This is a genomic window from Burkholderia seminalis (genome assembly GCF_001718535.1).
Taxonomy (GTDB): Bacteria; Pseudomonadota; Gammaproteobacteria; order Burkholderiales; family Burkholderiaceae; genus Burkholderia; species Burkholderia seminalis.
The window spans coordinates 787588-1248960 of sequence record NZ_CP013400.1 but is presented as its reverse complement, the minus strand read 5'-3'; the positions used below and the strand labels follow the sequence as shown (position 1 = coordinate 1248960).

Below are 461373 nucleotides of genomic sequence, written 5' to 3'. Positions count from 1 at the left end.
CGACATCCGCATGCAGGGGCCTGACGAAACGGTGTTCTTCGACGTTTGACGCTTGCGCCGGCACACGCCGGCGTCGCACGCAACCGCCCGCCGCGTGGCGCGATACCGACAGGCATCGCATCACGCGGCGTTTTTCATGCGCCGTCGCCATCATTCGATGATGCGTCGCATCGTGGCGCGTGGCGGCCGCGAATGCCTGTTGGCCGTGGCGTCTTGCCCCGACTTCAAACGCGTGATCGAAACGCATGCTGCGACCGCACATGGATCGTCGAACCAACGGGATATCGTTTGCGCGTTATGCGGCGTATCCTTCGTTATCTGCAACGAGCAACAAGGATTAAATCTGAAGAGGCAACAATTACACAGGTAATGCGCGAAACGGCCCAACGGGTTGTTCGCGCATTTTTTTCTGACCGAGTGCCTTTAAACGCGTCCGACCGAATTTGGCGGGCGCGTATTTTTTTGCGGTTGCGGCCGGCTAGCGCCGAATCTCCAGATACCGGCTCGGCGTATCGCCGAGGATGCGGCGGAACGCCGACGTGAACGCGCTTGCGCTCGCATACCCGAGATCGAGCGCGACGCGCGTCACCGGCTGCCCGTCGGTCAGGCGGGCAATCGCCGCGAGCATGCACACCTGCTGGCGCCACGCGGCAAAACTCACGCCCGTCTGCGCGCGGAACTGACGCGTGAACGTCCGCCGGCTCACGCCCGCGTCGGCCGCGACCTGGTCGAGATCGGCCGCGATCGACGGCGACGCGAACAGGTGCCGGCACACTTTCGCGAGCCTTGCATCGGACGGCAGCGGCGCATGCAGCGACAGGCGCGGCATCGTCGCGATTTCCGCGACCAGCAGGTCCATCAGCTTGCCGGCACGCCCGTCGACGTCGTACAGGGCCGGCAGGTCGATCGCGTCGTCGATCAGTTGCCGCAGCAGCGGCGACACGCCATAGACGCCGCACTGCCCGGGCAAACCGGCCGCCTGCGCGGCATCGGCGGACACGAACGTGTTGAGCATCGTGACCGGCCCGGTCATCGTCATTTCGTGCCGCACGCCGGCCGGCACCCAGCACGCGCGCTGCGGCGGTACCAGCCAGCGCCCGTGCGGCGTCGACACGCTGATCGTGCCGCGCGACGCGAACGCGAATTGCCCGCGCCCATGCGCGTGCTCCGGAAACGTCGTGCCGGCCGCATAGTCGTTGGCGGTCACGACCACGCTCCGCGGAAGGTGTTCGTAGGGATCTAGCAGCGTATTTCTCACGGCCCGAATTCCATCATCAATGACCCGATATCGAAGGCGGGTCGCCTTCGATCGATCTACGATCCGCTCCACCGTTGCGCGGCCTCCCGGCCGCAAGACCCGTCGGCCTGATCGGCCGGATTGCAACCTCATCGGAGCGGACATGCCGAATACGTTTCATCGCGTGGGGGACGGCCCCCACCCTGTTCTCGTGCTGCACGGCTGGTTCGGCGACGCCCGCGCATTCGACCCCGTCGAAGCGTGGCTGTCGCGCGAGCATTTCAGTTATGTCTTCATGGACTACCGAGGCTACGGGCGCATGCGCGACGCATGCGGCGACTATACGATCGACGAAATCGCCGCCGACACGCTCGCGCTCGCCGACGCGCTCGGCTTCCCGACCTTCAGCCTCGTCGGCCATTCGATGGGCGGCATGGCGATCGAGAAGATCGCCGCCATCGCGCCCGACCGGGTGCGCGCGCTGGTGCCGATCGCGCCCGTGCCGTGCGGCGGCCTGCCGTTCGACACCGCACGACGCGCGTTATTCGAGCGCGCCGCCGACCACGTCGCCGATCGCCGAACCATCATCGACCGCAGCACCGGCGGCCGCCTGCCCGCCGCCTGGGTCGAGTGGAAAGCCGCGTATTCGGCAGCCTGTTCGTCGGCGCAGGCTTTCGGCGCGTACTTCCGTGCGTGGGCCGATACGGATTTCAGCAGCGAGATCGCCGGTACGCATCCGGTCAAAGTGCTGATCGGCGAACACGATCCGGCGTTCGACGCGGCGCTGATGGCCCGCACCTACCTGCGGCGCTATCCGCTCGCGACCGTCGACGTGCTGCGCAACGCGGGCCACTATCCGATGAACGAGACGCCGCTCGCGCTGGTCGCGGCGATGGAAGCGTTCCTGCTCGCCGCGACGGCCCGCCCCGCCGTCGTCGACTGACCGGCCGCACGCACGCGGCATCGTGGCGGCGCGCATCACCGCAGCATGAACGACATGGCCGACAGGCTGTTCAGCGTGCGCACCACGTGCTCGACCGACGGCCCGTCGAAGCGCAGCGTCACCGCATCGACGCGCTCGAGCGACGGCAGCACGCCGAACAGGTCGGCCTGCGCGGCCGTCTGCACGCGCAGCGTGCAAGCAGCCGGCGCGGGCCGATGGGCACCCGCGTGCCACCCCGCCGACAGCGCGTGCGCGACCGTCTCGCGCGCGGCGGCCGCGATCCGCGCACACGACGCGGAGGGCGTGAGCGTATCACCGCTCGATGCGCCGCCGGCCGTCTTGACCGTCTCGAAACGGGCATCCGGAAACAGCGGCTGCGTTTCCCCGGCGAACACGTCGTCGCCCGTGGCGAGCGCGATGCGCGCGCCATATTCGTGCGCCAGCGCACCGTACAGCCCGGCTTCGCCGAGCTCGACGCCGTTCAGCCACACCTGCGTGAACGCGAAGCTGTTGATCGTGTGCGCAAGCACGCCGCGCGTCTGCGACTTCGAGTGATAGCCGATCATGAACACGAGGTCGGGCTGCTGTTCCAGGCCCGCCATCATCCCGAGCATGCGCGGCTTGCCAAGCACGACGCGGGCGCGCGCATCGAGCCCGTCGGGCAGCAGGTTGCGATAGCCGCCGTGCGAATCGTTGACCCACACGGCCTGCGCGCCGCCCGCGAACGCGCCTTCGATCGCCGCGTTCGCCTCGGCGGTCATCCAGCGGCGCGCGCGTTCGTACTCCGGATTACCCGCGCGCGTCTGCTCGACGGCGAATACGCCGGCGACACCCTCGATGTCGGTCGAAATCAGGATCTTCATGACTGGATCGGATGCCCTTCGTTATTTTCGTTGAACAAGCGGTCGAGATCGGGCACCGCGTCACGCAGCGATTGCCGCACGTGCCCGTCGCGCCCGGCGACCGTCACGGCCTGCAGCAACGCGTCGGCGATCGCGTGCTCGACGCTTTCGGCCGCGGCCATGAACAGCGGATCGAGCGCCGCATCGGCCACGAGGGCCGGCAACGCGATCGTCGTTGTGTCGTGCGCGATCGTGCAGGCCGTCGAGAATGCAAGCGCGATATCGCCGCTGCCGTGGCCGTAGACGGAACCGGTACGCGCCAGCCCCGCGCCTGCGCGGCGCGCGAGGCGCGACAACTGCCGCGCGTCGAGCGGCGCATCGGTGGCCAGCAACAGGATGATCGAGCCCTGCTCGGGCGGCGCCGCATGCGCGGCTTCGGCCGCACGCCGTTGCGCGACGACGCGCCCGAGCGGCACGCCGCCGAGCGTCAGCATCGGCAGTCGGCCGAAATTCGCGAGCACGAGCGCACCGACCGTGTAGGGCCGGCCAGCCGCGAACGCCACGCGTGATGCGGAGCCGATCCCGCCCTTCAGGTCGAAACACGACATCCCGCGCCCGGCCCCCACCGCACCGCGTGCGACGTCGCGGGAGGCCGTGCGGCACGCGTCGTCGTAATGCGCGGCCGTGACCGCGAATGCCTGGATATCGTTCAGGTAACCGTCGTTGCACTCGAACACGAGCGGATTGACGGTCGACCAGTCGCGGCCGATCCGCGGATTCGCGGCGATCGCCGCACGGATCTGCGCCTGGGCCACCGCGCCGACGCCGAACGTATTGGTCAGCGCGATCGGCGTCTCGAGCGTGCCGAGTTCGCCGACCTGCACGAGCCCGACGCTCTTGCCGAATCCGTTGATCACGGCGGCCCCCGCCGGCACCTTGCTGCGGTACACGTCGCCCGGATGCGGCTTCACGACGGTCACGCCTGTCTGCACGTCCCCGGCATCGAGCGTGCAATGGCCGACCGTCACGCCCGGCACGTCGGCGATCGTGCCGCGCCGCCCGGCCGGCAACGTGGCACTCCACATCGGCGCCACCCGCATCAGCGGCGCTCCAGCTTCGGATCGAGCGCGTCGCGCAGCCCGTCGCCGAGCAGGTTGAACGCAAGGACGGTCAGGAAGATCGCGAGACTCGGAAAAATGGCGATGTGCGGCGCCGTCACCATGTCCGCGCGCGCCTCGTTGAGCATCGCGCCCCACTCCGGCGTCGGCGGCTGCGCGCCGAGCCCGAGGAACGACAGGCTCGCGGCCGTGATGATCGACGTGCCGATCCGCATCGTGAAGTAGACGACGACCGACGACACGGTGCCCGGCAGGATGTGCCGCACGATGATCGTCCAGTCCGACGCGCCGATGCTGCGCGCGGCCTCGACGTAGGTCATGTGCTTGAGCATCAGCGTGTTGCCGCGCACGAGCCGCGCGAACGCCGGGATGCTGAAGATCGCGACCGCGCAGATCACGTTGACCATCCCGTTGCCGAGGATCGCCACCACGCCGATCGCGAGCAGGATGCCCGGGAACGCGAACAGCACGTCGGCGATACGCATCGTGATGCGGTCCCACCAGCCTTCGTAGTAGCCGGCGAGCAGCCCGAAGAATGTGCCGATCACCGCGCCGAGCGCAACGGAGAAGAAGCCGGCCGCGAGCGAGATGCGGGTGCCCGTGACGATCCGGCTGAAGATGTCGCGGCCGAGCGAATCGACGCCGAACCAGTGCACGGCCGACGGCCCCGCGTTCAGCGCGTCGTAGTCGAAATAGTTCTCCGGGTCGAACGGCACGATGTGCGGGCCGACGAACGCCAGCACGACGAGCGCGAGCACGAAGCCGCCCGCGACGAGCGCGACGGTCTGCTTGCGGAACTTGCGCCAGAATTCGCGCCACGGCGTGCGGATCGCGCTCGATGCGGCCGGCGCCGCGGTCTGGACAGTCGCGTTCATGCGCGCCTCACTTGAACCGGATGGTCGGGTTGATGACCGCGTACAGCACGTCGACGGTCAGGTTGATCAGGATGAATTCGAGCGAGAACAGCAGCACGATCGCCTGGATCACCGGGTAGTCGCGCATCGTCACCGCATCGACGAGCAGGCGGCCGAGGCCCGGCCAGTTGAACACGACCTCGACGACGATCGAGCCGCCGAGCAGGAAGCCGAACTGCAGCCCCATCATCGTGACGACCGGGATCATCGCGTTGCGCAGGCAGTGCTTGAGCACGACCATCGGCTCGTGCACACCCTTCGCTCGCGCGGTGCGCACGAAGTCCTCGTTCAGCACCTCGACGAACGACGCGCGCGTGAAGCGCGCCATCACGGCCGCGACCGCCGCGCCGAGCGTCAGCGACGGCAGCACGTAGCTCTTCCACGAGCCGTCCGGCACGACCGGCAGCCAGCCGAGCTTCACCGAGAAGACTTCCATCAGCAGCATGCCGAGCGCGAACGCCGGAAACGAAATACCCGACACCGCGATCGTCATGCCGAGACGGTCGGGCCAGCGATTGCGCCAGACCGCCGACGCAATCCCGATCGCCATGCCGAACAGCGTCGACCACACCATGCTGACGAGCGTCAGCATCAGCGTCGGCATGAAACGTTCGCCGATCTCGGTCGAGACCGGCCGCTTGCTGCGCGTCGACGTGCCGAAATCGCCGTGCGCGATCTTCGCGAAGAAATTCACGAATTGCGCGGGCAGCGGCCGGTCGAGCCCGAGATCGGCACGCACGAGCGCGACCGTCGCGTCGTCGGCTTCGGGGCCGGCCGCGAGCCGCGCCGGGTCGCCCGGCAGCAGGTGCACGAACAGGAACACCAGCACCGCGACGATCGCGAGCGTGGGCAGCAGGCCGAACAGGCGTTTGACGAGGAAATTCAGCATGGGGCACCGATCGAATCAGCGCACCGGCGGCTTGCGCCGCCGGCACCGCGTGGCGGGCAAGCCGCCGTCATTTCACCGAGATTTCGTCGAAGTTGAACGAACCGTCCGGCATCACGTACATGCCGTGCAATCGCTTGTTGCGCGCATAGACGATCTTCTCCTGCACCAGGAAAATCCACGGCGCGTCGGTCCACACCTGCTTCTGCGCGTCGGCGTAAAGCGCGGCCTTCTTCGCACGGTCGGTCGTCTCCAGCGCCTTCGCGAGATCGTCGTCGACGGCGCTGCTCTTGTAGTACGCGGTGTTGTAGAGCTTCGGCGGCGCCGATGCCGACGCGAGCAGCGGCGTCAGTGCCCAGTTCGCTTCGCCCGTCGATGCCGACCAGCCGCTGTAGTACATCCGCACCGGCGCGGCTGCCGGATCCTGCGCGCTCTCGACCTTCGCGACCCGCTCGCCGGCCTCGAGTGCCTGCACGCGCACCTTCACGCCGACCTGCGCAAGCTGCTGCTGGACGAACTGGATCAGCTTCTGCGCCGTCGAATGGTTGTACGCGGACCAGAGCGTCGATTCGAATCCGTCCGGATAACCGGCTTCCTTCAGCAACGCACGCGCCTTCGCCGGGTCGTACGGCCAGGGCCCGAGCTTCGTCCCATATTCGACGCCCATCGGCACCACGCCGGTCTGAGGCGTCGCGTAGCCGGCGAACACGACCTTCGCGAGCGCTTCCTTGTTGACCGCGTAGTTCAGCGCTTCACGCACCTTCGGGTTGTCGAACGGCTTCTGCTGCGTGTTCAGCGAGATGTAGCGCTGGATAATCGACGGCGACTCGATCAGCTCGATCTTCGGGTTGCTCTTGAGGTCGCTCGCCTGCTCGAACGGAATCGTGAACGCGAAATCCGCCTCGCCCGTCTTGATCAGTGCGGCGCGCGTGTTGTTGTCGACCACCGGTTTCCAGTCGATGGTGTCGACCTTCGGATAACCCTTCTTCCAGTAGCCGGCGAATTTCTTCACCTTCATGTCGTCGGTCTGCTTCCATTCGACGAATTCGAACGGCCCGGTGCCGACCGGATGCAGCGACACGTCGCGCCCCCACTTCTTCAGCGCGGCCGGCGAGATCATCACCGCCGACGGGTGCGCGAGCGTATTGATGAACGCCGAGAACGGCTCGCGCAACGTGAACCGCACCGTGGTCGGATCGACCACCTCGGTCTTTTCGATCACGCGGAACAGGCCGTAACGCTTCAGCTTGTTCGCCGGGTCGGTCACGCGATCGAAGTTCGCCTTCACCGCGGCCGCGTTGAAGTCGGTGCCGTCGTGGAATTTCACGCCCTCGCGCAGCTTGACCGTGTACACCTTCGCGTCCGGCGACGCCGTGTAGCTGGTCGCCAGGACGTTGACGAGCTTCATGTTTCGGTCGAAACCGAACAGCCCCTCGTAGAACGACTTGACGACGGCCTGCGACACGGTATCGTTCGCGTCGTACGGGTCCATCGTCGTGAACGTCGAGTACACGGCGACCACGACATTCTGCTGCGCGAACGCGGGCACCGCGACCGACAGCGCGAGCGCGCCGGCCCCCGCCGCGAACAGCGCGCGCGGACGGAACATCGGGAACGAATACGGCTTGTTCATCTTGCTGGGCTCCTGTGGATGATTCGGTAACGCGTGGTGGAAATCGCGGCGTGACTGCACCCGCTCGGGATAAAGACGCCGTTGTCTCGCTCGTGCGCAGCTGCGGTCCATATGCAACCTGCCGCGCGCTCAATACGCGCCGCCGACGCGATGCGTCGCGACGTAATGATCGGGGCCGACCGCGACGAGCGGCGCGACGACGGGGTCGTCGCCGATCGCGCGGATCGGGCTCGGGATTTCGTCCGCCGCGAGCTGGCGCGGCGCATGCCGGCGCGCGGGGTCAGCCACCGGCACCGCGCTCATCAGCTTCTTCGTGTACGGATGCTGCGGCGCCTCGAACACCGCGCGGCGCGGGCCGATCTCGACGATCTGGCCGAGATACATCACCGCGACGCGATGGCTGATGCGCTCGACCACCGCCATGTCGTGCGAGATGAACAGGTACGCGACGCCGAGCTCGCGCTGCAGGTCGAGCATCAGGTTGACGATCTGCGCCTGCACCGACACGTCGAGCGCCGACACCGACTCGTCGGCGATCACGACCTTCGGGTTCAGCGCGAGCGCACGCGCGATCGCGATCCGCTGGCGCTGGCCGCCCGAGAATTCGTGCGGATAGCGACGCGCGGCCTCGGGCGGCAGGCCGACCTTGTCGAGCAGCCAGTCGACGCGCGCCTGCGCCTCGCTGCCGCTCGCGACGCCGTGCACGAGCAGCGGCTCCATGATCGAGAAGCCGACCGTCAGGCGCGGGTTCAGCGACGCGAACGGATCCTGGAAGATGAACTGGATGTTCCGGCGCAGCGCCTGCAGGTCCGCGCCCTTCATCGCGCTGATGTCGCGGCCGTCGAATTCGATCGAACCGCTCTGCGATTCGACGAGGCGCAGCAGCGAACGGCCGGTGGTCGACTTGCCGCAGCCCGATTCGCCGACGAGCGCAAGCGTCTCGCCCGCGCGCAGCTCGAAACTCACGCGCTCGACCGCATGCACGTACTGCGACACGCGGCCGAACACGCCGCTTCTCACCGGAAAGCGCGTGACGAGATCGCGCACGCGCAGGATCGGCGGCGCGGCGCGATCGACGGGCGGCTGCGCATCGTCGTTCGCGGCGGGCGCCGTGGCGGGCGCCGTGGCCGGCGCCGGTGCCGTCGTGCTCGCGTCCACCTTCAGCAACGGGAATTTCTCGGGCGCGTCGGTGCCCTGCATCGAGCCGAGCCGCGGCACGGCCGCGAGCAGCGCCCGCGTGTAGCGATGCGCGGGCGCCGCGAAGATGCGGTCCGACTCGCCCTCCTCGACCTTCTCGCCGCGATACATCACGAGCACGCGATCGGCCACTTCGGCGACCACGCCCATGTCGTGCGTGATGAAGATCACGCCCATGTTCATTTCGTCCTGCAGCCCGCGCACCAGTTGCAGGATCTGCGCCTGGATCGTCACGTCGAGCGCGGTCGTCGGTTCGTCGGCGATCAGCAGCGCGGGCCGGCACGACAGCGCCATCGCAATCATCACGCGCTGCCGCATCCCGCCCGACAGCTGGTGGGGATAACGCGCGAACACGCGGCGCGCTTCCGGAATGCGCACGAGATCGAGCAGCCGCAGCGCTTCCGCGCGCGCTTCCGCCGCGCTCTTCGACTGGTGCAGCGCGATCGCCTCGCTGATCTGGTCGCCGACCGTGAACACCGGGTTCAGCGACGTCATCGGCTCCTGGAAGATCATCGCGATGTCCGCGCCGCGAATGCCGCGCATCGTCGCGGCGCTCGCCTGCGCCAGATCGACGAGCGCGCCGCCGCGGCGCCGGAACGCGATCCGGCCGCCCGTGATCGCGCCGCCGCCGTGCTCGACGAGCCGCATCAGCGCGAGCGACGTGACCGATTTGCCGGAGCCCGATTCGCCGACGATCGCGAGCGTCTCGCCGCGGTCGACGTGAAACGACACGTTGCGCACCGCGTCGAACGTCGCGCCTTCGCGGCGGAACGTGACCGACAGGTCGTCGACGGCCACCACGCGCTGTTCGGGCAGCACGAGGCCGGATGGGGTTCGGCTCGAAGTCATGCGGGGTTCTCCTCGTGCGATCCGGAATCAGGCCGCATCGTCGCGGTAGATGCCGACGACCGGCGCCTCCCCGACGCGCGCGTAACCGCGGTACATCCCTTCGGTGTTGAACGGCATCGCGACGTTGCCCTGAGCATCGACCGCGACGATCCCGCCGCGGCCAGCCAGGCGCGGCAGCTTGTTCATCACGGCGTCGTGTGCCGCGTCGGCGAGCGACGCGCCGCGATACGCCATCTGCGCGGCGACGTCGTGCGCGGTCGCGAGCCGGATGAACATTTCGCCGGTACCCGTCGACGATACCGCGCAAGTCGCGTCGTCGGCATAACAGCCCGCGCCGATGATCGGCGAATCGCCCACCCGCCCCGGCTGCTTGTTCGTGATGCCGCCCGTCGACGTCGCCGCCGCGATGTGGCCGTGCAGGTCGCACGCGACCGCGCCGACCGTGCCGTGCTTGCGGTCCGGATCGAGCGGCTCGGCCGGCTGCGACTTGCCGAACGCGAACGTCGCCGCATCGTGGTCGAGCATCGCACCGGCCGTCGCACGCGCCTTGAGCCACTGCGCATGCCGCGCTTCGGTGTCGAAGTAGCCGGGTTCCGCAAGCTCGAGCCCCTGCGCGGCCGCGAACGCATCGGCGCCCGCGCCGGCGAACAGCACGTGCTCGCTCGCCTCCATCACGCGTCGTGCGGCCAGCACCGGATTGCGCACGCGCGTCGCGCAGCAGATCGCGCCGGCGCCGAGCGTCGCGCCGTCCATGACCGCCGCGTCGAGTTCGTGCTTGCCTTCGGCCGTGTAGACGGCGCCGCGCCCGGCGTTGAACAGCGGGCAGTCCTCGAGCATGCGCACGGCGACGGTGACGGCGTCGAGCGCGCTGCCGCCGTCGGCCAGCACCTGCTGCGCGGCCTGCAGGATCGCGGTCAGTTCGCCACGGTATCGGCGTTCGGTGTCGGTATCCATCGCTTCGCGCAGGATCGTGCCTGCGCCGCCGTGAATCGCGACGATCGCGGGTGAAGTCATGATTTTTTCGGACCGGGGGAAGAAGGGTTGACGGCCGGCAACGCCGCCTGCGGCTGCACGAGCCAAGGCAGCAGGAATTCGGTCATTTCGGCGGCGGATTTCGCGGACCGGTGCGTACGCAGCGCGACCGCGTCGATCAACGCCTCGATCATCGTGAGCACGGCGGCTTCCGACGTGGCGGCGAAACGCCGTTCGGCCTTGACGTACAGGTTCAACGACGCGATCGGCGCCAGCGGCGATTGCGGACCGTCCGAGATGCCGAGCACGCGCGCGCCGCGCGCCGCCGCACGACGGGCCAGCTCGACCGTGTCCTTCACGTAGCGCGGAAACGCGAGCGCGATCACGAGGTCGCGCGAATCGGCCGTGTACAGGCGCCGTGCCGCGTGCGAAGGCCCGCCGAGCAGCGCGAGCGACTGCACGCTGTCATGGCACACGGACAGCCCGTGCTCCATCAGCCCGGCCAGGAACGCGCTCGACCCGGCGCCGAGGATCAGCACGCGCCGCGCGCCGACGATCGCCTCGACCGCGGCCTCGACGTCGGCCGCATCGAGTTGCGCGCGCGTGCTCCCGATGTTCGCGACGGCCTGGTCGAATACCGCGTCGATCCATACCGCGCCGCGTACGCCGGGCTCCTGCTCCTGCGCGGAACGCAGCCGCTCGACCGGCCCGAGCGTCGCCTCGAAGCCGCGCACGAGCGCCGCGCGCATCGCCGGATAGCCGTCGAAACCGAGCGCCTTCGCGAAGCGGTTCGCGGTCGCGATCGACGCGTTCACGGCCTGCGCGAGCTCGTCGATCCGCATCGTCGCCGCGCGAAACGGGTTCGCGAGCACGAACTCGCCCATGCGCCGGTGAATCGGCGTCATCAACGGCATCGCCGACGCGATCCGCTCGGCGATCGCGGGTTCGTCGTGAATGGCATCGGGCGGAACGAGAGGCGTCATGCGAAGGGTCGTTGCAAGGATGATGAAAATCAATTTACACAATCCAGATTCCGGAAAGAAATAAATTTTCATCAGGGTTGTCACGCCCCATCCGACGGGCGCCGCGCGTCCAGCCGTCGCACAGCCCCGCCACGCGGGCATTCGGCACGCGCCGCGGCCGTCTTCGTGCGCCGCTGCCGCCCGCTCATCGGGAAAACCCCGATCATGTTCGTTCGAATGCAAATTCACGTTGACCGGATTCGAATTCGAACATAGGATGCTCGAAAATGATCAGTCGTCAGATAACAAAGACGTCAGACGGTCACGAAATGTTCGCTCGAACCGCTTGATTTCGATATAAACCGATGGAAACCGGTGTTCAAGATGATCGGACATCGTACAAATAAGGTGAAAGAGCCGTCCTGATCGGACGGCTCGCATGGTTCAAGGCAGGTGTCGCATGCCCGCCCTGCCCAACAGGAGACAGCAGTGAAAACAGTCAAGGCATTGCGCTGGTGGATCATCGTGCTCGTGTGTCTCGGCACGATCCTCAACTACCTCGCACGGAATTCCCTCGCGGTGCTCGCGCCCGAGCTGAAGCAGGTGTTTGCGATCTCGACGCAACAGTATTCGTACATCGTCGGGGCCTTCCAGATCGGCTACACGATCATGCAGCCGGTATGCGGATTCATCGTCGACCTGATCGGGCTGCGGCTCGGGTTCGCGCTGTTCGCGATGCTGTGGTCGGTGGTCGGCGTCGCGCATGGTTTCGCGTCGGGCTGGTTGTCGCTCGGCATCCTGCGCGGTTTCCTGGGGCTGTTCGAAGCCGCCGCGATTCCGTCGGGGATGAAGGCTGTCGCCGAATGGTTTCCCGATCGCGAGAAGTCCGTCGCGGTCGGCTACTTCAATGCAGGCACGTCGCTCGGCGCCGCGATCGCCCCGCCGCTCGTCGTGTTCCTGTCGATGCGGTTCGGCTGGCAGGCCGCGTTCATGGCCACCGGCGCGCTCGGGTTCGTATGGGCCGCGCTCTGGTACACGCAGTACCGGTCGCCCGCCGATCATCCGCGCATCTCGCCGCAGGAACGCACGCTGATCCGCGACGGCCAGGCGACGATGCCGCCCGTGTCGAAGCGCCGTATCCGCGACGTCGTCACCGCGCGGCGCTTCTGGGCCATCGCGCTGCCGCGCTTCTTCGCCGAACCCGCCTGGCAGACCTTCAGCTTCTGGATTCCGCTGTACCTCGCGACCGAGCGCCACATGCCGCTCACGCAGATCGCGATCTTCGCGTGGATGCCGTTCCTCGCGGCCGACGCCGGCGGCATCGCGGGCGGCTACCTGTCGCCGTATCTCGCGAAGCGCTTCAAGCTGCCGCTCGTGTGGTCGCGCGTCGCCGGCGTCGCGCTCGGCGCGGTGCTGATGCTCGGGCCCGCGATGATCGGCCTCGTGTCGTCGCCGTACACGGCCATCGCGCTGTTCTGCGTCGGCGGTTTCGCGCACCAGATGATCTCCGCGCTCGTCAACACGCTGTCGGCCGACGTGTTCGATTCCGAGGAAGTCGGCACCGCGAGCGGCTTCGCGGGAATGGCCGCGTGGATCGGCGGGCTCGGTTTCTCGCTGCTGGTCGGCGCGCTCGCCGACAAGATCGGCTACGCGCCGCTGTTCGCGTGCCTCGGCCTGTTCGACATCATCGGCGTGACGTTGCTCGCGGTGCTGATCCGCGGGCAGTCGAAGCAGGAACGCCTGCTCGCGCAGCACGCCTGACATTCGCTCTCACCAGGAATCGCATCCATGACTTCGCTTCTTCATCCGCCCGTGTTCCGCGTCGTCGCCACGCACGCGAACCGCGTGCTGCTCGCGTCCGAAACGGGCGCCACCGTCGAGATCTTCGTGCTCGAGGACGACATCGTGCGGGTGCGCGTGCTGCCCGACGCGACCGCGCGCAACCCGCGCACGTGGACGATCGCGCCGGGCCTCGACGACGTGCCGCTCGACGGGCGCGACCGCCTCGACCTCGACGGCTTCACGCTGCCCGCCTTTTCCCTCGCCGAGGACGATGACGTCCTGTTGGTCGAAACCGCGCAGATCCGGCTCGCGGTGCGCCGGCAAGGCGGCCATTGCACGTGGTCGATGCGCGGGGCGGACGGCGCCTGGCGCGTCGCGCTCGCCGACCGTGCGACGCAGGCGTACAACTTCGGCTGGTGGGACGATCGCGCGTATCACTACGTCGCGCGCGAACGCGGCGACAAGGTCTTCGGCCTCGGCGAACGCGCGGGCGAACTCGACCGCACGGGCGCGCGCTTCGAGATGCGCAACATCGACGCGATGGGCTACAGCGCGAAGCATACGGACCCGCTGTACAAGCACATACCGTTCTACATCACGTGGTCGCCCGACGCGTGCCAGGGCTTCGGGCTGTTCTACGACACGCTGTCGGACTGCACGTTCGACATGGGCCGCGAACTCGACAACTATCACGGCCCGTACCGCTATTTCGTCGCCGAGCACGGCGATCTCGACTACTACTTCATCGCCTCGCCCGACACGCCGCTCGCGGCCGCGCGGCGCTTCACGTGGCTCACCGGGCGCCCCGCGCGCACGCCGAAATGGGGGCTCGGCTATTCGGGCTCGACGATGAGCTACACCGACGCGCCGGACGCGCAGCAGCAGATGAACCAGTTCGTCGAGCAGTGCGACACGCACGACATCCTGTGCGATTCGTTCCACCTGTCGTCGGGCTACACGTCGATCGGCGCGAAGCGCTACGTGTTCAACTGGAATCGTGACAAGTTTCCCGACGCGAAGGGTTTCGTGCAGCATTACCGCGACCACGGCATCCGCCTGTGCGCGAACATCAAGCCGTGCCTGCTGCGCGACCATCCCGCGTTCGACGATGCCGCGAAGCGCGGGCTGCTGATCCGCTCGGCGTCCGGCGAGCCCGCATGGGTGCAGTTCTGGGACGAGGTCGGCGCCTATATCGACTTCACGCGGCCGGATGCGTACCGCTGGTGGCGCGAGCAGGTCACCTCGGCGCTACTCGACTATGGAATCGAATCGACCTGGAACGACAACAACGAATACGAGATCTGGTCGCCCGACGCGATCGCGCACGGCTTCGGCCAGCCGTTCCCGGCGCGCGAGGCGAAGGTGCTGCAGACGATGCTGATGATGCGCGCGTCGCGCGACGCGCAGCGTGCGCATGCGCCGGCGCGGCGGCCGTTCCTCGTGTCGCGCGCCGGCGGCGCGGGCATGCAGCGCTACGTGCAGACCTGGTCCGGCGACAACTACACGTCATGGGAAACGCTGCGCTACAACCTGAAGATGGGTCTCGGGCTCGCGCTGTCGGGCGTGTCGAACATCGGCCACGACATCGGCGGCTTCTCCGGCCCCGCGCCATCACCCGAGCTGCTGCTGCGCTGGGTGCAGTTCGGCATCTTCATGCCGCGCTTCAGCATCCATTCGTGGAACGACGACGGCACCGTCAACGAGCCGTGGATGTATCCGGAGATCACCGCGCAGATCGCGGCGCTGATCAAGCAGCGCTACCGGCTGCTGCCCTACCTCTACCACCTGCTGTGGCTGTCGACGACGCGCTACGAGCCCGTGCTGCGACCGACCCTCGCCGATTTCCCCGGCGATGCGCGCTGCTACGACGCCTGCGACGAGATGATGCTCGGCGACGCGCTGCTCGTTGCGCCGGTCGTCGATCCCGGCCAGACGGCGCGCACGGTTTACCTGCCGTCCGGCGCGCGCTGGATGTGCTGCGCGAGCGCGCAGGCGTTCGACGGCGGCGCAAGCGTGACGCTGCCCGCCCCGCTCGACACGCCCGTGATGCTGCTGCGCGAAGGCCGCGTGCTGCCGCTGAACGTCGCGGCCCAGCACTTCGGCGCGCGCGGCGACACGCGCGGCTTCCTCGTCGCGCCGCGCATCGAGGACGGCGTCGCGTCCGGCGAATGCGTCGAGGACGACGGCGAAACGGAAGCCTGGCGCGACGGCGAATACGGACTGTGGCGGATCGAAACCGGCCGCGAGGCATCCGGCGCGCTCGGCGTGTCGGTGCGCTGGGACGGCCGCCCGGCCCGCCCGGCCGAGCGCGTCGAGATCCTGCTGCCGGCGTCGCTGCAAGGCCCCGTCGCCGTGCGCGGCGCGCGCGTCGAGCAGGATGCGCAGGACGGCGCATGGCGCCGCATCGTCGTCGCGTTCGACGATTGACACAAGCCCGATCAGGCGGGCCGTTCGCGCGGCCCGCCGTCCGCCACAGAGGAGGCACCCCAGCCTCCCGCCCCGTTGGAAAGATGAAGAGACCTGGAGATCGACAATGAAAGCACCCGTCAACCGTTATGCAATCCTGATTTTATCGGCCGCCTCGCTCGGCACGACCGCCGCCCACGCGCAGAGCAGCGTGACGCTGTACGGCGTCGTCGACGATTCGATCGCGTACGTGAACAACCAGCAGGGCCATTCGAACATCTACATGCGCGACGGCAACCTGTATGCGTCGAAGTTCGGCCTGCGCGGCGACGAGGATCTCGGCGGCGGCACGCACGCGATCTTCGACCTGCAGTCCGGCTTCAACCTGAACACGGGCGCGCAGGCCGCCGCCGGCACGCTGTTCAACCGCCAGGCGTTCGTCGGCCTGCGCAACGATCACTATGGCACGCTGACGGCCGGCCGCCAGTACACGCCCTACTTCCTGTTCGTCGGCCCGTACGCATCGAGCAGCTGGCTGACCGGCGCGACGGGCGCGCATCCGGGCGACATCGACGGCCTCGACACGACGATCCGCGTGAACAACTCGGTCACCTATACGTCGCCGACTTTCTCGGGGCTGTCCGCGAGCGCGATGTACGCATTCGGCGGCATCGCCGGCGCGACCGGCAAGGGCAACACGTTCAGCGCCGCGCTGCGCTACGCGAACGGGCCGGTCGGGATCGCGGCCGGCTACCTCCGGATCAACAGCTCGGGCTCGTCGGCCGGCTTCCTGAACCCGGCCACCGCGGCGTCGGGCAGCTTCGCGGTGTCCGTGCTGAACCAGGGCTACCTGACCGCGAAGGCCGTCGAACAGGTCGCGGCGGCCGGCAACTACACGCTCGGCGACCTCACGATGGGCCTCAACTATTCGAACGTGAAATACCTGCCCGGCAACGGCTCGGCATTCACCGACACGGCCGTGTTCAATACCTACGGCGCGCTTGCCGCGTACCGCTTCACGCCGGCGTTCTCGGTGGCCGGCGCGTTCGCTTACACGCTCGCGTCGAAAGCGAACGGCGTCGCGAGCGCGGCCCGCTACCAGCAGTACTCGCTGAAGGAGTCGTACAGCCTGTCGAAACGCACGACGCTCTATGCGCTGCAGGCGTACACGCATTCGAGCGGACAGACGCTCGGCGCGCAAGGCGCCGGCCACATCGTCGACGCGGCGCCGATCGTGGGCGATTCGCAGCAGCTCACGCCGTCGACCACGCACGGCCAGTTCGTCGGCATGGCCGGCATCGCCGTCACGTTCTGAACCTGCCGGCAGCGCCTCCAGCGCGCTGCCGACGCCCCGGACGATGCGCATTCCGCATGCGCCGTCCGGGCGCCCGATGTCCGGCCGCCGCGCCGTGTTCCCCGTCCCGTCCGCCTGCCGCGCCACCGCGCAGGTTTGCCGGATCGCGCCGATACCTTACAATTCGTCAGATTAATCCCTTCTGCATGCCCCTTCTTGCAGTCCTGACACCGCGGTACACTCGACGCACGCCGTATCAGGGTCCGACGCGCGACACCCGCGCCGGGCGGCGTTGCGCCTCGTTGCGCCCACAACTGGATGCCCGCCATGCCGGATTCCCGTCCCTCGCCCCGCACGACGTTCAAGCCGCAAGTCGTCCTGCCCGCGCTCGCCGTGATCGGCGCGCTGCTCGTCGTGTGCGCGCTGCACCCGAGCGAAGCCGGCGCGTTGTTCTCCGCCGGCCAGCAGTGGGTCATCGCACGTTTCGACTGGTTCTACGTGCTCGCCGTCACCGGCTTCCTCGTGTTTCTCGTGCTGATCGCCGCCAGCGGCTTCGGCAACATCCGCCTCGGTCCCGACGATGCCGAACCCGAATTCAGCTTCGTATCGTGGACGGCCATGCTGTTCGCGGCCGGCATGGGCATCGGCCTCATGTATTTCGGCGTCGGCGAGCCGATGCAGCATTTCCTGAAACCGCCGACCGTCGATCCCGGCACGCCCGCCGCCGCGCGCGAAGCGATGCTGATGACGTTCTTCCACTGGGGCTTCCATGCGTGGGCGATCTACGGGCTGATGGGGCTCGTGCTCGCGTACTTCGGCTTTCGCTACAACTTGCCGCTGACGCTGCGCTCGGGGCTGTATCCGGTGCTGCGCGAGCGCATCGACGGCTGGATCGGTCACACCGTCGACGCATTCGCGCTGGTCGGCACGGTCGCCGGCATCGCGACGACGCTCGGCTACGGCGTGATGCAGCTGAGCGCGGGCCTGCATACGGTCGGCGGCTGGGACACCGGCAGCAACGTATTCCGCATCGGGCTCGTCGCGGTCGTCGTGATCCTCGCGGGCGTGTCGGCCGCGACCGGTCTCGACAAGGGTGTGCGACGGCTGTCCGAACTGAACCTGCTGCTCGCGTTCCTGCTGCTCGCCTTCGTGGCCGTCGCCGGCCCGACGCTGTTCCTGTTCCGCGCGCTCGTCGACAACGTCGGCCAGTACCTGTCGAGCCTCGTCGACCTGTCGTTCCGCACTTACGCGTATGCGTCGCCGCGCGAGGAAGGCTGGTTCGGCGGCTGGACGATCCTCTACTGGGCGTGGTGGGTGTCGTGGTCGCCGTTCGTCGGGATGTTCATCGCGCGCATTTCGCGCGGCCGCACGATCCGCCAGTTCGTGATCGGCGTGCTGCTCGTGCCGACCGCGTTCAACCTCGTGTGGATGACCGTGTTCGGCAACAGCGCGATCTGGCTCGATACGCACGGCGCGGCCGGCGCGCTTGCGCAAACGGCCACCAACGTCGACGCGCTGCTGTTCCGCTTCTTCGATTTCCTGCCGTTGACGCAACTGCTGTCGATCGCCGCGATCGTGCTGATCGCCGTGTTCTTCGTCACGTCCGCCGATTCGGGCGCCTTCGTGATCGACCAGATCGCGACCCGCGGCAACGCACACTCGCCCGTGTGGCAGCGGCTGTTCTGGGCCGTGCTGCTCGGCGTGACGGCGGCGGTGCTGCTCGTCGCGGGCGGGCTCGGCGCGCTGCAGGCGATGACGCTGATCGCCGCGCTGCCGGTCGCGATCATCATGCTCGCGCTGTGCTACGGGCTGTGGCGCGGGCTCGCGGCCGACCGTGCGCACTATTCGCAGGACGTGGCGCCGGCAACAAGCTTCTGGACCGGCCAGCACTGGCGCCATCGGTTGACGCACATCCTGCGGCAGACGACCGAGGCCGAAGCGCGCCAGTTCGTCGCGGAAACGGTCGAGCCGGCGCTGCGCAAGGTGGCCGCCGAATTGCGCGCGAGCGGCGTCGATGCGCACGTGCAGCGCGACAGCGACGATGCGGTGCGGCTTACCGTGCCGACCGCCGAGCATCGCGACTTCGTGTACGGCGTGCGCGTGACGGCGAAATCCGCGGCGGCGTTTCTCGTGCGCGAGGCGGCCGAGCCCGATGCGGCACGCGAGCACGTGTACGGGATCGTCACGTTCTTCGAGGACGGCCGGCTCGGCTACGACGTCGAATACCTGCGCGGCGACGAGGTGATCGCCGACGTGCTGCGCCAGTATGAACGCTACGTGTCGCTCGCCGCCGACAAGCGCACGCATCTGCTGAGCCGCGCGCCGGGACATGCGACGGAGGCCGAATGAGCACGCACGCGGCTCGCATCGTTTCGCCGTACCGGTCGGCCACGCCCGACGGAGCGTCGCGATGAATGCGCTCCTGCAAAGCCGCTCCGCCGACCTCGTCGCGCTCGGCACGCTCGCGCTGCTGTATCTCGGCGGCGCCTGCATCGCGCTGTGGCGAATCCGCGCGGCCGCAGCACGCGGCAAGATCTACTGGATCGTCTGCATGGCACTGCTGACCGGCGGCGCCGTCGCAATGGGCGGCAACCTGTCGCCCGTGCCCGACACCGGTGAAATGCCGCCCGGTTTCGCGCTTGGCGTCGAGGCGGTCCTGCTCGGCCTCGCGCTGGTGGCCGGCGGTTGCGCGTGGCTGATGCTGCGCGCGAGGAAACCCTGACACGCACGCACCGCGCAGCGCGGTTTCCTCAGGCGTGAACGGCGCCGCGCAAGCGGGCCATGCCGGCACCGATGCGCGTTGCTCCGTTTTATCGCCATCACGCTACGCGGACGGCGCGCGCGCCGTCACGAGCCAGCACGCCGCATCGAAGCGCACCTCGGCGCCGCGCACGTAATGCTCGAACGCGGCACGCACCGTGTCGACCACGCGGCGCCGGGTAGCTTCGTCCGCCTCCAGCAGGGCAAGGCCGACCGGACCCAGCCGGGCGATGTACTCGTCCAGCGCGGCCGCGGGCAGCACGCATACTCTGTCGACCGGCTCGATCTCCACGTCGGCCCAGCCGCTGTCCGCCAGCACCGACACGATCCGCTGCCGGTCGCCGAACGCGAACTGGCCCGGCGCGCCGGGCTGCCGTGCGGGCAAGTTCGGCAGCAGCGGCGCGGCGGCCCGCTCGGCCGTCGTCATGAACGGGTTGTCGGCCGCACCGCGCCACGCGACGAACCGCATCCGCGCGTCCGGCCGCGCCGCCTGCCGCAGGTTCGCGAACGCCCGGACCGGGTCGTCGAAGAACATCACGCCGAGGCGCGACACGATCAGGTCGACGCTCGCGGGCTCGAATGCATGCGTCTGCACGTCCGCGCGCACGAATCGCGCATGCACGCCGCTGCGTTCGGCACGCGCCCGCGCGGCGTCGATCATCCGCGCCGAGATATCGATGCCCGTGCAGTGCGCATTCGCGCCGAGCCGCCGCGCGATCGCGAGCGTGACGGCGCCGGTGCCGCAGCCGACGTCGAGCACATTGCTGCCGGATGACACGGCCTCCGCATCCGCAAGCAACGTCTCGAGCGGCGCGAACATCCGGTCGATCGTTTCCTGCACGTCGACCCACGCGCGCCCCGACGGGCCGTTCCACAGGGCGGACTGCGCTTCGTTGGGCCGGCTGGTTTCCATCGTCGACTCCCTTCTGGTTCGTGAATGATGAACCGGACTGTGCTGCTTCAAGCCGGCTTGAAGTCAAGGCCCGCCGGTATGCGCACGCCGCCGCATCCTGCTTTTCACATTTCTTACATTCGCGCTGCGTATCGTTGACGGCTTTCCTACGGTGCCTCCCATGCGACGATTCCTCACGCGCACCCTGCTCGTGCGCTGCGCTCCCGTTGTTGCCCTCGCCGCGCTTGCCGCGTGCTCGAATCACATCGATACGCCGGACGATCCGGCCAGCGCACCGGCCAACGTCCAGGCCGCCTGGGTCGAGATCGGCGAGGCGAACCAGGCGATCGCGCGCGTCATCACGAACTACACGCCCGCGTCGGCCAGCGAGCCGCTGTGCCCGCAACTGACCGTCGACGGCAAGCTGTCGCGCATGGCGCTGCGCGCGGGCGCCGCAACGCCGGCCCAGCGGCCGACCGCCAGCGATCCGGCCGATTCGAAGCCGTCGAGCTTCCCGGTCTCCGTCTGCGAAACGACGCTGCCGGCCGGCGCGCAGGCGGCGAGCGTCGCAGGCCGCACGTTGCCGCTGCCGAAAGCGCAGCCGCAGCGCATCGCGATCATCGCGGACACCGGCTGCCGGATGAAAAAGGCCGACAACGCATGGCAGGCGTGCAACGACGCGACGGTCTGGCCGCTGAACACGATCGCGGCCAGCGTCGCGAAGCTGTCGCCCGATCTCGTCCTGCACATCGGCGACTACCACTATCGCGAGAACGCGTGCCCGCCGGACATCGCCGGCTGCAAGGACAGCCCGTGGGGCTACGGCTGGGATACGTGGCAGGCCGACCTGTTCCGCCCGGCCGCGCCGCTGCTCGCGAAGGCGCCGTGGGTCGTCGTGCGGGGCAACCACGAGGAATGCGCGCGCGCGGGCCAGGGCTGGTTCCGCTTCCTCGATCCGCGTCCGTATGCGGCGGCCCGCTCGTGCGACGATCCGGCCAACGACAACAACGCGAACTATTCGGAACCCTACGCGGTATCGCTCGGCGGCGGCTCGCAGGTGATCGTGTTCGATACCGCGAAGGTCGGCCGCACGCCGCTCAAGACGACCGACGCGCAATTCGGCATTTACCAGAAGCAGTTCCAGACGGTCGCATCGCTCGCGTCGAAGGCCGGCATGACGACGACGATCTTCACGAACCATCATCCGATCCTCGCGTTCGCGCCGATCGCCGGCAGCACGCCCGCGCCGGGCAATCTCGCCCTGCAGTCGGTCATGTCGAGCCTCAACGCGCAGGCGTACTATCCGCCGGGCGTGCATGTCGCGCTGCACGGCCACGTGCACGACTTCCAGGCGATCAACTTCTCGTCCGGACACCCGGCGACGATCGTGTCCGGCAACGGCGGCGACAACCTCGACGTCGCGCTGCCCGATCCGTTCCCGGCCGGCCTGACGCCCGCACCGGGCGCCGTGATCGAGCGGCTGTCGCACAACAACAGCTTCGGCTTCCTGATCATGGAGCGCCGCGCGGCGCCCGCGACGGGCTGGGTGTTCCATGCGTATTCAGCGGCGGGCAAGCTGCTCGCGTCGTGCGACCAGTCCGGCACGACGCTCGCCTGCGACAAGACGGGGTTCATTGCGCCGTGAGTGAAGCCGTCCGACGTAACGGCCGCGTGGTGCGCGGCCGGCAGGCGCTGCGCACGCTTTCCGTCGCCGTGCTCGCCGGCCTGACGCTCGCGGCCCATGCCGCGCCGGCCGAAACGGTACTGCTCCCGGGTGCGCCGCCGTCGCGCGTCGTCAACACGATCGGCACCGGCACGCCGCAGGTGACCGGCAAGATCGATGCGGCCGCCGCGCGCTTCGCGCCCGACCCGACGCTCGTCGCGCTCGGCCGGCGGATCTTCTTCGACCCGCGGCTGTCCGAGCCGCGCGGCCTGTCGTGCGCGGGCTGCCACGATCCGGGCCGCGCATTCGCGCCGACGCTGTCGGCCGCGTCGCTCGCCGGGCCCGGCGTGCCGGAAGGCAGCCGGCCCGGGCGCTTCAGCCAGCGCAACGCGCCGTCCCTGCTCTACGTGCGCTACGTGCCGCGCCGCCACTTCTACCAGGACGACGATGCGCCCGCGCCGTCGCCGTTCGGCGGCCTGTTCGGTGACGGCCGCGCGGATACGCTCGCCGAGCAGATTCGCGGGCCGCTGTTCGATCCGAACGAGATGAACAACCGGTCGCCGGCCGCGCTGCTGCGCAAGGTCAACGCGACGGAACTCGCGGCCGATCTCGCCGCGCGCTTCGGCGCGCCGGTGCGGCGCGATCCCGGGCAACTGGTGCGCGCGTTGGGTTCGGCCGTCGAGGCCTATCTGCAGAGCGACGAGATGGCGCCGTTCACGTCGCGCTTCGACGCGTTCCTGCGCACGCGCACGCCGCTGGCGCCAGCCGAGATGCGCGGCCTCGCGCTGTTCCGGAATCCGGACAAGGGCAATTGCATGACTTGCCATACGCTGTCGGATACGTCGAGCCGCCCGGAACGCTCGCTGTTCACCGATTTCGGCTACGACGCAATCGCGGTGCCGCGTAACCGCGCGCTGCCGGCGAACCGCGACCCGCGCCATTTCGACAACGGGCTGTGCGACACCGCCCGTCGGCTGCGCTGGCCCGAGCCGACGCAGTGGTGCGGCTACCTGCGCACGCCGGGGCTGCGCAACGTCGCGGTCAAGCAGACGTTCATGCACAACGGCGTGTTCACGACACTGCGCGACGCGGTCGCGTTCTACAACACGCGCTCGACCGATCCCGGCTTCTGGTATCACGGCGCCAACACGTTCGACGACGTGCCGGCCGCCTATCGCGGCAACATCAACGTCAACTCGACGCCGATGAACCGCCGGCCCGGCACGCCGCCCGCGCTGACCGATGCGGAAATCGACGACATCGTCGCGTTCCTCGGCGCGCTGACCGACGCGCGCTACACGGCGGTCGCGGCCGCCCAGGCGCCCGCTGCCCGGATGACGCGTACCGCCGCGCCAGCGCGTTGACCCTGGCCGGACGGCCAATCGCACGCGCACCCGCTTGCGGTCACCGCAAACACTGGTTATATTTACAGTACTGTATTTATGAACAGTGAGGTGCGAGATGGAACATCTGGTCCGTATCGTCAACGAAGCCGATCGCCAAGTGCTGGCATGGCTTCGCGCCCAGGTCGGCGATGCCCGCGTCGAGCGCGCGGCTCGCCAGCTCGGGCATACGCGCAAGCCCTTTCCGTCCGCCGTGTGCCGGTATCTGGGCATGAGCGCGCCGGCCACGCTGCGTCAGGCCGACCGGCCGCGCGCCGCACGCGATTTCTCGGTCGGCGATCGCTACCTGTCGCTGATCCGCCAGCACCTCGCCACACATTCGGCCAGCCGATGAGATGGCGGCGGCTTGCCACTGCGGCGTCTCGGCAAGCCGGAGGGCTCGCGTATTCGCCAGTCCGGCCGGTTGCCGCCGCGCCTATGCTGCCGCCGTGGCTTCCCGGACGAGGCGGCCGAGCGTTTCGAACGCCGCTTCGTGCGCCGCATCGAACACGCGCGTGCAGGCCAGCCGGATATAGCCGTCGAAGCGGTCGGAATTCGAGAAGATCGACCCGGGCGCGATCCTGATCCCGCGCGCCAGCGCGGCATCGAACAGCGCCTCGGAGCGCACGCCGTCCGGCAAGGCGATCCACAGCAGCATCCCGCCCAGCGGCTGGTTCATCCGTGTGCCGGCCGGGAAATGTCGTGCGATCGCATCGATCGTCACGTCGCGCTGTACACGCAGTTGCTCACGAAAGCGATGCAGATGGCGGTCGAACGCACCCGAGCCGACGAATTCGGCCGCCACGGCCTGCAACAGCGCGGCGTTGTGCCGACTATGCGCGAACTTCAGCATCCTCACGCGCGCATGCCAGCGTCCCGCACTCATCCAGCCGAGCCGCATCCCGGGAGCCAGCACCTTGTTGAGCGACGGGCAGTAGATCACCGTGCCGTCGCGGTCCCATGCCTTGACCGGCTTGACCGGCCAGGGCGCTTCGACGAGCTCGCGATACGGCTCGTCCTCGATCACGGCCACGCCTTGGCGCGAGCACAGCGCGACGAGCGCGGCCTTGCGGTCGTCGGGCATCACGCAACCGAGCGGGTTCTGCAGGTTCGGCACGACGACCACGGCCCGAATATCCGGATACACGGTCAGCGCCACTTCGAGCGCCTCGATCGATAACCCGGTCGTCGGGCTCGCCGGGATTTCCAGCGCACGCAGGCCAAGGCTTTCGAGCAGCTGGATCAGACCGAAAAAGGCCGGCGATTCGATCGCGATCGTGTCGCCGGGGCGCGCCACCGCGCGCAACGCGAGATTCACGGCATCGACGCCACCGCTCGTCGACATCACGTCGTCCGGCGTCACCGTCACGCCATACGACAGCGCGCGTTTGGCCATCGTCTGCCGGAATTCGGGCGAACCGCCGACAGGCCCCGCGTCGGTGAGCAACGTGGGTTTGCGCCGCAGCAGCCGGATGGCCAGAGCCTGCAGGCGCTCGGCCGGATACAACGTGGCGAGCGCAGATGCGCCGCCGAAATTCAACGCGTCGGGCACCGTGTTCGCGCGATCGATCACGCGCGACACGCGTTCGTGCAGGCCCGCGAACGGCGGCTCGACGCGCAACGGGGGCCCGTCGCTTTCCGGCAGCATGGCGAGCGTGGCCGCCGCGCGGCGCCGCACAAAGTAGCCCGACCGCGGCCTCGCCTCGCACCAGCCCGTATCCTCGAGCCGCCGATACGTCTGCGTGGCGGTCGACAGGCTCACGCCGTGCTGCGCCATGAACGCACGCACCGACGGCATCCGGTCGCCGGGCGACAGCGTGCCGGCCGCGATGATGCGCCGGTAATGCTCGGCGAGCCGTTCGTAAAGCGGCTCGCCGCCCAGCGGTAATGGCGTACGGGAGGTGTCGGTGAAAGGCGTCATCGAACGATCGTGCCCGCGCGGCCCAGCGCGCGCCAGATACAGATCCGCGAAAAAACCGCCGATACAGCCGTACGAAATCGACGCTTGCACCGCAACAGATTCCCGTCCCCTGAATCTGTCGCGCCCGCGCCCGTTTCCCTAACCTGACTGCACGCAATCGCTTCGCCATCGCGAGGCCGCGCAACCGGGAAAAAGGAATCGCCATGCGGACGCAACACATCCGGCTCGACGCAGGACAAAGCCACTTTGCGTGGTTCGACAAGGGCAGCCAGGTGATCGTGCTGGACGGCGCGCTCGCGGTCACGTTGCGTCACGGCGGGCTCGAGTGGCTGCCCGACGCGCCGCAATACATCCGTCGCGTGCTCGACGAAGGCGAGTGTCTGACGTTCGACACGGCCGGCCACGTGGCGTTGTCGGCCGGCGGGGCCGGCGCGGTCAGTACGACGGTCGTGGCGCCCTCGAGCCCGCGAGGTTTGCGCGCGGCGTGGCGCGGGCTCCTGCGCCGGCTGTCCGGGCGAGTGCGTGGTGGCCGTCACGTGCGCGAGCATTCCTGATATCGGAACCTGCCCCGCCTCGATACGCGGTTGGCAGATCCCCCATCATCGCAGCCGACCGAAGGACGCGTTCGGCTCCATGCCGCCTTGCGACCGCCGCAACCTGCCCGGCATGCGGCGGCGGCCACATCAATGGCCGTTCCGGCGGCGCTCGACCCATTCGAACATCGCCATCCCGGCCAGCATCGCGACGACGAACGCGATCCCCTTGACCGACCCGAAGCCGATCGACACGATCGCGGGCCCCGGACAGAACCCCGCCATCCCCCAGCCGATACCGAACACCGCACTGCCTGCGACCAGGCGCACGGTGATCGCGCGCAGCGCCGGCAACCGGATCGGCAGGCCGAGCCACGACCGTGTCCGGCGCTTCGCCCACGCGAACGCGAACACAGCCACGCCCGTCGCGCCGGCCATCACGAACGCGAGCGACGGATCCCAGCGGCCCGCCAGGTCGAGAAAACCGAGCACCTTCTGCGGATTGGCCATGCCCGACACGATGAGGCCGACGCCGAACAACAGGCCGGCCAGAAACGCGAATGCTGCCTGCATGTCAGCCTCCCAGCACGTGCAGCCGCACGAAGACGGTCGCGAAACCCGCGGCCATGAAGGTCGCCGTCGCGACCACCGACCGCAGCGCGCCGCGCGACATCCCGCACACACCGTGGCCGCTCGTGCAGCCGCCCGCGTACCGCGTGCCGATTCCGACCAGCAGGCCGGCCGCCAGCAGTTCGGGCCAGCCGGCGTCGACCTGCGGCGTCAGCCCGGCGCCGACGACGTGCATCACGACCGGCGCGACGATCAATCCGCCGACGAACGCGATACGCCAGCCGCGCTCCCCCGAACCCGCCGTCAACAGGCCGCCGACGATGCCGCTGATGCCGGCGATCCGGCCGTTGAACGCGACGAGCCACGCGGCCGCGAGCCCGATCAGCGCGCCGCCGGCCAGCGACAGCCATGGCGTGAAATGAAGCGCATCAAGCTGCATCGCGCTTCTCCTTCGCGGCCGCACCGCAGAACTGCTCGTACAGCACGCCCATCACCGCGATCGCGGCCGGGCTGTCGAGCGAATAGTGAATGTTCTTGCCGTCGCGGCGCGTCCGGACCAGCGCGTTGTCCCGCAACACGCCGAGTTGCTGGGACAGCGTCGGCTGGCGGATGTCCAGCCGCGTTTCGAGATCGCCGACGCAGCGCTCGCCCTGCGACAGTTCGCACAGCAGCAGCAGCCGGTCGGGATTCGACAGCACCTTGAGGAGCGCGCACGCCGATTCCGCGGCGGCGCGCATCTGATCGGGCTCGGGCAGCCCGGCGGGAAGCGCGTCGTTCATCGAGGCAGGACATCAATTAAAGAATCAATATTATATCAATCTATATATTATTGAAACCTACCGCGTGCCTGCTAACACCCTCGCCGTACACCTTTACCGGTATCGAACCCGTCGATCGCAACGATCAGAAAGCACGGAACGACGATCGAGTGCCTGCGCGCCCGTGCGGCGCCGCAAGTCGGCGGATGGGAGAAAGTGAAGGTCGAGTAATCGGGGCGGCCCGGCGCGAACCAGGCCATCCCGACGCGCAGCGTCACGCGCCGTCGCAGGACGCCGTGCCGTCGAGCATCAGCGTGCCGACCCGCGCGGGCACGAGCGGCGTGCGCGGCACCGGCGGCGTCCAGCCGAACAGCGCTTGCGCGGCCGCGCCGCATACGCGGCCCTGGCACGCCCCCATCCCGCAACGCGACTGCAGCTTCGCAGCCGTCCAGCCGGGCGCCTGCGCGACGGCGCCGAAACGCACATCCTCGCAACGGCACAGCAGCGTCTCGGGCCGCGCGAGCCGGCGAACCGGCTCGCGGATCGCAAAGCGCTCGCGCACGGCATCCGCAAAAGCCTGCCAGTGCGCGCGCCGTGCGACGCGCGCGGCCAGTTGCGCCGTCTGCCCGGTCGCCGCCAGCCCGGCGATCTCGCCTTCGACCATCGCGAGTTCGCTGCCGCCGACGCCCGTGCACTCGCCGGCCGCGAAGCAGCCGTCGCGGCTCGTCCGCTGGTGCGCATCGACCGCCACCGCGCCATTCTCGATCCGGCAGCCGAGATGGCTCGGCAGCACCGTATTCGGCACGAGGCCGAAACCGCACGCGAGCCGGTCGCAGTCGACGTCGAACGCGCGATCGCCCTGACGGATCCGTACACGTTCGAGCCGCGTGTCGCCGAACGCCTCAACGACGTGCGCATCGGGCCGGTACACGGCCGTGACGAGCTTCGCGGCCTGCGCGAGCTTCGACGGCCAGCGCCACAATCCCGCGCCGAAACCGGCCACGTCGCCCCATGCGGCCTGTTCGAGCACGTGCGACACACGCGCGCCGGCCTGGCGGGCCGTCGCCGCGCTCGCCAGCAGCAGCGGCCCGCTGCCTGCGACGACCGTGCGCTGCCCGCGCACGTCGAGGCCGTACTTGATCAGCGCCTGCAAACCGCCCGCACCGGTGACGCCCGGCAGCGTCCAGCCCGGAAACGGCAGCAGCAGCTCACGCGCGCCGCAGCAAAGAATCAGCGTCCGGAAATCGAGCAGCAGCCCGCGTTCGTCGTCCTCGAGCAGCAGCGTGCCCGGCTGCGTTTCGGCGACGATGCGCGTCGCCGCGAGATGCGTGACGTTCGGTTGCCGCAGCACGGCGAGCCGTTCGGCGGCGGCCGGCACCGGCGCGGCCGCCGCCCCTTGCCGCCAGATCTGCCCGCCCGCCCGCGGATTGTCGTCGACGATCGCGACCGTCGCGCCGCCTTGCGCGGCGGCCCGTGCGGCCGACAACCCGGCCGGGCCCGCGCCGACGATCGCGACGTCGACGCTCAGTCGTTCCTGTTTCATCGCGTACGCTCCACCTGCATCCCGTCGCGGCACAGCGTCTGGCAAGCCAGCCGGCGCCGGCCGTCGATCGTCATCCGGCATTCCTGGCAGATGCCCATCCCGCAAAACGGCGCACGCGCCGCGCCCGTGCACGACACGCGGGTCGTGTCGTCGCCGCTCGCCGCGACGGCGGCCGCGACGGTCGCGCCGTCGGCCACCGTCAGCGCGCGGCCGTCCAGGTGAATGATCATGAAAGCGCTCCGGCTACGGGGGACGTCGTCAGGAAACGTCCCGGCAAATACGGTTCGACATCGATCGGCGGCCGCTCGCCGGCCATCAGCGCGGCGACGAGCCGCGCGCTGCCCGGCGCGGTCGTCACGCCGAGCCCTTCGTGCCCGACCGCGAGCCACACGCCCGGGCGCGCCGGGTGCTCGCCGAGCAACGGCAGGCCGTCGGGGCTCGCGGAACGGAAGCCCGTCCACGATCGGATGCCGTTCAGGTCGGCCAGACCGGGCAGGTAGCCCACCGCGCGGCGCAGCATCCGCGCCAGCACGGGCGGCTCGACACGCGCATCCTCGGTGTCGAACTGGCGCGACGAGCCGATCAGCAACTGGCCGGTCGGCCGCGGCTGCACGTTGAACGCGACCGACGTGCCGTCGCTCGCATGCGCGCTTGCCGCATAACCGAGCTCGACGAGCTGGTGCGACACGTGGCCCGGATAGCGATCGGTAATCAGCAGATGGCCCTTTTTCGGGCGCAGCGGCAACTCGGGCAGCAGCGTGCGCGCCGCAACGCCGTTCGCGACCACCACACGCTCCGCGCGCAGCGTGTCGCCGCTCGCGAGCGTCACGCTCGGCCCGTCGACGGCGACGGCCCGGTCGCGGCGCAACGTGATGCGCGGTGCGCGCTGCAACAGCCAGGTCGCGGTCACCGGCGCGTAGAGAATCGCGTCGCCCGGAACCTTCAGCGCACCGCCGAGCCCCGTGCGCAGCATCGGCTCCAGTCGCGCGAGCGTCGCCGCGTCGATCAGCTCGCCGGCCACGCCGTGCGCGGCAAGCGTCGCCTGCTTCGCGCGTGCCAGATCCATCTCGTGCGCATCGGCCGCGAGCCACAGCGTGCCGCAATCACGGTACGCGCAGCCTTCGGGCATCTCGCTGCTCAACGCCCGCCACAGTTCGATCGAGTAATGGCTCAGCGCAAGCTCGGCCGCGTTGTCGTCCATCGCGACGAGGTGGCCCATGCCCGCGCCGGTCGCGCCGCCGCTCGCATCGTCGACGACCAGCACGCGCAGCCCGCGCTGCGCGAGTTCGTGCGCGCACGCCGCGCCGACGATGCCGGCGCCGATCACGACGACGTCGGTCTTCGTGTCGCTCACGACCCGATGCCCCAGCCGAACGGATCGTCTTCCTCGATCAGCAGCGTCGCTTCGGCGCTCAGGTGCGCGCTGCCGCGAATCGTCGGCACGATGCCGCCGTCGGCCTGCTCGTAGCTGGCGTGGAACACGCTGCCGATCACGCTCGCCTGCCGCCACACGGCGCCCGGCGCGAGCTTGCCGTCGGCCGCGAGGCACGCGAGCTTCGCGCTGGTGCCGGTGCCGCACGGCGAACGGTCGTACGCGAGGCCCGGGCACAGCACGAAGCTGCGGCTGTCGTGCTCGGGATCGTCGGCGAACAGCTCGATATGGTCGATCTCGCCGCCGTTCGCGCCGGTGATGCCCGCGCGTTCGAGCCCTTCGCGCACGGCCGACGCGTACGCGGTGAGCGCCGCGACGTTGTCGCCGGCGACGCGCTGCCCGTGGTCGCTGATCAGGAAGAACCAGTTGCCGCCCCACGCGATGTCGCCCTTCACGGGGCCATATCCCGGCACGTCGAGCGCGACGCCCTGCGCATGGCGATACGCGGGCACGTTGCGCACGCTGACCGACAGGTCGTCGTGCAGCGTCGCCTCGACGGTGCCGACGGGCGTCTCGATCCGGTGCACGCCGGGTGCGATGCGGCCCATGTGATGCAGCGTGCGCACGACGCCGATCGTGCCGTGCCCGCACATCCCGAGATAGCCGCTATTGTTGAAGAAGATCACGCCGGCCGCCGCATCCGGCGACACGGGTTCGCACAGCAGCGCGCCGACCAGCACGTCGCTGCCGCGCGGCTCGAGGATGCACGCGGTGCGGTAACGGTCGTGCTCGCGCGCGAGCACGTCGCGGCGCTCGGCCATCGTGCCGCTGCCGAGCGACGGGAAACCGGACACGACGAGCCGAGTGGGTTCGCCGCCCGTGTGCGAATCGATGATCTGGATGCGCTTCATCATGAGCCGTCCGAAGTGGGGAAAGGAGCATAGCTTCCTCCGTCGCGCGTCCGTCCGCTTGTGGCTTTTCGATGAGGACGACGACGAAATCGGCATAGTGCGGCGCGCCCCTCGCGCCCCTGCCGGCCGCTGTGCCGATTTCGTCATTTTGCTCCGCGATACGACTCAAGCGTGATGGGCGTTTGCGCGGCGATACTGGTTGCCACACCGACACCCCTGTCGGCCGACCGATACGAACGTAGGAGATTTCAGTGAGCCGCAAAGCCATTCAGTGGACCGGGGTTTTCCCGGCCGTCAGCACCCAGTTCAAGCCGGACTTTTCCCTCGACATCGACGCCACGCACCGCGTGGTCAAGAACCTGGTGAACGACGGCGTGTCGGGCCTCGTGGTCTGCGGCACGGTCGGCGAAAACACGTCGCTGTCGACGAGCGAGAAGCTCCAGGTGATCGAGGCCGCGCGCGACGCGGCCGGCGGCAAGATCCCGGTGATCGCCGGCATCGCCGAATTCACCACCGAATTCGCGCGCAACACGGTGCGCGAAGCGCAGCGCGTCGGCGTCGACGGCGTGATGGTGATGCCCGCGCTCGTGTACTCGGCGAAGCCGCACGAAACCGCCGCGCACTTTCGCGCGGTCGCGACGAGCACCGACCTGCCGGTGATGGTCTACAACAACCCGCCGATCTACAAGAACGACGTGACGCCCGACGTGCTGATCGCGCTGCAGGATTGCGAGAACATCGTCTGCTTCAAGGATTCGTCGGGCGATACGCGCCGCTTCATCGACCTGCGCAACGCGGTCGGCGATCGCTTCGTGCTGTTCGCGGGCCTCGACGACGTCGTGGTCGAGAGCATCGCGGTCGGCGCCGAAGGCTGGGTGTCGGGCATGTCGAACGCGTTCCCGAAGGAAGGCGAGACGCTGTTCCGCCTCGCGAAGCAAAAGCGTTTCGACGAAGCGCTCGCGCTGTACCGCTGGTTCATGCCGCTGCTGCACCTCGATGCCCGCCCCGACCTCGTGCAGTGCATCAAGCTGTGCGAAGAACTGGTCGGCCGCGGCAGCGCGATCACGCGTCCGCCGCGCCTCGCGCTGCAGGGCGACACGCTCGCCGAAGTGAAGGCGATCGTCGCGAAGGCGCTCGACACGCGCCCGGCACTGCCCGACGTCGGTCTCTGATCGACGCCCCCGCGGCGGCACGCAGGCTTCCCAGGCCGCACGCCGCCGCCTCCGGTCCGGCATTGGCCCGCGGGCCCGTTTGCGCCGGCGCCCGCCCGCGCCGCACGTGAACGGCCCGCGGCCCGCCCCGGTCGCTCGAACCGGGCGACGCCGGCCGGCCGGCGTGCGCGCTGCTCCGTCGGAGCGCGCGCAGCTCGCGCCGGCACCGCCCTTCCCCCCAGGAGACAAGCCCATGCCAGGCCAAGGCAACGCTCACCCGTCTGTCCCGCTTTCCCGTTCCGCGGCCCCCGACGCGGGTCACGGCAAATTCAAGAAACAGCTGTCGCTGACCGATCTCACGTTCATCGGTCTCGGCGCCATTTTCGGTTCGGGGTGGCTGTTCGCCGCGAGTCACGTGTCGACGATCGCGGGCCCGGCCGGCATCTTCTCGTGGCTGCTCGGCGGCTTCGCGGTGCTGCTGCTCGGCATCGTCTACTGCGAACTCGGCGCCGCGCTGCCGCGCGCCGGCGGCGTCGTGCGTTATCCGGTGTTCTCGCACGGCCCGCTGCTCGGCTACCTGATGGGCTTCATCACGCTGATCGCCTTTTCGAGCCTGATCGCGATCGAAGTCGTCGCCGCGCGCCAGTACGCGGCCGCGTGGTTTCCGGGCCTGACGGCCGAAGGCTCGAGCGACCCGACGACGCTCGGCTGGCTCGTGCAGGCCGCGCTGCTCTGCTTCTTCTTTTACCTGAACTATTCGAGCGTGAAGACGTTCGCGAAGGCGAACAACATCATCAGCATCTTCAAGTTCATCGTGCCGCTCGCGGTGATCGGCGTGCTGTTCACGTTCTTCAAGCCCGCGAACCTGACCGTGCAAGGCTTCGCGCCGTTCGGCATGCCGGGCATCGAGATGGCCGTGTCCGCCGGCGGCATCATCTTCGCGTACCTCGGGCTCACGCCGATCGTGTCGGTCGCGAGCGAGGTACGCAATCCGCAGCGCACGATCCCGATCGCGCTGATCCTGTCGATCCTGCTGTCGACACTGATCTACGTGCTGCTGCAGCTCGCGTTCATCGGCAGCATTCCCACGGCGATGCTCGCCGCCGGCTGGCACGACGTAAGCAAGGCGTTCTCGCTGCCGTACCGCGACATCGCGCTCGCGCTCGGCGTCGGCTGGCTCGCGGTGATGGTCGTCGCCGACGCGATGATCTCGCCGAGCGGCTGCGGCAACATCTACATGAACGCGACGCCGCGTGTCGTCTACGGCTGGGCGAAGACGGGCACGTTCTTCAAGGTGTTCACGCGCGTCGACGAAGCGTCGGGCATCCCGCGTGCGGGCCTGTGGCTCACCTTCGGCCTCGCGATCTTCTGGACGCTGCCGTTTCCGTCGTGGGAAGCGCTGATCAACATCGTATCGGCCGCGCTCGTGCTGAGCTATGCGGTCGCGCCGGTCTCGGTCGCCGCGCTGCGCCGCACCGCGCCCGACCTGCCGCGGCCGTTCCGTGCGAGCGCATTCGGCCTCACCGGCCCCGCTTCGTTCGTGATCGCCGCGCTGATCGTCTACTGGTCGGGCTGGAGCACCGTGTCCTGGCTGCTGGGCCTGCAGATCGCGATGTTCGTCATCTATCTCGCGTGCCGCCGCTGGGTGCCGACCGCGCACCTGAGCCTCGCCGAGCAAGTGCGCTCGTCGGCGTGGCTGATCGCGTTCTATGCCGCGATGATCGTGCTGTCGTATCTCGGCGGCTTCGGCGGCACGGGCCGCCTCGCGCATCCGTACGACACGGCCGTCGTCGCGGCCGTCGCGCTCGTCATCTACTACTGGGGCGCCCGCACCGGCGTGCGTGCCGACAAGCTGCGGCTCGACGACGACGAGGACTGACGCGCCCGCGCCCTTTTCCATGCTCCCCGCGGCCGGGCGCACCACGCCCGGTCCCTGCTTTTTTCCGAGGAAAACCATGCAACTCACAGGTCAACTGCTGATCGGCCAGTCCGCCGTCACCGGACAGAACGGCACCCTCCACGCGATCGCCGCCGCCACCGGCGAACGGCTCGAACCGGCTTTCGGCGGCGCGAGCCTGCACGACCTGGAGACGGCCTGCGCGCTCGCCGACGACGCGTTCGACATCTATCGCGAAACGTCGCTCGACGTCCGCGCCGCGTTTCTCGACGCGATCGGCCGCCACATCATGGCGCTCGGCGACGACCTGATCGAGCGTTGCGTCATCGAGACGGGGCTGCCGCGCGCGCGCGTCGAAGGCGAACGCGGCCGCACGGTCGGCCAGCTCGCGCTGTTCGCGTCGCTCGTGCGCGACGGCGGGTTTCTCGACGCGCGGATCGATCCGGCGCGCCCCGAGCGCAAGCCGCTGCCGCGTGTCGACCTGCGGCTGCGCAACGTCGCGGTGGGGCCCGTCGCCGTGTTCGGCGCGTCGAACTTCCCGCTCGCGTTCTCGGTCGCCGGCGGGGATACGGCGTCGGCGCTCGCGGCCGGCTGCCCGGTGATCGTGAAGGCCCATTCCGCGCATCCGGGCACGTCGGAACGCGTTGGCCGCGCGATCCAGCAGGCCGCCCGCGAATGCGGGATGCCGGCCGGCGTGTTCTCGCTGCTGTTCGACGCATCGCGCGAGATCGGCCAGGCGCTCGTCGCCGATCCGCGCATCAAGGCCGTCGGCTTCACCGGCTCGCGCCGCGGCGGCGTCGCGCTGATGCATATCGCGGCCGCGCGCCCCGAGCCGATTCCGGTCTATGCGGAAATGAGCTCGATCAATCCCGTGCTGCTGTGCCCCGCCGCGCTCGAGGCGCGCCACGAAACGATCGCGCCGCAATTCGTCGCATCGCTCACGCTCGGCGCCGGCCAGTTCTGCACGAACCCCGGCCTGGTGCTCGCCGTCGACGGCCCCGCGCTGCGCGCGTTCGAAGCCGCGGCGGCCGATGCCGTGCGCACGGCGGCCGCACAGACGATGCTGACGCCGCCCATTCACGCGAGCTATGCGCAAGGCGTCGCGGCGCTACGCCATCACGATGCGGTCGAGCTGCTGGCCGAAGGCGTGGAAGGCGGCCGCCATCAGGCCCGTGCGGCGCTGTTCGCGACCTCGGCCGACGCGTTCATCGCGCACCCTGAACTGCGCGACGAAGTGTTCGGTCCCGCATCGCTGATCGTCCGCTGCGCGGATGCCGATACGCTGCATCGCGTGCTGAAGTCGCTCGAAGGCCAATTGACGATCGCCGCGCACCTGGCCGACGGCGACGCGGCGCTGTTCGCCGCGCTGCGCCCGACGCTCGAACGCAAGGCCGGCCGCATTCTCGTCAACGGCTTCGGCACGGGCGTCGAGGTCGGCCACGCGATGGTGCACGGCGGCCCGTTCCCGGCGACGTCCGACACGCGCACGACGTCCGTCGGCGCACGCGCGATCGAGCGCTTCCTGCGCCCGGTGTCGTACCAGGACCTGCCGGATGCGCTGCTGCCGGACGCGCTGCGCGACGGCAATCCGCTGCACGTGCCGCAGCGCATCGACGGCGTGCCCGCGCCGCGCGAGGTGAATCATGACTGAGCAAACCGCCGAAGTCGTCCTGTCGCTCGCTGAAGTCCATGCGCTCGCGCTGCGCGTGCTGACGCACCACGGGATGTCCGACACGCATGCGCGGGCCATCGCCAGCGTGATCACGCAAGGCCAGCGCGACGAGTGCCATTCGCACGGCGTGTACCGGCTGCTCGTCTGCGTGCGCTCGCTGAAAAAGGGCAAGGTCGATCCGCAAGCCGTGCCGACGCTGCGCAAGCTGTCGTCGTCGATCGTCTCCGTCGACGCGCATCGCGGCTTCTCGCTGCTGAGCTTCGAAACCGGGCTGCCGGTGCTCGTCGAGATGGCGAAGCAGCACGGGATCGCCGCGATGACGATCAACCACTGCTACCACTTCTCGGCGCTGTGGCCCGAAGTCGAGGCGATCGCGGCCGAAGGGCTGGTCGGCATCGCGATGAACCCGAGCCATAGCTGGGTCGCACCGGAAGGCGGCCGCGAACCCGTGTTCGGCACCAATCCGATCGCGTTCGCGTGGCCGCGCCCGGGCGGCGAGCCGTTCGTGTTCGATTTCGCGACGAGCGCGATCGCGCGCGGCGACATCGAGCTGCACGCCAAGCAGGGCAAGGCGATTCCGTCGCACTGGGCGATCGACGCCGACGGCCGGCCGACCACCGATCCGAAGGCCGCGCTGCAGGGCGCGATGCGCACCTTCGGCGGCCACAAGGGCTCGGCGCTCGCGGCGATGGTCGAATTGCTCGGCGGCGCGCTGATCGGCGACATGACGAGCCGCGAATCGATGGATTTCGACGAAGGCGTCGGCGCGACGCCGTGCCACGGCGAGCTCGTGATCGCGTTCGACCCGAAGGTGTTCCTCGGCGACGATCTCGACGCGGGGCTCGCACGCGGCGAACGGATGTTCGAGTCGATCGTCGCGCAGGGTGCGCGGCTGCCGTCGCAGCGGCGCTTCGACGCCCGCGCGCGCAGCATCGCGAACGGCGTGCGGGTTCCGAAGGCACTGTACGACGAGATCCTGACGCTGCTCGACTGACGCCCGGGCGCGGGGGCGGCGCGCATTCGTCGTCGACGCGCAGGCGTCTGCGCCGCTTCCCGAACCGGCCAGGCGGGCAGCACGCCGCCGCCCCGCCCGTCGCGCGGCACCGGCCCGTCGCCGGCCCATGGCCGCCACGCCCGCGGCGGCTGTGGGATAATCGACGGGTTTGCCCAGGGCGCAGCTCAAGAGGTTGTTCGCACGGGCGCGAGAGAGGCCTTTATTCCCGTGCCTCCACCCTTTTCCCGCGATCTTTCTTCAGCAACCACAATGCCCACTTACCGTTCCAAAACCTCCACCGCCGGCCGCAACATGGCAGGTGCGCGCTCGCTGTGGCGCGCCACCGGCATGAAAGACGACGATTTCTCGAAGCCGATCATCGCGGTCGTCAACTCGTTCACGCAGTTCGTGCCCGGGCACGTGCACCTGAAGGATCTCGGCCAGCTCGTCGCGCGCGAGATCGAAGCCGCCGGCGGCGTCGCGAAGGAATTCAACACGATCGCGGTCGACGACGGCATCGCGATGGGCCACGACGGCATGCTGTATTCGCTGCCGAGCCGCGACATCATCGCCGACTCGGTCGAGTACATGGTGAACGCGCACTGCGCGGACGCGATGGTGTGCATCTCGAACTGCGACAAGATCACCCCGGGGATGCTGATGGCCGCGATGCGCCTGAACATTCCGGTGATCTTCGTGTCGGGCGGCCCGATGGAAGCCGGCAAGACGCGTCTCGCGAACCCGGTCACCAAGGCCATCGAAGTGAAGAAGCTCGACCTCGTCGACGCGATGGTGATCGCGGTCGATCCGTCGTATTCCGACGCCGAAGTCGCCGAAGTCGAACGCTCGGCCTGCCCGACCTGCGGTTCGTGCTCGGGCATGTTCACCGCGAACTCGATGAACTGCCTGACCGAAGCGCTCGGCCTGTCGCTGCCCGGCAACGGCACCGTGGTGGCCACGCACGCCGATCGCGAACAGCTGTTCAAGCGTGCCGGCCGCCGCATCGTCGAACTGACGCGCCAGCACTACGAGCAGGACGACGAACGCGTGCTGCCGCGCTCGGTCGGCTTCAAGGCGTTCGAAAACGCGATGACGCTCGACATCGCGATGGGCGGCTCGACCAACACGATCCTGCACCTGCTGGCGATCGCGCAGGAAGCCGGCATCGACTTCACGATGAAGGACATCGACCGCCTGTCGCGCGTCGTGCCGCAGCTGTGCAAGGTCGCGCCGAACACGAACAAGTACCACATCGAGGACGTGCATCGCGCCGGCGGCATCATGGCGATCCTCGGCGAGCTCGACCGCGCCGGCAAGCTGCACACCGACGTGCCGACCATCCACGCGCCGACGCTGAAGGACGCGCTCGACCAGTGGGACATCGTCCGCACGCAGGACGAAGCGGTCCGCACGTTCTACCAGGCCGGCCCGGCCGGCATCCCGACGCAGGTCGCGTTCAGCCAGAACACGCGCTGGCCGAGCCTCGACCTCGATCGGGCCGAAGGCTGCATCCGCTCGTACGAGCATGCGTTCTCGAAGGAAGGCGGCCTCGCCGTATTGACGGGCAACATCGCGCTCGACGGCTGCGTGGTGAAGACGGCCGGCGTCGACGAGAGCATCCTCGTGTTCGAAGGCACGGCGCATGTGACCGAATCGCAGGATGAGGCAGTCGAAAACATCCTGAACGACAAGGTCAAGGCCGGCGACGTGGTGATCGTGCGCTACGAAGGCCCGAAGGGCGGCCCCGGCATGCAGGAAATGCTCTACCCGACCAGCTACATCAAGTCGAAGGGCCTCGGCAAGGCCTGCGCGCTGCTGACGGACGGCCGCTTCTCGGGCGGTACGTCGGGCCTGTCGATCGGTCACTGCTCGCCGGAAGCGGCAGCAGGCGGCGCGATCGGCCTCGTGCGCGACGGCGACAAGATCCGCATCGACATCCCGAACCGCACGATCAACGTGCTGGTGTCGGACGAGGAACTGGCGCGCCGCCGCGCGGAGCAGAACGCGAAGGGCTGGAAGCCGGCGCAGCCGCGTCCGCGCAAGGTGTCCGCCGCACTGAAGGCGTACGCGAAACTGGTCATGTCGGCCGACAAGGGCGCCGTGCGCGATCTGTCGCTGCTCGACGACTGACGCAACGGGCGCATGCCGGCGATCGGTTGCCGGCCACGCAACCGACCGCAAGCCCGAATCGAAAGCCGCTCTCCGGAGCGGCTTTTTTTCGTCCGGCGCACGGGGAGATCCGCGGCGCCGGCGACGTCAATGACGGAATTCCTCGGGGCCGCCACCGCCCCCGCCACCTCCGCCGCCGTGGTTACCGCCACCGTTTCCGCCGCCTTGAGGCCGCGCGTAACCGCCGCCGCCCCCGCCTCCCTGGCGCACCGGCGGCGGCATCGGCCGCGCCTCGCCACCCGGCGCGGGCTGCGGGCGCACCACGGCCGGCGGCGGGTTGGCGGGACGCGCGTTGCCCGCGCCTCCCGGCATCGGTGAAGGCGCCGGCGCTGCCGGTGGCGGTGTGCGAATCGCGCCGTTCCAGCCGCCGCGTGCGGCCGACGGCCGCGCGTCGTGCACGGGCGGCGGGCCGCCCGGCGCACCCTGCATCGGCCCGCCCGGCTGCGGACGGCCTTGTCCCGGCGGCATGCCGCCGGGGCCGAGCCGCGGCTCCGGACGATGCGCCCAGCGATCGCGGTCGTGGTACCACGGCCGGTGCCGGTAATAGCGATCCCAGTACGCGGCGATCGCGAATCCCGTCACCGGGACCCCGATGATCGCGCCGTATTCGAGCAACGGTACGTAGCTGCCCTGGTACGGATATTCGAGCAACTGCGCATCGATCCAGCCGCGCACGCCCGGCAGCGCGACGTCGCACCACGAGTAATCGCTCAGGCAGCCGAATACGTCCAGCGCGGTATCGGGCGGGATCTGCGCGACCACCGGATAATCGGGCGCCGGCCCGGCAAACAGCTCGGCCGGCGAATTCGTGTAAGCGCTGCTCTGCGCGTCGGCCATGCCCGGCGCGGCCGCCAGGCCCACCAGGACGACGCACAGGCTGCGGACAAACGTATTTCTCATGATGCTCTCCCGCGCGGTGCCGCCGCGCGCCGGCCGATGCCGATCAGTGCCGATGGCCGCCGCCCCAGTGGCCGCCACCCCAATGCCCGCCGCCCCACGGACGATGCCAGTAGCCGCCGCGCCCGCCCCAGTATCCGCCGCCGCCCCAGCGGCCCCAGAAGCCGATCGTGACGGGTGGCCCGTACCAGCCCGGGTAATACGCGGGGGCGTAGTATGGATACGGTGCCGGCACATAGGCCGGCGCGACATATACCGGCGCCGGCGCTTCGACGTAGTCCGGGGTGGCTGGTACCGTGGAAGGGGCCGGACCGGGCGTGGCCGGCGCAACCGGAATTTCACGCTGTGACACCGTCGCGGGCGCCGGTGCGTAATAAGGCGCATAACCGTACGGGCTCGTGTAGTAGCAGCCGCCGAGCGTCAGCGCGGCCAGCGCGATGACGGCAGGCCTCGCGGCGGGAATCGGGTTCATCTCGTGCTCCGGCAGAATCCGCGCGCCGCCGCCGGGCGCGCGCCTGACTCTAGCTTACGTCCCCTGCAGATTTCCGCGCGTATGATCGGTTACTTTTTGTTTCCTGGCCCGGATGGCGCGGGCACGCGGTGTGCTGCTCGTCCGCGGCGCCCACGTTGAAGTTGGCGCAAATGCCCTCAACTTGAACGATGTCAGGCTGACCGGCGCGGACGAGCGTTCGCGAGCAACCGGCCACCGCAAACCGGCGAGCTTCGGCCCGCCCCGACAGGAACGCGGCTCGCGCCGCCATCGACATGACTACGCCACGCCCCACTTCCCGGGCGGACACACCGCTCGATCCGATCATCCAGTTGCTGGCGCTTGCCGGCGAACAGGGTTATCTGACACACGCCGACCTCGTCGACGCGCTGCCGCCCGAAAGCGACAGCCCCGATGCGCTCGACGTCGTGCGCGCCGCGCTTGCCGACATCGGCATCGCCGTGCTCGACGAGCCGGCCGCGCCCGCACCGTTCGCCGCCGCGGCGCCGGTCGACGTCGATCGCGACACGCTCGACGAAGGCCGGGCCATGCTCGGCGAACTCGCACGCGGCACGAGTGCGTCGACCGATCCGCTCGCGCTCTACATGCGGCGCATGCAGGCGGTGCCGCTGCTGACGCGCGAAGGCGAAATCGTGCTCGCCCGCGAAATCGAGACGGGGCGCCATCAGGTGCTGCACGCGATCGCGGGGTATCCGGCGGCGGTCGACGCGCTGCTTGCGCGTCACCGGGCAACGGGTGCGGCCGCCGCCACCGGCACGGCTGACGACGAAGACGGCGACACGCCCGAACCCGCCCGCTACGACGTGCTGCAGGCAGCCGTCTCGACGTTGCGCGACGCGTTGCACACGCACGGCTTCCGTTCCGACGCCTATCGCGACGCGCGCAACGCCATGGCCGCCCTGCTCGGTTCGCTGCCATGGGCGGCCCCGGCCATCGACGACGCCAGCCGCGCCGTGCACGCGCTCGCGACCGCGCCGCACGACGCCGCGACGGGCGAAGCCGCCCGCTTCGACGCGGTCGCGCGGCGGGCATTGGGGGCCGCGCTGCGCGACGGCCAGCAGAAAGTGCGCGACGCGACGCGCGCGATGCTCGAGGCAAACCTGCGGCTCGTGCTGTCGATCGCGCGCAAGCACATGAACCGCGGCGTCGACCTGTCCGATCTCGTGCAGGACGGTTGTCTCGGCCTGATGCGCGCGATCGAGAAGTTCGAATACCGGCGCGGGTTCAAGTTCTCGACCTATGCGACCTGGTGGATTCGTCAGGCGATCACGCGTGCCGTTGCCGATCGCTCGCGCACGATCCGCGTGCCGGTACACGTCGGCGACCAGTACCAGCGCGTGCAGCGGCATGCGCTGCGCTTTCGCCAGCGCACGGGCCGGCGGGCGACGCCTGCCGAGCTCGCGGCCGAAACCGGCCTGGCCGAGAACAAACTGCGCGCGGTGCTCGCCCTGCCGGCCGAACCGGTGTCGCTCGACACGCCGCTGCCCGACGCGGACACCGGGCTCGTGGAACTGATCGAGGATCAAACCTCGGCCAGCCCGTTCGAGCGACTGGCCGACACCCGCATGCGCGACTGCGTGCGGTCGCTGCTCCGGTCGGTCACGCCGGCCGAGGCCGACGTGCTGAGCCGGCGGTTCGGCCTCGGCGGCGCCGAGCCCGATACGTACGACGCGATCGCGCAGGACGCGGGCATGTCGCGCGAACGCGTGCGGCAGATCGAGAAACGGGCGCTCGCCGCGCTGCGCACGGCAGCCGAGGCCGAGAACGCGCAGTCGTTCCTCGACGCGTAAGCGTAAGCGCACCCGCGCCGCACGGTCGTGCCGCCAACCGGCACGACCGTGCGCTTCGCGCATGTGCTACGTTTGCCATTGACGTGCATCAAGTTTTCTTCGTCGCGTGCCGCGACAATGGTGGAAAAGGCCGACCGGCGCATCGTTCGCCGCGTCCATTCCGTTTGAGCTTCCCCAGGTCCCTCGCCATGCAGACGACCGCCAGCCAAACGTTCGAGGAAAACCGCCACATCGCGACCTGCCTGCGCGAGGCCGCGCAGCGGCTGGCCGACCAGGGCGCGAATCCTTACCGGGTCGCCGCCTACCGCGCGTCGGCCGAGACGGTCGAGGCGCTCGACCGCGATATCCGCACCGTGTTCGAATCCGGCGGCATCGACGCGCTCGGCGCGCTGCCCGAAATCGGCACGGGCGTCGCGCAGGCGATCGCCGAGTTGCTGGTGACGGGCCGCTGGCGCCAGCTCGACCGGCTGTGCGGCGACGCCCAGCGCGCGTCCGCGTTCGAAGCCGTGCCGGGCATCGGCCATGCGCTCGCGCTGCGCATCCACGACCTGCTGCACATCGATACGCTCGAGGAGCTCGAACGCGCGGCTCGCAACGGCCAGCTCGAAACGATCACGGGGGTCGGCCCGCGGCGCGCGGCCGGCATCCGCACCGCGCTCGACGACGTGCTGAGCCGGCGCCGGCGCTGGCAGGGTCACATGCAACATGCCGGCCCCGGCACGGAGCCGCCCGTCGAACTGCTGCTCTATATCGACCGCCAGTACCGCCACAAGGCGGCCGCCGGCATGCTGCCGACGCTCGCGCACCGGCGCCTGAACGCGGACGGCTATGTGCCGCCGCCGGTGATGCACATGACCAAGGGCGGCTGGCATTTCACCGCGCTGAGCCTGCATGCCGCGATGCGCACGCCGGAGGCCGACCGCCCGACGGACTGGGTCTCGCTCTATTTCTACGACGCCGTGCAGCGCGAGCACCAGCGCACCGTCTTCACCGAAACGTACGGCTCGCTCGTCGGCAAGCGCATCGTGCGTGGGCGCGAGATGGAATGCCGCGTGTATTACGCGGGATGAGTCAGTCGTCCGAGGTTTCGTCGACATCGAACGCCACGTCGAGCACGGACGCGATCTCGCGACAGGCACGGATGAGCGCGCGTGACCGGCGTTCGGCATGTGCCACGCCGAGATCGAACCACGTCGAATGCGTGACGTATGCGCCGACCGCTCCCCGTTTCGGCACGTCGAACCGGAACGTCACCATGTAGTCGCCGTTCCAGCGAACCGGCATCACCATCGTGAGTCGCAGCCCCGTGATCGCACCGTGGCGAAACCGGAAGCTGTCGTCGCCGACGCGAAACCCCGACCACGCGCCGTCGTCCGACACGAACACGGTCAGCGTTTCGTCCGCCGGCGGCGACAGGCCGTCCGCCGGCGCCAGGTCGGCCGCCCGCACCATCGCCGCGCCCGAACCGTCGCGCCCCGCCTCGACTTCCACGAACGCTTCGATCGCCTGCTTCGCCTTGTCGTAGAAACGACGCGCGACGCCGCTGTGCGCGGCGCCGGCAATCAGAACCAGTTGCTTGAATCGCGCATGCTCGCCGTATCGAAGCTGCACGCCGGGCGCGTCGGCCGCCTCGTCTTCGGGCTCGGCCTCGCGGCCATCGGCGGGTTCGGCCGGCACGGTCGCCCCAGGCTGCCCGCCGGCCCCACGCCGCCGTTTCACCGCCGCGGCGCCCCACGTCAGCAGCATGGTCTGCGCCGCCAGCACCCCCGCCATCGTCGCGCACCCCGCGAGAAACCCGTAATGCGGCCCGACCTTCGATGCCGCATACGCGGCCGGAAGCACATAAAGCACAAGCAATGGCACGAGCAATATCGACACGCGGCAACCCCGTTGTTTTCCGTGTTCGTTTTCGACTTTCGCCGGACTGCGACTGCCACCCGCGCATCGCGCGCGCTCACGGCCTACGCACCGTCCGTCTTCGTGCGACGCGCCGGATGACGATGCGCGGCGATGCGCAGCAGCTTCCGGAACGACGGACATTCGAGGTGGCTCGGCGCCGGGCACACGGCCGCGTGCCGCAGCATGTCGCGCACGGCGCCGAGACGGCGGATCGTGCGGTCGAGTTCGTCGGCCTTGCCGTCGAGCTTCGCGCGATCGATCGCGGGCTGGCCGTCCGTGCCGACCATCGCGAGGATGTCGTCGAGCGAGAAACCGGCCTCGCGGCCGAGCGCGATCAGTGCCAGACGCTCCAGCACCGATTCGTCGTATTGCCGCCGCAGCCCGTGCCGGCCGACCGGAACGATCAACCCTTTTTCCTCGTAGTAGCGCAGCGTCGACGCGGGCAATCCCGAGCGCCGCGCCACCTCGGCAATGTCCAGACGGCTCATGCTTGACCTCAAGTGAACTTGAAGTTGCAAGATAGTGACTCGACTACGCGAACGCAAGCCTGAAACGCCATGAAACCGCCCCGTATTGCGCCGCGCCACGCAACGGCCATCGTACGGGGCGGGTCCCTGGGTCGCGGTGTTCGCGCTCGCGGTGCCGGTCCGTTGAACACCCGGCATGACACGAGCCGCGCCGGGTAGCGCTCGCTCAGCCGGCCGCCGGTGCGCCCGAACGGGCGCCCGCGTCACTCCCCGCCGCAATCGATCAGGTTGTGACGCACGCGTCCGAGCAGCCGCACCAGCGTATCGCGCTCGTCGGACGTGAAGCCGCGCAGCCCGTCGTCGGCGACGGTATCGCCCACTTCGAGCATCTGCGGAAAGATCTCCCGCGCCTTGTCGGTCAACCGGATCACGAACGCGCGGCGGTCGTCGTCGTTCGCGATGCGTTCGATCCAGCCGTAGCTTTCCATCCGGTCGAGCAGGCGCGTCAGCGAGATCGGCGTGATCTCGAGCCATTCGGCCAGCCGCGCCTGGTTCATCTCGCCCTTCCACGTCAGGTACGCGAGCACGCGGCTTTGTGCCCGCGTCAGCCCGATGCGCTTCGCGCGCCGGTCGAACAGGCGTCCGTTCAGGCGAGCCACGTCGGCGATCAGGTAACCGATCCGGTTCTCGTAAGTCTTGTCCATCCGCCGATTATAGGGTCAAGCCGCCGGCGGGCCGCGGCTCGCGCCCAGGCAATAAGTGGCTTTATAATAAGCATGCTTATAATTTGAACCATACCGGATCGCCGCCCACGGCGATCGCCCGACGGAGACACCCGCTTGAACCCCGCCGCCGACGCCCCCGCCTCGCCCGCCCTGAACCGGCCGATGCTGACCCTGTCGATCATGCTCGCCACGCTGATCCAGACCCTCGACAGCACGATCGCGAACGTCGCGCTGCCGCACATGCAGGGCACGCTGTCCGCGTCGCAGGACGAAATCACGTGGGTGCTGACCTCCTACATCGTCGCCGCGGCGATCGCGACGCCGCTCACCGGCTGGCTGTCCGACCGGTTGAGCGTCAAGCGGCTGCTGATCGTGTCGATCGCGGGTTTCACGGTGGCGTCGGCGCTGTGCGGGCTGTCCGAGACGCTCGTGCAGATCGTCGGTGCGCGGCTGCTGCAGGGCGTGTTCGGCGCCGCGCTGGTGCCGCTGTCGCAGTCGATCCTGCTCGACATCAACCCGCGCGAGAAACAAGGCCAGGCGATGGCGATCTGGGGGATGGGCGTGATGGTCGGCCCGATCCTCGGCCCGACGCTCGGCGGCTGGCTCACCGACAGCTACAACTGGCGCTGGGTGTTCTTCATCAACGTGCCGATCGGCGCGTTCGCGCTCGCCGGCGTGACGACCTTCCTGCCGGCACGCGCGCCGCGCCCGCACGTGAAATTCGATGCGTTCGGCTTCGCGACGCTGGCGCTCGCGATCGGCGCGTTCCAGGCCATGCTCGACCGCGGCGAACAGCTCGACTGGTTCGGTTCGTACGAGATCCGCATCGAGGCGCTCGTCGCGGCGCTCAGCTTCGCGTTCTTCCTCGTGCATACGGCGACCGTCGGCAAGGCATCGTTCTTCAAGTCGGAGCTGCTGCGCGACCCGAACTTCGCGACGGGTACGCTGTTCATCTTCGTCGTCGGCGCGGTGTTGTACGCGACGCGCGCCCTGCTGCCGCCGATGCTGCAGAACCTGATGGGCTACCCGGTCGCGACGACGGGCCTCGTCACCGCGCCGAGCGGCGCCGGCACGATGATCGCGATGCTGCTCGTCGGCAGGCTGCTGAAATACGTGGATGCACGGATGCTGCTGCTCGCGGGGCTCGCGATTTCCGCGCTCGCGCTGTGGCAGATGATGCAGTACACGGTCGTGCTGTCCGAATCGGACATCGTGTGGCCGGGCGTGGTCCAGGGCTTCGGGCTGGGGCTCGTGTTCGTGCCGCTGAGCGCTCTGTCGTTCTCGACGCTGCCGCCGGAGTTGCGCGCGGACGGCACGGCCACCTACAGCCTGATGCGCAACATCGGCAGCAGTATCGGCATCTCGATCGTGCAGACGCTGATGACGCGCAACACGCAGGTCGCGCATGCCGACCTCGCGACCCACATCACGCCGTTCGACCCGGCCGTGCAGGCGCTGGCCGGCAGCCGCCTCGACATCGCGCTGCTCGATCGCACGATCAACCAGCAGGCGGCGATGATCGCTTACCTGAACGACTTCAAGCTGATGTTCGTGGCGACGCTGCTGATGATCCCGCTGTTGCTGCTGATCCGCCCGCCGCAGAAAACGGCGAGCGTCGACGTCGCGCACGCGGCGATGGACTGACGGGCGCGCATGCGCCCGTCCGACGCCGCGTCAGACCTTCATCGTGCCGGTCCGCACGTAGCGCTCGTGCCACGACAGCGCCTCGGCGAGCAGGTGCGGCGTGTGCTTGCCGAAGCTCTCGCGCGACGCGCGCTCGAAGTAGTCCTCGAGCATCGGCCGGTAGTCGGGATGCGCGCAGGTCGCGATGATCTTGCGCGCGCGCTGCTTCGGCGACAGGCCGCGCAGGTCGGCCAGGCCCTGCTCGGTGACGACCACCGCGACGTCGTGCTCGGTATGGTCGACGTGGCTCGCCATCGGCACGATCCGCGAGATCGCGCCGCCCTTCGCGGTGCTCGCCGACATGAAGCACGACAGATAGCCGTTGCGCGCGAAGTCGCCCGAGCCGCCGATACCGTTCTGGATCTTCGTGCCCATCACGTGCGTCGAGTTCACGTTGCCGTAGATGTCGGCCTCGATCATCCCGTTCATCGCGATGCAGCCGAGGCGGCGCACGAGCTCCGGATGGTTGCTGATCTCCTGCGGGCGCAGCACGATCTTTTCGCGGAACGTCGCGATTTCGTCGGCGAAGCGCTGCACGGCGGCCGGGCTCAGCGACAACGCGGTGGCCGACGCGAAGCTCAGCGTGCCGTCGTCGAGCAGGTCGAGCATGCCGTCCTGGATCACTTCGGTATAGGCCGTCAGGTTCGAGAAGCCGGCCGAGCTGAGCTCCGCGAGCACCGCGTTCGTGATGTTGCCGACGCCCGACTGCAGCGGCAGCAGGTTTTCCGGCAGGCGGCCGCGCTTCACTTCGTGGCGCAGGAAGTCGATCAGCTGCAGCGCGATCTGCTTCGACGTCGCGTCCGGCGCGGAGAACGCATTGCTGCGATCGGGCGCGTCGGTCTCGACGATCGCGACGATCTTGTCGGCCGGGCAGCGCAGGTACGGCTCGCCGATGCGGTCGTCGCTCTTCGTCAGCGGAATCGGCTTGCGATGCGGCGGCAGCGCGGTGCCGTAATAGATGTCGTGCATCCCGTCGAGGCCGAGCGGCTGGCGCGCATTCACCTCGAGGATCACGTGCTTGGCGCGTTCGAGCCAGGTCTTGTTGTTGCCGATCGACGCGGACGGGATCAGCAGCCCGTCCTCGCGGATGCCCGCGACCTCGACGATCGCGACGTCGAGATCGCCGTACAGCCCGAACCACGCGTACTGCGCGACGTGGCTCAGGTGGACGTCCTGGTAATCGACTTCGCCGCCGTTGATCTTGTCGCGCAGCGTCGGGTCGGACTGGTAAGGCAGCCGCATCGAGATGCCGTCGGTGCGGGCGAGCGCGCCGTCGAGTTCGGGCGCGGTCGACGCGCCGGTCAGCACGTTGATCCGGAAGTCCTCGCCGCGCGCGTGCGCCGCGTCGATATGGGCGGCAAGCGCGGCCGGGACGGCCTTCGGATAGCCCGAACCGGTGAAGCCGCTCATGGCGACGGTCATGCCGGGACGGATCAGCGCGGCGGCTTCGTCGGCGGTGCGGACGAGCGAACGCAGGGCGGGAGCGAGGATGCGTGATGAAGACATGGCAGGTTTCTGACGCTGGGGTCTGTCGTTGACGTCGCGGGGGGTGTCTCCTGAGCGACATGAAGCCCTTGGGGCCGCGCGGGGCGGCCGGCACCACAGGCATGGCCGGAGTATCGCAGAGGCCGTCGCCGCGAAATGTCCGCTGGATGCAAAAGATCCTTGCCGAATATGCCGGGTATCGAACGACCGTTCTGTGACAGTCGATCCGCGCCGCCCGATGCACCCGAAAGGTGCGCGAAAGCATCGGAGCGAATGGCCGGACGACGATCGCCAACCGTCGCGCATCAATCGGCGGATTTCCATTGCAATTCGCCGCCCGATATCGGCAATGGCCGATGAAGTCGCGGCGCGGCCGATTGTCGCCCGATGATGCTTTGCCGGACCTGACGCACGTCAACGTCGCATGCGCTGCGCACGGCTCGCCGCCGCGCGCGAAAATCTCCGCCGCATCGGCCCGCGAGGCCCGCCCGTCCTTGACAGCGGCGTGACGCGAACCACACTGGAAGACGGGCCCGGCGACGCCGCCTGCCGTCCCGATCGGCCGCCCTGTCGCGCATCCGGCTTCGGCCGGCCGATACGTGCAAGACGCGGTAACACTCCCGCATGTCAGGACATTGATCGAATAAAAAGCAACAAATTACAATTCCGTATATATTTCGCCGATGGACCAAAGAAAAACCGCCACACGCGCCGAGCCCCCCCTGCCACGCACCTGGGATGCGCGGCTCGCGCGCTCGCTTGTCCGACCGCTCGTCGATACGCCGGTCACCCCGAATCACCTGACTACCCTTCGTCTGCTGATCGGCCTCGCCGGTGCCTGGTGCCTTGCGCACGGCGGCTTCGGCTGGAGCAATGCCGGCGCGTTCCTGATCGTGCTGTCGAACTTCGTCGACCACACCGACGGCGAACTCGCGCGCATCAGCGGCAAGTCCAGCAAGATCGGTCATTTTTACGATCTCGCGGCCGATGCGCTCGTCACGGTCGCGCTGTTCGTCAGCATGGGGCTCGGCATCGTCGCCCAGGGCGGCCAGATGGCCGCGTCGCCGGTGCTGCTGGGCGCGGTGGCCGGTGCGGCCGTCGCGCTGATCTTCTTCCTGCGCATGCGGATCGAATCGATCGCCGGCAAGGCCGGCACCAAGCAGGCGTTCGCAGGCGGCTTCGAAACCGAAGACGTGCTGTACCTGCTGCCGATCGTGACGCTCGTCGACGGCGTCGAGCCGTTCCTGCTCGCGGCATCGATCGGTGCCCCGCTGTTCGCCGCATGGGTCGTGATCGACTGGTGGCGCATCGTCCGCCGTGGCAACGCTCCGCGGAATTCAACCGAAATCCAGGCTTCCAAATGACTCCTAGCACGCGCGACGACTCCGTGCTGAGCCCGGCACGCCCCGCGCCCGTGCGCGCGGCCGCAGCCGACCCCGATCGCACCGTGGCCGACCGCGTCGGCCGGCTCGACCTCGACCGCCTGCGCGGCGACTACACGCGCCAGGGCTCGTTCCTGTACCTCGACACGTTCCTGCCCGCCGACGCGCACGCGAAACTCGCGAGCGCCGCCCGCGCGATGCAGGCCGGCCTGAACCGCAATTACCTGCCCGGCCACAAGCAGGGCGGCAGCGTGAGCCGTCATACGATCGACGAGCAGGCGCCGTACATCGCCGAGCTCTATCGCTCGAAGGCGCTGATCGGCTTCCTCGAGAAAGTCACGGGCGACAAGCTGATGCTGTCGCCGGACGACGATCCGCACGCGTACGCGCTGTATTACTACACAAAGCCCGGCGACCACATCGGCTGGCATTACGACACGTCGTACTACGATGGCCGTCGCTACACGCTGCTGATCGGCGTGATCGACGAATCGTCGTGCCGGCTCGACTACGAGCTGCACACGCGCAACCCGGACGTCGCCGACGAACCGGGCTCGGTGCAGATCGCCGACGGCGGCATCGTGCTGTTCGACGGCGACAAGCTGCGTCACCGCATCACGCCGCTCGGCCAGAACGAGATGCGCGTGTCGCTCACGTTCGAATACGTGACGAACCCCGGCATGCGGCCGTGGAAGCGCTTCATCTCGAACATGAAGGACGCGATCGCGTATTTCGGTTTCCGCCAGGTGTTCAAGCAACTGGCGACGCGACGCACGACCGGGTCATGACGCGCGCGGGCCTCATCCTGCTGTCCCTCGGGACCGCACTCTTCATCGCACTCCTTGCCTGGCAGGGCATCGGCGCGGTCGCGTCCACGTTCCTCGCGGCCGGCTGGGGTCTCGCGCTCGTCGCGGCGTTCCATGTCGTGCCGCTCGTGATCGATGCGACGGCGATCTCCGCCATGTTCCGCCGCGGGCAGCCCGGTGCCGATCTCGGCAACGCGCTGCGCGCGCGCTGGGTCGGCGAATCGGTCAACAGCCTGCTGCCCGCCGGGCAGATCGGCGGCCCCGTGCTGATGGTGCGCCACCTCGCGCAGCGCGGCACGCGAATGGCCGACGCGGCGGCGGCCGTGACCGTCAGCACGACGATGCAGGCGCTTGCCCAAATGGCCTTCGCGTTGATCGGCGTCGCCGCATTCAGCCTGTATGCGACGCACGATTCGGTCGCGCACCTGCGCACGCCCGCGCTGATCGCGACCGGCGTGCTCGGCGCGCTTGCGTTGCTGTTCTACGCGGCGCAGCGGCGCGGGCTGTTCGGCCGCGGCCTGCGCCTCGCGTCGAAGCTGCTCGGCCCGCGCGACTGGTCGTCGCTGGCCACGCGCGCCGATGCGATCGACGACGCGGTCGGCGCGCTGTACCGCGATCGCGCGAAGGTCGCGAAGACGTTCGCGCTGAGCCTCGTCGGCTGGATCGTCGGCACCGCGGAAGTGTGGCTCGCCCTGCACTTCCTCGGGCACCCGGTGAGCTGGCTCGACGCGCTGCTGCTGGAAAGCGTCGGCCAGGCGATCCGCGGCGCGGCCTTCGCGATCCCCGGCTCGCTCGGTGCGCAGGAAGGCGGCTACCTGCTGCTCGCCCCGCTGGTCGGACTGCCGCCCGACGCGGCGCTCGCGCTGTCGCTCGCGAAGCGCGCGCGTGAACTCGCGCTCGGCCTGCCCGGGCTGCTCTATCTGCATTTCAGTGAAAGAAACTGGCAGCGGCGCCGTGCGCCGCAGCCGCTCGCCGACTGATCGTTCAGATCGCCGGCTTTTTGGTTGGAGAACCCATGCGAGCCATCATTCTTGCGGCAGGCCTCGGCTTGCGCCTGCAACAACCGCCCGAAGCGCAGTTCCCGAAGTGCCTGCTGCGCTTCGACGACGTGTCGCTGCTCGAGCGCCATCTGCGCGTACTCGACGCCGCGGGCGTCGACGAGATCGTGCTCGGGCTCGGCTTTCAGCACGAGAAGGTCGAGCAGGAACTGAAGCGCCTCGGCCGCCAGGCCGAGATCGTGATCAACGACCGCTACGACCTCGGCAGCGTGCTGACCGTGCATACCGTCGCCGATGCGATGACGCGCGGCGGCGACGTGCTGCTGATGGACGCGGACGTGCTGTACGACGAGAACATCCTGCATGCGCTGGTGGCCGATGCCGACCAGGCGGTCGACCGCCTGCTGATCGACCGCGACTTCGAGGCCGGCGACGAGCCCGTCAAGCTGTGCCTGAAGAACGGCGTGCCGGTCGAACTGCGCAAGCAGCTCGCGGTCGACCTCGACTACGACACGATCGGCGAATCGGTCGGCTTCTTCCGCTTCACCGAAGGCACCGCCCGCCGCCTCGCGACGATCGTCGCGGGCTACGTCGACAGCGGCCGCGCGAACCTGCCGCACGAGGAAGCCGTGCGCGACCTGCTGCTCGAAGGCGGCCATTCGTTCGACGTGGCCGACGTCACCGGCTCGCCGTGGATCGAGATCGACTTCCCGAACGACGTCGCCCGCGCGACCCAAGACATCCTCCCCCTGATTCAACGCACGACCGCAGGAGCCGCACGATGAACGCACGCGAACCCAACTTCACCGAATCGCGCAGCGCGCGCCTGCGCCGCATGCTCGTCAGCAGCGACCTCGAATTCCTGATGGAAGCGCACAACGGCCTGTCCGCGCGCATCGTCCGCGAAGCCGGCTTCAAGGGGATCTGGGCGTCGGGCCTCGCGATCTCCGCGCAGTTCGGCGTGCGCGACAACAACGAAGCGAGCTGGACGCAGGTCGTCGACGTGCTCGAATTCATGGCCGACGCGAGCGATCTGCCGATCCTGCTCGACGGCGACACCGGCTACGGCAACTTCAACAACGTGCGCCGCCTCGTGAAGAAGCTCGAACAGCGCGGCATCGCGGGCGTGTGCATCGAGGACAAGCAGTTCCCGAAGACGAACAGCTTCATCGGCGGCGAGCGCCAGCCGCTCGCGGAAATCGACGAGTTCTGCGGCAAGATCAAGGCCGGCAAGGATTCGCAGACCGATCCCGACTTCTCGATCGTCGCGCGCGTCGAGGCGCTGATCGCCGGCTGGGGCATGGACGAGGCGCTGCGCCGCGCGAACGCGTATGCGGAAGCCGGCGCCGACGCGATCCTGATCCACAGCAAGCTGTCGCGCCCGGACGAGATCCTGCAGTTCGCGCGCGAATGGAGCGGCAAGGCGCCGCTCGTGATCGTGCCGACCAAGTACTACAGCACGCCGACCGACGTGTTCCGCCAGGCCGGCATCAGCACCGTGATCTGGGCGAATCATCTGATCCGCGCGTCGGCATCCGCGATGCAGGCGACCGCGCGCGAGATCCACGAAAGCGAAACGCTGATCAACGTCGAGGACCGCGTGGCATCGGTCAACGAGATCTTCCGCCTGCAGGACGCCGACGAGTACTCGGCGGCCGAGCGTATCTACCTGTCGTCGTCGTCGCGCGCGTCGAATGCCGCGATCGTGCTCGCCGCGAGCCGCGGCAAGGGCCTCGAAGCCGTGACCGAAGACAAGCCGAAGGTCATGCTGCCGGTCGCCGGCAAGCCGCTGCTGCGCTGGCTCGTCGACGGCTTCAAGACGCACGGCGTGAACGACATCACCGTGGTTGGCGGCTATCGCGCCGATGCGATCGATACGTCGGGCATCAAGCTCGTCGTCAACGAGCGCCACGCGCAGACCGGCGAGCTCGCGTCGCTCGCCTGCGCGGCCGAACGCCTGACGGGCGACACCGTGATCTCGTACGGCGACCTGCTGTTCCGCAGCTACATCGTGCGCGACCTCGCGGAGAGCGAGGCCGAGTTCAGCGTGGTGGTCGATTCGTCGCTCACCGAGACCAATCAGAGCGTGCGAGACTTCGCCCTCTGCTCGGCCGCCGACGATCGCGGCCTGTTCGGCCAGAAGACCTACCTGCAGCGCGTGTCGAGCGACGTTGCCGCGGGCACGCCGCACGGCCGCTGGATCGGCCTGCTGAACGTGCGCGGCGCCGGTGTCGAGCGCCTGAAGGCGATGCTCGCGACGCTGCAGGCGCGCCCTGATTTCGACACGCTCGACATTCCGTCGCTGCTCAACGAACTGATCGCCGCCGGCGAGAAGATCGAGGTGCAGTACGTGCACGGCCACTGGCGCGGGGTCAACGACCTCGAGGACTTCCGCCGCGCGGGCGACTTCGCGCACGGCCAGACGCCGCTGTCCGAACCGGGCGCCGGCAACGGGGGCGCGCAATGATCGAAGCGGCCCAGTTCGTCGAGGCCGCGCGCGAACGCGGCTTCGACTGGTACGCGGGCGTGCCCTGCTCGTACCTGACGCCGTTCATCAACTACGTGCTGCAGGACCCGACGCTGAACTACGTGTCGGCCGCGAACGAAGGCGACGCGGTCGCGCTGATCGCGGGCGCGACGCTCGGCGGCAAGCGCGGGATCGCGATGATGCAGAACTCGGGACTCGGCAACGCGGTGAGCCCGCTCACGTCGCTGACCTGGACGTTCCGCCTGCCGCAGCTGCTGATTGTCACGTGGCGCGGCCAGCCGGGCGTCGCCGACGAGCCGCAGCATGCGCTGATGGGCCCGATCACGCCCGCGATGCTCGACACGATGGAGATTCCGTGGGAGACGTTCCCGACCGACCCCGAACAGGTCGGCCCGGCACTCGACCGCGCGATCGCGCACATGGACGCGACGGGCCGCCCGTACGCGCTCGTGATGCAGAAAGGCAGCGTCGCGCCGTATGAACTGAAGGCGAACCCGGCCGCCAAGCCGCGCGCGCATGTCGCCGCGCAATCGTCGTCGCGCGCCGTGTCGGCCGATGCATGGCCGACCCGCCACGACGCGCTGCGGCGCGTGATCGCGCACACGCCGGTCGATTCGACCGTCGTGCTCGCGTCGACCGGCTTCTGCGGCCGCGAACTCTACGCGCTCGACGATCGCCCGAACCAGCTGTACATGGTCGGCTCGATGGGCTGCGTGACGCCGCTCGCGCTCGGCCTCGCGCTCGCGCGCCCCGACCTGCGCGTGGTCGCCGTCGACGGCGACGGCGCCGCGCTGATGCGCATGGGCGTGTTCGCGACGCTCGGCACCTACGGCCCGGCCAACCTCACGCACGTGCTGCTCGACAACGGCGCGCACGAATCGACGGGCGGCCAGGCAACCGTGTCGCAGCATGTGTCGTTCGCGGGCGTCGCGGCCGCATGCGGCTATGCGTCGGCGCTCGAAGGCGACACGCTCGACGTGCTCGATGCGACGCTGGCCGCATCGGGCGGCGGCGCCCAGTTCGTGCGCGTCGCGATCCGCACGGGCGTGCCCGACGGCCTGCCCCGCCCGACCGTCACGCCGGTCGAGGTCAAGACCCGTCTGATGCGGCACATCGGCGCCACGCAGACCGAAGCACACGTTGAAGGAGCCCATTGATGCTGCTGCTGAACCCCGGCCCGGTCACGCTCACCGAGCGCGTGCGCCGCAGCCTGCTGCAACCCGATCTGTGCCACCGCGAAAGCGAATTCTTCGATCTGCAGGATGAGGCGCGTGCGCGCCTCGTCGCCGCGTACGAGCTCGACCCGGCCGAATGGACGGCCGTGCTGATGACGGGCTCGGGCACGGCGGCCGTCGAAAGCATGATCGCGGCGCTCGTGCCGCAGGACGGCAAGCTGCTCGTGATCGAGAACGGCGTGTACGGCGAGCGGATCACGCAGATCGCGACGCAGTACGGCATCGCGCACGACGTACTGAAGCATGAATGGATGCAGGCCCCGGATCCCGCGCAGATTGCCGCGCGCCTCGACGCGGGCGGCTACACGCACGTCGCGGTGATCCATCACGAAACGACGACGGGCCGCCTGAACGACCTCGGCGCGATCGCGGAAGTCTGCCGCGCGCGCGGCGTGAAGATGCTCGTCGACGGCGTCAGCAGCTTCGGCGCGGAAGCGATCGACTTCGCCGGTGGCGACATCGATGCGGTTGCCGCGACCGCGAACAAGTGCCTGCACGGGGTGCCTGGCGCGGCGTTCGTGATCGTGCGACGCCGCGCGCTCGCGAAGGCTGCAAGCCGTACTTACTATCTCGATCTCGGCCGTCTCGCGAAGCTGCAGGATCAGCGGAACACGCCGTTTACGCCGTCCGTGCATGCGTACTATGCGCTCGTCGAGGCGCTGCGCGAATTTGATGAAGCCGGCGGCTGGCGTGCGCGCCATGCGCATTACAAGGCGCTCGCCGATCAGGCGCAGGCCGGGCTCGCTGCGCGCGGGATGCCGCTGGTGCTGCCGGAAGGCGCGTCGTCGGTCGTGCTGCGCGCGTATCGGCTGCCGCAAGGCGTCACGTACGAAGCGCTGCACGACGGGCTGAAGGCGCGCGGCTTCGTGATTTACGCGGGGCAAGGCGGGTTGTCGAAGGAACTGTTCCGGATCTCGACGATGGGCGCGATTCAGGCGGCTGACGTCGAGCGGTTGCTGGAAGGGTTTACGGCGCTGACGCGTTAAACGGCCGCCCTTTCTCGTCGATCGAAGGCCCGCAAGGGCCTTTTTTCTGGTTCGAGGAATTCCACGGGTGTCGTGCGGCGACCCATCTCGGTCGTACGACGCCGGCCGCTTCCAAAGCACCACCCCCTCCCGTCGAAAGGAGGGCGAGGACGCCAAACGGCCAGCACCGATGCAACCCTTTGTCATTGGTGCAGGAACTCCAGCACCATCCGGTTGAATCGCTCCGCGTGCTCCCATTGCGCCCAGTGCCCGCAGCGCCCGAACACGGTCAGATCGGCGTTCGGCATCCCCCAAACGAGCCGCAGCCCGACATCCATGGGCACGAAACGGTCATCGCGTCCCCAGATCACGAGCGCCGGCGCCTGAATCTCGTTCAGTCGGTGACCGTAGTCCGGAAACTGCTTCGGATTGGCCGCCAGACTCTTCACGAAGTTCTCGAGATGATCGCGCCGCGCGAGCATATTATCGAGCCGCGTCTGCATCAGCTCTTCGGTCATCGTGCTCGCGTCGTAGACGAACACATTGAGCATCTTCTTCAGGTTCTCGAGCGTCGGGGCGCGATACAACCCTTGTAGCAGCTTGATGCCTTCGGTCGGCATCGGCACGAACTGGCTCGGACCGCCCGTGCCGCCGCCCATCAGCACCAGCTTGCCGACGCGCTCGGGATACGACAGCGCGAAGGCCACCGCGCTATGCCCGCCCATCGAGTTGCCGACGAGATGCGCGCGCTCGACGCCGACCGCATCCAGCACGCCCTTCAGCACGCGCGCGTTGAGGTCGGAGCGAGAGCCGGTACAGACGATCGAATCGCTCTTGCCCCAGCCGGGACAGTCGACGAGGATCACGCGATAACCCGCATTCGCGAACGCGTCCACATTGCGATGGAAGTTCGCCCAGCCGCTCGCGCCCGGACCGGAGCCGTGCAGCAGAACGAGCGCTTGCCCGCCCGCGCCGGTGTCGTTGTAGTGCACACGCAGTTCCCTGCCGCCCTCCATCACGTTCATGTACTTGCTGGTCGCGGCTTCGGTATGAATCACGGTGTCAGTCATGTCGATGTCCTTCGTCAGATCGATTCGGTTCCAAGGGTGTGCGAGCCGTTGGTCGACTCACGCGGAGATTTCGCGACCACGGTGAGCGCACCGAGCGCCGCGATCACGATGAGCGGAATGCTCGAGATCACGAGCATCGACGCGCTCTGGCCTAACGCCAGCAGTTGCCCGGCGATCAGCGGGCCGACCATCGATCCCACCCGGCCAACGGCCACCGCCGCGCCGACACCCGTGCCGCGCACGCGCGTCGGATACGTTGCACCGGCGAGCGCATACAGCACCGACTGCGTGCCGACGAGAAACAGCCCCGCCAGCAGGCCGCCCCATGCCATCGACACGCTGCCCGTCGCGCTGGCGAGCGCCAGTAACGCAGTCGCGATGCCCGTGTACATGCCGACCACGACCGGCCGCTTGCCAATGCGATCCATCAACCCCGCGATCACGATTGCGCCGACACCACCGCCGATGTTGAACATCATCTGCACGATGCTCGCCTGTACCGGCGTGAGGCCGCGCGAGAGCACCATCGATGGCAGCCAGTTCATCAGGAAGTACAGCACGATCAGCGTCCCCAGATAGCTGATCCACAGCGAGAGGGTCGTCGCCGCGCGCCCGTCACTGAAGAGCGCGCGCACGATGCCGTCCTTCGACTCGCGGGTCGCGCCCCGGCTTGCCGCGACGAAGTACGTCGACTCCTTCAGGAAAATCGCCAGCAGCGGCAAGGTCAGCAGCGGCCCGATCCCGCCGACATAGAAGATGTGCCGCCAGCCCTCGGCGCCCGGGCTGACAATACCGATCACTGCCGCGAGCGCCGCACCGAACGGCATGCCGCAGTACATCGCACCGACCGCCGTGCTGCGTCGCCCGGGCGCCGCCGCTTCCGCGCACAGCGCGATCAGGTTCGGCATCGCGGCGCCCAGGCCGAGGCCCGTGAGAAAACGCGCGATGAGCAGGCTCTGCAGATCCCACACCTGGGTCGTTGCAATCGAAAATATCCCGAACAGCGCGACCGACATCATCAGCACGCGCTTGCGGCCAATGCGATCCGCGAGCCTGCCGCCAATCGCCGCACCCGGCAACAGGCCGAGCGCGCCGATGCCGAATGCCCAGCCGAGCTGCGCGACGGCGAGATGGAACTCGTGTGCCATGCGCGGCGCGGCGACGCCGGTGGATTGCAGGTCGAGACCCTCGAGGAGGGCAACCGCGAGGCACAGCCCGATGGTGATGGCGCCGCCGGCGCGCGGGGAAGAAGCCGTTGACGTTTTCATTGATGTCTCCAGGTTGAACGATGCGGCGCTCTTCACGGCGCCTGGCATACGCGTGTGGTTCAGGCGCTGGCTTCGCGCTTCTTCAGATCGAGCGCAACGTCGACGATCATGTCTTCCTGACCGCCCACCATGCGTCGCTTGCCCAGTTCGACGAGAATGTCGACCGCTTTCAGGCCGTACTTCTTCGCCGCGATTTCGGCATGCCGCAGGAAGCTCGAATACACGCCCGCATAGCCCAGCGCGAGCGTTTCGCGGTCCACGCGCACCGGCCGGTCCTGCAACGGGCGCACGAGATCGTCGGCCGCATCGAGCAGGCGATATAGATCGGTGCCGTGATGCCAGCCAAGGCGCTCGGCCGCCGCGACGAACACTTCGAGCGGGGCATTGCCCGCGCCCGCCCCCATGCCCGCCAGACTCGCATCGATGCGGTCGCAGCCCTCCTCGACCGCAACGATCGAGTTGGCCACGCCGAGGCTCAGGTTGTGATGGGCATGCATGCCCGTGTGGGTCTCGGGGCGAAGCACGGCCTTGAGCGCCTTGAAGCGCGCACGGATGTCGTGCATGTTCATCGCGCCGCCCGAATCGACCACGTACACGCAGGTGGCGCCATAGCTTTCCATCTTCCTCGCCTCGATCGCGAGGTGGTCAGGCGTGGTCATGTGGCTCATCATCAGAAAGCCGACGGTGTCCATGCCGAGGCTGCGCGCATACTCGATGTGCTGCTTCGAAATGTCCGCTTCCGTGCAATGGGTCGCGACACGGACAACACGCGCGCCCGCGTCGTACGCGGCCTTCAGGTCGTGGATCGTGCCGATGCCGGGCAGCAGCAGTGTCGCGATTTTCGCGTGCTTGACCACATCGGCCACCGCCTCGATCCATTCCAGATCACTGTGCGCGCCGAAGCCATAGTTGAAGCTCGAACCCTGCAGGCCGTCACCGTGTGCGACCTCGATGCTGTCGACCTTCGCCTCGTCCAGCGCGCGGGCAATGTCCTGCACGTTCCGAATCGAATACTGATGACGGATCGCGTGCATGCCGTCGCGCAGCGTCACGTCGGAGATATAGAGTTTCTTGTCCATGATCGAGTGCTCCCTGCTTCAGGCGTTCACAACCGACGCCGCCATGCGTTCGGCCGTTGCCAGCGCGGCGGAAGTCATGATGTCGAGATTGCCCGCGTAGGCCGGCAGATAATGGGCCGCGCCTTCCACTTCGACGAAGATCGAGGTCTTCAGTCCGCTGAAATGGCCGAGTCCGGGAATATGCAACGGCGCGTCGGAGGGGATGTCGTCGAACTGCACGGACTGCTTCAGGCGATAGCCGGGCACATAGGACTGGATGGCAGCGGCCATCTCGCCAACCGACGTTTCGATCAGCGCCCGGTCTGCCGCCTCGGACAGCACATAGACCGTGTCGCGCATCATCAGCGGAGGCTCGGCCGGGTTGAGCACGATGATCGCCTTGCCCTTGCCGGCGCGGCCGACCGCTTCGATCGCCTTCGACGTCGTCTCCGTGAACTCGTCGATGTTGGCGCGCGTGCCGGGTCCTGCCGACTTGCTGCTGATCGATGCGACGATCTCCGCGTAATGCACCCTTGCGACCCGCGACACGGCGGCAACCATTGGAATCGTCGCCTGTCCGCCGCACGTGACCATGTTCACGTTCGGCGCATCGAGATGCGCGTCGAGGTTCACCACCGGTACGCAGTACGGGCCGATGGCGGCGGGCGTCAGGTCGATCACGCGAATGCCGGGCTTGAGCGCGCGCAGGAACGCGTCGTTCTTCACATGCGCGCCGGCCGACGTCGCATCGAACACGAAGTCGATCCCGTCGAACACGGGCAGGCGCGCCAGCCCTTCCACGCCTTCATGCGTCGTCGCCACCCCGAGCCTTGCGGCGCGCGCGAGGCCGTCCGAGGCAGGATCGATGCCGACCATCGCCGCGACTTCGAGATGCCTGCTGCGGCGCATGATCTTGATCATCAGGTCGGTGCCGATGTTGCCGGATCCGATGATCGCGGCTTTGCACCTGGTGTTCTCTGTTGCCATGGGAATGTCTCCGTCCGTCATTCGCTGAAACTGGCGCGCACACTGCCGAGCCCTTCGATATGCGCCGTATAAGTGCCGGCCGCCTTCACCGCGACCATCGGGCCAAGCGCGCCCGTCAGCACGATGTCGCCCGCGCGCAGCGGCGTGCCGAGTCGAACCATCCGGTCCGCGAGCCACGCCGCCGCATTCAGCGGATTGCCGAGGCACGCGCCGCCATTGCCGCGTGACAGGACTTCGCCGTCCTGCGTGAGCGTCATTGCACAAGCGGTCAGCTCGATATCGCGCAGCAGGACCGGGCGGCTGCCGAGCACGAACAGCGCGCTCGACGCGTTGTCCGCGACGGTGTCGAAAAACCGGATGTCCCAGTCGCGGATGCGACTGTCGACCACCTCGATCGCGGCCACCGCATACGCGGTCGCTGAAATCAGATCCGCGTAGGTGTGTTTTTCGGCGGTCAGGTCGCGTTCGAGCACGAGCGCGATCTCCGCTTCGACCTTCGGCTGAATCAACGAGGCGAGCGGCATCGGCTGGCTGTCGCCGTACGCCATCGACGCGAACAACGCGCCGAAGTCGGGCTGATCGACGCCAAGCTGCTTCTGCACCGCGGGCGAAGTCAGGCCGATCTTCCTGCCGACGACGCGCTCGCCGTTCGCCGTGCGCAAGTCGTTGTTGATCTGCTGGATCGCGTAGGCGAGTGTCGCGTCGCCTTCGGGACACGTCTCGCGCAGCGGCGCGATCGTCCGGCGCGAGGCCTGCGCTTCACGCAGGCGCGCGGCCATCGAAAGCATGCTGTTGTCATCCGACATGGTTCTATCTCCTGGAAAGGGCCTGTTCTCGCGCGTGCATCGCGCCGAAGCCGGCGATCCATTCCGGAATCGCGCGGTAGTAATCGATCGAAGCCGCATACGGACCGCTCGCCGCAAGTGCACCGAATGCGGCGACCCACGTGCGAATCTCGTGCGCGGACTTGCCTGCATCGCGCGTGATCGCTTCGTTCGTGAGGCCATCGGCTGCGGTGAGTTCACCGCGTTCGAGCCATTCGAGAAACATGTGGTCCCATGCGGGATTGAGCGGATGCAGGCGGCTGTCGCCCGCTGCGAATGCCTTGGCCGCCGCGACGGTACGGGATTGCCGCGCATCGCGCGACGCCGGTGACGGGTTGCGCCCAGCGATCAGCCGTTCCGCGACGATATCGTCCGCGCCCGCGATTTCCGGCACCGGCGGCTCATGCGAAATGCCGCCCGAGCCGATCAGCAACACGCGCCGGTTCATGCGCGCGACGGTACGGCCGATCGCATCGCCGAGCAGTCGCGCGCGGCGGCACGACGCCATCGGCGGCGCGACCGAGTTGATGAAAACGGGCACCACGGGATAGCGGTCGATGCCGCCCGTGAGTACCTCGAGTGCCTGCGCGCAGCCGTGATCGACCTGCATGCGATACGACACGGCGACGTCGATATCGCTCGCGAGCGTCGCATCGGCAAGCGCGAGCGCCACATCGCGGTCGACGGGCAACGGGCCGGCCGCGCTGCCGAAATCGCCGATGGCCGTCGCGCTCACGCCGATGCAGAACTGCGGCATCACGTCGTAGAAAAATCCGTTGTAGTGGTCAGGCGCGAACACGATCACCAACTCCGGATCGAACGCGTCGACCCGCTCGCGCGCCGCGCGCTGCACCTGCTCGACTTCCGCGACGACCGCCGGCGCCGGATCGAAGTAGCCGTGCAGCGGCGTGTGCGACATGCATTCGAGATGGATCGGCATTTCAGGCCCCTACCAGATCGGCGGCATGCGGGAACGTCGCGTCGTTGATCGTCGCGCCCGTCGTCGCGGCAAGCGACAGCCTTTGCGCAAGCTGCGACACGCAACCCGATACGCTTTGCGGCGAGCACATGCCGGCCACGAAGCGGTCGGGCCGCAACAGCACGACCGATTCCGGCACGCGCGCGAACCAGTCGCGCAGGCGCGAATCGACATCGCCAATGGCGATCACGTCTTCGGGCACGTCATCGTGGAACGCGAGCTGCGGGTCGGGCTTGGCGATCACGAAACACCCCCCAAGCGCGGTCCAGATGCGGCGCGCCTCGGGCGTCAGGCCGAACGTCGGGTCCGAGCCCCATCCCACGATCGCGAAGCGGTTGCCGATCGCATCGTCGAGCCGGACGATGCTGCCATCCACGCGACGCACGCGCGGCTGGATGAACATGCGGCCCACGGGGGTGCCAGCCTGCGCATCGCGGCCATGCACCATCCGCCCGATCAGCGATTCACGTTTCTCGCTCATCAGACCGACCAGCCGCCCGAACGCGCCGTGTCCGCGCTTCGCGATCATGCGCGCGAGCAGCCCTTCGGACCGCGCTCGGCGCGTCAGCAGCACGACACCTTCTTCATAGCGCGGCATCGGCTTGAAGCGCATCTCGACGAAATAGCGCTGCATGGCGGGCAGCACATCGAAGCAGCGCACGAACGCGTCACGCACTTTCGATCCGACGAAGCTCGTCGGCGCGAAGATATCGCCCGCGACTTCCGAGAGGTGGATCATCGAGCGTGCATGGGCGCGCCGCTCCATCGTGTAGGTATCGAGCAGCGTGTCGCGCGCGGTGCCTTTCACGACCATCGCAAGCTTCCAGCCGAGATTGCTCGCGTCGCGAATGCCGCTGTTGTAGCCCTGCCCCTGCCACACCGGCATGATGTGCGCGGCGTCTCCCGCGAGCAGGATGCGCTTGACGCGGAACGTGCTCGCGAGCCGCGCGTTGTGCGTATAGACCCGCTGACGAATGTAGTCGACCTTGTCGGGGTCGTCGACCACCCCGCGCACCAACGCCGCCATGTTCTCCGGCTTCGACAGTTCCTCCTCCGTCTCGCCCGGCATCACCATGAATTCGAAGCGCCGGATCCCGTGCGGCAGCGCCGCCGACACGTACGGACGCCGCGCGTCGCAATGCAGATAGACATGCGGAGAGCCGATCGGGTCGTTGCGCACGTCGATCACGATCCATTGATTCGGCTTCGTGCGGCCTTCGAACGGCACGTCGAGCGTGCGACGCACGAAACTGTTGCCGCCGTCCGCGCCGACCATGTATGCGGCGCGGATCGTCGTCTTTGCACCGTGCGCGTCTGTCGCCTCTATGGTCACACCGCACTCGTCCTGCGCGAAGCTGTCGACGCCGTGGCCAAGCAGCGTCGACACATTCTCGAAACGCTCGAGACCGCCGTACAGAATCCGATCGGCGAGCGGCTGGATGAACGCATTGCGGCGCGGCCAGCCGAACTCGTCGGTGCGCGGCTCGATCGACGCGAAGCACTTCCCTTTCAGCGTGAAGCGCATCCAGTGATTCGGCGTGGTGTGCGGAAGCAGTTCGTCGACCAGGCCGACCGACTGGAATACGCGCAGCGCTTCGTCGTCGAGGCCGATCGCCCGCGGATAGTCGATGATCTGCGCGAGCTTCTCGACGAGGACGACGCGCACGCCCTGCAGGCCGAGCAGGTTCGCGATCATCAGGCCGACCGGGCCCGCGCCGATGATGGCGACATCGGCGTCGATCGAACGATGTGTCGTTTCGTGAGGATGAGCGCGGCCGTTGCCGGCCGCCGGTTCAAAGGCGGGGCGCATGCTTGTCTCCTGACTGGGCTTGTCCGATGTGCTGAACCGACGAAGCGCCTGGCGCTCGATCGTTCAACTTATGCACGCAGTTTATGGAGGGCGGAAAACACCCTCAACAAAATCTCCGGAATGTGCATAGAATGCACATGATTGATTCCAATGGGATTTTTACGTGACAACCTACACGAACGTGCGCGGACTGGCGCGCGGCCTCCAGGTGCTGCGGACGCTGAATGCGATGGAAGACGGGCGTGCAACGAGCCAGCAGATCGCCGATCTGACCGGCCTGCATCGCACCACGGTGCGCCGCCTGCTCGAAACCTTGATGGACGAAGGATTCGTGCGCCGCAGCACGTCGGACGACAGTTTCCGCCTGACGCTCGCCGTACGTTCCTTGAGCGAGGGCTTCACCGATACCGAGCGCATCGCCACCGTGGCGCCGCCGATCATGGGGCAGCTCCTGCAGCGCGTCGCGTGGCCATCCGATCTGACCACACCCGACGGCGACGCAATGATCATCCGCGAGACGACACATCGCTTCAGCCGGCTGTCGTTTCATCGCTCGATGGTCGGGCGGCGTTTGCCTATCTTGCTGACCGCGGCTGGCCGTGCCTACTTCGCGATGTGCCCCGACGAGGAGCGCGAGGATATTCTGGAACTGTTGCGCTCCGGTGCCGGCGGTGAAGAGCAACAGGCGTTCGCGAAAAACGATGCGCTCGTGCGCAAGCTGATCCGACGGGTGCGCGAGGACGGTTTCGGATCGAATCACGGCGACTGGACCGCGCAGGCGAAAATCGGTGCGGTGGCGGTCGCGATCAGCGCGGACGAACGCGTGATCGCCAGCCTCAATGTCGTCTTCCTGTCACGCGCCGTCAGTCTCCAGGATGCCACTCGCCGCTATGTGCCCGAGCTGCAAAAAGCAGCAGCGGATATTGCCGAAGCATTGCGACAGGAACCCGCGGCTCGTTCCCGCGCATCAACGTAGTCTCCCAGACAGGCTGAATGGCATGAACGGACGCGCGAATGACGATGTGCCGACCGCGACGGGCGGCCGAGCATGGCTGACAATCGACGCTCTCCCCCGCGCACCCGAATGAGCTTGGAAGAACCCGTTTTTTCATCGAGACCATGAGAATCCATCACTTCGTTCCCTTGCTGGCGCTCGCCGCCGTACCCACCGCCCACGCCGCCGACAGCCAACCTTGCAGCGACGCTGCCGTCACGGCCGTCGCCCGTTGGGCCGGCATCGCGAGCGCACGCATCGCGACGCGCGACGCGAACCGGCTCGTCGTCGCGTCCGCGTGCAAGGTCATGCCGAACGCGCCGGGCACGACGATCGCGGCCGTCGTGTTCGATTCGCTGCCCAAAAGCAAGAATCCGGACGAAAGCGACAAGCTGCAGGTCGTCGCGCTCGTCGAGGGCGACAAGGTCGTCGCGGCCGACAAGTCGGTGGTTCAGGAGGATGCGGCGACCGAGATCGGCGAGAACAGCTATCGCATCGATACGGCGCCGTACCGGCTGTCGCCCGAGGTCCGCGCATTTGGCGTCGTGTTCACGAGCAGCGCGCGCGGGCCGAGCTGTCCGGATGCGGACGCCAGCGAAGAATTGACGCTGTGGGTGCGCGAAGGCAACCGCATCCGCCCGGTGTTCGGCACCAATCTCTACGGCTGGGTCAGCGTCGAAGGTGCGGCGTGCGGTGCCGGCATGGGTGACGCGATCAGCGAGGATGCCCACATGACGATCGCCGTCGAAAAGACCGCCAGCCACGGCTTCGCAGACCTGTCGATCACCGCACGCATCACGAAGAGCCAACGCAAGGACAACGAATACGCCGAGACGGGCAAGCGCACCGCACGCACGATCGTCCGCTACGACGGCAAGTCATACGGCATCGACATGTTCCGAAACTTCTGGTATCCGCCCGCCGCGATGAAGCGCTTCAAGTAACGGCGCGTCAGCCCGCGCCCGCCTACTCCGCCACCTTCGGCCCGATCCCGTCGCCCGACGCGGGCATCCGCAGCGCATCGTCCCGCACACGTCGTGCCTCGCGTGCCGTATAGCGATCCTTCAACCGCAGGAACGGTTTCTCGACGAGGAAGTAGCTGGCCGTCGCGGCCAGCAGCGCCCACACGATGCCGAGCGGAAACGCATGCGCGACCGGCAGATCGGGATTCGCGAACGGCTGCTGCCACAGATACAGACTGAACGAGATCGTGCCGACGAACACGACCGGCCGCGCGCGCAGCCAGCGCGCGCACCAGAACTCGCCGCGGAAATTCAGCACGACGATCACGATCGCGATCAACGCGGCTTCGAGCGTCACGCCGTAAGTCGCGTTCCAGAAGCCGCCGAGCCGGTGTTCGGCGAGCGGCATGCCGAGCAGCACGACGATGACGATCGCCGTCACGATGCGCGCCTCGCCTCGCCACGCGCCGATCCACGCTTCGAGCCGTTCCCGGTTGAGCGACGCATAACACCCGATCAGGATCGGATCGACGCCGGTGTGAAGCATCATCCCGAGTTGCCCGCGCAGCGCCGGTGCAACGAAATACGTGACGGCGCGCACCAGCGGCACGATCAGGATCAACGCGACCAGCCAGCGCGTGCCGGCGCGGCGCATGCCGAACCCGAACAGCAGCGGCCAGAACCAGTAGAACTGCTCTTCGAGCGCGAGCGACCAGAAATGACCGAGATACCACGCGCCGTCCGGATGCAGCGCGTTGTCGCCCGTCAGCCCGAACCACGCCGAGTAATTCCACAGATGCAGCGCCGCATACAGCCACTGCCGGCGATCGACGTCGAACCAGCCGGCGAACGCGACGACCGCAACGGCCGCGAGATAGACGTAGCAGGCCGGCCAGATCCGCAGCGCGCGACGCACGTAGAACGACGTCAACGCAATGCCGCCGGTGCGCGCGAACTCGGCGCGCAGCACGTTGGTGATCAGGAAACCGCTCAGGACGAAGAAGATCAGGACCCCGAGCCGGCCGTCGGCAATCAGCCGCAACGGCGCATACCAGCCCGTGTAGCCGCCCGGCAGCACATGTTCGGCGTGTCCGACCACCACCATCGCGACCGCGACGGCGCGCAACCCGGTCAACTGCGTGACGCGATGGTTCATCGGCTGGTTTCCGTTGGCACGGGTTAGAAACAGGAGATGACCGGCGCGCCGACTGGCATGCCGATATGCCGCCGGGATTTTGTATGAAAAATATCGGAATGAAATTGCTTCAAAAATCGCCGCGCCGCCAGCTGCGGCCGCACACGTCCGAACGAGCCGGCGCCCGGCGCGGCGAATGGGCATAATGACAAGCCTTGCCCGGCGACGACCGGACCGATGCCCACGCAACGTTTTTGCGGCGCAGCAACATCCGAAGTACCGCCCCCGCACGGATACCGGCCCGCACTCGTCCGCCTCCAGTCGACCCTCATCCGGAGCCTGCCTGTGTACCCACCGATCGAACCCTACGCCCACGGCCACCTCGACACCGGCGACGGCCATCGCATCTACTGGGAGCGCTGCGGCAACCCGGCCGGCAAGCCCGCCGTGTTCCTGCACGGCGGCCCCGGCGCCGGCTGCAGCCCCGACCATCGCCGCCTGTTCGACCCCGAGCGCTACGACATCCTGCTGTTCGACCAGCGCGGCTGCGGGCGCTCGACGCCGCATGCGAGCCTCGAGAACAACACGACGTGGCATCTGGTCGCCGATATCGAACGCCTGCGCGAGATGGTCGGCGCCGAGCAATGGCTCGTGTTCGGCGGTTCCTGGGGCAGCGCGCTGGCGATCGCGTACGCGGAAACGCACCCCGAACGCGTGAGCGCGCTGATCGTGCGCGGCATCTTCACGATGCGGCGCGCGGAACTGCTGTGGTACTACCAGGAAGGCGCGTCGTGGCTGTTCCCGGATCTGTGGGAGGACTTCGTTGCGCCGATTCCGGAAGCCGAGCGCGGTGACCTGATGGCCGCCTACCATCGCCGGCTGACCGGCGACGACGAAGCCGCGAAGCTCGAGGCGGCTCGCGCATGGAGCATCTGGGAAGGCCGCACGATCACGCTGCTGCCCGACCCGGCGCTCGCCGCGCACTTCGCGGACGGCCACTACGCGCTCGCGTTCGCGCGAATCGAAAACCACTACTTCGTGAACGAGGGCTTCGTCGAGGAAGGTCAGTTGCTGCGCGACGCGCATCGCCTCGCCGGCATTCCGGGCGTGATCGTGCAGGGCCGCTATGACGCCGCGACGCCAGCACGCACCGCATGGGAACTGTCGAAGGCGTGGCCGGAGGCGACGTTCGAGATCGTGCCCGGCGCCGGGCACGCCTACAACGAGCCGGGGATCCTCGAAGCGTTGATCGCGGCGACGGACCGGTTCGCCGCGTAGTCCATAGGGTGCAACGCATCGCAGTGCGTGCTGCGATGCCTGCCGGCACGCCTAGGCGCCGCCGCGATCAAAGCGCGGCTTCGACGATCGTCCTGCCGCTGATCGCGCGCTCGACAAGCTGCTCGTCGCCGACCTTGCGGATCGCGTCGTCGAGCAGCCCTTCCGGTTCTTCGGTCGCCACCTTCAGCAGGCCCGACAGGCCGCGCGCGTCGAGCACCACCAGCGTCTCCATCGAATCCGCGCGGCTCACGAGCACGCGGCGGAATGCCGGGCCCGCGCCGAAGCTCGCGCAGAGCGAGATCGTCTCGCCGCCGAGCGTGTAGTCGAAGTGCTTGATCATGGTCTGCCGCCGTTGCAAGGAAATGGCGACGCGCGACGGCGCGGCGCCGTGACGTCGACGCACCCGCGCGTGCCGCCGGCGCGCCGGACCGGAGTCCGGGCCGTCCGCCGGCATCACCATCCTAGGCGTGCAGTATTAACGAAGACTTAAACGGGAAACCGCCCGCACGGGTGGCCGGCGTTACGGTGCATCGAGCGGCTCGACCGTCACGCCCACCTTCAGCTCCTGATCCGCACCGCCGCCGCGGATCACGCCGCGCAGCGGCGTGACGTCCGCATAGTCGCGACCGACCGACAGCATCACGTAGTCGTCGCCCGGCGCGCGGTCGTTGGTCGGATCGAGCTGCAGCCAGCCGTTGTCCTCGGGCCATGCCGGGTCGTACACCTCGACCCACGCATGCGACGCATCGGCACCGATCAGCCGCGGTTGCCCGGGCGGCGGCTGCGTGAGCAGGTAGCCGCTGACGTAACGCGCGGCCAGCCCGAGCGAGCGCAGCGCGCCGATCATCACGTGCGCGAAATCCTGGCAGACGCCCTTGCGCAACCGCAGCGCATCGAGCGCCGACGTCGTGATGTCGGTGCTGTTCGGTGTATAGGCGAAATCGGCGTGCACGCGCCGCATCAGGTCCCAGGCGGCCTGCACGAGCGGCCGTTGCGGCGTGAAGCTCGCGGCCGCATAAGCGGCGAGCTCGGGATCGCAGGCGACGTGCGGTGACGCGAACAGGAATTCGCTCGCCGCGTCGTAAGGCTGCCCCGCACGAAACCGCAAGCGGTCGCGCACGGCTTCCCATTCGGTCGCCTGCCTTGCGTCGGGATGCGCGATCGCGGGCGGCGGCTCGCCGCGGGCGCCAAGCGACCACACGGGCGGCGTCACGCGCACCGTGCTGCGGCTGCGCACGAGCAGCGCGTCGTGCGGCTGGTTCAGTGCGAACGACGCGCGCGCGTTGCCGAACGCGTCGATCTCCGTGCAGACCGATTCCGGCACGGGCTCGATGTCGAGCGAGAACGACAGCACCTGCTGGCGCGGCGTCACGAGCGGTTGCAGGCGTGCCTGGTGCTGCGCGGATTCGACGCGCGCCGCGTAACGGTATTCGGTGTCGTGCGTGACACGCAGCAACCGGCCGGGCGCCATGGCGGCCGGCGCGGCTGCCGGTCGTGTCTTGCCTGCACCGGACGGCGCCTTCACCGCGCCTTTCGTCGTCACCATAGCGTCCTGCCCGCCTCGCGCACGTGGCTGAAGTAGCGTTCGCCGATGCGGTTCGACAGTTCCCAGACCGCCTTCACGGTCGTGTCGAGCGCATCGAGCAGCTTGTCGTGCCGGCCGCCGTCAACGGTTTCGCACAGTTCGTGCAGCGACCACGCGGGCACGTCCGGAATCGTCTCGGCCAGCTCGGACAGCGCATAGCCTTCGCTGCGCTCGACCTTCGTCAGCCGGCCGCGCAGCGCCTGCACGACCCAGCCGAGCGAACGCGGATTGTCGGTGTCGAGCACGACGAGCGACAGCAGCGGCGCGACGTCGAAGCCGCGCTGGAAACGCGAGCGGAACGTGATCGTGCTGTCGAACAGCTCCAGCACGAGTTCGAAACCGTCCTGCCGGTGCACGACACCCTCCTCGAAGGCGAACTTCAGCACGCTGCACAGGAAGTCCAGCCGGTCGATCTGCCGGCCGATCGACAGCAGGCGCCAGCCGTCGTCGCGCGTCATGTTGTCGGTCTGCGCACCGGTGATCGCGCCGAGCAGCAGGCCGAGGCGCTCCAGCAGCTGCAGCGCCTCGTTACCGATCTGCTCCTCGGCCTCCGGCTGCCCGGCGCTGTCCGCGAACAGTTGCGTCGCGTCGTCGATCAACCGCCACTGATCGCTGGACAGCCGTTCGCGGATCGCGGCGGCGGCGCCGCGCATCCCGAACAGGCACGACGCGATGCCCGACGTGCGATCGGCGCCGCGCGTCAGCGACGTCGCAAGCGCGTGCTGGAACGCGCGCGGCGCGTCGACGGCATTCGGCGCGTCGGCCGCGATCAGGCCCGTGTCGCGGCACAACGTATCGATCAGTTCCAGATGCGCGGGGCTGTCGACGTCGTCTTCGCCGCGCAGCCTTTCGAGCGCGGCGCGCGCGAGGCGCATCAGGTTGGTCGCGCGTTCGGTGTAACGGCCGAGCCAGAACAGGTTCTCGGCCGCACGGCTCGCGATCGCGCGCGGTCGCTCGACGAGGTCGTCGGGGCCGAGGTGCGTTTGCAGCAGCGTCGTCGAATCGACGATGCCCTCGGTCATCACCCAGGTATCGACGGTGCTGCCGCCGTGCGGCATCGGCGCATTGAACAGCGTGTCGCGCGTGCCGACCCGCGACAGCCCGCCGGGCAGGAGCCGCCAGCGCTGCGCGCCGTCGGCGAGCGCGAACACGCGCAGCAGCAGCGGCTTCGGCACGATGCGTGCGCTGCCGTTGCCCTCGGGCGTGTCGGGCCGCGGCCAGGTCGGCGCCTGCGACAGCGGCAGGTCGGCCTGCACCGTGTAGTGTTCGGGCCGCGCGAGGATCCGGGCGCGCCATGCGGCCAGCTGGGCCTGCGTGAGCCGTGCGCCGATCACCGGCTCGAACGCGCCGCCGGCCTGCACCTCGGGTGGATAGGAGGCCTTCACGATGCCGCGCGCAAGCTGCGGCAGCGCATCGTCGCAGGCAGCCGCCTCGCCGCACCACCACGAATGCACGGCCGGCAGCGTCAACGTTTCGCCGAGCAGCGCTTCGGCGAGGCGCGGCATGAAGCCGAGCATCGCCGGCGATTCGAGGAAACCCGAGCCCGGTGCGTTCGCGAGCAGCACGTTGCCTGCGCGCACGGCCTGCAGCAGCCCCGGCACGCCGAGCATCGAATCGGGCCGCAATTCGAGCGGATCGAGCCACGCGTCGTCGACGCGCCGCAGGATGCCGTGCACCGGTTCGAGCCCGCGCAGCGTCTTCAGGAAGACGCGGTTGTCGCGCGCGGTCAGGTCGCCGCCTTCGACGAGCGTGAGGCCGAGATAGCGTGCGAGATACGCATGTTCGAAATACGTCGCGCTGTGCGGCCCCGGCGTCAGCAGCACGATCCGCGAGTTCTTGCGGGCCGGGCTGAGCGACTGCATGCTCTGCAGCAGCGCGCGATAGGCGGACGCGAGGCGCTGCACGCGCAGCCCGCGAAACCCGCGCGGAAAGAGCCGCGACACGATCAGGCGGTTTTCGAGCAGGTAACCGAGCCCGGCCGCGCCCTGCGTATGCTGCGCGACGATCCGCCACTGCCCGTCCGGGCCGCGCGCGAGATCGAACGCGACGACGTGCAGCCAGGTATCGCCCGGCACGCGCGCGCCGCGCATCGCGCGCAGGTAGCCGGGGTGGCCGGTGACGAGCGCGGGCGGCAGCAGCCCGCGCTGCAGGATGGTCTGCGGCCCGTACAGGTCGGCCAGCGTCGCGTTGAGCAGCCGCACGCGCTGCAGCACGCCGCGCTCGATCGCGACCCAGTCGTCGGGCGTGACGATCATCGGCAGCAGGTCGAGCGACCACGGGCCGGCCGCGCCGTCGCCGGCGCGCTGCTCGTGCAGCTGGTAGAACAGGCCGTTCTCGCGCATGCTCCGGTGCAGCGCATCGGCGCGGCGATCGAGATCGGCCACGCCGTCGCTGCCGATCGACGTAAAGAAGCTGCACCACGCGGGCGCGAGCGCAGGCGCGATCAGGCCGGCCGCGCTGCCGCGCAGTTCGTCGTAGCGGCCGGCGGCCGCCGGCGCCGCGAGCGCGGCGGCCAGTTCGGCGGCGTCCGGCTGCGCGCCGGTATCGAAAAGCGTGGGCATCGCGTCGAGGGCGGCGAGATGGTCGGTATCAATGGGCGGCACGATGTCGTTCCGTCGTCAGGGTGCGGCCGCGCACGCGCGCCGCCATCGGGGCGGCAAGCCTCGGCGCGCGGCCGCAATCTGCCCGCATCCTAGCATTCCGGCGAGGCCGCCGGGAGATCGCGAGCCGCGCATCGTCGTCCACCCCGTCGTTACTGGATCACGGCCGCCGCAAGTCGAGCGTGAACGGGAATTCGCGGCTCGGCGCGGCAGCCGCGACATCCATCCGCCCCGGCGTATGCCCCATCTCGACGAAGCGTGCGAGCCGGCGGCTCTCGGCTTCGTATGCATTGACCGGGAACGTCGCGTAGTTGCGCCCGCCCGGATGCGCGACGTGATAACGACAGCCGCCGAGCGAGCGCTGCAGCCACGTATCGACGATGTCGAACGTGAGCGGCGCATGCACGCCGATGGTCGGATGCAGCGCGGACGGCGGCGACCACGCCTTGTAGCGCACGCCCGCGACGTACTCGCCGACGGTGCCGGTCGGCTGCAGCGGCAGCGCGCGGCCGTTGACGGTCACGACGTGCCGGTTGTCGTTCAGCCCCGTCACGCGCACCTCGAGCCGTTCGACCGACGAATCGACGTAACGGACCGTGCCGCCGGGCGCGCCCTCCTCGCCCATCACGTGCCACGGTTCCAGTGCGCCGCGCAACGACAGCTGCATGCCGTTCACCGCGATCTGGCCGAACAGCGGGAAGCGGAATTCGAAGTGCGGTGCGAACCACGCCGGATCGAACGCAAAACCGGCCTCGCGCAGTTCGGCCAGCACATCGTCGAAATCCATCTGAAGAAACTCGGGCAGCATGAAGCGGTCGTGCAGCGCGGTGCCCCAGCGCGTGAGCGGCGTCGTGTACGGCGCGGCCCAGAAACGCGCGACCAGGGCGCGCAGCAACAGTTGCTGCACGATGCTCATCCGTGCGTGCGGCGGCATCTCGAACGCGCGCAGCTCGAGCAGGCCGAGCCGGCCGGTCGACGAATCGGGCGAATACAGCTTGTCGATGCAGAACTCGCTGCGGTGCGTGTTGCCCGTCACGTCGATCAGCAGGTTGCGCAGCACGCGGTCGACGAGCCACGGCGGCATGTCCTGCCCGAACAGCAGCTTGTTGCGCTGGATCTCGGCGAACGCGATGTCGAGTTCGTACAGCTGGTCGTTGCGCGCCTCGTCGACGCGCGGTGCCTGGCTCGTCGGCCCGATGAACAGCCCCGAGAACAGGTACGACAGCGACGGATGGTTGTGCCAGTACGCGATCAGGCTCGCGAGCAGGTCCGGGCGGCGCAGGAACGGGCTGTCGGCCGGCGTCGCACCGCCGAGCACGAAGTGGTTGCCGCCGCCCGTGCCGACGTGACGGCCGTCGACCATGAATTTCTCGCTGCACAGCCGCGACTGCCACGCGGCGTCGTACAGGAATTCCGTGTGGTCGACGAGTTCGTCGAAGCTCGCGGCCGGATGGATGTTCACCTCGATCACGCCGGGATCGGGCGTCACCTGCAGCAGCTTCAGCCGCGCATCGCGCGGCGGCGGATAGCCTTCGAGCACGAGCTTCACGCCGAGCGCGTGCGCGGTCAGCTCGATCGCGCCGAGCAGGTCGAGATAATCCTCGAGCGCGGCGAGCGGCGGCATGAACAGGTACAGGATGCCGTTGCGCACCTCGGCGCACAGCGCGGTGCGCGTGATCCACGCGGCCGATTCGAAGCGCTCGGGCCGGCGCTGCGGATCGTGCGCTGACGCGCGCCCGCCCGCGGCCGTGCCGTCGTCACGCCACTGCATGACCGTCTGCGCAGGCGCTTCGCGATGCACGCCGGACAAGTAGCGCGGCGCGTCGGCCGGGCCCGCATAGCGCGCACGGATCGCGGCGGCATCCGGCAGCGCGCTGCGCGGCGCGAACGGATCGCGCTCGACCAGGTACGGATGGTCGGCGCGCGAGGCCCACGGCAGCGAATCGAGCGGCAGTCGATAGCCCATCGGCGAATCGCCCGGCACGAGATACATCCGCTCGTCGCGGAAGAACCACGGGCCCGTCTGCCAGCGCGGCCCGTCGAGACCCGGTGCATCGTCCGTGCGCTTGACCGGCAGCACGTAGCCGACCACGCTGTCGAGCTGCTGGTCGAACACCTTGCGCAGCCGCGCGCGCTCGAGCTCGTCGTCGAGTCGCGAGTCGAACGGATCGACGTTGACGGGCAGCCGGCGCTCGCGCCACAGGTAGTACCAGACATCCTCGTAGCCGGGCTGGATGAATTCGTCGGTCAGGTTCAGCCGCGCGGCGAGCGCATCGATGAAGCGCTTCGCGTCGTCGGTCGTGTACGCGGACGGCTCGCGCTCGTCGGCGAACAGCGACGGATCGTGCCACACGGGCTGGCCGTCCGCGCGCCAGAAGATCGACAATGCCCAGCGCGGCAGCTGCTCGCCCGGATACCACTTGCCCTGCCCGAAATGCAGGAAACCGCCGTCGCCGTACTCGGCGCGCAGCCGCTGCACGAGTTCGGTCGCGTAGCCGCGCTTGGTCGGGCCGAGCGCATCGGTGTTCCACTCGGCGCCGTCGCGATCGTCGATCGACACGAAGGTCGGCTCGCCGCCCTGCGTGAGCCGCACGTCGCCGGCCGCCAGCGCGCCGTCGACCTGCGTGCCGAGCGCCAGCACGGCGTCCCACTGCGATTCCGTATACGGTTTCGTCACGCGCGGCGATTCGTACACGCGCGTCACGGTCATCTCGTGCTCGAACGACACCTCGCACTCGTCGATCAGCCCTTCGACCGGCGCGGCGCTCGTCGGCTGCGGCGTGCAGGCGAGCGGAATATGCCCTTCGCCCGCGAGCAGGCCCGACGTCGGGTCGAAGCCGATCCAGCCGGCGCCCGGGAGGTACACCTCGCACCACGCGTGCAGGTCGGTGAAGTCCACCGACGTGCCGCTCGGGCCATCGAGCGACTTCACGTCGGGCGTGAGCTGGATCAGGTAGCCCGACACGAAACGCGCGGCGATGCCGAGATGACGGCACAGCTGCACGAGCAGCCACGCGCTGTCGCGGCACGAGCCGGACGCGAGCTCGAGCGTCTGCTCGGGCGTCTGCACGCCGGGCTCCATCCGCACGAGATAGCCGATGTCGTGCTGAAGCTGCTGGTTCAGCGCGACGAGGAAGTTCACGGTGCCGGCCGGCGTGCGATCGACGCCGTCGAGATACGTGCGGAACAACGGCGACGCGCTCGTCTGCGGATCGCACACGAGATACGGCGCGAGCTCGGTCTTCAGCGCATCGTCATAGCTGAATGGGTATTGCTCGGCGCTCGCTTCGAGGAAGAAGTCGAACGGGTTGTACACCGACATCTCGGCGACGAGATCGATCGTGATCTCGAAGTGCTCGGTGCGCTCCGGAAACACGAGCCGCGCGAGATAGTTCGAGAACGGGTCCTGCTGCCAGTTGATGAAGTGCTGCGCGGGCTCGACCGTCATCGAGTACGCAAGGATCGGCGTCCGGCAATGCGGCGCGGGCCGCAGCCGCACGACCTGCGGGCCGAGGTTGACGAGCCGGTCGTAGCGATAGCGGGTGGTGTGATGCAGCGCGACGTGGATGGACATGGGAACTCGGTTCGGGTTGGGCCGGCCGCGCGCGCCGCGTCGCACTCGACGCGGCGGCCCGGCATGGCGGATTCGGCGAAAGCGTGCGCGGGGTCAGACGAGCTCGGGCGACTGCACGACGCTGATCTCGACGCCGACGGCCGTCGCGCCGAGCCCCGTCACCGGCTGCGCGTCGCGATAATCGAGGCCGACCGCGATGCGCACGTAGCGCTCGTCCGGGCAGCGGTTCATGAACGGATCGAACCCGACCCAGCCGAGCCCTTCCACGTACGCCTCGGCCCATGCATGGCCGGCCGGCTGCTGCATCAGCGCGGCGGCCTGCGGCTGCGCGCCGAGCGCCGGTTGCGGCAGCCCTTGCGATTGCGCGGCATGCGATGCGCCGAGCATCTGCTGCATGCCCTCGCCGCTCTGCAGCGCGAGCGCTTCCTCCTCCTCGACGTCGCCCGCGTTCTGCTTCGCATCGGCGATGCGCTGCATCGCGCTGTCGGCGAGCACGTAGCCCGAGATGTAGCGCGCGGGAATCTTCAGCACGCGCGCGGCCGCGATGAACGCATGCGCATGGTCGCGGCTCGTGCCCTCGCCGCTTTGCAGCGCGGTTTCCGCGTCGACGGGCACGTCGGCGGCCAGGTTCGGCGCATACGCGATGCGGTCGTGCACTTCCGTCATCAGCCAGTGCAATGCGTCGAGGCCGTGCGGCTCGATCGGCAGCGCTTCCGTGAGTTCGCGCACGGTATCGCCCGCCTTCGTGAGCGCGGTCTCGCGCTCGAAGATCCACGGCGGCGCATAGCCCTCCGGATTCCCGAGAATGCCCGCGCGGTCCTGCGTCTCGACGACGCCGGCCGCGACGACGACGATCTCGGCCTTCGCGCCGCGGTCGTGACGCACGAGGTCGATCCGGTTGCCGAGCCCGTCGGCGTAAGACAGCGACGGCTCGACGCCGTCGATCGTGACCTGCCACGCGCGCACCGTCTGCCCGGGGCCCGACTGCGGGCGCAGCCGCAGCCGTTGCAGCGCATGGGTGGCTTGATCGTCGAACTGATAACGCGAAATGTGTCGAATGGCGAGTCGCATGGCAAGTCTCAGTCGAAGTTGTAAGCCTGGGCGATTTCGAGCCCAAGGCTGTTGTTGCGGCCGATGAAGTCGGTCAGGAACTCGTGCAGCCCGCTCTTGAAGATCCGCTCGACCGAGGTATCGGACAGCATTTGCAGGATCTTCGTGGCCGTGTCGTGACACGGGTGTGTCACGCCGTAATCCTTTGCAAGCAGGTTCAGGCTCGACACGACGCGCCCGTAGCAATAACGCAGCGAACGCGGCATGCGGCCGTTCAGGATAAGGTAGTCGGCGATGTTCATCGGCTTGTACTGCACGTCGTACACCCAGCGGTACGAACGGTGCGCGGCGACGCAGCGCAGGATCGTCTCCCACTGGTAGTTGTCGAGGATCGTGCCGACGTGCGACACCGACGGCAGCAGCAGGTGGTACTTCACGTCGATGATCCGCGCGGTGTTGTCCGCGCGCTCGATGAATGCGCCGATCTGCGCGAAATCGAAGATCTCGTTGCGCAGCATCGTGCTGTAGAAGCTGCCGAGGATCAGCGCGGTTTCGCGCTTCACTTCGTCGAGCACGGCCGGCAGCTCGCTCTCCGGCACCGGCTGCGCCAGCGCGCGGCGCAGCGCGAGCCACGCGCCGTTCACGCTTTCCCACGCCTCGCGCGTGAGCGCCGTGCGCACCATCCGCGCGTTCGAGCGCGCGGCCTCGATGCACGACAGCACGCTCGACGGGTTGTCGCGGTCGCGCAGCAGGTAGTCGGTCACCGTATCGGCCGCATACGCGTCGTATTTCTCCCGGTAGCCGTCGTCCGCGCCCGAGCTGACGAGCACCGACGACCATTCGGCCGGCGCGTCGGACGTGCGCGTGAGCGCCATCCGCAGCCCGGCATCGACGATGCGCGCGATGTTCTCCGCGCGCTCGATATAGCGGTACATCCAGTAGAGCCCGCTTGCAGTACGTCCCAGAAGCATCTCGTGTCCACTCCGTCTTCGTTCGGTTCGCGCGCCGGCTGCGGCGCGCGCGGTCGCATCCGGCTCAGTCGGCCAGCACCCAGGTGTCCTTGGTGCCGCCGCCCTGGCTCGAGTTGACGACCAGCGATCCCTCCTTCAGCGCCACGCGCGTGAGCCCGCCCGGCGTGATGCGGATCCGGTCCGACACCAGCACGAACGGCCGCAGGTCGACGTGGCGCGGCGCGAGGCCGGCGTCGGTGAGGATCGGCGTCGTGGACAGCGCGAGCGTCGGCTGCGCGATGTAGTTCGCCGGACGCGCGCGCAGCTTCGCGGAAAACGCCTCGAGCTCGGCCTTCGACGCGCACGGGCCGACCAGCATCCCGTAGCCGCCCGAGCCGTGCACTTCCTTCACGACCAGTTCGTCGAGATGCTCGAGCACGTACTTCAGGCTGTCGGCCTCGCCGCAGCGCCAGGTCGGCACGTTCTCCAGCAGCGCCTTGCGCCCCGTGTAGAACTCGACGATCTCCGGCATGTACGAGTAGATCGCCTTGTCGTCGGCGATGCCGGTGCCCGGCGCGTTCGCGATCGTGATGTTGCCGGCGCGGTACACGTCCATGATCCCCGCCACGCCGAGCACCGAATCGGGGCGGAACGTGAGCGGATCGAGGAAGGCGTCGTCGACGCGGCGGTACAGCACGTCGATCGGCTGGAAGCCCTCGGTCGTGCGCATCGCGACGCGGCCGTCGATCACCTGCAGGTCGCTGCCCTCGACGAGGTGCACGCCCATCTGGTCGGCGAGGAACGAGTGTTCGTAGTACGCGGAATTGTGGATGCCGGGCGTGAGCACGGCGACGGTCGGGTTGTCGGCGTTGCCGCCCGGCGGGCACACCGCGGCCAGCGACTGGCGCAGCATCTGCGGATAGGTCTCGACCGGGCGCACCTTCACCTGCTGGAACAGCTCCGGGAAGAGCTGCATCATGGTCTCGCGGTTCTCCAGCATGTAGGACACGCCGGAGGGCGTGCGCGCGTTGTCCTCCAGCACGTAGAACTGGTTCTCGGCGGTGCGCACGATGTCGACGCCGATGATGTGCGTGTACACGTTGCCGGGCGGCCGGAAGTCGATCATCTCCGGGATGAACGCCTCGTTGTGCGCGATCAGGTGCTTGGGCACGATGCCCGCGCGCACGATTTCCTGGCGGTGGTAGATGTCGTCGAGGAAGGCGTTCAGCGCCATCACGCGCTGCTCGATGCCGAGCGAGAGGCGGCTCCATTCCGCGCCCGAGATGATGCGCGGGACGATGTCGAACGGAATCAGCCGCTCGGCGGCCTCCGCGTCGCCGTAGACGGCGAACGTGATGCCCGTCTTGCGGAACACGCCTTCCGCGTCGTGGGCTTTCTGGGCGAGGCTCGCGGGATTCTGCGTGTCGAGCCATTGCTTCAGGCGCGCGTAGGGCGCCCTTACCATGTCGCCGGATTGCAGCATTTCATCGAATGGCTTCATCGATCTTTTCTCCATCGATCGTTTTCCCCGGCATTGCGCATGCCGGACCGGCGTAATGAATGCTTTGCAAGGAACGTGCCTTGCGCTACCCCCCGATATCCCCCCGTTTTTGCGCCGCGCCGGGCACGCCCGCACGGCATCGCGCACCATAACGGTGCATCACCCGGCGCGGCGGGCGCCCGCATGCGCCGCGAGCGCGCACGGCCGATGCTGCGCCGCGTCCTGCAAACATAGTTCCCCCGCGTGTCACGAATGTGCAATCTGCACTGCACAAAAAAATGGCGCGACCGGGCACCGGATCGCGGCAAGGGAGGCGGGCCGGCACGCACACGGCGCAACCGACCCTGGGGAAGTACCGTCTGCGGCACGCCGGGCCTTCGACGCGGTGAACTATCCGGTTAGCCGGGTCCGGCACCTCAACGCTATGTAGCCGTAATCCCGCCGACAACGCTCATGCATATTTCGACTGACACCGATCGAAAAAAAACATCGGACCGCCCCCGCGAGGCGCGGTACGCTAGAAAACTGGCGCGGCGCAGCGATGCTGTCGCCTTTCAGGCGCCCGACTATAAAAAGCGAAGATCGAAATGGAAGCAAAGTGGCTGGAAGATTTCCTGAGCCTGGCGGATACCAAGAGCTTTTCCCGGGCCGCACGTCATCGGCACCTGACGCAATCGGCATTCAGCAGACGAATCGCCGCCCTCGAAACGTGGATGGACGCGAAGCTGGTCGACCGGAGCATCAATCCGGTTGCGTTGACGCCGGCCGGCCAGATGTTTCGCGGGCTTGCCGCGGACATCCTGCGCAGCATGTATGCGGCGCGCAATCTCGTGAACGGCTATGACCAGTTCGCGGCCAGCGACCAGGTCGTGCGGTTCGCCGTCGCGCATACGCTCGTGTTCACGCTGTTCCCCGAATGGCTCAAGCAGCTCCATGGCGAAGTCGGCCACGTGACCGCCCGCGTCAACGCGGTCAACGTGCCGGAAGGCGTGCAGCAGCTGGTCGAAGGCGAATGCGACCTGCTGCTCGGCTATCACCATCCGCAGCTGCCGATCGTGCTCGATCCGAACCACTTCCCGTTCGTCAGCCTCGGCATCGAACGAATCCTGCCGGTGTCGACGCCCGACGCGCGCGGCAAGCCGGTGTTTCAGCTGCCCGGCACGCCGGACGCCCCGCTCCCGCTGCTCGCGTATTCGTCGGGGGCGTTTCTCGGCAACATCGTCGAGATGCTGCTGCTGAACGCAACCGAGCCGTATGCGGTGCACCGATGCTTCGAGACGCACATGTCCGAGGCGTTGAAAGGCATGGTCGTGGCCGGGCACGGCATCGGCTGGCTGCCGGAAAGCTGCGTCGCGAAGGAGCTCGCCGACGGCACGCTCGTATGCGCGGGCTCGGGAGACTGGATCACCGAACTCGAGATCCGCCTGTATCGATCGGCGCGCAAGCGCGGGCTCGCGGCCGAGCAGTTGTGGACCTACATCATGAACCGGCCGCGCGCGGCGGTCGAAGGCGCGCTCGATGCCGAACAGGCCGCCGCGCCGGCGATGCGCACCGCACGGCGACTCGCCGGCGGCAGCCGCTGATTCCTGCATTCGCGCCGTGCGGGTTCACGGTGCGAATGCGCTTTCTCCAGCCAGCAATCGCCAAGCCCGCCGAAGCCCGTGAAATCCCTGTGCCCGATCTGCAATCGATATCAGACGAAACGCAAACGTTTGCATTCAATATCGTATTTTTTACTGGCACGGCATTACGTCCGAATATTAAGACCGATTTTACGGACGGAAATACCCTGTTACAGAACAAAATAAAAGTTTCCATTTACCTGCAACAACCCAAAATAACAAAAACGTCGCACCCTCTTTTCACGACGCACGACCTGTATCCTGACCTTCATTGTTTCGCGTCGAACACAGCCGCAAGAATTCCTTTTATCAGTCGTTACTTTTCGGCACGAACGTCGATACCTCCGACGTGACTCAATGCGTGCTCGATCATCGCTACCGACCAGCAATAATCATATTCGGCAATATCGACTTTCTTCAGCATTAAACGAATCAGACGAATCCATCGTTATCCTATTTAAATAGGATATTTCCCTTCGTCCCATTCCAGCCACACGCGGTTGTTGATTCAAAAGCCATCGTGTATCAATAGCGTGTCGCAAAAAGAACGCTGCCAAATCTGACTCGGAATAAATGCTCGCCATTGATTCCGGACGGGAGGTTGCAATGTCTTCTTCGTTTCGACTGCCTGCTCGCCCTTTCCTCAGCGTCTTCCTTTCCTCGCTCTGCGTGAACGCGATGGCCGAGGCGCCGGCGTCCGGTCCGGATGCCGGCCGCTACGTGATTTCGTATATCTGCGGCGACGCACGCATCGACGGGACGGCACCGCTTCCTCCCGACGGCCGGCCATACAACCTGGGCGTGTCGTTTGCTTCCGGCCGCACCGGACAACCGCTCGCCAACGTCCAGGTCCGCCTGCGGCGACATGGCCGCGTGCTCGTCGAATTCAACGCCGCGGGATCGCGCTGCCTGTTCAGCGTGCCGGACGCCAGCTACCGGGTCGAAGGGACCTATCAGGGAGCGACCCAGTTCGCGATCGTCGAAACGGGCACGCTCACCACGCAGTTGCGATGGTGAACGCCGCCTGACCCCATCCCGATCGCGTCATCCACCGCAACGCATCGAATCGAGGAGCTTCGAATGACTCGTGCAGAACGACCCGACGGCTCGTCCGCCCGCCCGCCGAAACCCTCCTGGGGTCCTGGAAAGAACGCGGCGCTCAGCTTCGTCGCGTTCGCCGCGATCTTCAGCCTCTTCGCGTATACCGAGCGGGACAAGACCGCCGGCCATGCGAGCGTGACGCACGACATCGCCGGCGCGATCGACGCCGCGGTCGGCCAGTACCGCCAATCCATCGTGGCCGCGCCCGGCCGCGCGAGCGGCGCATCCGTCCCTCCGATCGCGGCCGCGCCTGCATCGACGATTGCGCGACAGGCCGCACCGCTCGCGCGGCCCGGGCCGACTCCCGCGCCGTCCACATCGACGCCGCGCGAGGTGTCGACCGCGCCGCCGGTCACGCTCGCGGTCGAACCGCCAGCCGCGTCGCGGGTCCGGCCCGGCACCGCCGCCCGACACCGGCAGGCCTACCCTCCACCGCCCGCGGCACTGGCAGCCGATACGCACGGCGCGCCGGCCCATGGCCGCGCCGCCGCACGGTCGCTTGCCGAACATCGCGCACCGCGCGCCGAGAGGCTGGCAGGCACGCGAAAGCGCCTGGATTTCACGCCGAAGGCGCCGCCGTATGGCACCGACGCGGCGCGCATGCAGACGGCGAGCGTCACGCACGAGGCGCTTGAAGGCGCACGTGCGCTGGCAAAGGCCCGCTCGTGCGCGGTGATCGACGAGTGGAACTGCGTGGCGCAAAACGCGAGCCGCGCACTCGCGATCGACCCGACGAACAGCGAATCGCGCGCGTTGCTGGGACAAGCGATCCGCAATCGCCTGTGAGCCGGTCGGAGGCCGCCGGGCCTCGCCGCCCGGGGGGATGACCGCAGGCGACGAGCGTCGTCGGGCGTGCAACCGATGTGATCGTTTCAGAGTGAGGAGACACCGTGGACAACCCTCGGAAACCACCATGCACCACCGTCGCCCCGTCCAACCGGCGGATCCTCCTGCATGCGCCGCTGGTGTTGCTGCTCGTCGCGTCCGGCCCCTGCTTCTCCGCCGAAGGCGACGCGGAATCCGGCGGCGCGAGAGAAATCGCCAGATCCGCGCCGGATGCGCCTGCGCCCGATCGGCAGGCGAGCGTGACGTCGATGGAGATCGCCGCGGATTCGGGCACGCTACCCCCTCATGCGCCGACCCCGATCGCACAGGCATCGGATGCGTCGATGCAGATCGCGCAGGCACCGAACCCGGCCATACCGACCACGGTCGTGGTGGACCCGGACGCGCCGCAGCCGGCTGACCGGGGGCCTGGCGCGGCATCGGCCGATACGCAGGCCTCGGTCGCGCAGACGTCGCACGCGCCGATGCGGCTTGCGCAGGCGTCCGGCACCGCGTTTCCGAATACGTCGGCACCGCACGCGCAAACGTCGCATGCCCCGATGCAGCTTGCGCAGGCATCCGACACCGCTCAGGCGAATACGGCCGCACCGATCGCGCCCACGTCGGGCGCCCCGCCGCGGGCCGCACCGACCACAACCACCTCATCGGCCACCACGCCGACGCTGACCGCTCAGGCATCCGGCACCCCGATGCCGAACGCCCCCACCCCCGTCCCGCTGACGCCCGGCTCGCAACCGCCGCCGTCCCAGACGCCGAACGCACCGACGCCCGGCGCCCAGCTCCCTGGCGAACCGATCCAGCGATCCCAGGGCCCCGACGTCGAAACACCGAATGCGCAGGCGCCGAATCTCCGCACCGCCGATGCCGCGACGGTACGCAACGACGTGTTCGGCCTCGCGGCGAGCGGCGGCGCGATCAAGGCGCTCGACGAAGCGAAAGCCCGGCCCGATGCGTTCTCCGCCGTCGACATCGCGCAACTGGAAGAACTGTCGATTCGCCAGCAAGTGCGCGGCGGACGCGACAAGTCGCGTTCGATGACGAGTTCGGACCGCTTCGACGGCCTCGACAGCGCGCTGCGCGCGGCCGACGACCTCGACAAGCGGATGCCGGCCACGCCGGAATACACGCCGGTCAGGACGGCGCTCGCGGGCGACCGCACGGTCGCCTACGCGGCACGCGGCGACATGAAGACGGCCGTCGCGACGTTCGAGACGATTCCGTCCAGCGCGGAAATCTCGATCGACGCGCTGGCGGCCGTCGGCGACGCCTACCTGTACCTGAGCGAACCGGCCAAGGCGAACGTCGTCTACCTGCGCGCGCTGAAGCAGGCGTCCGCGTCGCCGACCGACCGCGCGACCCGCGGCTTCCAGTACGGCGTGCGCACGCGCGAGATCGAACTGCGCGAAGGCGTGTTCTGGTCGTACGTCGACCAGGGGCGCGCGGCGCAAGCGAAGCAGGTACTCGACGAGATGGGCAAGTCGCTGCCGCCCGTCAAGGAGGTGCGCAGCGTCGGCCCCGAGGAAGGCGACTACCTGCGCTACTACCGGCTGCGCGCGCAATACCTGATCTTCACGGGCCATGCCGACGAAGGGATCGCCGCGCTCGAACAGCTCGAGAAGCAGGTGCCGTTCAACGCGGAGATCCGTGCCGCGCACGCCGACGCGGTGTCGGGCCAGTCGCACCCGCGCCAGGCGATCTCGATGTATCGCGCGTCGCTGACCGATCACCCGGACAGCGTCGAGATGCTTGCCGGCCTCGGCCGCGCGTCGCTCACGGCGGACGACTACGCGACCGCGAAGACCGTCGACCAGACCCTGGGCGACACGTTCCCGGACAGCGGCGCCGTGCGCGGCTTCAAGCGCGACTATAAGGCCTATCGCAGCCCCGTGTTCACGACCGACCTGAGCTTCGAGCACGGCAACAGCGCGCTGGCCGACAACAGCTTCACGTCGGACAGTTATGTGTATTCGCAACCGTTCGGCGACAACTGGCGCGTCTTCTCGCACACGTTCTTCGGTCATGCGCAAACCGACGGCGGCAACGTCAGCCGCACGCGCACCGGTGTCGGCGGCGACTACCGGCACGGCCCGCTCACCGTGCAGGGCGAAGTCACGCGCTCGTTCGGCGCGGACGGCCGGACCGGCGGCCGCGGGACGATCGCGTACGCGCTGAACGACTACTGGACGGTCGGCGCCGGGCTCGACACCAACGACAACTCGCTGCCGTGGAAGGCCTATGCCGCGCACATCTGGGGCCGCTCGGCGAACGTCGAGGTCGTGTATCGCCAGAACGACCGCCGCGAGATCAGGCTGAGCTACGGCGTGAGCCGCTACAGCGATTCGAACCTGCACCAGGAGATTTCCGCGACCGGCACGCAGCGCGTGTACACGACCGCGAACCAGCTCGTCAACGTATCGCTGAACCTCGGCACGGACAGCAACACGCGCCAGGACGCGCCCTACTTCAGCCCCGGCCGCGACTACGCGGCCGCGGCGACCGTCATGCACCAGCTGACGCTGTGGAAGAAGGGCGACATGGGGCTGCAGCAACGCGTGTCGGTGTCGGGCGGCGTGTACAACGAGCGCGGCTTCGGCACCAGTCCGCTGTGGAGCGCGCGCCTCGAGCACGCGTGGACGTTCAAGCACGACATCACGCTGACCTACGGCGTCGAAGTCAGCAGCCATGCGTACGACGGCCAGCGCGAGCGCTCCGAAACCGGCTTCCTGTCGGTCAACCTGCCGTTCTAGCAAGGAGAGCGTTCATGCACACCAGACGGACCTTCATGTGCGGATGCCTCGGCACGTTTGCCGCCTGTTCGTTGTTCCCGGGCGTGACGAACGCCAAGATGATCGACCTGCTGCCGCCGTCCGATCCGGCCGACGGCAAGACGTTCCGCGTGATCTGCATGCACGACGTGCGCGACAACCTGATGGCGTCGTTTTCGTCGCCGTCGGCGATGGTCGATCCGTTCGCGGTCGATACCGGCACGCTGACCGCGATCTTCTCGTGGCTGCAGACCAACAACTACCACACCATCACGGTCAAGCAGATCGAGGAGTCGCGGCACGGCGGCACGCCGCTGCCGCCGCGCGCGGTGCTGCTCACGTTCGACGACGGCTACCGCAGCCACTACACGAAAGTGCTGCCGCTGCTCGAGCGCTTCAAGTATCCGGCCGTGATGGGCATCGTCACCGCGTGGATCGACGCGCCGCCGGATGCGCCGATCCGCATCAGCGACAAGATCCAGGTACCGCGCGACTACTTCATGTCGTGGGACGAAGTGAAGCAGGTCGGCCAGTCCCGTCTCGTCGAACTCGGCTGCCACACCCACAACCTCCATCATGGCGCGATCGCGAATCCGCAAGGCAACGAGTTGCCGGCGACCACGTCGCACCTGTACCTGCAGGATCAGCAACGCTATGAAACCGACGCCGAATTCGCGGCACGCGTGCACAACGACCTGCAGACCTGCGTACGGCAGATCCGCGACCACACGGGCGTCGTCGCGCGCTCGATGGTATGGCCGTACGGCGCGGAAAACCAGCCCGTGCGCCAGATCTCGACGTCGCTCGGCATGGACATCCAGTTCAGCCTCGACGCCGGCCCGAACACGCCGGACGTGCCGCTGGACCGGCTGAGACGGATCCTGATGATGTACGACGTCGACATCGGCGGGTTCGAGCGCTCGATGCGCGAGCCGGCGTCCAACCGCGGCGACGTCGACGTGCCCGAGCGCATCGTGCAGGTCGATCTCGACCAGGTCTACGATCCCGATCCCGCGCGGCAGGAAGCCAATCTCGGCAAGCTGATCGAGCGCATCTACCGGATGCAGCCGAAATCGGTGTACCTGCAGGCCTATGCGGACCCGAAGGGCACGGGCGTGGCCGAATCGGTGTATTTCCCGAACCGGCACCTGCCGATGCGCGCCGACCTGTTCTCGCGCGCCGCGTGGCAGCTCAATACGCGTTCCAACGTGCAGGTGTACGCGTGGATGCCGGTGCTCGCGTTCCGGCCGCCGGCCGACAAGCAGCGCGGGCTCGAGGCCGTCAGCGCCCACGGCGGCGCGCCGGCCCGCGAGAACGGCACGCGCGTGTTCCGGCTGAGTCCGTTCGATCCGGACGCGCGGCTGATGATCCAGCAGATCTACGAGGATCTCAGCAAGCATGCGTCGTTCAGCGGCATCCTGTTCAGCGACGACGCCGTGCTCGACGACTACGAGGACGCGGGCCGGCATGCGCTGCGCATCTATGCGCAGTGGGGGCTGCCCGCCGATATCGGCAAGATCCGCGAGAACCCCGAACTGATGAAGCGCTGGACGCGCCAGAAGTCGCGCTACCTGATCGACCTGACCCGGCAGCTCGAGCAGATCGTACTGGCCCACCAGAACGTCGGCGACGTGCTGACCGCGCGCAACCTCTTCGCGATGCCGGTGCTCAAGCCCGAATCGGAAGCCTGGTATGCGCAGAACTACGACGACTTCCTCGCCGCCTACGACTACGTCGCGCTGATGGCGATGCCGTACATGGAGCAGGCGAAGGACCCCGAGGGCTGGCTGGACCAGCTCGTGCGGGCCGTGCGCGCGAAACAGCGCGGGCTGCAGCGTACCGTGTTCGAACTGCAGTCGTACGACTGGCACGCGCACAAGGACGTGCCGGCCGGCACGCTGCTCACGCAGATGCGGCGGCTGCGCAGCGAGGGCGCCGTGAATTTCGGGTACTACCCGGACAACTTCCTGAACGGCCAGCCGGAACTCGACGCAATGCGCGACGTGATGTCGCTGAAGTCGCGCCTCGACCCCACCTCGATCAACGCGCTGATGCAGATGCAGCAATCGCAGGGGACGAAGACGCCATGACCACCCACAGCCTCATCACGCGCCTGCAGGATTTCGTTTTCTACTACCCGTTCTTCATGTCGTATCTGTGGATGATCGGCGGCGTCGTGCACTACTTCCTGCTGGAAGAAGGCCGCACGCTGTCGACCCGGACGATCGCGGCGAGCGGCATCCCGAAGATCTCGATCGTCGTGCCCTGCTTCAATGAAGCCGCGAACGCGCGCAGCGTGATCGGCCACCTGAACGGGATGCAGTATCCGAACTACGACATCATCGCGGTCAACGACGGCAGCCGGGATCGTACCGGCGAGATCCTCAACGCGCTGGCCGTCGAGATCCCGCGGCTGCTCGTAATCCACCACGCGCGCAACGAAGGCAAGGCGGTCGGGCTGACGACCGCGGCGGCCGTGTCGAACGCCGAATACCTGCTGTGCATCGACGGCGATTCGCTGCTCGCGCACGACTCGATCGGCTGGATGCTCGAGCACTTCCTGACCGACCCGGGCGTCGGCGCGGTGACCGGCAACCCGCGCATCCGCACGCGCACGTCGCTGCTCGGCCGCATGCAGGTCGGCGAATTCTCGTCGATCGTCGGGCTGATCAAGCGCACGCAGCAGGTGTACGGCCGCATCTTCACGGTGTCGGGCGTCGTCACGATGTTCCGCAAGACCGCGCTCGCCGACGTCGGCTACTGGAGCTCGGACATGCTGACAGAGGACATCGACATCAGCTGGAAGCTGCAGTGCCGCGACTGGCGCGTCGTGTACGAACCGCATGCGCTGAGCTGGATCCTGATGCCCGAGACGCTCAAGGGGCTCTACCGGCAGCGGCTGCGCTGGTCGAAAGGCGGCATCCAGGTCCTGATGAAATATGCGGGCACGCTCGCGCGGCCGACGCAGATGATGATGTGGCCGCTGTTCGTCGAATACCTGATCGGCATCGCGTGGGCCTATTCGATGTCGTTCATCCTGCTGCTCGCGCTGCTGAACCTCGTCTACCCGCTGCCGCCGAGCTGGCACGTATCGGTCGTGCCGCACTGGCACGGGATGCTGCTGGTCGCGACCTGCATCCTGCAGCTGATCGTCGGCAGCATGATCGATCGTCAGTATGACGAAAAACTCCTGATGTATTTCCTGGACACCATCTGGTATCCCGTTGCTTTCTGGCTGATCAGCATGATCACCACCGTCGTCGCCCTGCCGGCCGTCGTGCTGCGGGGCCGCGGCAAGCGGGCCGTATGGGTCAGCCCCGACCGAGGCATTCAACATGAAAAACGCGCCGATTATTGACCTTTCCCTGCGCACGCCGCGCGAAATGATCACCGAACGCGGCCGCGTCGTCGGCTCCGTGCTGGTCGTCTGGTTCCGCCTCGTGCGGCCGGCGCTGGTCGGAGCCGTGTGGGCATCGATCTGCATCTATACGTACCGCTACCTGCTGCCGTTCAACGAAGCCGAGATGCCGATCGAGCAGATGGTGTTCTACGCGACCTCGATCGCGCTCATCGCGGGCACGATCGTCACGTGGCTGATCGCGGGGCGCGTCGTGCATCCGCTCGCCCACCGGCTGCGCGTGTCGAAGATGCTGCGGCGCTCGGCCAGCGCGAAGGCGCGCTCGGTGCCGTCCACCGCGCTGGCCGGTGCCCGCCGGCGCGGCGCGCGGCGCACGACGCGCATTCTCGTCGCGTCGCATGACGCGAACGGTTCGATTTCCGGCATCGAATGGGTAGCCCACGCGGGGCCGCCGCCCCGCGAGTAAGTCAGCGGAGACGCGCCGCCGCGCACCGGACGCCCCCGTGCCGCGCGGCGCCGCTCCAGACGCCGCGCTGCCGTGCATCGCCGGCAGGCCGGCAACTTCTTCTGGACGAGGTGAATCATGTGCGGAATCGTCGGAGCAAGCGGCCTGAACAATCAGGTGCCGCAACTGGTCAATGCGTTGAGCCGGCTCGAGTATCGCGGCTACGATTCGTGCGGCATCGCCTTGCAGGACGACGGCCGCCTGCGCAGCGAACGCACGTTGCGGCGCGTGACGGACCTGCAGGCGCGCGTGCTGACGCTCGGCCTGGAAGCGCAGACCTGCATCGCGCATACGCGCTGGGCGACGCACGGCGCGCCGTCGGAAATGAACGCGCATCCGATCATGTCCGGCGACACGATCGCGGTCGTGCACAACGGGATCATCGAGAACCACGACGCGCTGCGCGCGGAGCTGCGGGAGCGCGGCTACACGTTTCGCGGCCAGACCGACACCGAGGTGATCGCGCACCTGATCCACAGCGTCTATCGCGACGACCTGTTCGACGCGGTCGTGCGCGCCGTCAAGCGGCTGCACGGCGCCTATGCGATCGCGGTCCTCAGTGCGCACGAGCCGCAGCGCCTCGTCGCCGCGCGCGCCGGCTCGCCGCTCGTGATCGGAATCGGCGCCGAGCAGAACTACCTCGCGTCGGACTGCGCGGCGCTGGGCGACCTGACCGACCGCTTCGTCTACCTGGAGGACGGCGACGTCGCGCTGATCACGCCGGAACGCATCGCCGTGGTCGACTCCGGCGGGCACGATGCCCGGCGCCCGCTGTGCCAGGTGAAGGCGCGCGAGGGAGACGCCGCGCTCGGCCCGTACCAGCACTTCATGCAGAAGGAGATCTTCGAGCAGCCGAAGGCGATCGACAGCACGCTCGACGGCATCGACACGATCTCGCCGGCGCTGTTCGACGCGACCGACGGCACGCGCGCGCGGCTGTCGAGCGTCAGGAGCGTGCTGCTGCTCGGTTGCGGCACCAGCTACTACGCCGGACTGACCGCGAAATACTGGCTGGAGAGCATCGCCGGCATTCCGGCGCAGGTGGAGATCGCCAGCGAATTCCGCTACCGCGACACGGTGGCCGATCCACGCACGCTCGTGGTCGGCATCTCGCAGTCGGGCGAAACGGCCGACACGATCGGCGCGATCGAGCAGGCGCGCGCGATGGGCCAGGAACTGTCGCTGGCGATCTGCAACGTCGCGACCAGCACGATCGCGCGCAATGCGCCGCTGCGGTTCCTCACGCGGGCCGGCATCGAGCTCGGCGTCGCGTCGACGAAAGCGTTCACGACGCAGCTCGTCGCGCTGTTCGTGCTGACGCTCACGCTCGCGCAACTGCGCGGCCGGCTCGACGCGGCGCACGCCGCGATGCACCTGAAGCAGCTGCGCGCGCTGTCCGGCCGCATCGGCCATGCGCTTGCGCTCGAAACGCAGGTCATGGGTTGGGCCGCGAAGTTCGCGCGCACCGAGAATGCGTTGTTCCTCGGGCGCGGCATCCACTTCCCGATCGCGCTGGAAGGCGCGCTGAAGCTCAAGGAAGTGTCGTACATCCACGCGGAAGGGTATGCGGCCGGCGAGCTGAAGCACGGCCCGCTCGCGCTCGTCACGAGCGCGATGCCCGTCGTCACGATCGCGCCGGACGACCGCCTGTTCCAGAAGCTGAAGTCCAACATGGCCGAGGTGCGCGCGCGCGGCGGACGGCTCTACGTGCTGGCGGGCAGTCAGCTCGAAATCGACGCCGACCGCGACACGCACCTGATCCGCGTGCGCGAGTCGGGCGACCTGCTGTCGCCGATCGTCAACGTGATCCCGCTGCAACTGCTCGCGTATCACGTCGGCTGCGCGCGCGGCGCCGACGTCGACAAGCCGCGCAACCTCGCGAAATCGGTGACCGTCGAATGAAACGGCGCCCGCGCCCGGTGCCTGCGGCCGCGCGATGCGTCGCGGCCGCGCTTTGCGGTGCGTGCGGCATCGGCGCGGCGCCGCCGGCCGCCGTCGCCGCCGCGCCGGTCGTTCACACGGTCACCGTGCAGGCTTCGCCCTCGCCGCAGGCCACCGGCGACCCGCGCCGCTTCATGCACGGCATCGGCGTGGCCGACGCCGGCGACGGCAAGCGCTGGGTGTTCTTCAGCAGCTCGGGCATCGAGCCGCGTGGCGCGTTGCGCGGCGGCAGCTGGCCGCACGACGTGTACGTCGGCGAATGGCGCCCCGGCGAGCCGCGCCTGCTGCACGTTCACACGTTCATCAGCCGCCCCGAGGCGCAGGAACCGGTATCGATCGCGCAAAACGCGCGCGGCGACATCTTCGTCACGTTCGAGGACGGCTGGAAGGCGCCGCAGGAGGTCAGCCAGCGCTACGGCATCTACCGCCGCGACCTGAAGCCGGTCAAGCCCTACCCGAACGACGTCGAGTCGGGCGGCCATTCGGGGCATGTCGCGACGGTCGGCGAACGCTTCGTCGTGTTCTATTCCGCCGACTGGGTCGACGGCGGCGGCGTCGACAATCTCGGTTCCGGCAACGGCGTCTACCTGAAGACCTACGACGCGGCCGGACACGTGCTGAACCACGTCGCGGTCGCGCCGCGCCGCCGCGAATGGTGGCCCGTGATCGCGGGCTCGCCGCGCACCGCGCTGCTCGTGTGGCAGAAATTCATCGAAGGCAGCACCGACGCGACGCTCGAATACGCGATGTTCGATCCCGTCACGGCGAAGCTCGACATGCTCGGGACGCTGAACGACAGGATCCGGTATTACGTGTACTCGTCGGCCTACGTGCCGGAGATCGACCGCTTCATCGTCGTCACGACGACGGCCGACGATCGCGGCATCGCGATGCTGATCGCGCCGGACGGCCGCCGCACGGCGACGCTCGACTGCCTGCCCGCATCGGTGCGCGAATCCGGCATCGGGGTCGCCGGCACGCATGCGTACGTGCCGACCCGCGACGGGCGGCTGCTGACACTGGCGCTCGGGGCCTCGACGATTTCCGCGAGCGGCGTGCAGCGCTCGCCGATTCCGTGGGGCTCGACCGGCATCGCCGGATTCCCGGCCCGCGGGTCGGCCATGCATTTCGTGTCGCTGACGCCGTCGGGCACGCGCGAAGCCGATTTCGAACCCGGGCGCGACACGTCGATGCCGAACGACGCAGCGCGTTGCTCGAGTCATTGACGACAGTCCGGCCCTCGGTCATGTCGTCAGCGCGGGCCGGCCTCGCGCGCCCCTTTCCTCAGCGGAATTCGCCAGCGCCGCGCGTAGCGGATAGACTGTCGCCCGATTCCTTCCATCGCCCGCGGCGCCCGACTCCTGCTGCCGCCGGAACGTCCTTTCCCGGAGAACGAATGCTGAAGCGCCAGTGGATTTCGCTCGTGCTGCTGACGGTTTGCCTGCTCGGACAACGCGCGTCGGCGCAGTCCACGCTCGAACTCGACACCGACGGCACCGCCCGCCCCCTCACCCGGCAGACGCTGCTCGCGCGCCCCGATGCGGCGGACATCCACGTGCCGCGCGACATCGCGTACGGCCGGCCGATGACGTTCCGCGCGGTGCCGTTCGCCGCGCTGCTCGGCGACACGCCGCTGCCGGCCGACGGCGTGCTCGAAACGCGCGCGGCCGACGGCTTCGCCGCGCAACTGCCGCTGGATCTCGTGCGCCCCCACGCCCCGGCCCGCGCCGTCCCGTGGCTGGCGATCGAGGACCCGGCCCATCCGTGGCCGAAGCTGCCCGGCAAGCCGGTCAGCGCCGGGCCGTTCTACCTCGTGTGGCTCGGGCCGGACGCGTCGTCGGTGCGCGGCGAGCAGTGGCCGTACCAGGTCGTGCGCGTCACGATCGAATCGTCGCCGCTCGCGCGCTGGCCGTCGCTGGCCGTCGATCCGGCCTTGCCCGCCGACGATCCGGCCCGCGCGGGCCAGCGGCTGTTCGTCACGCAATGCCTCGCCTGCCACCGGCTCGACGGTGCGGGCAGCAGCCACGCCGGCCCCGACCTGAACACGCCGATGAATCCGGTCGACTACTTCCAGCCGGCCGCGCTGCGCCGCTATATCCGCGACCCGGCGTCGGTACGCGACTGGCCTGGCCGCCGCATGCCGGCCTTTCCGCCCGACCAGCTGAGCGACCGGGAACTCGACCAGATCGTCGCGTATCTCGCGTACCGGGCAAAGCGCAAGGCCGGCCAGTAACGGGCAGCCGGATCATCCAGGGGACGTTGATGACATCACGCGACACGCTGTTCACCATCGCGCCGATCGACGCCGCGCAGACGCACCCGCTCAGGGCGACGATCCTGCTCAACGGCGACCTGAACGCATGCGAGCTGGCCGGCGACCATGCGCCGACGACGCTGCATGTCGGCGTGCGCGACCGGTCGGGCATCGTCGCCGTCGCGTCGCTCTGCGAGGAACCGCGCGACGACGATCCCGCGCAGCCGGCGTGGCGGCTTCGCGGAATGGCCGTCCACCCTGCCGTGCGCGGCATGGGATTCGGACGCGTGCTGGTGCAGGTCTGCGTGCGGCACGCGGAAGAACGCGGGGCCGCGCTCGTCTGGTGCACGGCACGCGAAGCGGCGTACCGGTTCTACGAAAAGCTCGGGTTTGCGGCCGATGGTGCGTTGACGACGATGCCGGGCCGCACCGATACGGCGTTCCACGTGATGCGCCGCTACATCGGCCGGCATTCGCGGTCGGTCTGACGCAACGCGCGCGCTGGCGTCACGCCAGACGAACGCCTGCCCGGCCCGGCGAAACCCTGCCGCCGGGCCGGGCGCGTCACGCTCAGGCTTCCTGCGCGCTTCGCAGCACCGCGCGCAACAGCACGTCGGCGCCCGCCGCCGCCCATTCGGGCGTGATCGCTTCGGCCTCGTTGTGGCTCAGCCCGTCGACGCACGGCACGAAGATCATCCCGGTCGGCGCGACGCGCGCGACATAACACGCGTCGTGGCCCGCGCCGGACACGATATCCATGTGCGACAGACCGAGCGCCTCGGCCGCGTCGCGCACTGCGTCGATGCAGCGCGGCGCGAACGGAACCGGCGGGTACGTGAAGATCTGCTCGATCCGTGCGCCGAGGCCGGACGCGTCCGCCACGCGTGCGAGTTCCGCGCGCAGCGCCGCGTCCAGTTCGTCGAGTACCGCATCGTCGGGATGGCGGAATTCGACCGTGAAGAAGCAGCCGCCCGGCACCGTATTGCGCGAGTTCGGCCGCGCCTCGATCATCCCGACCGTCGCGCGCGCATGCGGCGCGTAACGACGGCCGAGTTCGTCGAGAAACGAGATCATCCGCGCGGCGCCGACCAGCGCATCGCGACGGAATGCCATCGGCGTCGTGCCCGCGTGCGCGTCGACACCGGTCAACGTCACTTCGTACCAGCGTTGCCCCTGCCCGGCCGTCACGACGCCGATCGTCTTGCCGGCCCGTTCGAGAATCGCGCCCTGCTCGATATGCAGTTCGTACGCCGCGTGCACCGGATAACCGCCGACGGGCGCCGCGCCCGCATAGCCGATCCGCTCGAGCTCGTCGCCGATCGTCCGGCCCGTGCCGTCGGTACGCGACAGCCCGTATTCGAGCGTATAGACGCCGGAAAACACGCCGGCCGACACCATCGCCGGCGCGAAGCGCGAGCCTTCCTCGTTGGTCCAGATCACGACGTCGACCGGGCGCTCGGTCTCGATGCCCGCGTCGTTCAGCGCACGCACGACCTCGAGGCCGCCGAGCACGCCGTAGATGCCGTCGTACTTGCCGCCCGTCGGCTGCGAATCGGCGTGCGAACCGGTCATCACCGGCGCGGCATCGGGATTCCGGCCGGGGCGGCGCGCGAACACGTTGCCCATTTTGTCGACGCGCACCATGCAGCCGGCCTCTCGCGCCCATTGCACGAACAGGTCGCGCGACTCGCGATCGAGATCGGTCAGCGCGAGGCGGCAGACGCCGCCCTTCGGCGTCGCGCCGATCTGGGCCATCCGCTCGAGCGACGCCCACAGGCGGTCGCCGTCGACGCGCGGTACGTTGACGGTGTTCTCATGCATCGCCGTGCTCCGTAGAACCTTGCAGCGCATAGCGGAAATCGCAACGCTTGCCGCCCTGCATGATCGTGCTCGTGCGCGTGAGCGCGATATCCGGCGCATAACCCTGGATGAAATAGCTGTCGCGCGCGCAGCTGAGCAGGTGCCCGATCTCGCCGAGCCCCATCGCGTGATACATCTCCGCGTAGCGGCAGCGATGCACGTCGTAGTCGTAATGCGTGTCGTCCGCGCGCCGCACCTCGACGTCGAGCGCATCGTCCTTCTCCCACAGCACCTGCAGCGCGATGAACGACTTCACGCTCGTGCCGTCCGGCTCCTGCGCGGCGAACGTGCGGCCCGCGTCGACGGCCGCGCCGCGCACGGCTTCCGCGATCACGGCCTGCGCGCGCTCGGTGCCGAACTCGCGCTTCATGATCTCGTAGATCGGCTTGATGATTTCCGCTTCGATGCGGCGCCGCGCGAGGATCCCGGGGCGCGTGTCCTCGGGTGCGGCGGCGGATGTCGGGCTGGATTCGGTCATGGGGATCGTCTTTGTCTCGTGGGGTTACTTGGCCGCGGTGCGCGAACCGCCGAGCACGTCGACGACGGCCCACTTGCCGCCGCGCACCTGGTAGATCGTGAAGGCCGGGTCCTTCAGGTTGCCTTCCGGGTCGAACGCGATACGCCCGGTCACGCCCGGCCGGTCGATGGCGCGCACCGCCGCGACGAGCTTCGCCGGCTGCGTCGTGCCGGCCTTCTGCGCGGCGGCGATCAGCGTGGCCGCCGCGTCGTACGCGAACGGCGCATGCAGTTCGATCGGTGCATGAAAGCGTGCCTGGTATTGCGTGTCGAACGCCTGGCCGCCCGGCATCCGGTCGAGCGGCAGGCCCGGTTCGAGCGCCGTCACGCCGTCGCCGTCCTTGCCCGCGAGCGACAGGAAGGTCTGGCTCACGAAGCCGCCCGCGCCGAGCAGCGGCGCATTGACGCCGAGCTGGCGCATCCGGCGGGCGATCGGCGCGGCCTGCGCATCGAGGCCGCCGAAGAACACGAGATCCGCGTGCTTGCCCTTGATCGCGGTCAGCACGCCGCTGAAATCGGTCGTCTTGTCGTTCACGTACTGGCGATCGACGATCGCGCCGCCGTTCGCCTGCACGCCCTTGATGAACTGGTCGGCCAGTCCCGCGCCGAACGACGTGCGATCGTCGATCACCGCGATGCGCTTCGCCTTCAGCGTCTTCACCGCATACGCGCCGGTGAAATTGCCGCCCGCATCGTCGTGGCCCATGATCCGGAACGCCGTCGCGTAGCCCTGCTGCGTGTATTGATGGCCGGTGGACGCCGGCGCGATCTGCGGGATGCCCGCGTCGCGGTACACGCGCGACGCCGGCACGCTGCAGCCCGTGTTCCAGTGACCGACGACGCCGATCACGTGCTGGTCGACGAGCTGCTGCGCCACCGCGACGGCCGTGCGCGGATCGGACTGGTCGTCGGCCGCGACGAGCTTGTAGACGACCGGCTTGCCGCCGATGGTCGGATGCTTGGCGTTCGCGTCGTCGATCGCGAGTTGCGCGCCGTTCTGCAGATCCTTGCCGATCCGCGCGGACGGGCCGGTCAGCGGCGCGGCGAGACCGATCAGGATCGTCTGCGGTGCGGATTGCGCGAACGCGGGAACGGAGGCGACCAGGGCGGCCGCGGAGAATGCGAGACTGGCGGAGAGGAAAGCGATTTTCATGTGTGGAGGATCGGTAGGTCGAATCAAAACATGAAAAATATTAAATATTCAACACCCAAGCCCCAAATACCCAATTGTTGGATGCTTATGCCGTTTCCGGAACATTAACGTATACGACTGTATATAAAGCATATTTTCATGTTGTCGCTTACCCTGACTTTTCGATAAAATTCGATACATGAAAAATATCGAACAATTGCCGCACGATCCGCCGCTGCGCGCGGTGCGCGCGTTCGAAGCGTTTGCGCGTCTCGGGTCGGTCACCGCGGCGGCGGGCGAACTCGACATCACGCCGTCGGCCGTCAGCCATCAGCTGCAACTGCTGGAAGCGTTCATCCAGACGCCGCTGACGGTCCGCGAAGGCCGGCTGCTCGCGCTCACCGACGAAGGGCGCGATTATTACCGCTCGATCAGCGCGGCGTTCTCGGTGCTGCGCAGCGCGACGCGCTTCGTGCGCGACCGCTCGTCGCTGCGGCAGATCACCGTCAGCCTGATCCCGCTGCTCGGCATCGGCTGGTTCATTCCGCGGCTGCACGCGTTCCTCGCCGACAACACGGACGTCGACGTCACGGTGCTGTACGCCCATCACCGCAACTACCGAAGCGACGCGTCGGACCTGTCGATCCGCTTCGGCACCGGCGACTGGCCCGGCTACCGCTGCGAACGGCTGCTGCCGGGCGCGATGGTGCCGATGTGCAGCCCGTCGTTCCTGACGCGCCACGGGCCGTTCCGCACGCCGGCCGATCTCGCCCGGGCGCCGCTCGTGCACGACGAGGATCGCAGCACGTGGGTCAACTGGCTGCAGGGTGCCGGCGTGCGGCACGTGTCGCACGCGGTGGGGCCGATGTTCGAGGATGGGCAGCTCACGCTGAGCGCCGCGCGTGCGGATCTCGGCGCGGCGCTGCTGCGCGCGCCGCTGGTCGAGCGCGAGCTGGCGAACGGCGAGCTCGTGAAGCTGTTCGATCACGCGCTCGACGACGGGCGCGATTACTACCTGTGCACGCGCGAGGACGCGGACATGCCGGACGGGGCGCGGCGGCTCGCCGAGTGGCTGAGGAAGATGGCGGGGATCTGAGCGGAACGTGCCGCGCCGGCGGAACGACGCTCGGAATGGTAAAAGCGCTCTTCGACACCAACATCCTGATCGACTATTTGGGCGGCGTGGAATCGGCACGCGTGGAACTGGGCCGCTACGACTATCGAGCGATCAGCACGATCTCGTGGATGGAGGTGCTGGCCGGTACGCCCGCACAGGACGAGGCGCCCATCCGCGCATGGCTCTCGTCGTTTGATGTCATCGCGCTCGACCACACCGTTGCGAATCGCGTCATGACAATCCGTCAGGAGCGGCGCCTCCGCCTGCCCGACGCAATTGTCTGGGCATCGGCACAAGTCAACGGGCTCCTGCTCGTGTCGCGCAACACGAAGGACTTCCCCGCCACCGAACCCGACGTCCGCGTTCCCTACACGCTCTGAGCCGTCGCATACCGCGACACCTTGCCCTCCCGTCGCACCGGACACGATCGCGCGAGACGTTCGTCCAGCGCCCGCGCTCGTCCGCATTCGACAGCCATCCGCCCCGCACTCGACAAGCCGCTCCCACAGGCCCGCACAATCAAGGGCCGGAAGCAGATAGAAAATCCCGATGCCCCAGATTGAAACAAGCAATTTCACAAGCTCCGGGTGAACCCGGATACTGGCAACACTCCACTCACCACTGAAGACAAGGAATTCTCCAGATGCCGATCATCAACACCCAAATCAAGCCGTTCAAGGCAACCGCTTACCACAACGGCGATTTCGTGCCCGTCTCGGAAGAGAACTTCAAGGGCAAGTGGTCCGTCGTCGTGTTCTACCCGGCCGACTTCACGTTCGTCTGCCCGACCGAGCTGGGCGACCTCGCCGACCGTTACGCGGAATTCCAGAAGCTGGGTGTCGAAATCTACGGCGTGTCGACCGACACGCACTTCACGCACAAGGCATGGCACGACACGTCGGACACGATCGCCAAGATCAAGTACCCGATGATCGGCGACCCGACGCTCACGCTGTCGCGCAACTTCGACGTGCTGATCGAGGAAGAAGGAATGGCCCTGCGCGGCACGTTCGTGATCAACCCGGAAGGCGAGATCAAGCTGTGCGAAATCCACGACAACGGCATCGGCCGCGACGCAGGCGAACTGCTGCGCAAGGTGCAGGCTGCGCAATACATCGCGGCGCACCCGGGTGAAGTGTGCCCGGCCAAGTGGACGCCGGGCGCGGAAACGCTGACCCCGTCGCTCGACCTGATCGGCAAGATCTGACGATCGCGCCGCGCGCCTCGCACGAGGCGCGCGATGGCGGGCCGCCGCGACACGCGGCCCGCACCCTCCTCCGGCACGACGTGCCCGACCAGCATAATCAATACGGAATCCGAAACGCCATGCTCGACGCCAATCTCAAGAACCAACTCAAAGCGTACCTCGAAAAAATCACGCGCCCGATCGAACTCGTCGCTTCGCTCGACGACAGCGCGAAATCGCAGGAACTGCTGGCGCTGCTGAACGAGATTGCGTCGCTGACGGATCGCGTGACCGTTGCGGAACGCCGCGACGACGCCGAGCGCAAGCCGTCGTTCTCGATCGGCGAACCCGGCAAGCCGGCCGGCATCCGCTTCGCCGGCATCCCGATGGGCCATGAATTCACGTCGCTCGTGCTCGCGTTGCTGCAGACGGGCGGCCACCCGATCAAGCTCGACGACGACGTGATCGAACAGATCCGCGCGCTCGACGGCGATTACGCATTCGAGACGTATTTCTCGCTGTCGTGCCAGAACTGCCCGGAAGTCGTGCAGGCGCTGAACGTGATGTCGCTGATCAACCCGCGCATCCGCCACGTCGCGATCGACGGCGCACTGTTCCAGGATGAAGTCGAGTCGCGCCAGATCATGGCCGTGCCGACGATGTTCCTGAACGGCGCGTCGTTCGGCCAGGGCCGCAGCAGCGTGAAGGAAATCCTCGCGAAGCTCGACACGGGCGCCGGCGAACGCGCGGCGAAGTCGCTCGAAAACAAGCCGGTGTTCGACACGCTGATCGTCGGCGGCGGCCCGGCAGGCGCGGCAGCCGCCATCTACTCGGCGCGCAAGGGCATCGCGACGGGCGTCGTCGCCGAGCGTTTCGGCGGCCAGGTGCTCGACACGATGGCGATCGAGAACTTCGTGTCGGTGCAGGAAACCGAAGGGCCGAAGTTCGCGACCGCGCTCGAGCAGCACGTGAAGCAGTACGACGTCGACATCATGGACGTGCAGCGCGCCGACGCGTTGATTCCGGGCGACGTGCACCAGATCCGCCTCGCGAACGGCGCGGTGCTGAAGGCGAGGACGATCGTGCTCGCGACCGGCGCGCGCTGGCGCGAAATCAACGTGCCGGGCGAGCGCGAGTACCGCAACCGCGGTGTCGCGTACTGCCCGCACTGCGACGGCCCGCTGTTCAAGGGCAAGCGCGTCGCGGTGGTCGGCGGCGGCAACTCGGGCGTCGAGGCCGCGATCGACCTGGCCGGCATCGTGAAGGAAGTCACGCTGATCGAATTCGGCGCGCAACTGCGCGCGGACGAAGTGCTGCAGCGCAAGCTGCGCAGCCTGCCGAACGTGACGATCGTCACGCAGGCGCAGACGAGCGAGCTGACCGGCGACGGCAGCAAGCTGAACGGGCTCGTCTACAAGGATCTGCGCTCGGGCGACACGCGGCGCATCGATCTCGAAGGCGTGTTCGTGCAGATCGGCCTCGTGCCGAACACCGAATGGCTGAAAGGGACGGTCGAACTGTCGAAGCACGGCGAGATCGTCGTCGATGCGCGCGGTGCGACGTCGGTGCCGGGCGTGTTCGCGGCCGGCGACGTGACGACGGTGCCGTTCAAGCAGATCGTGATCGCCGTGGGTGAAGGCGCGAAGGCGTCGCTCGGCGCGTTCGACCACCTGATCCGCCAGGACGTGGCGCCGGCCGCCGCACCGCAGCCGCAAGCGGAAGAAGCGGTCGCCGCATAACGCCCTTCGGCGTACCGGATTGTCTCTCTTGGCCCCGCATGCTTTGGTCGGCATGCGGGGTCCTTTTTATTCGGAAGTTGGCGCGGCTACTTGGTTGCGGTCGGATCGCCGTTCGCGGGCACGGGTGTCGTCGACTTGAAGTTGCTCGATGCGCGGACCAGTTGCTCGGTCATCGCGGCGGCGACCGGATTCGCGCCGGACGAATTCCCCTGGCGGGACGAACCGGCGCTTGCCGACATCGACGACATCGGCGGCGGCGGCAACGACGGATCGAGCTTCGCCGATTCCCGGACCAGCGCGGCCGTCTCCGGCGTTTCGGATTTCGTCGCGGCCGGCGCGGCGGCTGCATGGCGTTCGAGGCCGTCGCGCTTGCGCGGCGCACGTTGCGCGTCCTGCGCGGATGCGGCCGATGGAGCGGGTTTGACGGCCGGCGCCGGCGGGGTCGAATCCTGCGCATCCACCGTCACCACGTTGACTTTCGGCGGCGGTGCGGCGGGCTTCGTCACCGGTTGCGGCTTGTCGCTGACGACCGGAACCGCGGGCACGGCCGCAGGCGCCGCGTCGATCCGCGCGGTTTCAGCCGGCGCAGGCGTGGGTGCGGACGGAGGCGGCGCGGCCGCGACCTGTTTCGATGCCGTCGCGGCAGCCGGTGCCGGCGGCGCGATGGCGCCCTGCACCGCATGATCGTTGCTCGCGGGTGCCGCGGCGACCGGCGCGGCCGAATCGCCGATGCCGGCGTCTTCGATCGCACGGTGGTCCGCGCGCAGGAGCATCACGTAGCCAGTGCCGGCCGCGGCTACCAGGAGCGCACCGGCGATCATCAAGGTCTTGCGGGTACTCGTCATGCTTGCTCACCGATCATTTCGACGTGAACAAGCCATCATACGCGGCAGTCGGTCATTGATCCCGCATGAATACATTTGGTTGCATTGATGGCGGCCGAGGGCCGCCGATGCGATGCCGCGCGCCCTATCGTCAGACGGAAAAATGCCTGCTCGTCCCCGTCAGATACAGAAAATTGCAACCGCGATCCCGCCGAACAGCAGCCACTTCACGATGTAGTACACGGTGCGATTCCATGCCTTCAATCGCTTGCCGGCGCGGCGAATCGCATACAGGTACCTGAACGCACGATTGAGGCCGCCCGTGCGATCGCCCGTTTCGTTCGGCGACGCCGCCGCGCGCATCAGCAGTTGCCCGAACGCATCGTTGATGCGCTGCGCCCAGCGATATCTCATCGGGCGGTCGATGTCGCAGAACAGGATCACGCGATCGTGCCCGGTGCGGTTTTCGGCCCAGTGCAGGTACGTCTCGTCGAACATCACGGCCTCCCCGTCCCGCCATGCATACGACTCGCCGTCCACGACGATCCGGCACGCGTCGTCGTTCGGCGTATCGAGCCCGAGGTGGTAGCGCAGCGAGCCCGCGTACGGATCGCGATGCAGCCCGAGTTTCCCGCCCGGCGGCAACTGCGCGAACATCGCCGCCTTGATCGACGGAATCCGCGACAGGATCTCGACCGAGCGTGGACACAGCGCCTGCGCGGACGGATGCGGCGCGTCGTACCACTTCAGGTAGAAACGCTTCCAGCCGTGGCGAAAGAACGAATTGAAGCCGATGTCGTTGTACTCGCCGGACGCCTTGATCCGGCTGGCGTCGCGCAACGCGAGCGCTTCGCCGCGAAACGTGCGCCATTCGCGCCGTAGCACCGCGAGCTCCGGAAAGTGATCCGTATCGAGAAACGGCGTGGTCGGCACCGACGAGAACGCGTAAGAAAAGCAGTTCAGCGGTGCGGTGAAGGTCGAGTGATCGGATAGTTGCCTGAACAACCTGTGCCGAACCTTGCCGCGCCGATGCGTGTACACGACACACGCAACGAACACGATCAACAGGACCCAGCGCATCGATATTTCCCCCGTAAGCTGTTTGCCGAAATTCTAGGTAGGGGAAAAAATTCCTGCACTGACGCGCAGGTCGTGCGGCGTGCGTCGTCACGACGCGGCGCGTTGCCGGATCGACCGTGCCGAAACGCCGAAAGGCCCGAGAATACGGGCTTTTCGGGCCATCGTGGCGCGCGTGCGGCGTGCTCCCGACGCAGGCGCCGCCGGCGATTATTCCGGAAACGGCAAATCAGTTTGTCGGTCTGCACGCATACCGAACGCGTTCAGCGTCATCGTCGCACGCAAACAGGCAACCGGTGCGCCCCATCCCCGGCATGATTACGTCGACGGTCGGCAGCACACCGCTCTTGTCGCACGCCGCGCGAGTCATGTTCAGGTCGACCGCCGCGCGGACGGCATGCGAATGTCGCATCCTCGAACGACGGAATTCGCAACAGGGTTTCACCGAGCGCGGGCACGGCATCCGACAAAGCGCGGCATCGTGGGCGGTCAGGCCCCGGGCGCGCATGCCTGACACGCAGGAACCAGTTCGTGTGAGGGAGACCGCATCGCACTTTTCCGATTGGTTAAACCTGAATTTCGTACTCGTCCCATTAAAAATCCCGCCCCGTTCGATGAAAATCCCAAATCTGATCGGAGTTCGACATATCTGCCCTTCCATACGACGACATTTCGCCGGGAAATCCCCATGAACCTCACGAATCCATTTCATCCTGCCTCGATATCGGCTTGTTCAAGACGTGTATTCCGCCGCGCGTCACTGCCCGTCGTCCTGACGCTCATGGCCGCCTTCGTCACACATGACGCGTTGGCACTCACCCAGGTCACCGCATTCGGCTCGACGCTGAACGTACCGAGCACCACTGCGGCCGGAACGGTCCTGAGTCGCCATACCATTCCGAAAAATCAGCTTTGCGGCGCGCTTGCCAAGTGCGACGTCTACGCGATCTCGTTATGGCCGAACGGCGGAGGCGCCTTCGCGCCCGGCCCCGATATCGCCACCAACGTCCCCGGCATTTCGGCGCGGCTGCTGATCGGCGGCCAACCCGCCACCCGGGCCGACTACGGATCTGCCGGTATGCCGATTACCGTCTCGTCATCTCTTGAGGTCCAGCTCGTGCGAGATTCGCGGCCGCTTGAGCCCGGTAGCCTTGCCGGCCAGGCCGGTGGAAATCCTTCGTACTTCTATATTTGCACGTCGCCTCGCGGAACATCCACATCCTATTGCGGTTCGTCGTACGACGGTCTTGCGATCGCGCTGGCGGCCAAGGTCAAGCTGGTCAACGGCACCTGCGGCACGCCCACCCAATCCATCACGCTGCCGGGTGCCGCCGCCGCTCAATTCAAAGGTGTCGGATCGACCGGCAACAACGCATCCACGCAGAGCTTCAATCTGCGATTCGAAAATTGCCCGCCGGGCTATACGCGCATCGGTTACACGCTCACGCCGATCGGTGGCGCGTCGTCCACCATTCCCGGTGCATTGCCGCTGCGTGGCGGATCGACCGCAAAAGGTATCGCCATCAAGATCACGGACGCATCCGGATTGCCGGCCGCCTTCGATTCCTCGTTGCGGCTTGGCGCATACTCGTCCTCGACGGGCGGCACCTACACGCTTCCGATGGTTGCCGGCTATGTCCAGACGGAGGCCGTCGTCACGCCGGGCACGGTCATGGGCGCCATGTCCGTCCTGGTCGATTATCAGTAACCGCCTGCGCCTTCACACCCGCGTCTCAAGCCGGACGCGTGATTCGGGGGCGCCGGTTCAACTGCACCTCATTCCGGGAACGGCAAATCGGTTTGTCCGTCTGCGCGCATACCGAACGTGTTCAGCGTCATCGCGACGAGTGCGTAGTAACCGAGCAGCGCGACGAGATTCACCACGGTCTCGTGGCCGAAGCGCGCCTGTGCGCGCGCGAACGTCGCATCGCTCACGCGGCGCGTGTCGTACAGCTCGCTGGCGAACGCGTATATCAGTGCGTCGTCGTCCGATTCGAATGCGGGCGCGACGCCCAGCCGGATCGCTTCGGCCGTCGCTGCCGGCACACCGGCGTCAAGCGCGATCGGATGATGGATGTGCCACTCGGCCTGCGAGCGCCAGCGCGCGGCCGTCACAAGAATCGCGAGTTCCGACAGGCGCAGCGGCAGGCCCGTGCGATAGCGGCAGAACGCGCCGAGCTTCTGCGCGTGCTGGGCCAGCTCGGGGCTCGCGATCCAGCCGAGGAACGGCCCGTTCAGGTTGCCGCGCGGACCACTGAGGATGTCGGCCAGCACGGCCTTCTGCTCGTCGGTGGCCAATGCGGGATCGAAAGGAGGCAGTCTGTCTGTCATGGTCGGGATTCGATGAAGTCGGGATTCACGCGCCGGCCGACGCGAGCGCCGCGCCGATCGCGCCGGACAGCCGCTCGACGATCGTGTCGATCTGCGGCGCGGTACTGATGAACGGCGGCGCCACCAGGATGTGATCGCCGTGCACGCCGTCGATCGTGCCACCCATCGGGTACACCATCAACCCGCGCTGCATCGCTTCGCGCTTGACCGCCGCATGCAGCCTCAGCGCGGGATCGAACGTCGCCTTGGTGTCGCGATCGCGCACGAGCTCGATGCCGACGAACAGCCCGCGGCCGCGCACGTCGCCGACATGCGGATGCGTACCATAATGCTCGCGCAACGATGCACGCAACTGCTCGCCGCGCGCCTTCACGTTGTCGAGCAGTTTCTCTTCGGCGATCACGCGCTGGACTTCGAGCGCGGCCGCGCACGCGGTCGCGTGGCCGAGGTACGTGTGGCCGTGCTGGAAGAAACCCGAGCCGTCGACGATCGTCCGGTAGATGCGGTCGCTCACCAGTGTCGCACCGATCGGCTGGTAGCCCGCGCCGAGCCCCTTCGCGATCGTCAGCAGGTCGGGCGCGACGTCGTCTTCTTCGCACGCGAACAGGTAGCCGGTGCGCCCCATCCCCGCCATGATCTCGTCGAGGATCAGCAGCACGCCGTATTTATCGCACACCGCGCGCATCTTCTTCAGGTACGTGCGCACCGGCGGCACCGCGCCGGCCGTTGCGCCCACCACCGTCTCCGCGACGAACGCCGCGACGTTTTCCGCGCCGAGTTCGACGATCTTCCGTTCAAGCTCGTCCGCCAGACGCTGCGCGTACGCTTCGTCGGTTTCGCCCGATTGCCGGTCGCGGTACGCATAACACGGGCTCACGTGATGCGCTTCGATCAGCAGCGGCAGGAACGGCTCGCGGCGCCATGCGTTGCCGCCGATCGCGAGTGCGCCGAGCGTGTTGCCGTGGTAGCTCTGCCGCCGCGCGATGAAATGCCGGCGCTGCGGCTCGCCCTTCTCGACGAAATACTGGCGCGCGAGCTTCAGCGCGGCCTCGATCGCCTCGGATCCGCCCGACACGAAATACACGTGTTCGAGGCCGGCCGGCGCGGCGTCGACGAGCCGGTCGGCGAGTTCTTCCGCCACGTCGGTCGTGAAGAACGACGTATGCGCGTACGCCAGTTGCTGCGCCTGCCGCTTGATCGCGTCGATCACGCGCTGGTTGCTGTGGCCCAGACACGACACGGCCGCGCCGCCGCACGCGTCGATATAGCGTTTGCCGGTCGAATCGATGATCTCGATGCCGTCGCCTGCAACGGCAACGGGCAAGGTGGCGCGCGGAGCGCGATGGAAAACGGTCGTCATGCGTGGCCTCATGGATCAGGACGCGTCGGGCGCGCGTCCGGACGGCACGATGCGCGTCGCGAAGCGCCGCGTGCCGTGTTGATGAACGGTGAAATCGATTGATGCCGAGCCAATCGCGAACACGGCGGTTGCCAGCGTATTCTCGCCGTCGGGGTCGGCCGGATCGTCACGGTAGATCGGCAGCCCTTGCGGCGCGCGATCGCCGAGCACGCGCAGCAATGCGCGTTCGTCGACCGCGTCGATGCCGGGCATCAGCGTGTCGACGCGGCGCTGGCGGTCGGCCGACGATTGCGTGACGATCTGCGCTTGCGCGTCGCAACCGGGATGCACCAGATGGTTCGCATGGCCCGACAGTCGCGCGACGTCGACGACCGAACAACGCGCGACGCTCGCCTCGATGCTCAGCAAGCGTTCGTCGCCGGTCGCGCCGAGCGTGTGATGAAAGCCGCTCGCGCGCGCATGCCCGCGCAGCACGTCGGCCGCCGCGTCGAGCGATGTCGCGTCGAGCACCGCGCGCGCGAGGATCATGCGCGGCACGCCGGCTGCCGGCGTGCGGATGCGCAGATTGTTGATCGTCTGCACGATGCCCGCGCGGTTCGCGGCAAACGTATGGCCCGGCAGCGAACCGGGGTAATAGAAACTGACGAAACCCGGCTTGCCGGCCGGCTGCACGTCGACGAACAGGCAACGCTCGCGCAGGTACGGATCGCCGTCCTCGTTGTGCGCGATCCAGCGCGTGCCGTCGGCATCGCGCGCGGCGAGCGTCGTACAGCCGTCCGGCGCGTGATGGATCAGTTCGCCGCGGCAGTTCCACAGGAAGACGTCCTCGGCCGGCCAGCCGATGCCCGCCGCGATCCCGTCCAGTTCCGCGACGAGATCGGGGTACGCGGCCAGCGCGGCCTGCCGCAGCGCATCGACGAACGGATGGCCGCGCCAGCCTCGCACGGCCTGCCATGCGCTGCTCTGCCGCATGTACGTGTCGAATACGGGGCGGGCAAGCTCGCCGAGGCGCACGCCGATGTCGAACGGCGCACCGGCGATGACGGGAGAAAGGGAAAGCGGCATGTCGGCCATTTCGGTTTCGTTCAGGACACGTGTTTCAGGAATTCCTTCAGGCGCGGCGTCGGCGGACGGTCGATCAGGTCGACCGGATGGCCGTCCTCGGCAATGCCGCCCTGATCCATGAACAGCAGCCGCGTGCCGACCCGCTTCGCGAAGCCGATCTCGTGCGTGACGACGATCATCGTCATCCCCTCGGTTGCGAGATCCTGCATCACTTTCAGCACTTCGTGGCGCAATTCCGGATCGAGCGCCGACGTCGGCTCGTCGAACAGCATCAGCCGCGGCCGGATCGCGAGCGCACGCGCGATCGCCACGCGCTGCTGCTGCCCGCCCGACAACTCCGACGGGTAATGATTCGCACGCGATTCGAGGCCGACCTTGTCGAGCAGCGCCATCGCCTGGTCGCGCGCGTCGGCACGCGATGCACCGCGCACCTGGATCGGCCCGAACATCACGTTCTCGAGCGCGGTCATCTGCGGAAACAGGTTGAACTGCTGGAACACCATGCCGGCCTCGAGCCGGATGTTGCGGATCGTCGCCGCGTTGCCGCGCACGCTCTGGCCGTCGACGAGCAGCTCGCCGCCGGTGATTTTCTCGAGCGCGTTGATACAGCGCAACATCGTCGACTTGCCCGAACCGGACGGGCCGATCACGACGACCACCTCGCCCGCGTCGATCTTCAGGTCGATATGCTTCAGCACCGGCACGTGGCCGAAGCTCTTCGACACGTTCTGGAATTCGATCATGCTCATAAGATGCGCATCCTTTTCTCGACGATCCGCAGCGTCAGCGTCATGGCGCCGGTCAGCAGCAGATAGATGATCGCCACCGCCGTCCAGATCTCGACCGCCTGGAAATTGCCCGCGATGATTTCCTGCCCCTTGCGCGTCAGCTCGCCGACGCCGATCACGATGAACAGCGACGTGTCCTTCAGGCTCACGATGCACTGGTTGCCGAGCGGCGGAATCAGCCGCCGGAACGCGAGCGGTCCGACCACCTTGAGCAGCACGCGCGGCATCGACAAGCCCATCGCGAGCCCCGCTTCCGTCAGCCCCTTCGGAATCGACAGCAGCGCGCCGCGCACCACTTCCGCGAGATACGCGCCGGAATTCACCGTGATCGCGATGATCGCGGCCGTCAGGCCGTCGATGCGGATATGCGCGAGCAGCGGCAGCGCGAAGTACAGGAACATCACCTGCACGACGATCGGCGTGCCGCGGATCAGTTCAATATAGATCTGGGCGAGCACGTTCATCGCCTTCGGTCCGTATGCGCGGAACATCCCCGCGATCATCCCGACGATGAAGCCGCCCACCAGCCCGAAAAATGCGATGAACACCGTCAACCGGACCCCGTCCATCAGGTCCGGCAACGCCGCCCAGATCGCCGACCAATCGAAATTCACTTGTCGCTCCCCGTTCGAATCAAGACCGGCGCGGCCATCCGGCCGCGCCATGGTGCGCCGTCACGCTCACATCTTCGGCGGCTCGGCACCGAACCACTTCTTGTAGATCTGCGCGTAGCGGCCGTCGGCCTTGATCTTCACGAGCGACGCGTTGACCTTCGGCACGAGCGCGCTGCCCTTCGGGAAGCCGATCCCGTATTTGTCGCCGCTGACCGGCTGGCCGGCGACCTTTACCTTGCCCTTGCCTTCGTTGTTCACGAAGAACAGGACGTTCGGCGTGTCGTGCATCGCCGCGTCGACGCGGCCGGCTTCGAGCGCGAGATAGGCCTGGTCGATGTTGGGGAACTGACGGACCTCCTTCGGCTTCAGGTGCGCCTTGATCCAGTCGATCGTCGCGGTGCCCGTCTTCGCGGCGATCACCTTGCCGTTCAGGTCGTCGATCGACTTGATCGACGTGTTGCCCGCCTGCACCATCGCCGCGAGGCCGCTGTCGTAGTAAGGGGCGGAGAAGTCGATCGCTTTCTTGCGCTCCTCCTTGATCGTCATCCCGGACAGCGCGACGTCGATGTTCTGCGTCTGCAGCGCCGGGATCAGGCCCGCGAAATCCATCGGCTGGATCGTGTATTTCCAGCCCTGGTCCTTCGCGATCTCGGCCCACAGGTCGAGATCGAAGCCGACGTACTTGTCGCCCTGCTTGAACTCGAACGGCATGAAGGACGTATCGGTCCCGACGACGAGCGTCTTGGTATCCGCGTGCGCGATGCTTGCGCCGAGCGCGGCGACAACCGCGACGGCTTTCAGGAAGGAACGGCGACTCATGGTTTCTCTCCGCATGATTGAGCGATGTGGCCGGCCAGCCGGCCGGCGGGAACGACGACATCAAGCCGCACCGCAACATGCGATGTCGAATTAGACCTTAGTGCAACAAGTGTTGTCAATGGCGATACTACGACAACAAAAAAGTCCGCAACGAATAAATTCATCGAGACAAATCCGGGCCGCGCGGGCCGGATTGATCGGAGGAAACGGGAGAACGGCGGGGCAGGACGCGCCGCCGGATCGCGCCGCCGCGGGATGGCGGCGCATCGGGAGACAATGGCGGCGCCGTGCGGGGCCGGCCGTGCGCGCCAGGCCGGCAACCGCCGGCGCGGCTCAACGCAGGTTGCGGGGTGCGCGGGACAATACCGGACGACGACGCGCCGGTGTCGCGTCGATCACGCCGCCACCCCGCTCGCCTGATGCGACACGAGCCGCGCATACGCGCCCTGCCGCGCCATCAAGTCCGCGTGGCGTCCCGCCTCGATCACGCTGCCCTGCTCCATCACGAGGATCAGGTCGGCATTGCGTACGGTCGACAGCCGGTGCGCGATGATGATCGACGTGCGCTGCGTCATCAGGTCTTCCAGCGCCGCGCGGATCTGCTGCTCGCTGATCGTGTCCAGATGGGACGTCGCTTCGTCGAGGATCAGCACCGGCGCATCCTTCAGGAACGCACGCGCGATCGCCACGCGCTGGCGCTGGCCGCCCGACAGCTGCACGCCGCGCTCGCCGACGCGCGTCGCCAGCCCGTCCGGCAGCCGCGCGACGAAGTCGCCGAGCGCCGCATGGTCGATCGCGCGCCGCACGTCCGCGTCCGACGCGTCGTTCGCCGCGAGCCGGATGTTCGCTTCGAGCGTGTCGTTGAACAGGTAGGTATCCTGCGCAACCAGCGCGATGTGCTGCCGCAGGTCGTCGAGCCGCAGGTCGCGCAGGTCGACGCCGCCGAGCGTCACGCGACCCTGTTGCGGATCCCAGAAACGCAGCAACAGGCTCGCGACCGTCGACTTGCCGGCGCCCGATGCGCCGACCAGCGCGACCGTGCTGCCCGGCGGCACCTCGAAGCTCACGCGGTCGATCGCGGGCACGCCGCGGCCCGGATACGTGAACGACGCCGCCTCGAAACGCACGGCCGGATTGCCGGGCAGCGCGTGCGTGCCGTCCGTCACGGTCACGGGCTCCTTCTCCAGCGCGCGCAAGCGGCGCGTCGACGCGATCGTGTCGGCAAGCTGGCGCGCGACCTGGCCGATTTCGGCCACCGGCATGAACGCGGCCACCGCAACCAGCACCAGCAGCGGCAACGACTCGTGCGGAAACCAGCCGCGTGCGCACAGCAGCGCACCGAGCGCCGCGACGGCCAGCCCGCCGAGCCCGCTCGCGACTTCCAGCGCGGCGCTTTGCGTCGACAGGTCGTCGAGCAGCTTCGCTCGCTGCAGGCGGTACGCATCGACCTCGGCCAGGAACGCTGCGCGCCGGCGCTCGATCGCCTGGAACGCGGTCAGCTCCGCGAGCCCCTGGATCGTTTCGGTCAGGTGCGCGCCGAGCTGGCCGAGCGCTTCGCGCGCGCCGGTGCCGAGCCGGTCGACATCGCGCCGCGCGAGCACCGGCGCGAGCCCGGCCCACAGCAGGAACGGCAGCAGCACGAGCGCAAGCGGCCATGCGACCGACGCGAGCAGCACCAGCACGCCGGCCGGCACCAGGACCGCGACGAACGCGGGCGCCAGCGTGTGCGCATAGAAATACTCGACGGTCTCGACGTCCTGCGTCGCGAGCGAGACGAGATCGCCGGAACGGCGGCGCAGCAGCCCGGCCGGCGCGAGGCGTTCGAGCGTCGCGAACAGCGCGATGCGCATTTCCGCGAGCAGCCGGTACGCCATGTCGTGCGCGAGCCACGATTCGAGCCAGTGCAGCACGGCCGCCACCGGCGCGATCACGAGCAGCGCGACGACGAGCGACGCACTCACGCGGCCGGACGACACCGCACCGACCACCATTGCGCCGATCACCCCGACGCCGATGAACGCGAGCACGCGGCCGATCCCGAACAGCACGGTCAGCACGACCTTGCCCTTCCACGGCCGCACGAAGCGCAGCAGCGTCTGCAACGTTTCCGCCCAGCCGATCGTCGCCGCGTCGTCGTTCAGCGGCCGCACCTGCGGGCCCGACGACGCGCGCGCGGTCGCACCGGCCGCCGCCGACGCGCCGACGGATTCGGCGACCGCCTCCAGTTGCGGCCCCATCAGCCGGCGATACGGGCCGTCGCGCGCGATCAGCGCCGCATGCGTGCCTTCATCGACCACCTGCCCCTGGTCGAGCACCAGGATGCGGTCAGCGCCGATCACGCTGGACAGCCGATGCGCGAGCACGAGCGTCGTGCGCCCGCGCGTGAGCCGGTCGAGCGCCTGCTGGATCAGCGCTTCATTCTCCGCATCGACCGACGACAGCGCCTCGTCGAGCAGCAGGATCGGCGCATCGCGCAGCAGCGCGCGGGCGATCGCGATGCGCTGGCGCTGGCCGCCCGACAGCATGAGCCCGCGTTCGCCGATGCGCGTCGCGTAGCCGTCGGGCAACGCCGAGATGAAATCGTGCGCGTTGGCGGCGCGCGCGGCCGCGATCATGTCCGCGTCGCTCGCCTCGGGGCGGCCGAGCCGCAGGTTGTCGGCCACACTGCCGTCGAACAGCGTCGCATCCTGCGCGACGACGGCGATCATCTCGCGCACCTGGTCGGCGTCGAGCGTGCGCACGTCGTGGCCGCCGATGCGTACCGCACCGCCCTGCGCATCGTGCTGACGCAGCAACAGGCGCACGATGGTCGACTTGCCCGCGCCGCTCGGCCCGACGATGGCGACCGTCTCGCCTTCGCGAACCGTGAAGCTCAACGCCGCATGCGCATCCGCGCGGCGCCCCGGATACGCGAAGCTGACGTCGTCGAACGCGATCTCCGGCCGCAGGCCCGTGACGCGCGGCGCATCGGCGGCCGGCCCCCGGCTGCCCGCGTCGAGCAGCGCATGGATCGCATTCGCCGCCGACTGGCCGATCATCCCCTGGTGCAGCACCGCACGCAGGTCGCGCAACGGCCGGAAGATTTCGCTGCCGGCCATCAGCACGATCAGCAGCGCTTCGAGGCTCATGTCGCCGTGCCGCACGCGCCATGCGCCCACCGCGATCGCCGCGGCCGCGCCCAGGCCCGTGCCGAGATCGGTGAAGAGCCGCGTCAGCAGGCCGAGCGCGAGCACCCAGAACGTGCTGTCGGACAGCGCGCGCGCCTTGGCGGCCAGCTTCGCGCCGAACGCGCTGCTCTGCCCGAACGCCTTCAGCGTCGGCAGGCCCTGCACCGCGTCGAGAAACTCCTCGCCGAACGCCTTGAACGCGGCCGAGCGTGCGAGCGCCGCACGCTTGTCGGCGCGATGCACGAGCTGCGGCAGCGCGAGCGTGACGAGCGCCGCGACCAGCAGGATCGCGGCCGTCGGCACGTCCCACCATGCGAGTACCGCGAAGATCATGACCGGCGCGCAGGCGGCAATCACGAGTTGCGGCAGGTAGACGCCGAAGAAGGTTTGCAACTGCTCGACGCCGTCGACGACGGCGAGCATCACGCCGCCCGTGCGCTCGCCGCTGAACCACGCGGGGCCGAGCGCGGCGATCCGGTCGAACAGCCGCGCGCGCAGCGTGGCCTGCACGCGCCCGGCCGTATGCTGCGCGAGCACCGTGCGGCGATGATCGAGCCACGCGCGCAGCAGCACGCAGGCCGCCGTTGCAGCGACGGCTTCGCCGATGCTGCGTACCGGCGCACCGGAAAAAACCAGCGCCAGCACGCGGCCGAGAAAGACGAAACGCAGGATGCCGACACCCATCGCGACGAGCCCGAGCGCGACTGCCGCGGCCACCCGCCAGCGCAGTCCGGCCATCATGGCCCATAGTCGTCGGTCGAAATACATGTTGCCTCCAGTCAGTGACGCGTTGCTTTTTTCTTGACCGGATCGAGGCTACCCGCGCCGCCCGCGCGCGGCAAAAGATGATTTTTCAACGGGTGTTGAGTCAACTACAATACCCGGCATGTCGCACCTTCCTCCCCTTAGCGCGCTGCGTGCTTTCGAGGCGGCCGTCCGCCTCGGCGGGTTCGCGCGCGCGGCGGTCGAGCTGAACGTGTCGACCAGCGCGGTCAGCCACCAGATCCGCTCGCTCGAGGAAGCGCTGGGTGCACGGCTGCTCGAACGCAGCACGGGCATAGGCGGCATCGGCCTCACGCCGGCCGGCGCCCGCCTGCTGCCGGCCGTCAGCGATGCGCTGTCGCGCCTGACCGACGCCTGCGCGGAGATTCGCGGCACCGCACAACGGCTGACCGTCTCCGCCAACGCGCCGTTTTCGTCGATGTGGCTCGCGCGCCGTCTGGCGGAATTCTCTTCGCTTCATCCCGACACGCCGCTGCATGCCGTCGTGCTCGACGACGAGCCGGATTTCGCGCGCAGCGGCGTCGATCTGGCGATCGTGCACGTGCCCGCGCACCGGCTGCGCGCCGACGACGACGTCCTGATGCGGGAAACCGTGTTTCCGGTCTGCAGCCCCGAACTGTTTCCGTACGCATCGGGGTACGTGTGCCGCTCGCGGCTGCTGCAGGAAATGCACGAGAACAGCCCCGAGATCGACTGGCGCAACTGGGCGTCGGAATTCGGCTTGCCGGGCGACTTCGAAACGAAGATCGTCCGTTACAGCAGCTTCAGCCAGGTGATCGGCGCGGCCGTCGGCGGTGCGGGCATCGCGCTCGGCCGCGTGCCGCTGATCGAGCCCGAACTGCGCAGCGGGCGCCTGGTACCGCTGGTGCCGGGCCTCGCACGCGAGGCGTCGTGGCGCTTCGTGCTGCGCCGCCATCCGTCCACGCGCCACCGGCTGCTCGATCCGTTGATCGCATTCCTGCGCAGCGAAGCGCAAGTGCCGCCGTTCGTCGCAAAGAAGGTTGTGCCCGCATCCAACGACAGTCACGCACGGGGCGCGGGCGGCGCGCCGTAGCGCCGGCATGCGCCGCCGGCGCCCGTGCTCACCGGCCGCCTACGGCGTGGCGAGGAACAGCGCGACGACGCACGCCATCCCGCCGAACCACACGAGCGAACGCAGCGACGCCCAGTTCAGCAGGTACATCAACGCATAGACGACGCGGATCGCGACGAACGCCATCGCGAGCTGGTCGACGCGATGCACGTTCGCGCCGTTGTGCCACGCCACCACCAGCGCGGCCGTGAACAGCGCCAGCGCTTCCCATGCGTTCTGATGCGCGGCCTGCGCGCGAGCGCGCCAGCCTTCGAGCCGGGCCAGGTAATCGCGTGGCGCGCGGTTGTCGTAACCCTTGCGGGCCTTGGCCAGGAACGTCATCGGGAACGGCAACAGCGCCACGATGAACAGGCACAGCTGGGACGTCGTCATAAGTCTCCTCCGTTATGATTACATTGATCAATGACAAGATCGCCGAGAGCTTAGCATTGCGCCGCCCGGTTCGCGCACCGGTTTTCTAGACGGAGGACTCGGCCGCACGGGCCGCGGGCGGCCGCGGCCGATCGGCATGACCGCCAAAATTTCCACCAAATCGCCGACAAATACGTTAATTAAAACTGGTCGAACACCAATAAGATAGCGCTCGACACTGGCTTGGCGCGTTGCGGCGCCAGCCTGCCGTTTCACTCCGCGCCGCCGCGCGCCGAACGACATCGACCCGAGCCATCACCATGCCCCGTCCCATCGTCGCCCATATCCGCCCTGACGCCGTCCGCCACAACCTCGATTTCATCCGCCGCACGGCCGCGCAATCGCGCGTCTGGGCCGTGATCAAGGCCAACGCATACGGCCACGGCATCGAGCGGATCTATCCGGGCCTCGCGGCCGCCGACGGCATCGGGCTGCTCGATCTCGACGAAGCCGTGCGCGTGCGCGAACTCGGCTGGGACAAGCCCGTGCTGCTGCTCGAAGGGATCTTCGAGCCGGCCGACGTCGAACTGGCCGATCGCCACCGGCTGACGGTGAGCGTGCATTGCGACGCGCAGCTCGACCTGCTGATCGCCGCGAAGCCGCAACGGCCGATCGACATCCAGCTCAAGATGAACTCCGGCATGAACCGGCTCGGCTACCGGCCCGCCGCGTTCCGCGCCGCGTGGGAACGCGCGGCGAGCGCACCGTCGATCGGCAGGATCACGCTGATGATGCACTTCGCGAACGCCGACGAAGGCCAGGTCGACTGGCAGCTCGACCAGTTCGATGCGACGACGGCCGGCATTCCCGGCGAACGCTCGGTGTCGAATTCGGCGGCCGTGCTGTGGCATCCGCGCGCCCATCGCGACTGGGTGCGGCCCGGCACGATCCTGTACGGCGCGTCGCCGACGGGTGCGTCGCGGCATATCGCCGACACGCCGCTGATGGCCGCGATGACGCTGACGAGCCGGATCATCGGCGTGCAGACGCTGGCGCCGGACGAGACCGTCGGCTACGGCCGCCGCTTCACGGCCGACCGGCCGATGCGGATCGGCGTGGTCGCATGCGGCTACGCGGACGGCTATCCGCGCCACGCGCCGACCGGCACGCCGATCGCGGTGGACGGCGTGATGACGCGTGTTGTCGGCCGCGTGTCGATGGACATGCTGACCGTAGACCTGACGCCGTGCCCGAACGCGGGTATCGGGTCGAGCGTCGAGCTGTGGGGCGATCAGGTGAAGGTGGACGATGTCGCGGAAGCCAGCGGCACGATCGGCTACGAGCTGATGTGCGCGCTCGCGCCCCGCGTGCCGGTCGTGATCGTGCCGCCCGGCGCATCGACCGTGCAGCCGGCCCTGCGGACGGGAAGCTACGGGCGCTGACCGACGTCGACGTACACGCCGCCCGGATTGCGGGCCGCCTCGGGCGGCCCGTTCGCTTTCCGGCGAGCCGCCGCGCGAGTCAACGGGAACGCGCTACGAGCGCCACGCCGGCTTGCGCTTCTCGAGGAACGCGTCGATGCCCTCGCCGGCATCCTCTTCCATCATGTTGCGCGCCATCACGTCGCCCGCATACGCATAGGCTTCGTCGAGCGGCAACTCGCGCTGGCGATAGAACATCTGCTTGCCGTATCGCACCGCGGCCGGGCTCTTCGCGACGATCTCCGCGACCTTGCGCGCGACGGCCGCGTCGAGCGCGTCCTCGGGCACGGCCTCGTTGACAAGCCCCCACGCGGCGGCCGTCGCCGCATCGACGAAGCGCCCGGTCACGAGCATGTCGAAGGCGCGCTTCGAGGTGACGTTGCGGCTCAACGCGACGGCCGGTGTCGAACAGAACAACCCGACGTTGATACCCGATACCGCGAAGCGCGCGGTATCGGCCGCGATCGCGAGGTCGCACGCGGCGACGAGCTGGCAGCCGGCCGCCGTCGCGATGCCGTGCACGCGCGCGATCACCGGCACCGGCAACGCGCGCATCGCGAGCATCACGCGGCTGCACTGCGCGAACAGCGCGCGGTAGTAGTCGAGTTCGGGCCGGCTGCGCATCTGCCGCAGGTCGTGGCCCGCGCAGAATGCCTTGCCCTCGGCGGCCAGCACGACGCAACGCACGTGCGAATCGGCCGCCAGCGCCTCGAACGCATCATGCAGGCTCGCGAGCATTGCCTCGGACAATGCGTTGAACTGCCGCGGGCGATTCAGCCGCAGCGTGACGACGCCGTCGTGCGCATCGCGCAACAGGATCGGCTCGGCGGTCTCTTGATCGGGTTCCATGGTGTTTCGCTCGACGAAGGGCGGCAGGATGCGTTTCGGCACAGACGGGCGGCCGGCGCAACCGCGCGTGCGCGGCCGGTCGATGAAATGGTCCTCCACATTCCGTGTGACGTCCAGTCACGCCCCTTTCGTCATGCCGGCCGCCCGTGCGGCAAGGGCGGCCGTCGCATACGCCATGCATCCAAGCGCCGCGACCGCCCACAGCGCGTCGGTCAAGTCCGGCAACAGTATCGTCGCGGCGCCCGCGATGGCCACGCCGAACAAGCTTCCGGCCTGCCGCGCCGCGTTGAGGAACCCTGACGCGACGCCCGCCGCCTCCGCGGGCACCTGTTCGAGCACGGTCGCGATCATCGGCGCGACCGACAACGCGGTGCCGGTGCCGAAGGCGGCCATGGCCGCCCAGACCACCAGCCATGGCGCACGCAGCGCGAGCGCGACGGCGATCGCCGGAATGGCCAGCGCCGCCATCCCGAGGCCGCTTGCCATCAGCGTGACCGGGCGCACACGGCCATGCAGTTTTCCCGACAACAGGTTGCCGAGCGACAGGCTCAGCGCGAACGGCAACAGCGTCATCCCCGTCTGCCGCGCACTCATGCCGAAGCGCCCGTGCAGGTACAGGCTCAACACGAACAGCAGCCCGAAGTAGCCGACATAGACGAGGCTGCCCATCAGGTTCATCGCGACGAACACGCGATTGCGAAACCACGCGAGCGGCACCATCGGATGGCGCGCACGCCGCTCGACGACGACCAGCATCGCTGCCGCGAGCGCGGCGGCCAGCAGCGCGCAGCGCACTTCCCCCGCGCCGGGGCCGCGCGTCGGCAATTCGATCACCGCGAAACACAGCGCGCCGAGCGCCGCCGCACCGATACCCTGGCCGGCCCAGTCGAACGGGTGCGCATGCCGCGCGCCCGACGCCCGCACGAGCATTGCCGCCCCGGCAAAGGCGATCGCGCCGGTCGGCACATTGATCAGGAACGCGCTGCGCCAGCCGAAATCGTCGACGAGGATGCCGCCCAGCACCGGCCCCACGGCCACCGCAACCGATGCGATGCCGGCCCAGACCGCAATCGCCCGCGCCCGCTCGGCAGGCACGTCGAAGGTGCCGCGCACGACCGCGAGCGACGCGGGCAAGAATAGCGCGGCACCCATGCCCTGCGCGAAGCGCGCCGCCACGAGGATCGCCACGGACGGCGCAACGCCGCACGCCGCCGATGCGGCGACGAACAGCGCCAGCCCCGCGAGATACACGTGCTTCGCGCCGAACCGGTCGGACAGCGCGCCGCCCGCGAGGATCAACGCGGCGAAGCTGAGCGTATACGCGTCGACGATCCACGCGAGTTCGGCGACCGTCGCGCCGAGGCTCGCGCGCAACGCGGGCAGCGCCACGTTGACGATCGTCGAATCGAGGACCGCCATGAACATGCCGATCGCGACGAGCGCCAGCGTGAAGCGCTGCTCGCGCGCCGTCGGGCGGCTCGCGACGGCCAGGGGGACGGAAACGGACACGGGATTGCAATCGGACATGACACCTCCAGGCAGATGCCGGGAGTCTAGGAACGGCACACGATGCGGAAAAGTGATAATTTCGCATTTGCCTGATGCAGATCTGCATCACCCGTTCCCGTCCGCCGCCGCCCGCCCGATGACACAATCGCTCCGCATGAACTGGGACAACGCCCGCTTCTTCCTCGCGCTGGCGCGCACCGGCACGCTGCGCGGCGCCGCGGCGCAGCTGAATGTCGATCAGGCGACGGTGGGACGCCGGATCGCCGCGCTCGAGGAGGAACTGTCGGCCCGCCTGTTTCTCCGCACGCCGACCCTCTATGTGCTGACGACCGCCGGCGAAGCGCTGCTCGAACCGGCCGAAACGATGGAACGGGCGTCGCTCACGATCGAACGCCGCGTGATGGGGCTCGACGAGCAACTGGCCGGATCCGTGCGGATCGCCACGACCGACTCGCTCGGCAAGCGTTTCGTGGTGCCCGCCATCGCCCGCATGCGGCGCAAACATGCCGGCATCGACGTCGTCTGCGTGACTTCAGCGGAAATCGCCAACCTCACGCGCCGCGAAGCGGACCTCGCGATCCGCACGTTGCGGCCGGAATCGCCGGACCTGATCGTCAGGCGGCTCGGGCATCTCGAAACGGGGATCTATGCCTCGCGCCGCTACCTGGCCGAGCGCGGCGAACCGGTCGCGGGCAGCGCGTTCGACGGGCACGACCTGGTGATGTACCAGCAGCCGGTCGTGCCGACGATGTGGGACGCGCTGTGCGGCGAACCGACGTCGCGCGGCCGCGTGATGTTCCAGACGTCGTCGACGATGATGCTGGTGGAAGCGACGCTGGCGGGGCTCGGCATTGCGGAACTGCCGTGCTTTCGCGCCGATGCCGAGCCGGAACTGGTGCGTCTGATGACGCGGCGCTGCAATCACTTCGACGTATGGCTCGTCGCCCATGCCGATCTCTACAAGACCGCGCGCGTGCAGGCCGTGATCGAAGCCGTCGTCGACGAATTCGCGACCGCCGCGGCGACTGCCCCGTAACGGGCCGCCCGGGCGTCAGCGCGGCCGATACTCGCCATCCGCGGCAGACCATCGAAACGTCCGGCGCCATTTGCCGCCGCGCTCGCGTAACTGCAGGTCCCGGAAGCCGTCCGTCGAAGTCGGCAGCATGCTCAGCGTATTGCTGCCTTCCGTGATGTCGTGATCGCGCGTGCCGTCGCGATGCCAATCGCCGGCGATATCCCGGTAGAACATCATCGGCTGCGCGAACACGACGCGCAGCGTCTTGCCGTCGATCCGGAACAGGTACAGCGCCTCGAACGATGCGCCGCCGCCCGAATAACCGATCGACCAGCTCGCCCGCACCCCGAACGCCGCATCGCCCGCCCGCAGCGTATACGGCGCGAGATCGAACCGCGACCACCGCTCGGGCCGTAACGCGAGATCACCCGGTCGCGTCGTCTGCTCAAGGTAGTCGGGACTGTCGAGATTCGTGTTGCTCCAGTCGGTCGCCTGCTCGAGCGGCTGTTCGGTACGCGCGACGAGGCGCGGCACGCCGTCCGGACCGCGCTCGAACACGCCCAGCCAGACCCGTTCCTTCTGGTCGTCGGCATCGGCGTGGCGCTCGAACCCTTCACACTCGGTGGGTGCACGAAATCGCAGCGCCTCGCGCGCAAGCTCGTCGGTCGGTGCCGCACAAACGATCGCAACGAACGCACCGGGGCGCTGCGGCCACGGTTTCGCGCCGACCAGCACGACACGCGCAAGCGGCTGGCCCGGGACAAGCTGTGCCACCAGCCCTTCCTTCGTGAAGCCGGGCGGCAGGCGCACACCGAAACCGTCCCCTTCCGGCGCGCCGGTCATGTCGCGCGCATACGCGGCGCGGGTTTCGGGAGCATCGAACGTCCCGGGCACCTGGTCGAGCGAATGCGCCGTACCCGCCGCGTGCGCGGCGAAGCCCGCAAATGCAGCGCCGATCGCGACGAGCCACGGCATCAAGCGAATTGTCATGCTGGAAGAGTCCTGTGAAGTAACGAGGCGACGTACTGCGATACCGTACATGCAATCGTGTGCGTGACAACCGGATCGGCCCGCGGCCTCATGACGGAATCCATGATGTTCTGCTTGCGGGGTTCGACACGTTTCGGCGCGCGGCGGGCGATCACCTCCGCTTGCGCCCGCTGCGCCATGCGCGCACGCCCGACCACAACTGACCGACGCCAACGACGAAAAAAACCGCGCCCATCCCGCCGATTGTCAGCGCATCGCCCCAGATCGCGCCGAACGTATTCATCCGTGCGGTCATCCTCGGCGCGTCCGGCGCATAGCGCACCTCGACCGTCGCGCCGTCCTGCACGCTGACGTCGCCGCCCTGCGCGTATTCGACATGCTCACCCGCGTGTGTCGTGAACGCGATCTCGGGATGATGCGGGCCTGCGTTCAGCTTGATGACGCGCCCCGGCACGACGACCGACGTGCGCAGGAATTCGCGCGTCGACTGCGCGCCCAGCGTGGCGCCGATCAGCATGCACGTGCCCAGGACGGTAAAGACGATGCCCTTCGCGATCAGCGTCTCGACGTGCTGGGTTGCGGCGCGGCCGGATGCGGACATCATGCGTCTCGCGCTACGGACGCGACTGATGGAACGACACGTCGATCCGCGACTGCGTCTTGCAGCGGTACATCACGCCGCGCCCCGTTTCGTCGGTCACGCCTTCGTATGGCCCGTTGCACCCCGTGACCTTGTACGGCGCGAACGGGATGCGCTTGCCGTCGGTCGGCCGGACCAGCACCGGAATCCGCCCTGTCGGGCCATCGCCGATCATGCGGACGAGCATCATGCGCGACGCATCGATCGGCGCGGCGGAACGCATGTAGATCGTGCGCCCCTGCGCGTCGGTCGCGCCTTCGACTTCGAGTTCCCGGCTGTCCTGGGCGGCGCTCGTATAAAGCGCGAATGCATAGCGCGTGTTCGGCAGCGCCTGTTTCGTCGCGGGATCGTACAGCACGAAATAGCAGCCGTTGACGCCCCTTCCGGCCGTCGCCTGCCCGTCGACCGGTGTGGGATGGCACGTGTAGGACGAACCGTTGCCGACGTCCGCCTGCGGCGCCTGCTGCCCGGTGCCTGCGCATCCGCCGGCCAGCGCGGCCATCAGCGTCACGCATGCGCCGCGCACGCGCGCGGCCTGATCGACTCCGATTTTCATTGGAAGGGATTCCGTTCCCGATTGTTGCAGACGCCGGGCATGCCGCGCGCGATGCGCAGGCACGCCGCCCTCGGCCTCCGGCAGGATACGGACATCGCGGTACGCTGTAAATCGTTGCGCCCGCAATCGCCGCTGCCACATCACTGCCACACCGCTACCCGCCGCTCGCGACGCGCGCGATCGTCTGCCGCAGCCAGATGTGTGCGGCGTCGCCATGCCGGCGCTCATGCCAGTGCTGCGCGAATTCGAACGAATCGATCGGGAACGGCGGGTCGAACACGCGCAGGCGTGCGTCGTCGCGCACGCGGTCGAGGTTGCGGCGCGCGACGGTCAGCACGAGATCGGTACCCGCGATCAGGTCGTTCGCGACACTCCAGAACGGCAGGATCACCGCGATGTGCCGCTCGTGCCGCAGCCGCGCGAGCGCCCGATCGACCTCGTTGTCCATCCCGTCGCGCATCGCGACGAGCGCGTGCGGCCGCGCGAGCCACGCGTCGAGCGCGAGTTCGCCGCGGCGCGGCAGGCGGCTCGCGTCGGCCACGCATGCGAACGACTCCACGAACAGCGGCTGGGCATGCAGGTCGCGCTGCAATGCGGGCAGCACGCCGAGCGCGAGATCGACCTCGCCGTCCATCAACTGCATGCGCATCGCCTCGCGCGTGCCCTGCGACACGATCAGCTCGATGCCCGGCGCGTCGGCGCGCAACGTCTTCACGAGCGCGGGCAGCACGATCCGCGCACCGTAGTCGGACATCGCGATGCGAAAGACGCGCGTGGCCGCGGACGGATCGAACGCCGGCGGCTCGATCAGCGCGCCGAGCCGCCCGAGGACGTCGTTCAGCGGCTCGACCAGTTCGTTCGCGCGCGCGGTCAGCTCGAGCCGGCCCGCGCGCCGCACCAGCAGCGGATCGCCGAAGATCTCGCGCAGCCGCGCGAGCGCGTGGCTCACGGCCGGCTGGCTCCGGTGCAGCCGGAGCGCCGTGCGCGAGATGTGACGTTCGCTCAGCAGCACATGCAGCGTGACGAGCAGGTTCAGGTCGATACGGGCGAGATTATTCATTGCACGAATACATGACATCCGAAAGACGAATTTCCATTCACCATCTTAATGGATGACACTCTTTTCGACATCCTTTCAAGACCGACCAAGATGACGACTTCGCTTTCCTTCGCCACGCTCCCGCTCGCCGTCGCGGCTTTCGTCGCCGGCGCGCTCGTGCCGCTGCAGGGCGGCAGCAACGCCGCGCTCGGGCGTGCGCTCGGCCACCCGCTGTGGGCGAGCGTCGCGTCGCTGACGGTCAGCCTGCTCGCGGTGCTGCCGGTACTGCTGGCGACGCGTGCGCACGCACCGCTCGTCGGCGACGCGCTGCAGCGCCCACTGTGGATGTGGCTCGGCGGCCTCGCGGGCGTGATCTACATCACGCTCGCGCTGATCCTGACGCCGCGGCTCGGCGCGACGACCTTCATCGTCTGCGTCGTCGCCGGGCAGATGCTCGCATCGCTGCTGATCGACCACTACGGGCTGATGGGGCTCGCGCAGCGGCTGGCGACGCCCGGCCGCATCGCGGGCGTCGCGCTGATCTTCGCGGGGATGATCGTCGTGCAATGGCAAACGCCCGCGCCGGTTGCGGCAGGCAACGCGGCGGCCGCGCGGCCCGAGCCGCAGCGTTGACCGCGAAGGTCACGGGCCCGCGGCGGCCGGCCGTGCGTCAGCCCGCGAGCTTCTTCAGCGCGTCGAGCACCGCGTCGCCCTTGAACGGCTTCACGATCCAGCCCTTCACGCCGGCCGCCTTGCCGCGCTCCTTCATCGCCGGGCTGCTTTCGGTCGTCAGCATCACGACGTTGACCGCCGTGTTCGCCAGTTCGCCGCGGATCTTCTCGACCATCGTCAGGCCATCCATGTTCGGCATGTTCACGTCGCTGATCACGAGGCGCACGCCGGGCGTCGCCTTGAGCTTCGCGAGCCCGTCCTTGCCGTCGACGGCCGTCGCGACGTCGAGCCCGTGATTGCGCAGGAAACCCGCGACCTCGTCGCGCACCGTGCCCGAATCGTCGACCACCAGAATCTTTGCCATGTCGTATTCCTCCTTCGTTGTTGCTGACTTCAAAACAGTTCGAGTTCACCCGACTCGACCATCGGTCCGACGTCCTGCACCGATTCGCGGAAATCCTCCGGCGACCAGCTGAGGCTGAACACGAAGCGCTGGTCGAGACAGACGGCGCGCCCCGATCGCGGATCGGTCATCCGGTACTTGAAACAAAGCTGCGGACAGTCGCCGCCGAACGAGATGAACTTCTGCTTGTGGTTGACGACGAGCGGCACCTGCACCGGATGGCGCGCCAGTGCCTCGGCGTCGCCGAGATAGCGGTTCTTGAACGCGCCCCACACGAGGTTCGTCAGTTCGCCGAGCACGCTGTTCACGTCGCGGAAATCCGGCGCGCGACCCTCGCCGCGCGTGCCGCCGATCATGTCGAGCAGCGGCTGCTCGCTCGTCTGCAGCAGCATGTAGCCGCGGCACCACGCGCTTTCGAGCGCGATGAGGCTGAACACCTCGCCGAAGATGATCTGGTCGCGGACGATGCACGGCGTTTCGTGCTCGATCGCCATGCCCGGGAACAGGCTGTCGATGCGCGCCTCGGTGATCTCCGAGATGCCGCGCACGAGCGCGTTCGGATAATCTCGGCCGAACAGGTATTCGTCGATCGCGCGCTCGAGCGGCGTCATGTCGTCCGCGACGTAGGCCGCGCAGGCCACGCGCGCGAGCGCATCGGGCAGTCCGTCGCGCGACGCGAGCGATTCGCGGCGCAGGATGATCGGCAGTTCGGGCCGCAGCGCATCGATCTGCGTGGCGATGATCGCGCTCTCGGCCGGCGAACCGCCGTAATCCTCGGCCAGCAGGATCGCGCCGAGGTCGATGTTCGAGCGCAGCACCTTCAGCAGCCGGCTGCGCCGCACGGTCAGGCCGACCAGGTTGTGCTCGCCGCAGAAGCGCTTGATCGCGTCGGCGTGCGCGCGGCTGTCGTCGAGCACGAGCACCTTGCTGACGGGTTGGTCTTGGGTCATCTCGCGGATTCCTCGTGGTCGGTCAGAACAGTTCGAGCTCGCCGCCGGTATCCACCGCCGCCGTTTCCGGCACCTGGAAATCGACCGGCGCGTTCGCGCACACGCACAGCGTCGCGCCGACCCGCACGTCGCCGTCGAGCGTGAGGTCGTACGCGGCCACGTAATCGGGTGCGAGCACGGGCAGATAGTCGATGCTCGCGCCGCTCAGCAAATACGGCGTCGACATCCCGAGATCGGGGAACGGCGCGGTCAGCGCCTGGTTGATCGCGCCGCAGCACAGGTTCGCGACTTCCATGAACGCTTCGGGCAGCGGCCGCTGGCTGCCCGTGCCCGCCGTCGTGCCGGCGAAATGGCGTCGTGTCGCGTCGTCGTCGTTGAAGCGCAGCGCGAGCAGCAGGCGGAAATGCAGGGCCGAGATCGTCAGTACCGCGACATGCTCGGGCACCTTCGGCGCCGACCGCGACCTCGCATGCACGCGATCGTGCCCGTCGTGTTCGTCGTGCTCGTGGCCGGCGGCCGGCCGGATGTCGCACGCGCCGCCGGACGCGAGCCGCGTGCGCGCCGCGTCGAAAAAGATCCGTTCGAAACCGGCCCTGGCCTGCGCGCTGATCACGCCGCCTCTCCTTCGATGCGCGCGTGCAGCTGCCCCGCCAGCGTCTCGACGGTCGCGAGCGCGGCCGTGATCATCTTGCCGCCGGCCTGGATGTCCTGGAACGTCGCGGCCGTCACGAGATCGTTGCGGTTCAGGCTGTCGCGATAACTGTTCGACAGTTGCTGCGAACGCGCGGCCAGCCCGCGCACCTCGCTCGCGACGATCGAGAAGCCGCGTCCGGCCGAGCCCGCGCGCGCGGCCTCGATCGACGCGTTCAGCGACACGATCGACACGTGCGCGACGATCGCCGACAGCTCCTGGTTCTTCGCGCGCATGTCGTGGTTCTGCGTGGTCAGCGAGATCATCTGCTCGTGCCAGCGCTCGAACGTGCCGGCGAGCCCGCGCAGGCGCGCGGCTTCGTCGGCGATCTTCATCGCATGCTGCGCGAGCGCCGCGCGCTCGGCAAACAGCGCCTGCCGCGCATCACGCTGCGCGCCGGCCACCGACGCCTCGCGCGCCAGCGCTTCCTCGAGCTGCGCCTCGCGCTGCGCCCAGGCGTCGGCTGCCGCCGCGTGCGCGGACACCGCGGCTTGCGCACGCGCTTCGGCCGCATCGAGCGCGCCGCGCAACGTGTCCGCGTCATGTTCCATCGCCGCGACGAGCCGCCCGCGCATCACGCGAAACACGATCGCCGCGGTCACCGCGACGACCGCACCGCCCGCCAGCGCGACGGCCGCCTGAATCATCCACGCCTGCACGATCACGTCGTCACTCCGCCGCGCCGATATCCGCGATGCGCGCCCGCTGCTCGTGCGGCGCGTCGTGCGCGGCGCCGTCGGCCGCGAAGCGCGCCGGCAGCGACACGATCGTCTCGAACGCGCGGTACGGCGCGCCGGCGCGATCGTCGGTGAAGCGCAGCGCGATATTGCCGCCGTCGCGCTTCAGGAAGTTGCGCACCGCGTCCATGCCGACGCCGCGCCCCGACACCTCGGTCACCGTCTGCGCGGTCGAGAAGCCCGGCCGGAAGATCAGCTCGGCGACATCCTCGTCGGACAGCCCCGCTTCGTTGCCGGCCTCGATCCAGCCGCGCTCGCGCGCGATGCCGCGGATCCGGTCGAGCGCGAGGCCGCGGCCGTCGTCGCCGAGCACGAACCACAGCTCGCCGCCGCCCACGCCGACCGCGATGTCGATCGTGCCGGACGCCGGCTTGCCGGCCGCGCGCCGCTCCTCCGACGATTCGATGCCGTGATCGATCGCGTTGCGCAGCAGGTGCATGAACACGTTCTTCAGCGTCGCGGCGATCTCGCTGCGCACGCGCTGGCCGTGGCTGTCGACATGCACGACGGGCGCCGGCTTGCCGAGTTCGGCCGCGAGCGACGGCAGCGACTCGATCACGCCGCCGAGCGCGTCGCCGATGCCCTGCGTGCCGAGCTGGCTCAGCATGCGGCGCACGGCATCGCGTGCCGCGTGCCAGTCGGCCACGTTCGCCGGATCGGCGCCGTCGAGCACGCGCAGGCTTTCGCTGATGTGCGCGCGTTCGACCATCAGGAACTCGGCGCCGCCCTGCGCCGGCTCACCGCTGCGGCCGAGCGTGACCGCGTTGATCGTCGCGTAGTGTTCGACGGCATCGCGCACGCGCGCGAGGTCGTCCATCAGCGCGTCGCGGTTCCACTCGGGGCCGCCGTCCGCGCGGCGCAGCGATTCGTACGCCTGCTCGGCCTCGTGAACGATGTTCGTCAGGTGCTGCAGGCTGTACGTGCGCGCGTTGCCCTTGATCGTGTGCATGTTGCGGAACAGCGCGGCGACGATCGAATGATCGGCGCGCTCGTGCTGGCGGATCATCCGCTCGTTCTCGCTCAGGAAGCCCTTCGCGCTGTGCACGAAGTCGTGGAACTTGTCCTGGCTGATCGACAGGATCTCGCCGATCATCTCGAGGCGGCGCTGCTGCTCGCCCGCCTGCGCGGTCAACTCGCGGATCTCGGTCACGTCGCGCACGCACAGCATCAGCCGCACGACCGTGTCGGTCTCGTCGGTGATCGCCGACCAGCTCAGGTCGAGCCACTTCTCGCGGCCGTCCGGCATGCGCTTCGCGACTTCGTTGACGAGCAGGTGTTCGTTGAACTCGAAGTTCATGCTGTCCTCGCCGAGGCACGCATGCACGGCCGCATCGACCTGCGAACGCGCGTCGGCGCCGATCGCCGAATCGTCGAACACGAGCGCCATCAGGTCGCGCCCGGCGATGTCGTTCGTCTCGAAGATGGTTTCGAGGTACGCCGAATATTCCGCATGCACGACGCCGCCTTCGACGACGGTCAGGATCCCCTGCTGCATGTTCTGCAGCATCGCCTGGATGTCGGCCGTCTTCTGCTTGAGTTGCGCGGCGTTCTCCTGGATCTTCTCGATCATCCCGTTGAACGCGACGATCGAATGGCCGATCTCGTCCATCCGGCCCACCGGCACGCGGCGCGTGAAATCCTGGCTCGTCGCGATCTCGCTCATCGCCGTCTGCATCCCGATCAGCGGGCGCGTGATCTGGCGATACAGCACGAAGCCGAGCGCGGTCAGCAGCACGATCACCGTGCCGGCGACGCCCGCGATCGCGGTCGCCGTCGTCGCGAGCATCCCGTTCAGCGCGCTGATCGCGTCGTCCTTCTGGCGGTTCTTCTCGACGCGCAGCGTGCCGACGATGCTCTCGAGTTCGTCGCGATACTGCGCGACGTTCGCGAACAGGTAGGCCTGCGCCATCTCGGCCTTGCCGTCCGCCTTCATCTTCACGGTGTCGTCGATCGCCGCGAAATAGTTCGCGGCGCTGTCCTTCGCCTGCGCGACGAGGCCCTCCTGCGCATGGCCGACCGCCGATTTCGCCTGCACGTCGAGTGCGGCGCGCAGCGCGGCCTGCTTCGCCTTCAGCTCGTCGCGCGCCTGCGCGGCCGTGTTCGCGTCGGGCGCGTAGACGAGCGTCATCGTCGCGATCTGGATGTTCTTCACGTCGGCGACGAGATCGGCCGACGCGAGCGCGCTCGGCACGATGCCCTGGGTGACCTGACGCACCTCGGACGCGCTCTTGCGTGTCTGGTACACGGCATAGATGCCGATCGCGGACAGCGCGAAGAACGTCAGGACGACTAGCAGCGTAATGCGATGACGGATGGTCATGAGGCCAGCTCCCCGCAGCGATCCGGCTTCGATCGCCCTTTGGTCTATTGAAAGAATGTGAGCGCCGAATTATCGGGGATGGTGTATGACTGTCCGATGACCGTAAATCAATCGTTCATTGAGGAAATTGCAATGAATAATTGCGGCGGGAAAAGCCTAAAGTTTTTTCCGGATTGGCCGTTAACTTCGCGCCGCCAATGCAGGTATGGCTGCATGATTTGCCGAATTTTTGAAGTGGCGGATATTCATTGTTTTATTCATGATCCGCAAAATCGATTTTATTGAATGCCGGTAAAACGTTTGCGTATTATTTACGAGCCTGTTTGTTTTGGCAGCTCTTGCAATCGAAGCCGCGTTCGCGCCGCAGGTTCGTGAATGTCGAACCGGCACGATCGGCCGTTCAATGTTCGCACGGCTCGGCAAACCAGTCTTCGAATTGCAGTCGCGGTACCCGCTCGAATTCGCGAACGTTGTGCGTGACGAGCACCAGATGCCGGGCGCGTGCCTGCCCGGCTATCAAGGCATCGTATGGACCGATCGGCGTACCGGCCGCCATCAGGTGCGCACGAATCTCGCCGGCATGCTGAGCATCCTCGACATCGAAGGACACGACCTCGAACTGAAGCGCCTCGACACGCGCGACATTCGCAGCCGCTCGCTGGCTCTTGTACGCGCCGAAATAGAGTTGGTGCGCGACGATCGCCGGCATCCCGAAATCAGCCGGCTGGTACGAACGCAGGCGGCCCAGCATGGCCGGCTCGCCTTTGAGAACGGCAATCACCGCGTGGGTATCCGGCAGGAATTTCATTCGAACACATCCAGACTCGTGCGCTCCTGCGCGAACGGCTGCGTTGCCGCGGCCGCCTCGAAGTCCGCATCGACCGGGCCGATCAGCGGCGTCAGCCATGCCCAGTCATGCGGCACCGGTTCGAGCACGACCGACGCGCCGTGGCGCCGAATCCGAACCTCGGCCCGATTCATTCCCATCAGGAAACAATCAATCGCCATCCCGGTGATTCCCTCACCGCGCCGGCCGCTCTAGACTGTCGCATCGTTCCCCTTTCCGGACCCACGCGATGACCGACGTCCTGCCGCTGACCACCGACCCCGATTCGGGCCTCCAGTACCGGCTGCGCCCGGCTGCCGGCCGCCCCGCCGCGCGCCTGTTGCTGCTGCACGGCGTCGGCGGCAACGAAACCAACCTGCTGAACGTGGCCAGCGTGATCGATCCGCGCATCGAAATCGCGTTCCTGCGCGGGCCGCTGACGTTCGGCCCCAATCAGCACGCGTGGTTTCCGGTGCGCTTCGGCCCGAATGGCCCCGAAATCGATGCGGCCCGCGCCGACGCCAGCCGTATGCAACTGATCACGCTGTTGCGCGCCTTCCGTGCGCGGGATGACGCGGATGCCGCGTTGCCGACCGTGATCGCCGGCTTCAGCCAGGGCGGCATCATGAGCGCCGGCGTCGCGCTGACTTCGCCGAACGACGTCAGCGCGTTCGCCGTGCTGTGCGGGCGCATCCTGCCGGAAATCGATCCGCTGATCGCGCCGCGCGATGCGCTTCGCCCGCTCCATGCGTTGATCGTCCACGGCCGCTTCGACGACAAGCTGCCGGTCGCCTGGGCCGACACGGCCGATGCGAAACTCACGGCGCTCGGCGTCGCGCACGATACGCGGCTGTACGCGGCCGGCCACGAACTGACGGCGGAAATGGCGGGCGACTTCGGCCGCTGGGTCGGCGAGCGCACCGGGTTGAACTGACCGCACCGGGAACGCCGGCCCGAGCACGGACCGGCGTTCCCGGCGGATGCCGTCACACGTTCCGCGCGGGATCCGCAACGACGTGCGCGGCTGTGGGCGCGGCAACCGCCTGCTCGCGCAAGGCACCGCGCTTCGTCAGCTTCCAGCCGACCACCAGCGCAAGCACCACGACCGGAATCGTCGCGATCGTCCACGTGCCGCCCGGATAGTCGAACGCCATCAGCACCAGCACGGCGACGAGGAACGCGAGCGTGAGCCACGACGTGAACGGCGCGCCGGGCATCCGGAACGACACGGCCTTCATCTCGCCGCGATTGACCGCGCGGCGGAACAGGATCTGGCACATCACGATGAAACCCCACGTCGTGATGATCCCGAGCGACGCCATGTTCAGCACGATCTCGAACGCCTGCGCCGGGACGATGTAGTTCAGCGGCACGCCGATCGCATTGATCGCGACCGTGATCAGGATCCCGCCGTACGGCACGCCGCGCGCGTTCATCCGCGACACGAAACGCGGCGCCGAGCCGCCCATCGCGAGCGAGCGCAGCACGCGCCCGGTCGAATAGAGGCCGGAGTTCAGGCTCGACAGCGCAGCCGTCAGCACCACCACGTTCATCACCGTGCCGACGTACGGCACGCCGAGCTTGCTGAAGAACGTGACGAACGGGCTTTCGTGCGAGCTGTACGCGGTCCACGGCAGCAGCATCGTCAGCAGCACGACCGAGCCGACGTAGAACAGCGCAATGCGCCACATCACGCTGTTGATGGCCTTCGGCAGCACCTTGCGCGCATCGGCGGTCTCGCCCGCCGCGACGCCGACGAGCTCGATGCTCGCGTACGCGAACACGACGCCCTGCACGATCAGCACGGCCGGCAGGATGCCGTGCGGAAAGATCCCGCCATGGTCGGCGACCAGGTGAAGCCCCGTCGCCTGGCCGGCGACCGGATGGCCGCTCGCGAGGAACACGGCGCCGACCGCGAGAAACACCGCGAGCGTGCCGACCTTGACGAGCGAGAACCAGAATTCCATCTCGCCGAACACCTTCACGCCGATCATGTTCATCACCGACACGATCCCGAGCGCGCCGAGCGCGAACACCCATTGCGGCACGTCGGTGAATACGGCCCAGTACTTCATGTAGATCGCGACCGCGGTGATGTCGACGATGCCGGTCGTCGCCCAGTTCAGGTAGTACATCCAGCCCGCGACGAACGAGGCGCGCTCGCCCATGAATTCGCGCGCATACGACACGAAGCTGCCGCTGGTCGGCCGGTGCATCACGAGCTCGCCGAGCGCGCGCATGATCAGGAACGCGAACACGCCGCACACGAGATACACGAGCGCCAGCGCCGGCCCCGCGCTTTGCAGGCGCCCGCCCGCGCCGAGAAAAAGGCCCGTGCCGATCGCGCCGCCCATTGCGATCATCTGCACGTGCCGCGGCTTCAACTGCTTCGCATAGCCGGCTTCGTGCGACGCGAACATCGCATCGGGATCGGCATGGCGGGAATCCGCGCCGCCGGCCGCATCGGCCGGGCGCTCGCTGGTGTGTTTCATCGAGAGTCTCCGTTATTTCTTGGTGTGTCGCGCCCCGCTCAGGGGCGCTTTCGGTACGGCCGTGCGCCGGCCGGCGTCAAAGCACGCGCGGCCGGATCAGGGCTTCGGGTTGCAGCGCCTCGTCGAGTTGCGCGGGAGTCATCAGCGCGTGTTCCAGCACGACCTCGCGGATCGATTTGCCGGTGGCGTGCGCTTCGGCGGCGACGGCCGTCGCACGCTTGTAGCCGATGTACGGGTTCAGCGCGGTAGCGAGCGCAACCGAGCGCTCCATCGTTTCGCGCAGCCGCTCGGGATTCGCGGTGATCCCGCTCACGCAGCGCTCCGCCAGCGTCGTGCATGCGGCCGTCAAATGGCTGAAGCTGCGGAACAGCGCGCTCGCGATCACCGGCTCGAACGCGTTGAGCTGAAGCTGTCCGGCCTCGGCCGCGAAGGTCACGGTCAGATCGTTGCCGAACACCTCGAACGCGACCTGGTTGACGACTTCCGGGATCACCGGATTCACCTTGCCGGGCATGATCGACGAGCCGGCCTGAACCGGCGGCAGGTTGATCTCGCCGAAGCCGGCGCGCGGGCCGCTCGACAGCAGCCGCAGGTCGTTGCAGATCTTCGACAGCTTCACGGCGATCCGCTTGAGCACGCCCGACACCTGCACGAACGCGCCGCAATCCTGCGTCGCCTCGATCAGGTTCGGCGCGGTGCTCAGGTCGAGCCCGGTGATGCGCCGCAGCGCGGCCAGCGCCTTCTCCGCATACTGCGGATGCGCGGTGATCCCCGTGCCGATCGCGGTCGCACCGAGATTGATCTCGCGAATCAGCCAGCCGGCTTCCTGCAGCCGCGCGATGTCTTCCGTCAGCATCACCGCGTAGGTCGAGAATTCCTGGCCGAGCGTCATCGGCACCGCGTCCTGCAACTGCGTGCGGCCGAGCTTCAGCAGCCCGGCGAACGCGTCGGCGCGCTCGGCGAACGCATCGCGCAGCCGCGCCATCGCCTCGAGCAGGTGCTCGACCGCGAAGCACGTCGCGACACGGATCGCGGTCGGATAGACGTCGTTGGTGCTCTGCGCGAGATTGACGTGCTCGTTCGGGTGCAGGTATTCGTACTGCCCGCGCGCGTGCCCCATGATTTCGAGCGCGCGGTTGCAGATCACCTCGTTCGCATTCATGTTGGTCGACGTGCCGGCGCCGCCCTGGATGACGTCGACGACGAACTGGTCGTGCAGGCGCCCTTCGCGAATCTCGACGCACGCGGCGGCGATCGCATCGCGATACGGCCGCGGCAGCAGCCCGAGCTCGCAGTTGGCGTCGGCCGCCGCTTCCTTCACGGCCGCGAGCGCCAGCACGAGGTACGGCAGCGAAGCAATGGTGCGGCCCGTGATGTCGAAATTCTCTTTCGCGCGCAGCGTATGGACACCGTAATAGGCGTCAGCCGGGATACTTCGTTTACCTAAAAGATCCGCTTCGACGCGGAAGCCGCTTTCTGTCATCGTGCCCTCCTGAGTGTCTCGTGCCGCTCGTCGTCCGCCGCTTCCCGACGCGACGGGTTCGCATTCTATGCCTTTGCAAAAACAAGCTCGCTTCTGTATTATCGAAAGCGGTTTTGCGTGGGACGCAACAGCGAGAAGCGAATGAAAAAAGGCGCGAGAGAAACCGGCATCGATCACCTGGGCGCGATGCGTGCGTTCGTGAGAGTGGTCGAAACGGGGAGTTTTTCGGCGGTCGCGAAGGAGATGCACGTGTCGACGTCGACCGTCGCGCGCAAGGTGACGGCGATCGAGGACGCACTCGGCGTCGCGCTGCTGCATCGTTCGACGCACAGCGTGACGCTCACCGAGGCCGGCCATATCTACCTGGAACGCGCGGTCACGCTGATCGCCGATCTCGACGACACGCTGCGCGTCGTCGCCGAGCTGAATGCGCAGCCGAGCGGCCCGCTGAAGCTCACCGCGCCAGTCGCGTTCGGCCGCCGCCATCTCGCGCCGCTGGTCGCGCCGTTTCTCGCGCGCTATCCGACCATCCAGCTCGACGTGCGGCTCACCGACAACCACAACGACCTCGTGGCCGGCGGCTACGATCTCGACATTCACGAAGGCGAGAATTACCTGGACAACCTGGTCGTCCACCGGCTGTCGCGCAACGACAGCATCCTGTGCGCGACACCCGGCTATCTCGACCGCTGCGGCCGCCCGGCGTCGCCGGACGACCTGAAGCACCACAACTGCCTGCGTTACGTGCATCCGGAAGGCGATCCGCGCTGGGATTTCGTGAACGGCAACGCCCGGCACAGCGTGCTGCCGGCCGGCAATCTCGTCACCGATCATTCCGAGTTGCTGCTCGAAGCGACCTGCGCGGGGCTCGGCATCGCGGAGTTCGAGATCTGGCTGGTGCGCGACCTGCTCGCGAGCGGCCGGCTCGAAGCCGTGCTGCCGCGCTACCGGCTGCAGAACCGGCTGACCGGCGAATACATCTACATCGCGTATCTGGCGAACCGGCGCAGCTCGGCGAAGCTGCGCGTGCTGAAGGACTTTCTCGCGGAACACCTCGCGCAGATCGGCGAGCTGTCGGCGCTGGAGCTGGCGAAGATTCGCGGCGCGCGCACGTAGCGCCCGCGCCCGCGTTCACGTCGGCGCCGGCCGGCAGGCATGTGCCCGCCGCCGCGCACGGCCCGGGTGGCGGGCCGTCGGCAGCGGCGCATCCGCGCCGCTCAGACCGCCTGCAATTCGAACGGGAACGTGGCGTGCCCGAACTCGACGCCCTGCGTATTGAGCATCCGCGGCCGGTGAAAGCCGGCCAGTTGCGCGCGCTGCGCGTCCGTGCCGATCCGCAGCCGCTCGAGGATTTCGCTGACGACCATGTAGAGCACGTCGAGATTGCCGTCCTCGATCTTCACCGAGATGCCGAGCGCGCCATCCGCGCCGAGCTGCCGCGTGCGTTCCGAGGCGCGCACGCCGATCCCGTAGCACGCATCGGCGCCGAGCTTGCCGACCACCTGCCCGTCGAACGCGTTCATCAACACCGTGCAATAGCGCCCGTCGCCCGCGACGAGTTCCGGATAGGCCGTCATCGCACGATGGATACGCGCCAGCGCGCGGACCCGATCGGTGAGCGCGCCGCCGCCCGCTTCCACCGCGTCCGCACCGTCGGCCAGCGACGCGTAAAGACGCGCGAGGCGATCCAGCGGGAACGCCGGCGTCGGCAGGTTGCACCCGTCGATGCCCCAGTCGACCTCGTCGTCGCGCAACCCGCATGCATCGGCCACCCCATGCTTCACGCGCACCTGCATCGGATGGTCGGGCAGATGGTAGTCGGCGATCGGCGCGCCGATCGCCCGCGCGCCCGCCAGCATCCCGACATGCTTGCCCGAACAGTTGCTGCACACGCCGGTCGGCGTGTAGTCGCGCTTGATCCACGATCGGTACACCGCCTCGGACAGCGGCGGATGGCCGCCGCAACGCAGGTCCGATTCGTGCGCGGCCACCTTCGCGAGCATCGCCCGCGTCCGTTCGATGTGACGCTCCTCGCTGCTGTGCGACGCGCACATCAGCGCGATGTCCGCATCGTCGAAACCGAAGCGCTCCGGCGCGCCCGTCTCGATCACCGACAGCGCCTGCGCCGGCTTGGCGGCCGACCGCGCCAGCGTCATCCGGAACGGATCGCCGAATCGGGCCAGCAGCCTGCCGCGTGCATCGACCACCGCTACATGGGCGACGTGCGTGTTCTCGATCGCGTTGCCGCGGTATGTGACAACCGCTGCGCGTGGGGTCTCCATCGTGTCTTGTCTCCTTGCTCGGGGCCTGATTGCCGGGGCCCGTCCAACCGGTACGGCAGTGTAGCGAGTCGCTGCCGCCGCGCGCCGTCCCGACGATGGAAAGCGGTGTTGCACGCGACGCAAAGGTGATCGCGCCCCCACGAAAGCCTGACCGGATACGTACAACAACCCTTCGATCGTTTACATATTTGATGCCAATCCGTACAATTGCGACCGCAAACGCGAATCATACGCATTTACATTGACGTCTTCCGATGTTTCGGCCCGTGCGGCCCACATCGAGAAAACGCACCCAATCACCGAACCTTCCGCTGCTTCCCGATATGCCCGCCCAGTTCAAGACGAGGCCTCGTGCCCTCGTGTCGGCGCTGACCTGCTCCGTTTTCCTGACACCGCTGCTCGCTTCCGCCGCAACCGCACCCGCTACCGTTCCCGCCCCTGCCGCCGACCGGCCCGTGCCGGCCGCCGACGCACCGGCGACGCTGCCGACGATCGCGGTCCAGTCGTCCGCGCTGTCGGACATGCAGGTGAAGCGCTCGCCGTCGTACAAGTTCACCGCGCCGCTGCTCGATACGCCGCGCTCGGTCACGGTGATCCCCGAGCAGCTGATCAAGGAAAAGAACGTCACGTCGTTCGCGGACGCGCTGCGCTCGGTGCCCGGCATCACGTTCCTCGGCGGCGATGCGGCCGCGAACCCGTCGGCCGACCGCCCGGTGATCCGCGGCTTCGAATCGCGCAACTCGATCTTCGTCGACGGGATGCGCGACTCCGGGCTGCAGAACCGCGAGACGTTCGCGGTCGAGCAGATCAGCGTGATCAAGGGCCCCGATTCGGTCTATGCGGGCCGCGGCTCGGTGGGCGGCAGCGTCGACATCGTCACGAAGACGCCGAAGAACGACAATTTCGTCAACAGCAGCATCGGCTTCGGCACCGACGGCTACAAGCGCGCGACGGTCGACGCGAACCGCAAGATCAACGACACGACGGCCGTGCGGCTGAACGTGATGGGTCACGACGCGAACCAGGCCGGCCGCAACGACGTGTACAACAAGCGCTGGGGCGTCGCGCCATCGATCGTGTTCGGGCTGAACACGCCGACCACGGTCACGGTCAGCTACTACCACATGAACGCGTACGACATGCCGGACTTCAGCGTGCCGTTCCGCGCGTCGGGCGGCACGCCGGTGCCGACCGACCGCGGTCAGTTCTTCGGGCTGAACACGCGCGATTACCGCTACGGGCAGACCGACACCGGCGAAGTACGCGTCGAGCACAAGCTCAACGACGACTGGAAACTGAAGAACACGACGATGTTCGGGCGCACGACGCTCGATTACGTGGCGACGAATCCGCAGATCTCGACCCGGTATCCGGACCGGCTCGGCATGCAGGCCAAGAGCGGCAAGTACGCGACGAACGGCATCGCGAACCAGACCGAGATCACCGGCCGCACCAACCTGTTCGGCATGCAGCATACGATGACCGCCGGCGTGGAATTCAGCCAGGAGCAGAACCGCTACGAGGGCTACCTCGTCACGGATGCATCGGGCACGAACCTGCGCACCGGCGATATTTGCGTCACGTCGCCCGCGTTCTGCGCGCCGATTTCCGGCGGCTGGAACCCGAACATGCCGTGGACCGGCAACATCGTGCTGAACGGCGACAAGGGTTTCCCCGGCGCGACCACCAACACGCGCACGACCACCGCGTCGGCGTACCTGTTCGATACGGTGAAGCTGACCGAGCAGTGGCTGTTCAACGCGGGGCTGCGCTTCGACCGCTACGACCTGACCGCGAAACAGGCCGGCGCCGCCGACCTGTCGAACACGTCGAACCTGTTCAGCTACCAGTTCGGCCTCGTGTACAAGCCGGTGCGCACCGTGAGCCTGTATGCGTCGTACGGCACGTCGTCGAACCCGCCCGGTTCGAACGGCGGCCTCGGCGGCGGTACCGACCAGATCACCGCGAACAACCAGAACCTGTCGCCCGAGCGCACGCGCAACATCGAGGTCGGCGCGAAGTGGGACGTGATCGACCAGCAACTGTCGCTGACGTCCGCGCTGTTCGACACCGAGAAGACCAACGCGCAGGTCAGCGACGGCCTCGGCCACACGATCAACGCGGGCAAGCAGCGCGTGCGCGGCGCCGAGCTGGGTTTCGCCGGCAACGTGACCGACAAGTGGCACGTGTTCGGCGGCTACACGTACCTGAATGCGGTGACGGTCGATGCAGGCCCCGGCAATCCGGGCGGCTCGGGCCTGCCGATGGTGATGGTGCCGAAGCACAGCTTCACGCTGTGGACGAGCTACGACGTGATGCCGAAGCTGACGCTCGGCGCGGGCGCGACGGTGATGAGCAAGACCTATGCATCGGTGTCGCCGACCGTGAAGAAGTGGACGCCCGGCTATGCGCGCTTCGACGCGGCCGCGACGTGGCGCGTGAACAAGACGATGGACGTGCAGCTGAACGTGCAGAACCTGTTCGACAAGAAGTATTACGCGAGCGCGTACCCGATCTACGCGACGTGGGCGCCGGGCCGCTCGGCGATGGTCACGCTCAACTTCTATCAATGACGCCGCAGGCGGGCGGGCGCGATGCGCCCTGCCCCTCCCTGCTCACCGCGGCAGCGAATACGTCTTCACGTTCGTGAAGCGCTTCATCGCTTCCTGCACGCCTTCCTCGTACCCGAGCCCCGAATCCTTCACGCCGCCGAACGGTGTCGGTTCGAGCCGAGAGCCCGGCACGTCGCGCCCGTTCATGCTGCCGACTTCCAACTCGGTGACGAAGCGCGTGATGTGGTCGAAGCGGTTCGTGCACACCGACGACGACAGCGCATGGCCGGTGCCGTTCGACATCCGGATCGCTTCGTCGATGCGCGAAGCGCCGGCGTCGGCCGGACACCCGTTCACGCGAGGTGGTAGCGCAGCCAGAAGGTTTCGCGGCACGCGTTGTCGAACGTCAGCCGCGACGGGCTGATCGGTTGCGCATCGGGATGGTGGAGCACGTCGTAGTCGATCCAGCATTCGGCGCACAGCAGATCGGACGGCGCGCGGTCCTGCTCGACCGAGCGGCGCACGATCGCGCCGTTGTCGAAGCGGTATTCGGTTTCGTCGCGCGTGACCTCGACGTCGTCGTCGGTCCAGCGGTCGTGCGACGTGACATGCGACACGATCGACACCGGGCCCGCGAGCCCGTGGATCGCGGCGACGTAGGAAATGAGCTTGTCCATGGCGAGGCGGCGAACTGGCGGAGGGCGGATTCGCGCAACGCATGCTGCGCGAATCCGCCCGAGCGGCGAGTATAGCCGCGCGCCGAAGACCTTGCCGCCTGCGGGGTTTCGCGCGCTACGCGTCCAGCGCGAGCAATGCGAACGTCGCGAGCCAGTGCTCGCCCATGTAGTCGCCGGCCACGTGCGCGAGCGCGCTCGCGAGATGCCGGTCGGCCGCGTCGAGCAGCTTCACGCGCCGCGCATCGCCCTCCGGCAGCGCGCCGGCCAGCGCGCGCTGGCACCACGCGCGGCTCAGGTTCAGCCCGTCGAGGTGCGCGATCTTGCCGTCGCTGCGGTCGCTGACCGTCGCCGGCTCGAACAGCGTCGCCGGCTCGCCGCGTGCGAGATCGGGCAGGAAGCGCGCGAACCAGCCGTCGAATTCGGCGGCCGGCAGCACGCGCCGCATCAGCTCGGCCTCCATCAGCGCGGGAGACAGGAATTCGTCGCCCGACGGCTCCCACGCCTGGCACGCGACGTCGTTCAGGTGCCAGCGTTTCGCGGTATCGACGATCAGCGCCGCGAGCCCGTCGCGCTGCGTGTCGCGCGCGAAGTCGAGCGTGAGCGCCAGCGCGAACGCGGTGTTGAAGTGCGTGCCCACGCGCAGCGGATAGGTCGCCTTCGGCAGGAAGGTCTCGAAGCGCGACACGAACAGGTCGGTGAGCGGCGCGATCGTCTTCGCCCAGCGCGCGGCCTGCGGCAGCGCGCCCTTCAGCGCGAGCCGCTCGAGCTGCGCCGACAGCGCGAGCAGCCACGCCCAGCCGTACGGCCGCTCGAAGCCGCTGTTGTGCGGCAGCGCGAGATACGCGCGCTCGCCGGCGACGTTCGCGTCGGTGAAATGCGCATCGACGGTCGCGACGATGCGCTCGGCCTCCGGCAACGCCGGATAGCGTTCGAGCACGCGCAGCACGAGCCAGTAGCCGTGCACGCACGAATGCCAGTCGTAGCTGCCGTAGAAGATCGGGTGCAGCGCGCGCGGCGCCTGCACGTCGTGCGGGCCTGCGAGCGCATGCGTGAGCTTGTTCGGATATTCGCGGGTCAGGTGCGCGAGCGCGAGCGACGCGAATTTCGACGCGAGTTCGGGGGTGAGTCGGTCGGTCATGAGGGTCTCGTCCATCGAATCAGAAGCGGAATGCGAACGCATACATCAGCAGCGTGTTCACGGCGAGCAGCAGCACGGCGGTCGGCCACTGCGCCTTGATCACGCCGTTCTTGTCCTTCAGTTCGAGCAGCGCCGCCGGCACGATGTTGAAGTTCGCGGCCATCGGCGTCATCAGCGTACCGCAGAAACCGCTCAGCATCCCGATCGCGCCGACGATCGCCGGGTTGCCGTGGAACTGGTGGACGATCAACGGCAGGCCGATGCCGGCCGTCATCACCGGGAACGCGGCGAAGCCGTTGCCCATGATCATCGTGAACAGCGCCATGCCGACCGTGTAGGCCGCCACCACCGCGAACGGCGAATCGATCGGCACCCAGTCCTTCACGAGCCCCGACACCACGCCGCCGACGCCCGCGACCGCGAACAGCGCGCCGAGCGCCGCGAGCATCTGCGGCAGGATCGCGGCCCAGCCGACCGCGTCCATCGTATGACGCGCTTCCTTCAGCGCATGCACGGGCGAATCGCGCAGCATCGCGAGCGCGACGACGAACGCGACGATCGTGCCGAGCACGAGCGAAATCAGCGTCACGCTCTTCGGTTCGACGAACGGCACGAGCTTCAGCGCGAACGTGCCGATCAGCGTGACGACCGGAATCAGCAGCGCGGGCAGGAACAGCCGGTTGCCGAAACGCCGCGCGAGCGTCTCGCGCCGCGCGGCCGCCGCGTCGCCGGCTTCGTCGGACTTGCCGCGCCCGAGCTTGCCGGAGCCGGCGATCACCGCCAGCGCGATCGCGAGGCAGCCCGTCACGAAGTGCGGCAGCCGCGCGCCGAGCAGGAACGTGACCGCGTAGATCGCCCAGAACGCGAAATTGACGACGCGGCGCGGGTTCGTGCGATCCGTCAGGTTGAAGTACGCGAACGCGGCGAACATCAGCCCCGCGAGCGTGTACAGCGATTCGAGGCCGATCATCGCGCGCCCTCCTGCTTCACCAGGCCGAAGCCGCGCGTCAGCCGGCGGTCGAGCAGCGCGAGGCGCGTGCAATGGATCAGCAGCGCGGCGATCGCGGTCGGGATCGCCCATACCGACAGGTGCAGCGGCTCGATCGCGATGCCGTTCTGCTCGAGAAAGCCCTTGATCAGCAGGATCGACTGGATCGCGATGAAGATGTCCTCGCCGAAGAACACGGCGACGTTGTCGGCGCCCGACGCATGCGCGCGGATCTGCTGGCGCACCGCGTCGGGCAGCTCGCCGTGCCGGTTGACGGCGGCGGCTTCGGCCATCGGCGCGATCAGCGGCCGCACCATCTGCGCATGGCCGCCGAGCGACGTGAGGCCGAGCGCGGCCGTGGCCTGGCGCAGCACGAAGTACAGCATCAGCACGCGGCCCGTGGTCGCCGCCTGCACGCGCGAGATCATCTGCCGCGCCTGCTCCTTGAGCCCGTTGCGCTCGAGCAGCGCGATCACCGGCAGCGTCAGCCAGATCAGCCCCATGTAGCGGTTTTCGGTGAACGCCTTGCCGAATGCGCTGACGATGTCGACCAGATTCAGGCCGCCCGCCAGCCCGGTCGCGAGCCCCGCGATCGTGACCACCAGCAGCGCGTTGAAGCGCAGCGCGAAACCGATCACCACGATCGGCACCCCAATCAGCACCAGCATTTCCCCTCCTTGTGTCGGATGCGCGGCACCCAGGCAACGCGCTGCCCGCCCGGTTTCGACCGGGCTCGGACGGCGCAATCTAACACGAGACTTTATCGATAAAAAGTCGACAAATTACAGGTTCGGGTAAACGTTGAAACCGGCGAACACCGTGCACGCACCCTGTGTCGGCGGTATTTCATCGGAGGAATCGGGCGGCCGGCGCGCGTGGCGGAGCCCATGGCCGCCGACTAAACTGGAAAGCATCGGCAACGGACGGGAGAGCCGCCATGATTGACGTATTCCAGACCATCGGCAGCCGCGCGTTCTCCGCTCATCTGGCGAAGGACGGGATGGTGACGCTGATGGAGCAACGCCACGAAGTCGACCGCGTGACGCTCGCGACGGCCTATGCCGCGCTCGTCGAGGAAGCCGAGCAGGAAAGCGACCTGCGCGACGCGACGGTCGAGGGGATGATGCGCGCGCTGATCCAGGGCTACGCGCGCAGCCATTGACGGCGCGGCCGCGCATCGGCTCGTGCGGCCGGCAGCCCGGTGTGGCCGATCCGGCCCGCTACGCGGCCGGCGTGCCCGCGCCCATGCCGAACCACCGGCCCGCGCGCAGTTGCCGGTAGTCGGCTTGCGTGAAGATCCTCAGCAGGTTGGCGAGCGCGCCGTGACTGGCGCGGTCCAGTTCCGTCATGAAGGCTTCGACCTCGTCGCGGCCGGCAAACAGGATGGTGCTGAAATAGCGCGCGCGCTCCGCGTCGGACAGGTTCGTCGCGCTCAGCTGGTACGGATGGTGAAGTGCCGCGAACAGGAAGTAGTTGCGCTCGGCGTCGTCGCGCAGCACGCGCACCGCGTCCGGCTCGACCGGAAAATCGCGGCAGAACGACGCATGTCCGCTCTCGATGAAGATCCGGTACAGCAACCGGCCGGCCCGCTCGATGACGATCGGTGCGTACGGGTCGCGGCTGACGAGTACGGTATCGGGCACGGTCATCAGGCTCTCCTCTTTCTTTTTTGTCCACGCCGGCACGGTAACATGCCGGCTTCCGCACGGCGCGTCGGCACGATCCGTCGCCCCGACATGCACGGCCGGCACCGGGCCGCCGCCCTCAGGCGCCGGAAAACACCGCACCGTCATAGAGCAAAAACACTGAAACGGCGCCATGCGCGAATTTTTCGATTGCCGCCGCTCGCGCCGCATGACAGCATGCGGGCGTCGCCAACCGAAAAGAATTCCGTGCCGTCCGCCCGCCGATGCCGTTCGGCGGCGCCGGACAGGCCATGCTTTCCATGAACCCGGCCCATCTCCAACACTACGAACCGACCGGAGCATTCCGCTTGTGAACATCGGCATCGTCAACGACCTCCCGCTTGCCGTCGAGGCGATGCGCCGCGCGATCGCGCGACGACCCGAGCACCGCGTGCTGTGGGTCGCGACCGACGGCGCGCAGGCCGTCGAACTGTGCGCCGCGCAGCCGCCCGACGTCGTGCTGATGGACCTGATCATGCCGAAGTTCGACGGGATCGAAGCGACGCGGCGGATCATGCGATCCGAACGACCGTGCGCGATCCTGATCGTGACGAGCTGCATCGGCGCGAATGCGTGGCGCGTGTTCGAGGCGATGGGCGCCGGCGCGCTCGACGCGGTCGATACGCCGCGGCTCGGCGCCGGCGCGGCCGGCGACACGACGGCACTCCTGCTCGCGAAGATCGATCAGATCGGCCGGCTGCTCGACGCGCCGGACGGCACGCGCCTCGCCGGTACGGCCGCGCGCGCCGGCGGCGGTCCGCTGATCGCGATCGGTGCGTCGGCCGGCGGCCCGGGCGCGCTCGCATCGATCCTCGGCGGCCTGCCGGCGGATTTCAACGCGCCGATCGTGATCGTGCAGCACGTGGACCGCGCGTTCGCGGAAGGCATGGCGCAATGGCTCGACGGCCAGACGCCGCTCACCGTGCGCGTCGCGCGCGAAGGCGACCGCCCGCAACCGGGCGTCGCGCTGCTCGCCGCGACCGACGACCACCTGCGCATCACCCGCGCCGGCACGCTCGAATACACGCGCGAGCCGGCCGCGACGCCGTATCGTCCGTCGGTCGACGTGTTCTTCAACAGCCTGACCGAGCACTGGTCCGGCCGCGTGATCGGCGTGCTGCTCACGGGAATGGGACGCGACGGCGCGATCGGCCTGAAGGCGCTGCGGATGAAGGGCTACCATACGATCGCGCAGGACGAGGCGACCAGCGCGGTATACGGCATGCCGAAGGCGGCCGCGACGCTCGGCGCGGCGCGCGCGATCCTGCCGCTCGGCCGCATCGCGGGCGAGCTGGCGGCGCTCGCCCGGATCTGAGCCCGATGAACCCGCGCAACACCCATGCCTGCCCTCGCAACACACCGCATCGAACATGACTAGCGACCTGACCCGCCCGCCGGGCAGCCCGACCACGCCGAGCGCCGACGTGCCGGCCATGGTGCTGCTGGTCGACGACCAGACGATCGTCGCGGAAGCCGTCCGGCGCGCGCTCGTCGACGAGGAAGGCATCGACTTCCACTACTGCCCGCGCTCGGACGACGCGCTGACCACCGCGATCGAAACGCGGCCGACCGTGATCCTGCAGGACCTCGTGATGCCCGGCATCGACGGGTTGAGCCTCGTGAAGTCGTACCGCGCGAACGCGGCGACACGCGACGTGCCGATCATCGTGCTGTCGACGCAGGAAGAACCCGTGATCAAGAGCGCCGCGTTCGCGGCCGGCGCGAACGACTATCTCGTGAAGCTGCCCGACCGCATCGAGCTCGTCGCGCGCATCCGCTACCACTCGCGCTCGTACATGAACCTGCTGCAGCGCGACGAGGCCTATCGCGCGCTGCGGCAATCGCAGCAGCAACTGCTCGAGGCCAATCTCGAACTGCGGCGTCTCACGCATTCCGACGGCCTGACCGGGCTGTCGAACCGGCGCTATCTCGACGAATACCTGGCGGCCGAATGGCGCCGCGGCACGCGCGAGCGCAGCGAGCTGTCGCTGCTGATGATCGACGTCGATAATTTCAAGCTGTACAACGACACGTACGGACACGTGTCGGGCGACAGCGTGCTCAAGCAGATCGCGTCGACCATCGAGCGCTGCCTCGGGCAATCGGGCGATCTCGCCGCGCGCTTCGGCGGCGAGGAGTTCGCGGTGGTGATGCCGGCCACGTCGCCGGGCGCCGCGCGGCTGCTCGGCGAGAAGATCCGGCTCGCGGTCGAGGCGCTGCAACTGCGGCACGCGCATTCGTCGACCGGCAACACCGTGACGATCAGCATCGGCGGCGCGAGCATCGTGCCCACGCCCGGCCTGCCGACGACCGTGCTGATCGAGGCGGCCGACCGCGCGTTGTACCGCGCGAAACACGAAGGCAAGAACCGCGTCGAGATCGATTCGTCGCCGCCGCCGCCCGGCGCCGGCGGGTTCGGCGTGCCACGCGACTGAGCCGCCCGTCCGTTTACGCGGCGCCGAGCCGGCGCGCGTAGTCGTTCGGGTCCAGCGGGCGGCTGAACAGGTAGCCCTGCTGCATGTCGCAGCCGATCTGCTGCAGGAACCACGATTGCGCCTGCGTCTCGACGCCCTCCGCCGTCACCTTCATGCCGAGCGAATGCGCCATCGCGACGACGGCCTGCGTGATCGCGACCGAGTCGTGGTGATCGGGCACGCCCGACACGAACGAGCGGTCGACCTTCAGGTTGTGCAGCGGGAAACGCTTCAGGTAAGCGAGCGACGAATAGCCGGTGCCGAAATCGTCGACCGAGATCCGCACGTTCATGTCGGTGAGCGCTTCGAGCATCGGCAGCACGGTATCCGTGTCATTCATCAGCAGTCCTTCGGTAATCTCGAGCTCGAGCGCGGACGGATCGAGCCGCGTTTGCGCGAGACAGCGGCCGACCGACTCGACGAGCCCTTCGTGAAACTGCCGCGGCGACAGGTTGACGGCCAGCATCAGGTCCGGCGCGATCGTGCGGCGCCACTCGGCCATCTGCCTGCAGGCCGTTTCGAGCACCCACTGGCCGATCGCGACGATCAGCCCCGTATCTTCCGCGACCGGGATGAATTCCGCCGGCGACATCGGCCCGAGTTCGGGGCTGGTCCAGCGCAGCAGCGCTTCGGCGCCGACCGTGCGGCCGCTGCGCGCGTCGACGACGGGCTGGTACGCGAGCCGCAGCATGTCCGACGTCAGCGCGCGCCGCAGCGACTGCTCGACCGCGAAGCGGCGCTGCAGCCGCAGGTTGAGCTGCGCGGTGAAGAACGTGAAGTGATTGCGGCCCCGCTGCTTCGCGTCGTACATCGCCGAATCGGCGTTGCGCATCAGCGTGACCGCATCGTCGCCGTCGCGCGGCGCGACGCTGATCCCGATCGACACGCCGAGCCAGTACTCGTTGTTCGCGATCGCGAACGGCTTCGCGATCGCGTCGATCACCTCTCGCGCCAGCACCGCGAGGCGCTCGGGATCGTCGCAGTCGTCGACGAGGATCACGAACTCGTCGCCGCCCACGCGCGTCAGCGCGTAGCGACCGCCCGCGCAGGCCGCGAGCCGCGCCGCGACGCTGCGCAGCAGCGCGTCGCCCGCGTCGTGCCCGGCCGTGTCGTTGACCTTCTTGAACCCGACGAGATCGATGAACAGGATCGCGACGCGTGCCGGCCGGCCCGCATCGTGCCCGCCGAACAGCTCGCGCATGCGCTCGGCGAGCCAGCGGCGGTTGTAGAGGCCCGTCAGCGCATCGCGCGTCGCCAGGTAGCGCAGTTGCTGCTGCGCTTCGCGCACGGGGCCGATGTCGTTGAACGACACGAGCACCGAATCGGCCTGCGTCTCGCCCGGCCGCACGATCGGCACCGCGTTGCCGCGCACCCAGATGATGTCGCCGTCCGCGAGGCCGAAGCCGACCGTGTAGTCGAGCATCGGCGTGGCCGTCTCGAGCGCACGCCGGCTCGGCCAGTCGTGCGGCGCAATCGGCGTGCCGTCCTCGCGCAGCTTGCGCGGGATCAGGGTCGACAGCCGGCGGCCGACGAGATCGCCCTTCACGCGCAGCATCCGGCTCGCGCTCGGGTTGCTCGCGATCACGATGCCGTCGCGCGATACGACGAGGATGCCTTCGTTCAGGCTGTTGACGACGAGCCGGTGATGTTCCTCGCTGCGCGCGAGCTGCCGCGCGATCCGGTCCTGGTGTACCGCGAGGCCGACGCTGTTGCCGATGTCGCGCAACAGTTCGGTTTCCTCGTCGCTGGGCCGCCGCGGCCGGCGGTGATAGACGGCGAACGCGCCGAGCACGGCACCCGCGTCGTCGACGAACGGCACCGACCAGCATGCGCGCAGGCCCAGCGGCAACGCGACGCCACGGTAGTCGGCCCACAGCGGATCGGTTTCGATGTCCTCGACGGCGACCATCCGGCGCTCGTACATCGCCGTGCCGCACGAGCCGGCCGCGGGGCCGATCGTCGCGCCGTCGATCGCGGCGCTGTACTGCGCGGGCAGCGACGGCGCGGCGCCGACGCGCACGTGCATGCCGTCGGCATCGAGCAGCAGGATCGTGCATGACGCGCCATCGCCGAGCAAAGTCTCGGCGCGCCGGCAGACCTCGACCAACAGTTCCGGCAGCGGTGTATTGCGCGTGATCAGCCTCAGCACGCTTTGCTCGGACGCGAGTACTTCCGCCGCGAGACCGAGGCTGTAACGAGAGCTCCGCGGTTCGGTATTCAAGATGAATCCTGCCGTCTGTCCGATCGGGTCTGATGCGCCCGATTCGTTATCGATCCTTCGTGCCGTTTTCGCTCCGGGTTTACGCCGATGCCCGGTGCGCCCCGTTTTCGCGCACCGAGCCAGGGTGCGCCGAAATATATTTAACACCAATACGGGACGCCCCGCGCGTCCGTGTGCATCAGGGGTTACGCTCGGTCGCGATGCCGCTCGCGGCCGGCGGTCAGCCTTCCGAAAGGTTCGCGCGTCTGCGAACGCCTCGGGCATCGTCGGCCGTGCCGGCTGCTATCGGACAGCATCGCGGCCGGCCAGACCGCGTTTTCGTATCCGTGATTCAATGTCGACGGAACCGGCGTCGCGCATTCCGGCGGCCCGGCGATAGGTACCCTCACCGAACGACCTTCACTGGATCACCATGACGAACCCTGCCGAAATCAAGGCGCTCGTTTTCGATGTCTTCGGAACGATCGTCGACTGGAGAAGCGGTGTCGCACGCGGCGCCGCCGCGTTCCTGGAGCGCCACGCGCCGACCCTCGACCCGTTCGTGTTCGCCGATGCCTGGCGCGCCGAATACTCGCCGTCGATGGAAGAAATCCGCAGCGGGCGCCGCCGCTACGTGCGGCTCGACGTGCTGCATCGCGAAAACCTGGTCCGCACGCTCGACCGTTTCGGCATCGACGGCGTGCCCGACGCGGACATCGACACGCTCAACCTCGCATGGCACAGCCTCGACCCGTGGCCCGACGCGGTCGCGGCGCTGCACCGGCTGAAGCGGCGCTTCATCATCGCGCCGCTGTCGAACGGCAACATCCGGCTGATGGTCGACGTCGCGAAGCGCGCGGGGCTGCCTTGGGATGCGATCCTCGGCGCGGAAGTCGTTCGCGCGTACAAGCCGTCGCCGCAGGTGTACACCGACACCGTCGACCTTCTCGGCCTCGCGCCCGCCGAGCTGTGCCTGGTCGCGGCGCACAACGGCGATCTCGCGGCCGCGCGCCGGCAGGGGCTGTCGACCGCATTCGTGCTGCGGCCGACCGAGCACGGGCCCGGCCAGACGACCGACCTGCAGGCCGACGACGCGTGGGATTTCGACGTCAGGGACCTGAACGAACTCGCGGACCGGCTCGAGTGCCCGGGTTGAGTGCCCGGGCTGAGTGCCGGTTGCACGGCACGCCCCTACACCGCGATCGTACTGCGCCGCGAGTTGCGCGCCGCATACCGGCGGGCCGGCGTCGGCGGGATCCACAGGCAGATCCGCCACACCGGCCTGAAGCCGCTCGCGCGCTGAGGACGGTGCTCACCCGACGTCACCCCGCCTCCGTTACTTCACCACCGCGCGCCATGCAGTCCGCGCATAGATCAGCAGCAACGGCAGCAGCGCCAGCGCGAACACCATGGAAAGCGCCAGCACCCACACCGGCCATTGCTCCGGGTTCCCGTGCGCCCAGTAGCGGTAAGGCACGCTCAGGAACCCGATTTCCATCAGCAGCGCGCCGAGCGGCACGAGCCCGTTCATCACCGCCGCCATGCCAAAGCGCGCCGCACCGTCGATGTTCTTTCCCGCGCCGTACGCCGCGATCAGGTAGACGAAATACCCGATGATCGCGACCATCAACGCCCCACCGGCCAGCAGGCCGATACTGCGCACGCTGCGTTCATGCAGTTGCGTCGCCCCGGCCGGCAACACGACATCGATCTTCTCGCCGATCTCCGGCACGCCGCCCGAGCGGACGTTGCCCGGCAGCACGACCCGCTTGCCATCCGGCATCACGGCTTCCAGGATCGACGTGTACATGATGCACCGGTAGCGCTCGGTGCGCCCGCTGCTGTCGCGCCGCTCGCAGGTGTCCCACTCGGACTGGTAGGACACGACGGTCGCCTCGTATTTCGGCGACACCGCCAGTTCGCGGAGTTCGTCGCCGATCCAGTACGCGAACGGGAAAAACAGCGACACCAGGCAAAAACACACGAGCCACCAGAACGCGACCGCGCCGCCAGCCCCGCGCTTGCCGCCGGTCTGGCGGCGCACCATGCGCGCGGCGAGCCAGTACGCCGCCACGCCGAATACGGCCACACAAACCACGAAAACCTTGCCCGCATGCGTCAAAGCCATCTGCCCTCCCCTTTCTCCCGCGAGCCGGCCCGATTACCGTCGGCCGTTTTTCCATCGATGCCGATCACGTCGCCGCCGTCGCCATCTCGACGAGCGAGCACGCGCGTCGCTATTCCGCCTCGCCGATGAATTTCAACGTCCCCGCTTCGCCCGACAGCAGCGCGCGATTCGCGTCCGCCGCCGCGCGCAGGTAATCCCACAGCGCGGTCACGCGCCGCAGCTTGCGCAGATCCTCGCGGCACGTCAGCCAGAAACACCGCGTGACGACGACATCGTCCGGCAGCACCGGCACGAGCGCCGGCTGCGTGGCCGCCATGAAGCACGGCAGGATCGCGAGCCCGCCGCCTTGCAGCGCCGCGAAATACTGCGCGATCACGCTCGTCGTGCGCAGCCCGGCCGTCGCGCCCGGCACCGCGCGATCCAGGTACAGCAGCTCGTTGCTGAACGCGAGATCGTCGACGTAGCTGATGAACGTGTGCCGCGCGAGATCGTCCGTGCACGTGATCGGCGCGTGGTGCGCGAGGTAGTCGCGCGTCGCATAGAGCCGCAACCGGTAGTCGCACAGCTTCGTGACCACGTAAGGCCCGCGCTCGGGCCGCTCGAGCGTGATCGCGAGATCGGCCTCGCGCTTGGGCAGGTTGACGAAATGCGGTACGGGCAGCAGGTCGACCGTCACGTGCGGATGTTCGGCGCGAAACTGCGCGAGCTGCGGCGCGAGGAAGAAGCAGCCGAACCCTTCGGTCGACCCGATCCGCACGTGGCCCGACAGCGCCTCGCCCGTGTTCGCGATCTGGTCGCACGCGGACTGCACGGTCGTCTCCATCGCGTCCGCATACGCGACGAGCCGCTGCCCCTCGGCCGTCAGCGTGAAGCCGCCGGAGCGCGACTTGTCGAACAGCAGCGTGCCCATCGCCGCCTCGAGCGCGCGCACGCGCCGCGCGACGGTCGTGTAATCGACGCCGAGCCGCTTCGCGGCGCCGCTCGCGCGCTGCGTGCGCGCGACTTCGAGGAAGAACCGCAGGTCGTCCCAGTTCAGGTTGCCGGAAACCGGCTCGGTGGCATGTCGCATCGGCGAGGGGAAAAGGGGCTGGCGTCTCGGGGCCGGCCGTCGATATGCATAAATGCACATCCAACCGGTTTCTTTATCGGTACATGATGAATCCGCGCATAACTATACTCGACCCTGACCTGCGGACCATGAGCTGCAGGCAATAAAACCGGAGACACCATGCAGACCCGATCCACCCTCGATGAGCATGCGACCATCGCGACGCCGGCGCCCGAGCGCACCGCGAAGCACTACCTGCTGGCCGGCTGGGCCAGCATGGCCGGCACGACGATCGAGTGGTACGACTTCTTCCTCTACGGCACGGCCGCCGCGCTCGTGTTCAACCGCATCTTCTTCCCGTCGCTGGACCCCGTCGTCGGCACGCTCGCCGCATTCGGCACGTTCGCGGTCGGCTTCATCGGCCGGCCGATGGGCGGCATCGTGTTCGGCCACTTCGGCGACCGCATCGGCCGCAAGTCGATGCTGATGATCACGCTGCTGCTGATGGGCGTGCCGAGCATGATCATCGGGCTGATCCCGTCGTACGACCGCATCGGCTACTGGGCCGCCGCGCTGCTGATCGCGATGCGCTTCCTGCAGGGCATGGCGGTCGGCGGCGAATGGGGCGGCGCGGTGCTGATGGCCGTCGAACACGCGCCGAAGGGCCGCAAGGGGCTGTTCGGCAGCCTGCCGCAGACGGGCGTCGGGCTCGGCCTGATCCTGTCGTCGGTCGCGATGGCCGCGGTCGCCGCGCTGCCGGAAGCCGACATGCTGTCGTGGGGCTGGCGCGTGCCGTTCCTCGCGAGCATCGCGCTCGTCGGCCTCGGCTGGTTCATCCGCGCGAAAGTGCCCGAATCGCCCGACTTCGAGAAGATGCAGCGCCAGGGCAAGGCCGAGAAGTCGCCGGTGACGGCCGCGCTGCGCCGCCATCCGCGTGAAGTGCTGACGATCGTCGGCGCACGCGCCGCCGAGAACACGTGGTTCTACATGGTCGTCACGTTCGCGCTCGCTTACGCGACGCAGCAGCTGCATCTGCCGAAGGCGGAGATGCTGCACGCGATCACGGCCGGCGCCGCGCTGTCGCTCGTCACGATGCCGCTGTGCGGCCACTTGAGCGACCGCATCGGCCAGCGCCGGATGTTCGCGATCGGCCTCGTGCTGATGTGCGCGTTCGCCGCGCCGTTCTTCATGATGCTCGGCACGCAGCAGACGTCGTATGCGTGGTGGGCGATCGTGCTCGGCCTCGGCGTCGTGTTCCCGATCCTCTATGCGCCGGAATCGCTGCTGTTCGCGCAGCAGTTCCCGGCGGAAATCCGCTACAGCGGCATCTCGCTGTCGGTGCAGCTGGCCGGCGTGATCGGCGGCGGCTTCGCGCCGATGATCGCGACGTCGCTGCTCAAGGCCGGCGGCGGCCAGCCGCACTACGTGATCGCGTACCTCGTCGGCTTCGGCGTATTCGCGCTCGTGTGTACCGCATTGATGCGTCCGGCGCGCACCTGAGCCTGCCGCCGGCCGCCAGTCGAACCCCTTTCGTCCTGTGCTCCGCCGTGCGTGCACGCGCGGCGGAAGCAGGCGCCCTTTGTCATCGCCCCACCGTTTTCCGGAGAGTTCCATGAACGCCGCAGTTCCCCAGACCACCCTCGCCCTGCCCACCGCCAAGCTGCTGATCGACGGCGCGTTCGTCGACTCGCGAAGCGCCGAATGGGGCGACATCGTCAACCCCGCGACGCAGGAAACGATCGGCCGCGTGCCGTACGCGACGCTCGACGAGGTCGATGCCGCGATCGCGTCCGCGCAGCGCGCGTTCCAGACCTGGAAGACGACGCCGATCGGTGCGCGGTTGCGCATCATGCTGAAATTCCAGGATCTCGTGCGCCGCAATCTCGAACGGATCGCGCATACGCTGACCGCCGAGCAAGGCAAGACGTTGCCCGACGCGCAGGGCGACATCTTCCGCGGCCTCGAAGTCGTCGAGCATGCGTGCTCGATCGGCACGCTGCAGCAGGGCGAGTTCGCGGAGAACGTCGCGGGCGGCGTCGACACGTATACGCTGCGCCAGCCGATCGGCGTGTGCGCGGGCATCACGCCGTTCAACTTCCCCGGGATGATCCCGCTGTGGATGTTCCCGATGGCGATCGTCTGCGGTAACACGTTCGTGCTGAAGCCGTCGGAGCAGGACCCGCTGTCGACGATGCAGCTCGTCGAACTCGCGATCGAGGCCGGCGTGCCGCAAGGCGTGCTGAACGTCGTGCACGGCGGCAAGACGGTGGTCGACCGCCTGTGCACGCATCCGGACATCAAGGCGATCTCGTTCGTCGGCTCGACGCGCGTCGGCACGCACGTGTACAACCTCGGCAGCCAGCACGGCAAGCGCGTGCAGTCGATGATGGGCGCGAAGAACCACGCGGTCGTGCTGCCCGATGCGCACCGCGAGCAGTCGATCAACGCGCTCGTCGGCGCGGGCTTCGGCGCGGCCGGCCAGCGCTGCATGGCGACGTCGGTCGTCGTGCTGGTCGGCAAGGCGCGCGACTGGCTGCCCGAGCTCGTCGAGAAGGCGAAGGCGCTGAAGGTCAATGCGGGCCACGAACCGGGCACCGATGTCGGCCCGGTCGTGTCGAAGGCCGCGCATGCGCGCATCACCGCGCTGATCGAAGCAGGCGTGAAGGCCGGCGCGAAGCTCGAACTCGACGGCCGCGACGTGAAGGTGCCCGGCTACGAGCAGGGCAACTTCGTCGGCCCGACGATCTTCTCGGGCGTGACGACCGACATGTCGATCTATACGGAGGAAATCTTCGGGCCGGTGGTGGTCGTGCTCGAAGCCGACACGCTCGACGACGCGATCGCGCTCGTCAACCGCAACCCGATGGGCAACGGCGTGGGCCTGTTCACGCAGAGCGGCGCGGCCGCCCGCAAGTTCCAGAGCGAGATCGACATCGGCCAGGTCGGCATCAACATCCCGATCCCGGTGCCGGTGCCCTACTTCAGCTTCACCGGTTCGCGCGGCTCGAAGCTCGGCGATCTCGGGCCGTACGGCAAGCAGGTCGTGCAGTTCTACACGCAGACCAAGACGGTCACCGCGCGCTGGTTCGACGACGACGCGACGGCCGGCGGCGTGAACACGACGATCGCGCTGCGTTGACCGGGAGCCTGCACATGGAAATCGCATTCATCGGGCTCGGCAACATGGGCGGCCCCATGGCCGCCAACCTGCTCAAGGCCGGCCATGCGCTGACGGTGTTCGACCTCGACGCGCACGCGGTCGATGCCGCGCTGCGCGCGGGCGCGACGGCGGCCGGCTCGCCGCGCGAAGCGGCGGCGCACGGCGCCGTCGTGATCACGATGCTGCCGGCCGCGCAGCACGTGCGCACCGTCTATCTCGGCGACGACGGCGTGCTGGCCGGCGCACGCGCCGGCGCGACGCTGATCGACTGCAGCACGATCGATCCCGGCACCGTGCGCGCGGTGGCCGACGCCGCCGCGCAACGCGGCTTCCCGCTCGCCGACGCACCGGTATCGGGCGGCACCGGCGGCGCGCAGGCCGGCACGCTGACCTTCATGGTCGGCGCGGACGGTGCGCTGTTCGAGCGCATCCGCCCCGTGCTGCTCGACATGGGCAAGAACGTCGTGCATTGCGGCGGCACGGGTACCGGACAGATCGCGAAGATCTGCAACAACCTGCTGCTCGGGATCTCGATGATGGGCGTGTCGGAAGCGATGGCGCTCGGTGCGGCGCTCGGCATCGATCCGGCCGTGCTGGCCGGCATCATCAACACGTCGACCGGCCGCTGCTGGAGTTCGGACACGTACAACCCGTATCCGGGCGTGAGCGAGACGGCGCCGGCCGCGCGCGGCTATGCGGGCGGCTTCGCGGCGAACCTGATGCTGAAGGACCTCGGGCTCGCGACCGAGGCCGCACGGAGCGCGCATCAACCGGTGTGGATGGGCGCGCTCGCGCAGCAGCTTTACCAATCGATGAGCCAGCAGGGGCTCGGCACGCTCGACTTCTCCGCGTGCGTGAAGCTGTACGAGGCGCAGCCGGCCTGACCCGCACGGCCGACGCCGCACGTGCACCGACCCGCGACGGGCCGGTCCGGCCTCGCGGGTCGGGCTGCATGCAGGGGGAGGAAATGCGGGCGCCGGCGGTGCGACCGGCACCGCCGTTCGTTCAGCCGCGCGGGTTCGAGGCCGTCTCGAAGGTCGGATGGCACTCGAACGCGAGTTCGGAGCGCGCGTCGACACGGCGGCCGCCGGTCAGCGATTCCGTCTTCATGCTCGCGCGCATCCCGCGCTGCGTGCAGTAGTTGGTGGCTTCGTTGACGGCCTTCTCGTGGGCGTCGGCCCACGTCGTCGACACGCCGACCGTGCGCGTCGTCACGGTGTACACGTTCGGGTTCGACGTCGCGGTCACGTCGGAAGCGGTCGAACACGCGGCGAGCAAGCATGCGGCAGCCGCGACGGTCAACCATCGCAGGGTTCGAAAAGAGACTGGAATGGACATGGGGGGCAAGCGCACGCCGTCCGACGTGCATTGAGCAACATAGGCGACAGTATGCCTGCCCGATCGCCGGAGATCATGCCCCTTTCAGTGAACACATTGTTTCGAATGGTTAAACGATGGCCGATTCAGGCAAGATTTACAGCCATCGCCAGCGACCGTTTTCGTCGGACAGGTCATTTCGCCCTGCCCCATGCCGGTCCGGCCGCTCACATCGGTGCGACGGTCAATGCACGCCCGCCTGGCGGATCCTCGCTGAGGTTTCCGCCAGATTGCGCCACGCCGGCTGCCCCGGCGCGTAGCGCGCCCGGATGTAGGCGGCCAGCTCGGCCATCTGGCGGTCGTCGAAGGCCTCGCCGAAGCCCGGCATGTAGCCGAGATGGTCGGTCGCCGGCTGGGCGATCCCGTGGTGCAGCACGCGCAGCAGGTTGTCCGGCGCCGCCTGGCTGACGCTCGTGTTGAGCCCCATCAGCGGACGCACGCCGAAATGCCCGACGCCGCCCGATTCCGCATGACAGACCGCGCACGCCGCGTCGAACGCGCGGCGGCCGTTCTCGAGGCCGAGCGTCGCGACGGTTTCCGCGCCGCGCACCTGGCGGGTCGCCGCGTCCGCGGCGAGCGCGGCATCGACGGGCGGCGACAGCGACGCCAGATAGTGCGCGATCGCCCGGACGTCGTGCTCGGGCAGCGCCGCGAGCCCCGCGACGACCGGCGCCATCGGCCCGGCCGCGACGCCGTGCTGCGCCGAGAAGCCCGTGCGCAGATAGTCGAACAACGCGCCTTCGCTCCACGGCACGGGCGAAGCCGGCGACGCGACGAGCGGCGGCGCGACCCATCCCTCGGCTTCGCCGCCCGACAGGTAAGCCAGGCCGCCCTTCTCCGCACCGAGCGCGTTGCGCGGCGTATGGCATGCGCCGCAGTGCCCGGCGCCGTCGACCAGATACTTGCCGCGATTCCACATCGCCGAGCGCGCCGGGTCCGGCGCAAACGGCCGCGCGTCGTGATACAGCCAGTTCCAGCCGGCAACGAGACGCCGCCGGTCGAGCGGGAACGGCAGCTTGGTCGGCGGCGGTACGTGCTTCACCGGCGGCTGCGACATCAGGTACGCATAGAGCGCGAGCAAGTCGGGCTCGCTCAGCTTCGCGAACGCCGTATAAGGGAACGCCGGGTACAGGTGCGTGCCGTCGCGCGAGATGCCTTCTCGCATCGCGCGGGCGAACGCCGGATATGACCAGGCGCCGATGCCGGTTTCCGGATCGGGCGTGAGGTTCGTCGTGTAAATGGTGCCGAACGGCGTATCGAGCGCGAGCCCGCCAGCGTTGGTCGCGCCGCCGGGCGCCGTGTGGCACACCGCGCAATCGCCGGCGAGGGCAACCTGGCGGCCACGTTCGAGGGTCGCGGCGCTCCACATCGCGCCGTCCGCGCCGCCGGGCGCAATCGGTGCAATCGGCGCGTGCCCGGGCAGGATCGCGCACGCCAGCCCGAGCAGCCCGCCGACCACACCGCCCGCCCCTGCGCCGGCCAGCCAGCGGCGCCAGCGCGACGCGCGGCGCGGGCCCGCATGCAACCCGTCGGCGGCATCGACCGGCACCGGTTGCGCAAGCGCCGCGCGAATCCGCGCGGCATCGAACGGCGGCGCACGAAAACGCACGCCCGTCGCGTCGTACAGCGCGTTCGCGATCGCAGCCGCGGCCGGCGCGGCCGCCTGTTCGATCCGCCGCGCATCGTGTACGGACAGCTCACCGTGCGCACGGGGCGCCGCTGCGTCGGATACAGCCAGCTCGAGCGCGATCGCGTCCGGCTGCGCGTCGGCCCCGGCTTCGTCATGCGCGGGACGCGCGGTCAGCCGCGTCCCCATCACGCGCGAAATCGCCGCTTCGATCTGCCACGCGGGCACGCCGACCGTCGACGCGTCGCCCGGCTCGCCGACGCCCTGTCCAGCCACGACGCGCCGCACCGCGACGTCGCCCGTCGCGCGGTCGACATCGAGATCGACGACCCAGGCGGACCAGTGCGGATCGCCGTCATGACGGGCGTCGCCGGATTCGGCCGCGGGCTCGCCGTCGAAGGCGAAGCCGCGACCGCTGAGCGTCGACGGCGGGGTCGCGCGGGCCGCGACCGGTGCGCCCCACGCGGCGCGCTCGCTGACCATCCGGATGGTCTCGCGCGGCCCCGCATCCCGCGCGGCATCGAGATGCTGCAGCCGCAGCGCGACCGGGTCGCGCCGCAACGCGCCGGCGAGTTCGTCGACGAAGGATTCGCGGGCAAAGGCGTGCGCGTGGCCGGGAATCGCTGCGCCGGCATCGGCCAGCTCGATCGACGTCCGCGCGTGCCGGTAGACGAACGGCGACGCCGGGCCCGCATCCGCTCGCGCGTCTTCAGCCCCGCGAGCATCGTGCCCATCCGCGCCGGCCGCCTGCGCGCGATAGCGCCAGGCCATCATCCGCCCGTCGGGTGCGGTCTGCGTTTCGATATCGAACGATGCACGCGCGTGCGCGTCGCCGATCGGCCATTCGTAGCGCGCGCGGTGCGCATGCGATGCCTCGGCGGCAGTTGCGTCGCGCGTGTCGGGCGCCGCCGCGCGCTCCGGCTGCGCAGGCAGGCGCGCGTCACGCTTCATCGCCGTCTCGCAGATAACGTGCGGCGCGATGCACCGCACGGATGATCTCCAGATGCGTGCCGCAGCGACACAGGTTGAAGCGCAACGCGTCGCGGATCGCCGCGTCGTCCGGCGCGCGGTTGCGTTCGAGCAGCACCTTCGCGCTCATGATCATCCCGTTCAGGCAATAACCGCATTGCGCGGCCTGCTCGTCGACGAACGCGCGCTGGATCGGATGCAGCGCGTCGCGCGAGCCGAGCCCTTCGAGCGTCATGACGTCGCGCCCGTTCGCGGCGGCGGCCGGCACGACGCACGAGCGGGTCGCCTGCCCGTCGACGAGCACCGTGCACGCCCCGCACTGCCCGAGCCCGCAGCCGTATTTCGGGCCGTTGAGCGCGCAGTCGTTGCGCAGGACCAGCAGCAGCGGCGCGTCGGGTGCGGCCTCGTCGAAGGTATGCGGCGTGCCGTTCACGCGAAACGCCAGCGGCCGCGACGGAGATGCGGGATGGGACATTGAATGGATCCGGAATGCGGCGTGCCGGCCGTGACGGCCGGCGGCGGGCACGGCCGCCGGCTGGCACCCGCCAGCGCGCCCCTGACATATAACACGCCGAAATGCGCACGTACCTGCGCGCCTCGATTCCCGCGACGGCCAGGCGCCGGCCCGGCACGGGCACCGTGGATGCGTCAGGCCGCGGCCGCCACGTCGCCGCGCGACGGCGCGACGAGCGGCACGTCGAACACGTCGTAACCGAATACCCACGACGGATCCTCGTTCGTGCGCAGCCACGTATTGTTGTGCGACACGCGCTGCACTTTCGACGCGCGCGCCGCACGGTTCGCCTCGTACAGCGCGAACGCGCCCGCGTAGTCGCCGACGCCGACTTCGTCGAGACAGCGCGCGAGCATCGCGGCATCCTCGATCGCCATCGCCGCGCCCTGCGCCATGTGCGGCTTCATCGGATGGCATGCGTCGCCGAGCAGCACGAGACGGCCACGGCTCCACAACGGCAGCGGATCGCGCTCGAGCAGCGGCCACTTCGTGATCGACGGCGAAACGTCGATCAGGTGCTGGATGTCGGCGTGAAAACCCGCGAACGCCTCGCGCATCTCGTCGCGGCTGCTGTCGACCATCGACACGCCCTCGGGCCACTCGGCCTGCGGCACGCCGGTCACGTAGTAGTACTCGTCGCGCTTCTCGGTCACGTAGTAGACCATCATGTGGCGATCCTCCGACCACCACTTCACGCACATGTCGTACGGCTTGTTGCCGAGCAGCGACGCCGGGAACACCGCGCGGTGCGCGACATAACCCGTGTAGCGCGGCGGTTCCGCGCCGAGCAGATGCTCGCGGATCCGCGAATTCACGCCGTCCGCACCGATCACGATGTCGGCCGTCTCGACGCTGCCGTCGGCGAACGTCAGGCGCACCGCATCGCCGGTGTCCTCGACCGCCGCGAGCCGCTTGCCGAAGCGGATCGTGCCGGGCGTGACCGCCTGCGTCATCAATGCATGGAAATCGCCGCGGTGCACGGTCAGGTAGCTCGCCCCGTACGTCTTGCGCGCGTAGTCGCCGAGCGGGATCTGCGACAGCACGTCGGCCGTCCGCCAGTCGCGGCTGTACCAGCAATCCGGATGCGAACCCATCGTCTCCAGCGCGTCCTCGCAGCCGATGCGCCGCATGATCTTCATCACGTTCGGGCCGAGATGGATGCCCGCGCCGAGGCGCGAAAAAGCGGGCGCCTGCTCGTACAGCGCGACGTCGTAACCGCCGCGCTGCAGCAGCGCAGCCGCGGCCGTGCCGCCGAGACCGGCGCCGATGATTGCGATACGGGGTTTGCTCATGCGGATCTCCTGATCGTGGGCCCGGCGCCGAACACGGCACGGATACGGGCGGATTGAATGGCGTTTATGTAGCGTACACACTCAATTTACTCAGGACAAGCGGATTGTTTGGCGTCTCTGCCACATACGGGAAAACACCAATAATTCCTCGAATATCCATCTATACAAACAGGTATGGCAGGCGCAACCTCATTTTGATCCATTGCCATTTTCAAATGTACACACTAGACTTTGCTCGACATCCGGCGATCCCGCACCTGCGTGCCGCCCTCCCTTACCGACACGGAGCCCCCGTCATGAGCAAGTCCTACCGCATCGGCCAGATCGTGCCGAGTTCCAACACGACGATGGAAACCGAGATCCCGGCGATGCTGCGGCTGCGCGAAACGATCCGTCCCGAGCGCTTCACGTTCCATTCGAGCCGGATGCGGATGAAGAAGGTCGTCAAGGAAGAACTCGCGGCAATGGATGCCGAATCCGACCGCTGCGCGGTGGAACTGAGCGATGCGCGCGTCGACGTGCTCGGCTACGCCTGCCTCGTCGCGATCATGGCGATGGGGCACGGCTACCACCGCGTGTCGCAGGCTCGCCTCACGAAACACACGGCCGACAACGGCGCGCGGGCGCCCGTGCTGACGAGCGCGGGTGCGCTCGTCGACGCGCTGAAGGTGATCGGCGCGAAGCGCATCGTCGTCGTCGCGCCGTACATGCTGCCGCTGACCGAACTCGTGGTCGACTACATCCGCCACGAAGGCTTCGACGTGCTCGCCTACCGCGCGCTGGAGATTCCCGACAATCTCGACGTCGGCCGCCACGATCCGGCGCGCCTGCCCGACATCGTGAAGACGCTGCCGTACCAGGATGCCGATGCGATCGTGCTGTCCGCGTGCGTGCAGATGCCGTCGCTGCCGGCCGTCGCGAAGGTCGAGGCGATGACGGGCAAGCCGGTCGTCACGGCCGCGATCGCGACCACCTACGCGATGCTGCGCGAGCTCGATCTCGAACCCGTCGTGCCGGGCGCCGGCGCGCTGCTGTCCGGCGCGTACTGAGCGCGCCCTTCGAACGGAGTCCCTTCATGTCCTCGACCTTCCTCTACGGCGCGAACATCCGCGCGAACGGCATCCGCCAGCACTACCTGCGCTATGGCGGCACGGCCGGCGCGCGCGCGTCGCGCCCGGCGATCGTGCTGATCCCCGGCATCACGAGCCCCGCGATCACGTGGGGCTTCGTCGGCGAAACGTTCGGCGCGGCATTCGACACCTACGTGCTCGACGTGCGCGGCCGCGGGCTGTCGGACGCGTCGCCGTCGCTCGACTACAGCCTCGATGCGCAGGCGGACGACATCGCGGCGCTGGTCGCCGCGCTCAGCCTGCCGCGCACGAGCCTCGTCGGCCATTCGATGGGCGCGCGGATCGCCGCGCGCGCGACGCGGCGCGGCATCCGCGGGCTCGAATCGGTCGTGCTCGTCGACCCGCCCGTCTCGGGCCCGAACCGCCGCGACTATCCGGGCAAGCTGCCGTGGTACATCGACTCGATGGCGCTGGCCCGCGCGGGCACCGACGCCGACGGGATGCGCGCGTTCTGTCCGACCTGGACCGATGCCGAACTGCAGTTGCGCGCCGAATGGCTGCATACCTGCGACGAACGCGCGGTGCGCGCTTCGTACGAGGGATTCCATACCGACGATTTCCACGCGGATGCCGCGCAGCTGGCCGTGCCGTCGCTGCTGATCACGGCCGAGCGCGGCGACGTGGTGCGCGACGACGATGTCGCCGAACTGCAGCGCGCGACGCCGTCGATGCGGCACGTGCGCGTGCCCGACGCCGGCCACATGATTCCATGGGACAACGCGGCGGGCTTCTACGCGGCGTTCGGCGACTTCCTCGGCGCGCCGCTCGCGGCCTGACCGCCCGACGCCCGCCCCTTTTCTTCACGCCATAACCGGAGCCGACGATGCCCGTCAGCGATACCCAACTGATCGACGCGTGGAAGCAGGTGCTCACGCTGTCGCGCCTCGAACCGGGCCAGACCGTCACGATCCTGACGAGCGCGGCCACCCATCCGCAGACGCTGTCGTGCGCGCTGATCGCGACGCAATCGATGGGCGCGATCGTCAACCGGCTCGACCTGCCGCCGGTGAACGGCGACAAGGCATTCAGCCGCGACCCGCTCGCCTATCTCGGCACGACGCCGCTGACCGGCAACAAGGCCGCGATCGCCGCGCTGCGCGAGAGCGACCTCGTGCTCGACCTGATGACGCTGCTGTTCTCGCCCGAACAGCACGCGATCCTGAAATCGGGCACGAAAATCCTGCTCGCGGTCGAGCCGCCCGAAGTGCTCGTGCGGATGGTGCCGACGCCGGCCGACCGCACGCGCGTGCTCGCCGCCGCGAAGACCATCGCCGCCGCCCGCGAGATGCGCGTGACGTCGGCGGCCGGCACCGCGCTCGTGTGCCCGCTCGGCGAATTCCCGCCGACGGCCGAATACGGCTTCGTCGACGCGCCGGGCCGCTGGGACCACTGGCCGAGCGGCTTCGCGCTGACCTACCCGAACGACCGCACCGCGCGCGGCACGATCGTGATCGATCGCGGCGACATCCTGCTGCCGCAGAAGCACTATGTGACCGAACCGATCGCGCTGACGGTCGAGGGCGGTTATGCGACGCGCATCGAAGGCGGCGTCGACGCCGACCTGCTGCGCGACTACATGGAAACGTTCGCCGATCCCGAAGGCTATGCGATTTCGCATATCGGCTGGGGGCTGCAGCCGCGCGCGCGCTGGTCGACGCTCGGGCTGTACGACCGCGAGGCGACGATCGGGATGGATGCGCGCGCGTTCGAAGGCAACTTCCTGTTCTCGCTCGGCCCGAACAACGAAGGCGGCGGCACGCGCACGACCACCTGCCACATCGACATCCCGCTGCGCCGCTGCACGGTCGAACTCGACGGCGAAACCGTCGTGCGCGACGGCCGCGTGACCGACCAACCCGCCTGACCGACGAGCACCCGACACCATGAACGATCTTTCCCGTCACGCCGAAGCGAACGTGTATCGCCAGCAGGGTTTCGGCACGCCGCTGCCGCCGCACGGCAACATCGGCCTGCTGATCGTCGATTTCGTGGTCGGCTTCGCCGATCCCGCGACGTTCGGCGGCGGCAACATCGCGCCCGCGATCGCACGCACGACGCATGCGCTCGCGCTGGCCCGCGCGCGCGGCTGGCCCGTCGCGCACAGCCGCATCGTGTATGCCGACGACGGCAGCGACGACAACGTGTTCTCGCTGAAGGTGCCCGGCATGGCGACGCTGACCGAGCATCATCCCAACAGCGCGATCGTGCCCGAACTCACGCCCGCGCCGGGCGAACTCGTCGTGCGCAAGACCGTGCCGTCGGCGTTCTTCGGCACGCAGCTGGCGCCGTGGCTCGCGCAGCGCGCGGTGCAGACGCTGCTCGTCGCGGGCGCCGTGACGAGCGGCTGCGTGCGCGCGAGCGTCGTCGACGCGATGTCGCACGGCTTCCGTCCGCTGGTGCTCGCCGATTGCGTCGGCGATCGCGCGATCGCGCCGCACGACGCGAACCTGTTCGACATGCAGCAGAAATATGCAGCCGTGCTGCCGCTCGACGACGCGATCGCGGCGATCGATGCCGCACCGGCCCGCACGCGCTGAGTCGCGACCGGTCGCGGGCGGCACCGGCATCGCCCGCGATTGACGCTGCGCTTTTGGCGGCCTAGATTCGCTTCACGCACGCCGCCGCCCGAACGCTCCCCGACGCCACCGCCCGCGGGCCGCGCCGCCCCCGACAGGACACCTCCCCCGTGAACCGCTCCGAACTACTCGCGCGCAACGGCTGCCTGACCGTGATCCGGCCACCCGCGCCGCCCGTCAAGCCGGCCCCCGGCCAGCCGGGCAGCCTGTCGTCCTACGTGCCGGCATGGCCCGAAGTCTTCGTCGCGATTCTCGACGACGGCCGCATCCTCGCGTTCAACGGCCACGTCGATCTCGGCACCGGCATCCGCACGTCGCTCGCGCAGATCGTCGCCGAGGAACTCGACGTGCCGGCCGCGCGCGTGACGATGGTGCTCGGCGACACGGCCGCGACACCGAACCAGGGCCCGACCATCGCGAGCGCGACGATCCAGATTTCCGCGACGCCGCTGCGCTGCGCGGCCGCGCAGGCGCGCCATGCGCTGCTGGCCCTTGCCGCCGGGCGATTCGGTGTCGATGCGGCGCGCCTGAGCGTCGACGATGGAACGATTTCGGCCGACGGGCAGGCGATCACGTTCGCCGCGCTCGTCGCCACGCGCCGGATCGCGCTGACGCTCGACCTGACTACGCGCACGAAGGACCCCGCGCATTACCGGATCGTCGGCCGGTCATCGCCGCGTGTCGACCTGCCCGCGAAGGCGACCGGCGAGCTCACGTTCGTGCACGACATGCGCGTGCCGGGCATGCTGCACGGCCGCGTCGTGCGGCCGCCGTACGCGGGCCACGACAGCGGCGCATTCGTCGGCACGTCGCTCGTCGACATCGATCGTGCATCGGTGGCCGACGTGCCGGGGCTCGTGGCCGTCGTCGCGCTCGGCGATTTCGTCGGCGTCGTCGCCGAGCGCGAGGAACACGCGATCCGCGCGGCGCGCCAGCTGCGCGTGACGTGGCGGCCGCATCCCGCGCTGCCGCCGCTCGACGATCCGGCCGCCGCCATCGCCGCGGCGCCGGCCGCGCGCCGCGTGCTGCTCGACGAAGGCGACGTCGATGCCGCGCGAACGCAACCGGACACGATCACGCTGTCGCGCACCTATGCGTGGCCGTTCCAGATGCACGGCTCGATCGGCCCGTCCTGCGCGCTCGCCGACTATCGCGAACCGGGCGACGGGCGGATCACCGTCTGGTCCGGCACGCAGAACCCCGTGTCGCTGCGCCACGACCTCGCGACGCTCGTCGCGCGCGACGAAGCCGATTTCGACGTCGTGCGGATGGAGGCGGCCGGCTGCTACGGCCGCAACGGCGCGGACGACGTGTGCGGCGATGCGCTGCTGCTGTCGCGCGCGGTCGGCCGCCCGGTGCGCGTGCAGTTGTCCCGCGCGGACGAGCACCTGTGGGAACCGAAAGGCACGGCCCAGCTGATGCAGGTCACCGGCACCGTCACACGCGACGGCCGCCTGCTCGGCTACGACTTCACGACACGTTATCCGTCGAACGACGCGCCGCTGCTCGCGGCGCTGCTGACCGGCGCGATCGCGCCCGAGCCGCGCGTGTTCGAAATGGGCGACCGCACGGCCGTGTCGCCGTATGCGAGCCCCCATCGCCGCTTCGTCTGCGAGGATCTCGCGCCGCTCGTGCGCGCGTCATGGCTGCGCGGCGTGTCGGCGCTGCCGAACTCGTTCGCGCACGACGCATTCGCCGACGAATGCGCGGCGCTGACCGGCATCGATCCGCTCGCGTTCCGGCTGCGCCATCTGCAGGACGCGCGCGCCGCCGAGCTGCTGCAGGCCGTGGCCGACCGCGCGGGCTGGACGCCGCGCGCGCGGCGCCCGCCTCACGAACACGACGGGTCGCGGCACGTGCGCGGCCGCGGCATCGCCTACGCACGCTACGTACACAGCCGCTTCCCGGGATTCGGCGCGGCGTGGTCGGCGTGGATCGTCGACCTGAGCGTCGATCGCGTATCGGGCGACATCCGCATCGAACGCGTGACGGTCGGCCAGGACACGGGCACGATGATCAATCCGGATGGCGTGCGCCACCAGATCCACGGCAATGTGATCCAGGTCTTGAGCCGTACGCTGAAGGAGCGCGTGCGGTTCGCGGACGGCAAGGTCGCGTCGCGCGAATGGGCCGGCTATCCGATCCTGACGTTCGCGGAAGTACCGGACGTCGATGTCGTCCTGATGCCGAGGCAGGGCGAGCCGCCGCTCGGCGCCGGCGAATCGGCGTCGGTGCCGGGCCCCGCCGCGGTTGCCAACGCGTTGTTCGATGCGACCGGCGTGCGGTTCCACGCGCCGCCGTTTACGCCCGAGACGGTGCGCGCCGCGTTGCGCGAAGCCGGCCGGCTGATGCGCGCCGACGAAGCCGGCGCATCCGTCGCGGCGGGCGCGACGTAAGCCGGGCCCGCGCTGCCGGCATGTCACGCGTCGCCGTCTTCGTCCATCATCTTGCGCAGCAGGAACTGCAGCGCGACACGTTCGCCCGGATTGAGCGCGCCGTACGTGCGCTCCGTCACCTGCCGCGCGAACGGCACCGTGCGGTCGATCAGCGCGAGGCCGGGCGCGGTCGCGCGCACGAGCAGCTTGCGGCCGTCGTTCGGGTCGGGCAGCACCTCGATCAGCGCGCGCGCCTTCAGACGCTCGACGACGCCACGGATCGTCGCCTGGTCGATCGCGGTCGCCTTGACGATGTCGTTCAGCGAGCACGCCTGCCGCTCCTTGACCGCGCACAGCGTCACGAACTGCGCGGCCGTGAGGTCCGAATCGGGGATCGCTTCCTGAAAGATCGACACGTGCCGCTGATACGCGCGGCGCAGCAGGTGCCCGACCTGGTCGTGAAAGTCGTAGGAATCCTTGGAAGAAGCCATGAACGTGCAGGCCCGTGCCGCGTGTCAATGAAAGACAAACAGTGTACACCCTCAAATCGGTGCAATCGGCGGGCGGAGCGTTGCGTCATTGCGGTGCATCAGGATTCGCGGCACCGGGCACGCCCCGCTCCCGACGCTCCTCCGGCAGCAGCGGATCGCCCGATCACGGCACCCGCTCGACGGCCGCCGCGCGCATCCGCAGCGGCTGCCGCATGCACACTCGCGCGTGATGGCCGGCTTTCGCGCACACACTGCTTTTTTGAGCGCATACGCACGAATTTCGTGCATGCCGCCGTACCCGTATCGATCTTTTAAGCGCACACTCAACATCGCCAAAAACCGCGTCATAAACACGGTTTTTCACTCGCAAACGCTTTCCTCCCGGCGGCCGGATTCATGCCTGTTCGATTCGGTATTTTCTAGTGTGTACGCTATTTAATTGCCGTGATATACAGACTCCGGGGCGCAGCGAAAACACCGCGCGCGTCGATCGAGCCACCCATTCATCCGTCACACTCGAACAGGGGCAGTCCCATGTCTACCGCACACCCGAGCGCCGCCGTTTCCGCCGACGACGCGCTGCACGGCCCGCTTTATCGCAAGGTCACGCTGCGCCTCATCACCCTCTTCTGCCTGTGCTACTTCGCGGCCTATCTCGACCGCATCAACATCGGCCTCGCGAAACTCCAGATGCTCGACGCGCTGAAGTTCAGCGACACCGTGTACGGCCTCGGCGCCGGCCTGTTCTTCGGCGGCTACATCCTGTTCGAAGTCCCGAGCAACCTGGTGCTGCAACGCGTCGGCGCGAAGCTGTGGATCGCGCGGATCATGATCACGTGGGGCCTGCTGTCGGGTGCAACGATGTTCGTGCATACGCCGATGCAGTTCTACCTCGTGCGCTTCCTGCTCGGCGCCGCCGAGGCCGGCTTCCTGCCGGGCGTGCTGCTGTACCTGACGCAGTGGTATCCCGATGCGCGCCGCGCGCGGATCGTCGCGCTGTTCATGGTCGGCCTGCCGCTGTCGAGCATGATCGGCAGCCCGATCTCCGGCTGGATCATGCGCGCGTTCGACGGCGTGCACGGGCTCGGCGGCTGGCAGTGGCTGTTCCTGCTCGAGGCGCTGCCGTCGGTCCTGCTCGGCTTCGCGGTGCTGCGCTGGCTGCCCAACAACATCGAATCCGCGCAATGGCTGAACGCCGACGAGAAACGCGCGCTGCGCGCGAATCTCGACGCCGATCCCGCCGGCAACAAGAGCCATGCGCTCGGCAAGGCATTCTCCGATCCGAAGGTGTGGGCGCTCGGCCTGATCGACCTGTGCGTCCTGCTCGGCCTGTACGCGGTGAGTTTCTGGCTGCCGACGATCCTGCGCGACACCGGCGTGAAAGACGCGTATCACATCGGCTGGCTGATGGTGATCCCGAATGCCGCCGCCGTGCTCGCCACGCTGTACTGCGGCGCAAGCTCCGATCGTGTGCGCGAACGCCGCTGGCATATCGTCGTGCCGTTCATGGTGTCGGCCGTCGCGCTGGCGGTCGCGGCCTCGTCGCCGCACGGCACGCTCGGAACGGTGCTGCTGTTCTCGCTGATCAACGCGGGCGCGGCGGCCGCGATGCCGGTCGTCTGGGCACTGCCGTCGACGTTCCTGAAGGGCTCTGCCGCTGCCGGCGGGATCGCATTCGCGTGCTCGATCGCGAACCTCGGCGGGTTCGGCAGCACATACTTCATCGGCTGGCTGCGCGACACGTTCCATTCCCAGAGCGCGGGGCTGTATGGCTTCGCCGCGTGCATGGTGGTCGGCTGCGCACTCGCGCTCGCGTATCCGGCCAGGCTCGTGAACCGCTGACGCATCGCGTCGCCCGCGCGACGCTGTCTTTTTTACAACCGCGCCGGCCGCGCGACCCGCCCCGCCCCCCCGCCCCCTCCCGCGCACGCCGCCGCACCGGCGTGCGCCCCCGCCGTCATCCAGCGGGATTCCCCGCACAGGCACATCGCTTGCGCCATCCCCGCGTCCGCCTTCCCGGCGGTCGACATCCTTCCCTCAACCGGCGCTGCGCACCGCGCGACGCTTCGCGCGGCGGTCCCGCATCGTCAGCAGGTTCCCTGAACGAGAGGACAACATGAAATCAATACGAACGGTAGCGGCCCTGTGCTCAATCGTTTCCGTGCTTGCGGCGTGTGGCGGCGACGACGCCGGCACCGAACTCGGTATCTCGAAGCCGCAGGCGCGCTTCATCAACGCGGTGCCGGCCGGCCCGAATCTCGACTACTACCTGAATGCGAAGATCGACCAGGCGGGCGTCGCCTACAAGGGCGTGACGCGCTATCACGACATCGACTCCGGTACGCAAAACGCGAGCTACGACGTCTCGGGCACGACGACGACCATCGCCGCGCAATCGTTCGGCGCGTCGAACGGCCACCACTACACGACGATCGCGCTGCCGAGCACGACGTCGCTGATCTCCGTGATCGACGATCCGTACGACAAGGGCCTGCTGTCCGACAAGGCGCGCGTGCGCAGCTTCAACGCGTCGCCGAACGCGCAGAACGTCGACGTGTACGTCGTCCCGCCGGGCACCGACATCACGACGCAAAGCCCGACGATGGCGGGCGCGGCCTACCAGAACGCGGTGCCGGCCACGACGCAGGATTCGACCTACCTGAACGGCGGCAGCTACCAGGTGATCGTCACGACGGCCGGCAGCAAGTCGCCGATCCTCAAGACCGCACCGGTGACCATCAACAACAATGCCGACTGGCTGCTGCTGACGATTCCGTCGGGCGGAGTCGGCGACGTGACGCCGAACGACATTCACGTGCTCGTCGCGCAGGGCAACGACGCCGATACGTCCGCGCAGGAGCTCGGTCCGCAGTAAGGACCGCCGACGGTCGCGGCGGCCGCCGCGACCGCGCCCCGCGCATCAGTCGACGCGCTCGAGACGGATCACGTGCTCGGCGCGCGTACCGTCGCCGTGTTCGACATCGACATCGCCGACATGGCGCACGCGCCAGCCCGGCCGCGTCGCGATCTGCGGCAGGTTGCCGGACGGCCGGCTCTCGATCCCGGCGAGCCCTTCGTCCGGCGTCTCGACTGCGTCGTCCAGCGACGCGTTCGAGTAAATTACGTTGTCCTGAAGTTCCGACGCACCGGTGCGCGCCTCCATGCCCTTGCCGTCGACATCGACCGTGTTGTCGGTCATCGCCATGTTCGCGTTGTCGAGCGTGACGATCCGGCCGGCGGCCCGGCGCACGGGATCGCCGCTGTCGACCGCATGCGCGTCGACGTCGATCGGCGGCAGGCCGGTCGGCATTTTCCCGGCGATCGCCTCCGGCGTCATCGGATGCCGCGCCACCTGCGCGGCCTGGGTCGCGGCATCCGGCATGTCGCCCGCCGCCGGCGTCTTCACCGGGCTCTTCTCGATCTGTTCCCGTTGCTTTTCCGGGGTCGGGTTTGATTCCGCGTTCTGCATCGCACCTCCTTGCCCGGCCCGCCAGCGCCGGCGTCATGCCGTCGCCGCCGGTCCGGAAAGCGCTACAACCGTCCTTGCAAATCTTTCATGCGGCCGGCCACGCGCACGCACGCCGCCGGGCGCCGCACGCAAAAAAGCGGACGGCACACCCGCACGCAGCCGGCGCGCCGCCCGTCCGGTCAAGCGCTCGTCAGCCGCCGCTGGCGCCGCCCGGCGCGGAGGCCGCGCCCGGCAGGCTCGCGCCGCTGTCGCCGCTGCTGCCGGCCGCTCCGCTGCTCGGCGTGCCCGACGGCGCGGTGGACGGCGCGGCCGACATGCCGCCCGTCGCGCCGGCGTCCGAACTGGCCCCGCCGCCGTTGTCGCCCTTCTTCTGGCAGCCCGCGCCCGCCGCCAGGCCCGCAATCAGGATGCCGGCGAAGACGGCTCGCGATACGTGACGAAATGAATATCGCTGCATGACACCTCCGCTGATGTCGATGTGGATGGAACCCGCTGACCCGCAATTTGCGTGCCGCCGCCCGGCCGCCGCAGCCGCGCGCTCCATTCATTTTTCAAATGACACCCAGCCGAATATTTAATTTCCCATCGTCGCGACCGCCTTCCATACTCGCGAACAAATCCGAGACATAACGTCCACGGCGGCCCGAGCCGGCACGGCGTACCCACGCCGCCGGTTTCGCGCCCCGCACATGGAAGGAGACAACGGCGTGCAACTGGAAGCCACCCACCGCCCGGGCATCGTGCTCGGCGCGGACGACGCATCGCATCGAACCGATCCGGCCGCGCGCGACCCCGCGCTGAGCCCGCGGCTGCACAATCCCGACCTCGCGCCGACCCGGGCCGAAGGCCGGACGTGGGGCCGCTACAGCATCTTTGCGCTGTGGACCAACGACGTGCACAACATCGCGAACTACTCGTTCGCGATCGGGCTGTTCGCGCTCGGCCTGTCGGGCTGGCAGATGCTCGCGTCGCTCGCGATCGGCGCGGTGCTCGTGTACTGCTTCATGAACCTCACCGGCTACATGGGCCAGAAGACCGGCGTGCCGTTCCCGGTGATCAGCCGGATGAGCTTCGGCATCTACGGCGCGTTGCTGCCCGCGATGATCCGCGCGGTGATCGCGATCGCGTGGTTCGGCATCCAGACCTATCTCGCGTCCGTCGTGCTGCGCGTGCTGCTTACCGCGATCTGGCCCGGCCTCGCCGCGTTCGACCAGAATGCGATCTTCGGGCTGTCGACGCTCGGCTGGATCACGTTCGTCGCGATCTGGCTCGTGCAGATCGGCATCCTCACGTACGGGATGGAAATGGTCCGCAAGTACGAGGGGCTCGCGGGCCCGGTGATCCTCGTCACGACGCTGTCGCTCGCCGCGTGGATGTTCAGCCGCACGGGCGGCCATCTCGCGATGTCGATCGGCAAGCCGATGACGGGCGTGAAGATGTGGACGGAAATCTTCGCGGGCGGCTCGCTGTGGCTCGCGATCTACGGCACGCTGGTGCTCAACTTCTGCGATTTCGCCCGTTCGTCGCCGAGCGCGAAGACAGTGCGCGTCGGCAACTTCTGGGGCCTGCCGGTCAACATCCTCGTGTTCGCGACGATCAGCTTCGTGCTGGCCGGCGCGCAGTTCAAGCTGAACGGCCACATCATCCACAGCCCGACAGAGATCATCGCGACGGTGCCGAACAAGCTGTTCCTGGTGCTCGGCTGCCTCGCCTTCCTGATCGTGACGGTCGCGGTGAACATCATGGCGAACTTCGTCGCACCGGCCTTCGTGCTCACGAGCCTCGCGCCGCACCGCCTATCGTTCCGCCGCGCGGGCCTGATCAGCGCGACGATCGCGGTGCTGATCCTGCCATGGAACCTGTACAACAGCCCGATCGTGATCGTCTACTTCCTGTCGGGCCTCGGCGCGCTGCTCGGCCCGCTGTACGGGATCATCACGGTCGACTACTGGCTCGTGCGCAAGCAGCGCGTGAACGTGCCCGACCTCTACACCGAAGCGCCGACCGGCGCCTACTTCTACACGCGCGGCGTGAACCGCAAGGCGCTCGCGGCGCTCGTGCCGTCCGCGCTGATCTCGATCACGCTCGCGGTCGTGCCGGCCTTCAGTGCGATGACACCGTTCTCCTGGCTGCTCGGCGCGGCGATCGCGGGCAGCGTGTACTGGCTGCTGGCCGATCGCAAACGGCAATACGAGGAGCGCTCGGGCGAACCCATCGCGGTCGACTGCGCGCAACACTGACACACACGCACACGGAGCCACCGATGAGAATCCTGGTAGTCAACGTCAACACGACCGAGTCGATCACCGACGCGATCGCCGCGCAGGCGCGGGCCGTCGCATCGCCCGGCACGGAGATCGTCGGGCTCACGCCGCGCTTCGGCGCGGAATCGATCGAAGGCAACTTCGAGAGCTACCTCGCGGCGATCGCCGTGATGGACCGCGTGTCGAGCTACGACGAACCGTACGACGCGGTGATCCAGGCCGGCTACGGCGAACACGGCCGCGAAGGCCTGCAGGAGCTGCTGACGGTGCCCGTCGTCGACATCACCGAAGCGGCCGCGAGCGTCGCGATGCTGCTTGGCCATCGCTACTCGGTCGTCACGACGCTCGACCGCACGGTGCCGCTGATCGAGGATCGCCTGAAGCTGGCCGGGCTCGACGCACGCTGCGCGTCGGTGCGTGCCAGCGGCCTCGCGGTGCTCGAACTCGAGGAGAACCCGGCCCGCGCGATCGAGTCGATCGTCGGCCAGGCGCAGCGCGCGGTGCAGGACGACCGCGCGGAAGTGATCTGTCTCGGTTGCGGCGGGATGGCCGGCCTCGACCGGCAGATCGAGGAATGCACGGGCGTGCCGGTCGTCGACGGCGTATCGGCCGCGGTCGCGCTCGCCGAGTCGCTGGTGCGCCTGAAGCTGAAGACGTCGAAGGTCCGCACGTACGCGCCGCCGCGCCCGAAGCGGATCGTCGGCTGGCCGGGAGCCTTCGCAAAATGACGCCGGGCCGCCGGCCGGCAGTCGCGTCGCGCGCGGTCACGGTATCGCCGGGAGACGGATCGGCATGCGGGACCCGCTAGACCCGACCACCCTGCCGCGCGACGCGGCCGACGCCACGGGCGCGCTCGACGTGCTCGATGCGCGGCTGATGCGCATCCTGCTCGTGCTGCTGACCGAGCGCACCGTGTCGCGCGCGGCCGTGCGCCTGAACATGTCGCAGCCGGCGACGAGCGCCGCGCTCAAGCGCCTGCGCACGCTGCTCGGCGATCCGCTGCTGGTACGCAGCCGCTACGGGATGGTGCCGACCGAGTTCGGAGCGCGGCTGATCGAGCCGCTGCGCAACGCACTGCGCGTGATCGACTTCATCCGCATCCAGCAGCCGACGTTCGACGCACGCACGTCGGTGCGCACCTACCGGATCGGCTGCCCCGACTACCTGAACGTGCTGTTCGTGCCGAAGCTCGTCGCGCTGTTCCGCGAGCGCGCGCCGAACGCGCAACTCGTCTTCCATCCGCTTGGCGACGGTTTCGACGACGAGCGTGCGCTGGCCGACGGCGAGCTCGACGTCGTGATCGACAACCGCCCCGCACGCCGGTCGCGCTTCCGGCAGGACGACCTGTTCGACGACCGCGTCGTGTGCCTGATGCGCGCGACGCATCCGCTCGCGCGGCGCGGCGCGATGACGGCCGCCGACTTCGTGGCGGCGCCGCAGCTGTGCCCGACGCCGTCGTGGCTCGAAGCGTCCGGCGCGATCGACCGGCAGCTCGAACGCGTGGGCCTGCAACGGCGGATCGTCGTCACGCTGCCGCACTTCGAGCTTGCCGCGCACGCGCTCGTCCGCACCGATATGATCCTCACGACCACGTACCGGCTCGCGCGGCACTATGCGAAGCTGCTGCCGCTCGCCGCGATCGCGCTGCCGGCCGAACCGCCGGACATCGTGTACCGGATGACGTGGAACGAAGCGGGATCGTGCGCCGAGGGCGTGAGCTGGCTGCGCGGGCTGATCGCGGAGGCGACGCACGCATGGCTCGAGGCTGAAGCGATGCTGCCGGCGGTCGCGGCGGTCGCCGCCGCCGGCTTGCCCGCACCGCTCGCGCCATCCGAGTCCGAACCGCCGCGACGGCCGCGCGCACGCCGGACCACGCGCTGCCGTACCGAGCGGCAGCCGTTCGTCGCGCGTGTCGCGCGTCATGCGCGTCTCACGACGAAATCGCACTGACGCCATTGACGCATACCTCACGTCGTCGCATCGATGGTGCCCGCGCCCCGCGCTGTCGATCGCATGTCAGACTGATCCTATTTACCCGCCCGGGTCCGCCTTGCACAATGCGGACCGATGAACGGCCATGCGTCGTCTCGCACACCGCCGGCCGCATGCGCTGCCGCCGGCAACATACCGAGGAATCCCCGATGAAAGGCCCCCTGACCGCCATCACGCTTGCGCTTGCAACGCTCGCCAGCCCGCCCGCGACGGCCGACACGCAGGACTGCGCAACGCGCATCCGCGCGCTGCAGACGCAGATCGACTACGCGAAACTGCACGGCAATACGCAACAGGCCATGCGCCAGCAAGCCGCGCTTGACGCGATCGGTGCGAACTGCACGGACGCCGGCCAGCTTGCGCGCGCCGAACGCAAGGTACGCGACGAGCAGCGCGATCTCGCGAAGGCGCGCGACGAGGCGCACGAGGCGGAAGCCGCGGTGCGACAAGCGGAAACGCGCGATGACGCGGGCAAGCTCGCGAAGGCGCAGCGCAAGCTCGCCGACAAGCAGCGCAAGCTGCGCGACGCAACGCGTGCGCTGCACGACGCGGAAACCAGCCGCGATGCGCTGAAGCACTGACGAGGCACCGGACAGCGCACCGTGTACGGCGTTACACACCGTCGCGCATCGGTTGCGCAAGCAGCTTGTATGCAACGACGGCCACGCCGAGCGCCAGCACGCCGCTCGCGGTGAGCGCAGCGGCGAACCCGCTTGCGAACGCGACGGGCGCCGCCTTGGCGAGTATGCCCACGGCCGACGGCGGCACGCGGCCGAGTGCCTGCGCCAGGTCGCCGGCCAGCAGGCTCGACATGAACGGCGCATCGGCGAATGCACGCAGGCCGGGCGCGGCGCTCAGCAGCGCGTCGAGCCGCGCGTGCGTGCTCGCTGTCAGCACCGCACCGAGCACGCCGACGGCCGTCACGATCGCCGTGAAGCGCGTCGTCGTGCTGATGCCCGACGCCATGCCCGTGCGGTCCGCCGGGACGCACGCCATGATCGCCTTCTGCGTGTCGCCGTTCATGATGCCGGCGCCGCAGCCCGTCACGAACATGCCGAGTGCGACGAGCCGGTAGTCGCCGCCGGCCGTCAGCGCCGCGGTGACGAGGTTGCCCGCACCGATCAGCGCGAGCCCGCCCGCCAGCACGCCGCCCGACGACACGCGTGCGGCAAGCGCCGCGCCGAGCGACGGGCCGGCGATCATCGCGAACGCGAACGGCAGCATCCCGAGCCCCGCGTCGATCGCCGACATCCCGAACGCGTTCTGCAGGTACAGCGGCAGGAACGTCATCATCACCTGCGCGCAAGCCGCATAACCGAACATCGCGAGCACCGCGCCGACGAAACGCGGCTGGCGGAACAGCGCGAGATCGATCATCGGCCGCGCCTGCCAGCGCTCCGCGCCGATGAACGCCGCCAGCAGCGCCGCGGCAAGCGCGAGCCGGCCGAGCGTCGCGGCCGACAACCAGCCGTGCGCCGGCGCGCCGATCAGCGCCGCGATCGCCCACGCGAGCGCCGCGCCGAACAGCAGGCTGCCGGCCGCGTCCACGCGTTTCGCGCGCGGATCCCTCGACTCGTCGATCGCGACGCGCGCACCGGCCGCCAGCAGCACACAGACCGGCAGGTTCAGCAGGAACACCCAGCGCCACCCGATCCATTGCGTGATCGCGCCGCCGACGAGCGGCGCGATCGCCGTCGCGATCCCCATGCACATGCCCCAGATCGCCCACGCACGCGCCCGTTCGCGCCCGTCCGGAAAACGGTTCGCGATCACCGCGAGCGCGGCCGTCAGCAGCAGCGCGGCGCCGCAGCCCTTCGCCGCGCGCGCGGCGATCAGCCAGCCGGCCGACGGCGCGACGCCGCAGCCGAGCGACGCGAGACAAAAGAGCGCGAGCCCCGCGAAGAGCATCCGCTTGCGCCCGAAGCGGTCGGCGAGCCCGCCGGCCGGCAGCAGGCACGCGGCGAACGCGGTCATGTACGCGCTCACGACCCATTCGATGTCGGCGAAGCTCGCATGAAAGCTGCGCGCGATGCTCGGCAGCGATACGGCGACGACGTTCGTGTCGAGCACGATCAGCGTACAGGTCGCCGACGCGACCGCGAGCGTCGCGGCGGCCGGCAGGCGGGCGCCCGCATGCGGGACGGCGGCCGCGCGCGACGCGGGTGAGGACTGGGACATCGGCAACTCCGGAGCAGGATGGACAAGCCGTATGCTAGGCTTGCCCGGTATTGCCTGTCATTGACACTCACATGCTGTTTTGTTGACGAAAATTGCAATCATGGACCGGCTCGAATTCCGTCACGTGCGCGCGTTCCTGAGCGTCGCGCAGCACCTGCATTTCGCCCGCGCGGCCGAAGCGCTCGACATGGCGCCGCCCGCGCTCACGCGGCAGATCCAGGAAGCCGAACGCGTGCTCGGCGTGCGGCTCTTTCACCGGTCGCGCCGCGCGGTCACGCTGAGCGCCGCCGGCGAGGCCTATCTCGCCGAAGCACGCGCCGCATGCGAACACCTGCAGCGCGGCCGCGAACTCGCCGCGCTGGCCGAGCGCGGCGAACTCGGCCGGATCGAGATCGGCTACGTGTCGTCCGCCGTCTATTCGGGCACGCTGCAGCGCACGGTCGGCGCGTTCCGCGCCGCGCACCCGCGCATCGAGCTGAACCTGCGCGAAGTACCGATGGACGACGTCGCGAACCAGCTCGACACGGGCCGGCTCGACCTCGCGTACGTGCGCCCGCCGCTGCCGCTGCCCGGCGGCCTGCGGATCGTCACGCTGCAGCGCGACGTGTTCGTCGCGGCCGTGCCGGCCGATTCGCGCTACGCGGAAGCGGCGACCGTGCGGGCGGCCGACCTCGCCGGCGCGCGCTTCGCGGTGCCGGAACAGGAGCGCGGCACGCTCGACGTCGCGCGCCGCGGCCGTTTCGCACCGCTGATCGCCGCGCGGCCGGGCGGCTTGCTCGCGGTGCTCGCCTGTGTGTCCGTGAACGGCTGGGTCGCGGTGATTCCCGATGCGCTCGCCGGCTGCGTGTCGCTGCCGGGCGTCGTGTACCGGCCGATCGCCGGCAAGCCGATCGTGTCGGAGCTGGCGCTCGCGCACCGGCGCTTCGAAAAGGCGCCGGCCGTGCGCGCGTTCCTGCGCACGGTCGTGCCGGCCGGGTCGAACGGCGCCTGAGAACGGCGCCCGCACGCGTCGAGGCCGGCCCGGCAGTCGCCGCGCGAATATGCATTGCACGATTCGATGTTTGTCGGCCGGAAACCGATTCCGTAACCTGCCCGGCAGCCGCGCCGCACGAGCGCGGATCACCCAGGACATGCCGCCGATGAATCCCTCTTCCACCGCAGCGCGCCGCCGCGTGCTGCAGCGCCTTGCCGCGCTCGCCGCCGCCCCGCTCGCCGGCGGTATCGCACTGCCGGCCCATGCGGCCGGCGCCGACCTGTCGGGCGTCACGCTCGTGCTCGGCGACCAGGCCGGCGGCCTGCGCGCGCTGGCCGAGGCCGCGCGCGTGCTCGACGGCACGCCCTACCGGTTCCGCTGGGCCAATTTCCAGGGCGCCGCGCCGCTGTTCGAGGCCCAGCGCGCGGGCGCGATCGATCTCGCGCCGGCCGGCGACCTGCCGGTGCTGACAGCCGCGCTCGGCGATCCGTCACTGCGGATCGTCGCGACGCGCGTCGGCTCGCCGGCGTCGCTCGGCATCGTCGTGCAGCCCGATTCGCCGGTTCGCGCCGTCGCCGACCTGAAAGGGCAGACCGTCGTCGTGTCGTCGGCGCGCGGCAGCATTTCCCAATACCAGTTGTATGGCGCACTGCGCGAACACGGCCTTGCGCCGCGCGACGTCGACGTGCGCTTCGTGCTGCCCGTCGACGCATTCGCCGCGTTCGAGGCGAAACGGATCCCCATCTGGGCGACCTTCGACCCGTACTACGGGCATGCGGTACGACGCGGCGCGCGCGTCGTCCGGGACGGCAGCGGCATCAATTCGGGGCTCGCGTTCCTCACGTCGCCGATCGAGACGCTGAACGACGCCGCGAAACGCGCGGCGCTCGCGGACGTGCTCGCCCGGCTGGCCCGCGCGGGCCAATGGGCGCTGGCGCACCCGTCCGACTATGCGAACGTCTATGCGTCTCTCACGCGCCTGCCGCCCGACGCAGCCGCCGACATCGCGCACCGCGCGGCGCTCGCGCAGCGCGGCCTCAGCGGCGCCGACATCGACGTGCTGCAGCGCGTCGCCGACCGCGCGGCGGCGGACGCGATCCTGCCGCGGCGCGTCGACGTCGCGTCGATCGCGATTCGCAACGTGTCTGCTTGACGGTTTTCGACGGGGCCGCGGCATGTCCCGGCCGCGCACGGCGCGCGTGTCGGCTTCCGGACTTGCGTGCCCCCTCCGTACGACCGTCGAGTCGGACGACCTCCCCGCCGTCGTGCACGCAGCCGCAACGACTGCGTGCCATGCGCGACATGGTTTCGTCCTGCATCGTCCCGCGATAAGCATAGTTCAAATCGTTTCTTGTCCGCCCCCGTCCCGTCATCGAGAATGATTCGACGGACCGACACGTGTCGCCGCCTCTCCAACGTACTCCTGACCGATCGATTCATGCTCCCACTGCGCCTGCTGCGATCGCTGCTGATCGCGTCCCTCATTACGTTGCCGGCTGCCGCCGCGCATGCCGACAAGCCCACGACCATCCGCATCGGCGTCGCCCAGCAAGGCACCGGCGATCCGCCGACCTTCGGTGGATCGAGCGCCGCCACCGTGCAGTTGCAGCAACTCGTCGAAAAGGAATTCGCCGCCGACGGCATCAAGGTGCAGTGGCTGTTCTTCAAGGGTGCGGGGCCGGCCGTCAACGAGGCGATCGCCAACAAGGCGCTCGACTTCGCGTACCAGGGCGACCTGCCTGCCGTGCTCGCCCGCTCGAACGGGATCAAGACGCACCTGCTGCTCGCGGCCAGCGTGCGCTCGGGCATCAAGATCGCGGTGCCGCCCGACTCGACGATCCGTTCGATCAAGGACCTCAAAGAGCGCCGCGTGTCGATCTTCCGCGGCACCAACCTGCAGCTCGTCGCCGACAACGCGCTCGCGAAGAACGGCCTCGGCGAACGCGACCTGCGCGTGATCAACCTCGACTCCGCCAGCTCGCTCGCCGCGCTCGCGTCGAAAGGCATCGATGCGGCGGTCGGCGACTATCAGCTGTACAAGCTGCGCGACGCGGGGCTCGCGAAGATCATCTACGAATCGCAGAACGACGGCCCGCAGTTGACGCGGCAGACCCACCTGCTCGTGCTCGACGATTTCGAGCGCGCGCACCCGGACATCGTGCAGCGCGTCGTCACCGCGTACGTGAAAGGCGCGCAATGGTCGTCCGACGAGGCGAACCGCGATGCGCTGTTCAAGCTGTGGACGAAAAGCGGCGTGCCGTACACGTCGTGGCAGGCCGACTTTGCGAACCAGCGCCTGAAGGACCGGCTGTCCCCGCTGATCGATCCGTTCGTCGTCGCACGCTACAAGGCCGTCGCGCAGGATGCGCTGAACCTGAAGCTGATCCGGCAGCCGGTCGACGTCGACGGCTGGTTCGAGCCGAAGTATCTCGACAACGCGCTGCGCACGCTGAAGCTCGAAAACTACTGGCCACGTTACGACGCCGCCGGCAAACCGCTTTCCTGACCCGGACCTGCGCCGATGAGCGACACCGCGTTTCCCGCCCTGAGATCCGAGCCTCAAGCGCTCGCCGCGCCGCCGCACCGCGCGGCATTCGTGAAGCGGCTCGCGTGGCAGCTCGCCCCGTGGGTGCTGCCCGCACTGTTGTTCGTGCTGTGGACCGTCGGCAGCGCGCGCGGCTGGATCGCGCCGCAAATCCTGCCGCCGCCCGAACGCGTGTACGAATCGCTCTCCGACCTCGTGACGAGCGGCGATCTCGCGCGCCACACGCTGGTCAGCCTGCAACGCGTGCTGGTCGGCTTCGCGGCCGGCACGCTGCTCGGTTTGTCGATCGGCGTCGCGCTCGGGCTGTCCCGTACGCTGGAAGCTTACGTCTTGCCGAGCTTCAACGCGCTCGTGCAGATTCCGGTGCTCGGTTGGTTGCCGTTCCTGCTGCTGCTCGTCGGCGTCGGCGAGCCGCTCAAATACCTGCTGATCGCGCATGCGGCACTCGTCCCCGTCACGCTGAGCACGTTGCAGGGTTTCCGCCAGACACCGCCCGCGCTCGACGAAGTCGCACGCGTGTTCGGCTACACGCGCCGCCAACGCATCGTCCATGTCGTGCTGCCGGCCGCGATCCCGACGCTCGCGACCGGCGTGCGGCTCGCGTTCACGAAGTCGTGGCTCGCGCTCGTCGTCGTCGAGCTCGTCGCCTCGTCGGAAGGGCTCGGCTACCTGATCGTGTACGGGCGCCAACTGTTCCAGCTCGATCTCGTGATGGCGGCCGTGGTCGTGGTCGGTACGGTCGGCCTGCTGATCAACCGGCTGCTCGACGCGCTCGAGGCGCGCCTGCGCCGCGGCGTGCCGTCCGCGTTTCGCGGTTGAGCCCGCCCGCCCAATCGAAGGAGAGTCACCCGTGCCGCACCCCGCTCCCCCGGCATTCGCGCCGGACGATACGCCGACGCCCGTGCGCCGCCTGCACGCGCCCGACTGGCGCGGCATCGTGCTGCCGCTCGTGGCGATCGCGCTCTGGTGGGCGATCGCTTCCGCGCATCTCGTGAAAAGCGGGCTGCTCGTTAGCCCGTCCGATGTGCTGCGCACCGCATGGGTGCAGGCCACGAGCGGCGCGCTCGGCCGCGCATTGTCCGCATCGCTCGCGCGCGAAGCGTGCGGCTTCGCGATCGGCGCGGCGGGCGGCCTGCTGCTCGGCGCCGCGCTCGGGCTGTCGCGCGTCACCGCACGAATGATCGGCCCGAGCTTCGACACGTTCAAGCAGATCTCGCTGTTCGCATGGATTCCGCTGATTTCCGTCTGGTTCGGCCTGGGCGACGTCGCCAAGGTCGTGTTCCTGTCGCTCGCCGCGCTGCTGCCCGTCGCCGCACACACGTGCGACGGCATTCACGCGGTGCCGCGCGCGTATGTCGACGTCGCCCGTGCGCTGCGCTACTCGCGGCTCCAGCTCATTCGCCACGTGATCCTGCCGGCCGCGCTGCCGTCGATCTTCACCGGCCTGTATCTCGGCCTGATCTATTCGTGGCTCGCGACGCTCGGCGCCGAATACCTGCTGGTCGCGGGCGCCGGCATCGGCAACACGCTGATCGACGGCAGCGAGCAGTTCCGCATGGATCTCGTGCTGTTCGGGATCATCGTCGTCGGGATCACCGGCTGGGCGCTGAACGCGATCGCGCGGGCGATCGAGCGCAAGGTGCTGGCCCGCCGCGGCGACCTGCCGCGCTGATATTCCGTCCCCTGTCCGTCACCCCTTTCATCGCCCCGCCATGACGACGCTCGCCTCCGATTCGCTCGACATCCTCCATGTGAGCAAGCACTACACACAACGCGGCACGACGCTCGCCGTGCTCGACGACGTCTCGCTGCACGTACGCGCCGGCGAGTTCGTCACGATCGTCGGCGCGAGCGGCTGCGGCAAGTCGACCCTGCTGCGGCTGGTTGCCGGGCTCGACACCGACTATGCCGGCGAGATCCGCGCCGGCGACGAATACGTGCGCGACACGTCGCTGCAGCGCGGGATCGTGTTCCAGGACCACCGGCTGTTCCCGTGGCTGACCGTCGAGCAGAACATTGCCGCCGCGCTGCGCAACGCACCGCTCGACGCGGCCGCGAAGCGGCGCGCGGTCGCGGAACACGTCGCGCTCGTCGGGCTGAACGGCTTCGAGCGCGCCTTCCCGAACCAGTTGTCGGGCGGGATGGCGCAACGCGTCGCGATCGCGCGCGGCCTCGTGAACCGCCCGCGCGTGCTGCTGCTCGACGAGCCGTTCGGCGCGCTCGACGCGCAGACGCGTGCGCGGATGCAGAACGAACTGCTGCGCATCTGGGAACAGGAGCGCATCACGATGATGCTCGTCACGCACGACGTCGACGAAGCCGTCTATCTCGGCGACCGCGTCGTCACGATGGCGCCGCGCCCGGGCCGCATCGAACGCATCGTCGATGTCGCGCTGCCGCGGCCGCGCCGGCGCGATTCGCCGGAATTCGCGCGGTTGCGCGATACCGTGCTCGCCGATTTCGACGAACACGAACCGCCGCACCGCGACGGCACGGGCGGCAAGCCCGTCGACACGCCGCGCCCGCACCGGATCGGCGAATGGCGGCTCGCATGGTAACCGCGTGACCCGAACGGATCGCTTGGCAGCGCATATCGTTCATCGCAGCAGGAACACTAAGGTTGTGACGATTCATCGGTTCCGGTTCCGCGCAGTCCCTGCTTGAATGGAGACTCGACCGACCCGACTCCAGGAGACTCACGATGTCCGAAGTCCAGCACGCCGCACAACCGTCTTCGCCTGTTTCGCACGCCGCGCCGCGCACGGCCGCCGTTCCGCTTCAGCTTCGCCAGGTCGCCGGCCGGATCGGCGCCGAAATCTCCGGCGTCCGGCTGTCGGCCACGCTCGACGACGCGACGTTCGATGCGGTCCAGGCCGCGCTGCTGCGCCACAAGGTGCTGTTCTTCCGCGGCCAGCACCATCTCGACGACACGGCGCAGGAAGCGTTCGCGCGCCGTTTCGGCGACACCGTCGCGCACCCGACCGTGCCGTCCGTCGACGGCAGCGCCCATCTGCTCGAACTCGATTCGGCACACGGCGCACGCGCGAATTCGTGGCACACCGACGTGACATTCGTCGATGCGTACCCGAAGATCTCGATCCTGCGCGCGGTCGTGATTCCGCCGTTCGGCGGCGATACCGTCTGGGCCAATACGGCCGCCGCGTACGCGCATCTCCCCGACCCGCTGCGCGCGCTCGCCGACACGCTGTGGGCGCTGCACACCAACGCATACGACTACGCGTCGACGCATGTCCATGCCGACGACACGCAACTGAAGCGCTACCGCGAAGTGTTCACGTCGACCGTCTATGAAACCGAGCACCCGGTCGTGCGCGTGCATCCGGAAACCGGCGAGCGCACGCTCGTGCTCGGCCACTTCGTCCAGCGGCTCAAGGGGCTGTCGTCGCAGGATTCCGCGCACCTGCTGCAGGTATTCCACGAGCACGTGACGCGTCTCGAGAACACCGTGCGCTGGAACTGGCAGGAAGGCGACGTCGCGATCTGGGACAACCGTGCGACGCAGCACTACGCGATCAACGACTACGGCGATGCGCGCCGCGTCGTGCGCCGCGCGACCGTTCACGGCGACGTGCCGGTCGGCATCGACGGCCGCCAGAGCGTCGTGCTGAAAGGGCCGGGCGCCACGCTGCAGTAACGCCCGTCTCCCGCGGCGGCGGCGGCCTGCGCCGCGCGCCGCCGCACCGTTTCCCACCGAAGATCCGATCATGAGCGTCCCGTCACCGCACCGACACTTGCACGCGCAACGATGTCGGCCCTCCGCCCCGTTCACTTCCGTCAGGAGCGTCGCATGAGCGCCCTACTCGAACCCGCCGCCCAGCCGGTCGACGTGATTCCGCTGTCCGCCCATATCGGCGCGGAAATCCGCGGCGTCGACCTCACCCAGCCGTTGACCACGCCGCAGATCGCCGCGATCCGCGCCGCGCTGCTGAAATGGCGCGTCATCTTCTTTCGCGAACAATTCCTCACGCACGAGCAGCACGTCGCGTTCTCCGCGCAGTTCGGCGACCCGACGGTCGGCCACCCGGTATTCGGGCATGTCGACGGCCACCCTGCCGTCTATTCGATCGCGAAACATCGCAAGGCGACCCGTTTCGAAGGCGAACCGGTGCGCCGGCCGTGGACGGGCTGGCACACCGACGTGACGGCCGCCGTGAATCCGCCGTGGGCGTCGATCCTGCGCGGCGTGACGATCCCGCCGTACGGCGGCGACACGCACTGGACGAACCTGGTCCGCGCGTACGAGACGCTGTCCGCGCCGTTGCGCGGCTTCGTCGACGGCTTGCGCGGCATTCACCGCTTCACGCCGCCGGCCGGTGCGCGCGCCACCGGCGCGTTCGACGAGGCCGTCGAACGCCGCCCGCTCGTGACCGAGCATCCGCTCGTGCGCGTGCATCCGGAGACCGGCGAGCGCGCGCTGTACGTCAGCCCGAGCTTCCTGAAATCGATCGTCGGGCTGACGCCGCGCGAGAGCCAGGCGCTGCTCGAACTGCTGTGGGAACACGTGACGCGGCCGGAATTCACGATCCGCTTCAAGTGGGAACCGCGCAGCATCGCGTTCTGGGACAACCGCGCGACCGCGCATCTTGCGCCTGTCGACATCTTCGATCTCGACTTCGACCGGCAGCTCTTCCGCACGACGCTGACCGGCGACGTGCCGGTCGGCCCCGACGGCCGGCCGTCGGTCGCGCTCGAAGGCTCGCCGGTCGAAACGGCCGCGGCCGTCGCACTCAACTGACCCGACGGATTCGACCGTCCGCTTCCGGCACCGGCGCGCACGCGCGCGCCGGCCGCTTCCCGATCAATCGAGCCACACGCCGTCGAACCGGTGCCCGCCGAGCGGCGAGAACGTCAACCCGTGGACGCGCCGCGAGATCGGCAACGACACGATCGACGTCGCGATCGGCGTGAACGGCACCTGATCCTTGAACACGACCTGCGCCTGCTCGTACAGCGACGTGCGTTTCGCGACATCCGCATTCGAGCGTGCCGCGCTCACGAGCTTTTCGAAATCCTGATTGCACCACTTCGCGAGGTTGCTGCCGTGCACCGCGTCGCAGCCGAGCAGCGTGCCGAGCCAGTTGTCCGGGTCGCCGTTGTCCCCCGACCAGCCGTACAGGATCGCGTCGTGCTGGCCGTCGTGCTTCGCGCGGCGGTTGTATTCGCCCCACTCGTAGCTGACGATCTTCGCGCGCACGCCGATCTTCGCCCAGTCCTGCTGGATCAGCTGCGCCATCAGCTGCGCATTCGGGTTGTACGGGCGCTGCACCGGCATCGCCCACAGCGTCAGGTCGAAACCGTTCGGGAAGCCGGCCTGCGCGAGCAGCGCCTTCGCGGCGGCCGGATCGCGCGGCGCGTCCTTCAGGCGCGGGTTGTACGACCATTGCGCGGGCGGCATCGGGTTCGTCGCGATCGTCGCATCGCCGTTGAACACGGTCTTCACGATCGCCGTCTTGTCGATCGCGATGTCGAGCGCGCGCCGCACGTCGACGCGATCGAGCGGCGGATGCTGCGTGTTGTACGCGACAAAGCCGACGTTGAACCCCACGCCCGAGAACAGCGTCAGCTTCGGGTCGCGCCGCACCGTCTCGAGATCGGCCGGACGCGGGAATGCCGATACCTGGCACTCGCCGGCCACCAGCTTCTGCAGGCGCGCGGCCGGATCGGGCGTGATCGCGAACACGAGGCGCGCGAGCTTCACGTCGTCCGGCTTCCAGTAATCGGGATTCGCGTCGTAGCGGATCAGCGCATCCTTCTGGTACGTGCGCAGCAGGAACGGCCCGGTGCCGACCGGGAACTGGTTGATGTCGGACTCGCGATGGCGCGCGGCAAGCTGCGACGCATATTCGGCCGACAGCACCGACGCGAACGCCATCGCGAGGTTGCGCACGAACACGACATCGGGCGTCTTCAGCGTGAAGCGCACCGTATAGTCGTCGATCTTGTCGATGCGCTCGACGTTGTGGTCGAACCCGAGATCGCTGAAATACGGGAAGCTGACCGGGTAGGCCTTGCGGAACGGATCGTCCGGATCGAGCATGCGGCGGAACGTGAATACGACATCGTCGGCCTGGAACGGCCGCGTCGGCTTGAACCATGCGGTCGTCTGGAATTTCACGCCGCGCCGCAAATGGAACGTGATCGTGCGCTGGTCGGGCGAGACGTCCCAGCTCGTCGCGAGCGACGGTTCGATATCGAGCGTGCCGCGCTTGAACTGCACGAGCCCGTTGTAGATCGTGTACGTGCTCGCGTCGAAATCGGTGCTCGTCGTGTGCTGGCCCGGATCGAAGCCGGCCGGGCTGCCTTCGGTGCAGTACACGAGCGTCTTGCCGGTCGGCGCGGCCAGCGCCGGTGTCGCGGCGCCGGCGAGCAACAGCGACGCGGCGATGCAGCGAAGCGCGGCAACGGCATGCGGGACGCCACGCGCACGACGCGTGGCTGACGAAACGTAAGCGTTCTTCATGGTGACGGAAAGAAAGGATGGCTGTCATGCGAATGACGACCGCCGATCTTCGCGCGCCTCCCGCCGATCGCTTACCAATTAATTCGGCGTTGCTTATCGTTGCCGACGCATCCCGCTGCCCGTGCATGAAAACGTCCACGCGAGCGCCGGCGCGCGATCCGGCGGCCTTTCGCGCCGCCGCCTTCCGGCCCCCTGCAGACTTTCCGGAATGAGCGCATCGTATCGGCTGGTTAACGCCGGCACCGGCGGCGCCGGGATCCGCCCGGCGCCGCCGCACCGCCGCGTCATGGAGGACCCACGATGTCGATCAGCCCCGATACGCCCGCCCGCCCCGTGAAATCGCCGGGCCCCGATCATCCGATCACGGTCGAACCCCATGCGCGGCGCGTGGTGGTCAAGGTGGCCGGCAAGGTCGTCGCCGATACGCGCCGCGCGCTGGTACTGCGCGAGGCCAGCTACCCGGCCGTGCTCTATCTGCCGCGCGAGGACGCCGACCTGTCGCTGCTGCAACGCACCGACCATGCGACCTATTGCCCGTACAAGGGCGACTGCGCGTACTACTCGATTCCGGCGGGCGGCGAACGCTCGATCAACGCGGTCTGGACCTACGAGCAGCCGTACCCGGCCGTCGAGGCGATTCGCGGGCACCTCGCGTTCTATCCGGACCGGGTCGACGCGATCGAGGAAAGCGCCGCCGGCACCGATTGAGCACCGCCGCGCCGCTGATTTGCATATACGCATTCGTTGGTTGGCCACCGGCCGGTGCCGCCGTATCGTCCTGAATCCGGCGCGGGCCGGGCCCGTTGCGTGCATCGCCCGCATCCGGCCCTGCCGTGCGCCGGCCGCGCCGTCCTCGCGCGCGGCCCGTGAACCCGCACGCAGGATGACCCAATGAACGACACCCCGCTCGCAGACATTGAAACGACCCCGGCGAACCCGCGCCGCCGCCGCTGGCTGCACGGCGCGGCCGCCGGTCTGGCCGGGCTCGCGCTCGGCCCGCTCGCGGCCCGGCCCGCGCTCGCCGACGACACCGGCACGCGGCTGCGCATCGGCTTCCAGAAGTACGGCAACTTCGTCGTGCTCAAGGCACGCGGCACGCTCGAGAAGCGTCTGGCGAGCCAGGGCGTCGCCGTGCAATGGCTCGAGTTCCCGGCCGGCCCGCAACTGCTCGAAGGACTGAACGCCGGTGCGATCGACGTCGGCACGGTCGGCGAAACGCCGCCGATCTTCGCGCAGGCGGGCGGCGTCGATTTCGTCTATATCGGCAACGAGCCGCCCGCGCCGCAGGGCGAGGCGATCATCGTGCTGCCCGATTCGCCGATTCGCACCGTCGCGCAACTGCGCGGCAAGAAAGTCGCGTTCAACAAGGGCTCGAACGTCCACTACCTGCTCGTGAAGGCGCTCGAACGCGCGGGCCTCACGTATGCGGACATCCAGCCGATCTACCTGACGCCCGCCGACGCGCGTGCCGCGTTCGTGCAGCGCAGTGTCGATGCGTGGGTGATCTGGGATCCGTACTTCGCCGCCGCCGAGCGGCAGCTCGGCGCGCGCGTGGTCGCGAACGGCGACGGGCTCGTGCGCAACACGCAGTACTACCTCGCCGCGCGCAAGTATGCGGCCGCCCACCCGCAGGTGCTGCGCACGCTGCTCGACGAAGTCGACGCGGTCGACCGCTGGGCCCGCGATCACGTGCCCGAGGTCGCCACGCAACTGTCGCCGCTCGTCGGCCTCGACGCGCCGACGCTCGAAATCGCGCTCAAGCGCGCCGGCTACGGCGTGCAGCCCATCACCGACGCGACGGTCGCGTATCAGCAGAACATCGCCGACACGTTCAGCACGCTGAAGCTGATTCCGGGCAAGCTGTCGGTCGCCAGCGCACGCTGACGCGTTACGGCGCGGCCGCGGCGCCGATGCGCCGCCATTCGTCGTAATCGGTGACGAGTCCCGCGTCGTCGACCGCGATATCGGCCGCATACGTGCCGCTCTCGTAGCGATAGCGCCGCGCTGCCGTGCGCGTGTAGCGCTGCTCGCCGCGCACCAGGTCGACATCCGGAAAGCGCAACCACGCCGTGCGGATCACGGCCGCTTCGCCGACGGCGAGCGCGAGCCGCCGGATCGGCAGCGTATTGGTCGACGGGCTGAAACCGAGGTCGATATCGGTCGCACCGGCAAGCGCCGGCGCCTCGACGCCGTCGATCGTCCATTGGCCGGCATCGCAGGCGATGTCCCACCGCTGCCGCGTCGTGCCGGCCCAGCGTGTCACGCGGGCCGAGCGCGTGAGCCAGTCGGCGCCGCATGCGATCGCGTAGTCGACGCGAAACGGCGTGCCGTCGATCGCGCCCGACACCGAACCCGACAGGTCGATGCCCGAATGCGATTCGGCGAGCCGGCACCATTCGCACGCCTGCCACGTCCGCTCGATCTGCCATGCGACGCAGTGCGTGCGTATCGCTTCGGTCGGTTGCGTCATGTCGTGCTCTCCTGTCGGTCGCGCGCAAGGAAGCCGATTTTCGCTCACGACGCCGCCGAACGCACGCGGCTTCGGCACCGGCCGCCCTCTTGCCGATAGTCACTATCGGCACCACGCACACCGCCGCACCGCCGCTGCTTTGGTACCATCCGTCGATCGGCAGGAATCGAACCGGAAGACAAAAGGCGCGACTTCATGGATTTGTTGGCGACGATGCGCATCTACGTCAGGGTCGTGGAGCGCGGCACGATGTCCGGCGCGGCGCGGGATCTCGACATGGGCCAGCCGGCCGTCAGCGAACGCATCGAAAAACTCGAAAAGCATCTCGGCACGCGGCTGCTGATGCGCAGTGCACGCACCCTCGCCTGCACGGAGGAAGGCCGCCTCTTCTACGAGCGCAGCAAGGCGCTGCTCGAAGCGGCCGAAATGGCGGTCGCATCGGTATCGAAGACGGAAAACGCGCTCGACGGCACGATCCGGCTCGCGGCACCGCAATGCTTCGGCGAGGTCGTGATGCCGGGTGTGCTGATGCAGATTCGCACCGCCTATCCGAAGCTGCATATCGACCTGGTGCTGAACGACGAAATCGTCGATCCGGTCACCGAGGGCGTCGACATTTCGATCCGGGTCGGCCAGCTGGGCGACGGCGGGTTCGTCGCGTACGCGCTCGGCGCGGTCGGCCGCGTGCTCGTCGCCGCGCCGTCGTATCTGGACCGGCACGGCCCGGTCGAAACGAAGGCCGATCTCGCGCACCACCCGTTCATCCGCGTGAAAGGCGTGTTCGCGAGCGAACAGGTGCCGCTGCAGTGTGACGGCAGCGCGGTCGAATACGCGCGGATCCGGACGGTCATGACCACGAGCCACTGGCGCCCGATGTTCGACACGATCGCGGCGGGCGGCGGCATCGGCGTGGTCCAGCAGCCGGCGTGCGCCGACGCGCTCGCGCACGGCCGGCTGGTCCGGCTCCTGCCGCAATACGCCGTTCCCGACTTCGCGCTCAACGTGCTCGTGCACGCGCAGCGGCCGCTGCCGCCGCGCGTGCGGGCGGTCGTCGACCTGCTGAAGCAGGCACTCCCGCCGCGGCTCACGCAGCACCACCGGTAGCCGTCACCGGCCGCCGGCGGCCGCGCTCACGCCTGCAGCGACTTCCCCGGCTCCTTCACGTGCGCGTCGACTTCCATCTGGTAGAAGCGCGCGCTGACGAAACCGAACAGCGTCCAGCCCAGGAACACGCACAGGCCGCCGAGCATCAGCGCCTGCTCGCCCGAGCTGAACAGCGCATAGAAGCTGTACGCGGTGGCGACCATCGCGATCACGTTCGTCACCAGCGCCTTGCCGGGCGGCACCTTCGCGACCTTCTGGATGGTGATCAGCGCGGCCATCGACATCACGTAGGGCACGAGGTTCGTCACGACCGCGAGATCGACGATCTTCTGGAACTGGCTGCTCAGTTCCGGGCTGATCGTCATCAGCGCCAGCACGACCTGCGCGACGAGCAGGATCACCATGCCGACGATCGGCGTGCCCGTGCGCGTCGCCTTCGCGAACACCGGCAGGAAGTAACCGACGTCCGCCGAGCTCTTGAACACCTGCGCGACCGTGAACTGCCAGCCGAGCAGCGAGCCGATGCACGCGATCACCATCAGCGCGGTGACGATCGTGCCGACGGTCGGCGTGAACATCGTCGCGAAGGCGATGCCGAACGGCGCGTTCGACTTCGCGAGGATCGCGTTGGGCACGATGCCCGCGATCACGTTGGTCGACACGATGTAGAAGATCGCCGACGCGATCGTGCCGCCGAGCACGGCGATCGGCACGTTGCGCTCCGGATTCTCGACGGCGTCCGAGTTCGCGCACGCCGATTCGAGCCCGAGGAACGCCCACAGCGTCACCGCGATCGAGCTGCCGACGGCCGGCCCGAACGGCAGGTTGCCCGGGTTCCATGCCGCGCCCCAGGTCGCGCCGCTGAACCAGAACCAGCCGATCAGCGACACGACGACGACCGGAATGATCACGCCCCACACGGTCACCGAGCCGATCCGGCCGGTGATGCGCGAGCCGCCGAAGTTCGCGACCGTCGTGAGCACGAGCAGGAAGATCGTCCACAGGCCCGTCTGCAGCGGCGACAGCGTCGCGTCGAACAGCACGGTGCCGTAGCCGACCGCCGTGACGCCGATCGCGACGTTGGCGATCACGAGCGACAGCCCGTACGTGTAGTTCGCCATGTAGTTGCCGGCCTTGCCGAACGCGTACTCCGCGTAGCCGCCCATCCCGCCCGGCTTGCGGCTCAGCATCCCGCAGCGCGCGAACGCGTAGGCCAGCGCGAGCGAGCCGCCGGCCGTGACGATCCACGACAGCAGCGAGATCGTGCCGACCTGCGCGAGCTTCGACGGCAGCAGGATGATGCCGGAGCCCATCATGTTGACCGCCGTGAGAATGGTCAGCTGCCAGACGTTCATCCGGTTCTTCTGCACGGCCGCCGGGGCCGCGTCGGTCATGCGCGCTGCGTTTTCCATGATGTCGATCCTTCGATGTGGGGCCGCCGCGCGGCCGGTCGCTCGTTCGTTCGGGGGCTCACGCGGTCAGGCAGTACACGCGGTACGTGCCGTCCTCGACTTCCACGCCATGCGTGTCGTGCGCAAAACCCGGGAAACGCCGGTCGTACGCCTCGAGCGCCTTCAGGTAGCCGAGCACCGGGCCGCCTGCCGGCCCCGCGTTCTCGCCCGGCATCAAGAGCGGAATGCCCGGCGGATACGGCACGACGCCGGTGGCGACGGTGCGCCCGGCCAGTTCGTCGAGCGTGACCTGCTCGACGCGGCCCTGCACGAGATGCTCGTACGCGCGCACCGGGCTCATCTCCGGCTTCGGCAGGATCGAGAACGCTTCCGACATCAGCCGGGTCGTGCCGAGCTGTTCCATCGCCGCGAACATCGTGTCGGCCAGGTCCTTCAGCCCCATGCCCGCGTAGCGCGCGCCATGCTCCTTCGCGAGCGACGGAATCGCCATGTCGAGCGGCAGGTTCGCGTCGTAGTCGCGCTTGAAGTCGCACAGCGCGCTGACGAGCGAGCCCCACTTGCCCTTCGTGATGCCGATCGAGAACAGGAACAGGATCGTGAAGTCGGTCGTCTTCTCGACGACGATCCCGCGCGCGTCGAGATACGCGGTCACGACGCTCGCCGGGATGCCGACCGGCATCAGGCCGCCGGCCGGTGCGACGCCCGGTGTGACGATCGACACCTTGATCGGATCGAGCATGCAGTAGCCGTCCTCGATGTTGCCGAAGCCGTGCCATTGCGCACCGGGGCGCAGCACCCAGCATGACGGGTCGCTCGCGAGCAGCTCGGCCGGCGCATCGTGGAACGGCAGCGTACGGCCCGTGCGCGCCTCGAGTACCGTGTCGGGCTGCCAGCATTCGAAGAACCAGTCACCCTTCGCGCCGAATTCGTTGTTCATCCGCGCGATCATCTGCCGGAACGCGACGGCTTCCTCGATCGATTCGTGCGTCAGCGCCGCGCCGCCGGGGCCGTCCATCATCGCCGCCGCGACGTCGTTCGACGCGATGATCGCGTAGTTCGGCGACGTCGACGCGTGCATCATGAACGTTTCGTTGAACTGGCCATGCGGGATCGGGCTGCGGCCGTCGCGCACGTGGATGTACGACGCCTGCGACAACGCGGTCAGCAGCTTGTGCGTCGACTGCGTCGCGAACACCGTGGGCCGGTCGGCATGATGGTCGCGCGGGTCGCCGTGCATCGCATGGCGGTCGCGGTAGATCGGGTTGAAACGCGCGTAGCCGTACCAGGCTTCGTCGAAATGCAACCGGTCGACGCTCGCGCCGAGCAGTTCTTCCACGCGCGTGACGTTGTAGCAGAGCCCGTCGTACGTCGAATTCGTGATGATCGCGTGCTTCGGCTGGCGATCGGCCAGCCCGGCCGCGAGCGGGTTCGACGCGATCGCCTCGCGGATCGCCGTCTGCGTGAGACGCTCGGATGCGATCGGCCCGATGATCCCGTAGCGGTTGCGCGTCGGCACGAGGTAGGTCGGGATCGCGCCCGACATCGTCATCGCGTGCTCCGCCGACTTGTGACAGTTGCGGTCGCACAGCGCGATATGGTCGCGGCTCACGCTCGCCATCAGGATGATGCGGTTCGACGTCGACGAGCCGTTCGTCACGTGATACGTGCGATGCGCGCCGAACACGCGCGCCGCGTAGCGTTCGCTTTCGCCGATCGGGCCCGAGTGATCGAGCAGCGAGCCGAGTTCGCCGACCGAGATCGACAGGTCCGAGCGGAACAGCGATTCGCCGAAGTATTCGAAGAACGCGCGGCCGACCGGCGATTTCAGGAAGCCCGTGCCGCCCGTATGGCCGGGCGTATGCCACGAATACTCATAGACCCGCGAGAACTTCGCGAGCGCGCCGAACATCGGCGGCAGCACGTTCGCGCGATAGCGTTCGATCGCCGCGTGGATGCGGCCGCCGATGAAGTCGGCCGTATCCTCGAGCAGCCACACGAAATCGTCGACCTGCCCCATCACCGCGGACGGCACCGACGATGCCACGCTGCGGTCGGCCAGCAGGAAGATCGGCACGTTGCCGTTGCGCTGCCGGACCGCGTCGACCACGGCCTCGGACGGCCCGTGGCCGTCCACGCCGAGATCCCAGTCGAGCAGCACGCACTGGATCGACGGATCGGAACGGATCAGCATGATCGCATCGTCGGCGGAGGTCGCCGTGAGCACGTCGATGTCGCGTTGCGCGAGCTCCGCGCTCAGCGTACGAACCGCTCGCCCGGTCGCCGTTTCCTGCGTGATCTCGTCGTCGACCAGCAGCGCGCGCATGCCGAGCCGACGAATGCCACCGGCAGAAGTATTCATGATGTTGCCCTCGCGGTTCCGATGCTTCGATTGTTGTGTTGTTCATCTCACGAGCACGCGAACAGCAGGCCACGGTCCGCGGCGTGAGACGCTCGCAATTCCGGTTTGATTCGCCATCCAATTCGGAGCCGACTATGCCATAGATGCCTTTCGGTGAAAAGCTGACGATTCGGTAAAACCATCGGCGCCTTTCAAAACGGATTTCATAATTGAATCATTTTTATGTGCAATGCAGCACGGCAATTCCCGATTATTTGATCCTTCTCATCCTTGAATGACATTGTCGATTCCGGTCGATTGAATTCGCACGCTTTTGTTGCTACGATCGGCTGCACCGGGCACGGCCCGATCGCGGCCGTGCCGCGCCGCGCAAGGCTCCATCGCGCAGCGCGCATTCGGCCTTCGGCATTCGCGGGAGCGTTTCAATCGGCTGCGGCGCATGTCGGATCAGAGCGACGTGCCGGTGCGAATACGGCTCCCGCTTCCGCACATTTACGGGAGAGTTTGCGTGAGCCTGTTGAAAATCGCAGTCGAGCCGGCGCTGATTGGCGCCTTCCTCACCACGCACGAACAGGTCGACGTATTCCAGACCGATTTCACGAATATCGCGGCAGTCGTCGTCGGAATTGATTCGGCACAAAAGGTGCTGAATACCGTCGAAAGAACCGGTTTCGCGATTCCGTTCTTCGTCGCGGTCGAGCCCGACCAGGAAGTGCCGCCGGCGGTGCTGCCGCGCGCGAGCGGCGTGATCCAGCTCCGGCACGGCGGCCGCCACTACTACGGCCGGCAGATTTCCGCCGCCGCCGACATCTACAGCGAGAACCTGCTGCCGCCGTTCTTCAAGGTCATGCGCGAATACGTGCAGCGCGGCTACGTGGAGTTCGACTGCCCGGGCCACCAGGGCGGCCAGTTCTTCTCCAGTCATCCGCTCGGCCGGATGTTCTTCGACTTCTTCGGCGAAACGATCTTTCGCTCGGACCTCTGCAACGCGGACGTCCGGCTCGGCGACCTGCTGATCCACGAAGGCCCGGCGCTGGAAGCACAGCGCAATGCCGCGCGGATCTACAACGCGGACAAGACCTGGTTCGTGCTGAACGGCACGTCGACGTCGAACAAGGTCGTCACGAGCGCGTTGCTCGCGCCGGACGATCTCGTGCTGTTCGACCGCAACAATCACAAGTCGGTGCACCTCGGCGCGCTGGTGCTGTCCGGCGCGCGGCCGGTGTACCTCGAAACCGCGCGCAACGCGTGGGGCCTCATCGGCGGCGTCGACAGCGCGGCGCTCGACGAAGCGCGCATTCGCGACGCGATCCGCGACGTCGCGCCCGAGCGCGCGGACCTGCCGCGCCCGTTCCGGCTGGCGGTGATCCAGCTCGGCACCTACGACGGCACGATCTACAACGCCCGCGAGATCGTCGACCGGATCGGCCATCTGTGCGACTACATCCTGTTCGATTCGGCGTGGGTCGGCTACGAGCAGTTCATCCCGATGATGCAGGACTGCTCGCCGCTGATGCTGACGCTCGGCCCCGACGATCCCGGCATCTTCGTCACGCAGTCGGTGCACAAGCAGCAGGCCGGCTTCTCGCAAACGTCGCAGATCCACAAGAAGGACAGCCACATCGAGGGCCAGAAGCGCTTCTGCGATCACCGCCGCTTCAACAACGCGTACATGATCCACGCGTCGACGAGCCCGTTCTACCCGATGTTCGCGGCGCTCGACGTCAACGCGCAGATGCACGCGGGCCCGGCCGGCAAGCGTCTGTGGCGCGACTGCGTCGCACACGGTGTCGATACGCGCAAGCTGCTGATGAAGACCTGCCGCCAGATCCGTCCGTTCGTTCCGCAACAGATCGACGGCCGCCCGTGGGCCGACTACCCGACCGAGCAGATCGTCGACGACCTGCGCTTCTTCCGCTTCCACCCGTCCGACACGTGGCACGGCTTCGAAGGTTATGCGGACGACCAGTACTTCGTCGATCCATGCAAGCTGCTGCTGACGACGCCCGGCATCGATCGCGACACGCACGAGTACGCGCCGTTCGGTGCACCGGCGCCGATCCTCGCGCGCTACCTGCGCGAGCACGGCGTCGTGCCCGAGAAAGCCGACCTGTACACGATCCTGTTCCTGCTCACGCCGTCGGAAAGTTTCGGCAAGCTGCAGCATCTGGTCGCGCACCTCGCGCAGTTCGAACGCCATCTCGACCAGGACACGCCGCTGCGCGAAGCGATTCCGTCGCTGTGCGAAGCCTATCCGGAGCTGTACGGCACCATGCGCCTGCGGCAGCTGTGCCAGCGCATGCACGACTTCTACCGCAGCCACGACATGAAGCACCTGCAGAAGCAGATGTTCCGGCGCGCGCAGTTCCCGAAGCAGATGATGCAGCCGCAGGCCGCGAACGCCGAGCTGATCCGCAACAACGTCGAGCTCGTCACGCTCGATCGCATCGAAGGCCGGATCGCGACCGAAGGCGCGCTGCCCTATCCGCCCGGCATCTTCTGCGTGGTGCCCGGCGAAGCCTGGGGCGGCCCGGCACTCGACTACTTCCGGGCGCTCGAAGCCGGGATCAACGCGCTGCCGGGCTTCGAGCCGGAGATCCAGGGCGTGTACCTGCAGACGCGGCCGGACGGCACGAAGCAGGCGTCGGCGTACGTGGTGGCGGCCGGCGCCGACGCGTCGCGCGCCTGAACCTGCCGGGCGACCGCACGCTGCGTCACCACGCCTGCCGGTAGATCTCCAGCGCGTCGGTCTCCGTCACCTCGCGCGGATTGTTCACGAGCAGGCGCGTCTGCAGCATCGCATCCGACGCCATGCGCGGCAGGTCGCGCTCGCCGATGCCGACTTCGCGCAGCGTGCGCGGAATGCCCGTCGCGACGATCAGCCGGTCGATCTCGGCGATCAGCGCATGCGTTCGCGCTTCGTCGCTGCCGGTCGCCGACGGCGCGACGATCGCCGCGAGTTCCGCGTACAGCGGCGCGGCGGCTGGCGCATTGAAGCGCAGCACATGCGGCAACACCAGCGCATTCGACAGCCCGTGCGGCACGTGGAAAATGCCGCCGACCGGATAGGCCAGCGCATGCACGGCCGCGACCGGCGCGTTCGCGAATGCCTGCCCCGCGAACATCGCACCGACCAGCATCGCCTCGCGCGCGTGCCGGTTGCGGCCGTCGTCGCATGCCGCGAGCAGGTTGCGCGACAGCAGCGTGAGCGCGTGCGTCGCCAGCATGTCGGACACCGGATTCTTCAGCCGCGCGGACGTATACGCCTCGATCGCATGCACCATCGCGTCGATGCCGGTCGCGGCGGTGGCCGCACGCGGCAGGCCGAGCGTGAGTTCCGCGTCGAGGATCGCGACGTCCGCGAACAGGTGCGGCGACACGACACCCATCTTGCGCGCCTCGCCGACCGTCACGATCGACACGGCCGTGACCTCGGAGCCGGTGCCGGCCGTCGTCGGCATCTGCACGAGCGGCAGCCGCGCGCTCGCGACCTTGTCGACGCCGTACATGTCGGCCAGCGCCTGCTGCCGCGGCGCGAGCACCGCGATCAGCTTCGCGACGTCCATCGACGACCCGCCGCCCAGGCCGAGCACGATCTCGGCATCCGCCTCGATGGCGCGCTCGGTCGCTTCGAGCACCACGTGCTCGGGCGGATCGGCGATCACGTCGTCGATCACGGTCACCAGCCAGCCGTGCGCGGCGAGGCTCTCCAGCGCGGGCGCGAGCACGCCGCTGCGATGCAGGAACGCATCGGTGACGACGCACAGCCGCGCGAGCGCCGGAAAGCGTTCGCGCAACAGCGCGCCGAGCCGGCGCGCGGCGCCGAATTCGACGATCTGCGTCGGAACGGTACGGAATTGAAACGGGTTCATCGGGTGCCTCCCGGTGGCGTCGCCGTGCCGGTATCCGGCTGCACCATGAAGCGCGACACTTCGCGGCGATCGAGCAACGGAAAGATCGCACCGATCCCGATCCGCTGAAAATGCGGCGTTTCCCGATGTACGTCGAGGCCGTCCGCCTCGCGGTAGCGCTCGAGGATCACGATGTGGTCGGGATTCTCCGGCGACCGGAAATATTCGTAGTCGAGATTCTTCGGCTCGGCGCGCGTCGCCGGCGCGAGTTCCGCGAGCAGTTCGACCACGCGGCCGCCATTGCCGGGAGACGCGAAGAAGTGCGCGATGACCTGCAGGTAGGGTTGGCTCATGCTGCGCTCCGTGTTTGCGGAAACCTGCCGTGACGGGACGCGCGCAATGCGTCGAACGCGAAGACGCGGCACCGTATCACTGGCTCGTCGTCGCATTGTATTCAATCGGCCATGCGTTCGCAGTACCGCGACCGGGCGCTGAAACCGTCGGGTTCCGCGACGCTTTCAACGCAAGCCGGATCGCAACCGGCCGCCCTTTCCGCCCGCCGACGCCACGGCGGCTACCACGGCACCGTGCGCCCCAGATAGTCGAGGTATTCGAGCCCCGGCCGCGCCCGCTTCGCCAGCAGCACGTCGACGAGGCTCGGTACGCTCTCGTCGATGGTCAGGCGCGCCTCGGGCCCACCGAGCTCGGTGCGCACCCATCCGGGCGCCATCAGCGCCAGCGCACGCCGCGTATCGGCCTGGCGCGCCGCGAAGCTGCGCATGAACTGGTTCAGCGCCGCCTTGCTGCCGCGATACACCTCTCGCATCCCGCTGACGTTGTTCGCGACGCTGCCCTGCCCCGACGACATCGCGCCGATCAGGCCGTCGTCGGTCACGAGATCCTGAAATGTCTCGATCGTACGCATCGGCGCCAGCGCATTCGTGATCATCACGCGCACGAAATCGTCGGTCGTCACTTCACCGATCGTTTCACTCGGGTCGTTGGTCGTCCCGGCATTCACGAACAGCATGTCGAAGCGCCGGCCCGACAGGCGCTCGCGCAGCGCGGCCAGTTGCGCGGGCTCGCAGATGTCGAGCGTCTCGATGTCGAGCCGGCCGTCGTACCGGCCCGCGAGGTCGTGCAGCTTCGTGCGTCCCAATCCCGCGCGCACGGTGCCCGTCACGTTCCAGCCCTTGTCCAGGAATGCTTCCGCCATCGCCAGCCCAAGGCCGCGCGAGGCCGCGACGAGCAGGATCGCGGGGATGTTTCGATTCGATTCGGTCGATTGCATGGTGTCCGCCTTTGCGGGGTTGCGTCATGCGCCCACTATAGGCAGACGTCACGACAGGCGCCAGACGCACCGGATGCAATCCATCGTTGCATCCAACGCCATGTCAGCCGCGCAACGAGCGTATCCTGTCCGGATGGAAGACATCGACCTGAACCTCGTCACCGCCCTCGACGCGCTGCTGTCGGAAAGCAGCGTGACCGGCGCCGCGCGCCGCCTTGGCCTGAGCACGTCCGCGATGAGCCGCACGCTCACGCGGCTGCGGCTGGCCACCGGCGACCCGTTGCTCGTCCGCGCCGGGCGCAGGCTCGTGCCGACGCCGCACGCGGCCGCGTTGCGCGATCGCGTGCATGCGCTCGCGAGCGACGCACGCGCCGTGCTGCGGCCGGCCACGGCCGACGTCGACATGGCGACGCTCGCGGCGACGTTCACCATTCGGGCGGCCGCGTCGTTCATGGAAATGCTGTCCGGCCCGGTGGTCGCCGCGCTCGGCGAAATCGCCCCGCACGTGCGTATCCGCTTCGTAGCGAAGCCGGACCGCGATCCGCAGGCGCTGCGCGACGGCACGGTCGACCTGGAAATCGGCAAGCGCGGCGACGATGCGCCCGAACTGCACACGCGCATGCTCTTTCACGACTGGCACGTCGCGGTGGCGCGCGCCGGGCACCCGCTGTTCGCGTTGGCCCGGATCACGCCGGCGCGCTACGCGGCCTGCCGTCACGTCATCTCGGCCCAGCTCGGCGATTTCAGCGGGCCGGCCGGCGATTCGGCCGATCGAACCGGCTCGGGCCCGCCCGTGCACGTCGTGGTGCCCGGCTACCCCGACGCGATGCGCGTCGCGGCCAGCACCGACCTGATCGCGCTCGTGCCGCGCTCGTGTCTCGGCAACGCCTTCTCGCCGGGGCTCACGGATGCCCTCGGGCTGCGCAGCTTCGAGATCCCGGTTCGCCTGCCGGCCATCCTCGTGTCCGCGCTGTGGCATCCGCGCATGCACGGCGACCCGGTGCAGCGCCGTCTGCGCGACGCGGTCATTGCGGTCTGCCAGCGTGCGTATCCGGATTCCCGGGCGCCGCGCGCGACGGCGCGCGGCGCCGGCACCCGCAAGGCCGGCTGACGCGCGGCCAACCCGCTGACCGCCCGGCGCCGATCCAGCCCCTTTCCTCGCTCCGCCGAATCGCCACCAGCGCAGCGCGCGCCGGCGGCGCGGGCGGAGCCTTCGGCTAAAATGCCGCACTTTCCACCTTGTCCGGCCCGCTCGCCATGCAACCCGCCTCCTCCGCCCAACCCGTCGCCCACGGCGCCGACGCCGCCGATGCGGCCCGCGACCTCGTCTACGGCCCGAACGACCGGCCGGCGCCGATGGTCGCGTTCGTCGCCGCGCTACAACACCTGCTGGCGATCATCGTGCCGATCGTCACGCCCGGCCTGCTGATCTGCCAGGCGCTCGGCGTGCCCAGCCGCGATACGACCCTGATCGTGTCGATGTCGCTGGTGATTTCCGGCATCGCCACCTTCGTCCAGTGCAAGCGCTTCGGCCCGCTGGGCGCCGGCCTGCTGATCGTCCAGGGCACCAGCTTCAACTTCGTCGGCCCGCTGATCGCGGGCGGCAGCCTGATGGTCAAGCAAGGCACGCCGGTCGAGACCGTGATGGCCGCGATCTTCGGCGTCGTGATCGCCGGTTCGTTCGTCGAGATGGGCGTGTCGCGCATCCTGCCGTTCGTGAAGCGCCTGATCACGCCGCTCGTCACCGGCATCGTCGTGCTGCTGATCGGCCTCACGCTGATCAAGGTCGGCCTCATCAGCATGGGCGGCGGCTACGGCGCGATGGCCAAGGGCACGTTCGCGAGCGCGGAGAACCTGACGCTGTCGGGGCTCGTGCTCGGCACGATCATCCTGCTGAACCGCGTGCCGGTCGTCTGGGTACGCAGTACCGCGCTCGTCATCGCGCTCGTGATCGGCTACCTCGCGGCCGCATTCCTCGGCCGCCTCGACTTCACGGGCATGCACCAGGCCGCGCTGTTCCAGGTGCCGACGCCGCTGCACTTCGGCATCGGCTTCTCGTGGTCGCTGTTCGTGCCGATGCTGATCATCTATCTCGTCACGTCGCTCGAGGCGATCGGCGACGTCACGGCCACCAGCAAGATCTCGAACGAGCCGGTCGAAGGCCCGGTGTGGATGCAGCGCATCAAGGGCGGCGTGCTCGTCAACGGCGCGAACTCGCTGCTGGCCGGCGTGTTCAACACGTTCCCGAGCTCGGTGTTCGCGCAGAACAACGGCGTGATCCAGATCACCGGCGTCGCGAGCCGCCACGTCGGCATCTGGATCGCGGGGATGCTCGTGGTGCTCGGCCTGTTCCCGGTCGTCGCCGGCGTGCTGCAGGCCGTGCCGGAGCCCGTGCTCGGCGGCGCGGCGATGGTGATGTTCGGCGCGGTGGCCGCCTCGGGCATCAACATCCTCGCGGGTGTCCAGCTCGATCGTCGCGCGCTGCTGATCATCGCGGTGTCGCTGGCGCTCGGCCTCGGCGTGTCGCAGGTGCCGGACATCCTCAACAGCCTGCCGCACGCGCTGAAGAACGTGCTGGAATCGGGTGTGGCGACGGGCGGCATCTGCGCGCTCGTGATGAACTGGTTCCTGCCGGAAAAGAAATGACCGGACGCGCCGCAGGGCGACGCGGCGTGCCCGACAGGCGGCGCCGCTGCGCGCGAACCTCGACGCGCCGAACGCGACGTCCGGCCGCCCGCTCTGCCGAAGCGCTGACGTGGAACCGGTCAGGATGACTTGCGGCCTGGCCGGTTGCAGCACGCGCGGCACCCGATGCTTGAGCCGCAGCCGGGTAGCCGGCGCGGCATGGCCCCGACGGCGCCTGGGCGCGCCGGCCAGGACAATCAAAAGTCAAACCCGGTCAGGCCACCTTGGTCGATCGATTCGTGCTGGTTAGAATCACGCTATGCCCCAAGTCCCCGCCCCCAACAACGCCCCCGCGGCAACGACCGTCCAGGTCAAGGAACGCGCGACCATCGTCTGCTACCGCGACGCGCGCGTGCTGCTCGTCGCGCGCACGGCGTCGCGCTGGGCCTTGCCCGGCGGCACCATCAAACGCGGGGAAACGCCGCTCGAGGCCGCGCATCGCGAGCTGTGCGAAGAAACCGGCATGACCGGCCAGGACCTGACGTATTCGATGCAGTTCACCGGGCTCGCGAAGATCCATCACGTGTTCTTCGCGGAAGTCGGCCCGGACCAGACGCCGCAAGCGAGCAACGAGATCGAGAAATGCAAGTGGTTTCCGATCGACGGTGTCGACGGGCTGCGCGCCAGTATTCCGACGAAGCGAATCGTCGAACTCGTCTACAACCACGAAATCCGCAAGGCGTAAGCGCACCGCGCGCGAGCGTGCAGCCGCCCCGCTCGGGTCGTCGTTCGTCGATCGGCGGCGCGCGAACGCTCAGTGCGTGCGCTGTCTTCGCAATTCGTGCGTGGAATAAACGACGAGAAAGATGCCGAGCATCGCGATGCCGGACGCCATGAAGTCGTTTGCGCTTCCCGCGCCGCGCAGCGACGCCGGGAGAATGCCCAGACTCAATCCTGCCCCAGCAAGAAGCAATCCTGCTGCTACGCCCCAGATCGGTCCGGTGATCTTGTCGGTTTTATTTTTCATACAGCACCCGTCTACAGTCGTGACCTGAACGGCATCGGCAAAAGGCGCCGCGTCTACCCTCAGTGGTTTCACTATAGCCGGAAAATAATTCACTGCGCGTCCGGACATTTACCGATCAAGTTTTACCGGTCGCGACCGCTTGACCGGGAAAATCGTGCCCCGTTCGGCCCGGGGGCCGACAAACGATCCGCGCGCCACCCGGCGCGCCCCTTCCGGTTCGTTCCCGGCGCCAACCAGGCGGCCGCCCGCGGCCCACGTTCCTAGCCCGGCACCGATCGGTCTCACGCCATCGCGCCGGGTGTAATTGCCTGTAATTGCACCGTCGCACCAGACTGCCTAATTTCCACCTGTACCTTCGGCGCATCGATACGGGAAGCCCGCCCGAAGGGTCCGTGAGCGTTTGACCTCGAACCGGCACATGTCCGGCGTAACGCGGTTCGGAAACCCCGCACCTCGACCCGGCCCTCGGTCCGGGGGCGGGGATTCGGGCCGCACCGCGCGCGAATTTCCGCCGGACTCGCATGACACACCACACGTTCTCAACTGGAGATGGAAATGATCAATATTCAGGACTCCCGAGTCATCAAGTACGACAACGACAGGAAGAGCGTCACCGTCTATCGCGATTTCGCGAACACGAATCTCTGGTACATCGTGCCGAAACCCCAGCTCGCCACCCAGACCGTCGACGGCATCACCCTTCCGGCGTTCGCGCTGACCGAGTTCAGGACGAACAGCGGCTCGGCCGGCACGGTGACGTTTACGGCCGAACTCGTGATCGACCCGGAGGCCTACCAGGCCGTGAAGAACGTCCTGGGCCAGGGCATCGAATTCGGCCAGTTCGTGTGGAACGACGCCCAGGCGTTCCTGACGCTGACGCTTCCGTCCACGGCGCCCGATACGCAGCTCAACGTCACGCCGTCCAATTTCGGCAGCAACGCGGCGACGTTCATCATCGACCTGAAGACCGCCGCCGACGTCAAGGCGATTCGCGACATCTTCGACTCGGGCGTCGGCCTGTCGACCTGGTCGATCCAGTATGTCGCCACGACGCTGAGCCAGCTGCCGGCCGTCAAGGCCACCGTGACCTACGACTGCGCGATCGCCGCCAGCTACCAGAAGACCGTCCACATCGACCGCAACGTCTGGGGCAGCGAGACCGGACGGCGCACCACGATCCGCGAATACATGCAGAAGTCCGATTCCGGCAAGGTCGACCTGGCGTGGTCGGTCCAGCCGTCGGACGAGTTCCGGCAACGCGTCCACGACTGGGCGTTCACGACGCTCGAGGGGCTGGTCCAGGCCGCCGCCGACGATGTCGCGCGCCGCCTCGGCGCGAGCGCGGCCGACGATTTCAGCATCAACTCGATCGGCTCGTTCCAGCGCGTCTACCAGGAAAACGAGGTCATCGACTGGACGATCATGCCGCAGGGCTTCCTGCCGACCTTCGACAAGACGGTCTGGAGCCGGCTGGACAAGACGGTCGACAACCGCACGCTGGATGTGTCCGTGACGATGTCGGCCGACCTGAAGAACGCGGGCATCAGGAAGGTCACCGTGACGATCGACTATCCGGGCAAGGGCCAGCCGGAATCCAACGCATTCACCGCCGACACGGCCAATACCTGGCATTACGAATCCAACGGTTTCTTCGGCGCGAACAAGCAATTCGTATCGGAATACACGTACTGGTACCAGGTCGAGCCCGAAGACGGCGATGCCTTCACGTCGCCGCCATTCAAGAGCAGCAGCGACCAGCTCCAGATTTCCAACACCGACCTCGGCTACCAGCAAGCCGAGTTCATCTGCTCGAACATCGCATTCGCATCGGAAAAACCGGGCAACAACGTCGACTTCGTGCTGATCGACTTCACGTACCTGCCGACCGCCGGCTCCAAGCTGTTCGTCGATCAGCGCAAGGTCACCAAGAACGCCCAGGCCGTGCAGTTCCGCAGCCACAGCTATCAGCCGAGCGGCGCGAACTACAGCTATGCGGTCACCTACGTGCTGACGAACGGCGACATCATCGTCAACCAGCCGCAGTCGGTGTACCCGGTGGTGAACAGCCAGACCCTGACCGTCTACAGCATGATCGCCCCCGCCGACTTCACGGTCACCGTCATGAACGACACGATTCCGGGGGGCAGTATCGCGCTGCCGGCGATCACCGGCGTCTCGCTGACGACCGGCTACACCGACCAGCCGGACAGCCCGGATCGCCAGACGCACAAGTTCCACGAACTGGGGATCGAGGACTACTACACCGGCACGTGGGAATACCAGGCCGTCAAGCGCAGCACCTCGACCGTCCAGGTCGACGGCACGGTCTATTACCGCGACAAGAACAACACGCGCAAATCCGTCGCGGTCCGCAAGGTGCGCTACGGCAACACGCCGTCGTTCGCACTGGACGTGTTCCCGGTCCAGTTGCCCTTCACGGTGACGTTCGATCCGTCGCTGGTCGACTGGAAGACGTACATCCAGGTCGAAGTCCAGATGTACCGCGCGTCGGGGTCGGGCAAGACCGACATCGACTCCTGCATCTTCAAGCCCACGACGCTGTCGAACGGCACCACGATCCTCCCGTCGCCCTACTACTACACGTTCGCGCGCGAAGTCGATGCGTCGACGGAATTCCAGTACGCGACGACCTACTTCGAAGCCGGGACCAACCGCGGCGTCGAAGGGCCGCAGGGCAGTTACGACAACAACACGCTGGTGCTGCCCCACGATACCAAGGGCGGGACGAAGCCGGTCTATTCGGTACGGCTGCCGGCAAGCGACGTCCTGACCCGCGACCTCGACGAGACCGACAAGGCCGACGAGACCGACCTGGTCTGACCGCCCTCCCGACCGACCCAAGCGCGCGACCATGACAACGCTCACCTACACCGTCAAGCTGGCGACCGAATCCGGCCCCGCATCGCCTCCCGCCCCCCGGCGGGCGACGCTGCTGCTCGAGTTCAAGGATCCGGTACGCAACGCTTACCAGCAAGCGACGCTCGTCCTCGACACCGACACGCCGCGGCGCACGTGGCAGATCGACGTGGCCGCGGCCGACACGGGACAGGCGTTCTACGCCTCGGTGCTCGATTACGAGGCCGGCGAACAGGTCGCGCGCGCTCCGGTCCCCTTCGTCGGCACCGAGGCCACGATCGGCGGCGCCGCCGAACCCGTCTCCGTCACGGCGCTGCTCGACGCGCTCGACTGGACGGCCGTGTCCTCGGTACAGGTCGCCGTCGGGGGACAGTCCCACACCTTCACCCGCGAGCGGCCGTATGCGTGGTGCTTCGCGCTGCCCGGCCCGGGCATCGTCGAATGGGCCGCCGACTACGCGATGACGGACGGCACCCGGCGATCCGGCACGGGCGTGGCCACGCAAGGCATCGCCATCATCCCCGCGCCGCCGGCCGACGTTCGCTTCTCGATCGCCGCCGCCGACGTCGACGCATTCGCGGTGGCCGCCGTCGCGTTGCGCGTGACCGGCTACGACGGCGTGGTCAGGACTGCAGAACTCGCCAAGACGCACCCGAGCGTGACGCTCTCGCTGCCGTTCGCGCCGCCGGAACAGGCATGGTTCGTCTACGACTGGACGGTCACCTATACCGACGGCACGCCTGCGTGGACAGCGCCGGCCCGCGCGAGCGACGGCGCGCGGTCGATCGTGCTCGACGATTTCGGCCGCATCCTGCTGGCCAGCGACGCCATCGACTTCGACGTGGTCGAGAAAGTGACGCTGACCTGGCAGTACGACAACCAACCCAAGACGGCCGAGTTGTCCCGCGCGCAACGGTCGGTCCTGCTGCGCCCCGGCCAGGACTACGATCGTGCGCGGCCGCTGGTGGCCGGCCTGACCTATGTGCTGTCCAGCGGATCGACGAACCTCGAGGGCGAGGCCGTGCCGCAGGGCCGCTTCGAGGTGCCCTATCCGCTCAGCACGCGGCTGGTGCGCGTCTTTGCGCCCGGCATGCTGACCACGCCGCCGCTCTACAGCGCGATGCGCCTCACGTCGGTCCAGACGCTCGAACTGGGCTCCGGCTGGCAACTCCAGACCGGCCTGCCGCAGATCAACCTCACCCCGAGCGCGCCGACCTGGGAAACGCGCGTCGCCGCGGTCGAGCCGGAGCGGGTCGTGCTGAGCTTCGCGGGCACGGCAACGCCCGACGGCGGCGGCAGGCCGAAGCCGATCGCGCTGACCCGATCGCCATTCGAGCTGACGCCCGCCGGGCCGGAGATCGCGCTCGCGACGGTCCAGGTATCGGCGCAGTCCGTCTCCTGGGAGCGCTACGTGCGCGTGGAAGCGAGCCTGTGGACCGGCAGCGATGCCGCACGTGAAAACGAACAGACGATCTCGTTCGACCGCAACAGCGCCGATGCGTGGTGGGCCTACCTGCCGCCATCGGGAACCTACGGCCCGTCGTTCCGATGGTCGGCGACCTACTATCCGGCCGACGGCACGTCGCCACAGCACAAGGCACCGACGTCCAGCGACAACCCGCGCCTGTCGCTGCCGCCGACGCTGTCCTGAGCGCGGCCTTCACGCACGAACGCCCACCATGCCCATGGCCGAACTCCACCCGGCAGTGCAGCGAGCGCTGGCGCTGGCGTCCTCGCACGGGACGCCCGCACGCCAGGCCGCGGCGCCCGCGCCGGACGCCGCGCTGCGGCACCTGCTGCGCGACCGTTCGCCGGCGGAACCCGCCGCCTGGAACGACAGCAAACTGGGACGCAGCGGCTTTCCGGTGGAAATCTCCATCGCGTTCGGCCGCCCGGAACTGCGCTATACCGTGGAGCCCGCCGGCCCCGACACGCCGCCCGCGCGCCGGTTGAGTCGCGCGGGTGCCGCGATCGCCGCGCTGTCGGACGAGTCGATCGAACCCGCGGACCTCGCGGCGATCGCGTCGTTCCAGGACAACGCGGCGCTCGCCTACGGCGCATGGATCGGCGGCCGGCACGGCGACGGCAAGCCCCGCTTCAAGCTCTATGCGGAGGTGCCCGGGCGCGGCGCCGAGCACGCGCTGGCCTGGGGCACCCGCCATCTCGGCGACCTGTCGGGCATCGTCCGGCGCGGCGCGTGGCCCGTCATGGCCGGCTGGCAACCGGCGGGCCGGCGCGCCGAGCTCTACCTCCGCACGCGCCGGCTGTTCCGCGCGGATGTGCCGCTGCTGATGGCGGCGGCACGACTCGAGCACCGCGCAGACGAAGTGCTCGGCCTGCTGCAGGATGCCTGCTGCAGCGCGATCGAGGCCGCGCTGCCGGCGGCCGATTTCGGCGTCAGCATCGGTGCCGGCCCGGACGGCGCGTCGACGTTCACGCTGTATGCGGTCGCCAACGACCTGTTCGGCGGCGACGGCCGCATCCGCGAAACGGTGCTGCGCGTGGCCGCCGCCCGCGGATGGGACACGCACTTCTATCGCGCGCTCAGCGAACCGCTGGCCGGCGCGAGCGGCTTCGTGACCCGGCACGGGATGTTCGGCATCGTCGTGGCATCGGACCAGCCGGCGACCGTGGCCATCGGACTGACGCCGGACCATCCCGAGACGTCGTCATGAGCGCCGCGTTGCCCGCCCGCGCGAGCCGCGCCCCGGTCCACGCGCTCGATGCGCTCCTCTCGGCGCAGGCGCCCGGCGGTGCGTTCCCGTCGCGCGTGACCGTCGGCGACCGGCGCTACGCGGACGAGAACGCCTTCGTCACGACCCTGGTCCTCGACGCGCTTGCGCGCCTGCCGGCCGGGACGGCCGATCGCGCGATCGCCCGCGGCCTCGACTTCCTCGAAAGCTGCGCCTCGCTCACCTGCCCGGGCGCGTTCCATTTCTATCCGCCCGGCCGGATGCCGTCCTGGCTGGGCGTCGACCTGCCCGCGGATGCCGACGATACCGCGCTCGCGCTGACGCTGCTTGCCCGCTTCGGACGGCGCACCGCGGCCGAGGCCTGCGACGCGCTGGAGCGTGTGCTGCATCCGTGGCGGCTGCACTACCGCCCGGAGTCCGCCGATCCGTGGATCGCGCAAGGGGCGTGCCGGACCTGGCTCGACCGCCGTGCGGCCCCCAATCCGGTGGATGCATGCGTGAACGCGAACGTCGCGACGGCGCTGACCTCGCTGGGCGGCGCCGGCCACGCCGCCTGCCGCGCGGCGCGCGACACCGTGCTGGACGCCATCGCGTTCGTCGCGGAGAACCCCGCGCATCGCGCGCGGCTGACCGCCTTTTACCCCGACCTGTGGGAACTCGTGCATGCGCTGCGCCGGGGCGCCCGGCACGGCGTCACCGGTTTCGCGCGCGCGGCCGCGCAGCTGGCCGGGATGCTCGGCCCCCACGCCGGCGCGCAGGCCACGGTCTGCTCGTCTACCGACATGCGCTGGCGCTGGACAGCGCCCCTGTTGCAAACGGCGCGCACGCTCACGCGCGACACGCCCTAGCCGTCACCGCCCACCCTTTCACTGGAGAGATCCCATGCCTGGCGTTCATACCGTCCCACCGTCGCTGTCCGCTTCGCTCTACGGCAACGCACCCGATCCGAAATCGGGCCTGCAGGTCAGCACCCGTCTGATGGAAAGCTACGAGATCATCCGCCCGGTCACCGGCGCGAGCGACATCTCGACGTTCCTCAATGCCGCCGGGCGCCTCGATATCTATTCGTCCGGCGCCGCGCAGAAGGTCTACCGGATCCGCGCGGACAACCAGTCGGACACCGGCTGGACCGAAACCGACCTCGGCGTCACCGCGAGCCAGATCAGCCCCTGTCTCGCGCGCAGCAACGACTACGACAACCCGAATCTCCTCGGCATCGGCGCCAGCGGCAAGCTGACGCTGAGCCGATGGCAGGACGGCCGCTACGCGCAGGCCGACTGCCAGCCCGCCGGCGCGAAACGCCCGCTCAAGCAGATGCTGTCGACCCGGAATTTCGGCAACGTCTACGTCAACGTCGTGCTCGACAACGACGAAGTCGGCAGCAGCTATCTGCGGCCGGACGGCACCTGGGGGTCGACCGACTGGGTACCGATCCGCAAGAGCCAGGGCAGCCCGGACAACGCCACGGTCAAGCGCATCGCGATGTGCGCGAACGATCCGGTGCAGCAGTCGCTATTCGCCATCGGTCCGGACAACGCCGTGCTGTTCGCGCAGAGCGACTTCCGCTTCTCCTACTTCACGACGCTCGGCTACAAGAAGGCGATCGACCTCGCCGTCGTGGCCGACCAGGAGAAGCGCCTGAACATCTTCATCGTCGATACCGACTTCGGCATCTGGCAAAAGCGCGAGAAGAAATACAGCACGTCGGGCATCCAGTTCGACGACTGGGTGCTGGTCAGCAACGCGGCGCCGGTCACGGGCCTGCGGGCGGTCATCAACGCAGGCGGCCTGCTCGAGGTCTTCGCGATCGGCAAGGATCAGCGGCTCTACCATACGCGGCAGATCAGCAGCGGGCTCAACAAGGTGAGCTGGTCGAGCCTGTTCGAACTCGGCAACCCGGTGCCCAACACGAAATTCACCGTCGGCCGCAACGCCGCCGGCTACTCGGAAGCGTATTCCGTGTCGTCGGACAGCAGGCTGTACCGCTTCTGGCAGGACCCGAAGACGACCCAGTGGACCAACGAGGAAATCCGCCTGCAGGGCACGGGCGAGATGACGTCGGTGCCGACCCATGCCACCGAGATCACGGTGCTGGACGACGCCGGCCAGCTTGCCGTCAACGCCCGGGTGCAGATCGATGCCGCGTCGATGGTGCCGCTGCGCATCAACGGCCTCTACTACCAGGCGAGCCCGGACTACACGATCCCGGTGCTGTCGGGCGGCGGCGGCAAGGTGGTGATCGAGCGCTTCACCAACAGCCTCGCGAGCCCCAGCTACCACGTCCGCACGCAGTTCATGCAGCCGGGCGAAGGCGTCACCGTGGAGCCGAACGGCGCGCTGCAGGAGAAGATGCACGCGGTCGACACCGACGCCGTCTGGAACGCGAAGACCGCCTCCGGCGCCTACCTGCTGGCCGGGGATTTCCGGACCCGCGAAAACGCCGAGAACGTGGCGAAGATCATGCGCCAATCAATGTCGTTCGGCATGCCGGCCAACGCGTCGGCCCGGAGCCTGCGCTACCTCGGCGCCAACCGCTCGCTCGTCGGGCTGCGGCACACGACGCGTGGCACGGCCGACCCGTTCGCGCTCGTGCCGGAAGACGTGCCCGCCCAGCACTGGCGGGTGTCGTTCACCGATACCGGCGTGCACTACGACGACCTGACCGCGGACCAGGCCGGCGCCTACCTGTTGCGCTCCCGCGCGCTCGCGTCGTCCGGCAACGAAACCCTGGCGAATGCCGGCTTTCTCGGCATCGACTGGGGCGACATCTGGAACGCGATCAAGAACGGCGTCGGCCGCATCATCGACGGCCTGAAGGAATTCGTCGTGACGACCATCGTCGATCCGGTCACGCGCCTCGTCAACGAGATCAAGGTCGTCTTCAACTTCCTCATCGACGGCGTGACGTACCTGATCGACAAGACCATCAAGCTCTTCCAGCAGGCGTTCGACATCGTCGAGGGCATCTGGAACAAGCTCAAGGTGTTCTTCAAGGAGCTGTACGAGTGGCTGGCCTTCTTCTTCGCGTGGGGCGACATCAAGCGATCGGCGGAGGCGACCCGCCATACGTTCGACGCGACCTTCGACTACCTGCTCCTGGCGGTCGAGGCGGTGAAAGGCCAGGTGGCGGCCGGTTTCGACCACCTGCAGACGGAGATCGACAAGGCCGTCAACACGTTCCTCGCGCAACTCGACCCGAAGCTCGGGATCGGCCAGTACGCGGACGACGTCGATCGCCCGGACCCGCGCATCGGCGAGTCGACCAGCCACAACGTGCTGCTCAATGCCTTTTCGGATAACTACAAATCGACGCGCGTGTTGTCCCGTGGCGATGCGCTGGCCGTCGCCGCCGATCCGCTCCAGGGCCTGTGCGAAAAGCTGAAGGCAGTCGCCGACAACTTCGAGTTCGGCCAGGGCAAGAACGCGTTCCACGACGCCGCCGCCTACTTCGAACAGATCGGCCGCACGCCCGATCGCGTGCTCGACCTGCTGTTCGCCGGCACCGTCAAGGTGATGGAGGCCGTCACCCAGTTCGCGTTGAGCGCGGCCAAGGGCCTGGTCCTGACGATTCTCGACCTGGTCGCCGACGTGATCGGCGCGGTCAAGGACCTGTTCGACACCGAATGGGAAATCCCGTTCGTGTCGCAGCTTTACAAGCTGATCACCGGCTCGTCGCTGAGCTTCAAGGTGCGCGACCTGTTCTCGTACGTCGTCGCCATCCCCGGCACGTTGCTGTACAAGCTCGTGAAGCATGAAGCGCCGTTCCCCGACGCCGCGAGCGTCACCCGCTTCAAGTCGTCGTTCACCGCGCAGTGGCTCGCCGAGCAGAGCGGAATCGCGCCGAAGTCCGAGGTTTCGCTGATGGTCAGCGCCGAGCAGAAATCGGCCATCGCGGTCTTCTTCGGCGTATCGGCGTCGGTCTGCATCTTTGCCGCGACCATTCTCGACACCATCGAGATCGCGCTGCAGACCGAGGAGGTCGAGGTCGAGGCGATCGGCACCGGCTCGCTGTTCATGGGCTTCGGCTCCGCGTTCTTCAGCGTGCCGTGGATGATCGCGAGCGACGCGGGCGGCTTCTCGTGCAACGACGGCAAGGGGCTCAACAACCTGCTCTGGCTGTTGAACACCGTCGTCGGGTACGGACGGGCCGCGGCGCTCAAGATCGCCGGCAAGAAGTACAAGATCCCCGCGGAAGTGGATCAGGTCACGGTGAATCTGTGGGGCTGCGCGCGGCTGGCCCTGACGATCGTGTGGGCCGTGAAGAGCGGCGAGGAACTGGATGGCGTCGAAGCGGCGGAGGCGTTCGTCGACACGATCACCGGTCAGGTGTTCCGCTTCCTGGGCGTCAAGGCGGTGGTCGCCGCGACCGAGGGCATCTCGCTCCTCGCGCTGCTCGTGATCGTCGGCCTGGGCGGCATGACGACGACCGCGCTGCATCTGGCCGCGTCGCTGAAATCCGACGAGGCCGTCGCGCGGCGCCTGCCCGCCCAGGCGCTGGCGTGACGCCGGCCGGTCGTCGCGACACGATCGGGCAGCGCGACGGCATGAAAGCGACCGCGCGCGGCGGCATCCGGCCCGGCGGGCCGAGGCCGCCGCGCGGCCGCGGTCGACGCGGTGGCGAGCCGTCGTGCCGCGGCGACCGGCCCGTCAGAGAAACAGCAGCGCCTCGTTCAACTCCGTCTCGCGGCTCGGCTGGCCCCGCCAACCCAGTCGAACGGGAACCGAATAGAGCCGTTGCGCGCCGAAGCGCGGCCAGAAATGGCATAGCCCCGGCGCGATCACCTGCACGACGGACAGGCCGAGGTCGGGTCGCGTCTTGTCGACGACGAGCACGTCCATGCCGGCCGCCGCGATGCGCCCGACACCCTGCGCGATCGCAGCCGGCAGCGACGCGGCGCCGATCGGCTGCCACGTCGAGCGGCTCGTGCGGGGCAAATCGGCCGCCGGATACAGGAATCCGGTGTCCGCCAGCTTGCCGCGATCCCACGGGTCCGGCGCATCCGCGGCGACATCGAGCAACTGGTTGACTTCGGTCAGCGCCCGGTTCACTGCGATGGCGCCGTCCGGATGGCAGCCGAAGCCGATCGAGAAGCGCCCGTCCTGCGGATTTTCCGCGAGCGCGGCCACGGTCGGCACCCCGAGGTCGGCGGTGATGTCGAGCGCCCACAAACGCCATCCGAGCGTCGCGTATTCGCGCACGAGCGCGTCGAAATACGGATCATCGAAACTCGACAATTCGATGCCGGGCCGCGCGATCCGGTTGTACCACCAGATCGCGACCGCATCGCGCTCGATCAATTCGAGCATGCCTTGCAGGATCGCCTCGTCGAGGCTCGAGCCCGCCGCGCAGCCGTTGGGGTTGTGCACGCACGCGGCCGGCGCCCGCGCGCTGTCCGGCGTTTCCGCATAGCAGTAGCTCAGCGGCACGAGGTGGCGCCGGCCGGTCACGAGCGACCAGGCCGGCGTCCAGTCGATGACGTCGTGCGCCGTGAAGCGCGGCGGCACCTGTTTCCGGACATCGCGGGTCAACGCGTTGATCGCGTCGCGCGCGTCGAATTGCCGTTCGCTGAACTGCTGAAGGGCGTTCACGTGGATCGGGGCGGCGTCGCATGCGGGATCGGCGAGCAGGCTTTCGAGGCTTCCCGTCAGCGTCGCCTCGTCCCCCTGGTACACGCTGCTGAATCGCTCGAGCGCCTCGCACAGCGCGCTCGCGCGGGCCTGATCGTCGGTACGACCCTTGCCGGCGCAGATCCTGTCGAAGCGGTTGCTGCCCGGCACGGCCGCCGGGCACACGAGAAAGCCCGACGCGTAGACCTTGCGCAGGCCCGCGTGCCGCTTCGGCATCGGATGCAGGTAAGCGATCGCGCCGCTGACCGGCGAGACCAGATGGGCATGACGCGCGAACACCTGCTGCGGATCGGCGATGCGGTAGCCGCCGTCGGCGCGCGCCAGCGGTTCATGATCGGCGAGACGCGGCGCGCGCGCCGCCTGTTCGCGCATCCACCCGGGATTGCCGCAGCACGGGCATTGCGGACGTTTCAGCACGCGGTGACGCTCGGCGGCCAGCGTGTCGATGCGCTGCGCCACGATATGGGTCTGCGCCCGTGCCGACGCCGCGGGGTTGACGGCGATCTGCTCGACTGTCGCCGCCACGAGCGCCGCCGCGGCAAAGGCCGCCGCACGCGACGCCGCCGGCGGCAGACGCGCCGCGTCGCGGCCGTGATGGCGCGCGAGCAGCGCTTCGACGGGCCGGTTGATGCGAATCCAGTAGCGCACGCATTCGATGCACGGCGCGTCGGCGAGCGCGTCGCCGCCGGCCAGCAACGGTCCGATCAGCGCCTGCACGCCGCCCGTCGTCACGACAAGCAACGCCCCGCCGCGCGCCGCGACGCGGGCGGCGCACGCGGCGAGATCGTCGCGATCGTGCGTATCGGCGATCGCGACGGTCAGCCCGGCCTCCGTCACGACGTCGATGCCGGCTGCGTCGAGCGCGCGCCCGAGCGCCGTATCGTCGACACCGAACCGCTCGATCGCGACACGCAGTTGCGCGACGTGCCCGCAAGCCGCGTCGCCGTCGAGCCCCGCACGCTCGAAGAAGCCGCGCGCCGCATCGTCGTCGTGCGGCAGGTCCGCGCGCACGTACCCGCGACGCACCAGTTGATCGAGACGCGCGAGCACGTCCCATTCGCCGAACGCACCGGCAAGCGACGTCACGGTCTCCGCGATCGTCATCCGCGCCCGCAGGCACGCCGCGATCCGCACGAAAATCGCGCCGGACAGCATCACGCGCTTGAATTCGTCGACGACGAACAAGGTCTCGGGCCCGGCATCGAGCACGAGCAAATGCGGCTTGAAGCGCAACACGCGCGAAGGGTCGTCGAGCATCGTCGGGTTCCATGCGGCGGGTAAACGAACGTCGCGCGGCGCCGGGGCCGCGCGACGGTACACGGCGCGGCCGCGCCGCGTCAGCAGCAGGTGAACAGGTAACTCGGCCCGGCGTCGCAGTAGGCCGCGAGCGCAACGGCCTCCTCGTCGAGGCCCAACGGCTGCTCCGGTATGCCGACCGTCATCACGTTGCGCGGCAGGTGCCAGCTCCCGCCGCCGTTGGCATGGCGCTTCCAGCCATGATCGCCATGGGTCTTGACGACCTCGATGTCGACGATCCACGGACACTGGTAACCGAAGTATTTCGCGAGCGTCTCCAGCGGCCGCTCCAGCAGCTCGTCCTTGAATTCCGGATCCCGCCACGAGAGCGCGATCGCGCGCAGATAGACCTTCTGGAACTCCAGCATCGATTCGAGCGTCGGATTCGCGTTGTTGTTGGCCATGTCGGTTTCCCCGCGGTCATTCCATGATGGTGATGTGGTTCGCGTTGTAGGCGGCCAGCGCCTGCGCGAATTGCGCTTTGTCCGCCGGCGCGGGCGGCAGGTACAGCGTGAGCTTGTTTCTCCGGCCGGCCGTCCAGTCGCCGTTGACGGTCGGCGTCCACTCGGACGATTTCGGCTGCACCTTCAGGTCGAGCCGGAACGGAAAGTGATAGTCGAAATGCTCGCGCAGCGCCTCGATCGGGTCGGCCTCGAGTTCATCGAGAAACGCCGGCGAATGCCACGCCAGCGCGATCGCCCGGATGACGGTTGCGCGGTATTCCAGAAACTGCTCGTACGTCGGTAGTCGAAGATCCTTGCTCATCTCTCTGTTCTCCTGATGGACGAATGGAACCACTTACGGCAACGACTGCAACAGCGTTCCGGCGAGCCTGGCGACGCGGCCCATGCCCGCCGCTGTTGCAATTTCGACTGCGCGCCGGCACGCGTCCAGCGCGGCCACGCCGCCGCATCGCGGATCGGCCAGGCGCAAGTATTCGCATTTCTTCATCAGCAGTTGCGCTTCGTAATAGCGCTCCCCGGTCGATTCGCACCGTGCGAGGCATTCGTCGATCCGGGCAAGCGCGGCGCCGTACTCGCCGCGCGCGGCATCCAGTTCCGCCAGCAGCGACGCGTAGTAGGTCAGCCCGAGCCGCCCGCCCGATTGCCGCTGCGCGTCGAGATGCTCGACGACACCCGCGCGATCCCCGGTCGCCCACGCGCGAATGATCGCCGCGTAGTGCTCGACCGCGCGCAGCCGGTGAATCTCCGACAGGCGCAGAATCGCGTCCGACAGCGCGAGCGCCGCATCGCGATCGCCCGCAAGCTGGTACGTGCGCGCGAGGTACATCATCGTGACGCCGAGCGTCGGCAAATGGTCGAGGCAGGTCGCGCAATACACCGCGTCGTGCGCCATCGCGAGCGCGGCCCGCGGATCGTCGTCCATGCACCAGCGCACGCTTGCGAGCGACGCCATCGTCCATGCACGCGTATCGAGCCCGAGGATGCGCCGGTGGTTCGCGTCGCGCCGCACGTCGTAGCCCGCGAGCACCGCCTCGAACGCGGCGCGGGCGCGCGCATAGTGACCGTCGACCCACAGGCTCATGCCGCGCATCGCGTCCGCCGCGACCTGAACGCCGGCATCGCCGCGCTCGGTCGCGAGCGCGTCGAGCCGCAAGCCGATCCCGCGCACGGTGGGACGGTCGCCCGCGACGTGGTAGTAGGTCGACAAGGTCCACAGCGCGCTGATCTCGAGCCCCGGGTCGTCGAGCGTCCGCACCTGCCGCAGCAGCAGCTCGGCATGCTCGCGCACCTGCGGGTCCGCCCAGCCGAACCGTGCCATCGTCGCGTGCGTCAGCGTCGTGCGGATGCGTGCGCTGTCGTGTTCGCGTTGCGCGTAGTCGGCATTGCCGAGCCATTCGAACACGGCTTGCCCGTAGCGGATCGCGTCGTCGTACCGCGCGCCCTCGAGCGCACGGCGCGCCGCGTCGATGCCGTGCGCGATCGCGTCGGCCAGGGCACCCGCGCGCGCGAAGTGCCCGGCGACACCGAACGTGTGCGCACCGGCGCCCCGATCGGCTTCCGCGATCAATGCGCGGCCGACCCGCGCATGGTTGCCGCGCCGCACGGCGGGCGGCATCGATTCATAGGCCGCGTCGCGGATCAACGCGTGGCGGAATGCATAGAACACCCGATCGCGCCGATGTTGCGCGTACACGATCCGCTCTTCGAGCAGCAGCCGCAGATGCCCGTCGAGCGTGGTCCGATCGTGCGGCGATGCATCGGCGAGCAATTGCGCATCCACCTCGAGCCCGATGGTCGCGGCGAGCTGCGCGGTGTCGCGCGCATCGTCGATCCGGTCGAACGCGAGACCGAGCATGCCGCCGAGACTCAGCGGAAGCGGAAAGGGATCCGTTGCCCGCGGCCCCGCGAGCGCGCCGTCCGCGCCGCTCGTCGTCAACTCGCGCGCGACGGCCTCGATGAACAACGGGATGCCGGCCGTGCGGCGGGCAAGCGGGTCGAGCCAGGCCGGATCGGGCACGCCCTGCCCGAGGTACGCCGACATCAGGCGCTGCGCGTCGGCACGCGGCAGGCGGCGCAGCACCAGGCGCTCGGTCGCGGCACGCCACCGGCCAAGCTTCTCGGGGCGTGACGTGAAGACGACGGCGAGCGCCGCCGCGCGCGGCGAGCGCTGCAGGTAGGCGAGAAAATCCTCGGTCGCGCGGTCGATCCACTGGACGTCCTCGACGACGAGCAGCACCGGCGCGCCGTTGCCGAGCGACACGATCAACTGTTCGAGGACGTCGAACAGCGCGTGCCGTTCGCGTACGCTCGACCACAGGAACCCCTTCGCATCGCACGGCAGCCCCAGCCAGGTGGCGAGTGCGGCGCGGGCCGCCGCATGATCGCACTCGAGCGGCGCGATCATCGTGTCGATCGCGTCGAGCGCGCCGCCGGCCGGACTGTCGGCGTCGATATGCCAATGCGCGCCGATGAACCGCAGGACCGGAAACAACGCATGATTCTCGCGTTCCGGCAGGCACCCGCAATGCGCGAACGCATGGCCCTGGATCCGCACGGCCTCGCACAGCTCGTGCACGAGGCGCGACTTGCCGATTCCCGCTTCACCGACGACGAGCCGCGGCACGCCGTGCGGCGCAGGCTCGCCGCGCATCGCGCGACGGTATCGCGCGAGCGTCTCCTGCCAATGGCGCAACAGCGCGTCGAGCTCGTGGGTGCGGCCGACCATCGGTACCCGCACGCCGGTGTCGAGCGAATCGAACGGCGTATCGGCGCGGCGCTCGCCGAGCAATTCATGGACCGGCTGCGGCAGGAGGCCCGCGCGCGCCAGCCGCAACGCGGTCGGCCGATGGTCGGCATGCCGATCGAGCGCGAGCCGCGCATCGTCGCTGACCAGGATCTGCCCGGGTCCGGCGAGCCTCAACAATCGCGATGCCGCGGCGGGCGTCGATACGCCCGACATGTGCGATGCATGCGCGAGCACCTGCCCGACGTGAATCGCGGCGGCCACTTCGACCCGCCAGCCGTCGCCGCCGCCGCCGATGCCGCCGGCCGTCGCCGGTACCGGCAGCCGCGCGCGCTCGGCCACCCGCACCATGTCGAGCGCCGCGCGCGCCGCGCGGCGGGCGGGCCGGTCGATGTCGCCCTGCAAGCCGAAATGGAACAGCAGCGTATCGCCGAGCCGCCCGCCCGCGTGCGCGCCGTAGCCGACGGCAATGTCGGCGCACTTGGTCAGCCATTGCTCCTCGTAGCCGTCGAGCAGGTCGCCATGATCGGCTCCCGCGTGGCGTTGCCGGCCCTCCCCGGCAATCGCCACGCAACAGCACAGCGTGGTGACCTGCCGGTACTCGCCGGCCGCCGCGATCGTGTCGCCGCGCGGCGCGAACGGGTGCGGGCGCAGCTGCCGGCCTGCACGGCCGGCGTCGAACTGGCCGACGAGCGCCGCGAAGTTCAGCGCGCGGAACTGCCGCGCCAGTTCGTCGGCCGACGCGGCGCGCTGCTCCGGATTCTTGTTCAGCGCGCGCCGCAGCACCGCGCCGAGCGGATGCGACGCGATCGACGGCGGGAGCGCAACATCCACCGGGCTGAGCTGCTGATAAAGAATGTCGGCCACGCTCGCGCCGTGCATGACGACATTGCCCGTCAGGCATTCGATCACGACCAGGCCCCATGCATAGAGGTCGCTTCTCGGCGTCGGCGGCTCGTTGCGCAGTTGCTCGGGCGCGCAATACGACGGCGAACCGAGCACCTCGGTCGCCAGCGTCGCGGTCTGGCGCGCGACGTCTTCGGCGCCGGGCAGCAATGCGCCGATGCCGAAATCGAGGAGCTTCGCGTGCGGCCCGTCATCGGCGATCGCGATCACGATGTTCTGCGGTTTCAGGTCCCGATGCACGATGCCGCGCCGATGCGCGGCCGCGAGCGCGTCGAGCACTTCCGTCATCAGGCGCCCGGTGTCGACGGCCGACAGCGGCCCCTGCGCCGCGAGCCGGTCGCGCACCGTCAGGCCCTGCACCAGCTCGAATACCGCGAACAGCCGCCCGTCCGGCGCTTCCCCCCGGTCCAGCAGCGCCACGATGTTCGGGTGCCGCAGCGCTTCGCACAGGCTCGTCTCGCGCCGAAAGCGCGCGCGCTGGTGCGCGCGCTCCGACGCGGTCCGCGCGGCATCGTCGCGCATCAGCTTGATCGCGACCGCCTGCCCCGTTTCGCCGCAGGTCGCGCGAAACACCACGCCGTTGCCGCCTTCGCCAAGCAGCGGGCCGAGCCGGTAGTGCCGCTTGCCGGCAAGCTCGGCGAAAGGCGCGACGGGCTGCCGCGATTCGGGCGTGCGGGACACGGTCGGCAACATGGCCTGTTCCCCCGCGTTCACGAGTAATGGACGACCGGGCCCGACACGGGACGAAGTGCACCGATACGCAGCGCGACGCCCGGCACCGACTGGCATTCGAGATGCTCGCCGCGCATGACGCGAAACGGAAAATCGCCGAAGCGGACGCTGCCGCGCCGGCGCTCGACGAGCTGGCTCGCGTCGAGCCCCGGCAGCGCCGCGAACTGGCTCCGCGCGCGGTGAATCTGCACGTTGACATGGGACGGATCGATACCCAGCATGTGCGCCAGCCGACCGAGGTCGATCCAGCCTTGCGACACGGCGTCGTAGCCGGCCTGCATGTCGGCCGAGCGGGCACGCGCAAGCGTGACGAGGCTGTAGTGATGAGCCCGTTCGCCGAGGTCGACCACGCCGCCGCGCACGTGCAGCAGCATGCGCACGTGCTCTTCGTTGCGGCTGACGAAAAATTCGAGCAGATGCCCCGGCAGGGCGGGATCGGCGGGCGCGGCGAGCATCATCGTCGAGCCGCGGCTCACGAGCGTCACGCACCACGTGCAGTCGCCGCTCGACACTTCGTCGCCGTCATGGAGCGTGCGTGGCGGCAACGTATCGTCGCACAGCCATTCGCCGGCCGCCGACCGGACGATCGTGATCGGCCGCGCGGCACGGGCAGGCAGGGTCTGGCTCGGCGCAAGCACGATCGGCGGCGCGGCGCCGCGTATCGGCCACAGCGTATCGGCCGGATCGTCGAGCGCATCGACGCGCCACGGCGCGGTACCGGCCTGGCCGAACCGGATCACGTCGCCGGGCCGCAGCACCGCGTGCTCGCCGTCGCGCAACGGCACGCCCGATACCGACGTGCCGTTGCTGCTGTGATCGTGCAGTTCCCACAGACCGCCGCTCCAGCGGATATGGGCATGGACCCGGGACACCGATGCGTCCCGGATGACCGTGTCGCAGCGCGCGGCATCGCGGCCGAACACGTGATACGCGCGCAGCAGGCACGCTTCCCCGGAAGAATCGTTCTTGAGTATCGCCATGACCGCCCCGTGTCGGATTCACCCGGATCGATGGCGTGACGCATCGACATTGCCGGGCAAGCGATTGATTCACCAATTGCGAACGATGCCGCCTGTTCGCCGCCTCTTCACTTTTCTTGTCGTCTTTCCGTCAAACCGTCGCTCATCCGGAACGCGTCATTTACGTTAATTGAATTATCGACCGCTTTGTTTTTTAGGACCGGGCAACGTGATGAAAATCCTGCCAAATAAAACCACGCACAGCAACCGGAATAATCAGTTCTCGATTTCGGAATGCAACGCCTTACATTGTCGACAGATTTCCGGAAAAGTTGAAGGGTCGAGCAGCGCGGCACGCACGGCGCGACGGCGTTGGCATCCTGTCCGCCCGACGTCCGACAATGCGCCCGGCCAAGCTTGCAAACCCGCGTCACAAAACCGGTCCGATCGGAATCGGGATCAAAATCAGTTTGATAGTTTCTGGAAATCGCACAATCACCATTAGCGTTTTGATTGCGATATTCTTCACTTATTCAATTATCGACGCGCGCCGCCTCAATCCACGAAAGATAATCCTGCTTTACAGGCCGGGCCCACGGCAATTCACCCTTCTTTTATTTCGGGATTCGAATCGGAAAAATTCTGCGGACCCGCGACGGCAGGGATGGATTTTCCTCGTTCGCGACAAGCAACGCGTACGCCGCCTTGCCGTCACCGCTTGCTGCTCGGTGCGTGGTTCCCACGAGGAAGATTCAAGACGAGCGAATCAAGACGCGATGCGCCGTGCGGCGCGCACCGATCGCGGGGAATCGCGGTGGCGGAAGGCAGCCAGAGTCGAACTGACCCGGGAGTGTCTGACACCCCCAACCGGGTTTGAAGCCCGGCCGTACCACCGGATACGAATGCCTTCCGTGGGAAAAGAACCCAAGAACAACGAGCGCCTACGCCTGAATACCCACCCAACCGCTGTCAGGCCGCAGGTAGTGAAGATCGCGGTGGAAGCGAGTATACCCAACCCGGTCGAAGAACTCGAGAATCTGGATCGCACGCTTGCGGCCGAGCCCCGTCGCATCACGGAATGTCGCGGCATCGAGCCCGCCGCCGCGCGACGGCGCGAGATGCACGACCAGCGCCGCCAGCTCGCGCGCGACGTCCGCGTGATAGAACAGGTCGCGCACGACCTGGTGCACGTCGCCGCGCCGCGCGAGCTTGCGCAGCAACGCGCGCACCGCGTCCTCGGCCGCGCCCGTGTCGCGCGCCAGGTCGCGCACCCACGGCGGATCGAAGCGCCCCGCCTGAATCAGTGGCAACAGTTGCCGCGCGAGTGCTTCCTCGCGCGGCTCCAGGCTCACCGAATGCGACGGCAGATGCAGCCACGGCCCGCTGCGCGCGACTTCGCCGCCGGCCACCAGCGCATCGACGAGCGCGCGCCACAGCGCATCGCCGACGAGCGGCGCGGCCATCCGCCGCAGGCGCGCGGCGTCGAGCCCCTGCTCGTCGGGCATGCGTTCGTGATACGTGCGCAGCGTGTCGATCGCCCGCGTCTGCAGCGTGCGCCAGTGCGCATGCGAAATCACCGCGCCGTCGTTCGACGCGGCGTCGCGCTGCCCGATCGCCCGCGCGTCTTCCGGCAACGCCAGCGCATTCGGCGCGAAGCCCGTCAGATGCGTGAGCGTTGCGCGCGCAATGCCGAGCGGAGCCTGCGCGAGCAGCGCATCGAGACGCCCTTCGTCGAGCCACGCGGCCAGCGCATCGAGCCACGCGCGGCGGGCAGGCGTACGACGCTTGCGGGCCGGCCCGAACGGATCGAGCACCCGGCCGCCGCCGACGGTGCGCGTCGCCTGCGGATTACGGACGATGAACCGGTCGCCCGGCAGCGCGAACACCGGCTCGTCGAACACCAGTTGCACGCGCATCCGCTGGCCGGCCGCGAGCGTGTCGCCGTCGAGCAGCGCGACATGGGCGACGCGGTGCAGCGTGCCGAGATGCACGTGCAGCGGCGCCCAGTGCGTGAGCGACAGCCCTGCATCCGCGAGCAGCGTCAGCTCGACGTCCAGACGCGGCGACGTCGCGGCGAGCCGCGCATCGGCGACGGTATCGCCGCGCTCGACGTCGGCCTTGTCGACACCGGCCAGATTCAGCGCGCACCGTTCGCCCGCGCGGCCGATCTCGACCGGCCGGTTCTGCGCATGGATGCTGCGCACACGCGCCGCGCCGCCGGTACGCACGATCGCGAGCGTGTCGCCCGTCGCGACGCGGCCCGCGAACGCGGTGCCCGTCACGACCGTGCCCTGCCCCGCGAGCGTGAACACGCGGTCGACCGCGAGCCGGAACAGCCCGTCGTCGCGGCGCGCGCGCCACGCGATCGCCGCGTCGGCCAGGTGACGCTTCAACGCGGCGACACCCGGATCGTCCGCTGCCGTCGCCTGCGTTTCGAAGATCGGCACGCCGGCCAGCGTCGAGTCGTGCAGCCACGCGGCGATCTCGTCGCGCACCTCGGCCACACGCTCGCCGTCGACGCGATCGCATTTGGTCAGCGCGACGGCACCATGCGTGACGCCGAGCAGTTGCAGGATCGCGAGATGCTCGCGCGTCTGCGGCATCACGCCGTCGTCGGCGGCAATCACGAGCAGCGCGAAGTCGATCCCGCACGCGCCCGCCGCCATCGTATGAATCAGCTTCTCGTGGCCCGGCACGTCGATCAGGCCGAGCACGTCGCCGTTGTCGAGCGGCGTATACGCGTAACCGAGCTCGATCGAAATCCCGCGCGCCTTCTCTTCCTTCAGGCGGTCGGTATCGACGCCCGTCAGCGCGCGCACCAGCGTCGTCTTGCCGTGGTCGATGTGTCCCGCGGTCCCGACGATCATGCAGCGGGCCCCGCCAGCGGCGAGCATTGCGCGACGAGCGCCGCTTCGTCGGCGGCTTCGAGGCAGCGCAGGTCGAGCCGCAGCGCGTTGTCCGCGATGCGGCCGATCACCGGACGCGGCCATTCGCGCAACCGCTTCTCGAGCTGCACGAGCGCACGGCCGCCGCGCTTGCCGTCCGCCGTGCGCACGACGAGCCCGGCACTCGGCAACTGGTCGACCGGCAGCGCGCCGCTGCCGATCTGGCTGAACATCGGCTCGACCGTCACGTCGAAACCGCTGCCGAGCGCGGCCTGCAATACCGGGCGCACGCGCTCGGCCGCTTCGGCGATCTCGCGCTGCGGCCGCGTCAGCAGACGCAGCGTCGTAAGCCGGTCGCGCAGGAATTCGGGCGACTGGTACAGGCGCAGCACGGGTTCGAGCGCCGCGAGCGTCAGCTTGCCGACGCGCAGCGCGCGCTTGAGCGGGTGTTTCTTGATCTTCGCGATCAGCGCGCGGTCGCCGACGATCAGGCCGGCCTGCGGGCCGCCGAGCAGCTTGTCGCCGCTGAACGTGACAACGTTTGCCCCGGCGGCGACGGTTTCCTGCACGGTCGTCTCATGCGGCAGTCCCCATTGCGACAGGTCGGCAAGCGTGCCGCTGCCGAGATCGACGGCGACCGGCACGCCGCGCTCGCGCGCGAGCGGCGCGAGTTCGGCGAGCGTCGCCTCCTTCGTGAAGCCGCTGATCGCGTAGTTGCTGCAGTGCACCTTCATCAGCAGCGCCGTGCGCGGGCCGATCGCGTCCGCGTAGTCGCGCAGGTGCGTGCGATTGGTCGTGCCGACCTCGCGCAGCTTCGCGCCGGCGCGGCTCATGATGTCGGGAATGCGGAATGCGCCGCCGATCTCGACCAGCTCGCCGCGCGACACGACGACTTCCCGCTTCGTCGCAAGCGCCGACAGCGTCAGCAATACGGCCGCCGCGTTGTTGTTGACGACGGTCGCGGCTTCCGCACCCGTCAGTTCGCACAGCAAAGCGTCGATCAGGTCGTCGCGATCGCCGCGGCGGCCCGTGGCCAGATCGAATTCGAGGTTGACGGGCTGCGTGAGCGCGTCGACCACCGCGCGCACCGCGTCGTCGGGCAACAGCGCGCGCCCGAGATTCGTGTGCAGCACGGTGCCGGTCAGGTTGAACACGGCACGCACGGCGCCCGTGCTCTGCGCGGCCAGCGTGCGCGCGAGGGTGGCGGCGATGCGCGGCTCGTCGAGCGGCTCGGCCGCGGCCGGATCGTGCTGCGCGGCGGTGCGCCAGCGCTCCAGTTCGGCGCGCACGGCGTTCAATACGCGCGTGCGGCCATAGTCCGCGATCAGCGGTTGCAACGGTGCCGACGACAGCACGCGCTCGACGGACGGCACGCGCGCCAGCACCGCATTCAATTCATTCACACCCGGTTCGGTCACGTCGTTGTGGCTCCAGTCTCATGCTTCGCAGTCGGCCGGCGCCGGCGCTCGCGCGCCGCCCCCGGCCCGTGCCGTCAGTCCGCTTCCCGCGCGACGTCCGGCCACAGCAGCGGGTTCGGCGAACTGCGCTGATAGCCGGCCTCGTTCATCAGCAGGTCGAGCGTGAGACTGGCGAGATCGTCCGCCAGCGGCTCGAACTCGTAGTCCTTCTCCTGATAGCCGATCTTGCGATAGGTCTTGCACTCGTCGCACGACTCGGCCTTGACGGCTTCGCTGCCGCCCTCGATCCCGTGGTACGCGATGCCCTTGGTCGAATCGCAGTGCGAGCACTTCGTGCGCACCATGTGCCACTCGGTCGTGCACAGCCCGCACTGCAGGAACCGGTAGCCCTGGTACGGGCCGCCGACCCGCACGACGCTCGCGACCGGATGCGTGCCGCACACGGGGCACAGCCCCGGCTGGTCGAGATACGGGACATCGGCCGGCGTCACGCGGCTCGCGAGGTCCGTCCAGACCACCTGCAGCGCGGCCATCAGGAACGGCGCGGTGGCCGGGTCGACTTCGGCGAAGCGCAGCGCGAGAATCGCGTCGGCCTGCGCGTCGAGTTCGGCGGGCGCCATCAGGCGCAACCGGTCGAGCAGTTTCGCGAGCTGCGGATTGACGAGCCCGGCGCCTTCGACGCGGTCGAGCAGTTCGTACAGCACGGCGCGCCAGCGTGCGTCGCGCTCGCCGTCGAGCGCCGGCAAGAGCGGCATCGAGTGCTCCTGCGCACGCGCGATCGCTTCCTTCGACGGCAGCGGCAGGTCCAGCGTCTGCAGCGTGGCATGCTGCGCGTCGGCGACGGTGGCCATCAGCCGCAGGTAGCCGCTGATCGGGTTCAGGTCGGCAAGCTTGCGCAGCCGCGCGGCGCGCGCCGCGAACGCGGTCGCGCGCTCCGGCAGGCGAAAGCGCGGAATGGCCGAATGATCGAGTGCCGAGATCTCGGTCGGTTCGAGAATGCGTTGTGTCACAGAAATGTCTTCCAAAAAAACAAGCGCCGACGCATCGGCGCTTTCGGGCGGTTCCGGCGAAGGCGCGGAGCGGCCCGCCGCGATCGGCGAGGCGCTCCGCTCCAGTGCGTTATTTCACGCTTTCACGGAACCACTTCGGGTGATGCTTGCGGGCCCAGCCCAGCGTGACGGTGCCGCGCACCATCGCGCCGATCGAGCCCTTCACCCACAACGCCGCGTAAATGTGCACGATGATGCTCGCGATCAGCACGAAGGCCGCCACGGCATGCACGACAGCGGCCGCGCGGATCACCCCGATCGGGAAGTAGAACGAGAAGTAGCGCCGCCAGATCACGACTCCCGACAGCAGGAGTAGCAGCAGGCACGCCACCAACGTAAAGAATAGCAGCTTCTGCCCGGCGTTATAGCGCCCGACAGGCGGCAGCTTGTCTTCCTGGTTGGTCAGCACGTCGCCGATCTGCTTCAGCCACTGGCGATCGTCCGCGTCGAGCGTGTTGTGGTGCCAGAAGCGCACGACGAGGATCGCGAACGACACGAACATCACGAGCCCGACGAACGGATGCAGGATCCGCGTCCACTGGCCGCCGCCGAACAGCGCGGTCAGCCAGAACATCGACGGATGGAACAGCGCGAGCCCGGACAGCGCGAGCAGCACGAACGTGATCGCGGTGATCCAGTGGTTCGTGCGCTCGTTCGCCGAGTAGCGGACGATCAGGTTGGGGTCGTCGTGGTTCATTTCGCGTCCTCCTTGATGCGTCGCGCCTCGTCGCGCGCGGCCGATTCTTCCTCTTCGCTCACCTCGTTCGGACCGACCCGGACATAGTGGAAGAACCCGGCAAGCGCGGTCAGCGCGAGGCCGGCGACCGCGAGCGGTTTCGCGATGCCCTTCCACAGCTTCACCATCGGGCTGATCGACGGGTTGTCGGGCAGCCCGTGGTACAGCGACGGTTTGTCGGCGTGGTGCAGCACGTACATCACGTGCGTACCGCCGACGCCCTGCGGGTCGTACAACCCCGCATGCTCGAAGCCGCGCTCCTTCAGGTCCTCGATCCGCTCGGCCGCGTGCTGCTTCATGTCCTCCTTGGTGCCGAACACGATCGCGCCGGTCGGGCAGGTCTTCACGCAGGCCGGTTCCTGGCCGACCGCGACGCGGTCGGAACAGAGCGTGCACTTGTACGCGCGATGATCCTTCTTCGAGATCCGCGGAACGTTGAACGGGCAACCGGTCACGCAATAGCCGCAACCGATGCAGTTCTCCTCGTGGAAGTCGACGATCCCGTTGTTGTACTGCACGATCGCGCCCGGCGACGGACACGCCTTCAGGCAGCCCGGATCCTCGCAGTGCATGCAGCCGTCCTTGCGGATCAGCCACTCGAGGTCGCCCGCCGGGTTCTCGTATTCGGAGAACCGCATGACCGTCCACGAATGCTCGGTCAGGTCGGCCGGGTTGTCGTACACGCCGACGTTGGTGCCGACCTCGTCACGCAGGTCGTTCCATTCCATGCACGCCGTCTGGCATGCCTTGCAGCCGATGCACTTCGATACGTCGATCAGCTTCGCGACGCTCCCGGTCACCGGTTCGCGCACCGTGGGCGGTGGCGTCGTGGTGGCCGAGACGCGCTTGATATCCAGCGATTGCAATGCCATCTCTTTCCCCTTACGCCTTTTCGACCTTCACCAGGAACGACTTGAATTCCGGTGTGTACGAGTTGCCGTCACCCACGGACGGAGTCAGGGTATTGGCGAGATAGCCGGGCTTCGTCAGACCCTTGAAGCCCCAGTGCAACGGGACGCCGACCGTCTGGACCTTCTTGCCGTCGACCGTCAGCGGCTTGATCCGCTTCGTGACGAGGGCGACCGCGATGATGTAGCCGCGCTTGGACGACACCTTCACGCGCTCGCCGTGCGCGACGCCGACTTCCTTCGCGAGGTCTTCGCCGATCTCGACGAATTGCTCGGGCTGGATGATCGAGTTCAGCCGCGCATGCTTGGTCCAGTAGTGAAAATGCTCGGTCAGCCGGTACGTCGTCGCCACGTGCGGGAACTCCGCCGCCTTGCCGAACGACGCGCGGTCGTCCGCGAACACGCGGGCAGCCGGGTTGTTCAGCGCCTGCGGGTTGTTCGGGTGCAGCGGGTTCGCGTCGAGCGGCGTCTCGAACGGCTCGTAGTGCTCGGGGAACGGACCTTCGTTCATCCCCGCGCGGGCGAAGAAGCGCGCCACGCCTTCCGGGTTCATGATGAACGGCCCCATCCCGTTTTCGGGCGGCTCGTCCGCCTTGAAGTCCGGCACGTCGGCGCCCTTCCACGCGCTGCCGTTCCAGCCGATCAGCTTGCGGGTCGGGTCGAACGGCTTGCCGGCGACGTCGCACGACGCGCGGTTGTACAGGATCCGCCGGTTCGCCGGCCACGCCCACGCCCAGTTCAGCGTCTGGCCGATGCCGGTCGGGTCGGAGTTGTCGCGCCGCCCCATCTGGTTGCCGGCCTGCGTCCACGCGCCGCAGAAGATCCAGCAGCCGCTCGCGGTCGTGCCGTCGTCCTTCAATTGCGCGAACGCGGCCAGCTGCTCGCCCTTCTTCACGAGCGTCTTGGCCGGATCCTTCGGGTCGGGCAGGTCGGCGAGCGCCTTGCCGTTGAACTCCATCGCGAGCTCTTCGGGCGTCGGGCTTTCCGGGTTCGCGTACGGCCACGTCAGGTTCACGATCGGGTCCGGATACTTGCCGCCGTCCTTCTGGTACAGCTTGCGCATGCGCAGGAACAGCCCCGACATGATCTCGAGGTCGCTCTTCGCGTCGCCCGGCGGCTCCGCGCCCTTCCAGTGCCACTGCAGCACGCGGCTCGAACTCACGAGCGAGCCGTTTTCCTCCGCGAAGCACGTGGTCGGCAGACGGAACACCTCGGTCTGGATCTTCGACGCATCGACGTCGTTGTAGTCGCCGTGATGCTTCCAGAACTCGGACGTCTCGGTCGCGAGCGGATCCATGATCACGAGCCACTTCAGCTTCGCGAGGCCGGCCGCCGTCTTCACCTTCGACGGTGCCGCCGCGAGCGGGTTGAAGCCCTGGCAGATGTAGCCGTTCATCTTGCCGGCATTCATCAGCTCGATCACCTGCAGCAGGTCGTACTGCTTGTCCAGCTTCGGCAGGTAGTCGTAGCCCCAGTTGTTCTCGGCGGTCGCCGCGTCGCCCCACCACGACTTCATGAAGCTGACGTGGAACGCCTTGTAGTTCTTCCAGTAGCTCAACTGGTTCGGCCGCAGCGGCAGTTGCGTGCGCTTCTTGATGTAGCCGTCGAAATCCTGCTCGGACTGCATCGGCAGCGTCATGTAGCCCGGCAGCAGGTTCGACATCAGCCCGAGGTCGGTCAACCCCTGGATGTTCGAGTGGCCGCGCAGCGCGTTCATCCCGCCGCCGGCGATGCCGATGTTGCCGAGCAGCAACTGCACCATCGCGCCGGTGCGGATGATCTGCGCGCCGGTCGAATGGTGGGTCCAGCCGAGTGCGTACAGCACCGTGCCGGCGCGGCCGGGAACGGCCGTGGTCGCGAGCATCTCGCACACCTTCAGGAATTTCTCCTTCGGCGTGCCGCAGACCTGCTGGACCATGTCCGGCGTATAGCGCGCGTAGTGCTGCTTGAGCAGGTTGTACACGCAACGCGGATGCTGCAGCGTCGGGTCGACCTTCGCGAAGCCGTCGTCGCCGCGCTCGTAGTCCCAGCTCGATTTGTCCGGGTACGCGTGCTTCTCCGCGTCATAACCGGAGTAGATGCCGTCGTTGAACGCGAAATCCTCGCGCACGATGAACGAGAAGTCCGTGTAGTTCTTCACGTACTCGTGCTGGATCTTGTCGTTCGTCAGCAGATAGTTGATGACCCCGCCCAGGAAGACGATGTCGGTGCCGGTGCGGATCGGCGCGTAGTAATCGGCCACCGAGGCCGTACGCGTAAAGCGCGGGTCGACGACGATCAGCCGCGCCTTGCGGTGCGCCTTCGCCTCGGTTACCCACTTGAAACCGCACGGATGGGCCTCGGCTGCATTGCCGCCCATCACGAGAATCACGTCCGCGTTCTTGATGTCGACCCAATGGTTCGTCATCGCTCCACGGCCAAACGTCGGGGCAAGACCTGCCACCGTCGGGCCATGTCAGACACGCGCCTGATTGTCGAATGCGAGCATCCCGAGACTGCGGACAGTCTTGTGCGTCAGGTAGCCGACCTCGTTGCTGCCCGCCGACGCGGCCAGCATGCCGGTCGTGAGCCAGCGGTTGACCTTCGAGCCGTCTTCGGCCGTCTCGACGAAGTTCGCGTCGCGGTCGGCCTTCATCAGCTTCGCGATGCGGTCGAGCGCGTCGTTCCACGAAATCGGTTCCCACTTGTCCGAGCCGGGCGCGCGATACTCGGGGTGCGTCAGGCGGTTCGGGCTGTGGATGAAGTCGATCAGGCTGGCGCCCTTCGGGCACAGCGTGCCGCGATTGACGGGATGGTCGGGATCGCCTTCGATGTGGATGATGCTCGGCTGCGCATTCTTCGCGCCGTCTCCGAGGCTGTACATCAGGATGCCGCAACCCACTGAACAGTAAGGACAGGTGTTGCGCGTTTCGACGGTGCGCGCCAGCTTGTACTGTCGGACTTCGGCAAGCGCTTCGGACGGAGAAAAGCCCATCAGGGCAAGACTCGATCCGGCAAGCGACGTGGCCGTCACCTTCAGGAACTGGCGCCGGGACATTTGTAGCATGGCGGTCTCGGCGTTATTGTGGGGTGGGGTGAAACTGAAAGGAATTATAGACAGTTCAGGCAACTATGATCGAATCCTCGGATCAATACCGAATAATCCGATGAACCCCGACGATCCGCGCGCCGCGCACAACCGACCCGTCATGAAACGACAGATCACTTCCGAAGCAACCCGTCTCGCCCAGCAACAGGCCAACTGGGCCCTCACCGCGTTCAAGCGCTTCTCGTCCGACCGCTGCTCCGCGATGGCTGCCGGCATCGCGTTTTTCTCCGCGTTCTCGCTCGCGCCGACGCTCGTGATGGTGATCGCGGTGGCCGGCTGGTTCTACGGCGACGATGCCGCGCGCGGCCAGGTATTCGAGCAGGCGCACCAGCTGATCGGCGACGACGCGGCGGCCAGCATCCAGACCATCGTGCAGAACGCGCACCGCGCGGGCGAGCGCGGCGGGCTGGCCACGCTGATCTCGTTCGCCGCGCTCGCGATCGGCGCGTCGGCCACGTTCGCGTCGCTCAGCGCCGCGCTCAGCGTGATCTGGCCGGCCACCGAGAACCGCTGGTCGAGCATGCTCGGGCTCGTGCGCGTGCGGCTGATCTCGTTCGGACTCGTGCTCGGCGTCGCGTTCCTGCTGATCGTGTCGCTCGTGCTCGATACCGCGATCACGTTCGTCGGCACCTGGCTGCTGGGCAATTCGCCGTATGTGGTCGTCACCAACCTCGTGCAGTTCTTCGTCGGCATCGCGGTGCTCGCGGCCGCGTTCGCGTCGTTGATGAAGTTCCTGCCCGATGCGCGCGTCGCGTGGCGCGACGCCGCGGTCGGCGGCATCGTGTCGGCGATCCTGTTCTCCGGCGGCAAGAAGCTGTTCGCGCTGTACCTCGCGCATGCGGGCACGGCCAGCGCATTCGGCGCGGCCGGATCGTTCGCGGTCCTGCTGATGTGGCTGTACTTCTCCGCGATCGTGCTGCTGCTCGGCGCGGAATTCGCGGCGGCGCGCGGCAACGCGCATCGGCCGGCCGGCGCCGCGGCGGCGGCGGCCGCAGAACCGCAACCCGGTGCCGGCAACGACCTCACGCGCGGCAACTGACCGCCCCCGCGCCCCTCTGCCACCACGTTGTCCCCGCCGCGCATTGGCGCGGCCGGGACATGCACCTTGCGTGCCTTGCACGAACGTCGCTGCAACGGCAAACGTTTGCACACCCTCGTTTCCATGACGGAACCCCGCAAAACAGGCACCAGGCCGTCCGGTGCATCAACTTTTGAAACAATCGCGACGCAGCAATTGTCAACTATTTCAAAAACAGGAACAGTCGTTGATGTGCTTGATATATATGGACTTTTTCACGCTGTTACCTTTTCGAGACACTTTATTTTTTAAGCTTTCTTGCGTCTATGGCACTGAGCTATTCTCCAATCCGCAACAAATAACGATGAATCACTTGCGTGGAGAAACTCAACGATGAAGAAACTTGCTCTCTCGACCCTCTCGCTCGCCCTGCTGGGCGCTGCCGGTGCTGCTCAGGCTCAGTCGAGCGTGACGCTCTACGGCGTGATCGACACGTCGATCACGTACGTTCACGGTAACGACGGTCAAGGTAACAATTCGTGGTCGATGGGTAGCGGCAACCTGCAAGGCAGCCGCTTCGGCCTCAAGGGTTCCGAAGACCTCGGTGGCGGCCTGAAGGCGATCTTCCAGTTGGAAAACGGCTTCAACTCGGCATCGGGTGCACTGGGCCAGGGTGGCCGCATGTTCGGCCGCCAGGCTTTCGTCGGCCTGGAAAGCAGCCAGTACGGTACGCTGACGCTGGGTCGCCAGTACGACCCGCTGGTCGACCTGGTTCAGGCAGTCACGGCTGACAACTACTTCGGCAGCGTGTTCGCCACGCCGGGCGACGTCGACAACAACGACAACAGCCTGCGCGTCAGCAACGCGATCAAGTACACGTCGCCGGTCTGGGCAGGCCTGCAGGTCGAAGCGATGTACGCACTCGGCGGTGTCGCCGGCGCAACCGGCAAGGGTCAGACGTGGGCGGCAGCTGCAGCCTACAACAACGGCCCGCTCGGCCTGGCTGCTGGCTACTTCCACGCCAACAACTCGTCGCCGCTGAATGCAGTTGGCCAACGCACCGGCTGGGCCGGCACGTCGGACGCGATCTTCGACGGCTCGGGCAGCTTCATCAACAACGCATACACGTCGGCATCGTCGATCGGGATCGCGCAAGTCGCCGGCCAGTATGCATTCGGCCCGGTGACGTTCGGCCTCGGCTACAGCAACGCGCAGTACAAGGCTGATGCGAACTCGGGCTTCGGCACGAACCAGAAGTACAACACGGGTCGCGCATTCGTCACGTACCAGGCATCGGCACCGCTGCTGCTGGGCGTCGGCTACATCTACACGAAGGGTAGCGGCCAGACGGACGCCAAGTACCATCAGGTTTCGCTCGGCGCGGACTACTCGCTGTCGAAGCGCACCGACGTGTACCTGGTTGGCGCATACCAGCACGCCAGCGGCCACAACGCCGACGGTACCGATGCGCAAGCGTCGGTCGGCTCGTACGGCATCGCCGGCAAGAGCTCGCAGGAAATCGTCGCGCTCGGCCTGCGTCACAAGTTCTAAGAAGTACGTTTCCGGCGTGCACGGCGTCTCCGACGCCTTGCCGCCGACCTGGAAAGCCAGCCCCGGTTTCGGCCGCGGCTGGCTTTTTTTCGTCCGTCTCCCGCGCGCCGGCAGCCGCTGCACGGGCCGGCGGCCGGAATCCGAGCCCACCGCACGCCGACCGGCCGGCAGCGGCGCCTGACGGCTGCAAAGCGCCGGGAACGCCGTTTGCGGAGCGCCGATCGCCATCCGTTCGCCGAGCGACTATCCTCCGCACCGCCGGCGCCGCTCGTCCGGTGCGATCGCGATGTGCCGCAGCGTGTCGATTTCGGCAATCGTCGTCCGTCGTGTCGATGGCGGCACGCGATTCGCGCGTCGCCCCATTCATACAGGAGATACGCCATGACGATTCAGAAGATCACGCCCTTCCTCTGGTATTCGACGGAAGCCGAAGAAGCAGCGGCCTTCTACGCCGGCATCTTTCCGGATTCGCGCATCGTGCGCGTCACGGCAGTACCCGGCACCGACGGCACACGGATGGTCGAATTCGAACTGTTCGGCCAGCCGTTCTTCGCGATGAGCCACCCGCGCACGGAGACGTTCAATCACGCGATCTCGCTGCTGGTCAGTTGCGCCGACCAGGCGGAACTCGACCGCTACTGGAACGCGCTGATCGACAACGGCGGCACGGCCGACGCCTGCGGCTGGCTGAGGGATCGTTATGGCGTGTCGTGGCAGATCGTTCCGGAAGCGCTCATCCCGATGATGGCCGACCGCGACCCGGTCAAGGCGGCGCGCGTGGCCGCGGCGATGATGCGGATGGTCAAGTTCGACGACGCCGCGTTGAAAGCCGCCTTCGCGGGCACGGCGGGCTGACGACATCCGCCGGGCTGCGGCGCATGCGTGACCGATCGCCGATCGCACGACCGGCATCCGCCGCTACGCCCGCAGCATCGACTCGACGGCCCGCCGTGCGTAGCCGATGAAGGCGGCGAGCGGTTCGCCGGCCAGGATTGCCGCGCCTGCGTCGCCCCCGAGATAGGCGTCGCGCGCGGCGGCCACCACCGGCCGATACGCGTCCGGCAGGCGCGCCAGCACCCATGCCGCGGCAACGTCCTTGGGAGCGATCGTGCCGGTCGCGGCGCTGTACCAGATACGCGCGAGTGCGAGCACCACGTTGCACTCGTCGCCGCGCCAGTCCGGCTCGGCGTTCCATTGCGCAACGGTATCGAGCAGCGCGGCGGCGAAATCGCGCGCGGGCACCGGCTCGAACAGCGCGACCGCGGGCGGCCCGGCCAGCGCGACACTGTGCTGCCGCGCCTTCGTCAGCAGGATCGCCAGATCGTGATCGACGAGCGGCGGTTCGACGATGCCGGCCTCGAGATCGCGGCGCAGCCATTCGCCGAACTGCAGTTCGCGCCGCGCCGGATGACGCCACGGCACCACGTCGCCGTGCGCGACGACGGTGACCTCCAGTGCGCGCAAGCCGCCTGCGCCGTGCGGCGGCGCCGACACGGCGAGCAGATCGTGCATCAACGCGTGCCGCACCGTTTCGTCGAGTCGCGCCGCCACCGTCACCAGCAGGTCGATGTCGCTGCGCGGTTTCAAGCCGCCGTCGAGCGCCGATCCGAACAGGTGGATGGCTGCCAGCGTTGCGCCGAGATGCCGCTCGATCGCGGCGCGTGCCGTGCCGACCTGTCCGGCGATTTCGTCCGGGATGAATTCAGTCACGACTGCGCGCGTTGCGATGCACACGCAACGGCCGCGGCGCGAGCGGCGCATGGCCGGGCTGCGGCGAAACCGCGTCCGGCGCCACTGCGGTTCGCAGTTCGCCTTCGGTATCGCGCGTGGGCGGCACGCGATGCAACGCGCGTCGCACGTCGTGGCGCGCATCGTCGCCGCGCCGCCGCTTCGCCGCCGCGCGGGTGGCGCGGCACAATAAAAATCCCCGCACGCTTTCGCGTACGGGGATCGCTGGACTCCGCAACGGCTGCCGACACGTATTCGGCAGTCGTTGCGCGGCATTACGCTGCCGCGTCCTTCAGCTTCTTCAGCGCACGAGCCTTCACGCGCACGCTGGCCGGCTTCGCCGGGAACCAACGCTCTTCGCCCGAGAACGGATCCTTGCCGAAGCGCTTCTTCTTCGCCGGCACGACTTGTGCCGTGATCTTCAGCAGACCCGGCAGCGTGAATTCGCCTGCGCCCTTCTTGTGGACCGAGCCCAGCACGACGTTCTCGAGTGCGGCGAGCACTGCCTTGACCGCCTTCACTTCGACAGCTGCGCGCTCAGCGATGTGCGTTGCGAGCGATGCCTTCGTGAACTTGTCCTTCAGCGGCGTCGGAGCAGCCGGTGCTGCCTTCGCGACAGCCTTCTTGGCCACTACTTTCTTCGCGGGCGCAGCCTTTTTGGCAGCCACTTTCTTGGTCGCCGGTGCGGCAGCCTTCTTGGCCACCTTTTTTGCGGAAGTCGCCATGTTTCTCCTACCAGGTGTGGTCGTTGGATACACGAAGCGTGCAACGCGCGCGCTTCAACGCCGGATTCTACAAGCGCCTTGACGCTTCGTGCAGTACTTTTATGCGTTTTCGCGGGGTTTCCCGCAGGTTTTGTTGCGCGCGACCGACTTCATCGACGCTCGAGCATCAAAAAACGCCTTCACGTATACGTCGGAACGCGAATTACGTTCGATATTTGCGCACCTATACTGGGCACGCTCAATGCCCGGATGCCTCCATGCGCGAAGTCAGATACGTCAAAGGACTCGACGGCCTGCGAGCCCTCGCCGTCATCCTCGTTTTCCTGTCCCACAAGGGCCACGTCCTTGCCGTCGACGTCGGCAAGCTCGGTGTGTGGACGTTTTTCCTCATCAGCGGATTCCTGATCGTCGGCGAGCTGCATCGCAACCGCCAGGCCGTCGAACGCGGCACCATGACGCGCCGCCACGCGCTCGCGCTGTTCCTCGCGAAGCGCGCGCTGCGGATCTTTCCCGTGTACTACCTGCTGCTCGCCGCGCTCGCGATCGCGCACGCGCTGTTCTACCAGCGCGGCGTCAACCTGGGACTCGCGTGGCACGCGGTGTTCCTGTCGAATTACTGGATCGGTGTCGTGAAGGACGGCTGGCCCGGCTCCACGTCGCACTTCTGGAGCCTCGCGGTTGAACAGCAGTTCTACCTGATCGCGCCGCTCGCGCTGCTCGCGGTACCGGCCGCGCGACACGTCGCGCTCGGCATCGCGGCCGTCGCGCTGTGCGCGCTCGCGCATCTCGCGCTCTACCTGTCCGATGCGTCGCCGGTGCTGATCTACGCGTTTTCCCCGTGGAATTTCGCACTGATCGCGCTCGGCGGCGTCGGCGCGATGGCGCTCGCCGATCGCGGCACGGCCGCCGTGCGTCGCGTGCCGCCCGGCTGGCTCGGCGCGGCCGGCGTCGTGTTCTTCCTCGTGCTGCCCGCGTGCACGACGCTGCCCGACGCGGTCGCGGGGCTCGCGGACCTCGGCCTGTCCGCGTCGCTCGGCGCGCTGATGCTGTGGCTCGTCAGCGAGCCCGACCACCCCGTCGTCGCGCTGCTCGACTGGGGCCCGCTCGTCTATCTCGGCACGATCAGCTACGGCTTCTACCTGTTCCACAACCTGATTCCGACGCGCTTCGGCGTGCTGCCCGCGTCCCTCGCGCACATGCCGATGCCGGCATTCGTCCGTGAAGCACTGCCCGAGATGCTGCAATTCGCCTTCGCCGTGCTGCTTGCGCACCTGTCCTGGCGCTATCTCGAAAAGCGGCTGCTCGACTTCAAGAAGCCGATCGCCACGATGCTCGCCCGGCACTTCGCCACGCAACCGAGCGCGTCGCCGCGCTGAAGGTCACGCAGACGCCCCCGGGCCAACAGAAAGACGGCGCCGCCTTCGCGCTGCCCGGCACTCGTCGAGCGGCGCGGCTTCATCTCGCGACACCCGCCGGCCCGACGCCTTCACGCGCGCACGTCATGTGCGTCACGCTCGCTGAACCGCCGAAGCACGTGCCCGAGCCAGTCCTTCGGCACCGGTTTCAGCCGCGGCGCACCACCGCGCCGGTACCGCGCCCCCGCGCCCCACGCCCGAATCCGGTACGACACACCGCCTTCGCGCACCACGACCGCGCACGCACGTGCGGACGCAAAAAAGCCCCGGCGCCTGAGCGGCCGGGGCCAACGGAACAACCACCACCTGAAACGACGGAGCGCGCAGCGGCCTATGCGACAGCCGCCAGCGCGGGCAAACAGGTACGCAGGTAGGCCTCGAATTCGCGGCTCACTTCCGGATGCTGGAGCGCGAGCTCGACGGTCGCCTTGAGATAGCCGATCTTGCTGCCGCAGTCGAAGCGCGTGCCGAAGTAGCGATACGCGAGCACCTGCTCGTTCGCGAGCAGCGACTGGACCGCGTCGGTCAGCTGCAGTTCGCCGCCGGCGCCCGGCTTGAGCTTGCGCAGATGATCGAAGATCGTCGGCATGAACACGTAGCGGCCGACCACGCCGAGATTCGACGGCGCATCTTCGGGCGCCGGCTTCTCGATGATGCCCGACAGCTTGATGACGTCCTCTTCCCATTCGCGGCCTTCGACGACGCCGTACGAGCGGCTGTCCTCGCGCGCGATCGTCTCGACGCCGATCACCGAGCTGTGATAGTGGTCGAACACGTCGACGAGCTGCTTGAGCACCGGCTGCTCGCCATGCAGCAGGTCGTCGGCGAGGATCACCGCGAACGGCTCGCCGTGCACGAGCTTCTCCGCGCACAGCACCGCATGGCCGAGACCGAGTGCTTCCGGCTGGCGCACGTAGAAGCAGTTGACGTTGCTCGGCTTGATGCCGCGCACCAGTTCGAGCAGCTTTTCCTTGCCGCGCGCCTCGAGTTCGGCCTCGATCTCGTACGACTTGTCGAAGTGATCCTCGATCGCGCGCTTGCTGCGCCCGGTCACGAAGATCATCTCGGTGATACCGGCGTTGATCGCTTCCTCGACCGCGTACTGAATCAGCGGCTTGTCGACGACGGGCAACATTTCCTTCGGGCTCGCCTTCGTTGCCGGGAGGAACCGCGTGCCGAGACCGGCAACGGGGAACACGGCCTTGGTGACTTTCAACATGTTCGCATCCTGATTGCGTTGACTGCGCCGCGTCGACCCGCGACCCGGCGCGATTGTGTTCCGAACGGCATATCGAGAATCGACGGCACTGCCAATTCCACTCCGCTCATTATCGATATGGACGATTGCCCAATGATTCCGAAAAAATATAATCCCTTCCATTCGGTCGATATTGCCGGACCGAGTGCCGATACAGAAACAAATTACCGATTTTCCGGATACAAATTCTTACGATTCGAATTCCTCGATATAGGGCACGCCGCCCCGTTCGAGACCCGGGCGAATCGGTTCGTTCTTCAGCGCCTCCCGGTACGCCGACAGCACGGCCATGACCAGCAGTACTGCAGCGCTCGCGATCCAATGCATGTCCATCTTGCCGCTCCTTGCATCAATCATCTGGAGCTTCAAACTATCAGAAAAAAATCGGTAAATAATTGACGCGCCCGCGGAACCGCTTTCAGACCGGGATAAATCCATCATGTGGAAAACCGTTATTTCCGGGCAAGATTTTTTTATTCATTGATCGAATTCTTGCGCATTACGATGGGGTGAAACTTCCCCTCCATCCGTCGCAAGGAATCGAATCGCATGCAAGCTTTCAGCGGATCGTCTCTGGCCGCGCCGCCCGTCACCGATCACAAGGAACACGTGATCGACGCGATGCGCGGCTTCGCGGCGCTGCTCGTCGCCTATTTCCACTGCCGGCAGGTCGTCTGGGTCGGCATGCAGAGCTTCCATCAGGCTTACGGTCATGCCCTGAACCCGGGCGTGATCGCCGGCTACCTGACCTTCCCGTTCGCGTGGGGCTCCGCCGGCGTGCCGATCTTCTTCGTGATCAGCGGCTACTGCATCCACCGCAACGCGGCGCTCAAGCTCGCGGCCAATCCCGCGTACCGGCTCGACGCGCCGAACTTCTGGGTGCGCCGGTTCGCGCGCATCTATCCGGTGCTGCTCGCGGCGCTGCTGTTCACGCTCGCGCTCGACTCGGTCAGCCTGCAGATCGAGCCCGTCAGCCACAAGATCCGCGACGTCGGCATCGTCGCGTTCCTCGTGAACCTGTTCTCGCTGCAAGGCGTGGCCGGCTACACGTACGGGTCGAACGGCGCGCTGTGGACGCTGTCGCTCGAGGTGCAGTTCTACGCGATCTACCCGCTGCTGTTCGCGCTGCGCCGGCGCATCGGCATGCCGGCCGTCGTGGCCGCGATCGCGCTCGTCAACGTCGCGTCGGCGTGGTTGCTCGAACGGCACGACCTGCAGTTCTTCACGTCGTACTGGCTGTCCTGGACGATCGGCGCATGGATCGCCGACGTGCGTGCGCAGCAGGCGCGCGGCGCGGCCGCCCCCGTGCCGTCGCGCGCGTGGTACGCCGCGGCCGCCGTGCTGCTGGCCGCCGGCTGCGGCGCGTTCCATTTCGGCCAGTACGGCGCGTTCCAGCTGTGGTCGGCCGGCTTCGCGTGCTTCCTGTACCGCGCGCTCGCCCGCCCGCCGCGCCCGACGCCGCCGCTGCGCGTGCTGAGCTGGTTCGGCGACTTCAGCTACTCGCTGTACCTCGTCCACCTGCCGCTGTTCGTCTGCCTCGGCTCGGTGCTGTTCCACTCCGAGCTGCAGCTGTCGATCTGGCCGTCGTTCGCGTTCATGGCCGCCGCGATCCCCGTCGCGTACCTGTTCTACCGGCTGTTCGAACGGCCGGCGATGATGTGGTCGGCCAGCTTCAAGCCGACGCGCCCGGCCCGCGTCGTCGCGCCGGGGCCCGAACGGGCCGTCTGACGCAGTCGGCCGGGTATCGGCGCCCCCGTGCGGCGTGTCGCCGTGCGGGGGCGTTTTCATGGCCGGCACGCGGTTGCATGCCGGGTTGTGCGGGGATGGGCAGCCTGCCGCCGTCCGACCGCGCCAGGGCCCGCCCATGCCGTTCCCGGCCGGTTTCCGCCGCGCGGCTGCCCCGTTTCATGATCGCCATCCAGACGCGATCGTCCGGTCTTGCGCGTCATGCGCACCGCAAACCGCCCGGCCCGGCGCTCGCCGGACCCATCATGCCCGCTGAAAAGCAAAGCCCTCACGCGGCGCACCGCCGCATGAGGGCTCGTTTCCCGCCGGCGCGCGCCGGCAACGGCTACCGCTTCTTCGCCTTCGCGGCCTTCGCCGTATCCGCAAGGATCTTCTCGACGCGCTCCACATAGGTCTCGGTGCCGAAGCGGCGCACCGCCGTCGCGCGCCCGCTCGCGACGAGCCGCTCGCGCAGCGCACCGTCGCGCTTCAGCGTCTCCAGCGCGCTGGCCAGCGCGATCGCATCGCCCGGCTCGCAAAGCAGCCCGTTGTCGCCGTCCTCGATGATCTCGACGACGCCGCCCGCGCGGGCCGCGACGACCGGCCGGCGCGCGAGCATCCCTTCGACGATCACGCGCCCGAACGGCTCCGGCGTGATGGACGTATGCGCGACGACGTCGACCGCCGTCATGCAGGCGGCCACGTCGCGCTGGAACCCGAGGAAATGCACCCGCTCGTCCATCCCGTGTTGCGCGACGAATTCGTGCAGCTGCGCCGCGTATTCGTCCTCGCCGAACAGCGGCGCGCCGACCAGCACCACGTGCATGTCGGGATGCCGTGCGGCGGCCTCCAGCAGCACGTGCTGCCCTTTCCAGCGCGCGAGGCGGCTGAACGAGCCGACGAGCCACGCGTGCTCGGGCAACCCGAGGCGCGTGCGCAGCGCGGCCGGGTTGACGCCTTCCAGCGCGTCGAACGGCTCGGCCGAAATACCGTTGAACACGACGTCGACGTGCTGCGGCGTGAAGCCCGTCAGCGTGCGGAACGCCTGCGCGGACGCGTCGGAGTTCGCGATCACGCGCGTCACGCCGAGCCGTGCGCAATACTTGATCGCCAGCAACTGCTTGCTGCCGAAATGGTCGGTGCTGACGATGTCGCGCAGATGCCAGACGACCGGCTTGCGCGCGAGCCGCCCGGCCAGCGCGGCGACGACCATCGCGCGCTGCGTGTTCGCATAGATCACTTCGGCGCGGCGCGCGCGGCGCGCGACGTCGCGCACCAGCCGCACGAGCTGCTTCACCGCGCCGAACGACACGCCGCCCTGCTTGCGCACGCCGGCGAGCGCGCCCTGGTCGACCACGTCGACACGCGCGCCGATCTCGTCGAGCGCCGCGCGGAACGGGCCGTCGTCGAACAGCAGCACGTCGGCGTTCGCGCGCATGTGCTTCATGATCTCGAGCAGCGACAGCTCGGCGCCGCCGAGCACGCCGCTCTGGTCGAGCACGAGCGTCGCCGGGCCGCGCGCGGCCGGCATCGGTGCGATCGCCGTGCCGCGCTGCGCGGTCGAACCGGGCAGCGCCGCCTCCACGTAGTCGAGGAAACGCCGCCGGAACGTATCGGCGGAGAACCGCTCCGCGTTCGTGCGGCAGGCGCCCGGCGTGAAGCGCTGCGGCGCGCGCTCGAAGTCGTCGACGGCCGCGACGATCGCGTGCGGCGTCTGCTCGTCGAAGAACAGCCCGGTCGGGTTCGGGTTCGATTGCGGGTCGAGCACGGTCTCGAGCGCGCCGCCCTTGCCGTACGCGATCACCGGCGTGCCGCACGCCTGCGCCTCGACGACCGAGATCCCGAAATCCTCCTCGGCCGCGAACACGAACGCCTTCGCGCGCCGCATCCGGTCGTGCAGCACCGCGAACGGCTGATAGCCCATGATCTCGACGTTCGGGCCGGCCTTCGCGCGGATCTTCTGCATCTCGGGGCCGTCGCCGATCACGACGAGCTTGCGCTCGGGCGTGTGCGAGAAAGCCTCGACGATCAGGTCGATCTTCTTGTACGGCACCATCCGCGACGCGGTCAGGTAGAAATCCTCCTTGTCGGCGTTCAGCGAAAACGCGTCGACGTCGACCGGCGGGAAGATCACCGCCGCGTCGCGGTGGTAGACCTTCTTGATGCGTCGCGCGATGAACGCGGAATTCGCGACGAAGCCGTCCACCGCGTTCGCGGTGCGCGTGTCCCAGTTGCGGATGTAGTGGAGAATCATCCGCGCGAGCAGCGATTTCGGCCCGTGCGTGAGATTCGACTGCTCCAGATACTGGTGCTGCAGGTCCCACGCGTAGCGGATCGGCGAATGCACGTAGCTGATGTGCACCTGGTCCGGCCCCGTCAGCACGCCCTTCGCGACCGCGTGGCTGCTCGAGATCACGAGGTCGTACTCGGACACGTCGAGCTGCTCGATCGCGAGCGGCATCAGCGGCAGGTAGCCGCGGTACTTGGTGCGCGCGAACGGCAGCTTCTGGATGAAGGACGTCGTCACCGGCTTGCCGCGCACGAATGCGCGGTCGTCGAGAAAATCGACGAGGCTGAACAGGTCGGCGTCGGGAAAGCACGCGACGATCTGCTCCAGCACGCGCTCGGCGCCGGCATAGGTGACGAGCCAGTCGTGGACGATCGCCACGCGCAGCGCGCGCGACGGCTGCCGCGCGCTGGCGCGCCCGGCCGGCACGGGCCGGCGCAGGGCGGCGACGTCGCCGGCTTCGGCCACGGCGGCATCGGCCGTGGAGAGATTCAATACGGCGTGTTCCGCCAGATCGCGATTCATACGGTTTTCCTCGCATTGAGACGGACAAACAGGTCGCGCACGAGCGCACGCAACCCCGGCGTCATCGTGAGCGACCACGCGACGTTCAGCACCAGTACGACCGCGCACATGCCGATCGACTCGCCGAGCCCCGGCCATGCCTGCGCCAGGAACAGGCTCGCCAGCAGGAAGGCGAGGTGCGCGAGCATGTCGAGCACGATCGCGCGCATCCGGATCGCCGACAGGTACAGCAGCACGCCGTAGTCGACCAGCGCGCGCGCCGCGACGACCACCGCCGCGCCGATCAGCCCGAAGTGATGAATGCCGAACCACAGGCCGCCGACGAAGAACGGCATCTCGACGAGCCCGGCGAATGCCGCGCGGGCCGGATTGACCTGCGACTGGATCAGGATCCGCGTCACGCTCGCCTGGCCGACGAGCCACACGCTGATCACCAGCACGCGGCCGACCGGCGCCGAATGCGCGGCGAGATCGGCGCCGACCCACAGCGTGAGGAACGGCGCGAGCGCGAAGATCGCGACGATGCCGACCGGCGTGAACACGCCGTTCAGGAATTCGAGCGACTGGCGCGCGAGCGTGTCGGCATGGTCGCGGCCGACCGCCGACAGGCGCGGGAACAGCGTGCGCACGAGCGCGTTCGGCAGCATGTTCAGGCGCGTGACGAGGTTCTGCGGCACCGTGTAGTAGGTAACGAACTTCGCGCCCATGCCGGCGCCGAGCATCACGCGGTCGAGCGTGTCGGCGATCATGCTGGTCGTGCTCGCGATCAGCATCCAGCCGCCGAAGTTGAACAGCCCTTTCGCGGTGCCCCACTGCGGCGGATCGATGCGCCGGATGCCGAGCACCTTGATGCTGGCCTGGCCGAGCATCACCGCCGCGATCAGGCGCGCGACGACGGCCGCCGCGAGCACCGTCTGCAGGTTCGGCGCGATCCACCACGCGGCGCCGAGCGGCAGCAGCTGGAACAGGAAGGTGCCGATCGTCTGGTTCGTGTTGAACACGCCGAACCGCTCGGCGCCGTTGATCGCGCCGGCGAACACCCACGACACGTTCGCGAGCGGAATCGCGAGCGCGAGCCACGGCAACGCGAGATACACCTCGTGCTGCATCGCGGCCGACACCTTCGTGAAGTACGCGGTGTAGACGAACGCGCCGAAATAGATCAGCAGCCCGCCGACGATGCCGGTGCCGAGATTCAGCCAGAACGCGCTCCAGAACACGCGCGCGCTTTCGTCGGCATTGCCGCTCGCGAGCGCCTTGGAGATGTGGTTCTGCGCGGCCATGCTCATCCCGAGATCGAGGATCCCGAAATAGCCGATCAGCGTCCACACGAGGCTGACGACGCCATAACGCTCGACGCCGAGCGCGTGGATGTAGGCGGGCACCGTCACCAGCGACACGAAGGTCGGCAGGATCAGCCCGATGAAGTTGATCGAAACGTTCTTGAGTATGCCTTTGTCCATGCTTGAGCCTTGAGTGACGTCGACGACGGCGCGCCGCCCGTCACGGTTTCCAGCGATACATGAGCACCTTGCCGCGCGCGTCTTCCTCGACGAACACGAGGTATTCGCCGTTCTCGCGCCGGAATGCGCTGATGCCGAACGGCACGTCGACCCAGCCGGATGCCTTGCCGACCTCGGCGCCCGGGCTCATCACGCCCACTTCCTTGCCGGTGTCCTTGTCGTACACGTGGATCTTGCCGACCGGCTCCACGGTGAAGATGTAGCGGCCCTCGACCGTGATCCCGATCAGGTCGAGGATCGGTTTCGCATCGAGCTGCCACGGCAGCGCGACCGTGTAACGCACCACGGGCGAGCCGGTCGACCACTTGTCGAAGCGCACCAGCACGCGCCCGACTTCCTTGTTGATGCCCGGCTGCGGCGGCGCATCGGCCGTGTAGCCGGTCACGTACAGCGTGTCGGTCTGCGCGTCGTAGATCGCGCGGCGCAGCTGCGTGAACGGCTGCGGCATCGGGTAGGTCGTGACCTTGTCGTACGAGTAGACCGGGTTGCCGGCCTTGTCGAGCCCGCCGTAAGCGAAGCGGTGAATGCCGCGTACGTCGCTCGTGCGCCAGATGTCGCCCTTCGTGTCGACCCACCAGCCCCAGCCGCCCGCCCTCGCCTTGGTCGTCGTGTTGGTCGTGAATTCGTCGGCGTCGAGCCGGCCGTTGCCGTTCGCGTCGCGCCACAGCCAGTCGCCGCCCGGCGGCTTGTTCGGCACCTTGTCGACCGGCCGCGCGCGGCCCGCGATCAGGCCCGACGGAATCGCGACCTCGCCGTCGCGCTTCGCGTCGAAGCGGTAGATCTTCAGGTGATCGGCGTACATGTCGGTCAGGTACAGGAACGTGCGGCCGTCGAGCCGCCGCGCGAGCGGCATGCCGGGATACTGATCGGTGTGAAACACCGGGTCGTCCGGATACTTGAAGCGGTTCGACAGGAAGCCGACGTATTTCCAGTCCTGGCCCGGCGGCTTCGACAGGTCGAGCTCGAAGCGCTTGTTGCCCGTGTACACGCTGTTCGGCCGCGCGGGGTCGAGCCACGCGCCGTCGACGAACAGCAGCCCCTGCACCTGCCAGCGCGGCTTGCCGTCCGGCGTGTAGCTTTCGAGCACCGCGCCGAGCCCGGCGCCGATCGTGTCGTGGCGCGGCCCGATGCCGTTCATCGACACGTAGATGTTGCCCGCGCGGTCGACGCCGACGCCCGTCAGCCCGTTGAAGCGCTGCGGCCCGGGACGCCCCGGCACGGGGCCCGCGAAAATGCCGCCGCGCTCGCCGAACGTGCCGGACTGCGCATAACCCTTGCCGCCTTTCGAGAAAATCAGGATCTGCTGGCGCGGCCCGTTGTCCGCGACGAGCACGCGCCCTTTCGCGTCGACCGCCACGTCCACGGCGTCGGTGCCTTCCGGCAGCGCGGGCGCATCGTCGAGCTTGCGGCCGTCGGCGCGCACGTGCACGAGATGCGCGGGCCCGGTCAGCGTATCGGTCAGCAGCCACAGCGTGCCGTCCCCGGCGAGCGCGATGCGGCCCGGCTCGTGCGCGCTCCACGTGCCCTTCTGCTGCATCGTCTCGGCGTCGTAGACATCCACGACGTCGCGCGACGGATTCGTCGCGAACAACGTCTTGTCGTCGGCCGCGAGGCCGCCCACTTCCGCCTTCGCCTCGCCCACTTCCGAGCGCGCGGGGGCCGGTACCTCGTTCATCATCATGAAGCTCGCGGCCATCCGCGCGCGGCCGGCGTCGGCGCGCCCGCCCGGCGCGACCTGCGGCGACGCGCGAAACGGCGCGGGCTGCTTCATGTCGCCGATCATGCGCCGCGAGATGCCGAACCACTGCTTGCCCTTGTCCGGCCAGATGCCGGGCGACTGCAGGTGACCGCGCTCGTTGCCGACGCCGATCGCGACATACGCGTACTTGCCGTTCACCGCGATGGCATTGCCGCCGAGATTGCCCCAGCCGTGCGTGCCGCCGGCGAAGCCGAGCATCTTCCCGTCCTGGTAGACGCTCGCCTCGGCCCCGCTCTCGTCCCACGGCGCATTCGTATACACCTTGCCGTCAGGCGTCACCGCGATCGCGCGGATGTCGATTTGCGTCCAGCTGCCATCGCCATAGCCGAACGTGTTGCCGATCCACGACGTCGTCGCGGGCAACACCGTTTCGGCCGGCGCGGTGCTCGTCAGCAGCGCCGCGCCTACCGTCATGCCTACCAGAATCAGACGTCGCAATGCGCTTCTCCAGACTTGATGCAACAGCGGCCGGCGCCGCCGCGGATTACCGCCGGCGCACCCTGCCGCTAAATGGGTTTCAAACGTCGCGATGCAGGTTACAAGCAAAAATAATCACAAGAAATTTGGAAATATTTGGGGATGTTTCTGCCGGAGATATCGAACCGGAACATGCAGTAATCGGCATCCGAAAACGGCAATATCGACCGCCTTGCGCTCGCCACCGCGTAGAAAATGCCGCTCCGCACCGCCTGCCGCGGGCCTCCGGCGTCAATCTTTCATCTCGCGACCGGAATAATCGGCATTTGAATGTTTTCCGTCAGATAAATGGCGCGCGTTTTTTTGCCGATTTCTTTTCCCTAGAATCGATTTCGACTCGATATTTCATTTAAAGGCATGCATTACGTTCACGCATCGGATGTGCGACACGCCGCGGCCCGCGCCGCGCGTCGCAAAGGAGCGGCGCGATGACGGGCACCTCGCGAACCGCCGACCTGACCCCGCCGCAACACGGCCGCATCGTGCAGCTCGACGGGCTGCGTGCGATCGCGGTGGGCGCCGTGTTCCTGCAGCACGCGCTGAAAGCGCCGCTGTGGATGGGCGTCGACCTGTTCTTCGTGCTGAGCGGCCTGCTGATCACCGGCATCCTGCTCGATCGCAAGGCGCGCGGGCAGTCGTACTTCAGCCACTTCTATGCGCGCCGCGTGCGCCGCATCCTGCCGCCGTACGTGCTGCTGCTGGTGGTGTCGACGCTCCTGTTCGGCGCGAGCTGGCTGCCGCACTGGCCGTGGTTTGCATTTTTCTCGACCAACATCGGCCTGTCGCTCGGCAGCATCGGCCACGACAGCCTGAACGTGCTGTGGTCGCTCGCGGTCGAGGAGCAGTTCTACATCTTCTGGCCGTTCGTCGTGCTGTGGTGCTCGGAGCGCGCGCTGCTGTGGATCGCCGCCGCGCTGATCGTCGCCGCGCCGGTGCTGCGCGCGATCGCGACGCCGTGGTTCGATTCGTTCTGGCCGATCTACTACCTGACGCCGTTCCGGATGGACCTGCTCGCGGCAGGCGCCTTGCTCGCGATCGTGCTGCGCCGCGACCGGCGCGCGCTGGAGCCGTTCTACCCGCTCGCGATCGTCGGCGCGCTCGTGTCGCTCGCGATCCTCGGCTGGCTGCACCTGTCGTTCCCGCGCTTTCGCGCCGCGAACACGCCGCTGTCGAATGCGGCGCTCTACAGCATCTCGCTGCTGCTGTGCACGTCGATCGTCGTGATCGCGCTGCGCGGGCGCGGCCTCGTGCAACGCGTGCTGACGAACCCGATGCTCGTCTACGTCGGCACCGTCAGCTACACCGTGTACCTGATCCACCTGAGCGTGCTGTATGCGCTCTGGCCGCTGCACCTGAACCGTTTCGTCACGGCCGCGCTCGCGCTGGCGATCACGCTCGCTTACGCGACCCTGAGCTGGTACGGCTTCGAACGACGCCTGACGCGCGGCCCCGCACGCCGCGCGCTGCCGGCAGCCGCCGGCACGACCGCCTGAATTTCACCATCCATCGTTTCTACCAGGACAACGCCATGAGCCAAACTCGCAAGAAGGCCATCATCACCGGGATTTCGGGCCAAGACGGTGCGTACCTGACCAAGCTGCTGCTCGACAAGGGCTACGAGGTCACCGGCACCTACCGCCGCACCAGCTCGGTGAATTTCTGGCGCATCGCCGAGCTCGGCGTCGACACGCACCCGAACCTCACGCTCGTCGAACACGACCTGACCGACGCCGGCTCGAGCCTGCGCCTGCTCGAACGCACGCAGCCCGACGAACTGTACAACCTCGCCGCGCAGAGCTTCGTCGGCGTTTCGTTCGACCAGCCGGCGACGACCGCCGAGGTGACCGGCATCGGCCCGCTGAACCTGCTCGAGGCGATCCGCGTCGTGAGCCCGAAAACGCGTTTCTACCAGGCGTCGACGTCGGAGATGTTCGGTAAGGTGCAGGCGATTCCGCAGACCGAAACGACCGCGTTCTATCCGCGCAGCCCGTACGGCGTCGCGAAGCTGTACGCGCACTGGATGACCGTGAACTACCGCGAGTCGTACGGCCTGTTCGGCAGCAGCGGCATCCTGTTCAACCATGAGTCGCCGCTGCGCGGCCGCGAGTTCGTCACGCGCAAGATCACCGACACGATCGCGAAGATCAAGCTCGGCAAGGCGACGCGCCTCGAGCTCGGCAACCTCGATGCGAAACGCGACTGGGGCTTCGCGCTCGAATACGTCGAAGGAATGTGGCGCATGCTGCAGGCCGACGAGCCCGACACCTACGTGCTGGCGACCAATCGCACCGAGACCGTGCGCGACTTCGTGCGGATGGCCTTCGCGGCGGCCGGCTACCAGATCGAATGGGCCGGCAAGGGCGAACAGGAGCGCGGCCTCGACGCGGCGACCGGCAACGTGCTCGTCGAAGTGAATCCGAAGTTCTACCGCCCTGCCGAGGTCGACCTGCTGATCGGCTGCGCGGACAAGGCCAAGGCCAAGCTCGGCTGGGCACCGAAGACGACGCTCGAACAACTTTGCCAGATGATGGTCGAAGCGGATTTGACGCGGAACCAACACCATGACACGTTCTGAAACCGGACGCCCGTCGCGCCGTGCGTTCGTCACGGGCCTGACGGGCTTCACGGGCCGCTACATGGCCGAACGCCTGCAGGCGGCCGGCTATGACGTCTGGGGCACGGTCGCGCCCGGCGCGCCGCGGCCCGACGATCCGGCGTTCGCGCACTGCACGCTGCTGCCCGTCGATCTGCTCGACGCCGATGCGATGCGCGCGGCCGCGGCCGACGCGCGCCCCGATGCGGTCGTGCATCTCGCCGCGCGCGCGCACGTCGCGCAGGACGAGCCGTCGCAGACCTACGCGGTCAACATCACCGGCACGCGCAACCTGCTGGCCGCGCTCGCGGGCCTCGACCGCCGCCCGTCGGCCGTGCTGCTGGCCAGCAGCGCGAACATCTACGGCAACTCGACGGCCGGCGTGCTCGACGAAACCGTCGCGCCGGCCCCGGCGAACGACTACGCGGTCAGCAAGCTCGCGATGGAATATGCGGCGAAGCTGTGGGCCGACCGGCTGCCGATCGTGATCGCGCGGCCGTTCAACTACACGGGGGTCGGCCAGAGCGACGCCTACCTGCTGCCGAAGCTCGTCGCGCACTACGCGCGCAACGCCCCGCGGATCTCGCTCGGCAACCTCGACGTGAGCCGCGATTTCTCCGACGTACGCGACGTGACGGCCGCCTATCTGAAGCTGGTCGAAGCCGCACCGGCCGGCGAGACGTTCAACGTGTGCTCGGAGCGCGCGTATTCGCTGAAGGAAGTGCTCGCGATGCTGTCGCGCATCGCCGGTTACGTGATCGACGTGACGATCGATCCGCGCTTCGTGCGGCACAACGAGGTGAAAAGCCTGAGCGGGTCGCGCGACAAGCTGCGGCGCGCGGTGGGCGACTTGCCGGTCACGCCGCTCGACGAAACGCTGCGATGGATGGTCGACGCGATGCGCGACACGCCGCCCGCGCACGCCGGCTGAACCGGGCAACGAATCGCACGCGCCGTCGCGTGCGCCGAAACGACAACGGGCCGCTCTTTCGAGCGGCCCGTGTCATTCATGCCGGCCCGGAAACCGGCCGCTCGACTCAGCCCTCGAGGCCGCGCGCCAGATCGGCGCGAACGTCGGCTGCGTGCTCGAGGCCGACCGCCAGGCGGATCAGCCCTTCGGTGATCCCGGCCGCCGCGCGCGCTTCCGGCGTGATGCGGCCGTGCGTCGTGGTGGCCGGATGCGTGATCGTCGTGCGCGTGTCGCCGAGGTTGCCGGTGATCGACACCAGCTTCGTACTGTCGATCACGCGCCAGGCGTTCGCGCGCTGCTGCTCGGGCGTGTCGCCCTTCAGCTCGAACGACACGATCGCGCCGCCCGCCTTCTGCTGGCGCTTCGCGAGCGCATGCTGCGGATGCGATTCGAGGCCCGGATAGAACACGCGCGCCACGGCCGGATGCGAATCGAGCCAGCGCGCGATTTCCAGCGCGTTCGAAGATTGCTTCTCGACGCGCAGCGACAGCGTCTCCATTCCCTTCAGCAGCACCCATGCGTTGAAGGCCGACAACGTCGGGCCCGCGCTGCGCACGAACGGGAACACCTTGCCCATGATGAATTCCTTCGAGCCGACCAGCGCGCCGCCGAGCACGCGGCCCTGCCCGTCGAGGAATTTCGTCGCCGAGTGCATCACGACATCCGCGCCGAGCTTCAGCGGCTGCTGCAGCACCGGGCTGCAGAAACAGTTGTCGACGACGAACAGCGCGTTCGCGGCCTTCGCGATCTTGCCGATCGCCTCGATGTCGGCGAGTTCGGTCAGCGGGTTCGACGGCGTCTCGAGGAAGAACATCTTCGTTTCCGGCCGCACGGCTTCCTGCCATGCGTTCAGGTCGGTCGGGTCGACGAAGGTCGTCGTGATCCCGAACTTGCTGAAGATCTGCGAGAACATCCCGAGCGTCGAGCCGAACAGGCTGCGCGAGCTGACCAGGTGGTCGCCCGCCTGCAGCGCGGACATCACGACCGACATGATCGCGGCCATCCCCGACGCCGTCGCGATGCACGCCTCGCCGCCCTCGAGCGCCGCGAGACGCTCCTGGAACATGGTGACGGTCGGGTTCGTGAAGCGCGAATAGGTGAAGTAGTCTTCCGAGTTCGCGAAGCGCTCGGCCGCATCGGCCGCGCTCGAGAAGCAGAAGCTCGACGTGAGGAACAGCGCTTCCGAGTGCTCGTTGAAGTCGCTGCGCAGCGTGCCTGCGCGCACGGCAAGCGTGTCGAAGTTGAGGGAGTCGTCCATGTTCCGTTTTCCGTATCCGATGGCCGCGCGCGTCGCGCAGGCCAGATCAAAACCAGGCCAAAAAAACAAAAAGCCCGCTATGCGTCGGCATCAGCGGGCTTCGGTGCGGTACGACAGCGATCGACTCGGGCCGGCTGCCGCCGGCCTTCGCTTTAGCTGTTTTGGGAAGGTGCCCCGCGTCCGCAAGCTGATATCAAATCGACGCAAGGCCACATCCTATCACGCCTCGATACAAGCGTGCGCCGGTGTCACTCGACCGACAGCTGCAGGTTCATCTGCGAACGTTCGGTGTCGCCGGCCGTATCGCGATCGGCCTGCGACGCCGGCGCGAGACGCGCGCGCTCGATCGCATCCAGATACTCGGGCGTCACGTCGCCGGTGATGTAGTTGCCGTCGAAGCACGATGCCTCGAAGCGCTCGAGCTTCGGGTTGATGTCGCGCACCGCGCGGCGCAGGTCGTCGACGTCCTGGTAGATCAGGTGGTCGGCGCCGATCATCTTCGCGACTTCCTCGTCGGTGCGGCCATGCGCGACGAGCTCGCCGCGCGTCGGCATGTCGATGCCGTACACGTTCGGGAACTTCACGGGCGGCGCGGCCGACGCGAAGATCACCGACTTCGCGCCCGCATCGCGCGCCATCTGCACGATTTCATGCGAGGTCGTGCCGCGCACGATCGAATCGTCGACGATCAGCACGTTCTTGTCCTTGAACTCGATGCTCATCGCGTTGAGCTTCTGGCGCACCGACTTCTTGCGCACGGCCTGCCCCGGCATGATGAACGTGCGGCCGACGTAGCGGTTCTTGAAGAAGCCTTCGCGATACTCGACGCCGAGCTTCGCGGCGACCTGCATCGCGGCCGGGCGCGACGAATCGGGAATCGGCATCACGACGTCGATCGGCACGTTCGGCAGCTCGCGCTTGATCTTCTCGGCGAGATAGTCGCCCATGCGCAGGCGCACGTTGTAGACGGGCACGCCGTCGAGGCACGAATCCGGACGCGCAAGGTACACGTATTCGAACATGCACGGATTCAGCGTCGGGTTCTCCGCGCACTGCTGGCTGTGGAAATTACCGGCCTTGTCGATGAAGATCGCTTCGCCCGGCTCCAGGTCGCGCACGAATTCGAAACCGATGCCTTCTACCGCCACCGATTCCGACGCGACCATCCATTCGGTGCCGTGCTCGGTCTCGAGCTTGCCGATGCAGAGCGGACGAATGCCGAACGGATCGCGGAACGCGAGCAGGCCGTAGCCGGCGATCAGCGACACGATCGCGTACGACCCCTCCAGGCGGCGATGCACGCCCGAGACCGCCTTGAACACCGACGCCGGATCGAGCTCGAGGCCGGTGGTCGACAGTTGCAGCTCGTGCGCGAACACGTTGAGCAGCACTTCGCTGTCGGAATTGGTGTTGATGTGCCGGCGGTCGATCCGGAACATCTCGTCCTTCAGCTGCTGCCAGTTCGTCAGGTTGCCGTTGTGCGCGAGGATGATCCCGAACGGCGCGTTCACGTAGAACGGCTGCGCCTCGGCCTCGCTCGACGCCGAACCGGCCGTCGGGTAGCGCACCTGGCCGATGCCGTAGGTGCCGGGCAGGCTGCGCATGTTGCGCGTGCGGAACACGTCGCGCACCATGCCGTTCGCCTTGTACATGTGGAAATTGCTGCCGTCCGCCGTCGCGATGCCCGCCGCGTCCTGACCGCGATGCTGCAGCAGCAGCAGGCTGTCATAGATCAGCTGATTGACCGGGGATTGGGAGATAACGCCTACGATGCCGCACATGGCATGTCCTTCAGAATGACAAAAACGGTTCCGTCCTGCCCAGCCGCGTCGTCACACGCGTACGTACTGGGCCATGCCGTCGGGCAGGAGCTGCTTCAGCTCGTGCACGCCCTGTTCGGCGAAAGGACGCAATAGCGCATTGCGCCAGAAATCCTGTTTGGGCAGTTCGGTCAGCCCGGCCGCCGCGACCAGCAGCACCACCAGCACACAGCCGCGGACGAGCCCGAACATCATGCCCAGCGAGCGGTCGACGCCGCCCAGGCCACTGGCCTGCGCGATCCGCGACAGCAGCGCGTTGGCGACACCGGCGACCAGCACGACGCCGATCACGAGCAGCGCGAAGGCGATCACCCACTGCGTCAGCGCGCCGCCCGGCCAGTTCGCCGGAATGTACGGCACGACCAGCCCGACGTAGCGGCCCGCGATCACGACCGCCGCAATCCAGCCGATCAGCCCGAATATCTCCGATACGAAGCCGCGCCACGCCCCGCGCAGCGCCGACAACACAATCACCGCCAATACAGCGTAGTCGAAAGCCGTCAGCATCGTGTTACTGCGTCAACCCGGCTTCGCGCACCTTCGCGATCGCGGCGGAGGCCGCCGAGCGATCCGCGAACGGGCCCGCACGCAACAGTGTAGCCGTGCTGCCGTCCGCCTGCTTGCGATGCTCGACATATGCGGGCACGCCCGCCGATTTCAATTTGGTTGCCCACGAACGGGCCGTCGCGTCGTCCTTGAACGAACCGAGCTGCACCGCGAAGCGCGCACCGGCCGGCGATGCCGGCGACGACGCGTCGCCGCTGTCCGGGCTCGCGACGTCGGCATTCGCGACGGGCGCGGGCTTCGGCGCGGGCTTCGGCGGCGTCACGCTCGCCGTGGTCGTCGTATCGGGTTTCGCGGCCGGCTTGGGCGCGGGCGCCGGTACGGGTGCCGGCGCGGCCGCAACGGCCGTGTCGGATGCCGGCGGTTCGTCATACGCGACGCCTGCCTGCACGTCGGCCGCATCGTCGTCACGCGGCGCGACCGCCTGGTGCGCGGGCCGGTTCGGGATGTCGATCGCGATGTCGTCCGTGACGGGCTTCGGGTGTGAATCGAGCACCATCGGCAGCACGATCACGGCCGCCACGACGAGCGCGATCGCGCCGACGAGGCGACGGCGCGCGCGTTGCTTTTCTGGAAGGGTCGGATCGAGGAGCAGTGCGTCCGATTCCGGACGCTCGGTGCGGCGCGAGCGGCGCTCGACGCGCTCGGTGGTGCGCTCCGTGCGCACGTTCCGGGAGGTCCCGGTGCGACCGCCGCGCCGCGGGGGCGCGTCGTCGTCTTTTTTGCCGAACGAGAAAATTCCCATGAATGGCTGAGTCCGAAACTGCCCGTCAGTCAGTGTTGCTGCGATTTACGGTAGGCCAGCACGCCGGCAACCGTATGGAAACTGCCGAAAACCACGATTCTATCATTCTCGGATGCTCTTTTTAGTGCATCGCGAAACGCTTCTGCCGGCGACGCGTAACGCGTCACGCTCGAATCGGGCCCCTCCTCCACGCCGGCCTTGCGCAGCGCGGCTTCGAGCTGCTCCGCCGAGGCCGCGCGCGGCAGCGGCAGGTCGGTCACGCACCAGTGGTCGATCTCACCCTTCAGGTGCTGCAGCACGCCGTCGATGTCCTTGTCGTGCATCGCGCCGAACACCGCATACGTGTACGGGAAGAAGCCCATGTTGCCGAGGTTCTGCTCGAGCACGGCCGCTGCGTGCGGGTTGTGCGCGACGTCGAGCACGATCGCCGGCTTGCCGGGCAGCACCTGGAAGCGCCCCGGCAGCTCGACGTTCGCGAGCCCGAGCCGGATGTCCTGCGCGGACACCGGCAGCACCGGGCGCAGCGCCTCCAGCGCGGCGAGCGCGGCCGACGCATTGATCAGCTGATTCGCGCCGCGCAGCGCCGGATACGCGAGCGCCGGATAGCGCTTCTCGCGGCCGAGGTAGCTCCATTGCTGGCGCTCCGCGCCCGCCTGCGCCTCGTAGCGGAAATCGCGGCCGACCAGCCACAGATCGGCGCCGATCACCTCGGCGTGGTCGATCAGCGTTTGCGGCGCGGCCGGATCGCCGCAGATCGCCGGCTTGCCCGCGCGGAAGATCCCGGCCTTCTCGAACGCGATCTTCTCGCGCGTGTCGCCGAGGTATTCGGTGTGGTCGATGTCGATGCTCGTGACGATCGCGCAATCGGTATCGATGATGTTGACCGCATCGAGCCGGCCGCCGAGGCCGACCTCGAGGATCACCGCATCGAGCCCGCGCGACGCGAACAGGTGCAGGATCGCGAGCGTCGTGAATTCGAAATACGTGAGCGACACGGGCGCGGACAGCGACGTGCGCGCGGCCTCGACGGCCTCGAAATGCGGCAGCAGTTCGTCGTCGGTGACGTTCTGCCCGTTCACGCGGGCGCGCTCGTTGAATTCGAGCAGGTGCGGCGACGTATGGCAGCCGACCTTGTAGCCCGCGCGCACGAGGATCGTCTCGAGGAACGCGCAGGTCGAGCCCTTGCCGTTCGTGCCGCCGACGGTGATGACGGGGCACGCGAATTCGAGCTGCAGCGCCGCCTTGACCTGCCCGATACGGGTCAGGCCCATGTCGATGCCGACCGGGTGCGCGCGTTCGAGGTGCGAAAGCCACGCGTCGAGAGTGGGGAAAGTGCTCATCGGATCAAATCTGGATCGGTACCGCCACTACGCCAAAAAACGAAGCGCGCCGCCTGACGCTGAAGCCAGGCGACGCGCAGAGTTCACAACCTTGCGCCGGTCAAGCCAGCGCGTCGGCCGGCTGTCGCTGCAGCAGCGCGAGCAACTGCGCGATTTCGTCGCGCATCTTGCGACGGTCGACGATCATGTCGATCGCGCCCGTCTTCAGCAGGAATTCGGCGCGCTGGAAGCCTTCCGGCAGCTTCTCGCGAACCGTCTGCTCGATCACGCGCGGGCCGGCGAAGCCGATCAGCGCCTTCGGCTCGGCGATCACGACATCGCCGAGGAACGCGAAGCTTGCCGACACGCCGCCCATCGTCGGGTCGGTCAGCACCGAGATGAACGGCAGCTTCGCTTCGGCCAGCTTGGTCAGCATCGCGGTGGTTTTCGCCATCTGCATCAGCGACAGCAGGCTTTCCTGCATCCGTGCGCCGCCCGACGCCGTGAAGCAGATGAACGGCACGTGCTGCTCCAGCGCGTTCTGCGCGCCGCGCGCGAAGCGCTCGCCGACGACCGAACCCATCGAGCCGCCCATGAACGAGAACTCGAAGCAGGCCGCGACGACCGGCAGTGTGTGGATCGCCCCGCCCATCACGACCATCGCGTCGGTCTCGCCCGTCTCGTCCATCGCTTCCTTCAGACGATCGGGGTACTTGCGGCTGTCCTTGAACTTCAGCGTGTCGACCGGCACGATTTCCTGACCGATTTCATAACGGCCTTCCGGATCGAGCAGCCCGTCGAGGCGTTCACGCGCGCCGATGCGCATGTGGTGATCGCACTTCGGGCACACGTGCAGGTTCGCATCCACGTCGTTGCGGTACAGCACGGCCTCGCAGGACGGGCACTTGACCCACAGGCCTTCCGGAATGCCCTTGCGGCTTTTCGGATCGGTCTGCTTGATCTTCGGCGGCAACAGTTTGTCGAGCCAGCTCATCGTATGGTTTCCTGTTCCGTGGCGGGCCGGGCCGACTGGCCCGCCCGCTTCCTGTGTTGTGTTTATCGCGCCGCCTTGCCCGCGCCGTCCAGGGCGGCACGCAGCTCGGCGATGAAGGTCTTCAGCGCGGCGGCGGCGGCGTCCGGCGCAGCGCTCTCGAGCAGCTGCACGAGGCGGCTGCCGATCACGACGGCGTCCGACACTTCGGCCACCGCACGCGCCGTTTCGGCGTCGCGGATCCCGAAGCCGACGCCCACCGGAACCGGCACGCGCGACTTGATGGCCGGGATTTTACCCGCAATGCTCGAAACATCCAGATTTCCCGCGCCGGTCACGCCCTTGAGCGACACGTAATACACGTAGCCGCTCGCGATCTTGCCGACGTCGGCGATACGTTCGTCGGTCGACGTGGGCGCCAGCAAGAAGATCGGATCGATCTGCGCGGCACGCATCTTTTCGGCGAATACGCCCGCCTCTTCCGGCGGATAGTCGACCACCAGCACGCCGTCGACACCGGCCGCATGCGCGTCGGCCGCGAACGCGTCGACGCCCATCCGTTCGATCGGGTTCGCATAGCCCATCAGCACGACGGGGGTTTTGGGGTCGGTCTCGCGAAAACGCTTCACGTCGGCGAGCACGCTCTTCAACGTGACGCCGCGCGCGAGCGCGCGCTCCGACGAGCGCTGGATCACGGGGCCGTCGGCCATCGGGTCCGAGAACGGCACGCCGAGCTCGATCACGTCCGCGCCGCCGGCGGCGAGCGCGTGCATGAATTCGACGGTTTTCGCGGGATCGGGGTCGCCGGCCGTGATGAACGGGATCAGGCCCTTACGGCCTTGTTCGGCGAGCGCGGCGAAGGTCTGCTGAATACGGGACATGGCAATTTTCCTGTGTCGATCCGGAGTGGGCGCGTCAGCGCTTGCTCCGGCCCCATACAAAGTATGGCGTTGCGTTCGGCGATGCGGCGGCGCGATTCACGCGCACGCCGGCGCGGCGAGCGCGCTGACGCGCTCGTGCGCGATCGCGCAATAGCTTTCGTTGATCTCGTAGCCGACGAAGTCGCGCCCCTGCCGTGCGCAGGCCACCGCGGTCGTGCCGCTGCCCATGAACGGATCGAGCACGCGGCCGCCCGGCGGGCAGCTCGCGAGCACCATCCGCTCGATGATTTCCAGCGGCTTCTGGGTCGGATGATCGACGCGCTCCGCGTGCTGCCGATGCAGGCGCGAGACCGACCAGACGTCCTTCGGGTTGTAGCCCATCTCCAGCCACTTGCTGCCTTCGAACAGCTTGCGCGAGCGGGCCTTCTTCGTATCGGCGTCGTACGGGATGCGGACCGGATCGAGATCGAAGTAATACGCTTTGGAAACCGCGAAAAAGCCGATGTTGTCGTGCACCGACGTGAAACGGCGCGTCGTGCCGCCCATGCTCGGCACGCGCCGGTCCCAGATGATCTCGTTGACCATCGTGAGCTTCGTCTTCAGGAAACTGAAGATTTCCGGCGCGTACTGCCACGTGCAGAAGATGTACATCGACCCGCTCGGCTTCAGCTTCGGAATCGCGAGCTCGAGCCACTCGCGCGTCCACGCGAGGAAATCGTCGCCCGAACGCTTGTCCGAATCGTTGCCGTAGTCCTTGCCGAGCCCGTACGGCGGATCGGCGACGATCAGGTCGATCGACGCGTCCGGCAGGTGCGCGGCATCGGTCAGGAAATCGCGGTTATGCAGCTCGATACCGGACGGCAGCGCGCGCGGCGCGGCGGCGGCGGGCTGAACCGCCTCCGCCTCGCTCGCGGCGCCGCCGCCCGGCTCTTCGATCAGGTCACGCATCGGTCGGGGTCAGAGGTCGATGCCCGATCGCTCGGCGACCGTGTGCATGTCCTTGTCGCCGCGGCCCGACAGGTTGACGAGCAGGATCTTGTCCTTCGGCAACGTCGGCGCGAGCTTCACGCCATACGCGATCGCGTGGCTCGACTCGAGCGCGGGGATGATCCCCTCGATCCGGCAGCAGTCGTGGAACGCCTTCAGCGCTTCGTCGTCCGTGATCGGCACGTACTGCGCGCGGCCGCTGTCCTTCAGCCAGGCGTGCTCGGGGCCGACGCCCGGATAGTCGAGGCCCGCCGATACCGAATGCGTCTCGATGATCTGGCCGTTGTCGTCCTGCAGCAGGTACGTGCGGTTGCCGTGCAGCACGCCCGGGCTGCCGGCGATCAGCGACGCCGCGTGATGGCCCGTGTCGAGGCCGTCGCCGGCCGCTTCGACGCCGATCAGCTGCACCGATTGATCGTCGATGTACGGATAGAAGATCCCCATTGCGTTCGACCCGCCGCCGACGCAGGCGATCACCGCGTCGGGCTGCCGGCCCGCGAGTTCGGGCATCTGCACCTTGCACTCGTCGCCGATCACGCGCTGGAAGTCGCGCACCATCATCGGGTACGGATGCGGGCCCGCGACCGTGCCGATGATGTAGAACGTGCTCTCGATATTCGTGACCCAGTCGCGCATCGCTTCGTTCAGCGCGTCCTTCAGCGTGCGCGAGCCCGACTCGACCGGCACGACCGTCGCGCCGAGCAGCTTCATCCGGTAGACGTTCGCGGCCTGGCGGCGCACGTCCTCGGCGCCCATGTAGACGATGCACTCCATCCCGAAACGCGCGCAGATCGTCGCGGTTGCGACGCCGTGCTGGCCCGCGCCGGTTTCGGCGATCACGCGCTTCTTGCCCATGCGCTTCGCGAGCAGCGCCTGGCCGATCACGTTGTTGATCTTGTGCGCGCCGGTGTGGTTCAGGTCTTCGCGCTTCAGGTAAAGCTGCGCGCCGCCGAGCATCTCGCTCCAGCGCTGCGCGTGGTAGATCGGCGACGGACGGCCGACGAAATACTTCAGTTCGCGCTCGTATTCGGCGACGAAGCCGGGATCGTTCCGGAATTTTTCATACGCGTCGCGCAGTTCGTCCAGCGCGTGAATCAGCGTCTCGGCGACGAACACGCCGCCATACGGGCCGAAGTGGCCGCGATCGTCAGGAAGGTTGTACATGGTGTCTCTCTCGATCGGTCGGGGCGCCCCGCTTTCGGGGCCGCACCGCTTGCATCACCGGGCGTCCGCTTCGCGCACCGCGCGTACGAACGCCGCCATTCGGGCGTGATCCTTCACGCCCTTTGCGCCCGCCACTTCGATGCCACTCGAGACATCGACAGCAAACGGACGCAGCTGGCGGATCGCATCACCGACGTTTTGCGCGCTCAAGCCACCACTCAAAACGGCCCGATGCGCGAGCTCTGCGGGAATAAGAGACCAATCGAAGACCTTGCCGCTACCGCCGTAATCCGGCACCAGGGTGTCGAACAGGAGGCCGCGCGCTTTCGAATAATGAAGAGCCGATTCTACCAAATCGGACGGCTGCGTCGAGGGGCCGACGCGCACCGCGCGCAGCCACGGCAGGCGTGCCGCGCGGCCGAGCGCGTCGCACTGCTCCGGCGTCTCGTCGCCGTGGAACTGCAGCATCGTCAGCGGCACGTCGCGCACGACGGCCTCGATCTCGGCTTCGGTCGCGTTCACGAACAGCCCGACCACCGACACGAACGGCGGCGCGAGGCTCGCCAGCTCGGCCGCCTGCGCGAGGGTCACCGCGCGCGGGCTTTTCGGGTAGAACACGAGGCCGATCGCATCGGCGCCGAGCGCCGCCGCGTGCAGCACGTCCTCGGGACGCGACAGCCCGCACAGCTTGATGCGCGTGCGCGGCGCCAGGCCGGCGGCGGAAGGCGGGGAAGACACGGCTTGATCCGTCATGATTGAGGGTCCAGATCGGCCCAGACGCTGCTCCACGGCACGCTGCCGAGCTGCGCGGGCGGGACGGCGAATTCCGCCGGGTAGCCGACGTGGGCCAGATACAGCCCGTCGGCCATGAACGTGGGCGCCGCCAGGTTGCGATCGCGCCCGGCCAGCACGTCGGCGAGCCAGTCGGCCGGATAGCGGCCGCGCCCGACCGCGACGAGGCAGCCCATCAGGTTGCGCACCATGTGATGCAGGAACGCGTTCGCGCGGAAGCGGAAATGGATGAAATGCCCCGCGCGCCGCACGTCGATCTGATACAGGTGTTTGACCGGCGTCTTCGACTGGCATTCCGACGACCGGAACGACGAAAAATCGTGCTCGCCGATCAGGTGCGCGGCGGCGGCGCGCATCGCGTCGTCGTCGAGCGGCGTGTGGATCCAGCCCGCACGCCCGGCCAGCATCGGCGAGCGCACGGGATGCACGTACAGCGCGTAGTAATAGGTGCGCTCGAACGCCGAGAAACGCGCGTGGAACGTGTCCGGCATCGGCTTCGCCCATTGCACCGATACGGTCGGCGGCAGGAACGCGTTGGTGCCGCGCACCCACGAGAACACCTCGCGTTCGAGCTCGGTGTCGAAGTGCACGACCTGCCCGAGCCCGTGCACGCCGGTGTCGGTCCGGCCAGCGACCGTCGTATGCAGCGGCACCCGCGCGAACTCGGCCAGCGCGTGCTCGAGCCGGTCCTGCACGGTCTTGCCGTGCGGCTGCGCCTGCCAGCCGCAGAACGCCGCGCCGTCGTACTGGATGCCCAGTGCGATCCGCATCACGCCTCGTCCGCCAGTTTCGCGAGCAACGCGCGCGCATCGTCGCGCGTCGCGGTGTCGTTCGCGTCGATCACTTCCTGCAGCAGCGTCCGCGCGCCGGACAAGTCGCCCAGTTCGACGTACTCCGACGCGAGATCGAGCTTGTTGCGCGCGATGCGGGCGAGCTCGTCCGCGGTCAGCGCGGGCAGCGCGGCGCCCGGCGCGGACGGGAGGTCGAGATCGAAATCGAGCTTCAGCGCGCCGAACTGCGCGCCGCCGAGCGGCGGCAGCGGCGACAGCGGAGGCGGGCTGCCTGCGTGGCCGGCGGGCGTTGCCGCGTCCGGATCCCAATCGTACTCGTCGTCCTGATCGGCTGGATGTTCCGGGGTCGGATGGCTCACGCCAATCGGCGGATGCGATTCGACTTGACCGTTAGTTGCGATTTCATCGATGTCCGACTGCCCTGCCCGCGCGGACAGCTCGTCCGGCGTCAGCGGTGCGTCCTCCGACGTTCGCGGCGGCAGCGGCATGTCGAGGCTGTTCAGCGCGCTGATCGCGTTCTGCATCAGCGTCGCGTGCTGCGCGTCGGCCGCCGAAGGCGCGGCAGGCGTGTCGGCCGGCTTGGCAGCGGCCGTTTCGGCCGGTTCTGCGCCGTGCGCAGCCTGAGCCGGCGCCACCTCGTTCACCGGCGCCACGGCCGCTTGCGCGGGCGGCACTCCGGGCTGCTCGTCATGCGGCTTCGCGGCCTCCGGCGCCGACGGTGCCTCGGCGACAGCCGGCTCGACCGTTTCAGCCGCGGCGGCAGTCGCCGCGGCAAGATACTGATCCGACGCCGCGTCGCGCGCGACCGGCATCTCGGGCAGGATCGGCAACTCGCGGTCGAGCGACGGCGCCGCTTCGGCCTCCGGGGCCGCGGCAGTACCAGCTGCAGCGGCCACCTCACCCGCATCGCCCGTCTCGCGCCCCTTCCTGCGCTTGCGCCACGCAAAGCCGGCCGCGAGCACGATCACGGCCGCGCCGGCCACGGCGGCCGGACGCCAGTCCATCTGCTCGGTACGGCGCGCCGGCGTCGCGACAGGAGCGGCCGATCGCGCAGGCGCCGATGCCGATGCCGATTGCGCCGCGCTGGCGGCGACCGCGGACGCGGCTTCGCTTGCCGCCGGCGCCGCTGCCGACGCACCCGCGTCGTTCGCGGCCGGACGCGGCGCGGCGGGTGCCGGCGCGGGTGCCGGCGCAACGTCGTTCGCGGTGCCCGGCTTGCCGATGCCGTGCTTCTGCAATTCCATCAGCACGCGATTCTTCAGCGCCAGCAACTGCTGCAGGCTCGACGGCCGCGGCTGCGACGCGCCGGTCGCGGGCGCCGCACCGGCCGGCTCGCGCGAACCCGAAACCTGGCTGCCCGGCACCGGCTGGACCGCGGCCTCGCTCGCGGACGGCGGCGCGGACTGGATCGCACCGCTCCATACATGCGGGCCGCTCGCGCCCGCGGCAGGTGCCGCCGGCGGCAGGCTGTCGGCCGTCGACGCGCCGTGTGCCGCCGACGCGCCGACCGAAGCCGACGCCCCCGCGCCCGTCGCGACGCTCGCGCCGCTCACCGGCGCCGCATGAACGGCCGGCGTGGCCGGCGCCGATTGCACGGCCGACCCGGGATGCGGCGCGGACGCGCCATGCTGCGCTTCCGCCGCCCCGCCCGATGCGGCGGCAGGCGCGGACGCCACTGCCGCGGCCGAGGCAGCGGCGGCACTGGCCGGCGCGAGCGCCGCGCCGGTCGCGTCGAGCGCGGGCACGGTCAGCGTCGCGCCGACTTTCAGGCGGCTCGCGTCGCGCTTCATGAATGCTTGCGGATTGGCGTCGAACAGCGCGCGGCCGGCACGCGCGAGCACGCCGGGATCATGCGATTGCGTGGCCGCTTTCGCGATGTCGTTCAGCGACTGGCCCGGCTGGACCGTCACGGTAAGCGGTACGGCGCCGCCGGCGGCGGACGCCGGCAGTTCGACGGTGCCGACGGCCCAGGCCGATGCGGCTGCGCCGAGCGCCAGGATCGCCAGCGCGCCACGCACGGCGCGCGACAGACGGGACTGACGCGGAAACAAGGAAATTCGGGACATCGTGGGCTCTATCGCCGCGCGCGGGCGCGGCTCGGATTCGCGGTTGAAGGCGTCAATAAAGTTGCCGCAGAAATGCAAAAGCGTCGCGCGGAACGCGACGCTTTCGGCGGGTCTGTGCGTCGTAACCGCGTAGTTTACTTCACGCGATCGCATTCGGGCCGAATTCGTCGCCGGCCGGTGCAACCGGGCGCGTCCGCCCGGCGATCGGGCCATCGCGCCGCCCGGGTCCGCATGCCGCGGCCGGCCGCCGGGCAGATCGAACACAGCCGCATCAATGGGTGAAAATCATCGCCGCGCCGGGCAGCCCGCGGACGATCAAGACGCGGCAGGCAGTCGACCAGACGCCGCCGAGCATGCGCCGATCCATTCGCACATGAAAAACGCGCCGCGCCAGCCCCGAACCGGGGGCCGACGCGGCGCGTCATCGCGCGCAGTCCGGCCCGCGGGCCGGACATGCTGACAGGCTTACTTGTCGAGCAGGATGCGCAGCATGCGGCGCAGCGGCTCGGCCGCGCCCCACAGCAGCTGGTCGCCGACCGTGAACGCGGACAGGTATTCGCCGCCCATCGCGAGCTTGCGCAGGCGGCCGACCGGCACCGTCAGCGTGCCCGTGATCTTCGCCGGCGACAGGTCGCGCATCGACGCTTCGCGCTCGTTCGGCACGACCTTCACCCAGTCGTTCGCCGACGCGAGGATGCCGTTGATCTCGTCGAGCGGCACATCCTTCTTCAGCTTGATCGTCAGTGCCTGCGAGTGGCAGCGCATCGCGCCGATCCGCACGCACAGGCCGTCGACCGGGATCGAGCCCGGCTCGCCCATGGCCGGCTTGCCGAGGATCTTGTTGGTTTCCGCGCCGCCCTTCCACTCTTCCTTCGACATCCCGTTGCCGAGATCCTTGTCGATCCACGGAATCAGCGAACCGGCCAGCGGCACGCCGAAGTGGCTCGTCGGCATCGCATCGCTGTTCATCGCGGCCAGCACGCGGCGGTCGATGTCGAGGATCGCCGACGCCGGATCGGCCAGCTGTTCCTGCACCGCGCCGTTCAGCGTGCCCATCTGCGACAGGAGCTCGCGCATGTTCTGCGCGCCCGCGCCCGATGCGGCCTGGTAGGTCATCGCCGTCATCCAGTCGACGAGGTTCTCGCGGAACAGGCCGCCGAGCGCCATCAGCATCAGGCTGACCGTGCAGTTGCCGCCGACGAAGTTCTTCGTGCCCTTGACGAGCGCGTCCTTGATCACGTCGAGGTTGACCGGGTCGAGGATGATGACCGCGTCGTCCTTCATCCGCAGCGACGATGCCGCGTCGATCCAGTAGCCGTTCCAGCCGGCCGCGCGCAGCTTCGGGAACACGTCGTTCGTGTAGTCGCCGCCCTGGCACGTGATGATCACGTCGCACTTCTTCAGCTCGTCGACGTTGGTCGCGTCCTTGAGCGTAGTCTCGTTTTTCGCGAACGACGGCGCCTTGCCGCCCGTGTTGCTGGTGCTGAAAAACACCGGTTCGATCAGGTCGAAATCGCCTTCTTCCTGCATGCGCTGCATCAGGACGCTGCCGACCATGCCGCGCCAACCTACGAGACCTACGTTCATGACTAACCCTTTGCTTTGAATGGAGCTTCCCCGCCATTTCCGTCCCCGCGTGACCGCGCGGGGAAACAGGCGGGCACGACGGCGATCAGCGTTTAATGATCGTTTTCGTGGTAATGGTTTTCGTGATGACGATGGCGCGCGCACCCGCACGGGCAGTGTTGCCGTGGAGTTTCAGGACCGGGGAGATCAGGGAAATCAGCGCCATCGTTCGAGTCTACACAAAGCCGGTGGCCCGCACAACGGCCAACCGGGGGCGAACCGGCCGATTTTCCCGGCCTGTTCGCGCCCTTTCTATATTACTGCCGCGTTGCCTTACAGCGCCGCGACCACCGCATCGCCCATCGCCGCCGTGCCGACCTGCCGGCAGCCCGGCGTGGCGATGTCGCCCGTACGGTAGCCCTGTTCGAGCACCGTTTTCACCGCGCGCTCGATGCGATCGGCCTGCTCCGCGCGATTCAGCGAGTAGCGCAGCAGCATCGCGGCCGACAGGATCGTCGCGAGCGGGTTGGCAATGCCCTTGCCCGCGATGTCCGGCGCCGAACCGTGCGACGGCTCGTACAGGCCCTTGTTGTTCTTGTCGAGCGACGCCGACGGCAGCATGCCGATCGAGCCCGTCAGCATCGACGCCTCGTCGGACAGGATGTCGCCGAACATGTTGCCCGTGACGATCACGTCGAACTGCTTCGGCGCCTTCGCGAGCTGCATCGCCGCGTTGTCGACGTACATGTGCGACAGCTCGACGTCCGCGTATTCCTTCGACACGTCGATCATGACGTCGCGCCAGAACTGCGACGTTTCGAGCACGTTCGACTTGTCGACCGACAGCAGCTTCTTCGCGCGCTTGCGGGCGGCCTGGAACGCGACGTGCGCGATGCGGCGCACTTCCGGTTCCGAATAGCGCATCGTGTCGAAGCCTTCGCGTTCGCCGGCGAACGGGCCGTCCGGTGCCGCACGCACGCCGCGCGGCTGGCCGAAGTAGATGTCGCCGTTCAGTTCGCGCACGATCAGGATGTCGAGGCCCGCGACGAGTTCCGGCTTCAGCGGCGAGGCATCGACGAGCTGCGGATAGCAGATCGCCGGGCGGAAGTTCGCGAACAGCTCGAGATGCTTGCGCAGCCCGAGGATCGCCTGCTCGGGGCGCAGCGCGCGCTCGAGCGAGTCGTACTTCCAGTCGCCGACCGCGCCGAACAGGATCGCGTCGGCTTCCTTCGCGAGCGCCAGCGTCGCGTCGGGCAGCGGATGGCCGCTCGCCTCGTAGCCGGCGCCACCGACCGGCGCCTGTTCGAGTTCGAACTTCTCGTCGAGTGCGTTCAGCACCTTCACGGCTTCCTTGACGATTTCCGGACCGATGCCGTCGCCGGGCAGCACTGCAATCTTCATGCGAAATTCCTGACTGGGTAGGTTGTATGAGGCAGGCCGGCGAACGCGCCGCTGGCGCGCCCGCCCGAAAGGCACGATCAGCCGACCAGCTTGGTGTTGAGCCACGGCTGCTTCACGAGCCGCTCCGCTTCGAACTGGCGGATCTTGTCCGCGTGGCGCAGCGTGAGGCCGATGTCGTCGAAGCCGTTCAGCAGGCAGTACTTGCGGAACGCGGTGATCTCGAACGGATACTCGCGGCCGTCGCCCGAGCGCACGACCTGGGCGTCGAGGTCGATCGTCAGTTGAAAGCCGTTGAACGCCGCCGTCTCGTTGAACAGGTGATCGACCTGCTGCTCGGTCAGCACGATCGGCAGCAGGCCGTTCTTGTAGCAGTTGTTGAAGAAGATGTCCGCGAAGCTCGGCGCGATGATCGCGCGGAAGCCGTACTGCTGCAGCGCCCACGGTGCGTGCTCGCGCGAGCTGCCGCAGCCGAAGTTCTTGCGGGCGAGCAGCACCGATGCGCCCTGGTAGCGCGGCTGGTTCAGCACGAAGTCCGGATTCAGCGGACGCTTCGAGTTGTCCTGGCCCGGCTCGCCGTGATCGAGGTAGCGCCATTCGTCGAACGCGTTCGGACCGAAGCCCGTGCGCTTGATCGACTTCAGGAACTGCTTCGGGATGATCGCGTCGGTGTCGACGTTCTCGCGATCGAGCGGCGCCACGACGCCGGTATGTACAGTGAATTTTTCCATGATCCGTCTATCCGGTTGAAGGGCCGGCACGCGGCCGGCACACATCGACAAATTCTCGGTGGCGGTGTCAGTCCGCGGCGCGCTTGAGCGCGTTGCCCGCGGCGTTGACGTCCTCGCCGAAGCCGCGGACGGTATTGCAGCCCGCGAGGCCGAAGCCCAGCCCCGCCAGCGCCAGCGCGGCAACCAGCCGCGCGATGACCTTCGTTGCCGTCACGCGTTACCCCAGCTGGCGAATGTCGACGAAGTGACCTTCGATCGCCGCGGCTGCCGCCATCGCGGGGCTCACGAGGTGCGTGCGACCGCCCGCGCCCTGCCGGCCCTCGAAGTTGCGGTTCGACGTCGACGCGCAGCGCTCGCCCGGATCGAGCCGGTCGGCGTTCATCGCGAGGCACATCGAACAGCCCGGCTCGCGCCATTCGAAGCCCGCATCGGTGAACACCTTGTCGAGCCCTTCGCGCTCGGCCTGCGCCTTCACGAGGCCCGAACCCGGCACGACCATCGCGAGCCGCACGTTCGATGCGATCCGGCGGTTCAGCTTCTTCACGACATACGCGGCCGCGCGGATATCCTCGATCCGTGCGTTCGTGCACGAGCCGATGAAGATCTTGTCGACCTTGATCGATTCGATCGGCGTGTTCGGCTCGAGCGCCATGTAGGCCAGCGCGCGCTCCATCGCGTCGCGCTTGACCGGATCCTTCTCGCGCTCGGGATCGGGCACGCGACCGTCGATCGACGTGACCATTTCCGGCGACGTGCCCCACGTGACCTGCGGGACGATCTCGGCCGCGTTCAGCTCGACCACGCGGTCGAACTGCGCGCCGTCGTCCGACTTGAACTGGCGCCAGTATTCGACGGCCTGATCCCATTCCGCGCCGGTCGGCACGAACGGCCGGCCCTTCAGGTAATCGATCGTCGTGTCGTCCACCGCGACCATGCCCGCGCGCGCGCCGGCTTCGATCGCCATGTTGCAGACGGTCATGCGGCCTTCCATCGTCAGCGCGCGGATCGTCGAGCCGCCGAATTCGATCGCGTAGCCCGTGCCGCCCGCCGTACCGATCTTGCCGATGATCGCGAGCACGATGTCCTTCGCGGTACAGCCGCGCGGCAGTGCGCCCTCGACCTTCACGAGCATGTTCTTGCTCTTCTTCTGCAGCAGGGTTTGCGTCGCGAGCACGTGCTCGACTTCCGACGTGCCGATGCCGTGCGCGAGCGCGCCGAACGCGCCGTGCGTCGACGTGTGCGAATCGCCGCACACGATCGTCATGCCCGGCAGCGTCGCGCCCTGTTCCGGCCCGATGATGTGGACGATGCCCTGGCGCACGTCGTTCATCTTGAACTGCGTGATGCCGAACGCATCGCAGTTCGCGTCGAGCGTGTCGACCTGCAGCTTCGAGACGGGATCGGCGATGCCGTGGCTGCGGTCCGTCGTCGGCACGTTGTGGTCCGACACGGCGAGGTTCGCGCTGATGCGCCACACCGGGCGATGCGTCATCTTCAGCCCTTCGAACGCCTGCGGGCTCGTGACTTCGTGCAGCAGCTGACGGTCGATGTAGAGCAGGGTCGTGCCGTCTTCCTCGGTGTGGACCACGTGGGTGTTCCACAGTTTGTCGTAGAGAGTCTGTGCCATGGGTATGCGGGGTCGTTGTGACTACAAGCCTTGCGGATGAAGTCGATTATGCCACGCAGCGTGCGCCCCGGCTCAGGCCGGGCGCGAAAAAACCCATTAAAAACAGTAGTTTGGCTGGTAGTGCCAATACCTGTATCGGCATTACCCGGCAAAACGGGGCACGCACGATCCGGCGGGCGGCGATGGCGCGGCCGCGTCGCCCGGGTCTCGCCGCGCCGCGTGGCCGGCGGCCTCAGCCGTTCGGGTACGCGCGGTTGATCAGGTCGAGCCGCAGCATCGCGAGCTGCATGCCGGCGTTGCCCAGCAGATAGAGATCGCGCCGCCGCATGGCCGCCATCTGCGCGGACGTGTCGTAGCGCGACGGCAGCGCGAGGCCTGCCGGCACCGCCGCCTGCATCCCCGCGGCAGTCGACACGCGCACGGCGAGCGACGCCTGGTCCTGATGCGTGACGACGCCGACCTTGCCGAGCGCCGCGCTCGCGCCCGCCTGCCTGACGATCGCGGCGGCGACGCCGTCGGGGGTCGATATCGGGCTGCCGGCGGCGACCACGGGCGTCGCGATCGACGTCACGCCGGCCGTGAGCCCGTATGTCGACGCGAGCACGCTCGCGACCTCCTGCTGCGCGAAGATCGGTGCCGCGACCTTCTGCCGAAGCTGGAACACGGCATCGGCAATCGCCTCGTTGACGGGGCCCGGTACGGGTGCGGCGGCCGATGTGCCGGCGCGGCTGCCGAAGCTGTATGCGACGATCGTATCGATGGCGGCCGCCGCGACGCTCGGCGGCGTCCACGAGAAAAACGTGTCGAGCAGATAACCGGTTTCGGCGGCGGCGGTCGCGCGATCGTTCAGTTCGTTCGTCAGCTTGCCGAGCATCTGGCGCTGCAGTTCGGCATCGGTGGCCGGCGCGGCGCTCGCGAACACGGGCGTGACGGCCGCGCACGACGCGGCCAGGACGGAGGTGGAAGCCAGGAAATGGCGACGGGTATGCATGGTCATGAGCGTCGATGGGGGATCGGCGGGCGTCAGCCCTTCGGGTAGGCCTGCATCGTCGCGGTCATCGCGCGCGTCAGCATCTGCGCATACATGTCGTGCACGAGGTAGAGGCTGCGGTTGCGCGTCCACGGCTGGCCCGACTGCGGGTCGTACACCGTCGGCAGCGGCACCTCGGCGACGGCCGCCGCCTTCATGCCCGCCTGTTGCGACGTCTGGATGCAGCGCTTCGCGTGATCGCGATGGCCGACCACCGCGACGGTGCCCATCGCCGCCGCCCCGCCCGCCCGCGACACGGCGACCGCCGCGACGCCCGCGGTACTCAGGTACACGATCGAGCCGTCGTTCGCGATCACCGGTTCGACCGACGACAGCACGTCGGCGCCCATCCCGTATTTCGACATGAGAAACCGCGCGATTTCCCATTGCGCATAGACCTTGACGGGCTTCAGCTGGCGGATGCGGTACACGGCGTCCGCCAGCGCCTCGTTCACGGGCCCCGGATCGGGCAGCGCCGCCTGGTTGCCGCCGGTGCTCGACGTGTTGCCGCTCGACGCGTTCGGACGGTTGCCGAAGCTGTACGCGACGATCGCACCGATCTGCGCGGCGGCCACGGTCGGCAGGTCCCACGTGAAGCCGACGTCGGACATCGCCGGGACGATCGCGTCGACGGTCGCCGCGTCGCCGAGCTGCGCGTTCAGTTTCGCGGACATCTGCGCGGCCAGCGCGCTGTCGGTGACCGGCGCCGACGTGACGTCGTCGCCGCCGCAGGCGCTCAACAGGGAAGAGGCCGCGACGGCTGGCGCGGCGGCGAGGAATTTTCTTCGGGACGAAGCCGGGGAATGCTGACTCATGTACACGCTACGCCATGATGCGAATGACGACCGTGCGTGAGGACAGGCAGGATCGACGAAATTCGCGGGGTCCAGGGAAAAGGCAATCGGGCAACCGCGCGCGAACCGGCAGCGCGACGTGCCATCGATCGATGCAGCGCGATCCTAGGCGGCGTTGGTTAAATTGCAGTGAAAGTAACGGCCGAATCCGTTCGATCGCCTAGACTGTCTATTCGCAACGGGCGGCGCGCGGCCGCCCGGTCGTCACGAGGCCGGCGGCAGCCGGTTCAACGAACAGGACAACAGCATGCGATATGAACTCTATTACTGGCCCGAGATCCAGGGCCGCGGCGAGTACGTGCGGCTCGCGCTCGAGGCGGCCGAAGCCGACTATGTCGATGTCGCACGCGAATCGGGGCGCGGGATGGGCGTGTCGGCGATGATGCGCATGATGGACAGCACGAAGGCCGAGTGCGTGCCGTTCGCGCCGCCGTTCCTGAAGGCGGGCGACGTGGTCGTCGGGCAGACGGCGAACATCCTGCTGTTTCTCGGCGCGCGGCTCGGGCTCGCGCCCGACGACGAAGCCGGCCGGCTGTGGGTACACCAGCTCCAGCTGACCGTCGCCGACTTCGTCACCGAGATCCACGACACGCATCACCCGATCGCCAGCTGCCTCTACTACGAGGACCAGAAGGCGGAAGCCGCGGAGCGCGCGGCCGACTTCATCGAGAACCGGCTGCCGAAATTCCTCGGCTACTTCGATCGCGTGCTCGAGCAGAACCCGCACGGCGGCGGCTACATCGCGGGCACCGCTCTCAGCTACGCGGACCTGTCGATGTTCCAGCTGATCGAGGGCTTGCGCTATGCGTTTCCGAAGGCGATGAAACGCGCGGAGCGGAAAGTCGCGGCGCTCGTCGCGCTGCACGATCGCGTCGCGCGGCATCCGCCCGTCGCGCGCTATCTCGCGTCGGCGCGCCGCATCCCGTTCAACGACATGGGGATCTTCCGGCACTACCCGGAGCTCGACCGGTAACGGCGCCGTTCAATCGCCATATCGATAGCGGCTGCGCATCGCGTCGAGCGGATTGCCGTCGGCCAGCGTGCCGCCGAGGCTGTGGATCACCGCGCTCGCCGCATTGATCGCGGTCTGCACCGCGCCCTCGATCCAGCCGCCCGTAAACGAACAGCAGCAGCCGGCCAGATAGATCCCGCGGTCCGACGACGGATCCGCCGCCGTCTGGAACTGGTAGAACAGCGCCTGCGAGTGGATGTCCTCGCCCGGGTAGTTCAGCTTGAACGCGCCCAGCGCGTAACGGTCCGACAGCCAGTCGTGACTCGTGACGTTGCGCGCGTAATCGTCGTCGAGCGGGCGCAGATGCGCGGCGAACGCCGGCGACACGACGCCGATCTCGGCCACGAGGCGCTTGAACCGCTCGATCTTGTCGGTCAGCGACAGGATCTTGTGCGAATCGTCTTCCCACGTGTAGCTGATCAGCACGACGCCGTGCGCGTCGGGATCGTCGGGCGCGTAGTCGAGGCAGTAGATGCCGCGCGCGAGCGTGTCGGTCTGAATGTTGTGCGGCAGCCCGTGCTTGAGCCAGAACTTGTCGCGGGTCAGCACGAAAAGCTTCGACGAGCTGACCATGTGCGTCTCGTTGATCGCGCGGACGACGTCCGGGGCGAACAGGTTCGCGATGCCCGTCATCCCCATGCCGACCTGCATCGCCCGCGTCGTCGTCGCGACGATCACGCGATCGAACACGCGGGTCGACCCGTCGTCGAGTGCGAGCGCAAGCGTACCATCGGGCTGCTTCGTCACGCCGCGCACCGCTGCATGAACGATGCAGTCGCGCACGCGCATGCCGTCGGCGCCGTCGTCCAGCAGCCCCCGAGCGAGCGCGAAGATGCCGGCCGGGATCAGCCGCTGGTCGACCTCGAGCTCATTGACGACGATCCGCAGGATTTCGAGGAACGACGCGCGATAGACCGGCTGGAAGCCGCCCGACCCGATGCCGAGCGTGCCGAACAGGCGCAGGTCCTCGCTCTTGCGCCAGCGAACGCCGCCGGGCGGCGTCGCGCCGGTGAAGATCTTCACGATCGCCGAATAGAACGACTCGTCGCCGAAGCGGTCGATGTACTGCTGCCAGCCGCACCGCGCATCGTCGTAGCGATGCGCGCGCAGCAGCGCCGTCAGTTCGGCCGGCGCCGGTAGCGACGTGCCGTCGTCGAGCCGCACGCCGTCGCGGATGAACGCGCGCCAGCCGCGGTCGACGCGCTCGAACAGCGCCGGCGGCGCTTCGCCGGCCGGCCAGCGGTACGCATGGCCCTGATAGTGGATCTCCGTGTCGACGATGCCCGGATCGGGAAACGCCGATGCGCTGTCGACGCCGAACCGGTCCAGGTAGTGATACAGCGCCGCCTGCGACGGCGGAAAGCGCATCGCGCCCATTTCGGCGAGCAGGTGCGGATGCTCGGGATTGATCGACTGCGTCAGCAGGCGTCCGCCGACGCGCGCCCGGTTCGCCTCGAACACGACGACCTGCCGCGCACCGGCGCGCAGCAGTTCGCAGGCCGCGACGAGCCCGCCGACGCCCGCGCCCACGATCGCGATCCGCGCATCGCGCGCGCTTTCGGCCGCCAGCGTACCGACACGGCCGCCGGTACGGGACAGGAAAGCGCCATAGTCGTACAGCGTGTCGATGTACGGTAGCGTGTGCGGCAGGCGTTCAGGGGCGTTCATGGAATCGGGACCAAACCAGGGAAGGAAACCGGCAGCGCGAGCCCGCACTCACACGGGCAGGTGGATGCTGCCGAGCGGCGCATCGGCGTTGACGAGGTCGACGCGCTTCACGCGGATGCGCAACGCGTCGCCGCTGACCGCGAGTTCGTGCGTGTACCAGCCGGCAAACAGCGTCTGCTCGTCGCGCCGCGCTTCGACGTAATGGAACGGCGTGCGCAACACGTACACGCCGCGCGCCGGGTCGGCGCGCTCGACGTACGGCTGCTGGAGCAGATGATGGCCGCGGCTCGCCGGCTGCTGCGAGAACGTGCGGCGGCCGGCCAGGCGCTCGATGCGGATGCGCAGCAGCAACCGGTCCTCGTCCATCAGCGCGCCATGCAGCACCGAATCGGGCTGATCCGGCGACAACGGCATCCAGTAGCGCGCGTCGTCCGCGTACAGCGCGAGCCAGTCTTCGTAGCGCCGCTCGTCGAGCAGGCGCGCCTCGCGATACACGAACGCGGCGAGTTCATCGTGAGCAAACGTGCGCATCGGCGGCCTCCTTCGTCGATGCGGGCGCGATATAGCGCAGCCACGCGCGGAACTGGTTGCGGATCTGCAGCTCGCTGGTGCCGTTCGTCTCGGCCGTCGCGTGCATGTGCTCGTGCGGATCGAACAGCCGTCCCACATGCACCCAGTCGCGCGATTGCGTCGCGAGGCCGCGCTGCGCGCGTTCGTACATCTCGAGATCGTCGTGCGCGACGATCGACGTCGGCGCGTTGATCAGCCGGTTGTAGGCGAGCGTGCGCTCGAACATCGAATCGGGTGCGCCCGCAAGACGGAACGACCACGATTCGACCAGCGTGCGGTCGGCCGCGAGCGGCTTGAACACGCGCAGGATCTGGATCGGCCCCTTCACCATCGCGTTCGGGAACAGCACCGTGTTGTGGCGCACCTCGCCGAGAATGCGGGCCGCGCGCGCTTCGCCGTACGCCGCCGTCATCTTCTCGTGGTAGCCGGGAATCGGCGTATAGCGCGCATGGATCGAATCGGCGGTACCGGTGTGACCGTGCCCGTTGGGCCACACGCGCAGCCCCATCCGCTCGAAGAACGCATGCGGCTGGATGAACGGCTCCAGCAGTTCCACCGCCATCGGCTTCGCGCCTTCCATGCCGTCACGCTCCCAGACGCGCACGGCCGTGCCGGCCGACGACTCGTGCGCGACCATCGGGTGACAGGTGTCGGTCTGGTTCTCGACCAGCATTTTCCAGTTGCACGCATGCACGTACCGGAACACGCCGCCCGCGACTTCGACGCGCCCTTCCGGCGAGCGGTCGACCAGGTTGTCGAGCGACGACAGCGCCGCGCCGAAATAGTCGTGGAAGCCGACGCCCTCCGGGTTCAGCCGACAGAACACGAAGCCCCGATGCTCGTGGGTCGCGCCGACCGCCTGCATGCCCTTGCTCGCCTCGCACGATTCGAAACCGGTCTGGTCGTAGCCGCGCCGCAGCGGAATCGCATGGAGGCTGCCGTCGGTCCGGTAGGACCATGCGTGGTACGGACAGCGAAAGAACGTACCCGTGTTGCCGCACGCGTCGGTCACGAGCTGCGTGCCCTTGTGCGAACACCGGTTGTGCAGCACGCGCACCGATCCGTCGACGTGGCGCACCATCACGACCGGCTCCGCGCCGATTGTCGTCGTCACGTAGTCGCCGGTGTCCGGAATCTGGCTGACGTGGCCGACGTACACCCATGTGTTCGCGAACAGGTGGCGCATCTCCAGCTCGAAGATCCGCGGCGACAGGTAAAGATCCTTGTGCACCTCGGTATCGCGCACGAGCGCCGCCACCCCTGCGGTCAACCCGGGCGCCGTCATGCGCACCTCCTGCCGCGCACGCGTTGTTGCCGCGTGCCGTCGCGGCGCGCGGATTCGATTGTTGTTATCGTCATCTCTCAGGTTTCTGCTCGTAGGTGCCGCTCGGACTCCATACGCCCGCCGCCAGGCACGCGGCGGCGGGCGCGGTGGCGACGGTCAGCCCGTCACCGGTGTTTCATGCAGGCGCAGCCAGCCGATGCGGCCGTTCGCGTCGCGCTCGAATACGACGGTCGAACGGCGCACGATGCGCCGCCCCGCTCCGTCGACCTGCGTCTCGCGATAGGCGATCACCGCGCCGCCCTGCCACGCGCTCACTTCGTGCAGTTCGTCGATCGCGATCCGCAGCCCGGGACGCGCGCCGTGGCCGCGCGAGAACAGGACGTCGATATCCGCGAAATCCAGCGCATGCCCCTGCAGCGAAATCATCGAGAAACGCCGCGAGAAACGCGCGATCAGCGGCGCGAGCGCGTCGCGTGACGCATGGCCGGACAACCATTGCTCGATGTCGACGTGCGCGTCGACCACTTCCTGGAAAAACGGGTTGGACGGATTCATTTCGACACTTGCGTACGTTGGGAAACCGGTCGCGCGGCAGGCGCGCGGTGCAGGGCGAGGCGCGCGACGAACGGCAGCGGCAGCAGCGTCAGCAACGCGGCCAGGCCGAAGCACTGCTGGTAAGACAGCCGCGCGTCGTCGCCATGCGTCGACAGCAGGAAATTCAGCGCGCTGCCCAGCACGGCGACGCCGAGGCAGAAGCTCAACTGCCGGTTGATGTTCCACAGCGCGCTCGCGTCGCCCATCCGCGCGGCGGGAACGTCGAGGAACGCCGCGCTTTGCGACGTGCTCGTGCACATGCTGGCGCCGAGCCCCATCGCGACGAAAGCCAGCACGCGCCCGGCCTCGAAACCGGCGAGCGGTGTCGCGAGCAGCACGATGCCGATCGCGTCGATCGCGATCCCGCTCATGAACAGCGGCTTCGCGCCCCACTTCGGAAAACAGCGCCGCGTCGTCGCGATCGCGACGAACGACGCGATCGCCCACGGCACCATCAGCGCGCCCGTATGCGTCGCGCTGAGCCCGAGCGCGTTCTGCAGGTACAGCGCCGCGACCAGGTTCACGCCGGTGAACACGCCCGGCACGCACAGATAGACGATCAAGCCGATCCGCAGCAGCGGCTGCGCGACGAGGCGCAGGTCGAGCAGCGGGGCCGCCGCGCGTCGCGCATGCGCGACGTACGCGCCACCGGCGACCAGCGCGACCGACAGCGGCGCGATCGCCAGGCGGCCGCCCCCCGGCTGGCCCGCGAACGTCAGGCCGAGCAGCAGCGCGACCAGCGCCACGGCGCTCAACGCGAGGCCGCGGGCATCGAGCGCCGGCGGACGTTCGCCCGCTGCGTCCGGCGGCAGCCACGCGAACGCGAGCACGCAGGTCGCGGCGGCCAGCGGCACCATGCCGAAGAAGATCGCCCGCCACGACGCGCGATCGACGATCACGCCGCCGAGCGCCGGCGACAAGGCGGGCACGAGCAGCGCGACCATCATCACGATCGACGTCAGGTGGGCACGTGCATCCGGCGGATACGCGCGATAGGCCATCGTCTGCCCGACCGGGATCAGCAGCCCGCCGCCGAGCCCCTGGATCAGGCGCCACGCGAGCAGCGCGCCGATCGACGCCGACAGGCCGACGCCGACGCTGCCGAGCGCGAACAGCACCAGCGACGCGATCAGCAGCCGGCGCTCGCCGAAACGCCGCGCCAGCCAGGTGCCAAGCGGGATCACGACGGTCAGCCCGAGCACGTACATGTTGCCGATCCACGCCAGCTGCGCGACCGATGCGTGCAGCTCGCGCTGGATCGTCGGATACGCGGCGTTGATGACGAACATGTTGGCGAGGTCGATCGCGAACCCGAGCAGGTAGACGGCAGCGATTTTCGAGCGATCGGTCATGTGGCGGAAGACGAACGAAACGCCGCAGTGTAAGGTTCGCCGCGCCTGTCGATAAGACCGTCCGGACGGCAAGACTGGTCGAAAAATTTTGACAATCAGGGCAACATGTCGGTTTTCCGGAAAGCAGCCGACACGCCATGGTGAGTCTCGATCGTTTCGCCGTCTTCCGCGCCGTCGTGGAAGCGGGGTCGTTTACGGCCGCCGCCGCCCAGTTGAATCAGGCCCGGGCCGCGGTCAGCTTCAACATCAAGCAGCTCGAAGCCGAACTCGGCGTCACGCTGTTCACGCGCACGACGCGGCGCGTCGAGCTGACCGACGCGGGCGAGCGCTTCCATGCGCGCTGCCTGCGCGTGCTGGAGGAAGCCGAGAGCGCGATCGACGACGCCCGCAGCGAGCACGGCGGGATGCACGGCGTGCTGCGCGTGACGTCGACGGTCGAGTACGGGACGATGGTGGTCGCGCCCGCGCTGCATGCGTTCATGCAGCGCCATCCCGCGCTGCGCGTGCGGCTCGAGACGCATGCGGCGCAGGTCGACCTGGTGCGGGAGCGCGTCGACGTCGCGATTCGCCTCGGGCGCCTCGAGCAGTTCCAGGACCTGCCCTACCGCGGCGCGTGCCTGGCGACCTACGAAGTGCGGCCCGTGATCGCACCGTCGCTGCTCGCCGCCGCGGGCCTGTCCCGCATCGACTCGCCCGACGTGCTCGCGCGCCTGCCGCAGCTCGGTCATACGCGGCTCGAGCGCATCGCCACCTGGACGCTCACGGACCGCGACGGCAACCCGCATGCCTTCCGGCCCGGCGCCAAGCCGCGCGTCGTCGTCGACAACGCGTCGGTGCTGCGCGTGCTCGCGCGCCAGGGCAGCGGCGTCGCGCTGCTGCCCGAATGGCTCGTGCGCGACGACCTCGCGTGCGGTGCGCTGGTCGACGCACTGCCCGACTACCGGTTTCCGCCGCAGGCCGTCTACGCGTTGTATCCGTCGACCACGCACGTGCCGCAAAAAGTGCGCGCGTGGGTCGACTTCATGAAGGCCTATCTGGCCTGAACGCGGCCGCGGCTCAGGCGGCCGCTGCGCGATCCCGCAGCCGCGCGTCGATCCGGCGGGCGATCGCGAGCAGGCGCCGGTCGCTGCCCCACGGCCCCTCCAGCATGAGCCCGACCGGCAGCCCCGTCCGCGTGGAGAGCCCGGCCGGGATCGACACGGACGGTACGCCGGCGAGTGTCGCCGGCGACGTCTGGCGCACGACGCGCGCGAACAGCGCAGCGCCCTGTTCGGGCGTCATCGCGGCGGTGTCGCCGAGCGACGGCGGCTCGCCCGGCACCGTCGGCATCGCGATGCAGTCGACCGGCGCGCCGAACGCATCGTCGTACCAGTGCACGAGACGCTGCCGGCACACGATCGCTTCCGCATAGACGTCGGCCTCGACCGGCGCTTCGACGAGTGACCGGAAGATGCCGCGCACGTCGTCGCTCGCGATCCGTTCGACGAACGTCTCGAACGGAATGCGCAGCCGCTCGGCCGCAAAGCGGCGCCAGTACCGGTTCGCCTCGAACGCCACGATCGGCAGGCCGCAGGCCTCGCTCGCGTCGTGCAGCGGCATCGCCGGCAGCGGCACGAGCGTCGCGCCGGCCGCCACGCACGACGCGAGCGCGTGTTCGATGCGGGCCGCAACGCCCGGGTCAAGCGCGTCGAAGTAAGGCGCGCCCGGTACGCCGATACGCAACTGCGGCCATTCCGGCGCGACGGCCACGCTGTCGTCGCGCGTCAGCACGGCGTCGAGCAGCAGCAAATCGTCGATGCCGTGGCCGATCGGCCCGACCGTATCGCGGGTGGGCGACAGCGACAGCACGCCATGCGGCGAATAGCGATGCGCGGACGGCCGCAGCCCGTACACGCCGCAGAATGCGGCCGGAATGCGCACCGAGCCGCCCGTGTCGGTGCCGAGGCCGAACGGGATGCCGGCCGCGACCGCGGCCGCCGTTCCGCCGCTCGACCCGCCGGCGATGCGCTGCGGATCATGCGGATTGCCGACCGCGCCGAAATGCCCGTTGCCGCTCGTGATGCCGAACGCGAGCTCGTGCATGTTCGCCTTGCCCAGCGGCACCGCACCGGCTTCGAGCAGGCGCCGTACGGTCTGCGCATCGCCGGTTGCGCGATAGCCGCCCAGCGCCGGGCTCGCACCGAGCGTCGGCATCGCGGCGGTATCGAGGTTGTCCTTGATCACGAACGGCACGCCCGCGAGCGGCAGCGCCTCGCCCCGCGCGACGCGGGCATCGATGCGCTCGGCCGTGCGGCGGGCCAGCTCGGCATCGACGTGCACCATCGCATTGAGCGGCGCGATCGCCGCGAGACACGCGAGCGCGTCGTCGGCGACGTCGACGGCACGCCGTCCGGCCGCGCGCACGGCATCGGCGATCTCGCGCACGCTGGCGCGGGAGGCAAGTGACGGGGAGGAAACGCGGTTCGGCTGGGTTGTCATGTTGTGTGCTGGACGCGAAATCGATCGGGAAACGCGCGGCATGCCACCGGCTCGGGCAGCACGCCGTGCGAATCGCGATGTTATCGCGGCCCGCGGCCGGCCGTCACGCGAGCGGCCCGCCCGCTACGCGCCGCGCGACGACTCGCGCGCATCCGCCGCCCCGTCGACCGCGCGCGCCAGCCACGGCCCGATCTCCATCTCCTCGTAGCGCACGAGCCGGCTCTTGCGTGCGCGGCGATACGCCCACCAGATCGCGACGAACAGCGGAATCCAGACATAGATCGACAGCACTTCCATCCAGTCGATGCGCGCCGCGAAGAACGCCTGATAGTCCTGCCCGAGCGAAATCACGATGCAGATCGCGATCACGAACAGCGGCCCGAACGGGAACCACTTCGCGCGGTACGGCAACTGGTCGAGCCGGTAGCCCTGCTTCAGGAAACCCTTGCGGAACCGGTAATGGCAGACCGCGATGCCGAGCCACGCAATGAAGCCCGTGATGCCGACCGTGTTCAACAGCCACAGATAGATGCGCTGGTTGTTGGTCAGCGACGTGAGGAAGCACAGCCCGCCGACGGCCATCGTCGCGTACAGCGCGTTGCGCGGCACGCCGCCCGGCGACAGCGTCGCGAACATCGCCGGCGCGCGCCCTTCCGCGGCCAGGTTGTACAGCATCCGCGTCGCCGCGTAGGTGCCGGAATTGCCGGCCGACAGCACGGCCGTCAGGATCACCAGGTTCATCGCGCCGGCGGCAAGCGGGAAGCCCGCATGGCTGAACACCAGCGTGAACGGACTCACGCCGATGTCGGTCACGTCGCTCTTCAGCAGGTTCGGGTCGGTGTACGGCACGAGCAGGCCGATCACGAAGATCGCGAGCACGTAGAACAGCATGATCCGCCAGAAGATCTGCTTCACCGCGCGCGGGATCGTCTTGCGCGGATTTTCCGATTCACCGGCCGCGATCCCGACCAGCTCGGTGCCGAGAAACGAGAAACCCGCGATCAGCGCGACGCTCATCATCGCGTGCACGCCGCCGACGAACGGCGCGTCGCCCGTCGTGAAGTTGCGCCAGCCGACCGGATGCCCGGTGCCGGTATGCCCGCTGCCGAGCACGCCGGCCGCGATCAGCAGCCCCGCCGCGATGAACGCGATCACGGTGACGACCTTGATCAGCGAGAACCAGTATTCCGATTCGCCGAAGCCGCGCACCGACAGCGTATTGAGCAGGAAGATCAGCACGAGGAAGCCCGCGCCCCACCCTATGCCCGGCACCGCCGGAAACCAGTAGCGCATCACGATCTGCGCGGCGACCAGCTCGATCGCGATCGTCACGGCCCAGCTGTACCAGTAGGTCCAGCCGAGCGCGACGCCGAAGCCTTCGTCGACGTACTTCTCGCCGTAGATCGCGAACGAGCCCGACACGGGCATCAGCGCCGCCATCTCGCCGAGCCCGGTGACGACGAAATAGACCATGATCCCGATCGCGATATAGGCGGCGATCGCCCCGCCCGGCCCCGCCTGCGCAACCGACGCACCCGACGCGACGAACAGCCCCGTGCCGATCGAGCCGCCGATCGCGATCATCGCGATGTGGCGGCCCTGCAGACGGCGCTTGAGCGTCGTCCCGGACGGCGCAGCCGTCTCCACTGCCGCTTGCATAGCATCCATAGTGTTCACCCTGATTGGTTCCGGCTTCTTCCGCCAATTTTATTGATTCGGGATGCGAATCGATTGGCCTGGTCATTCGCGTCGAGCCGGGTCCTGCCCGGCCGGGCGCATCACACGACGCTGCGCTTGATCGCCTGCAGTTCGGCCGTCGTCACGATCTTCTCGATCCGGAATCGCGGGCTTTCCAGCCACACGTTGGCGATCCGCCGGTACTCGTCGAGATCCTCGCACGCGAGCCGCACCAGAAAATCGAACGTGCCGCTGACGAGCCAGCAATCGAGCACGGCCGGATTCGCCCGCATTTCGTCCTCGAACGGCGCCTGCGAACGCCCGTGGTCGGCCAGCACGATCTGCGCGATCACGACGATCGGCTTGGTCGCGCGCGGCGCCTTGATCACCGCGCGGTAGCCTTCGATCACGCCGAGCGCCTCGAGCCGCTCCACGCGCGCCTGGCAGGGCCGCGGCGTGAGGTTCACGCGCTCCGACAGCTTCCGGTAGGAAATCCGCCCGTCGGTACGCAGGATGTCGAGGATCCGGAGATCGATCTTGTCGAGCTGCCTCTTCTTGTCGGTCATCCGCGTTCGCTCCGGTCGGTCGTGGCTGGTGCGCGGAACGTGTCCTCGTCCGCGCGGGGCCACATTATCCGGCCGAAGCGGCCGCGCGCCAATCGGCTAGAACCGCAGCGACAGGCAGGTCAGGCCGCCGTCCATCTTGCGGAACTCGCTCGTGTCGATCACGTGCAGCGGCATGCCGAGCGACGCGATCGCATCGTGAACGCGCGGATAACCGGCCGGCGTAATCAGCGTGCCGTTCACGCGTAGCGTGTTGCCCGCGTATTCGTCAGCGGCCGAGACCGTGATCCGGCGATAGCCGGCGAACGCCGGATGCGCGGCCAGCGCTTCGGTCACGAGCAGCGTGTCGTCGCCGAGCGCGTTGACGACCGACTTCAGGTGCAGCCCCGCGCCGACCGGTACCGCCACGACCGAGTAGCCGTAGCGCGACACCAGCGCCTCGAACGCGGCGATGCCTTCGGCGTCGGTGCGGCCCGTCAGGCCGATGTAGAAGCACTTGCCGACCAGCATCACGTCGCCGCCGTCGAGACGGCCGTCCTGCATCGGCAGCAGGTCGCGATGCGCGGCGAGTGCCGCTTCGATATGCACCGTCTCGCCGCGCCGCGCAGGGGCGCCGGGGCGCGTGATCACCGCGAATTCCGGCGTCACGACCGCGACGTCCTCGACGAAGTGCGAATCGGGGAACGCGTCCAGCGGCGGCAGCTCGGTCAGCGCGACGCCGAGCGTGCGCAGCGCGTCGCAATACGCATGAAACTGCGTAAGCGTCTTGTCGTAGTCGGGTGCGCCGAGTGCGGCAGTGGTCAGGCCCGCGCCACACGACGGTGCCGGACGGCGAACGATCGCTTGCGTGAATTGCATCGACTCCTCCATGGTCTGCGCCGCACCCTTGCGGCGCAAGGGCCCGCGGCGTTGTGTCCGGACCATTATCGGAAGCCAAATTGCGCAATTCGCGTCGATTTCGGCAGCGCCGACAGCCGATTGCGTCGAATTGCGCGCGGCACGCAGCGGATTCGGCAGAAGGCCGTCACGCGCCGGGCCCGAACCCCATCTGCGCTCGGCCCAGCACCGTCAGGTCGCCTTCGTCGCCACGCCCGTCGAAATCGACCTCGAAATGATCGGCCGGGAAATCGGGCGGACTCTCGCCGCGCACGAACGCGGACCGCTGACGCCGCAGGTATGCGTCGTTCTTCGCGCAGCCCGGCGCGGCCGCGATGTACATCACGTTGCTGTCGCCGCTGCCGCGGTGCGCATCCTCCACCGCATGCACGACGTCGCCGTGCCAGAACACCGCGTCGCCCGGCGCCATGTGCGGAATCGGCACCAGCGCGTCGAGCAGCAGCGCATGCCATTCGGGCCGGATCGACAGCGCGCGGCCGGGACGCGCGCCGCACAGGTCGTCGTCGGCGACGTCGTCCTGCAGCGCGCGCAGCACGACGTAGGCCATCGCGTTCGCGACCGGGATCAACTGCAGCGTGCCGTCGCCGGGCCCCTGCGGCGTCAGCGCGGTCCAGCCCTGGAACGTGCGGAACATCGAACAGACGGCCGGCGACGGAATCTCTTCCACGTCGGGACGGAACGCGGCGTCGAACGGATCGTAATCGCGCCAGCGACCGGCCAGCACGTGCCGGTAGACCTGCCGGAAGTTCGCCCCGAGCCAGCGCTCGACGGAGCCGCCGTCGACGTGCGGCGACAGCCCGAGCGACGTCGAACCGGGCGGCCGGCGGCGAATCCGGTCCGCATAGGCCGGCACCTGGTCCGGATCGAAATGCATGCGCACGGCATCCGCGTGCCGCCACAGGCGGTTCAGGAACACACGTGCCTGCGTCAGCGCCGGCGACTGGCGCGCGGCCACCTGCGGCTTCGACCAGTAGACGCCATAGATCTGCGGCTTGCCCGATGCGAGATTGCCGAAATAGCGGTCTTCGGCACGCGCATTCAACCGCTCGGCGAAGCGGTTCGCATCCAGATACGCACCGATCTCGTCGTTCCAGTCGCGCGCCTGATGCGCGTCGAATACGCCGCGGATCACGACCGCGCCGTGCGTGCGGATGGCGGCGATCGCGCGAGGATCGACGGTGCCGCCCGCGATATCCGCGAACGGCACGACCGGGATCACGTCATGGCCGTGCGCGTGCGCGCGGCGGATCGCCTCGACCTGCCGCGCGATGTCGCCCTCCAGTTCGCGAAACGACGCCGCGTAACCGGGCAGGTCGGCGCGCAGCACCCGTTTCGCCGCGCGAATCGCGGCCGGCAGATCGTCAATCGTCAGTTGCATCGTGGTCTCCTCGCTGAAGCGTATCGTGATGTGCTGTCAGCGTACGGCCGGTACGAGGCCGCCATCACCGCTATCCGGTCAACTATCGATACAATTCTGACAACCGCGCGTTACTCCGGACGATGACAGACCACGCAGAGCTTGTTGCCGTCCGGATCGCGAAAATAGGCGCCGTAGTAATCGCGGTGATAGTCCGGGCGCAGGCCCGGCGGCCCTTCGCAGGTACCGCCGTGCCGCAGCGCGAGCGCATGGCAGCGATCGACGAGCGCGCGGGCCGGCGCGACGAACGCGACCGTGTGCCCGTTGCCCGGTTCGGGCGCGCGGCCGTCGAGCGGCCGGCCGAAGAAGAACAGCGGCCGGTCGGCATCGGCCGGCATCCAGCCCGACCAGCCGTCCGGCTCGCGGAATTTCAGGCGCAGCCCGAGTGCCGCGAACAGCGGCGCGTAGAAATCGTAGGCGCGCGTCGTATCGCTGACGCCGACGCAAACGTGTGAAAACATGGCATCGCTCCGTGGTGACGATTGCGTTCTCGATCATGCCACGACGCGCTGCCCGCCCCTACCGGAGGCCGCGATGAAACCGCAGTACGAGCATGTGACGTTCTCGCCAGGCTGTTCGATCCGCGTGTATCACCGCCAGCTCGCGCGCATCCCGTTCGAATGGCATCGCCATCCCGAGTACGAACTGACGCTGACGCTCAACAGCCGCGGCCAGCGCTTCATCGGCGATCACGTCGCGCGCTACGCGGACGACGATCTCGTGCTCGTGCCGCCCAACCTGCCGCATACGTGGTCGTCGAACGCGCGCATCGATCGCGCGGCGCCCGAAGTCGCGCTCGTCGTCTGGTTCGACGGCGACTGGCTGCGGCGGCTGGCAGATTGCTGCCCCGAATACGCGCCGCTGCGCTCGCTGCTGCGTCGCGCGGCGCCCGGCCTGCGTTTCGACGTGGAAGCCGCCCGCGCGATGCGGGCGCGACTGCCGCGGTTGCTCGATCCGTCGCCGCGCGCACGGCTCGCGGCGGCGCTCGACACGCTCGCCGATCTCGCCGAAGCCGGCGGCTCGCCGCTCGCCACCGCGCACGCGTATGACCGGCCGGACGGCACGGCACCGTCCGCCGACGCGGCCGCGCCCGAAGCCGAACGCCTCGACCGCGTGCTCGATGCGATCGACCGGCGCTTTCACGAACCGCTGCGCATCGACGCGCTCGCCGCCGCCGCACACATGTCCGAGCGCACGCTGCAGCGCCTGTTCGTCCGGCATCTCGGCGAAAGCGTCGGCCGCTACCTGCAACGGCTGCGACTCGCGCACGCGTGCCGTCATCTCGTCGGCACCGACTGGCCGATCGCGACGGTAGCCGCGCGCTGCGGCATTCCGAACGCCGCGAACTTCAACCGCCAGTTCCTCGCCGCGCGCGGGATGACGCCGGGCGCGTACCGGCAGTTCTTCAAGCAGCACGGCCACGCCCCCGACGACGACGCGCCGGCACTCGATACCCGCCCGCCCTCGCTGGAGCGCCGCGCCAATTCACCGCACAAATGAAAACACCCCGACGGGCGGACCCGTCGGGGTGTCGTGGCGTTGCGATTGCCCGACGCGAGCGGCCTGCCGGCCGTTCGCGCCGCACACGACTTAACGTGCGTCGATCGGCTTCGCTTCGCGCGGCGTGTCGCCGATGAACAGCTGGCGCGGACGGCCGATCTTCTGTTCCGGATCGGCGATCATTTCGTTCCACTGTGCGATCCAGCCGACCGTACGTGCCATCGCGAAGATACACGTGAACATCGACGTCGGGATGCCCAGCGCGCGCTGGACGATGCCCGAGTAGAAGTCGACGTTCGGGTACAGCTTGCGCGACACGAAGTATTCGTCTTCCAGCGCGATCTTCTCGAGCTGCATCGCGAGCTTGAACAGCGGGTCGTCGTGCAGGCCCAGTTCGTTCAGCACTTCGTAGCACGTTTCGCGCATCAGCTTCGCACGCGGATCGTAGTTCTTGTACACGCGGTGGCCGAAGCCCATCAGCTTCACGCCCGAATTCTTGTCCTTCACCTGCTTGATGAATTCGGGGATGTTGTCCGGCGAACCGATCTGCTCGAGCATGTTCAGCGCGGCTTCGTTCGCACCACCGTGCGCCGGGCCCCACAGACATGCGATACCGGCGGCGATACACGCGAACGGGTTCGCACCCGACGAACCGGCGAGGCGGACCGTCGACGTCGACGCGTTCTGCTCGTGGTCGGCGTGCAGGATCAGGATACGGTCGAGCGCGCGGACGAGCACGTCGTTGACCTTGTACTCCTCGCACGGGTTCGAGAACATCATGTGCATGAAGTTCGCGCTGTACGACAGCGAGTTCTTCGGATACACGAACGGCTGGCCGATGCTGTACTTGTACGCCATCGCGACGAGCGTCGGCAGCTTCGCGATCATGCGGATCGCCGACACTTCACGGTGACGCGGGTCGTTGATGTCGAGCGAGTCGTGGTAGAACGCGGACAGCGCGCCGACCGCGGCGACCAGGATCGCCATCGGGTGCGCGTCGCGGCGGAAACCACGGAAGAAGAAGTGCATCTGCTCGTGCACCATCGTGTGCTTCGTGACGGTGTCGACGAATTCCTTCTTCTGCGCTGCGTTCGGCAGCTCGCCCTTCAGCAGCAGGTAGCAGCTTTCGAGGAAGTCCGCGTTCTGCGCGAGGTTGTCGATCGGGTAGCCGCGGTACAGCAGCTCGCCCTTGTCGCCGTCGATGTACGTGATCGCCGAATTACAAGCCGCCGTCGACATGAAGCCCGGGTCGTACGTAAACTTGCCGGTCTGGCCGTACAGCTTGCGGATGTCGATTACGTCCGGGCCCATCGTGCCCTTGTAGATCGGCAGTTCGACGCTCGGCGAGTTGTCGCTGAACGATAGCGTGGCTTTAACATCAGACGGAGTCATGGCACATCCTCAATCGAAATAAAGAAACGGGATTCGATAACGGGCACAGCGCGTTACACCTTGGCGTTACACGTTGCGCAGCATCTCCAACAGCCGGTGAATATCCGGGCTGTCTAGGTCGCCCTCTGGTTCCTTGCGCGCGAGGAGCAAGTCCATCAGGTCGTTGTCGCTCAGATCGAGCAGGCGCGACAACGCGCCTACGTCTGCATCGGTGAGGTCATGCTCGTATCTGCCGAAGAAACGCTCGAATACGATATCGTTTTCCAGCAGACCCCGCCGCGCGCGCCAGCGAAGGCGCGCGCGACGGTGCGGGTCGGATTGATGCGAATCGTCGCTCATTGCAACCCGGCCTTAAACCGCGCGGCGGACCATCAGTTCCTTGATCTTGCCGATCGCCTTCGTCGGGTTCAGGCCCTTCGGGCAAACGTCGACGCAGTTCATGATCGTGTGGCAACGGAACAGACGGTACGGGTCTTCCAGGTTGTCGAGACGCTCGCCGGTGGCCGTGTCGCGGCTGTCCGCGATGAAGCGGTAAGCCTGTAGCAGGCCGGCCGGGCCGACGAACTTGTCCGGGTTCCACCAGAAGCTCGGGCACGACGTCGAGCAGCTCGCGCACAGAATGCACTCGTACACGCCGTCGAGCTCGTCGCGTTCTTCCGGCGACTGGAGACGTTCCTTCTCCGGCGGCGGCGCGTCGTTGATCAGGTACGGCTTGATCGAGTGGTACTGGTTGAAGAAGTGCGTCATATCGACGATCAGGTCGCGCACGACGGGCAGGCCCGGCAGCGGACGCAGCACGATCTTCTGCGGCAGGTCGTTCAGGTTCGTCAGGCACGCGAGACCGTTCTTGCCGTTGATGTTCATCGCGTCCGAACCGCACACGCCTTCGCGGCACGAACGGCGGAACGACAGCGTCTCGTCGACGGCCTTCAGCTTCACCAGTGCGTCGAGCAGCATGCGCTCATGCTGGATCTCGAGCTCGTACGTCTGCATGCGCGGCGCTGCGTCCTTGTCCGGATCGTAGCGGTAGACTTCAAAAATGCGTTTTGCCATTTCGGATTCCTTTGACTCGGCTTAGAACGTGCGCGGCTTCGGCGGCACGGATTCGACCGTCAGCGGCTTCATTTGAACCGGCTTGTAGTCGAGGCGATCGCCTTCGCTGTACCACAGCGTGTGGCGCAGCCAGTTCTCGTCGTCGCGATGCTCGTAGTCGCTGTGTGCGTGCGCGCCACGGCTTTCCTTGCGCGCTTCCGCCGACACCATCGTGGCGCGCGCCACTTCGATCAGGTTCTCCAGCTCGAGCGCTTCGACGCGCGCGGTGTTGAACACCTTCGACTTGTCCTTCAGGTGGATGTTGTCCACGCGCGCCGCCAGGCCGGCCATCTGCTCGACGCCTTCCTTCAGCAGCGCCGACGTGCGGAACACGCCCGCGTGCTTCTGCATCGTCGCGCGGATGTCGTTCGCGACGTCCTGCGTGTATTCGCCCGACGTCGACTTGTCGAGCTTGTTCAGGCGCGCCAGCGAGAATTCGCCTGCATCGGCCGGCAGCGGCTTGTGTTCCTTCTGGTTCTTCACGTGCTCGACGATGTGGTTGCCGGCCGCACGGCCGAACACCACGAGGTCCAGCAGCGAGTTCGTGCCGAGGCGGTTCGCGCCGTGCACGGACACGCACGAGCATTCGCCCACTGCGTAGAAGCCGTTGACCGGTTCCTTGTGATCGCGCGACGTGCCGACGACCTGACCGTGGATGTTGGTCGGGATGCCGCCCATCTGGTAGTGGATCGTCGGGACGACCGGGATCGGTTCCTTGATCGCGTCGACGTTCGCGAACTTCAGCGCGATTTCGCGGATCGACGGCAGACGCTTCATGATCGTCTCGGCGCCGATGTGCGACAGGTCGAGCAGCACGTGATCCTTGTTCGGACCGACGCCGCGACCTTCCTTGATTTCCTGGTCCATCGAACGCGACACGAAGTCACGCGGCGCCAGATCCTTCAGCGTCGGCGCGTAGCGCTCCATGAAACGCTCGCCGTTCGCGTTGCGCAGGATACCGCCTTCGCCGCGCACGCCTTCGGTGATCAGCACGCCCGCGCCGGCCACGCCGGTCGGGTGGAACTGCCAGAACTCCATGTCCTGCAGCGCGATGCCCGAACGCGCGGCCATGCCGAGGCCGTCGCCGGTGTTGATGAACGCGTTGGTCGACGCCGCGAAGATCCGGCCTGCGCCGCCCGTCGCGAACAACGTCGTCTTGCCTTCCATGATGTAGACGTCGCCCGTCTCCATCTCGAGGGCCGTCACGCCGAGCACGTCGCCTTCCGCGTCGCGGATCAGGTCGAGCGCCATCCATTCGACGAAGAACTGCGTCTTCGCTTCGACGTTCTGCTGGTACAGCGTGTGCAGCAGCGCGTGACCGGTACGGTCGGCGGCCGCGCACGCGCGCTGGACCGGCTTCTCGCCGTAGTTCGCGGTGTGGCCGCCGAACGGACGCTGGTAGATCGTGCCGTCCGCGTTGCGGTCGAACGGCATGCCGAAGTGCTCGAGTTCGTACACGACGTTCGGCGCTTCACGGCACATGAATTCGATCGCGTCCTGGTCGCCGAGCCAGTCGGAACCCTTGATCGTGTCGTAGAAGTGGAAGTGCCAGTTGTCTTCGCTCATGTTGCCGAGCGACGCACCGATACCGCCCTGCGCGGCCACCGTGTGCGAGCGCGTCGGGAACACCTTCGACAGCACGCCGACCGACAGGCCCGCGCGCGACAGTTGCAGCGCTGCGCGCAAGCCCGAGCCGCCCGCGCCGACGATCACCACGTCGAACTTGCGGCGCGGCAGGTTAGTTTTGATTGCAGCCATTCTTTACACTCTCCAGAGAATCTGCGCGGCGTAGCCCGCACATGCGAGCAGCCAGACGATGGTCAGCGATTGCAGCAGCAGGCGCACACCGACGGGCTTCACGTAGTCCATCCAGATGTCGCGCACGCCGACCCATGCGTGGTAGAAGAGGGAAAGCAGCATCACGAAGGTCGCGAGCTTCATCCATTGCGCGGCGAAGATCGATGCCCAGCCTTCGTACGAAAAATCGTGCGCGCCGAAGAACAGGACGAGCAGAATGACCGTGTAGACCGCCATGATGGTGGCGGTGATGCGCTGCGCGAGCCAGTCGCGCAGGCCGTAGTGAGCGCCGACGACGAGGCGCTTCGAGCCGATTCGGTTATTGGCTGCCATTTTCTTAGAATGCTCCGAACAGTTTGAGTGCCATGGCGATCGTCAGCGCGATCGAGACGACAAAGACGACGACGGCCGTCCGCTTGCCGCCTTCCTTCGTGACGGCGTCGTGGTTGACGTCCATCAGCAGGTGGCGAATGCCGGCGCAGAAATGGTGGAAGAAGGCCCACGACAGTGCGAGGACGATCAGCTTGACGATGATGTTGGAGAGGAAAGCCTTGAAGACTTCGAAGCTGAGCTCGGACGTGAGGCTCTGGTCGAAGAGGAACAGCAGGAACGGCAGGAACAAGAACAGCAGCGCGCCGCTGACTCGATGGAGAATCGACAATATCGCCGCCAGCGGCATGCGATATTTCATCGTGATATCGCCGAATCCGATGTTCCGGTATTCCGGCCTCGGCTTTCTTACTGCATCAGTCATGCTAGACCCCTACTATGTTGTCACACTAATCCGCGATTTTAGCGCCTTTTTATATCGCGCTGCAGCGAAAGTCTGCTCTGGATAGTTGCGCGAACACGAACAAAGGCGGCCCGAAACGTGCTTCGCGAGCGTGGGAATCGCGAACGCACTCGGCTTGAGCCGAAGCTGCTCAACTCAAGTCATTCTGATAGTAGTACCCGGTTGTGACATACCAGCCGCGACGCACTTCCACCGGCCGGTCCCCGTATGTATAGGACACGCGCTCGACCGACAGCAACGGGAAACCCGCGGGCACATGCAGCAGGTCCGCCACCGACGGCTCCGCCGCGACCGCGCGGATCTTCTCCGTCGCGCGGATCATCCGCGTGCCGAATTCCGTCTCGAACATCGCGTAGAGCGGCCCCTTGTACTCGCTCAGCCGCTCGAACGTGAGCCCGCGGAACATCGCGCCCGGCAGCCAGATCTCGTCGAGCACCGTCACTTCGCCGTCGAACTCCAGCAGCCGGCGCACCTGCACGACCGGGTCGGCCGGCTTCAGGTCGAGCTGCCGCGCGATCTCCGCCGGCGCACGCAGGCGGCGGCATTCGAGCAGGCGGCTCACGTGCGGGTGTTCGGCGCCGTCGTCGGCCAGCAGACGCAGGAAGCGGAACTGCGCGCGATCCTCGTTGTGCGTTGCAACAAAAGTACCCTTGCCCTGCCGCCGGACCACGAGGTTTTCGGCGGCCAGCTCGTCGATCGCCTTGCGAACGGTGCCCTGGCTGACCTTGTAGCGGGCCGCGAGCTCCACTTCGCTCGGAATGATCTCGCCCGGCTTCCATTCGCCGGATTCGAGACTTTGCGTGATCAATGACTTAATCTGCTGGTATAACGGGCTGAACGTCGGCGACGGCGACGCCGCGGGCGAAGGTGCGGGATCGCCCGCGCCCGGCTGCCCTGGGCCGCCTGCGCCGGTCTGATTCGCGGTATTCGCCTGGTTCGATGTCATGGCGCGCATTTCATCACAAACCGCACTTTTTCGTCCACTCAATTTCCGCAAAACATCTGTCTTATATAAGACATATGATACCGTTTGACTTTGCGCGTGACGGCTCCTACACTCCCGGTCGAGCAAGGGTTCGCGGGTGCAACAGCGCGTCCCCGGCTACGTGCCACGGCCGTCTCCAGGTTCACCGCGTCTGCCATCGCGAGTCCTCCGCCCTGCTTCAATGCAACGCTACGCACAACGCGCATAGAATGGCGTTTTCGCTCGCGTCCAACGCTTCATCCGTCCTGGAGATTTTCAATGGCTAAGCCCGCAAAGCGCGTTGCCGTCACCGGCGCCGCAGGTCAAATCGCTTACTCCCTGCTGTTCCGCATCGCGAACGGCGACCTGCTCGGCAAGGACCAGCCGGTCATCCTGCAACTGCTCGACCTCCCGCAAGCCCAAGCCGCCGTCAAAGGCGTCGTGATGGAACTCGACGATTGCGCGTTCCCGCTGCTCGCGGGCGTCGTGATCACCGACGATCCGAAGGTCGCATTCAAGGATGCCGACGTCGCGCTGCTGGTCGGTGCACGTCCGCGCTCGAAGGGCATGGAGCGCAAGGACCTGCTGTCGGCGAACGCTGAAATCTTCACAGTTCAGGGCGCCGCGCTGAACGAAGTCGCGAGCCGCGACGTGAAGGTGCTGGTCGTCGGCAACCCGGCGAACACGAACGCCTACATCGCGATGAAGTCGGCGCCGGATCTGCCGAAGAAGAACTTCACGGCCATGCTGCGCCTCGACCACAACCGCGCGCTGTCGCAGCTCGCCGCCAAGTCGGGCAAGCCGGTCGCGTCGATCGAGAAGCTCGCCGTGTGGGGCAACCACTCGCCGACGATGTACCCGGACTTCCGCTTCGCGACCGCCGAAGGCGAATCGCTGCTGAAGCTGATCAACGACGACGTGTGGAACCGCGACACGTTCATCCCGACCGTCGGCAAGCGCGGCGCGGCGATCATCGAAGCGCGCGGCCTGTCGTCGGCGGCGTCGGCGGCCAACGCGGCGATCGACCACGTCCGTGACTGGGTGCTCGGCACGAACGGCAAGTGGGTCACGATGGGCATCCCGTCGGACGGTTCGTACGGCATCCCCGAAGACATCATCTACGGTGTGCCGGTCGTCTGCGAAAACGGCGAGTACAAGCGCGTCGAAGGCCTGGAAATCGACGCGTTCTCGCGCGAGAAGATGGACGGCACGCTGGCCGAGCTGCTCGAAGAGCGCGACGGCGTCGCCCACCTGCTGAAGAACTAAGCATCACGCGCCGGTGCCGGGCGGCCCTCGGGCCACCCGGTTTCGGCCCGGGCCGGCCAGCCGCCGGCCCGGCCGAACGATCCGATCCGCGCACGTTTTGCCGCCCCGCGCCCACGGCGCACCGGCCCAGAACCTGCCCGAATCCGATTTTCTCCACGCTGACACGCTCCCCTGACGTCGAACAGATGGCCGCGCTCACTCCTGCACAAGTGCTGTACGACGGGGCGTCCCCGCCCGCGATCCTGCCCTGCTGCGATCATTACGCGGGCAGCGAAAAGCTGATGCGCAAGTCGCTCGCGCTGCAGGCCGAGCTGGGTCCCGTATTCGACATCACGCTCGACTGCGAGGACGGCGCCGCCGTCGGCCAGGAAGCCGCGCATGCGGCGCTCGTCGCCGACCTGCTCGGCAGCGACGAGAACCGCTTCGGCCGCGTCGGCGTCCGGATCCACGACTTTTCCCACCCGCACTGGCGCGACGACGTCCGCATCGTGCTGCGCGCCGCGCGTGCACCGGCCTACATCACGCTCCCGAAGATCGCGGCCGCGGCCGATGCCGCGGAAATGACCGCATTCATCGAAGGCACGCGCCGCGAGCTCGGCATCGCGCAGCCGATCCCGGTGGACGTGCTGGTCGAGACGCACGGCGCGCTGGCGCAGGCGGCCGCGCTCGCCGCGCTGCCGACGGTCGGCACGCTGAGCTTCGGTCTGATGGACTTCGTCTCCGCGCACCATGGCGCGATTCCCGATTCCGCGATGCGCTCGCCCGGCCAGTTCGACCATCCGCTCGTGCGCCGCGCGAAGCTGGACATCGCCGCGGCCTGCCACGCGCACGGCAAGACGCCGTCGCACAACGTGACGACCGAGGTGCGCGACATGGGCGTCGTGGCCGGCGATGCGCGCCGGGCGCGCGACGAATTCGCGTTCACGCGGATGTGGAGCATCCACCCCGCGCAGATCCGCCCGATCGTCGACGCGTTCGCGCCGCGCACCGACGAGGTCGCGCTGGCCGCCGAGATCCTGCTGGCCGCGCAGGCGGCCGACTGGGGCCCGACGCGCCACGGTGATACGCTGCACGATCGCGCGAGTTATCGCTATTACTGGTCGGTGCTGCGCCGTGCGCGCGCCACCGGCCAGCCCGTTCCGGCCGAGGCCGCGCCGCTGTTCGGCCCGGCCGCCGCGGGCGGCGCGCCTTGAGCGCGCGCCGCCGGCCGAACCACGCGTTTCATGCATTCGCCGGGACGCAAGCCGGACAGAGGTTTGCGAAACGACAAAAAACGTAACGGAGCCCGAAAACCTGATATCTGCGCGGCCAAATAGGTGAAAATAGCGGCCGCTGCGCGCTTTCGGGGCGCGTGCAGTTTCAAACCGGCCGGCGGTTTCGATTGCCGGCCCTTGTCAACTGATTATCGAAAGGTTCTGACTCCATGAAGAAACTCCTGATCGCTACCGCCATCGGCGCCTTGTCCGCCACGATGCTGGTGTCGGCTCCGAGCGCGTTTGCCCAGGGTACGGCCACCACGACCGCGAAAAAAGCCACGGCCAAGCGCCCGGCACCGGCCAAGCGCATCATCCCGCGCAGCAAGAAGGCGCAGGCGCGCGCAGCGGCCAAGGTCGATCCGGTACCGGACGGCGCGGTCAAGTGGTCCTGTAAGGAAGGCCTGTCGTTCGATCTCGCCGGCGACATGAAGCGCGACCAGGTCGTCACGGTTCACTGGGCGAAGAAGAACTACAAGCTGCCGCGTCAAGCCACGACGACGGGCGCCGACACGTTCTACGATCCGGCAGCAGGCTTCAAGCTGGTCGTGATCCCGACCAAGGCGATGCTGTTCTCCGACGCCAACGGCGGCGAGCGCCTCGCGGACGAGTGCGTGACGCCGGAAATGGCGCAAGGCACGCCGGCACCGACGCAGTCGAACGAACTGAAGCCGGCAACGAACTAAGCGCGTTCCCCTCGGCCCCTCGATGTCCGCCCCGGTCTCCAACGTCCGCCCTGCTCCGGATACGGTACTCGTCGATATCGTCGACTACGTGCTGAACACCGGTATCGACAGCGCGCTCGCGCTGGAGACGGCGCGTCATTGCCTGATCGACACGCTCGGATGCGGACTCGAGGCGCTGTCCTACCCTGCCTGCACCAAGCTGCTCGGCCCCGTCGTGCCCGGCACGATCGTGCCGAACGGCGCGAAGGTGCCCGGCACGTCCTTCCAGCTCGATCCCGTCCAGGCCGCATTCGACATCGGCGCGATGATCCGCTGGCTGGACTTCAACGACACCTGGCTCGCCGCCGAATGGGGCCATCCGTCCGACAACCTCGGCGGCATCCTGGCGACGGCCGACTGGCTTTCCCGCACGGCCGTCACGGCCGGCCGGAAGCCGCTCCCGATGCGCGACGTGCTGGTCGCGATGATCCAGGCCCACGAGATCCAGGGCTGCCTCGCCCTCGAGAATTCGTTCAACGCGGTCGGGCTCGACCACGTGCTGCTCGTGAAGGTCGCGTCCACGGCCGTCGTCGGCCGGCTGCTCGGGCTCACGCGCGACGAGCTGATCAACGCGGTGTCCAACGCGTTCGTCGACGGCCACGCGCTGCGTACCTACCGCCACGCGCCGAACACCGGTTCGCGCAAGTCGTGGGCGGCCGGCGACGCCACGTCCCGCGCGGTGCGCCTCGCGCTGATCGCGAAAACGGGTGAAATGGGCTACCCGTCGGCGCTCACCGCGCAAACCTGGGGCTTCTACGACGTGCTGTTCGGCGGCAGGCCGTTCCGCTTCCAGCGTCCGTACGGCACGTACGTGATGGAAAACGTGCTGTTCAAGATCGCGTTCCCCGCCGAATTCCATGCGCAGACGGCCGCCGAGGCCGCGCTGCAGTTGCATGCGCGGCTCGCCGCGGCGGGCCGCACGACCGACGACATCGGCCGGATCACGATCCGCACGCATGCGGCCGCGATCCGCATCATCGACAAGCAGGGCCCGCTCGCCAACCCGGCCGACCGCGACCACTGCATCCAGTACATGGTCGCCGTGCCGCTGCTGTTCGGCCGGCTGACCGCCGCCGACTATGAAGATTCGGCCGCGGCGGACCCGCGCATCGACGCGCTGCGCGCGAAGACCGTGTGCGTCGAGGATCCGCAGTTCACGAAGGATTATCACGATCCGGACAAGCGATCGATCGCGAATGCGCTGACGATCGAATTCACGGACGGATCGAAGCTTGCCGAAGTGGCGGTCGAATACCCGCTCGGCCATCGGCGGCGCCGCACGGACGGCATCCCGCTCCTGGTCGACAAGTTCAGGACCAACCTCGCCCGCCGTTTCCCGGCCAAGCAGCAACAAGCGATTCTCGACGTGTCGCTGGACCAGGCAAAGCTCGAAGCGATGCCGGTCGATCAGTACGTCGATCTGTATGTGATTTAGCCGTCATCTACAGGACACGTAGTTTCCTAGCCTTAAACCCAGGAAAATCACCATGGCCCACAATCTCCACAAGACCCTCAAGGAATTCGACAGCGGTTCCGGCAAAGGCAAGTTCTACTCGCTGCCGCAACTCGGCAAGGAGCTGAAGACGAAGATCGAACGCCTGCCGGTGTCGATCCGTATCGTGCTCGAGTCCGTGCTGCGCAACTACGACGGCAAGAAGATCACCGAAGAGCACATCGAGCAGCTCGCGAACTGGAAGCCGACCGCGAAGCGCGTCGACGAGATTCCGTTCGTCGTGTCGCGCGTCGTGCTGCAGGACTTCACGGGCGTGCCGCTGCTCGCCGACATCGCGGCCATGCGCGGCGTCGCCGAGCGTACGGGCAAGAACCCGAAGAAGATCGAGCCGCTGGTCCCGGTCGATCTCGTCGTCGACCACTCGGTCCAGATCGACTACTTCCGCCAGAAGGACGCGCTCGACCTGAACATGAAACTGGAATTCCAGCGCAACAACGAGCGCTACCAGTTCATGAAGTGGGGCATGCAGGCATTCGACACGTTCAAGGTCGTGCCGCCGGGCGTGGGCATCGTCCACCAGGTGAACCTCGAATACCTCGCGCGCGGCGTCCACAAGAAGACGGACGGCGGCGACACCGTGTATTACCCGGACACGCTCGTCGGCACCGACAGCCACACGACGATGATCAACGGCATCGGCGTGGTCGGCTGGGGCGTGGGCGGCATCGAGGCGGAAGCCGGCATGCTCGGCCAGCCGGTGTACTTCCTGACGCCGGACGTCGTCGGCGTCGAGCTGAAGGGCCGGCTGCGCGAAGGCGTGACGGCCACCGACCTGGTGCTGACGATCACCGAAATGCTGCGCAAGGAGAAGGTCGTCGGCAAGTTCGTCGAGTTCTTCGGCGAAGGCACGAAGTCGCTGTCGCTGCCGGACCGCGCGACGATCGGCAACATGGCGCCGGAATACGGCGCGACGATGGGCTTCTTCCCGGTCGACGAAAAGACGATCGACTACTTCGAAGGCACGGGCCGCACGAAGGCCGAAATCGCCGCGTTCGAAAACTACTTCAAGGCGCAGAAGCTGTTCGGCATCCCGAAGGCCGGCGACATCGACTACACGAAGGTCGTGACGCTGGATCTGGCGACGGTCGCCCCGTCGCTGGCCGGCCCGAAGCGCCCGCAGGACCGCATCGAGATCGGCAACGTCAAGTCGACGTTCACCGACCTGTTCTCGAAGCCGGTCGCGGAAAACGGCTTCGCGAAGAAGGCGGACGACCTGGGCACGCAATACACGACGAGCAACGGCGTCGACGTGAAGAACGGCGACGTGCTGATCGCCGCGATCACGTCGTGCACGAACACGTCGAACCCGAGCGTCCTGCTGGCCGCCGGCCTGCTCGCGAAGAAGGCCGTCGAAGCCGGCCTCACGGTCGATCCGAAGATCAAGACCTCGCTCGCGCCGGGATCGCGCATCGTCACCGAGTACCTGACGAAGACGGGCCTGCTGCCCTACCTGTCGAAGCTCGGCTTCGAAGTCGCGGCCTACGGCTGCACGACCTGTATCGGCAATGCGGGCGACCTGACGCCGGAACTGAACGAAGCGATCACGAAGAACGACATCGTCGCGGCAGCCGTGCTGTCGGGCAACCGTAACTTCGAAGCGCGCATCCACCCGAACATCCGCGCGAACTTCCTCGCGTCGCCGCCGCTGGTCGTCGCGTACGCGATCGCCGGCAACATCACGCGCGACCTGATGACGGAACCGGTCGGCAAGGGCAAGGGCGGCCGCGACATCTATCTCGGCGACATCTGGCCGACGAGCGAGGAAATCCACGCGCTGCTCAAGTTCGCGCTCGACCCGAAGAAGTTCGAGGACAACTACTCGAAGCTGACCAAGAAGGGCGACCTCTGGAGCAAGATCGAGGGCGAATCGGGCCAGGTCTACGACTGGCCGAAGTCGACGTACATCGCCGAGCCGCCGTTCTTCGGCAACGACTTCTCGATGGAGCCGGCCGCGTCGATCCCGACGGTCAAGGGCGCGCGCGCGCTGGGCATCTTCGGTGACTCGGTCACGACCGACCACATCAGCCCGGCAGGCTCGATCAAGGAAGACTCGCCGGCAGGCAAGTGGCTGAAGGAAAACGGCGTGCAGAAGGCCGACTTCAACAGCTACGGCTCGCGCCGCGGCAACCACGACGTGATGATGCGCGGCACGTTCGCGAACGTCCGGATCAAGAACCTGATGATTCCGGCGAAGGCGGACGGCACGCGCGTCGAAGGCGGCCTGACGATCCACCAGCCGAGCGGCGAACAGCAGTCGATCTACGACGCGGCGATGCAGTACGTCGCCGCCGGCACGCCGACCGTCGTGTTCGCGGGCGAAGAGTACGGCACGGGCTCGTCGCGCGACTGGGCCGCGAAGGGCACGCAACTGCTCGGCGTGAAGGCCGTGATCGCACGCAGCTTCGAGCGGATCCACCGCTCGAACCTGGTCGGCATGGGCGTGCTGCCGCTGCAGTTCAAGGGCGCGGACAGCGTCCAGTCGCTCGGCATCACCGGTGAAGAGACGTACGACATCGAAGGCCTCGGCGACGACTTCAAGCCGCAGCAGGACGTCACGCTCGTGATCCACCGCAAGAACGGCGAAACGCAGCGCGTGCCGGTGCTGCTGCGCATCGATACGCCGATCGAAGTCGACTACTACAAGCACGGCGGGATCCTGCCGTTCGTGCTGCGCTCGCTGCTCGCCGCGTAAGCGCCCTGCCTTTGCAGGTGCCGCAGCCGCCTCGCGGCGGTTGCGGCCGATTTGGATGCCCGACCTCGTGTCGGGCTTTTTTTCGTTCATCGCGGCTTAATCGGCGTCCCGTCAATTGGCGGCGCCACATACGTGCCCGGCTGAACTGCGACGCAGGACGCCGTGTCACAATGGCTCCGCCATCGATCCCAACTGCGTCCCATGTTCCGTCCTGCCCTGCAATACGCAGCAGTACTTCTGTCCTTGATGACCGTCACGACGGCGCTGGCCGCCCCTCAGTACTTCCACAAGTACTTTGCGGGCCGGATCGGTGACCGCTATGCGTTCACGATGGATCTCAAGAATGCCGACGGGAAGTTGACGGGGAGCTATCGCTACGCCGGCAAGCACAACGCTATCGCGTTAAGCGGCAAGATCGATCCATCGGGCACTTTTGCGATGGACGAGATCGGGAGCGGCAGTCAACACACCGGCACCTTCACGGGCAGGGTGACGGGCAACACACTCGAAGGTACGTGGGTATCGGCCCGCGGAGACCGGCATTTGCCCGTCGATGCGCAACAGACCTCGGAAATCGTCATCGGCTCGAAGCGCGAAATTCTCACGCAGGCGATCGGCACGTATGTGCTCGATAGCGTCACCGGCTCCGGTGGGGCCAACGGCATGTGGGATTCATGGCGGGAGAAAGGCCGATGGAAATCGAATATATCGGCCATCGAGATGGCACGCCGCGAGTACTCGGACGTGCGCCTGACACATGAGGATCTGCACCGCCTCGACAGCATGACGATCACGGTGGATACGGCACTCGCTACGCGCCTGAGCGTCGATGGCAAGGCACTGCTGTCGATCCCGTACCGCGACGCGGGCATGCAGTACGACATCAACCAGTCCCACAACAGTATCGTGGAGGACGAGCTGAAAACGCTGTCGCCCGCCACGACGGTGCATGACGAACATCTCTACCTGCTCGTCCGCGATGCGATTGACTTCGTCCCGGCGATGTCGGGAAGCTTTCTGCCTGACGACCGCCTGGACATCGTGACCATCAGCTACGCGATCGTCGACAAAACCTTCGACGTCTACCTGCAGGACGGCAACTGCTGCGGCGGCACCCTGTTCACTTTCCGGCGCAAGGATCGATAGCGGCACCGCGCCGCGTCACACTGCATCGCCGCGTCGCGCCTTCGTGCCAGCGCCCGCCCGCGCGTTCTTCTTCAGATGCGCGCGGTTGTATTCGATCGCCGCGCGCACGAGGTTCTTCAGCGCCCGCTTGTCGACCCGGTCGCCTTCGAACAGATCGATCGCGCGTCGCGCATTGCCGTCGAGGCCGTCGTTGAACAGCTTGTCGGGATCGGGGAGCTGCGCGCCGTGCATGAAGGTCAGCTTCACCTTGCCCTTGTGCGCGTTCGCAACCGCGATCATCCCGTCGCATGACCAGACGGGGCTGCCCATCCATTTCCATTCCTCGACGATGCCCGCTTGCGCAGCGAGGATCGTCTGGCGCAGGTCGGCGAACGTCTTGCCGCGCCAGTCGGTGATACCGGCGATCAGCGCATCGATGCGCGCCGACGGTGTGAGGTCCGCGGTACTCATGCGCGGACCTCCGTGCCTTCGTCGGGGCCCGCCAGCACCTGCTCGAGCGACGCGAAGAACCGGACCCAGCCATGCTGCGCGCCGCGGTACGCCTGCTCCTGATCCGTGCGGAACCCGACCTGCTCCATGCGCAGGTGCGTGCCGGCCGGCGTCGGCGTGAGCGTCCACGTGACGACGCTTTCGAGGCCATGCGCGGCCCACGTATAGGACAGCGTGCGCGGCGGCTCGATCGTCAGGACCGTGCAGTCGACCGAGCCCCAGTCCGCCCGGAAGCTGAATGCGCGCCCCGCGACGGGCTCGAAGTCGCTCTTCATCAGCCACGCCTCGATCAGGTGCGGTTGCGTCAGCGCACGCCAGATCTTCTCCGGCGGATGAGGCAGTTCGCGGTCGACGACGACGGCGCGCGTTTCGGTAGTGGCTTGGTTCATTACTGATCCATCCTTTTGAGCAGATCTTCGAGGGCGTCGAACCGGCTCTGCCAGAAACCTGCCATCTGGCTCGTCCAGTCGATCAGCGGGGCCAGCGCCTGCGGCTGCGCGCTGTAGTGCGTCTGCCGGCCTTCGTGACGGTCGTTCACGAGCCCGGCCTGCTTCAGTACACCGAGGTGCTTCGACACGGCCGGCTGCGAGACGCCCGCATGGGCCGTCAGCGCGGCAACCGTCAGCTCGCCCTCCTCGCACAGCCGCTCGAAAAGCGCGCGGCGCGTCGGATCGGCAAGCGTCCTGAAAAGCATGTCGTGAGCGTTCTGCATGTCGTTCCAAAATCCATAACCCGTTGGTTATGGATTGAAGGATATCCGCTGATTGCAGCGCGTCAAGGCGGGATTTCGCGAGCTGTGTCGTTCGATCCTGCCGGTGCGGGCGGCCTGCCGCACCGGCTCGCGCCCGCCGCCAAATTCGAATAACCCCTCTAATCCACGATTGCGACACGCAATCCGAAAGGCGCCTGCAAGACTGCCCGTCAGGCTGTTCCACAGTTCGAGAAACGTTTGTGCATGGCCCGCCCCGTTCGTGTGCATCCGCGCATCGGTTCCTGACAGGCCGCTTCCATTGACCACATAGTGCGACTCGGCGCGCAGCGACGGACACGCAAACGACACGCATGCACGCGCCCGTCCACTCCGCGATCGCGCATGTTCCGAAGCGACGACGAACGACTCGTGCGTGCGAACGTCGCCCGTTGCCAGGCCATCGTGCGGCGAACCGGTTCCGTTCGCCGAGCCGGCCATCGGCCGCGCGCACGAGGCGGCGCGCGCGTGCGGCCGCCCCGATGTCAGAACTGACAGCTGTGGAAAATGGCAGCTACCCGAACGACACCGACGCCCTACGCTCGTCACCGCTCGCGGCCCCACAAGGGCCGGGGGTTCCAGTAACGTCGCTTCTCCTAAAAAGGACTCCCGATGAAAAGGAACACCTGGTTTGCCCTTCCCCTTCCGTCGCCCCGCCGCCTCGCGTGCGTGGCGCCGTTCGTGTTCGCCGCCGCCGCGGCGCACGCGACGACGGATTGGGTCGATACTCATACCAAGGCCTTTCTGACCGGCCCGCAGTTGATGGCCCGCAGTGCGGCGCCGTCGCTCGAACTGGCAGCCGGTGAAACGACCAACGTCGTCGTCAGCCTGAAGCTGCGCAATGCCGCGCAGCTCAAGCAACTGGCGCGCGACGTGAACCGGCCCGGCAGCGCGCATTACCGCCAGTACCTGACCCACGAGCAGTTCCTCGCCAACTACGCGCCGACCGATGCGCAGGTGAAGTCGGTGGTCGACTATCTGCACAAGAGCGGCTTCGTGAACGTCGAGGTTGCGCCGAACCGCCTGCTGGTCTCCGCCAGCGGCACGGCCGCCACGGTGAAGACGGCGTTCAACACGTCGCTCGTGCACTTCGAGTACGCCGGCCGCTCGGGCTTCGCCAATACGTCGACCGCGCAAGTGCCGCGGGCGCTCGGCGACATCGTCGGTTCGGTGCTCGGGCTGCAGAGCGTCGCGCGGGCGCGGCCGATGCTGCGCATCGGCAACGTCGCGAAGCCGCAGGCGCTCGCGGCCGGCACGGCGACGGGCCACTACCCGAAGGAATTCCCCGGCCTCTACAACGCCACCGGCGTGCCGACCGCGGCCGGCGTGACCGTCGGCATCATCACGATCGGCGGCGTGTCGCAGACGCTGCAGGACCTGAAGCAGTTCACGTCGAGCAACGGCTACGGCACGGTATCGACGCAGACCGTCAAGACCAACGGCTCCGGCGGCAGCTACACCGACGACCAGGACGGCCAGGGCGAATGGGACCTCGACAGCCAGTCGATCGTCGGCTCGGCCGGCGGCCAGGTCGGCAAGCTCGTGTTCTACATGGCGGACCTCAACGCCTCGGGCAACACGGGCCTCACGCAGGCGTTCAACCGCGCGGTATCGGACAACACCGCGAAGGTGATCAACGTGTCGCTGGGCTGGTGCGAAACCGATGCGAACGCGGACGGCACGATCGACGCCGAAGAGCAGATCTTCACGACGGCAGCCGCCCAGGGTCAGACGTTCTCGGTATCGTCGGGCGACGAAGGCGTGTACGAGTGCAACAACCGCGGCTATCCGGACGGCGCGAACTACACGGTGTCGTGGCCGGCTGCGTCGCCGCACGTGCTCGCGATCGGCGGCACGACGCTCTACACGACGTCGGCAGGCGCGTTCTCGAACGAGACCGTGTGGAACGAAGGGCTCGACGGCAACGGCAAGCTGTGGGCGACGGGCGGCGGCGTCAGCACGATCCTGCCCGCACCGTCGTGGCAGTCGGGCAGCAACCGCCAGCTGCCGGACGTCTCGTTCGACGCCGCGCAGAGCACCGGCGCGTACATCTACAACTACGGCCAGTTGCAGCAGATCGGCGGCACGAGCCTCGCCGCGCCGATCTTCACGGGCTTCTGGGCGCGCCTGCTCGCGGCGAACGGCACGGGCCTGGGCTTCCCGGCCGGCAACTTCTACGCGGACATCCCGTCGCACCCGTCGCTCGTGCGTTATGACGTCGTGTCGGGCAACAACGGCTATCAGGGGTATGGCTATACCGCCGGCACCGGCTGGGATCTGACCACCGGCTTCGGCAGCCTGAACATCGCGAACCTCAACCAGCTGATCAAGTCGGGCGGGTTCTGAGCGATGCATGAAGGCCGGTGCGCGGCGGCGTTTGCCGCGCGCCGGCTCGTTACTGTCCCGTACGCTGTTCCGCCGGCTGCGCCGGCACGCGTTCCGGCGCGGCCGGCACCCCCGCGCGATGCGACGGCGCAAACAACCGCAGCCCGCTCGCGACACTCGCCGCGCCGGCGAACCCCGCGCCAAGCATCAACGCCAGCGTCGGCCCGTGACGCCCCGCGATCCCGAACGACAGCGCCACCAGCGCCGCGCCCGTTGCCTGCCCGATCAGCCGCGCCGTCGCGATGATCCCGCTCGCGCCGCCGCTGCGCTCGGGCGGCGCGCTCGACATCAGCGCCTTCAGGTTCGGCGACTGGAAGAAGCCGAAGCCCGCGCCGCACAGCATCATCCGCCAGCCGATGTCGACGACGCTCGGCGACATCGGCAGCGCGGCGAGCGACACCATGCCCGCGCTCAGCAACGCGAGCCCGATCGCGCCGAGCAGGCCGGGCGGATAACGATCCGACAACCGGCCCGCGATCGGCGCGGCGAACGCGACGATCGCCGACCACGGTGTCATCAGGAAACCCGTCTCGACCGCGCTGCGATGCAGGACGGTTTCGAAATAGAACGGCAGCGACACGAATGCCAGCCCCTGCGCCGCGAACGCACACACGGCCGTCAGTGCGGACAGCGTGAACACGGGCCGGCGAAACAGGTCGACCGGCAGCATCGGCGCCGGGTGCCCGGCCTGGCGGCGGATCAGCAGCCAGCCGAACGCGAGCGCAACCGCGGCCGACGCGAACACGATCGAAAGCGGCCCGCGCTGCGCGAATTCGCCGAGCGCGAAGATCAGCGACGCGAACGTGATCACGTTGAACAATGCGGCGACCGGATCGAACGCATGCTTGCCGCGCGCCGTCTGCGGCAGCGACGGAACCGCCACGGCGAGCGCAATCACGCCGAGCGGCACGTTCACCGCGAACAGCCACGGCCACGCGGCGACCGACAGGATCAGCGACGCGATCGTCGGCCCCACCGCGAACGACACGCCGACGACGAGCGCGTTGAAGCCGACGCCGCGTCCGAGCCGGTGCGCGGGAAACAGGCCGCGGATCAGCGCGACGTTGACGCTCATGATCGCGCTCGCGCCGAAGCCCTGCACGATCCGCGCGGCCGTCAGCATCGGCAGCGTCGACGCGAGCGAACAGCCGAGCGAGGCGAGCGTGAACACCGCGAGCCCGGCGATGTACACGCGCTTGTGGCCGACGATGTCGCCGAGCGACGCGAACGGCAGCAGCGTCGCGACCATCGCGAGCTGGTACGCGTTGATGATCCATACGGAAGCGGCCGGCGACGCATGCAGGTCGGCGGCGATCGCGGGCAGCGCGGTGTTCGCGATCGCGGTGTCGAGCGTCGCGAGCGCGACGGCCAGCAGCACCGCGGACATCGCGCGCCAGTTGACGGCCGGCTCATGGGCGCCGGCGGGGGAAGCGAATTCGGACAAGATGAAGCTCGGCTGACGAGCGACGCACGGCGTCGCGGATTGAGCGGCGCGGCAACCAACGCGTGCTCCGTGCGCAGCAAACGGAACGCGCGGCACCGCGAACCGTATTGTTGCAGAGCCGCATCGAACGTGCAGGCAACCGCTTCGTCAGTCAGTCAAACGAAAGCTTCGGCGCACCAGGCCGGCTACGTGAGCCTCGTCGGGCACGCAACGCGCGGCGGCGCGCCGGCCGTTGCGTGCGGGCATCGTTACGACACCGCGCGCCGTGCATTGCGCCCGCGCAGCCATTCGAGCGCCAGCAGCAGGCTCGTCGAAAAGATGATCAGGATCGTTGCGAGCGCAGCGATCGTCGGGCTGATGTTCTCGCGGATACCGGTGAACATCTGGCGCGGCAGCGTCGTCTGGTCCGCGCCCGCGAGGAACAGCGTGACGACCACTTCGTCGAACGACGTCGCGAACGCGAACAGCGCGCCCGACATCACGCCCGGCGCGATCACCGGCAGCGTCACGCGGAAGAAGGTCGACACCGGATTCGCGCCGAGCGACAGGCTCGCGCGCACCAGGTTCTGGTTGAAGCCCTGCAGCGTCGCGGCGACCGTCGTCACGACGAACGGCACGCCGAGCGCCGCATGCGCGGCGATCAGGCCGGTGTACGTGTTCGCCAGCCCGAGCGGCGCGAAGAACAGGTACATGCCGACGCCGACGACGACCACCGGCACGATCATCGGCGACAGCAGCACGGCCATCAGCAATCCCTTGCCGCGGAAATCGGCCTTCGTGAGACCGATCGCCGCGAGCGTGCCGAGCACGGTCGCGACGACGGTGGCCGACGGCGCGACGATGAAGCTGTTCTTCGCGGCCATCCGCCACTCGTCCGATGCGATCAGGTTCTCGTACCAGCGTGTCGAGAAACCCGGAATCGGATAGACGAGGAACGTGCTCGACGAAAACGACAGCGGCACGATCGCGAGCACCGGCAGGATCAGGTACAGCAGCGTCAGCACGACGAGCACGCGCAGCGCGACGTACCACGTGCGCTCGACGAACGACATGTGCGGCGCGAACAGCGGCCTGGCGAGTTTCATGGTCCGAATCCCCTTCCCGTTTCGTAGTGCGCGGCGCTCAGCCGAGGCTCACGTTCGTGCGCGTGAAGCGCCCGTACACGGCGTACAGCACGAGTGTCGCCGCGAGCAGCAGCCCGCCGAGCGCGCACGCCATGCCCCAGTTGATCGTCACGTTCGTGAAGTACGCGACGTAGTAGCTGACCATCTGGTCGTTCGGCCCGCCGAGCAGCGCGGGCGTGATGTAGTAGCCGATCGCGAGGATGAACACGAGCAGCGCGCCCGCGCCGACGCCCGGATAGGTCTGCGGCACGTACACGCGCCAGAACGCGGCGAACGGATGGCTGCCGAGCGATACGGCCGCGCGCTGGTAAGTGGGCGGGATCGACTTCATCACGCTGTACAGCGGCAGGATCATGAACGGCAGCAGGATGTGCGTCATCGAGATGTACACGCCGACGCGGTTGAACAGCAGCGTCAGCGGATGCGAGATCAGCCCGCTGCCGATCAGCGCCTTGTTGATGAGCCCTTCGCTCTGCAGCAGCACGATCCACGCGGCGACGCGCACGAGCACCGAGGTCCAGAACGGAATCAGCACGAGGATCATCACGAGGTTCGCGCGCCGCTCCGACAGCGTCGAGATCCAGTACGCGAGCGGATAGCCGAGCAGCAGCGCGAACAGCGTGACGGCGATGCCGATCACGAACGTACGGCCGAAGATCGCGAGATAGATCGACTGGTCGGGATCGGCCTGCACGACGTGGCCGAAGCCGTCCTGCTTGTGGTCGAGCGCGGCGAGCAGGTAGAACGGCGACACCTGGCTGCCGTTCTTCGCGATCGCCTGCCAGTATGCGACGTCGCCCCAGCGCGAATCGAGGTCGACGAATTTCTCGCGGGTCTGCGCGGGCGTCAGCGCCGCGCCGTTGTCGCCCTTCAGCGGCATCGCGCGCGCCGTCTTCGCGACGAGCGAGCGATAGCCGGGAATCTCGGTGTTCAGGCGCCGCGCGAGCGCACCCATCGCCTCGCTGTCGGCCACCTTCGTCATGTCGGCCGCGAGCGCGACATACGCGGCGTCGGCCGGCGGCGCCTTGCGGTCCCAGCCCGACAGCGCGGCGACCGTATTCGGCAACGCGGTCGCGATCTCCGGGTTCTGCACCGCGCGCGTGAGCAGCGTGCCGATCGGCACGACGAAGATCAGCAGCAGGAAAATCGCGAGCGGCGCGACCAGCAACAGCGCCATCGTGCGCTTGCGGGCCTCGGCGGCCTTCAGCTCGCGCTTGAGCGCGGCGGTCGACGGCGAGGAAGGCGCGATCGTCATCGTATTCAACGGTTCTCTCCGGCCGGGCACGTTCCGGCGGAATGCCGCGCGACACGATCGACGCGTCGCGCGGCCGGTTGCATCAGGACACCTTTCAGGAAGCCTGACCGGTTACTTCGTCGCCCATGCCGCGAAGCGCTGCTCGAGCTCGTCGCTGTGGTCGGTCCAGAAACCGATGTCTTCCAGCACCGCGTTCTTGCCGTTGGCCGGCGAGTTCGGCAGGTTCGCGAGCGTCTTCGCGTCGAGCGACTTGATCGCCGCGACGTTCGCCGGGCCGTACGCGATGTGCTGCGCATAGGCCTGCTGCGGCTTCGGCGTCAGCGAGTACGCGATGTACTGCTCGGCGAGCGCCTTGTTCGGCGAGCCCTTCGGAATCGCCCAGTAGTCGAGGTCGTAGATGCTGCCGTTCCACACGACCTTCAGGTTCTTGCCTTCCTTCTGCGCGGCATCGATGCGGCCGTTGTACGCGGTCGACATCACGACGTCGCCGGCGACGAGGAACTGCGGCGGCTGCGCGCCGGCTTCCCACCACTGGATGTACGGCTTCAGCTCGTCGAGCTTCTTGAACGCGCGGTCCTGGCCGGCCTTCGTGCCGAGCACCTTGTACACGTCCTTCGTCGCGACGCCGTCGGCCATCAGCGCGAATTCGAGGTTGTAGCGGGCGCCCTTGCGCATCCCGCGCTTGCCGGGGAATTTCTTCACGTTCCAGAAATCGGCCCAGCCGGTCGGCGCCGACTTCAGCTTGTCCGCGTTGTACGACAGCGCGGTCGACCACACGAAGAAACCGACGCCGCACACCTGCGGCGCTTCCGGAATCAGATCGGATTTCTTCGCGATCTTCGACCAGTCGAGCTTCTCGTACAGGCCTTCGTCGCAGCCGCGGTTCAGGTCGCCCGATTCGACTTCGACCACGTCCCAGTTGACGTGCTTCGCCTCGACCATCGCCTTCACCTTCGCCTGCTCGCCGTTGTACTCGACGGCCGTGACCTTGTTGCCGGTCGCCTTCTCGAATGGCTGGTTGAACGCGACTTTCTGCGCGTCGCCGTTCGCGCCGCCGAAGTTGACGACCGTGAGTTCCGCAGCCGATGCCGATGCACCGACCGCGATCAGTGCCAGCGCGAGTGCCGTGCGGCGTGCAGTAAAGCTTGCTCGTTTCATGATGGTTCCTCTCCTCTCGTGGTGGAAATGGGCTTTGTTGTTGACGACGTGCTGCGGAAAAGCAGGGAAACCGGGATCACGCGAACACGCGCAGGTGTTCGGGCGAGAACGCGAGCGAGACCGGCGCGCCGGGCGAGAACGCGTCGAGCGCGCCCGTGCCCAGCGGCACCTTCACGAAGCATTCGTCCTGGCCCGGCAGCGCACAACGCATGCGCACGTGATCGCCGAAATAGATGAGGCTGCGCGCTTCGCCGCTCAGGCGGTTCGCGGCGGCGCCGTTGGCGTGGCCGCTGGCCGCGAGGCTCATGCGTTCGGGGCGGATGCACGCGACGGCCGACGCGCCCTCGGCGGCTTCGCCGATATGGCGGCCGACGAGCTTCGTGCCGTCGTCGAGCCGGAATTCGCAGAATTCGCCGTCGACGCGTGCGATGGTGCCGCGCAGCCGGTTGCTGTCGCCGATGAAGTTCGCGACGAATTCGTTGCACGGCGATTCGTACAGGCGGTCCACGGTGTCGAGCTGCTGCACGATGCCCTTGTCGAACACGGCGACGCGGTCGGACATCGTCAGCGCCTCGCCCTGGTCGTGCGTCACGTACACGAAGGTCACGCCGAGCTTTTCGTGCAGCGCTTTCAGTTCGTACTGCATGTGTTCGCGCAGCTGCTTGTCGAGTGCGCCGAGCGGCTCGTCCATCAGCACCAGCTTCGGCTCGAACACGAGCGCGCGCGCCAGCGCAATGCGCTGCTGCTGGCCGCCCGACAACTGCGCCGGATAGCGTTTCGCGAAGCGCTCCATCTGCACCATCTTCAGCGCGTGCGCGACGCGCTCCGCGCGTTCGCCGGCCGGCAGCTTGCGCACGGTCAGCGGATACGCGACGTTCTGCTCGACCGTCAGGTGCGGGAACAGCGCGTAGTTCTGGAACACCATGCCGATGTTGCGCTTGTGCGGCGGCACGTTGTTCAGCAACTCGCCGTCGAGGCGGATCTCGCCGCCGGTCGGGAATTCGAAGCCGGCCAGCATCATCAGGCAGGTGGTCTTACCCGAACCCGACGGCCCGAGCAGCGTCAGGAATTCCCCTCGGTGGATGTCGAGGTCGAGCGATTTGACGACCAGCGTTTCCCCGTCGTAGGTCTTCCGCACGCCGCGAAAGCTGACGATCACATCATCGGACTTCATCGTGGCTGTCCCCTTGCTTCGCGACAAATGATTTTGAGATGCGAGCCACTATACGGTGCGCACGGTTCTATACTAGGGAACCATTTCAATATTCCAAGTAGGACCACTTTGGATACCGTGATCGTCGCCGACTGGCTCTCCGGCCGTCTCGACCGCAGCTCGCCGGAGCCGATGTACCGGCAGTTGCTGCAGCTGATGCAGCAGGCCATCCTGACAGGGGAATTAGGGCCAGGGACGAAACTGCCGAGTTCGCGCACGCTCGCGGGCGACCTGTCGATCGCGCGCAATACCGTGCTGCACGTGTACGACCAGCTGACGGCAGAAGGCTACGTGCTGACGACGACCGGCAGCGGCACCTATGTGGCCGACACGCGGCCGGACGCCGCGGCAATCCATGCACCGGGCGCGGCGCCGCCGCCATCGGCCGCCGACGGACTGCCGCCGCCGGACGCGCAGGGCAGCCTGTCGACGCGCGGCCGGCAGTTGATCGCGCACGCGGGCGTATCGCGGCGCCAGTGGGGTGCGTTCATGCCGGGCGTGCCGGACGTGTCGGAATTCCCGAGCCGCACGTGGAGCCGCCTGCAGGCGCGGCTGTGGAAGGAAGCCAATCCCGAGCTGCTGACGTACGCGCCGGGCGGCGGCTACCGGCCGTTGCGGCGCGCGCTTGCCGACTACCTGCGCGTCGCGCGCTCGGTCAAATGCTCGCCGGACCAGGTGATCATCACGACGGGCATCCACCAGTCGATCGATCTCGCGGTGCGGCTGCTGTCCGACATCGGCGATCGCGCGTGGGTCGAGGAGCCGTGCTACTGGGGCGTGCGCAGCGTGCTGCAGGCGGCCGGCCTCGCGCTCGCCCCGGTGCCGGTCGACCAGGAAGGGCTCGACCCGCGCGCGAGCGACATGCAGCATCCGCCGCGGCTCGTGCTCGTCACGCCGTCGCACCAGTACCCGCTCGGCATGGTGATGAGCCTCGCACGGCGCCGGATGCTGCTCGAATACGCGCGCCAGCACCGCTGCTGGATCATCGAGGACGACTACGACAGCGAATTCCGCTACGGCAGCCGGCCGCTCGCGTCGCTGCAGGGGCTCGACGACGGCGGCCGCGTGATCTACGTCGGCAGCCTCGGCAAGATGCTGTTCCCGGGGCTGCGGATGGGCTACATGGTCGTGCCCGAACATCTGGTCGATACGTTCCGCACCGGGCTGTCCGAGCTGTACCGCGAAGGCCAGCTGATGCAGCAGGCCGTGCTCGCCGAATTCATCATGGACGGTCACCTCACCTCGCACGTCAGACGAATGCGCACCCTGTACGGCGAGCGCCGGCAACTGATGATCGACGCGATCCGCGCGCGCTTCGGCGACGCGCTCCCGGTGATGGGCGACGAGGCCGGCCTGCATCTGGTGCTCGGCCTGCCCGACGCATGCGACGATCGCGCGGTCACGCAGAGCGCGTTCGACGCGGGCGTGATCGTTCGGCCGCTCACGAGCTACTACAGCAACCTCGACACCGCGCGGCAGGGCCTGCTGCTCGGCTATGCGTGCGTCCCGCACGAAAGCATCGGGCCCGCGTTCGACACGCTCGCCGATACCATCGAGCAACATCTGCCGCGCGACATCACACGCGCCGCATAAGGCCGCATCAGACCGCCCCCACCCAGGGCCGCCCGCGTCATTGCATGCTGCCGGCCCCGCGATCGAGCGATGCCGCGCGCACGGCTTCGCCGGGCTTCGTGAACACGCGTTGCCGCAAGGCGGCGATCCGCGCGTCGCGGTCCTGCGGCGACAGGCCGGCCGATTCGATCTGCGCGCGCTGCGCCGCATAGTCCGCGTAGCGGCTCTGCCACGACGCGTCGTCCTGCTGCATCTGCGCGACGCGCGCGGCGGCCTCGGGGCCGAGCGTCTGCGTCAGCTGCGCGCGCATCGCGTCGGGTGTCGCGCCGCGCTTCTGCAGTTGAGCGATCTGGTCGATCGCGGCGCGCTGCCGGTCGATCCGCTGCTGCGCCGCCCGCTCGTCGGCCGGCATCTGCTGCTCCAGCGCCGCGAGCCGCTCGGCCTTCTGCGCATCGGTCAGCGAGCGATCCTGAGTGATCTTCAAGCGTGCGAGGTCGTAGCGCTGCCGCCACTGCTCCGCGCCGAAGAACGGCTGGCTCCAGTCGCCGAGCGTGCGGGACGCGATCGACGCACGCTGATCGAGCGCGAGCTGCAGCGCGCCCAGGTCGGACTTGTCGACCGCGCCGGCATCGCGCAGTTTCGCGAGCGCATCCAGATACGCGCGATAGCGGTGCCACACGTCGAGCGCCTCGGGCTGCGCCGCCGTGCCGTCGAGCTGCGCGGCGATTTCACGCGCGACGAACGCATCGAGCGCGGTCGCGCTCAAATCGCTCTGCGCCGTCAGGCAATAGTCGAAGAAATCGCGCACCGCGCGCGACTTCGCGAGATGGCCGCCGGCGTCGAGCGGCAGCCGCGGCGCGCTGGAACCGGCCAGCGACGGCGGCAGGCCCGCGCTCGCCGGCACGGCCGCCTGCGGCGAGGCGGCAGCCGCGCCCGCCACCGCCGCGTCCGGTGCGTCACCGGCGGCGACCGACCCGTGATGCCGGCCCGCTCCGCTCCACATCGCGACGCCGGCGATCGCCGCCAGCCCCACGACACCGTAGACCGCTGCGCGCCGCGCCAGCGGCGCGCGCCCTTCACGTGCCGTCATCGATTACACGCCCGCGCGCTGCAGCCGATTCGCATGCGTGCGGATCACCGCGACCGGATCTTCCGCATACGCGCCGCGCACGCCGAGCAGCTGGTTGATCTCGTCGATGTGGTTCCACTTGTAGCTCGTGCTCAGCACCTTGCCGTACAGCGCGCTGCACTTCGACACGAGCCCGTCGTTCTGGCCCGACCCGCGGTTGATCATCACCGTGCCGGTGCCCAACAGCGCGAGCGTCGACAGGTCGAGCGCGTTTGCGGGATCGACGAGCGGAATGGTGCTCGCGTCCGTCGCGCCCGTCACGCCGAGCACCGAAAGCGTCGGCTGGATCGCGGTGCCGGCCCACGAATACAGCAGATGCGTGTTGCCGCCGACCGTCTCCGTCGCCGCGCCGGTCTGGCAACTGCCCGGCGCGCCCAGGCCCGCGCTCGGATAGTTCTGGTTGTAGGTCGCCGCCTGCGCGGTCGTCAGCGTCTTCAGCGATGCGAGCGCGTCCTGGTTCGTGTTGTGACTGCTATTCGTCAGGATTCCGAACACGTTGACGAACGCGGCGATCACCGTCGACGACAGCCCGGTCGGATCGTACGCGAGCACGCTCTGCACGAAGTCCGCGAACTCGGAGCCGCGATGCGGCGTGCCGATCGTCGTCACCGACGCGACGAGATCGGGCGCGACGGCCGCGACATAGCGCGAGGTCAGCCCGCCCTGGCTGTGACCGACGAGATTGACCTTGGTCGCCCCCGTCGCGGCGAGCACCGTCTTCACGTAGGCGAGCAGCTGTTCGCCGCGGCCGTTCGGGCCGTCGTCGCTCTGGAAGCCGGACAGGTTCGCGACGTAGACGGTCGCGCCGTGCTGCTGCAGATCCTCCTGGATGCCGTACCAGTACTCGAGCACGCCGGCGTACTTGTCGGTGCCCGTGAGCCCGTGCACGAGGATGATCGGATAACGCGTCGCCGCGTAGTTGTCGGCGGGCGCGGTCGCCGCCATCGCCGAGCGCGTCGTCGCGAGTGTCGTCAGCGCGGTCGTCGCCGCGAACGGTGCGACGCTCATCGCGCATGCCACTGCCCCTGCCATTACCCTGGAACGCATCGATCTGGCCATGCATGTTCTCCTGATTATTGTGCTGCCGGTGCGAATGACACCGGATCGACACGCACGCCGCATCGCGCGCATCGTGTGCGTCGAATGCGGGAGTGAATCACGAGTCGCGAACGTTTGCGCCCTGACTAGATACGGTTCTCTAATCGGTTGACGCGCCCCGCCCGTTCGGGCGGGGCCGCGTTCACGCGCAGGCATGCTGCGATGCACACGCGCCGCGCGCTACAGCTTCGCGCTCACGCGCACCCACGCGGTCCGGCCCGGTTCCATCACCGGCGCGTTCGCCGGATAGCCGAAGCCCGCGTTGCCGGCAAGGTTCAGATGTTCGGTGTAGGCCTTGTTCAGCACGTTGTCGACGCCGACCGAGACCTGCACGGTCTTGCTGACGTTGTATTGCGTGTGCAGCGACAGCACGCCGAATCCGGCGCTCGGGCCGAAGTCCTTGCCGACCACGTTGCCCTCGTTCAGCGCATAACGATGCTGCGGCGCAACGATCCGCCACAGGCCGCCGGCCGACCATGCGCCGCGCGTGTATTCGAGCCCGATGCGCGCCTCGAGCGGCGGCATCTGCGGCAGCGGATCGCCGCTCGCCACGTTGCGCCCCCACGCATACGCGAGCGACGTCTCGACGCGCAAGGGCGCCACCGGCCGCCACGACACGCCCGCTTCCCCGCCCATGATCTGCGCGTTGACGTTGGTCGCCTGCGTGGTCGCGCCCATCATGCCGGCCGCGTAGTTGAACAGGATGAAGTCCTGCACGTAGCCCGCGTACGCCGACACCCACGCGTCGAACCGGTCGCTCTTGTACTGCGCGCCGATGTCGACCTGCGTGGTCTTCTCCGGCTGCACCGCCGAGAACGCGTTGACCGAACCGGCCGGCCCGCGCGTCGCGGAGAACAGTTCCCAGTAGTCGGGATAACGCTCGGCATGACCGATCCCCGCGTACCACGTGACGGGCAGCGACGCGAGATCGCGCTCGTAGCGCACGAAGCCGCTCGGCAACACGCGCGAGCGATCGTCGTCGAAGGTCGGGTTCGGCTTGCTCATCATCATCCCGCTCTTCATCGCGCGCTTGTCGCGAGCGCCGGCGTAGTCGATGCGCGCGCCGCCGATCACGCGCGACACTTCGCTCGCATACCACGTCAGCTCGCCGAACGCGCCCGCGTTCCACATCGTCGCCTGCGCGTCCCACGGCTGGTCGCGGTAGTTCTGCTGCCCCATCGACGAGCGCGAGTCGAGCCGGTTCGATTGCGCGTCGACACCCGTCACGAGCTTGAAGTCGTCGCCGAAACGGAACGTCGCGGCCGCGCGTGCCCCGACCGTACGGCGCCGCACGTCGGCCGCCATCCGCATCGGCATGCTGCTCGACGGGTCGGGCTGCCGCAACGTGTAGTTGTCCATCACGTGATCGGCTTCGTTGTAGTACACGCGCGCCTCGATCCGGTCGAGCACGTCGCCGAGGTGGCGCTTGTCGAACGACAGCCCGAACGTCTCGCGGCGGAAATGCGCGCCGTCCATTCCGCGGCCCGCGTAACGCGCATAGCCGTCGCCGGTGCCGGCGGTCAGCTCGACACGCGTATGGTCGTCGGGGGTCCAGCCGAGCGCCGCGTCGGCGTTCCACTTGTCCCACTGCGACGGCACCGTGTTGCCGTTGCCGTCCTTGTAGTCCTGCGAATGCGCGTGGTTCGCGCTCACGCGGCCGTAGACGTCCGGCGTGCCGGCCGTCAGATCGAGGTTCTGGTCGTTGCGGCCGAACGATCCGCCGACCAGGCTGCCGTCGAAGCGCATGCCCGGCCGCTCGAAACGCGGCGTCACGCGCTCGAACAGCACGGTGCCGGCCGATGCGCCGGGACCGTACAGCACGGTCTGCGGCCCCTTCACGACGGTGACCTTGTCGTAGCTTTCCGGCGCGATGTACGACGTCGGCGCATCCATCCGGTTCGGGCATGCGCCGAGCGTCGGCATGCCGTTCGCCAGGATGTTCAGCCGCGAACCGAACATCCCGCGCAGCACGGGGTCGCCGTTCGTGCCGCCGCTGCGGATCGACGTGAAGCCGGGAATCGTCTTCAGGTAATCCGCGCCGTCGCTGGCGGGCAGCGGCTGGCGCGGCGCCTTCGGATCCGTGACGACGACGAGCGGCGTCGACAGCGGCGACGCGACGACCTCGACGGGCGGCAGCGGCACGGCCGACTCGTTCACGGGCGCGACGTCCGCACGCGCCGTTTCGGCTGCCGCGGCAGTCGCGGCAGTCGCGGCCAGCGCGCCGACGGCCAGCGCGGGCACGGCAAGTTTCAACATTCGCGGCACGCGCCGCGCACGGGTATTGCGTGGCGCCCGCGGCGCACGCAACTGGAAATGGGTCATGATCGAAAGCCCGAGTGACGCCCTCCACGCGGCCGCGACGGGCCGCACGGATATCGGCGGGAGTAGGAACGGAGAACAGCGCGTCAGGCGCGCTCGGGCGGTGCGCGTGGATACGCGCGCGGATAGCGGTCGGCGCGCGCCGCGACGACAGGCGGCGCGGCCGCGGAAACGGAAACGGCGGGAACGGAAGCGAACGACGCGGCGGCCGGCGCGCCGAGCGCGGGGCTATGAGCGAAGAAACCGCAGTAGCCGCACGCGTCGAGATGCAGCGCATGATCGTGCATGCCGCGCGCATCGGCCGGCCGATGCGCGCCATGCTCCGTACTGCAGACGATTGCGTCCGGCGTGGCCGCCTGCGCGATGCGCCACTGCGACACCAGCGGCGCCGCGATCGCGATCCAGATCGCGAGCACGCCGAGCCAGGCGGTCAGGTGACGATGTCGATGCAGCATGCGCGGCGGCGAGTAAGCGGAATGTAAAAGCAGCCGAGATGTTACAGAATGTTCACCGCGATGGCCAGTCACCCATGCCGGTAAACGGAGCGGGGGCGCATGGTTGTCGACACAACCATGCGCCCCCGCCCGCGAGACGCGCCATGCACGCGGCGATCAGGGCGCCATGCGCCGCAGCACGTCGTCGCGCCGGATGAAGTGGTGGTACAGCGCGGCCAGCGCATGCAGGCCGATCACGAAGTAGAACGCGTTGCCGATCAGTTCGTGCGCTTCCTTGATCGTCGGCCGCAGCGCCTTGTCGGGGCCGACCAGCGTGAACGACACGCCGAGCCAGTCGAGCGACACCGGCTTGCCGCCCAGGTTGATCATCATGATGCCGAGCAGCGGCTGCGCGAGGATGAACACGTAGAGCGCGACATGCGCGAGCTTCGACAGCCAGCGCAGCAGCGCCGCCTGCGGAATCGCTTCCGGCACGCGGCTGACGACGCGCCACAGCACGCGCAGCACCGACAGCACGAGTACGAACGTACCGGCGGTGAGGTGCACGTTCATCCAGAACGCGCGGCTGTCGCTGCCCTTCGGGCCGCGGATCTCGATGGCCAGGTAGGCCAGCGCCACCAGCACGAAGATGGCCCAGTGGAAGAAGATCGCGGGCGAGCTGTAGCGCGTCTGTTTCGCGAGGATGTTTCTCATGCGTCGTCTCGTGTTGTATGCGGGGAGGCGCGCGGGCGGCAAGCGGCCCCGCGCCCGACAAAGCTTTCGCGATTGTAGCCGCACGGGCGTCCGGTTTTACGCGGCGCGGTCAAATATCCGACGAATCGCCGGCGCGCCCCTCATATGGAAAGTCCGCATCGCGCACGCAAACGGCTGTGGCACGATGAAGCTTTGGTGCGACGGCGCGCGGGCATCATGAGCAAGGCGTTCTTCGTTGCGGCCTATCGGCTGACCGCCGCGTTGCTCGCGGTATCCACCACGCTGCACAGCGTCGCCGACTACTGGCGCCTGCCGGACTTCCATCTCGGCAACTATCTCAGCTACTTCACGCAACTGAGCAGCCTCTACGCGGCCGCGATGCTGGCCGCGGGCCTCTGGCGCATCGCCCGCCCCGGCTCGGCCCGCTACGAATCGATGCGCGGCGCCGCCGTGCTGTACGTGCTGATCACCGCGATCGTCTACGAACTCCTGCTGGCGCGGCTCGATGCGCTGCGCCATGTCACGCCGGCGTTCAACAACTGGGTGCTGCACCGGATCGTGCCGCTCGTGATGCTGTGCGACTGGCTGTACGTGGAACCGCGCCGGCCGATCGCGCGAAGCAGCGCGTTCGCGTGGCTCGGTTTTCCGGTCGTCTATCTCGGCTATACGCTCGTGCGTGGCGCGTTCGAGAACTGGTATCCCTACCCGTTCGTCGATCCGCGGCCGCACGGCTACCTGCCGGTCGCGATCCAGTGTTCGCTGATCGCGCTTGGCGCGGCGGCGCTCGCGCTGGGTATCCGCTGGCTCGGCAACCACGCTAGACAGTCCGGTACCGCGACGCTCGGGGAAGGATGAAGGCGGGAGCGTGTGCGCCGCCCGGCGCACACGGGGTCATGCAGGCCGTCAGCCGCCGTTGCGCGGCAGGAAGTTCATCGGATCGACGACCTTGCCGTTCTGGCGGACTTCGAACTCGAACGTCGATCGACCGCTCGCGTCGGTGCCCATCTCGGCGACCGGCTGGCCCTGGCGAACCGCGTCGCCTTCGTTGACGAGCAGCTTGCCGTTGTGCCCGTAGGCCGTGATGAGGCCGTTGTCGTGCTTCAGGATCACGAGCGGGCCGTATGCCTTGACGCCGGACCCGGCGTAGACCACGCGCCCGTTCGCCGCGGCCCGCACCGAGTGGTCGGGCCCGGACGCGGCGATCACGACGCCGCGTGTCTTGCCGGCCGCGAACGGCGTCGCGACGACGCCGGTTGCCGGCCAGGCGAGCGAGCCCGGCGCGGCCGCGGCGGGCGGCTGCCCGGGCGACGGCGCGGCGGACGGCGGCGCCACGCGCAGCACCTGGCCGGGCGACACGGCGTCGGTCGGCGCCATGTGATTCCAGCTGGCCACGTCCTGCACGCGTTGCCCGTAGGCACTCGCGATGCCCGCGAGCGTATCGCCCGGGTTCACGCGGTAATAGCCGGCGATCACGCCCGGCGTCGCAGCCGACATCGGGGTCGACTGGCGCGCCGGTTGCCAGTTGTCGGTCCACGGCGTCAGCGTACAGCCCGACAGCGCGACGGCGGCAGCGACGAGCGCCGCCTGCGGCAACCAGCGCGTCAGCGCATCGTGGATGGGAATAGTTTCTCTCAAGGGTCCTCCCGGATTTGCGTCGCGACGCCGCCCACCGCCCCCCGGTGCGCGACGCACGATGTCCGGCCGGACGGCCGGACCAATCAGTATCCGACCGCTCGCGCGGCCGTCAGTTTCCACAGCGGAACGTCCGCGCGAAGGGGCTCACCGGCCCCTTTTTCGCACTTTCCAGTGTCGTCCCGACCGGCAAAGATACCATTTGTCGCGGTCAGGACCGCGTCGGCTGCCGGTTCCGGCAACAATCTTGCAGCGCCGCACGGGCGTGGCGGCGGCCTGCGAGCCGCGCCGGGCGGGCCGTCCGGCAGGCTTCAAGCGGGCTTCGGGCGGGTTTTCCACCCGCGCCGCCGCATGCGCAGCCCATCCCGTCGCCGTCACATTCCCCGCTTCGATCGCCGCCTATACTCGGTGATGCAGCGCGATCCAATGACAACGAGGAGCATGACAATGAACAACGCGACGTTTCTTTCCGTGCAGCTCGACGCCGACGATTTCGCCGGCTCCAGCGGCCTGGTCGAACTGCTCAACCGGCACCTGCTGTTCGCGACCGATGTCGCCGAAGCGGCCGATGCGCTCGTCCAGCTGGCGAGCGTCGCGCACATGACGGGCGCCACGCGCCACAGCGTCGAGCTGCCGATCCTCGCGATCGAACGGCTGCGCGACGCACTCGACACGCTGAGCGGCTACGATGAAACGTGGCTGCAGGTGCTGGAACCGGCCGAAGCGCTGTTCCGCGATATCGGGCGCGGCCGCCGCCCGCTGCATTGAGCGCCGGCGCGTCACGCGCCGCCAATGAAAACAGCCCGCCGTTCCGCATGACGGAACGACGGGCTGTTTGTACTACAGAGGGTCGGATCCGGCCGCCGGGGCGGCCGCACCATTAACGACCCTTGTAGACCGGTGCGCCGTCAGCGATACGCTTGACTTGCCAGCCGGTCTTTGCAGCAGCCGGAGCGCCCGATTCTTGCGCGGCGGCCGGTTGCGCGCCGTAGCCGGTCGTGTCGGCAGCGGCAACGTTTTGTTGCGGGTTCAGACGTGCTTCGGCAGCCTGGATGCCTTCCGGGTAGTTCGTGCGGTCGCTGCCCAGCTTGTAGCCGGCCTGCTGGACGGCGACGAGATCGGCCTTCACCTGTGCACGGGTGACGGGCGCGTTTTGGGCAAACGAGACGGCGGGAACGGCGAGGACAGCAGCTGCGGCGAACGTTGCGATCAGCGATTTCATGATTACCTCCGGGATTTTTTTGCTCCGCCGCACACACCATGTCTGCAGCGATGGAACAGAGTTTAGTCCCGGCAGCACCTAGGGAAAACCATGAAAGAACGAAAACACTGTTTCCCCGGAGCCAACAATGTCGGCATCCGGGATAGAAAAACCCTATTCAAAGAATAGATTTTCGCAACAATGCCGCCCCCCGCGCGCCGGTTACGACCAGTTCGCGTGGAAGCTGCCCGGCTGGTCGGTACGCTCGAACGTATGCGCGCCGAAGAAGTCGCGCTGCGCCTGCACGAGGTTCGCCGGCAGCCGCTCGGAACGGTAGCTGTCGAAGTACGCGACCGCCGACGCGAACGCCGGGACCGGCACGCCGGCCTTCACCGCGGCGACCACGACGTCGCGCAGCGCCGTCTGGTAGTTCGCGGCGATGTCCTTGAAGTACGGGTCGAGCAGCAGGTTCGCGAGCGCCGGATCCTTCGCGTAGGCGTCGGTGATCTTCTGCAGGAAGCGCGCGCGGATGATGCAGCCCGCGCGGAAGATCTTCGCGATCGTCCCGAGATCGAGGTTCCAGCCGTACTCTTCCGACGCCGTGCGCAGTTGCGCGAAGCCCTGCGCGTACGAGATCACCTTGCTCAGGTACAGCGCGCGGCGCACCGCTTCGACGAACGCGGCGCGATCGCCGTCGAACGGCGCGGCGGCCGGGCCCGACAGGATCTTGCTAGCCGCGACGCGCTCGGTCTTCAGCGACGACAGCACGCGCGCGAACACCGACTCGGTGATGAGCGGCAGCGGCACGCCGAGATCCAGCGCGTTCTGGCTCGTCCACTTGCCGGTGCCCTTCTGCGCGGCGCGATCGAGGATCACGTCGACGAGGTGCTTGCCGGTCTCCTCGTCCTTCTTGCCGAAGATCTTCGACGTGATCTCGATCAGGTAGCTGTCGAGTTCGCCCTGGTTCCATTCGGTGTACACCGCGCCGAGTTCGTCGTTGGTCAGGCCCGCGACGTCCTTCAGCACCGAGTAGCTTTCGGCGATCAGCTGCATGTCGCCGTATTCGATACCGTTGTGGACCATCTTCACGTAGTGGCCCGCACCGTCCGGGCCCATGTACGCGACGCACGGCTCGCCGTCCGACGGCGCCTTCGCGGCGATCTGCTTGAGGATCGGCTCGACGAGGTCGTACGCGTCGCGCTGGCCGCCGGGCATGATCGACGGGCCGCGCAGCGCGCCCTCCTCGCCGCCCGACACGCCGGTGCCGATGAAGTGCAGGCCCGACTGCGCGAGTTCCTGGTTGCGGCGGATCGTGTCGGTGAAGTGCGTATTGCCGCCGTCGATCAGCACGTCGCCCTTCTCGAGCAGCGGCTTGAGCGACGCGATCGTCGCATCGGTCGCCTCGCCGGCTTTCACCATCATCAGGATCCGGCGCGGCGTTTCCAGCGATGCGACGAATTCTTCGAGCGTATAGGTCGGCACCAGGTTGCGGCCGGGGAATTCGGCGATCAGTTCGTCGGTTTTCTCGCGGCTGCGGTTGTACACCGACACCGCGTAACCGCGGCTCTCGATATTGAGTGCGAGATTGCGGCCCATCACCGCAAGTCCGATCACACCGATTGCTTGTTTGCCCATTAGTCAATTCTCCGGAAAAAACGGGGCGCGACCCGAACCGGGCCGCGCGCACAGGCGAAAGGATAGTGGAAACCCGGCGTCGATGCGCGCCGGCGTGTCATTGCTCCGCGTGCGGCAACCGGCGGAACACGACGCTCAGGTTGTTCGCCGGCATCTCGACGACCTCGATACAGTCGAGCCCGCGATCGAGGCCGAGCGCGACGACGGTCTCGAGATCGCGCACGCCCCACGACGGGTCGCGGCTGCGCAGCTGCAGGTCGAATGCCTCGTTCGACGGCGCCGTGTGCCGGCCTTCGCGGCGGTACGGACCGTACAGGAACAGCACGCCGCCCGGCCGCAGCAGCCGCGCCGCGCCCGCGAACAGCGCTTCCGTGCAGGCCCACGGAGAAATGTGAATCATGTTGATGCAGACGATCGCGTCGAGCATCGCGACCGGCCACGATGCCTCGCGCACGTCGAACGCCAGCGGCCCGGCGACGTTCGCGAGGCCCGCATGCGCGATCCACGCGGCGATCGAGTGCCGCGCCTGTTCGTCGGGGTCGCTCGGCTGCCAGCGCAGGCCCGGCAACGCCTGTGCGAAGTGGACGACATGCTGGCCGGTGCCGCTCGCGATTTCGAGCACGCTGCCGCTCGCCGGCAGCACGCGGCGCAATACGTCGAGGATCGGCCCGCGGTTGCGTTCGGCCGCGGGCGCCAGCAACCGCGCGGCGGGATCGGGCGAAGACGGGGCGCCGGTCACGATGCATGCTCCACGGGGTTGCCGCCAAGCCCCAGACGGGCCGTCAGTGCGTCGAGCGCCGGCGCGCAACGCGCCTCGACCTTCAGCGTGAGGATCGGATCGGCGCGCGTATGGCCGAGATTGAGCGCGGCGACCGGCTTGTGCCGCGCCTGCGCCCACACGCAGAAGCGGTAGCCGGAATACACCATCAGCGACGAACCGACGACGAGCAGCGCATCGGCCGCGTCAAGCGCCTGCGACGCCAGCGCCACGCGTTCGCGCGGCACGTTCTCGCCGAAGAATACGACCGCCGGCTTCAGCAAGCCGCCGCATGCGGGACAGGCCGGCACCCGGAACGTGTCGAGCGCGGCCCATTCGAGGTGCGCGTCGCCGTCCGCGGCCGGCTCGGCCTGCGCGCCCAGCAGGTCGGGATTGTCGGCCTCGAGCACCGTCTGGATCGTCGCACGCGCATGGTGTGCGCCGCATTCGAGACAGGTCACGCCGTGGATCCCGCCGTGCAGTTCGATCACGTCGTCGCTGCCCGCGCGCTGATGCAGGCCGTCGACGTTCTGCGTGACGAGGCGCTCGATCCGGCCCGCGCCGCCGAGCCGCGCCAGCGCGGCGTGCGACCCGTTCGGTTGCGCGCGGCCGACGACGGGCCAGCCGATCATGCTGCGCGCCCAGTAACGCCGCCGCGCGGCATCGGAACCGAGGAATTCGTGAAGCTGGATCGGCGGCGAGCGCATCCACTGGCCATTGCGGTCGCGATAGCCGGGAATGCCGGAATCGGTGCTGATGCCCGCGCCGGTCAGCACGAGCAGGCGCGGATGCCGCTCGACGAACGCGTGCAGCGCGTCGAGCGCGGCCGGGTCGACGCCGGCGGTTGAGGAGTCGTGCAAGGCTGTGTCGTTCATGTTGGCAACGCGTGATCGGGCGCGCGGGCCGGCCGTGCGACCGCACGAGCGGCCCGCGCGCCAACACATGATACATAACGCCGCCCGATCCGGCCGGCGGCCCCGGGCGCAAAACCGGCGCACAAAAAAAGACGCCCATTCGCCGCTCGGCGATGGGCGCTTCAACAATTGATCCATCGGGGTAGTGGATCAACTGACAGCACAAAGTTGCGACGTCCGCCATGCAGCCACCGGCGAACGCTTCCCCTGGACTACGCGTGTTCCACGATGCTGCGCCGCGTCGCGCCACCGGCGCTTCCGTGCGGTCCGGGTCAGGTCCGCCATACCGCAACGCGCGGCGCGCGAACGCATCCGCCACGCGACGACTTGCGTTGCGCGACGGCATGACGGTCCGGGATCCAGGCCGGGGCCATCCGCATGCATTCGGGGCTCATCCCCGACGGCCGACCGTCTCCGGTCGGCCTCGTGCATCCCGCGTGCACGTCGTCGTTCAGAACGAACCCGATTGCTCGGATGGAACGGAAAGCCGCGCGCTCACGTCGCCGCACGTAACGGCGAAGCGAATACCCTGGCAGGTCGGCGATTCATGTTTGCAACACGCCACGTTGCGATTCGGTCTCTTTTCATTCTCTTGTCCCCGTCTCCGATGCGTCCGACCTACTGAAGCGATCGCCGGGCCGACTACGCCCCCGCGATCACACTCACGGCCCCTACAGATATGCAAGGAGCGCACCATGCTTCGCGCGGCAAGGCCGCGCGGGCACCTGCAAGGCGGTCCGAAAGGATCGCGCACCGTCAGGAAGCGCGAACGTTTCGAAACTGAAACGCCCGCCGGCACGGGGCGATGGCCGGCCTTGCGCGTGGTCGCGCTGCAGCGGGCACCCGGGCGGGGACCGGCGCGTTGCGTCCGCGCGCCGCGGACAATCGTCCTACCATCGCCGCGCCTCGGCCTCGCTCGGCACGGCGTGACGCTGCGAATCGCGTAGCGCCGGGGACGGCGCATGTCGCACGGCTCGCGCGTTGCGCAAACACGCTAGCATTCGGACACGGAACGCCGCGCGTCCGCTTTTGCATCGCCCTCGAGGATCCGCCATGACCACGCCCGCCCCTGCCCGCCCCGACGTCGCTCGTCGCGTCTTTTCGGACGGACGGTTATCGATCGGCCTCACGCTGCCGCTGCTCCGCAGCGGCCGTATCGTCGCCGACTTCAACGAGCAGCTCGAACTCGCCGAGCTGGCCGATACACTCGGCTTTCGCGCACTGTGGATTCGCGACGTGCCGTTGAACAGCGCCGACTACCCGGACCCGGTCGGCCATCTCGACCCGTGGGTGCTGCTCGGTGCACTGGCATCGCGCACGCGGCGGATCGCACTGGCAAGCGGCGCGATCGTACTGCCGCTGCGACATCCGCTGCACATCGCGAAAGGCGCGCTGTCGGTCGCGACGCTGTCGGGCGGACGTTTCATCCTCGGGCTCGGCTCCGGCGACCGGCCGCCCGAATACGCGGCGTTCGGCATCGACGCGGAAACGCGTCGCGACCGCTATCGCGCGCACTGGGAGGTCGTCGCGGCCGCGCTGGGCATACCGTCACGCGTGCTGCCCGACCAGGCGCCGCCCGACGCCCCCGAATTCACGCTGCTGCCGCGCGGCGACGATGCGGTGCCGATGCTCGCGGTCGGCTCGGGCGGACAAAGCGTCGACTGGATCGCGCGACACGCGATCGGCTGGATGACGTACCACCGCGATCCGGACACGCAGCGCGCCCGCCATTCGATGTGGCGCGCGGCGGTCGACCGGCTTCCCGCGCCGGAATTTCGCGCGTTCGGCGTGTCGATGCGGCTCGACCTCGCCGCGGACCCCGATGCGCCGGCCACCGCGCTGTCGCTCGGCTACGCAACCGGGCGCCGTGCGCTGGTCGACATCCTGCAGGACATGCGTGCGGCGGGCACGCATCATGTCACGCTGAACCCGGGATCGGACCGCCCCGTGCGCGAGGTCATCGAGGAAATCGCCGAACACGTGCTGCCGGTCTTTCACGACGAACATGCCTGATTCATCAGGAAACCGAATTTATCCGATGCATCGCACATGATCGGGCGAATGCGCACGTGGCAGGGCATTGCCCGTGCCCGACGGCAAACGGGCGTGGCAGGCACCTTGCGAGTCGGCAAGCCGTGCCCGCCCGATTGCCGGACCATCTGGAGCCGGCACCGGAGATTTGCCTGCGCGAGCGCACTGCAAACGCCCGCGCCGCCTTGGGGATGCCCGATTCGAATCGTCGTCGACGGAACTATTCGCGTCCGGCCGCGATCATGTTAACTTCCGTCCATCGTTCAGCCCGGCGGGCCGCGCCCCGATGCGCACCCGCATGCCCACTCCATGCGACATTTCCTCCTCGGCTGGCTGCTTGCCGCCGTCGTGTCGGCCGCCCATGCGGCCGCCCCCGCTCCGGCCGCCGCTTCGGCCGCCGCTTCGGCCGCTTCCGGCACCGCGCCCGCGCTGACGCCGCAACAGGCCCAGCAGGCACTCAATGTGCTCGAAAACCCCCGCGATCGCGCGCAGGTCGAAACGACGCTGCGCGCGATCGCAGCCGTCGGCGTACTGAGTGCGCCCGCGGCGGCCGCCAGCAATGCGGCCGCGGCGAGCAGCGCATCGGCCGCCGCGGTCCCGACCGCGCTCACGTCGAACGGGCTCGCGTCGATGCTCGTTCGCCAGGGGGCGCACTGGACCACCGAAATCGGCGGCGCGCTGAACGAATCGTTGCACTCGCTGCTCGATGTCGGCTCGGTCGGCAACTGGTGGCATGACAGGCTGGTGCGCGCCGACGCGCGCGCCGAGCTCACGCACGCGGCCTGGACCATCCTCGCCGTGCTCGTGCCCGCGCTCTTCGTCGAATGGCTCGCGAGGCGGTTGCTGCGGCGTGCGCTGGCCGCGGTCGCGGCGCGGCGCGCCGGCCCATCGCGTACCGCCGCGCCCGATTCCGTCCCGCCCGACGACGACGCACCGCCGGACTCATCCGACCCACCCGATGCCACCGACGCTGCCGAAGCCGCGCCGCCTTCATCCCTCGGTCAAGGCGATGCGCGGCGTCACACCACGCTGCTGCACCGGATGCCGCGCGCGCTCGTCAGCCTGGGGCTGCGCGCGGTGCCGCTGCTCGTGTTCGTCGGCGTCGCGAGCCTGGCGATGTCGCTGCTCGGCGATACGGGCGCGCCGATCGAATCCGCGCTCGAAGCGCTGATCGACACCTACGTGATCTGCCGGCTCGTCACGATCGTCAGCCGGCTGTTCTTCCAGCCCGACGCGCGGCAGCTACGGCTGCTGCATATCAGCGACGCATGGGCCGATTTCGCGCAGCGCTCGATCGCGCGGATCGTGATCGTGGTCGGCACCTGCACGGCCGCGGTCGAGATCGCCGCAAGCTTCGGCCTCAGCGAAGCCGGCCACGTCGCGCTGCTGAAAGCCGTCGCGCTCGCCGGGCACGTGATGATCTCGGTGCTGATCCTGCAGTGCCGCCGGCCGGTCGCCGCAAGGATCCGCACGGCCGGCGCCGACCGCCCGACCTTCGCCGTGGTCGCCAATGCGCTCGCGGACGCCTGGGCCCCCGTGTCGGTCTTCGTCGTGATGGCACTGTGGTTCGTGTGGGCGCTCGACGTCCACAACGGCTACCGCGTGCTGATCACGCTCGGCGGCCGCTCGATCGCCGTGATGATCGGCATGCGGATGGTGTCGATCGTCGTGTTCGGCGCGCTCGCGCGGCTGTTCCAGCGCCGCGACGAGGACCGCACGCTCGTCCATCTGCACGCGTACCGCTATTACCCGCTGCTGCGCCAGATCGTATCGGGCGCGATCGGCGTCGTGACCCTCGTGCTGTTGCTGCAGATCTGGGGCGTGCCGGTCTTCCGCGCGTTCGGAACGGGCACCATCGGCCACCGCCTCGCGTCGGCGCTGGTGACGATCGCGATCGCGGCGATCGTCGCGCTCGTCGTCTGGGAAGCCGCGAACATCGCGATCGAGCGCCGCCTGCAGCGCTGGACGCGCGAAGGCAACCTGGTGCGGGCGGCACGGCTGCGCACGCTGCTGCCGATGCTGCGCTCGCTGCTGTTCGTGATGATCGCGCTCGTCGTCGTGCTGACGGGCCTCAGCGAACTCGGCGTGAACATCGGCCCGCTGCTGGCCGGGGCGAGCATCTTCGGCGTCGCGCTCGGCTTCGGTTCGCAAAAGCTCGTGCAGGATTTCATCACCGGGATCTTCCTGCTGATGGAAAACGCGATGCAGGTCGGCGACTGGGTCACGCTCGCCGGCGTGTCGGGCACGGTCGAATACCTGTCGATCCGCACCGTGCGGCTGCGCGCGGGCGACGGGTCGCTGTATACGATCCCGTTCAGCTCCGTGACGACCGTCAACAATACGAATCGCGGGCTCGGCAACGCGGCCGTCAAGGTCAGCATCGCGTACGGCGAGGACATCGATCGCGCGATCGCGACGCTGAAGGAAATCGGCGCCGCGTTGCGCGACGATCCGACGTACCGCGACGGCATCCTGTCGGACTTCAGCTACTGGGGTATCGACCAGGTCGACGGTGCGGCGCTCGCGCTGGCCGGACAGATGCAGTGCACGGACTCGGCGCGCTGGAGCGTGCAGCGCGAATTCAACCGGCGGATCGCGGAGACCTTCCGCGAGCGCGGGATCCAGATCGCCAATCCGCAGCGCAGCCTGGTTGCCTATGCGGACGGAACGCGGCCTGCCGGCAACGATGAAGGCGACCACGCCACCGACGACATCACCGCGCCCGACACGCCGCCCCGGCCGCCGTCGCCCGGCAACGGGGGGCGCAAGCCGGGTTGATCGCTCAACGCGTGTGACGCGCCGCGCTCAACGCGCGGCGGGTTTCTTCACGCGCGCCGTCTTTTTCGCCGCAGGGCGTGCCGTTCCCGGTTTCGCCGCGCGTTTCGACGCGGCGGCACCCGGCGCGCGCTTCGCGGCGCTTTCCGGGCCGGCCGCCGGCGCGTCGCGCTGCACATGCCATTGCTCGAGCAGCACGCGCGTCTGGTCGGCGATCGTCTCGATCAGCAGCGCCGCACGCTCGCCCTCGAACGCGTCCCACTCGAGCAACTGCAGCGCCGAACGCTGCGCGATGTGGAATACCGTGAGCTGCCCGAACAGGCTCAGCGCGCGCAACCGCGTGACGGGATCGTCGGCCGGCCGCCCCGAAATGCGGCCGATCAGCGCGGCGCTCACGTCGTTCAGCGGCTTGCGCATGCGCGACATCAGGATTTCGCTCGCGCTCGCCGGCTCCTGACCGCCCTGCTCGCGCGCAAAGAACATGCGCTGATTCATCGTCTTCGGCGCGGTGAACATCCGGTCCGACAGGGCGCGCAGCAACCCGATGAACGCATCGATCAGCACGTCGATCTCCGCGTGCGCATCGAGCATCGCCCATGCATGGCCGACCGCGGGCGCGAACACCTGCCAGCCGGTCTCCGCGATCGTCTCCACGCACGCGCGGTACACGCCTTCCTTGTTCTCGAAGTAGTACTGCAGCGCCGGCGCGTTCACGCCCGCCATCGCGGCGATCTCGCGCGTCGACGCGCCCGCGAACCCGCGTTCGCCGAACAGTTCGATTGCCGCCTCGATGATCCGCTGCCGCGTTTCGTCCCCGCGCGCGTAGCCGCCTGCCGACGTGCGGCGCAGCTTCTTCGCTTCGTTCATGCCTTCCTCGTCGTTCGATCGATCGATATTCTACTTGACACAATTTTATCAACTGGAATAATTCTTCCACTTGGAATAAATTGGATCCCGCATGTCGACGCCGCAAGACGCGCCCCAGCATCCGCCACAGAAAGCAGATCGTCAGGAAAACGGAACAACGCCGCGCAACGGAAACGGCGGATCGAAGCGGCGCATCCTGCTCGCCGTCGCCGTGCTCGCCGCCATCGGCGGCGCCGTCTGGCTCGGCCGCTGGTGGACGGTCGGCCGCTTCATCGAAAGCACCAACGATGCGTACCTGCAGGCGGACAGCATGACCGCCGCGCCGAAAGTCGCGGGCTACGTGACCGACGTCTACGTGCGCGACAACCAGGCCGTGAAGGCCGGCGATCCGCTCGTGCGGCTCGATGTCCGCCAGTACCAGGTCGCGCTCGCGCAGGCGCTGGCCACCGTCGACGCCCGCCGTGCGGACATCGCGCGCGCCGAAGCCGACATCAGCCAGCAGCGTGCGAATCTCGAACAGGCCGACGCGCAGGCGAAGGTGTCCCGCATCAATGCCCAGCACGCCAGCGACGAATACACGCGCTATGCGCCGCTCGCGGCAACCGGCGCCGAAACGCACGAACGCGTCGCCGACCTGAAGAGCACACGCGACCAGGCCGCCGCGACGCTGGCCGCGAACACCGCGTCGATCGCTGCCGCGCGCACGCAGATCGCGTCGTTCACCGCGCAACTCCAGCAGGCGCGCGCGCAGCTCGAGGCCGCGCAGGCCAGCGCCGCGCAATCGCAGCTCGATCTCGACAACACGATCGTGCGCAGCACGCTCGCCGGCCGCGTCGGCGATCGCACGGTACGCGTCGGCCAGTACGTGCAGCCCGGCACGCGGCTGCTGACCGTCGTGCCGGTCGACTCGATCTATCTCGTCGCGAACTTCAAGGAAACGCAGATCGGCAACATGCGCATCGGCCAGCCCGTGTCGCTGCATGTCGACGCATTGCCGGACGGCACGTTGTCCGGCGTCGTCGACAGCTTCGCGCCCGGCACCGGCGCGCAGTTCGCGCTGCTGCCGCCGGAAAACGCGACCGGCAACTTCACGAAGATCGTCCAGCGCGTGCCGGTGCGCATCCGCCTGGACTCGAACGCCCGCGCGCAGCGCATGCTGCTGCCGGGGCTGTCGGTCACGGTCGACGTCGACACGCGTTCGGCCCGCGACGAGCAGCGCCATGGCTGATACGTCCGCCACGATGCCCGCGCCGCCGCACGAAGGCCGCGCAAGCGTCACCGACTGGATCGCGGTCGCGGCCGGCGCGCTCGGCGCGCTGATGGCCACGCTCGACATTTCGATCACGAACTCCGCGTTGCCGCAGATCCAGGGCGAAATCGGCGCGACCGGCACCGAAGGCACCTGGATCTCGACCGGCTACCTGATGTCGGAGATCGTGATGATCCCGCTCGCCGCGTGGCTCACGCGCGTGTTCGGGCTGCGCAATTTCCTGCTGACGAACTCCGCGCTGTTCATCGCGTTCTCGATGATGTGCGGCTGGTCGCACTCGCTGCCGATGATGATCGCCGGCCGGATCGGCCAGGGCTTCACGGGCGGCGCGCTGATCCCGACCGCGCAGACGATCATCCGCACGCGGCTGCCGCTGTCGCAACTGCCAGTCGGGATGACGCTGTTCGGCCTGATCGTGCTGCTCGGGCCGTTGTTCGGCCCGGTGCTCGGCGGCTGGCTCGCGGAAAACGTGAGCTGGAGCTGGTGCTTCTTCCTGAACCTGCCCGTGTGCCTGCTGCTGATGGCGCTGCTGGTGTTCGGACTGCCGTCGGACCGCCCGCACTGGAGCGCGTTCTTCAACGCGGACTGGCTCGGCATCTTCGGCCTCGCGATCGGCCTGAGCTCGCTCACCGTCGTGCTCGAGGAAGGCCAGCGCGAACGCTGGTTCGAATCGCAGATGATCGTCACGCTGAGCATCGTGTCGTTGGCCGGGATGATCCTGATCGCGCTGTCGCAACGCTTCGCGACACGGCCGATCGTGCGGCTGTCGCTGATGCGCAACCCGCGCTACGCAAGCGTGATCGTGATCGTGTCCGCGGTCGGCGCCGGGCTGTACGGGGTGTCCTACCTGCTGCCGCAGTTCCTCGCGATCGTCGCCGGCTACAACGCGGAACAGGCCGGCGCGATCATGCTGCTGTCGGGGCTGCCGGCCTTTCTCGTGATGCCGATCCTGCCGCGCCTGCTCGGCAAGGTCGATTTCCGCATCCTCGTGATCTCGGGGCTGCTGCTGTTCTGCCTGAGCTGCATGCTCGACATCAGCCTGACCGTGCAAAGCGTCGGCCACGACTTCGTGTGGTCGCAACTGATCCGCGGCGTCGCGCAGATGCTCGCGATGATGCCGCTCAACCAGGCATCGATGGCGGCCGTCGCGCGTGAAGATTCTGGCGACGCGGCCGGGCTCTACAACATGGCGCGCAACCTCGGCGGTTCGATCGGCCTCGCGATCATCGGCACCGTGATCGACCGGCGCACGACCTACCATACAGCCATGCTCCGCGAATCGGTGACCGCCAACTCGCTGATCGGACAGGACCGGCTGTCCGCCTATGCGGCCAACTGGTTCTCGCACACCGGCGACCTCGCGTATTCGAACCTGCGCGCGCTCGGACAACTGGCGCAGCAGATCCAGATCCAGGCCGTCGTGATGACCTACTCCGAAACCTTTTATCTGCTGGGCCTCGCGCTGCTCGCCTGCGTGCCGCTCGCGCTGCTGCTGAGAACGCCGCGCGGGCCGCAACCGATGTCGTCCGGCCATTGAACCGTCTTACGCGATGAAACCCTTCTTCCCGCCCCGCCGCCCCGCACTCACGCTGTGCGCGGCCGCGTGCCTGCTCGCCGGCTGCACGGTCGGCCCCGACTATCGCGGCGCACCCGCCGCCCCCGATGCGCCGACGTTCGTGCGTGCGCCTGCCGCCGGCGTCGACACCGCCGCGCCCGCCCCGAGCGCGTGGTGGCGCGCGCTGAACGACCGTCAGCTCGACGAGCTGATCACCGCCGCGCTCGTCTTCAACCCCGATCTGCACGCGGCCCAGGCACGCTTGCGTGCATCGCGTGCACAGCTCTCGCAACAGCGTGCGGCCCAGTTGCCGAAAGCGTCGGCCACCGCCGCGGCCGTCCGCATGCGCGAACCGGATATCAGCGCGCTCGGTTCGCTGCTGCCGTCGAACGGCTCGAACCCGTCGGGCGGCACGTCGCCGTCGCTGGGCGGCTCGGGCCCGCTGCAGCTCTATTCGGCGGGCTTCGACGCAACCTGGGAAATCGACCTGTTCGGCGGTACGCGCCGCGCGGTCGAAGCCGCGTCCGCACAGGCCGAAGCAGTGGATGCCGACCTCGCCGATACACAGGTGTCGATCGCAGCCGAAGTCGCCAATGCGTACGTCGACCTGCGCGACCAGCAGCAGCGGCTTGCGCTGTCGCGGCAAACCGCCGGGTTGCAGCAGAAGATGCTCGAACTCACGCAGCAGCGCCGCGCGCGCGGCGTCGCGGCCGATGCGGACATCGAACGCCTGACGACGCAGGTCGAGAACACGCGCGCGTCGCTGATCCCGCTCGACGCGCAGGTGACGGAGTCGCTCGACCGGCTCGCGATCCTGACGGGCCGCGCGCCCGGCGCGCTCGATGCCGCGCTGTCGAGCGCGGATATGCCGCTGCCGACGCTGCCCGGCAACGTCGCGATCGGCGATCCGGCCACGCTGCTCAAGCAACGCCCCGACATTCGCGCGGCCGAGCGCCGGCTCGCGTCGAGCAATGCGCAGATCGGCGAGCATGTGGCCGACTATTTCCCGAAGGTGACGCTGCTCGGCGATCTCGGCTTCAGCGCGGCGGACCCGGGGCACCTGTTCCGCAAGCAGAATTTCACGTGGGTCGGTGCGCCGTACCTGCAATGGAACATCCTCGACTTCGGTCGCACGCGCGGCGCGGTACGGGCAGCCGAAGCGTCGCGCGACGAAGCGGAAGCGAATTATCAGAAGGCCGTGCTCGGCGCATTACAGGATGCCAACACCGCATTGCAGCGCTATGGACACCAGCGCGAGCACGTCGTCGCCTTGACGAAGGTGCAGACATCGGCCGTGCATTCGCGCTCGCTGATGGACAAGCGCTATCGTGCGGGCGTCGCGTCGATGATCGACCTGCTCGATACGCAACGCGAAGCGCTGTCCGCGCAGCAGAACGTGATTGCCGGGCAAGCCGAACTGATCAAGGACTACGTGTCGGTGCAGAAGAGCCTTGGGCTCGGCTGGCAGGCAAACGCAGGGTGACGGCGCCGGCGCGCGTGGCGCACGGTCGCCGCATCACGCGCGCCGGAACAACCCATTGCGCGCGCAACAATACCGGTTCGGTTCGTCCGCAACGAGCGGGCCCGCGCCGCTTCGACACCGCGGCTATCGAAAACATATCGAATATCAATTAGCCAATCATCTGACGATATCTTCTAATTCAGTCGGCTTCCCCACCACCGATCGGATTCAAGGAGTTCCATCGTCATGTCCTCATCCTCTCATCGTGCGCTGCGGCACGCAGTCGCCGCGATCTGCGTTGCCCTCTCCGCTTCCCCGTATGCCGCCGAACTCACGCGCGACACGGGCGCGCCCGTCGGCGACAACCAGAATTCGCAGACGGCCGGCCCCGCCGGCCCCGTGCTGCTGCAGGACTCCGCGCTCATCGAGAAACTGCAGCGCTTCGATCGCGAGCGCATTCCGGAACGCGTCGTGCATGCGCGCGGCACCGGGGCATTCGGCGAGTTCGTGCCGAGCGCCGACATCTCCGACCTGACGAAAGCGAAAGTCTTCACGCCCGGCACCCGCACGCCGGTGTTCGTGCGCTTCTCGACCGTGATGGGTTATCGCGGCTCGCCCGAACAGGCACGCGATCCGCGCGGCTTCGCGGTGAAGTTCTATACGCAGCAGGGCAACTGGGACATGGTCGGCATCAACTGGCCCGTGTTCTTCATTCGCGACGGCATCAAGTTCCCCGACTTCGTTCACGCGAACAAGCCGAGCGCCGTGACCGGCGTGCAGGACCCGAACCTCGCGTTCGACTTCTTCGCCCATACGCCCGAAGCGACCCACATGCTGACGATGCTGTACACGGACGCGGGCATGCCCGATTCGTACCGCCGCATGGACGGCTTCGCGGTGCATGCGTTCAAGTTCGTCAATGCGCAGGGCGACGTGCACTACGTGAAGTTCCACTGGAAGAGCCAGCAAGGCGTGCACGGCCTGCGTCCGCAAGAGATCGCCGCGTCGATCGGGCACGACTGGAACATGATGACGAACGACCTGTACGGCGCGCTGAAGCAAGGCGATTTCCCGAAGTGGGATCTGTACGTGCAGGTGCTCACGCCGAAGGACCTGAACCGCTTCGACTTCGACGCGCTGGACGATACGAAGGTGTGGACCGGCGTACCTGAACGCAAGATCGGCACGATGACGCTCAATCGCGTGCCCGACAACTACTTCCAGTCAACCGAGGAATCTGCGTTCGCGCCGTCGCGGCTCGTGCCGGGTATCGAGCCGTCCGAAGACCGGATGCTGCAGGATCGCCTGTTCGCGTATGCCGACACGCAGATGTACCGCCTCGGCGCGAACTACATGGACCTGCCGATCAACCGCCCCGTCGTGCCGGTGGTCAACAACAACCAGGACGGCAAGATGAACTTCGGCGATCGCAAGGGCGAGGTGAACTACGAGCCGTCGACGCTGAACGAGCTTGCGCAGGATCCGCAGTACAAGTCGGTCCGCACGCCGCTCAGCGGCACGACGCAACAGGAAGCGATCCACAAGAAGCTGTTGTTCCGTCAAGCCGGCGAGTACTACCGCAGCCTGTCGCAGCAGGACAAGGACGACCTCGTCACCGCGCTGTCCGGCGATCTCGGCCAGGTGAAGAACGCGCATAACCAGTACGCGATGCTGTCGTACTTCTACAAGGCCGATGCCGACTACGGCACGCGGCTCGCGCAGGCCGTTCACGCGAACGTTCAGCAGGTGCAGTCGCTCGCGGCGAAACTGAGCGACAACTGATCGCGCGACGCCGGTCGCAGCCTGGCGTGCGCGGTGGTGCCGCGCACGCCGGCCCGACTTCTTCATCAGGACATCCTCATGCGATCAACACGCTTCATCCATGCGGTTCGCGTGGCGACGACGGCGCTGGCGCTGGCCGCGATCGCCGGCTGCGCGCATCTGCCCGACCGGCCGGCGTACGGCAAGGCCGATCCCGCCGCACTGCGCCGCTACGACGGCGACTGGTTCGACGCCGCCCGCGTCGGCCGCGTCGACATCCTGCGCGCGTTGCACGACGCCGGGTATCCCGTCGACACCACCGACAGCCGCGGCTTTACGGCCGTGATACTCGCGTCGTACGACGGCCAGCCCGCCGCACTCGACTACCTGTTGTCGGCCGGCGCCAACGCGTGCATCGGCGATCGACACGGCAATACGGCGCTGATGGGTGCGCTCTTCAAGAACGAACCCGACATCGCCCGCCGCCTGATCGACACGCGCTGCCCGATCGACCAGACGAACGGCGCCGGCGAAACCGCACTGGGGTTCGCGACGCTGTTCAATCGCTTCGAACTGATTCCGCTGCTCGTCGCGCACGGCGCGAATCCGAACCATGTCGACCGGCGCGGCCAGTCGCTGCTGCAGCTCGCGCTGACGCACGACAACACCGATGCCGCGGATGCGCTGCGGCAAGCCGGTGCCAGACCGTAGCGCGACTACGCGTCAACCGTCTGAACCATGCGAGCGCACCGTGCTATGGTGCCGTTGGTTTCATCGCACGGAGACAGGAAAATGCTGAATCGCTTCGCCATTGTTCTGGTTGCCGCCGGCGCGGCAACCAGCCTCGCGGCAACGGCCGCGGGCACCCAACCGGACAGCGCCAATGCGTATCGCCAGCTGCGCACGCGGCTCTTCGCGGGCGTGACGGTCACCGCGATCTTCTCGCCGAACCAGTGCCAGAACGCGCAGCAAGCCGCAACCCGGGCACCCGTACCCACCGTATCAGGCGGTTTCGCGATACGCGATTTCATGGAAGTCGGCGGCAATACGCTCGCGTTCGCCAACCAGCACCTGACCGTCCAGCCGAGCGGCGCGACGGTGCTCGAGCTGATCCAGTATCGCGTGATGCAGGACGAAAGCGCGACGGTAACGGTGCGCTCGCTTTCGCCCACGACGTACCAGCCCGTCGCGCCGGCCCAGGTGTTCCAGTGCACGCTCGGCGACGGCCTTCGTTTCGCCAATGCCTGGCAGGATCGCGACTGACGCTGGGAATGCGTAGCAAATGCGAGAATTCGTGTAAAAACAAAAGGAGTACTACGAAATTTGGATAGCGCACGGATAGGAGGAGCGATTCGTGCGCGGCCTTTCAACACGTCGATAACGATCGTCATCTTCGCGGCCGGCGCGAGTTCCGCCAGTTCGAGGTTGTCGCCGCGCACCGCATTCAGCAGCATCCGCTCGCGCCCCGCCGCCTGCGCGACATCCAGCCGCCGTGGGCGCGGCAGCCTTGTCGTCGCGAGCCGGTGCAGCCGCGCCGCCTCGTCACTCCATTCGCCCAGCGCCCCGCCGGTTCGGTCCTCACGAACCGGCGCAAGCCATCGCGCGCATCGAGCCCGAACACCGCGGCGTCCGACTGGCCGTCAAACTGCCGTGTCTTTCGGCTGACGGCCAGCGTAGCTCGCCAGGCCGCGATCGCTCCTCGTTGACTGCGTCAACGTGCGGATTGCCGGCACCACCACACGCAGGATACCGCCCCGCCCCCATTTGTCCGACCGTCGCGACGCACGCCCCCTCTTTTCGGTTCCTTTCGCCGGCTCCATCGAATCTCCATCTTTCCGCATAAAAGACGCCAACTAATCCACGCACACTCCGCTCCGTCAAAGCAGGCAATGGACTGCCTGCATTTCCTGGAGTCGCCATGAAGAATCAGAAACGATGCTGCTACAGCGCGGTATGCGCGCTGGCGGCGGCAGTACTGGCGGGGTGCGGACCCGCCGAACAGCAGGCCGCCGCACCGGCCATCCCGGTTGCGGCGATGACGCTCGCGGCCGCGCCCCTCGACGTGAGCGAAGACCTGCCGGGCCGCGTCGCGGCCGTGCGGATCGCCGAGATCCGCCCGCAGGTCAGCGGCATCGTCCAGCGCCGGCTGTTCGAACAAGGCACCGAGGTGCGCGCGGGCCAGCCGCTGTTCCAGATCAATCCGGCGCCATTCAAGGCCGACATGGACACGGCCGCCGCGTCGCTGCAGCGCGCGCAGGCCGCGCTCGAACGCGCGAAGGTGCAGACCGCGCGCTTCAAGCCGCTCGTCGAGGCCGATGCGATCAGCCGCCAGGTGTACGACGACGCCGTGTCGCAACGCGACCAGGCCGCCGCCGACGTCGCGCAGGCCCGCGCGACGCTCGCGCGCCGCCAGCTCGACCTGAAATTCGCCACCGTGGAGGCGCCGATCGCCGGCCGCATCGACCAGGCGCTCGTGACCGAAGGCGCGCTGGTGTCGAGCACCGACAGCCAGCCGATGGCGCGCATCCAGCAGATCGACCAGGTCTACGTCGACGTGCGCCAGCCGGCCGCGTCGCTCGAATCGCTGCGCGGCGCGCTTGCCGCGCAGCCGGGCGCGACGGGCAACGGCCTGCCGGTCGACGTGCTGCGCGACGACGACACGCGCTTCGACGTGAAGGGACGCATGCTGTTCTCGGGCGTCAACGTCGATCCGGGCACCGGCGACGTGCTGCTGCGCGTGCTGGTCGACAACCCGAAACGCCAGCTGCTGCCGGGCATGTACGTGCGTGCCCGCATTCCGCGCGCGCACTACGCCAGCGCGGTGATGGTGCCGCAACAGGCGGTCGTGCGCGCGGGCGGCAAGCCGCAGGTGTGGGTGCTCGACGCGAAGGGCACCGCGCATCTGAAGGCCGTCGAGGTCGGCGAGCTGACGAACCGCAGCTACCGCATCAAGTCGGGCCTGCAGGCCGGCCAGAAGATCGTCGTCGAAGGCATGGAACGCCTGATCGACGGCGCGCCGGCCGCCGCGACCGACTGGAAGTCGCCCGACGCGGCCACCACCGCGTCCGCGCACTGAGTCACGAGGAGCCACCAGTCATGGCTGAATTCTTTATCCGACGCCCGGTGTTTGCGTGGGTGATCGCGCTCTTCATCATCCTGACGGGGCTGATCGCGATCCCGCAACTGCCGGTCGCGCGCTACCCGTCGGTCGCGCCGCCGTCCGTCACGATCACCGCGAACTACCCGGGCGCCACGCCGCAGACGATGAACGACGGCGTGCTGAGCCTCATCGAACGCGAACTGTCCGGCGTCAGGAACCTGCTCTACTTCGAATCGTCGGCCGATACGTCCGGCTCCGCGCAGATCACCGTGACGTTCAAGCCCGGCACCAACCCGGAGATGGCGCAGGTCGACGTGCAGAACAAGATCAAGTCGGTCGAGCCGCGCCTGCCGGCGGCCGTGCGCCAGAACGGGCTGATCGTCGAATCGGCGTCGTCCGGCTTCCTGATGCTGATCGGCCTGCGCTCCGACAACGGCCGCTTCGACGAAGGAGCGCTCGCCGACTACATGGCGCGCAGCGTGTCCGAGGAACTGCGGCGAATCGACGGCGTCGGGCGGGTGCTGCAGTTCGGCTCCGAACGCGCGATGCGCATCTGGGTCGATCCGCAGAAGCTGATCAATTTCGGCCTGTCGATGAGCGACCTGACGACCGCGATCGGCCAGCAGAACGTTCAGATCGCGCCGGGCAGCCTCGGTGCGCTGCCCGCGCTGCCTGGCCAGCGCGTGACCGTGCCGCTCACCGCGCAGGGCCAGCTCACGACGCCGGAGGAGTTCGCGAAGGTCGTGCTGCGCGCGAACGCGGACGGCTCGAAAGTCGTGCTCGGCGACGTCGCACGCATCGAACTCGGCTCGCAGAACTACACGTTCGTGAGCCGCGAGAACAACAAGCCGGCCACCCTCGCCGGCGTGCAGCTCGCACCGGGCGCCAACGCGGTGAAGACCGCGGACGCGATCCGTGCGCGCATGGCCGAACTGAGCAAGTCGATGCCGTCCGGCATGACCTACTCGATTCCGCTCGACACGTCGCCGTTCGTGAAGATCTCAATCGAGAAGGTGCTGCACACGCTGCTCGAAGCGATGGTGCTCGTGTTCCTCGTGATGTACCTGTTCCTGCAGAACGTGCGCTATACGCTGATTCCGGCCATTGTCGCGCCGGTCGCGATGCTCGGCACGTTCACGGTGATGCTGATGACCGGCTTCTCGATCAACGTGCTGACGATGTTCGGCATGGTGCTCGCGATCGGCATCATCGTCGACGATGCGATCGTCGTCGTCGAGAACGTCGAGCGCCTGATGGCCGAGGAAGGACTGTCGCCGAAGGACGCGACCTCGAAGGCGATGAAGGAAATCACCGGCGCGATCATCGGCGTCACGCTGGTGCTGACCGCGGTGTTCCTGCCGATGGCGATGGCGAGCGGCTCGGTCGGCGTGATCTACCAGCAGTTCACGATGTCGATGGCCGTGTCGATCCTGTTCTCGGCGCTGCTGGCGCTGACGCTCACGCCGGCCCTGTGCGCGACGATGCTCAAGCCGCTCGAACCGGGCCATCACGAGAAGCGCGGCTTCTTCGGCTGGTTCAACCGCCGCTTCGATCGCCTGACGAAATGGTACGAGACGCGCGTCGGCCGCCTGGTCGGCCGCACGGGCCGGGTGATGCTGGTGTTCGTCGCGATCTCCGGCGCCCTGGTGTTCGGCTTCCGCAGCCTGCCGTCGTCGTTCCTGCCGGACGAGGACCAGGGTTACTTCATCACCAGCTTTCTGCTGCCCGCGGACGCTACCGCCGAACGTACGCACGACGTGGTCGAGACGCTGGAGAAGCATCTTGCCTCGCGTCCGGCAATCCAGTCGAGCATTTCCGTGATCGGCTACGGCTTCTCGGGGCAAGGTCCGAACGCGGCGATCAACTGGTCCGTGATGAAGGACTGGAAGAACCGGGGCGGCGCGTCGACCCTCGAGGAAGGCATGCTCGCGCAGCAAGCGATGGCCGGCGTGACCGAAGGCACGGTGATGAGCCTGCTGCCGCCGGCGATCGACGAACTCGGCAACAGCTCCGGCTTCTCGATGCGTCTGGAAGACCGTGCCAACCAGGGCGCGGCGGCGCTCAAGGCGGCGGAAGTCAAGCTGCTCGAACTCGCCGCGCAAAGCAAGGTCGTGGCGGGCGTGTACCCGGACAGCCTTCCTGCCGGCACGAGCATCCGCCTCGAAATCGACCGTGCGAAGGCGCAAGCGCTCGGCGTGTCGTTCACGACGCTCAGCGACACGCTGTCGACCGCGATGGGTTCGACCTACGTGAACGACTTCCCGAACGCGGGCCGCATGCAGCAGGTGATCATCCAGGCCGACGCGCCGGCGCGCATGCAGATCGACAACGTGATGAAGCTGTACGTGCGCAACGCGGCCGGCGGCATGGTGCCGCTGTCCGAAGTGGTTCGCCCGGTATGGGCCGAGACGCCGCTGCAGATGGTGCGCTTCAAGGGCTACCCGTCCGCGCGGATCTCGGGCAACGCCGCACCGGGCCAGTCGAGCGGCGCGGCGATGGCCGAGATGGAGCGTCTCGCCGCGCAACTGCCGCCGGGCTTCGCGGTCGAGTGGACCGGCCAGTCGCTGCAGGAACGCCAGTCGGCGTCGCAGGCGCCGATGCTGATGGTGCTGTCGATGATCGTCGTGTTCCTCGTGCTCGCCGCGCTGTACGAAAGCTGGTCGATCCCGCTGTCGGTGATGCTGGTGGTGCCGCTCGGCCTGATCGGCGCGATCGGGGCGGTGCTGCTGCGCGGCCTGCCGAACGACGTGTTCTTCAAGGTCGGGATGATCACCGTGATCGGCTTGTCCGCGAAGAACGCCATCCTGATCGTCGAATTCGCGAAGCAGCTGCGCGAGGAAGGCAAGGGGCTCGTCGAAGCGGCCGTGCAGGCGTCGAAGCTGCGCCTGCGCCCGATCCTGATGACCTCGCTCGCGTTCGGCCTCGGTGTCGTGCCGCTGATGATCGCGACCGGCGCCAGCGCCGAAACGCAGCACGCGATCGGTACCGGTGTGTTCGGCGGCATGGTGACCGCCACGGTGCTGGCCATTTTCTTCGTCCCTGTTTTCTTTGTGTTCGTGACGAGCATCCAGGAGCGCATCGGCGCATGGCGGGCTTCCCGCAAGCAGCCGGCCGCCCCGACTCACGGACAGGAAGGTTGATGCCATGCGATTGCTCATTCTCCCCCTCGTCCTCGCCCTGTCGGCCTGCTCGCTCGCACCGACGCTGGTCAAGCCCTCGATGCCGGTGCCGACGGCCTACACGGCCGCCGCGGCCGCCGACCTCCAGGCCAACGCCGCCGATCTCGGCTGGCGCACGATGTTCGGCGATCGCCGCCTGCAGCGGCTGATCGAGCTCGCGCTCGAGAACAACCGCGACCTGCGCGTCGCGGCGCTGAACGTCGAGGCCGCCGAAGCGCAGTACGGCGTCCAGCGTTCCGCGCGCCTGCCGTCGATCGGCGCCGGCGCGAGCTTCACGCGCCAGCGTACGTCGGACGACACGCAGTCGAGTCCGCCGCTGTTCGGCACGACGCAGAACCAGTACGGCGTGAACGTCGGCATCAGCGCGTTCGAGATCGACCTGTTCGGTCGCGTGAAGTCGCAGTCGGATGCGGCGTTTGCGCGCTACCTCGCAACCGATCATGGCCGCCGCGCGGTGCAGATCTCGCTGGTCGGCGGCGTCGCGGACGCGTACTTCGCGGAACGCCTCGCGCAGGAGCAACGCCAGTTGTCCGAGCGCACCCTCGCCGACTGGCGACAGTCGCTCGACCTCGCGCGCCGCCTGAAGGATGCGCATCAGGCGAGCGGCGTCGACATCGCACAGGCCGAAGGCCAGGTCGCGAGCGCCACGGCCGATCTCGAAGCGCGCACGCGCGCCGTCGAGCAGGCACGCAACGCATTGCGCCTGCTGGTCGGCACCGATCTGCCGAAGGATCTGCCGGAGCCGGTGCCGCTTCAGCAGCAACCGGTGATGACGCAACTGCCGGCCGGTCTGCCGTCCGAACTGCTGTTCCGTCGTCCTGATATCCAGCAGGCCGAACAGAATCTCGTCGCCGCCAATGCCGATATCGGCGCCGCACGCGCAGCGTTCTTCCCGCGCCTGTCGCTGACGTCGTCGATCGGCTTCCTCAGCCCGGCGATGGGCAGCCTGTTCGACGGCGGACAACGCACGTGGAACTTCGCGCCGCAGGTCACGGTGCCGATCTTCCAGGGCGGGCGCCTGCGCGCCGAGCTGCGTCTCGCGGAAGTGCGCAAGTCGAGTGCCGTCGCCGAGTACGAACGCTCGATCCAGACCGCGTTCCGCGAAGTAGCCGACGGTATCGCCGGGCGCGAGACCTTCGGACGGCAGATCGACGCGCAGACGCGCGTGGTCGGCTCGGCCGAGCGCCGCACCGACCTGTCGAGCCTGCGCTATCGCGCGGGTGTCGAGGGGCGGCTGGAACTGCTCGATTCGCAGCGGCAGCTCTACTCGGCACGGCAGGCACTGCTCGACCTGCGTCGCAGCGAGCTCGGCAACGCCGTTGCACTGTACAAGGCGCTCGGCGGCGGCCTGACGGACAAGGACGTCGCACCGTCGCCGAGCGTGGTGCAGAACTGAACGAACGGCGCCGCTCCACCCCGCGCGGCAGCGGGACGGAACGGCGCGATCCGGCCCGGCAACGGGCTGCCCCGATTGTTCGACATCGCACGGCGAACCCCATGACGAATTCCCTGATACTGATTGCAGAAGACGAACCCGATATCTCCGACATCCTCGATGCATATCTGACGCACGACGGCTTTCGCACCTACCGCGTCGCCGACGGGCAAGCGGTGCTCGACGTACAGCCGCACCTGAAGCCCGACCTGATCCTGCTCGATGTGAAGATGCCGCGGGAAAACGGCTGGAACGTGCTCACCGAGCTGCGGCGGCGCGGCAACACGCCCGTCGTCGTCCTCACCGCGTTCGACCGCGACCTCGACCGGCTGCAGGCGCTGCACGCCGGCGCGGACGACTACATCGTCAAGCCGTTCAACCCGGCCGAAGTCGTCGCGCGGCTGCGCGCGATCCTGCGCCGGTCGGCCGCGCCACCGGCGGCGCTCATGTTGCGCGTCGGCGACCTGGAGATCGACACCGACAGCTATCTGGCCCGCGTGCGGACGGATTCCGCCGAGATACCGATCACGCTGACGCTGACGGAATTCCGGCTGCTCGCTCACATGGCGCGATCGCCGAGCCGCGTGTTCACGCGCGGCGAACTGCTCGATGCGTGCATGGCCGACGTGAGCGCGCTGGAGCGCACGGTCGACAGCCACATCTGCCGGCTGCGCAAGAAGCTCGAACAGGCCGGCGCACCGGGCATGCCCGAAGTGATGCGCGGTGTCGGCTACCGGCTGCGGGGCCTGCAGTGACGTTGCCGGCGAAGCCCGGCCGGCAAATCGGACAGGCGATCGGCCTGGGCGCAATCGTCGCCGTGCTGACCGCCTGCACCGTTGCCTTCCTGCTTTACGCGTCGCGTCACCCGGCGGCATTTCCGCACGATGCAGCGGCCGGCACGATGATCGGCAGCGCGTCCACTTACCTGATGCTCGCGACGGTGCTGTTCGTGTGCCTGCTGGCCGCCGCGTTCGACCTGTTCCGGCAGATGCGCCGTACGCTCGCGGCACTCGACGCGATGGCCGCCGACACCGCCCGCATCGCCGCCGGCGACCGGTCGGCGCGTGCGATTTCCCGCGACGGCTGCATGTCCGGCCTGTCGCTCTTCATCGAGGACTTCAATGCGATGACCCATCAACTGAAACATCTCCGGGCACTCGAAACCCGGCTCGAAGCCATCAAGGGGCTCGTCGACGAAGCCGACGCATCGTCAAGCGACGCGCTGCTTCACCATGTCGACGACCTGTTCCGGTTCGTCGACGACCTTCAGGTTGCCGAACGGCCGGAGGGGTTGACGCTCGATCTGTGCTCGACGGCGCTCGACCGCGAAATCGCCGGTGCCATCGATTCGGTCCGCGAAGCGTTTCGTGAAGCGGGGTTCGTCATCGACCTGACGATCGACGCAACCGTCGTGACCTGCGACGGCGCGCGCATCCGGCAGGCCGTTCTCGCGCTGCTCGACGACCTGCGGTGCCATTCCGCGCCGGCCACGCTGAAGCTCTTCGTCGAAGATCGCGCCGCGGGCGCCGTCGTCCGGATCGAAGACGAAGGTTCGCGACGATTCGTCGAATCCGGGCTCGGCGTGTTCGTCGCGCGCGCGATCGTCCAGGCGCACGGCGGGCAGTTGCGCCATCTCGCCTCGCCCCGCGGCAATGCCGCTCTCGAATTCGACCTCCCGCGACACCCGCCGGCCATTCGAGCATTTCCTCGATAGCAACCGGCCATTACGAAACGAATCGGAAATGATCGACGAATCGATTCCGGCATTACCTTTCTTGCCGGTTTCGAGAATTACAAAATGCCGTCGATCTTTTCAAAATCATTGCGCTTTATTCGGTTTAATTTTGTTTCATATAATCAAAAAAAGTTTGACACTGCGCTTTCGTTCTTGATAACTTCCGATGCAAGCAATCTGACGGATTGCTCACCACGCAATCGATTCCGCTCTACGTTTTTTCGCTTCCGCCGCACCGCAGTGCTCGCCGCCGGCTGATTTTCTCGCACACCGGCGCATGCTATATCCCGATGCATCTCATTGGACGGCTGTCATCCGGCAGCGGGCCGAAGGATCGAATCAAATGAGCAGGACAACGAAACTGTTGCTCTAGCAATCCCGCCCGCATCCAGTCCGGCGCGGCTGCCTCGCAGCGCGACGCAGCCCTCCCGTTATCGCGTTTTCCGTATTTCGCCCCCGGAGCAAACCCATCTCTCCGGATCGGGTGAAAGGCCCTGTCGCGTCCGTGCCATCCGCACGCATGCGGCAGCAAGCGGCGGTGCACGATCCGCACCGCTGTCGACCGTTGTTGTTCGTGCCGTTCGATGTTCAACCGGAGGGGTAATTCAAATGAATCAGGTTGCAGACAAGAAACACAAGCACATTCGCATCGTCAAGCTCGCACTCGCCGCCGCGGCATTCGCTTCGTTCGGCATGGCGACCGCCCACGCCGCACCGGCGGCAGGCTGGACGGAAACCCGCACCAAGGGATTCCTGCCGCTCGTGCAGCAGAGCGAAGCCGGTACCGCCGGCGCGCCCGCCGCGAGCACGGCCGCCGCCGCCGCGTCGGCCATCGAGATGGCGCCCGGCGAATCGGTCGACATCGTGCTCGGCTTGAACCTGCGCAACGAGGCGCAACTCGACCAGTACCTGCGCGATCTGCATACGCCCGGCTCGCCGCACTACAGGCAGTTCCTCACGCCGGCGCAGTTCGCCGCGCAATATGCGCCGACCGACCAGCAGGTCGCGTCCGTCGTCGCGCACCTGCGCAAGGAAGGTTTCGTGAACATCGTGGTCGCGCCGAACCGCCTGCTGGTATCCGCGTCCGGCACCGCGGCGACCGTCAAGTCCGCATTCCGCACGACGCTCAAGCGCTTCACGCGCAACGGCCGCAGCGTCTATGCGAATACCGATGCCGCGCAAGTGCCGAACGCGATCGGCAACATCGTGGGTGCGGTGCTCGGGCTGCAGAACGTCGAGCTGATGCATACCGGTGCGGGCAGCAAGCCGCAAGGCAACACCAGCAACCTGACGATTCCGGCCGGCGCGTCGGCGGTGCCGCACAACCCGACCGAGTTCTCGTCGATCTACGGCGGCGACGGCGTGCCGAACGCGTCGCAAACCACCGTCGGCGTCATCTCCGAAGGCGACCTGTCGCAGACGGTGAGCGACCTCAATACGTTCGCGGCGAACAACGGCCTCGGCACGATCGCAAGCGCCATCGTGAAGACCGGCCCGTCCGGCAGTTCGTACACCGACACCGACGGCACCGTCGAATGGAACCTCGACAGCCAGTCGATCGTCGGCTCGGCAGGCGGTGCCGTGAAGCAGGTCGTGTTCTACGTGGCGCCGTCGATGACGCTCACCGCGATCACCGCCGCCTACAACAAGGCCGTGACCGACAACGTCGCGAAGGTGATCAACGTGTCGCTCGGCGTGTGCGAATCGTCCGCCAACAGCACGGGCTCGCAGGCCACCGACGACACCATCTTCAAGCAGGCGGTCGCGCAGGGGCAGACCTTCTCCGTGTCGGCCGGCGACCACGGCGCGTACGAATGCGCGAGCGGCACGCCGTCGCGCTCGACCTACACGGTGAGCGAACCGGCCACGTCGCCGTACGTGATCGCGGTAGGCGGCACGACGCTGTTCACGAATACGTCGACCAACGCGTACAACAGCGAGATCGTCTGGAACGATCCGAACTGGCAGCCGGGCACGGTGTGGTCGACGGGCGGCGGGTACAGCAAGTACGAGGCCGCGCCGACGTGGCAGTCGTCGACCCTGACCGGCTCGACCAAGCGCGCGCTGCCCGACGTCGGCTTCGACGCCGACCTGCGCACCGGCGCGATTCTCGTCGTGAACGGCCAGACCTCCGACACGCTGTGGGGCTCGGGCTACCTGAACAACGAAGGCGGCACGAGCCTCGCCGCGCCGATCTTCACGGGCATCTGGGCGCGGCTGCAGTCGGCCAACAACAATGCGCTCGGCTTCCCCGCGTCGAGCATCTACAAGTACTTCCCGTCCAACGCGGCGTTGCTGCACGACGTCACGTCCGGCAATAACGGCAGCGGCACGTACGGCTACAAGGCGAAGGCCGGCTGGGACGCGACGACGGGCTTCGGCAGCGTGAACATCTCGAAGCTGAATACATTCATCCAGAGCACGTCGGACTTCGCACGCTGATGCGCCGATGACCGACGCGGTTCCGCGTGCGCGTCGTTGCGCGCGCCCGGGACCGCACGCAACCGCGTAAAAGCCCGCGACAGGTGCAAGCCGTCGCGGGTTTTCTGCATTCCGCGTCAGCTCGCGAAGCGGCATCGGGCGGGACGATACGCGCGCCGACCTTGCAATCGTTGCGCCAGCAACTTTCAGGTTCCTTACCCGCCGGGTGGCCGCCCGCTTACGGACCGCAAGGTACACACTGTTACACAACGCTGCGACAACTTCCGCGCGTGTCGTGCGTTTAACCGAATATGACGATTCGTCGCGGGACTTCCATCATGCGAACACGATCTTGCCGCCTGCACCGGCCGCTGCCGCCGGCGCAGGCGCGGACGATCGCGGCACGGTGCTCAAGCCGATCGCGCAGCCCGCGTGCCTGCCAACGCTGCCTCCACACCGAACGGACAACAACATGAACAACACACGTGCACACCGCCCCGTCAGGACGTTGATCGCTTCGTCCCTCATCGTGTCGCTGCTCGGCCTGTCGGCCTGCAACAAGAACGGCGACGGCAGCCCCGCCGCACCGGCGAGCGACGCGAGCGCGGCCGCGGCCGCGCAGCCGGCCTCGACACCCGTTGCCTACACGCCGCCGAGCGCCGACCAGCTCTACCAGATGGTCGCGCCGATCGCGCTGTTCCCCGACAAGCTCGTCGCGCTGGTGCTGGCGGGTGCGACGTATCCGGACCAGGTGAGCGCCGCGAACAATTGGGTCACGCAGAATCCGGCATTGAAGGGGCAGGCACTCGCGGCCGCCGCCGATGCGCAGCCGTGGGACCCGTCCGTCAAGGCGCTGACCGCCTTCCCCGCGGTGCTGTCGCAGATGGCGTCGAACCCGGTCTGGACCACGTCGCTCGGCCAGGCGTACTACAACGATCCGACCGACGTGATGAACGCGATCCAGGTGATGCGCCAGCGCGCCCAGACGTCCGGCCATCTCCGCTCGGGCGGCCAGATACGCGTCACGCAAGTCGCGCGGGCCGCGCCGACCGGCTATACGCCGGCCACCGACGCGCCCGTGGGGTACGCCGGGCCGGCGATCGTGCCGCCGCCCGGGCAGGCGATCGAGATCGAGCCCGCGCAGCCGGATGTCGTGTACGTGCCGTCGTACAATCCGACCGTCGTCTACGGCGAGCCGGTATCGGCCTACCCCGGCTACGTTTACCGGCCGCCCGCATACAGCACCGGCGAAGTCGTGGCGGCCAGCGTGATCACGTTCGGCGTCGGCATCGCCGTCGGCGCCGCGATCTTCGGACACCACGACTGGGGCTGGCATGCGTGGGGCGTGAACTGGGGGGCACCGCATCCGGAAGGCCCGAGGTGGAACGGCGGGTGGCAGCGCCCGGCCGTGGTGTACAACCACACCACGTACGTGACGAAGTCGACCACCGTGATCAACAACATCACCAACATCCGCAACACGCGCATCACGAACAACTACGGCGGCAACGTCACCACCAACAACACGACGATCGAACGCAATGCCGCACAGCCGGGTGCCGAACCGATGCGCGGACAGGCCATGGCGCCGCGCGCGGGCGCAGCGCCGATGACGATGCCGCACTTCGGCGCGAACGACGCGCGCCCCGGCACGCGACCCGCGCCAGAAGCATTCGCGCAGAACCGTGCGAATGCGCCACATGCCGTGGCACCGGCGCAGCATCCGTCCGGCGCGACGCGCGACGAGCGGCAGCAGGCGATGCAACAGGAGCGTGCAACCGCGCAGGAAAATCATGCGGCAGCACAGCAACAACAACGCGAGGAAATGCAACAGCACAACGCGGCGCAGCAAAGCGAAGCGCTGCAGCAACGCAACGAAGCGCAACAACAGGAACGCGCGCAGGCCCAGCAGCGTAACGAAGCGCAGCAACAACACGCGGACGCCCAGCAACGGAACGAAGCGCAGCAGCAACGCGCGGATGCCCAGCGACGCAACGAGGCTCAGCAGCAGCAACGCAAGGAGATGCAGCCGCACGCCGAAGCGCCGCTGCAAGAACACGCGGCACCGCGCCCTCGGCAACCGGCAACCGAGCACGCGGCGGCGCCGCATCCGCACCCGCCCGAGTCCCACCCGCAGCATGAGTCGCACGAGCATCATCCGGGGTAAGTCCCGCCGACGGTAGCGCGAATGCCGCGCTGCCGTCGGGCGATCCGCCGATCAATCGGCCCAGCTCCGCACGTAGTCCGGCACGGGCACGCCGCCGTCCGCATGCACCGGTGTGCCGCGCGCCGTCTTCAGCGGCAGTATTCCGGTCCACACCGCAAACGCCAGATCCTCGTCCTTGTCGGACGGCAGCGAATCGCTGATTTTCACCGCCGCTTCGTCCATCGCGGTCATTCGGCCGATCAGCTCGCGATGACCGAATTCATCGACACCGGCCTCTTTGCACGGCATCTGCGCACGATGAAGTCGCGTTATGCCGACCGGCGCAGCCGCCTCGAGGCGGCCCTCGCGCGCCACCTCGGCACCGTGTTGAGCGTGCGTGACAGCCCGGGCGGCATGCATCTGTCGGCGGATCTCGCGGCGCCGCTGCACGACGCCGAAGTCGCGCGCGCCGCCTCCGCGCATGGCCTGCTGCTGCAGCCGCTGAGCAGCTATCGCGTCGGCGAGGGCCGCGCGTACAACGGCTTCGTGCTCGGCTATTCCGGGCTGGACGACGCGACGATCGAAACGGCGACGACGCAGTTCGCGGCCGTCATCGAACGATTCGGCCGCCCGCGCCGCTGAGCGGCGCTCACAGTTGCGATTCGATCGGAAACAACCCCAGAAACCAGACTTCCATTCGTCGCGCCGCTGAAACCTCCGGCTCGTGATCGATCTCGGTGACCTTCCCGTCCGCATCGGTCTGGATCCACTTGAGCCGCCCCTGCCCGGCCGCATCGGTGCCCGGCTCGACACGCCACGCGATCCGGTCGAGTCGCGCTTCGAGATCGTTCGCCACCTGGGACGCAATCGCCGGGCTCTCGCAGTAAACGCCGATCTCCGTATTGAGGTTCAACGAGCGCGGATCGAGATTCATCGATCCGATGAAAATGCTCGTGTGATCGAACACGTAAGTCTTTGCGTGCAGCGACGCGCGCGACGAGCCGATGATGACCTGCTTCGAAATGCTCTTGTCGCCCGACGGCCGCCGCTCGTAGAGCCGCACGCCGGCCTTCACCAGATCGCTTCGATAATGCCGATAGCCGGCATGCACGGCCGCCACGTCGGTCGACGCAAGCGAGTTGGTCAGCACCGTCACGCGCACGCCGCGCGCCGTAAGCGCCCGCAATCGTTCGACGGCCTCCTTGCCCGGCACGAAATACGGCGACACGATCAGCAGGTCGTGCCGAGGCTGCAATGCAAGCGCGCGCAGCTGCGGCATCAGGTGTCCGTCGGCGTCCTTCGGCGCATGCGCGATCTTCGACGGATCGTCGTACAGCACCGTCGCGTGCCCCCACGACAGTTCCGTGCCCTGCCCATGCACGATCTGGTCGAGCCGCTGCCGGGCCTCGAGCACGTACGGATTGTCCTCCATCGCCCGCAGGTAGTCGCGCAGCCGTTCGCGCTCGCGATCGAGCCCGCCCGGCGCCGCATCGTGCCCGACCAGCGCATCGATCGGATACGCGTACGGAGAATTCCAGAACGTATCGAATTCGGTCGAGATGTCCTTCACGGCCGGACCGTGGACGACGACGTCGAGATCGCCGAACTCCAGCATCGACGATGCGCCGAAGTACTCGTCGCCGATATTGCGGCCACCGACGATCGCCACCTGGTTGTCCGCGATCATCGCCTTGTTGTGCATGCGCCGGTTGACGCGCGCGAACTCGAACACCGTGCCGATCTTCTTGAACCGGCGCGTGGCCACCGGATTGAACAACCGGATCTCGATGTTCGGATGCGAACTGATCTCGAGCAGCTTGCGGTCGTCCGCGTTCGTGCCGAGATCGTCGAGCAGCGCGCGCACGCGCACGCCACGATCGGCCGCGCGAATGACCGCATCGGCCAGTTCATGTCCGGTCAGGTCGTCGTGCCAGATGTAGTACTGAAGATCCAGCGACCGGTCGGCCCGGTCGGCCAGCAGCACGCGCGCATCCAGCGCATCGACCGGATCGGTCAGCAGATGGAACGCATCCTGCCCGGGATGGGCGCTGGCCTGCTGCTGGAACGCCGCGCCCAGGCGGGTGTGTTCCGTATCGGTGAACGCATGCGTCGGCGCGCGATCGGCCTGCGGCGGAAGGCTGGCGCACGCAACGAGCGCCAGCAACGAAAGAATCGCACCCCACGAACGCAGCATGGTCATGATGACCGTCCCCACTCCCGGCGAAGTCTGTTTTTCTGGTCGCCGGATGACTCACGGCGCGGGTCGGCCGTCCGTTGCGCGACGCGTATCGCGCACGGGCCGTGCCGCGCCACAGCATACTTCGATTGCGATCGGTACTGCACCATTTCCGTGTTTTCCGCCGGTCATGTCGCCGAACCGCCGACCGTCCGAATCATGCCGCTCAACCTGCCGCGAGATATCGCTGCGGCGATTCGCCGGTGATTCGCCGGAACATGACGATGAATGCGCTCGCGCTGCGATACCCGAGATCCTTCGCCACCTGCGCAACCGACTGGCCGAGCGCGAGGCGCGTGATCGCTTCCGCGACACGCATCTGCTGCCGCCAGGCCACGAACGTCAGCCCCGTCTCGGCATGCAGCCGGCGCGCGAGCGTACGGCCGCTGGCGCCGAATTGCTCGCCCCAGAAGTCCAGCGTGAGATCGCTCGCGGGGTCGTTCATCATGTGCTCGCACAGCTTGAGCAGGCGTTCGTCGCGTGGCAAGGGCACACCAGGCTCGGCGAGGCTCGGCGTTTCCGCGAGCACTTTCATCAGCAACGACGCGGCCAGCCCGGCGCGGCTCGTGGCCGTATAAGTATCCGCCCCGTCGACCACCGTGAGCGCGAGCTCCCGCAGCAACACCGACACGGCGATGACCGCCGGTTCTTCCCAGGACCACGGAAACACCTCGGGCTCCACATAGACGCTGCATAGCGCGGTGTCGCCCACGGCGTGCAGTTCGTGATCGACGTCCGACGGCAGCCACACCGCCCGCGACGGCGGGAGTGTCCATGTGCGGGCCGGCGTGAGCACGCGGACGACGCCCTTGGCTGCAAAGACGAGCTGGCCATGACGATGCTGATGCCAGGCAACGCGTTCGCCTTGACGGTAATTCACGAGGGTGGCGGCCACTTCGCGCGGCAGCGGCACCCGCGCCAGCGGATAGCGCTTGAGCAGGAAGGCCTTCATCGGAGACGGTCGAAAGGAGGTGAGCCATGATATTTCAAATTCACCAAATTTTGTCAAAAAATCGATATCGAGTGTCTACCTTTCGACGGCTTGAGGCATTAATCTCCTTATCCATCAACGGTCACGGCCAAATCCCGTCCGATATATTTAATACGTCTCATTCTCATGTATGAGACACGACACGTGCAGCCTGCACGTCCGCACGAACCTTCCGCCACTTATGCCTCTGATTGCCTCATTGATCCGCTACTCACGCTGGCTGCTACCGGTCGCGTTGCTCGCGAGTCTCGCGAGCGGCTTCGCGAACGCGGCGCTCGTGGCCCTCATCAATCAGGCGTTGCAAGCGTCGGGCGCACAACTGATGCACCTGGGCATGCGCTTCGTGCTGCTCGCCGCGCTGGTACTCGTGACGCGCATCGGCTCGCAGGCGCTATTCATGTATCTCGGTCAACGCGTCAAGGCGCAACTGCGCATGCAGACGATCGGCCGCATTACCGCCGCGTCGTTCCGCGATCTGGAGCGCTGCGGCGCGGCCCGCGCGATGGGCGCGCTGACCCAGGATCTCGACAGCATCGTCGTGTTCTTCGTGAGCCTGCCCTCCATGGCGATGCAGGGCGCCGTGATCGTCGGGTGTCTCGCGTACCTCGGCATGCTGTCGCTGCCGATCCTCGCGGTCGCATTGGGCGTGCTCGGGGCAGGCACGCTCGGCACGCAGCTGGTGAGCACCCGCGCGCTGCGTCATCTGCGCGCATCGCGCGACCGCGAGGACAAGCTGCTGAACCGGTTTCGCGCGTTGTTCGACGGCGCCAAGGAACTCAAGCTGCATCGCGCGCGTGCGAACGCGTTCGTCGGTAGCGAGCTCGCACCGCACGTGGAGGCGGTGCGCGTGCAGCGCACGCGCGGTTATGTGCTGCACGCGCTCGCGGCAAGCTGGGGAAATTTGCTGCTGTTCGGCTTCGTCGGCCTGACGACTTTCGTGCTCGCGCATCTGTTCGGCGCCGACGCGCACGTCATGTCGGGCTACGCGCTCGTGTTCCTCTATCTGATCATGCCGGTCGAAGGGCTGCTCGCGGCGCTGCCGTCGCTCAACTCGGCACGCGTTGCGTTCGAGCGCATCGGCGAGCTCGAGGCGGCGCTGCCTGCCGAACCAGGCAATCACGCCGATTCCGCCGCCGCACCGGCCCCGGCCGAGGGATTCTCGCGCATCGTGTTCGAGGGTGTCGAACATCGTTATGTGCGCGAAAGCGACGATGGCCTGTTCACGCTCGGGCCCATCGATCTGACCTTCGACGCGGGGGAACTCGTGTATCTCGTCGGCGGCAACGGCAGCGGCAAGACCACGCTCGCGAAGCTGCTCGTCGGCCTTTACGCGCCCGAGCGCGGCCGTCTGCTCGTCGACGGCGTCGCCGTGGACGACGCGACGCGCGCCGCGTATCGACAGCGTTTTTCGGTGGTCTTCAGCGATTTCCATCTGTTCGATTCGCTGCTCGGCCTGACCGGCGAACGCGAAGGGATGGCACGTACGTTGCTCGTCGCGCTGCAACTCGACCACAAGGTGCGCATCGAGCGCGGCACGTTCTCCACGCTCGCCCTTTCGCAAGGTCAGCGCAAACGCCTCGCGCTGCTGGTCGCATTCCTGGAGGATCGACCGTTCTATGTCTTCGACGAATGGGCGGCCGATCAGGACCCGGCCTTCAAGGACGTGTTCTATCGCACGCTGTTGCCCGCGCTGAAGGCGAACGGCAAGACCGTGCTGGTCATCACGCACGACGATCGCTACTTCGATCTTGCCGACCGGCTCGTCAAGCTCGAGAACGGGCGAATCGCCGCGATTACCGCCGGCGCGGACCATGCGCGGCATACGGGCGGCAACGACATGGCGAGCGCGGCATGAGCCCAATCGTGCGCGACGAAGCAGCCCACTCCGCATGCGGCAACACTGGCCCTGCCGCGACGTTCTCGCTCGAACGCGTGTCGTACGTCGCCAGCGGCCGTCCCCTGCTGCAATCGATCGATCTCGCGCTCGAACCCGCATGCGTGACCGGACTGGTCGGGCACAACGGTTCGGGCAAATCCACGCTCGTCAAATTGCTCGCTCGTCAGCTCGCCCCCACTGCCGGCACGATTCGCTACGCGGGCAAGCCGCTCGCCGGCTGGGGCGCACGCCAGTTCGCGCGTCAGGTCGCGTATTTACCGCAGCAGACGCCGCCCACCGACGGTATGACCGTGCACGAACTGGTCGCCCTCGGGCGTTATCCGTGGCATGGCGCACTCGGTCGCTTCGGGGAAGAAGACGCCGCGCACGTCGAGCGCGCGATGCGTGCAGCGGATGTGCTCCGTCACGCCGATCGTCCCGTCGACGTCCTGTCGGGCGGCGAGCGTCAGCGTGCATGGCTGGCGATGCTGGTCGCACAGGACTGCCGCTGCATGCTGCTCGACGAACCGACGTCGGCGCTCGATCTCAACCATCAGCTCTCCGTGCTCGAACTCGTGCGCACGCTCTGCGCGACGAGGGCGATGAGCGCCGTCGTCGTTCTGCACGACGTGAACATGGCCGCGCGGTTCTGCGACCGTATCGTGGCGCTGCGCGAGGGCCGTCTGCTGATGCGCGAGCGCGCCGCCGACATCATGAACCCGGTGCACCTCGAATCGATCTACGGCGTGCCGATGCGCGTGAGTGCCGATCCGGTCAGCGGGCGGCGCCTGGGGTTTCCGGCATGAACCTGCTCGTTGCGAATCCGCGCCGCCGGCAACTGCTCGTCGCGCTCACCGCGCTCGCCGGCTCAGGCCCATGGTTCTCCGCGCCATGCGTCGCTGCCGCGGTCACGCGGTTCCCGCATCGCATCGTGGTGCTCAACTGGGAACTCACGGAAACGCTGCTCGCACTCGGGCGCGCGCCCGTCGGCATTCCATTGCCCGACTGGTATGCAAGCGGCATCGTGACGCCGCCGTTGCCGCCCGGCGTCGCCGATGTCGGCCTGCTCTATCAGCCGAATTTCGAGGTGCTGCTCGCGCTCGCGCCGGATCTCATCATCGTCACGCCGGCGCATGCCGCGTTGATGACGCCGCTGCGACGCATCGCGCCGACGCTCACGCTCGGCACATACATGAGCGCTGCACGGCCTCTCGAGGTGCTCTGCGACGAAACATCCGCGATGGGGCGAGCGATCGATGCGCCGCTACGCGCCACCGAGCTGATCGTCGCCGCGCAACGAGAATTCGCGTCGGTGGCCACCCGGATCGCGAACACCGGGGCTCACCCGGCGCGAGCCGTGATCGTCGCCGAAGCACTCGACGAGCGACATTTTCGCGTCTATGGCACGGGTAGCCTGTTCGACGACGTGCTCGCGCGCATCGGTGTCGACAATGCCGCCCATCCTCGCGACGCGGCGAGCCGAACGGTCGCCACGCCGTGGCGCACCTCCGTCACCGGTTCGGCCGCCGTCTCGCTGGAACGCCTGTTCGATGTCCCGCACGCGGACATCCTGCTGATCGGTCCGCTGCGCGCCGCCGTGCGTGCCGCGCTGAACGAGAGCCCGTTGTGGCGTGCGCTGCCTGCCGTGCGCGAGAAACGCGTCGCAGTCCTGCCGGTGATCGCGGCCTTCGGCGGACTCGTGTCGATGCACCGCTTCGCCGCGGCCGTCTCGATCGCACTGGCCACACTGGAGCAAGGCGGAGGCGGCCTTGCGTAATCTCGTGCTGGCCGGACGCATCGCGCGGACAAGCGATCGGCGCCTGGCGCTGGTCGGCGCCATGGCCGTACTCGCCGCGTGCCTCACCGCCACGGACGTGCATCGCGCGCTGGCGAGCGCATCCTTGTGGCGCGCGCTCGCGGCCACCGCGGACACGCAGGACGTGGGGGCCCTGCTCGTCCACTACAGCCTGCTGCCGCGCGTCGCGATGACCCTGCTGTGCGGCGCCGCACTCGGTCTCGCGGGCGCGCTGATGCAACAGGTGCTGCGCAATCCGCTCGCGGAACCCATGACGCTCGGGGTGTTCCCCGGCGCGTATCTCACGCTGTCTGTCGCGACGATCTGGATGCCCGGCTGGTTGGCCATGGGTCGAAGCACGCTGGCGCTGGCGGGCGGCGCGGCCGCGATGCTCGTCGTGTTCGCGCTGGCATGGGCGCAACGTATGTCGCCGCTCGGCGTGATCCTCGGCGGCATGGTCGTGAACCTGTACTGCGGCGCGATCAGTCTCGCGATCTCGGTGGTGCATTTCGACCGGCTTGCAGGCTTGCAGATCTGGGGCGGCGGCGCGCTCGACCAGAACGGCTGGCAACCGACGCTGCATCTGGGCATGCAGCTCGCCGCCTGCGCGGGTGCCGCCGCACTGCTCTATCGTCCGCTGAGTCTGTTCGACGCAGGCGACACGACGGCGCGCCATCTTGGTGTCGCGGTCGGATGGGTGCGCGGCGCCGCGTTGTTCGTCGCGGTCGCGCTCACGGCGTTCGTGGTCGCCGAAGTGGGCGTCATCGGCTTCATCGGCCTGGCCGCGCCGTTGCTGGCCCGCCTGGCCGGCGCGCGGCAATTGCGCGCGCGGCTCGTGTGGTCACCGCTCACCGGCGCGGCGCTGCTGTGGCTCACCGATGAAATCGTGCGCACGGCCGCGCGGGCCGACATGTTTTCCGCGCACGTGATCGCGACCGGAAGCGCGACCGCGATCGTGGGCGTGCCGCTGCTCGTCGGGTTGCTGCCGCGTTTGCGCACGCGGCCCGATGCGCATACTGCAGCAGCCCCCCGGCATGAGCGTCGCGCGCCTCGCGCGATGGCGCTGGCGTGGGTCATGCTGCTACCGCTCGCATGCGTGCTGTCGCTGGCGGTCTCTCGCGGCCCCGCCGGCGCGAGCGTCGCCACGCTCACGCAAATCGAAAGCCTGCTGTTCTGGCGCGTACCCCACCTCGTCGCGGCGCTGGCGGCGGGCGCTCTGCTCGCCGTCGCGGGAACACTGCTGCAACGCATGAGCGCAAATCCGATGGCAAGTCCCGACGTGCTCGGCGTGGGTTCCGGCGGCATGTTCGGCATGGTTGCCGTACTGTTTCTCAGTCACCACCTTGTTCCCGCCGCACTGGTGGCAGGGTGCGTGGCCGGCACGTTCGCGACGTTGGTGCTGCTCGTCTGGTTCGGACGGCGCGCGCGATTCGCGCCCGAGCGCCTGCTGCTCGTCGGGCTGTCGATCAGTGCGCTGTTCAACGCGGTAGTCGGCGCGCTGATGTCAAGCGGCGATCCGCGCGCGGGCGTGCTCGTCGATCTGCTGATCGGATCCACCTACTACGTCGCGCCCGACATCGCCTGGAGCGTCGCGGCACTGGCGCTCCTGACGCTCGCCGTTGCACCGCTGACCGGACGCTGGCTCGCTGCTCTTGCGCTCGGCACCGACGTCGCGGCGAGCGTCGGCGTGCCCGTGGGTCGCGCGCGCTTCGCGTTGCTGCTGCTGGCGGCCATGTCAACGGCGGCGGCTACCGTGATTGTCGGGCCGTTGTCGTTCGTCGGGCTGATCGCGCCGCATATCGCTCGGTTTTCCGGTGCGCGCCGCCCCGTGCCGCAGCTTTATCTGGCCGCAACGCTCGGCGCGCTGCTGATGGTGACGGCGGACTGGCTCGGGCGGCAGATCGCTTTTCCGCAGGAAATCGCGACCGGCCTCGTCGCCACGCTGCTCGGCGGACCGTGGCTCGTCGCGCTCGTGATGCTGCGCGGGTTGCGGCGGTAATTGCGTCACGGGTCGCGGGATCGACCACGATGTCGGTCCGGAAGTTATTCAGTAGTGCATTGATTTACAGATAGACGAGGCTCTCAGATGCCCGTCGATAACGATCGTCCCCCCCATTTTTCAACCCGCCGCTGGCGGGAGGAAGCAGTTCGACATTTTTCAACATCGGGATGATCAACCATGACAACGAGAATAGACCACCCGCGCGCACGGCGCGCGACGACGGGACGATGCAGCGGTGCCCCGCTCGCCTTTTCGGCGCTGTGCCTCGCCTCCTCGTGGGCGCACGCGCAAGGCACGCCGGCCCCGGCCGGCGACATGCTGCCCGCCTTGACGGTGGTGGGCACAAGGGACGCCGATGCGACCACCGAAGGCAGCGGCAGCTACGCTGCGAAGTGGGCCACCATCGGCGGAAAAGTCGCGCAATCGATCAAGGAGACGCCAAACTCGGTCTCGGTGCTCACGCGCGAGCGGATGGACGACCAGAACGTCACGACCATCCAGCAGGCGTTGCGCTCCGTGACCGGCGTCAGTTCGATCGACTACGGCGACGGTACCGCGTACTTCCGCGCGCGCGGCTCGCAGCTCGGCATTGAATTCGACGGGGTCCCGACACTGAGCGGCCTGCAGTACCAGTTGCAATTCGATCTGGCGATGTACGACCGCGTCGAAATCCTGCGCGGCCCGGCAGGCTCGATCGATGGCATGGGCGAGCCGGGCGGCGTCGTCAATCTCGTGCGCAAGCGCCCTCAGGATCAGTTCCACCTCGCCACGGAAACACAGGTCGATTCGTTCGGCAGCGTGCGCCAGATGATCGACGTCACCGGGCCGCTGAACAAGGACGGCACGCTGCGCGGACGTGCCGTTCTCGTGGGCAGCACCGGTCCGCAATCCATCGAGCGCACGCGCAGCAAGGAGGCGATGGCCTACGGCGCGCTCGATTGGGACCTCACGCCGCGCACGACGCTGTCGCTCTCGGGCGGCTATCAGGTCTCGCCGATTTCCGGCATCGATTACGGTGCGGGCGGCGTGCTGAACAGCACGCGTACCGCGCTCACCGGGCGCGTGCCGAGCGAATATACGCGGAACTTCAGCCCAAGCTGGAACTACGCGTACACCTCGTTGCAAGAGGTCAACGCCAACCTCGTGCATCGGTTCGAAAGCGCGTGGCAATCCTCGACCACGCTGTTCTACCGCCACGAACTCTCCAAGGCCTACTACGCGTACTCCGGCCCCGGCGCGACCGCAAACGGCCTCGCGCGTTTCGGAGACCAGCGGCAGCGCACGAGCTACGACTGGTTCGGCGCGGACACCAATGTGTCCGGCCCGGTCCGCCTCTGGGGGCAAACGCACACGCTGACCATCGGCGCGAACTACGCGGTGATGACCTCGGGCGCGCAGTCGGGTTACCGCGCGTTGAGCGGCCCGTACGGGGGCGCCTACAGTCTCTACGATCCCAATGCGGTACCCGCCGTGGACGTACCGTACACGTTCGGCACCAATCACCGCACCGTGCAATACGGCGTCTATGCGCAGGCGCGCATCAAGCTCGCCGCGCCGTTGACGCTCGTGCTCGGCGGCCGCGAGGCGTTCCTGCAAGACCGCACGCAGTCGACGTTGCCGAGCGTCGCGGACTGGACGACCAACGCGCAGGTCAATCATCGCTTCCTGCCGTCCGCCGGCTTGCTGTGGGACATCGTGCCGTCGCTGACGGCCTATGCCAACTATGCGCGTTTCCTCGATGCGCAAACGCAAGGCACGTACTCGGGGCCGGGCCTGCCGCCGCGCTCGGGAGAGCAGTATGAAGTGGGCATGAAAAGCAGCCTGCTCGACGGCCGCCTGAATGCGAACGCCGCGCTGTTCCGCATCAACGACGACAACCGCGCCGTTGCCGATCCTGCCCATCAGTTCTATTACGTATCCGCAGGCAAGGCACGCAATCAGGGTATCGAACTCGAACTCACCGGCCAGCCGACGCCGGACTGGAATCTCTATGCTGGCTACACGTATCTGAACGCCCACTACGAGAACGACTCGCCCGATCTCACCGACGGCACGGATCCGAAGCATCTGTTCAAGCTGTGGACCCGATATACGCTCTCGCAAGGCCCGTTACGCGGATTCTCGATCGGGGGCGGCATGCTCGCGCAAACGCGTATTTCGCGTGGCGTCGAACAGGGCGGCTATGCGGTTTTCGACGCACAAGCGGGATATCGTTTCAACAAGCACGTGACGGCGTCGCTGCAATTGAATAACGTGTTCAATCGCAGGTACTACATTCGTCCGCCCAGCACCTATTACAGCGTATTCGGCGACGCGCGCAACGTGATGTTGACGGTGCGCTCGGATTTCTAGGCGCCGCCTCGGGGCCAATCCGTTGCGCCACGGACGGCTCTATCGTCCGATAGCCGTCGCTCGGGCGCCGAGCATGGCCGCACCGAACGCACGGCGATTCGCGAAGCTGCACAGGTCCGGGGGCAACAGATAACGGGAAAAGTCCACCGGCCGCCCTCGCTTGCCCTGTCACTGTCCATGGAATCCCCTGGACACCGCAGGAAACAAAAAACCCGCGAAGCCTTATGGCATCGCGGGTTTCGAGACTTCCTCGGACAACGTTGGAAGCGAATCTGGTGGGCCCGGCGGGGTTCGAACCCGCGACCAATCGATTATGAGTCGACTGCTCTAACCGCTGAGCTACAAGCCCTGGTGAATGACGACGCGTGCTACACGCGACCCCGGCAACGAAGCCGGGCCGGCATTGTAACAACAAAGGAGACAAACGCCACCGGCATCACGCGGATGCCGGCGGCGTTCGCAGGAGAGACGCTGGAAATCAGTTCCCTTCGAGGAACGACTTCAGCTTGTCGGAACGGCTCGGGTGACGCAGCTTGCGCAGCGCCTTGGCCTCGATCTGACGGATCCGCTCGCGGGTGACGTCGAACTGCTTGCCGACTTCCTCGAGCGTGTGGTCGGTGCTCATCTCGATACCGAAACGCATCCGCAGCACCTTCGCCTCGCGCGGCGTCAGCGAATCGAGCACATCCTTCACGACGTCGCGCATGCTGGCATGCAGCGCTGCATCCGCCGGCGCGACCGTGTTGTTGTCCTCGATGAAGTCGCCGAGATGGGAATCGTCGTCGTCGCCGATCGGCGTTTCCATCGAGATCGGCTCCTTCGCGATCTTCATGATCTTGCGGATCTTGTCTTCCGGCATCTCCATCTTCTCGGCGAGCGTTGCCGGATCCGGCTCGAGACCGGTTTCCTGCAGGATCTGCCGCGAGATGCGGTTCATCTTGTTGATCGTTTCGATCATGTGAACCGGAATACGGATCGTGCGCGCCTGGTCCGCGATCGAACGCGTGATGGCCTGACGGATCCACCACGTCGCGTAGGTCGAGAACTTGTAGCCACGACGGTATTCGAACTTGTCCACCGCCTTCATCAGGCCGATGTTGCCTTCCTGGATCAGGTCCAGGAACTGCAGGCCGCGGTTCGTGTACTTCTTCGCGATCGAGATCACGAGACGCAGGTTCGCCTCGGTCATTTCGCGCTTCGCCTGGCGCGCCTTCAGTTCGCCGGCCGCCATCTGGCGGTTGGTTTCCTTCAGGTCCTTCAGCGGCAGCACGACACGCGCCTGCAGGTCGAGCAGGCGCTGCTGCTGTTCGCGGATCGCCGGGACGTTACGCGACAGCACCGCGCTGTACGAATGGCCTTCGGCGGTGATCTTCTCGGCCCAGTCGAGATCGGTCTCGTTGCCCGGGAAGCGTGCGATGAATTCCGAGCGCGGCATGCCGCACTTGTCGACGACGATGTGCAGGATCTGACGTTCGACCTGACGCACTTCGTCCACCTGCGCACGCAGCGTGTCGCACAGGCGCTCGACGGTACGCGCGGTGAAGCGGATCGTCATCAGTTCGGTCTGGATCGTTTCCTGCGCCTTCAGGTAGGCCTTCGACTTGTAGCCTTCCTTTTCGAACGCGCGGCGCATCTTGTCGAACCACTCGCTGATCTGCGAGAACTTCTCGAGCGATGCGCGCTTGAGGGCTTCGAGCTGGGCGGCGTTCGCCGATGCCTGCGCGGCACCGTCGTCTTCCTCCTCTTCCTCTTCTTCCTCTTCCTCTTCGGCTTCCTCGTCCTCGTTCTCGATCGCTTCGGCTTCCTTCGCGGAGAAACCGTCGGTATCGGCGGAGTCCGACGCATTCGGATCGAGCAGGCCGTCGACGAGTTCGTCGACGCGAATCTCTTCGTTCGCGACGCGTTCGGCCATCGCGAGGATGTCGGCGATCGTCGTCGGGCACGCGGAGATGGCCATCACCATGTGGCGCAGGCCGTCCTCGATCCGCTTCGCGATCTCGATTTCGCCTTCGCGCGTGAGCAGCTCGACCGTGCCCATTTCGCGCATGTACATCCGGACCGGATCGGTCGTGCGGCCGAATTCCGAATCGACGGTGGACAGCGCGACTTCCGCTTCCTCCTCGACTTCATCGTCCGACGACGCAGCGGGTGCGTTGTCGTTCAGGAGCAGCGTTTCCGCGTCCGGCGCCTGCTCGTAAACCGCCACGCCCATGTCGTTGAACGTGCCGATGATGCCTTCGAGGGCTTCGGTCTCGGTGAAGTTGTCCGGCAGGTGGTCGTTGATTTCGGCGTACGTCAGGAAGCCGCGCTCCTTGCCGAGCTTGATCAGCGCGCGCAGTTTCACGCGGCGCTCTTCGAGCTCCTCGGCCGTGCCCGGCGTGCTCGTCGCGAACGCTTCCTTCAGCAGCGCCTTTTCCTTGGCGCGACGATCGCGCACCTTGGATTTGCCCGGAGCAGCCGCGGCTGCGGCGGGCTGCTCGTCGCTCTGATTTGCGTCGTCTTCGACGGATACTTCGTTCAGCTTTTTGGTCATGGAGTTCGCCGTACCGGCTATATCGACTCGCGGCTGCTGGACGACAGCCGGTTGAACCGTGGGTGCATGAGTAGTACGTACTGCCGTTTCGTCCGCGTCGGCAGTCGTGTCCCTTGCGCTTTTCGCACTTGCCCGCTTCGCCGCCGGCTTGGCCGGCCCGGAGTCGGGTCTCGCGGCAGCCCGTGTTCTGGCTGCCGGTGCCGGCGCAGCCTGAGCAGTGCCGGCCGCGGTTTTCTTTCCTGCTGGGGCTGACGTGGCTGAAGACGTTGTCCTGGAGGAAGAAGCAGACTTGGCCGCTGTGACCTTCTTGGTCGGCTCCGTCGAGCCCTTGCCTGTTGCTTTCTTTCCGCCTGTCGTCTTTGCCATCGCGAATCTCGCCTCTGCTTAGAAAACAAACCGCTGGAAACCTTATATTATAGCACGCTGGGGAGCCCTCTCTAAGCGCCCCGGCCGCCTACAGCCCGAGCCGACGTTTCATGTCGGTTCGCTGCTGGTTCAATTCCGTCAATTCGGCCAACTCCTCGGGTGTGAAGGTGGATTGCCGCGCCAGCCGGTCAAGCCGGTCGCAGCAGGCGTCATAACGCATCTTGAGCACCGCCGCCTGCAGCTCCTCCCCCGCGATCCGTTCCTGTTCACGCTGCCGCTCGGGCACCGTCTCGTCTGCCGGATTCTGTAACAGCAAATCGCGGACGTTTTCATCATAGTCCAGAATTTCGCGGAAGATTTCCTCGTAAGTCGCCCCGTTCGAGGACGTCCGCAGGACATCCGACAGCAACCGGAACTCCGCGCCGTCGCCCAGCGCGCGCGCATGGTCGACGACTTCCGCGAACAGCTCGCCGATGCGCGGCAAGGTGCGCAGGGTCGCAATCTGCTCGTCGTCGAGCTGCGACGCGATGCGCGGATGCATCACCAGCGTGCGCAGTGCGCGCTTTTCGCTGTCCGTCACGCGGCGCCGCTCGCTGCGCGCGGGCGCCTGGCGCGGCGGCGCCGCGATCCGCGTATCGACGTCGGACAGCGCCGCGACCTCTTCGAACGGAATATCGAGGCGGTCCGCGAACATGTGCATGATCTGCGCGCGCAATGCGTTCGCGGGCAGCGCCTGCAGCAGCGGCTTCGCATCGAACAGCGCCTTCGCGCGGCCTTCCGGCTGATCGAGCGCCTTGCCCGAAATTGCTTCGTTCAACAGAAATTGTGACAGCGGCATCGCGCGCTCGACCTGCTCGGAGAACGCTTCGGCGCCGAACTCGCGCACATAGCTGTCCGGATCGTGCTCGGTCGGCAGAAAAAGGAACCGGATCGTGCGGTTGTCGCCCGCATGCGGCAGGCAGGCCTCGAGCGCGCGCCGCGCCGCCCGCCGCCCGGCCGAATCGCCGTCGAAACTGAAAATGACCGTGTCGGTCTGGCGCAGCAGCTTCTGCACGTGAATCGGCGTGCACGCGGTGCCGAGCGTCGCGACCGCGTTCGGGAACCCGAGCTGCGCGAGCGCGACGACGTCCATGTAGCCTTCGACGACCAGCACGTACTTGCGCTCGCGAATCGCGAGCCGCGCCTCGAACAACCCGTACAGTTCGCTGCCCTTGTTGAACAGCGGCGTTTCGGGGGAGTTCAGGTATTTCGGTTCGCCGCTGCCGAGCACGCGGCCGCCGAAGCCGATCACCTGTCCCTTCACGTTGCGGATCGGGAACATGATCCGCTCGCGGAACCGGTCGTAGCGGCGCGCGACGCCCTGCGCGTCGGTCTTCTCGCTGACGATCACGAGCCCCGACTCGACGAGCGACTCGTCGCGATAGTCCGGGAACGCGGCTTCGAGGTTCTGCCAGCCGTCCGGCGCGTAGCCGAGGCCGAAACGCGCGGCGATCTCGCCGGTCAGGCCCCGGTTCTTCAGGTACTGGATCGCGACGGTCGCACCGCGCAACTGCTTGCGGTAGTAGTCGCACGCGGCCGTCATCGCATCGGACAGCGCGGTCGCGACCGATTTCGACACCGGCGCCGGATAGTCGCCGCCACCGCCCCCGCCTCCGCCGCGCATCGACGGCTCGTGCGGCACGGTCAGCCCGACGGACTGCGCGAGTTCCTGCACGGCTTCCGGGAACGTGAGCCCCGCGTGCTCCATCAGGAAGCCGATTGCCGTGCCGTGCGCGCCGCAACCGAAGCAGTGATAGAACTGCTTGGTCGGGCTGACGGTAAACGACGGGCTCTTCTCGTTATGGAACGGGCACAACCCCATGAAGTTGGCGCCGCCCTTCTTGAGCTGCACGTACCGACCCACCACGTCGACGATATCGACGCGGTTCAGCAAGTCCTGCAGGAACGAATGCGGAATCACCGTGGGATCGAACGAAAAAAGACAATACGACGCCCGGCGCACGCATCGCTGGGCGCGCCGGGAACGGGTTTTACTTCGTGAGCGCGGCCTTGACCTGCGCGGAAACGGCCGTCATGTCGGCACGACCGGCGAGCTTGCCTTTCAGCACGCCCATCACCTTGCCCATGTCCTGCGGACCGGCTGCGCCTGTTTGCGCGACCGCCGCCTGGACTTCGGCCGCCACTTCGGCGTCCGACAGTTGCGCGGGCATGTAACCGCCCAGCACGGTCAGCTCGGCCTGCTCCTTCGCGACGAGGTCGTCGCGGCCGGCGGCCTGGAACTGGCTGATCGAATCCTTGCGCTGCTTGATCATCTTGTCGATCACGGCCGTGATGCCCGCGTCGTCGAGCGTCACGCGATCATCGACCTCACGCTGCTTGATCGCGGCCATCAGCAGGCGAATCGTCGCCAGGCGCTCGCTTTCCTTCGCGCGCATCGCGGCCTTCATGTCTTCGCTGATCTGCTCTTTCAAACTCATCTTTCACCCGGGATGGAAACGTGAATCCGACGCCCGTGAACGGGCGTCAACACAAAAACCCGCTTGGGACAGTGTCTCAAGCGGGTTGCTCGAATCCGGCATCGGCGACTCGCCGCCTGATCGGCTGTGCGATCGCACCCGATCGCACGGAGTCGCCGGTGCGCCGCTCAGCGAACCGCGCGGCGCCCAATCGTTCAGTACAGCTTCTTCGGCAGCGTCTGGCTGCGAATCCGCTTGTAATGACGCTTCACCGCAGCGGCCTTCTTGCGCTTGCGCTCCGCGGTCGGCTTCTCGTAAAACTCGCGCGCGCGAAGCTCGGTCAGCAGACCATTCTTCTCGATCGTGCGCTTGAAGCGACGCATTGCAACTTCGAACGGCTCGTTCTCTTTAACGCGAATGATCGTCATGATCCGACACGAATAAAGGTTTGCAGGGAAAGACTACCGAGTATAGCAGAGCGATTGCCTAAAGGCACGGGGCCTGGTCCCGCTTGAACGGGCCGCCGCGGCCCGTCAGGCGGCGCGCGAATACTCCGCCGCCGCTTGCCCGGCCGCCGTGCCGGACGCCCATGCCCACTGGAAGTTGTAGCCGCCGAGCCAGCCCGTCACGTCCACCGCCTCGCCGACGAAATAGAGCCCCGGCACGCGCGCGCTCATCATCGTCGCCGACGACAGCTCGCGCGTATCGACCCCGCCCTTCGTCACTTCGGCCTTCTTGTAGCCCTCGGTGCCGTTCGGCGTCAGCGTCCAGCCGGACAGCGCCTCGCCGATCTGGCGCAGCGTCCGGTCGGGCAGGTCCGCGAGCCGCGCGTCGGCCGCGACGCGATGCGTATCGAGCCACGCATGGGCGAGACGCGACGGCACCCAGTCGGCGAGCAACGAACCGATCTGGCGCTTCGACGTGCGCTTCGCGTCGAGCAGGTCGGCCACCGAGTCGCGCTGCGGCAGCAGGTCGACGCGGATCGGGTCGCCGGGCTGCCAGTAGCTCGAGATCTGCAGGATGCCGGGCCCGGACAGGCCGCGATGGGTCAGCAGCAGATCCTCGACGAATTCGCCGCCGCGCTTCCTGTCGCCGGTCGACACGCGTACCTCGAGCGACACGCCCGACAGCGCCGCGAACGGCTCCCAGTCCTGCGGCGCGAACGTCAGCGGCACGAGCGCGGGCCGCGTATCGACGAGCTTGTGGCCGAACTGCTTCGCCAGCCGGTAGCCGAAGTCGGTCGCGCCGATCTTCGGAATCGACAGGCCGCCCGTCGCGACGATCAGGGCGCGCGCACCGATCGCGCCGGCCTGCTGCGTGTCGAGCACGAAGCCGTCGGCCGGCGCGTGGCGCACCGCATCGACGACGACGGGCCGGCGCCACGCGATGCCGCCCGCGTCGCACTCGTGCTTCAGCACGTCGATGATCGCGTCGCTGCCGTGGTCGCAGAAGAGCTGGCCCTTGTGCTTTTCGTGCCAGGTCACGTGATGGCGCTTGAGCAGCCCGAGGAAGTCGCGCGGCGTATAGCGCGCCAGCGCCGAGCGCGCGAAATGCGGATTCGACGACAGATAGTTGTCGGGGCCGGCGTACAGGTTCGTGAAGTTGCAGCGGCCGCCGCCCGAGATGCGGATCTTCTCGGCGAGCCGCGGCGCGTGATCGATCAGCACGACGCGGCGGCCGAGCTGCCCGGCGACCGCGGCGCTCATCATCCCGGCGGCGCCCGCGCCGATCACGGCGATGTCATAGGTTTCCATGGCGCGGATTGTACCTGCCCGGCATCGGGCCCGGGCCGCCGCCTGCGCCGGCCGGCCCTCGCCTGCTATACTTTCCGGTTACGTTGACCTTCCCGCGGCGCGCCCGACACCGCGCCCTGCCCGCACCCATGCTCGTTCTCGGCATCGAAAGCTCCTGCGACGAAACCGGCCTCGCGCTCTACGACACGCAGCGCGGCCTGCTCGCACACGCGCTCCATTCGCAGATCGCGATGCACCGCGACTACGGCGGCGTCGTGCCCGAGCTCGCGTCGCGCGACCACATCCGCCGCGCGCTGCCGCTGCTCGAGGAAGTGATGGCGCAAAGCGGCACGCGCCGCGACGACATCGACGCGATCGCGTTCACGCAGGGCCCCGGCCTCGCCGGCGCGCTGCTGGTCGGCGCGAGCATCGCGAATGCGCTCGCCCTCGCATGGAACAAGCCGACCGTCGGCATCCATCACCTCGAAGGCCACCTGCTGTCGCCGCTGCTCGTCGACGCGCCGCCGCCGTTTCCGTTCATCGCGCTGCTGGTATCCGGCGGCCACACGCAGCTGATGCGCGTGACCGACGTCGGCGTGTACGAGACGCTCGGCGAAACGCTCGACGACGCGGCCGGCGAAGCGTTCGACAAGACGGCGAAGCTGATCGGCCTCGGCTACCCGGGCGGCCCGGAAGTGTCGAAGCTCGCCGAGACGGGCACGCCGGGCGCGGTCGTGCTGCCGCGCCCGATGCTGCATTCGGGCGATCTCGACTTCAGCTTCAGCGGCCTGAAGACGGCCGTGCTCACGCAGATGAAGAAATTCGAGGCGGCGAAGCTGGAAGGCGAAGCACTCGAGCGCGCGAAAGCCGATCTTGCGCGCGGCTTCGTCGACGCGGCCGTCGACGTGCTCGTTGCGAAGTCGCTCGCCGCGCTGAAGCAGACCCGACTCAAGCGCCTCGTGGTCGCGGGCGGCGTCGGCGCGAACCGCCAGTTGCGTGCGGCATTGTCGGCCGCCGCGGCCAAGCGCGGCTTCGACGTGCACTACCCCGATCTCGCGCTCTGCACCGACAACGGCGCGATGATCGCGCTTGCGGGCGCACTGCGGCTCGGCCGCTGGCCCGAGCAGGCGAATGCAGACTACGCATTCACGGTGAAGCCGCGCTGGGATCTCGCGTCGCTCGCCCGCTGACTCCCCGCAACGCGACACCGCACGCAAGACAACAAAAAGGCCGCTCGTTCGAGCGGCCTTCTTCATGGCGCGACAAAAAGACGCGGCGTCATGCAGCCTGACGCTTGTCGCGCTCGATCAGCGCGTACGCGCTGTGATTGTGGATCGACTCGAAGTTCTCGGCCTCGAGCACGTAGGCGGCCACGCGCTCGTCCGCATCGAGACGCTGCGCGACGTCGCGCACGAGATCCTCGACGAACTTCGGATTCTCGTAGGCGCGCTCGGTGACGAACTTCTCGTCCGGACGCTTCAACAGGCCCCACAGTTCGCACGATGCCTCTTCTTCCGCGATACGGATCAGCGCCTCGACCGGCAGGTCGGCTGCAAGCTCCGCATCGATCGTCACATGCGAGCGCTGGTTGTGCGCGCCGTACTGCGAGATCTTCTTCGAGCACGGGCACAGGCTCGTCACCGGCACGAGCACCTTCAGGAACAGGCGCGTGTCGCCGTTGCGGCTTTCGCCCGCGAGCGTCACTTCGTAGTCGAGCAGGCTCTGCACGCCCGACACCGGCGCCGTCTTGTTCACGAAGTACGGGAACGTGACCTCGATGCGGCCGGCTTCGGCTTCGAGCTTCTCGAGCATCGACGCGAGCATCGCGCGGAAACGCTCGACCGTCAGCGGCGCGCGGTTCTCTTCGAGCAGCGCGACGAAGCGCGACATGTGCGTGCCTTTCTGGTCGGCAGGCAGGCGGACGTCGAGGTTCCAGACACCGACGGTCGGCTGCACGTCGCCGCTTTCGGTGCACACCGTCAACGGATGCCGGACCGCCTTCACGCCCACGCGCTGAATCGGGATCTGACGGGTATCCACCGTGCTCTGCACGTCGGGCATCACGAAGGCGGGATTCATCTGGTTCATCTTGTTCAATCCTTGTAAGCCGCGCGTCCGACGACGCGCACGCCGCGTCATGCGGCAGCCGGAAAAGCAACATGGGCCCGCAGGCCCATGTTTTCCGCATCAATGAAGACCGGTTGCGCCAGTCGCACCGGCACCGCCCACGGGCGGCGCCAGCTTATGCGACGCGCTTCGCCTGACCGGCGACATCGGCCGCCGGGCTCAGAAAGCGTTCGCGAATCGATTTCGCGATGCCCGCGCCGTCGAGGCCGCATTGCGACAGCAGCTTCGCGGGATCGCCGTGATCGATGAACAGGTCAGGGAGGCCCAATTGTAGTACGGGTCGGATAACCCCACTCTCCATCAGGGCTTCCACGCAGGCCGAGCCCGCGCCACCCATCACGCAACCTTCCTCGACCGTGACGAGGTAGTCGTGCGTTTCGGCGAGCTCGCGCACGAGCGCCGCGTCGACCGGCTTCACGAAGCGCATGTTCGCGACCGTTGCGTCGAGCTCCTCGCCCGCCGCCAGCGACGGTGCGACCATCGTGCCGAATGCGAGGATCGCGACGCGCTTGCCTTCCGGCTGCGACGTGCGGCGACGCACTTCGCCCTTGCCGACCGGGATCTCGGTGAATTCCTTCACCGTCGCCACCCCGGTGCCCGCGCCGCGCGGATAACGCACCGCGGTCGGGTTCGGCTGCTGCAGCGCCGTGTGCAGCATCTGGCGGCATTCGTTCTCGTCGGATGCCGCCATGATCGTCATGTTCGGGATGCAGCGCATGAACGCGAGATCGTACGCACCCGCGTGCGTCGCGCCGTCCGCGCCGACGAGGCCCGCGCGGTCGATCGCGAACACGACCGGCAGGTTCTGCAGCGCGACGTCGTGAATCAGCTGGTCGTATGCCCGTTGCAGGAACGTCGAATAGATCGCGACGACCGGCTTCAGCCCTTCGGTTGCGAGGCCGCCCGCGAACGTCACCGCGTGCTGCTCGGCGATGCCGACGTCGTAATAGCGATCCTTGAAACGCTTCTCGAACTCGACCATGCCCGAGCCTTCGCGCATCGCGGGCGTGATGCCGACGACGCGCGTATCGCGCTCGGCTTCATCGCACAGCCATTCGCCGAACACCTGCGTGTAGGTCTTCTTCGCGGGCGTGGTCGACGGCTTGATGCCTTCGGCCGGGTTGAACTTGCCGGGACCGTGATAGAGCACGGGATCGGCTTCGGCGAGCTTGTAGCCCTGGCCTTTCTTCGTCACCACGTGCAGGAACTGCGGGCCGCGCAGTTCGCGGATGTTCTGCAGCGTCGGGATCAGCGAATCGAGATCGTGACCGTCGATCGGGCCGATGTAGTTGAAGCCGAACTCCTCGAACAGCGTGGCCGGCACGACCATGCCCTTCGCGTGCTCCTCGAGCTTGCGCGCGAGTTCGAGCACCGGCGGCGCCACGCTCAGCACGCGCTCGACACCGGCACGCGCGGCCGCATAGAAGCGGCCCGACATCAGGCGGGCGAGATGACGATTCAGCGCGCCGACCGGCGGCGAGATCGACATGTCGTTGTCGTTCAGGATCACGAGCACCTTCGCGTCTTCCGACACGCCCGCGTTGTTCATCGCCTCGAACGCCATGCCGGCCGTCATCGCGCCGTCGCCGATCACCGCGATCGAGAAGCGGTCGTCGCCGTTCAGCTGGCTGCCGATCGCCATGCCCAGCGCGGCCGAGATCGACGTGCTCGAGTGCGCGGTGCCGAACGTGTCGTATTCGGATTCGCTGCGGCGCGGGAAGCCCGAGATGCCGTCCTGCTGACGCAGCGAATGCATCTGGTCGCGGCGGCCCGTCAGGATCTTGTGCGGGTAGGTCTGGTGGCCCACGTCCCAGACGATGCGATCGTTCGGCGTGTTGAACACGTAGTGCAACGCGATCGTCAGCTCGACCGTCCCGAGGTTGGACGACAAATGGCCGCCCGTCTTCGACACGCTGTCGAGCACGAACGCACGCAGTTCATCCGCGAGCGGTTGCAGTTGGCGACGATCGAGGCGGCGCAAATCCGCCGGGTCGTCGATGGTTTTCAGCAAGTCGTACATCGTCGTTCCATTGTAGGAAATCAAACGCGCCCGCATTCTATTGCACGCACCGTAGCGTGTGCGCGGCGGCGGGCTTTCGCGTCAGCTGACCCGGTTCACTACCAGGTCGGCAAGTTCGGCGAGACGCTGTGCGCGTGCGCCGAACGGTTTCAGCGCGTCGTGCGCTTCGGCGCGCAGCTGCGCTGCCAGCTCGCGCGACGCCTCGAGGCCGAGGATCGATACGTAGGTCGGCTTGTCGTTCGCCGCGTCCTTGCCGGCCGTCTTGCCGAGCGTCGCCGAATCGGTCGTGACGTCGAGAATGTCGTCGACGACCTGGAAGGCCAGACCCACGGCCCCCGCATAGACGTCGAGCGCGGCCATCGTTTCCGCCGACGGCGTCTCGCCGGCCAGCGCGCCCATCCGCACGGCCGCGCGCAGCAGTGCGCCGGTCTTCATCCGGTGCATCGTTTCGAGCTGTTCGCGCGTCAGCTTGAGGCCGACGCTCGCCAGGTCGATCGCCTGCCCGCCCGCCATGCCGATCGAGCCGCTCGCAAGCGCCAGTTCACGCACGAGCGCGGCCTGCTGCACCGGCGACAGCGCCTCGGCGTCGGTCAGCGCGACGAACGCCTGCGACTGCAGCGCGTCGCCGACCAGCAGGGCCGTCGGCTCGTCGTACTGCACGTGCACGGTCGGCTTGCCGCGGCGCAACGCATCGTCGTCCATGCACGGCATGTCGTCGTGCACGAGCGAATAGACGTGGATCATCTCCAGCGCCGCCGCCGCCGCATTGCGTGCCGCTTCCGTCGCGCCGGTCAGTTCGCCTGCTGCATGGCACAGCAGCGGACGAACCCGCTTGCCGCCACCGAGGACCGCGTAGCGCATCGCCTCGTGAAGTTTCGCGGGCATCGCGGTATCGGCGGGCAGATAGTGGCCGAGTGCGTTCTCGACACGGTCAAGCACGGACCGCATCCATTGTTCGAATGTCATAGATCGTCGTCTTCGCCGTCCGTGGCGGCCGTTCCGGACGAAAGCGGCTTCAGCGTCGCGCCGTCGAGCACGCGAACCTGCTGCTCCACTTTCTCGAGCTGCTGTTGGCAAAACGCAACGAGGGCCGCACCGCGGCGGTATGCCGTCAGTGAATCCTCGAGGCTCAACGCGCCGCCTTCCATCCGGGCAACCAGCGTCTCGAGTTCCGCGAGCGCCATCTCGTAATTGTCCGGCAACGGTTCGGTGCCATTGCCGGGCGGCGTGGCGCCTGGGGATGCGGTTTTCGCCATGGACGAGGTGTCAAATTTCAAAACAAGTCGGACATTCTACGGCAAAAGAGAATTTTCCGACCTGCCGTCGTGGGCACCCCGGTACATATTCCGGCCCCATCTCCGACGCACATTGTGCGCCTCCCGCGGGTCGCCCGACAAAAAATTGACACAAATCAGGCACTTAATCCTAGCCTTGCGAGGCGAACCGGGTATAATTCCCCGTTTCCCTAAATCGATTTTTCGATGGTTGGGTTGTTCACTGCTTTCACGCTAACACCGGGAGTGGGAATGTCCAATCTGAGCGATGCGCTTCAGTTGAAGTCGGCCCACAGCCAGCTTCCAGTCACTGCATATTTCGATGAGGCGCTACTCGAGCGCGAGATCGAAACCCTCTTCAAGAAAGGACCTCGTTACGTCGGGCACGAATTGATGGTGCCCGAGGCGGGGGATTATTTCGCGCTGCCGTCCGAGCAGGAAGGCCGCGTGCTGGTCCGCAACCAGACGAACCAGATCGAACTGCTGTCGAACGTCTGCCGCCACCGTCAGGCGATCATGCTCAACGGGCGCGGCCGCACGCAGAACATCGTGTGCCCGCTGCACCGCTGGACGTACGACCTGGAAGGCGAGTTGCTCGGCGCACCGCACTTCCCCGACAAGCCGTGCCTGAACCTCGGCAAGAGCCCGCTGCAAAACTGGCAGGGGCTGCTGTTCGAGGCCGAAGGCCGCAACGTCGCGCGCGATCTTGCCCACCTCGGCACCAAGCATCACTTCGACTTCTCCGAGTACCACTTCGATCACGTCGAAGTGCACGAGTGCGATTACAACTGGAAGACGTTCATCGAGGTCTACCTCGAGGACTATCACGTCGTCCCGTTCCACCCGGGTCTCGGCAGCTTCGTGTCGTGCGACGACCTCAAGTGGGAGTTCGGCGACTGGTACAGCGTGCAGACGGTCGGCGTGCACAACGCGCTCGCGAAACCGGGCAGCGCGACTTACCAGAAATGGCACGAGCAGGTGCTGAAGTTCCGCAACGGCGTGCCGCCGGAGTTCGGCGCGATCTGGATGGTCTACTACCCGGGCCTGATGATCGAGTGGTACCCGCACGTGCTCGTCGTGTCGTGGCTGATCCCGCGCGGCCCGCAGAAGACGACCAACATCGTCGAGTTCTATTACCCCGAGGAAATCGCGCTGTTCGAACGCGAATTCGTCGAGGCCGAGCGCGCCGCCTATATGGAAACGGCCGTCGAGGACGACGAGATCGCCATGCGGATGGACGCAGGCCGCCGTGCGCTGATGGCACGCGGCGAGTCGCAGGTCGGCCCGTACCAGAGCCCGATGGAAGACGGCATGCAGCACTTCCACGAATTCCTGCGCCGCCACCTCGGCGACCTCTGACGGCCGGTGCGGCGCCTTGACGCCGCACGGTATCCGGCAGACGAAAAGACGGGCTTCGGCCCGTCTTTTTTTGTTTAGACTTGGAGTGTCAGGCCAATTGCACTCCAGGGAGTCGTCATGCCACACACTCATTACACCACGCTCATCTCCGCCGCCAACCTCGCCGAGCGCCTGGCCGCGGCGCCCGGCAGCGTCGTCCTGTTCGACTGCCGCTTCGATCTCGCCGATCCCGGCGCAGGCGAAGCGGCCTATGCGGCCGGCCACCTCCCCGGCGCACACTACCTTCATCTCGACCGCGACCTGTCGGGCCGCAAGACCGGCACCAACGGCCGCCATCCGCTGCCGACCCGCGACGCATTCGCCACGCTGCTCGCCAGCCGCGGCGTCAAGCAAGGCCAGCAGGTAGTCGCATACGACGCGCAAGGCGGCGCGTATGCGGCGCGCCTGTGGTGGCTGCTACGCTGGCTCGGCCACGATTCGGTCGCCGTGCTCGACGGCGGCCTGCAGGCCTGGGAAGCAGCGGGCCAGCCGCTGACGGCCGACGTGCCGCAACCGGCCGCCGGCGATTTCCGCGCGGCAGCGCCGCTCGAATCGACGGTCGACGCGGCAGCCGTGCTCGCGAACGTGACGTCGCCCACGCGCATCGTGATCGATGCGCGCGCACCGGACCGCTACCGCGGCGAAAACGAAACGATCGATCGTGTCGGCGGCCACATCCCCGGCGCGCGCAACCGCTTCTTCAAGGACAACCTGAATGCCGACGGCCGCTTCAAGACCGGCCATGAATTGCGCGAAGCGTTCTCGACCGTACTGGCCGGCACCGAGCCGAACCGCGTGATCCTGCAATGCGGCTCCGGCGTGACCGCGTGCCACAACGCGCTGGCGATGGAGGTGGCGGGGCTGCACGGCGCATCGCTGTACCCGGGCTCGTGGAGCGAATGGAGCGCCGATCCGTCGCGGCCGATCGCCACCGGCCCGACGCCGTAAGCACCGGCGTCACGCAGCAATGACGAAGCGGCGGCATGGGCCGCCGCTGCTCGTTTACATCACGCCGTACTTGTGGAACCACGCGATCGCGCGCTTCCAGCCGTCCTCGGCATCGCCCTTGACGTAGCTCGGCCGGTAGTCGGCGAAGAACGCGTGACCGGCATCCGGATACACGACGATCTCCGATTCGCGCGCGAGCTTCGAGTCGCTCGCCTGGATCGCCTTGCGCATGTCCGCGAGCGACGCCTGCGTGATGTTCGTATCCTTCTCGCCGTACAGCCCGAGTACCGGCACCTTCAGCGACGACGCATGATCGACCGGGTTGAACGGCGTCATCTCATCGGTCTTGCCCTCGACGAAGCCATACCATGCAACGGCCGCGCGCACGTGCGGATCGTGCTCGGCATAGAGCCACGCCTGGCGCCCGCCCCAGCAAAAGCCCGTCACGCCGAGACGCGTCAGGTCGCCGCCGTTCTTGCCGGCCCACGCCACCGTCGCATCGAGATCCTCGGTGACCTGGCGGTCCGGCACCTTGCTGATGATGTGGTCGTACAGCTCCTTCATCGTCGGATACTTCGCCGCATTGCCCTGCCGCGCGAACAGGTCGGGCGCGATCGCAAGATAACCGAGCTTCGCGAAACGGCGGCAGACGTCGGCGATATGCGCGTGCACGCCGAAGATCTCGTGGATCACGATCACGACCGGCAGGTTCGTCTTGTCGGCCGGTTGCGCGCGATAAGCCGGCACGCTCGCGTCGCCCGAGCGGATCTCGACGGTGTCGACGTCCAGCCCGGCGCTGTCGGTCGTGACCGTCTGCGCCGAAACGGGCAGCACGGCCGCCGCGAAGGTGCCGCCCAGCGCGGCCTGCATGAACTTGCGGCGCGAGAACGGAACGTGGGGGACCAGGCTGTCGACTTCGGGTTTCAACATGAATGCACTCCTCGATTGGGCGCCGCCGTCACGATTCCGGATGCGTATGACGGGGCATCGCGCCGGCGCACGGCGCGGACGTCGCGGCGGTGGGCACCCCCGCCGCGGACGGAAACCCGGACAAGATGCCCAATAATCCGTTGTCGCGTCAACTGTCAGATGTGTAAGACTCGATTACGACGTGTTGCGTCGACCGCCTCGATCCCCACGCACAAGCCCGCTGGTGGCCTGTCGGATCATCGCCCGGCCCGTCGCCTGCCGGCCGTCGCGACTCGCCGGATGCTTGCCGATTGAAAAGAAAATCCCGCGGGCGATGCCGTCGCCTCCTGCAAAAACAACGGGCGGGGAACCTGCGCGACGCGCACGCTACCCGCCCGCCCCGCGCGAACGCGCGATCAGTGCAGCTTGACGCGCGGCAGCGTCGTGCGCCGCAGCCAGTGCGCGACCGTGTCGAGGATCATCCGCGGATAGCCGTGCAGCGCCGCGATGTGCAGCCGGTACAGCGACATGTACATGAAGCGCGCGAACAGCCCTTCGATCAGCATGTTGCCGCCGATCAGCCCGCCCATCAGGTTGCCGACCGCGCTGAAGTGGCCGAGCGACACGAGCGAGCCGAAATCCTTGTACGTGAACTCGGGCAGCGGACGCCCTTCGAGCCGGCAGCCGATCGCCTTCAGCAGGAAGCTCGCCTGCTGGTGCGCAGCCTGCGCGCGCGGCGGCACGTTGCGTTCGTTGCCGGGCCACACGCACGCCGCGCAGTCGCCGAGCGCGAACACGTTGTCGTCGGTGAAGGTCTGCAGCGTGCGGCGCACGTCGAGCTGGCCGAGCTTGTTGACCTGCAGGCCGTCGAGATGCGACAGCACCGACGGCGCCTTGATGCCGGCCGCCCAGACCGTCAGGTCCGCACGCACCGCCTTGCCGCTCGCGGTATGCACGAACCCCGGCGCGACCTCGGTCACGCGCTCGCCGAGCATCAATCGCACGCCCAGCTTCTCGAGCAGTTCGGCCGTCGCGGTCGACACGCGTTCCTGCAATGCCGGCAGGATCCGCGGTCCCGATTCGATCAGCACGATGCCGACGTCGTGGCGCGGATCGAGCTTGTGCAGCCCGTACACGGACAGCACCTGCGCCGTGTTGCGCAGTTCCGCGGACAACTCGACGCCCGTCGCGCCGCCGCCGACGATCACGACCTGGATGCGCGGCTCGGCCGTTTCGCCCGGGGCGGTCGGCGCAGGCGCCTGGTGTTCGGCGCGCATGCACGCGGCGATCAGCCGCTTGCGGAAGCGCTCGGCCTCCCCGACCGTATCGAGCGCGATCGCGTTTTCCGGTGCGCCCTGCACGCCGAAGAAGTGGGTCGTACTGCCGATCGCGATCACGAGCGTGTCGTATTCCAGCTCGCGCGCCGGCAGCAGTTCCGCGCCGTCGCTGTCGTTGAGGGGCGACAACGTGACGCGCTTCGCCGTGCGGTCGAGCCCGGTGAGCTCGCCCTGCTGAAACTCGAAGCCGTGCCAGCGCGCCTGCGCCGCGTATTCGAGCTCCTGCGTGAACGGGTCCATGCTGCCGGCCGCAACCTCGTGCAGCAGCGGTTTCCAGATGTGGGTCGGATTGCGGTCGACGAGCGTGACAAGCGCACGCGCGGGACGATTGCCGCGCGCGCCGTAACGGTCGCCGAGCCGCGTCGCCAGTTCCAGGCCGCCCGCGCCTCCGCCTACGATGATGATCCGATGCATCTGATTCCCCCTTTGCGATTCGAAACTGCTGCCGCCGGGCAAAGCCAATGCGATGCATTCGCGCCGCCCGGTGGATTAACCGGTTCGGACACCATCGTTGTGCAGTTCGAAGCACTGCGATGCGACCGACCCGGAACGCGGGGCGCGCGGCCCCGCGTCAATGACATGACTGACATGCATTGTCCGGGAGCTTGCGCGTTGACCACAAGCAAACCATCTCGATATTCAGCATCCCTGCAACAATATGCCGCGGGAAACGCGAACCGCACGGGGGTGCGTCAGTGTGCCTCTTCCCAGTTCGCGCCGGCACCGACCTCGGCGACGAGCGGCACCTTCAGCTTCGCGACGCCGCACATCATTTCCGGCAGTTTCTCGCGCACCAGCGACAGCTCGTCGTCGGGCACCTCGAGCACCAGTTCATCGTGCACCTGCATGATCATGCGCGACGCGAGCTTGTCGCGCGTGAGCCAATCGTCCACCGCGATCATCGACAGCTTGATCAGGTCGGCGGCCGTGCCCTGCATCGGCGCGTTGATGGCCGCGCGCTCGGCCGCCTGGCGGCGCGGGCCGTTGCCGCCGTTGATTTCCGGCAGCCACAGGCGGCGGCCGAAAACGGTTTCGACGTAGCCCTTTTCCTTCGCCAGCGAGCGCGTGTCCTCCATGTACTGCGCGACGCCCGGGTAGCGGGTGAAATAACGGTCGATATAGAGCTTCGCCGCGTCACGCGTGATGCCGAGGTTCGACGCGAGGCCGAACGCGCTCATCCCGTAGATGAGCCCGAAGTTGATCACCTTCGCGATCCGGCGCTGGTCGGAATTGACCTCCAGCGGCGTCACGCCGAACACCTCGGCGGCCGTCGCGCGGTGGATGTCCTCGCCCTGCGAGAACGCGCGCAGCAGCGACGCGTCGCCGGAGATATGCGCCATGATCCGCAGTTCGATCTGCGAATAGTCGGCCGACACGATCCGGTGACCCGGCGACGCGATGAACGCCTCGCGGATGCGCCGGCCTTCGGCCGTGCGCACCGGAATGTTCTGAAGATTCGGGTCGTTCGATGCGAGGCGGCCCGTCACCGCGACGGCCTGCGCATAGTTCGTGTGCACGCGCCCCGTCGAAGGGTTCACCATGCGCGGCAGCTTGTCGGTATAGGTCGACTTCAGCTTCGACAGCCCGCGATGCTCGAGCAGCAGCTTCGGCAGCGGGTAGTCCTCCGCGAGCTTCTGCAGCACCTCTTCGTCGGTCGACGGCGCACCGCTCGGCGTCTTCTTCACGACGGGCAACTGCAGCTTCTCGAAGAAGATCTGCCCGATCTGCTTCGGCGAGCCGAGATTGAATTCGCCGCCCGCCAGCTCGTACGCCTGCGCTTCGAGCTCGATCAGGCGCGTCGCGATTTCAGTGCTCTGCGCGTGCAGCCGCGCATCGTCGATCAGCACGCCCGTGCGCTCCATCTTGCGCAGCACGCGCGAGACCGGCATCTCGATCTCGCGATACACGCGCTCGAGGCCCGGCTCGCGCGCGACCTGCGGATACAGCACGTGATGAAGCTGCAGCGTGATGTCCGCATCTTCGGCCGCGTATTCGGCGGCTTGCGCAAGCGCCACTTCGTCGAAGCCGATCTGCTTCGCCCCCTTGCCCGCGACGTCTTCGTACTTGATCGTCTTGACGCCCAGATGACGCAGCGCGAGGCTGTCCATGTCGTGCGTGCGGTGCGATTCGACGACGTACGATTCGAGCAGCGTGTCGTGCTCGATGCCGTTCAGTTCGATGTCGTAGTTCGCGAGCACCTGCGCGTCGTACTTCAGGTGCTGGCCGACCTTCTTGCGGTCGGCCGATTCGAGCCACGGCTTCAGGCGCGCGAGCACCTCGTCGATCGGCAGTTGCTCGGGCATGTCGGGGCCGCGGTGCGCGACCGGCAGGTACGCGGCCTTGCCCGGCTCGACCGAGAACGACAGGCCGACGAGGCGCGCGAGCATCGGGTCGAGCGCGGTCGTCTCGGTGTCGAACGCGGTCAGCTTCGCGTCGTTGATCTTCGCGAACCAGGCGTCGAACTGCTCCCAGGTCTGGATCGTGTCGTATTCGCGCACGATGTCGGCCGCCACCACCGGTGCCGGCTCGCCTTCCGGCGCATCGGCGCCGCCGCCTTCCGCCGGCGCGCTGTCGACTTCGCGCAGCCAGGTCTTGAAGCCGTAGCGCGCGAAGATGTCGCGCATCATGTCGCGCGCTTCGCCGTCGCTCTTCAGCGACGCTTCGATCGACTCGAGATGCGGCGCGAGATCGCAGGCCGTCTCGACGGTCACGAGCTTGCGGCCGAGCGGCAAGAAATCGAGCGCGCGGCGCAGGTTGTCGCCGACCACGCCCTTGATCTCGCCCGCGTGCTCGATGACGCCGTCGAGGCTGTCGTATTGCGCGAGCCATTTCACGGCCGTCTTCGGCCCGCACTTCTCGACGCCGGGCACGTTGTCGACGGTATCGCCGATCAGCGCGAGGTAGTCGATGATGCGCTCGGGCGGCACGCCGAACTTCGCGATCACGCCGTCGCGGTCGAGCGTTTCGTTGGTCATCGTGTTGACGAGCGTGACGCGGTCGGTCACGAGCTGCGCGAGATCCTTGTCGCCGGTCGACACGATCACGTTCATCCCGTGCCGCTCGGCTTCGCGCGCGAGCGTGCCGATCACGTCGTCGGCCTCGACGCCTTCGACCATCAGCAGCGGCCAGCCGAGCGCGCGCACCGCGCCGTGGATCGGCTCGACCTGCAATGCAAGATCGGGCGGCATCGACGGACGGTTTGCCTTATAGTCGGCATAAAGGTCGTCACGGAACGTCTTGCCCTTTGCATCGAACACGCAAGCGCTATACTCTGCACTGACTTCCTTGCGCATACGGCGCAGCATGTTGATGATTCCGTAGAGCGCTCCGGTCGGCTCCCCGCCAGGGCCACGCAAATCAGGCATCGCATGGTAAGCCCGATACAGATAGCTCGAACCGTCAACCAATAGCAGGGTCTTACCTTCCAGATTTCGTTCTTCAGGCATTATGAACAAGAGAAAAGTGATTCCGAGTCTGCGTTCGCTCGCAGATCAAGAACGCGCGACGGCCAAGAAGGCGCGCGCATCGTGGCAGATGTTCACGATTATGGCAGAGTTTATCGAGGCGACCGAGTACCTGTCGGAGATCCGCCCGGCTGTCAGCATCTACGGTTCTGCCCGCCTCAAACCCGACACGCCGCACTACAAGCTCGCGGTGCAGATCGCGCGCAAGCTGTCCGACGCCGGCTTCGCCGTGATCTCCGGCGGCGGCCCCGGCATCATGGAAGCCGCGAACAAGGGCGCGCACGCCGGCAAGGCGCCGTCGGTCGGGCTGAACATCGAGTTGCCGCACGAGCAGGCCGGCAACCACTACCAGGACATCTCGCTGCGCTTCCGCCACTTCTTCACGCGCAAGGTCACGTTCGTGAAGAACTCGGATGCGGTGATCGTGATGCCGGGCGGCTTCGGCACGCTCGACGAGCTGTCCGAAGTGCTCACGCTGATCCAGACGAAGAAGTCGCGCCTCGTGCCGATCATTCTGGTCGGCAGCGAGTTCTGGAAGGGGCTGCTGCAGTGGTTCCGCGACCAGCTGATCCCGATGGGCCTGATCAATCCGGACGACATGGATCTGATGCAGGTGATCGACGATCCCGACCAGGTGCTCGACGCGGTGCTCGCGTTCTACGAGGACAGCGGCGAGGAAGAGGGCTCGGACGACGACGGTCATCCGCCGCGGCCGGAAGAAGACCGGATGTTCTATCTGTAACGCATCCTTGGCAGCCGCCGGCCCGACGGCCGGCGTGCGGTTCGCCACGCGGCAGGCGGCGCCTCGGCTGCCTGCCGCGTGTCAGTTTGTAACGCACCGTTAATCCCGCTTTGCGGCCGCGTGCCGCCGAATGTCAAATTCGCACGGCCCGCGTGCCACGTTGCGGAGCGCCTGTCCGCACCCGCGGCTCGCCATTGTCAAATGGCGCTGGCGCATACCCGCACCCCGCCGCTGCCGGCCGGCAACCCTCCGTAACAAACCCGTCTCGCCTTTTCCGTCGCGTGCCCGCACACTGCATTCTGTCGGCGCGGCGTTCCCCCCGGTGGAACGATCCCCCTCGCTTCCATCGCGTCGTGCCGGCCTCTTTACAACGACATCACGGAAAAGAACATGCAACGCTCGCTGATCGCCCTCGCTTTCGCCGGCCTCGGCCTTTCGCTGTCCGGCCTCGCCCATGCCGTCAACGTCGACGTCAACATCGGCACACCCGCGCCGGTCGTCGTCGCGCCCGCGCCCGTCGTGGTCGCCCCGGCGCCGGCGGTCATCGTCGGCTGGCACGGCGACCGCTACTGGGACGGCCGCCGCTACTGGGAACGTCGCGAGTGGGAAGATCACCAGCGCTATCGCGGTCATGACGATCGTCGCGGTTATCACTGCCCGCCGGGACACGCGAAAAAGGGCGAGTGCTGAGCGACACTGCACGTTCACCCGCTACGCACGGCCGTCCGCGCGCTTCGCCGCCGGGCGGCCGTTTGATTTTCGGCAGCCGATATCGCATGAGGCCGAATGGTAGGATTGCCCTCGTCCAGGGCCCCTTCCGCCACTCATGCCGCTCATCCGAATCTGGGCCGTCGACCACGCCCTCGCGTCCGGCATCGCCGCGCCGACCGACATCCTGACGGCGGCCAACCATCTCGCGTCGTCGATGCCGCCCGGCCACGCGGCCGCGCCGTTCCGCTGGCGCGTCGAATCGGTCGATGGACGGCCCGTGCGCACGGCCTCCGGCCAGCTCCTTCCGGTCGACGGCGCAATCGACGGCAGCAGCCGCGCCGACGCGATCTGGCTCACGGGTCCGTTCGTCGCCGATCTCGACCGGCTGCTGGACCGGCCCGCACCGCTCGCCCCGCTGCTCGATGCACTGCGCCGGCAACACGCGCGCGGCACGCTGATCGCGACGTACTGCACCGGTGCGTTCCTGCTCGCGGAAGCCGGATTGCTCGACGGCCGCGTCGCCACGACGCACTGGTCGAAAGCCTCGAGCTTCCGCTCGCGTTATCCGGACGTGGCGCTACGCGCGTCGGACGTCCTGACCGAACAGGATGGCATCCTGTGCGGCGGCGCCGTCACGTCGTACCAGACTCTCGCGCTGCGGGTCATCGACAAGCTGGCGAACGCGCGCCTGGCCGCGTCCGTTGCACGGCTCATGCTGATCGACGTGAACCGCGACTCGCAGGACTCGTTCATCGACCTCGACCGGATGGGCCACCATCGACACGACGATCCGGCCATCGCGCGCGCGCAACGCTGGATGGAAAAGCATCTGCGCGAGCCGTTCAGCCTCGCGCGGTTGAGCGACCACGTCGCGATGAGCGAACGCACGCTGCATCGCCGCTTCCGGGATGCGGTCGGCGCCCCGCCGCTCCGGTATCTGCAGACGCTCAGGATCGAAGTCGCGAAGCGGCTGCTCGCGGAAACGAAGCTCGCGATCGATGCGGTGTGCGAACGCGTCGGGTACGCGGACATCAGCGGTTTCCGGCAACTGTTCAAGCGCGAAACCGGCATCTCTCCCGGCGAATATCGTCGTCGTTTCGCGCGCTAGCCCGACTGGAACGGGCGCGGGACACGCTGTCGGGAATGGCATCGTCGAATGGCAGTTTCGCCACTTCGCGCGTCGGCATGCGGTTCATACACTGGATTCACGTCGCCGGAACCGGAGCGACGCCGCCTCCACCGAACCAGGACACCGCCATGCCGATGATCGACGTCACCCTCCCCGAAGGGGCACTCGCGCCGCACGCCGAAGCGCAACTGATGAACGAGCTGACCGGGACACTGATCCGTCACGAAGGACTCGATCCCGACGATCCGCGCGTGCGGGACGTGACCTGGATCTTCGTCCATCGGCCGGCGGCCGTATATCGCGCCGGTGCCGTCGCGCCTGCGCCGCTCTACCGGATCGTGCCGACCGTGCCCGAAGGACAGTACACGGACGCCGCGCGTGCGGCGCTGATCGCCGACGTGACCGCCGCCGTCGCACGCGCGGAAGGTGCGGCGGTCGACGCCGTCGCGACACGCGTGTGGGTCTTTCCAACGGAAATCGACGACGGCTGCTGGGGTAGCCGCGGCACGGTGCGTCGCCTGCCGGACATCATGGAGTATTTCGGTGGCGCGACATTGCGGGCGCTCGGGGAACAACGCCTGGCGACCAAGCGGCGCGCGGATGCGGGCCGGGTCGTCGATGCCGTGCGCGATTCGATGCGGGAAACGGATCGGAACGGGTTTCACGAACCGGCTGCCGGCGTCGTTCGCTGACGGCGGTTGGCAGAAGGAAAGCGGCCGTGCCCCGGTAGGCGGTTGCGTCGACCATCGCGACGCGCATCCTGGCCGGGGCCGGCATTTACGTCACTGAAACGCCACTTCCGCAAAGCTCCGCAGCTTGCAGACACAAAATCGTGTCAAATCAAGGCTTTCCGTCACTTCCTCAAACTTTATGCGGAACTACTATGCACGATTACGCGGGGATTTCAGTTGCATTCTGGAAGCAAGTTAGACGACTCTTGCGGGCGATCGAACGCTGCCTTCGGAGCTTTACCGGCGCGCAACACGTCCTTTTAAATCACAGCCTTACGCAACGCGCCGACTGCAATGCCAAGGCTACACAAGGGCAATCAAGGCCACCCTAGTTCGTCCGAGGTGTAATTTAGCTGCACTCGGACATGTGCGTGCGCCGTCGTCCAAAAGTGAACTGAATATTCTTTCAGACGTAGTGGCGAGCCAGTAGACCGCCCGCAGGATCGCGGTCATGCCCAGCCGGTTACGCACGAGTGCCGATGCGTCAGTTCGTGTTCTAGAAGCCCATCGGTCGTTGCGGCGAAAAACGTCAAGCAGTCGATGACATCACCCACGTAAGGCAAGTCGAGAACTCCCGGCGCCGTGAGCCCCGGCACTGTTGTCGAAGTCGCGTAGCCGTGCGCGAATGAATGCCGCACGTCCATGATTCCCTTCAGGAACTGCTGCGTATCGTTCTGGTTCGCGAATCTCGGCGCCCATATCCACGAAACGTACGGGTCCATCCCCGTAACGTTGAGAATCAGTTCGCGTGACTTCTCCCAGTTTGGGGTGTTGAGCTCGCTCGTCAGCTTCTGAACCAGTGATTCGAACTGAACAACCAAGGTCCATGCTCGTCGCTGCGCTTGCACTCGGACCTTCGAGACAAACTCCTTGAGGACGTCCTCAATGTACCCTTCCCAGCATCCGACCGCCTGCGCAACGGCTGCCTTCATCAGCGTCTGATCGGCGAAATGCTGATCTGGGCCTGCGGCACTGGCTTGACCAACGTAGCTAGCGAGGACCCGGGCACCCACCACCGCTGATCGGAATTTTGTAAGTGCTGCGGAATCCATCAAAGCCTCTTCACCAGGGCTGATACGGCCTTCGTATAACGGTTGATCGAAGTCTGATTCACCTGAACCTTTCGACCGTCGACCATGTGGTGCCCAGACTGCATTTCCGAAAGCGGGCAACCTTCGGTCGACGCCACCACCGCAACAGAGTGGTAATCGGGCATCTGTGCGAACAACTGGTCCAGATCGCGGTGACTGACGAAATTTCGCTTCGAATCACTCAGCGCCTTCGAAACGATGTTTCGGATTGGGCGGCTCTTGGCCTCAAACGCTGAACTCGGCTTTGATCGGTACTCCGTCACTCGGTTGTTCACGAAAGTGTGTATGCGTGGCAGGTCGATCAACTCTTCCGACGCTCGCTTCGAGAAGCTCAACCGCGCATACCCTCTCAGCTCGTTGTCGGCAAAACCATATAGGAGCGCGAAGACGTTCTCAATTCCGCGACGAGAGCTGTCGTCCGCGGTAAACGGGACAATCAGATACTCGGCAGAACAAAGCGCAATCTGCGTATAGATTGAGAAGCTAGGGTTGCAATCGACGAAAGTCGTCACATCGCTGCCCGGAGCGATCTCTTCAAACGACTTTACAAAATCGAGTAGCCACCGCATTACCTTCGGCCACGCATCCATTGGTAGCGGCATCTGAGAAGCTTGGCGCATTGCTTCGGCAAGCAGTTCCAACAGACTATCGCCTGGCAGCAGGAACATATTCTTCGGCAATCGGCTGTTGAATATTCCAGGCTGCACGACGAATTCGGTGATGCTCGCGAGAGGCAAGAACGGAGACGTGAGCCTTGCTTCGAAGTATCCTCCGATTGAGCGACGCGGCTTCGAACTGTAGAACCCGTCGATATATTCAGGCGCGTTGTCCGCTGCGCCGTACATCATTTCGGTGAGGTTTGCTTGGGGACACAAATCCATTACGAGCACGGTTTCATCCGGGTGCGTAAACGCATACTCGCATGCCAGTGCAAACGTCAGAAAGCTCTTCCCTACCCCGCCTTTGTTGTTCCAAAGCGCATATCTCGACATCGATTCTTTCCCCAAGTCAGGACTTCGGCATGATCGCCTGAAGTCAGCGCATCGGTCAGACGACACGCTCCAATTTTGCGTTAGAGCATAGCACTCGTACGTTCGGCGCCGAATACCAGTCCAACGAAAACGACGGGATGTGAGACTGCATACTCAAGGCGCATAAAACTGCATAGAAGAATCTGCCTGCCCGCCACCGCGCGGCCCGCGCCAGGCGGCCTTGGGAGGCCGACGCATACGTGCATAAAAACCATTCATTTTTGCGGGCAGGTGGGGCGGGGTCACAACTGCGCGCGCCGGGTCCGCGCAGGCATCTTCCGGGACGGATCCGGCCCCTATGGGTAGCGTCTACCACGCGTCAGCAGGCCCGCCAAGGCCCTGTGCACGGGCCAGGCACATCCTCGCGCTGCCGGCCGCTCAAAGGGCGCCAGAGACCCCGATCTCACGCACGGTCATGGGCGAAAAAAAACCGCCGGCACCGAAGTGCCTGGCGGCTTTTTTTTGCTGATCGACTGCTCGTCCGACGTCGAGCTGCGCGTCCGTGTTGCCGAGCGCGGCGGCGATCGTCTCGCACATCATTTTCGCGGCGCGCGCGAGTGCTTCCGATAAGGGTATTGGGGCTGGTATTCCTGCACGAACGCGTCACATTGCGCGTTCGTCAGCTCGTCGATTCCGGTCGCGCGGACCCAAAAGGCGCAACCCGATACAGCGATCGCGTGGACATGCTCCGCGCCCGGCTGGAAGCACACGGCCGACCTGTCGCTGCCCGCGATGTATCCGCTCCAGTGCTCGCACGTCCAGCATGGACGCGTCAGTTGCGGCGTGAATAGCCCGTAGCCTGGTTGTTCCGTATCCATTACAAATACCTGTATATTTATACAGTGTATCTGAGGGTGACAATTCCGGATACGGTGAAGCAGACCGGCCCGTGAGACAAAAAGGGGGCAGAGATGTGTACCAACTACTACGCACCGGGTGATGACCCAGGGCTCAACGAGCTCAAGATCGACAACTTCTACGATCTGTACCGCTGGACGCCGTGGAAGCCCGAGATCTACCAGGATTACGACGCGCCGATCGTCGGCTACGTTGACGGGCTGTTCAAGCCGCTGATCGCGGGATTCGGGTTCTGGCCGCGCGCGCTGCAGAAGGCCAATGCCGAGAAGGCGAAGGCGGCGGGCCGCAAGCCACCGCTGATGCGGAGCACGATGAACGTCCGCGACGACAACCTCGGAAAGTCGCCGCTGTACGGGCCGACGTGGCGCACCGGCAAGCGTTGCCTGATTCCGGCGCGCTTCATAGTCGAGCCGTCGTATCCGGATGCACGCCAAGAAGCGAACGGCGACTGGGTGCTCGGGCCGTGCGTGTGGCAACGAATCGGCGTGGTCGATCGCCCGACGATGTGTGTCGCCGGCATCTGGCGCACGCTCACGAACCAGGACGGCACCGAACACCACGTGATGTCCATGATCACGGTCAACGCCGACGGCCACCCGCTGATGTCGCGCATGCACAAGCCATTCGACGAAAAGCGCTCGGTCGTGATCCTGCGGCCAGACGATTGGGAAGAATGGTTGACGACGTCGAACGTCGAAGCAGCGCGCGCGATGCTGCAGCTCTACCCGGCCGACGAAATGACCGCCGAATCTGATCGGCCGGCAGAGTAGCTGACACTATCGACGCGTTGCGCCACGTCACTGCGCCGGCGGCACGTAGGGGCGGAAGCGCACAACCTCTTTCCCGATCCAGTCGTTCAGCTCCCGGAGCCGCGCTTTCAGCGGCTCGATCTCGAGGTCATTGAACACCCCGGCCGCCTTCTCCACGTCACCGAACCCGCCCGCGTTCGACGGAATGATTCCCATCAGTTGCGGCGGCACGCGGTGTGCCGCAAGCTGATCCTCGACCGTCACCTTCTTGATGTTCCAGAACTCGTCTTTCGCCGCGACCTCGCCGATCGGCAGGAGCTGGATGCCGTCCTTCTTCCCTTTCGGCGCGTACATGAACAGGTTCCGGAAATTGCCCGGCCCCTTCGCGTTCTTCAGCGCCGAGCGCAGGTTATCGACATCCTCCTGCTTCTCGGCCGCGTCGGTCATGTACAGGATGAAGCCCGCGTGGCTCCCGTTCTTGTAGTATCGCCGGCGAAACAGCGTCGCGCTTTCGTTCAGCCAGGTCGAGTTCAGCGCCGACAGGTATTCGGGTAGCCCGTAGATCTCCTGGTTCAGGTCCGGCTCGTACAGGTGATAGACCGAGCCCCTCGGGAACTCGTACGGCTCGCGCACGTTCGTGACGAACCAGTATTGATCCGGCTCGACGCCGACCCGTGTGTACTTCGCGAGCGACGACTTCAGCGCCATCGGCTTGCCGAGCTGGTTCGTGCGCCGCTCGAGGTAGCTGTTCGCGAAGACCAGGTACTCGAGCACGAACCGGCTGAAGTCCGCGCGCGGCAGCAGCGGATGCTCGATGTACGACTGCACGAGGATGTTGCGCTTCACGTAGATGGCAGAGCTGTGGTGTGGAGCGGCCCGAAACGAGCGCGCGAGGCCATCCAGAGGCAGGGGCGGCTCGTACCAATTTCCCATCCGCATGCACTCGACATATTCGAGCAGCTCGCGCCGGTCCATTACCTCGATCGGATCACCAAACGAGAACACCTCCGTGCGCGGCGCCGGTACGGATTCGGCGGCCTGCTCGGCACGGCCATGCGTTCGGCGCCCGGCGCCGCGTGGAATCTTGCGTGACATCAGAAAAGCTCCATAAATCCAGTATTGGTGCTCGTCGCGCCCTCGAGCGGCTCGTTCGCGAGCGCGTGCATGCACGCCCAGGCCAGGTCGCCGTGGCTTGCCTCTTCGGATCGGCTCGCCTTGTACGTGACCTGCAGCCCGCTGGGCGTGATCGTTTTCTTGATCGCCATGAACGCGGCGGCGAGATCCTTCCAGCCCGTGTCGAACTCGAGCCGGCCTTTGCGGATCACGTTCTGCGCCTTCATCACGAGCGCGGTCTTGATCTCGACCGAGTAGTGGAACGGCGTCGCGGCCGGGAAAAACTTCGTGACGAGCTGATAGACGCCCTGGCCGATCCCCGTCGTATCAATGCCGATGTAGGTCACGCGGTAGCGCAGGGTCAGCGCCTCGATCTGCGCTGCCTGCGCTTCGAAGTCGAGGCCGTGCCACTGGAACCGCTCGAGCACGCGGAACTTGCCGCCGGGACACTTCGGTGGCGCCAGGACCACGCAGCCCGCACTGTCGCCAGTGTGCGACGGGTCGTAACCGATCCACACCTCTTCATCGCCGAACGGGCGCATGTACAGCGGCTTGAAGTCGTCCCATACCTCCCACGTGTCGACCATGCACGTCTGCAACGTCGCGAGAGGAAAGACCGACAACGAATCGTCAATGAACTGGCACAGCAGCAGGTTCGCGTATTCGTCCGCGCTGTATTCGAGCTTCAGGCGCTCGAGGTCGAACAGGTTGCAGCCGCCGCGCACGGCGTCCTCGACGGTCACGATCTGTCGATACTGTCCGTCCGCGCACGCGCGGCCGGCCGCGAGCGCCGCGTTCGAAATGTCGATCGAAACGCGCTGATCCTTCGGTCGACCGCGGTTGAACAGCGCACCGGACCAGAATGGGTATGCGTCGTGCGCAAGGCTCGACGGCGTCGAGAAATACGTCTGCCGCCACTGCGAATGAATCGCCATGCCGGACGCAACCTTGCGCAGGTCCTGGAAGCGCGGAACCCAGAAGTACTCGTCGAAATACAGGTTGCCGTGATAGCTCTGTGCCGTGCGCGCATTGGTGCCGAGGAAGTACAACGTCGCACCGTTCGGAAGCACCATCGGATCGCCCTTCAGCTCGACGCCGACCGCGTCCTTCGCGAACTGGACGATGTACTGGCGGAATACGTGCGCCTGCGCCTTGCTGGCCGACAGGAAGATCTGATTGCGGCCCGTGTTCAGCGCATCGAGCAGCGCTTCGCGCGCGAAGTACCAGGTCGCGCCGATCTGCCGGCTCTTCAGGATGTTGCGAATCCGCTCTTTGAAGCCTGCCCGATACCAGGTGCGCTGATAGTCGAAGATCGATTCGAGGAACGCATCGTTCAGCTTCTCGATCTGCTCTTCGCTGAACGCGTTGCGGTCGTCCGAGCTGCGTGATCGGCGCGTGCCGCCCCCGCCCCCGGATTCGCTCACCTTTGCGTCGTTCGCTGGTCGCGACCGCAACCGGTCGAGCTGACGCGTCAGCAGGTCGATCTCCTTGAAGTCGCGCCCTTCCTTCGCCTCCTTCGTGACGAGCTTTATCAGTTGCGCCTCGATCGTCATGTTGACGCGCTCAACCGGCTCAGTCTCGTCCCATCCATCGCGCTTTTTCCAGCTGTAGAGCGTGGCCGGCTTCACGCCGAGCAGCTCGGCGATACGTGCGATGCGATATCCCTGCCAGTACAGGTCGCGTGCGCGTCGACGTGGATCAACGTCGGATGAATCGATGGGAAGTGCAGTCATGCAGCAAGGCTACCGACGCGCGCGCGTAGGCCCTACCGCGAGCGGTTGTATCGGTTGCGCGCACAACCAACATGCGTTGCGACTCCGGTTCGAACTGCCGAAACTGGAATCCCTGAACACAGCCCCCTCTCAGCGGATTCGCACATGGCACAGGACGCAAAGAAGACGAAGTTTTTCCGGATCGCGACCGAAGGCGCGACGACGGACGGCCGCACGATCGATCGCGCGATGCTCGAACAGATGGCGAGCAGCTACGACCCGAAAACGTACGGCGCACGCATCAACATGGAACACATTCGCGGCTACACCCCGGATAGCACGTTCCGCGCGTATGGCGACGTGATCGCGCTCAAGGCAGAAGAGCAGGACGGAAAAATGCGCCTGCTCGCGCAACTGTCGCCGACCAAAGACCTGGTCGCGCTGACCAACGAGCAGCGGCAGAAGGTCTACACGTCGATGGAAGTCGATCCCGATTTTGCCGGCACGGGAGAGGCGTACCTGGTCGGTCTCGCCGTCACCGACAACCCGGCAAGCCTCGGCACGGAAATGCTGCAGTTCAGTGCGAAACACAAAGCGTACGACGCACGGAAGCAGCGCCCGGAGAACCTTTTCAGCGCCGCCATCGAAGCCGACATCGCGATCGAAGACGAGGACGCACCGCCGCGCACCGGCGATGCCGGCAAGTCGCTGTTTTCGAAGGTACGCGATCTGCTGAATCGCAAGGGTGCGACCGACGACCAGCGCTTTTCCGACCTCTCGCAATCGGTCGTCGCGCTCGCGGAAAACCAGAGCCAGGTGCTCGAGCAGCTCGAGAAGTTCAACACGAACGTCGACGAGCTGAAGCGCGCGCAGCAGGAAAGCGACAAGCGCCACAGCGAGCTGGTCCAGAAGCTTTCGCGCACCGACAGCAGCTCGCAACAGCGGCCGACGTCGACGGGCAGCGACAACGGGGCGCAGACCGACTGCTAACCCGCCCTCATCCCATTTCCCCTAGACGGAGAACCCATGCGGAACACTACCCGCGAGCAGTACAACCGGTATCTGGCTCGCATCCAGGAACTGAACGGCATCAGCGATGCCACGAAGAAGTTTTCGGTCGTGCCGAGCGTGCAGCAAACGCTCGAAACCAAGATCCAGGAATCGAGCGCATTCCTCGGCCGGATCAACATCCACGGCGTCGAAGAAATGGAGGGCGAAAAGATCGGCCTCGGCGTATCCGGCCCGATCGCGAGCCGTACCGATACGACCAAGCGAGCGCGTGAAACGCGCGACGTCTCGGCACTCGACAATCAGAAGTACCGTTGCGAGAAGACGAACTACGACACGCACATCCGCTATCAGCAGCTCGACGCGTGGGCGAAATTCCCGGACTTCCAGGCGCGTCTGCGCGATTCCATCATCGTGCGTCAGGCACTCGATCGCATCATGATCGGCTGGAACGGCGTGAAGGTTGCGGACGATACCGATCTCGCCGCGAACCCGCTGCTGCAGGACGTGAACATTGGTTGGCTGCAGCAATACCGCAACAACGCGAAGCAACGCGTGTTCTCGGGCGTGAAGATCGGCAAGGGCGAAGAATTCAAGAATCTCGACGCTGTCGTTTCGCTCGCGCGCAACGAGTTCCTCGACCCGTGGTACGCCGAAGACCCGAACCTCGTCGTGATCTGCGGCCGCGAGCTGCTCCAGGACAAGTATTTCCCGCTGATCAACCAGGCGCAGCCGTCGACCGAAACGCTCGCAACCGACATCGTTGTATCGCAGAAGCGCGTCGGCAACCTGCCGGCCGTCAGCGTGCCGTACTTCCCGCCGCATGCGTTGATGGTCACGCGCCTGGACAACCTATCGATCTACTGGCAAACCAGCGCGCGCCGGCGCTCGCTGAAGGAAGTGCCCGAGCGCGATCGCATCGAGAACTATGAAAGCTCGAACGATGCGTACGTGATCGAGCAGTACGGCGCCGGCTGCGTGGTCGAGGGCATCCAGTTCGCCGACGCTGCCCCGGCCGCTCCGCAGGGTGGCGCATGACGAACCCGTTCCGCCAACACTTCCAGCGCACCATCGCGGCCACGGCCGCGCGCGGTACGCCGGCGAGTGTCGGCGGGCTGCGCGACGACTCGGCATATACGCTGATGCTCGCGCAGCTCGACGAACACCGCCGCGCGCTGAAGGCTGTCGAGTCGCTCGAGCGCAAGGCCGACCTGAAGCGGCAGTTCCTGCCTGCATACGACGCGTGGGTCGCGGGCGTGCTCGACGGCGCAGCCGGCGCCCAGGACGACGTGCTGATGACGATCATGGTCTGGCGCATCGACGTCGGCGATTACCAGGGCGCGCTCGAGATCGGCGCGTACGCGCTCCGGCACGCCCTCCCGCTGCCCGACCAGTACAAGCGCAGCACGCCGTGTCTGCTCGTCGAGGAATTCGCCGAGGCCGCGCTGCGCGCTCATCGCGCCGGCGACGCGATCCAGGTCGAACCGCTCGTCGAGATCGAGCAGCTCACGGCGACGGCCGACATGCCCGACGAAGTGCGCGCGAAGCTGAACAAGGCGATCGGCTACGGCCTCTCCGCTTCCGATCCCGCGCGTGCCCTCGAGCACCTACGCCGCGCGTTGCAGCTCTTCGCGAACGTGGGCGTGAAGAAAGACATCGAGCGGCTCGAGCGCGAGCTGAAGAACTCCGCCAACGGGGGCCAACCTGGCCCCGGTGGCTGACACCGAGCGTACCCCGCGCACCAGGCGGCACGGGGCCGTAGCCGGCACTGTCCGCGCGAAAGCCCCGTCCACCGCCTCACCCTCTCAACGTGACGAACCCGACCATGTCCTTTGTCTCGACCCCGCCGCTGCCGCGTGCGCCGGCGGATGCGGAACCCGCCAAGCCGATCAAGAACGACTCGTTCTATCCGGATGTGTCGCTCGAGCAAGCGCGCGACACGATGCGCCTCGACGGGTCGATCACCGACGCCCGTCTGCGGCACGAGCTGCTCGCCGCGATCGCCGAGGTCAACGACGAGCTGCGCAGCGCACGCGCGGCGTGGCGCGATGCTGGCATCACCCGCCTGGCCGACGCGCCGGCCGACCAGCTCGACGGCGAAAGCGTACGGCTGCAGCACTACCGGCGCGCGGTGTATTGCCTGGCGAAGGCGACGCTCATCGAGCGGTACCGCGACTACGACACGACAGGCGACGGCGCACGCCGCGCAGACGAGCTCGAGCCCCAGGGCGACGAGCTGCGCCGTGATGCTCGCTGGGCCATCAGCGACATCATCGGCCGCCCTCGCGTGACGGTGGAGCTGATCTGATGGAAGTACGGGCGCTCCAGGGCGAAACCATCGACGCGCTGTGCTGGCGCGTCCTCGGCCGCACGCGCGGCGTCGTCGAAGCGGTGCTCGACCTCAACCGGGACCTGGCGCAGTACGGCCCGATCCTGCCTCACGGGCTGCTCGTCGAGCTGCCCGACGAAGTACCGCAAGCGGCGCAATCCGGCGCCGAGCGGCTCCAGTTATGGGACTGAGAATGGCTGAACCTATTTCCACGTCGTCCGCGACGGTCGCGGCGCTCGGCGTCGCAACGCTGTCGCTGTTTCCCGGTGTCGACGCCAACGTCGTCATGGGCGCGTTCGCCGGCTCGCTGCTGTTCGTGATGACGGCCGCCGACCCGTCGATTCCGAAACGCATCGCGTTCTTCGTGATCTCGTTCGTCGCCGGGTGCCTCACGGCCGAGCTGTTCGCCGCCGCGCTCGACGCGGTGCTCCCGGCCCGCGTCGAGGTGCACGCCGGCATCGGCGCGCTGATCGCATCCGCGCTCGTCGTGAAACTGCTGCTGTGGCTGATCGCCCAGGCCGACGCGCCCGATCGGCTGCTGAACGTGTTCAAGGGGAGGGAAAAGTAATGCTCACGACCGTCTACGTGCTGCTGTGCGCGGCACTCGCGCTGCGCCTCGTGACCTTCCGCCGTGGCACGAGCGCCCACCGGCCGCTCGCGGCATGCCTGGCGTACACGATCGCGGTCGCCGCCGGCGCCGCGCCGATCCGCGCCGCGTTCGGCATGCTGCCGCCGGCGAATCTTGCCGACACGGTGCTGGTCGGCGTCCTGTGCCTCGCCGTGTACGGTGTTCGCGGCAACGTCGTCGAGCTGTTCCACCGTGGCAACCCGCGCGACTCCCTGATCGCGCGCGTGCTGCAATTCAAGGTATGGGGGCGCCATGTATAAGACCCTGCGCCTCGGCGACCGCGGCGCCGACGTCAGCTACCTGCAGCGCCAGCTCATCGCAGCCGGCGCGCGCCTCAACACCGACGCAATCTACGGCAGCGCAACCCGTAACGCCGTGGTGGCGTTCCAGGCCACGCACGGGCTGGTCGCAGACGGCATCGCCGGCCCGAAGACCTGGTCGACGCTCGCGGCCGGCCGGCGCGATCCGCGCCACCTCACCGACGCCGACCTGCAGCGCGCGGCTGATCGGCTGCAGGTCGATATCGCGGCCGTGCGTGCCGTCAATGAGGTGGAATCGAAAGGCGCCGGGTTCCTGCCTGACGGCCGGCCCGTGATCCTGTACGAGCGGCACATCATGTATCGCCAGCTCGCGGCGGCCGGCCTGGACGCGGACGCGCTGGCGGCGAAATATCCAGCCCTGGTCAACTCGAAGCCCGGCGGCTATGCCGGCGACGCGGCGGAACATGCGCGCCTGGCGAGCGCGTCGCAAATCTCGGCCGCATGCGCGCTCGAGGCGACGAGCTGGGGCGCGTTTCAAATCATGGGCTTCCACTGGAAGGCGCTCGGCTATCCAGACGTGTTCGCGTTCGTCGAGGCGATGAAGGTCAGCGAGGCCGAGCAGCTCGAGGCATTCGTCCGCTTCGTCCTGGCGGACAAGGTGATGCTCGCCGCATTGCGCGGTAAGAAGTGGGCGAAGTTCGCCGAGCTGTACAACGGCAAGGCTTACGCAGAGAACCTGTACGACGTGAAGCTCGAACGGGCCTTCGATCGCTACAGCCGGGCGGCCGCGTGACGACCGGCGCCCGTATCTCCGTTGCCGGCGCAATCGCGCTCGCCGCAGCTGCCGTCGTCATCGCGATCCAGCATGCGCGCCTGGTCGACGCCGGCCAGCGCGTCGACGATCTCGCGCGCGACGTGCGCGATCGGACGGCCGAGCGCGACGCGGCACGCCGCGACGTGAAGGTCGTCACGCAGTACGTCGACCGTGTCCAGGTCGTCCGCGAGAAGGGCGACACCATCATCAAGGAGGTTCCCGTCTATGTGGATCGCGAAGCGGATCGCGCCTGCGTTGTTCCTGTTGGGTTTGTGCGCGTGCACGACGGCGCCGCCGCCAACGTGCCGGTGGGAGATCCCGGAAGCGCTGATGCGGCCCCCTCGGGCATTGCACTCTCTGCCGTCGCCGCAACCGTCGCCGGCAACTACACCACCTGCCACGAAAACGCAGAGCAACTGATCGCGCTGCAGGCCCGAGTGCGCGACACGGGGGAACCGGCGCCATGAAGAAACCCGATAGCCTGCGCGCGGCGCTCACTGCCGCCCTGCCCGAGTTCGCGCGCGATCCCGATCGGCTGCACGTCTTCATCGAACACGGGTCGATCGCCGTCACCGCTGCGAAGTCGCTGTCGTTTGAATATGCGTACACGCTCGACATCGTCGTAACGGATTACGCCGGCGACGCGGATCACCTCATGGTGCCGATCATCGCCTGGCTGAAGATCCACCAGCCCGAGCTGCTGCTCAACCGCGACCTCTGCCGCGACGGGTTCAAGTTCCAGGCCGAGCTGCTCGACAACGGCAAATCGGACGTCGAGATCCTGCTGAAGCTGACCGAGCGTGTGGGTGTGGTGGAACGGCCGGACGGCTACGAGATTCGCCACTTCGGCGAGCCGCCGATCGCGGGGACCTGATGGTCGATCGACTGTCCCGCGCCGAGGATTGGGCGTCCGGCCTGCTCGGCCAGCTCACGGCCGCGCAGCGCGCGGTCCTGGCGAAGGGGCTGGCTGTCGAGCTGCGCCGGCGCCATTCGCGGCGCATCGCCGAAGCCCGCAACCCGGACGGCAGCCGGTACGCGCCGCGCAAGCCGCAGGCTCGGCGCAAGAAGGGCCGCATCCGGCGCGCGATGTTCGCGAAGCTGCGCACAGCACGCTTCCTCAAGACCGCGTCGACCGCCGACGCGTCGGTGCTGCATTTCACGCGCCAGGTCGAACGCATCGCGCGCGTCCATCAGGAGGGCCTGCGCGATCGCGTCGAGCCCACCGGGCCGGTTGTCCAGTATCCCGTCCGCGAGCTGCTGGGCCTGGCCGACGCGGACGTCGACCACATCGCGGACCTCGTCCTCGATTTCTTGTCTCGGTAACTCGATCGACCTGCTTGCTGGCTCCAAGGACTTGTACGGCCGCGGCCGGCACGCCAGAATAGGGTTCCCATAACAAGGAGGCCATCGTGTCAATAATCGATCCAGACGAGGTTGCCCGCACGGATCAGCGCCTATCCAACGGTAGGTATCTGAACACTGCTGTTGAGTTCTTTAAGACCGAGGTGATTCGCATTCTGACCCAGGAACAAAATCGGTTGTCTGGCACGTATGCGAGAGCGAACGCCGAACACCGCACGGTCGACATAGTGACGCCACATGGTGATGTCGTGTTGTCTTGCGAATATGGCCGCCTTACTGACAAGCTCGCAGCACGTCTCTATTTCACTGCCGTCCGCTGGGAGCTGGACAAGCGCGTGGTCATCGAAGAACTCTTGTCCGTTGTCGTCAATGCTGACTCTTACATCGTGAGGATCGATAAAGCCATACAGCTTCATAAAATCGGCGCCGGCGCGACGCACAATAGGATCGTCGAAGAAATCGTTATGCTCATGCTCTCAAAGCTACAGAAGAGCCTGCCGGAATATCAGTAACGCACCTCCAGATAGCTGTCACGAGCCCGCCAATCGATCGCTTGGCGGGCTTTTTCGTTGTGCAACGATCCGCCACAACCATATTCGCGTGATCGTCTCCCGCGCGCGCGGCATCCTTGCCGCATGGATGATTTTGCTGACCTGAACCGCCGTATCGAGAGCCTGCTTCGCGAAGGCACCGTGATCGAAGTAGATCACGATGCCCGCCGTGTACGCGTGGAATCCGGTGGCCTGCAAACCGACTGGATTCGCTGGCTCGCGCAGCGCACCGGCGACAGCATCACGTGGGACCCGCCGTCCGAGGGCGAGCCTGGGCTGCTGTTCTGTCCGTCCGGCGAACCGACGACGGGCCTCTTTCTCCCGGGCGTGTATTGCGACGGCCACGACTCGTCCAGCTCGAGCCCGACGCAACACGTGCGCGTCTACCGCGACGGCGCACGCGTCCAGTACGACTTCGCCGCGCACGCGCTCACCGCCACGCTTCCGGCCGGCGCCACCGTCCAGGTCATCGCGCCCGGCAGCGTCACGGTCGAAACCAAAACCGCAACAGTCAAGGCGAAATCCGTCACGCTCGACGCCGACGATACGACCGTGACGGGCTCGCTACTCGTGAAGGGACCGCTCACGTTCGAATCGGGCGCGACCGGCAAGGGCGGGGGCGGCGCCGGCGGGGGCGGCCCCGTGATCGAGATTCAGGGCAGTGCGCACTTCACGGGCACCGTGACGGCTGATGTCGACGTGAAGTCGCGAGGCGTCAGCCTTGTAGAGCATCCGCACCAGGCGCAGGGCGAATTCGCCAAGACTTCGAAGCCGATCGCAGGTGGCGCATGAACGGTATGAACGCACGCAGCGGCCGCGCGATCGCCGGCCAGGTCCACATCGAGCAGTCCGTCGCGGACATCCTTTTTACGCCGTTCGGCACGCGAGTGATGCGCCGTGAGTACGGTTCACTGCTGCCCGAGCTGATCGACGGCCCGGTCAATCCCCTGATGCGCATGCGCGTCATGGCGGCGTCCGTGATGGCGCTGGCCCGATGGGAGCCGCGCATCCAGGTCAACCAGGTGGATTTCGGCAGCACGGGCATCGACGGCGGCGCCGTGCTCGAGCTGCAAGGCGAGCGCACGGACGGCCCGCGCGCGGGCACCGCTTTCTCCATGCGCCTGCCGGCGACGAACGGGCGAGGTGCTGCATGAGAACGACGCCGATCGATCTGTCGCAGCTCCCGGCACCGGACATCGTCGACGAACTCGACTATGAAACGATCCTGGCCGAGAAGAAAGCCCGCTTGGTCTCCCTGTACCCGAAGGAACAGCAGGACGAGATCGCGGCCACGCTCGAGCTCGAATCGGAGCCGATGGTGAAGCTGCTGCAGGAAGGCGCGTACGAAAAAATGCTGCTGCTCGCGCTCATGAACGAGAAGGCGCGCGGCATCCTGCTCGCGTACGCGAAGCGCAGCACGCTCGAGCACATCGGTGCCCTCTTCGACGTCGACCGTCTGCTGATCTCGCCTGGCGATCCCGACCAGGGCATCGATCCTGTCTACGAAGACGACGACAGCCTGCGCGAGCGCATCCAGCTCGCGCCGCGCGGTTTCTCAGTCGCTGGCCCCGACGACGCGTACGTGTTCCATGCGCGCGCCGCTGACGGGCGCGTGAAGGCGGCGACCGCATATAGCCCGTCGCCGTGCGTGATGATCGTCACGGTTCTGTCGCGCGAAGGCGACGGCACCGCGAGCCAGGAACTGATCGACATCGTCAAGAAGGCGCTCGAGAAGAAGCGGCCGCAGGCCGATGAGGTCATCGTGCAGAGCGCGAAGATCGTGCCCTACGCGATCCGCGCGACGCTCCGCTTCTTCAACGGCCCGGACCGCGCCGTCGCGCTTGCGGAAGCGAAGAAGAAGACGCTGCTGTTCGCCGAATCGATGCACCGGCCGGGTTCCGAGGTCACGAAGGACGGCCTGTACGCGTCCATGCGCGTTGCCGGCGTCCAGAAGGTGCTGCTCGACACGCCGGCCGAAGGCGTGCCGATCGCGATCGACCAGGCGCCGTACTGCACGGGTATCGAGCTGACGGACGGTGGGGTGGCCGATGACTAAGCCGGCCCTCTCCCTGCTGCCGCCGAACGCGACCGTACTCGAGCGGCGTCTGGCCGAAGCCAACGCGGACGTGCTCGACATCCCGGTCGAGATCGACACGCTGATGGATCCGGATCGTATCCCGCTGCGCTTCCTGCCCTGGCTCGCCTGGCACATGGGCGTCGATACCTGGCGCGACGAATGGCCCGAGCAGGTAAAGCGCGCACGCGTGAAATCCGCGATCCGGATCGCCCGCAAAAAGGGCACGGCAGACGCGGTGCGCGACGTGTGCGCGTCGTTCGGCGCGAACGTGGTGATGCGTGAGTGGTTCGAGAAAACGCCGCGAGGCGTGCCAGGCACGTTCGAGATCGTGATGACGGTAGGCGGGCGTGACGGCGTGCCGGCCACCGCGCAGTACGTCAACGACATCCGCGCCGAGGTCGATCGTGCGAAGCGCGGCACCGCCCACTACACCTTCACGCAGGGCTTCAGCATGCACGGCGCGATCGGCATTGCATGCGGCGTGCGCGCGGCCGTCTATCGCCGCCTCTCTCTCACGGACTAACGAACATGGCTGGAAACCTCATCTACATCACGGACGCCGGCCGCGCCGCACTGGTAGCGCCCGGCAACACCGGAACCACCGCACGCCAGGTCACGCAAATCGGCCTCGCCACGGCATCCTTCGCGTTCAAGCCGGACATGACCGCGATGCCGAGCGAATTGAAGCGCATCACCACCTTCGGCGGCGATACCGTTGCGAAGGACACGATTCACATCGTGATCCAGGACGACAGCGCGGACCAGTACAAGCTGTTCGGTTTCGGGCTGTACCTGGACAACGGCGTGCTGTTCGGCGTCTACGTGCAGAACGACCCGATCCTCGAAAAGGCGCCGGCCTCGATGCTGCTGTTGGCCGCGGATACCGTGTTCGCCTCGATCGACGTGACGAAGCTCGTGTTCGGCTCGACATCATTCCTCAATCCGCCGGCGACCACCGAGCGCCAGGGCGTTGTCGAGCTGGCGACGCAGGCCGAAGTCGACGCCGGTGCGGATAGCGTGCGCGCCGTGACGCCGAAGACCGCCGCCGCACGATATGCGCCGCTCGTACGCCCGCAGCTCACCGGCCCCGTCAGCATCACGTCGACGTCGACGGACCAGGACGCGCAGCTCACCGTCGCGGCGGCCTCGGGCGCCCTCAATCGCGGGGCGAAGCTCCGTTTCCTCGGCACGTTCGCGGCCGGCACGGCGGACACCAATGCACGCTACGTCGCCTCGATTCGCGCCGGCTACGACGGCGGCACGTGGGGCCGTGAGTACCTGGACTTCTGGATTAACCGCGCCGCGAATGACGCGAACAACGACACCAATCAGGTGCGCGCGTTGCGAATCACATACGGCGGCCGGACCGTCGTCGGCAATCGCGAAGATGACGGAAAGACCGCGTTCCAGGTCGGCGGCGACGGCGCGTTCGCGGGCGGCATTTCGTCGTCCGGGCTCGACGCTGGCGGCGCCAATATCCGGCTGCGGAATGGTCGCGATGTGCTGCTGCGCAATGACGGCTCGAACTTCTATGTGCTGCTGACCAACAACAGCGATGCTGGCGCATCGTGGAACGGGTATCGGCCGTTCACGATCAACGTCGTCACGGGCGCCGTAATGCTGGACGACACGGGGGCCGGGACGTACGTCGGCGGGCAATTGGCCGTCAAGGGCTTGCTCAACGTCAGCAATGGCCCGAATGAATCACGCATGCAGATCGGCCCGAGCGGCGGCTACTTCTTCGGGACCAGCAACGCTGCCGGGTTCTATCTCCCGTCCACTGGCGCGATGTTCGCATTCGATTTCGCGAAAAAGAATCTGACCGTCGTCGGCAACGAAGTGTGGAACGCGGGCAATTTGCCGAACCCGGCGCAAACGAGCGGCATCACGATGTCGGGGCAGATTCTGGCCGCCGAAGGCACCGTGACGCGACCCGGCTATTCATTCGTGAACGACGGCGCACCGGACACTGGCTTTTTCCACATCGCGGATGGCGTGTTTGCCGTTACGAACAACGGCCGGGAAACGATGCGCTTCCTCGCTAGCGAGCCGAACCGCGTCCTAGTTGGCACGACCGTCGATGACGGGCACATGTTCCAGATTGCCGGCAACGCGAGCACGCGCGGCCTGCATCGGTTCGGCGAGGGAAAGACAACCGCGTGGGCGAACAGCGGCAGTGAATGGGGCTTCTTCCGCTCGAACGGACACGTCTCGGTCGGTAGTGAAGGCCCGACCGGTACGCTGCAACTGTTCGCGGGAAATTCGGAGGCCGCGCGGTTTTATCCGGGTGGTCGGATGACGTTAGGCGGAACCGCCGACGACGGCTCGAACACGGCCCAGATAGCAGGGAGCGTGCGCGCCGGGAACTACTTCATCAACGATCAGAGCGTTGGCTCGTCGGGCCTTATCGGCATGTACAAGGGGGCCAACGGGCCGAACATCGGTTTCTACGGAAGCTCCACGATCGGCGCGGGCGCGCTCACGATCAGCGCGGGCGGGACGGAGCGAGCGCGGGTCACGGCAAACGGTAAGTTTGTCGTCGGCCAGACTGGCGACGACGGCAGCAGCGCATTGATTCAGTCGAACGGTCCGATCAAGGCGGCAAGTAGTGTTGGCGCATTGGTCGCATCCAATGGCAGCGGCGCAGGGCAAACGTCGATCATCCTGCGCCGCGAAGGCGGTGCAACGGACCAGAGGCAATGGGAGCTATTGCACGACGCCGGGGGCGGCTTTGGCATCCGCACTGTGAACGATGCTTACTCCGCTTCGCAGAACGTGCTCACCGTTTCGCGCAGTGCGGGCTACGCGGCGGGGAACATGTATCTGATGCCGAACGGCGGACGCGTGCTGATTGGTGGCGCGGCCGACGATGGTTCGATCCTCAACGCCGAAGGGCTCGTGCGCGGGCGTGGATACGCTGTGGACGGTGGGTCGTCGTGGGCGACCATCTATTTCAAGAACGGCACCAAGACGCGCTTCGCGATCGGCAAGACGGATACCGACGACTTCGCGATGACCGCGTGGGCCGACGACGGCACCACTCAGTCCAAGGTACTGGACATCGCTCGCGGCACCCAAGTTGTTTCGCTGGCAAAGCGCCCGAAATGGGCGGGCGGCCTGACCCCGTATGACACGGGCAACTTCGACCCGAACACGAAGGTGAACAAGTCGGGCGAAATGATGACCGGCGACCTCGGCATCAAACAGCCGAACAACACGGATGCACGCGGCCTTATCCTCGCACGCGCAGATGGCACCGGACAGGCTTGGCTTCACGGCACGATGAACGGCAACTATTCGGCATGGGCGACCATGAAACCGGATGGAAACTGGCAGTCGAATGTCATCGTTGTCTACAACGACGACAACCGCGTCCATTTCAACTCGAATATCCATGTCACGGCGCTTTCGCGCTTCTACAACCGCCCCACCCTGAACCGTGACGGTTGGCAGGCGGACATCGGCCTGCGTAATAACCGGCCCGGCTTCGACTCGTGGACGTACCTGCGCGCACGCGATAACGGCGGGATGGAAATCATCAACAGCGCGTACAACGCAGTCACGTGGGCCGTCGACGACTGGGGAACGATGTTCATGCGCGGCCAGCAGATTCTCAATACTGATGGGAACCTGTACCTCTCGTGGCGTGGCGTGTGGCTGTCCGATCAACTGGCCGCCATCGACAACGCACTCGGCAGTAAAGCCAACGCCGGCACTGGCGTCGTGCGCACCGATTTCTTCGAGATCGGGTACATCGACGTCAACACCGCAAACATCGAAGTTACCGCCCCCGACAACGCTGTTATCACGGGATTGGTTTCACAAGGAGGCACGCGGCGTATCTATGTCCGCTGCTCACGTTTGAGGATCTGAAAATGAATCGCTTTGAATGGACTCACGATTTGATGGTCCGCACGCTTGAAACGATGTATCCAGGCAAGAAACACGGACCCGACTTCATCGTCGGCGTGCCGGTCGGCCCGAATGGAAAGCAAGCGGGCAACCCGCTGATCATGCAATGGAAGGGCGCGGACCCCGAGCCGAAGTACGCCGACGTGTATGGCGCCTTCAAAGCACAGGAGCGGTCGATTCGAGAAGCGGATGCTCGTTCCTTGCGCGACGACATTTTGCGGAATACGGACCAGTTCGCGCATGCGCCCCCGGATGCGCCCGACGCGGTCCGGGCGAAGGCGGAAGCCTGGATCGCATATCGCGAAGCCCTGCGCGCACTCCCCGAGCAGCCGGGATTCCCGTTCGATATCGACTGGCCGCTGTCCCCCGCTTAAACGACGTTACCAACCCCTTCTCCAAGGAAATTGAAATGGCAATCAAGAAAAGTGTTGTTCTCGCATCGACCGGCGCAACGGCCGGCTACCACGTAATCGGTAACGTCACGCTCGATGTATTGGGCGGTACCACGGTTGCGTCGATCAACAGCTATGTGTCGGAAGAAACGTATAAGGCGGGCAAGCAGCCGCTGCAGCTGTCGTCGACCATTGCCGTCGAAGGCGTACCGGAAGAGAACGAAGGGGCGGTGCCGTACATTCACCGACGCCTCGTCGAAGCGAAACCGGATGACGAGCAGCCGGCCGGCGATCGACCGACAACGATGTACAACGCGCTCGACCGCTACATGCTGGCTGGTGGCGAGATCGTCGCGTAAGGCGACATAGGAAGGAAAGGACGCGGCGACGTGCGCGATGCAGGAACATCGCGCACGCCCCGCACCAGCAGAGCAGACCTGCAGGATTGGCCAGGGCCGCGACACCTCTCGAGAGGCGCCGGCATCCTAGCACAGGCAGGAATCACCCCATGCAGGACATCCGATGCGGTAGCTGTAACCGCAAGCTCGGCGCCGGCGAATACGTCCGGCTCACCATCAAATGCCCGCGTTGCGGCGCAATGAATATTCTGAGGGCCGAGAGCCCCTTACCCGCAGGCCACCGAGCCTCCGATACAAGGGAATCGCCCCATGCAACACACTCTCTCCGCTGAACTGATCAACCGCGTGCACCAGGCCGACGCCCTGAGCGTCATGCGTGCGCTGCCCGACGCGTGCGTCGACCTGGTCTTCACCGATCCGCCCTACTCGTCCGGCGGCACGACGAGCGCTTCTCGCAGCCAGGCGCCGTCGAGCAAGTACATCGGCGGCGATGTGAAGACTGTCTACCCCGAGTTCCAGCACGACAGCAAGGACCAGCGCTCCTGGACGTTCTGGTGCATGACCTGGCTTGGGGAGGCATACCGCGTCTGCCGCAACGAAGCGCACCTCGCCTGCTTCGTCGACTGGCGCCAGTTGCCGAGCCTGACCGACGCGATCCAGGCCGCCGGCTTCACCTGGCGCGGCGTCGCCGTATGGGACAAGACCAGCGGCCGCACGCGGCCGCGCATGGGCGGCTTCGCGCAGCAGACAGAGTTCCTGGTCTGGGCGACCAAGGGTGCCGTCCGCCGCGCCGACGTGTATCTGCCCGGCGTGTTCTCCGAGCGCCTCACGCATCCGAAGCGCCATATGACCGAGAAGCCCGCGCAGCTCGCGCGCGACGTCGTGCGTCTGGCGCCGGCCGGGGGCGTCGTCCTGGACCCGTTCGCCGGGTCCGGCACGTTCCTCGCCGCAGCGAAGGAGGCCGGCTTGAACTGGGTCGGTTGCGAGCTCGAGCCGACCTATCACCAGGTCGCGACCGCGCGCCTCGCCGAGCTGGACGTGCTGCCCGTCGCCGCGTAGCGACACCCTGCAGCGGCTTCGGTTGTGCGCTGCCGCTGTACAACCTCCCGCGCGTGATCTCCGCGCGCGCGGAAGGCAATCTTTCGGAAGGCTCACTTCCGGGAGAAAAGCTTGCCTTCTGATTACCACCACGGCGTACGCGTCATTGAAATCAATGACGGTACGCGCCCCATCCGCACGGTCAGCACAGCCGTGATCGGCCTGGTCAGTACCGGCGACGATGCCGACGCTGCCATGTTCCCCGAAAACCGCGCCGTCCTCATCACGGACGTGCGAGCCGCGATCGGCCGCGCTGGCACGAAGGGCACGCTCGCGCGTTCGCTCGACGCGATCGCTGCGCAGACCTCGCCGCTGATCGTCGCCGTGCGCGTGCCGACCGGCAAAGACGCGGATGCAACGACCAGCAACGTGATCGGCACGACGACCGCGGACGGCCAATACACCGGCATCAAGGCGCTGCTCGCTGCGCATACCCGGCTGGGCGTCAAACCGCGCGTGCTCGGCTGTCCGGGCCTCGACACTCTGCCGGTCGCGACCGAGCTGGCGACGGTCGCTCAACAGTTGCGCGGCTTCGCATACGTCAACGCCTTCGGTGCGAAAACGAAAGAAGAGGCCGTCGCCTACCGCGCGAATTTCGGTCAGCGCGAGCTGATGACGATCTGGCCGGACTTCGTGAACTGGAACACCACGACCAACGCCGAGGACATCACCTGGGCGACGGCGCGGGCGCTCGGCATGCGCGCAAAGATCGACGAGGAGACGGGCTGGCACAAGACGATCTCGAACGTCGTCGTCAACGGCGTCACCGGCATCAGCCGCGACGTGTTCTGGGATCTTCAGGACCCGAACACCGACGCCGGCTACCTGAACAGCCACGACGTCACCACGATCGTGAACGCGAATGGTTACCGTCTGTGGGGATCGCGCACCTGTTCCGAGGACAAGCTGTGGGCGTTCGAGAACTATGTGCGCAGCGCCCAGGTGATCGCCGACACGATGGCCGAGGCGCACCTGTGGGCGGTCGACCAGCCGATGAGCCGCACGCTGATCCGCGACATCGTCGATGGCGTGAACGCGAAGTTCCGCGCGTGGAAGACCGCCGGCTACCTGATCGACGGCGAGTGCTGGTTCGATCCGGCCGCCAACGAGAAGGATTCGCTCAAGGCCGGGCAGGGCTTCCTCGATTACGACTTCTGCCCGACCCCGCCGCTCGAGAACCTGACGTTCCGCCAGCGCATCACGGATCGCTACCTGCTCAAGTTCGCGGAAAGCATCGCCGTTTGACGGCCCGCCACTCACCATAGGAAAACGCAATGGCTCTGCCATCCAAACTCAAGAATTTCAACGTGTTCGAGGACGGCGTCTCGTTCGTCGGCGAAGTGCCCGAAGTCCAGTTGCCGAAGCTGTCGCGCAAGATGGAGGCGTATCGCGGGGGCGGCATGAACGCCGAGGTCGACATCGACCTCGGCATGGAGAAGCTCGAGCTGGGCCTCACGATGGGCGGCTTCATGAAGGAGATGTTCAAGACGTGGGGCACGTCGAAGATCGACGGCGTGACGGTGCGTTTTGCCGGCTCGTATCAACGCGACGACACCGAAGAGGTCGATGCGGTCGAAGTGTACGTGCGCGGCCGCTACAAGGAAATCGACCCTGGCAAGGCCAAGGCCGGCGACAACGCCGACCAGACCGGCACCATGTCGCTGTCGTATTACCGCCTCGTCGTCAACGGCGAAACCCTGATCGAAATCGACATTCCCAACTTCGTCGAGATCGTCGGCGGCGTCGATCGCCTCGCCCAGCAGCGCCGCGCGCTCGGCCTGTAACCCGCACCCCTCTATCCCTCCAGGAAACACACCATGCAATCGAAGCAATCCGCCGTCATCACGCTCGACACGCCGATCCGGCGCGGCGAGCAAGAAATCACCGCCATCACGCTGACCAAGCCGCATTCCGGCGCGCTGCGCGGCGTCGCCCTGACTGACCTGTTGCAGCTCGACGTCATCGCGCTGTCGAAGGTGCTGCCGCGCATCAGCAATCCGACGCTGACCGACCAGGATGTGCAGCGCATGGACCCGGCCGACCTGCTGCAGCTCGGCACCGAGGTGGCTGGTTTTTTGCTGCCGAACTCGTCGAAGGTGGACGTCTCCCTCGAGGCGTCGACGACGTAATGGCAGACATCGCGCTCGTGTTCCATTGGTCGCCCGATGTAATGGACGCCATGCCCCTGCCTGACCTGATGGCCTGGCGCGAGCGCGCGCGTGAACGCCATGATCAAGGTGACGCATGAGCGACCGTTCCCTGCGGCTCGAGGTTGTTCTCAAGGCGCTTGACCAGGCAAGCCGTCCGATCCGCGAGATCGCCGGCCGAAATCGCACGCTCGCGAAGGACCTTCGGGACACGCGCGCGCGGCTCAAGGAACTCAACGACACGCAACGGCGCATCGGCGAGTTCCGCGAGATGCGCACGGGACTCGCCAACACCGCGACGAAGCTCGCCGATGCGCAGAAGAAGGTTAAGGAACTCGCGGCGTCACTGCGCGCGTACGGGCCGCCATCGCAACAAATGGTTGCCGAGCTGGCGAAGGCGCGGCAAGCCTCGTCGAAGCTCGGCGCCGCGTTTAAGAAGCAATCCGCCAGTGTCGACGAGCTGCGCACGCGGCTGACCCGCGCCGGCGTCGACACGGGCAGGCTCTCGCAGCACGAGCGCACGCTACGCACCGACATCGCCGCAACGACAGGCGCGATCGACGCCCAATCGCGCCGGCTCGACGCGCTGAACACCCGGCAGAAACACATCGCGGACGCGCGCGCCAAGATGGGCGCCATGCGCGGCGCAGCGGCAGAAATGGCGATCGGCGGATACGCCGCGCGTGCGACGGGCTCGCACATCCTCAATGATCTGCGCGAGCCGCTCGCCGAGGCGAAGAAGGTGCAGAACGAGCGCGGCCGCATCCAAGGGCTCGGACTGGGCGACCATGCGACGCAGGATGCCGAGCGCTACGTGCGCGCGATGAAATCGCCGGGCGTGGCGATTGCCGAAAACATGACACTGATGCGCGACGCGATGTCCATCTTCGCGGACGAGCATCACGCGCAGATGGTGATGCCGACGCTCGCGAAGATGAAGTTCGCGAACGAGGCGATGTTCGGTGCCGGCCAGGGGCACGAGAACGAAGAAAAGTTCATGAACATGCTGAAGGTGATCGAGCTGCGCGGCGGCACGAAAAGCGAGGCAGCGTTCAAGGGCGAAGCGAACATGGTCCAGCAGGTGCTGACCGCCACGGGCGGCCGCGTCGGCGGCGACGAGTGGCGCAACTTCATCCAGACCGGCAAGGTCGCGGCGAAGCAGATGCGCCAGGACGCGTTCTACTACCAGATGGAACCGCTGATCCAGGAAATGGGCGGGCATGCGGCCGGCACTGGCGTGCAAGCCGCGTACAGCAACCTGATGCAGGGCAAGACGACGGTGCGTGCCGCGAAGCGTCTGGTCGAGCTGGGCCTGGTCGATAAGAAGTCGGTCGAATACAACACGATCGGCAACGTGAAGCGCATCAAGCCCGGCGCGTTGATCCAGGGCGACCTCTTCAACGCATCGCCGTTCGAGTGGTTGGAGAAAGTGCTGCTGCCGAAGCTGAAGGCCAAGGGCATCACGTCCGACGCGAAGATCCTGGAGGAATTCTCCACGATCATGACGAATGGCAACGGCGCGAACCTGTTCGCCACGATGTACATGCAGCGCGAGCAGATTCACAAGAATGAAAAGCTGAACCGTGGCGCGTACGGCATCGACAAGCTGCACGAGCTGGCGCAGAAGCAAACCGAAGGGAAGGAGCTGATCGCTCTCGAGAAGGTGCGCAACCTGCGCACCGTCATCGGCGAGCAGGTGCTGCCCGTGTACAACCGCGCGCTCGAGCTGACGACGAGCGTGCTCGAGCGGCTGCTCGACTTCGCGAAGGAGTACCCGAATTTCACGCGCGCCGTCGCGATCGGCGCCGCCGGCCTGGGCGTGCTGCTCGCCGTCCTCGGCACGCTGACGATCGCGCTGGCTGCCGTTCTCGGGCCGATGGCGATCGTGCGCTTCAGCATGTCGATGCTCGGCATTCAGGGCGGCGCCTTTGTGCGCGCCCTCGGTGCCAGCGCTGGCGCGCTGCGTGGCATTTCCCGCGCGGCGGCCGGCGCAGCCGCCGGCGTCACGGCCGCCGGCAAGGGCACGCAGTCCGCAGCCGGGCGCATCCGCACTGCGCTGTCGAGCGCATGGCAGGCGTCGTCGCCTCGAGCAGCCGCGTCGTCCCTCCGCACCTATCTCGCGTCGCTCGCGCAGCGCGTGCCGGCCGCGTGCCAGGCCGCGAAGGCGTCGATCCAGCAATGGGGCGTGTCGGCCGCGACCGCGATGAAGGATGGCGCCGGCGCCGCGCGGCAGTACACCGTCCAGGTGTGGCGGGCCGTTGCCGCCCAGGCGGCCGCGAAGCGTGCAGCAGCGGCGTCGCGCTGGACGACGGCGCGCCAGTACGTCGCTCGGCGCGGCGCGTCCGGCATGGCCGTCAACGCGGCGCGCGGCGGCCTCGATCTGGTCAAGGGCGGCACGATGGGCGCGATCAACGGCGTGCGCGCGGCGCTCGGCGGCCTCGCGCAGACGCTGCTGTTCGTCGGCCGCGCCGCGCTGATGAATCCGATCGGACTGGTGATCGCCGGCATCGCGCTCGCCGCGCTCCTGGTCATCAAGTATTGGGAGCCGATCAAGGCGTTTTTCTCGGGCTTCTGGCAGGGGCTGACCGAGGGCCTGCGCCCGCTCGCGCCGATCTTCAGCGGCGTGCTCGCGACGCTCGGCGCGGCGTTCGCGCCTCTGAAGCCCGTGTTCGACTGGCTGGTCGGTGCCGTAAAGAGCGCGTGGGACTGGATCACGCGCCTGTTGGGTCCGGTCGACGCCAGCAAGAAAAGCCTCGACGCGGCGGCCAGCGCCGGCAAGGGGTTCGGCGCGTGGCTCGCGGATATCGTCGTTGTCGCGGCGCAGGCTGCTGCGCGCTTCGTGGACTTCGGCGCGAACCTGATGTCCGGCTTGGTCAACGGCATCAAAAGCGGCTTGGGCTCGGTGAAGGATGCGATCGAGTCGGCCGGTGGCAGCGTGATCGGCTGGTTCAAGGAAAAGCTCGGCATCCATTCGCCGAGCCGCGTGTTCGCCGCGCTCGGTGGCTTCACGATGGCCGGCCTCGAGCAGGGCCTGCGCGAGGGCCAGGACGGGCCGCTGTCGACCGTGCTGGAAGTCGGCAAGCGGATCGTTGCCGCCGGCGCCGGCATTGGCATCACGGGCGCGGCGATCGCCGGCGGCGCCCCGCTCACGGTCGACAACCGCCCGCCGCTCACGGTTGCGTCGGTCGCCGCCCGCGCGCCGGCCACGCCGGCGCCGATCACGATCAACGTGTACGCGGCGCCTGGCATGGACGCGCATGCAATCGCGCAGGAAGTTCGCCAGGTGCTGCGCCAGGAACAGGCCGCGCAGGGCGCGCGCGAGCGCTCGCGACTGCGCGATCGGGATTGAAGGAGAGGTTCGCATGATGATGGCGCTCGGGCTGTTCGTGTTCAGCCTGTCGACCCTGCCCTACCAGGAGCTGAAGCGCCGGCGCGGCTGGCGCTTCGCCAGCAACAACCGCGTCGGCAAAAAGCCCGCGCGGCAGTACGTCGGCGAGGACGACGAAACCATCAGCCTGTCCGGCGTGCTGCTGCCGGAGCTGACGGGCGGCGACATGTCACTCGCCGTCATTGAAGCGATGGCCGACCAGCACACCGCCTGGCCGCTGATCGAGGGCACCGGACACATCTACGGCATGTTCACGATCGACAACATCGACACGACACGCACGCTGTTTTTCGACGACGGCACCGCGCGGCGCATCGAGTTCACCATTGCCCTGACGCGCAACGACGATCTCGACATGCTCGGCATCGTGACCGACGCCATCAAGGGGGCGATCTCGCTATGAACCTGTCGGACATCCCTGGCGCCGACCTGGTGCAGAAGGTCGTGATCGCCGACGATCGCGTACCGCGTGCGATCTACTCGATCACGCTCAACGGCAAGAACATCACGAAGAAGTTCGACGGCCGGCTGATCTCGCTGACGCTGCAGGACAACCGCGGCTTCGAAGCGGACCAGCTCGACATCAGCCTCGACGATTCTGACGGTGCCCTCGAGATCCCGAATCGCGGCGTCACGCTGAAGCTGGCGATCGGCTGGGCCGGCGCGGCGAACGGCCTGGTCGACAAGGGCGAATTCATGGTCGATGAGGTACGGCACACCGGCACGCCGGACGTGTTGACGATCCGCGCGCGCAGCGTCGATCTGCGCTCGGGCCTGTCGATCAAGAAGGAGCGCTCGTGGCATCGGCAGACGGTCGGCGCAATCGTGCGCGCGATCGCCAGTCAGAACAAGGTCGAGGCGCGTATCAGCAAGGCGCTCGACGGGCAGCTCGTCGACCACATCGACCAGACGGCCGAGTCGGATGCCAATCTGCTGTCGCGCCTCGCAAAGATGTTTGACGCGATCGCCACCGTGAAGAACGGGCTGCTGCTCTTCATCAAGGCCGGCGAGGCAACCACGGCGAGCGGTAAGCCACTGCCGGCCGTCACGATCACGCGCGACGTCGGCGACCGTCACGACTTCGGCGTCGCCGATCGGGACACGTATTCCGGCGTGCAGGCGTTCTACCTGAACACGCGCACCGCGAAGAAGCAGTCGACCACCGTGAAGCGGCGTCGGCGGCGCACGACGGCGAAGAAGAAGCCGATCGACAAGAGCGGCGACGTGTTGTTCGGCACGGCCGAGAACGTGAAGACGTTGCGGCACACGTACGCGAACAAGGCGAACGCGACGCGCGCGGCGAAGGCGGAGTGGGAGAAGTTGCAGCGCGGCGTTGCTGAATTCAGCATTGTGCTGGCGCTCGGCCGCCCCGAGCTGATGACCGAATTACCTGTAACCGTGCGCGGTTACAAACGTGTCATTGATGATTGCAACTGGATCATTGCGCGCGTTACACATTCGATCGACGGTAACGGCGGATTTACATCGGACCTCGACCTAGAGGTCAAGGCGAGCGAGGTGCCAGAGATCGACACCCCGGAGGCGGGCTGACGTTACGTCAGTAGCAGGTCGCGGATGTTCGATAGGCTCAACATCGCACTTGTCACCTGCGCGAGCAGCGCCGCTCGCTCACCGGCCGACAAGTCGCGCACTGCGCGCGCCTCGCGGTTCCCGGATACAGTTGAGCTGGCGCGCCCACATTGGGCGGCTATCGTGGCTTCGGTACAGCGTCGGATTACCCCGTCCTCGGCTGTTTCATTTCGGAATTGCGGCTCTTGCGGCTTGTTACTCACAACGGCTTCCTCTTCGGATATTTTGAGAGGCGCTACGACGTGAAACGGCATTCACGCGTGCTGTAACGCGGCCCCATTTTCATGTTTTTTTCAGACAAATGGAATGAAGGAGAAAGCCCGATGAAAGTTAGGAAAACGCCTAACTTTCGCGGCCTTTCTCCCGACCACTCGTCCCCGCCACTGCGAAGCGCGCATTACGGCAACAACAACTACCGCTCGAATCATGGTTTCCCGGACGACTTCCCCTCGGCTCAACTGGAATCTGCTGCGCGCATACAGTGAGATCACGCGCTATCGCAGCATTTCGGAAGCGGCGCAGGCTATGGGGGTGCAGCGACCGACCGTCAGCGAGAAAGTGTCTGAACTCGAGCGCGTGCTAGGCCGGTCGCTGATGGAGCGTCGTTCCGGAAGTGATGGGTTTCGGCTGACGGAATTCGGCGCGCAGCTCCGCGCCGTCGTAGCCCGGTTTGATCTTGAACTCGGTGCGTTGTGCGAACTGTCCCGTGAGGAATCGATCGGCATGACGACGATCGACGTGCTGGGCGAAGTCGAAACAGCGATGGCGGCGCTTGAGCGCGCCGCAGAGACACTCCGTCAGTCCTGATCTTTCATACCACTCTTACGCGGCGAACGCGCGCCCTTCGTGCGCACTGCGTCTGCCTGTGCATCTTTGAGCGCCTGCAGCGCCGCAGCATCCAATTTCGCTGCTCGATTTTCAGCAAGACGCGGAAGCCGCTTCGCCGGCGCGCCCGAGATCGTCATCGTGCCCGCAAGCAGGAAGCCATTGATCGACGCCTGAACGGCCGTGCGGCCGATGTCGTTCAACTGGCGAAAGCCGTCGAGCAGCTCGGCCTCATCGTCCGGGACCGGCGCCCCCTGTGTGCGCTCGCCGGTGATGACGTACAGCACGTCGACCCCGACCTTCGAAAGCGCCGCCAGGTAGTTCGCATCGGGCGATCGGGCATCGGCTTCGTAGTTGAACTCTGCCTGTTTTCCGAGCCCGCCGAGCGCAGCGAATTCCGCCTGGCTCATGCCAATGCGCATCCGCTCCTCCCTCAGTCGTAATCCGATTGTTGTATCCGACATCTTGCGTAATCGTTTTGAGTAACTTACACTTCACTTATCCCTAGTGAAGCACTATCGAAATTGAGTATACCCGCCATGACTACCCACAAAGGCCCGCGGCGTGCGCCGCCGGGCGTCATGTCCAGCAAGACCGTTTCGCTGCGCCTCCTTCCCGCAGAGCGTGCCCAGCTCGAGCAGCTCGGGTACCAAGAACGGCGCTCGCTGTCGAGCCTCGCGCGTCTCATCTATCTCGAAGGGCTCCCCCTCTACCTCGCCAAGATGTCCTCGTTTGAGGACACCACGGGCAACGTTTCCGCAAGCTGAACCCGAGGTGACCACCATGTATCCGGATCCAAAACGCGTCCGCGACAACCGCCTAATGGTGCGGTTCGACGACTACGAATACGCCCTCATCACCGCGCTCGCCAACTACCAAGGCGAGGCCGCCGCAACGCTGATTCGCCAGATGGTTTTGCGCGAAGCCGCTGAGGCTCTGATACCAGCGTGCAATGTAGCCCACGAGCACGGCTGAAAACAGCAGCCCTAGAGCAGCCGATCCAATGCCCGAAATCGAACTCACATTCACCGAGCAAGAAGCCGAACTACTCGAACGCGTCCGACAGCAGGAAGGTCTTGCGACGATCCAGCAAGCGGCCGAATGGCTCGTGAAGCGACGACTGCGCAACGGTGCGCGTCGCCTCACCGGACGAAACCGGGCGCTTTACGCCGTAACCAACAGCCGTAACTAACGCGGCAGTCTCCGACAGGAAGTCACGATGAAATTGAAGTGTCACCACTGCGGCAGCCGCGCCGTCATTCGAACCAGCCGCACGCTGTCCGCTCTCGTTCGCGAGGCGTACTGCCAGTGCACCAACATCGAATGCGCGACGACCTACAAGATCCACGTCGCGACCGTCCATACGATCGCGCCGAGCCTCAACCCGAATCCGCACGTGTACGTGCCGATCGGCAAGGTTGATCGGCTTCCGACCGATTCGCGACAGCTCCCGCTGCTCGACGCCTAAGCCCTAACCCGCTGTTTCGCTGAACACCCATCGCGCCCGCTCTGCGGGCGTGAGGGACTCCTTTTGCCTGAAATTTCTTGGAGGCCGTATGCAAACGCTGATCCACGTCCCGCTCGCCGCGCTCGCTGCATCGATGTCCTACGACGAACGCGTCGCCTACCTCAAGAAGATCTCCGTCGCCGATGTGCGCGCCGACGTGTTCGTGCGCTCGGCGACCGCGCTCGGGTTCCGCGTCACCTGGGACCACGCAAACGGCACGCCGATCCTCGCATGGCTGCACTGACCGTCCACGCGATGCGCCCCACTCTCACCGAGCTCGAGCTGCGCGCGACATGGCACCGCCTGCACATGGTCGGCGACTTCGACTCACTTCACCCGGCCGCTCGCCGCGCCTTCGAATGCACGGCGAGCGTGTGGCGCGATCGACAGCCCGCGCCCCCGCCCCTCGACGGGAAACGCCGCGCTGCAAATGACTTCGACTGACCCATCCGCGCCGGCCGCCGGCGCACACACCTGGAATCACATCATGAAGCCCTACGTTTTCGGCATCGGCGTGCTGCTGATGCTCTCCTTCTCACTCACTGGCGCATACAGCCTGGCCGCCGACGTGCTGCGTCTGTTCGACGTTCGATACGCCCGTTCGATCGCTTTCGTGATCGGCGCAGTCGCGATGATCGTCCTGGTCGCGGCGTTGGCCTGGTCCGTCCCGCCGCGAGGGTAATGCGATGACGTCCAACGTAAAGCAATCCTCTTTCCGGTTCGTCAGCGCCGCCTACAGCGAAGTGCTGTTCACCATCCACCGCGACGGCCGCATTACGATCGCCGACCACCTGACCGTCGACGCCGCGGCTCGTGAATTCTGGGCCGCCGTACGGCGCACGAGCCCCTTCCCGCCGACGCTGAATCGCGAGCAGCGCGTCCGCATCGTCGTCGGGAAGCTCATGGCGTACGCCGGCTACGCGCAAACCAATCCGAACCAGGACGTCCTCGAGCTGGAGAGCCCGCGCGCCCGTGCCTGGGTGGCGCTGGCCGACGCAATCGTCGACGCATTGTTTCCCGGCCAGGAGGGGTGACCCGTGAAGCACGAAGCCACCATCCGCTACGAGTTGCTGACGCCGGCCGGCCTGCGCACGGTTGCCGGCGATCACGTCGTCATCCCGAACTGCGCTGATGCGACGTTCGGCATCCATGCCGAGTCGCACCTGCACGACGGCCATCCCGAAAAGTGGATCGTCACGCACCTGATATCGGGCATGCGCATCGGCCACGGCGCGACGCGCACTGCGGCGCTCGCGAACGCGACGTCGAACGTCGATCGCAATCGGCGCCGGCTGCGCGAAATCCTCGAGCAAGCGACGGTCTCGCGCTACGAGCTGCAGCACGCTGCCTATCGCCTGCAGCAGAACCACCACGACATCCTCGGAGGCGCCGCAGCATGACGCACACCACTACCCCTCACGACGCCGCGCTCGCGGCCTCCATCGCGGCAGCGGCCGACGCGCTGCGCTTCGACCACGAACCCGGCGGCCTGCAGCGCGTCGCGGTGCTCGCGCTGTTCGTCAGCGTGCTAGGCGATCGCCTGGCGCTCGCCTTCCCGGCGTCGGCCGGCGCGCTGCGCGCGCTCGTCGACAGCCCCGCGACACCCGGCAACCCGGCCGCTCTTTCCCTGCATCAATCGCAACAGCAATAACGATGGCCACGATCGACGAATTGAAACAACGCATCGACCTGCACGACCTCGCCGACCGCCTCGGCCTGAAGCGAGGTCGCGGCGGCGACCGCGCGCTGTACCACTCGCCGCAGCACGACGACAAGAGCCCGTCCCTGTCGATCTACGTGAACCACCCCAAGCATGGCACCGGCTGGCGCGACCACAGCGCCGACGTAGGCGGCTCGTGTATCGACCTGGTCATTCACGCGCGCGGCGGCACCGTCGCCGACGCGGTGCGCTACCTGCACGACGCGTACGGCTTTCCGCTCGATCGGCCGGCGCCGGCCGAGCGCCGCGAGAAAACGACCGTCGAATACATCGCCGATCGGTGCTTGGCCGAGCGCGACCAGGTGCGTGACTACCTCGGCGGCCGTGGCATTTCCGCCGCCGCGATCGACGCGGCGATCGCCACGCGTGCGCTCGGTTTCAATACGTGGACAAGCTCGAAGGTCGCCGTCGGCGAAGTCGGTCACGCCGGCCCGGCTGCTGCATTCATCGTCCGCGCACCGGGCGACGCGCGGGTCGTCGCCGTGGACATGCGCTACGTCGATCCGGCGCTCAACGGCGGCGTCAAGACGCAGACCCAGGGCGACAAGGCCGGCTACGGCTGGACCGCCGACCTTCGCCGGCTTGACAAGGCGAAGCGCGTGTTCATCGTCGAAAGCGCGATCAATGCGCTGTCGATCGATACGTGCGCGATCCCTGGCGCCGCTGCCCTGGCGCTACGCGGCCTGGCGAACGTCGACGGCATCGACTTCACGTTCCTGCGCGGCAAGCAGGTCGTGATCTGCCTGGACAACGACGAGCCGTTCGCGGACGGTCACCCGCGCGCCGGCCGCCGTCCTGGTCCCGAGGCTGCGTGGGCGCTCTACGAACGACTGACGGCGCTGAACATCAGCGCGATGCTCGTCGACCAGGCCGGCTGGCTGGCCGACCTCGCGGACGGCGAGAAAACCGCGAAACCGATCAACGACGTCAACGACTACCTGCAGCTGCGCGGCCCGCTCGAGCTGTCGCGGGCGCTCGAGCAGCTCGAGCCCTGGCTCATCGCGGGCCTCGCCGGCGACGCCTCGCGTCGCGGCCGGCCGCGCATCTTCCTGCCCTCACACGACTTTGCGCAGTACTGGCGCTTCCGCGTCCGGCCGGACTTCACCAGCTACATCACGAAGATGGACCGTAACGAAGAATCGGGCGTCGAGACGCCGGTCATCACGGACCTGTGCGGTTTCCGTATTGCCGGCATCAGCCGCGTGTCGGTCGCGAGCGCGACGTCGACGATGACGGGCGACGCCGACCAGGCGCCCACCGTCTACTTCGCAGTGTCGGTCCAGGCGCCGCGCCACGGCGCGCAGCTCACGCGTCGCGTCATGCTCGACGACCAGCTCCACAACGTCGACCAGTGGGGCAAGTTCGGCCCGATCTGGGCGCCGGCGCCGTTCAAGCGCATGGTGAACATCCTGGAACGCGGCGCAGACCTCGGCGCGCGCCAGGCGGCGAACTTCGTCGGGCTCGCCTGGCGCGACGGCCGCCTGATCGTCAACGAAGGCCCCGATTGCTACTTCACCGAAGCCGACAAGCAGTGCCCGTATCACAACCTGACCTTCCCGACCGGGCCGGCCAGCGACGCGCGCCGCGTCATCACCGCGTACCAGGCGACGTTCAAGCAGAACGCCGCGACGATCCCGCTCGTGTGGGCGCTCGGCGGCCACCTGAAGGCGTTGCTCGGTTTCTGGCCGCACATCACGATCCAGGCGAACAAGGGGGCGGGTAAGTCGACGCTCATCAAGCGCCTCGAGCGCACGCTCGCGTTCACGATGTTTTCCGGGCAGTCGCTGCAGACCGAGTTCCGCCTGCTGACCAGCATCAGCCACACGAGCCACCCGGTCGGATGGGAAGAGCTGTCGGCGCGCCGGCAAGACGTGATCGACAAGGCCGTCGGCCTGCTGCAGGAGAACTACCAGTACACCGTGACACGGCGCGGCACCGACATGACGGAATACCTGTTGTGCGCGCCCGTCATGCTGGCCGGCGAGGACGTGCCCGTGCGCAGCCTGCTCGGCAAGCTCGTGCGTACGACGCTGACCGGCAAGCGCGGTCCGCTGATGCCGGACGACCTGCCGCGCTTCCCGGTTCGCCAGTGGCTCGAATTCCTCGCCGGCCTGGACAAGCGCGCCGTGGCCGACCAGTACACGACGTTGCGCGACAAAGCGCTGGCCAACTGCCGCGCGAGCGGCGAGGACGACGGCGCGAAGCGGATGGCTGGCAACTATGCCGCCGTCGCCCTCGCCTGGCGCTACCTGTGCGAGTTCGCCGGCATGGACCCGACCGAGGGGGACTTCCCGCGCGACCTGCTCGCCGAAATGAACGGGCACATCGCCGAGACGAGCGCCGATCGCGAGCCGTGGGTCTGGATCATGGAAACCGTGCTGTCGGAGATCGACGGCGGCAACTACAAGCACCCGTTCACCTTCGATACCGTCGACGGCGAGTTCTGCCTGTTGCTGCGCACCGGGCATGTGATGGACCACATCGCCCACACGAGCGCGCTGCGCGACAAATGGAACGGCCTGCCGGTCAAATCCGACCGCGTGTTCAAGGCGCAGCTCAAGCACGCCGGCGTCGTGGTCGGCGAGAAGGAAGTCGAGCGGCGAATCTACACCCGGCGCGTCCCGTACCTCACCCCGATCTCGCTGGACCGCCTGGCCGGCTTCGGGCTGCACGTGTCGATCCGTGAGGACCTGGCGACCGACGCACGGCAAGGGGTCGCAGCGTGACGCCCTCTCAGCCGACGCGGCCGCCGTGCGGCCGTACCCCTTCTCTTATTCCTTCCGGCCGCGTAGCGGCCCTGTATTCGGGTTTCCGGTGCGTGCGTCGATGCGCGCAGCAGTCGGCGCACACCGTCACACGGCCGCCGTGCTGTCCGGTTCCCCCCGTCCCCCCCGCAAGTCGAAACGGCCGGGGAACTGCGCTCGCCTTGAAGAAGGGGGGCCGCGCGAACCCGTTTTTCCACAGGGAACGGGCAGGCAGCGCACGTGAATCGTGGTTTTCGGGTCTGTCCGCTCGTAAGTCTTTGATTGTTGAGAAGAGTGCCGCCGTGAATCGCATTCGAATTGCCACTAGTCGAGGCGTTTTTGCCACTAGTCCGTTTTTTTCGCCGGCCGCCGTCGGCCCTTTTTCTCTTCTCTCTAATTCATTGAAAAAGAAGAAGAAAGAATACGAAGAAGGGCAAGAAGTCAGCCGAAAAGCCGTGCCACGAGTCGAGCGCGTTTTGCCACGAGTCGCGGACGCTGCCTATTTTTTAGGCCACGAGTCGGAAGGGGGTGCCACGAGTTTTTCGTGGCAAATGATGGCAACAATAAACTTTACAAATCAACGAGTTAAATGCAAGACGTTATGCATCCCACGTGTCCACGAGTTGTTCTGCGCCCTCTCCCCCCGCACGACAACGCCGAGACAGGGCACGCACACGCTAGCCAGGCCAACTTGCTCACCCTGACCACGGACGAAATCTACGAGGCAACTGGATACCGCCAGCCGGCCAGACAACTTCGGGCGCTCGCGCTCGCGGGGATTCCAGCCGACCGCCGCCCTGATGGCAGCGTGAGAGTTTGGCGACACCACGTGCTCGGTTTCGCCGCCCAAGAAAAACGGCTCAACCGGAAACGCCCAAAACTAACCTCTGACATGAAGGACGCTACGAAATGATCGGACGCCGCAACAGCCCCTCGTTCCTCCCCGCTCGCGTTTACGAGAAACACGGGTCATGGTGGTTCGTCGACAAGGACCGCAAATGGCACAAGCTTTGCCGCGTCAAAGACGGCATCGTCCGTCTGTACGAATCGCTGGCCGAGTTCACGCGTGCATGCGACAACAAGGCAGCACTCGAGAACACGATGCCGGCCCTCATCGACGATTGGGTGAGGAAAAAGCTTCCAGGGTATGCGCCGAAGACTCGCAGCAACTACGTCAAGATGATCGGACTCATCCGGAAGGAGTTTGGCCCGCAATGGCTGATCGAGGACGTCCGGCCGACCGATGTTGCTCGGTTCCTGGACAAGCATTTCAGCGACAAGCCGAGTAGCAGCAACAAGCACAAGGCATTGCTGTCGCTGATTTTCATGCATGCAGTCCGGCGTGGTTTTTGCGACAGTAATCCCGCGCGCGAGATCGGCGCGGCGAGGGAAAAGAAGCGGGATCGCTACATCACGGACGACGAGTTGGACGCAGTGCGGGCGGCGATCGTTGCCGGTGCTGGCTACAAAACATCGTCCGCACGGTCAATCCTCTGCTTGATCGATCTGGCGTACCAGACCGCTCAACGTATCGGCGATCTTCTCGCACTCAACTGGCAGGACGTGTCCGACGAGGGAATTTCGTTTCACCCGAGCAAGACGGTCAACAGCAGCGGCGTGCGCCTGTTGATCGAGATGACACCCGACCTGCGAGAAACGTTGGATCGTGCACGCGGCGGCAAGATCACCGCCATCGGGCCAGTGATTTGCACGCACGCCGGCGGGCGCTTCACCTATATGGGTGCGTACTCAGGGTGGAAACGCGCTTGCCAGCGCGCACGATCGGCCTACGAGAAAGACTGCGAAGAAAGGGGAATCGCCCCGGACCCGCTGTACCTGATCGGCATGCACTTCCACGATCTGCGGGCGAAGGCGCTGACCGATCTGAAGCGGCAGCGTGGGGCCGCGGCAGCGCAATCACTGGCCGGCCACACGACTGAAAGCATGACGGCGCACTACACGAAATCACGCGAAGTAGAACGCGTCCAACCAGTTCCATTGACGCGTGCAAGTTAGACACCGACGCTCATGTTAGACACGAAGGCTCCCCGGACCGACCGGGGAGCCTTGTACAACAATGGTTTTGTTACTGAAACGCCACTTCCGCAAAGCTCCGCAGCTTGCGGCTATGCAGCTTGTCGAGCCCGTTTGTCCGCAGGATCTCCATCGCCCTCACGCCGATCTGCAGATGCTGATCGACCTGCCCGCGATAGAACGTGTCGGCCATGCCGGGCAGCTTCAGCTCGCCGTGCAGCGGCTTGTCCGACACGCACAGCAGCGTGCCGTACGGCACGCGGAAGCGGAAGCCGTTCGCGGCGATCGTCGCGCTTTCCATGTCGAGCGCGATCGCTCGGCTCTGCGACAGCCGCTGCACCGGCTCGCGATGATCGCGCAGTTCCCAGTTGCGGTTGTCGACGCTCGCGACCGTACCCGTGCGCATCACGCGCTTCAGTTCCGCGCCCTCCAGCCGCGTGACGTCGGCCACCCCGCGCTCGAGTGCGAGCTGCACTTCGGCCAGCGCCGGAATCGGCACCCACAGCGGCAGGTCGTCGTCGAGCACGTGATCCTCGCGCACGTAACCGTGCGCGAGCACGTAATCGCCGAGACGCTGCGTGTTGCGCAGCCCCGCGCAGTGGCCGAGCATCACCCACGCGTGCGGACGCAGCACCGCGATGTGATCGGTGATCGTCTTCGCGTTCGACGGACCGACACCGATGTTGACCATCGTGATCCCGCTGCCGTCCGCGCGCTTCAGGTGATAGGCGGGCATCTGCGGCAGGCGCGGCGGCGCAGCGCCCTCGGACGGCTCGCTGCCGAGGTTCGCGTTGTACGTGACGACATCGCCCGGCTCGACGAACGCGCTGTACTGGCTGCGGTAGGCGCGCACCTCGGGATCGTCGCTTTCCGTCATCACCGTGCGGCCCAACTTCACGAATTCGTCGATGTAGAACTGATAGTTCGTGTAGAGCACGTAGTTCTGGAAGTGCGTGGGCGACGTCGCCGTGTAGTGACGCAACCGGTGCAGCGAGAAATCGACGCGCGCGGCCGTGAACAGCGCGAGCGGATGCGGCTCGCCCGGCGCCGGCTCGAACGTGCCGTTGACGATACGGTCGTCGAGATACGACAGGTCGGGCGTGTCGAAGATGTCGCGCATCGCGAGCAGGCGGTCGCGGTCGAGCTCGCCCTCGAGATGGATGCCTTCCGGAAACGCGAAATGAATCGGAATCGGCTGCGACGACACGCCGATCTCGATCTTGACATGGTGGTTCTTCGACAGCAGGCGCAACTGCTCGCGATAGTAGTTCGCGAAGAGATCGGGGCGCGTGACCGTCGTCTCGAACACGCCCGGGCCCGCGACGAAACCGTACGAGCGGCGCGAATCGACGTGCGTGTTGACGTCGGTGCGGATCCGCACGAACGGATAACACGCGCGCACGTGCTCGGTAATCGGTTCGTGGCGGCGATAGCGCGCGAAGGCGTCGCGCAGGAAACCGGTATTCGTGTCGTAAATCGCGGACAGCCGCGCAACGGCGGCGATCGGGTCGTCGAAAGCCTCGACCGACGGGCTGTCGGGCGACAGCACGCGGTGCCGGCGGCTCAAATCGTTCTTCATTTTCATCACCTCGTCTGATCGAACGACATTACCACGGAACCCGGTCACCCTTGTGGCCGGCCCTGCGCACGCCAGGGCCGGATGGCGCGCAGTATTTGCTAAAATCGGTAGGTTCACTGGAGACTCATCATGAAGCCGCTCATTCTCGTCGTCGCTGCCGCCGCGTTTGCCGCCGCCAGCGCCGCTTACGCCGCCGGCGGCACGCCTGACGCCGACGCGCAGGCCCGGGCCGAGGCCAACGAGGCCGCCGGCCTGCCCGATCTCCGCAAGATCAACCGGCCGGGCGCCGAAGTCACGTCGAAAGTGGACTTCGCGGACATCCGCCGCACGCCGAGCTTCCACGAAAAGAGCAAGAACGGCACCGAGGTCACCGAGTACCGCGACCGCGGCAAGCCGGTCGAGATCGACGTGAAGTCGAATTTCGGCACGCGCTACCAGATGAGCTCGACGCCGGACACGTCGCCGAAGCCGCACGACGCGGGCATCCCGATCACGCGGCTGCCGTCGCTGAATCTGCGCTACTGATTCCGTGGCCCGCCGCATCGTTCGCGGCGCGCCGCCCCCCTTCACCTGCTGTCGCGACGCACGCCGCCCGCGTGCCGACACCCTGACCTGACGCATCCCGCATGGCCGTTTTCACTGCTGTTTCCGACTCCGATCTCGCGCAATGGATGCGCCACTACGAACTGGGCGACGTGCTTGCGTTCCGCGGCATTCCGTCCGGTATCGAAAACAGCAATTTCTTCCTGACGACGACGCGCGGCGAGTACGTCCTCACGATCTTCGAAAAGCTCTCGGCGCAACAGCTGCCGTTCTACCTCGACCTGATGCGCCACCTGGCCGGCCACGGCGTGCCGGTGCCGGACCCGATTCCGCGTGACGACGGCGCGTTGTTCGGCGAGCTGCACGGCAAGCCGGCCGCGATCGTCACGAAGCTCGACGGCGCGGCGGAACTCGCGCCGGGGGTCGAACACTGCATCGAGGTCGGGCAGATGCTCGCGCGCCTGCACCTCGCCGGGCGCGACTATCCGAACCACCAGCCGAACCTGCGCAGCCTGCCGTGGTGGCAGGAAAACGTGCCGGCGATCGTGCCGTTCATCACCGACGCGCAACGCGCGCTGCTCGAAGGCGAGCTCGCGCACCAGGCGGCCTTCTTCGCGTCGGACGACTACGCGGCGCTGCCGGCCGGCCCGTGCCATTGCGACCTGTTCCGCGACAACGTGCTGTTCGCGCACGCGGCGCCCGGCACCGGCCACGACGTGCGGCTCGGCGGCTTCTTCGACTTCTATTTCGCCGGCTGCGACAAGTGGCTGTTCGACGTCGCGGTGACGGTCAACGACTGGTGCGTCGACCTCGCGACCGGCGTGCTCGACGCTGCGCGCGCCGATGCGCTGCTGCGCGCGTACCAGACCGTGCGACCGTTCACGGCCGAGGAGCGGCGCCACTGGAGCAACATGCTCCGCGCGGGCGCGTACCGCTTCTGGGTATCGCGCCTGTACGACTTCTACCTGCCGCGTGCGGCCGAGATGCTCAAGCCGCACGACCCCGGTCATTTCGAACGCATCCTGCGCGAGCGCATCGCGCATACGCCCGCGCTTCCCGAGATCCAAACCGCATGCAACTGATCGAAGTGCCCGCCAAAACGGGCTATGTCTGGTTCCGTCAAGGCGTCTGGCTGTTCCGCCGGAATCCGCTCGCCTTCATCACGCTGTTCTTCACGTACCTGCTGGCGATCACGCTGGTGTCGATGGTGCCCGTGATCGGCTCGGCGCTGCCGCTGGTCTTCATCCCCGGCATCGCGGTCGGCTTCATGGCCGCGTGCCGCGACACGGTGGCCGGCAAACCCGTGATGCCGACGATCCTCGTCGACGGCTTCCGCTCGTACGGCACCGTCGCGACCCAGCGGCTGCTGGTGCTCGGCCTGATCTACGTCGCGTCGATGGTGCTGGTGTTCGCCGCTTCGTCGTTCGTCGACGGCGGCGCGCTGTTCCACGTGATGATGGGCGCGGCCGACGAAGCCAGCGCGACGCCAGAATCGCTGGCCGCGCAAGGCACGCTCGGCGCGCTGTTTTTCGCGACGCTGCTCTATCTGCCGGTCGCGATGCTGTTCTGGTTCGCGCCGGTGCTGGTCGCATGGCATGACGTGCCGCCCGCGAAGGCGCTGTTCTTCAGCGTCGTCAGCTGCTGGCGCAATCGCGGCGCGTTCGTCGTGTACGGCATGCTGTGGTTCGCCGTCGCGCTCGGCACGTCGCTCGCGCTGTCGCTGCTGCTGCAGGCGCTCGGCGCCGGCGCCTACGCGCTAACGATCATGATGCCGGTGACGATCATCATCGTCACGATGCTGTACTGCTCGTTCTACGCGACCTATCGCGGCTGCTTCGGCGTGCAGGAGCCGGGCGCGCCGACGGCCACGTCGGGCCGCTGACACCCCTGGCCGGCGCACGGCGCCGGCCGGCACGCCGTTCATCGCGCCGGGTCGCCACCCCGGCGCACCGCCGATCTCCCCTTTCCCGCCTCCACTACCGGCAAACCCTGGCCGGGCGCCCCCCTGTTCAATGCGATTTTTTGCGCGCAAAATAATTTGTGTACAAATTGTTTGCGCGTCTACCGCGCCCTTCGACTCATGGACCGCCTACCCGCCCTGCCCCAGACGCTCGACGAGCAACTGTGCTTCGCGCTGTACTCGACTTCGCACGCGATGACGAAGGCGTACAAGCCGCTGCTCGACAAGCTGTCGCTGACCTATCCCCAATATCTGGCGATGCTCGTGCTGTGGGAACGCGACGACATCGCGGTGAAGGACATCGCCGCGCGGCTCGATCTCGACCCGGCGACCGTCACGCCGCTGCTCAAGCGGCTGGAGGCGCTCGGTTACATCGAACGCGTGCGCAGCGCAGCCGACGAACGCGTCGTGAACGTGCGCGTCACGCCGCAGGGCCGCGCACTGAAGGATCGCGCACGCTCGGTGCCCGCCGATCTCTTTTGCGCCATGCAGCAGACGCCCGAATTCCTAATCCGGCTGCGCGCCGACCTCCAGCAGTTGCGCGACGCGCTGTCGGCCGCCAACGAACGCTGATACGCGCGCGCCGACCGACCGGCCCGGTGCTGCCGGGTTTTTCTTGCAAATTTCATTTGCACACTAATGATTAGTGTTCTATATTTTGTGCGTGGCCGGCGACATCCCGTTTGACCGGACCGCTTTTCCTCTTTTCCCGACAAGGAGCTGCACGATGAACATTCTGTACAAGACCAGCGCCACGAGCACGGGCGGCCGCGACGGCCGCGCGGTTTCCGCCGACAACAAGCTGGAAGTGAAGCTGGCCGCGCCGCGTGAACTCGGCGGCACGGGTGCGGAAGGCACGAATCCGGAGCAGCTGTTTGCCGCAGGTTACTCGGCCTGTTTCCTGAGTGCGATGAAATTCGTCGCCGGCCAGAACAAGCAGGCGCTGCCGGCCGATACGCAGGTCACGGCGGAAGTGGGCATCGGCCCGAACGACGCCGGCGGCTTCGGGCTCGACATCGAGCTGCGCGTATCGCTGCCCGGTCTCGACAAGGCCGACGCGCAGGCGCTGGTCGAAAAGGCCCACCACGTGTGCCCGTATTCGAACGCCACGCGCAACAACGTGCCGGTGCGCCTGACGGTCGTCTGACGCGACGCAGGACCGCCCACGCAAAAAGGGCGCGTGCGGCCACTTGCCGCACGCGCCCTTTTGCGCGATTCGTCGAAACGGCAGGCCAGCGTGCCTGCCTGCGCTGCTTAGCGCGAGCCGATCGAGTACGGGCGATTCATCGCCGCTTCGCGATCGATCTTGCGCATGCGGAATTCGAGATCGTAGATGTCGGTGGCGTCGGCCAGGTACGCGTCGGCGCGCTCTTTCGCGGCCTTTTCGGCGTTCTTGGTCAGCATCAGGAAGAGGTGGCTCAGCAGGTACATGGCGATCTCGCTTTCAATGGTCTTGGACTAGGGTTTTCCCGGATTATAGGGAAAACCCTAGGCTTTGGCCAGCGTTGCTTAGACGATGCGTCGTTCGGTCGCCACAGTCCGTTGATTCGCCTCGAAAAAAGCCCAGATCATCGCGCTCGCATCGGGGCCGACCGCCGCATGAAACGCCACGGCTTCGTCGCCGCCGGCCCACGCATGATCGAGCCCTTTTACGTGACAAAGCCGCACGACCGGCTCGCCGTCGCGGCAGACGTCGGTGATCTGCGCGCCTGCTTCGCGCGTCTCGACGCGCTCGCCGCCGCGCAGTGCGCCGCGGGCATCGGCCAGCCCGTTCAGGCGCATGAACTGCACCGTCAGCTGGTCGGCGTTCTTCGGCGCGACGACGTGATCGCCGTCGCCCTGGACGATCAGGGCGGGCATGCCGGGATACGCGGCCACATCGACCAGGGCGTCGATCACCGCGGCCGGGTTCTGCCGCAGGCCGCGCCGCATCACGTCCATCGCCGTGATGCCGGAATTCGCCTCGCCGAGCGCGGGGCCCGAGTGCAGCGCCACCGCCGCGAAGCGGTCCGGATGGTGCAGCGCAAGAAGCGACGCGAGCCCCGCGCCGGCCGACAGCCCCGCCACGTAGACGCGCGACGCATCGAAACCGTGTTCGTCGACGAGCGCATCGACCAGCGACGCCACCGCGTTCGCCTCGCCGCGGCCCGCGCGGTCGGTATCTTCATACCAGTGCCAGCAGCCGTGCGCGTGCGCCCGCAGCGACTGCTCCGGATACAGCACCGCGAAACCGTGCTTGTCGGCCAGCAGGTTCATCCGCGTGCCCTGCACGAATTCGTCGACGGACTGCTGGCAGCCGTGCAGCATCACGACGAGCGGCATCGCGCCGCGCCGGCGGCCGGGCGGCACATACAGGCCGTACGCGAGATGCTGGACGAGGCGCCCGAGCGCGGGCGCCATCGGGTATTCGCCGCGCGTCCACTCGCCCGCCGCCCATGCGGCGGCACGCGGGCGCACGCGCGATTCGCGTGGCGGGGACAGATCGGATGCGGCGGGAGAAGCCGCAGCCTCGAGTGCGTCGCGTGTGATGCGCTGTGCATCGCGCGCCGCGCGCTTCGCGGCCGGAGAGAGCATGCGTTTCATGCCGCCCAGCCACACCTTGGTCAGACTTTTGGTCATCGATCGGGCTCGCAGTCAGGAAAAATAGGGGCACCATGAAGGCGCCGCAACGGATGCATCGTTCGACTTTGTGCAATGCACCATAACATTGTTTCCAGGATTTTTCCTGCATGCGTGTCGTTCCCGGCGGCGCAAAAAACGGGCCGCATGCACACGCGGCGCTATACTGGGGTTTCGCCGCTTGTATCCGTTGTAGTCGTTCTTCCAGGCTCGCGCGTTGATTTAAGCATTCTCCCCGCCTTCGTCCGTCCCCTTCCCGATGTTCGACCTGTCGTCTCACCTGTGGATCATGATCACCGCGTTCGGCGGCGCCGGCCTGACCTTGCCGCTCGCGATCACGATCGCCGTCTGGCTGGCGCTCGGTTACTCGTGGCGGCGCGCGGCCGCATGGCTCGCCGTGCTGGCGGCCGCGATCGGCGTGGTGGCGCTCACGAAAATCGCGTTCCTCGGCTGGGGCATCGGCATCCGCGCGTGGGATTTCACGGGGTTCAGCGGCCACGCGATGCTGTCGACGTCGGTGTATCCGGTCGCGATCTTCCTCGCGCTGATCCGCACGCGCACGCCGGTGCGAATCGCCGGCATCGCACTCGGGCTCGCGGCCGGCATCGCGGTCGGCGTGTCGCGCGTCGCACTCGACGCGCATTCGCCGTCCGAATCGATCACCGGCTGCATCGTCGGCGCGATCGCCGCGCTCGCGTTCGTTGCCGGCTCGTGGCGCGCGGTGCCGCACCGCTGGTCCGTGCCGGCGGTCGTCGCGAGCCTCGCGATCGTCACCGTCGCGCTGCACGGCATCACGGTGCCGTCGCATCGCTGGGTCACCAAGGTCGCGCTGCAACTGTCCGGCCACGAGCGCCCGTTCGTCCGCGCGCGCTGGAAGGCCAACCCGAACTACCATCCCGCGTCGCAGCCGTCGTCGCTGCAGCGCACCGAATCGTCGGCGCACGCGCTGCGCACGTGACGGGCCGCCCGGCCGCCCCGTTCCAGGTCTGACCATTTCATGCGCGCCGTCGCATGAGCGGTATGTCGAGCGTTATAACCCGCCCTATATTACGATTACGGTTTCCACCCATTCAAAAACGAATCCGCCATGCGCCCGACCGTCCGTCCGCTTCGCCGCACCCTGCTCCGCCTGCTGCCGATCGCCACGCTTGCCGCCGCCGGCATCGCGTTCAGCGCGCCCGCTTCCGCCGCCGACGAACTGGTCGTATCGGCGGCCGCCAGCCTGACGAATGCATTCAAGGCCGTCGGCGAGGCGTACGAGAAGCAGCACCCGGACACCAAGGTGCTGTTCAACTTCGGCGCGTCGGACGTGTTGATGCAGCAGATCGCCAAGGGGGCGCCGGCCGACGTGTTTGCGTCGGCCGACCAGAAGGCGATGGATCGCGCGGTGGACGAAAAGGTGATCGCGCCCGGCACGCGCCGCGATTTCGCGGCGAACTCGCTCGTGCTGATCGTGCCGGCGGACAGCCGCACGGCGGCACCGGCGTCGCTGAACGACCTGACGGCCCCCGGCGTGAAGCGCATCGCGTACGGCGACCCGGCATCGGTGCCGGTCGGCCGCTACACCGAAGGCGCGTTGCGCGCGGCCGGCGTGTGGGACGCCGTCAGCGCGAAGGGCGTACTGGCCGCCAACGTGCGCCAGAGCCTCGACTACGTCGCGCGCGGCGAGGTCGACGCGGGCTTCGTGTTCGGCACGGACGCCGCGATCATGCCGGGCCGCGTGAAGGTCGCGCTGACGGTGCCGACCCGGACGGCCATCACCTACCCGATCGCCGTGGTGAAGGACAGCCGGCACGCCGCGCAGGCGCAGTCGTTCATCGACTTCGTCGCGTCGCCGCAGGGCCAGGCCGTGCTGTCGACGTTCGGCTTCAAGCCCGCGGGCAAGTGAGCGGCGCGCGATGCAAGACGCCTGGGTACCGCTGCTGCTGTCGCTGAAGGTTGCCGGCTGGGCAACCGCGCTCGACATCGTGCTCGGCGTCGCGGCCGCGTTCGTGCTCGCGCGCTGGCGCTCGCCGCTGCGCGATGTCGTCGATTCCATCCTGACGCTGCCGCTCGTGCTGCCGCCGACGGTACTCGGCTATTACCTGCTCGTGCTGCTCGGCCGGCGCGGCGTGTTCGGCGCGTGGCTCGACGATCTCGGCATCGAGCTGGTCTTCACGTGGCAAGGCGCGGTGATCGCGTCGATGGTCGTCGCGTTTCCGCTGATCCTGAAGTCGGCACGCGCCGCGTTCGAGGGTGTCGATCCGCATCTCGAGCGCGCCGCGCGCACGCTCGGGCTCGGCGAGGTCGCGGTGTTCTTCCGCGTGACGCTGCCGCTTGCCACGCGCGGCATTCTCGCGGGCGCGCTGCTCGCGTTCGCACGCGCGCTCGGCGAGTTCGGCGCGACGCTGATGATCGCGGGCAACCTGCCCGGCCGCACGCAGACGCTGTCGGTCGCCATCTACGCGGCCGTGCAGGCCGGCGACGACCACACGGCCAACTTCCTCGTGCTCGTGACGTCGATCACCTGCATGCTCGTGCTGCTCGCGACCGGCTGGCTCGTGCCGTCGCGCGCCCGACGGAGCCAGCCGACATGAAGCGCATGCGCCGTCCGTCTCGCTCCGCGGCCCGATCGTTGCGGCGGAGGCCCGCATGAGCCTCGTCGTCGACATCCGCAAGACCTACGCAAACGCCGAGCGCCGCTTCACGCTCGACGTGTCGTTCACCGCGACGACGCAGCGCGTCGTGCTGTTCGGGCCGTCCGGCGCGGGCAAGAGCATGACGCTGCAGGCGATCGCCGGACTGCTGTCGCCCGACGAAGGCGCGATCACGCTGAACGGCGAGGCGCTGTTCGACGCCGCGCGCCGCATCGACGTGCCGACCCGCGACCGCCGCGTCGCCTACCTGTTCCAGGACTACGCGCTGTTTCCGCATCTGAACGTGCGCCAGAACATCGCGTTCGGGCTCACGTCGGGGCTGCGCAATCCGCGCGCGAAGACGGTGCCGCCCGAGGTCGCGTACTGGCTGCGCGCGTTCGACCTGGAAACGCTCGCGGGGCAGTATCCGTCGCAGCTGTCGGGCGGGCAGAAGCAGCGCGTCGCGCTGGCGCGCGCGCTGGTCGCGCAGCCGCGGATCCTGCTGCTCGACGAGCCGTTCGCGGCGCTCGACGGCGCGATGCGCCAGCGCATGCGCCACGAGCTCGCCGAGCTGCAGGCGCGGCTCGATATCCCGATGGTGCTGATCTCGCACGACCCCGACGACGTCGCCGCATTCGGCGACCAGGTCGTGCAGTTGAGCGAAGGACGCGTGCAGGCGGCCCCGCCGCACGCCGGGTGGCCGACGCGCGTCAGCTGAGCGCGCGAGGCCGTGGTCGCGGCACGCGGGTGGGCGCCTGAGAGAAACTCGCGGCGCGGCACCGGCTGAAAACGGAAACGAAGTCGGTGCCGTGCACGTGCCGTGCGATGCCGGCTTCGCCCCGTCCGTCGCGCGATCTTCGACGCGCGCCGCCCGAGCCGCTGCGTCAGCCCGTCACCGCGAGAATCACGCTCGACGCCTTGAACAGCGCGATCGCCGGCCGGCCCACGTCGAGTTGCAGCGCCGCGACGCTGTCGTGGGTGACGACCGCCGTCAGCGTCCCGCCACCGTCGAGCGCCAGCGTCACCTCGCTGTTCACCGCACCCGCCACGACGGCTTCCACGCGCCCCCTGAGCTGGTTGCGCGCGGACACCTTCAGGTCGGGCCCGCCATCGTCCACCGCCAGCACGACCCATGACGCCTTCACCAGCGCGCAGGCCTCCGCGCCTTCGCGCAGGCCGAGCGCCTCGGCGCTTTCGTGCGTGAGCACGGCAACGACCGACTGCCCGCCGGGCAGCGTGAGCGTCACCTCGTCGTTGACCGTGCCGCGCACGATCGACGCGACCTTGCCGAACAGCTGGTTGCGCGCGCTGGTCTTCATCCCGATCCGGCCGATCAGCGCCCAGTCGACGTCGAACCCGGCGACGGCCGCGCTCGCGGCCTCGATGAAGCGGCGATGCTCGCGCTCGATCGTGCGGAACGCGGCGATCAGCGACGTCGCGCGCGGCGTCAGCGTCGTGCCGCCGCCGCCCTTGCCGCCCGTCGAACGGGCGACGAGCGGTTCGCCGGCGAGATTGTTCATCGTGTCGACCGCATCCCACGCGGCCTTGTAGCTGAGACCGACGGCCTTCGCCGCGCGCGTGATCGATCCGGTATCGCCGATCGCCGCGAGCAGCGCGATGCGCGTTGCGCCGCCGAGCGTCTGCTCGCCGGCGCGCAGCCACAGCTCGCCGCCCAGTTCGAGCGGTTCGGCGGATGGGGAAGCGTGCGGTGCGTCGGTCATCGGGCGGCGTATGGGAAACGGGCGGTCATTATAGTCAGCGCGCCGCTCGGCCCGGCTTGCCGTCGAGCTTCGGCGGCCGCAGGCCGGCCAGCAGCGCCTCGGCGTCGCGCGCCGCGCGCTGTTCGAGCGCCGCGCCGTAGCCGCGCACGAAACCGAGCTGGTATGGCGGCGCGCCCAGTTGCTCGAGGTGATGCAGCGCGACCATCGCGTCGTTCGCTTCACCGAGCACGCTCTGCACGCGCGTGAGCGTCTTGACCGTCTCGCTGCGCGTGCGGCGCGACGCCAGCGACGCGAAGAATTCGAGCGCATAGCGCAGCCGCTTCGCATCGATCCGCACCTGGTGGCGCGCGGCCGTATCGAGCGACGTGAGCGACGGCGACGCGTAGAGATGGCCGAACAGCCGGCGCACGCGCTTGGCCGCATGCCGCCGCAGCGGCGGCGCGTCGCCGCCCTCGGCTGCCGGCAGCGCGAGCGTGCTCAGCCATTCGAGCCAGCCGAGCGTCAGCCGCGCGTAGCGGGCCGAATGCAGCGCCTGACGCAGCTCGACACGCGCGGTCGTCGACTGCGCGCGTGCCGCGTCGAGCGTGCCGTCCCAGTCGCCGTCGCCGCCGTCGGCCGCGATCAGCGCGGGCAGGCTTTCGGTCGAAAACACGTCCCAGTCGCGCACCGTGCCGAGCAGCCCGGCGAGCCAGCGCAGGTCGACGCCGAGCGTGTCGCGCCACTGGCGGTCGGCAAAACGCGGGAAGAAGCGCATCAGCGTGCGCAGGCGGCGCAGCGCGACGCGCATCTGGTGGACGAATTCGGGATCGTCGCGCTCGAGCACGCCGCCCTCGTTGCCGAGCCACTGCGCGGTGATGTCGCCGGACAGCGCGAACAGCGCGGCGCGTTGCGTGCGGATGCCGGTCAGGTCGACCGGTTGCGCCTTGACCAGCCCGCCGGCCACCGGGCCGCCCGCGCAGGCGCGGTCGATCACGCTCGTCAGTTGCACGAAGGCGGGCCACGCGCCGCTCAGCTCGCGCGCCGCGGCAAACAACGCGTGCAGCGCGGCCGTGCGCGCGGCGACGGTTTCCCAGTCGGGTGCGGCAAGCCGCAACTCGACGTAGCGGCGCGGCGGCGCGCCGCCGCCGGACAGCGTGATGTCGTCGAGCGTCATCTCGACCACGACGCCGCCGTCGTCGGCCCACCGCCCGCGCCGCCGTTCGCTGACGAGGCGCAGCGCCGGCGCATCGGGCTGCTCGCCCGCCGCCGGGAGCGCGGCGGCGTCAGGCGCGACGCCGTCGACTTCGCCCGTCGGTGCGTCGGCATCGGCTGCGGTCGTCGTCACGGATACCGGCAGCGGCATCGCAACGACGATGCCCGCATGCTCCGCATCGAACAGTTCGCGCGCGGTGACGCCGGGCGCGAACGCCTTCGTGCGCGACGCGACGACACGCCTGCCGTGCGCGTTCGATTCGACCCAGGTCCACCAGCTTGCGCCGGGGCTCGCCTCGGCCTCCTCGATCTGGCACGGCTCGATCGTCACGCGTTCATGACCCCGCCGCATCCGCACCTGCGGGCAGATCCGCCACGCGCGCACGAGCTCGGCGCCGAAGTCGCGCTGCGTGCCGCGGGCGCGACCCGCGGGCTTGACCGGCCACCCTTCCAGCGACAGCGACAACACGATTTCCAGCACACGCGACATGAAGGCTCCTGCACAAGAAGAATCGCCGGCGCATCGACCCCGCCGGCGTCGCCCGTGAAGCAGCTTCCATAGTACACGCCGTCAAATCGTGCCGGCGGCGATCTGGCCCTGTCGCCTGTCGGATATCAAACGGCGTATTGCGCGAGGCCGTTGCCGAACGACCAGTCCTCCTTCAGCACCTCGACGAGACTGATGAATACGTCCTGCTGGCGCACGCCGGGCTGCTGCGAGAGGTTCTCCGCGATCGTCCGGTACAGCGCCCGCTTCTGCTCGAGGGTGCGCGTGTTGTTCGCGGTGATCTGGATCATCACGAGATCGTCGCTGCGCTCGATGTCGAGGTAATGGCGGCCGTACACGAAGTTCTCGGCCGCATGCTCGGTCACGACCATGAAGATGTCGTCCTCGGGCACGTTGAAGGTCTGCATCAGCGCGCGATGCACGCCGTCGACGAGCGCCGCGCGGTAGGCGGCCGGTTTGCCTTCGCGTACGGCGATACGGGTGAATGGCATGGTCCTGCTCCTGTCGGTGAAGTTGACGTGGAAGAAACGGAAACACGGCATCAGGTTAGGTGCGCCGAACTATAATGAACAGTCATTGACGGATATTTCATTCATTTACACTTGAAATGAAAGTACTCGATCTCGATGCGGTCCGTGCGTTCGTACTGGTCGCCGATCTCGCCAGCTTCACGCGCGCCGCCGATGCGCTCGGCACCACGCAATCGGCCGTCAGCCTGAAGCTGAAGCGCCTGGAGGCCCATCTCGGCAAGCCGCTGCTGGCGCGCACGCCGCGCGTCGTCAAGCTGGCGGCCGACGGCGAGAACTTCCTGCCGGCCGCCCGCGCGTTGCTCGACGCGCACGAGCACGCGCTCGGCGCGATCTCGGCCGGCACGTATCGCCTGTCGCTCGGCGTCAGCGAGCACGTCGCGGTGCCCGACCTGCCGGCGGTGCTCACGAGCCTGCACCGGCAGGACCCCGGGCTGTCGCTGGAAATGCATCTCGGGACGTCGACGAACCTGCTCGCGCAATACGACGAACGCCGGCTCGACGCGGCGATCGTGCGGCACGAGCCGGGCGAGGATCCGCCGCGCGAAGACGGCACGCTGCTGTTCACCGAACCGCTGGCCTGGCTCGCCGCACCGGACTGGACGCCGCGCGCGGGCGAGCCGCTACCGCTCGCGGTGCTGGCCGGCCCGTGCGGCGTGCGGGCCGCCGCGCTGCGCGCGCTCGACCGTGCGGCGCGGCCGTGGCGCGAACGCTTCATCGGCGGCGGCGTCGCGGCGGTCACGGCGGCGGCCGCGGCCGGGCTCGCCGTCTGCCCGCTCGCGCGGCGCGTCGCACCGCGCACGCTGGTCGACGTCGGCGCGAAATTCGGGCTGCCGCCGCTGCCGCAATCGCAGGTCGTGCTGTATTCGCGCGTACGCGACGCCCGGGCCGCGGCCGCGCTGCGCCGGTTCGCCGACAGCCTTGCAATCTCGGCGTAAACTAGCGGGTTTCGCCGTCCGCAATCTCCAGAAGAATTCCGATGAAGCCCGAAGCCCGCCAGCACCTCCGCGCCAACCTGCTGATGCTCGCCGCCGCCGCGATCTGGGGCTCGGCTTTCGTCGCGCAGCGGCTGAGCCTCGACGTGATCGGGCCGTTCCTGTTCACCGGGCTGCGCTTCCTGCTCGGCGCGCTGGTGCTGGTGCCGCTGCTGATGCTCAACGCGGCGTCGCGCGCGCAGTGCGCGGCGATCCGCCGCGAACCGGCGTTGCTGCTGCCGGGCGTCGTGCTCGGCGGGCTGCTGGCGGTATCGATCTCGCTGCAGCAATTCGGCCTGCAATACACGCGAATCGCCAACGCCGGCTTCATCAGCTCGCTGTACGTCGTGATCGTGCCGCTGATGGGCGTGTTCGCGCGCCACCGGATCGGCGCGGGCACGTGGTTCGGCGCGCTGCTCGCGGCGATCGGCCTGTATTTCCTCAGCATCGACGAGCATTTCTCGGTGCTCTACGGCGACTGGTTCCAGCTTGCGGGCGCCGTCATCATCGCCGCGCACGTGATGGCCGTCGGCCATCTCGCGAAACGGCACGATCCGCTCGTGCTCGCGTTCCTGCAGTTCCTCGTGTGCGGCATCGCGTGCCTCGCGGTCGGCGTCGCCGTCGAGCCGGTCAGCGTCGCGATGCTGCGCGGCGCGCTGCCGACGCTGCTGTACGGCGGGCTGCTGTCGGTCGGCGTCGGTTATACGCTGCAGGTCGTCGCGCAGCGCGACGCGGCGCCCGCGCACGCGGCCGTGATCTTCAGCATGGAAGGCGTGTTCGCGGCGCTCGCCGGCTGGGCCGCGCTCGGCGAAACGCTGACGCTGCGCGCGCTCGTCGGCTGCGCGCTGATGCTGGCCGGCCTGCTCGCCTGCCAGTTGCTGCCGAACGGCGACGCCCGGAAAAAGGACGAGGACGCGCTGCCGGCGTGACACGCACCGTCCCTATAATGGCGATTCGCGTGACTTCCACGCCAACCGTTTCCGACAGGCCAGCTCCGTGACGTCCACTTCCGTCGATCCCGCCGCCGACCTGCTGCGCGAACGCGCAGCGCATTACGCCGCCCAGGCGGCGCTGTTCCTGCGCGATCAGGCGCTCTCCACCGCGTCGCATGACCTGCGCAGCCCGCTCAACGCGATGCACAGCTGGGCGTACGTGCTCGAGCGCCAGCTCGCCAATGCCGATCCAAACCTGCAGCGCGCGCTCGCGGGCATCCGCACGGGCATCGACCAGCAGGTTGCGCTGATCGACGACGTGCTCGACGCGCCGCGCGCGGAAACCCGCACGCTCGCCCTCGAGCCGCGGCCGTTCGCGCTGCGCGCGCTGCTCGACGACACGCTCGCGCTCGTGCGCGCGGCGCTCGCCGACGCGCGGCAGGTCGCGCTCGACGCGACGCTGCCGGACGACGGCGCGCCGTCGCTGTCCGCCGACCGCGAGCGCATCGCGCAGGCGCTGTGGACGATGCTGACGACCGCCGTCGAAGCCAGCGCCGCCGGCTCACGCGTGACGTTCGAATGCGCGCGCGACGGCGCCCGGTTCACCGCGCGCGCCGCCTGCACCGTGAATGCCGCCGCCCTCGCCGATCCCGCGCAACCGCACGCGTTCGAGGCGTTTGCCCGGCGCGAGATGCTGCGCGAGCGCGACGCGAAGCGGGTCGCATGGACCCTCGCGCTGTGCCAGCGCGTCGCGCTCGCGCACGGCGGCACGTTCTCGCATACCGCGTTCGCCGACGGTGCGGCGGCCACCCTCACCTTCTCCGTCCCCTGCGAGGCGCCGGTGTAAGTATTCGGCCGTCCAGTACATTACAAATTCCTTTCCGGCTCTATACTGATGGGCCTGTCATAACCGGAGCGATTCTTTGTTACAGATCTTCGCGCTCATCGGCGCGTTGTTCCTGGTGGCCCTCAACGGGTTCTTCGTCGCGGCCGAATTCGGCCTCGTCAAACTGCGCGCCACGCGCGTCAAGACACTGGCCCGCAAGCACGGCCTGCGCGGCCGCATCCTCGGCATCGTGCACGGCCGCCTCGACGCGTACCTTTCCGCGTGCCAGCTCGGCATCACGCTCGCGTCGCTCGGCCTCGGCTGGGTCGGCGAACCGGCGTTCGCGCAACTGCTCGCCCCGGTGCTCGACCTGATCGGCGTGCAGTCCGAACGCGTCGTGCACCTGATCTCGCTGATATTCGCGTTCTCGCTGATCTCGTTCCTGCATATCGTCGTCGGCGAACTTGCGCCGAAATCGATGGCGATCCGCCAGTCCGAGAAGGTCGGCCTGTGGGTCGCGCTGCCGCTGTATGCGTTCTACTGGGCGATGTATCCGGCGATCTGGGTGCTCAACTCCAGCGCCAACGCGGTGCTGCGGCTCGCCGGGCTGTCGGCCGACCACGGCAGCGACGCGCACTACTCGACCGACGAGCTGAAGCTGATCCTGCGCAGCCGCCGCAGCACGGCCGGCAATGCCGCCCAACCGGCGCGCGGCACGTACAGCGACGACGAGTGGAACACGCTCGCGCATTCGCTCGATTTCTCGTCGATGACCGTGTCGGACCTGATGCGGCCGGCCCATGAAATGATCGGCCTGCGGCGCGACCTGCCGCTGCCCGACAACATGGAGATCGTCGCGCGGCACCGCTTCAGCCGCTATCCGCTGTTCGAGGATGCGTCGCGCGAACAGGTGAGCGGGCTGATCCACCTGAAGGACCTGCTGCTCGCGCGTCATGCCGGCGCCGCGCTCGAAGACCTGTCCGACTACGTGCGCCCCGTGCAGTACGTGCGGCCCGACACGCCGGCGCTCGACCTGTTCCGCCGCTTCCGCAAGGGCGCGCCGCACTTCGCGCTGGTCGGCAACAAGGGCGAGAAGCCGATCGGCTTCCTGACGCTCGACAACCTGCTCGGCGCGCTGGTCGGCCAGATCCACGACGAGTTCCGCCAGGGCGATGCCGACTGGAGCCGCCTCGACGACGGCACGCTGATGGGCAAGGGCAGCCTGCCCGTCGTGTCGCTCGAGCAGGCGCTCGGCATCGATATCGACGAAGGCCGCGCGGAATCGGTCGGCGGCCTCGTGATCCAGGCGTTGAGCGACCTGCCGACCGAAGGGCAACGCGTGTCGTTCGACCGCTTCGACGTGGTCGTGAAGAAGATGAACGGGCCGCGCATCGTGCTCGTGCGCGTCTATCCGAAGGTCGCGAAAGAGGCCGACGAATGACGGCCCTACAGTGCCGCACGCGATGAACGGCACGGCCGCGCCGCTGCCGCGCTGCTGCGTGATCACGCCGGAACCGGCGTCCGCGTCGGCGGCCGATTGCGCGACGTTCCTCGACCGGCTGTCGGCCGTGCTCGCGCGCGGCGAAACGCTCGTGCAACTGCGCGTGAAGTCGCTCGATGCGGCCGCGTTCGCGCCACTCGCCGCCGCGGCGCTCGCGCGCTGCGACGCCGCCGGCGCGCAGCTGATGCTCAACGGGCCGATCGATGCAGCCGGCGTGATGCGGCTCGACGGCGCCGGCTGGCATCTCGACGGCACCGCGTTGCGCGCCGCCGCGCAGCGGCCGCTGCTGGCCGAGCGGCGGGTGTCCGCCGCCTGTCACACGCTCGACGATCTGCTGCTGGCCGCCCGCATCGGCGCGGATTTCGTCACGCTGTCGCCGGTGTTGCCGACGCTCAGCCACCCCGGCGCGGCAACGCTCGGCTGGGCGCGGTTCGATGCGCTGGCCGCGCAGGCCACGATGCCCGTTTTCGCGCTCGGCGGGATGACGCGCGCGCATCTCGACGACGCGCGCCGCCACGGCGCCTACGGCATCGCGGGCATTCGCGGGTTCTGGTAAGTCCGGGATCGCCCGCCGCGCAGCCGGGTGCGCATGCGCCCGGCCTTCCAACCCTCACGCCGTCATCCGCTCATGCGTTCAGGTTCGGACGCATGCCGCGCCACGAACCGTCGTCGATACGCCGCGCGTCGTGCGTCAGCGCATAGTGGTTGACGTCGCCCGTGAGCCACGCAACGAGCGAATACGGCGGCAACTCCCCTTCATCGATGCGGTCGCGCGCACGTGCCGGCGTCTCGAACACGACGCGCCCTCGCGGCGCGTCGAACCGCACCGCGTCGGGCGACAGGTTCAATGCGATCGTCAGCGTCTCGTCGTCGGCGAGCCGCCACGACGCGAGCAGCGCGTCGGCATCGCCGTCGCCGTCCGCCTTCAGCGCATGCGCGTCCTGCGGCCGGCAATCGGACAACCGCGGCGCGATCAGCTTCGCGCGCACCGCGAGCGCCGACTGCACGACATGCGCACGATCGGCGTCGCGCGCGGTTTCATCGAAGATCAGCGGGATCTGCGGCGTGAGCAGCGACAGCGCGAGCGCCGCGAGGCCGGACGCCTGCGCGGGGTCGCCCGGGCCGCCGTCGCGCCACGCGCCATCGGACAACACGAGCGACGTCAGCGCCAGCCCGCTGTCGGCCGCGATGCCCTCTCCCGACGCGGCCGGCTGGAACGCCGCGCCGGCCGCGGTCAGCGCACGCGCGAGCGTGTGGATCGACTGGCGCGCGGAAATGCCTTCGTGGGCCGACGTATCGCGCCCCGTCAGACGGTGCAGCGCGCGTTCGCCGCAGCCGTTCCACTGCGCATCGAAATGGGTATCGGCGAGGTGCGCGGGATGCCGCTCGCTGCCGAGCACGAGATGGATGAGCCGGTCGGCCGGCACGGCCGCGCGCACGCGGTCCGCGATCTCGCGCAGCCACGACACGCCGATCCGGTCGGCCTCGCGCAGGCGCAGCCCGTCGCAACGGTATTCGTCGATCCAGTACAGCGCGTTGTCGCAGAAGAAATCGCAGACTTCCGGATGATCGAGCGCCAGCGGCGCGGCCTGCAGCGGATCGTCGCGCGTATGGAAGAACGGCGCAGCGTAGTGGCGCAGCGCATCGGTGCCGCTGCCGAAGCGCGCGTAGTCGAGTTCCAGCAGCACCGCGAGCCCGTAGCCGTGCGCGTCGTCGATCAGCGCCTTCAGCGCGTCGGGGCCGCCTTCGGCCGCGAGCGGCGCGAACGGCAGGCTGTCGTGCGGCGACGCGAGCAGCTCCAGCGCGGTCACGCCGAGCCGCGCGAGCCGCGGCAGGCGGCGGCGCACGCCGTCGAAACCGCCCACCGCATGCGGCCGGATCGCGTAGAGCGCGATGTCTTCCCATGCACGCCCGCGCCAGAACGTGTTGCGCCACGTGAACGCGCGCGGATCGACGACCTCGCTCGGGCCGTTGAGCCCGTCGGGTTGCGAGCGCGACGCGGGATCGGGAATCGACACGGCATCGTCGAGGCGATAGCGGTAACGCGTACCCGCACCGCAGTCGGCGAAGACCTCGAACCAGTGCGGGCCGGCGGCCGCCATCGGCACGAGCGTCGGGTCGGAGCCGGAATCGAGTTCGAGTTGAACCTGCGTACTGCCCGGCGCCCACACGCGGAAATGCGTGCGCGGTGTCGCGCAGAGCGCGCCACAGGGCTGGGCGCCAAACGGCAAGCAATGAATGTAGTGCTGCGCGTACGGATCGTGCGGACAATCGGACATCATGCGCTCCTCGTGCGTGCCGAGCGGCATGGCCGCGCCCGTGGCGCGGCGCATCGGGGCCCGGCATGCGACGGCCAGGCGGGGGGAGAGCACCGAGTATGCGCCGGATTCGCCATCGCGATATACGCTGATCAGACATTTTTAAATGCGAATCGACCCTGCGAAAACGGGCTGGCGGGCCTGGGCCCGCAAGCCGGGTAGTCGGCGTACCGGAATGTCTGCCCGCCTTGTTGCGCGGGCCGCGCGCCCCTACGCTCCACGTCATGCTCGCGGACCCGTCGTCCGCCCTCGACCCCAGGAGCCCGCCATGTCGCTTCCCGCCAGTGCCGCGAAATTCGATCCCTCGCGCGCGCAGGACTATGCCGCGCAATCGCGCATCGCGCTCGCCGGCTACGATGCGTGTCACGAACTCACCGCCTGCATGCTCGCGTCGACGATCGGGGCGACCGATGCGCGGATCCTCGTCGCGGGCGCGGGCGGCACGGGCCAGGAAATCTGCGTGGCCGCCGCGCTCGAACCGGGCTGGCAATTCACGGCCGTCGACCCGTCCGCGCCGATGCTGGCGCTTGCGCGTTCGAACGTCGAGGCCGCGGGCTTCGGGTCGCGCACGGCATTCGTCGAGGACGGCGTCGATGCGCTGCCCGATGCCCCCGCATTCGACGGCGCCACGCTGATCGGCGTGCTGCATCACGTGCCGGGGGATGCGGCGAAGGCCGCGTTGCTGCACGCGATCGCGCGGCGCCTGAAACCCGGCGCGCCGCTCGTGCTCGCCGGCAACCATCGCCGCTACGCGGACCACCCTCGCCTGCTCGACGCGTGGCAGCAGCGCTGGCGCATGAAGGGCGCCACGCCCGACGCCGTGCGCGTGCAACTCGCGAAGATCCTGCAGGGCGCCGATCCGCCGGCCACCGAAGAAGCCGTGTTCGACCTGCTGCGCGATGCGGGCTTCGATGCGCCGCTGCGCTTTTTCGCGAGCCTGTTCTGGGGCGCGTGGGTCGCTGTGCGGCGCGCATAGCGGTTCGGCACGGCGTGCGACCGGATGCGCGTGCGTGCCGCGCGCGCTGGGTATGATGTCGGTTCCGTCCCCTTCCGGCCTCGACATGCTCACCGTCCATCACCTGAACAACTCGCGCTCGCAGCGCGTGCTCTGGCTGCTCGAAGAACTGGATGTACCGTACGAAATCGTGCGCTACGCGCGCGATCCGAAAACGATGCTCGCGCCGCCCGAACTGCGCGCGATCCATCCGCTCGGCAAGTCGCCGGTCGTCACCGACGACGGCCGCACGTTCGCCGAATCGGGTGCGATCATCGAGTACCTCGCCGAACGCTACGGCAAAGGGCGTCTCGCGCCGCCACCCGGCACGCCCGAGCGGCACGACTACACGTACTGGCTGCACTACGCGGAAGGGTCGGCGATGCCGCCGCTGCTGCTCAAGCTCGTCGCCTTGCGGATCGCCCAGGCACCGATGCCGTTCTTCGCGCGGCCGATCGCACGCAAGATCGCCGACACGCTGCAGTCGGGCTTCGTCGATCCGCAGATCGCGCGGCATCTCGGCCATGTCGACGGCGCGCTGCAACGCACCGGCTGGTTCGTCGGCGACAGCTTCAGCGCGGCCGACATCCAGATGAGCTTCCCGCTCGAAGCCGCGACCGCACGCGGCGGCGGCAACCGGTATCCCGCGATCGCGCGCTTCCTCGACGCGATCCACGCACGGCCGGCGTACCAGCGGGCGCTGGAGCGCGGCGGCCCGTACGACCTGCTCAAGTAAGCGGCGTCAGCTCAGCAGGCCGGCCGCGACGTTGATCGACAGCCCGAGCACGGCCATGTTGAAGTAGAACGACAGGATCGACTGCGCGAGCACCGAGCGCCGCGCGGAACGGTTCGCGAGCGACACGTCGGCCGTTTGCGACGCGACCGCGATCGTGAACGCGAAATACAGAAAATCCCAGTAATCGGGCTCGGGGTTGCGGTCCGGAAAGCGCAGCGCGCGATCGTTGCCCGGCGAACCGTAATAGAGCCGCGCGTAGTGCAGCGTGAAGATCGTCGGAATCAGGAACCACGCGCCGAACAGCGTCGCAGCCGTGATCGCGTAGTGACTGAGCCCCGCGCTGAAGCCCACGCTCTTGGCCGTGGCCAGTTCGATCGCGATCGCGGCGACGCTCGCGACGGTCGCGGAGCACACGACGGTCAGCACGGTCGTCGCGTTTTCGTCTTCGCGGATCGCGACTTCGCGCACCTTGTGATGGTGCGCGGTGACCATGCGCACCCACATCAGCACGAGATACAGCCAGATCGCGCAATCCCAGCCGATCAGCGCACGCACGGCCGGGCGCAGCGCAAACGGCAGCAGCACCGCGCACAGCACGCCTGCGACGAATGCCGCGACCATGCGCGGCCGGTTCCGTAATACCTGCGGATAAAGCGTCATCGTGTGATTCCGAAAGCGGATGGAAAGGATTCGAACGGCGCGCGGGACGGCCCGCTGCGCCTCGGGCGGGTGCCGCGCCCCGATTATCGCCATTCCCTCGTGACGTGGCGATGGGCAGGAGCGCCTAAGATGAGGGGATGACCGCCACCGCCCCCCTCTGCTGCCACCCCGCGAACGCCGCCGGCCGCGACTTCGTCGTCGGCGACCTGCACGGGTGCGTGGACGTGCTGCGCGCGCTGCTGCACGACATCCGCTTCGATCCGGCCCGCGACCGCCTGTTCTCGGTCGGCGACCTGGTCGATCGCGGCCCGGCCTCCGAAACCGCGCTCGACCTGCTCGACCGCCCGTGGTGCCATGTCGTGCGCGGCAACCACGAGGAAGTGTTGAGCCTCGTGTCGCGCGGCAAGCTGTCGCCCGATGCGTGGCGCGGAATCGGCGGCGACTGGGGCGCCGACCTGCCGCCGGAGCGGCTGCACGCGCATGCGGCGCGCGTCGACGCGCTGCCGCTGGTGCGCGTGATCGGCGACGGCCCCGGGCGCTTCAACGTGCTGCATGCGGAATTCTTCGGCTCGGACGCCGACCTCGATGCCGGCAGCTACTCGCACGACGTGCGCGAGCGGTTGATCTGGGGCCGCGATCTCGTCCAGGGGCTCGCCGATCCGGCGCGGCAGGCGGGGCTGTCGCTGACCTGCACCGGGCATACGCCCGTGCGTGCGCCGCAGCGGATCGGTGCGCAATGGTTCATCGACACGGGTGCGTTCGCACCGTCCGGTCGGCTCACGCTCGCCGAGCCGCGTACCGGCGGCACGTGGTCGATGACGCAGGCCGAGGCGCGCGAGCGCCATGCGGGCGACTGGCCGTTGCCGTAACGCGTTCGCGCCTTCGTGCCGGAACGGCTCGCGAAACGGCGAACGCTAGCCGACCTGGTTCAGCTCGAACACCGCGTCGACAACCGAGCCGTTCCAGTTGTATTCGAGATAGGCCGCGTGATGGCAATCGCGCAGCAGCGCGGTGCGAAACGCGGCCAGGCATTCGCCGCGCGGGTCGCGCACCGACGGATAGACGATCCCCGCACCGCCCGCGTTGCGCACCGCGCGGCCGAACGCCTGCCCCGCGCCGTAGTCGAGCGGATGCAGCAAGGCCGGATCGCGCTGCGGCCACGTGCGCACGTCGACCACGCTGCCTTGCGCGATCACCGTGTAGAGCCGCATCTGCTGGCGCATCGGCGGTTCCTTCGTCGCGGCCAGGAACAGCGCGCTGTGGTAGCGCGTTTCGGCGATCGCCGTGTCGCGTGAACGGGTGCAGTAGAACACGCCGTAGCTGCCGTCGGAAAAGCGGCTGCCCTGCGGATTCAGGTGCGTGAAGGCGGCCATGATCGGCCCCCAGCCCAGCCCGTAGCGGCGCTCGGCGGGCGGCACGAGATCGAGTGCGCCGATTTCGTTGCGGATGCGGTCGTTGGTCAGCGATTCGAGCGCGTACAGCGCGTCGAAATCGTCCGCCGATGCCACGCGGTCGAACAGGTTGATCGCCGGGAAACGGGTGGGGATGACTCGGTAGGCAGGCACCCAGTCGACCGTGGTCGTGGGCCATTGTTGTGTCTCGATCGGCATCGTCACGCCCAGCCACCTCGCATCGCGTCGAGATATTGCCGGACGGCGACCAGATCGCCGACGTTGCCGGCGAGCATCCGGTCGAGTGCGCGCTTGCCGCCGAACGGCGCCGCGTCGTTGGGCCGCTTGACCCATGCGTCGGCCGCGGCGGGCTGCGGCAACAGGATCTGCAGCGCCTTGTAGATGCCGAGCAGCAGCGACAGTCGCTCGAGCGTGTCGCGCGGCAGCCTCGCCGATTCCGGCGCGGCCTTCCACTTGAAGAACGTCGAACGGCCGGGCGATCCGAGCAGCACGATCTGCTCGTCGATCGTCAGTTCCCAGTCGCGCGCGATGTTGAAAAACGCACGCAGGCCGGCCGCCGACATCTGCGCGACCGAGGCCTGCGGCGGGGCGGAATGCGAATCGTAGGCGGGCTGTGACATGATCGTTAGTCTCGAAACGAATTTACTAACAAGATTAGTCCATTTTCGTATTTTTGCAAGGGTCGACACCCGTCGACCGGCGATGGTTTGAGACCAAACGATATTTTTTGTCCATTCTGGACTCTTATTTTATTTTCTGCGTTAATGGCCGTGCGGACACCGCGCCCGGACGCGGCCCGTATCCGTAAGAACCGTGTCGCACAGAACCCGGAAGCACCCGCCAAGGAACGCACCATGAAGAGACTGATTGCCGCTGTTTCGATCGCCCTGCTCGCGGTATCCGCAGGCCCCGCCGTCGCGAAGGACTGGACCACGATCCGCTTCGGCACCGACGCCAGCTATGCGCCGTTCGAGTCGAAGGCGCCCGACGGCAAGCTCGTCGGCTTCGACATCGACCTCGGCAACGAGATCTGCGCGCGCCTGAAGGCAAAGTGCGTGTGGCTCGAGAACGATTTCGACGGGATGATTCCGGCGCTGAAGGCGAAGAAGTTCGACGCGGTGCTGTCGTCGATGTCGATCACGCCGCAGCGCGCGGAGCAGATCGGCTTCACGACCAAGATCTACAACCAGCCGACCCGGCTCGTCGTGAAGAAGGGCTCGCCGCTGCTGCCGACGGCCGAATCGCTGAAGGGCAAGTCGATCGGCGTCGAGCAGGGCACGACGCAGGAGACGTATGCGAAGGCGTACTGGGGCAAGCAAGGCGCGAACGTCGTGTCGTACCAGAACCAGGACGGCGTGTACGCGGACCTGACGTCGGGCCGCCTCGACGCGGCGCTCCAGGATGAAGTGCAGGCCGCGATCGGGTTCCTGAAATCGCCGCGCGGCGCGAACTACACGTTCGTCGGGCCCGAACTCGTCGACGAGAAAGTGCTCGGCATCGGCGCCGGCATCGGGCTGCGCAAGGAAGACACCGACCTGAAGGCGAAGATCGATCGCGCGATCACCGACATGGTCAAGGACGGCACCTACAAGCGGCTCGCGTCGAAGTACTTCGACTTCGACATCTACGGCGGCTGAAACGGCGTCGCGCGCGTACGGGTACCACTTCCCGTCGCGCGCGTCCGACCGCCCCTCCCCTTTAACCGGATGGCAACGGCACCGCACGGCTCGCCGTTGCATCGAATGCTGCTCGTCTTGCGTCGCGCACGCGGCGCGTCACCTCGCACATCGTTCGGATTGCAGATCGATTGACCAAGGAACGACCGGCCACGCGAACGGATGCGGTGCTGCGCGAATCAATAGGCGAAGATCGGGCGCCGCGGTATCGGCGCCCGTGCGCACATGCCCATGCGACTCGGGTTGGCGTGCAGGAAAGTACCGACCCGGCGCGGATGACCGGCAACCAGCCGGATCCGCCTCGCCCCGGGCGCGGAGAGATGGCCTGTCGACGCATGCCGGCCGGCTGCAAGTGCGACGTTCGACCGGCGATGCCCCGCATCACTGCGATCGCGGCCTGCCGGCCGCGGCGTGTGGCGATCGTTCATTTTTCTACCCCGTTTGCAGTGTGATGTTTATTCCGGCAACCGGACCCTGCCGGTGCCCCGACGATCGGCCGAAGACGTTCCGTGCCCGCCGGAACGCGGCTGCCGTGCCGCGCTCCGCCGCCGCATCCCCGCGGAGTGCGTCCAGGCCGCTGGAACCGGCCGGACCTCGCGTCGTCGACTGTCGCACGACACTCTTCGCAAGGAGCGGGCCAGCCGCGCGCGCGCCTGTCCGGGCAAGGGTTTGGCGCGGCCGACAGGCAACCGGAACGGGGGCGGATGGGCGGAAGTTGCGAATCTGAAACATGCGGCGCGCGGCACGCGTCGGACCGGTCGCGGCCCACCCTTGCGGGATAAGGCTGAACAATGGAGCGCGGCGTTTTTACCGACACGTGCCGGCCCGTTCAGCCCGGTTTCCCGCGAGAATTCGCCCGGTTGCCGAGGCGAAATGTTTCATGCGCTTTACATGCCCGTCGGCGGGACGAATCGGCAAGTGCCGAACGGACGATCGCCCGGCGGCACGCGACAATCGCTACGTGCGTGCGGCACCGGCGCCGGCCTCAGCCGACCCGCTGATGCCCCGCGTCGCCGGACGGCGCGCCGTCGTGCCCGCCGTTGTCGCCGTTTCCGCCGTTGTTGTCGTGATCGTTCAGCCCGTGCTCGATCATCATCCGGTAGAGCGTCACGCGCGAGATGCCGAGTTCGGCCGCAGCCTTGTTGATCCGGTGATCGTTGCGCAGCAGCGCATTCTCGATCGCGGTGCGCTCGGCGAGCGCCCTCGCCTGTTCGAGCGTCACGGGCTCGGTTTCGCCGGGTGTGTCGAGCCCGAGATCGTGCGGCGTCAGCAGCCGGCTCTCGGCCATCACGATCGCGCGCCGCACGCGGTTGATCAGCTCGCGCACATTGCCGGGCCATTCGTAGCGACGCATCGCATCGAGCGCGGCCGATGTGAAGCCGCTGATCTTGCGACCGCTGTCGGACTTGAATTTCTGCAGCACGTAGTGCGCGAGGATATCGATGTCCTTGCCGCGCGCGCGCAGCGGCGGCTCGTGGATGCGCAGCACGCACAGCCGGTGATAGAGATCCGCGCGGAAGCGCCCGGCCTCGACCGCACCGTCGAGATCCACGTGCGTGGCCGAGATGATCCGCACGTCGACCGCGATCGATTCCTGCCCGCCGAGCCGCTCGATCTTCCCTTCCTGCAGGAAGCGCAGCAGGCTTGCCTGGCTCTCGACCGGCATGTCGCCGATCTCGTCGAGAAACAGCGTGCCGCCGTTCGCCGATTCGATCCGGCCCGCGCGCCGCTGGTTCGCGCCGGTGAATGCGCCGCGCTCGTAGCCGAACAGCTCCGACTGCAGCAGGTGATGCGGAATCGCACCGCAATTGATCGCGACGAATGGCCCCTTGCCGCGGCCGGAGCGCTCGTGAATCGCGAGCGCCGTCAACTCCTTGCCGGTGCCCGACTCGCCCGAGATGAACACGCTCGCATCGGTCTTCGCGACCTTGCGGATCGTGCTGAACAGCTGCTGCATCGCCTCGCAGTTGCCGATCATCCCGTGTTCGCCGATCGACGCCGCGTAGGCCGCGCCATCGACGCGATCGAGCGCGGCCATCCCGCGCGCATGACCGAGCACGTGCGAAATCCACTCGTAGGGCAGCGGCAGCGTGACGTAGTCGAAACAATAGCTGCGGATCAGTTCGCGCACGGCAGGGCTGATCGTGATGCCGGCCTGCGCGATGGATATCCAGCCGATCGCCGGCTGGCTCAGGCACGCTTTCAGCGCCGGATAGTCGCGCGACGTGAAGCCCGTGAAATCGACCAGCCCGGCCGCGACGCTCATGCCGGAGGTCATGTTCTGCGCGGCGCCGGCCGTCTTCGCGACCGCGATCTCCCAGCCGAGCCCGCGCAGTTGCGCCAGCAGCGGCTCGTCGGGCGTCCGCATGATCGCGAACAGCTTGCGTCCGGCCTCGGGAGCGGTGACGGCTACATCCGTCATCTCGGGCGCCGCCTGCCCGTTTGCGTCGGGTGACCTTGCAACCATCGTTGTTCCCCGCTTGGCGTTGGTATCGTGCGCCGGCTCGCCGCCGTCTCCGACGGACCACGATTGAACCGACATATTGGCCGCATTTCCGTCCGAATAAAATCCCCCCGCGCACGAATCGCGCGCGAGGTGGGCGCCGTCATGAACGGTATATCGATGCGGCAGGCGGGCGACTAGATGGGTGTTATCCCGGTGGCGCGCGCGGCGAGACCCCGAAACAGGCGGGCGCGCCGGGCGCCGAGCCGCGCCGGTGCTGGCGCACGGCGTTTGCGTGCGATGCCGTGCAGACCGGATCGGCAGGCCGGCACGGGTAGGCGAAAGCGGCCGGCCGGCCACGCATGCGCCCGCGCAACCGGTTCCCGTTGACTTCGGTCAATCGTCATAGGAAGCCGGTTGATGCAGGAACGCAACATGCGCCGCGCGGCGGGTCGTGTCAGCGGCCCGACGCGAGCGATGCCGGCGCGTTCGCGCGGCCGCGCCCGGCGGGCGCGCCGGCCGGTTCGCCGTAGGTGGCGGCGAGCGCGTCGACGCGCGCGAGATGGTGATGGTTGTCGTGATCCCACGGATGGAAGCCCGGCCGGAAAAAGCTCAGCCATTCGCCCGCGATGCGCGGGAACAGGCCGCGGCGCGGCCCGTACAGGAACGCGATCATCCGCAGCATGCCGCGCACGTGATGACCGGCGCCGCGATCGCGCCACAGCAGCGTCGCGTGCATCAGGAACACGGTCGGCCAGAACGTGAGCGTCGTCAGCAGATACACGCCGATGCGGATCAGATAGCGGCGCGGCCCCGGCTTCATCACGGTATTCCACACATCGAACGACACGGCCTTGTGCTCGGTTTCCTCGAGCGCATGCCAGATCCACATCTGGCGGTAGCCTTCGACCGAGCCATCCAGGCGCGTCGGGTCGCGCAGCAGCCAGTCGGCGAGCATCGCCGTGTAGTGCTCCGCCGCAACCGTATGCGCGAGCTGCACCGAGTGCGGCAGCTTGCGCTTCATGAAGGCCAGCACCGTCCAGACGCGCTTGTCGAGCTTGCGCGCGGGCAGGCGGTTCGCCTGCATCAGTTCGTTGTATTCGATGTGCTCGCGCGTGTGCATCGCCTCCTGGCCGATGAAACCGAGCACCTGCTGCTTCAGCACGGGATCGTCGATCCGGTCGCGGTAGTTGCGCACCGAATCCATGAAGAAGCGCTCGCCGGCCGGAAACAGCAGCGACAGCGCGTTGAAGAAATGGGTCACTTGCGACCCGAGGCCATGCCAGTCCTTCGCGCGTTCGACCGGCAGGTCGAAGCGCAGGTCGCGGCGCACCGGCATGATCCCGGCTGCGGTGGCGGAAGCGGCTGACTTCATGTTCATGGTTCTCCTGGTTCCGGCGCGGCGCGGCGCGTCATCCGACGCGGCCGGCGCAGGCCCGGGCGGCGCGTCCCGCACCGCCAAAATCTTGACATCGACAAATGTAAAGATAGGCCGCCCGCACTGACACGCGCAAGCCGCGCGGTAGATGCGCGCTTCCAAACAGGGCACGGTCGAACAGGCGGAAAAAATGGCGCCCGAACGGCGTGGGGACAAGCCGCGATTCGAACGCGACGTCCGGCCGGCACGCGATGCATGACGTCCGGCCGCGCCTGCTGTCGGCGACCTGAAAGCCCCGTCGGGCGGGCATTTCGCGGCATCGGACGGATGCCGCACGACGCACCTCGGCCCCTGCAGCCACGCCGATTCATACGCATGGCGCACCCGCGTGGTGCAACCGCGGCGAGGCGGCCCGCGCAACCATTCAAACGCGCGTTCCAATCGTGTTTCGGGCGAGCGCGGCGAGGATGGTCCATCGCCGCTCCCGCACCGCACGCCGCGCCGCGAAAACCACCCGCGCCGGCCCGCGGCGCGCTCGCCTACAATAGCGGTTTTACGCAACCCTCTTTCAGGAGAAGTCATGTCTGTCATCACGACCGAATCGGGTCTCAAATACGAAGACCTGACCGAAGGCACCGGCACGGAAGCGCAAGCCGGCAAGACCGTCAGCGTCCACTACACGGGCTGGCTGACCGACGGCCAGAAATTCGATTCGAGCAAGGACCGCAACGACCCGTTCGCGTTCGTGCTCGGCGGCGGCATGGTCATCAAGGGCTGGGACGAAGGCGTGCAGGGCATGAAGGTCGGCGGCGTGCGCCGGCTGACGATCCCGCCGCAACTCGGCTACGGCCCGCGCGGCGCAGGCGGCGTGATTCCGCCGAATGCGACGCTCGTGTTCGAAGTCGAACTGCTCGACGTCTGATCGCGCACCCGGCCGTTTCCTTCCGATGGAACGCATCGCCTCCCCCGCCATCGCGCTGCGCCGCTACGACACGTGCGAAGCGTCGGACGTGCACGACTTCCACCAGGTCGTGCTCGGCGTCGATGGCGCGATGGTGATGGCGGTGGACGGGATCGGCCAGCGCATCGACCGGCACGCGGCCTGGCTGATTCCGGCCGGCGCGCGCCACGACTACGCGGGCCTCGGCGACAATCGTCAGCTCGTGATCGACCTGCCCGCGGCATCGCTCGCGGTGCCGCAGCGGCTGTTCGACCAGGCGCGCGCCGTATCGATCGACCCGGCGCTGACGTCGCTCGTCGCGCAGGTCGCGGCCGCCGCCGTGCAACACGATGCGCCGGCCGGCGACGCACGGCACGCCGCCGCGCACCGCTTCCAGTGGCAGGCCGCCGCGCGCCTGTGCGACGCGCTGCTCGACGACGCCGGCATCGCCGCGCCCGCGTCGGGCCTCGATTTCGCGCGCATCGACCGCTGGCTGCGCGCACGGCTCGCGGAGCCGCTGCGCATCGCCGATCTCGCCGCGCACTGCGGTTACGGGATGCGCCGGTTCCATCAATTGTTCGTCGAAGCGTTCGGCGAAACGCCCCATCGCTACCTGCAGCGGCTGCGGCTCGACGCGGCGGTCGTGCTGCTCGCCGACGGCCGGCATGCGCTCGTCGACATCGCGGGCATGGTCGGCTTCGCGGACCAGAGCACGTTCACGCATGCGTTCACGAAGCGCTTCGGCGTCGCGCCCGGACGCTGGCGCGGCGAACGGCACTGAACGCATCGGCCTCGCCGGACACGCCTCGACGCGCGTAGCAGGAACGACGCCGCCGCGTCGGCCTGCGTATCGACGCTTCACCTCCCGCTGAAACATCGCCCGTCCGCCGCGTCCTACGATGGACGCATGGATACGACCACCCCCGCCTCCGCTTTCCCGCCCGCGCTCGCCCGCGTCGTCGCGACCGTCAGCATCGGTTTCGTCGTCACGCAGCTCGACGTGACGATCGTCAACATCGCGCTTGCGCCTCTCGCGGCGGACCTGCATCTGCCGGTCGCCGGGCTGCAGTGGATCGTCGATGCGTACACGCTCGCGTTCGCGGTGCTGATGCTGTCGGGCGGGGCGCTCGGGGACCGCTTCGGCGCGCGCCGCCTGTACGTCGCGGGCCTCGCGCTGTTCGCACTCGCGTCGCTCGCGTGCGGCGCCGCACGCGCGCCCGCGATGCTGATCGCGGCCCGTGCGTGGCAGGGCATCGGCGCCGCAGCGATGCTGCCCAATTCGCTCGCGCTGCTGAACGACGCGTGCCGGCACGACCCGCACCTGCGCGCACGGGCCGTCGGCGGGTGGACGGCGGCCGGGTCGGTCTCGATCGCCGCCGGCCCGGTGGTCGGCGGCCTGCTGACCGCCACGTGGGGCTGGCGCGGCATCTTCCTCGTGAACCTGCCGCTGTGCGCGGCGGGGCTTGCCGCCACGTTGGCCTGGGTGCCGGCACGCCACGCGCAGGCCGCGCCATCGCGCCCGGTCCGCGCGCTCGACCTGCGCGGCCAGCTCATCGCGATCGCGATGCTGACCGCGCTGACCGGCGCCGTGATCGAATGGCGGCCGCTCGGCATCGCGCACCCGGTCGTTGCCGGCGGCTTCGCATTCGCGGCGCTCGCCGCGCTCGCCTTCGTCGCGATCGAATCGCGCACGGCCACGCCGATGCTGCCGCTGTCGCTGTTTCGCCATCACACGTTCAGCGCGGCCGTGCTGTTCGGGATCTGCGTGAACCTCACGTACTACGGCACCGTATTCGTGCTGGCGCTCTACCTGCAGCGTGCGCGCGGCGAAACGGCGTTGCAGGCCGGCCTGGCGTTCCTGCCGCTGACGGGCGGCTTTCTGCTGTCGAATCTCGCGAGCGGCCGCGTCGTCGCGTGTCACGGCCCGCGACGGCCGATGCTAGCGGGCGCACTGGTCGCCGCGCTCGGCTACGGGTCGCTGCACTTCGTCGATGCGTCGACGCCGCTCGCCGCGCTGCTCGTGCCGTTCCTGCTGATTCCGTCGGGGATGGGGTTCGCGGTGCCCGCGATGACGACGGCCGTGCTCGCGTCCGTCGCGCCCGAGCGGGCCGGCATCGCATCGGCCGTGCTGAATACCGCGCGGCAAGCCGGCGGCGCGATCGGTGTCGCGGCGTTCGGCGCGCTCGCGGGCGGCGGCGGCGCGCGGCAGGTCGTGGACGGATTGCGGATCGAAACGGCCGTATCGGTCGCATTGCTGGTCGCGGCCGCGCTGCTCGCGACGCGCGTGCGGCCCAATGCGCATCGCGGCGCGGCGCCCGTGCATCGGGCAATGCCGGCGGCCGATTGAACGCGTGTGCTCACGCGTCGCCGGGATCGCACTGGAGCAGCCGCCGGTAACCCGCGGCATCCGGCGGACGGGTCATGGCGACGCGGCTCCGGTCAACGACGATCGCGGCAGTCCAGCCGACCGGCTGGCCGCCGCGCAGCGCGCTCACCGCCGTGTCGCGCCCGCTTCGTCGCCGATCTTCTTCACGACCGTCTCGGCCGCCTTCAAGGGCCGGCCGTCCTCGTGGCGCAGCGCGAACTTGCGGATCGCACGCCCCGTGCCGCGATCGACCAGCACCGAATGCGGCTCGCCGCGGGCGAACAGGTTCGCCTCGCCCCATTGCCGCAGCATCACGATCACCGGAAACAACCCCTCGCCCTTTTTCGTCAGCGCGTATTCCTGATACGCGGTGCCGTCCGACGCCGGCACGACGTCGAACACGCCGGCGTCCACCAGCATCTTCAGCCGGTCGGACAGGATGTTGCTCGCGACGCCGAGGCTCGCGCGGAAATCGCCGAACCGGCGCACGCCGTCGAACGCATCGCGCACGATCAGCAACGCCCAGCGATCGCCGACGATATCGGTCGCCCGCGCCACCGGGCACTGCGAATCCGCAAGACTTTTCTGCCTGGCCATGTTCCTCTCCACCCTCGTGCCATCCGTGCGCGGGCCCGTCGCCCGCCGCACAACAAGTTGCATTTTAAAACTACTTTTCCTACACTTCATACTAGTTTTAATTTGCAACTACTTTGCGCAAGGGAACCCATGGAGTCTTCCTGTCATTCCGGCGTCGCGGCATCGAACGTGCCGCCCCGTGCAACGCATGCGGCCGATGGCAGCCGCCTGTCCTCGGCGCGCGTCGCGTGGCTGGCCGTCTGCTGTGCGGCGAGCGTCGCGAACGTCTACTACGCGCAGCCGCTGCTCGATTCGATCGCGCGCGATTTCGGTGTGTCGCAGGCCGCCGTCGGCGGCGTGATCACCGCGACGCAGCTCGGCTGCGCACTCGCGCTGCTGTTCGTCGTGTCGCTCGGCGACCTGCTGAACCGCAAGCGCCTGATCACCGCGCAGCTTCTGCTGCTGACGGCGGCCTGCATCGGCGTCGCCGCGTCGCCGACGCGCATCGCGCTGCTCGCGGGGATGGTCGCGGTCGGGCTGCTCGGCACCGCGATGACGCAAGGGCTGATCGCGTGCTCGGCCGCGCTCGCCGGCGCCGGCGAACGCGGGCGCGTGGTGGGCGCCGCGCAAGGCGGCGTCGTAGTCGGGCTGCTGGCCGCGCGTTCGCTGGCCGGCGTCGTCACCGATCTCGCCGGCTGGCGGGCCGTCTACCTCGTGTCGGGGGCGCTCGCGATCGCGATGCTCGCCGTGCTGTCGCGGCTGTTGCCCGACACGGACGCGCCGCGCGAGCGCATCGGTTATGCGGCGCTGCTGCGGTCGATGATGTCGCTGCTGCGCGATGAACGCGTGCTGCGCGTGCGCGGTGCGATCGCGCTGCTGATGTTCGCGGCGTTCAGCATCTTCTGGAGCGCGCTCGTGCTGCCGCTGAGCGCGCCGCCGCACGCGATGTCGCATACGCAGATCGGTGCATTCGGCCTAGTCGGCGCGCTGGGCGCGGCGGCCGCCGCCCGCGCGGGCCGACTCTCGGATCGCGGGCGCGGCGAAGCGACGACCGGCGCCGCGCTCGCGCTGCTCGCGTGCGCGTGGCTGCCGCTCGCGTTCGGCGTCACGTCGATTGCGTGGCTGATCGTCGGCATCGTGCTGCTCGACGTCGGCGGGCAGGCCGTCCACGTCGTCAACCAGAGCATGATTCTCGGCGCGCGGCCCGATGCGCACGCGCGCCTCGTCGGCTGCTACATGCTGTTCTACTCGGCCGGCAGCGGGCTCGGTGCGATCGCGTCGACGATGATGTATGCGCGCGCCGGATGGACCGGCGTCTGCGTGCTCGGCGCGGCCGTCAGCATCGCCGCGCTCGGCGTATGGGTCGCGACGCTCAGGCGCGCGTGATGCGCGCCGGTCATCGGGATCGAGCAAAAAAGCCGGCGCACCCGCGTCGGGCGGCCGGCACGCGCACCGGCCACGTGCCTGCGCCGGTCCGGTTTCCTGGTCGGCGCGCCGGTTGCGCGCCGCGAGCGTTCAGCCGGCCGCCTGGATCGCCTCTTCGTACACGCCGGCGACGCGTCGCGCGATCACCGCGTTGTCGAAATGGTCACGCGCGTAGCGCTTGCATGCGGCCTCGTCGGGCAGCGCGATCGTACCCGACAGTGCGCCGCCGAGCCCTTCCGCGATCGCATCGGCGCCCGTCGACGGCAGCACGAGATCGTTCGACAGCCCGGCCACCGCCTCCGGCAGCCCGCCGACCGGCGTCACCAGCACGGGCGTGCCGGACGCGAGCGATTCGACGGTGATCAGCCCGAACCCCTCGAGGGCGACCGTCGGCACGACGCTGACCGTCGCCGCGCGGTACAGCGCCGCGAGATGGTTGTCGGGCACGAAGCCGAGCAGTTTCACGTTGTCCTGCAGCCCGGCGGCGTCGATGCGCTGCTGCAGTTCCTCGCCGATCTTGCCCTTGCCGGCGATCAGCAGCAGCACGTCCGGGTGGCGTTGCTTGATGAGACCGATCGCGTCGATCAGGTCCTCCAGCCCCATGCGCCGCACGAGCCGGCGCACGGCCAGCACGATCGGCCGGTCCTGCGGCAACTGCAGCTTGTGCCGCGCCTCGGCGGGCGTCAGCGGCGTATCGAACTGCGCGGTGTCGACGCAGCCGGGAATCACGCGCACGCGCGACGGATCGATCCCGTAGCGGTTCGTCAGGATCTGGCCGAACGCCTGCGACAGCACGATCAGCCGCGACGAGCGCGTATAGACGGCCTGTTCGAGATAGCGCTTCGCGCGCTGCCCGAGCGACGCCGCGCCCTCGACCTGGCTTTCGTCGGCCCACGGCCCCTGGAAGTGCGACACCTGCGGAATCCCGCGCGTGACGTCGAGCCCCGGGAACGTGTACAGCGCGAAGTGCGACGAGATCACGTCCGGCCGTTCGCTGCGGATCTCGTCGCGCAGCGCGCGCCGCGCGGCGAGCATCCGGCGCGCGAGCGGCTCCGACGCGGGACCGAAGCCCTGGATCGCGCCGCCCGTGTCGTCGGCGACCTTCGGCGAGCCGGCAACGAGCCCGCGCACCTCGACACCGGCCCCCGGCAGCGCGCCGACGAGCGAGTAGTACATCCGGTCGAGGCCGCCCGCGCGTTCGGGGAACCAGTGCATGCCGATTTGCAACGATTTGATCGGCCGGGAAGTTTGGGACATCACGACTGCTCCTGCGTGACTGCATGCTCGACCCGCTCGAAGGCGGACGGCTGCGTGGGTTGGCCGATGCGCCGGTAAAGCGCGACGTACTGGGCACCCATGTGCGCCCAGCCGAAACGGGTCATCAGTTCGCGGGCCGCGTCGCCCATCGCGCGACAGGTGTCGCGCGAGGCCGCGAGCGAGCCGATCGCCTGCGCGAGCGCGGCCGGATCGTCCGGATCCTCCAGCACGATCCCGCATTCGCGCGTGATGATCTCCGCGCCGCCCGCCGTGCGCGCGGTGACGACCGGCAAGCCGGCCGCCATCGCTTCCAGCAGCGACAGGCTCATCGCTTCGTAGCGCGACGGAAAGACATACGCGTCGACCGAGCGCATCAGCGTCGGCATGTTTTTCACGAGGCCGAGGAAATGCACGCGCGCATCGATGCCGAGCGCGCGCGCCTCTTCCGGATACGGGCTGCCGGGCAGATAGCCGGCCACCGCCAGATGCACGTTCGCCGGCAGCTTCGTCAGCGCCTTCAGCACGGTGCCGAGGTTCTTGCGCGGCGTGCGCAGGTCGCCGACGAACAGCAGCAGGAACGCGTCGTCCGGCAGCTTGAACGCCGCGCGGTCGGCCTGCGCGTGCGCGAACGCGCTGCCGTCGACGCCGTTGTAGATCACGCTGATCTTGCGGCTGTCGATGCCGAGCCCGGCAATCTCGTCGGCCACCTTCTGCGACACGGCCGTGATCGCGCGCGAACGCCGGTACGCCCAGCGCTCGAGCGTGGTGTTCACGCGCGTATAGACGTACTGGTAAGCCGACCAGATGCCCTTCGTCGGCCCGAACGGATAGTACGGACTCTTGAACCAGCCGCCGTGCACGAAGTGCGCGGTATTCACGTCGGCCTTGATCCACGAGATGAAGCCGTTCACGTGCAGCACGTCGTATTCGCCGCGATGCGCGCGCAGCCAGGCCGCGCTCTTCAGCGCGAACACCTGCTGCTTGACGAGATTCGACGGCCAGAAGCCGCCGACCTTCACGGGCACCCAGCGCACGCGCGGGTCGGCCAGCAGTTCGGGCGCGACATGCGACGCGACCAGCGTGACCTCGTAGTTTTCGGCCAGCGCCGCGCGCGCGATTTCGTAATTGACGCGGCCCTGCCCGTCGTTATGTCGCACGACGTGCGTGACGATCGCGATTCTCAATGGTCGCCTCCCCGTGAACGCGCGGCGGCCAGCAGGCGTTGCGCCTTTTGCCAGTGCGCCGCGGCAAGTATCGAAAAAATGGCTGTGAACATCAGCAGGCCGCCCGTGCCGATCAGCGAGTTCGTGAACACGAGCATCGCGAAGGTCGACAGGCACAGGCTCAGGCACGCGCCGACGAACTTGTCCTTGCGCAGCCGGAATGCCGCGCGCAGCGTGCGGCCGAACAGCATCACGACGCCGGCGAGATACAGCAGCGTGCCGGGCCAGCCGAGCACGAACGGCACGTTCATCACGCCGCTGTCGAAGCTGCCGTACTTGCCGAGCTCGCCGCTGTCGCTCGACAGCTTCGTGGATGCGCCCGTCGCGCCCATTCCTTCGCCGGCGACGTCGGTAAACGCCGTCTGCGCGAAGGTGGCGTAGAACTTGTTGCGGTCGTCGTAGCTGCGGTCGTCCTTCAGGTTCGTGATCGACTGCAGGCGCGCGCCGAGACGGTCGGCCACCGGCCCGACGGTCAGGAGCGGCACGCACAGCCCGACCAGCACGACGCCGCTGATGAGGATCCGCATCCGCAGGCGGTTGTTCGACTGCGCGAGCTGGATCGCGAGCGCGATCACCCAGCCGCCCCACGTCGAGCGCACGAGACACAGCGCGAACGACACGAAACCGGTCGCCCCCGCGAACCAGCGGATCTTCTGCGGCGCGGCGAACACGAACACCAGCGCGCCCATGATCGCGAACGCGAACGGCCCCGACGAATTCATCGTGCTGAACACGCGCACGCCGTACGGCACCGGCTCGCCCTGCGAGCCCATGTCGGACCCGATCATCCACAGCACGTCCCACTGCGGCATCACGAAGTACTGCACGACGCCGTACAGGCCCATCACCAGCATGCCCCACATGAACGTGGACAGCAGCACGTCGCGGTACTCGGGATAGTCGCGCGCGTTGACCATGATGTGAAAGCCGATCAGCACCGGGTACACCCAGTTCGCCAGGTCGTAGGTCGCGGCCATCACGCCGCTCGACACGATCCCGACGAGATACGCATACGCGAGCCCGAACAGCATCAGCAGCACGGGAATCCCGCGCCGCTGCGCGAGCACGCGGTAATGCCGGATCAGCCCGAAGCCGGCGATCATCGTCACCGCGAGCGGCGCGACCTGGATCAGGCTCGTCGGCGTGAACGC

The 461373-nt window shown here is 67.7% G+C and carries 410 protein-coding genes, 2 tRNA genes and 2 pseudogenes (2 of these 414 cut by a window edge); 205 read left to right on the top strand and 209 right to left on the bottom strand.

Going from position 1 to position 461373, the window contains the following annotated elements; translation table 11 throughout:
- Window positions 1-49, top strand: partial view of a protocatechuate 3,4-dioxygenase subunit alpha gene (pcaG, locus tag WJ12_RS26345; protein WP_034191585.1) — the 3' end only. It extends 545 nt beyond the left edge of the window; 49 of the gene's 594 nt are visible here — the last part of the coding sequence; its start codon lies beyond the left edge, outside the window; its stop codon occupies window positions 47-49.
- Window positions 50-478: 429 nt separating this feature from the next.
- Here pcaG and WJ12_RS26340 read toward each other — a convergent pair whose 3' ends face one another.
- The gene (locus WJ12_RS26340; protein ID WP_034191586.1) at window positions 479-1258 is read right to left on the bottom strand and encodes an AraC family transcriptional regulator; all 780 of its coding nucleotides are present in this window, start codon (window positions 1256-1258) and stop codon (window positions 479-481) included.
- Between the two features lie 142 nt (window positions 1259-1400).
- Here WJ12_RS26340 and WJ12_RS26335 point away from each other — a divergent pair, with 142 nt between their 5' ends.
- Window positions 1401-2180, top strand: a complete 780-nt coding sequence (locus WJ12_RS26335; RefSeq protein WP_059556433.1) for an alpha/beta fold hydrolase — start codon at window positions 1401-1403, stop codon at window positions 2178-2180.
- 35 nt (window positions 2181-2215) lie between these two features.
- Here WJ12_RS26335 and WJ12_RS26330 read toward each other — a convergent pair whose 3' ends face one another.
- The 8 genes from WJ12_RS26330 to WJ12_RS26295 form a co-directional block, all read right to left on the bottom strand.
- The gene (locus WJ12_RS26330) at window positions 2216-3043 is read right to left on the bottom strand and encodes a M55 family metallopeptidase (protein WP_059556432.1); all 828 of its coding nucleotides are present in this window, start codon (window positions 3041-3043) and stop codon (window positions 2216-2218) included.
- Window positions 3040-4122: a DmpA family aminopeptidase gene (locus WJ12_RS26325; RefSeq protein WP_059556431.1), complete on the bottom strand. Its 1083-nt coding sequence runs from the start codon at window positions 4120-4122 to the stop codon at window positions 3040-3042. The genes WJ12_RS26330 and WJ12_RS26325 overlap by 4 nt, the downstream gene beginning before the upstream one ends.
- Window positions 4122-5015 (bottom strand): glutathione ABC transporter permease GsiD, encoded by an 894-nt coding sequence (gsiD, locus tag WJ12_RS26320; RefSeq protein WP_034191590.1) that lies wholly within the window; start codon window positions 5013-5015, stop codon window positions 4122-4124. The genes WJ12_RS26325 and gsiD overlap by 1 nt, the downstream gene beginning before the upstream one ends.
- Before the next feature lie 7 nt (window positions 5016-5022).
- Window positions 5023-5943: a glutathione ABC transporter permease GsiC gene (gene gsiC, locus WJ12_RS26315; RefSeq protein WP_034191591.1), complete on the bottom strand. Its 921-nt coding sequence runs from the start codon at window positions 5941-5943 to the stop codon at window positions 5023-5025.
- A gap of 67 nt (window positions 5944-6010) precedes the next feature.
- Window positions 6011-7573 (bottom strand): glutathione ABC transporter substrate-binding protein GsiB, encoded by a 1563-nt coding sequence (gsiB, locus tag WJ12_RS26310; protein WP_034191592.1) that lies wholly within the window; start codon window positions 7571-7573, stop codon window positions 6011-6013.
- Between the two features lie 129 nt (window positions 7574-7702).
- Window positions 7703-9619: a dipeptide ABC transporter ATP-binding protein gene (locus WJ12_RS26305; protein WP_059556430.1), complete on the bottom strand. Its 1917-nt coding sequence runs from the start codon at window positions 9617-9619 to the stop codon at window positions 7703-7705.
- A 27-nt stretch (window positions 9620-9646) separates the two neighbouring features.
- On the bottom strand, window positions 9647-10633 hold the full coding sequence (locus WJ12_RS26300) for an isoaspartyl peptidase/L-asparaginase family protein (RefSeq protein WP_059556429.1): 987 nt from the start codon (window positions 10631-10633) through the stop codon (window positions 9647-9649).
- Entirely contained in the window at window positions 10630-11574 is a 945-nt protein-coding gene (locus tag WJ12_RS26295; RefSeq protein ID WP_049030772.1) for a MurR/RpiR family transcriptional regulator, read from the bottom strand. Before WJ12_RS26295 ends, WJ12_RS26300 begins: the two co-directional genes overlap by 4 nt.
- 468 nt (window positions 11575-12042) lie before the next feature.
- On the opposite strand from WJ12_RS26295, the gene WJ12_RS26290 reads away from it, so the two are divergent.
- The 5 genes from WJ12_RS26290 (at window position 12043) to WJ12_RS26270 (ending at window position 19757) form a co-directional block, all read left to right on the top strand.
- Window positions 12043-13314, top strand: a complete 1272-nt coding sequence (locus WJ12_RS26290) for an MFS transporter (protein WP_059556428.1) — start codon at window positions 12043-12045, stop codon at window positions 13312-13314.
- Window positions 13315-13341: 27 nt separating this feature from the next.
- A complete protein-coding gene (locus WJ12_RS26285) occupies window positions 13342-15762 on the top strand; it encodes a glycoside hydrolase family 31 protein (RefSeq protein ID WP_059556427.1) in 2421 nt (806 codons plus the stop codon).
- A 106-nt stretch (window positions 15763-15868) separates the two neighbouring features.
- Window positions 15869-17056, top strand: coding sequence for a porin (locus tag WJ12_RS26280; protein WP_034191598.1), 1188 nt, complete (start codon window positions 15869-15871; stop codon window positions 17054-17056).
- Between the two features lie 306 nt (window positions 17057-17362).
- On the top strand, window positions 17363-19384 hold the full coding sequence (locus WJ12_RS26275) for a BCCT family transporter (protein ID WP_034191599.1): 2022 nt from the start codon (window positions 17363-17365) through the stop codon (window positions 19382-19384).
- 61 nt (window positions 19385-19445) lie between these two features.
- The gene (locus tag WJ12_RS26270; RefSeq protein ID WP_034191600.1) at window positions 19446-19757 is read left to right on the top strand and encodes a hypothetical protein; all 312 of its coding nucleotides are present in this window, start codon (window positions 19446-19448) and stop codon (window positions 19755-19757) included.
- 102 nt (window positions 19758-19859) lie between these two features.
- Here WJ12_RS26270 and WJ12_RS26265 read toward each other — a convergent pair whose 3' ends face one another.
- The gene (locus tag WJ12_RS26265) at window positions 19860-20708 is read right to left on the bottom strand and encodes a class I SAM-dependent methyltransferase (protein WP_059556426.1); all 849 of its coding nucleotides are present in this window, start codon (window positions 20706-20708) and stop codon (window positions 19860-19862) included.
- Window positions 20709-20868: 160 nt separating this feature from the next.
- On the opposite strand from WJ12_RS26265, the gene WJ12_RS26260 reads away from it, so the two are divergent.
- The 3 genes from WJ12_RS26260 to WJ12_RS26250 all read left to right on the top strand — a co-directional run bounded on the left by WJ12_RS26260 (window position 20869) and on the right by WJ12_RS26250 (window position 24087).
- Entirely contained in the window at window positions 20869-22332 is a 1464-nt protein-coding gene (locus WJ12_RS26260; protein WP_059556425.1) for a metallophosphoesterase family protein, read from the top strand.
- Window positions 22329-23714, top strand: coding sequence for a cytochrome-c peroxidase (locus WJ12_RS26255; protein WP_208606523.1), 1386 nt, complete (start codon window positions 22329-22331; stop codon window positions 23712-23714). The genes WJ12_RS26260 and WJ12_RS26255 overlap by 4 nt, the downstream gene beginning before the upstream one ends.
- A gap of 97 nt (window positions 23715-23811) precedes the next feature.
- Window positions 23812-24087 carry a CppA family protein gene (locus WJ12_RS26250; RefSeq protein WP_034191604.1) on the top strand — a complete coding sequence of 92 codons (276 nt, stop codon included), beginning with the start codon at window positions 23812-23814 and terminating at the stop codon, window positions 24085-24087.
- A gap of 81 nt (window positions 24088-24168) precedes the next feature.
- On the opposite strand, the gene WJ12_RS26245 is transcribed toward WJ12_RS26250, so the two are convergent.
- Entirely contained in the window at window positions 24169-25653 is a 1485-nt protein-coding gene (locus WJ12_RS26245; protein WP_034191699.1) for an aminotransferase-like domain-containing protein, read from the bottom strand.
- 203 nt (window positions 25654-25856) lie between these two features.
- Here WJ12_RS26245 and WJ12_RS26240 point away from each other — a divergent pair, with 203 nt between their 5' ends.
- A complete protein-coding gene (locus tag WJ12_RS26240) occupies window positions 25857-26207 on the top strand; it encodes a hypothetical protein (protein WP_059556424.1) in 351 nt (116 codons plus the stop codon).
- Window positions 26208-26336: 129 nt separating this feature from the next.
- On the opposite strand, the gene WJ12_RS26235 is transcribed toward WJ12_RS26240, so the two are convergent.
- From WJ12_RS26235 to WJ12_RS26205, 7 genes are all read right to left on the bottom strand, one after another.
- Window positions 26337-26759: a DUF6691 family protein gene (locus WJ12_RS26235; RefSeq protein WP_034191606.1), complete on the bottom strand. Its 423-nt coding sequence runs from the start codon at window positions 26757-26759 to the stop codon at window positions 26337-26339.
- A gap of 1 nt (window position 26760) precedes the next feature.
- Window positions 26761-27195, bottom strand: coding sequence for a YeeE/YedE family protein (locus tag WJ12_RS26230; RefSeq protein ID WP_049030563.1), 435 nt, complete (start codon window positions 27193-27195; stop codon window positions 26761-26763).
- Complete coding sequence (locus WJ12_RS26225; protein ID WP_049030564.1) at window positions 27185-27535, bottom strand: ArsR/SmtB family transcription factor; 351 nt, start codon at window positions 27533-27535, stop codon at window positions 27185-27187. The genes WJ12_RS26230 and WJ12_RS26225 overlap by 11 nt, the downstream gene beginning before the upstream one ends.
- Before the next feature lie 253 nt (window positions 27536-27788).
- Complete coding sequence (locus WJ12_RS26220) at window positions 27789-29057, bottom strand: NAD(P)/FAD-dependent oxidoreductase (protein WP_034191609.1); 1269 nt, start codon at window positions 29055-29057, stop codon at window positions 27789-27791.
- The gene (locus WJ12_RS26215) at window positions 29054-29287 is read right to left on the bottom strand and encodes a 2Fe-2S iron-sulfur cluster-binding protein (protein ID WP_012338331.1); all 234 of its coding nucleotides are present in this window, start codon (window positions 29285-29287) and stop codon (window positions 29054-29056) included. Before WJ12_RS26215 ends, WJ12_RS26220 begins: the two co-directional genes overlap by 4 nt.
- A complete protein-coding gene (locus WJ12_RS26210) occupies window positions 29284-30411 on the bottom strand; it encodes an NAD(P)/FAD-dependent oxidoreductase (protein ID WP_059556423.1) in 1128 nt (375 codons plus the stop codon). Before WJ12_RS26210 ends, WJ12_RS26215 begins: the two co-directional genes overlap by 4 nt.
- Window positions 30408-31340 (bottom strand): 4-hydroxyproline epimerase, encoded by a 933-nt coding sequence (locus tag WJ12_RS26205; protein ID WP_034191700.1) that lies wholly within the window; start codon window positions 31338-31340, stop codon window positions 30408-30410. The genes WJ12_RS26210 and WJ12_RS26205 overlap by 4 nt, the downstream gene beginning before the upstream one ends.
- A gap of 251 nt (window positions 31341-31591) precedes the next feature.
- Here WJ12_RS26205 and WJ12_RS26195 point away from each other — a divergent pair, with 251 nt between their 5' ends.
- The 5 genes from WJ12_RS26195 to ilvD all read left to right on the top strand — a co-directional run bounded on the left by WJ12_RS26195 (window position 31592) and on the right by ilvD (window position 39184).
- Entirely contained in the window at window positions 31592-32512 is a 921-nt protein-coding gene (locus tag WJ12_RS26195; RefSeq protein ID WP_034191611.1) for a dihydrodipicolinate synthase family protein, read from the top strand.
- Window positions 32513-32744: 232 nt separating this feature from the next.
- Complete coding sequence (locus tag WJ12_RS26190) at window positions 32745-34370, top strand: APC family permease (RefSeq protein ID WP_049030336.1); 1626 nt, start codon at window positions 32745-32747, stop codon at window positions 34368-34370.
- Window positions 34371-34446: 76 nt separating this feature from the next.
- Window positions 34447-36039 carry an aldehyde dehydrogenase (NADP(+)) gene (locus tag WJ12_RS26185; protein ID WP_059556422.1) on the top strand — a complete coding sequence of 531 codons (1593 nt, stop codon included), beginning with the start codon at window positions 34447-34449 and terminating at the stop codon, window positions 36037-36039.
- The gene (locus WJ12_RS26180; protein ID WP_059556421.1) at window positions 36032-37054 is read left to right on the top strand and encodes an Ldh family oxidoreductase; all 1023 of its coding nucleotides are present in this window, start codon (window positions 36032-36034) and stop codon (window positions 37052-37054) included. Before WJ12_RS26185 ends, WJ12_RS26180 begins: the two co-directional genes overlap by 8 nt.
- Before the next feature lie 270 nt (window positions 37055-37324).
- A complete protein-coding gene (gene ilvD / locus WJ12_RS26175; RefSeq protein ID WP_059556420.1) occupies window positions 37325-39184 on the top strand; it encodes a dihydroxy-acid dehydratase in 1860 nt (619 codons plus the stop codon).
- A 126-nt stretch (window positions 39185-39310) separates the two neighbouring features.
- Here the strand turns inward: ilvD and WJ12_RS26170 are convergent, their stop codons facing one another.
- Window positions 39311-40123 (bottom strand): SH3 domain-containing protein, encoded by an 813-nt coding sequence (locus WJ12_RS26170; RefSeq protein ID WP_034191616.1) that lies wholly within the window; start codon window positions 40121-40123, stop codon window positions 39311-39313.
- A 43-nt stretch (window positions 40124-40166) separates the two neighbouring features.
- On the bottom strand, window positions 40167-40592 hold the full coding sequence (locus WJ12_RS26165; RefSeq protein ID WP_034191617.1) for a hypothetical protein: 426 nt from the start codon (window positions 40590-40592) through the stop codon (window positions 40167-40169).
- Between the two features lie 293 nt (window positions 40593-40885).
- Here WJ12_RS26165 and WJ12_RS26160 point away from each other — a divergent pair, with 293 nt between their 5' ends.
- Window positions 40886-42421, top strand: a complete 1536-nt coding sequence (locus WJ12_RS26160) for a sigma-70 family RNA polymerase sigma factor (RefSeq protein WP_059556419.1) — start codon at window positions 40886-40888, stop codon at window positions 42419-42421.
- A gap of 188 nt (window positions 42422-42609) precedes the next feature.
- Window positions 42610-43491 carry a helix-hairpin-helix domain-containing protein gene (locus tag WJ12_RS26155; protein WP_059556418.1) on the top strand — a complete coding sequence of 294 codons (882 nt, stop codon included), beginning with the start codon at window positions 42610-42612 and terminating at the stop codon, window positions 43489-43491.
- A 1-nt stretch (window position 43492) separates the two neighbouring features.
- On the opposite strand, the gene WJ12_RS26150 is transcribed toward WJ12_RS26155, so the two are convergent.
- The 3 genes from WJ12_RS26150 to WJ12_RS26140 form a co-directional block, all read right to left on the bottom strand.
- Complete coding sequence (locus tag WJ12_RS26150) at window positions 43493-44284, bottom strand: hypothetical protein (RefSeq protein WP_156444721.1); 792 nt, start codon at window positions 44282-44284, stop codon at window positions 43493-43495.
- A gap of 98 nt (window positions 44285-44382) precedes the next feature.
- Window positions 44383-44808 (bottom strand): helix-turn-helix domain-containing protein, encoded by a 426-nt coding sequence (locus tag WJ12_RS26145; protein ID WP_049029977.1) that lies wholly within the window; start codon window positions 44806-44808, stop codon window positions 44383-44385.
- A gap of 242 nt (window positions 44809-45050) precedes the next feature.
- Window positions 45051-45491, bottom strand: coding sequence for a MarR family winged helix-turn-helix transcriptional regulator (locus tag WJ12_RS26140; RefSeq protein WP_034191621.1), 441 nt, complete (start codon window positions 45489-45491; stop codon window positions 45051-45053).
- Between the two features lie 135 nt (window positions 45492-45626).
- Between WJ12_RS26140 and WJ12_RS26135 the strand changes: the two genes are divergently transcribed.
- Window positions 45627-47156 (top strand): DHA2 family efflux MFS transporter permease subunit, encoded by a 1530-nt coding sequence (locus WJ12_RS26135; RefSeq protein WP_059556416.1) that lies wholly within the window; start codon window positions 45627-45629, stop codon window positions 47154-47156.
- A 30-nt stretch (window positions 47157-47186) separates the two neighbouring features.
- Here the strand turns inward: WJ12_RS26135 and WJ12_RS26130 are convergent, their stop codons facing one another.
- Window positions 47187-48701 (bottom strand): acetyl-CoA hydrolase/transferase family protein, encoded by a 1515-nt coding sequence (locus tag WJ12_RS26130; RefSeq protein ID WP_059556415.1) that lies wholly within the window; start codon window positions 48699-48701, stop codon window positions 47187-47189.
- 662 nt (window positions 48702-49363) lie between these two features.
- Between WJ12_RS26130 and WJ12_RS26125 the strand changes: the two genes are divergently transcribed.
- The 7 genes from WJ12_RS26125 to WJ12_RS26095 are packed head-to-tail and all read left to right on the top strand — an operon-like array spanning window position 49364 to window position 56575.
- Entirely contained in the window at window positions 49364-50044 is a 681-nt protein-coding gene (locus tag WJ12_RS26125) for a CDP-alcohol phosphatidyltransferase family protein (protein ID WP_059556414.1), read from the top strand.
- Window positions 50041-50850 (top strand): HalD/BesD family halogenase, encoded by an 810-nt coding sequence (locus WJ12_RS26120; protein WP_034191625.1) that lies wholly within the window; start codon window positions 50041-50043, stop codon window positions 50848-50850. Before WJ12_RS26125 ends, WJ12_RS26120 begins: the two co-directional genes overlap by 4 nt.
- Entirely contained in the window at window positions 50847-51848 is a 1002-nt protein-coding gene (locus WJ12_RS26115; protein ID WP_059556413.1) for an HpnL family protein, read from the top strand. The genes WJ12_RS26120 and WJ12_RS26115 overlap by 4 nt, the downstream gene beginning before the upstream one ends.
- Window positions 51849-51883: 35 nt before the next feature.
- A complete protein-coding gene (locus tag WJ12_RS26110; RefSeq protein WP_034191627.1) occupies window positions 51884-52651 on the top strand; it encodes a phosphocholine cytidylyltransferase family protein in 768 nt (255 codons plus the stop codon).
- On the top strand, window positions 52648-54333 hold the full coding sequence (gene aepX / locus WJ12_RS26105; protein ID WP_034191628.1) for a phosphoenolpyruvate mutase: 1686 nt from the start codon (window positions 52648-52650) through the stop codon (window positions 54331-54333). The genes WJ12_RS26110 and aepX overlap by 4 nt, the downstream gene beginning before the upstream one ends.
- On the top strand, window positions 54330-55511 hold the full coding sequence (gene aepY / locus WJ12_RS26100; protein ID WP_049034394.1) for a phosphonopyruvate decarboxylase: 1182 nt from the start codon (window positions 54330-54332) through the stop codon (window positions 55509-55511). The genes aepX and aepY overlap by 4 nt, the downstream gene beginning before the upstream one ends.
- Entirely contained in the window at window positions 55511-56575 is a 1065-nt protein-coding gene (locus WJ12_RS26095; RefSeq protein ID WP_059556412.1) for a 2-aminoethylphosphonate aminotransferase, read from the top strand. The genes aepY and WJ12_RS26095 overlap by 1 nt, the downstream gene beginning before the upstream one ends.
- Window positions 56576-56757: 182 nt before the next feature.
- On the opposite strand, the gene WJ12_RS26090 is transcribed toward WJ12_RS26095, so the two are convergent.
- Genes WJ12_RS26090 through WJ12_RS26060 form a run of 7 tightly spaced genes read right to left on the bottom strand, consistent with a single transcriptional unit; the run spans window position 56758 to window position 64550 of the window.
- Window positions 56758-57624, bottom strand: a complete 867-nt coding sequence (locus WJ12_RS26090) for an alpha/beta fold hydrolase (RefSeq protein ID WP_059556411.1) — start codon at window positions 57622-57624, stop codon at window positions 56758-56760.
- A gap of 14 nt (window positions 57625-57638) precedes the next feature.
- Window positions 57639-58892, bottom strand: coding sequence for a 3-(3-hydroxy-phenyl)propionate transporter MhpT (gene mhpT / locus WJ12_RS26085; RefSeq protein ID WP_059556410.1), 1254 nt, complete (start codon window positions 58890-58892; stop codon window positions 57639-57641).
- 59 nt (window positions 58893-58951) lie between these two features.
- The gene (gene dmpG / locus WJ12_RS26080; protein ID WP_311767572.1) at window positions 58952-59974 is read right to left on the bottom strand and encodes a 4-hydroxy-2-oxovalerate aldolase; all 1023 of its coding nucleotides are present in this window, start codon (window positions 59972-59974) and stop codon (window positions 58952-58954) included.
- A 15-nt stretch (window positions 59975-59989) separates the two neighbouring features.
- Complete coding sequence (locus WJ12_RS26075; protein ID WP_059556409.1) at window positions 59990-60937, bottom strand: acetaldehyde dehydrogenase (acetylating); 948 nt, start codon at window positions 60935-60937, stop codon at window positions 59990-59992.
- 17 nt (window positions 60938-60954) lie between these two features.
- Complete coding sequence (gene mhpD / locus WJ12_RS26070; RefSeq protein ID WP_059556408.1) at window positions 60955-61743, bottom strand: 2-keto-4-pentenoate hydratase; 789 nt, start codon at window positions 61741-61743, stop codon at window positions 60955-60957.
- A gap of 4 nt (window positions 61744-61747) precedes the next feature.
- A complete protein-coding gene (locus tag WJ12_RS26065; protein ID WP_049032992.1) occupies window positions 61748-62701 on the bottom strand; it encodes a 3-carboxyethylcatechol 2,3-dioxygenase in 954 nt (317 codons plus the stop codon).
- 1 nt (window position 62702) lies between these two features.
- Window positions 62703-64550 carry a bifunctional 3-(3-hydroxy-phenyl)propionate/3-hydroxycinnamic acid hydroxylase gene (locus tag WJ12_RS26060; RefSeq protein ID WP_059556407.1) on the bottom strand — a complete coding sequence of 616 codons (1848 nt, stop codon included), beginning with the start codon at window positions 64548-64550 and terminating at the stop codon, window positions 62703-62705.
- Between the two features lie 163 nt (window positions 64551-64713).
- On the opposite strand from WJ12_RS26060, the gene WJ12_RS26055 reads away from it, so the two are divergent.
- Window positions 64714-65526 (top strand): DNA-binding transcriptional regulator, encoded by an 813-nt coding sequence (locus WJ12_RS26055; RefSeq protein ID WP_059556406.1) that lies wholly within the window; start codon window positions 64714-64716, stop codon window positions 65524-65526.
- A 143-nt stretch (window positions 65527-65669) separates the two neighbouring features.
- Complete coding sequence (locus tag WJ12_RS26050) at window positions 65670-66488, top strand: PA3715 family protein (RefSeq protein ID WP_059556405.1); 819 nt, start codon at window positions 65670-65672, stop codon at window positions 66486-66488.
- A 22-nt stretch (window positions 66489-66510) separates the two neighbouring features.
- Here WJ12_RS26050 and WJ12_RS26045 read toward each other — a convergent pair whose 3' ends face one another.
- The gene (locus tag WJ12_RS26045) at window positions 66511-67662 is read right to left on the bottom strand and encodes an acyltransferase family protein (protein WP_059556404.1); all 1152 of its coding nucleotides are present in this window, start codon (window positions 67660-67662) and stop codon (window positions 66511-66513) included.
- Between the two features lie 324 nt (window positions 67663-67986).
- Here WJ12_RS26045 and pip point away from each other — a divergent pair, with 324 nt between their 5' ends.
- Window positions 67987-68919, top strand: a complete 933-nt coding sequence (gene pip, locus WJ12_RS26040) for a prolyl aminopeptidase (protein WP_034191641.1) — start codon at window positions 67987-67989, stop codon at window positions 68917-68919.
- A 67-nt stretch (window positions 68920-68986) separates the two neighbouring features.
- On the opposite strand, the gene WJ12_RS26035 is transcribed toward pip, so the two are convergent.
- From WJ12_RS26035 to WJ12_RS26005, 7 genes are all read right to left on the bottom strand, one after another.
- Entirely contained in the window at window positions 68987-69259 is a 273-nt protein-coding gene (locus WJ12_RS26035; RefSeq protein WP_059556695.1) for a hypothetical protein, read from the bottom strand.
- 180 nt (window positions 69260-69439) lie between these two features.
- Window positions 69440-70465: a transglutaminase family protein gene (locus tag WJ12_RS26030; RefSeq protein ID WP_049032981.1), complete on the bottom strand. Its 1026-nt coding sequence runs from the start codon at window positions 70463-70465 to the stop codon at window positions 69440-69442.
- Window positions 70459-73065, bottom strand: a complete 2607-nt coding sequence (locus tag WJ12_RS26025) for a circularly permuted type 2 ATP-grasp protein (protein ID WP_059556403.1) — start codon at window positions 73063-73065, stop codon at window positions 70459-70461. Before WJ12_RS26025 ends, WJ12_RS26030 begins: the two co-directional genes overlap by 7 nt.
- 199 nt (window positions 73066-73264) lie before the next feature.
- Window positions 73265-76678, bottom strand: a complete 3414-nt coding sequence (locus WJ12_RS26020; protein ID WP_034191644.1) for a transglutaminase family protein — start codon at window positions 76676-76678, stop codon at window positions 73265-73267.
- Window positions 76679-76771: 93 nt separating this feature from the next.
- Window positions 76772-77749: a transglutaminase family protein gene (locus tag WJ12_RS26015; RefSeq protein WP_034191645.1), complete on the bottom strand. Its 978-nt coding sequence runs from the start codon at window positions 77747-77749 to the stop codon at window positions 76772-76774.
- An 8-nt stretch (window positions 77750-77757) separates the two neighbouring features.
- The gene (locus tag WJ12_RS26010) at window positions 77758-78699 is read right to left on the bottom strand and encodes an alpha-E domain-containing protein (protein ID WP_069245929.1); all 942 of its coding nucleotides are present in this window, start codon (window positions 78697-78699) and stop codon (window positions 77758-77760) included.
- Between the two features lie 64 nt (window positions 78700-78763).
- Window positions 78764-80179: a circularly permuted type 2 ATP-grasp protein gene (locus WJ12_RS26005; RefSeq protein WP_069245928.1), complete on the bottom strand. Its 1416-nt coding sequence runs from the start codon at window positions 80177-80179 to the stop codon at window positions 78764-78766.
- A 587-nt stretch (window positions 80180-80766) separates the two neighbouring features.
- Here WJ12_RS26005 and WJ12_RS26000 point away from each other — a divergent pair.
- The 11 genes from WJ12_RS26000 (at window position 80767) to WJ12_RS25950 (ending at window position 95059) form a co-directional block, all read left to right on the top strand.
- Window positions 80767-81762, top strand: coding sequence for a LysR substrate-binding domain-containing protein (locus tag WJ12_RS26000; RefSeq protein WP_034185952.1), 996 nt, complete (start codon window positions 80767-80769; stop codon window positions 81760-81762).
- 645 nt (window positions 81763-82407) lie between these two features.
- Window positions 82408-82818 carry a hypothetical protein gene (locus WJ12_RS25995; RefSeq protein ID WP_034185951.1) on the top strand — a complete coding sequence of 137 codons (411 nt, stop codon included), beginning with the start codon at window positions 82408-82410 and terminating at the stop codon, window positions 82816-82818.
- A 63-nt stretch (window positions 82819-82881) separates the two neighbouring features.
- Entirely contained in the window at window positions 82882-83688 is an 807-nt protein-coding gene (locus WJ12_RS25990) for a hypothetical protein (RefSeq protein WP_059558217.1), read from the top strand.
- Between the two features lie 104 nt (window positions 83689-83792).
- Window positions 83793-86495: a poly-beta-1,6 N-acetyl-D-glucosamine export porin PgaA gene (pgaA, locus tag WJ12_RS25985; RefSeq protein WP_059558219.1), complete on the top strand. Its 2703-nt coding sequence runs from the start codon at window positions 83793-83795 to the stop codon at window positions 86493-86495.
- A 14-nt stretch (window positions 86496-86509) separates the two neighbouring features.
- Window positions 86510-88603, top strand: a complete 2094-nt coding sequence (gene pgaB / locus WJ12_RS25980) for a poly-beta-1,6-N-acetyl-D-glucosamine N-deacetylase PgaB (RefSeq protein ID WP_059558220.1) — start codon at window positions 86510-86512, stop codon at window positions 88601-88603.
- A complete protein-coding gene (gene pgaC / locus WJ12_RS25975) occupies window positions 88600-89871 on the top strand; it encodes a poly-beta-1,6-N-acetyl-D-glucosamine synthase (RefSeq protein ID WP_049029994.1) in 1272 nt (423 codons plus the stop codon). Before pgaB ends, pgaC begins: the two co-directional genes overlap by 4 nt.
- On the top strand, window positions 89849-90337 hold the full coding sequence (locus WJ12_RS25970) for a hypothetical protein (protein ID WP_034185946.1): 489 nt from the start codon (window positions 89849-89851) through the stop codon (window positions 90335-90337). The genes pgaC and WJ12_RS25970 overlap by 23 nt, the downstream gene beginning before the upstream one ends.
- A gap of 117 nt (window positions 90338-90454) precedes the next feature.
- Window positions 90455-92278 carry a glutamine--fructose-6-phosphate transaminase (isomerizing) gene (gene glmS / locus WJ12_RS25965; RefSeq protein ID WP_059558222.1) on the top strand — a complete coding sequence of 608 codons (1824 nt, stop codon included), beginning with the start codon at window positions 90455-90457 and terminating at the stop codon, window positions 92276-92278.
- Entirely contained in the window at window positions 92275-93543 is a 1269-nt protein-coding gene (locus WJ12_RS25960; protein WP_059558224.1) for a hypothetical protein, read from the top strand. Before glmS ends, WJ12_RS25960 begins: the two co-directional genes overlap by 4 nt.
- Before the next feature lie 170 nt (window positions 93544-93713).
- A complete protein-coding gene (locus WJ12_RS25955; protein WP_049033564.1) occupies window positions 93714-94550 on the top strand; it encodes a c-type cytochrome in 837 nt (278 codons plus the stop codon).
- Window positions 94551-94579: 29 nt separating this feature from the next.
- Window positions 94580-95059: a GNAT family N-acetyltransferase gene (locus WJ12_RS25950; protein ID WP_059558226.1), complete on the top strand. Its 480-nt coding sequence runs from the start codon at window positions 94580-94582 to the stop codon at window positions 95057-95059.
- A gap of 82 nt (window positions 95060-95141) precedes the next feature.
- On the opposite strand, the gene WJ12_RS25945 is transcribed toward WJ12_RS25950, so the two are convergent.
- From WJ12_RS25945 to WJ12_RS25935, 3 genes are read right to left on the bottom strand one after another with little or no spacing between them, the layout of a single operon-like run.
- The gene (locus WJ12_RS25945; RefSeq protein ID WP_059558228.1) at window positions 95142-96392 is read right to left on the bottom strand and encodes a Zn-dependent hydrolase; all 1251 of its coding nucleotides are present in this window, start codon (window positions 96390-96392) and stop codon (window positions 95142-95144) included.
- Window positions 96385-96909: an L-2-amino-thiazoline-4-carboxylic acid hydrolase gene (locus WJ12_RS25940; RefSeq protein WP_059558230.1), complete on the bottom strand. Its 525-nt coding sequence runs from the start codon at window positions 96907-96909 to the stop codon at window positions 96385-96387. Before WJ12_RS25940 ends, WJ12_RS25945 begins: the two co-directional genes overlap by 8 nt.
- Before the next feature lie 24 nt (window positions 96910-96933).
- Window positions 96934-98100: a branched-chain amino acid ABC transporter substrate-binding protein gene (locus tag WJ12_RS25935; protein WP_034185940.1), complete on the bottom strand. Its 1167-nt coding sequence runs from the start codon at window positions 98098-98100 to the stop codon at window positions 96934-96936.
- Window positions 98101-98278: 178 nt separating this feature from the next.
- Here WJ12_RS25935 and WJ12_RS25930 point away from each other — a divergent pair, with 178 nt between their 5' ends.
- From WJ12_RS25930 to ahpF, 4 genes are all read left to right on the top strand, one after another.
- Window positions 98279-99175, top strand: a complete 897-nt coding sequence (locus tag WJ12_RS25930) for a LysR substrate-binding domain-containing protein (protein WP_034185939.1) — start codon at window positions 98279-98281, stop codon at window positions 99173-99175.
- Between the two features lie 35 nt (window positions 99176-99210).
- A complete protein-coding gene (locus WJ12_RS25925; RefSeq protein WP_049035366.1) occupies window positions 99211-99576 on the top strand; it encodes a type II toxin-antitoxin system VapC family toxin in 366 nt (121 codons plus the stop codon).
- Between the two features lie 263 nt (window positions 99577-99839).
- Window positions 99840-100403: an alkyl hydroperoxide reductase subunit C gene (gene ahpC, locus WJ12_RS25920; protein WP_049035363.1), complete on the top strand. Its 564-nt coding sequence runs from the start codon at window positions 99840-99842 to the stop codon at window positions 100401-100403.
- Window positions 100404-100522: 119 nt separating this feature from the next.
- Window positions 100523-102121, top strand: coding sequence for an alkyl hydroperoxide reductase subunit F (gene ahpF / locus WJ12_RS25915; RefSeq protein WP_059558232.1), 1599 nt, complete (start codon window positions 100523-100525; stop codon window positions 102119-102121).
- A gap of 86 nt (window positions 102122-102207) precedes the next feature.
- Here ahpF and WJ12_RS25910 read toward each other — a convergent pair whose 3' ends face one another.
- Together WJ12_RS25910 and lpxO are read right to left on the bottom strand one after the other, a co-directional pair.
- Window positions 102208-102966, bottom strand: a complete 759-nt coding sequence (locus WJ12_RS25910) for a hypothetical protein (protein ID WP_059558234.1) — start codon at window positions 102964-102966, stop codon at window positions 102208-102210.
- 159 nt (window positions 102967-103125) lie between these two features.
- Window positions 103126-104025: a lipid A hydroxylase LpxO gene (gene lpxO, locus WJ12_RS25905; RefSeq protein ID WP_034185934.1), complete on the bottom strand. Its 900-nt coding sequence runs from the start codon at window positions 104023-104025 to the stop codon at window positions 103126-103128.
- 685 nt (window positions 104026-104710) lie between these two features.
- Here lpxO and WJ12_RS25900 point away from each other — a divergent pair.
- A complete protein-coding gene (locus tag WJ12_RS25900; protein WP_034185933.1) occupies window positions 104711-105730 on the top strand; it encodes a fimbrial protein in 1020 nt (339 codons plus the stop codon).
- A 68-nt stretch (window positions 105731-105798) separates the two neighbouring features.
- Here the strand turns inward: WJ12_RS25900 and WJ12_RS25895 are convergent, their stop codons facing one another.
- The 7 genes from WJ12_RS25895 to WJ12_RS25865 all read right to left on the bottom strand — a co-directional run bounded on the left by WJ12_RS25895 (window position 105799) and on the right by WJ12_RS25865 (window position 114934).
- Entirely contained in the window at window positions 105799-106353 is a 555-nt protein-coding gene (locus WJ12_RS25895) for a carboxymuconolactone decarboxylase family protein (RefSeq protein ID WP_034185932.1), read from the bottom strand.
- A 25-nt stretch (window positions 106354-106378) separates the two neighbouring features.
- Window positions 106379-107713: an aspartate aminotransferase family protein gene (locus WJ12_RS25890; RefSeq protein WP_034185931.1), complete on the bottom strand. Its 1335-nt coding sequence runs from the start codon at window positions 107711-107713 to the stop codon at window positions 106379-106381.
- A 15-nt stretch (window positions 107714-107728) separates the two neighbouring features.
- On the bottom strand, window positions 107729-108778 hold the full coding sequence (locus WJ12_RS25885) for a C45 family autoproteolytic acyltransferase/hydolase (RefSeq protein ID WP_059558640.1): 1050 nt from the start codon (window positions 108776-108778) through the stop codon (window positions 107729-107731).
- A 20-nt stretch (window positions 108779-108798) separates the two neighbouring features.
- Window positions 108799-109527, bottom strand: a complete 729-nt coding sequence (gene glnQ / locus WJ12_RS25880) for a glutamine ABC transporter ATP-binding protein GlnQ (RefSeq protein WP_034185930.1) — start codon at window positions 109525-109527, stop codon at window positions 108799-108801.
- A complete protein-coding gene (gene glnP, locus WJ12_RS25875) occupies window positions 109524-110231 on the bottom strand; it encodes a glutamine ABC transporter permease GlnP (protein ID WP_175027885.1) in 708 nt (235 codons plus the stop codon). The genes glnQ and glnP overlap by 4 nt, the downstream gene beginning before the upstream one ends.
- Before the next feature lie 15 nt (window positions 110232-110246).
- Window positions 110247-110999: a glutamine ABC transporter substrate-binding protein GlnH gene (glnH, locus tag WJ12_RS25870; RefSeq protein WP_059558236.1), complete on the bottom strand. Its 753-nt coding sequence runs from the start codon at window positions 110997-110999 to the stop codon at window positions 110247-110249.
- A gap of 395 nt (window positions 111000-111394) precedes the next feature.
- Window positions 111395-114934, bottom strand: coding sequence for an ABC transporter ATP-binding protein/permease (locus tag WJ12_RS25865; protein ID WP_059558237.1), 3540 nt, complete (start codon window positions 114932-114934; stop codon window positions 111395-111397).
- A 118-nt stretch (window positions 114935-115052) separates the two neighbouring features.
- Between WJ12_RS25865 and WJ12_RS25860 the strand changes: the two genes are divergently transcribed.
- Window positions 115053-116003, top strand: a complete 951-nt coding sequence (locus tag WJ12_RS25860) for a LysR family transcriptional regulator (protein ID WP_059558238.1) — start codon at window positions 115053-115055, stop codon at window positions 116001-116003.
- 39 nt (window positions 116004-116042) lie between these two features.
- On the opposite strand, the gene WJ12_RS25855 is transcribed toward WJ12_RS25860, so the two are convergent.
- Window positions 116043-116414: an MAPEG family protein gene (locus WJ12_RS25855; protein ID WP_034185925.1), complete on the bottom strand. Its 372-nt coding sequence runs from the start codon at window positions 116412-116414 to the stop codon at window positions 116043-116045.
- Window positions 116415-116713: 299 nt separating this feature from the next.
- On the opposite strand from WJ12_RS25855, the gene alr reads away from it, so the two are divergent.
- Complete coding sequence (alr, locus tag WJ12_RS25850) at window positions 116714-117835, top strand: alanine racemase (protein ID WP_049028905.1); 1122 nt, start codon at window positions 116714-116716, stop codon at window positions 117833-117835.
- Window positions 117836-117928: 93 nt separating this feature from the next.
- Here the strand turns inward: alr and WJ12_RS25845 are convergent, their stop codons facing one another.
- Complete coding sequence (locus WJ12_RS25845; protein WP_059558240.1) at window positions 117929-118723, bottom strand: enoyl-CoA hydratase; 795 nt, start codon at window positions 118721-118723, stop codon at window positions 117929-117931.
- Window positions 118724-118840: 117 nt separating this feature from the next.
- The gene (locus tag WJ12_RS25840) at window positions 118841-120250 is read right to left on the bottom strand and encodes an MFS transporter (RefSeq protein ID WP_059558241.1); all 1410 of its coding nucleotides are present in this window, start codon (window positions 120248-120250) and stop codon (window positions 118841-118843) included.
- 136 nt (window positions 120251-120386) lie between these two features.
- Here WJ12_RS25840 and WJ12_RS25835 point away from each other — a divergent pair, with 136 nt between their 5' ends.
- Window positions 120387-121268 carry a LysR family transcriptional regulator gene (locus tag WJ12_RS25835; RefSeq protein ID WP_034185922.1) on the top strand — a complete coding sequence of 294 codons (882 nt, stop codon included), beginning with the start codon at window positions 120387-120389 and terminating at the stop codon, window positions 121266-121268.
- Between the two features lie 15 nt (window positions 121269-121283).
- On the opposite strand, the gene WJ12_RS25830 is transcribed toward WJ12_RS25835, so the two are convergent.
- From WJ12_RS25830 to WJ12_RS25815, 4 genes are all read right to left on the bottom strand, one after another.
- The gene (locus tag WJ12_RS25830; protein ID WP_059558242.1) at window positions 121284-122237 is read right to left on the bottom strand and encodes a hypothetical protein; all 954 of its coding nucleotides are present in this window, start codon (window positions 122235-122237) and stop codon (window positions 121284-121286) included.
- A gap of 151 nt (window positions 122238-122388) precedes the next feature.
- A complete protein-coding gene (locus tag WJ12_RS25825; protein WP_034185920.1) occupies window positions 122389-122841 on the bottom strand; it encodes a DUF3592 domain-containing protein in 453 nt (150 codons plus the stop codon).
- Window positions 122842-122851: 10 nt separating this feature from the next.
- Window positions 122852-123433 (bottom strand): hypothetical protein, encoded by a 582-nt coding sequence (locus WJ12_RS25820; protein ID WP_059558244.1) that lies wholly within the window; start codon window positions 123431-123433, stop codon window positions 122852-122854.
- Between the two features lie 154 nt (window positions 123434-123587).
- On the bottom strand, window positions 123588-124493 hold the full coding sequence (locus tag WJ12_RS25815; protein ID WP_059558245.1) for a LysR family transcriptional regulator: 906 nt from the start codon (window positions 124491-124493) through the stop codon (window positions 123588-123590).
- Between the two features lie 90 nt (window positions 124494-124583).
- Between WJ12_RS25815 and WJ12_RS25810 the strand changes: the two genes are divergently transcribed.
- Window positions 124584-125105, top strand: coding sequence for a DMT family transporter (locus WJ12_RS25810; RefSeq protein WP_049028900.1), 522 nt, complete (start codon window positions 124584-124586; stop codon window positions 125103-125105).
- 37 nt (window positions 125106-125142) lie between these two features.
- Here the strand turns inward: WJ12_RS25810 and WJ12_RS25805 are convergent, their stop codons facing one another.
- From WJ12_RS25805 to WJ12_RS25775, 7 genes are all read right to left on the bottom strand, one after another.
- Complete coding sequence (locus tag WJ12_RS25805; RefSeq protein ID WP_006486240.1) at window positions 125143-125508, bottom strand: response regulator; 366 nt, start codon at window positions 125506-125508, stop codon at window positions 125143-125145.
- 29 nt (window positions 125509-125537) lie between these two features.
- Window positions 125538-126497: a chemotaxis protein CheX gene (locus WJ12_RS25800; protein WP_059558246.1), complete on the bottom strand. Its 960-nt coding sequence runs from the start codon at window positions 126495-126497 to the stop codon at window positions 125538-125540.
- 22 nt (window positions 126498-126519) lie between these two features.
- On the bottom strand, window positions 126520-127110 hold the full coding sequence (locus WJ12_RS25795; RefSeq protein WP_059558248.1) for a hypothetical protein: 591 nt from the start codon (window positions 127108-127110) through the stop codon (window positions 126520-126522).
- A complete protein-coding gene (locus tag WJ12_RS25790) occupies window positions 127107-127835 on the bottom strand; it encodes a methyl-accepting chemotaxis protein (RefSeq protein ID WP_059558643.1) in 729 nt (242 codons plus the stop codon). Before WJ12_RS25790 ends, WJ12_RS25795 begins: the two co-directional genes overlap by 4 nt.
- A gap of 22 nt (window positions 127836-127857) precedes the next feature.
- Entirely contained in the window at window positions 127858-130245 is a 2388-nt protein-coding gene (locus WJ12_RS25785) for an MCP four helix bundle domain-containing protein (protein ID WP_059558250.1), read from the bottom strand.
- A gap of 400 nt (window positions 130246-130645) precedes the next feature.
- Entirely contained in the window at window positions 130646-131053 is a 408-nt protein-coding gene (locus WJ12_RS25780) for a type II toxin-antitoxin system VapC family toxin (RefSeq protein WP_059558252.1), read from the bottom strand.
- Window positions 131050-131253 (bottom strand): antitoxin, encoded by a 204-nt coding sequence (locus WJ12_RS25775; RefSeq protein WP_059558253.1) that lies wholly within the window; start codon window positions 131251-131253, stop codon window positions 131050-131052. The genes WJ12_RS25780 and WJ12_RS25775 overlap by 4 nt, the downstream gene beginning before the upstream one ends.
- A 68-nt stretch (window positions 131254-131321) precedes the next feature.
- Between WJ12_RS25775 and WJ12_RS25770 the strand changes: the two genes are divergently transcribed.
- Complete coding sequence (locus WJ12_RS25770; RefSeq protein WP_059558255.1) at window positions 131322-132005, top strand: alpha/beta hydrolase; 684 nt, start codon at window positions 131322-131324, stop codon at window positions 132003-132005.
- 52 nt (window positions 132006-132057) lie between these two features.
- Here WJ12_RS25770 and WJ12_RS25765 read toward each other — a convergent pair whose 3' ends face one another.
- Together WJ12_RS25765 and aspA are read right to left on the bottom strand one after the other, a co-directional pair.
- Window positions 132058-133563, bottom strand: a complete 1506-nt coding sequence (locus tag WJ12_RS25765) for an amino acid permease (RefSeq protein ID WP_059558257.1) — start codon at window positions 133561-133563, stop codon at window positions 132058-132060.
- Between the two features lie 76 nt (window positions 133564-133639).
- Window positions 133640-135046, bottom strand: a complete 1407-nt coding sequence (gene aspA, locus WJ12_RS25760) for an aspartate ammonia-lyase (protein WP_034185910.1) — start codon at window positions 135044-135046, stop codon at window positions 133640-133642.
- Between the two features lie 141 nt (window positions 135047-135187).
- Here aspA and WJ12_RS25755 point away from each other — a divergent pair, with 141 nt between their 5' ends.
- Window positions 135188-136162, top strand: a complete 975-nt coding sequence (locus WJ12_RS25755) for a LysR family transcriptional regulator (RefSeq protein WP_034185909.1) — start codon at window positions 135188-135190, stop codon at window positions 136160-136162.
- A gap of 101 nt (window positions 136163-136263) precedes the next feature.
- Here WJ12_RS25755 and WJ12_RS25750 read toward each other — a convergent pair whose 3' ends face one another.
- Window positions 136264-137328: an asparaginase gene (locus WJ12_RS25750; RefSeq protein WP_049028893.1), complete on the bottom strand. Its 1065-nt coding sequence runs from the start codon at window positions 137326-137328 to the stop codon at window positions 136264-136266.
- 323 nt (window positions 137329-137651) lie between these two features.
- Here WJ12_RS25750 and WJ12_RS25745 point away from each other — a divergent pair, with 323 nt between their 5' ends.
- Window positions 137652-139901, top strand: a complete 2250-nt coding sequence (locus WJ12_RS25745; protein WP_059558259.1) for a TonB-dependent receptor — start codon at window positions 137652-137654, stop codon at window positions 139899-139901.
- Window positions 139902-139943: 42 nt separating this feature from the next.
- On the opposite strand, the pseudogene WJ12_RS25740 reads toward WJ12_RS25745, so the two are convergent.
- From WJ12_RS25740 to WJ12_RS25720, 5 genes and pseudogenes are all read right to left on the bottom strand, one after another.
- Window positions 139944-140201: pseudogene (locus WJ12_RS25740) on the bottom strand (aldehyde dehydrogenase family protein); the annotation flags it as partial.
- 32 nt (window positions 140202-140233) lie between these two features.
- Complete coding sequence (locus WJ12_RS25735) at window positions 140234-140557, bottom strand: hypothetical protein (RefSeq protein ID WP_034185905.1); 324 nt, start codon at window positions 140555-140557, stop codon at window positions 140234-140236.
- Between the two features lie 115 nt (window positions 140558-140672).
- Window positions 140673-141695 (bottom strand): DUF2891 domain-containing protein, encoded by a 1023-nt coding sequence (locus tag WJ12_RS25730; RefSeq protein WP_034185904.1) that lies wholly within the window; start codon window positions 141693-141695, stop codon window positions 140673-140675.
- Between the two features lie 19 nt (window positions 141696-141714).
- On the bottom strand, window positions 141715-142665 hold the full coding sequence (locus WJ12_RS25725) for a DUF979 domain-containing protein (RefSeq protein ID WP_034185903.1): 951 nt from the start codon (window positions 142663-142665) through the stop codon (window positions 141715-141717).
- A complete protein-coding gene (locus WJ12_RS25720) occupies window positions 142662-143351 on the bottom strand; it encodes a DUF969 domain-containing protein (RefSeq protein ID WP_049035857.1) in 690 nt (229 codons plus the stop codon). Before WJ12_RS25720 ends, WJ12_RS25725 begins: the two co-directional genes overlap by 4 nt.
- A gap of 269 nt (window positions 143352-143620) precedes the next feature.
- Here WJ12_RS25720 and WJ12_RS25715 point away from each other — a divergent pair, with 269 nt between their 5' ends.
- A complete protein-coding gene (locus WJ12_RS25715) occupies window positions 143621-143845 on the top strand; it encodes a hypothetical protein (RefSeq protein WP_034185901.1) in 225 nt (74 codons plus the stop codon).
- A gap of 58 nt (window positions 143846-143903) precedes the next feature.
- Here the strand turns inward: WJ12_RS25715 and WJ12_RS25710 are convergent, their stop codons facing one another.
- Both WJ12_RS25710 and WJ12_RS36105 read right to left on the bottom strand, forming a co-directional pair.
- A complete protein-coding gene (locus WJ12_RS25710; protein WP_059558646.1) occupies window positions 143904-144332 on the bottom strand; it encodes a hypothetical protein in 429 nt (142 codons plus the stop codon).
- Between the two features lie 115 nt (window positions 144333-144447).
- Window positions 144448-144630, bottom strand: a complete 183-nt coding sequence (locus WJ12_RS36105) for a hypothetical protein (protein WP_156444790.1) — start codon at window positions 144628-144630, stop codon at window positions 144448-144450.
- Between the two features lie 48 nt (window positions 144631-144678).
- Here WJ12_RS36105 and cheB point away from each other — a divergent pair, with 48 nt between their 5' ends.
- Together cheB and WJ12_RS25700 are read left to right on the top strand one after the other, a co-directional pair.
- A complete protein-coding gene (cheB, locus tag WJ12_RS25705) occupies window positions 144679-145683 on the top strand; it encodes a chemotaxis response regulator protein-glutamate methylesterase (RefSeq protein WP_034185900.1) in 1005 nt (334 codons plus the stop codon).
- Window positions 145684-145738: 55 nt separating this feature from the next.
- On the top strand, window positions 145739-146803 hold the full coding sequence (locus tag WJ12_RS25700) for a diguanylate cyclase domain-containing protein (protein WP_034185899.1): 1065 nt from the start codon (window positions 145739-145741) through the stop codon (window positions 146801-146803).
- 13 nt (window positions 146804-146816) lie between these two features.
- Here the strand turns inward: WJ12_RS25700 and WJ12_RS25695 are convergent, their stop codons facing one another.
- Window positions 146817-149063 (bottom strand): putative bifunctional diguanylate cyclase/phosphodiesterase, encoded by a 2247-nt coding sequence (locus tag WJ12_RS25695; protein WP_059558263.1) that lies wholly within the window; start codon window positions 149061-149063, stop codon window positions 146817-146819.
- A gap of 412 nt (window positions 149064-149475) precedes the next feature.
- Between WJ12_RS25695 and WJ12_RS25690 the strand changes: the two genes are divergently transcribed.
- The gene (locus WJ12_RS25690) at window positions 149476-150198 is read left to right on the top strand and encodes a haloacid dehalogenase type II (RefSeq protein ID WP_059558265.1); all 723 of its coding nucleotides are present in this window, start codon (window positions 149476-149478) and stop codon (window positions 150196-150198) included.
- A 180-nt stretch (window positions 150199-150378) separates the two neighbouring features.
- Here WJ12_RS25690 and WJ12_RS25685 read toward each other — a convergent pair whose 3' ends face one another.
- Window positions 150379-151170, bottom strand: a complete 792-nt coding sequence (locus tag WJ12_RS25685) for a hypothetical protein (protein WP_059558266.1) — start codon at window positions 151168-151170, stop codon at window positions 150379-150381.
- A 109-nt stretch (window positions 151171-151279) separates the two neighbouring features.
- The gene (locus tag WJ12_RS25680; RefSeq protein ID WP_059558267.1) at window positions 151280-152239 is read right to left on the bottom strand and encodes a LysR family transcriptional regulator; all 960 of its coding nucleotides are present in this window, start codon (window positions 152237-152239) and stop codon (window positions 151280-151282) included.
- A 159-nt stretch (window positions 152240-152398) separates the two neighbouring features.
- On the opposite strand from WJ12_RS25680, the gene WJ12_RS25675 reads away from it, so the two are divergent.
- The 3 genes from WJ12_RS25675 (at window position 152399) to mmsB (ending at window position 156262) form a co-directional block, all read left to right on the top strand.
- A complete protein-coding gene (locus WJ12_RS25675; protein ID WP_034185894.1) occupies window positions 152399-153718 on the top strand; it encodes an MFS transporter in 1320 nt (439 codons plus the stop codon).
- 112 nt (window positions 153719-153830) lie between these two features.
- Window positions 153831-155357 carry a CoA-acylating methylmalonate-semialdehyde dehydrogenase gene (locus WJ12_RS25670; protein WP_034185893.1) on the top strand — a complete coding sequence of 509 codons (1527 nt, stop codon included), beginning with the start codon at window positions 153831-153833 and terminating at the stop codon, window positions 155355-155357.
- Between the two features lie 14 nt (window positions 155358-155371).
- Complete coding sequence (gene mmsB, locus WJ12_RS25665) at window positions 155372-156262, top strand: 3-hydroxyisobutyrate dehydrogenase (protein ID WP_059558268.1); 891 nt, start codon at window positions 155372-155374, stop codon at window positions 156260-156262.
- 121 nt (window positions 156263-156383) lie between these two features.
- On the opposite strand, the gene WJ12_RS25660 is transcribed toward mmsB, so the two are convergent.
- From WJ12_RS25660 to WJ12_RS25645, 4 genes are all read right to left on the bottom strand, one after another.
- Window positions 156384-156716 (bottom strand): hypothetical protein, encoded by a 333-nt coding sequence (locus WJ12_RS25660; protein ID WP_034185891.1) that lies wholly within the window; start codon window positions 156714-156716, stop codon window positions 156384-156386.
- A gap of 223 nt (window positions 156717-156939) precedes the next feature.
- Window positions 156940-159333, bottom strand: coding sequence for a c-type cytochrome (locus tag WJ12_RS25655; protein ID WP_059558269.1), 2394 nt, complete (start codon window positions 159331-159333; stop codon window positions 156940-156942).
- A complete protein-coding gene (locus WJ12_RS25650) occupies window positions 159323-159826 on the bottom strand; it encodes a (2Fe-2S)-binding protein (protein ID WP_059558270.1) in 504 nt (167 codons plus the stop codon). Before WJ12_RS25650 ends, WJ12_RS25655 begins: the two co-directional genes overlap by 11 nt.
- A gap of 173 nt (window positions 159827-159999) precedes the next feature.
- The gene (locus WJ12_RS25645; protein ID WP_059558271.1) at window positions 160000-161157 is read right to left on the bottom strand and encodes an FAD-dependent monooxygenase; all 1158 of its coding nucleotides are present in this window, start codon (window positions 161155-161157) and stop codon (window positions 160000-160002) included.
- Window positions 161158-161453: 296 nt separating this feature from the next.
- Here WJ12_RS25645 and WJ12_RS25640 point away from each other — a divergent pair, with 296 nt between their 5' ends.
- The 5 genes from WJ12_RS25640 to WJ12_RS25620 all read left to right on the top strand — a co-directional run bounded on the left by WJ12_RS25640 (window position 161454) and on the right by WJ12_RS25620 (window position 167259).
- Window positions 161454-162206, top strand: a complete 753-nt coding sequence (locus tag WJ12_RS25640) for a maleate cis-trans isomerase family protein (protein ID WP_059558273.1) — start codon at window positions 161454-161456, stop codon at window positions 162204-162206.
- Between the two features lie 26 nt (window positions 162207-162232).
- On the top strand, window positions 162233-163063 hold the full coding sequence (locus tag WJ12_RS25635) for an alpha/beta fold hydrolase (protein ID WP_059558274.1): 831 nt from the start codon (window positions 162233-162235) through the stop codon (window positions 163061-163063).
- Window positions 163064-163110: 47 nt separating this feature from the next.
- Window positions 163111-164151, top strand: a complete 1041-nt coding sequence (locus tag WJ12_RS25630; protein WP_034185885.1) for a 2,5-dihydroxypyridine 5,6-dioxygenase NicX family protein — start codon at window positions 163111-163113, stop codon at window positions 164149-164151.
- 19 nt (window positions 164152-164170) lie between these two features.
- Window positions 164171-164824: an isochorismatase family protein gene (locus WJ12_RS25625; RefSeq protein WP_034185884.1), complete on the top strand. Its 654-nt coding sequence runs from the start codon at window positions 164171-164173 to the stop codon at window positions 164822-164824.
- A gap of 149 nt (window positions 164825-164973) precedes the next feature.
- A complete protein-coding gene (locus WJ12_RS25620) occupies window positions 164974-167259 on the top strand; it encodes a xanthine dehydrogenase family protein molybdopterin-binding subunit (protein WP_034185883.1) in 2286 nt (761 codons plus the stop codon).
- A 23-nt stretch (window positions 167260-167282) separates the two neighbouring features.
- On the opposite strand, the gene WJ12_RS25615 is transcribed toward WJ12_RS25620, so the two are convergent.
- Window positions 167283-167729, bottom strand: coding sequence for a MarR family winged helix-turn-helix transcriptional regulator (locus WJ12_RS25615; protein ID WP_059558275.1), 447 nt, complete (start codon window positions 167727-167729; stop codon window positions 167283-167285).
- Window positions 167730-168263: 534 nt separating this feature from the next.
- Here WJ12_RS25615 and WJ12_RS25610 point away from each other — a divergent pair.
- Both WJ12_RS25610 and WJ12_RS25605 read left to right on the top strand, forming a co-directional pair.
- Window positions 168264-169571: an MFS transporter gene (locus tag WJ12_RS25610; RefSeq protein ID WP_059558277.1), complete on the top strand. Its 1308-nt coding sequence runs from the start codon at window positions 168264-168266 to the stop codon at window positions 169569-169571.
- A 274-nt stretch (window positions 169572-169845) separates the two neighbouring features.
- Window positions 169846-170604 (top strand): DUF4397 domain-containing protein, encoded by a 759-nt coding sequence (locus WJ12_RS25605; protein WP_034185880.1) that lies wholly within the window; start codon window positions 169846-169848, stop codon window positions 170602-170604.
- 45 nt (window positions 170605-170649) lie between these two features.
- Here WJ12_RS25605 and WJ12_RS25600 read toward each other — a convergent pair whose 3' ends face one another.
- Together WJ12_RS25600 and WJ12_RS36650 are read right to left on the bottom strand one after the other, a co-directional pair.
- Complete coding sequence (locus WJ12_RS25600) at window positions 170650-171198, bottom strand: DUF3005 domain-containing protein (RefSeq protein WP_034185879.1); 549 nt, start codon at window positions 171196-171198, stop codon at window positions 170650-170652.
- 190 nt (window positions 171199-171388) lie between these two features.
- The gene (locus tag WJ12_RS36650; protein ID WP_034185878.1) at window positions 171389-171655 is read right to left on the bottom strand and encodes a hypothetical protein; all 267 of its coding nucleotides are present in this window, start codon (window positions 171653-171655) and stop codon (window positions 171389-171391) included.
- 232 nt (window positions 171656-171887) lie between these two features.
- Here WJ12_RS36650 and WJ12_RS25590 point away from each other — a divergent pair, with 232 nt between their 5' ends.
- The 4 genes from WJ12_RS25590 (at window position 171888) to WJ12_RS25575 (ending at window position 176035) form a co-directional block, all read left to right on the top strand.
- Window positions 171888-173438 (top strand): NCS1 family nucleobase:cation symporter-1, encoded by a 1551-nt coding sequence (locus tag WJ12_RS25590; protein ID WP_082744712.1) that lies wholly within the window; start codon window positions 171888-171890, stop codon window positions 173436-173438.
- Window positions 173439-173461: 23 nt separating this feature from the next.
- Entirely contained in the window at window positions 173462-174190 is a 729-nt protein-coding gene (locus WJ12_RS25585) for an aspartate/glutamate racemase family protein (protein ID WP_059558278.1), read from the top strand.
- 64 nt (window positions 174191-174254) lie between these two features.
- Window positions 174255-175412, top strand: coding sequence for a LysR family transcriptional regulator (locus WJ12_RS25580; protein ID WP_059558280.1), 1158 nt, complete (start codon window positions 174255-174257; stop codon window positions 175410-175412).
- 191 nt (window positions 175413-175603) lie between these two features.
- Window positions 175604-176035 (top strand): DUF1090 family protein, encoded by a 432-nt coding sequence (locus WJ12_RS25575; RefSeq protein ID WP_034185874.1) that lies wholly within the window; start codon window positions 175604-175606, stop codon window positions 176033-176035.
- A 31-nt stretch (window positions 176036-176066) separates the two neighbouring features.
- On the opposite strand, the gene WJ12_RS25570 is transcribed toward WJ12_RS25575, so the two are convergent.
- The gene (locus tag WJ12_RS25570) at window positions 176067-177632 is read right to left on the bottom strand and encodes an MFS transporter (protein ID WP_059558282.1); all 1566 of its coding nucleotides are present in this window, start codon (window positions 177630-177632) and stop codon (window positions 176067-176069) included.
- A 100-nt stretch (window positions 177633-177732) separates the two neighbouring features.
- Between WJ12_RS25570 and WJ12_RS25565 the strand changes: the two genes are divergently transcribed.
- From WJ12_RS25565 to WJ12_RS25530, 8 genes are all read left to right on the top strand, one after another.
- Entirely contained in the window at window positions 177733-178623 is an 891-nt protein-coding gene (locus WJ12_RS25565; RefSeq protein ID WP_059558283.1) for a LysR family transcriptional regulator, read from the top strand.
- 148 nt (window positions 178624-178771) lie between these two features.
- A complete protein-coding gene (locus tag WJ12_RS25560) occupies window positions 178772-179758 on the top strand; it encodes an ABC transporter substrate-binding protein (protein ID WP_059558654.1) in 987 nt (328 codons plus the stop codon).
- Window positions 179759-180043: 285 nt separating this feature from the next.
- On the top strand, window positions 180044-181111 hold the full coding sequence (locus tag WJ12_RS25555; protein WP_069245927.1) for an ABC transporter substrate-binding protein: 1068 nt from the start codon (window positions 180044-180046) through the stop codon (window positions 181109-181111).
- Between the two features lie 15 nt (window positions 181112-181126).
- On the top strand, window positions 181127-181969 hold the full coding sequence (locus WJ12_RS25550; RefSeq protein WP_069245926.1) for an ABC transporter permease: 843 nt from the start codon (window positions 181127-181129) through the stop codon (window positions 181967-181969).
- 31 nt (window positions 181970-182000) lie between these two features.
- Window positions 182001-182822, top strand: coding sequence for an ABC transporter permease (locus WJ12_RS25545; protein WP_034185869.1), 822 nt, complete (start codon window positions 182001-182003; stop codon window positions 182820-182822).
- A 40-nt stretch (window positions 182823-182862) separates the two neighbouring features.
- Window positions 182863-183708: an ABC transporter ATP-binding protein gene (locus tag WJ12_RS25540; protein ID WP_034185868.1), complete on the top strand. Its 846-nt coding sequence runs from the start codon at window positions 182863-182865 to the stop codon at window positions 183706-183708.
- 143 nt (window positions 183709-183851) lie between these two features.
- A complete protein-coding gene (locus WJ12_RS25535; protein ID WP_034185867.1) occupies window positions 183852-184805 on the top strand; it encodes a TauD/TfdA dioxygenase family protein in 954 nt (317 codons plus the stop codon).
- Between the two features lie 153 nt (window positions 184806-184958).
- Window positions 184959-185906, top strand: a complete 948-nt coding sequence (locus WJ12_RS25530) for a TauD/TfdA dioxygenase family protein (RefSeq protein WP_059558288.1) — start codon at window positions 184959-184961, stop codon at window positions 185904-185906.
- 63 nt (window positions 185907-185969) lie between these two features.
- Here the strand turns inward: WJ12_RS25530 and WJ12_RS25525 are convergent, their stop codons facing one another.
- Entirely contained in the window at window positions 185970-187631 is a 1662-nt protein-coding gene (locus WJ12_RS25525; protein ID WP_059558290.1) for an ABC transporter substrate-binding protein, read from the bottom strand.
- A gap of 300 nt (window positions 187632-187931) precedes the next feature.
- Here WJ12_RS25525 and WJ12_RS25520 point away from each other — a divergent pair, with 300 nt between their 5' ends.
- Both WJ12_RS25520 and WJ12_RS25515 read left to right on the top strand, forming a co-directional pair.
- Window positions 187932-188339 (top strand): DUF427 domain-containing protein, encoded by a 408-nt coding sequence (locus WJ12_RS25520; RefSeq protein ID WP_034185864.1) that lies wholly within the window; start codon window positions 187932-187934, stop codon window positions 188337-188339.
- A gap of 183 nt (window positions 188340-188522) precedes the next feature.
- A complete protein-coding gene (locus tag WJ12_RS25515) occupies window positions 188523-189515 on the top strand; it encodes a sulfonate ABC transporter substrate-binding protein (protein WP_034185863.1) in 993 nt (330 codons plus the stop codon).
- 4 nt (window positions 189516-189519) lie between these two features.
- On the opposite strand, the gene WJ12_RS25510 is transcribed toward WJ12_RS25515, so the two are convergent.
- Window positions 189520-190101 carry a putative glycolipid-binding domain-containing protein gene (locus WJ12_RS25510; protein WP_059558292.1) on the bottom strand — a complete coding sequence of 194 codons (582 nt, stop codon included), beginning with the start codon at window positions 190099-190101 and terminating at the stop codon, window positions 189520-189522.
- A 195-nt stretch (window positions 190102-190296) separates the two neighbouring features.
- Here WJ12_RS25510 and WJ12_RS25505 point away from each other — a divergent pair, with 195 nt between their 5' ends.
- Window positions 190297-191205, top strand: coding sequence for a LysR family transcriptional regulator (locus WJ12_RS25505; RefSeq protein WP_059558294.1), 909 nt, complete (start codon window positions 190297-190299; stop codon window positions 191203-191205).
- A 26-nt stretch (window positions 191206-191231) separates the two neighbouring features.
- On the opposite strand, the gene potE is transcribed toward WJ12_RS25505, so the two are convergent.
- Together potE and WJ12_RS25495 are read right to left on the bottom strand one after the other, a co-directional pair.
- Window positions 191232-192617: a putrescine-ornithine antiporter gene (gene potE, locus WJ12_RS25500; RefSeq protein ID WP_034185860.1), complete on the bottom strand. Its 1386-nt coding sequence runs from the start codon at window positions 192615-192617 to the stop codon at window positions 191232-191234.
- Between the two features lie 58 nt (window positions 192618-192675).
- The gene (locus WJ12_RS25495) at window positions 192676-194976 is read right to left on the bottom strand and encodes an Orn/Lys/Arg family decarboxylase (RefSeq protein WP_059558295.1); all 2301 of its coding nucleotides are present in this window, start codon (window positions 194974-194976) and stop codon (window positions 192676-192678) included.
- A gap of 508 nt (window positions 194977-195484) precedes the next feature.
- On the opposite strand from WJ12_RS25495, the gene WJ12_RS25490 reads away from it, so the two are divergent.
- Window positions 195485-197665: an ornithine decarboxylase gene (locus WJ12_RS25490; RefSeq protein WP_059558297.1), complete on the top strand. Its 2181-nt coding sequence runs from the start codon at window positions 195485-195487 to the stop codon at window positions 197663-197665.
- Between the two features lie 25 nt (window positions 197666-197690).
- Here WJ12_RS25490 and WJ12_RS25485 read toward each other — a convergent pair whose 3' ends face one another.
- The 3 genes from WJ12_RS25485 to WJ12_RS25475 form a co-directional block, all read right to left on the bottom strand.
- The gene (locus WJ12_RS25485) at window positions 197691-198848 is read right to left on the bottom strand and encodes an iron-containing alcohol dehydrogenase (RefSeq protein ID WP_069245925.1); all 1158 of its coding nucleotides are present in this window, start codon (window positions 198846-198848) and stop codon (window positions 197691-197693) included.
- Window positions 198845-199180 carry a putative quinol monooxygenase gene (locus tag WJ12_RS25480; protein WP_069245924.1) on the bottom strand — a complete coding sequence of 112 codons (336 nt, stop codon included), beginning with the start codon at window positions 199178-199180 and terminating at the stop codon, window positions 198845-198847. Before WJ12_RS25480 ends, WJ12_RS25485 begins: the two co-directional genes overlap by 4 nt.
- 221 nt (window positions 199181-199401) lie before the next feature.
- On the bottom strand, window positions 199402-200118 hold the full coding sequence (locus WJ12_RS25475; protein WP_069245923.1) for an SDR family oxidoreductase: 717 nt from the start codon (window positions 200116-200118) through the stop codon (window positions 199402-199404).
- A gap of 133 nt (window positions 200119-200251) precedes the next feature.
- On the opposite strand from WJ12_RS25475, the gene WJ12_RS25470 reads away from it, so the two are divergent.
- From WJ12_RS25470 to WJ12_RS25460, 3 genes are all read left to right on the top strand, one after another.
- Window positions 200252-201229 (top strand): LysR substrate-binding domain-containing protein, encoded by a 978-nt coding sequence (locus WJ12_RS25470; protein WP_069245922.1) that lies wholly within the window; start codon window positions 200252-200254, stop codon window positions 201227-201229.
- A 146-nt stretch (window positions 201230-201375) separates the two neighbouring features.
- Window positions 201376-202764, top strand: a complete 1389-nt coding sequence (locus WJ12_RS25465) for a nucleobase:cation symporter-2 family protein (protein WP_049028406.1) — start codon at window positions 201376-201378, stop codon at window positions 202762-202764.
- Between the two features lie 298 nt (window positions 202765-203062).
- Window positions 203063-203488: an NUDIX hydrolase gene (locus WJ12_RS25460; protein ID WP_034185852.1), complete on the top strand. Its 426-nt coding sequence runs from the start codon at window positions 203063-203065 to the stop codon at window positions 203486-203488.
- Between the two features lie 69 nt (window positions 203489-203557).
- Here WJ12_RS25460 and WJ12_RS25455 read toward each other — a convergent pair whose 3' ends face one another.
- Window positions 203558-203770: a hypothetical protein gene (locus WJ12_RS25455; RefSeq protein WP_034185851.1), complete on the bottom strand. Its 213-nt coding sequence runs from the start codon at window positions 203768-203770 to the stop codon at window positions 203558-203560.
- Window positions 203771-204325: 555 nt separating this feature from the next.
- On the opposite strand from WJ12_RS25455, the gene WJ12_RS25450 reads away from it, so the two are divergent.
- From WJ12_RS25450 to WJ12_RS25430, 5 genes are read left to right on the top strand one after another with little or no spacing between them, the layout of a single operon-like run.
- Complete coding sequence (locus WJ12_RS25450) at window positions 204326-206611, top strand: hypothetical protein (protein WP_124609795.1); 2286 nt, start codon at window positions 204326-204328, stop codon at window positions 206609-206611.
- 31 nt (window positions 206612-206642) lie between these two features.
- Window positions 206643-208298, top strand: a complete 1656-nt coding sequence (locus WJ12_RS25445) for a hypothetical protein (protein WP_034185849.1) — start codon at window positions 206643-206645, stop codon at window positions 208296-208298.
- A gap of 28 nt (window positions 208299-208326) precedes the next feature.
- Window positions 208327-209322, top strand: a complete 996-nt coding sequence (locus WJ12_RS25440; RefSeq protein WP_124609796.1) for a hypothetical protein — start codon at window positions 208327-208329, stop codon at window positions 209320-209322.
- The gene (locus tag WJ12_RS25435; RefSeq protein ID WP_069245921.1) at window positions 209319-210188 is read left to right on the top strand and encodes a prenyltransferase/squalene oxidase repeat-containing protein; all 870 of its coding nucleotides are present in this window, start codon (window positions 209319-209321) and stop codon (window positions 210186-210188) included. The genes WJ12_RS25440 and WJ12_RS25435 overlap by 4 nt, the downstream gene beginning before the upstream one ends.
- Before the next feature lie 34 nt (window positions 210189-210222).
- Complete coding sequence (locus WJ12_RS25430; protein WP_069245920.1) at window positions 210223-213843, top strand: DUF8189 domain-containing protein; 3621 nt, start codon at window positions 210223-210225, stop codon at window positions 213841-213843.
- A 144-nt stretch (window positions 213844-213987) separates the two neighbouring features.
- On the opposite strand, the gene WJ12_RS25425 is transcribed toward WJ12_RS25430, so the two are convergent.
- From WJ12_RS25425 to fdnG, 12 genes are all read right to left on the bottom strand, one after another.
- Window positions 213988-216225 carry a TOMM precursor leader peptide-binding protein gene (locus tag WJ12_RS25425; protein ID WP_069245919.1) on the bottom strand — a complete coding sequence of 746 codons (2238 nt, stop codon included), beginning with the start codon at window positions 216223-216225 and terminating at the stop codon, window positions 213988-213990.
- 80 nt (window positions 216226-216305) lie between these two features.
- Entirely contained in the window at window positions 216306-216668 is a 363-nt protein-coding gene (locus WJ12_RS25420) for a BMA_0021/BMA_0022 family TOMM bacteriocin (protein ID WP_069245918.1), read from the bottom strand.
- A 16-nt stretch (window positions 216669-216684) separates the two neighbouring features.
- The gene (locus WJ12_RS25415; protein WP_049029779.1) at window positions 216685-217029 is read right to left on the bottom strand and encodes a BMA_0021/BMA_0022 family TOMM bacteriocin; all 345 of its coding nucleotides are present in this window, start codon (window positions 217027-217029) and stop codon (window positions 216685-216687) included.
- Between the two features lie 33 nt (window positions 217030-217062).
- Window positions 217063-221070 (bottom strand): TOMM system kinase/cyclase fusion protein, encoded by a 4008-nt coding sequence (locus WJ12_RS25410; protein WP_156810506.1) that lies wholly within the window; start codon window positions 221068-221070, stop codon window positions 217063-217065.
- 17 nt (window positions 221071-221087) lie between these two features.
- Entirely contained in the window at window positions 221088-222089 is a 1002-nt protein-coding gene (locus WJ12_RS25405) for an FHA domain-containing protein (RefSeq protein WP_069245916.1), read from the bottom strand.
- Window positions 222090-222883: 794 nt separating this feature from the next.
- Window positions 222884-222979: transfer RNA gene (locus WJ12_RS25400), tRNA-Sec, on the bottom strand.
- A 30-nt stretch (window positions 222980-223009) separates the two neighbouring features.
- Window positions 223010-224935 carry a selenocysteine-specific translation elongation factor gene (gene selB / locus WJ12_RS25395; RefSeq protein WP_059558324.1) on the bottom strand — a complete coding sequence of 642 codons (1926 nt, stop codon included), beginning with the start codon at window positions 224933-224935 and terminating at the stop codon, window positions 223010-223012.
- On the bottom strand, window positions 224932-226371 hold the full coding sequence (gene selA / locus WJ12_RS25390) for an L-seryl-tRNA(Sec) selenium transferase (protein ID WP_059558326.1): 1440 nt from the start codon (window positions 226369-226371) through the stop codon (window positions 224932-224934). The genes selB and selA overlap by 4 nt, the downstream gene beginning before the upstream one ends.
- A gap of 74 nt (window positions 226372-226445) precedes the next feature.
- A complete protein-coding gene (fdhE, locus tag WJ12_RS25385) occupies window positions 226446-227381 on the bottom strand; it encodes a formate dehydrogenase accessory protein FdhE (protein ID WP_197423874.1) in 936 nt (311 codons plus the stop codon).
- A gap of 109 nt (window positions 227382-227490) precedes the next feature.
- Window positions 227491-228117 (bottom strand): formate dehydrogenase subunit gamma, encoded by a 627-nt coding sequence (locus WJ12_RS25380; protein ID WP_034185838.1) that lies wholly within the window; start codon window positions 228115-228117, stop codon window positions 227491-227493.
- Window positions 228114-229028, bottom strand: coding sequence for a formate dehydrogenase subunit beta (fdxH, locus tag WJ12_RS25375; protein ID WP_034185837.1), 915 nt, complete (start codon window positions 229026-229028; stop codon window positions 228114-228116). The genes WJ12_RS25380 and fdxH overlap by 4 nt, the downstream gene beginning before the upstream one ends.
- 10 nt (window positions 229029-229038) lie before the next feature.
- Window positions 229039-232110: a formate dehydrogenase-N subunit alpha gene (gene fdnG, locus WJ12_RS25370; RefSeq protein ID WP_082744713.1), complete on the bottom strand. Its 3072-nt coding sequence runs from the start codon at window positions 232108-232110 to the stop codon at window positions 229039-229041.
- A 142-nt stretch (window positions 232111-232252) separates the two neighbouring features.
- Between fdnG and WJ12_RS36925 the strand changes: the two genes are divergently transcribed.
- The 3 genes from WJ12_RS36925 (at window position 232253) to WJ12_RS25350 (ending at window position 235576) form a co-directional block, all read left to right on the top strand.
- Window positions 232253-233191 carry a YihY/virulence factor BrkB family protein gene (locus tag WJ12_RS36925; RefSeq protein WP_059558658.1) on the top strand — a complete coding sequence of 313 codons (939 nt, stop codon included), beginning with the start codon at window positions 232253-232255 and terminating at the stop codon, window positions 233189-233191.
- A gap of 372 nt (window positions 233192-233563) precedes the next feature.
- Complete coding sequence (locus WJ12_RS36920) at window positions 233564-234721, top strand: porin (protein WP_034185834.1); 1158 nt, start codon at window positions 233564-233566, stop codon at window positions 234719-234721.
- 381 nt (window positions 234722-235102) lie between these two features.
- A complete protein-coding gene (locus tag WJ12_RS25350) occupies window positions 235103-235576 on the top strand; it encodes a VOC family protein (RefSeq protein ID WP_059558330.1) in 474 nt (157 codons plus the stop codon).
- Window positions 235577-235639: 63 nt separating this feature from the next.
- Here WJ12_RS25350 and WJ12_RS25345 read toward each other — a convergent pair whose 3' ends face one another.
- Complete coding sequence (locus WJ12_RS25345) at window positions 235640-236431, bottom strand: AadA family aminoglycoside 3''-O-nucleotidyltransferase (RefSeq protein ID WP_059558662.1); 792 nt, start codon at window positions 236429-236431, stop codon at window positions 235640-235642.
- Between the two features lie 293 nt (window positions 236432-236724).
- Window positions 236725-237174 carry an HU family DNA-binding protein gene (locus WJ12_RS25340; protein ID WP_034185832.1) on the bottom strand — a complete coding sequence of 150 codons (450 nt, stop codon included), beginning with the start codon at window positions 237172-237174 and terminating at the stop codon, window positions 236725-236727.
- A gap of 257 nt (window positions 237175-237431) precedes the next feature.
- Between WJ12_RS25340 and WJ12_RS25335 the strand changes: the two genes are divergently transcribed.
- Window positions 237432-238550: an acyltransferase family protein gene (locus tag WJ12_RS25335; RefSeq protein ID WP_059558332.1), complete on the top strand. Its 1119-nt coding sequence runs from the start codon at window positions 237432-237434 to the stop codon at window positions 238548-238550.
- 370 nt (window positions 238551-238920) lie between these two features.
- Here WJ12_RS25335 and galU read toward each other — a convergent pair whose 3' ends face one another.
- Together galU and WJ12_RS36495 are read right to left on the bottom strand one after the other, a co-directional pair.
- The gene (galU, locus tag WJ12_RS25330; protein ID WP_034185830.1) at window positions 238921-239808 is read right to left on the bottom strand and encodes a UTP--glucose-1-phosphate uridylyltransferase GalU; all 888 of its coding nucleotides are present in this window, start codon (window positions 239806-239808) and stop codon (window positions 238921-238923) included.
- Window positions 239809-240036: 228 nt separating this feature from the next.
- Window positions 240037-240180: a hypothetical protein gene (locus WJ12_RS36495; RefSeq protein ID WP_006479318.1), complete on the bottom strand. Its 144-nt coding sequence runs from the start codon at window positions 240178-240180 to the stop codon at window positions 240037-240039.
- A gap of 216 nt (window positions 240181-240396) precedes the next feature.
- Here WJ12_RS36495 and WJ12_RS25325 point away from each other — a divergent pair, with 216 nt between their 5' ends.
- Window positions 240397-241575: an acyltransferase family protein gene (locus WJ12_RS25325; protein ID WP_034185829.1), complete on the top strand. Its 1179-nt coding sequence runs from the start codon at window positions 240397-240399 to the stop codon at window positions 241573-241575.
- A gap of 343 nt (window positions 241576-241918) precedes the next feature.
- Here the strand turns inward: WJ12_RS25325 and WJ12_RS25320 are convergent, their stop codons facing one another.
- The 3 genes from WJ12_RS25320 to WJ12_RS25310 are packed head-to-tail and all read right to left on the bottom strand — an operon-like array spanning window position 241919 to window position 248080.
- A complete protein-coding gene (locus WJ12_RS25320; RefSeq protein WP_034185828.1) occupies window positions 241919-244384 on the bottom strand; it encodes a glycosyltransferase family 4 protein in 2466 nt (821 codons plus the stop codon).
- The gene (locus WJ12_RS25315; RefSeq protein WP_034185827.1) at window positions 244381-245847 is read right to left on the bottom strand and encodes a flippase; all 1467 of its coding nucleotides are present in this window, start codon (window positions 245845-245847) and stop codon (window positions 244381-244383) included. Before WJ12_RS25315 ends, WJ12_RS25320 begins: the two co-directional genes overlap by 4 nt.
- 40 nt (window positions 245848-245887) lie before the next feature.
- Window positions 245888-248080: an NHL repeat-containing protein gene (locus WJ12_RS25310; RefSeq protein WP_059558334.1), complete on the bottom strand. Its 2193-nt coding sequence runs from the start codon at window positions 248078-248080 to the stop codon at window positions 245888-245890.
- Window positions 248081-248103: 23 nt separating this feature from the next.
- Between WJ12_RS25310 and WJ12_RS35265 the strand changes: the two genes are divergently transcribed.
- The 4 genes from WJ12_RS35265 (at window position 248104) to WJ12_RS25295 (ending at window position 251667) form a co-directional block, all read left to right on the top strand.
- Entirely contained in the window at window positions 248104-248496 is a 393-nt protein-coding gene (locus WJ12_RS35265; protein WP_082744714.1) for a hypothetical protein, read from the top strand.
- 75 nt (window positions 248497-248571) lie between these two features.
- Entirely contained in the window at window positions 248572-249636 is a 1065-nt protein-coding gene (locus WJ12_RS25305; RefSeq protein ID WP_034185825.1) for an acyltransferase family protein, read from the top strand.
- 35 nt (window positions 249637-249671) lie between these two features.
- Complete coding sequence (gene gmd / locus WJ12_RS25300; protein ID WP_034185824.1) at window positions 249672-250718, top strand: GDP-mannose 4,6-dehydratase; 1047 nt, start codon at window positions 249672-249674, stop codon at window positions 250716-250718.
- The gene (locus WJ12_RS25295) at window positions 250705-251667 is read left to right on the top strand and encodes an NAD-dependent epimerase/dehydratase family protein (RefSeq protein WP_059558335.1); all 963 of its coding nucleotides are present in this window, start codon (window positions 250705-250707) and stop codon (window positions 251665-251667) included. The genes gmd and WJ12_RS25295 overlap by 14 nt, the downstream gene beginning before the upstream one ends.
- A 106-nt stretch (window positions 251668-251773) precedes the next feature.
- On the opposite strand, the gene WJ12_RS25290 is transcribed toward WJ12_RS25295, so the two are convergent.
- The 20 genes from WJ12_RS25290 to WJ12_RS25195 all read right to left on the bottom strand — a co-directional run bounded on the left by WJ12_RS25290 (window position 251774) and on the right by WJ12_RS25195 (window position 272251).
- The gene (locus tag WJ12_RS25290; RefSeq protein WP_059558338.1) at window positions 251774-252964 is read right to left on the bottom strand and encodes an O-succinylhomoserine sulfhydrylase; all 1191 of its coding nucleotides are present in this window, start codon (window positions 252962-252964) and stop codon (window positions 251774-251776) included.
- A 248-nt stretch (window positions 252965-253212) separates the two neighbouring features.
- Complete coding sequence (gene purF / locus WJ12_RS25285) at window positions 253213-254745, bottom strand: amidophosphoribosyltransferase (RefSeq protein WP_034185821.1); 1533 nt, start codon at window positions 254743-254745, stop codon at window positions 253213-253215.
- Window positions 254746-254796: 51 nt separating this feature from the next.
- On the bottom strand, window positions 254797-255291 hold the full coding sequence (locus WJ12_RS25280) for a CvpA family protein (RefSeq protein ID WP_034185820.1): 495 nt from the start codon (window positions 255289-255291) through the stop codon (window positions 254797-254799).
- 4 nt (window positions 255292-255295) lie between these two features.
- Entirely contained in the window at window positions 255296-256093 is a 798-nt protein-coding gene (locus WJ12_RS25275) for an SPOR domain-containing protein (RefSeq protein WP_069245915.1), read from the bottom strand.
- Between the two features lie 29 nt (window positions 256094-256122).
- Window positions 256123-257433 (bottom strand): bifunctional tetrahydrofolate synthase/dihydrofolate synthase, encoded by a 1311-nt coding sequence (folC, locus tag WJ12_RS25270; RefSeq protein ID WP_059558341.1) that lies wholly within the window; start codon window positions 257431-257433, stop codon window positions 256123-256125.
- 100 nt (window positions 257434-257533) lie between these two features.
- The gene (gene accD, locus WJ12_RS25265; protein ID WP_006484412.1) at window positions 257534-258406 is read right to left on the bottom strand and encodes an acetyl-CoA carboxylase, carboxyltransferase subunit beta; all 873 of its coding nucleotides are present in this window, start codon (window positions 258404-258406) and stop codon (window positions 257534-257536) included.
- A gap of 62 nt (window positions 258407-258468) precedes the next feature.
- Window positions 258469-259284, bottom strand: coding sequence for a tryptophan synthase subunit alpha (gene trpA, locus WJ12_RS25260; protein WP_034185817.1), 816 nt, complete (start codon window positions 259282-259284; stop codon window positions 258469-258471).
- 96 nt (window positions 259285-259380) lie between these two features.
- Window positions 259381-260232 (bottom strand): DNA-methyltransferase, encoded by an 852-nt coding sequence (locus tag WJ12_RS25255; RefSeq protein WP_059558342.1) that lies wholly within the window; start codon window positions 260230-260232, stop codon window positions 259381-259383.
- Between the two features lie 9 nt (window positions 260233-260241).
- On the bottom strand, window positions 260242-261435 hold the full coding sequence (gene trpB / locus WJ12_RS25250) for a tryptophan synthase subunit beta (protein ID WP_049035173.1): 1194 nt from the start codon (window positions 261433-261435) through the stop codon (window positions 260242-260244).
- A 54-nt stretch (window positions 261436-261489) separates the two neighbouring features.
- Window positions 261490-262188, bottom strand: a complete 699-nt coding sequence (locus WJ12_RS25245; protein ID WP_034185814.1) for a phosphoribosylanthranilate isomerase — start codon at window positions 262186-262188, stop codon at window positions 261490-261492.
- Window positions 262185-262997, bottom strand: a complete 813-nt coding sequence (truA, locus tag WJ12_RS25240; protein ID WP_059558344.1) for a tRNA pseudouridine(38-40) synthase TruA — start codon at window positions 262995-262997, stop codon at window positions 262185-262187. Before truA ends, WJ12_RS25245 begins: the two co-directional genes overlap by 4 nt.
- Window positions 262997-265084 (bottom strand): motility hub landmark protein FimV, encoded by a 2088-nt coding sequence (locus WJ12_RS25235; protein ID WP_059558665.1) that lies wholly within the window; start codon window positions 265082-265084, stop codon window positions 262997-262999. The genes truA and WJ12_RS25235 overlap by 1 nt, the downstream gene beginning before the upstream one ends.
- A gap of 465 nt (window positions 265085-265549) precedes the next feature.
- Window positions 265550-266671, bottom strand: a complete 1122-nt coding sequence (gene asd, locus WJ12_RS25230) for an aspartate-semialdehyde dehydrogenase (protein WP_034185812.1) — start codon at window positions 266669-266671, stop codon at window positions 265550-265552.
- An 85-nt stretch (window positions 266672-266756) separates the two neighbouring features.
- Entirely contained in the window at window positions 266757-266876 is a 120-nt protein-coding gene (locus tag WJ12_RS25225) for a hypothetical protein (protein WP_006756675.1), read from the bottom strand.
- A 107-nt stretch (window positions 266877-266983) separates the two neighbouring features.
- Window positions 266984-268051 (bottom strand): 3-isopropylmalate dehydrogenase, encoded by a 1068-nt coding sequence (gene leuB / locus WJ12_RS25220; RefSeq protein ID WP_034185811.1) that lies wholly within the window; start codon window positions 268049-268051, stop codon window positions 266984-266986.
- Between the two features lie 77 nt (window positions 268052-268128).
- Window positions 268129-268779 (bottom strand): 3-isopropylmalate dehydratase small subunit, encoded by a 651-nt coding sequence (leuD, locus tag WJ12_RS25215; RefSeq protein ID WP_034185810.1) that lies wholly within the window; start codon window positions 268777-268779, stop codon window positions 268129-268131.
- Between the two features lie 67 nt (window positions 268780-268846).
- Window positions 268847-268993 (bottom strand): entericidin A/B family lipoprotein, encoded by a 147-nt coding sequence (locus tag WJ12_RS25210; protein WP_034185809.1) that lies wholly within the window; start codon window positions 268991-268993, stop codon window positions 268847-268849.
- 3 nt (window positions 268994-268996) lie between these two features.
- Complete coding sequence (gene leuC, locus WJ12_RS25205; protein WP_034185808.1) at window positions 268997-270406, bottom strand: 3-isopropylmalate dehydratase large subunit; 1410 nt, start codon at window positions 270404-270406, stop codon at window positions 268997-268999.
- Between the two features lie 232 nt (window positions 270407-270638).
- Window positions 270639-271397, bottom strand: coding sequence for a hypothetical protein (locus tag WJ12_RS25200; RefSeq protein WP_059558346.1), 759 nt, complete (start codon window positions 271395-271397; stop codon window positions 270639-270641).
- Between the two features lie 32 nt (window positions 271398-271429).
- Window positions 271430-272251 carry a hypothetical protein gene (locus WJ12_RS25195; protein ID WP_059558348.1) on the bottom strand — a complete coding sequence of 274 codons (822 nt, stop codon included), beginning with the start codon at window positions 272249-272251 and terminating at the stop codon, window positions 271430-271432.
- A gap of 286 nt (window positions 272252-272537) precedes the next feature.
- On the opposite strand from WJ12_RS25195, the gene WJ12_RS25190 reads away from it, so the two are divergent.
- Window positions 272538-273263 carry a glutathione S-transferase gene (locus WJ12_RS25190; RefSeq protein ID WP_059558350.1) on the top strand — a complete coding sequence of 242 codons (726 nt, stop codon included), beginning with the start codon at window positions 272538-272540 and terminating at the stop codon, window positions 273261-273263.
- Window positions 273264-273272: 9 nt separating this feature from the next.
- On the opposite strand, the gene WJ12_RS25185 is transcribed toward WJ12_RS25190, so the two are convergent.
- From WJ12_RS25185 to WJ12_RS25165, 5 genes are all read right to left on the bottom strand, one after another.
- Window positions 273273-274970, bottom strand: a complete 1698-nt coding sequence (locus WJ12_RS25185) for a flavin monoamine oxidase family protein (RefSeq protein ID WP_059558352.1) — start codon at window positions 274968-274970, stop codon at window positions 273273-273275.
- Window positions 274971-275018: 48 nt separating this feature from the next.
- Window positions 275019-275501, bottom strand: a complete 483-nt coding sequence (locus WJ12_RS25180) for an aromatic-ring-hydroxylating dioxygenase subunit beta (protein WP_034185804.1) — start codon at window positions 275499-275501, stop codon at window positions 275019-275021.
- On the bottom strand, window positions 275479-276825 hold the full coding sequence (locus WJ12_RS25175; RefSeq protein WP_059558354.1) for an aromatic ring-hydroxylating dioxygenase subunit alpha: 1347 nt from the start codon (window positions 276823-276825) through the stop codon (window positions 275479-275481). Before WJ12_RS25175 ends, WJ12_RS25180 begins: the two co-directional genes overlap by 23 nt.
- 156 nt (window positions 276826-276981) lie before the next feature.
- Window positions 276982-277380, bottom strand: coding sequence for a hypothetical protein (locus WJ12_RS25170; protein WP_059558356.1), 399 nt, complete (start codon window positions 277378-277380; stop codon window positions 276982-276984).
- Window positions 277377-278771, bottom strand: a complete 1395-nt coding sequence (locus WJ12_RS25165) for an MFS transporter (protein WP_049035906.1) — start codon at window positions 278769-278771, stop codon at window positions 277377-277379. Before WJ12_RS25165 ends, WJ12_RS25170 begins: the two co-directional genes overlap by 4 nt.
- A 137-nt stretch (window positions 278772-278908) precedes the next feature.
- Here WJ12_RS25165 and WJ12_RS25160 point away from each other — a divergent pair, with 137 nt between their 5' ends.
- Complete coding sequence (locus WJ12_RS25160; protein ID WP_034185800.1) at window positions 278909-279814, top strand: LysR family transcriptional regulator; 906 nt, start codon at window positions 278909-278911, stop codon at window positions 279812-279814.
- A 13-nt stretch (window positions 279815-279827) separates the two neighbouring features.
- Here WJ12_RS25160 and iaaH read toward each other — a convergent pair whose 3' ends face one another.
- The 6 genes from iaaH to WJ12_RS25130 all read right to left on the bottom strand — a co-directional run bounded on the left by iaaH (window position 279828) and on the right by WJ12_RS25130 (window position 286264).
- Window positions 279828-281249, bottom strand: coding sequence for an indoleacetamide hydrolase (gene iaaH, locus WJ12_RS25155; RefSeq protein WP_059558358.1), 1422 nt, complete (start codon window positions 281247-281249; stop codon window positions 279828-279830).
- A 123-nt stretch (window positions 281250-281372) separates the two neighbouring features.
- Window positions 281373-282917 (bottom strand): amino acid permease, encoded by a 1545-nt coding sequence (locus WJ12_RS25150; RefSeq protein ID WP_069245914.1) that lies wholly within the window; start codon window positions 282915-282917, stop codon window positions 281373-281375.
- Between the two features lie 110 nt (window positions 282918-283027).
- The gene (locus WJ12_RS25145; protein WP_034185797.1) at window positions 283028-283492 is read right to left on the bottom strand and encodes an Lrp/AsnC family transcriptional regulator; all 465 of its coding nucleotides are present in this window, start codon (window positions 283490-283492) and stop codon (window positions 283028-283030) included.
- A gap of 96 nt (window positions 283493-283588) precedes the next feature.
- Window positions 283589-284347 carry a dimethylarginine dimethylaminohydrolase family protein gene (locus tag WJ12_RS25140; protein ID WP_034185982.1) on the bottom strand — a complete coding sequence of 253 codons (759 nt, stop codon included), beginning with the start codon at window positions 284345-284347 and terminating at the stop codon, window positions 283589-283591.
- Window positions 284348-284513: 166 nt separating this feature from the next.
- Complete coding sequence (locus WJ12_RS25135; protein WP_049030376.1) at window positions 284514-285764, bottom strand: DUF1479 domain-containing protein; 1251 nt, start codon at window positions 285762-285764, stop codon at window positions 284514-284516.
- Between the two features lie 110 nt (window positions 285765-285874).
- Window positions 285875-286264, bottom strand: a complete 390-nt coding sequence (locus WJ12_RS25130) for a VOC family protein (RefSeq protein WP_034185795.1) — start codon at window positions 286262-286264, stop codon at window positions 285875-285877.
- A 73-nt stretch (window positions 286265-286337) separates the two neighbouring features.
- Between WJ12_RS25130 and WJ12_RS25125 the strand changes: the two genes are divergently transcribed.
- The gene (locus tag WJ12_RS25125) at window positions 286338-287303 is read left to right on the top strand and encodes a helix-turn-helix domain-containing protein (RefSeq protein ID WP_059558668.1); all 966 of its coding nucleotides are present in this window, start codon (window positions 286338-286340) and stop codon (window positions 287301-287303) included.
- A gap of 90 nt (window positions 287304-287393) precedes the next feature.
- Here the strand turns inward: WJ12_RS25125 and gltA are convergent, their stop codons facing one another.
- The 7 genes from gltA to WJ12_RS25090 all read right to left on the bottom strand — a co-directional run bounded on the left by gltA (window position 287394) and on the right by WJ12_RS25090 (window position 293332).
- Window positions 287394-288695: a citrate synthase gene (gene gltA, locus WJ12_RS25120; RefSeq protein ID WP_034185794.1), complete on the bottom strand. Its 1302-nt coding sequence runs from the start codon at window positions 288693-288695 to the stop codon at window positions 287394-287396.
- A 66-nt stretch (window positions 288696-288761) separates the two neighbouring features.
- Window positions 288762-289034 carry an FAD assembly factor SdhE gene (locus WJ12_RS25115; protein ID WP_011548107.1) on the bottom strand — a complete coding sequence of 91 codons (273 nt, stop codon included), beginning with the start codon at window positions 289032-289034 and terminating at the stop codon, window positions 288762-288764.
- 12 nt (window positions 289035-289046) lie between these two features.
- Window positions 289047-289748, bottom strand: coding sequence for a succinate dehydrogenase iron-sulfur subunit (locus tag WJ12_RS25110; RefSeq protein ID WP_011658352.1), 702 nt, complete (start codon window positions 289746-289748; stop codon window positions 289047-289049).
- A 21-nt stretch (window positions 289749-289769) separates the two neighbouring features.
- Complete coding sequence (gene sdhA / locus WJ12_RS25105) at window positions 289770-291545, bottom strand: succinate dehydrogenase flavoprotein subunit (protein WP_034185793.1); 1776 nt, start codon at window positions 291543-291545, stop codon at window positions 289770-289772.
- Window positions 291546-291548: 3 nt separating this feature from the next.
- The gene (gene sdhD, locus WJ12_RS25100) at window positions 291549-291917 is read right to left on the bottom strand and encodes a succinate dehydrogenase, hydrophobic membrane anchor protein (protein ID WP_011355745.1); all 369 of its coding nucleotides are present in this window, start codon (window positions 291915-291917) and stop codon (window positions 291549-291551) included.
- Window positions 291918-291921: 4 nt separating this feature from the next.
- Entirely contained in the window at window positions 291922-292338 is a 417-nt protein-coding gene (gene sdhC, locus WJ12_RS25095; RefSeq protein WP_034185792.1) for a succinate dehydrogenase, cytochrome b556 subunit, read from the bottom strand.
- A 169-nt stretch (window positions 292339-292507) separates the two neighbouring features.
- Complete coding sequence (locus WJ12_RS25090; protein WP_080287700.1) at window positions 292508-293332, bottom strand: GntR family transcriptional regulator; 825 nt, start codon at window positions 293330-293332, stop codon at window positions 292508-292510.
- Between the two features lie 288 nt (window positions 293333-293620).
- Here WJ12_RS25090 and WJ12_RS25085 point away from each other — a divergent pair, with 288 nt between their 5' ends.
- The 6 genes from WJ12_RS25085 to WJ12_RS25060 all read left to right on the top strand — a co-directional run bounded on the left by WJ12_RS25085 (window position 293621) and on the right by WJ12_RS25060 (window position 301936).
- Complete coding sequence (locus WJ12_RS25085; RefSeq protein ID WP_006754984.1) at window positions 293621-294607, top strand: malate dehydrogenase; 987 nt, start codon at window positions 293621-293623, stop codon at window positions 294605-294607.
- A gap of 185 nt (window positions 294608-294792) precedes the next feature.
- Window positions 294793-295800 (top strand): HpcH/HpaI aldolase/citrate lyase family protein, encoded by a 1008-nt coding sequence (locus tag WJ12_RS25080; RefSeq protein WP_059558362.1) that lies wholly within the window; start codon window positions 294793-294795, stop codon window positions 295798-295800.
- Window positions 295801-296030: 230 nt separating this feature from the next.
- A complete protein-coding gene (locus tag WJ12_RS25075) occupies window positions 296031-296546 on the top strand; it encodes a hypothetical protein (protein WP_034185790.1) in 516 nt (171 codons plus the stop codon).
- Window positions 296547-296568: 22 nt separating this feature from the next.
- Window positions 296569-298020 (top strand): bifunctional 2-methylcitrate dehydratase/aconitate hydratase, encoded by a 1452-nt coding sequence (locus WJ12_RS25070; protein WP_059558364.1) that lies wholly within the window; start codon window positions 296569-296571, stop codon window positions 298018-298020.
- Between the two features lie 52 nt (window positions 298021-298072).
- Window positions 298073-300790: an aconitate hydratase AcnA gene (acnA, locus tag WJ12_RS25065; protein ID WP_034185788.1), complete on the top strand. Its 2718-nt coding sequence runs from the start codon at window positions 298073-298075 to the stop codon at window positions 300788-300790.
- Window positions 300791-301036: 246 nt separating this feature from the next.
- Window positions 301037-301936: a hypothetical protein gene (locus tag WJ12_RS25060; RefSeq protein WP_226103892.1), complete on the top strand. Its 900-nt coding sequence runs from the start codon at window positions 301037-301039 to the stop codon at window positions 301934-301936.
- Between the two features lie 15 nt (window positions 301937-301951).
- Here WJ12_RS25060 and WJ12_RS25055 read toward each other — a convergent pair whose 3' ends face one another.
- Genes WJ12_RS25055 through WJ12_RS25045 form a run of 3 tightly spaced genes read right to left on the bottom strand, consistent with a single transcriptional unit; the run spans window position 301952 to window position 303137 of the window.
- Window positions 301952-302386, bottom strand: a complete 435-nt coding sequence (locus WJ12_RS25055) for a DUF1801 domain-containing protein (RefSeq protein WP_034185786.1) — start codon at window positions 302384-302386, stop codon at window positions 301952-301954.
- Entirely contained in the window at window positions 302383-302814 is a 432-nt protein-coding gene (locus WJ12_RS25050) for an SRPBCC family protein (RefSeq protein WP_034185785.1), read from the bottom strand. Before WJ12_RS25050 ends, WJ12_RS25055 begins: the two co-directional genes overlap by 4 nt.
- The gene (locus tag WJ12_RS25045) at window positions 302814-303137 is read right to left on the bottom strand and encodes an ArsR/SmtB family transcription factor (RefSeq protein WP_034185784.1); all 324 of its coding nucleotides are present in this window, start codon (window positions 303135-303137) and stop codon (window positions 302814-302816) included. The genes WJ12_RS25050 and WJ12_RS25045 overlap by 1 nt, the downstream gene beginning before the upstream one ends.
- Before the next feature lie 648 nt (window positions 303138-303785).
- On the opposite strand from WJ12_RS25045, the gene WJ12_RS25040 reads away from it, so the two are divergent.
- Entirely contained in the window at window positions 303786-305519 is a 1734-nt protein-coding gene (locus WJ12_RS25040; RefSeq protein ID WP_034185783.1) for a S53 family peptidase, read from the top strand.
- Window positions 305520-305568: 49 nt separating this feature from the next.
- Here the strand turns inward: WJ12_RS25040 and WJ12_RS25035 are convergent, their stop codons facing one another.
- From WJ12_RS25035 to WJ12_RS25015, 5 genes are all read right to left on the bottom strand, one after another.
- Complete coding sequence (locus WJ12_RS25035; RefSeq protein WP_034185782.1) at window positions 305569-307002, bottom strand: MFS transporter; 1434 nt, start codon at window positions 307000-307002, stop codon at window positions 305569-305571.
- Between the two features lie 248 nt (window positions 307003-307250).
- Entirely contained in the window at window positions 307251-308087 is an 837-nt protein-coding gene (locus tag WJ12_RS25030) for an ABC transporter permease (RefSeq protein ID WP_059558365.1), read from the bottom strand.
- A 37-nt stretch (window positions 308088-308124) separates the two neighbouring features.
- Window positions 308125-309381, bottom strand: coding sequence for an ABC transporter permease (locus WJ12_RS25025; protein WP_034185979.1), 1257 nt, complete (start codon window positions 309379-309381; stop codon window positions 308125-308127).
- A gap of 111 nt (window positions 309382-309492) precedes the next feature.
- Window positions 309493-310539, bottom strand: a complete 1047-nt coding sequence (locus WJ12_RS25020) for an ABC transporter substrate-binding protein (RefSeq protein WP_034185780.1) — start codon at window positions 310537-310539, stop codon at window positions 309493-309495.
- Window positions 310540-310615: 76 nt separating this feature from the next.
- Window positions 310616-311713 (bottom strand): ABC transporter ATP-binding protein, encoded by a 1098-nt coding sequence (locus tag WJ12_RS25015; protein ID WP_034185779.1) that lies wholly within the window; start codon window positions 311711-311713, stop codon window positions 310616-310618.
- Between the two features lie 108 nt (window positions 311714-311821).
- Here WJ12_RS25015 and pdxR point away from each other — a divergent pair, with 108 nt between their 5' ends.
- Window positions 311822-313345, top strand: coding sequence for a MocR-like pyridoxine biosynthesis transcription factor PdxR (pdxR, locus tag WJ12_RS25010; RefSeq protein ID WP_059558367.1), 1524 nt, complete (start codon window positions 311822-311824; stop codon window positions 313343-313345).
- Between the two features lie 37 nt (window positions 313346-313382).
- Here the strand turns inward: pdxR and WJ12_RS25005 are convergent, their stop codons facing one another.
- The 5 genes from WJ12_RS25005 to WJ12_RS24985 all read right to left on the bottom strand — a co-directional run bounded on the left by WJ12_RS25005 (window position 313383) and on the right by WJ12_RS24985 (window position 319018).
- Window positions 313383-314414, bottom strand: coding sequence for a lipase secretion chaperone (locus WJ12_RS25005; RefSeq protein ID WP_059558369.1), 1032 nt, complete (start codon window positions 314412-314414; stop codon window positions 313383-313385).
- A 3-nt stretch (window positions 314415-314417) separates the two neighbouring features.
- Window positions 314418-315512 (bottom strand): triacylglycerol lipase, encoded by a 1095-nt coding sequence (locus tag WJ12_RS25000; RefSeq protein WP_059558370.1) that lies wholly within the window; start codon window positions 315510-315512, stop codon window positions 314418-314420.
- 219 nt (window positions 315513-315731) lie between these two features.
- Complete coding sequence (locus WJ12_RS24995) at window positions 315732-317873, bottom strand: TonB-dependent copper receptor (protein ID WP_059558372.1); 2142 nt, start codon at window positions 317871-317873, stop codon at window positions 315732-315734.
- A gap of 83 nt (window positions 317874-317956) precedes the next feature.
- Entirely contained in the window at window positions 317957-318325 is a 369-nt protein-coding gene (locus WJ12_RS24990; protein WP_049035999.1) for a DUF2946 domain-containing protein, read from the bottom strand.
- Window positions 318326-318481: 156 nt separating this feature from the next.
- The gene (locus tag WJ12_RS24985; protein ID WP_059558373.1) at window positions 318482-319018 is read right to left on the bottom strand and encodes a cytochrome b; all 537 of its coding nucleotides are present in this window, start codon (window positions 319016-319018) and stop codon (window positions 318482-318484) included.
- A gap of 216 nt (window positions 319019-319234) precedes the next feature.
- Between WJ12_RS24985 and WJ12_RS24980 the strand changes: the two genes are divergently transcribed.
- On the top strand, window positions 319235-319873 hold the full coding sequence (locus WJ12_RS24980) for a Pr6Pr family membrane protein (RefSeq protein WP_034185978.1): 639 nt from the start codon (window positions 319235-319237) through the stop codon (window positions 319871-319873).
- 48 nt (window positions 319874-319921) lie between these two features.
- On the opposite strand, the gene WJ12_RS24975 is transcribed toward WJ12_RS24980, so the two are convergent.
- Window positions 319922-320653, bottom strand: a complete 732-nt coding sequence (locus WJ12_RS24975; RefSeq protein WP_059558375.1) for a LysM peptidoglycan-binding domain-containing M23 family metallopeptidase — start codon at window positions 320651-320653, stop codon at window positions 319922-319924.
- A 444-nt stretch (window positions 320654-321097) separates the two neighbouring features.
- On the opposite strand from WJ12_RS24975, the gene WJ12_RS24970 reads away from it, so the two are divergent.
- Window positions 321098-321418, top strand: a complete 321-nt coding sequence (locus WJ12_RS24970; protein WP_034185771.1) for a hypothetical protein — start codon at window positions 321098-321100, stop codon at window positions 321416-321418.
- Between the two features lie 112 nt (window positions 321419-321530).
- On the opposite strand, the gene WJ12_RS24965 is transcribed toward WJ12_RS24970, so the two are convergent.
- The 4 genes from WJ12_RS24965 to WJ12_RS24950 form a co-directional block, all read right to left on the bottom strand.
- Entirely contained in the window at window positions 321531-321872 is a 342-nt protein-coding gene (locus tag WJ12_RS24965) for a DUF4148 domain-containing protein (protein WP_034185770.1), read from the bottom strand.
- 201 nt (window positions 321873-322073) lie between these two features.
- The gene (gndA, locus tag WJ12_RS24960; RefSeq protein WP_049031130.1) at window positions 322074-323486 is read right to left on the bottom strand and encodes an NADP-dependent phosphogluconate dehydrogenase; all 1413 of its coding nucleotides are present in this window, start codon (window positions 323484-323486) and stop codon (window positions 322074-322076) included.
- 97 nt (window positions 323487-323583) lie between these two features.
- Complete coding sequence (locus WJ12_RS24955) at window positions 323584-324225, bottom strand: DUF938 domain-containing protein (RefSeq protein WP_034185768.1); 642 nt, start codon at window positions 324223-324225, stop codon at window positions 323584-323586.
- On the bottom strand, window positions 324222-325118 hold the full coding sequence (locus tag WJ12_RS24950; RefSeq protein WP_034185767.1) for an NAD-dependent protein deacetylase: 897 nt from the start codon (window positions 325116-325118) through the stop codon (window positions 324222-324224). The genes WJ12_RS24955 and WJ12_RS24950 overlap by 4 nt, the downstream gene beginning before the upstream one ends.
- A gap of 1092 nt (window positions 325119-326210) precedes the next feature.
- Here WJ12_RS24950 and WJ12_RS24945 point away from each other — a divergent pair.
- The gene (locus WJ12_RS24945; protein ID WP_059558377.1) at window positions 326211-327170 is read left to right on the top strand and encodes an LLM class oxidoreductase; all 960 of its coding nucleotides are present in this window, start codon (window positions 326211-326213) and stop codon (window positions 327168-327170) included.
- A 327-nt stretch (window positions 327171-327497) separates the two neighbouring features.
- A complete protein-coding gene (locus WJ12_RS24940; RefSeq protein ID WP_059558379.1) occupies window positions 327498-329966 on the top strand; it encodes a mechanosensitive ion channel family protein in 2469 nt (822 codons plus the stop codon).
- Window positions 329967-329993: 27 nt separating this feature from the next.
- Here the strand turns inward: WJ12_RS24940 and WJ12_RS24935 are convergent, their stop codons facing one another.
- Window positions 329994-330830, bottom strand: coding sequence for a CerR family C-terminal domain-containing protein (locus WJ12_RS24935; RefSeq protein ID WP_049032077.1), 837 nt, complete (start codon window positions 330828-330830; stop codon window positions 329994-329996).
- Between the two features lie 91 nt (window positions 330831-330921).
- Between WJ12_RS24935 and WJ12_RS24930 the strand changes: the two genes are divergently transcribed.
- From WJ12_RS24930 to WJ12_RS24870, 13 genes are all read left to right on the top strand, one after another.
- The gene (locus WJ12_RS24930; RefSeq protein WP_059558380.1) at window positions 330922-332058 is read left to right on the top strand and encodes an HlyD family secretion protein; all 1137 of its coding nucleotides are present in this window, start codon (window positions 330922-330924) and stop codon (window positions 332056-332058) included.
- Window positions 332051-333637, top strand: coding sequence for an MDR family MFS transporter (locus WJ12_RS24925; protein ID WP_059558382.1), 1587 nt, complete (start codon window positions 332051-332053; stop codon window positions 333635-333637). Before WJ12_RS24930 ends, WJ12_RS24925 begins: the two co-directional genes overlap by 8 nt.
- 13 nt (window positions 333638-333650) lie before the next feature.
- On the top strand, window positions 333651-335138 hold the full coding sequence (locus WJ12_RS24920) for an efflux transporter outer membrane subunit (RefSeq protein ID WP_059558383.1): 1488 nt from the start codon (window positions 333651-333653) through the stop codon (window positions 335136-335138).
- A gap of 225 nt (window positions 335139-335363) precedes the next feature.
- Window positions 335364-336899: a catalase gene (locus WJ12_RS24915; RefSeq protein ID WP_059558385.1), complete on the top strand. Its 1536-nt coding sequence runs from the start codon at window positions 335364-335366 to the stop codon at window positions 336897-336899.
- Window positions 336900-336977: 78 nt separating this feature from the next.
- A complete protein-coding gene (locus WJ12_RS24910) occupies window positions 336978-337589 on the top strand; it encodes an ankyrin repeat domain-containing protein (protein ID WP_059558387.1) in 612 nt (203 codons plus the stop codon).
- Window positions 337590-337670: 81 nt separating this feature from the next.
- Entirely contained in the window at window positions 337671-338141 is a 471-nt protein-coding gene (locus WJ12_RS24905) for a VirK family protein (RefSeq protein WP_059558389.1), read from the top strand.
- Between the two features lie 655 nt (window positions 338142-338796).
- Window positions 338797-339954, top strand: a complete 1158-nt coding sequence (locus WJ12_RS24900; protein WP_059558390.1) for an efflux RND transporter periplasmic adaptor subunit — start codon at window positions 338797-338799, stop codon at window positions 339952-339954.
- Between the two features lie 20 nt (window positions 339955-339974).
- Complete coding sequence (locus tag WJ12_RS24895) at window positions 339975-343118, top strand: efflux RND transporter permease subunit (RefSeq protein WP_059558392.1); 3144 nt, start codon at window positions 339975-339977, stop codon at window positions 343116-343118.
- Between the two features lie 4 nt (window positions 343119-343122).
- Window positions 343123-344553 (top strand): efflux transporter outer membrane subunit, encoded by a 1431-nt coding sequence (locus WJ12_RS24890; RefSeq protein ID WP_059558394.1) that lies wholly within the window; start codon window positions 343123-343125, stop codon window positions 344551-344553.
- 101 nt (window positions 344554-344654) lie between these two features.
- The gene (locus WJ12_RS24885; RefSeq protein WP_034185754.1) at window positions 344655-345347 is read left to right on the top strand and encodes a response regulator; all 693 of its coding nucleotides are present in this window, start codon (window positions 344655-344657) and stop codon (window positions 345345-345347) included.
- Window positions 345344-346306: a histidine kinase gene (locus WJ12_RS36915; RefSeq protein WP_063896730.1), complete on the top strand. Its 963-nt coding sequence runs from the start codon at window positions 345344-345346 to the stop codon at window positions 346304-346306. The genes WJ12_RS24885 and WJ12_RS36915 overlap by 4 nt, the downstream gene beginning before the upstream one ends.
- 630 nt (window positions 346307-346936) lie before the next feature.
- Window positions 346937-348769 carry a S53 family peptidase gene (locus tag WJ12_RS24875; protein ID WP_059558396.1) on the top strand — a complete coding sequence of 611 codons (1833 nt, stop codon included), beginning with the start codon at window positions 346937-346939 and terminating at the stop codon, window positions 348767-348769.
- 451 nt (window positions 348770-349220) lie between these two features.
- On the top strand, window positions 349221-350915 hold the full coding sequence (locus WJ12_RS24870; RefSeq protein WP_059558671.1) for a DUF3300 domain-containing protein: 1695 nt from the start codon (window positions 349221-349223) through the stop codon (window positions 350913-350915).
- Between the two features lie 51 nt (window positions 350916-350966).
- On the opposite strand, the gene WJ12_RS24865 is transcribed toward WJ12_RS24870, so the two are convergent.
- Window positions 350967-351146: a hypothetical protein gene (locus WJ12_RS24865; RefSeq protein WP_059558398.1), complete on the bottom strand. Its 180-nt coding sequence runs from the start codon at window positions 351144-351146 to the stop codon at window positions 350967-350969.
- Here WJ12_RS24865 and WJ12_RS24860 point away from each other — a divergent pair.
- Window positions 351123-351536 (top strand): annotated as a pseudogene (locus WJ12_RS24860) (MocR-like pyridoxine biosynthesis transcription factor PdxR); the annotation flags it as partial. The gene WJ12_RS24865 and the pseudogene WJ12_RS24860 sit on opposite strands and share 24 nt — an antisense overlap.
- 7 nt (window positions 351537-351543) lie before the next feature.
- Here WJ12_RS24860 and WJ12_RS24855 read toward each other — a convergent pair.
- Window positions 351544-353094 (bottom strand): phospholipase D family protein, encoded by a 1551-nt coding sequence (locus tag WJ12_RS24855; protein WP_059558401.1) that lies wholly within the window; start codon window positions 353092-353094, stop codon window positions 351544-351546.
- 202 nt (window positions 353095-353296) lie between these two features.
- Window positions 353297-354082, bottom strand: a complete 786-nt coding sequence (locus WJ12_RS24850) for an AraC family transcriptional regulator (protein ID WP_034185749.1) — start codon at window positions 354080-354082, stop codon at window positions 353297-353299.
- A 220-nt stretch (window positions 354083-354302) separates the two neighbouring features.
- Here WJ12_RS24850 and WJ12_RS24845 point away from each other — a divergent pair, with 220 nt between their 5' ends.
- From WJ12_RS24845 to WJ12_RS24825, 5 genes are all read left to right on the top strand, one after another.
- Window positions 354303-355976 (top strand): cyclic peptide export ABC transporter, encoded by a 1674-nt coding sequence (locus WJ12_RS24845; protein ID WP_059558403.1) that lies wholly within the window; start codon window positions 354303-354305, stop codon window positions 355974-355976.
- Entirely contained in the window at window positions 355973-356803 is an 831-nt protein-coding gene (locus WJ12_RS24840; protein ID WP_069245913.1) for an ABC transporter ATP-binding protein, read from the top strand. The genes WJ12_RS24845 and WJ12_RS24840 overlap by 4 nt, the downstream gene beginning before the upstream one ends.
- Window positions 356800-357774, top strand: a complete 975-nt coding sequence (locus tag WJ12_RS24835) for an ABC transporter substrate-binding protein (protein WP_059558406.1) — start codon at window positions 356800-356802, stop codon at window positions 357772-357774. The genes WJ12_RS24840 and WJ12_RS24835 overlap by 4 nt, the downstream gene beginning before the upstream one ends.
- A complete protein-coding gene (fhuB, locus tag WJ12_RS24830; RefSeq protein ID WP_226103891.1) occupies window positions 357767-359791 on the top strand; it encodes a Fe(3+)-hydroxamate ABC transporter permease FhuB in 2025 nt (674 codons plus the stop codon). The genes WJ12_RS24835 and fhuB overlap by 8 nt, the downstream gene beginning before the upstream one ends.
- A gap of 180 nt (window positions 359792-359971) precedes the next feature.
- A complete protein-coding gene (locus WJ12_RS24825; RefSeq protein WP_059558408.1) occupies window positions 359972-362146 on the top strand; it encodes a TonB-dependent siderophore receptor in 2175 nt (724 codons plus the stop codon).
- Between the two features lie 273 nt (window positions 362147-362419).
- Here the strand turns inward: WJ12_RS24825 and WJ12_RS24820 are convergent.
- The 6 genes from WJ12_RS24820 to WJ12_RS24795 all read right to left on the bottom strand — a co-directional run bounded on the left by WJ12_RS24820 (window position 362420) and on the right by WJ12_RS24795 (window position 369255).
- Window positions 362420-362495 (bottom strand) — tRNA-Ile (locus WJ12_RS24820).
- 129 nt (window positions 362496-362624) lie between these two features.
- Window positions 362625-365045 carry an RNA polymerase sigma factor RpoD gene (gene rpoD, locus WJ12_RS24815; protein ID WP_080287699.1) on the bottom strand — a complete coding sequence of 807 codons (2421 nt, stop codon included), beginning with the start codon at window positions 365043-365045 and terminating at the stop codon, window positions 362625-362627.
- Between the two features lie 88 nt (window positions 365046-365133).
- Window positions 365134-367005 (bottom strand): DNA primase, encoded by a 1872-nt coding sequence (gene dnaG, locus WJ12_RS24810; protein WP_034185743.1) that lies wholly within the window; start codon window positions 367003-367005, stop codon window positions 365134-365136.
- A gap of 70 nt (window positions 367006-367075) precedes the next feature.
- Window positions 367076-367522: a GatB/YqeY domain-containing protein gene (locus tag WJ12_RS24805; RefSeq protein WP_006479409.1), complete on the bottom strand. Its 447-nt coding sequence runs from the start codon at window positions 367520-367522 to the stop codon at window positions 367076-367078.
- 194 nt (window positions 367523-367716) lie between these two features.
- On the bottom strand, window positions 367717-367929 hold the full coding sequence (rpsU, locus tag WJ12_RS24800) for a 30S ribosomal protein S21 (protein ID WP_006479415.1): 213 nt from the start codon (window positions 367927-367929) through the stop codon (window positions 367717-367719).
- A 105-nt stretch (window positions 367930-368034) separates the two neighbouring features.
- Window positions 368035-369255 (bottom strand): BaiN/RdsA family NAD(P)/FAD-dependent oxidoreductase, encoded by a 1221-nt coding sequence (locus WJ12_RS24795; protein WP_059558409.1) that lies wholly within the window; start codon window positions 369253-369255, stop codon window positions 368035-368037.
- A gap of 128 nt (window positions 369256-369383) precedes the next feature.
- On the opposite strand from WJ12_RS24795, the gene tsaD reads away from it, so the two are divergent.
- Window positions 369384-370424 carry a tRNA (adenosine(37)-N6)-threonylcarbamoyltransferase complex transferase subunit TsaD gene (gene tsaD / locus WJ12_RS24790; RefSeq protein ID WP_034185741.1) on the top strand — a complete coding sequence of 347 codons (1041 nt, stop codon included), beginning with the start codon at window positions 369384-369386 and terminating at the stop codon, window positions 370422-370424.
- An 88-nt stretch (window positions 370425-370512) separates the two neighbouring features.
- Here tsaD and folE2 read toward each other — a convergent pair whose 3' ends face one another.
- The 4 genes from folE2 to WJ12_RS24770 form a co-directional block, all read right to left on the bottom strand.
- Window positions 370513-371322, bottom strand: coding sequence for a GTP cyclohydrolase FolE2 (folE2, locus tag WJ12_RS24785; RefSeq protein ID WP_011355803.1), 810 nt, complete (start codon window positions 371320-371322; stop codon window positions 370513-370515).
- A gap of 154 nt (window positions 371323-371476) precedes the next feature.
- Window positions 371477-373381, bottom strand: coding sequence for a 1-deoxy-D-xylulose-5-phosphate synthase (gene dxs / locus WJ12_RS24780; RefSeq protein WP_034185740.1), 1905 nt, complete (start codon window positions 373379-373381; stop codon window positions 371477-371479).
- 81 nt (window positions 373382-373462) lie between these two features.
- Window positions 373463-374347, bottom strand: coding sequence for a polyprenyl synthetase family protein (locus WJ12_RS24775; RefSeq protein WP_034185739.1), 885 nt, complete (start codon window positions 374345-374347; stop codon window positions 373463-373465).
- Window positions 374344-374637: an exodeoxyribonuclease VII small subunit gene (locus WJ12_RS24770; RefSeq protein ID WP_034185738.1), complete on the bottom strand. Its 294-nt coding sequence runs from the start codon at window positions 374635-374637 to the stop codon at window positions 374344-374346. The genes WJ12_RS24775 and WJ12_RS24770 overlap by 4 nt, the downstream gene beginning before the upstream one ends.
- Before the next feature lie 270 nt (window positions 374638-374907).
- Here WJ12_RS24770 and WJ12_RS24765 point away from each other — a divergent pair, with 270 nt between their 5' ends.
- Window positions 374908-376014: an aromatic ring-hydroxylating oxygenase subunit alpha gene (locus tag WJ12_RS24765; protein ID WP_034185737.1), complete on the top strand. Its 1107-nt coding sequence runs from the start codon at window positions 374908-374910 to the stop codon at window positions 376012-376014.
- Window positions 376015-376131: 117 nt separating this feature from the next.
- Complete coding sequence (locus WJ12_RS24760; protein WP_059558411.1) at window positions 376132-377001, top strand: sulfurtransferase; 870 nt, start codon at window positions 376132-376134, stop codon at window positions 376999-377001.
- Window positions 377002-377055: 54 nt separating this feature from the next.
- On the opposite strand, the gene WJ12_RS24755 is transcribed toward WJ12_RS24760, so the two are convergent.
- The 3 genes from WJ12_RS24755 to polA form a co-directional block, all read right to left on the bottom strand.
- On the bottom strand, window positions 377056-377931 hold the full coding sequence (locus tag WJ12_RS24755; RefSeq protein ID WP_034185735.1) for a dienelactone hydrolase family protein: 876 nt from the start codon (window positions 377929-377931) through the stop codon (window positions 377056-377058).
- Window positions 377932-378326: 395 nt separating this feature from the next.
- Window positions 378327-379661, bottom strand: a complete 1335-nt coding sequence (locus WJ12_RS24750; protein ID WP_049036581.1) for an NAD(P)/FAD-dependent oxidoreductase — start codon at window positions 379659-379661, stop codon at window positions 378327-378329.
- Window positions 379662-379939: 278 nt separating this feature from the next.
- Entirely contained in the window at window positions 379940-382693 is a 2754-nt protein-coding gene (polA, locus tag WJ12_RS24745; RefSeq protein WP_034185733.1) for a DNA polymerase I, read from the bottom strand.
- Window position 382694: 1 nt separating this feature from the next.
- Here polA and WJ12_RS24740 point away from each other — a divergent pair, with 1 nt between their 5' ends.
- The 4 genes from WJ12_RS24740 (at window position 382695) to WJ12_RS24725 (ending at window position 385985) form a co-directional block, all read left to right on the top strand.
- Window positions 382695-383453, top strand: a complete 759-nt coding sequence (locus WJ12_RS24740; RefSeq protein WP_034185732.1) for an LOG family protein — start codon at window positions 382695-382697, stop codon at window positions 383451-383453.
- 390 nt (window positions 383454-383843) lie between these two features.
- Window positions 383844-384143 (top strand): hypothetical protein, encoded by a 300-nt coding sequence (locus WJ12_RS24735; protein ID WP_034185731.1) that lies wholly within the window; start codon window positions 383844-383846, stop codon window positions 384141-384143.
- 136 nt (window positions 384144-384279) lie between these two features.
- Window positions 384280-385272, top strand: a complete 993-nt coding sequence (locus WJ12_RS24730) for a GlxA family transcriptional regulator (RefSeq protein WP_069245912.1) — start codon at window positions 384280-384282, stop codon at window positions 385270-385272.
- 149 nt (window positions 385273-385421) lie between these two features.
- Window positions 385422-385985 (top strand): hypothetical protein, encoded by a 564-nt coding sequence (locus tag WJ12_RS24725; RefSeq protein ID WP_059558415.1) that lies wholly within the window; start codon window positions 385422-385424, stop codon window positions 385983-385985.
- A gap of 488 nt (window positions 385986-386473) precedes the next feature.
- On the opposite strand, the gene WJ12_RS24720 is transcribed toward WJ12_RS24725, so the two are convergent.
- The 3 genes from WJ12_RS24720 to WJ12_RS36095 all read right to left on the bottom strand — a co-directional run bounded on the left by WJ12_RS24720 (window position 386474) and on the right by WJ12_RS36095 (window position 388683).
- Window positions 386474-387076 carry a HEPN domain-containing protein gene (locus tag WJ12_RS24720; protein WP_156810505.1) on the bottom strand — a complete coding sequence of 201 codons (603 nt, stop codon included), beginning with the start codon at window positions 387074-387076 and terminating at the stop codon, window positions 386474-386476.
- On the bottom strand, window positions 387076-388107 hold the full coding sequence (locus WJ12_RS24715) for a ParA family protein (RefSeq protein ID WP_069245910.1): 1032 nt from the start codon (window positions 388105-388107) through the stop codon (window positions 387076-387078). Before WJ12_RS24715 ends, WJ12_RS24720 begins: the two co-directional genes overlap by 1 nt.
- Window positions 388108-388524: 417 nt before the next feature.
- Window positions 388525-388683 carry a hypothetical protein gene (locus WJ12_RS36095; protein WP_156810504.1) on the bottom strand — a complete coding sequence of 53 codons (159 nt, stop codon included), beginning with the start codon at window positions 388681-388683 and terminating at the stop codon, window positions 388525-388527.
- Window positions 388684-389057: 374 nt separating this feature from the next.
- Between WJ12_RS36095 and WJ12_RS24705 the strand changes: the two genes are divergently transcribed.
- Entirely contained in the window at window positions 389058-389774 is a 717-nt protein-coding gene (locus WJ12_RS24705; RefSeq protein WP_069245908.1) for an SOS response-associated peptidase family protein, read from the top strand.
- Window positions 389775-389801: 27 nt separating this feature from the next.
- On the opposite strand, the gene WJ12_RS24700 is transcribed toward WJ12_RS24705, so the two are convergent.
- Together WJ12_RS24700 and WJ12_RS24695 are read right to left on the bottom strand one after the other, a co-directional pair.
- Window positions 389802-390848 (bottom strand): phage portal protein, encoded by a 1047-nt coding sequence (locus WJ12_RS24700; protein ID WP_069245907.1) that lies wholly within the window; start codon window positions 390846-390848, stop codon window positions 389802-389804.
- Window positions 390848-392599, bottom strand: coding sequence for a terminase large subunit domain-containing protein (locus WJ12_RS24695; RefSeq protein ID WP_069245906.1), 1752 nt, complete (start codon window positions 392597-392599; stop codon window positions 390848-390850). The genes WJ12_RS24700 and WJ12_RS24695 overlap by 1 nt, the downstream gene beginning before the upstream one ends.
- Before the next feature lie 144 nt (window positions 392600-392743).
- Between WJ12_RS24695 and WJ12_RS24690 the strand changes: the two genes are divergently transcribed.
- The 29 genes from WJ12_RS24690 to WJ12_RS24560 all read left to right on the top strand — a co-directional run bounded on the left by WJ12_RS24690 (window position 392744) and on the right by WJ12_RS24560 (window position 415300).
- Complete coding sequence (locus WJ12_RS24690; RefSeq protein ID WP_069245905.1) at window positions 392744-393568, top strand: GPO family capsid scaffolding protein; 825 nt, start codon at window positions 392744-392746, stop codon at window positions 393566-393568.
- A gap of 36 nt (window positions 393569-393604) precedes the next feature.
- Window positions 393605-394624 carry a phage major capsid protein, P2 family gene (locus tag WJ12_RS24685; RefSeq protein ID WP_017922499.1) on the top strand — a complete coding sequence of 340 codons (1020 nt, stop codon included), beginning with the start codon at window positions 393605-393607 and terminating at the stop codon, window positions 394622-394624.
- Window positions 394621-395307 (top strand): phage terminase small subunit, encoded by a 687-nt coding sequence (locus tag WJ12_RS24680; protein WP_069245904.1) that lies wholly within the window; start codon window positions 394621-394623, stop codon window positions 395305-395307. The genes WJ12_RS24685 and WJ12_RS24680 overlap by 4 nt, the downstream gene beginning before the upstream one ends.
- A 104-nt stretch (window positions 395308-395411) precedes the next feature.
- On the top strand, window positions 395412-395894 hold the full coding sequence (locus WJ12_RS24675) for a head completion/stabilization protein (protein WP_069245903.1): 483 nt from the start codon (window positions 395412-395414) through the stop codon (window positions 395892-395894).
- Window positions 395894-396106, top strand: a complete 213-nt coding sequence (locus WJ12_RS24670; RefSeq protein WP_012327677.1) for a tail protein X — start codon at window positions 395894-395896, stop codon at window positions 396104-396106. The genes WJ12_RS24675 and WJ12_RS24670 overlap by 1 nt, the downstream gene beginning before the upstream one ends.
- 2 nt (window positions 396107-396108) lie before the next feature.
- On the top strand, window positions 396109-396483 hold the full coding sequence (locus WJ12_RS24665) for a putative holin (protein WP_012327676.1): 375 nt from the start codon (window positions 396109-396111) through the stop codon (window positions 396481-396483).
- The gene (locus tag WJ12_RS24660) at window positions 396483-396803 is read left to right on the top strand and encodes a phage holin family protein (RefSeq protein WP_027809292.1); all 321 of its coding nucleotides are present in this window, start codon (window positions 396483-396485) and stop codon (window positions 396801-396803) included. The genes WJ12_RS24665 and WJ12_RS24660 overlap by 1 nt, the downstream gene beginning before the upstream one ends.
- The gene (locus WJ12_RS24655; protein ID WP_069245902.1) at window positions 396796-397596 is read left to right on the top strand and encodes an N-acetylmuramidase domain-containing protein; all 801 of its coding nucleotides are present in this window, start codon (window positions 396796-396798) and stop codon (window positions 397594-397596) included. The genes WJ12_RS24660 and WJ12_RS24655 overlap by 8 nt, the downstream gene beginning before the upstream one ends.
- Window positions 397593-398084 carry a hypothetical protein gene (locus tag WJ12_RS24650; protein ID WP_069245901.1) on the top strand — a complete coding sequence of 164 codons (492 nt, stop codon included), beginning with the start codon at window positions 397593-397595 and terminating at the stop codon, window positions 398082-398084. The genes WJ12_RS24655 and WJ12_RS24650 overlap by 4 nt, the downstream gene beginning before the upstream one ends.
- Window positions 398081-398491 (top strand): phage tail protein, encoded by a 411-nt coding sequence (locus WJ12_RS24645; RefSeq protein ID WP_069245900.1) that lies wholly within the window; start codon window positions 398081-398083, stop codon window positions 398489-398491. The genes WJ12_RS24650 and WJ12_RS24645 overlap by 4 nt, the downstream gene beginning before the upstream one ends.
- Window positions 398491-398940 (top strand): phage virion morphogenesis protein, encoded by a 450-nt coding sequence (locus WJ12_RS24640; RefSeq protein ID WP_069245899.1) that lies wholly within the window; start codon window positions 398491-398493, stop codon window positions 398938-398940. The genes WJ12_RS24645 and WJ12_RS24640 overlap by 1 nt, the downstream gene beginning before the upstream one ends.
- Before the next feature lie 86 nt (window positions 398941-399026).
- On the top strand, window positions 399027-399491 hold the full coding sequence (locus WJ12_RS24635; protein WP_069245898.1) for a hypothetical protein: 465 nt from the start codon (window positions 399027-399029) through the stop codon (window positions 399489-399491).
- Window positions 399492-399614: 123 nt separating this feature from the next.
- A complete protein-coding gene (locus WJ12_RS24630; RefSeq protein WP_069245897.1) occupies window positions 399615-400322 on the top strand; it encodes a phage baseplate assembly protein V in 708 nt (235 codons plus the stop codon).
- Window positions 400319-400684 carry a GPW/gp25 family protein gene (locus WJ12_RS24625; RefSeq protein WP_069245896.1) on the top strand — a complete coding sequence of 122 codons (366 nt, stop codon included), beginning with the start codon at window positions 400319-400321 and terminating at the stop codon, window positions 400682-400684. Before WJ12_RS24630 ends, WJ12_RS24625 begins: the two co-directional genes overlap by 4 nt.
- Window positions 400681-401586, top strand: coding sequence for a baseplate J/gp47 family protein (locus tag WJ12_RS24620; RefSeq protein ID WP_069245895.1), 906 nt, complete (start codon window positions 400681-400683; stop codon window positions 401584-401586). Before WJ12_RS24625 ends, WJ12_RS24620 begins: the two co-directional genes overlap by 4 nt.
- Complete coding sequence (locus WJ12_RS24615; RefSeq protein ID WP_069245894.1) at window positions 401579-402130, top strand: phage tail protein I; 552 nt, start codon at window positions 401579-401581, stop codon at window positions 402128-402130. Before WJ12_RS24620 ends, WJ12_RS24615 begins: the two co-directional genes overlap by 8 nt.
- Before the next feature lie 5 nt (window positions 402131-402135).
- On the top strand, window positions 402136-405480 hold the full coding sequence (locus tag WJ12_RS36910) for a phage tail fiber protein (protein WP_069245893.1): 3345 nt from the start codon (window positions 402136-402138) through the stop codon (window positions 405478-405480).
- 2 nt (window positions 405481-405482) lie between these two features.
- On the top strand, window positions 405483-405893 hold the full coding sequence (locus WJ12_RS24605; protein ID WP_083262754.1) for a phage tail assembly chaperone: 411 nt from the start codon (window positions 405483-405485) through the stop codon (window positions 405891-405893).
- A gap of 35 nt (window positions 405894-405928) precedes the next feature.
- On the top strand, window positions 405929-406270 hold the full coding sequence (locus WJ12_RS24600) for a hypothetical protein (RefSeq protein ID WP_069245891.1): 342 nt from the start codon (window positions 405929-405931) through the stop codon (window positions 406268-406270).
- Between the two features lie 149 nt (window positions 406271-406419).
- A complete protein-coding gene (locus WJ12_RS35235) occupies window positions 406420-406602 on the top strand; it encodes a Com family DNA-binding transcriptional regulator (RefSeq protein WP_082160890.1) in 183 nt (60 codons plus the stop codon).
- Window positions 406580-407329, top strand: a complete 750-nt coding sequence (locus WJ12_RS24595) for a DNA-methyltransferase (RefSeq protein WP_069245890.1) — start codon at window positions 406580-406582, stop codon at window positions 407327-407329. Before WJ12_RS35235 ends, WJ12_RS24595 begins: the two co-directional genes overlap by 23 nt.
- Window positions 407330-407440: 111 nt before the next feature.
- Entirely contained in the window at window positions 407441-408613 is a 1173-nt protein-coding gene (locus tag WJ12_RS24590) for a phage tail sheath protein (RefSeq protein ID WP_069245889.1), read from the top strand.
- Between the two features lie 29 nt (window positions 408614-408642).
- Window positions 408643-409152, top strand: a complete 510-nt coding sequence (locus WJ12_RS24585; protein ID WP_017922484.1) for a phage major tail tube protein — start codon at window positions 408643-408645, stop codon at window positions 409150-409152.
- A 33-nt stretch (window positions 409153-409185) separates the two neighbouring features.
- A complete protein-coding gene (locus WJ12_RS24580) occupies window positions 409186-409497 on the top strand; it encodes a phage tail assembly protein (RefSeq protein WP_069245888.1) in 312 nt (103 codons plus the stop codon).
- Window positions 409497-409616: a GpE family phage tail protein gene (locus tag WJ12_RS35230; protein WP_017922482.1), complete on the top strand. Its 120-nt coding sequence runs from the start codon at window positions 409497-409499 to the stop codon at window positions 409614-409616. The genes WJ12_RS24580 and WJ12_RS35230 overlap by 1 nt, the downstream gene beginning before the upstream one ends.
- Window positions 409613-412864: a phage tail tape measure protein gene (locus WJ12_RS24575; protein WP_069245887.1), complete on the top strand. Its 3252-nt coding sequence runs from the start codon at window positions 409613-409615 to the stop codon at window positions 412862-412864. The genes WJ12_RS35230 and WJ12_RS24575 overlap by 4 nt, the downstream gene beginning before the upstream one ends.
- A 13-nt stretch (window positions 412865-412877) precedes the next feature.
- Window positions 412878-413306: a phage tail protein gene (locus tag WJ12_RS24570; RefSeq protein WP_027809278.1), complete on the top strand. Its 429-nt coding sequence runs from the start codon at window positions 412878-412880 to the stop codon at window positions 413304-413306.
- The gene (locus WJ12_RS24565) at window positions 413303-414454 is read left to right on the top strand and encodes a phage late control D family protein (RefSeq protein WP_069245886.1); all 1152 of its coding nucleotides are present in this window, start codon (window positions 413303-413305) and stop codon (window positions 414452-414454) included. Before WJ12_RS24570 ends, WJ12_RS24565 begins: the two co-directional genes overlap by 4 nt.
- A 465-nt stretch (window positions 414455-414919) precedes the next feature.
- Window positions 414920-415300, top strand: coding sequence for a helix-turn-helix domain-containing protein (locus tag WJ12_RS24560; protein ID WP_017923639.1), 381 nt, complete (start codon window positions 414920-414922; stop codon window positions 415298-415300).
- Here WJ12_RS24560 and WJ12_RS24555 read toward each other — a convergent pair.
- Window positions 415291-415782, bottom strand: a complete 492-nt coding sequence (locus WJ12_RS24555) for a helix-turn-helix domain-containing protein (protein WP_017923638.1) — start codon at window positions 415780-415782, stop codon at window positions 415291-415293. The genes WJ12_RS24560 and WJ12_RS24555 overlap by 10 nt on opposite strands.
- 75 nt (window positions 415783-415857) lie before the next feature.
- Between WJ12_RS24555 and WJ12_RS24550 the strand changes: the two genes are divergently transcribed.
- The 13 genes from WJ12_RS24550 (at window position 415858) to WJ12_RS36905 (ending at window position 423305) form a co-directional block, all read left to right on the top strand.
- Window positions 415858-416085, top strand: coding sequence for a hypothetical protein (locus WJ12_RS24550; RefSeq protein ID WP_236871768.1), 228 nt, complete (start codon window positions 415858-415860; stop codon window positions 416083-416085).
- 16 nt (window positions 416086-416101) lie between these two features.
- On the top strand, window positions 416102-416293 hold the full coding sequence (locus WJ12_RS24545; RefSeq protein WP_012327650.1) for a hypothetical protein: 192 nt from the start codon (window positions 416102-416104) through the stop codon (window positions 416291-416293).
- A gap of 28 nt (window positions 416294-416321) precedes the next feature.
- Window positions 416322-416510: a hypothetical protein gene (locus WJ12_RS24540; protein WP_017923636.1), complete on the top strand. Its 189-nt coding sequence runs from the start codon at window positions 416322-416324 to the stop codon at window positions 416508-416510.
- A 27-nt stretch (window positions 416511-416537) separates the two neighbouring features.
- Entirely contained in the window at window positions 416538-416786 is a 249-nt protein-coding gene (locus tag WJ12_RS24535; RefSeq protein ID WP_006757081.1) for an Ogr/Delta-like zinc finger protein, read from the top strand.
- 88 nt (window positions 416787-416874) lie between these two features.
- Window positions 416875-417069 carry a hypothetical protein gene (locus tag WJ12_RS24530; protein ID WP_017923635.1) on the top strand — a complete coding sequence of 65 codons (195 nt, stop codon included), beginning with the start codon at window positions 416875-416877 and terminating at the stop codon, window positions 417067-417069.
- Between the two features lie 11 nt (window positions 417070-417080).
- Entirely contained in the window at window positions 417081-417269 is a 189-nt protein-coding gene (locus WJ12_RS24525) for a hypothetical protein (RefSeq protein ID WP_069246043.1), read from the top strand.
- A 43-nt stretch (window positions 417270-417312) separates the two neighbouring features.
- Window positions 417313-417507: a hypothetical protein gene (locus WJ12_RS24520; RefSeq protein ID WP_069245885.1), complete on the top strand. Its 195-nt coding sequence runs from the start codon at window positions 417313-417315 to the stop codon at window positions 417505-417507.
- A gap of 4 nt (window positions 417508-417511) precedes the next feature.
- A complete protein-coding gene (locus WJ12_RS24515; protein ID WP_156810503.1) occupies window positions 417512-417859 on the top strand; it encodes a hypothetical protein in 348 nt (115 codons plus the stop codon).
- 3 nt (window positions 417860-417862) lie between these two features.
- The gene (locus WJ12_RS24510; protein WP_069245883.1) at window positions 417863-418225 is read left to right on the top strand and encodes a hypothetical protein; all 363 of its coding nucleotides are present in this window, start codon (window positions 417863-417865) and stop codon (window positions 418223-418225) included.
- Window positions 418222-418476 (top strand): hypothetical protein, encoded by a 255-nt coding sequence (locus tag WJ12_RS24505; RefSeq protein ID WP_069245882.1) that lies wholly within the window; start codon window positions 418222-418224, stop codon window positions 418474-418476. The genes WJ12_RS24510 and WJ12_RS24505 overlap by 4 nt, the downstream gene beginning before the upstream one ends.
- 2 nt (window positions 418477-418478) lie before the next feature.
- Window positions 418479-421271, top strand: a complete 2793-nt coding sequence (locus WJ12_RS24500) for a toprim domain-containing protein (RefSeq protein WP_069245881.1) — start codon at window positions 418479-418481, stop codon at window positions 421269-421271.
- 607 nt (window positions 421272-421878) lie between these two features.
- Entirely contained in the window at window positions 421879-422202 is a 324-nt protein-coding gene (locus WJ12_RS35220; protein WP_017922873.1) for a DUF4224 domain-containing protein, read from the top strand.
- A complete protein-coding gene (locus tag WJ12_RS36905) occupies window positions 422199-423305 on the top strand; it encodes a tyrosine-type recombinase/integrase (protein WP_236871766.1) in 1107 nt (368 codons plus the stop codon). The genes WJ12_RS35220 and WJ12_RS36905 overlap by 4 nt, the downstream gene beginning before the upstream one ends.
- 70 nt (window positions 423306-423375) lie before the next feature.
- Here WJ12_RS36905 and WJ12_RS24490 read toward each other — a convergent pair whose 3' ends face one another.
- Window positions 423376-424902 carry an AMP nucleosidase gene (locus tag WJ12_RS24490; RefSeq protein WP_034185973.1) on the bottom strand — a complete coding sequence of 509 codons (1527 nt, stop codon included), beginning with the start codon at window positions 424900-424902 and terminating at the stop codon, window positions 423376-423378.
- 129 nt (window positions 424903-425031) lie between these two features.
- On the opposite strand from WJ12_RS24490, the gene WJ12_RS24485 reads away from it, so the two are divergent.
- The 5 genes from WJ12_RS24485 (at window position 425032) to WJ12_RS24465 (ending at window position 428552) form a co-directional block, all read left to right on the top strand.
- Window positions 425032-425427, top strand: a complete 396-nt coding sequence (locus WJ12_RS24485) for a hypothetical protein (protein WP_021160838.1) — start codon at window positions 425032-425034, stop codon at window positions 425425-425427.
- 101 nt (window positions 425428-425528) lie between these two features.
- Window positions 425529-426527 carry a homoserine kinase gene (locus tag WJ12_RS24480; protein WP_059558417.1) on the top strand — a complete coding sequence of 333 codons (999 nt, stop codon included), beginning with the start codon at window positions 425529-425531 and terminating at the stop codon, window positions 426525-426527.
- Window positions 426518-427327, top strand: a complete 810-nt coding sequence (locus WJ12_RS24475; RefSeq protein ID WP_034185728.1) for a BPSS1780 family membrane protein — start codon at window positions 426518-426520, stop codon at window positions 427325-427327. Before WJ12_RS24480 ends, WJ12_RS24475 begins: the two co-directional genes overlap by 10 nt.
- 198 nt (window positions 427328-427525) lie before the next feature.
- Window positions 427526-427978 carry a MarR family winged helix-turn-helix transcriptional regulator gene (locus WJ12_RS24470; RefSeq protein ID WP_059558420.1) on the top strand — a complete coding sequence of 151 codons (453 nt, stop codon included), beginning with the start codon at window positions 427526-427528 and terminating at the stop codon, window positions 427976-427978.
- A gap of 154 nt (window positions 427979-428132) precedes the next feature.
- A complete protein-coding gene (locus WJ12_RS24465; protein ID WP_034185184.1) occupies window positions 428133-428552 on the top strand; it encodes an organic hydroperoxide resistance protein in 420 nt (139 codons plus the stop codon).
- Between the two features lie 107 nt (window positions 428553-428659).
- Here WJ12_RS24465 and WJ12_RS24460 read toward each other — a convergent pair whose 3' ends face one another.
- Both WJ12_RS24460 and WJ12_RS24455 read right to left on the bottom strand, forming a co-directional pair.
- Window positions 428660-428836, bottom strand: coding sequence for a DUF3563 family protein (locus WJ12_RS24460; protein WP_069245880.1), 177 nt, complete (start codon window positions 428834-428836; stop codon window positions 428660-428662).
- Between the two features lie 78 nt (window positions 428837-428914).
- Window positions 428915-430024 (bottom strand): extracellular catalytic domain type 1 short-chain-length polyhydroxyalkanoate depolymerase, encoded by a 1110-nt coding sequence (locus tag WJ12_RS24455; protein WP_049028950.1) that lies wholly within the window; start codon window positions 430022-430024, stop codon window positions 428915-428917.
- A 259-nt stretch (window positions 430025-430283) separates the two neighbouring features.
- Here WJ12_RS24455 and WJ12_RS24450 point away from each other — a divergent pair, with 259 nt between their 5' ends.
- The 4 genes from WJ12_RS24450 to WJ12_RS24435 all read left to right on the top strand — a co-directional run bounded on the left by WJ12_RS24450 (window position 430284) and on the right by WJ12_RS24435 (window position 433357).
- The gene (locus WJ12_RS24450; protein ID WP_049028951.1) at window positions 430284-430982 is read left to right on the top strand and encodes a phosphatase PAP2 family protein; all 699 of its coding nucleotides are present in this window, start codon (window positions 430284-430286) and stop codon (window positions 430980-430982) included.
- Window positions 430983-431111: 129 nt separating this feature from the next.
- Complete coding sequence (modA, locus tag WJ12_RS24445) at window positions 431112-431912, top strand: molybdate ABC transporter substrate-binding protein (RefSeq protein WP_034185724.1); 801 nt, start codon at window positions 431112-431114, stop codon at window positions 431910-431912.
- A gap of 10 nt (window positions 431913-431922) precedes the next feature.
- On the top strand, window positions 431923-432600 hold the full coding sequence (gene modB, locus WJ12_RS24440; protein ID WP_034185723.1) for a molybdate ABC transporter permease subunit: 678 nt from the start codon (window positions 431923-431925) through the stop codon (window positions 432598-432600).
- Between the two features lie 55 nt (window positions 432601-432655).
- Window positions 432656-433357 (top strand): sulfate/molybdate ABC transporter ATP-binding protein, encoded by a 702-nt coding sequence (locus WJ12_RS24435; protein WP_034185722.1) that lies wholly within the window; start codon window positions 432656-432658, stop codon window positions 433355-433357.
- Between the two features lie 166 nt (window positions 433358-433523).
- Here WJ12_RS24435 and WJ12_RS24430 read toward each other — a convergent pair whose 3' ends face one another.
- The 3 genes from WJ12_RS24430 to WJ12_RS24420 all read right to left on the bottom strand — a co-directional run bounded on the left by WJ12_RS24430 (window position 433524) and on the right by WJ12_RS24420 (window position 436550).
- Window positions 433524-434360 (bottom strand): TOBE domain-containing protein, encoded by an 837-nt coding sequence (locus WJ12_RS24430; RefSeq protein ID WP_059558422.1) that lies wholly within the window; start codon window positions 434358-434360, stop codon window positions 433524-433526.
- A gap of 34 nt (window positions 434361-434394) precedes the next feature.
- Window positions 434395-436041 (bottom strand): CHAD domain-containing protein, encoded by a 1647-nt coding sequence (locus WJ12_RS24425; protein WP_059558424.1) that lies wholly within the window; start codon window positions 436039-436041, stop codon window positions 434395-434397.
- Window positions 436042-436166: 125 nt separating this feature from the next.
- Window positions 436167-436550, bottom strand: a complete 384-nt coding sequence (locus WJ12_RS24420) for a tautomerase family protein (protein WP_034185719.1) — start codon at window positions 436548-436550, stop codon at window positions 436167-436169.
- 116 nt (window positions 436551-436666) lie between these two features.
- Between WJ12_RS24420 and WJ12_RS24415 the strand changes: the two genes are divergently transcribed.
- The 5 genes from WJ12_RS24415 to WJ12_RS24395 all read left to right on the top strand — a co-directional run bounded on the left by WJ12_RS24415 (window position 436667) and on the right by WJ12_RS24395 (window position 441375).
- Window positions 436667-437524, top strand: coding sequence for a LysR family transcriptional regulator (locus tag WJ12_RS24415; RefSeq protein ID WP_059558426.1), 858 nt, complete (start codon window positions 436667-436669; stop codon window positions 437522-437524).
- A 41-nt stretch (window positions 437525-437565) separates the two neighbouring features.
- Window positions 437566-438489 (top strand): DMT family transporter, encoded by a 924-nt coding sequence (locus WJ12_RS24410; RefSeq protein ID WP_059558428.1) that lies wholly within the window; start codon window positions 437566-437568, stop codon window positions 438487-438489.
- A gap of 67 nt (window positions 438490-438556) precedes the next feature.
- The gene (locus WJ12_RS24405; protein WP_059558430.1) at window positions 438557-439339 is read left to right on the top strand and encodes a sensor histidine kinase; all 783 of its coding nucleotides are present in this window, start codon (window positions 438557-438559) and stop codon (window positions 439337-439339) included.
- Between the two features lie 76 nt (window positions 439340-439415).
- Complete coding sequence (locus tag WJ12_RS24400) at window positions 439416-440759, top strand: hemolysin family protein (RefSeq protein WP_034185715.1); 1344 nt, start codon at window positions 439416-439418, stop codon at window positions 440757-440759.
- Window positions 440760-440781: 22 nt separating this feature from the next.
- Window positions 440782-441375 (top strand): thiamine phosphate synthase, encoded by a 594-nt coding sequence (locus WJ12_RS24395; RefSeq protein WP_059558676.1) that lies wholly within the window; start codon window positions 440782-440784, stop codon window positions 441373-441375.
- A gap of 70 nt (window positions 441376-441445) precedes the next feature.
- Here the strand turns inward: WJ12_RS24395 and WJ12_RS24390 are convergent, their stop codons facing one another.
- A complete protein-coding gene (locus WJ12_RS24390; protein ID WP_059558680.1) occupies window positions 441446-443098 on the bottom strand; it encodes a DUF3459 domain-containing protein in 1653 nt (550 codons plus the stop codon).
- Window positions 443099-443405: 307 nt separating this feature from the next.
- On the opposite strand from WJ12_RS24390, the gene WJ12_RS24385 reads away from it, so the two are divergent.
- Both WJ12_RS24385 and WJ12_RS24380 read left to right on the top strand, forming a co-directional pair.
- On the top strand, window positions 443406-444113 hold the full coding sequence (locus WJ12_RS24385; protein ID WP_059558432.1) for a class I SAM-dependent methyltransferase: 708 nt from the start codon (window positions 443406-443408) through the stop codon (window positions 444111-444113).
- An 85-nt stretch (window positions 444114-444198) separates the two neighbouring features.
- Window positions 444199-444867, top strand: a complete 669-nt coding sequence (locus tag WJ12_RS24380) for a glutathione S-transferase (protein WP_059558434.1) — start codon at window positions 444199-444201, stop codon at window positions 444865-444867.
- Between the two features lie 6 nt (window positions 444868-444873).
- Here WJ12_RS24380 and WJ12_RS24375 read toward each other — a convergent pair whose 3' ends face one another.
- The gene (locus WJ12_RS24375; protein ID WP_034185712.1) at window positions 444874-445527 is read right to left on the bottom strand and encodes a DUF1345 domain-containing protein; all 654 of its coding nucleotides are present in this window, start codon (window positions 445525-445527) and stop codon (window positions 444874-444876) included.
- 137 nt (window positions 445528-445664) lie between these two features.
- On the opposite strand from WJ12_RS24375, the gene WJ12_RS24370 reads away from it, so the two are divergent.
- On the top strand, window positions 445665-446396 hold the full coding sequence (locus tag WJ12_RS24370; RefSeq protein WP_034185711.1) for a metallophosphoesterase: 732 nt from the start codon (window positions 445665-445667) through the stop codon (window positions 446394-446396).
- A 45-nt stretch (window positions 446397-446441) separates the two neighbouring features.
- On the opposite strand, the gene WJ12_RS24365 is transcribed toward WJ12_RS24370, so the two are convergent.
- Window positions 446442-447137: an RES family NAD+ phosphorylase gene (locus tag WJ12_RS24365; RefSeq protein WP_080287698.1), complete on the bottom strand. Its 696-nt coding sequence runs from the start codon at window positions 447135-447137 to the stop codon at window positions 446442-446444.
- A 2-nt stretch (window positions 447138-447139) separates the two neighbouring features.
- Window positions 447140-447559 carry an MbcA/ParS/Xre antitoxin family protein gene (locus WJ12_RS24360; protein WP_049032081.1) on the bottom strand — a complete coding sequence of 140 codons (420 nt, stop codon included), beginning with the start codon at window positions 447557-447559 and terminating at the stop codon, window positions 447140-447142.
- Window positions 447560-447793: 234 nt separating this feature from the next.
- On the opposite strand from WJ12_RS24360, the gene WJ12_RS24355 reads away from it, so the two are divergent.
- Complete coding sequence (locus WJ12_RS24355; RefSeq protein ID WP_059558436.1) at window positions 447794-448576, top strand: ABC transporter substrate-binding protein; 783 nt, start codon at window positions 447794-447796, stop codon at window positions 448574-448576.
- A 1024-nt stretch (window positions 448577-449600) separates the two neighbouring features.
- On the opposite strand, the gene WJ12_RS24350 is transcribed toward WJ12_RS24355, so the two are convergent.
- Window positions 449601-451082, bottom strand: coding sequence for a sigma-54 dependent transcriptional regulator (locus WJ12_RS24350; protein WP_034185707.1), 1482 nt, complete (start codon window positions 451080-451082; stop codon window positions 449601-449603).
- A 433-nt stretch (window positions 451083-451515) separates the two neighbouring features.
- A complete protein-coding gene (locus WJ12_RS24345; protein ID WP_059558683.1) occupies window positions 451516-452433 on the bottom strand; it encodes a metal-dependent hydrolase in 918 nt (305 codons plus the stop codon).
- 583 nt (window positions 452434-453016) lie between these two features.
- Here WJ12_RS24345 and WJ12_RS24340 point away from each other — a divergent pair.
- From WJ12_RS24340 to WJ12_RS24330, 3 genes are all read left to right on the top strand, one after another.
- Window positions 453017-453358: an FKBP-type peptidyl-prolyl cis-trans isomerase gene (locus WJ12_RS24340; protein ID WP_034185706.1), complete on the top strand. Its 342-nt coding sequence runs from the start codon at window positions 453017-453019 to the stop codon at window positions 453356-453358.
- A 25-nt stretch (window positions 453359-453383) separates the two neighbouring features.
- Window positions 453384-454157 carry a helix-turn-helix transcriptional regulator gene (locus WJ12_RS24335; protein ID WP_034185705.1) on the top strand — a complete coding sequence of 258 codons (774 nt, stop codon included), beginning with the start codon at window positions 453384-453386 and terminating at the stop codon, window positions 454155-454157.
- A 126-nt stretch (window positions 454158-454283) separates the two neighbouring features.
- Entirely contained in the window at window positions 454284-455723 is a 1440-nt protein-coding gene (locus tag WJ12_RS24330; protein WP_059558438.1) for an MFS transporter, read from the top strand.
- A gap of 10 nt (window positions 455724-455733) precedes the next feature.
- Here WJ12_RS24330 and WJ12_RS36085 read toward each other — a convergent pair whose 3' ends face one another.
- Together WJ12_RS36085 and WJ12_RS24325 are read right to left on the bottom strand one after the other, a co-directional pair.
- Window positions 455734-455871, bottom strand: coding sequence for a hypothetical protein (locus tag WJ12_RS36085; protein WP_156810502.1), 138 nt, complete (start codon window positions 455869-455871; stop codon window positions 455734-455736).
- Window positions 455868-456338, bottom strand: a complete 471-nt coding sequence (locus WJ12_RS24325; RefSeq protein WP_059558440.1) for a winged helix-turn-helix transcriptional regulator — start codon at window positions 456336-456338, stop codon at window positions 455868-455870. Before WJ12_RS24325 ends, WJ12_RS36085 begins: the two co-directional genes overlap by 4 nt.
- Before the next feature lie 129 nt (window positions 456339-456467).
- Here WJ12_RS24325 and WJ12_RS24320 point away from each other — a divergent pair, with 129 nt between their 5' ends.
- A complete protein-coding gene (locus tag WJ12_RS24320) occupies window positions 456468-457703 on the top strand; it encodes an MFS transporter (protein WP_059558442.1) in 1236 nt (411 codons plus the stop codon).
- A 129-nt stretch (window positions 457704-457832) separates the two neighbouring features.
- Here WJ12_RS24320 and WJ12_RS24315 read toward each other — a convergent pair whose 3' ends face one another.
- The 3 genes in view from WJ12_RS24315 to WJ12_RS24305 are tightly spaced (each overlapping or abutting the next) and all read right to left on the bottom strand, a layout consistent with a single transcriptional unit that may run on beyond the window.
- Window positions 457833-458999, bottom strand: a complete 1167-nt coding sequence (locus tag WJ12_RS24315; RefSeq protein ID WP_034185968.1) for a glycosyltransferase family 4 protein — start codon at window positions 458997-458999, stop codon at window positions 457833-457835.
- Window positions 458999-460183 carry a glycosyltransferase family 4 protein gene (locus WJ12_RS24310; RefSeq protein ID WP_034185702.1) on the bottom strand — a complete coding sequence of 395 codons (1185 nt, stop codon included), beginning with the start codon at window positions 460181-460183 and terminating at the stop codon, window positions 458999-459001. Before WJ12_RS24310 ends, WJ12_RS24315 begins: the two co-directional genes overlap by 1 nt.
- Window positions 460180-461373 carry the 3' portion of an O-antigen ligase family protein gene (locus WJ12_RS24305; protein WP_059558445.1) on the bottom strand. Its footprint extends 273 nt past the window's final position, so the window shows 1194 of its 1467 coding nt (coding positions 274-1467); its start codon lies off the right edge, out of view; it ends in the stop codon at window positions 460180-460182. Before WJ12_RS24305 ends, WJ12_RS24310 begins: the two co-directional genes overlap by 4 nt.

Coding starts and splice junctions, on each gene's coding strand:
- WJ12_RS26335 (WP_059556433.1), top strand. CDS start 1,401: ATGCCGAATACGTTTCATCGCGTGGGGGACGGCCCCCACCCTGTTCTC.
- WJ12_RS26330 (WP_059556432.1), bottom strand. CDS start 3,043: ATGAAGATCCTGATTTCGACCGACATCGAGGGTGTCGCCGGCGTATTC.
- WJ12_RS26325 (WP_059556431.1), bottom strand. CDS start 4,122: ATGCGGGTGGCGCCGATGTGGAGTGCCACGTTGCCGGCCGGGCGGCGC.
- gsiD (WP_034191590.1), bottom strand. CDS start 5,015: ATGAACGCGACTGTCCAGACCGCGGCGCCGGCCGCATCGAGCGCGATC.
- gsiC (WP_034191591.1), bottom strand. CDS start 5,943: ATGCTGAATTTCCTCGTCAAACGCCTGTTCGGCCTGCTGCCCACGCTC.
- gsiB (WP_034191592.1), bottom strand. CDS start 7,573: ATGAACAAGCCGTATTCGTTCCCGATGTTCCGTCCGCGCGCGCTGTTC.
- WJ12_RS26305 (WP_059556430.1), bottom strand. CDS start 9,619: ATGACTTCGAGCCGAACCCCATCCGGCCTCGTGCTGCCCGAACAGCGC.
- WJ12_RS26300 (WP_059556429.1), bottom strand. CDS start 10,633: ATGACTTCACCCGCGATCGTCGCGATTCACGGCGGCGCAGGCACGATC.
- WJ12_RS26295 (WP_049030772.1), bottom strand. CDS start 11,574: ATGACGCCTCTCGTTCCGCCCGATGCCATTCACGACGAACCCGCGATC.
- WJ12_RS26285 (WP_059556427.1), top strand. CDS start 13,342: ATGACTTCGCTTCTTCATCCGCCCGTGTTCCGCGTCGTCGCCACGCAC.
- WJ12_RS26280 (WP_034191598.1), top strand. CDS start 15,869: ATGAAAGCACCCGTCAACCGTTATGCAATCCTGATTTTATCGGCCGCC.
- WJ12_RS26275 (WP_034191599.1), top strand. CDS start 17,363: ATGCCGGATTCCCGTCCCTCGCCCCGCACGACGTTCAAGCCGCAAGTC.
- WJ12_RS26270 (WP_034191600.1), top strand. CDS start 19,446: ATGAATGCGCTCCTGCAAAGCCGCTCCGCCGACCTCGTCGCGCTCGGC.
- WJ12_RS26265 (WP_059556426.1), bottom strand. CDS start 20,708: ATGGAAACCAGCCGGCCCAACGAAGCGCAGTCCGCCCTGTGGAACGGC.
- WJ12_RS26260 (WP_059556425.1), top strand. CDS start 20,869: ATGCGACGATTCCTCACGCGCACCCTGCTCGTGCGCTGCGCTCCCGTT.
- WJ12_RS26250 (WP_034191604.1), top strand. CDS start 23,812: ATGGAACATCTGGTCCGTATCGTCAACGAAGCCGATCGCCAAGTGCTG.
- WJ12_RS26245 (WP_034191699.1), bottom strand. CDS start 25,653: ATGACGCCTTTCACCGACACCTCCCGTACGCCATTACCGCTGGGCGGC.
- WJ12_RS26240 (WP_059556424.1), top strand. CDS start 25,857: ATGCGGACGCAACACATCCGGCTCGACGCAGGACAAAGCCACTTTGCG.
- WJ12_RS26235 (WP_034191606.1), bottom strand. CDS start 26,759: ATGCAGGCAGCATTCGCGTTTCTGGCCGGCCTGTTGTTCGGCGTCGGC.
- WJ12_RS26230 (WP_049030563.1), bottom strand. CDS start 27,195: ATGCAGCTTGATGCGCTTCATTTCACGCCATGGCTGTCGCTGGCCGGC.
- WJ12_RS26225 (WP_049030564.1), bottom strand. CDS start 27,535: ATGAACGACGCGCTTCCCGCCGGGCTGCCCGAGCCCGATCAGATGCGC.
- WJ12_RS26220 (WP_034191609.1), bottom strand. CDS start 29,057: ATGAAACAGGAACGACTGAGCGTCGACGTCGCGATCGTCGGCGCGGGC.
- WJ12_RS26215 (WP_012338331.1), bottom strand. CDS start 29,287: ATGATCATTCACCTGGACGGCCGCGCGCTGACGGTGGCCGACGGCGCG.
- WJ12_RS26205 (WP_034191700.1), bottom strand. CDS start 31,340: ATGAAGCGCATCCAGATCATCGATTCGCACACGGGCGGCGAACCCACT.
- WJ12_RS26190 (WP_049030336.1), top strand. CDS start 32,745: ATGCCAGGCCAAGGCAACGCTCACCCGTCTGTCCCGCTTTCCCGTTCC.
- WJ12_RS26185 (WP_059556422.1), top strand. CDS start 34,447: ATGCAACTCACAGGTCAACTGCTGATCGGCCAGTCCGCCGTCACCGGA.
- WJ12_RS26180 (WP_059556421.1), top strand. CDS start 36,032: ATGACTGAGCAAACCGCCGAAGTCGTCCTGTCGCTCGCTGAAGTCCAT.
- ilvD (WP_059556420.1), top strand. CDS start 37,325: ATGCCCACTTACCGTTCCAAAACCTCCACCGCCGGCCGCAACATGGCA.
- WJ12_RS26170 (WP_034191616.1), bottom strand. CDS start 40,123: ATGAGAAATACGTTTGTCCGCAGCCTGTGCGTCGTCCTGGTGGGCCTG.
- WJ12_RS26165 (WP_034191617.1), bottom strand. CDS start 40,592: ATGAACCCGATTCCCGCCGCGAGGCCTGCCGTCATCGCGCTGGCCGCG.
- WJ12_RS26160 (WP_059556419.1), top strand. CDS start 40,886: ATGACTACGCCACGCCCCACTTCCCGGGCGGACACACCGCTCGATCCG.
- WJ12_RS26155 (WP_059556418.1), top strand. CDS start 42,610: ATGCAGACGACCGCCAGCCAAACGTTCGAGGAAAACCGCCACATCGCG.
- WJ12_RS26145 (WP_049029977.1), bottom strand. CDS start 44,808: ATGAGCCGTCTGGACATTGCCGAGGTGGCGCGGCGCTCGGGATTGCCC.
- WJ12_RS26140 (WP_034191621.1), bottom strand. CDS start 45,491: ATGGACAAGACTTACGAGAACCGGATCGGTTACCTGATCGCCGACGTG.
- WJ12_RS26130 (WP_059556415.1), bottom strand. CDS start 48,701: ATGTCTTCATCACGCATCCTCGCTCCCGCCCTGCGTTCGCTCGTCCGC.
- WJ12_RS26125 (WP_059556414.1), top strand. CDS start 49,364: ATGGACCAAAGAAAAACCGCCACACGCGCCGAGCCCCCCCTGCCACGC.
- WJ12_RS26120 (WP_034191625.1), top strand. CDS start 50,041: ATGACTCCTAGCACGCGCGACGACTCCGTGCTGAGCCCGGCACGCCCC.
- WJ12_RS26115 (WP_059556413.1), top strand. CDS start 50,847: ATGACGCGCGCGGGCCTCATCCTGCTGTCCCTCGGGACCGCACTCTTC.
- WJ12_RS26110 (WP_034191627.1), top strand. CDS start 51,884: ATGCGAGCCATCATTCTTGCGGCAGGCCTCGGCTTGCGCCTGCAACAA.
- aepX (WP_034191628.1), top strand. CDS start 52,648: ATGAACGCACGCGAACCCAACTTCACCGAATCGCGCAGCGCGCGCCTG.
- aepY (WP_049034394.1), top strand. CDS start 54,330: ATGATCGAAGCGGCCCAGTTCGTCGAGGCCGCGCGCGAACGCGGCTTC.
- WJ12_RS26095 (WP_059556412.1), top strand. CDS start 55,511: ATGCTGCTGCTGAACCCCGGCCCGGTCACGCTCACCGAGCGCGTGCGC.
- WJ12_RS26090 (WP_059556411.1), bottom strand. CDS start 57,624: ATGACTGACACCGTGATTCATACCGAAGCCGCGACCAGCAAGTACATG.
- mhpT (WP_059556410.1), bottom strand. CDS start 58,892: ATGAAAACGTCAACGGCTTCTTCCCCGCGCGCCGGCGGCGCCATCACC.
- WJ12_RS26075 (WP_059556409.1), bottom strand. CDS start 60,937: ATGGCAACAGAGAACACCAGGTGCAAAGCCGCGATCATCGGATCCGGC.
- mhpD (WP_059556408.1), bottom strand. CDS start 61,743: ATGTCGGATGACAACAGCATGCTTTCGATGGCCGCGCGCCTGCGTGAA.
- WJ12_RS26065 (WP_049032992.1), bottom strand. CDS start 62,701: ATGCCGATCCATCTCGAATGCATGTCGCACACGCCGCTGCACGGCTAC.
- WJ12_RS26060 (WP_059556407.1), bottom strand. CDS start 64,550: ATGCGCCCCGCCTTTGAACCGGCGGCCGGCAACGGCCGCGCTCATCCT.
- WJ12_RS26050 (WP_059556405.1), top strand. CDS start 65,670: ATGAGAATCCATCACTTCGTTCCCTTGCTGGCGCTCGCCGCCGTACCC.
- WJ12_RS26045 (WP_059556404.1), bottom strand. CDS start 67,662: ATGAACCATCGCGTCACGCAGTTGACCGGGTTGCGCGCCGTCGCGGTC.
- WJ12_RS26035 (WP_059556695.1), bottom strand. CDS start 69,259: ATGATCAAGCACTTCGACTACACGCTCGGCGGCGAGACGATCTCGCTC.
- WJ12_RS26030 (WP_049032981.1), bottom strand. CDS start 70,465: ATGGTGACGACGAAAGGCGCGGTGAAGGCGCCGTCCGGTGCAGGCAAG.
- WJ12_RS26025 (WP_059556403.1), bottom strand. CDS start 73,065: ATGCCCACGCTTTTCGATACCGGCGCGCAGCCGGACGCCGCCGAACTG.
- WJ12_RS26020 (WP_034191644.1), bottom strand. CDS start 76,678: ATGTCCATCCACGTCGCGCTGCATCACACCACCCGCTATCGCTACGAC.
- WJ12_RS26015 (WP_034191645.1), bottom strand. CDS start 77,749: ATGCGACTCGCCATTCGACACATTTCGCGTTATCAGTTCGACGATCAA.
- WJ12_RS26010 (WP_069245929.1), bottom strand. CDS start 78,699: ATGCTTCTGGGACGTACTGCAAGCGGGCTCTACTGGATGTACCGCTAT.
- WJ12_RS26005 (WP_069245928.1), bottom strand. CDS start 80,179: ATGAAGCCATTCGATGAAATGCTGCAATCCGGCGACATGGTAAGGGCG.
- WJ12_RS26000 (WP_034185952.1), top strand. CDS start 80,767: ATGGAAGCAAAGTGGCTGGAAGATTTCCTGAGCCTGGCGGATACCAAG.
- WJ12_RS25995 (WP_034185951.1), top strand. CDS start 82,408: ATGTCTTCTTCGTTTCGACTGCCTGCTCGCCCTTTCCTCAGCGTCTTC.
- WJ12_RS25990 (WP_059558217.1), top strand. CDS start 82,882: ATGACTCGTGCAGAACGACCCGACGGCTCGTCCGCCCGCCCGCCGAAA.
- pgaB (WP_059558220.1), top strand. CDS start 86,510: ATGCACACCAGACGGACCTTCATGTGCGGATGCCTCGGCACGTTTGCC.
- pgaC (WP_049029994.1), top strand. CDS start 88,600: ATGACCACCCACAGCCTCATCACGCGCCTGCAGGATTTCGTTTTCTAC.
- WJ12_RS25970 (WP_034185946.1), top strand. CDS start 89,849: ATGAAAAACGCGCCGATTATTGACCTTTCCCTGCGCACGCCGCGCGAA.
- glmS (WP_059558222.1), top strand. CDS start 90,455: ATGTGCGGAATCGTCGGAGCAAGCGGCCTGAACAATCAGGTGCCGCAA.
- WJ12_RS25960 (WP_059558224.1), top strand. CDS start 92,275: ATGAAACGGCGCCCGCGCCCGGTGCCTGCGGCCGCGCGATGCGTCGCG.
- WJ12_RS25955 (WP_049033564.1), top strand. CDS start 93,714: ATGCTGAAGCGCCAGTGGATTTCGCTCGTGCTGCTGACGGTTTGCCTG.
- WJ12_RS25950 (WP_059558226.1), top strand. CDS start 94,580: ATGACATCACGCGACACGCTGTTCACCATCGCGCCGATCGACGCCGCG.
- WJ12_RS25945 (WP_059558228.1), bottom strand. CDS start 96,392: ATGCATGAGAACACCGTCAACGTACCGCGCGTCGACGGCGACCGCCTG.
- WJ12_RS25940 (WP_059558230.1), bottom strand. CDS start 96,909: ATGACCGAATCCAGCCCGACATCCGCCGCCGCACCCGAGGACACGCGC.
- WJ12_RS25935 (WP_034185940.1), bottom strand. CDS start 98,100: ATGAAAATCGCTTTCCTCTCCGCCAGTCTCGCATTCTCCGCGGCCGCC.
- WJ12_RS25930 (WP_034185939.1), top strand. CDS start 98,279: ATGAAAAATATCGAACAATTGCCGCACGATCCGCCGCTGCGCGCGGTG.
- WJ12_RS25925 (WP_049035366.1), top strand. CDS start 99,211: ATGGTAAAAGCGCTCTTCGACACCAACATCCTGATCGACTATTTGGGC.
- ahpC (WP_049035363.1), top strand. CDS start 99,840: ATGCCGATCATCAACACCCAAATCAAGCCGTTCAAGGCAACCGCTTAC.
- ahpF (WP_059558232.1), top strand. CDS start 100,523: ATGCTCGACGCCAATCTCAAGAACCAACTCAAAGCGTACCTCGAAAAA.
- WJ12_RS25910 (WP_059558234.1), bottom strand. CDS start 102,966: ATGACGAGTACCCGCAAGACCTTGATGATCGCCGGTGCGCTCCTGGTA.
- lpxO (WP_034185934.1), bottom strand. CDS start 104,025: ATGCGCTGGGTCCTGTTGATCGTGTTCGTTGCGTGTGTCGTGTACACG.
- WJ12_RS25900 (WP_034185933.1), top strand. CDS start 104,711: ATGAACCTCACGAATCCATTTCATCCTGCCTCGATATCGGCTTGTTCA.
- WJ12_RS25895 (WP_034185932.1), bottom strand. CDS start 106,353: ATGACAGACAGACTGCCTCCTTTCGATCCCGCATTGGCCACCGACGAG.
- WJ12_RS25890 (WP_034185931.1), bottom strand. CDS start 107,713: ATGACGACCGTTTTCCATCGCGCTCCGCGCGCCACCTTGCCCGTTGCC.
- WJ12_RS25885 (WP_059558640.1), bottom strand. CDS start 108,778: ATGCCGCTTTCCCTTTCTCCCGTCATCGCCGGTGCGCCGTTCGACATC.
- glnQ (WP_034185930.1), bottom strand. CDS start 109,527: ATGAGCATGATCGAATTCCAGAACGTGTCGAAGAGCTTCGGCCACGTG.
- glnP (WP_175027885.1), bottom strand. CDS start 110,231: ATGGCGCGGCCGGATGGCCGCGCCGGTCTTGATTCGAACGGGGAGCGA.
- glnH (WP_059558236.1), bottom strand. CDS start 110,999: ATGAGTCGCCGTTCCTTCCTGAAAGCCGTCGCGGTTGTCGCCGCGCTC.
- WJ12_RS25865 (WP_059558237.1), bottom strand. CDS start 114,934: ATGTATTTCGACCGACGACTATGGGCCATGATGGCCGGACTGCGCTGG.
- WJ12_RS25860 (WP_059558238.1), top strand. CDS start 115,053: ATGTCGCACCTTCCTCCCCTTAGCGCGCTGCGTGCTTTCGAGGCGGCC.
- WJ12_RS25855 (WP_034185925.1), bottom strand. CDS start 116,414: ATGACGACGTCCCAGCTGTGCCTGTTCATCGTGGCGCTGTTGCCGTTC.
- alr (WP_049028905.1), top strand. CDS start 116,714: ATGCCCCGTCCCATCGTCGCCCATATCCGCCCTGACGCCGTCCGCCAC.
- WJ12_RS25845 (WP_059558240.1), bottom strand. CDS start 118,723: ATGGAACCCGATCAAGAGACCGCCGAGCCGATCCTGTTGCGCGATGCG.
- WJ12_RS25840 (WP_059558241.1), bottom strand. CDS start 120,250: ATGTCCGATTGCAATCCCGTGTCCGTTTCCGTCCCCCTGGCCGTCGCG.
- WJ12_RS25835 (WP_034185922.1), top strand. CDS start 120,387: ATGAACTGGGACAACGCCCGCTTCTTCCTCGCGCTGGCGCGCACCGGC.
- WJ12_RS25830 (WP_059558242.1), bottom strand. CDS start 122,237: ATGACAATTCGCTTGATGCCGTGGCTCGTCGCGATCGGCGCTGCATTT.
- WJ12_RS25825 (WP_034185920.1), bottom strand. CDS start 122,841: ATGATGTCCGCATCCGGCCGCGCCGCAACCCAGCACGTCGAGACGCTG.
- WJ12_RS25820 (WP_059558244.1), bottom strand. CDS start 123,433: ATGAAAATCGGAGTCGATCAGGCCGCGCGCGTGCGCGGCGCATGCGTG.
- WJ12_RS25815 (WP_059558245.1), bottom strand. CDS start 124,493: ATGAATAATCTCGCCCGTATCGACCTGAACCTGCTCGTCACGCTGCAT.
- WJ12_RS25810 (WP_049028900.1), top strand. CDS start 124,584: ATGACGACTTCGCTTTCCTTCGCCACGCTCCCGCTCGCCGTCGCGGCT.
- WJ12_RS25805 (WP_006486240.1), bottom strand. CDS start 125,508: ATGGCAAAGATTCTGGTGGTCGACGATTCGGGCACGGTGCGCGACGAG.
- WJ12_RS25800 (WP_059558246.1), bottom strand. CDS start 126,497: ATGACCCAAGACCAACCCGTCAGCAAGGTGCTCGTGCTCGACGACAGC.
- WJ12_RS25790 (WP_059558643.1), bottom strand. CDS start 127,835: ATGATTCAGGCGGCCGTCGCGCTGGCGGGCGGTGCGGTCGTCGCGGTG.
- WJ12_RS25785 (WP_059558250.1), bottom strand. CDS start 130,245: ATGACCATCCGTCATCGCATTACGCTGCTAGTCGTCCTGACGTTCTTC.
- WJ12_RS25780 (WP_059558252.1), bottom strand. CDS start 131,053: ATGAAATTCCTGCCGGATACCCACGCGGTGATTGCCGTTCTCAAAGGC.
- WJ12_RS25775 (WP_059558253.1), bottom strand. CDS start 131,253: ATGGCGATTGATTGTTTCCTGATGGGAATGAATCGGGCCGAGGTTCGG.
- WJ12_RS25770 (WP_059558255.1), top strand. CDS start 131,322: ATGACCGACGTCCTGCCGCTGACCACCGACCCCGATTCGGGCCTCCAG.
- WJ12_RS25765 (WP_059558257.1), bottom strand. CDS start 133,563: ATGAAACACACCAGCGAGCGCCCGGCCGATGCGGCCGGCGGCGCGGAT.
- aspA (WP_034185910.1), bottom strand. CDS start 135,046: ATGACAGAAAGCGGCTTCCGCGTCGAAGCGGATCTTTTAGGTAAACGA.
- WJ12_RS25755 (WP_034185909.1), top strand. CDS start 135,188: ATGAAAAAAGGCGCGAGAGAAACCGGCATCGATCACCTGGGCGCGATG.
- WJ12_RS25750 (WP_049028893.1), bottom strand. CDS start 137,328: ATGGAGACCCCACGCGCAGCGGTTGTCACATACCGCGGCAACGCGATC.
- WJ12_RS25745 (WP_059558259.1), top strand. CDS start 137,652: ATGCCCGCCCAGTTCAAGACGAGGCCTCGTGCCCTCGTGTCGGCGCTG.
- WJ12_RS25735 (WP_034185905.1), bottom strand. CDS start 140,557: ATGGACAAGCTCATTTCCTACGTCGCCGCGATCCACGGGCTCGCGGGC.
- WJ12_RS25730 (WP_034185904.1), bottom strand. CDS start 141,695: ATGACCGACCGACTCACCCCCGAACTCGCGTCGAAATTCGCGTCGCTC.
- WJ12_RS25725 (WP_034185903.1), bottom strand. CDS start 142,665: ATGATCGGCCTCGAATCGCTGTACACGCTCGCGGGGCTGATGTTCGCC.
- WJ12_RS25720 (WP_049035857.1), bottom strand. CDS start 143,351: ATGCTGGTGCTGATTGGGGTGCCGATCGTGGTGATCGGTTTCGCGCTG.
- WJ12_RS25715 (WP_034185901.1), top strand. CDS start 143,621: ATGATTGACGTATTCCAGACCATCGGCAGCCGCGCGTTCTCCGCTCAT.
- WJ12_RS25710 (WP_059558646.1), bottom strand. CDS start 144,332: ATGACCGTGCCCGATACCGTACTCGTCAGCCGCGACCCGTACGCACCG.
- WJ12_RS36105 (WP_156444790.1), bottom strand. CDS start 144,630: ATGGAAAGCATGGCCTGTCCGGCGCCGCCGAACGGCATCGGCGGGCGG.
- WJ12_RS25700 (WP_034185899.1), top strand. CDS start 145,739: ATGACTAGCGACCTGACCCGCCCGCCGGGCAGCCCGACCACGCCGAGC.
- WJ12_RS25690 (WP_059558265.1), top strand. CDS start 149,476: ATGACGAACCCTGCCGAAATCAAGGCGCTCGTTTTCGATGTCTTCGGA.
- WJ12_RS25685 (WP_059558266.1), bottom strand. CDS start 151,170: ATGGCTTTGACGCATGCGGGCAAGGTTTTCGTGGTTTGTGTGGCCGTA.
- WJ12_RS25680 (WP_059558267.1), bottom strand. CDS start 152,239: ATGCGACATGCCACCGAGCCGGTTTCCGGCAACCTGAACTGGGACGAC.
- WJ12_RS25675 (WP_034185894.1), top strand. CDS start 152,399: ATGCAGACCCGATCCACCCTCGATGAGCATGCGACCATCGCGACGCCG.
- WJ12_RS25670 (WP_034185893.1), top strand. CDS start 153,831: ATGAACGCCGCAGTTCCCCAGACCACCCTCGCCCTGCCCACCGCCAAG.
- mmsB (WP_059558268.1), top strand. CDS start 155,372: ATGGAAATCGCATTCATCGGGCTCGGCAACATGGGCGGCCCCATGGCC.
- WJ12_RS25660 (WP_034185891.1), bottom strand. CDS start 156,716: ATGTCCATTCCAGTCTCTTTTCGAACCCTGCGATGGTTGACCGTCGCG.
- WJ12_RS25655 (WP_059558269.1), bottom strand. CDS start 159,333: ATGAAGCGTGACGCGCGCCTGCCTGCGCAGCCGGAGCGCGCGGCGGCG.
- WJ12_RS25650 (WP_059558270.1), bottom strand. CDS start 159,826: ATGTCCCATCCCGCATCTCCGTCGCGGCCGCTGGCGTTTCGCGTGAAC.
- WJ12_RS25645 (WP_059558271.1), bottom strand. CDS start 161,157: ATGAGCAAACCCCGTATCGCAATCATCGGCGCCGGTCTCGGCGGCACG.
- WJ12_RS25640 (WP_059558273.1), top strand. CDS start 161,454: ATGAGCAAGTCCTACCGCATCGGCCAGATCGTGCCGAGTTCCAACACG.
- WJ12_RS25635 (WP_059558274.1), top strand. CDS start 162,233: ATGTCCTCGACCTTCCTCTACGGCGCGAACATCCGCGCGAACGGCATC.
- WJ12_RS25630 (WP_034185885.1), top strand. CDS start 163,111: ATGCCCGTCAGCGATACCCAACTGATCGACGCGTGGAAGCAGGTGCTC.
- WJ12_RS25625 (WP_034185884.1), top strand. CDS start 164,171: ATGAACGATCTTTCCCGTCACGCCGAAGCGAACGTGTATCGCCAGCAG.
- WJ12_RS25615 (WP_059558275.1), bottom strand. CDS start 167,729: ATGGCTTCTTCCAAGGATTCCTACGACTTTCACGACCAGGTCGGGCAC.
- WJ12_RS25610 (WP_059558277.1), top strand. CDS start 168,264: ATGTCTACCGCACACCCGAGCGCCGCCGTTTCCGCCGACGACGCGCTG.
- WJ12_RS25605 (WP_034185880.1), top strand. CDS start 169,846: ATGAAATCAATACGAACGGTAGCGGCCCTGTGCTCAATCGTTTCCGTG.
- WJ12_RS25600 (WP_034185879.1), bottom strand. CDS start 171,198: ATGCAGAACGCGGAATCAAACCCGACCCCGGAAAAGCAACGGGAACAG.
- WJ12_RS36650 (WP_034185878.1), bottom strand. CDS start 171,655: ATGCAGCGATATTCATTTCGTCACGTATCGCGAGCCGTCTTCGCCGGC.
- WJ12_RS25590 (WP_082744712.1), top strand. CDS start 171,888: ATGGAAGGAGACAACGGCGTGCAACTGGAAGCCACCCACCGCCCGGGC.
- WJ12_RS25585 (WP_059558278.1), top strand. CDS start 173,462: ATGAGAATCCTGGTAGTCAACGTCAACACGACCGAGTCGATCACCGAC.
- WJ12_RS25580 (WP_059558280.1), top strand. CDS start 174,255: ATGCGGGACCCGCTAGACCCGACCACCCTGCCGCGCGACGCGGCCGAC.
- WJ12_RS25575 (WP_034185874.1), top strand. CDS start 175,604: ATGAAAGGCCCCCTGACCGCCATCACGCTTGCGCTTGCAACGCTCGCC.
- WJ12_RS25570 (WP_059558282.1), bottom strand. CDS start 177,632: ATGTCCCAGTCCTCACCCGCGTCGCGCGCGGCCGCCGTCCCGCATGCG.
- WJ12_RS25565 (WP_059558283.1), top strand. CDS start 177,733: ATGGACCGGCTCGAATTCCGTCACGTGCGCGCGTTCCTGAGCGTCGCG.
- WJ12_RS25560 (WP_059558654.1), top strand. CDS start 178,772: ATGAATCCCTCTTCCACCGCAGCGCGCCGCCGCGTGCTGCAGCGCCTT.
- WJ12_RS25555 (WP_069245927.1), top strand. CDS start 180,044: ATGCTCCCACTGCGCCTGCTGCGATCGCTGCTGATCGCGTCCCTCATT.
- WJ12_RS25550 (WP_069245926.1), top strand. CDS start 181,127: ATGAGCGACACCGCGTTTCCCGCCCTGAGATCCGAGCCTCAAGCGCTC.
- WJ12_RS25540 (WP_034185868.1), top strand. CDS start 182,863: ATGACGACGCTCGCCTCCGATTCGCTCGACATCCTCCATGTGAGCAAG.
- WJ12_RS25535 (WP_034185867.1), top strand. CDS start 183,852: ATGTCCGAAGTCCAGCACGCCGCACAACCGTCTTCGCCTGTTTCGCAC.
- WJ12_RS25530 (WP_059558288.1), top strand. CDS start 184,959: ATGAGCGCCCTACTCGAACCCGCCGCCCAGCCGGTCGACGTGATTCCG.
- WJ12_RS25525 (WP_059558290.1), bottom strand. CDS start 187,631: ATGAAGAACGCTTACGTTTCGTCAGCCACGCGTCGTGCGCGTGGCGTC.
- WJ12_RS25520 (WP_034185864.1), top strand. CDS start 187,932: ATGTCGATCAGCCCCGATACGCCCGCCCGCCCCGTGAAATCGCCGGGC.
- WJ12_RS25515 (WP_034185863.1), top strand. CDS start 188,523: ATGAACGACACCCCGCTCGCAGACATTGAAACGACCCCGGCGAACCCG.
- WJ12_RS25510 (WP_059558292.1), bottom strand. CDS start 190,101: ATGACGCAACCGACCGAAGCGATACGCACGCACTGCGTCGCATGGCAG.
- WJ12_RS25505 (WP_059558294.1), top strand. CDS start 190,297: ATGGATTTGTTGGCGACGATGCGCATCTACGTCAGGGTCGTGGAGCGC.
- potE (WP_034185860.1), bottom strand. CDS start 192,617: ATGGAAAACGCAGCGCGCATGACCGACGCGGCCCCGGCGGCCGTGCAG.
- WJ12_RS25495 (WP_059558295.1), bottom strand. CDS start 194,976: ATGAATACTTCTGCCGGTGGCATTCGTCGGCTCGGCATGCGCGCGCTG.
- WJ12_RS25485 (WP_069245925.1), bottom strand. CDS start 198,848: ATGAACCCGTTTCAATTCCGTACCGTTCCGACGCAGATCGTCGAATTC.
- WJ12_RS25480 (WP_069245924.1), bottom strand. CDS start 199,180: ATGAGCCAACCCTACCTGCAGGTCATCGCGCACTTCTTCGCGTCTCCC.
- WJ12_RS25475 (WP_069245923.1), bottom strand. CDS start 200,118: ATGCAATCGACCGAATCGAATCGAAACATCCCCGCGATCCTGCTCGTC.
- WJ12_RS25470 (WP_069245922.1), top strand. CDS start 200,252: ATGGAAGACATCGACCTGAACCTCGTCACCGCCCTCGACGCGCTGCTG.
- WJ12_RS25465 (WP_049028406.1), top strand. CDS start 201,376: ATGCAACCCGCCTCCTCCGCCCAACCCGTCGCCCACGGCGCCGACGCC.
- WJ12_RS25460 (WP_034185852.1), top strand. CDS start 203,063: ATGCCCCAAGTCCCCGCCCCCAACAACGCCCCCGCGGCAACGACCGTC.
- WJ12_RS25455 (WP_034185851.1), bottom strand. CDS start 203,770: ATGAAAAATAAAACCGACAAGATCACCGGACCGATCTGGGGCGTAGCA.
- WJ12_RS25450 (WP_124609795.1), top strand. CDS start 204,326: ATGATCAATATTCAGGACTCCCGAGTCATCAAGTACGACAACGACAGG.
- WJ12_RS25445 (WP_034185849.1), top strand. CDS start 206,643: ATGACAACGCTCACCTACACCGTCAAGCTGGCGACCGAATCCGGCCCC.
- WJ12_RS25440 (WP_124609796.1), top strand. CDS start 208,327: ATGCCCATGGCCGAACTCCACCCGGCAGTGCAGCGAGCGCTGGCGCTG.
- WJ12_RS25435 (WP_069245921.1), top strand. CDS start 209,319: ATGAGCGCCGCGTTGCCCGCCCGCGCGAGCCGCGCCCCGGTCCACGCG.
- WJ12_RS25430 (WP_069245920.1), top strand. CDS start 210,223: ATGCCTGGCGTTCATACCGTCCCACCGTCGCTGTCCGCTTCGCTCTAC.
- WJ12_RS25425 (WP_069245919.1), bottom strand. CDS start 216,225: ATGCTCGACGACCCTTCGCGCGTGTTGCGCTTCAAGCCGCATTTGCTC.
- WJ12_RS25420 (WP_069245918.1), bottom strand. CDS start 216,668: ATGGCCAACAACAACGCGAATCCGACGCTCGAATCGATGCTGGAGTTC.
- WJ12_RS25415 (WP_049029779.1), bottom strand. CDS start 217,029: ATGAGCAAGGATCTTCGACTACCGACGTACGAGCAGTTTCTGGAATAC.
- WJ12_RS25410 (WP_156810506.1), bottom strand. CDS start 221,070: ATGTTGCCGACCGTGTCCCGCACGCCCGAATCGCGGCAGCCCGTCGCG.
- WJ12_RS25405 (WP_069245916.1), bottom strand. CDS start 222,089: ATGGCGATACTCAAGAACGATTCTTCCGGGGAAGCGTGCCTGCTGCGC.
- selB (WP_059558324.1), bottom strand. CDS start 224,935: ATGATCGTCGGGACCGCGGGACACATCGACCACGGCAAGACGACGCTG.
- WJ12_RS25380 (WP_034185838.1), bottom strand. CDS start 228,117: ATGAACCACGACGACCCCAACCTGATCGTCCGCTACTCGGCGAACGAG.
- fdxH (WP_034185837.1), bottom strand. CDS start 229,028: ATGGCATTGCAATCGCTGGATATCAAGCGCGTCTCGGCCACCACGACG.
- WJ12_RS36925 (WP_059558658.1), top strand. CDS start 232,253: ATGAAACGACAGATCACTTCCGAAGCAACCCGTCTCGCCCAGCAACAG.
- WJ12_RS36920 (WP_034185834.1), top strand. CDS start 233,564: ATGAAGAAACTTGCTCTCTCGACCCTCTCGCTCGCCCTGCTGGGCGCT.
- WJ12_RS25350 (WP_059558330.1), top strand. CDS start 235,103: ATGACGATTCAGAAGATCACGCCCTTCCTCTGGTATTCGACGGAAGCC.
- WJ12_RS25340 (WP_034185832.1), bottom strand. CDS start 237,174: ATGGCGACTTCCGCAAAAAAGGTGGCCAAGAAGGCTGCCGCACCGGCG.
- WJ12_RS25335 (WP_059558332.1), top strand. CDS start 237,432: ATGCGCGAAGTCAGATACGTCAAAGGACTCGACGGCCTGCGAGCCCTC.
- galU (WP_034185830.1), bottom strand. CDS start 239,808: ATGTTGAAAGTCACCAAGGCCGTGTTCCCCGTTGCCGGTCTCGGCACG.
- WJ12_RS36495 (WP_006479318.1), bottom strand. CDS start 240,180: ATGGACATGCATTGGATCGCGAGCGCTGCAGTACTGCTGGTCATGGCC.
- WJ12_RS25325 (WP_034185829.1), top strand. CDS start 240,397: ATGCAAGCTTTCAGCGGATCGTCTCTGGCCGCGCCGCCCGTCACCGAT.
- WJ12_RS25320 (WP_034185828.1), bottom strand. CDS start 244,384: ATGAATCGCGATCTGGCGGAACACGCCGTATTGAATCTCTCCACGGCC.
- WJ12_RS25315 (WP_034185827.1), bottom strand. CDS start 245,847: ATGGACAAAGGCATACTCAAGAACGTTTCGATCAACTTCATCGGGCTG.
- WJ12_RS25310 (WP_059558334.1), bottom strand. CDS start 248,080: ATGACGGTAGGCGCGGCGCTGCTGACGAGCACCGCGCCGGCCGAAACG.
- WJ12_RS35265 (WP_082744714.1), top strand. CDS start 248,104: ATGCGCTTCTCCAGACTTGATGCAACAGCGGCCGGCGCCGCCGCGGAT.
- WJ12_RS25305 (WP_034185825.1), top strand. CDS start 248,572: ATGACGGGCACCTCGCGAACCGCCGACCTGACCCCGCCGCAACACGGC.
- gmd (WP_034185824.1), top strand. CDS start 249,672: ATGAGCCAAACTCGCAAGAAGGCCATCATCACCGGGATTTCGGGCCAA.
- WJ12_RS25295 (WP_059558335.1), top strand. CDS start 250,705: ATGACACGTTCTGAAACCGGACGCCCGTCGCGCCGTGCGTTCGTCACG.
- WJ12_RS25290 (WP_059558338.1), bottom strand. CDS start 252,964: ATGGACGACTCCCTCAACTTCGACACGCTTGCCGTGCGCGCAGGCACG.
- purF (WP_034185821.1), bottom strand. CDS start 254,745: ATGTGCGGCATCGTAGGCGTTATCTCCCAATCCCCGGTCAATCAGCTG.
- WJ12_RS25280 (WP_034185820.1), bottom strand. CDS start 255,291: ATGCTGACGGCTTTCGACTACGCTGTATTGGCGGTGATTGTGTTGTCG.
- WJ12_RS25275 (WP_069245915.1), bottom strand. CDS start 256,093: ATGGGAATTTTCTCGTTCGGCAAAAAAGACGACGACGCGCCCCCGCGG.
- folC (WP_059558341.1), bottom strand. CDS start 257,433: ATGAGCACTTTCCCCACTCTCGACGCGTGGCTTTCGCACCTCGAACGC.
- accD (WP_006484412.1), bottom strand. CDS start 258,406: ATGAGCTGGCTCGACAAACTGTTGCCGCCGAAGATCAAGCAGACCGAT.
- trpA (WP_034185817.1), bottom strand. CDS start 259,284: ATGTCCCGTATTCAGCAGACCTTCGCCGCGCTCGCCGAACAAGGCCGT.
- WJ12_RS25255 (WP_059558342.1), bottom strand. CDS start 260,232: ATGCGTGACCTGATCGAAGAGCCGGGCGGCGGCGCCGCGAGCGAGGCG.
- trpB (WP_049035173.1), bottom strand. CDS start 261,435: ATGTACAACCTTCCTGACGATCGCGGCCACTTCGGCCCGTATGGCGGC.
- WJ12_RS25245 (WP_034185814.1), bottom strand. CDS start 262,188: ATGACGGATCAAGCCGTGTCTTCCCCGCCTTCCGCCGCCGGCCTGGCG.
- truA (WP_059558344.1), bottom strand. CDS start 262,997: ATGCGGATCGCACTGGGCATCCAGTACGACGGCGCGGCGTTCTGCGGC.
- WJ12_RS25235 (WP_059558665.1), bottom strand. CDS start 265,084: ATGTCCCGAATTTCCTTGTTTCCGCGTCAGTCCCGTCTGTCGCGCGCC.
- asd (WP_034185812.1), bottom strand. CDS start 266,671: ATGAACGTAGGTCTCGTAGGTTGGCGCGGCATGGTCGGCAGCGTCCTG.
- WJ12_RS25225 (WP_006756675.1), bottom strand. CDS start 266,876: ATGGCGCTGATTTCCCTGATCTCCCCGGTCCTGAAACTCCACGGCAAC.
- leuB (WP_034185811.1), bottom strand. CDS start 268,051: ATGAAGATTGCAGTGCTGCCCGGCGACGGCATCGGTCCGGAAATCGTC.
- leuD (WP_034185810.1), bottom strand. CDS start 268,779: ATGGAAAAATTCACTGTACATACCGGCGTCGTGGCGCCGCTCGATCGC.
- leuC (WP_034185808.1), bottom strand. CDS start 270,406: ATGGCACAGACTCTCTACGACAAACTGTGGAACACCCACGTGGTCCAC.
- WJ12_RS25200 (WP_059558346.1), bottom strand. CDS start 271,397: ATGCATACCCGTCGCCATTTCCTGGCTTCCACCTCCGTCCTGGCCGCG.
- WJ12_RS25195 (WP_059558348.1), bottom strand. CDS start 272,251: ATGAGTCAGCATTCCCCGGCTTCGTCCCGAAGAAAATTCCTCGCCGCC.
- WJ12_RS25190 (WP_059558350.1), top strand. CDS start 272,538: ATGCGATATGAACTCTATTACTGGCCCGAGATCCAGGGCCGCGGCGAG.
- WJ12_RS25185 (WP_059558352.1), bottom strand. CDS start 274,970: ATGAACGCCCCTGAACGCCTGCCGCACACGCTACCGTACATCGACACG.
- WJ12_RS25180 (WP_034185804.1), bottom strand. CDS start 275,501: ATGCGCACGTTTGCTCACGATGAACTCGCCGCGTTCGTGTATCGCGAG.
- WJ12_RS25175 (WP_059558354.1), bottom strand. CDS start 276,825: ATGACGGCGCCCGGGTTGACCGCAGGGGTGGCGGCGCTCGTGCGCGAT.
- WJ12_RS25170 (WP_059558356.1), bottom strand. CDS start 277,380: ATGAATCCGTCCAACCCGTTTTTCCAGGAAGTGGTCGACGCGCACGTC.
- WJ12_RS25165 (WP_049035906.1), bottom strand. CDS start 278,771: ATGACCGATCGCTCGAAAATCGCTGCCGTCTACCTGCTCGGGTTCGCG.
- WJ12_RS25160 (WP_034185800.1), top strand. CDS start 278,909: ATGGTGAGTCTCGATCGTTTCGCCGTCTTCCGCGCCGTCGTGGAAGCG.
- iaaH (WP_059558358.1), bottom strand. CDS start 281,249: ATGACAACCCAGCCGAACCGCGTTTCCTCCCCGTCACTTGCCTCCCGC.
- WJ12_RS25150 (WP_069245914.1), bottom strand. CDS start 282,917: ATGGATGCTATGCAAGCGGCAGTGGAGACGGCTGCGCCGTCCGGGACG.
- WJ12_RS25145 (WP_034185797.1), bottom strand. CDS start 283,492: ATGACCGACAAGAAGAGGCAGCTCGACAAGATCGATCTCCGGATCCTC.
- WJ12_RS25140 (WP_034185982.1), bottom strand. CDS start 284,347: ATGCAATTCACGCAAGCGATCGTTCGCCGTCCGGCACCGTCGTGTGGC.
- WJ12_RS25135 (WP_049030376.1), bottom strand. CDS start 285,764: ATGCAACTGACGATTGACGATCTGCCGGCCGCGATTCGCGCGGCGAAA.
- WJ12_RS25130 (WP_034185795.1), bottom strand. CDS start 286,264: ATGTTTTCACACGTTTGCGTCGGCGTCAGCGATACGACGCGCGCCTAC.
- WJ12_RS25125 (WP_059558668.1), top strand. CDS start 286,338: ATGAAACCGCAGTACGAGCATGTGACGTTCTCGCCAGGCTGTTCGATC.
- gltA (WP_034185794.1), bottom strand. CDS start 288,695: ATGACTCCGTCTGATGTTAAAGCCACGCTATCGTTCAGCGACAACTCG.
- WJ12_RS25115 (WP_011548107.1), bottom strand. CDS start 289,034: ATGAGCGACGATTCGCATCAATCCGACCCGCACCGTCGCGCGCGCCTT.
- WJ12_RS25110 (WP_011658352.1), bottom strand. CDS start 289,748: ATGGCAAAACGCATTTTTGAAGTCTACCGCTACGATCCGGACAAGGAC.
- sdhA (WP_034185793.1), bottom strand. CDS start 291,545: ATGGCTGCAATCAAAACTAACCTGCCGCGCCGCAAGTTCGACGTGGTG.
- sdhD (WP_011355745.1), bottom strand. CDS start 291,917: ATGGCAGCCAATAACCGAATCGGCTCGAAGCGCCTCGTCGTCGGCGCT.
- sdhC (WP_034185792.1), bottom strand. CDS start 292,338: ATGACTGATGCAGTAAGAAAGCCGAGGCCGGAATACCGGAACATCGGA.
- WJ12_RS25090 (WP_080287700.1), bottom strand. CDS start 293,332: ATGCGCGCCATGACATCGAACCAGGCGAATACCGCGAATCAGACCGGC.
- WJ12_RS25085 (WP_006754984.1), top strand. CDS start 293,621: ATGGCTAAGCCCGCAAAGCGCGTTGCCGTCACCGGCGCCGCAGGTCAA.
- WJ12_RS25080 (WP_059558362.1), top strand. CDS start 294,793: ATGGCCGCGCTCACTCCTGCACAAGTGCTGTACGACGGGGCGTCCCCG.
- WJ12_RS25075 (WP_034185790.1), top strand. CDS start 296,031: ATGAAGAAACTCCTGATCGCTACCGCCATCGGCGCCTTGTCCGCCACG.
- WJ12_RS25070 (WP_059558364.1), top strand. CDS start 296,569: ATGTCCGCCCCGGTCTCCAACGTCCGCCCTGCTCCGGATACGGTACTC.
- acnA (WP_034185788.1), top strand. CDS start 298,073: ATGGCCCACAATCTCCACAAGACCCTCAAGGAATTCGACAGCGGTTCC.
- WJ12_RS25060 (WP_226103892.1), top strand. CDS start 301,037: ATGACCGTCACGACGGCGCTGGCCGCCCCTCAGTACTTCCACAAGTAC.
- WJ12_RS25055 (WP_034185786.1), bottom strand. CDS start 302,386: ATGAGTACCGCGGACCTCACACCGTCGGCGCGCATCGATGCGCTGATC.
- WJ12_RS25050 (WP_034185785.1), bottom strand. CDS start 302,814: ATGAACCAAGCCACTACCGAAACGCGCGCCGTCGTCGTCGACCGCGAA.
- WJ12_RS25045 (WP_034185784.1), bottom strand. CDS start 303,137: ATGCAGAACGCTCACGACATGCTTTTCAGGACGCTTGCCGATCCGACG.
- WJ12_RS25040 (WP_034185783.1), top strand. CDS start 303,786: ATGAAAAGGAACACCTGGTTTGCCCTTCCCCTTCCGTCGCCCCGCCGC.
- WJ12_RS25030 (WP_059558365.1), bottom strand. CDS start 308,087: ATGAAACTCGCCAGGCCGCTGTTCGCGCCGCACATGTCGTTCGTCGAG.
- WJ12_RS25025 (WP_034185979.1), bottom strand. CDS start 309,381: ATGACGATCGCGCCTTCCTCGCCGTCGACCGCCGCGCTCAAGCGCGAG.
- WJ12_RS25020 (WP_034185780.1), bottom strand. CDS start 310,539: ATGAAACGAGCAAGCTTTACTGCACGCCGCACGGCACTCGCGCTGGCA.
- WJ12_RS25015 (WP_034185779.1), bottom strand. CDS start 311,713: ATGAAGTCCGATGATGTGATCGTCAGCTTTCGCGGCGTGCGGAAGACC.
- WJ12_RS25005 (WP_059558369.1), bottom strand. CDS start 314,414: ATGACGGCACGTGAAGGGCGCGCGCCGCTGGCGCGGCGCGCAGCGGTC.
- WJ12_RS25000 (WP_059558370.1), bottom strand. CDS start 315,512: ATGGCCAGATCGATGCGTTCCAGGGTAATGGCAGGGGCAGTGGCATGC.
- WJ12_RS24995 (WP_059558372.1), bottom strand. CDS start 317,873: ATGACCCATTTCCAGTTGCGTGCGCCGCGGGCGCCACGCAATACCCGT.
- WJ12_RS24990 (WP_049035999.1), bottom strand. CDS start 318,325: ATGCTGCATCGACATCGTCACCTGACCGCCTGGCTCGGCGTGCTCGCG.
- WJ12_RS24985 (WP_059558373.1), bottom strand. CDS start 319,018: ATGAGAAACATCCTCGCGAAACAGACGCGCTACAGCTCGCCCGCGATC.
- WJ12_RS24980 (WP_034185978.1), top strand. CDS start 319,235: ATGAGCAAGGCGTTCTTCGTTGCGGCCTATCGGCTGACCGCCGCGTTG.
- WJ12_RS24970 (WP_034185771.1), top strand. CDS start 321,098: ATGAACAACGCGACGTTTCTTTCCGTGCAGCTCGACGCCGACGATTTC.
- WJ12_RS24965 (WP_034185770.1), bottom strand. CDS start 321,872: ATGAAATCGCTGATCGCAACGTTCGCCGCAGCTGCTGTCCTCGCCGTT.
- gndA (WP_049031130.1), bottom strand. CDS start 323,486: ATGGGCAAACAAGCAATCGGTGTGATCGGACTTGCGGTGATGGGCCGC.
- WJ12_RS24950 (WP_034185767.1), bottom strand. CDS start 325,118: ATGAACGACACAGCCTTGCACGACTCCTCAACCGCCGGCGTCGACCCG.
- WJ12_RS24945 (WP_059558377.1), top strand. CDS start 326,211: ATGACCACGCCCGCCCCTGCCCGCCCCGACGTCGCTCGTCGCGTCTTT.
- WJ12_RS24940 (WP_059558379.1), top strand. CDS start 327,498: ATGCGACATTTCCTCCTCGGCTGGCTGCTTGCCGCCGTCGTGTCGGCC.
- WJ12_RS24935 (WP_049032077.1), bottom strand. CDS start 330,830: ATGAACGAAGCGAAGAAGCTGCGCCGCACGTCGGCAGGCGGCTACGCG.
- WJ12_RS24930 (WP_059558380.1), top strand. CDS start 330,922: ATGTCGACGCCGCAAGACGCGCCCCAGCATCCGCCACAGAAAGCAGAT.
- WJ12_RS24925 (WP_059558382.1), top strand. CDS start 332,051: ATGGCTGATACGTCCGCCACGATGCCCGCGCCGCCGCACGAAGGCCGC.
- WJ12_RS24920 (WP_059558383.1), top strand. CDS start 333,651: ATGAAACCCTTCTTCCCGCCCCGCCGCCCCGCACTCACGCTGTGCGCG.
- WJ12_RS24915 (WP_059558385.1), top strand. CDS start 335,364: ATGTCCTCATCCTCTCATCGTGCGCTGCGGCACGCAGTCGCCGCGATC.
- WJ12_RS24910 (WP_059558387.1), top strand. CDS start 336,978: ATGCGATCAACACGCTTCATCCATGCGGTTCGCGTGGCGACGACGGCG.
- WJ12_RS24905 (WP_059558389.1), top strand. CDS start 337,671: ATGCTGAATCGCTTCGCCATTGTTCTGGTTGCCGCCGGCGCGGCAACC.
- WJ12_RS24900 (WP_059558390.1), top strand. CDS start 338,797: ATGAAGAATCAGAAACGATGCTGCTACAGCGCGGTATGCGCGCTGGCG.
- WJ12_RS24895 (WP_059558392.1), top strand. CDS start 339,975: ATGGCTGAATTCTTTATCCGACGCCCGGTGTTTGCGTGGGTGATCGCG.
- WJ12_RS24890 (WP_059558394.1), top strand. CDS start 343,123: ATGCGATTGCTCATTCTCCCCCTCGTCCTCGCCCTGTCGGCCTGCTCG.
- WJ12_RS24885 (WP_034185754.1), top strand. CDS start 344,655: ATGACGAATTCCCTGATACTGATTGCAGAAGACGAACCCGATATCTCC.
- WJ12_RS24875 (WP_059558396.1), top strand. CDS start 346,937: ATGAATCAGGTTGCAGACAAGAAACACAAGCACATTCGCATCGTCAAG.
- WJ12_RS24870 (WP_059558671.1), top strand. CDS start 349,221: ATGAACAACACACGTGCACACCGCCCCGTCAGGACGTTGATCGCTTCG.
- WJ12_RS24865 (WP_059558398.1), bottom strand. CDS start 351,146: ATGACCGCGATGGACGAAGCGGCGGTGAAAATCAGCGATTCGCTGCCG.
- WJ12_RS24855 (WP_059558401.1), bottom strand. CDS start 353,094: ATGACCATGCTGCGTTCGTGGGGTGCGATTCTTTCGTTGCTGGCGCTC.
- WJ12_RS24850 (WP_034185749.1), bottom strand. CDS start 354,082: ATGAAGGCCTTCCTGCTCAAGCGCTATCCGCTGGCGCGGGTGCCGCTG.
- WJ12_RS24845 (WP_059558403.1), top strand. CDS start 354,303: ATGCCTCTGATTGCCTCATTGATCCGCTACTCACGCTGGCTGCTACCG.
- WJ12_RS24840 (WP_069245913.1), top strand. CDS start 355,973: ATGAGCCCAATCGTGCGCGACGAAGCAGCCCACTCCGCATGCGGCAAC.
- WJ12_RS24835 (WP_059558406.1), top strand. CDS start 356,800: ATGAACCTGCTCGTTGCGAATCCGCGCCGCCGGCAACTGCTCGTCGCG.
- WJ12_RS24825 (WP_059558408.1), top strand. CDS start 359,972: ATGACAACGAGAATAGACCACCCGCGCGCACGGCGCGCGACGACGGGA.
- rpoD (WP_080287699.1), bottom strand. CDS start 365,045: ATGGCAAAGACGACAGGCGGAAAGAAAGCAACAGGCAAGGGCTCGACG.
- WJ12_RS24805 (WP_006479409.1), bottom strand. CDS start 367,522: ATGAGTTTGAAAGAGCAGATCAGCGAAGACATGAAGGCCGCGATGCGC.
- rpsU (WP_006479415.1), bottom strand. CDS start 367,929: ATGACGATCATTCGCGTTAAAGAGAACGAGCCGTTCGAAGTTGCAATG.
- WJ12_RS24795 (WP_059558409.1), bottom strand. CDS start 369,255: ATGGAAACCTATGACATCGCCGTGATCGGCGCGGGCGCCGCCGGGATG.
- tsaD (WP_034185741.1), top strand. CDS start 369,384: ATGCTCGTTCTCGGCATCGAAAGCTCCTGCGACGAAACCGGCCTCGCG.
- folE2 (WP_011355803.1), bottom strand. CDS start 371,322: ATGAACCAGATGAATCCCGCCTTCGTGATGCCCGACGTGCAGAGCACG.
- dxs (WP_034185740.1), bottom strand. CDS start 373,381: ATGTACGACTTGCTGAAAACCATCGACGACCCGGCGGATTTGCGCCGC.
- WJ12_RS24775 (WP_034185739.1), bottom strand. CDS start 374,347: ATGACATTCGAACAATGGATGCGGTCCGTGCTTGACCGTGTCGAGAAC.
- WJ12_RS24770 (WP_034185738.1), bottom strand. CDS start 374,637: ATGGCGAAAACCGCATCCCCAGGCGCCACGCCGCCCGGCAATGGCACC.
- WJ12_RS24765 (WP_034185737.1), top strand. CDS start 374,908: ATGTCCAATCTGAGCGATGCGCTTCAGTTGAAGTCGGCCCACAGCCAG.
- WJ12_RS24760 (WP_059558411.1), top strand. CDS start 376,132: ATGCCACACACTCATTACACCACGCTCATCTCCGCCGCCAACCTCGCC.
- WJ12_RS24755 (WP_034185735.1), bottom strand. CDS start 377,931: ATGTTGAAACCCGAAGTCGACAGCCTGGTCCCCCACGTTCCGTTCTCG.
- WJ12_RS24750 (WP_049036581.1), bottom strand. CDS start 379,661: ATGCATCGGATCATCATCGTAGGCGGAGGCGCGGGCGGCCTGGAACTG.
- polA (WP_034185733.1), bottom strand. CDS start 382,693: ATGCCTGAAGAACGAAATCTGGAAGGTAAGACCCTGCTATTGGTTGAC.
- WJ12_RS24740 (WP_034185732.1), top strand. CDS start 382,695: ATGAACAAGAGAAAAGTGATTCCGAGTCTGCGTTCGCTCGCAGATCAA.
- WJ12_RS24735 (WP_034185731.1), top strand. CDS start 383,844: ATGCAACGCTCGCTGATCGCCCTCGCTTTCGCCGGCCTCGGCCTTTCG.
- WJ12_RS24730 (WP_069245912.1), top strand. CDS start 384,280: ATGCCGCTCATCCGAATCTGGGCCGTCGACCACGCCCTCGCGTCCGGC.
- WJ12_RS24725 (WP_059558415.1), top strand. CDS start 385,422: ATGCCGATGATCGACGTCACCCTCCCCGAAGGGGCACTCGCGCCGCAC.
- WJ12_RS24720 (WP_156810505.1), bottom strand. CDS start 387,076: ATGGATTCCGCAGCACTTACAAAATTCCGATCAGCGGTGGTGGGTGCC.
- WJ12_RS24715 (WP_069245910.1), bottom strand. CDS start 388,107: ATGTCGAGATATGCGCTTTGGAACAACAAAGGCGGGGTAGGGAAGAGC.
- WJ12_RS36095 (WP_156810504.1), bottom strand. CDS start 388,683: ATGTGCGAGACGATCGCCGCCGCGCTCGGCAACACGGACGCGCAGCTC.
- WJ12_RS24705 (WP_069245908.1), top strand. CDS start 389,058: ATGTGTACCAACTACTACGCACCGGGTGATGACCCAGGGCTCAACGAG.
- WJ12_RS24700 (WP_069245907.1), bottom strand. CDS start 390,848: ATGTCACGCAAGATTCCACGCGGCGCCGGGCGCCGAACGCATGGCCGT.
- WJ12_RS24695 (WP_069245906.1), bottom strand. CDS start 392,599: ATGACTGCACTTCCCATCGATTCATCCGACGTTGATCCACGTCGACGC.
- WJ12_RS24690 (WP_069245905.1), top strand. CDS start 392,744: ATGGCACAGGACGCAAAGAAGACGAAGTTTTTCCGGATCGCGACCGAA.
- WJ12_RS24685 (WP_017922499.1), top strand. CDS start 393,605: ATGCGGAACACTACCCGCGAGCAGTACAACCGGTATCTGGCTCGCATC.
- WJ12_RS24680 (WP_069245904.1), top strand. CDS start 394,621: ATGACGAACCCGTTCCGCCAACACTTCCAGCGCACCATCGCGGCCACG.
- WJ12_RS24675 (WP_069245903.1), top strand. CDS start 395,412: ATGTCCTTTGTCTCGACCCCGCCGCTGCCGCGTGCGCCGGCGGATGCG.
- WJ12_RS24670 (WP_012327677.1), top strand. CDS start 395,894: ATGGAAGTACGGGCGCTCCAGGGCGAAACCATCGACGCGCTGTGCTGG.
- WJ12_RS24665 (WP_012327676.1), top strand. CDS start 396,109: ATGGCTGAACCTATTTCCACGTCGTCCGCGACGGTCGCGGCGCTCGGC.
- WJ12_RS24660 (WP_027809292.1), top strand. CDS start 396,483: ATGCTCACGACCGTCTACGTGCTGCTGTGCGCGGCACTCGCGCTGCGC.
- WJ12_RS24655 (WP_069245902.1), top strand. CDS start 396,796: ATGTATAAGACCCTGCGCCTCGGCGACCGCGGCGCCGACGTCAGCTAC.
- WJ12_RS24645 (WP_069245900.1), top strand. CDS start 398,081: ATGAAGAAACCCGATAGCCTGCGCGCGGCGCTCACTGCCGCCCTGCCC.
- WJ12_RS24640 (WP_069245899.1), top strand. CDS start 398,491: ATGGTCGATCGACTGTCCCGCGCCGAGGATTGGGCGTCCGGCCTGCTC.
- WJ12_RS24630 (WP_069245897.1), top strand. CDS start 399,615: ATGGATGATTTTGCTGACCTGAACCGCCGTATCGAGAGCCTGCTTCGC.
- WJ12_RS24625 (WP_069245896.1), top strand. CDS start 400,319: ATGAACGGTATGAACGCACGCAGCGGCCGCGCGATCGCCGGCCAGGTC.
- WJ12_RS24620 (WP_069245895.1), top strand. CDS start 400,681: ATGAGAACGACGCCGATCGATCTGTCGCAGCTCCCGGCACCGGACATC.
- WJ12_RS24615 (WP_069245894.1), top strand. CDS start 401,579: ATGACTAAGCCGGCCCTCTCCCTGCTGCCGCCGAACGCGACCGTACTC.
- WJ12_RS36910 (WP_069245893.1), top strand. CDS start 402,136: ATGGCTGGAAACCTCATCTACATCACGGACGCCGGCCGCGCCGCACTG.
- WJ12_RS24605 (WP_083262754.1), top strand. CDS start 405,483: ATGAATCGCTTTGAATGGACTCACGATTTGATGGTCCGCACGCTTGAA.
- WJ12_RS24600 (WP_069245891.1), top strand. CDS start 405,929: ATGGCAATCAAGAAAAGTGTTGTTCTCGCATCGACCGGCGCAACGGCC.
- WJ12_RS35235 (WP_082160890.1), top strand. CDS start 406,420: ATGCAGGACATCCGATGCGGTAGCTGTAACCGCAAGCTCGGCGCCGGC.
- WJ12_RS24595 (WP_069245890.1), top strand. CDS start 406,580: ATGCAACACACTCTCTCCGCTGAACTGATCAACCGCGTGCACCAGGCC.
- WJ12_RS24585 (WP_017922484.1), top strand. CDS start 408,643: ATGGCTCTGCCATCCAAACTCAAGAATTTCAACGTGTTCGAGGACGGC.
- WJ12_RS24580 (WP_069245888.1), top strand. CDS start 409,186: ATGCAATCGAAGCAATCCGCCGTCATCACGCTCGACACGCCGATCCGG.
- WJ12_RS35230 (WP_017922482.1), top strand. CDS start 409,497: ATGGCAGACATCGCGCTCGTGTTCCATTGGTCGCCCGATGTAATGGAC.
- WJ12_RS24575 (WP_069245887.1), top strand. CDS start 409,613: ATGAGCGACCGTTCCCTGCGGCTCGAGGTTGTTCTCAAGGCGCTTGAC.
- WJ12_RS24570 (WP_027809278.1), top strand. CDS start 412,878: ATGATGATGGCGCTCGGGCTGTTCGTGTTCAGCCTGTCGACCCTGCCC.
- WJ12_RS24565 (WP_069245886.1), top strand. CDS start 413,303: ATGAACCTGTCGGACATCCCTGGCGCCGACCTGGTGCAGAAGGTCGTG.
- WJ12_RS24560 (WP_017923639.1), top strand. CDS start 414,920: ATGGTTTCCCGGACGACTTCCCCTCGGCTCAACTGGAATCTGCTGCGC.
- WJ12_RS24555 (WP_017923638.1), bottom strand. CDS start 415,782: ATGTCGGATACAACAATCGGATTACGACTGAGGGAGGAGCGGATGCGC.
- WJ12_RS24550 (WP_236871768.1), top strand. CDS start 415,858: ATGACTACCCACAAAGGCCCGCGGCGTGCGCCGCCGGGCGTCATGTCC.
- WJ12_RS24545 (WP_012327650.1), top strand. CDS start 416,102: ATGTATCCGGATCCAAAACGCGTCCGCGACAACCGCCTAATGGTGCGG.
- WJ12_RS24540 (WP_017923636.1), top strand. CDS start 416,322: ATGCCCGAAATCGAACTCACATTCACCGAGCAAGAAGCCGAACTACTC.
- WJ12_RS24535 (WP_006757081.1), top strand. CDS start 416,538: ATGAAATTGAAGTGTCACCACTGCGGCAGCCGCGCCGTCATTCGAACC.
- WJ12_RS24530 (WP_017923635.1), top strand. CDS start 416,875: ATGCAAACGCTGATCCACGTCCCGCTCGCCGCGCTCGCTGCATCGATG.
- WJ12_RS24525 (WP_069246043.1), top strand. CDS start 417,081: ATGCGCCCCACTCTCACCGAGCTCGAGCTGCGCGCGACATGGCACCGC.
- WJ12_RS24520 (WP_069245885.1), top strand. CDS start 417,313: ATGAAGCCCTACGTTTTCGGCATCGGCGTGCTGCTGATGCTCTCCTTC.
- WJ12_RS24515 (WP_156810503.1), top strand. CDS start 417,512: ATGACGTCCAACGTAAAGCAATCCTCTTTCCGGTTCGTCAGCGCCGCC.
- WJ12_RS24505 (WP_069245882.1), top strand. CDS start 418,222: ATGACGCACACCACTACCCCTCACGACGCCGCGCTCGCGGCCTCCATC.
- WJ12_RS24500 (WP_069245881.1), top strand. CDS start 418,479: ATGGCCACGATCGACGAATTGAAACAACGCATCGACCTGCACGACCTC.
- WJ12_RS35220 (WP_017922873.1), top strand. CDS start 421,879: ATGCAAGACGTTATGCATCCCACGTGTCCACGAGTTGTTCTGCGCCCT.
- WJ12_RS36905 (WP_236871766.1), top strand. CDS start 422,199: ATGATCGGACGCCGCAACAGCCCCTCGTTCCTCCCCGCTCGCGTTTAC.
- WJ12_RS24490 (WP_034185973.1), bottom strand. CDS start 424,902: ATGAAGAACGATTTGAGCCGCCGGCACCGCGTGCTGTCGCCCGACAGC.
- WJ12_RS24485 (WP_021160838.1), top strand. CDS start 425,032: ATGAAGCCGCTCATTCTCGTCGTCGCTGCCGCCGCGTTTGCCGCCGCC.
- WJ12_RS24480 (WP_059558417.1), top strand. CDS start 425,529: ATGGCCGTTTTCACTGCTGTTTCCGACTCCGATCTCGCGCAATGGATG.
- WJ12_RS24475 (WP_034185728.1), top strand. CDS start 426,518: ATGCAACTGATCGAAGTGCCCGCCAAAACGGGCTATGTCTGGTTCCGT.
- WJ12_RS24470 (WP_059558420.1), top strand. CDS start 427,526: ATGGACCGCCTACCCGCCCTGCCCCAGACGCTCGACGAGCAACTGTGC.
- WJ12_RS24465 (WP_034185184.1), top strand. CDS start 428,133: ATGAACATTCTGTACAAGACCAGCGCCACGAGCACGGGCGGCCGCGAC.
- WJ12_RS24460 (WP_069245880.1), bottom strand. CDS start 428,836: ATGTACCTGCTGAGCCACCTCTTCCTGATGCTGACCAAGAACGCCGAA.
- WJ12_RS24455 (WP_049028950.1), bottom strand. CDS start 430,024: ATGACCAAAAGTCTGACCAAGGTGTGGCTGGGCGGCATGAAACGCATG.
- WJ12_RS24450 (WP_049028951.1), top strand. CDS start 430,284: ATGTTCGACCTGTCGTCTCACCTGTGGATCATGATCACCGCGTTCGGC.
- modA (WP_034185724.1), top strand. CDS start 431,112: ATGCGCCCGACCGTCCGTCCGCTTCGCCGCACCCTGCTCCGCCTGCTG.
- modB (WP_034185723.1), top strand. CDS start 431,923: ATGCAAGACGCCTGGGTACCGCTGCTGCTGTCGCTGAAGGTTGCCGGC.
- WJ12_RS24435 (WP_034185722.1), top strand. CDS start 432,656: ATGAGCCTCGTCGTCGACATCCGCAAGACCTACGCAAACGCCGAGCGC.
- WJ12_RS24430 (WP_059558422.1), bottom strand. CDS start 434,360: ATGACCGACGCACCGCACGCTTCCCCATCCGCCGAACCGCTCGAACTG.
- WJ12_RS24425 (WP_059558424.1), bottom strand. CDS start 436,041: ATGTCGCGTGTGCTGGAAATCGTGTTGTCGCTGTCGCTGGAAGGGTGG.
- WJ12_RS24420 (WP_034185719.1), bottom strand. CDS start 436,550: ATGCCATTCACCCGTATCGCCGTACGCGAAGGCAAACCGGCCGCCTAC.
- WJ12_RS24415 (WP_059558426.1), top strand. CDS start 436,667: ATGAAAGTACTCGATCTCGATGCGGTCCGTGCGTTCGTACTGGTCGCC.
- WJ12_RS24410 (WP_059558428.1), top strand. CDS start 437,566: ATGAAGCCCGAAGCCCGCCAGCACCTCCGCGCCAACCTGCTGATGCTC.
- WJ12_RS24395 (WP_059558676.1), top strand. CDS start 440,782: ATGAACGGCACGGCCGCGCCGCTGCCGCGCTGCTGCGTGATCACGCCG.
- WJ12_RS24390 (WP_059558680.1), bottom strand. CDS start 443,098: ATGTCCGATTGTCCGCACGATCCGTACGCGCAGCACTACATTCATTGC.
- WJ12_RS24385 (WP_059558432.1), top strand. CDS start 443,406: ATGTCGCTTCCCGCCAGTGCCGCGAAATTCGATCCCTCGCGCGCGCAG.
- WJ12_RS24380 (WP_059558434.1), top strand. CDS start 444,199: ATGCTCACCGTCCATCACCTGAACAACTCGCGCTCGCAGCGCGTGCTC.
- WJ12_RS24375 (WP_034185712.1), bottom strand. CDS start 445,527: ATGACGCTTTATCCGCAGGTATTACGGAACCGGCCGCGCATGGTCGCG.
- WJ12_RS24370 (WP_034185711.1), top strand. CDS start 445,665: ATGACCGCCACCGCCCCCCTCTGCTGCCACCCCGCGAACGCCGCCGGC.
- WJ12_RS24365 (WP_080287698.1), bottom strand. CDS start 447,137: ATGCCGATCGAGACACAACAATGGCCCACGACCACGGTCGACTGGGTG.
- WJ12_RS24360 (WP_049032081.1), bottom strand. CDS start 447,559: ATGTCACAGCCCGCCTACGATTCGCATTCCGCCCCGCCGCAGGCCTCG.
- WJ12_RS24355 (WP_059558436.1), top strand. CDS start 447,794: ATGAAGAGACTGATTGCCGCTGTTTCGATCGCCCTGCTCGCGGTATCC.
- WJ12_RS24350 (WP_034185707.1), bottom strand. CDS start 451,082: ATGGTTGCAAGGTCACCCGACGCAAACGGGCAGGCGGCGCCCGAGATG.
- WJ12_RS24345 (WP_059558683.1), bottom strand. CDS start 452,433: ATGAAGTCAGCCGCTTCCGCCACCGCAGCCGGGATCATGCCGGTGCGC.
- WJ12_RS24340 (WP_034185706.1), top strand. CDS start 453,017: ATGTCTGTCATCACGACCGAATCGGGTCTCAAATACGAAGACCTGACC.
- WJ12_RS24335 (WP_034185705.1), top strand. CDS start 453,384: ATGGAACGCATCGCCTCCCCCGCCATCGCGCTGCGCCGCTACGACACG.
- WJ12_RS24330 (WP_059558438.1), top strand. CDS start 454,284: ATGGATACGACCACCCCCGCCTCCGCTTTCCCGCCCGCGCTCGCCCGC.
- WJ12_RS24325 (WP_059558440.1), bottom strand. CDS start 456,338: ATGGCCAGGCAGAAAAGTCTTGCGGATTCGCAGTGCCCGGTGGCGCGG.
- WJ12_RS24320 (WP_059558442.1), top strand. CDS start 456,468: ATGGAGTCTTCCTGTCATTCCGGCGTCGCGGCATCGAACGTGCCGCCC.
- WJ12_RS24315 (WP_034185968.1), bottom strand. CDS start 458,999: ATGTCCCAAACTTCCCGGCCGATCAAATCGTTGCAAATCGGCATGCAC.